Source organism: Rhodococcus sp. DT1 (assembly GCF_049844875.1).
Taxonomy (GTDB): domain Bacteria; phylum Actinomycetota; class Actinomycetes; order Mycobacteriales; family Mycobacteriaceae; genus Rhodococcus.
The window spans coordinates 1-461373 of sequence record NZ_JBNCLW010000005.1 but is presented as its reverse complement, the minus strand read 5'-3'; the positions used below and the strand labels follow the sequence as shown (position 1 = coordinate 461373).

Below are 461373 nucleotides of genomic sequence, written 5' to 3'. Positions count from 1 at the left end.
ACCAGGGCGACGTCGTTCCGGTCGCCCAGCGTGCCGTCCGGCTCGACGAGGAACTTGGGAACGATGAACAGCGAGATGCCCTTGACGCCGGCGGGGCCTCCCGGAATCTTGGCGAGCACCAGATGCACGATGTTCTCGGTCAATTCGTGGTCGCCGCCGGAGATCCACATCTTCGTTCCGGTCAGGCGGTAGGTGCCGTCGCCCACTGGCACGGCCTTGGTGGTGATGTCGGCGAGCGACGAGCCTGCCTGCGGCTCGGACAGACACATGGTGCCGAAGAACCGGCCTTCGAGCATATGCGGCACGAAGGTGGCGATCTGCTCGTCGCTGCCGTGCGCGACGAGCAGGCTCGCATTGGCCGCGGTGAGGAACGGGTACGCGGAGGTGCCTGCATTCGCCGCCTGGAACCACGCCATCGACGCGCGCAGAACCGCGATGGGCAACTGCATGCCGCCGTGCGCTTCGTCGAACCCGCCGGCGATCAGCCCCGCCTTGGAGAAGAGGTCGAGCGCGGCCTTGACCTCCGGGATGATCTCGACGCGGCCGTCCTCGTCCATCCGGGGTTCCTGGGCATCGGCCTTCTTGTTGTGCGTCGCGAAATGCTTCGTCGCGATGTCCGCACTCAGGTCCAGCACCGCGTCGAACGTGTCACGGGAATGCTCCGCGAACCGCGAACGGGTGGTCAGGGACTCGATGTCGAGCCAGTCGTACAGCAAGAAGTCCAGGTCGCGGCGGGACAGCACGGGAGCAGGCATGGAGGGGTCCTTTCGGCGGAGTACCGATCGAGCGCGCACCCAGTAGAGCAATCCGGGCGGGCCGGACGACCGGCGGGGTGGCAGCCGTGGGTGCACGGTACCGCGCGATGCTTGGCGCCGACGCCACGAATACGGGAATACTGCCCTTCATGAGCGGATCCCCTTCTGTGCTGGTCGTCGACGACGACGCGGACGTCCTCGCCTCCCTGCACCGCGGGCTCCGCCTCTCCGGATTCTCGGTGTTGACCGCCGCCGGGGGTGCCGAAGCCCTCGAAGTCGTAGAAGCCGAGCGGCCCGACGTGATGGTGCTCGACATGAACATGCCCGGTCTCGACGGGACAGCCGTCATCACTACCCTGCGCGGTGCGGGGGACGACATCCCGATCTGCGTGCTCAGTGCCCGCGACACCGTCGACGACCGCATCGCCGGGCTCGAATCCGGCGCCGACGACTACCTGACCAAACCGTTCGTCCTCGCCGAACTCGTCGCGCGTATCAAAGCAATGCTGCGCCGCCGCGCACCGGCCGACGATCAGGCGGTGCGGGTCGGCGCCCTGCGCATAGAACCGGCGGGCCGGCGGGTGTTCGTCGACGGCGATCCCGTGGACATGACCAAACGCGAATTCGAGCTGCTCGAGGCCCTGGCCCGCAATGCGGGCATCGTGCTCTCCCGCGAGCGCCTGTTGTCGCTCGTGTGGGGCTACGACTTCACCTCCGACACCAACGTCGTGGACGTGTTCGTCGGCTATCTCCGCCGCAAGCTCGAATCAGGTGGCCGCGCCCGGCTCGTCCACACCGTGCGCGGCGTCGGCTTCGTTCTCCGGGAGCCCTGAGGTGCCCCGCTCGTTCTCGTTGCGCGCCCGAGTGGCCACCGCGACCGCGCTGGGCACGACCATCGTCGTGGGGATTCTGGGTGTCATTGTGGCGCTAGCGATTTCACGCAACAATCTGGCACAACTCGACCGGCGCCTCGACCTCGCCGCCGATGTGCTGGCAGCCAACGCCGCGGCCGCCGAATTGTTCCTGCCGGTATTCGGCGACGGCGGTGCGTTCGCCATGACGATCCGCGCGGAACCCGACGGCGCACTGCGGGCGAGCACGCCCACGGAACTGCCCGTCCTCGAACCCGGCGCGCAGACCGTCACCCTCGACGGGATCGACTACCGCGCGTACACCACCCCCATCGAATCGAATCGCGGTCTGATGTCGGTGGCCGTCCTGCTGGCCGAGGCGCAGGATGTGACCACGGATCAGCACCGGCAGGTATTGATCGCCGGCGCCGTCGCAGTGGCCGCCGCGACCGGTCTCGGCTGGCTGCTCGGCGGTGGCGCGGTGCGTCCGCTCGTCGACCTGACCCGCCGGATCGTCGCCCGCGACCGGGATCTCTCGCCACGCCCCTCCGGAGTCACGGAAGCCGACGAACTCGCGTCGGCGGTGGGCGCGATGCTCGACGACGTGGCACGCGCGCGTGCCGCCACCGACGCCGCGCTGGCCACGGCGCGTGACTTCGCGGCGGCAGCGGCACACGAGATGCGGACGCCCCTCACGGCGATGCGGACGGACATCGAAGTACTCACGACCCTCGACCTCGAGGCGGACGACCGGTCCGAGATACTCACCGACCTCGCGCGCACTCAGGCACGGCTGGAAGCGACCCTCAACGACCTCGAACGCCTCGCCAGAGGCGACCTGTCCACCGACCGCGATTTCGTCGACGTCGATCCCGTCGAGATCTGCGACACCGCTGCCGCGGACGCGATGCGCCGATATCCGGGCCTGACCGTGGACGTCCGCGGGGATGCCGGCCGGACGCTGCGCGGCCTGCCCGCAGGCCTGCGACTCGTGGTGGACAACGCGATCACCAATGCCGTCCGGCACGGCGGCGCATCGCTCGTTCGGATCACCGTCTCGAGGGACGATGCCGCCACCAGCCTGATCGTCGACGACGACGGAGTGGGTGTCCCCGCCGACGAACGCTCGGCAGTGTTCGAACGGTTCCGGCGCGGATCGAATTCCCGCCGGACCGGGTCCGGGCTCGGACTGGCACTGGTCGCGCAGCAGGCAACCCTGCACGGCGGCGACGCACACCTGGACGAGAGTCCGCTCGGGGGAGCACGCCTCGTCGTCCGGTTGCCCCGCACGCGCCCCCGCGATCGATGATCGGTACCGGCGACGTTCCCGGCACCGACTCGATCGCGAGGGTGCATTGTGTTCGAATTACTCAGTGCGGGAGAGACTCTCCGGTGAACTCTCGCGCCTCCACGAGCACCAGCCAATTGCCGGAGTTGTCCCGCATCACGGCTTCGATGCCGTACGGCCGTTCGGCCGGTTGCTGAACGAACTCCACCCCCTTGGCAGCGAGCTCGCGATACGTCGCGTGACAGTCGTCGGTGGCGAGACCGAATCCGCCCATGGTTCCGGCGTCCAGTGCCCGCCGGATCGCTTCTGCTGTGTCGTCGGAGAGGGGCGGGCCGGGCTTGGCGAGCGTGACCTGCAGTTCGGGATGGTCGGGGTGCAGGATCGATACCCAGCGGAACCCGTCGCCCAGCGTGACGTCGGTGCCTTCGACGAATCCCATCGTGTCGGTGTAGAACTTCTTGGCTGCGTCCTGGTCGGTGACCCAGAGGGTGACCAGAGAAATGTTGGTAATCATGTATTCCAACCTAGGGTCGGCGCCGGTCCCTGCGCTTCTCCGAAATTGCGGCGTTCAGGACCGGTCGCTCAGGCCGTGCATGAAGACGTAGCAACCGGGGATTCGCGGCGCACCGGACTCGGCGAACTTCGCCTGATACACCGACGGTGACGTACCGACCAGTTGCCGGAACTTGGCGCTGAACGAGCCGAGGCTGGTGTACCCGACGACGTGGCATATCTCGGTGACCGTCAGGTTGGTCGCCCGCAGCAGGTCCTGGGCTCGTTCGATGCGCCGCTCGGCGAGGTAGGCCCCCGGAGTCCTGCCGTACACCGCGGCGAAACACCGGAGGAAGTGAAACTTGGATACGCCGGCGTTGGCGGCGAGTTCGACGAGGTCGAGCGGCTCCGCATAGTCGCGGTCGGCGACGTCGCGGGCGCGGCGCAGGTGCGGAAGGAGTTCCGCCGGCACCTGCACTCGTACTGCCATTACCCCAGTCTGGCAGCGAGAACCTGCACGTGCTCGTGAATGCGCCCGGATACACGAGGGCCCGAGTCCGGCATACGCCGGACTCGGGCCCTCATGAACGGATTACTACGGCAGGTCGACCAGGTCGATCACGAACACCAGCGTCTTGCCGCCGAGGGGGTGACCGGAACCGGCCGGACCGTATGCGAGTTCCGGCGGCACGGTCAGCTTGCGGCGACCACCGACCCGCATACCCGGGATGCCCTGCTGCCAGCCCGGGATCAGCCGACCGAGCGGGAATGCGACGGACTGACCGCGGCTCCACGACGAGTCGAACTCGTCGTTGGTCTCGTACTCGACGCCCTTGTAGTGCACGTCGACGGTCGCGTCGGGCTGCGCCTCGGGACCGTCACCGATGGTGATGTCCTCGACCACGAGTTCGGTGGGCGCGGGGCCTTCCGACTTCTCGATGACCGGCGGTTCGGGCTGGACCTGCACGTCGAGCAGATCGATCACGAACACGAGAGTCTTGCCCGACAACTGGTGGCCCGATCCGGCGGGACCGTAGGCGAGTTCCGGCGGGATCGTCAGCTGACGACGCCCACCGACACGCATACCGGGGATGCCCTCCTGCCAGCCGGCGATGAGACCGGCGAGCGGGAAGCGGATGGACTCGCCACGGCTCCACGACGAGTCGAACTCCTCGCCCGTGTCGAACTCGACACCGACGTAGTGCACGTCGACGACCGCACCCGGCGTGGCTTCGGGACCGTCACCGATCGTGATGTCCTTGATGACCAGTTCGGTGGGCGCGGGGCCCTCCTGGAACTCGATCTCCGGTTTACTCACAGGTCCTTCTCCCTTGTCGAGTGGCAGTCGTCGCACACGCTCGGACAGATCGGTCAGCGAAGATCGATCCCCTTGTAGTCACGCTCGGTGTGGCCGACGTAGATCTGGCGCGGGCGCCCGATCTTGAGGGTCGGGTCGGAGTGCATCTCGCGCCAGTGCGCGATCCAGCCCGGCAGGCGGCCCAACGCGAACAGCACGGTGAACATGCGGTCCGGGAAGCCCATGGCGCGGTAGATCAAACCGGTGTAGAAGTCGACGTTCGGGTACAGCTTGCGCTCGATGAAGTAGTCATCGGTGAGCGCGGCCTCTTCGAGCTTCATGGCGATCTCGAGCAGTTCGTCGCCCGCACCGAGCTTCTTGAGGATCGAGTCGGCGGTCTTCTTGACGATCGCGGCGCGCGGGTCGTAGTTGCGATAGACGCGGTGCCCGAAGCCCATGAGCTTCACGCCGTCTTCCTTGTTCTTGACCTTGCGCACGAACTCGTTGACGTCGCCGCCCGAGTTCTTGATCTGCTCGAGCATCTCCAGCACAGCCTGGTTCGCACCGCCGTGCAGCGGGCCCCACAGCGCGTTGATGCCGCCCGAGATGGACGTGAACAGGTTGGCGTCCGACGAGCCGACCAGACGCACCGTCGACGTCGAGCAGTTCTGCTCGTGGTCGGCGTGCAGGATCAGCAGCATGTCGAGAGCCTGCGCGATCTCGGGGTCGATCTCGTACGGCTCGGCCGGGAAACCGAACGTCATCCGCAGGAAGTTCTCGACCAGCGACAGCGAGTTGTCGGGGTAGAGGAACGGCTGGCCCACGGACTTCTTGTAGGCGTACGCGGCGATCGTCGGGAGCTTGGCGAGCAAGCGGATCGTCGACAGCTCGACCTGCTCCGAGTCGTCCGGGTCGAGCGAGTCCGGGTAGTACGCCGAGAGCGCATTGACGGCGCTCGACACGACGGGCATGGGATGCGCGTTACGCGGGAAGCCGTCGAAGAAGCGCTTGAGGTCCTCGTGCAGCAGCGTGTGTCGGCGGATCTTGTCGGTGAACGTCTCGAGCTGGTCCGACGTGGGCAGCTCGCCGTAGATCAGCAGGTAGCTGACCTCGATGAAGCTGGCCTTCTCGGCAAGCTGCTCGATCGGGTACCCGCGGTAACGCAGGATGCCCTTCTCACCGTCGATGTACGTGATCGCCGACTTGGTGGAGGCAGTGTTGACGAAACCGGGGTCGAGGGTGGTGTACCCGGTCTCCGCAAGGAGCTTGCCCAGCTCGATACCGTCATTGCCTTCCGTTGCTTTGGCGATCGACATCGCGTGCTCGCCACCGGGGTAGCTGAGGGCGGTTGTGGGTTCATTCTCAGCGGGCACGAAGGATCCCTCTCAAGCTCAGACCTACGAGAAACTTCCGAACATTCAGGTAGAACCTAGCCGTAGCGCAGCGCGTGCGCCCAGCCAGGGTCGGTCGAAAGTCCCCGCACAGTGTTTCGTTGATATCGACGTCGGACGTCGGCCCGCACCCTCGGAAACTCCGCCGCAAGGTCGGCGCACGCCGCTTACCTGGGGTAATCGTACGCGATCCGTGTGGTAGCGCCATTGCCACCCCGCCTCCTGCCGTTCGCGGCGCCCGTGCGTCACCCGGAGAAACCCACCGCACCCAGGCCCCAGCTGGCGTCCCAGCCCTGCCCCGGCTGGAGGACCACTTCGTCGATACCCAGATTGAACGCATCAGGAGGGCACGTCGCGGGAATCAGAGCGAGCGAACGCTCCGCAGCACCCCCGGACCCGGCCGTCTCGGTGGTCGCATACAGCCACCCGAACTCCGGCACCGTTCGCAATTCCACACCGCGCCCGTCTGGACCGCAGAGACGATGACGCACCACACCGTCGGCGTCCTCGTCGAGGGCACTGAACGGTGTCGCGAGCCGTACACCGGCGAGGGAGCGCGGTGCGGTGAAGTCGTACTCGGTACCGGTGACGGGTTGTGAGTACGCGGTGGGAAGACCACGTTCGCGGTCGATCGGAACGCGGGTACCCGCCGCCAGGTGCAGGCTGCACTCGTCGAGGGGGGTCTCACCGGCCCGCAGATACGGGTGCACGCCGAGACCGAACGGTGCGTGGAAATCGCCGATGTTGGTCGCGGTGTGGGTGACGACGAGCCCGTACTCACCGAGTTCGTGGATCGCGGTGAGCAGCAGCCGGTAGGGCCATCCCTTCTGCAATCCGACCTCGAGCACCTGCTCGACACGGGTAGCCGTGTGCGACACGAGGTCCCACTTCTTGTTCCAGGCGAAGCCGTGCACGGCGGTCTTCCGGCGCGGGTCGGTGACCGCCAGTTGGTGTTCGATTCCGTCGAAGAAGAAGTGGCCGTCGCGCACCCCACCCGGCCACGGCGCCAGCACGGCGCCCGCGTACAGCCACGGTTCCTCGGCCGGCCCGCTCTCGACGAGCCGGTAGGGGCCGGACGGATCGTCGTACACCAGTTCACGCACCGCCGCGCCCACCTCGGACACCTCGGCCCGGTAGCCGCCGCCGCGGATCACGTAATGCGCGGGACCGTCTCCCGGCCGGGAATCGGTCGGGTGATCGCGTTGCGAGTGGTGGATCGAGTCGGACATGTACCCAGTCTTGCGGGCGGCGGGCGATCGCACTACCCATTCGGGCGGCTGACCTGTCCGTACCGCCAACCTGCCCCGCAGTCCCGGATCACATACCGGTCGTCATGGCCTCGATCACGGCCGCGGTGGCGGCCACCGTCGGGACGTCGTCGATCGGCACGTCGGGGTCACCGGTGGTGGAATCCGAGAGCACCACCAGCACGAGCGGATCCCCCTGAGGCGACCACACGACCCCGGCGTCGTTGACCGTCCCGTGGTCGCCTCCTCCCGTCTTGTCGGCCGCGGTCCAGCCCGGCGGCAGTGCCGCACGGATGCGCTTGTCGGACGTGAGGCTCCCCCGCATCCACCCCGCGAGGGTGCGTTGTTGCTGCGGCGGCAGCCCCGCACCGAGAAGCAGTTCGTGGCACCCCGCTCCGAGCCCGGCGGCGGTCGTGGTGTCGCGCTCGTCGCCGCGCCCCGCTTCGTTCAGTTCGGGTTCCCACCGGTCGAGGCGAGTCGCCTTGTCGTTGACAGCCCGCGCGAGGGCTGTCACCGTGTCCGGTCCGCCGAGGCGTCGCAACAGGAGGTTCGCGGCGGTGTTGTCGCTTCGGGTCAGCGCGGCCTCGCACAGGTGACCCACGGTCATGACGCGGCCCTGATGTTCGGTCGTCACAGGCGAGTTGACGACGATGTCGGCGGGCTCGACCGCAATGGTCTCGTCGAGGGTCAGCCGGCCGAGGGATTCGAGACGCAGAATTCCGGCCGCTGCGTAGATCTTGAAGGTCGAGCACATCGCGAATCGCTCGTCGCCGCGGTATGAACAGCTCCGACCGTCGATCGGCGAGTGCGCGAACACCCCGAGCCGGACCTTGTGGTCGTTCTCGATCCGGGCGAGACGTGCGTCGAGCGCGGGCAGTTGCAACCGTGTCTCCGGTACGCCCCTCGCGGCCGGGGTCGCATCCGGTGGCATCGTGCTGCCCGATGCGCCGCATGCGGCCAGGATCGGAGCGGCCGACAGGACGACGGCACCGGAGAGAAAGCCTCTGCGGGACAGTGCTGTTCGGTCGACTGCGGGTGGTGTTGCCATGCAGCTACAACAGCATCCGGCCTCTCGCCGATGCCAATACTTTACGGAGGCGGGGGCAAGTCGGAAAAAGTATCACCGCTGGTGACAGCCCTGTACGAGGCCGACACTGGCCGCACTTCCGGTAAAAGCGGGGACGGCGTCGAGGACGCTGGTTGAATGTCGGCCATGGATCTGATCCGTCATCTCCGGTTCTTCGTCGCGGTCGCCGACACAGGACACTTCGGGCGCGCCGCAGCCGAACTGGAGATGACGCAACCTCCACTGTCCCAAGGACTTCGGCGCCTCGAGGAGTACATCGGGACCCCGCTCGTCCACCGCACGCAGCAGGGTGCCGTTCTCACTTCCGCCGGTGCGCACCTGCTTCCCCACGCCCGCTCGCTCCTCGACGACTCCGACCGTTTTCTCACGGAAGCGGTCCGCGTAGCCGGCGCCCGCGCAGTGGTCCGCTGGGGCGCCTGCGTCGCGCTCCCGGACCGGTTGCTCACCGCGTGCGTCGCGGCCTTGTGCGCCGAGACCGATGCGGCGGTGACGACCGAATCGGGGACCACCGTCGACCTGATCGAGGCGGTGCGGTCGGGCAGATGCCATTTCGCCGTCGTCGAACTTCCCACGCTCGTGGACGGCGTGGAGGCCGGGCCCGTCACCAAGATTCCGCGGTGGGTCGTCGTGCCGAAGGACCATCGCAGCGCCCACGCCGAACGGCCTCGGTTCCCGATGCTCTCCGATCTGGCGTTCGCAGCCCCTGCACGAACAGGAAACCCCGGGGCCTTCGACGCCGTGCGTGATCTACTGCGCGAACGCGGTCTCGAGGTCGAGACGACGACTGCGCCGGACGACCGCGCCGTCCTCGCCGCAGTGGCTGCGGGCACCCATTTCGGGATGTCGACCACGAGGCCCGGTTCGGCGCCGGGGGTCGCGTGGCTGCAGTTGGCTCCCGCCGCGACCGCGCTGCAGGTGCGTCTCGTGTGGCGAACCGGCGCCGACATCGACCGGTATGTCGCGGCGCTCGATCGGGTGGTCTTCAGGGAACGGGTGCGCTGAGCCGTACATCCCGGCGGCTCGGACAGCGGTCACCGCGCTTCGGTGGCCGCTGCCTCCCCCCGCGCTGGGCCGCTGTCGTCCTTCATTCGCACCGCGATCGCGAAAATGAGCACACCTGCCGCCGCGAGGATCACTCCGGCAGCGGCCGGTGCGGTGTACCCGAATCCGGCGGCGATCACCGCACCGCCGATCGCGGCGCCGATCGCGTTGGCGAGGTTGAACGCGGCGTGGTGGAGCGACGCGGCGAGAGTCTGGGCATCGTCCGCGACGTCCATCAGCCGAACCTGTAGTCCCGGACCGACCGCCGCGCACCCGGCGCCGAGCAGGAACACCATCACCAGAGCCGTGTACGGGTTGTGCACCGCGACGACGAACACGGCGAGCAGCACGCCGAGCGCACCCACGGTGATGAAGATGCCCGGCACCAGAGCGCGGTCGGCGAGGCGACCCCCCACCGCGTTGCCCACGACCATGCCGAGCCCGAACAGCATCAGGGCGACCGGGACCACCGATTTCGGTACGCCCGCGACGTCGGTCAGGGTGGTGCTGATGTAGGTGTAGACCGCGAACACACCACCGAAGCCGATCGTCGCGACGCCCAACGTCATCCACACCTGCTTGCGGCGCAGAGCACCCAGCTCGGTCCGCACGCTCGTCGTACGGATGGACAGGTCCGGCACCCACGCGACGACCGCGGCGACGGTGGCCACCCCGATCACCGCGACCAGGCCGAACGCGATGCGCCAGCCCAGTGCCATACCCAGCCACGACGCCGCGGGCACCCCGATCACGTTCGCGACCGACAGTCCCATCATCACGAGTGCGACGGCCCGCGCCCGCTGTCCCCGACCGGCGAGATGCGCCGCGACGATTGCGGCGACGCCGAAGTACGCGCCGTGCGGCAAGCCGGCAACGAACCGGGAGGCCACGAGCGCGCCGTAGCCCGGTGCCAGCACCGTCGCCGCGTTACCGATCGTGAACGCGACCATCAAGGCGATCAGCAGCGTCTTGCGCGGTACCCGGGCGGTCAGGGTCGCGATGAGCGGTGCACCGACCACGACGCCGGCGGCATATGCGGACACGACGTGCCCGGCGGTCGGCTCGGAGACACCGAGCCCGGCCGCGATGTCGGGAAGCAGGCCCATCGCCATGAATTCGGTGGTGCCGATTCCGAACCCGCCGAGCGCGAGTGCCCACATGGCGCGGGTGCGCCCTGCCCGCGGACCGTCGTCGATCCGGACGTCGTCGGGTGGGCAGGCGGGAGCCGTGGTCATGAGAGAGCCTTCGGAGAGTGCACGAGGTACGCGAAAGAGAAGTCCGGACGGCTGTGTCCGGCCCGTTCCATCTTCCGCTTCGGACCCGCCCACCTCGAATTCGTCAGGGGTGAGTTCCGCCACCGCCGCGTGGAGCGCGCGCTACGACAGGGTTCTCTCGACGCGGTACCGGACGAAGGCGGGGAACGCGAAGACACACACCGCGACGCCGACGATCACCAGGACACCGCCACCCGCTGCCGCAACCGCGGTCCCGGCTGCGGCGGCCGCGGCACCGTGCAGCACGTCGCCGATCCGGGGACCGCCGGCGACGACGACGATGAAGACTCCTTGCAACCGGCCACGCATCTCGTCGGTCGCGACGGTCTGCAGCATCGTCGACCGGAACGCCGCCGACACCATGTCCACCGCCCCGCCGAACGCGAGGAACGCCACCGCGAGCCACACCAGCAGCGCGCTCCCGCCCGAATCGGCGAACCACACCACGATCCCGAATCCGGCCATCGCGACGCCCCACAGCGCGATACACACGATCACCGCGAGACCCTGGCGCCGCACTCTCGGCAGCCACCCCGAGAACACGCCTCCGACAACGGCTCCCACCGACATCGCCGCGAACAGCACGCCGAGGACGAATCCGCCCTGCACCGGATCCCCGAAGGTTTCGTGAGCGATCTGAGGAAACAATGCGCGCGGCATTCCGAAAACCATCGCGACGATATCGACGACGAAGGAGGCCAACAGGATCTTCTGCCCGGACAGGTAACGGAATCCGTCGAGCACCGCGCACAGTCCCGCCCGCGTCACCTCTCCCAGCGGCGGGATCGGGGGCAGCCGGACGACGGCCCAGAGCGTCGCGAGCAGGAAGACCGCGTCGAGCAGGTACAGCGTCGACAACCCCACCATCGGGATGAGCACCCCGGCAAGCAGCGGACCGGCGATCGCACCGAACTGCACGACGGTCATGTTGAGCGAGGTCGCCGCAGCGATCTGGCCCGTGGGAAGCACGCGCGGGATCACGGCCGCGCGGGTGGGCTGATTCACCGCGAAGAACGCCTGCTGCACCGAGAACACGCCGAGCAGCACCCACACGTTGCCCGAACCCGCTGCGGCCTGAGCCCACAGGAGCAGCGAGGTGACGCAGAGGCCGACCGAGGTGATGGTCAGCAAGGTGCGCCGGTCCATGGCGTCCGCGAGCGCGCCACCCCAGAGCCCGAACACGACGAGCGGCACGAGACCGAACACACCGGTGAGCCCGACATAGGCCGAGTTCCGGGTGATCTCGTAGATCTGCTGCGGTACCGCGACGATCGCCATCTGGGCGCCGATCACGGTCACGACACCGGCCCACCACAGCCGCGCGAAGTCCTTGTTCTGCAGCGGTGTGGTGTCGGCGAGGATGCGTCTCACGGCTGGAGACGCCGGACGGACCACGCTCCGTCCACGAGCCGCATACGAATCCGGTCGTGCAGACGGTCGGGTCTCCCCTGCCAGAATTCGACGGTGTCCGGACTGATCCGGAATCCGCCCCAGAACGGCGGAACGGGAATGTCCTCGTCGGATCCGAGACCGTACTCTCTGCCCGCCTCGACGAGTGCGTGTTCGAGGTCTGTGCGGGACGCGACCGGCCGCGACTGCTGCGACGCCCACGCACCGAGCCGCGACCCGCGCGGCCGGGTCCGCCAGTACGCCGCGGTCTCCTCGGGCGCGACGCGATCCACCCTGCCGCGCACCGTGACCTGGCGGTGCAGCGGCAACCACAGAAAGGTCACGGACGCGTACGGGTGCGCGGCCAGGTGGCGTCCCTTGTCGGATTCGTAGTTCGTGAAAAAGGTGATGCCCTCGGGTCCGACGGCCTTGCACAGCACCGTCCGGGTCGCGGGATCGCCGTTCTCGTCGACGGTCGCGAGCACCATCGCGTTGGGCTCGGGCACGGCGGCCTCGACGGCCGTGGCCAGCCATTGCCGGAACAACGGCAGCCAGCCGTCGGAGGCGAGCGCGGGTCCGAGATCGGCGGACAGCGTTTCGGCCGGGTCCGACGGGTTGTAGTCGGCACGCATCGACGCGAGATCGTCTGCCGGCACGTGTCGGCGCGGCGGTTCGGGCTGCACGGACGAAGACGGTACTCCGGGACGGCCGACGCCCGAAGACACGCGGTCGAGGACTAGAGTTCACCTGACGACTCGAGTGGGGTGCCGATCACAGTCACCGGTGTCCTCATTCCACCGGCAGTGCGGCTCGGATCGGGCGGCACACGAAAGAGGAGAGCCCATTCGCATGGCACCGCGCGCGTCTGTACCCGAGGATTTCGTCGCAGGTCTCGAAGGCGTCGTCGCCTTCACCAGTGATATCGCCGAGCCCGACAAGGACGGTGGCGCACTGCGTTACCGCGGTGTCGACATCGAAGAACTCGTCGCTCGGGGCGTGACCTTCGGTGACGTGTGGGCACTTCTCGTCGACGGCGAGTTCGGCCGGGGTCTGCATCCCGCCGAGCCTTTCCCGCTCCCGATCCACACCGGCAACGTGCGCGTCGATGTGCAGGCGGGCCTCGCGATGCTCGCGCCCATCTGGGGCTTCCAGCCGTTGCTCGACATCGACGACGCGACCGCCCGCGACAACCTCGCGCGCTCCGCGGTGATGGCACTGTCGTACGTCGCTCAGTCGGCGCGCGGCATCTACCAGCCGGCGGTACCCCAGGAGCAGGTCGACCAGGCGAAGACCGTGACCGAACGGTTCATGGTGCGCTGGAAGGGCGAGCCCGACCCGAAGCACGTCGAGGCCATCGACGCCTACTGGGTGTCGGCTGCCGAGCACGGTATGAACGCCTCCACTTTCACCGCCCGGGTGATCGCGTCCACCGGTGCCGATGCGCCTGCCGCACTGTCCGGCGCCGTGGGTGCGATGTCGGGTCCGTTGCACGGCGGTGCCCCGGCGCGCGTGCTGCCGATGATCGAGGAGACCGAGCGCAGCGGCGATCCGCGCGCCGTGGTCCAGGGCATCCTGGACCGCAAAGAGAAGCTCATGGGCTTCGGGCACCGTGTGTATCGCGCCGAAGATCCCCGTGCCCGCGTGCTGCGCGACACCGCCGAGCGACTCGGCGCTCCGCGCTTCGAGGCCGCTGCGGCACTCGAGCAGGCAGCGCTGACCGAACTGCGGGAACGCCGTCCCGACCGCGCCATCGAGACCAACGTCGAGTTCTGGGCCGCCGTGATCCTCGATTTCGCCGAGGTTCCGGCCGCGATGATGCCGGCGATGTTCACGTGCGGGCGGACCGCGGGCTGGTGTGCGCACATCCTCGAGCAGAAGCGTCTCGGCAGGCTGGTGCGTCCCGCCGCGATCTACACCGGGCCGGATCCTCGGTCCGTCGAGGCCGTCACCGGCTGGGAGTCGATCTCCCACCGCTGACGCACCCGGTCGGACGCTCACGCAAGCGGTCTAGACTACATCTGCACCATGTCACTCGACGCTTAGGACACGCATTCCGATGGCAGACGCTTCACCGATCATTCCCGCCGACCTCAAGCCCGCAGACGGCCGTTTCGGCTGTGGCCCGTCGAAGGTTCGCCCCGAGCAGCTCCAGTCGCTCGTCGACGTCGGCGCTTCGGTATTCGGCACCAGCCACCGGCAGAAGCCGGTCAAGGACGTCGTGGCCCGGGTGCGCTCCGGCCTGCGCGAGCTGTTCGCCCTGCCCGACGGCTACGAGGTCGTCCTCGGCAACGGCGGCACCACGGCATTCTGGGATGCAGCCGCGTTCGGCCTGATCCGCGAACGGTCGCAGCACTTCACCTACGGCGAGTTCTCGTCGAAGTTCGCCTCCGTCGCCAAGAAGAATCCGTTCATCGGCGATCCGATCGTGATGGGCTCCGAGCCCGGATCGGCTCCCGAGATCGTGGCCGACGCGTCCGCCGACCTGATCGGCTGGGCGCACAACGAGACGTCGACGGGTGTGGCTGTGCCCGTGCAGCGTCCGGCCGGGTCGTCGAACGCGCTCATCGCGATCGACGCCACCTCAGGTGCCGGCGGGTTGCCGGTCAACATCGCCGACAGCGACGTGTACTACTTCGCTCCGCAGAAGTGCTTCGCGGCGGACGGCGGGTTGTGGATCGCGCTGATGAGCCCGGCCGCGCTCGAGCGCGTTGCCGAGATCAAGGCGTCCGGCCGGTACACCCCGGACTTCCTGTCGCTGCCGATCGCGGTGGAGAACAGCAGCAAGGACCAGACGTACAACACCCCGGCGCTCGCCACCCTGCTGCTTTTCGCGAACCAGATCGAGTGGCTCAACGCCAACGGTGGCCTCGACTGGGCCGTGAGCCGCACCAAGGATTCGTCGTCGCGCCTGTACGAGTGGGCCGAGGCTTCCGAGTTCGCGACGCCGTTCGTCACCGATCCGGCGCTGCGCTCGCAGGTGGTCGGAACGATCGACTTCGCCGACTCGGTCGATGCGGCGAAGGTCGCAAAGATCCTGCGCGCCAACGGCATCGTCGACACCGAGCCGTACCGGAAGCTGGGGCGCAACCAGTTGCGCGTCGGTATGTTCCCGGCGATCGATCCCGAGGACGTCACGCAGTTGACGAAATGCGTGGATTGGGTGGTTTCGCAGCTCTGAGCAACGGGTAGTCAGCGACGGTCGCGAGGGGCCGGGTCCTCAGCGGGGCTCGGCCCCTCTCCCGTACCCAACCCTCAACCTAAGATCGAGACATTTCGGTGAACCTAGGACCATAACGCGTCCTGGGGGAAATCGTGTGACGCCGCCCGGCGTGGCGCGGCGTGTCCGCGCCACGAAATGTGACGACTCGATTACAGTCGGGCGGGTCAATCGCGATCGGCGCGCGAGGAGGTCAAAGGTGCGAGAGCTTCGAGTGGTCGGTCTCGAGCCCGATGCAAAATATGTCGTGCTCGCCGATCCCAACACGGGTGACAAGTTCCGTATTCCGGTGGACGACACCCTGCGTGCGGCATCACGCGGCGATCTCGCCCGCCTGGGCCAGATCCAGATCGAAACCACGAGCCAGCTCCGTCCCCGCGAGATCCAGGCGCGGATCCGTGGCGGCGCGTCGGTCGAACAGGTCTCCCAGGAGGCCGGCATCCCGATCGCCAAGGTCGAGCGTTTCGCCTACCCGGTGCTGCTCGAACGGTCCCGGGCGGCCGACATGGCGAAGAAGGGTCACCCCGTCCGGCCCGACGGACCCACGGTCGAAACCCTCCTCGAGATCGTGACGCAGGCGTTCCGCGCCCGCGGCCACAACCTCGACGAGGCCACGTGGGATGCCTGGCGCGACGACGACGGGCACTGGGTCGCAGAACTGCAGTGGCAGGCGGGCCGGTCCACCAACACCGCGCACTGGCGCTACCAGCCGGATGCGCACGGCGGCACCATCACCGCGCTCGACGACATCGCGGCAGACCTCGTGGACCCGGATTGCGGCCGTCCGCTGCGATACCTGACCCCGGTCTACTCCGCACGCGACGTCGACGACTCGACCGAAGCGGAGATCGCCGAGCGCCGGGCAGCCGTGGCGAGCCCGATTCCGCTCGACCAGCCCGCGGTCGCCGAGCCCAGTGCGGAACCCGCCATTCTCGAAGCCCCCGGAACCGAGACGGTCGCGGTGACCGCATCCGACGAGCACGAGGATCCCGCCGCGGCGCACACCCCGCACTCGCCGAACAGGGACAAGCGCGGTAAGCCCGCACTCCCGTCCTGGGACGACGTGCTGCTCGGCGTGCGCAGCAACGGACGCATCTGAGGGATCACCGATGGCGTCGATCGTCTCGGCGCTGTGGCACGTCGACGCTCCCGATCCGGCCGCGGTCCTTCGGGACTCCCGGCCGGATCCCGAGGCGGCCCGCGCGCTGCTCGGGCGCCTCTTTCCGGACCGGCATCCCGCTGCGATCGGCCGGGTTCCGCTCTCACTCGCGGTGCACGGCGGCGATCCCGGGGGCAAGCAGGTCTTCGTCGGCAGCTACCCCGGCGTCACCGTCGTCTGCAGTAGCGAACTGTCGCTCCGCACCCCCTCGCAACTGCCGTTGCGGTGGCGGCAGACCCTCGCGGCCGAACACACGTTTCTCACCGTGTCCGACGCACCCGGGGCATGGGGCGCCTTTGCCGCATGGGAGCGCGGCACGCTCCGACGGGCATTCGGGGCGAGCACCGTGGAGTTCTTCGAGGACGAGGGCGTCCCGTTCGCGTGGGAACGTCCGTTCTGGGCCGGCGAGCATCCGATCCGCTGGCCGGCCGAGGTCGCTCCCCCGCCGCACTCGCTCCCTTTCCACCCTCGCCGACTCGTCGAGCACGCCAACGCCGCGTGGCTCGGCTTCCGGTATGTGGGGCGGCTCGCCGCCGAACCCGATCCCGCCGACATCGAGGTGTGCGGGTTCGAATTGCGGGACCGGGAAGAAACCGCACCGGCGCCCCGGCGTCGCCGTCCCTCGTGGTGGCGGCGCACTGCCCGCCTGTAGCCACAGGTCAGCCTGTAGCCACCGGTCAGCCTGTAGCCCGGTCAGCGCGGAATCCGGACCCGTTCGTAGAACGCCATCGCGGCGGCCGTGGCGACATTGAGCGAGTCGGTGCCCGGGGCCATCGGGATCCGCGCGCGCACGTCGGTTGCACGCATCGCGTGTTCGGTCAGTCCGGGGCCCTCGGCGCCGAGGAGCAACGCGACTTTCTCGCCGGTCATCGCTGCGGAAAGGGGGACGGCGTGCGGATCGGGAGTGAGCGAGATCAGCTGGAAACCCTTGTTCCGCAAGATATCCAGATCGTGCGGCCACCGGTCCACAGAGGCGAACGGCACCCGCAGGACGTGCCCCATCGACACCCGCACCGCCCGCCGGTACAGCGGGTCGGCGCAGCCTTTCGCGAACAGCACCCCGTCGACTCCGAGCCCGGCCGCATTGCGGAACATCGAACCGATGTTCTCGTGATCGTTGACGCCTTCGAGCACCGCGACGGTCGTGGCCTTCTCGAGCACGTCGCCGAGTTCGAGCGGCTCGGGACGGTTCGCAACCGCGAGGACACCGCGATTGAGATGGAACCCCACCACCTCGGCCATGACGTCGGCGTCGGCCCGGAAGAACGGGACGTCGACGTCGCGCAGGTCGTCGGCAAGTTCCCCGAGGCGCCGGTCGACGCCGAGCAGGCTTGTCGGCGCGAACCGCGAATCGAGCATCCGCTGCACCACCAGAACGCCCTCGGCGATCACGAGTCCTTTGCCGCCGGGAAGGTCGGGCCGGCGATCCGAAGAGTTGAGATCGCGGAAGTCGTCCAGCCTCGGGTCGGCCGGGTCGTCGATGTCGATAACGTGAACCACATGCTCATTGTCCCAGCAGACCGGAGCACGAACCCGCCGGGTCCGGACCGGTCGCGCAGGCGCGGGGCGGCGGTACCTCGGCCCGTCCGGGACCACCAGCGAGCCCGATCACCCTTCCGGGTGCGGGCCTGAACGGCGCGTGGCGTCAGCGGTGGTCGGAGGAACCGTCGGTAACGAGGCGGTACAGCACGTAGATCGAGAACCAGACGATCGCCACGGACGCCAGCACGAGCAAGATCTCGTAGAAGAGAACCACACCCCGATGCTACGGCCGGGCCGGGGCACCCGACCGGCCATCGGTGAATTCTGCGCGGTCACCGCGTGCGACGGCGGTTCGAGCTCAGCTGCCGGCGAGCCGTTCCCAGTGCTCTGCGACGCGCTGGAGCGTCCTGATGAACTGCACCTGTTCGTCCTCCGGCAGGGGCGACAGCAACGGCCCCTTCAGTGCGGTCACCCGCGCCGTCACCTTGTCGAGCACCGTCTCACCCTCCGGCGAGAGGTACAGCAACTTTCTCCGGCCGTCGGAGGTGTCCGGGATCCGGGCGAGCAGGCCGCGCACTTCGAGGCGGCGCGAGAGGTCGGCCATCGTGGAGTTGTCGAGGGCGACCGCGACGGCCATGCTTCCCTGATCGGAGCCCGGGAACAGGCGCACCGCGGTCATCACGGAGAACTGCGGTCCGGTCAGAACAGGATCGACGTACTTGCCCCAGTACGCCGTGTACGCCTGGTAGAGCCGGCGCGCGAGGTATCCCGGCATGCCGAGCAGGTCGGGTGGAGTCGGTAAGACCTCGTCGCTCTCGCGTGTCACCTGTTCAGCCCCCCGTCGCGGATCAGTTCTCGTCGTTCACCAGTGCCGAGAGGATATCTATGGCGCTGCGGAGCGTCGTAAGGCTGGCCGGATCGAGCTTCTCGAGACGCTCCGTCAGCCATGCTTCACGGGCCTGCGCCTCGTCGGCGAGCATCTCTTTCCCGGAATCGGACAGCGTCACGATGATCTGGCGGCCGTCGGTCGGGTGCGGCGTGCGCCCGACGAAGCCCAGGTCGTGCAGTGACGCGATGACCCGTGTCATCGACGGCGGCTGAACGCGCTCACGGGCTGCCAGCGCCCCCGGTGTCATTGCCCCCTCCGAACCCAGCGTCGCCAGAGCCGACAGCTGAGTCAAGGTGACCCGGGAATCTGTGCGTCTCCCCCGTAAATGACGCGTCAGACGCACAACGGCGATCGCGAGGTCGCCTGCTAGTGCGCGTGTATCCGAGATCATGGCGAGCACAATACGTCACCTGGGCCCGGACGCGGCCCGACGCGACTAGGTGAGAATTTCGGTGAGCGGATCGATCGCGAAATACACCGCGAAGAGCGCCGCGACGATCCAGAGAATCGGGTGGATCGTGCGGATCCGCCCTCCGGCCGCATGCAGGACCACCCAGGTGATGAATCCGACGCCGATGCCGTTGGCGATCGAGTAGGTGAACGGCATCACCATGATCGTCAGGAAGGCGGGCAGCGCCACGGCGAAATCGGAGAAGTCGATGTCGCGGACCTGACCGATCATGAGCGCACCCACGACGACCAGTGCGGGCGCGGCCGCCTCGATCGGAACCACTTCGTAGAGCGGGGTGAGGAACATGGCCAGCAGGAACAGCACGCCGGTCACGACGTTCGCCAGACCGGTGCGCGCACCCTCGGCGATACCCGAGGCCGACTCGACGAACACCGTGTTCGACGACGCCGACGCGCCACCACCGACGATCGCGCCGGCACCCTCGACGACCAGGGCCTTCCCGACGTTGGGCAGGTTGCCGTCCTTGTCGGTGAGTCCGGCTTCCTTGCCGAGACCGGTCATGGTGCCCATGGCATCGAAGAAGTTCGCGAGGACCAGGGTGAACACCAGCAGCGTCGCGGCGATCACGCCGATGCGGGTGAACGCTCCGAGCAGGTCGAACTGGCCGACCAGGCTCAGATCCGGAATGCCCAGGAACGACCCGGGAGCCTCCGGCGTGCTCAGGTTCCAGCCCTTGGGGTTCGTTCCGAGCGACGGGCCGACGTCGGCAACCGCTTCGACGATCATCGCGATGATCGTGGTGACGACGATGCCGATCAGCAGACCGCCGCGGACCTTCCTCGCCACCAGCACGCCCATGATCAGCACGCCCATGACGAACACGAAGGTGGGCCACGAGGCAATGGACCCGTCGATGCCCAGTCCGACCGGCACAGTCGTCCCGGCGGCATCGGGGATGCGGCGGACGAAACCTGCGTCTACCAGGCCGATCATCGCGATGAACGCGCCGATACCGGCGGCGATCGCAGCCTTGAGAGCCGGCGGGATCGCGTTGAACACGGCGGTACGGAAGCCGGTGAGGGCCAGCACCACGATGATGATGCCGTCGATGACGACCAGGCCCATCGCTTCGGGCCACGTCACCTGCGGCGCGATGCTCACGGCGAGCAGGCTGTTGATGCCCAGTCCGGCTGCGATCGCGAACGGATAGTTCGCGACGACACCGAAGACGATGCTCATCAGACCCGCGACCAGTGCGGTGACCGCCGCGACCTGATTGATCGGGAGGATGTTGCCGAGAACGTCGATCTTGGCGGTCGCGTCGTCGGCGGAGAAACTGCCGAGAATCAGCGGGTTGAGGACAACGATGTAGGACATCGCGAAGAAGGTGACGATGCCGCCACGCACCTCGCGGGACAGCGTCGAGCCGCGTTCGGAGATCTTGAAATACGTATCCAGAAAGGATGATCGCTTGGGTTCGGTGCCCACTGCCATGTCCATGAATTCCGCTCGTCGAGTACGGTGCGTCGCAACGGGAGAAGATTATTGCAGCCGAAACGAACTAATCTGCAAATCGTGAATCCAGCCCACACCGCCGCAGCGCGGACCCGGCGTCTCGCCGATCCGCGCCCCGCCCTCGCAATCGGAACCGCATTGTGGGTGGTCGCGACCGTCGTCGTCCTGCTCGGCGGGGACCGCTGGAGCGACATCCTGCCGGTCTGTATCGCGGGAATTCTGGTGGGGCTGTTGGGTTCTGCTCTGTTTCTCGCTCAGCGGCGCGCGGCACGACGGGGGCATCGGGGCGCGCAGGTCGGCTTGGACTGAGCCTCGTCGCGAGCCGCCGGTACGCCGGAACGGACCCGGCGGCGCTCATCGGGCCGGGCGCACCCGAGTGAGAAACCACACCCAGAGCAATGCCCACGCGACCCCGCAGATCCAGCCCGCGACCACGTCGGTCGTCCAGTGCGCGGCGAGGTAGATCCGGGACAACCCCACGACCAGGGAGTAGGTGGCCAGGACGGTGAACGCGGCGATCCGCCGCCGGTCCCCGCGCGGCCAGGTCCGCACCACGACGACGGCGAGCACCGTCGCGAGGATGGCGGTCATCATCGCGTGACCCGACGGGAACGATTCGGTCTGGATCACGATCAACCGCTCCGGTTCGGGTGGGCGGGTCCGCCCGAACAGGTTTTTCAGCAGGGACATCACCGGCCACCCGGTCAGCACGGCTCCGCCGACCAGAGTTGCGTCGCCCGTCCTGCCGGCCCGCATGAGCAGCACCGCAGCGATCAAGGCGAGCACGATGGTGGCGCCGACACCGCCGGTGTGCGTGATGCCGGTCATCAGCGACGTCAGCCACGGCTCGCGGACGGCGACCGCCCACTCGAGCACATCGGCGTCGGGGCTCACGATCCTGTGCCGTCCGGTCCCGCGACAGCGTGCGCGTTGCTTACCGCCGCGACAGCGGGCACCAACCCCTCGACGGTGCTGTGGGTCGTTCCCGAGGCGTCGACCCACCACGACACGTCGTGGTCGCCGGTCAAGGCACCGGAGCAGCGAACGGTGAGCCGGTCGTGCAGGACGAGCCGGCCCTTCGGGAGGGGTGCGCCCGTCATCACCGTGGCGGCGACCGCAGCGGGTTCGCGGTCCCACGTCGTGGTTCGGCCCTGCCGGGTGGGCTCGGCCGTGACCACAGCCGAGGCGACCGGCAGGTCGAGAAGATCGGCGAGTGCCGACGCGGTTCCCGCCGCACCCGTGACGAGCCGATCGGGCGGAATCACCCCGGCCCACCACGGCCGGTCCGGGATCAGCGCGTCGGCGGCGTCGACCACCGCCCCGGATACGGCCCGAACACCGTCGGGCAGTGTCACGGCGTCGGCCTCGACGGTGCCGGACGCGAACGCGCGGGCGAGAGTCGTGTGGGCGGCGACGATCACCGCAGGTGTGGGGTGACGTGCCGCGTCGGCCAGCCGGTCGAGGAGAGTCTGAGCGAGATCGAGGTCGTCGAGTCCGTCACCGGCGAGACAGCTGCGGAACGCGTCCGCATCGGGATGTGTGCACGGGTCGAGCAGGCCTTCGAAGGTGGTGTCGTCGGCCCATCGGTACCGGCCCAGCCGTTGCCCGTCGAGGATCGCTTCGTTGCGCAGCCACCACGCCGTGTACCCGGTGCGGTCGGCGAGTGCCGCGGCGGTCGCCGGGTCGGACGCCAGCAGGGCGAGTGCCTGCGCCCAGCGGTCCTCGTCGACCAGGTCGAGGTCACGCACCGCCACAAGCGTGTCCGGATCGGTGTCGACCGTCTCCCACCACAGGTCCTCGTCGGGCAGGTTGTGGTCCGGTCCGGTGGGCAACTCGGCTCGCAGGACGGTGAATCCCCACCCGACCCCGACTGCGCGGAGTGCATCGGCACCGTACTTCTCGACGACGTCCGACGCGACGGTGCCGAACGGGGCGTCGTCGACGAGGACCTCCGCGAGCGGTGCGCCGGGCAGGAGCAACTCGTCCGCCGGCGTGAGCTCGCCGTGCGCGTCGGGCAGCGGCAAGGCGCCCAGTTCTCGGGGAACGGCACTCGCAGGCACATGCGTGACCAGTCGCAGGACGACATCGGCGAGCGTCGCGGGAGTGTCGTCCGTGGGGTCGTCGAGGTCGGCGTCCTCGACCGCCGCGACGAGCGCCGGATCGGACAGGAGATCGGCGGCGCTCACGGTGCCCGCGCCCAACCGCACGAGCAGCGGATGGGCCGCGTCGGGATGCACGAGCCGTACCCACGGCAACGCCAGGTCCCGGACCTCGGGCAAGTCGGAGGCCAGCACCGTGGTGCGGGGACCGGTCACCGTGCGCCCGTCCGACAACGGGACCGGCAGGGAGGCGAGTTCCTCCGCGACCACCCCGTCGACGACGAGCGGCATCAGCGCCTCGTACAGCGAGTTCCACCAGTGCGGTTCTCGGTGGTGGCCGGAGAGCAGTTCGGCGAGTCGCGCGGGGCCGATGAGCTGGACGTCCACCGCGGCAAGGGCCGGAGCGCAGCGCGGCGTACACAGCGCGGGCGAGATCAGCCCGGGAACGATGTCGGCGAGCACCTCTGCCAGCTCGTCGGTGAGACCCGGAAATGCGACCGCGCGCGACGGCAACAGGTCTGCACTGCCGTCGGCGGCGGGCAACCACGGCCGGCTTCGAAGATCGTCGAGCACCGCTTCACGCAGTCGGTGGTCGGCGTCGCTGCGCGCGAAGCCCGGCGTGGGCACGAGGTCGAGTCGCTGGTCGGCCGGCAGTGCCGCGACGAAGGACGCATAACCCTCGCCCGCCGTCTCGAGGTGTCCGCCCGGCAGCATCCGGCGACGGTCCGGCTGCATCGCCACATCGGCGACGACCAGCGCCGGCAGGGACAGTTCCTCGTCGGAACGGGTGGGTGCTCGAAGCACGTCGGCGGTGACGGGCCGCACCCGGTCGCGCACGACCGGCACGAGCCACCGCGCAGACGAGCCGCGGTACTCCCACCAGCGGAGTTCCCCGATCCGCACGTCGTGCAGCCCGGACGGGAGCAGTGCCTCCGTGCGTGTCAGTTCGTGCCCGTCGACGACCACGGTGCGTAGGGCCGGCAGTTCGAGCAGTACGTCGGCCGCCTCGTCGCGGAAGCGGTCGAGCAGCACTTGCGCGTCGATGCCCGGCCTGAGGTGCAGCACGACCTCCGTGTCGGTGCCGTCGGAGGGTGCGGTGTCGGTGGGCCACGCCAGTCGCAGGGCCGGGATCCCCGATGTGGGCACCGGAAGATCGTGTTCGGCGAGGACGTCGCGTGTGCGGGATTCCGAGAAGCGAACGGACCCGGTGCGGGAGCGCACCTCGATCTCGCCGGCGACCGAGAGGACGGCTGTGAAACCCACGCCGAACTGCCCGACGCCCTGCTTCTTGCTGGACGCGCGCAGCGCCGTCAGTGCCTGCAATCCGGCTTCGTCGAGAGGTTCTCCGACGTTCGCGACGTGGAGCGCGTCGCCGTCGCACCAGACCCGCATCTCACCGGCGATGCCGGCGCGAGTGGCGGCGTCGGCAGCGTTCTGGGCGAGTTCGGTGAGAACCCGGTCGCGGTAACCCGCGCGAACATAGTCGGCTTCGGTGGCGGCGTCCTCACGCAACCGAGTGGGCGACGACCGCCACGCCGCGACGATGCCGTCCCGGAGCGCCGCGGTACCGAACGGATCCGCGGAGTCGGGGGCCGGCACGTCAGTCGGTCTGCCCGGTCGCGTCGTTCTTCTCGGTCGCGTCGTTCACCTCGGTGGAGACGTCTTTCCCGTCCGAGGCGTCTTCCTCATCCGAGGTGGCCTTCTCGGCCGGGTCGCTCGTCTCGGTCGAGTCGCTCTCGGTGCGGGCGCGCGGAATCTCGACGATCTCCACGGCTGCATCGTCGTACGCGGAGTACTGCGGCGAGCCTGCGCCCGTGGGAAGGGTCGTGTCCGAGTGCGCACCACATCCGTACTCGGCGTGCACGACGTGCCCGTCGGCAGCGAACTCGTTTCCGCACACGCCGAACGCGGCGCGCAGCGATCCGGCGAGCGGGAGGTAGAAGCCGCACAGCCCGCACGTGGAAGGGGCCGCCTTGGCCATTTCCGAGTTCGGGCCGTAGTCGCCCTCGTACCAGCGCTGAGCATCCTCGAGACGTCCTTCGAGGCTCATCACCTGCTTGCGGCCCAGCCCGATCTCGAGGGCGGTCTCGTCGACCTCCGGATCGCCGGACTGCACATAGCCGGGCACGAGACGGGGATCATCGGGAACCGGCGCGAGCAGATCACCCGGTCCGAGGTCACCGGGCCGGATCCGCTCGTTCCACGGAACCCATGCGGGGGCGATCAGCGAATCAGGCCCGGGCAGCAACGCGAGTTCGCTCAGCGTCACATGGTCCGAACCCGGAACCGCCGCGACCACGACGGCCCATTGCCACCCGCGGTACCCGGGAAGTTCCGCCGCGAAGCGGTGCGTGGCCGCGTACTCGTTCTCGAAGGTCACGCCCAGATATGCACCGATTCCGCCCTCTCCGAGTTCGACGAGCGCGGTTCGGGCGACGTCGACGGCCCCGGCGAGCAGAGATCGCACCGCGGGGTCGACCGCAGGATCCGTACCGGGGGCAGTGGCAGAAGGCACAACACTCACGAAGCCCATTCTGCCGCACCACCCCGGCGGCGCGCCCCCGGGTAGCGGGAACCTGATGCCATGATGAGCGCGTGCGCCGCCTTTTCCTCTCCGCCACGCTCGTCCTGACGGCATGGGCGGCCGTCGCGGGATGTGCGGACAGACAGGTCGCGGAGCCGGGTGAACCGCCCGAGCAACTCCGGGTGGAAGTCCTCGCGACCCATCCGCACGACCCGGGCGCGTTCACCCAGGGACTCGAGGTGGACGGCGGCGAACTCCTGGAGGGAACCGGACTCGAGGGGCGGTCGTGGCTCTCGGCGCGTCCGCTCGACACCTCGACGGTGCCCGCCGTGATCGCACCGGACGACCGGACCCGCGTAGAGCTCGACGACGACCTCTTCGGCGAGGGCATCACGGTGGCGGGCGACACGGTCTGGCAGCTGACATGGAAGGACGGCGTGGCACTGGCCCGCGACCGGGACACCCTCGGCGAGCGTCGCCGTGTCGACATCGACGGAGAGGGCTGGGGGCTGTGCGCCCGATCCGACGACGTGGTCATGAGCGACGGATCGTCGGAACTGACCTTCCGCGATCCGGTCACCTTCGCCGAACGAGGGCAGGTCACCGTGCACCGTGACGGTCGCGCGGTCTCGCAACTGAACGAACTCGAGTGCGCCGAGGACGGCACGGTCTACGCGAACGTGTGGAAGACCGACGAGATCCTGCGCATCGACCCGGCCACCGGGCGGGTGGAGGCACAGATCGACGCTTCTGCACTGCGCGACGAGTTGCCTGCCGAGGACGCGGGTGCTGTCGACGTACTGAACGGAATCGCGCAGATACCCGGCACGGATCGCTTTCTGGTGACCGGCAAGTACTGGCCCGCCCTGTTCGAAGTGCGTTTCGTGCCGTGATCGCCTTCGCAGCGCGCGGGCGGTGCTCGCCCGTGGTGGCGACTCCACGGCATGCCCGCCTGCACGCAGGGCGCGTCGTGGGGAAGAATCGATCACGTGACCGAGCCGCACGAGCAAGCTAGCCCCGACAGGGCGGACGGCCGTGCCCCGGGCTCGCGGCATCCGGGCTACAGCAACTACCCGCCGCCTCGACGCGTGTCGGGACGCCGCACGCCCCTGCCTCCGCTCCATCCCCTCGACGAGACCGCGCGACCGCCAGGAACGAAAGCCGCGGGCGGCCGCGACGGCGATCGCTCGTCGTCCGAGGCGCCGCCGCGGGCTCCACGGATACCTCGCAAGCTGACGGTGACCCGGGTTGCCGCGCTGCGCAGCCGCGAACTCACCCACAAAGGCATCGCGACCTTCCGGAGAGCAGCGACGGCGGACGGCGCCGACAAGTCGGGACTCACAGCGCTGACCTACGCGACGATGGCGAATTTCGCCTCCGACGCGGCCATCGCGGTGGCACTGGCGAACACCCTGTTCTTCTCCGCCGCGACCGGGGAGGACAAGACCAAGGTCGCGCTGTATCTCCTCATCACCATCGCGCCGTTCGCGGTCATCGCTCCCCTGATCGGGCCTCTGCTCGACCGCCTCCAGCACGGGCGGCGTCTGGCGCTCGCGACGTCGTTCGCACTGCGGACGGTGCTGGCGGTGGTCCTGGTGTTCAACTTCGACAGTTGGGCGCTGTATCCCGCGGCGCTGGCGATGATGGTGCTCAGCAAATCGTTCGCCGTGCTCAAATCCGCGGTGACGCCCCGAGTGCTGCCACCCGAGATAGACCTGGTGCGCGTCAACTCGCGACTGACCGTGTTCGGTCTGGTCGGCGGCACGATCGGCGCCGGTGCCGTCGCCGCGGCCGCCGCCTGGGCGTTCGGCTCGTCGGGTGCGCTGTGGCTGTGCGCCGCCATCGCGGCGTTCGGCGCCTACCTCAGCATGCGGATCCCCGCGTGGGTGGAGGTCACCGAAGGTGAAGTTCCCGCGACGCTGTCGTACCGCGGGTCCGAGGCACCGACCGAAGTGCTCGACACGAAAACCGAAGTCATCCACACGGGCAACGGCAAACGGAAACAACCTCTCGGCAGGACGGTTGTCACCGGTCTCTGGGGCAACGGCACGATCCGCGTTCTCACCGGGTTTCTGACGTTGTTCATCGCGTTCGTCGCGAAGGCCACGACGGACCACGATCCGATCATGCAGGCCGCGACCCTCGGCCTGGTCGGCGCCGCTGCCGCGATCGGCAACTTCGCCGGCAACGCGACGGGTGCGCGGCTGACGCTGGGACGCCCCGCGGTGATCGTGGTGCGGTGCGCCGCCGCGGTGGTGATCGTCGCCGCGATCGTCGCCGCGACCGATCATGTGCTCGCCGCCGCGCTCGCCGCGCTCGTCGCCGCATGCGCGAGCGCGCTGGCGAAGGTGTCTCTCGACGCGTCGCTCCAGCAGGACCTTCCCGAAGAGTCGATCGCGTCCGGTTTCGGCCGGTCCGAGACCGTACTTCAGCTGAGCTGGGTCTTCGGCGGCGCGATGGGCGTACTGCTCCCCACCGAGTTGTGGCTCGGCTTTTCCGTGGTGACGGTCATCCTGATCCTCGGTTTCGCACAGACTCTGCTCACCTACCGTGGGAGCACACTCCTGCCGGGACTCGGCGGGCGCAGGCCAGAACACGTCTCCACAGAGACAGGCACCGGGCGGACCGTTCGCCCCGGTGGACACGCAACCGGAAATGGGAATCGATGAACCTGCAAGCTCGGACGAAGAAGACGATCGGAGTGATCGTGGTGGCCCTCGTGGTCGTCGCGGCGGCTTTCACCGTGGTGGTGTGGAAGCTCGTCGACTCCGCCGAGCCCACGCCGCCCCAGATCACCGCCTACGCCGCCGGTACCGCGGTGACCGCGGACCCCACCCAGTACTGCAACCTCTATCTGGAGGACTGCACCGAGAACGCGATCACGACGCTGTCCGTGCCGGCGGGCTACCCGCTCCAGCTGTCGCTTCCCGCGGAGATCTCCGACGCTCCGTGGCGCCTCATCGCGGTGTACGGCGACGTCGAGACCGGCGAGACGTTCCTGGACGGCGTCATGTTCGAGTCCGGCGCGCAGCGGGCCGTGACCGTGCCCAGCGACCCGTCGATGCAGTTGCTGGGCGTGGAAGTCCAGCTCCCGTCGGCCGTCGTCGACGAGGCGGGCGAACCGATCGCGCACGCTGTCTGGGCTATTCAGACGTTCTGACCCCAGACCGTCGGATCGGCGCCGGCGCGCAGTAGTCCGAAAAAGCGAATGGCGCATCGGGTCCGTTTCCGGATCCGATGCGCCACAGGCGTAAGGCCGACGAACAGCCGCGTCGGAAATCAGTGATCGAGTTCCCGGGCAATCGCGCGCATGACCTCGGAGATCGTCTGCCCCGCCTTGCGGTCCGGGTAGCGTCCCCGCTGCAGGTTGGGTTGAACCGTCGCCTCGAGCAGCTTGATCATGTCCTCGACCATGCCGTGCAATTCGTCGGGCGAACGCCGCTTCTGCTGGGGTGCTGCCTCGCGCCGGCCGGCGGTCTGGCGGAGCGTCGGCTGCTCGAGCAACTCGACCTTGAGCGCCTGCGGACCCCGTCGGCCCACTGCCATGCCGAACTCGACACGCTGCCCGGGCTTGAGGGCCTCGACGCCGTCCGGCAGCGCGGAGGCGCGGACGTAGACGTCCTCACCGTCGTCCTGGGACAGGAACCCGAATCCCTTTTCGACGTCGTACCACTTCACCTTGCCGGTTGGCACCGCGCTCACCCGCTCCTCGACAGCCGCGCCCCGTGGGCACGCGTGGATTGCACAACAACTGGACATGCACAACGCGCCCCGACTCGGTTGGAGCGGGACGCGTAGACGATTCCCAGTGTACCCCGAGCCATTTGCCCGGTTCCGTCCGCAGAGGACTACCGTGGACGCGTGGGCACTTCTTCCTCCGCTTCCCCCAAACCTCCCCGCAACGGCCTCCTGAAGGCCGCGGTGGCGTGCTTCGCCGTCGGCATCGTCGCGGTCGTCGCCATCTTCTTGATCCCCGCGCTCACCGACGGGACACCGGGTCTGGTGCTCTATCTCCTCACCCTGGCGTGGCCGCTCGGTTTCGCTCTCGCTATCGGGTTCGCCCTGCAGTCGGGCCGTCGCGCCCGGAACGGACGGAATACATGAGGGTCCTGCTGAACATCATCTGGTTGATCTTCGGCGGCCTGTGGCTCGCCCTCGGCTATTTCCTCGCCGGTGTGATCTGCTGCATCCTCATCATCACGATCCCGTTCGGCATCGCGTCGTTCCGGATCGGCGTCTACGCGCTGTGGCCGTTCGGCAAGACGACCGTGGACAGACCGGGCGCGGGCGCGGCGTCGCTCATCGGAAATGTCATCTGGATCCTGGTCGCGGGCATCTGGCTGGCCCTCGCCCACATCACCACCGCGATCGCCATGGCGATCACGATCATCGGCATCCCCCTGGCCATCGCCAATCTCAAGATGGTCCCGATCTCTCTGATGCCGCTCGGCAAGGAAATCGTTTCGGTGGATTCACGCCCGCAATACCTGTGACCTTAGTCACATCACGGTGCAGTAACAAACGAGACTCGAAACAGGTTTGAGTCGCAACGCCCGCGGCTACCTGCGCCTTCTCCGACGCGTGCGCCCATCTACCCCAGGCCCGGCCGGACTAGTCGTGCGTTATCAAATGGTGACACTCCCCCGCCCAACCGTTACGGTCATGACCGGTCGAACCGCCTGGCTCGGCCGGTCCGAATCCGCCGCGCCAAATTCCTGTCCCGCGGACTCGGAGGTCCCGACGAAAGATCCACGGGGACAGGAAACGGGGGACCCAACCGGTCTCCCAGGAAATCGCCCGGTTCGCCGGACAGTTTCCAGGAGGCCCGGGCCGATGCGCGAGCAACGACCCTAGGGGTGAAGCCGTACCGCTCCACGGAGCGTGCGAACCGTCACAGACGGGACGCGACGGCCGGGCTACCTCTTCAGCCCGAACCCGACAGCTGACCTCGTAGGTGCGTACGGAGAGGAAATTCGGAACATGAGCGGACGCCATCGCAAGCCCTCCAACACCGGTCGTACCGTCGCGAAGTTCGCGCTGACCGGCGCCGTTCTCGGCGTCACCGGCGTCGCCTTCGGCGGCACGGCTGCGGCAGCCCCCGACTCCGACTGGGATCGCCTCGCACAGTGCGAGTCCGGCGGCAACTGGGCCATCAACACCGGCAACGGCTACCACGGTGGCCTGCAGTTCTCCCCCAGCACCTGGAACGCCTACGGCGGTGGCGACTACGCCCCGACCGCAGCAGAGGCCAGCCGCGAGCAGCAGATCGCTGTCGCCGAGCGCGTGCTCGCCGGCCAGGGATGGGGCGCATGGCCGTCGTGCTCCTCGAGCCTGGGCCTGTCCAGCGCTCCGACGGAACGCGCCGTCGACGCCACTCCGAGCGCACCGTCGGCACCGAGTGTCAGCAACCCCGTGCCGCAGCTGCCCGAGGCTCCCGCACTGCCGCCCGAGGCTCAGAACATCATCGCCGGCTTCGAGCAGGGCGTCGAGGCTCTCCAGGACGCCGGCATCCAGCTCGATCCGAGCGTCCTCGACGCCGTTCGCGCCGTTCTCCCCCAGTAAGTCCCCACAGACACGAAAGAGCCCCGCACCGATCCGGTGCGGGGCTCTTTCACGTGCCGTGCAGGGTGAGCCATGCGGCACACCCTCGCTACGCCCGGCCTCTCGCGAGGCCGGGCCGGACGAAGAATCAGCGGTTGATGACCGTGCGGGGATGCGTGTAGGGCAGGTCCTCGACCGGCAGCGGAAAGACCATGTCCTCGCCGTACGGCGAAAGCGGGCCGGAACGCGTGGAGGACAACTCGGTGACCGCATGGTCTCCGTCGGCCAGCTCCGGCCATCCGTGGTCGACATACTGTTTCTTCGAAGAGGTAGCCATGCCGCTCATTTTGGCAGGTGAGTTCGTGGTGGGCCACCTCAGGTCTCTAATCTGAAACGGATGACCTCGACCACGCCTGCGCCCGACACCGCACCGGACTCCCTCGCCCGGTGGCTGTCCGGTCGGCGCGACACCGAACTGGCTGCTGCACTGCACGCGCGGCCCGACTTGGTCGTGCCCCCACCTGCGACGATGACTGTTCTGGCGAGTCGCGCGCAGCAGCGGGCTTCGGTCTTTCGCGCCGCCGACGAACTGACCACCGCCGACTTCGGGATCATTGCCACTCTGGCGGGCCTCGGTGCCGTGGACGCCGCCGTGCCCCGAAGCACGCTCCTCGACGCGCTCGGCGGTCGTCTCGGCGCCAAGGCGACCGACCGCATACTCGACAAGCTCCGAGGGTTGCTGCTCGTGTGGGGTCCCGCCGACGCGCTGCGGCTCGTCGCCGCATCTGTGGACGCCGTTCCGTGGCGGATCGGCCGGGCCGGTGACGCCGACCTGCCGTCCCGGGAGGAACTCGAGGAGATGCTCGCCGAGCTCGAACCCGCGCAGCGCAGCATTCTCGACACCCTCGCCCGGACCTCGCCGGTGGGACGCACCCGCGACGCCGCACCGGGCACTCCCGAGGACCGGCCCGTCCAGAGACTTCTCGCCGCCGGATTGCTCGTCCGAATCGACGACGAGACCGTGGAACTGCCGCATCGGGTGGGCCAGGCGATCCGCGGCGATGCGCCGTTCGATCCCGGCTCGCTGACCGCACCCCGCGCCTCCAAAGCCGTCCGCACACTCGCCGATGTCAATGCGACCGCTGCCGGCGCCGCGCTCGAACTCCTCCGGCACTGCGAGAATCTTCTGTCGACGCTCGGCGAGCAACCCGCCCCCGTTCTGAAGGCCGGAGGGCTGGGAGTACGCGAACTCCACCGTCTTGCGAAGGCCGTGGGTATCGAGGACCAGCACGCGGCGCTGCTCGTCGAGGTGCTCGCTGCTGCCGGTCTCCTCGCCCGCGGTATTCCCGACCCTCCTCCGCCGGGAGATATCGACGACTACTGGGCCCCCACCACGTCGGCCGACGGCTGGCTCGCGGCTCCCCCGGCTCACCGCTGGGCCGTTCTGGCGGGCGCGTGGCTGGACATGTCCCGCCGTCCGTGGCTGGCGGGCCGACGCGACCAGAACGACAAGCCGATCGCGGCGCTGTCCGACGAAGTGAAATCCACGACCGCCGTCCGCGACAGGCGGCTACTGCTGGAAGTTCTCGCCGACGTCCCCGGCTCCGCGCCCACCGTCGCAGAGATCCGCGCCGTCGCGGCGTGGCGCAGGCCGCGCTGGGCGGGCCGATTCGACCTCGACACCGTCACCGAAACCATCCGGGAAGCCACCGCACTCGCCCTCGTCGCACACGACAGCCTCTCCTCCGCCGGGAAGGCCCTCTTGCACGGCGGAGACGCCGAGTCGGAGATCGCCGCGGCCTTGCCGGAGGCTGTCGACTACGTACTCGTCCAGGCCGACCTGACGATCGTTGCTCCCGGTCGTCTCGTGCCCGAACTCGCCGACCGGATCGCGCTGGTCGCCGATATCGAGTCGGCGGGTGCCGCGACCGTGTACCGGATCAGCGATGCCAGTGTGCGGCGGGCGCTCGACGCCGGGGTGGGCGCGGGTGACCTGCACGCACTGTTCGCCGCCCACTCCCGCACCCCGGTGCCGCAGGCGCTCACCTACCTGATCGACGACGTCGCCCGACGGCACGGACGGTTGCGCGCGGGAGTGGCGAGTTCGTTCGTCCGCGCCGACGATCCCGCCCTGCTGGCGGAGGTGCTCTCCGCGCCCGTTGCGGCCACCCTCGCCCTGCGCGCCGTCGCTCCGACCGTGGCGATCTCGCAGGCGCCGCTCGCCGAGGTACTCGCCGAGTTGCGTGCCGCGGGTTTCTCACCCGCGGGCGAGGACTCGTCGGGCACGGTCGTCGATCTGCGTCCGCGCGGAACGCGGGTCACGGTGCCCCGGACCCGCGCGCGCTACGCGGGGCCCATGCCTCCGAACGAGGAACAACTCGCGACCCTCGTCCGTACCCTGCGTGCCGGAGACCGTACGGAGTCGGCGTCGTCGGGTGCCTCCGCTCGCGGGGACGGCAGCCGAACGGGAGGCGCAGCGACCCTCGCGCTGCTGCAACTCGCGTTGCACGCACACCGCAGCATCACACTCGGCTACGTCGACGCGCAGGGCGTGGCGACCCGCCGCATCGTCGATCCCGTTGCTGTCGGTGGCGGGCAACTCGAGGCCTTCGATCCCGCCTCGGGGACCGTCCGCAGTTTCGTGCTGCACCGCGTGACATCGGTTGCGCTCGTCGACTGACGACCGCCGCTTCCCCGCGGGCACATTGATCCCTTCGACCGGCTAACCGTCCACCGGCGCGACCCGGATCAGGTTTCCGTCCGGGTCCGCGATCACGAAGGTGCGGCCGAAGACGTCGTCGTGAGGTTTCTCGACGACCTCGGCGCCGGTGGCACTCCACCGCGAGAAGATCTCGTCCACCTCGGAGGCGGGTCCCGGAACGGTGAGGCCTATCTCGGAGGTGCGGGGCGTGCCCGGGGTCGCGTGGTCGCTCCGGCCGGACCACAGTGCGAACTCCACCCCCGGAGCCACCCCGAACGCGACGTAGCGGGGACTGACGAACACCGGTTCGATGTCGAACAGGTTGCGGTAGAACGCCGTCGCCGCGGCCGCGTCGCGGACGTAGACGAGAAACAGGTTGGGTGCGGGCATCGGTCCTCCTCGATACTTCGTTGCTCGGACGGAACCGACTCAACCGCGCAATCGCGTCAGAACCTGTCATGTTTTCCGTGAGAATCGGGATTCGTGAAGGCCACTCGACTGCTCGCACTGCTCTTGCTCCTGCAAACGCATCAGCGCGTGTCTACGACTGAGCTGGCCGAACGGCTCGAGGTATCCCGTCGTACGGTCCTGCGGGACGTCGAAGCGCTTTCGGCTGCCGGCGTGCCCGTCTACGCCGAACGTGGCCGGCACGGGGGCATCGTCCTGCTCCCCGGGGCGCGCCTGAACGCCTCCCATCTCGAGCCCCCGGAGATGGAGGCGTTGTCGATAGCGGGCCTCGATCGGGCGCAACTCGCACAGCTGGGCCTGGACGGATCCCGCGACATGGCCGACCGCAAGATCGCGGCGCGCAGGGCCGCGAGGGGGACCGGACCGACCCTGGCCGATCTCGTCGTCGTCGACAATGCCGGCTGGCTCGCTCCGCAGCGGGATACGGCGAGCGTGGCCGACCTGGCGCTCGATCTCCTGAATCGGCCCCGCCTGCGGGTGCGCTATCGGAGCAGCGGCGACGACCGCGCCTCGTCCCTCGTCGTCGATCCGTACGGCCTGGCGGCGAAGTCGGGCAGGTGGTACCTCGTCGCCGACGACGAGCAACGACCACGACTGTTCAGTCTGGAGCGGCTCGACAGCTACGAGACCCTTTCCGAACCGGCGAGACTCCGCTCGGGCCACGACCTCCGCTCGGTGTGGGCCGGGCTGGTGCGGCGCACCGAGACACCGGGCCGGGTCGCCGTGCGGGCGCGGCTACGGGAAGATCGGCTCGACCTCGCCGGACGCATTCTGGGTGCGCGGCTCGAAGACGTCGAACCCCCCGAGGACGGATGGTGTGCCGTGAGGATCGTCTACCCGGACATCGAGTCGGTGCGACAGCTTCTGCAGTTCGGAGATCACATCGAGGTTCTCGCGCCTGCGGACGCGCGGCGGCGGATAGCCGAGCTCGCATCGGATCTCGTGCGGCGGCACACGCCCACGACGTGACCCCCGGCAGGCTCGGACCGGCGCCTGGTCACCGCTCGCGGACGAGCGCGAACGGCGACGCCGCGAGGCGGGACCACGGTCCGCCCACGAAGGTCAGTCCGAGCAGCGTGCCGTCGTCGAGGGAGCGGAACTCGTCGCGCACCCAGCGCCAGGGCACCGGCGCGGACCCCTGGGGTCCGGTTCCGTAGGAGACGACCAAGGCTTCGCTGCCGTCGAGCCACGACGCGTCGGTCGAGATCGTGGCGGGCAGGCTGTCGCGCAGGGCGCCGTCGCCGTCGCGAAGCACATTGACGGCGCCGCCCGCACCGTCGAAACGCTTACCGTGCCAGCCGCGCATGCCCCCGAGGGCGATGGCGCGCGGCGCGACCGCGCGGAGGAGTGCCGGACCCACGAAGACGGCGCGGTATGTCCCCTGCACATCTGCCGGGGCGGGAGCCCGCAACTCGGAGAACCGCGTCCGCAGCCGCCCCAGGGACTGCGGCAGCGCGTCGATCGCATGTGCCTGTTCACCGTGCACGACATCCTCCTTCGCCCGGCCGCGCGGGTGCGGCACGGTGTTCGCCGTCACAACCTACCGCCGTCACCTTTTCGTGCGGTATCGCGGTGCGGACCGACCCTTTCCTGCGCGACTGGCTTTTTTCTGTAAATGGGTTATGGTCTGGACTTGTCGAGTGTTCGACCATTCCCGAAAGGAACGACAATGGCCGACAAGGGCAAAACTCTCAAGAAACCGTCGCAGTCCCTCAAGGAACGGCGCGCGGAAAAGCGCCAGAAACAGACCGACGACACCGAATTCATCAAGAAGCGCAAGCGGCACTGACGGCTTTCCGGCGCACGACGACCTCGGGACACAGAGTGACCACATCCTCAGCCACCCTGCTGGACGACCTGTACGAGCAGTTCACAGACATTTCGGAGCGCGCGGGGGACGACGGTTCGCCGTCGCCCTTCGCGCACGGCTTCCGGTCCGCACTCGCGCGGGCACGCCTTTTCGTGCTCGACGCGCAGGCCGGTGAATTCTCCCGGATGGTGTGACCCTCGGGTTTTTTCAGCAATTCGGCAACAAAGAATCAGAAGACAGGATTTCACAAGTGAAAAGGACGATGTCGGCCCTGGATAGAATTCAGGAACGCCTCGAGCACGAATTGGATTCTTCACCGGCACTGTCGGAAAAGGACGCGGGCTATCGCTCCGGAATTTCCGAGGCGCTGGTGTGCTTGATGGAGGTACGTCGCTCTCTCACGGGGTGACGTCGGCGGCACACGCGGCCCGTGGGTGGCGGATCGCGTCTCCAGTCAGGAGAATAGGAGAGTTCTACTCTCTATCCCAGGAGGCATTCGTGGCCGACGGACCCTTGATCGTCCAGTCCGACAAGACCGTGCTGCTCGAGGTCGACCACCCACGTGCCGCCGAAGCCCGACAAGCCATCGCGCCGTTCGCCGAACTCGAGCGCGCCCCGGAGCACATCCACACCTATCGGGTCACACCGCTCGCCCTGTGGAATGCGCGGGCCGCGGGCCACGACGCAGAGCAGGTCGTCGATGCGCTGGTCAGTCACTCGCGTTTCGCGGTCCCCCAACCTTTGCTCGTCGACATCGTCGACACCATGGGCCGCTACGGGCGACTGCAACTGGTGAAGAGCCCCGTCCACGGCCTCACCCTGGTGAGCCTGGACCGTGCGGTTCTCGAAGAGGTGCTCCGAAACAAGAAGATCGCCCCCATGCTCGGCGCCCGCATCGACGACGACACCGTCGTGGTGCACCCCAGCGAGCGTGGCCGCGTCAAGCAGATGCTGCTCAAGATCGGCTGGCCCGCCGAGGATCTTGCCGGTTACGTCGACGGTGAGGCGCACCCGATCACCCTCGACATGGAATCGAACCCCTGGCATCTGCGTGACTACCAGGAGATGGCGGCGGATGCGTTCTGGGCCGGCGGATCCGGGGTCGTGGTGTTGCCGTGTGGGGCCGGGAAAACAATGGTCGGCGCTGCGGCCATGGCGAAAGCCGGTGCCACGACCCTGATCCTGGTGACCAACACCGTCGCGGGGCGGCAGTGGAAACGCGAACTGATCGCGCGCACTTCCCTCACCGAAGAGGAGATCGGCGAGTACTCCGGGGAAAGGAAAGAGATCCGGCCCGTCACGATCGCCACGTATCAGGTGATCACCCGCAAGACGAAGGGCGAGTACCGCAATCTCGAGCTGTTCGACTCCAGGGACTGGGGCCTGATGATCTACGACGAGGTGCATCTGCTTCCCGCACCGGTGTTCCGGATGACAGCCGACCTCCAGTCGCGTCGCCGGCTGGGCCTGACCGCGACCCTCGTGCGCGAGGACGGTCGTGAAGGCGATGTGTTCTCCCTGATCGGCCCGAAGCGTTACGACGCGCCGTGGAAAGACATCGAGGCCCAGGGGTGGATCGCCCCGGCGGACTGCGTCGAGGTGCGGGTCACGCTCACCGACGCGGAGCGGATGGCCTACGCGGTCGCCGAGCCGGAGGAGCGGTACAAGCTGTGCTCGACCGCCCGGACCAAGATCCCGGTGGTGGAGTCGATTCTCGCGAAACACGCCGGTGCTCCCACGCTCGTCATCGGCGCCTATATCGACCAGCTCGACGAGCTGGGTGCCGCTCTCGACGCCCCGGTGATCAAGGGGTCGACACGGAACAAGGAACGCGAAGCGCTGTTCGACCGGTTCCGGGCGGGCGAGTTGGGCGTGCTCGTGGTCTCGAAAGTCGCGAACTTCTCGATCGACCTGCCCGAGGCGTCGGTCGCGGTGCAGGTGTCCGGAACGTTCGGGTCCCGGCAGGAAGAAGCCCAGCGTCTGGGCCGGCTGTTGCGACCCAAGCACGACGGCGGGCAGGCTCACTTCTACTCCGTGGTCGCCCGCGACACCCTCGACGCCGAGTACGCCGCCCACCGGCAGCGGTTCCTCGCGGAACAGGGGTACGCGTACCGGATCACCGACGCCGACGATCTTCTCGGACCGCAGATCGGCTGAGACCCGTCGGCCGCCGAGCGGGCGCGCCCGCCAGCCGGATGCTTCCGGTGAACGTGGCCGCGCGCGTGGCCGATATGCTGGATCACGTGCGCCGATTCGAGTTTCCCGTCGACCTGCCCCACGCGAAAGCCGTGAACCAGACGCTCGCGGAGGTGCGCAGTCTGCGACGATCCGCGGTGATCGTCGCGTTGTTGTGCGCCGCGGGTGCGGTGTGGCTCTTCGTCCTCGGCCACGCCTGGTCGTACATCGTCGGATCGGTGCTCGTCGTGGCCGCGGTGACGTCGGTGTGGGTCGCGTTGTGGGCTCCCCGCAAAGTCGGCACGATCGAGGACCTCTACCGCGACAGCCCACTGGTTCCGGCGCTGGTCGCGACCACCCGGGCCCGTGGTCTGACCCTGCTCGCCCTGATCGATATCGCCAAGCCCGCCGACGGCGCGGCGGAAGGCACCGGACGCCATCATTACGCCCTTGTCACCCGGGACGTCCAGGCCATCCCTGGGCACCGCGCGAAGGTGGGCGAACGGGTTCCCTGTGTCGCCGTGCTCTCCGACCGGACCACACGCAACAAGTCCGGGGTGTGGCAGATGGTCAGCCCGATGCCTCTTGCGTGGGCCACTCGTGATGCTGCGGTCCTGGCGAAGGCCGCGGCGGCGATCGACGAATCCGAATGGAAACTGCTGAAGTCCAAGCTGTCTTCCGCGGACGAGATCAACGCCAGCGACGAGCGACGAGTCGAACTGGACCTGAGGGAACTTCCACCGGAACTGCGCTGACATGCGGCCCTCGATCCTCACCGACGGCACCGTCGTCCTGTCCGTCCCCGGAAGCGGGGACATCGACGCGATCACCGACGGCTGTAGTGATCCCGCGGTCGCAAAATGGACCACAGTCCCCCACCCGTACACCCGTGCCGACGCCGTCAGGTTCGTGGAGGATATCGTTCCGCACAAGTGGGCCAACGGTTTTCCCGACTGGGGAATCCGCACGAGTCGTGACGGCCCGCTGCTCGGAATGATCGGTTTCGTGCAGCACGGCAGCGCAGCGCCCGAGATCGGTTTCTGGCTGGCTCCCGAGGCCCGCGGCCGCGGACTCGCCACCGCCGCCGCACGTCTGGTGTGCGACTTCGCTTTCGGCCGGCACGGGTTGCAGGCATGGCGTGTGGAGTGGCGAGCGCTGGTCGGCAACGTGCCGTCCGCGGCCGTCGCACGCCGCCTCGGTTTCCGGTTCGAGGGGGTCGCCCGACACGGCCTCCTGCAGCGGGGAGTCCCGCGCGACGTGTGGGTGGCGGCCCTGTTGCCCGGCGACCCCCGCGAACCGGCGCACGGCTGGCCGGTCTGACGTCCCCTACGCGAGGTGCGGAAGCACCTCCTGCTCGAACAATTCGAGTCCCGTCGTGTCATAGGCCGCTTCGGGGAAGTAGAAGATCGCGTACTCGAGTCCCTGCTTCTTCAGCGCCGTGAGGTTCTCGACGATCTGCTCGGGCGTTCCCACCGCGGGCATACCCCGGAATGCGTCCAGCGCCCCGTCCGCCTTCTCGGCACCGACGATCGGTTCGAGTCGTGCACGCAGCGCCTCGAGCCTGTCCTGCACCTCCGCTTCCGTCCGTCCGATCGCGACGTTGTAGTTGGCGGACCGCACGATGGCATCGAAATCCGTGCCGACCTCGGCGCAGTGCTCTCGCAGGACCTGCGACTTGTGCGCGAATCCCCCGGGGGTTCCGTCGAAGTTGGTGTACTGCGCGTACTTCGCCGCGATCTTCAACGTCACCTTTTCCCCGCCGCCGGCGATCCAGAGCGGGATCCCACCTTCCTGGAGGGGCAGCGGACGCACAATCGCTCCGTCGACTTGGTAGTGCTTGCCGTCGAGCGTTGCCGTGCCCGTGGTCCAGGCCTGCCTGAAGATCTGGACGCCTTCGTCGAGGCGGCGCAAACGTTCTCCGGCGGACGGGAAGCCGTAGCCGTAGGCACGCCATTCCTGCTCGTACCACCCGCCCCCGATACCCATTTCCACGCGGCCGCCCGAGATGATGTCGGCGGTCGCAGCCACCTTCGCGAGATACGCAGGGTTGCGGTAGCTCATGGCCGTACACATCTGACCGAGCCGCACCCGGCTGGTCACGGCGCCGAATGCGGACACCAGAGTCCACGCCTCGTGGGTGGCCTCGTCGGTGGGTTCGGGGACGGTGTGGAAATGGTCGTACACCCAGATCGATTCCCACGGGCCCTTGTCGGCGCGTAACGCGAGATCGCGCATGACGGGCCACTGATCGGCGGGATCGATACCGACCAGGTCCAGTCTCCAACCTTGAGGGATGAAAAGTCCGAAACGCATGTGGGTCCTCACTCGAGTCGACGATCTTGTTGCCTGGGCAAGTATCCCCCGATTCGGTACGGACGATGCCGTGTGCTCCGCCGATGGGAGCGCACGCACGCGTCAGAATCAGCGAAAACCTCGACAGGCCAGCCCTATTCGGTGCGGTACCGGCGGCCCACGTCGTCGAGCCGTGCTCGCAGCGCCACCAGAATCGGGCGCTGGCCCTTCACCAGCTTGGTTTCCGCGTCGGAGAACGTGATCCAGCGGGCATCGTCGACTTCGGGAATCGTCAGCCGCTTCCCCGACCGGGGCGGCCATTCGATCTCGCACGTGTTGCTCGAGACGAACCGGAGGTCGGCGTCGGTTTCGCCGGCGTAGACACTCACGATCTTGCCCGACGCCTGCCGATAACGGCCGAGCAGCGACAACGGCACGTCCGGCGCGGGAAAGCCGCATTCCTCCTCGAACTCACGGGTCGCGACTTCGCGGGGCTCCTCCTCGGGTCCGTACTCTCCCTTCGGCACCGACCAGGCGGCAGTGTCCTTTCCAGTCCAGTACGGGCCGCCGGGATGCACGAGCCACAGCTCGAGCAGCCCGGTGTCGTCGACGCGGTAGAGCAGCAGACCTGCGCTCGTCACCGGCATCGCTCACCTCCGTGCACCGTGTCGGATGCACCCGGAGTCCTGCCCGCGACGGTGATCCTGCTCGTAGCATCGAGAATATGCGCGCGTCCGGGCTTGCGGAATCATTCGAGGAACACCGCGCCCACCTGTTGACGGTCGCGTACCGGCTCACGGGCAGTGTCGCCGACGCCGAGGACGCGGTGCAGGACTCCTGGCTCCGGCTCGCGACCGTCGATGCCGGCGAGATCGGCAATCTGCGTGCGTGGCTGACCACTGTCGTGGGCCGGCTGTGCCTCGACAAGCTCCGGTCCGCCGCGGTACGGCGCGAGAAATATGTGGGACAGTGGCTGCCGGAACCGATTGTCACGCCACTCGGCGGCACCAGCCCGCCGGACCCGCTCGAACAGGTGGTGCAGCACGAGGACAGCCGGCTCGCCGCGCTGATCGTCCTCGATGTGCTGCCGCCGCCGCAGCGCATCGCGTTCGTGCTCCACGACGGGTTCGGTGTGCCGTTCGACGAAGTGGCGACCGTTCTCGGCATCGGATCGGCAGCGGCTCGGCAACTCGCCTCCCGCGCTCGCCGTGCCGTGGCCGACACACCGCCCCCGACCCCCACCGCCGAACACGAGAACGCCGTCGCCGTGCTGGTGGCGGCGTTCGCCGCGGGAGACATCGACGGCGTGATCGCGGCGCTGCACCCCGATGCGCGGCTGATCGGAGACGCCGGTGGCACCACCTCGACCGCACTCAACGTGGTGTTCGGTGCGGAGAAGTTCGCCCGGTTCTTCGCAGGGCTGATACGCCGGTACGGCCCGGAGTCGTTCGCGGCGTTCGAACCGGTCCGCGTCAACGGCGAACTCGGCCTGCTCAACCACGGGCTCGGCGGCGACGGTCGGCGCGGATACCCGCCCCGCGTGACGGGATGCACGGTTCGCGACGGCCGGGTCTGGGCCGCCTACGACCTGGCCAACCCGGAGAAATTGCGGCGCGGCGTTCTCGTACCCCTGGGCCGGCGCTGATCCGTCGCCCGGACCCCGGCGCCACCGCTAGGGTCGGGCCCATGGACCAGCGTCTCAGTCTCGTGACCCTCGCCGTCGAGGACGTCGACCGCGCCCGGGAGTTCTACGTGGACGGACTGGGCTGGTCCGCAGTGGTCGAAGAACCCGGCGAAGTGGTGATGATCCGTGTCGGCGCCCACGTGATCCTGTCGTTGTGGGCCCGCACAGAATTCGAGGCGGAGGTCGGCCCGACATCGTGGAGTGGGGTTCCACCCGTCACCCTCGCCCACAACGTCGCGACCCGCGACGAAGTGGACGTCGTGCTCGAGACCGCCCGCCGAGCAGGCGCCGATCCGGTGTCGGGCGGCACCGACCGCCTGTGGGGCGGTTACACCGGTTATTTCGCCGACCCCGACGGTTTTCGCTGGGAGGTCGCCTGGAATCCGGGCTCGATCGCCGAGATCGTGATACCCGAGTAACTCACTTCCCCGTCGCCGCAGCGTCGTCCGCCCACGGCACACGACACGCATCGGTGCTGAAGCCCTGCTCCTGGATGCCCAGTGCCGAGTTCATCCGGCCCCGCATGTTCTCGAGAGCGATCTGATAGGTCAGTTCCACCACCCCGGCCCGCCCGAATCTCCGTTCGAGATCCGCGACCTGCTCGTCTGTCACGGCGGTGGCAACATCCCCGGTGACCGCGTCCGCGTATGCGATCGCAGCCTTCTCGTCGTCGCTGTACAGGTCCGACGTCGCATAGTCGGCGATCTGGGCGAGGCGCTCGGTGTCGAGTCCGTCGAGGCGCTGCAGCATTGTGCCGAAGTCGACGCACCACGAACATCCCAGAGTCCACGCTGCGCGGTACACCGCGAGTTCACGCACGTTGGCCGGAAGCACCTTCGAGGCTCGCTCGACCAGCATCTCGTGTACTCCGGTCGCGCGCATCAACGCCGGGTGGTGCGCGAGCACCGCGAACGGCTCGGGAACCACCCCGTAGCGGCGCGCAGCAAAGGCATAGGTCGCGCGGGTGGCCAGGCCGGCCCGTTCGGGGGTGACCGGTTCGATTCGCGGCATGACGTCCTCCGGTTTTCTCGCGGCCCCGGGACTCCTCGCCGGTCCCGGCCGAGCCGTTCGTACTGTTGACGAGGCAGCCGTCCCGGATGTGACAGGGCGGACGATAGGCTTCACGAGTGGCTGATTCGAGGAGACCGGCAGCGGCAGTGCGCACCGTCGCCCGGCTACGACCGTTCGCCTCGACGATCTTCGCCGAGATGACCGACCTGGCGATCCGGCACGACGCGATCAACCTGGGCCAGGGTTTCCCCGATGTCGACGGTCCACCGCAGATGCTCGAGATCGCGCGACAGGCCATCGCCGACGGGATCAACCAGTACCCGCCCGGGTCGGGTATTCCCGCGCTCCGGCAGGCCGTCGCCGCGGACCGCGCCGACCGCTACGGCATCGAACACGATCCCGACTGCGAGGTACTCGTCACCGTCGGAGCCACCGAAGCGATCAGCGCGGCTGTCCTCGGGCTCGTCGAGCCGGGCGAGGAAGTGCTGCTCACCGAGCCGTACTACGACTCGTACGCCGCCGCGGTCGCGCTTGCCGGCGCGACTCGCCGCACCGTCCCGCTCGCCCGGGCGGGAGCCGGCTTCGTGCTGGACGTGGACGCCCTGCGCGCCGCGATCACCGACCGCACGCGCATGCTCATCGTCAACACCCCGCACAACCCCACCGGCACCGTGTACGACGAGACGGCCCTGACGGCCCTGGCCGAGTTGGCGTGCGAACACGACCTTCTGGTGCTGTCGGACGAGGTGTACGAACACCTGGTGTTCGACGGCCGCCGGCATATCCCGCTCGCGTCGCTGCCGGGAATGGCGGAGCGCACGGTCACCGTGTCGAGTGCCGCGAAAACGTTCAACGTCACGGGATGGAAGATCGGCTGGGCGCTCGGGCCCCGCGAGCTGATCGACGCCGTGCGCGCCGCGAAGCAATTCCTGACCTTCGTGGGCGGCGCACCCTTCCAGCCCGCAGTCGCCCACGCCCTGACCCACGAGCAAGACTGGATCAGGTCGATGCGCGACGACCTGCAACGCAAACGCACTCTGCTGTCCGATGCATTGAAGGGCGCCGGGTTCGGCGTACTCGACTCGGCCGGAACATATTTCGTGTGCGCCGATCTCACGCCGCTCGGTTACCGCGACGGTGTCGCATTCTGCCGTGAACTGCCGGAACGGATCGGGGTGGCCGCGGTCCCCGTGAGCGTGTTCGTCGACGACACGCAGGCCTGGAACCATCTGGTGAGATTCGCGTTCTGCAAGCGGGACGACGTGCTCGCGGACGCGGTCGATCGGTTGCGCACGCTGCAGGAGGCCCTCTAGATCATGTCGCGGCCCACCATTCCGTCCGACTTCGTATCCCGGGCGGTACGCACCGGCGCGGACGCCGGAGTCGATCTCCAACCGGCGCTGGACGCGGCCAGAATCAGTCGCGCGGTCCTCGCGCACCCTCACGCGCGCCTGACGCCGGCACAGGTGAGCCGGTTCACCCAGATGGCGTGGCAGATCACGGACGACGAACTGTTCGGGTTGGCGCCCGGTCCGGTCCCCCGTGGAATGTTCCGGGTGATGTGCCTGACGCTGATCCACTGCCCCGATCTCGCGCGCGCGCTCAGCCGCATGGTCGAGGTCAACCGGGTGGTCCGGTCGCTCCCCCAGTTGTCGCTGACCCCGGGTGACACCACCACGTACCTCGATGTCGCGCTGCCGGAGGTGGTCGACGAGAAGACACGCGTCACCGTCGACTTTCTCCTCATGCTGCTGCACCGCTTCGCGGCCTGGCTGGTCGGCGGCAGAGTCCGGCTGGAATCGGTGATGTTGCCGTACGCCGAACCGGATCCGGTTCTTGCTCGTAGTTACGATTCGATGTTCGGTGTCCCCGTGACCTTCGGAGCGGGCCGCGCAGCGCTCGAAATCCACAATTCCGCACTGACGTCGCCGCTCGTGCAGTCGGAGGAGTCGCTCGACGAGTATCTCCGCGACTCCCCGAATCTCATTCTGTCGGAACGGGATTACGAGTCGACCGTGTCGTCGCAGGTGCGCCGCATCTTCGAGTCGGGAATCAACGGACGCACTGCCACCGCCGAGGACATTGCGGGAATGCTCACCGTGAGCACCCCTCACCTCCGCCGGCTGCTGCGCCAGGAGGGCACGTCACTCGGCCAATTGCGCGAGGAAGTACTCCGCGATCTCGCCATCGCCGGGCTGCGGCGCGGCGAGTCGGTCGACGACCTCTCGGCCCGACTCGGGTTCTCCGAGCCGAGTGCCTTCAGGCGCGCGTTCAAGCGGTGGACGGGCAACACCCCGAGCAGTTACCGCTCACCGCGGTAACCGGGGTTCGCAATCCCGCTCCTACCGGGACACGACGACGCACCCGGGAACCCGGTGCCCGGAACCGGCACGGAATCCACCCGGGTTGCATAACGTGGCGGTGAGTGGGTAAGTCTGGGAGGCGAAGCTCTGTCGACCTGGGAGAGGGTGAAACACCGTTATGCGCGCTGCGGTACAGGATGAGTATCCGACCCGGAGCCGAGCGAAGTGCGAATCGTTCGCGAGGCCGGATCCGGTCGTGTGGGGAAGTGCGGCCGAGGGGCCGTTGCCCGCCGAGGCGGTCACCGAATACGACCGCCGAGGATTCCATACTGCAGAAGCGCTTCTTCCCGCGAACGACGTGGGAAACCTCCTGGAAGAAACATCACGGCTCGGCGGTGAACTGGGTGACGACGCGCGTGTGATCCGCGAGCAGGGTAGCGGCGACGTCCGTTCCATCTTCGACGTCCATCTGCTCAGCGATCTCGTGGCCTCTATTGTCCGCCGTCCCGAAATAGCCGGGATTGCACGGCAATTGCTCGGCTCCGACGTGTACATCCACCAATCGCGACTCAACGTCAAACCAGGCTTCCGCGGCGGGCCGTTCTACTGGCACTCGGATTTCGAGACCTGGCACGCCGAGGACGGAATGCCCAAGCCACGGGCGCTCAGCATCTCGCTCGCCTTGACCGAGAACTACGGCTACAACGGCGGTTTGATGATCATGCCGGGTTCGCACCGCACCTACGTCTCGTGTGCGGGAGAGACTCCGGAGGACTACTACCGCGAGTCGCTCGTCACCCACGCGCCGCAGACCGGGTCTCCCGACGAAGACAGCCTCACCCGGATGGCCGCCGAGTACGGCATCGCCACCTTCACGGGATCCGCAGGTTCCGCAACGGTATTCGATTCCAACTGCATGCACGGCTCCAACGGGAACATCACCCCGTTTCCGCGCTCGAATCTCTTCGTGGTGTTCAACAGCGTGGAGAACACCCTGGTAGAGCCGTTCGCAGCGAAGAACCCGCGCCCGCCCTATCTGGGGAGTCGGGACTTCACACCGCTCGTCTGATCCGAGACGGGCATCGCACGTTCGACACCACCCGAGAAGGCCCGCGAGAGTGCGAATCGGCCTCGGTCCGGGTCGTAGAGCCGATATGCGGCATAGACGCCGAGGTGACCCAGCCACTGCAGGCGCACGACGCGTGCGACCTCCGGGGTCAGCAGGCCGTGCACATCGTAGGTTCGGACCATGGAACGGGTGTACTCGATGTACTCCAGGGGTGGGGTCAGCGCCCGGCGGGGAGAGATGTCGACGAACAGATCCGTCAATTGGGCGATCTCGATGTCGTGCTCGCGCAGACAGAGGGCGAGGTCCACGTCCTCGTGGATGCCGGGGTCGGTACTGATCGCCTCCCGCACCTGATCCCATGCGGAGCGCCTGATCACCATGTTGGCGCCGTGGATGTTGTTGACCCGGCGTTCGCCGCCGAACAGACCTTTCGCGACTTGCTTTTCGTAGTACCGCTTCTTCAGCCCGCGGTAGGGCGAGTCGTACGAGTTGTTGAGACCGCTGACCGCGCCGACCGCTGCCACGTCGTCTCTGGCGAAGAACTCCCGTGCGGTACGCGCCCACCCCGGGCGCACACGCGTGTCCGCGTCTATCCGCCCGAAGATCGAACCCTCGGCGGCATCGAATCCCGCGTTGCGGGCGAACGCGACACCGGGGCGCTTCTCCGTCACGAGCCGGACGATCGGATTACCGGCCGCGACAGCTTCGACGATCTGCACCGTGTTGTCGGTGGAATTATTGTCCACCACAATGATTTCGAGGATGTCCTCTTGCTGCTGGAGAAGCGCCGACAAGCATGGCCCGATGTACCGCTCCTCGTTGCGAGCCGGTACGACGATCGACAGTGCCTCCCCATCCATGTGATGGCACGCTACCGCAAGTGGGGCCGGCTCTCTTTGCGTACCACCCAGATTACCGTTTGATCCCTATTGTCTGTATACGGGTTTCGGGCGGGATCGCCGGCGGTGACCCGGCTACGTGCGTCTGCACGCCGGACAGACCGAAAGGTGCTCGTACACAAATCATTTGCCATGTGCGGCATCTGCAGAGCGCTTCGGTGCGTCCTGCATTCGCTCCGACGTGGATGTCGGAGCGAATGCAGAAACCGAGTGGGTCAGGCGCGACGGGCACGCACCGCGTCGGCGAGCCGGTCGAGTTGGACTGCAGTGGTTGCCCAGTCGAGGCACGCGTCGGTGATGGACTTACCGTACTCGAGCTCGTCGGACGAGCCGAGCGTCAAGTCCTGCCGGCCGGCTTCGATGAAGCTCTCCAGCATCACACCGACAATGCCTTGTTCTCCGGCTTCGAGACGCTCGGCGATGTCGGTCACGACGTCGACCTGCTTCTCGTGGTTCTTGCTGCTGTTGCCGTGGCTCGCGTCGATGACCACCCGTTCCGGCAACCCACCCTTGCGCAGGCGCGCCATCGTGTCGGCGACGGTCTCGGCATCGTAGTTCGGGCCGGCGCTGCCGCCGCGGAGGATGACGTGGCAGTCCGGGTTGCCGACGGTCTGGATGAGCGCGGCCTGGCCGTCGAGGTCGGTGCCGGGGAACACGTGGCTCGCACCTGCGGCGCGGGTTCCGTCGACCGCGACCTGCACGTCGCCTTCGGTGGAGTTCTTGATCCCGACCGGCATCGACAGGGCGCTGCACAGCTGACGATGCACCTGGCTGGCGGCAGTGCGTGCACCGATCGCGCCGTAGGTGACCAGGTCGGCGTAGTACTGCGGGAGGATCGGATCGAGGAACTCGCAGCCGACGGGCAGGCCCAGGCTCGACACATCGAGCAGCAACTTCCGGCCGATTCGCAGGCCGGTGTTGATGTCGTAGCTGCCGTCGAGGTGCGGGTCGTTGAGCAGACCCTTCCAGCCGAGCGTGGTGCGCGGCTTCTCGAAGTACACACGCATCACGATGTGCAGGTCGTCGCGCAATTCGTCAGCCTTCGCGGCGAGCCGGCGAGCGTAATCCATGGCTGCGGCGGGGTCGTGGACCGAGCACGGGCCGACGACCACGACGAGGCGGTCGTCGGTGCCGTTCAGGATATTGACGGTGTCGGCGCGGCCGGATCGCACGGTCGCCGCCACGACGGCGTCAGGGGCGTATTCGGCGCGGATCTCCGACGGCGCGGCGAGCGGACTCACCCGCACGGTGCGCTGCTCGTCGAGATTGGTGGTGGAGATTCCAGTGGTGGAGCTCATCGGGTTGCGTTCCTGTTCTCGGTGAAGGAAGCCGACCCGGAAGAACCCTGAGATCCCGTCGAGCCGGTCTGTATCCGGCTCGTGGGTGAGGAAGTCAGCGCGCGGTCACGCCGACCGACCCACCCAGGGCCGGCCCGCTAAACCAAAAATAGGTGCGCTGCATAGCGACGGACTCTACCAGAACTCGCCGAACCGGTTCTGTGACGCGGCACACCGACTCGCCCCGACGCTCCCCGGCAGGAACTTCGGGTCCGGGTGCATCTTCGCCGAACCTGTTCCCGGGCAAGCAGACACCTCCGCGAGGCGGCCGTATGCGACGCCGTTCCGCTCCCCGGTGCCGAGCAACGGATCGTCATTCGGCGGCGCGAACGAGACGGTCCCTACCGCCACGGCACTCGCTCCGGGTCGCGCAGCATCCGGCGGGCGGTCGACATGCGATGCACCTCGTCGGGGCCGTCGTAGATGCGCGCATACCGTGCCCGCCGGTACATGGCCTCGAGGGGCGTATCCGCGGTCAGGCCCAGCGCCCCGTGTACCTGGATCGCCCGGTCGACGACGTCGTGCAGCATCCGCGCACCCCAGAACTTGATGAGACCGATCTGTACCCGGGCGTCCTCACCGGCGTCCATGACCCGGGCCGCGTCGAGCGTCATGAGGCGCGCCGCCTGAATCTGTGCGGCCGATTCGGCGACGTACCGCTGGATCTCGCCCTTGTCGGCGAGGAGCGACCCGTGCGCGAACCGGGCGTTGGCGCGCGCACACATCAGTTCGAATGCCCGTTGCGCCTGCCCGAGCCAGCGCATGCAGTGGAAGATCCGGCCGGGTCCGAGGCGGTCCTGGGCGACCAGGAAACCGTTGCCGCGTCCCCCGAGCACGTTGTCGGCAGGAACCCTGACGTCGGTGTAGCGCACCTCGTAGTGGTCGCTCGGGTCGTACCCCATCGTGGGGATCGACCGGACGATCTCGAAGCCCGGCGTATCCGTCGGAACGATGACAGCGCTGATACTGCGGTGAAGCGGCGTCGAGTCGGGTTCGGTGCGCGCGAACACCGTGCAGTAGCCGGCCTGCCGGGCGCCGGTGGTGAACCACTTACGGCCGTTGACGACCCACTCCGCTCCGTCCAGACGGGCGGTCGTCTGCACGAGCACCGGGTCGGAGCCGGCCACGTCGGGCTCTGTCATGCCGACCGACGGCAGGATCTCGCCGGAGACGAGACCGGGAACCCAGCGACGACGCTGCTCCTCGGTGCCGTGCCGATGCAGCATCAGCGCGTCCTGCATCGACACCGACCCCACCGCGAGCTGACCGAACTCCGACCGGCCGATGATCTCGTTGAGATAGACGAAGTCCAGGAACGGAACTCCCCCGCCGCCGATCTCCTCCGGGTGCCCGAGCGCCCACAATCCGAGGTCCTTCGCGCGGCTCTTCAGCCCGTCCAGCGCCGCGGCGCCGTCGTCGTCCTGCCGCGACAATGTCGGCTCGAGCGGGATAACCTCCTCGTCGATGAAGGAACGCATCCGGGTGCACAGTTCGGCCACCCGGCCCTCCGGCCGATTCGCAGTCATGGGCGTCAATGTATCCGCGCACGCATGCCCTCACCTCGCTTTCAGCCGGGCCGGGTGTGGACCGGCCGACGCCGGGGAACCCTGAGGTTCCGCCCTGCACGATGACGAGCCCGGAGGTTTCATGCCAGCAGAAAGCCCAGCCGATCCGACCGCCCGAGCTGTGGAACCCGAGCACACCCCCGACGGGCACATCGTCGAGACACGGTCCGAGGATTTCGCGCATGCACGCAACCTTCCGATCGATCCCGACTGGTTCAAGACCGCGGTGTTCTACGAGGTTCTCGTGCGCGCGTTCAACGACTCGAACCACGACGGGACCGGTGACCTGCGGGGGCTGACCGAAAAACTCGACTACATCGCGTGGCTCGGGGCCGATTGCATCTGGCTGCCCCCGTTCTACGATTCCCCGCTGCGGGACGGCGGCTACGACATCCGCGATTTCCGCGCGGTGTTACCGGAATTCGGGACGGTCGACGACTTCGTGACGTTCCTCGACGAAGCGCACAAGCGCGGTATCCGCGTGGTGACGGACCTGGTCATGAACCACACCTCCGATACCCACGCGTGGTTCCAGGAGTCGCGTGCCGAACCCGACGGTCCCTACGGGGATTTCTACGTGTGGTCCGACAGCGACGAGGCCTACAAGGATGCCCGCATCATCTTTGTGGACACGGAGACCTCGAACTGGACGTGGGATCCGGTGCGCAAGCAGTACTACTGGCACCGGTTCTTCTCGCATCAGCCCGATCTGAACTACGACAACCCCGAGGTCCAGGACGCCATGCTCGACGTCCTCCGCTTCTGGCTGGACCTGGGCATCGACGGATTCCGGCTCGACGCGGTGCCCTACCTGTTCGAGCGCGAGGGCACCAGTTGCGAAAACCTGCCCGAGACCCACGCGTTCCTCAAGAAGTGCCGGGCGGTGATGGACGCCGAATACCCGGGCCGGGTCATGCTCGCGGAAGCGAACCAGTGGCCGTCGGACGTGGTCGAGTACTTCGGTGAGCCGGAGATCGGCGACGAGTGCCACATGGCGTTCCACTTCCCGCTCATGCCCCGGATCTTCATGGCGGTTCGCCGCCAGAACCGATTCCCGATCTCGGAGATCCTCGCGCAGACCCCGTCGATTCCCCGCACCGCGCAGTGGGGCATCTTCCTGCGCAACCACGACGAACTCACGCTCGAGATGGTGACGGACGAAGAGCGTGACTACATGTACTCCGAGTACGTCACCGACCCGCGGATGCGGGCGAACATCGGGATCCGCAGGCGCCTGGCCCCTCTGCTCGAGAACGACCGCAACCAGTTGGAGTTGTTCACGGCGTTGCTGCTGAGCCTGCCCGGGTCCCCGGTGCTGTACTACGGCGACGAGATCGGCATGGGCGACAACATCTGGCTCGGTGACCGCGACGCGGTGCGTACCCCGATGCAGTGGACTCCCGACCGCAATGCCGGTTTCTCCCGCGCCGATCCGGCGCGGCTGTATCTTCCGACCATCATGGATCCCACGTACGGGTACAACGCGGTCAATGTCGAGTCCCAGCTGAACTCGACGAACTCGCTGTTGCACTGGACTCGCAGGATGATTCAGGTCCGCAAGCAGCACCCCGCGTTCGGCAAGGCGGCGTTCACCGAACTCGGCAGCGCCAACCCCGCGGTCCTGTCGTATCTCCGGGAGATGGAAACGACCCCGGATCGCAACTACAGCGACGTCATCCTGTGCGTGAACAACCTTTCCCGCTATCCGCAGGCCGTGGTGCTGGATCTGTCGAGGTTCGTCGGGTGGATCCCGGTGGAGCTCACCGGGTCGGTGCCGTTCCCATCGATCACCGAGGAGGGCTACATGCTCACGCTCCCCGGTCACGGGTTCTTCTGGTTCGCTCTGCAACCGGATCCCACGACAGAAGGCGCAGGATCACATCCCGTCAGCAGCGAAGCGGAAGCGGCGGTGCAGCCATGACCGAACAGAACGACAGCCGCTATCCGGACGCCGACCTCGAAGCGGGGCTGGCACACTGGCTCCCACGCCAGCGCTGGTTCGCCGCGAAGGGCCACACCATCACCGGCGTGCGGATCGTGTTGCGGCAGACGCTCGCCGACGAACCCGGGTTCGGCGCCGACCACGTCCTGGTGGCCGTCGACTTCGAGGACACTGCCGAGCAGATCTACCAGGTGCCGTTGGGGTACCGATCGCACCTGCCGGACGATCTGGCTCCGTGGACGTTGGCGACACCGGACGATGCGGGGCACAGCGTGTTCGTCTACGACGGTCTGCACGACCAGGACATCATCGGCCTGTACGCGCAGAGCCTGAGCAGTGGCCGCCCGAAGGGGCCCGTCGATCTCCACACCCTCCCGGGCGCGGAGTTCGAGGCGGGCATGCGCGGGCGCCCGCTCGGCGCGGAGCAGTCGAACACGTCCGTCGTACTCGGCGAACGCCTCCTGCTCAAGATGTTCCGTCGTCTCACGTTGGGCATCAACCCCGACGTGGAGTTGCACCTCGCGTTGACCGAAGTGGGCTGCCGCTCCGTGGCACCGATCCGTGCGTGGATCGACGCCGATGTCGAAGGTGTCCGCACGACGCTCGCGATGGCCCAGGATTTCGCCGCCAATTCCGCGGACGGGTGGGCGATGGCGCTCGGAAGTATCCGCGATCTCCTCATCGAAGGGGATCTCCGGGCCGACGAGGTCGGTACGGATTTCGCCGGTGAGTCCTACCGGATGGGGACGGCGGTCGCCGAGGTCCATTCGGATCTCGCCGCCGCGCTCGGGGAATCCCAGCGTCCCGCGTCGGGACTTGCGGCCGCGATGAACCGCAGGCTCGAGGCCGCAGCCGCGGAGGTCGAGGAACTGGTGGAGTTCGTGCCCGCGATACAGGCGAGGTTCGACGAAGCGGCCGCGCTCGGTCCCGTCACGGTGCAGCGCATCCACGGCGACCTCCATCTCGGGCAGGTGCTGCGCACACCGGAACGGTGGCTGCTCATCGACTTCGAGGGTGAACCCGCCAAGTCCCTTGTCGAACGCCGGCATCCCGACACCCCGCTCCGCGACGTCGCGGGGATGTTGCGTTCCTTCGATTACGCCGCCCACCATTCGGTGCGAGAGCGGGATCCCGACGGCGCCACGGCGCAGCGTGAGTTCCGGGCGCGGGAATGGGCAGAACGCAACTCCGCCGCGTTCTGCGACGGGTACGCCGCAGCATCCGGATCCGATCCGCGCGACATCGGGCCGTTGCTCCGTGCGTACGAAATCGACAAGGCCGTCTACGAAGTGGTGTACGAAGCGCGGCACCGCCCGTCGTGGCTCCGTCTGCCCCTCAATGCGATCCGGAGGTTGTGCAAAGCCTGACGACCGACGTACGAAAGGGCGGGTGTGTGCAGTGCACACACCCGCCCTTTTTCGGAATCTCAGACCACCTGCAACTCCAGTTCGTCGCCGGCGACGTCGACTTCGACGCGTCCGCCCTCGACCAGCGTGTCGTCGAGCAGCAGATCCGCGATGCGGTCGTCGACAACCCGTGCGATGGACCTCCGCAACGGGCGGGCACCGAACTCGGGCTGGTGCCCGTGACGGGCGATCCACTCCACGGCCTCGGGGCTGAAGTCGATCTCGATGCCCTTGGCCTGGAGCCGCTTCCGGCTCTCGTCGAGCAGGAGATCGGCGATCCGGTGCAACTGTGCGTCGTCGAGCCTGCGGAACACGACGATCTCGTCGATGCGGTTGAGGAACTCCGGCCGCATCGATTCGCGCAGCCGTCCCATCACCCGGTCGCGCAGCGGCTTCTCTTCCGCCTCCGCGTCGCCGGTGGTGAACCCGATGGCCCCACCACGGCTGGAGATGATGTCCGATCCCAGGTTGCTGGTCATGATGACGACGGTGTTCGTGAAGTCCACCGTGCGGCCTTCACCGTCGGTGAGACGGCCGTCGTCGAGCACCTGCAACAGGGTGTTGAACACATCCGGGTGCGCCTTCTCGATCTCGTCGAGCAGCACGACCGAGTACGGGTTGCGACGGACCTGCTCGGTCAGCTGACCGGCCTCGCCGTAGCCGACGTACCCGGGCGGGGCGCCCACGAGACGGCTCACGGTGTGTCGTTCGCCGAACTCGCTCATGTCGACACGCAGCATCTTGCGCTCGTCGCCGAACAGGACCTCGGCCAGCGCCTTCGCCAGCTCGGTCTTGCCCACGCCGGTCGGGCCGAGGAACAGGAAGCTGCCCACCGGGCGATGCGGATCGCTCATGCCCGAGCGGCTCCGGCGGACGGAACGTGCCACCGCGCGCACCGCCTCGTCCTGGCCGATGACGCGCTTGTGCAGCTCGTCCTCCAGTGTGCGGAGACGGTCCTTCTCCACCTTGGTCATCTGCGTGACGGGGATTCCCGTCGCGCGCGAGACGACCTCGGCGATCAGTTCGGTGCCGACCACCGGGACGTCCGCATCAGCCGGCGCACCGGAGTCGATGCGCTGCTGGATCCGGACGATCTCGTCGCGGACGCGCGAGGCTTCCTCGTAGTCCTCGGCCTGCACCGCGCGGTCCTTCTCGGCTTCGAGTTCGACGAGCCGGTCCCGCAGCTGTGCACCGTCGACGCGCGGGGTGTGCAGCCGCAACCGCGCACCGGCCTGGTCGACGAGGTCGATCGCCTTGTCCGGCAGGTGCCGGTCGGGCAGGTATCGCACCGACAGGTCGACGGCGGCGTCGAGGGCCTCGTCCGTGTAGCGGACACCGTGGAATTCGGCGTACCGGTCACGCAGTCCGTGGAGGATGGCGACCGTGTCCTCACGGCTCGGCTCACCGACCATCACCGGACCGAAGCGCCGTTCGAGCGCCGGGTCCTTCTCGATGTGCTTGCGGTATTCGTCGAGTGTCGTGGCACCGACGATGTGCAGTTCGCCGCGGGCGAGCTTGGGCTTGAGGATGTTCCCCGCGTCCATCGCCCCGTCGTTGCCGCCACCGGCGCCGACGACGGTGTGGAGTTCGTCGATGAAGACGATCAGTGCGCCCGACTGTGCGGTGATCTCGTCGAGCACCTTGGTGAGGCGTTCCTCGAAGTCGCCGCGGTAGCGGGTGCCCGCCACCATGCCGGTCAGGTCGAGTTGGACGATTCGCTTGTCGCGCAGGTTTTCCGGCACCTCGCCGTCCACGATGCGCTGGGCGAGCCCTTCGACGATCGCGGTCTTGCCGACACCTGCCTCGCCCAGGAGAACCGGGTTGTTCTTGGTGCGGCGGGACAGGATCTCGAGCGTCTGCTCGATCTCGTCGGCGCGGCCGACGACGGGGTCGATGCCACCGCTCCGAGCGCGCTCGGTGAGGTCGACACCGAATTGGTCGAGCGTCGGGGTCGCGGAGTCGCCACCCGCTTCGGCCGGCGGCACCGGCTGGAGCGCCGTCTGCAGAGACTGCGGGGTGACACCGAGGGAGGCGAGCAACCGTCCCGGGGCGCGGGTCTGGTCCGCGGCGAGCGCGAAGAACACGTGCTCGGGGTCGATGTAGGTCGAGCCGAGCGCGCGCGAGAGCTGATGTGCCTCCAGCAACGCGGTCTTGACCGCCCCACTGAGTGCGGGAGCCGACACGCCGGAGTCCGGGTTGCTCTGCGGCAACCGCTGGTCGACAGCCGCGACGACCGCGGCCGGATCGGCTCCGGAGCGGGCCATGACGGTGCGGGCCGGATCGGTTTCCGCCATGGCGCGGAGGAGGTGCAGCGCATCGAGGTCGGCGTCGCCGCGTTCTGCGGCGAAGCGAGCCGCGACCGCCATCAGTTCCTGCGTACCGCGGCTCATGAAGCGGGAGAGGTCGATTCGGCCGGGTCCGCCAGGCCCGAAGAATGCCGTCATTCCGAAGCCTTTCTCTTGACTTGAGCCTTACTCACTCAACTAACGTGCCGAACACTTCATCAATTCCGAAGCCCCAGGGCAAATGAAGGTGAGCTACGTCACGGCGAACGAGGAGACTTTGTATTGTGCACAACACAACGGTGCGCTACTTTATTTCACGTGTCGGATCCTTTCGCTCTCGATCAGCAGGTGTGCTTCGCGCTCTACCGCGCGTCGCGCGCCACCACCGCGGTCTACCGGCCGCTCCTGGACCGACTCGGCGTCACCTACCCGCAGTACCTGGTACTGCTCGCACTGTGGGAACGCGACGCGCGCGGAGTGCAGGACCTGTGCGACGCCCTCGACCTCGACACCGGCACACTGTCGCCTCTTCTGAAGCGACTCGAGTCGGCCGGGCTCGTCGAACGGACACGGCAACGCGACGACGAGCGACGTGTCGTCGTACGCCTCACCGACGCCGGCAACGCGCTACGGAAAGAAGCCGCGGACATCCCCGGTTGCGTGGCCCGCGCAGGCCGTCTGGAACTCGACGAACTCGCCGAACTCCGCGACACGCTCCACCGCCTGACCGCCGCGCTGCAGCACGCAGCCGGCGACACCCCCGAGGAAAGGTAGGACCGCCATGAAGATCCTCTACACCGCAGAAGCCCTCGCCACCGGAGCCGGACGCAACGGGCACGCTCGCACCAGCGACGGTAAGCTCGACGTCGACCTCGCCATGCCCACCGAGATGGGCGGCGACGGCGAAGGCACCAACCCCGAACAGCTGTTCGCCGCGGGCTATGCGGCGTGCTTCCACTCGGCACTGCAGATGATCGCCCGTCAGGAGAAGGCCGACATCAGTGACTCCGCCGTGGGCGCCCGCGTCGGCATCGGCCCGACCGACGGCGGCGGGTTCGGCCTCGCCGTCACCCTCGAGGTCACCTTGCCGAAGCTGTCCGCCGAACAGGCCCGCGAGCTCACCGAGAAGGCTCATCAGGTGTGCCCGTACTCCAACGCGACCCGCGGCAACATCGAGGTCACCCTCGAGATCTCCGAAGACTGACCGATTACCCGGGCCACCCGGCCTCACCACGTGTCCATGCCGCGTCCGCGTAGCGTGGACACGTGGGTATGCAGGACGGGTCGCGGCTCGCGAAGTTCGCGGCCGAGGTGGGATTCACGCTCGACGACTTCCAGATCGACGCCTGCCGTGCGCTGGAAGAGAACCGAGACGTGCTGGTCTGCGCCCCGACCGGAGCCGGGAAGACGGTGGTCGGTGAGTTCGCGGCCTACCTCGCGCTCGAGTCTCGTCAGAGCTCACCCACGTTCCGGCACTCGACTCCTCGCGGCACCTGCTTCTACACCACGCCCATCAAGGCGCTGAGCAACCAGAAGTACAACGACCTCGTCGAGCGATTCGGTGAGGGCGAGGTGGGCCTGCTCACCGGGGACATCACCCTTCACCCGCACGCCCCCGTCGTCGTCATGACGACGGAAGTCCTGCGCAGCATGCTGCATTCCCGCTCCCCCCTCCTCGACGGCCTCACCCACGTCGTGATGGACGAGGTGCATTATCTGGCCGACCGGGAACGAGGCGCGGTCTGGGAAGAGACGATCCTCTACCTTCCCCGCTCGGTGCGGCTGGCCAGCCTGTCGGCCACGGTGAGCAACGCCGAAGAATTCGGGGCATGGATCCGGCGGGTGCGCGGCGAGACCACCGTGATCGTCGACGAGGTCCGCCCGGTCCCGCTCACCCAGCACATGCTCGCCGGGGGGCGGTTGTTCGCCCTCTTCTCCCCCGGCACCGGGACCATCGACGACACCCTCGACCGTTACATCGCACATCGGCAACTCGCCGACGCCGCTCCATCCCCCGGAGCGAGGAAACGCCGTAAGCGCCGGACCTCGGCACCCCTTCCCGCGGGCGGTGATCGCCCGGAGATCGTGGCGCGGCTCGAGGCCGAACAACTCCTGCCCGCCATCTGGTTCCGCTTCAGCCGGTCGGGATGCGACGCCGCCGTCACCGAATGCCTCGACTCTTCCCTGCGTCTCACCGAGGCGGCGGAGGTCCCGCAGATCCGCGCGATAGCCGACCGGCACACGGCTTCTCTGCCCCCGGCCGACCTCGACGCGGTCGGCTACTCCGACTGGATCGAGGGGCTCGAGCGTGGATTCGCCGCACACCACGCCGGCCTCGTTCCGGCATTCCGGCACGCGGTCGAGGACCTGTTCACGCGCGGGCTCGTCCGCGTGGTGTTCGCGACCGAAACCCTCGCGGTGGGGGTCAACATGCCGGCCCGCACCGTCGTACTCGAACGTCTCGTCAAACCGACGGCAGCCGGACCTGTGCGCCTGACGCCCGGGGAATACACCCAGCTCACGGGCCGCGCCGGTCGGCGCGGGATCGACGAGGAGGGGCACGCCGTGGTGCTCTGGCAGCCCGACACCCTCCCCGCCACCGTTGCCGGACTCGCCTCGACGCGCGCCTATCCCCTGCACAGCTCGCTGCGCGTGGGCTACAACACCTGCGTCAATCTGATCGACCGCGTCGGCCTCGACGGCGCACGCACACTTCTGGACCGTTCGTTCGCCCAATTCCAGGCGGAGCGATCGGTGCGCGCGCTGTCCGACGCGGTACGGACGAATACCGCGCTGATCGCCGACCTCGAAGCCGAACTCGCCGATGCCGCAGGTTTCACGGAATACCGGAGCCTTTACGAGCGTCTCGCGTTCGCGCGCACCACGGCATCCGCGGACACCGTCACCGCGCTCGCCCGCGCGGTGCGTTCACACCCGGGCCACCGGCGGCCCGACCGGGCGCACCTCCTGGCCGTCGCGGGCCGGCTCGGCACCCTGGTCACCGACACGGAACGAATGCGCGTGCGGATCGAGGGCGTCACCGGACGTCTGCGCACCACGTTCGATCGCACCCTCGCCGTGCTCGAGGAACGCGGCTACGTGATCCTCGACCCGGCCGGTGAGTCGGCGTACGTCACCGACGACGGACGACGGCTCGGCCGGATCTATTGCACGAGCGACCTTCTGGTGGCCGAATGCGTGCGGACCGGAGCATGGGACGGGCTCGAACCCTGCGAGCTCGCGGCAGTGGTCTCGACCGTGCTCGGCGAGACGCGGCACCGCACCGCCGCGGCGTCCGGACGGACCACCCCGGCGGTGGACGAGGCCCTGCGCGTCACCACGCGCCTCTGGGGCGAACTGGCGGCAGCGGAACAGCGCCACGGTTTGACGGTGAGCCCCGACCCGGACCCGGTGGCCGTCGGGGCCGTCCACAGCTGGGCCCGCGGCGACGGCCTTGCCGCAGCGCTGCGCGTCGCGTCGGAATCGGGGCTCTCCGCGGGTGATCTCGTACGTCGCTACCTGCGCACCCTGGACCTCGTCGACCAGACCGGTCTGTGCCGCCGCGACGCCCTGCCTCCCGTGTCGTTCACGTTGACGTGAGCGGTGACCGCACGTCGCACAACTGCTCGGACAGCGACCACAGGCTCGCGGCGACGCCCCGGTCGTGCGACCGCGCGTTGGACTGCACCTTCCCGGGGTGTCCTCGCATCTCGAACAGGCCGCCGGGCCCGTAGAAACCGCCGGGTTCCGCATCCGCGGCGGTCGCGGCGTAGAGGGACGGGAGTGCTCCCATCGCGGCCGACTGACCGATGACCGGAGTCACCCACTCGACGAGCTTCCCGTACCGCGACTCGCTCCGGTACTGCAGGTTCGTCGACGAGTAACCCGGGTGTACCGCAAAGGATTTCACCGGTGATCCGTGCGCGGTGAGCCGTCGCTGCAACTCGTAGGCGAACAGGAGATTCGCCAGCTTCGACTGGCCGTACGCGGGCCACCGCTCGTAGCGGCGCCGCTCCCAGTTCAGATCGTCCAGATCGATCTTGCCGATCCGGTGCATGGTGCTGCTCACGGTGACGACGCGATCGGTGATGCGCCCGAGAAGGAGCATGGTGAGCGCGAAGTGGCCGAGGTGGTTGGTGCCGATCTGCATCTCGAAGCCGTCGGCGGTCCGCCGCAGCGGCACCGCCATGACGCCCGCATTGTTGACCAGCACATCGATGGTCGGGTGGGTCGCGGCGAGGTCCGCGGCGAACGCACGCACCGACGACAGGTCGGCGAGGTCCACTTTGCGCACCTGCGCGTTCGGACCGATGTCCGCGGCCACCTCCTCTCCCTTCGCGACGTCGCGGCACGCCAGCACCACCTGGGCGCCGGCACGCGCGAGCGCCCGCGCCGTCTCGGCGCCGAGGCCGCTGTTCGCACCGGTCACCACGACCGTGCGGTTGCTCTGATCGGGAATGTCGTTCGCTGTCCATGCCGCCATACCCCGCACACTACGTACGCATCCGAACCGGCAACAGGGCTCGCCGGACTCTCGCCGGACCGAGGCATTCCCTGTCTGCCCCGCGCCTCGTAGAGTGCACCCGGGCGCGAGTCCCGCAGGGGCACACGGGGGCGCGGACGAAGGGGAGGGGTTGCATCGATGGCGTACCGGAACGGGTCTGCCGACCGCGAGGTCGGCGAGGCACTGCGGCAGGGAGATCCCGCGGCGACAGCACGGCTGTACGACTTGTACGCGCCCGGATTGTTCGCGTACGCCTGCGGGTTCGTCGACGCATCGACTGCCTCCGATGTCGTGCACGACTCGATCTGGATCGCGGTGCGCCGAATCGACGCTCTCCGCGACACCGGCTTGTTGCGGGCGTGGCTCTACGCGATCGTCCGCTCCGAGTGTGCGCAGCCCGGGCGTGCTGCCGGCACGGTCGGCTTCGTTCCCGCCACCGATCCCGCGGCGCCACCGCTCCGTCCCCAGTTGTACGCGGTCCGCGACGCGGTGGGCAGCCTCGCCGCGATCGAACGCGAGGTCCTCGAACTGGCGGTGCGCCATCATTTCACCAACCAGGAGATCGACGCGATCCTCGGATCCGCCGCCGGAGACGGCCGCCCGTTCGCTCGCGCTCAGCAAGCGGTCGACCTGGCGGTACCGGCCGTTCCGAATGCGACCGGATTGTTCGCGGCCGTGCCGCCCGTCCCGCTCCCCCGCCGCCTGCGCGACCGTGTGCTCACGGCAACGCCCCTCGACACGGAACTCGCCGACATGGGACGCCGTATCGAACCGTTGAACCGGAACGGATTCCCCGTCGCCCGCCGTGGGCGCCGGAAAACGGCAGCGATCGCCGCGGTGGCAGCGGTGCTGGTCCTCGCCGTAGTCGCCGTGGTCGTCCTGCCAGGTTCGGAACCCGAGGAATTGTCGGCACCACCCTCTCCGACGTCCCGTTCGGTGGATCTTCCCCCGTCCCAGACACCCGTCGTCACGGCCTCTCCCGTAAGCAGATCCGAGACGCCGACGACGGAACCCCCGATCTCTAGCACCACAGCCGAACCCATCGTCGAGACCACCGTCTACCCCGGTGCCGACGCCGGCGCCGGCACGGTGATTCCGGTCGAGGAAAACGTGGTCACCACCTCTGCCCGCACCTCTCCACCCACCTCTCAGCAGGTGTCGGTCACGTCCACAACCCGCGACATCACTCGGTACCCGCGGCGGACGAAGCCCCAGGACGACAGTCGCTCGGAGGACAAGGAGCGGGACGAGCGCCCCGCGACCACGCCCCAGCCCACGACGCGCGCCACGCTCCCGACGACCACGCGGGCAGCGGCCCCCTAGCGCACCCGCCGATGCCGGTTGGTGTTCTCGGCGTCGACCGAGGGCCCGGCGACTCGTCGCTGTCACACGAGCGAGACGCAGCGGACACATCAGGGGCTTACCGTCGCGTCGTCGTCGCCCGTGTTCGCCGGACAGGAAGGAGCCACCGCCGTGGCGCCACGTCGCAGATCGGTGCTTGTCGACCGGCTCCGAGTGGACGTACCCGGACGGCCCCAGGACGCGATCCTCGAGGAGTTGCGGCGCGTGTTTCTCTCGGGCGCAGCACCACCGGGCACACCTATACCGGTGGGTGAGGTCGCGGAGATGTTCGGAGTCAGCCGCATCCCCGTCCGCGAGGCACTCAAGACCCTCATCGGTGAAGGACTCGTCACCCATCGCCAGAATCACGGGTACACCGTCGCCCAGTTGACGGCCGAGGAACTGCGCGAGTTGTATCTCGTCCGGGAAACACTCGAATCGGCCTCGCTCGCGGCGGCTGTGCACAACGCCACCCCGGAGGACTACCGGCTCGCCGAGCAATCACACAAAATACTCGAACGCGCAGTGCACGAGCACGACTCGCACACCTATCACCGCGAGAGCCGCGTGTTCCACATGACGCTCGCTCGCCCGTCCCGGATGCACCGGCTTCTGCACATGCTCGAATATGCCTGGAACATCACCGAACCGGTCCAGCCGATGGTGCACGTGAGCGACGCGGAACGTGCCGACCTGCACCACGAACACCAGGCCATGCTCGACGCGTTCCTCGCGCGTGACACCGAGCAACTGCTCGCGGCCTACGAGCATCACAACCGGCGCCTCGACGCAGCCATCGCGACGCTTGCGGCAGGTGCCGGGCTGCTGCCCGCGGAAGATATACAGTTCGGGTAATCCTGCGGCAACCTCGCGCAATTAGCGTTCGGCGCATCGAGTTTCCCCACCGCCCAGGAGCACCCATGACCGAAGTGCTGATACCACGCGACGACGCCCCCGTTCCGGGTCCGTCCGCCGCCGATTACGATCCGCGGCTCACCAACGACGACCTGGCACCGCTGAAGAACCAGCGCTGGGGCTCGTACAACATCTTCGCGTTCTGGATGTCCGACGTACACAGCGTCGGCGGCTACGTCACGGCCGGGAGCTTGTTCGCATTGGGCCTGGCGAGCTGGCAGGTCCTCGTCGCCCTCCTGGCGGGCATCACCATCGTCTACTTCTTCTGCAACCTCGTGGCCAAACCGAGCCAGGCCACCGGTGTTCCCTATCCGGTGATCTGCCGCAGTGTCTTCGGCGTGCTGGGTGCGAACATCCCCGCCATCATCCGCGGACTGATCGCGGTGGCGTGGTACGGGATTCAGACTTTTCTCGCCTCGGCCGCACTCGACGTGGTGCTCATCAAGCTGTTTCCCTCGCTCGCCCCGTACGCCGTGGTCGCCGACTACGGGTTCGCCGGGCTGTCCGCTCTCGGCTGGGTCAGCTTCCTCACCCTGTGGGTGCTGCAGGCATGCGTGTTCTGGCGCGGCATGGAGTCCATCCGGCGCTTCATCGACTTCTGTGGGCCCGCCGTGTACGTCGTGATGTTCCTGCTGTGCGGATACCTGATCTCGAAGGCCGGCTGGAGTGCGATCGACCTGACGCTGGGCGATGTCACGCACACCGGCTGGTCGTCGGTGCCGGTCATGCTCGGCGCAATCGCCCTGGTGGTCTCGTACTTCTCCGGCCCCATGCTGAACTTCGGAGACTTCTCCCGGTACGGCAAGTCGTTCGGCGCCGTCAAGAAGGGCAACTTCCTCGGTCTCCCGCTCAACTTCCTGGTCTTCTCGCTGCTCGTGGTGATCACCGCGTCGCTGACGCTCCCGGTCTACGGCGAACTGATCACCGACCCGGTCGAAACCGTCGCCCGTATCGACTCCACCTTCGCCATCGTCCTCGGAGCACTCACCTTCGCGATCGCCACGATCGGCATCAACATCGTCGCGAACTTCATCTCGCCGGCGTTCGACTTCTCGAATGTCAGCCCGCAGAAGATCAGCTGGCGGGCGGGCGGCATGATCGCCGCGGTCGGTTCGATCCTCATCACCCCGTGGAATCTGTACAACAACCCGGAGGTCATCCACTACACCCTGGAAACCCTCGGTGCCTTCATCGGCCCGTTGTTCGGCATTCTCATCGCCGACTACTACCTGGTCCGCAAGCAGAAGGTGATCGTCGACGATCTGTTCACGATGTCCGAGAAGGGCGCCTACTGGTACAGCAAGGGCTACAACCCCGCTGCGGTCGTCGCCACCGTCGTCGGTGCGGCCGTCGCGATGACCCCGGTGCTGTTCAACAGCGCCCCCGGCATGAGCACCGCTGCGCAATACAGCTGGTTCATCGGGTGCGGGCTCGGCTTCGTCGTCTACCACCTGCTCGCGACCCGCACCCGGTGGGCAGTCCGCATCCCCGAGACCGCCCCCGCGCAGGAAGCCGTCTGATCGCATGTTCCTCAAGGTCGTCAACCCGAACACCACGTGGGCGATGACCGCCAAGATCGAGGCGTGTGCCCGGGCCGTCGCAGGCCCGGGCACACGCCTCGAGGCGGTCAGCCCGGAGATGGGACCGCCGTCCATCGAAAGCCACTACGACGAAGCACTTGCCGTCCCCGGTCTGCTGGCGGAGATCGAGAAGGGAGAGCGCGACGGTGTCGACGGTTACGTGATCGCCTGCTTCGGCGACCCGGGTCTCGATGCGGCGCGGGAGATCGCGACCGGACCGGTCGTGGGAATCGCCGAGGCCGCCATGCACACCGCGACCCTTCTGGGCCGGAGTTTCTCGGTCGTCACGACACTGGGCCGCACGACCGGGCGGGCCCGGGACCTTGCCGGCCGGTACGGCATGCGCGACTCGTGCCGGGGTGTGCACGCGTGCGAAGTCCCCGTGCTGGCGCTCGACACCGATCCGGACGCTCGCAAGATCGTCACGGAAGCCTGTCTCGACGCGTTGTGCGCAGACGGATCCGACGTCGTGGTGCTCGGCTGCGCCGGGATGGCAGACCTGTGCGCCCGGATCTCGGCCGACCTCGGCGTCCCCGTCGTCGACGGTGTCACCGCGGCAACGCTGACGGTGCAGTCGCTGGTCACGATGGGACTCGTCACCGGAGGAAAGCGCGGTGAGTTCGCGCCTCCGCCTCCGAAACGTTATTCCGGAATGATGCAGAGCTTCACAACAATCCGGTGAGGCGCCGCGAGCCGTCGTGAAGGAATGTCAGCTGGTCGTACTCCGCCGGGGACACGCGTAGCGGCGACCCCTGCAAGCAGAGCCCCCCGACCACCTCGGCATCGTGGTTGCGGATCGGCACGGCCAGCGCCGATCGTCCCACGCGGCATTCCTGATTCTCGAACGCGTGACCGACGAGCCGGGTCCTGGACAGCTCCGATTCGAGAACATCCGGGTCGCAGACGGTGTACTCGGTCAGTTTGCGGAGTTCGAGACCCACGCTCATCCCGGGATTGTGGGCGAGCATCACCTTTCCGAGCGCGTTCGAGTGAAGGTTCTTGGCCAGCAGCGCGATACCGACGATCTCGTGGTCGGGGTCCTGATCGACGAACCGCAGCCTGCCACCGGCGAACGAGGCCACGTGCAACCCGAAACGGGTGTGCGAGCGCAACTCCTCGACCGTCTCGTGCAGTGTGGGTGAGGTGTCCGTCTCCACCGCGGCACGGGACAGTTCGGCGGTGCGCCGCCCGAGAGCGAAGCCCGACAGGTCGGGTACGCGCACCAGGAAACCTTCGGCAACAAGCAGATTGAGCATCCGGTAGGCGGTCGTGGGGGCAACATCGGCAAAGTGGGCGATTTCCTTCGCTGTGGCACCCGGTCCGAGATGCGCCACGGCCTCGAGCATTCCCAGTGCTTTCTGTACAGCCTTGGGCTGCTGCCCACCGAACCCCACTGCGGCGTCGGACTGGGTGGTCATCGCCGGTCTCCCGGCAGCGAATGAGCCGAAACGAGTTGCGGTCGTCCGTCGTCGTCGAGTACCAATTCGCCTGCGCCGGGCAGCAGGTCGGTGGTTTCCGGGCTGTCGAAGGCGCCCATCGTCGCCAGCGACTCCGGCCGGAGCCGCTTCAGCACGGCCGCCCACACCACGCCGGCCAGTCCGACGACGAGCACGGCGGTCGGTATCCCCCACTGCCCGTCGCTGATCCCGGAGAGCGTGAGATATCCGAGCAGTCCGGCGCCCACGCAGGCGATACCCACTGCGACCACGGTGGTCGTGCGGGCATCCTCGCCGATACGTCGCAGGAACCTCAGACACGAGACGGCGAGCAACGTGTAGGCACCGACCACGGCGACCTCGACGAAACCGTCGAACACGATCGAGTCGCCGAGGAAGATCACCAGGTACATCCACGCGCCGATCACCACCGCGGCGGTGAACACGATCACTGCGACATACGGTGTGCGGAACCGTCGATGGACACGGGACAGGCGTCGTGGAACGGTGCCCTCGATGCCCATCGCCAGCAACAGCCGCGAACCCGCCTGCGCACATCCCAGGGCGGATGCGAACCAGGAGAAAGTCACTCCGACCTTGACCGCCACCACCATCGCAGTGCTCGCTCCCGAGGCAGTGCCCTCGAAATACGCGGCCACGACCACGTCCGCGTGCCCGGTCAGTGCGGCCCATCCGGCGAAGACGAAAACTGTTCCGCACAGGATCGGGGTGACCAGCACTGCCCGGGTCACTGTGATCAGGGGTCGCCTGGCCTCGGCCCCGAAGAACGCCGCGCTCTCGAATCCCGCCATCCCGAACACCACCATCAGCGCCAGGAACGGCAACGTTGCGGCGGTGCCGGGTGCGACCGAGGAGGTCGGAGTCCCGGAGTCGGTGACCATCAGTGCGCAGATGACCACCAGTGAACACAGTTCCACGACGAGGATCGCCCGCGTCGCGAGACGGACACCGCGCACCGCAATGGTCGCGACGACACCTGCGACGAGCCCCGCGCACACCAGCAGCGGTACAGTCCCGGACACGGCACTACCGAGAGCGGTGGCGATTCCCAGCAGGCTCACCGCGGAGTTGGCCAGAACCGAAATCGCGATGCCGAGATAACCGAGCAGCAGGGCCGCGCCCATGGTGAGGGTGGCACGCCGGGGAAGTCCCTGGAACGCAAAGCTGTACAACGACCCCGCGGCAGCGAGCCGGCGGGTGAACTGGGAGATGCAGAACGCGACCGCGACGACCACCGCGGTGGTGCCGAGGATCGCCGCCAGCCCTGCGACTCCAGGATCGGCGGAAATGATCCACGAGGCGATGAAGATCATTCCCGTCGCGGGGGCCACCGTCGACAGGGACTGACCGATCAGGTCGATCTGCGAGAGTTGACGTCGGTTCAGCGCCCGCAGGGGAGAAAACACCGGTGTGACGGCCGGTGCCGTATTCCGGGATCGCGCGATCGCCGCTCCCAGCGCACCACCGATCCGTGACCCACCACCGCCACGCCTGCCGCTCGCCACGGGCACTCCGATCGTCCGTCGGCCCGTCTTCGGACCCGGGCCACCAGCGGAAACAGTAGAACTCCCGTGTTTCCACTTGGTTTCTTCGCCTCATTTGTCTCATTCGTTTCAGAAGTGTGGCGCACGTGACGGTCGTGTGAATCCAAGTGGAAATCGGGGAAGCCCCCGCCACCTGCCACAACGCCGCCTTCCTGCCCTCCGCCGCGATCCGCGTCACACCCCGCCCCGGGTGACCAGCACAAACAGGTCCGGAACGTTGCAGGACACTTTTCCACTCGGCGACCGCACAGTGTTTTCCTGCGCGACGCAAAAGTGCCGCATCTGCTCATCAGGATTGGCCCGACGACAGAGAGGGCGTGATCCATGTTGTGGGCGATGGTCGCATCGATACTCGGGGGGACGCTCCTGCTCGCGGGCATTCCGAAGCTCCGCGACCGGGACGGGCTTCTGACCGTGGTGAAGGGGTACCGGCTGCTGCCGCACCGAATGGAACGTGTGGTGGCGGGTTCGCTGCCGCTCGTCGAGGTTCTGGTGGGAACCGCATTGATCCTCGGGATCGCCGGTGTGTGGGCGGCGTCGGGCGCCGCACTGCTGTTCGCCGCCTTCGCGTTCGGGCTGACAGCGAACCTGGCGCGGGGGCGGCGTGATCTCGACTGCGGTTGCTTCGCGTTCTCTGCCCACGAAGTGCCGAGGATCGGGTGGTTCCACGCGGTCCGCGCGGCATCGTTCGCCGTCGCCGCACTCGTCCTCGCGGCGACCGGTTCCGCGGAGATCGCTCCGCTCGAGCGACTCATCGGAGCGGCGAGCGGCCTGCTGGTCGTACTGGCTGTGGTCGCGGTCGTGCAGATCAAAGCCGTCGTGCACGTCGGCCGGCGTCCGGTCGACGACTACCTGACCTCCGCGTCGATCAAACTCCGCGCTGTGAGCGCCGAGTCGCGGTACGGCTCCTAACCCTCTCTTCAGCCCCACCTTGCACAGATAGGACTACTTCGATGACAACATTTCTGCTGGTGGCCGTCGTGGTGCTGACCGTCGCGGTCGCACTGCTGTTCCTCATGACCCTCGCGCTCGCACGGGAGATCGGCCGCGTCCAGGTCCGGCTCGGTCCCCTCGGAGCGCGGATGATGGATACCGGCCCGAAGGTCGAGCAGGCCGGCCCGTCGTTCGCCGGGCTCGTCGATCACGTCGGCCGCTCCGTGCGGGTGGGCGGGCACCGCGACAAGGCGCAGTTGCTGATGTTCACCGCGCCGAGTTGCAGCACCTGCAAGAGTCTGCTGCCCGGCCTGCGTGCGATGGCCCGCGCCGAAACCGATCTCGACGTCGTCATCGTCTCGGACGGCACGCCCGAGGAACACCGGGAGTTCTTGGCCGGCAGCAATATCGGCGACGAACTGAGCTACATCGACGCCCGCGACGTGGGCATCGCCTACCAGGTGGGCACCACACCGTACGGGGTGATCCTCGACGAGCACGGCAAGATCCGCGGTAAAGGCCTGTGCAACCACATGGCCCAGGTCGAGAGTCTGCTCAACGCTCTCGAGTCCGGCACTCCGTCCCTCCAGCACCTGCATGCGCAGGCGAAGTCTGCCTGACCCGTCCCGAGAGAGAAGGAGCCTATGCCATGGAAGAACACAACATGACCGAGAACCGATATCCGGTCGATGAGGACACCGTCCGCGAACAAGCGGACTGGATGGCGGGCAAAGGTGGATCCTTCGTCAGCCGCACAGGACGCAAGCTGTCCGAAAGCACCTCGCGCCGTTCGATGCTCAGCAAGATCGGCCGCTGGACAATGGGTGTCTCGGGTGTCGCGCTGATCAGCTCGCTGCCGGTCACCCGTAGCGCGATGGCACAGGAACTGCCGCCGGAGCCCGCGCCCCCCGAGGTCCCGGATCCGCAGTTCATCACGTTCGACGGCAAAGATCCGGCGGAGTGCGAGTACTGGCGCTGGTGCAACATGGACGGCACCTCGTGCGCGGCGTGCAACGGCGGCGGTGTGACCACCTGCGCTCCCGGCAGCCGCCCGGGCGCAGAGTTCTGGGTCGGCTGCTGTACCAACCCGGATACCGGAAAGACCTATCTGATCGCCTATTACGACTGCTGCGGCGCACCGTCGTGCTCCAACGCTTTCTGCGGCGAACCCGACATGCAGGCCATCATGTACAACCCCGTCTCCGGCAGCTACGACCAGGAGATCATCTGGTGCGTCTCGGACGAGTCCCAGGCGTACACCTGCACGATGGCGCCCATCATCGGCGAGGACTGCCAGACCCGCCCCGCAGCTCGTCCGAAGGTCGGTGCCGGAGCATGACATCTCGATCCAGCAAGCGCATTCCCCGTACCGCCGCGATCGCCGTTCCGCTCGCCGCCGCGATCGTTCTCACCGGATGCAGTTCGGGCGACGACGAAAGTCCCGCCGCCGGCGAGGTCACCTATCCGACCGTGCCTTTCACGACACCCGGTGAGGGCATCGGTCTCGGTAGCGAGGACCAGGAGATCGGCTCCACCTTCCCCGAACCGGTGCACGTTTCCGAGATCGAGCCGATCAAGTCGACCGACCTGCTCGCCGTCGGTGACGGTTACGGTCTCGAGATCGGACTCAATGCGCTCGATCCCGTAACCGGGGTCGCGGCAACCCGTTTCGTCGTGGGCCCAGGCATCTGGGATCCGGTGATTCACGGTTTCGTCGGCGAGACACCCGCCGATCCCGCTGTCATCGCGGCCGAGGTGTGGCGTCCGCGCGGTTCCCGCGGTGCCGCCGACTTCACCGTCAGCACCTATTCGGGCAACCTGCTCGAGCCGTCGGAAGCCCTCCTCCCCGACTACGCGCGCGTCCACTCGCGGCCGGGCTCGAATGCGGTGACCTCCGACGGAAAGTACTTCGTGACCTGGGACGACGGCTTGTACGGCGTGCGGGTCGTCGACCTCGAGGCGAAGAAGGAGAGCGGGGCACTCCAGATCATCGGCTGCGGCCCGTTCACCTGGATGGTCGGGCACGAGCTCTACAGCGTCTGCGAAGACACGCGCGAGCTGATCCAGATCTCGATCGACGACGCGGGTGTTCCCACCGAGACCGCGCGGGCCAAGGTCCTGCCCGACGATTTCGTCAGCAACCGCACGGTCACCTGGGCCGACGACGCCGACTCGGCACTGCTGGTGGGGGCGAACGGCGACGTGTTCGTCCTCGATTTCTCGAACGGTCTCCCGTCGGACCCCGTAACGCCGATCGGCAACGCGGGGCAGGACTCCGGGCGGTTCGCGGGCAATGCCATCAACAACACCGGAACCCGGATCGCAATCGAATACACCGACTCGGTGGTCCACCCCCACTCCGCTCGCGGCGGTGACGTCGTGAAGATCGACCTCTACGACGCAGCCACGTTCGCGCCCGTGAAGACCCTCGATCTGGCGACGCTCGGGCTCACCAGCATCGCCAGCATGGCTTTCTCGGTCGACGGTGAGACGCTGTACGTGGTGGGCGACGGACCCGAGGTGGAGGGCGAATCGGCACAGACGATCGTCGGAGTCTCCGCCGAGACCGGCGACAAGGTCAGTTCGGCCGAAGTGACCGGCACCGTCGACGACGTCAGCACCCTCCTGACCCCACAGGTGCTGGAATGACTCGTTCGGGCCCTACCCTCGATCGCCGCGGTTTCCTCCGCGTCGGCTCCCTCGGAGCCGGCGCGGTGGGACTCGGAGTTCTGGGTCTCGGTGCGGCGTCCTGCGGTTCGGGCCCGGCGGCGGATCCCGCCACCCCGCTTGATTACATCACCGCCACCGATCCCGAGATTGCGGCTGCGGAGCAGGCGCGCGGGTGGAACGGGCGTGAAGTGGCTGCCTCACTGACGGCAGCGGTGGCGACCGTCGACCTCGGCGGACGTCTCGTCGAGACGTGGTCGTACGGCGGTCGCGCGGTGGCACCCGAACTGCGGGCGAGCGTGCGCGACAAGATGCTCGTGTCGGTGCGCAACGACCTCCCTGCGGATACGACGGTTCATTGGCACGGCATCCGGATCCGCAACGACATGGACGGTGCTGCACCGGCCACCCAGGATCCGATCGGTCAGGGCGGCGACTTCCTCTACGACTTCGTCGTTCCCGACCCGGGCACGCACTGGTACCACTCGCACAGTGGGCTACAGGCCGACCGCGGCCTTTTCGGGGCACTGGTGGTGGAGGACCCCGACGACACGTCGGGCGCCGACGTCGACTTCACCCTGGTCCTCGACGACTGGGTCGACGGACTCGGGACGACCCCCGATGCGGTACTGGCCGCTCTCAATCCCGCGATGACGGGTGGGCACGGCGGTCACGGCGGCCACGGCGGGGGCGCGCCGGCGGAACCCTCTCCGGAGGAATCGTCGGTGGCGCACACACTGGTGAACGGGGGGCACGGTTCGTCCGTGCCTCTCGGGGGCATGACCCAGCACATCGGATACCCGCTGCACCTGATCAACGGACGGCCGCCGAACGACCCCGAGGTCGTCACGGCTGCACCCGGCAGCCGCGTGCGGTTGCGGATCGTCAATGCCGCCGCCGAGACGCCGTACCGGTTCGCGGTGGCGGGCCACGAACTGACCGTGATCGCCGCCGACGGCTTCGACGTCACTCCCACCACCACCGACACCCTCATCATCGGGATGGCGCAGCGGTACGACGTGCTCGTCACGCTGAAGTCCGGTGCGTGGCCGATCGTCGCGAAAGTCGAGGGCCGGGACGGGTATGCGTCGTCGGTACTGCGCTCGAACGACGCCGCGCCGCTGCCGAACCCCGACGTCGGGGGTTCGATCGCAGAACTCGGCGGACGTCTGCTTCCCGAGAGCGCACTGCGGCCGGCCGATTCGGTCCGCCTGGAATCTCGTTCGCCCGACAGGGATTACCGGGTGGAGCTGATCCAGGCCGGGGACCGCTACGTATGGGGTATGGCCGGGCCGGACGCCGGAAAACTGGTGATGCGCGAAGGCGAACGGATCCGCATCACGATGGCGAACAACAGCACGATGTGGCACCCGATGCACACGCACGGACACACCTTCGCGGTGCCGGAGTACGGAGGACTCCGGCGCGACACCGTCAACGTGCTCCCCGGCACCGAACTCGCCATCGAGTTCGATGCCGACAATCCTGGCGAGTGGATGTTCCACTGCCACAATGCCTATCACTTCGAGGCAGGGATGACCGCGAACCTGCGGTACATCCGATGAGAGGACAGCTGTGAAGAAACTGACAACCCTTGCCGTGGCACTGGTCGCCTCCGCCGCGCTGACCGCGTGCGGTTCGTCCGACACTTCGGACGAACCTGCCGTGGTCATCGATGTGGCGAACATGGCCTATTCGCCCGCCTCGGTCACGATCGAGGCCGGGCAGACCGTGCAGTGGCGCTTCGACGACAACGGCCTGCCCCACGACGTCGCGGGTGACGGTCCGCTCGAAGGCATTCTGCAGAGCGAACTGCTCACCGAGGGCACGTACGAGTACACCTTCGACGATCCGGGCACCTACACGTACCACTGCACGCCGCACAAGTCGATGGTCGGCACCGTCATCGTCCAGTAGTGCGGCAGCCGGTAATGCTGCACCACAACCGAATCGGACGCTGGGCGATCACCGCCGGGATCGCCGCAGTGCCCCTGACGGGATGCGCCGTCGCAGACACTCCCGACGCGGTGATCGAGATCAGCAATGTGCAGTTCAGTCCGATGGACGCCACGGTCGGAGTCGGCGACACCGTCGAATGGCGGTTCGACGACGGCGGCCTCCTCCACCACGTGGAGTCGCCCGGCGAGTTCGACAGCGGGATCACCGGCGACGGCACCTATTCGTACACGTTCGACCGTCCCGGCACCTACACCTATACCTGCTCGATCCACCCGTACATGACCGGAACGGTCACCGTCCGCTGAGAAACGAGCGGAATTTTCGTACACAGCAACGACTCTGGAGGTTTCCGATGACCACCGTCCTCACCCACGAACCGATCTCCACCGATCTCCCCGACATCCGCCCGACGCTCGCGGGTGCCGTATCCACCACTGCGCGGCTCGGCCTGGCCGTCGGTGCCGCAGTGGCCGGCGCCGGTGCCGCGACGCTCGCGGCACCGACGGCAGCGACGGCTCTGACCGCCGCAGTCGTCGGCGCCGGGCTCGTCACGTCACTCGCGGCGAACTGGTCCACCTGCGGAATGTCCGTGGCCGGTGTCGTCGCGGCTCCGAAGCAACCCGGACGCAAGGGTGCGTCCACACCTGTCCGCCGCTTGGGCTGGCACGCGCTCGGGTCGGTGACCACCGGTGCCGTCACCGGTGCTGCCCTCGGCGCCCTCGGTTCGGTCACGGCGGCAAACCTGTCTCCGTTGTGGTTGCTGTTCGGATGGGCCGTGTTCGCGCTGGCCTACGGCTTGCACGAGATCGGCGTCGTGTCGATGCCTGCTCCGATGCGACGGCAGCAGTTGCCCCGGCACCTGCGCCGGACCATGTCTCCGTGGAAGGTGTCGCTGCTGTTCGGCGCGATCATCGGCCCCGGATTCCTGATCTTCATCCGGTCCAGCGCGTACTACCTGCTCGTGCTCGGTGTGCTCGCCGTCGGGTCGCCCGCCCTCGGCGCCGCGATGTTCACCGTCGTGTCCCTCGGCCGGTGCATGCCGAGTGTCGCAGCGATCGCGCACACCCGTCGCGGTGGCTCGATGCCGGGCTTCCTGTCGGTGATGTGTGTCGTCGACCGCCGCGTGCAGGCCGTGACGGGTGCCGCCCTGGTGGGCCTCGCCGCGTTCGCCGCGATCTCGCTGATCTGACGCGGGCATACCGACGCAGGTGCCCCGGATCTTCACGGATCCGGGGCACCTGCGTCGAACCTGTTCTCAGAGACCGAACTGCACACCCGTGACGCGCTCGGACAGCTCCCACAGCCGGCGTGCCGCCTCGGGATCGCGAGCCCGCGCGGAGCAGCCCGCGGTGTGCGGCGACCCGTAGAGTTCGAGAAAACCGTCGGGACCGATGTAGCCGCCTCGCAGTCCCGGCTCGGTGGCGGCGTAGAGCACGGATTCGGCGCCCTGCTCCGGGGTCCGCTGCAGAATCTTCTTGCCGAACCCGAAGAGCCGGTCGAACCAGGTGCCGGTGTGGCTTCCGACCTCGGTGGCCGCATATCCCGGATGTGCGGCGAGCGACCTGACCGTTGATCCGCTCGCGTCGAGTCGCCGAGCCAGTTCGAAACTGAACATCAGGTTTGCGAGCTTCGACTGGGCGTACGCGGCAGCGCGGTGGTACCGCCGCTGCTCCCAGTTCGGATCGTCCAGATCGACGCGCCCGAGGCGATGCGCGGCGCTGGAGACGGTCACCACCCGATCCGTGACCATGTCCAGCAACAGTCCCGTCAACGCGAAGTGCCCGAAGTAGTTGGTGCCCATCTGCATCTCGAATCCGTCGGCGGTCCGCTGCAGCGGTACGGCCATCACACCGGCGTTGTTGATGAGCACGTCGATCGTCTCGTGGGTGTCCCGCAAGCCGCACGCGAACTTGCGCACCGAGGCCAGTTCGGACAGGTCCAATCGGTGCACCGACGCCCTCGGGCCTATCGTCTCGGCGACGCGCGCACCTTTGTCCACGTTGCGGCACGCCAGGACGACGTTGGCGCCGGCAGCACCGAGCGCTATGGCCGTCGCCTCCCCCACGCCGCCGGTCGGACCGGTCACCACGAAGGTCCGGCCCACCTGCGACGTGGACGCGTCAGGCGCCAATCGAGTTCTTCATCATCGGAAGCATCGCCCACAGTTCGTCCTGCCAGTAGCCCCACGAGTGGGTGCCGGCGATCGGGAACGAGAAGTGGGCGGTGTCGATTCCGAGCGTGGCGAGCCGTATCTGGAATGCGCGGTTCTGGACACGGGCAATGGACTCGAGACCCATCGCATTCGCCGTGTTGAACACACCGATCGCCGAGTCGGGGCGGTCGTGCTGTCCGGGAAGACCGGTCGACGCGGAGATCCACATCGGCAGTCCCCGCAGCATGGGAGCGGCGACGAAGGGATCGTGCCGGAGCCACGCCGGATCCCACGGCGGGCCCCACATCGCGTCGGAGTTGTAGCCGCCGGCGTCGAGCATCGCCAACCGGATGGCTTCCCGCATGCCGGGTGCCGACAGGTTGAGGTATCCGGACATCGACCCGGCGAACGTGAACTGGTCGCGGTGATGAGCCGCGAGGATCAGTGCCGCGTTGCCGCCCATCGACAACCCGACCACGGCGTTGCTGCCGCGACTGATCCCGTAGACGGCGGCGAGATGGTCGGGAAGATTCCGGGTCAGGAACGATTCCCACTTGTACGTGTAGGGCTGCGCGTTGAAGTTGCTCGGGGCGTACCAGTCCGCGTAGAAACTCGACTGACCACCGACCGGCATGATCACGTTGACGCCGTGGTCCGAGAGCCACGCGGCGTTGGTCTCGTGCTCCCACCCGCTGACGTTGTCGGTCGCACGCAACCCGTCGAGTAGGTAGACCGCCTTGTTGCTGCCGTTGTTCGCGCGCCAGATGCGAACCTTGATCTGGCCGACGCCACCGGGCGCTGCGACCCAGTCCTCGTGGAATCGCGAATACGGGTCGGCGGATGCGGTGCCCGCACTCACCCCCGTGAACACGAGCGTCAGCGGAAGAACCACGGCCACGAGCAGGCGGACGAGAGCGCGCCGACTCGGTCGCCGACTCATAGTTCCGGACGAGTTCTTCACACCAAGATCCCCCTTGCACATGTGTAACATTCGTCACTTCCGACCCAGGCTATGTGGGTGCGGATACCCGTTGAAGGCTTACACACAATCGTTATCCTGCAAAGCCCAACCGTTATCCCGCGGAGCCCCAGAAGGCCCGGAAACACGCCCCGCTACCGTGGGAGTCGTGCCCGACGCTCCGCTCCCCATCCGCGACGGTCTGAACCCGTCACGACTCCGTCTACCGGAAAACAGCAGGTGGGACACGGTAGCCGAGTATCTCGTCGAGCGGTTCCCGGATGACGCCCGTCGAATCCGGGAGAAAATCCGAGACGGCGAAGTCGTCGGTGGAGACGGAACCGTGATTACCTTCGGTACGCCCTACCGCGAGCGTTCGTTCGTGTATCTCTACCGTGATCCTCCGGTGGAATCACGCGTGCCCTTCGACATCGACATCCTGTATCGCGACGACACTCTCCTCGTCGTCGACAAACCCCACTTCCTGGCGACGACACCCCGCGGATCCTGGGTGGCCGAAACCGCTCTGGTGCGACTGCGCCGGGAACTCGATCTGCCGGAACTCTCGCCGGTCCACCGGCTCGACCGGCTGACCGCCGGTGTCCTCGTCTTCACCGTCCGTCGCGAGGCTCGTCGCGCCTACCAGATGATGTTCGAACAACGCCTCGTCGAGAAGGAATACGAGGCGATCGCACCCCGCGCCGACGACCTCGTCTTTCCCCGCGAGGTGAGCAGCCGCATCGTCAAGGAGAGGGGCTCGCTGCAGGCACGGGAGGTGCCGGGGCCGGTCAACGCGGTGACGCGGATCGACCTTCTCGACACGGACGGTGACATCGCCCGGTACCGCCTGCGTCCCCGGACCGGAAAGACGCATCAGCTTCGGGTCCACATGAGTTCGTCGGGCATCCCGATTCTCGGCGACAATCTGTATCCGGATGTGTACGACGTTGCCCCCCGGGACTATTCGAACCCCCTGCAGTTGCTCGCCGCTGCCGTCGAGTTCGACGACCCCGTGACGGGTCGCCGGACCCGCTTCGCAAGCCGCAGAAACCTGTCAGCATGGAGGCACCACACACCAGGACCCCGTTGACGGCACGGGTTCACGTCTTGGAGGTTCTCATGGAGATCGGCTCCGTTTCGCGTACCTACGACGGCCGCGTCGCCCTGCGTTTCCAACGGGCCTTCCCCTATTCGCCGGATCGGGTGTGGAGGGTGCTCACCGACCCCGAATGCCTTCGGTGCTGGTTTCCCGCGGCCGTCGAATTCGAACTCGCGCCCGGCATACCCGTCGAGTTCCACCGCGCCGACGAGCGCGCCGGTGGTTCGGGACCGCTTTCGGGGCACACCAGCGACGGCAGCATCCTGGTGGTGCGGCCGGGCCACGTCCTCGAGTACCTCTGGGATTCGGACGTGGTGCATTGGGAGATCGCCCCGGACGGCTCCGGCGGGTGCTGGCTCACCCTCACCCACACAGCCGAGGACGAGGACGACGCGCTCGCGCACGGCGCGGGCTGGCATGCCGGGTTCGAGGTGATAGAAGCTCAGCTCGAGGGCCGGCCCATCGACTGGTCACCCCGGGAACGGGCGGCCGAGCTGGCCGAGCACTACCGCCGGCCGTCGGCCTGACCCGCCGTGACGATGTGGTTCTCCTCCGGCGCGTCGCGTTCCGACACCCTGTCGACAATTTCCGTGGCCCACGATCCGATCGCGTCCCAGTCGCGGAAGTCACCGGCCTTGACGCCCCACATCCGCGCAATCGCACGCTCGCCCGCACCGAGAGTCGACGGGTCGAGCTTGCCCGTCAGCATCCGGTGCCCGCGCGCACCCGTCCGATTCTCGACGGACGACACCCCGTACGAGCTGTTCGCAGCGCGAAGGCCCTTGGTCACGGGAACGGATGAGAAGAGGAAGACGTCTCGATGACGCAACGCGTCCTCGTGCGCACGCACGAACGCCCGAGCCGCCCGGAGCCATCGGAACCGGTACACCGGGCTTCCGAGCACGACGGCGTTGTACCCGTCGAGGCTGCCGACCTGCTCGGGGGGCACCACGTCGACCTGCGCACCGCGGTGCCGCATCGCCGCGGCCAGCGCCGTGGCGATCTCCGCCGTGGAGCCGTGCTTGCTCGCCGCCGCCACCAAAATCCTCATGCCCATCCTCCGCTACTCGCGAGTACGCACCATGATCACGTGCCACATTCCGTTCGGCCAGGGTCGAAGGACCCTTCGCCCGCCCGTTTCGCGTCACACACGCCGACGATTCGGGACATTCCGGACACGGGATGGCAGTGTGGGATTCGGGTACCCACCACAGACCCGAACAGGAGTTCATAGATGCCTCAGCGCCCCACCGTGTCGTCGGCCACCGAAACGGAACGGAAATACACGGCCGGAGGCTCGGCGTCACTGCCCGACCTGACCGGACTTCCGCGCGTGTCCGTCGTCGAGGTGGATACGGTGGAGTTGTCCGCGCAGTATTACGACACCGCCGACCTACGGCTCCTGCAGTCGGCAATCACCCTGCGACGACGTGAGGGCGGAGACGACGCCGGCTGGCACGTCAAGCTCCCCAACGGGGCGGACACCCGGACCGAACTTCACTTTCCCCTGGCCGACGCGGACGGGAAGTCCGCGGACGAGCCCCCTGCCGAATTGATGAATCTTCTCGTCGGAGTGCGGCGCGGACTGCCGGTCTCCCTCGCGGCACTTCTCACGACGACCCGGCATCGCCACCGGATTCGCGGGAAGGACGAGACGCTGCTCGCAGAAGTCGTCGAGGACGATGTCGTAGCGGTGCGCGGCGGCGACGACGAAGAAATGCACTGGCAGGAGATCGAGGTCGAAGCGGGCTCTTCGCTGGGCCGCGGCGACCGGTCCACACTGCTCGACGCCATCGAGGAACGTCTCACCGCCGCCGGGATCGTCCGCTCGCCCAGCCCGTCCAAGGTGCACCGCGTTCTGGGCGACCTCCTCCCTGCGGCACCCGAACTCGGCGAGGCCGCCCGCTTCCTGCGCGACTATCTCGCGCGCGAACTCCACGCGCTGGAACTGTCCGACATCGCGGTACGCCGCAACGAGCCCGACGCGATCCACAGCATGCGCAAGGCCTCTCGTCGTATCCGGAGCGCCCTGCACACCTACGCCGACGATTTCGCTCTCGGCGACGCCCTCGTCGACGAACTCCGGTGGTTCGGCCGCCGGCTCAGCCCGTCGCGCGATCTGGAAGTGCAGTGGAAACGCCTGGCAGGCCAGGTCGACGAGATTCCGGGCGACCGCCACCGCGAAGCAACGAAATCACGTATCGACGAGTACTTTTCGGCCAAGACGGGCGCGGCGCGCACCGCTGCACTCGCGACCCTCGATTCGGAGCGGTATCTCGTGATGCTGCGTTCCCTCGACGACCTCGTCGGCGGGTTGGGGAGCACCCCTCCGGCGCGATCCCGTAAGTCCGCGCTGGACCCGGAGAAACTGACGCGCAGCGTCGCTACGGTGGCGAAGAAGGTCGACAAACGTGTTGCCCGCGTTCGGAAAGCACACGATCCGCACGAACGTGACGAACTGATGCACCGGGCACGCAAGGGCGCCAAGCGGATGCGCTACGCGATCGAGGTGATCGCTCCTCTGCATCCGAAGCGCACCGCCCGGATCCTCGACCGATTCGACGAATTCCAGGACATGCTCGGAGAGTTCCAGGACTCCGTCGTTTCCCGAGAACACCTGTTGGACATCGTCTCCGATCAAGGTCACACCGCCGAGTCCAGCTTCGGCCTGGGAATCCTGTATCGGCTCGAGACCGAGGTGGGCCGGCGCCAGGCAGCCCAACTGGAACCCGCGTGGAAAAGTGCCCTCGGATCGGCCGGGAAGCTCTGGGAATGAGCAGGTCCTCCGACTCTGGCACGGTGCTCGCCGAACCGACATGATGGAGAACAGGCGACTGAGGAGGTAGCCACATGGGCGTCCCCGACACGATGCGGGCATGGCGCGTCGAGTCCCCGGCTCCGATCGAGGCCCGTCCCCTGAAGTCCGTGCGCGTTCCGGTCCCCAGGCCGGGACCCGACGAATTGCTCGTACGTGTCCTCTCGTGCGGGGTGTGCCGAACCGACCTGCACGTCGCGGAAGGAGACCTCCCGGTCCACCGCCCGGGCGTCGTGCCGGGCCACGAGATCGTCGGGGAGATCGTCGGCGGCGACCTGGGAGCCCATCGCCTCGGTGACCGGGTGGGGATTCCGTGGTTGCGGAGCACGTGCGGACGGTGCCGGTATTGCCGCCGCGGAGACGAGAACCTCTGCCCTCGTTCCACATACACCGGATGGGATGCAGACGGTGGTTACGCCGAATACGCCACGGTTCCGCGCGACTACGCTCTCGCACTGCCCGGGGGATACACCGACGCAGAACTCGCGCCGCTGCTGTGCGCGGGGATCATCGGGTACCGGGCCCTGCTGCGTGCGTCCCTTCCGGAAGGCGGTGTGCTCGGTGTCTACGGCTTCGGCGGCAGCGCCCATCTCGCCTCCCAGGTCGCGATCGCACGCGGTGCGCGAGTACACGTGATGACACGTGGCGCAGATGCCGCATCGCTGGCGCTCGAACTCGGCGCGTCCTCCGCGCAGGGCGCCTACGACCCTCCACCCGAGCCCCTGGATTCGGCGATCCTGTTCGCCCCGGTGGGAGATCTGGTACCGCTTGCCCTGTCCGCGTTGGATTCCGGCGGAACACTCGCTATCGCAGGGATCCACCTGAGCGATATCCCGACGCTGAACTATCAGCGACATCTGTTCAGGGAGAGGCAGATTCGAAGTGTCACCGCCAACACCAGATCGGACGCGCAGGCTTTTCTCGAGTTCGCGGGCGAGCACAGAATGCACGTGACCACGACGCCTTACCCGCTCGAGCACGCCGACCGCGCCTTGGCCGATCTCGCGGCCGGCCGATTCGCCGGAGCTGCGGTCATCGTGGCGTAGCGTAATCCCCGTAGTCGATCACGGCGTGCGGCCGGACACGGCAGCGCCGATCGTCACACAATGAAAACGAACAAGGAGACATCGATGAGCACACCGAGCAACCGAAACGCTGTCGTCGCAGGCGTCGACGGTTCCGATACCGCGGCAGCGGCCGCCCGGTGGGCCGGCGCTCTTGCCGCACGTCTCGAGGCACCGCTGCACCTGGTGCACTCGCTGCCCAGCGAGGGCATCTTCTACAGCGAAGCTGCCGTCCTGATCCAGTCACAGATGGTCGAACAGCTCAAGGCGGACGGTGAGGCGCTCCTCCGGGACATCACCGCGAAGGTTCACGCCGACCAGCCGGATCTCGAGATCAAGAGCTTCATCGGCCCCGGACCCGCCGCCACGTCGCTGCTCGAAGCCGCCGACGACGCACGGATCGTGGTGCTCGGCGCCACCGGCGCCGGTGCCGTCGAGAACTTCCTGCTCGGCTCGACCGTGCTGCGCGTCGCGAACAACGCACCGTGCCCGGTCGTGGTGTGGCGTGGCGACACCGCCAACCCGCTGCCCGATGCCCGACCCATCGTGGTCGGAGTCGACGGAAGCGAACTGTCGGCTGCCGCAGTCCGTTACGCGTTCCAGGTTGCTTCCTTCCTCGGCGCACCGCTCACGGCCGTGCACTCCTGGATCGGAGACTCCGCCCTCGGGGTGGGCGCCACCGCCGCGCTCGTCGACTGGGATGCTGTCGCCGAATCCGAATCGGCCGTGCTCGCCGAGGCACTGGCAGGCTTGCAGGAGGAGTACCCCGACGTCGAGGTCCAGCGCGTCCTCGACCGCGGCCCCGCGGCACGAGTGCTGCTGCGGCACCTGGGCGACGCCCAGCTCGCCGTCGTCGGCAGCCACGGCCGCGGTCAGTTCCGTGCCGCACTGCTCGGCTCCACCAGCCAGAATCTGCTGCACAAGGCACCGTGCCCCGTGCTCGTCGCACGCAAGATCTGATCCGCTCAGCGACTGATCCGCTCAGCGACGCGGAGCCGGTTCCCGTTCACGGGCGGCTCCGCGTCGCGCCGGCAGGGCGCTCCCGGTCGAGCTCTCACCAGGGAGCGAGTCCGAGTTCCCTCTCGAGCCATGCCTTGTCGACCGCGCTGCTGTCGGTCGTGTCCACCACGAGCGCGGCGGGCCACTCGTCCCGGCGTCGCAGTTGCACGGCAAGCACTGCTGGTGTGGCGTCGGACGGATCGTCGTTCCGTTCCGCGCGGGCACGGATGCGTTGCTCCAGTACCGCCGGGTCGGCACGGCATTCGATCTCCACGACATCGGCGGACGCCGCCGCTGCAACCTCGCGGGCGCGGACCCGCTGCGGCTCCGACAGCCACGTCGCATCCAGGACCGCCGACCGTCCGTGAGCAAGTTCGGACGCGGCCCTCGCCAGCATTTCCTCGTACGTCGCGCGCGTATGCCCGGACGAGTAGAGCCCACTGTCGACGCCGTCGCCGGTGCGGTCCGTCGGGTCGATCCCGGCGAGTTCTTTGCGGATGACATCGCTGCGCAACACGGATGCGTCCAGATACTCACCGATCGTCCGGGAGAGTGTGGACTTCCCCGTGCCCGTCACACCGCCGACCAGCACGAGCCTCACACGCGCGCGCTCGAGGTTGCGTTCGACCTGCTCGACGAAGTTCAGCGCGACCGCGCCGGACGCCTCGTCGCCCTGTTCGTGCCGAAGTGCGGTCACCTTGGCGCGCACCAGCGCGCGATAGGCGACGTAATGGTGCACCAGCGAGCGCGACGGTGCGTCGCCGGAGGCCGCCGCGTAACAGCGGAGCAGGTTCCGAGCGGAGTCGACGGCACCGGATCTCTCGAGATCCATTGCAAGAAAGGCGATGTCGAGAAGACCGTCACCGTAGCGCAGTTCGTCGTCGAATTCGAGGCAGTCGATGATCCGCGGTCCGTCGTCGAGACAGAAGATGTCGTCCGCCAAAAGATCACCGTGACCGTCGACCGCACGCCCCGAGGCGATCCGCTCGGTGAACAGCGGCGCCCTGCCGTCGAGGTAACGGGTCGCGGCGGACCGGATGCGCGCGACCGTCGCCGCGGCCGTACCGCCCACCTTCAACCGTTCGAGATGGTCCAGGCTCAGCGTCCAGAGTTCGCGAAGGAACTCGACCGACGCGCACCGGTCGATTGCCGGGTCCCGGGGCGACGCGGCATGCAGGTCCGCCACCTGCCGCGCGACCGACTCGATGACCTGCTCGACGTCCTCACCGCGCCGGACCAGCATGGCCAACCGCCGGTCGTCGGGCAACCGGACCATCTCGACGAGGTGTTCGCACACCTGCCCGTCGGGTCCGTGGACATCGGCAACACCCAGATAGACGTCCGGTGCCATCCGCCGGTTGAGATCGACCTCGCGGTGGCAGGCACGCTCGCGCGCTGCCCGGGTCCGGTTGTCGAGAAAGCCCAGATCCAGTGGCTTCTTCATCTTGTGCACACGATCACCGACGAGGAAGAGCACCGACGTGTGCGTCTCCCGCATCGCCGCATATCCGGCACCGCCTGTTTCGGTGAATCCTGCCAAAGCCGATCTCCCGTCCATGGGTACCGCGCCCTGCGCGCCCTCCACATTCTCGTCCCGACCGCCGAACCGTACACCGGTTCGTACCGGCTTTTCTCACGCAGATGCGCCGAGTGAACCCGCCTCGTCGGGGTAGTTTTCACATCGGGGAATCGAACGAACGGGGCGACATGAGGGACGACGAGCAGCGTGGCTCGCACACACCGACACGTCCGACCGTGGTGGTTGCGGCTGCGACCACCCCGATCGAACGAAGGCTCATCACGGAGTGGCTCCACTCCGATCGAGTGCCTGCCGAACACCGCACGGCAGCACGCCCCGAGGCGCTCGACCTCGATTCCCAGATCTTCACGACCGAACTGCTCAGCCGCACCGACGATCCACTCGTGCTGCCGGTGCGGGTGGTCTGGCTTCCCGCCGAGCGCGACGGCGCACGCCGGGCGCGGTTCTCCGATGTCCTCGCACTCACCAACCCCCGCAACCCGAACCGGCTGATCCAGAAATGGCTCGTGGGGAAGGGAGCCGACCGCTACCGGATCGTGGTGGCACAACCGGCGCCCCTGAGCGAACTCCGCGGCGACTTTGCGGCCGAGTACGGCTCCGACGCGGTCGAAGCAGGCAATCTCGCCCGGTACATCATGCGCCGGGCGGTGGTGGCCCTCGAACGAGCCGAGCGCGCCGTGATCGGTGACCGGTACAAGGTGCCGCGACTCGTCGCCGAACAGATCATGGATTCGTCGGCGTTCCGGCAGCGGCTCGACGCCCTCGCGGCCGAGTTGCGCGTGTCTCGCAGCGATGTGGACGCGCGGGCACGCAGTGCTCTCCGTGAACTCGTGGCCGTGCAGTCACGCCTCGTCACCGACCTGTTCACCCAGGCGATGCGGCCGCTGCACACGTCGGCATGGACGGTGCACGCGGACGAATCCGGTTTGCGCTCGCTTCGCGGACTCAACCGGACGCGCCCACTGGTGTTCCTGCCGTCGCACCGGTCGTATGCGGACGCATTAGTGCTCGGCGACATCCTGGCCGCGAACGAGTTCCCCCGCAACCACCTGATGGGTGGCGCGAATCTGACGTTCTGGCCCATCGGCCCGATGGCGCGCCGGACGGGAACTGTATTCATCCGGCGCAGTTTCGGTGACGACGCGGTCTACAAAGCGGCGCTCGAAGAGTACTTCGCGTTCTTGCTCGCCAAACGATTCAACCTCGAGTGGTACTTCGAAGGCGGGCGCACGCGTACCGGCAAGCTTCGGCCACCTCGGTACGGACTGCTCAACTATGTAGCCAACGCGGTGCGCGCGGACCGGGTCGACGACGCGATGCTGGTACCGGTCTCCATCACCTACGAAGCGCTGGCGGAGGTCGCGGGGGTCGCGGCGGAGCAGACCGGAAGCGCGAAGAAGCCCGAGGGGCTGACGTGGCTGTTCCGGTACATGCGCAGCCAGCAGCGCAGCGCCGGCCATGTCTATGTGCGATTCGGCGAGCCGATCTCGATGCGGTCGCGTCTCGCCGCCGGCGGTGACCCCGACGTGGCCGGTGACCTCCCCGCCGACGAGACCGAACGCTCGGACCGCCGCCGGAGGGCGCTGCAGAAAGTGGCGTTCGAGGTAGCGGTCGGGATCAACTGCACCACCCCGGTGACCGTGAACTCGCTCGTGACGCTCGCCCTGCTCGGCGTGCGCGATCGATCGCTCACCCTCGACGAGGTACGCGCGGTGATCGCGCCCGTGCGGGACTACCTCGACCGCCGACGCATCCCTCACGGTGAACTCCGGATGCTCGACATGGAGGGAGGACTCGCCACGGTGCTCGCGGCGTTGACCGACGGCGGTGTGGTGACCACCTACGCCGGCGGTGACGAACCCGTGTATTCGATCCACCGCGACCAGCACCTCGTCGCGGCGTTCTATCGCAACAGCGGCGTGCACTGGTTCGTCAACCGGTCGATCCTGGAACTCGCCGTTCTCTACGCGCACGACAGTCCCGGTGAAGGTGATCCCGTACGCGTCGCGTGGGAGGAAGCCAAGCGTCTCCGCGATCTTCTGAAATTCGAATTCTTCTTTCCCGACCGGGACACCTTCGAAGCGCAGATGCGCGAGGAACTCGAGCTTCTCGTACCGGAATGGGGAGACGCCCTGCCCACCAAGGAAAAGGCGCTCACCGGACTCGTCGAAACCGGGTTCTTCATGTCCCATCGCACGTTGCGCTCGTTCTTCGACGCCCAACTCGTCGTCGCCGAGCGACTCGCGAAACGAGATCCGTCCGTGGACATCGTGCAGGAGTCGTTCCTCGACGAGTGCGCGGCGGTAGGACGGCAGATGCTGTTGCAGGGCCGCTTGCACGGTTCCGAATCGGTCTCGTCGGAGTTGTTCGCCACGGCACTGGACCTGGCCCGCAATCGAGGGCTGCTCGAGCGGGACGACTCCGTGGCAGAGAAAAGGCGCACATTCGCGGCCCAGCTGCTCGCGGTGGGTGAACGAATCGCGCTCGCCGAGTCACTCGACGTGTCGAACAGGAAGGCGAACCGGTGAACATCGAGACGGCGCTCGAACGGGTGCGTACCGGACCTCGGGGCCCGGAAACTGCGGCGTTCTTCGACTTCGACGGCACCATCGTGCACGGGTTCTCCGGTCTCCACTTCTTCCGGGATCGTCTGCTGTCCGGCAACGTCGGCGCGACCGAACTCGCCGCGACCATGCTCAACGGCCTGCGCGGAACGGAAACCGAAGACGATTTCGAGCGGTTCGCCGGAACCGTCTTCAAGGCCTGGCGCGGCCACACCGAGGACGAGCTGTACGACCTCGGGCAGCGTCTGTTCATGTCCACCATCGCCGGGCACCTCTACCAGGAGGCGTGGCAGCTTGTCGGAGCGCATCAGAACGCCGGCCACACCGTCGTGATCGCGTCCTCCGCGTCCCGCTACCAGATCCAGGCATGCAGCGACGCGCTCGGAATCGAGCACGTCCTGTACACCCCGCTCGAGGTTCGGGACGGCGTTCTCACCGGCCGCGTCGACGGCAGGTCGCTGTGGCGCAGCGGGAAGGCCCAGGCAGCGCGCGCCTTCATGGACGCCCACGGTATCGACAGCGAGACGAGCTACTCCTACTCCAACGGAGGTGAAGACGCGGATTTCCTTGCTGCGACAGCACATCCCACCGCGACGAACCCCGACCGCACACTACATCGCATCGCGCTCGAACGTGGCTGGCCGGTGTTGCGTTTCCGCCCGCGAGGCACTCCGGGGGCGAAGGAATTCGTACGAACCGCCGCGGCGTACGGAGGATTGTTCGGTTCGGTCTGGGCCGGGCTCGGCCTCGGGCTGCTCAACGGAAGCAGGAAGATCGCACTCGACTCCATCCTCAACCTCGGCTCGGAGGTGTCGCTGGCACTCGCCGGTATCGATGTCCGCGTCGTCGGGCAGGCCAACGCGTGGTCCGCACGGCCGGCGGTGTTCCTCTTCAATCACCAGAGTCAGCTCGACCCGCTGGTGCTCGCGAAAGTGCTGCGCCACGACTTCACCGGAGTCGCGAAACAGGAAATGGCGCGCGACCCGCTCTTCGGGCCGCTGCTGCGATTCGGCGGCGTCACGTTCGTCGACCGAAACAACACGGAGCGAGCCCTCGCCGCGCTCGGCCCGGTGGTGGAGACTCTCCGCAACGGAACGTCGTTGGTCATCGCGCCCGAGGGCACCCGCTCGTTGACGCCGGCGATCGGCACGTTCAAAAAGGGTGCCTTCCGCATCGCGATGGCGGCGGGCGTTCCGGTGGTTCCGATCGTGATCCGCAACTCGGGAGAGATGCTGTGGAAGCACTCGACGCTGCTGAGGTCGGGCACCGTCGACGTCGCGGTGCTCGACCCGATCGACGTCGGCGACTGGTCCCCGGACGAACTGGGTGACCGCATCGCAGAGGTCGAAGATCTCTACCGGAACACCCTCGGCCGCTGGCCGGTCGCCCGATGACGGACGACGAGAACCGCGAGGACCACTCCCCCGACGAGTCGGGGAACGGGGACGAGGCAGGGAACGAGAAGGCGGAGAACGAGAACGACGAGGCCGGTGCCGGCCATACCGGGGCACTGACCCCGAACCGCCGCAAGAAGCTCAAGTGGATCGTCGGCGGACTCCTGGTCGTGGTTCTCACCGTCGAGGTGATCTTGATCTGGCCGGAGTTGTCGAGCAGCGTCCGGGATCTGGGTGATCTGAAATGGCTGTGGGTCGCGGCCGCTGTCGTCGCGTCCATGGCCGAGATGTCGAGTTTCGCGCGGGTGCAACGGGCGCTGTTGTCCGCTGCCGGGGTGAAGGTGACGCAGCGGCAATCGTTGTCGGTGGCTCTCGCGGCGAACTCGATGAGCGTGACGCTCCCCGGCGGGCCGGTACTCGGGACCACGTTCACCTACCGCCGGATGCGCGCGTGGGGAGCCCAGCCTGTCGTCGCGACGTGGCAGCTCGTCATGGCCGGGGTATTGCAGGCAACGGGTCTCGGGCTGCTGGGACTTGTCGGAGCCCTGCTGGTCGGGGCGACCAGCAACCCGTTCTCCCTGATCTTCTCCACCGGCGCGCTTCTCCTGATGGTCGTGCTGATCCAGTACGCGGCCAGCAACCCCGGCTCGCTCGAATCCATCGGCCTGATCGCGCTACGGGGAATCAACCGGATACGCAAGAAGCCGGAGCAGTCCGGGACCCGCGCGTGGGGGAAGATCGTCGACCAGATCGGTGCCGTACAACTCGATCGGCCCCACGCCGCGCGGGCCTTCGGATGGTCGCTGTTCAACTGGGTGTGCGACGGCGCGTGCCTGATGTTCGCCGCATACGCGGTCGGAGGACACCCCAGCATCGCCGGAATTGCGGTGGCGTACGCGGCGGGCACCGCTGCGAGTCGTGCGATTCCGCTGTTGCCCGCCGGACTGGGCGTGATGGACGCGGTGCTCGTTCCTGCCCTGACCGCCAGCGGGATGAGTGGTGCCGAGGCGCTCTCCGCAGTGGTTGTCTACCGATTGATCAGCTTCGTGCTCGTCGCAGCGGTGGGATGGATCGTGTTCGCGCTCCGCTATCGCGGCACACCGGAAGACGACGCCGAACCACCACCCGACCTGCAACTCTGGCGCGACGACTGACGACGGCGCACTGCGGTCCCCGCGCGCTTTCGGCACGGCCGGGGTGACGGTTACGCGAAACACACAGCACCCGGGGAAGTACGCTGCTCCCGGGCCACGCACCAGTGTGACCCCATTCCGTCGAGTGGAGGGACGTCGTTCGTGGCACAGCAACAGGTCGCCAAGAAACGGGAGGTCTGGTCCGGGCGCTCAGTGTTCATCATGGCCGCGATCGGTTCCGCCGTCGGTCTGGGCAACATCTGGCGTTTCCCGTACATCGCGTACGAGAACGGTGGCGGCGCGTTCCTGATCCCGTATCTGGTCGCTCTCCTCACCGCGGGCCTTCCGCTCCTGTTCGTCGACTACGCGATCGGGCACAAGTTCCGAGGATCGCCGCCGCTGGCCTTCCGCAGGCTCAGCCGCGGCGCCGAGTTCCTCGGCTGGTGGCAGGTGCTGGTGTGCTTCGTGATCGGTGTGTACTACGCCGTCATCATCGCCTGGGCGGCGCGTTACACGTTCTTCTCGCTCAGCGAAGCGTGGGGCGACGACGCGGAAGGGTTCTTCCTCGAAACGTTCCTGCAGGTCGACGGTGATTCCTCGTTCGGGATGAGCTTCGTCCCGGGTGTCGCGTGGCCTCTGCTGGCCGTCTGGATCCTCACGCTCGGTGTTCTCGCGCTCGGCGTGCAGCGCGGTATCGGCAACGCCAACCGGTTCTTCGTCCCGTTGCTGGTGCTCCTGTTCGGTGCGCTCGTCGTGCGGTCGCTCACCCTCGAGGGCGCCACCATCGGGCTCGACGCCTTCTTCACGCCGAACTGGTCCGCGCTGACCGATACGAGCGTCTGGATCGCGGCGTACGCGCAGATCTTCTTCTCGCTCTCCGTCGCGTTCGGCATCATGATCACCTACTCGTCGTACCTGAAGCGCAAGACCAACCTGACCGGTTCGGGCCTGGTCGTCGGCTTCTCGAACTCGAGTTTCGAGGTCCTGGCCGGTATCGGCGTGTTCTCCGCGCTGGGCTTCATGGCCCAGGCACAGGGGGTGGGAGTCGACGAGGTCGTCGCCGGAGGTATCGGACTGGCGTTCATCGCGTTCCCGACCATCGTCTCCGAGATGCCGGGCGGCCCGATCTTCGGCGTTCTCTTCTTCGGATCCCTCGTGTTCGCCGGTTTCACCTCCCTGATCAGCATCATCCAGGTCGCCGTCTCGGCGTTCGAGGACAAGACCGGCCTCGGACGCGTTCCCGCCGTCCTCACGATCGGTGGCGTGTCGGCAATCGTCTCGCTGCTGCTGTTCCCGACCACCACGGGACTCAACACGCTCGACGTCGTCGACCGCTTCGCCAACCAGTTCGGCATCGTGGGTGTCGCCTTCGTGGCGCTCATCGTGATCGCGTGGATTCTGCGGCGCCTGCCCGACCTGCGAGACCATCTCAATTCGGTGTCGTCGTTCAAGGTCGGCCGGGGCTGGCTGGTGTTCACCGGCGGCGTCACACCCGTAGTGCTGGGATACATGCTGTTCAGCGAGATCCGTGATCGGCTGAGCGAGGGCTACGGCGGACTGCCCGACGACCTCGTCCTGGTGTTCGGGTGGGGCGTCCAGGCAGTGGTGATCGTGGCCGCCGTCGCACTCTCGTTCGTCCCGTGGCGCAAGAGCATCGACCTCGGATACGACGCCGGTGGCGAGATTCCCACCTCCGACGTGACCGTCTCGGCCGGCACCACGGATCCCGACAGCACCACCACCGGAGGTACGAAGTGAGCACATCCGCCATCGCCCTCATGATCTTCGCCCTGGTCACGCTCTGGGGCGGCCTCATCCTCAGCATCGTGCACCTGCACAACCATCCGGACGAACCGGAGTGATTCCCGGCAGATAAAGGGACACAGTCGGCCGGCAGCGGGGGGGGGGGGGGGGGGGGGGGGCGCCCCCCCCCCCCCCCCCCCCCCCCCGCTGCGTACCCATGAGGTCATGAGCGCCGGCTCGTCCGCGGCGGAGCGCGCGTCGCGCCGTCCGGCAGGTCAGCCGGCGTGCTGCAACCGCTCGAGCCGGTCGAACACCAATGTCACCGCGGTATCGGTGTGCGCGAGCACCTCGCGCGTGCTCTGCCGCCCGGCAGCCCAGCTCACGAGGGTGGACATCCACACGTCGGCGATGATGTGCACCGCGTTGAGAACCTCTTCGGTAACGGCGTCGATTCCGGCAGCGCGGGCGAACAGATCGGTGAGGACATATCCGAGGTGGTCGAGTTCGGGGGCCGACGACGCATCGGCGAACATGGTGGCTCGCACCAGAGCGTCGTACAGGCGCGGATTCTCCTCGAGCTGCGCGACCGATGCCCGGAACACCACCATGATCCGGTCGTGCGGAGTGTCGCCGGGAAGCTCCGCCTCGGCAAAGCGCCGGGCAGCCCCTTCGAACTCGAGCACCAGCGCAACCACCAGCAGATGGTTCTTCGACGGGAAGTAGCGGTACACCGTGCCGAGAGCCACGCCGGAGCGGTCGGCTACCGAACGCATCTGCACGGCCTCGTACCCGCCCTCGGACGCAAGCTCCTTCGCCGACCCGATGATGCGCATGTAGCGGGCTCGCTGAGCGGGCCTCAGATCTGCGCCCGGTGTCGAAAAAGCCCGCTGTCTCGTGTGCGCAACCTCCGTAGTCGGGTCGTCCGCCATCACGTCACCTTCCGTTCATCCCTGTTCGAGGATAGTTCAGGCACCGATGCGGCCTTCACGACCAGCCTTCCGGCGACTCATCTAGACAGGTGTCCGGAAACCCCTTCCCTCCAGAGGTAGAACGCGTTACATTTTCTTCGTCATCCGACGAGAGGGGCCGCAGTGCGCCACGGAATCACCCTGTTCACCAGCGACCGGGGAATCCGACCCGATGTCGCCGCGACAGCCGCGGAGAGTCGCGGGTTCGACAGCTTCTACGTTCCCGAACACACCCACATCCCGGTGCGGCGCGAATCCGCGCACCCGGGGACCGGCGACGAGACGCTGCCCGACGACCGGTACATGCGGACCCTCGATCCGTGGGTCTCGCTCGGTCTCGCAGCCGCCGTGACCTCCACGATCAGCTTGGGTACGTCCGTCGCCTTACCGCTCGAACACGACCCGATCACCCTGGCGAAGACGATCGCCACGCTCGATCACCTCTCCGGCGGGAGAGTGATCCTGGGGGCCGGCTTCGGCTGGAACGCCGAAGAACTCGCAGACCACGGGGTTCCCCCCGGTAAGCGTCGCACCGCCCTGCGGGAGTACCTCGAGGCGATGCAGGCACTGTGGACCCAGGAGGAAGCGTCCTACGACGGCAGCTTCGTCTCCTTCGGCCCGAGCTGGGCGTGGCCCAAGCCGGTACAGCAGCCCCGGCCCCCCGTGCTCATCGGCGCGGGCGCGACCGAGCGGAACTTCGCATGGATCGTGCGCTCGGCCGACGGCTGGATCACCACCCCCACCGAGCGAGACACCGTGGACAACGTGCACCGGCTCCACAAGATGTGGGCCGACGCCGGTCGCACCGGGACTCCGACGGTCGTCGCGCTCGCGGGACGCCCCGATACCGAGCAACTGAGCCGGTGGAGCGACGCGGGCGTGAACGAGGTCATCTTCGGACTCCCCGATCGCACGGAGGACGAAGTCGTCGCCTACATCGACCGGCTCGCCGGCAAACTCGACCACTGATCCACCGCACCAGAACGGGACCCACATTGAGCACCGACTTGCATCCCCTCCACGCCGACCGGATCACCACCTGGCACCACGAGGCCGACGTGGTGATCGCCGGATACGGCATCGCCGGAGTGTCCGCGGCCGTCGAGGCCGCGCGCACCGGCGCCGAGGTACTGGTTCTCGAACGCACCGGCGGCTGGGGCGGGGCCGCATCGTTGTCCGGGGGCATCATCTACCTGGGCGGTGGGACGGGTCTCCAGAAAGCGCTCGGGTTCGAGGACACCCCCGAGAACATGAAGACCTTCATGCTCGCAGCGCTCGGACCTGGAGCAGACGAAGCGAAGATCTCCGAATACTGCGAGGGCAGCGTCGAGCACTACGACTGGCTCGTCGACAACGGCGTGGTGTTCAAAGAGAGCTTCTGGGGTGAGCCCGGCTGGGAGATCCCGGGCGACGACGGCCTGATGTACTCCGGCGGCGAGAACGCCGCGCCCTTCAACGACATCGCGACTCCCGCTCCCCGCGGCCACGTCCCCCAGATGGCGGACAAGCGCACCGGCGAGAAGGGCGGCGGATTCATGCTCATGCAACCGCTGTCGCAGGTCGCCGAGAGCCTCGGGGTCCGAGCCGAATACGACGTCCGGGTGCAGCGTCTGATCGTCGACGAGGACGGCCGGGTCGTCGGCATCGCCGCCAAGCAGTACGGCAACGAGGTCTATGTCCGGGCACGTCGCGGCGTCGTCCTCGCAACCGGGAGTTTCGCCTACAACAAAGAGATGATCTCGGCATATGCGCCCCAACTGGAGGGGCGTCCGGGTGCGGCGATCGAGGAACACGACGGTCGTGCGATCCGGATGGCCCAGGCGCTCGGTGCCGACCTCGCCCACATGGATGCCACCGAGGTCGCATTCTTCGGGGATCCCCAGTTGATGGCGCGCGGCATTCTCGTCAACGGCCGCGGGAACCGGTACGTGCCCGAGGACACCTACCCCGGCCGCATCGGACAGTTGACCCTGCTCAAGAACGACAATCAGGCGTTCCTCGTCATCGACGAGGCTGCATACGAAGAGGGATGTGCCGCAACCAGTTCCACGCCCTTCTTCCGTTTCCGGCCGAAATGGGTCGCCGAGACGGTCGAAGAACTCGAATCCGATATGGGATTGCCGGCGGGAACACTGCAGGCAACCGTCGAGGTCTACAACCGGCACGCGGAGACCGGGACCGATCCCGTCCTCGGCAAGAAGAGCGAATGGTGTGTTCCGATCGGTTCGCCGATCGCCGCGATCGACCTGCGCAACTGCACCGCCGGATTCACTCTGGGTGGCCTGCGCACGACCGTCGACTCCGAGGTTCTCCACGTCTCCGGCGAACCGATCCCCGGCCTGTTCGCGGCGGGCCGTTGCACATCCGGGGTCTGCGCCTGGGGATATGCGAGCGGAACGTCGCTCGGCGACGGCAGTTTCTTCGGTCGACGGGCGGGCATCTCCGCGGCCAAGGGCTGAACCGGATCCCGGCCGGTCCCGGGCTCAGAACACCACACCGGCATCGCGGCGGACGATCTCGTCCGCACCGTACTCCGCGAGCGCGGCGATCGTCATGGACGGATTGCACGCACCGGTCGAGCCCGGGATCTTCGCACCGTCCACCACATACAACCCGCGCTGCCAGAGCACGCGTCCCGCCTCGTCGCACACCGGACCCATCGGCGCTCCCCCGAGCGGATGGAACGTGTTGACGTCCACCGCATTGATGTCGACCACGAGTGCGGCAGGACCGGCGATACGCCGGATACGCGTTTCGATGGCCCGGGTCAGCTCACGGTCGAATTTCTGATCCCAGTGCAGCACAGCGTCGTCGGTGGCGGCGTCGTACTGCCATCGCCCGAGCCCGCGCACGACCCCCAGCCCGATCACCGATGTGGTGCCGATGTCGGCCGGCCACGGCACCGGTCCGGTCACGATCATCAGCGCGCCGGCGGGATCGGAATAGTCCTTCATCCCGACGCATGCCGGGCCACCCTGGAACTCCCCCGGACTCGACAGCGGCGTGGTCACCGAGAACACGCGGTCGCCGTTGTTGCCCCAGCCCGTTCCCACCCCGTCCGGCAGATCCGGCACGAGGCTCTTCGCGTGGGCTTTCATCAGCAACCGGGTCGTGCCGGCCGATCCCGCACCGAGGAATACCGCGTCCGAGAAAAGCCTCTTACGTTCGAGAACCGTTCCGTCGGTGTGGATCCGGTCGACATGCGTGATCCACGTTCCGTTCGGCGCCCGCTCGATGTCGGTGACGCGATGCAGCGGCGCGACCGACACGTTGCCGGTGTTCTCGGCCGCGGCCAGATAGGTCACGTCCACCGAGAACTTCCCACCGTTGTTCACGCCGTAGATGACGTCGCCGGTCGTGTAGGACGGTTTCAGTTCGCCCGTGAGTTCGCGACGCGCGAAATCCCAGTCGATGGACATCGGCACCCGGAACGTGTCGAATCCCTCGCGCCCGGCCCGGTCGAGGAATTCCCGCGACGACCGGTAGCGAGGGTGTGCGAGCAGGTCGTCGGGGATCTCCGCGACCCGCAGCATCCGCGCGACCCGCGGGTAGTACTCCCGGTCGAGGAGGTCGTAGTCGAGGCTCGGCGACACGGACGCCGCGAACCGTGCACCGTCCGGTTGCAGCGTCATCCCGTGGTAGGCGAGCGAACTGCCGCCGACGCCCGCGCCGCACAGGATATCGATTCCGTTGCCGCGCACCCGTTCCATCAGGCCGGTGTACGGCTCCGACGGAATCGGGGGCGCACCGGTCATCACCGGCATCGGTGACAGCCAGGACGCACGCCGGTCGGGCGCGAACATGCGCGGGAACGTTTCCGCATTCGGGCCTGTGGGCCAACGGATCCCACGCTCGAGCACAACCGTCTCCACCCCCGCACGCCCGAGGTGCATCGCGGTGATCGCGCCGCCGAAACCGCTTCCGATCACCACCGCGCGATGGCGTTCCTCGGTGACCTCCGCCCGGGCGCGGGGAACCGCCACCACCGTCAAGGCCACTGCCGCGGCAGCAGCGGTCCCCAGAAAAGTACGACGCGACAGAGCGGTGTCCACATGATCTCCTGAACGAAAGGGGTTCGATCGTGAAGAGCGGAAAGCCTGGCAGAGCCGGAACGTCAGAGAACGGTGAGCGGTAGCGGAATCCCGCGGTCGGCGAACACGAAATCGGTGCCGGAACTGAAGCGCGTGATCGCCACCTCGCCGCATTCCTTCGCGGGCGTGTCCTCACGCACGACACCGACGACGAGGGAGTCCTCGGTTTCCGACTCCACCCGGACGGAAAAGTGTGCGTCCACTCCCCGCACGAGCGCATCGAGAGCACCCAGGTGATCGGAGTCGACCAGTGTCGGCCACGCCCCGTCCACGTGCGCCCCACCCCGCCGGTGGATGTGCAAGGTCAGACCGTGCGAGTCGTGCTCGACGGTGCGTTCGACATAGTGGTGGGGCGAGAACACGGGATGAACGTCGAGGACGGCCGCGAGTCCCGCGAAGGACTGCGGCGTTCCCAGTGCCCGGTGGATCCGCTCCGATGCGATGCCCGCAATCCCGGTGAGCTGTTTGCGGGCAAGATCGAGCGCGGACGCCTCGTCGGTGCGCTTGCGCACGCCCATGAGAAATCCCAGCGTGAGCATGTGCTGTTGCAGGCATACCTCTTCGGCGATGCGCACCAGCGCGGATTTGGAGAAGTCCGCGAACCGCAGGTCCGACAGGAGCGGACCCGAATAGTCGTGGTTTCCTTCGCCGGCGCCGTCGATCGGACTCAGCTCGGTGGCCACGGCCGCGGTGCGCCCGAGTGCTTCGGTGTGCGGTTCCATCTTCGGCGGCACGTGCGACGGATCGATCGTGACCGTCCACGCGCAGTGCGGGTGCCGGTCCTCGGGGACCCGCGGCGGCCGGTGGATGGGCCGCACCTGCGCGTACGGATTGGTGGCGAGCGCGGTCGCGTCGAACGTCGGGTCCTCGATGTCGTGGCACATGGCCGTGACGTACGCGTCGCCGAGCGGTTCGACGTCCATGAGTGCCCCACAGTGATCGAGCTGGAACTCGCCGTGGTTGCGGTCGTCGACGCGGTACCGGAAGTCCATGAACTGCGGCGGTGCACCGATGTCGAGTTGCAGACCCTTGAAGATGGTGACGACGTCGTCACCCTCGTAGTTCAGGGCGCGCTGCATCCGCCGGGTGTACCAGGGCGACGCCGCCTGCCATTCCTCGATCGCGACTTCCGCCATTCCCTCACGCCCGAAGGCCGAGATGAGGTGCGCCATGCCCGAGCGGTCGATGAGTTGTCCGCACAGCAGCAGTTCGGGCACCAGCACGGCCAGGTCGGCGCGCGAGAGCGCCGCAAACGATCCCCCCGTGCGCGCCGGGCTCACCACAGCGGAACCGGAGACTGTCCGACGCGGTACCAGCCGGGCAGCGGAGTCTTCGAGGTGGACCGTTCGATCCGCTTGCTCATCCCGTCCGACAGTTTGTTGTCGGTGATCATCTCGAGGAACAGATGGGAGACGTTGCCGAAGTCGAAGAAGTCGCGCTGCCAGGACCATTGGAAGTTTCCGCCGTAACGGAACCAGCTGCCCCCGATGCCCTGCACCGTGTAGGGCTCACCGTTGTCGCGGGTCTCGTCCGCGGTCTGCTTCCAGAAACCGATGACGTCCCCGGACCGCTCGTCGACGACGAACTGCTGATAGGGGTACTGCCACCCTTCGAGTCCCTCCATCTCCTGTCCGAGCGCGATGTCGCGGATCTCGTCGCGGCCGACCGCCATGAACTCCTGCTTCGGTCCGTAATTCCAGCCGTAGGTCGCGTCCTCGGTATACATGTCCGCCAACGGCTTCCAGTCGCCCTCGGCCTCGGCGCGCTTGTTGGCGTCGGTCCAGCGGGCGATCATCTCGTCGAGCTCGGCACGATCGAACGTAGCCATGGGTCGGTCTCCTGGGTCTCAGTCTTCGACGATGCGAAGTGCTTGGGTCGGGCAGTACTTCACGGCGGCCTCGGTGTCGCTGCGCAACTCCTCGGGCACAGGGTTTCGGAGTATCTCCACCTCGCCGTGTTTTGCGACGGCGAACACGTCGGGCGCCTCCATCGCGCACATGGCATGTCCCTGGCAGAGATCGAGATCTGCTTCGACTCTCACGGCGGACACCTCAGTCCCGGTCACGGCGGCGGTACCGGACCGCGCACGGTTGCGCGAGCTGCACCACCATCTTGGAGTGGTCGTTGCGGTAGGTGTCGGACGGCTGGGCGAGCTCGAATTCGAAGTCGCGCAGCAGAACCGAGAAGATCGCTTTGAGCTGCATGAGCGCGAAAGCCGCGCCGACGCAACGGTGCCGGCCGGCACCGAACGGAATCCATGTCCACCTGTTGACGATGTCTTCCTGGTTGGGATCGATGTACCGGCCGGGATCGAACGCATCCGGATCGGGAAAGTCCTCGGCGATGCGGTTGGACACCGCGGGCGTCGCACCCACGAGATCGCCCTCCCGGATCTTGTATCCGGCCACTTCGAAGTCGTCGCATGCCACGCGGAGCAGCAGAATCAGGGGCGGATGCAACCGCAGGGTCTCCTTGAGGACCGCTTCGAGCACCGGGATCTGGCGGAGCGCGTGGAAACTCACGTCGGCACCGTCGGCGTAGAGCGTGTCCAGTTCGTCGGTCACCTGCTCGAGGTACTCGGGATGCCGTAGCAGTTCGATCAACGCCCACGCGGCCGTGCCCGACGTGGTGTGGTGTCCGGCGAACATCATCGAGATGAAGATGCCGGTGATCTCGTCGGCGCTGAACCGCTCGTGCCCTTCGTCGTCCTTGATCGAGACGAGGACATCGAGCATGTCGCGATCCTCTTTCCCCTTCGGCGGGTTCGCGATACGGCCGGTCATGATGTCCTGCACGAGGGCGACGAGGCCACGTCGTGCTTCGTCACGCCGCCGGAAACTCTCGATGGGTGCATAGGGATCGACGAAAGCGAGAGCGTCGGTTCCCTTTTCGAGGTCGTGATAGAGGTGGGCGAAGCGGTCGTCGAGCTGGTCGCGGAACTTCTTGCCGATCAGGCACGCGGACGAGGTGTAGATCGTCAGCTCGGCGAAGAACTCGAGCAGGTCGATCTCGCCTTCGTCGCCCCAGCCGGCGATCATGTCCTGTACTTCTCGGTCGATGGTCGCCGCGTGGCCCTTCATCTGTTCACCGCGCAGCGCCGAGTTGTGCAGCATCTCCTTGCGCCGCTCGGGGCTGGCATCGAACACGACGCCCTCACCGAAGACCGGCTTCATGAACGGATAGGCGGCCTGCTGGTCGAGTTCCTCGTCCGCGGCACGGAAGAAGAACTCGTTCGCTTCGGCTCCGGAGAGCAGCACGACTTTCTTGTCGGCGAGCTGGAAGACGCCCACGTTTCCGCACTCGTCACGAACGCGCCGCATGAGGGCGATCGGGTCGGTCCGCAATTCTTCGAGGTGGCCGTGCTCGTGCTCGCCACCGGACACCCGTGTGGGTTCGACGATCGTGGTCATCAGGAATCCTTCTTCAGTGGGGCCTCGGGCTGAACTTCGATGAGCACGATGTGGGCGCCACGCGGTGCCGAGACGACCGCCACGGCCGCGTCCGCGATGTCCGACGCCCGGAGGAAGTACGGGTGCCGGGCGAGCCCCCATTTGGTCCAGTCGTTCAGCAGCGGTTCGAGGATTTCCGCGGGTGCCGTCATTCCGGCCGCGGTCTGCGTGGGTCCGGGACGCACCACCGACGCGCGCACTCCGGTGCCCTCGAGTTCCATGCGCATCTCCCGCGCGAGCGCTTCGAGACCGGTCTTGGCCGCGACGTAGGCGCCCATCCACGGACGTGCCACGTCGGCGCAGTCGGACCCGATCACGACGAAATCACCGCGCCGGCGTTCGATCATGCCGGGTATCACCCGGTGGGCGAGCCGCTGAGTGCCCATGAGGTGCACGCTGACCTGGAAGGCGAATCGGTCGGGGTCCATCTCGTGGGCAAGCGAGAAATCCATGTCGCCGGCACCGGACACGACGATCTCGGTGGGGCCGAGTGCGTTCTCGGCCGCGGCGACGAACTCGTCCACCGACTCGGTCGAGGACACGTCGAGCCGATGGGCGAAGGCTTCGCCTCCTTCGCCGCGGATCTTCTCCGCGACGGCCTCGCACTCGTCGACGCGGCGAGCACCGAGAGCGACAGGATGCCCGAGTTCGGCGAGGGCGTACGCGGTGGCGGTGCCGATACCGGAGGACGCTCCGGTGACGATCGCCGGGCGACGAGAGGGGTGGGGTTCGAATCTAGGCATGTCGATCGGTGACCTTCATGGGCAGGGCGGCGAAGCCTCGGACGTTGGTGGAGTGCACACGCTCGCATCTGTCGAAGTCGACCTCGTAGTCGGCGACCCGGCGTGCGAACTGCCCGAGCGCGATGTTCGCCTCCAGTCGGGCGAGGTGCGCGCCGAGGCAGAAGTGCACGCCCCCTCCGAAACTCGCGATCTTCTGGGAACTGCTCCGGCCGATCCGGAACGTGTCGGCATCGTCGAACACCTCCGAGTCGCGATTGGCGGACCCGATGAGCAGGAGCACCTTGTCACCGGCGCCGATGGTGGAGCCGTGCAGGTCGATGTCCTCTGCGGCGGTGCGCGCGACGAGTTGGCTCGACGTGTCGTACCGCAAAGTCTCCTCGACCCATTCCGGCGCCCGGTCGGGTTCGGACAACACCCGTCGCACTTCCGTCTTGTTGTGCGCGCCCCAGAACATGGCGTTGCCGAGCAATTTCGTGGTGGTCTCGTTGCCCGCGACCACCATCAGGAACATGAATCCGATGATCTCGTCGTCCGACAGCCGGTCGCCGTCGATCTCCGCACCGAGCAGAGCCGAGGTCAGATCGGAGGTTTCCTTCGCGCGGCGCTCGGTGATCATCTGTGCGTAGTAGCCGACGAGATTCAAGGACGCGTCCATGGCGGCGACGGGGACGTCGAGAACGCCCTCCTCGCGGTGCACGACGAGGTCGGCGAGCCTGCGGATCTCGGCGCGATCGGACTTGGGAACGCCCATGAGTTCGGAGATCACGTCCATCGGCAGCTTGCCGGCGACCTCGGAGATCCAGTCGAACTCCCCTGCCCCCAAAGCGGGTTCGAGATATTCGAGGGTGAGTTCGAGTATCCGGCCTTCGAGATCCGCCACACGGCGCGGCGTGAAGCCCTTCGAGACCAACTGGCGCATCCGCATGTGCCGCGGGTCGTCCATCGCGAGGAAGGACATCACCTTGTGGGCGTTGGGCCCGTACGCCGACGGATCCAGCGAGACGCCGTTGGCACTCGAGAGCCGGGTGCCGTCACGGAACGCCGCAACCACGTCGGCGTGGCGAGACAACGCCCAAAATTCCAGGTCGGGGTTGTAGTACAGCGGCGCTTCCTCGCGCAGCCGGCGGTAGGTGGGGTACGGGTCCTCGTGGAACGAGTAGTCGTACGGGTTGAAGGTCGGCGGGTCGAGCGATGAGGACTCCAGGGAGGCCTGAATCATGGATCACTCCAGTAAAAGTCGGGCTGAGACTTCCAACCTGTCGGCGAGCTTTTCGTACGTGCCGTAACCCATACCGGCGCGCACGAGGGCACCGGCGTAGAGCAGTTCGAGTGCTTCGAGTTCGTCGGGGTCGGCGCCGGGTCCGAGCGCGGCGGAGAGCCGCTCCCGGATCTCGAGACCGATTCGTGCCCGCAGATGCTCGACGTCCGGATCCTGGCCGAGCAGCGCGCTGGTCACCGCGGCCGCCAGTTCCGGTTCGCCGGCCATCAGCAGCGCGATCCCCCGGAGCACTGCCGACACCCGGTCGGCTCGGTTCCCGTCGGCCTGCCCCGGTGCCGGCTCGACGGCCGCCTCCGTGGCGAGCCGCCGCCAGAACACCTCGGCGACGAGATGCTCTTTCGACGAGAAGTACGTGTAGGCGGTCGCCGGTGCGACACCCGCACGGGAGGCAACCATCCGGACTGTCAATCCTGCGAATCCCTCTTCGCGCAACACCTCGACCGCGGCCTGCGTGAGGCGCTGCACGGTATCGGCCTGCCTCTCGGTCAGACGGCGGCGAGTCGATTCGAGATTCACATTTCTGGACACGTGTCTGGACATTACTACGGCAGGTCGGGTCCGGCAATGCCGATACTGGGCGGTACGCACCGAATTCGTCACCCGCGCGGGTGGATCCGCACGGGCATGGCCTTGACCCCGTTGATGAAGTTGGACCTCAGCCGTCGCACCGGCCCTGCGGATTCGACACGGTCGAGGCGCGTCGCGAGCGTCTCGAACATCACCCGCAGTTCCAGACGGGCGAGATGCGCTCCGACACAGAAATGGACCCCGCTGCCACCGAAGGCGACGTGCGGGTTGTGTTCCCGGCCGATATCGAAGACCTGCGCGTTCTCGAACACGTCCTCGTCGCGGTTCGCACTGGGGTAGTACACGACCACCTTGTCGCCGCGCTCCACCGCCTGGCCACCGATCGACGCCGGACAGGTGGGGGTGCGACGGAACGCCACTACGGGAGTCACCCAGCGCAGGATCTCCTCCACCGCGCTGTCGATCAACTCGGGCCGGTCCTGGAGTCTGCGCCATTGCTCGGGATGGTCGATGAAGGCCTGCATACCGCCGGTGATCGCGTTGCGGGTGGTCTCGTTGCCCGCGATCACGAGGAGCACGAAGAACATGTCGAACTCCACCTCGGACAGCGTGTCGCCGTTCTCGTCGGGACGAACGAGCGCGGAGACGATGTCGTCGCGTGGCTCCGCTCGCCGTCGGGCGGCAATCTCGTTGGCGTACAGGAAGACCTCTGCTGCGGCGAGCTCACCGTCCTCCTGCGTGCTCCCGTATTCGGGGTCGTCCCAGCCGATCATCCGGTTCGACCACTCGTAGAGTTTGCCGACATCCTCGGTGGGTGCCCCGAGCAACTCGGCGATCACCTCGAGCGGCAGCGGCGCCGCCACCGTCGGCACGAAGTCGACGACGGCACCGTCCCGTCCGGCTTCGACGACCTCGTCGACGATCCGGTCGCACACCTCTCGGATGTGCGCCTCGAGCGTCTTGACCATCCGCGGCGTGAAGCCACGACTGACCAGTTGCCGCAGGCGGGTGTGGTCCGGGGGATCGAGATTGAGGAGCATCGCGGCCTGCTTGAGGCGCGTTTCCTCGTCGAAGTCGTCGACCTGGGTGGTTCCCAGTGCCGACGAGAACGTGCTGCTGTCGCGGGAGACAGCGACGACGTCGGCGTGCCGGGTGACGGCCCAGAAACCGGCACCCCCCTCTTCCGGCTGCCGCGGCACCGGGCAGACGCGGCGGAGTTCGGAGAAGTACGCGTGGGGAATCCCCTCGAGGTAGAGATCGGGGTTCTTGAGATCGATGCGGGAGGTGGTCATGCCCTTACCCTCGTCCGGATATACGAATGTGTGTCGCACTTAAACTACAGATCTTCGTTTGATGCGGAAGACCCTTAGACTAAGTTCATGGCACGCGACAATTCCCGGCCCGTCCGGCGGCGCACCCTCACGCGCGAGAAAGTTGTCGCCACAGCGCTCGACATCGTCGAGGAACTGGGCTGGGAGCAACTCACGATGAGCACCCTGTCGGCTCGCCTGGGCATCGTCGCGGCCTCGCTGTACAACCACGTGCGCAATCTCGACGACGTGCGGTCCGCCGTCCAGGTCCGCGCCATGACCGATCTGGGCCTCCACCTGCGTGAGGTGGCGATGGGCCGGAGCGGACTCGCCGGCCTGCGTGCCCTGATCGATGCCCACCGGGCATGGGCCGTCGAGCATGCCCGACTGTACGGCGCCCTGACCGCCGCACCGGTCGACCGCGACGCGCTCGTCGGCGCCGCACTCGACGCGAATGTCGCGCTGCGGACCATGCTGTCCTCGTGCGGAGTCCCGGCCACCGAATCGCTCGAGGTCGCCATCAGCATGTTCGCAGCGCTGCACGGCTTCGCCACGCTCGAGGGGAGCGGATTCCTCGGTGACGAACTGGACCTCGACCAGATCTACGACACCGTGGTGCGGGGCGTTCTGGCAGGAGTTCCCGCCACGGGCACGCACACGGGCTGAGCGAACCGTAGGCTGAATACGGCCGTTGTCGGAGGGAGGGTCCCATGGCAACCATCCGCTCCCTCGGAGATCTGGTGTCACCGCTCGGCGGCACGATCAACGTGGCGAACGTGATCATGCAGTTGGCTCTGCCGGGGGTTGGTCAGGGTGTCGTCGACAGCGCGGTGGACTCCGGTCGAGCCGACCTGCATCCGGTGAAACGCGCCCGGACCACCGGCGCATATCTGGCGGTCGCGGTCTTCGGCAACGACGACGATCGTGCGTATGTCCGGGAAGCCGTGCGCCGCATCCACTCCCAGGTCACGTCCGCTCCGGGAGCCCCCGTTGCGTACAGCGCCAACTCTCCCGTGCTGCAGTTGTGGGTCGCGGTGTGCCTGCTCACGTACTTCGTGGACCAATACGAATTGCTGCACGGGCCGCTGAGCGAGGACGAATTCCGGCGCGTACTGCGCGACGGCGCGAGTCTCGGCACCACCCTCAACGTTCGCCCGGAGTCCTGGCCCACCACGCGGGAGGAGTACGACGAACTCTGGCGCGCAGGCGTGGACAGCATCTCGATGAACGACGACGTCCGCACCTATCTCACCCACCTGGCGGAACTCAGTTTCCTCGAAGTACGGCTGGGACGCCTCGGCCGGGTCATCCACCGCGTGTTCGGTCGTTCCTTCGAGTTCGTCACCCGTGGAGCACTCCCACCGGAGTTCCGGGACGTCATGCACTACGAGTGGACCCTTGCGGACCAGCGCAGATTCGATCGCTATCTGGCGAACCTCCGCACGATGCATCGGTGGACACCGTGGGTGTGGCGACTGCCGTGGCAGGCCTACCTGCTCGACATGCGACTGCGGCGCCGCCTCGGCCTGCCCGTGTTCTGATCCGCGCGCCGCGGCGCCGGCAGTACGGACGAACCCCGGATCAGACGAACCCGGCGATCTCCTCCGGCGTCCACGGCGGAGACGTCTCGTGGTCGCGCCAGGCGAGCAGGTCCGGCGCCTGCTTGCCGAACCGCCCGACGAAACACCCCGAGCCGGCGAAGATCCCGCCCGTCGACGAGGACAGCGCACTCGCGAGAAACACGTAGAGAGGTGCCACGTACTCGGGCGGAGCCGGATTGCGGGACGCCTCGTACGCCACGTCGTCGAGCAGACCCCGCTCGTGCAGCCGCGTGAGGTGTCGCGCGTAGTCGTCTCCCGTGGACAGCCGTGTGCGTGCTCCCGGGCACACGACGTTGGCGCGCACGTCGTGCTCGCGCAGTTCGGCCGCGATCGCCAGGGTCAAGCTGTTCACCGCGCCTTTTCCCGCGGGGTATCCCGTTCCGCCGTAGTCGCCCAGAAATGCGAACGAACCCGTGTTGACGATCGCACCGCCGCCTTGTTCGACGAAGTACGGAGCGAGGACCCGGCACGTCCGGAAGGTGCCCGTGAGATGTGCGTCGATCAAGTCGTGCCACTGACGGTCGTCGATGTCGAGGATGGACGAGCCGGCCGGTTCCGCGGTACCGGCGCAGTTGACGAGCGCGGCCACCGACCCGAATGCGGCCAGTGCGGTGTCGAGCAGTCGTTCCGCGACCCCCGGTTCGGCGGCAGATCCCGCCACGCCGACCGCCCGCGCCCCGGCTGCCACCATCTCGTCCACGGTCGTCTCCACCGCACCGGGGTCCCGGCCGTTGACCACGACCCCGGCCCCTTCCGTCGCGAACCGCTGGGCGACGGCACGGCCGATCCCCCGGCTCGACCCGGTCACGATCACAGCCTTGCCGGCCAGGCCGGTCGAATTCGGCTCTCCCATAAGTTCTCCCGTTTCGGCCATTGCGTCGTACAACTGCCCGAACTATAGTCCAGACACCTGTCCAGAACCGAGGGAACGTCTGATGACACTTCGCCCCACCGACAGCTCCACACTCCTGATCGACGGAAAGCTCGTACCCGGAAGCGGCGGCACCTTCGAGGTGTTCGACCCGAGCACCGAAGAACTGCTCGGAAAGGCCGCCGACGCCACCTCCGCCGACATGGACGCCGCGATCGAGGCCGCACGACGCGCGTTCGACGACACCGACTGGTCGCGCGACCACGCGTTCCGTGCCCGGTGCCTGCGGCAGTTGCGCGACGCACTGCGCGGACACATCGAGGAACTGCGCGAGATCACCATCGCCGAGGTCGGGGCTCCCCGCTTCCTCACCTCGGCCGCCCATCTCGAAGGTCCCGTCGACGACCTGCTCTTTTTCGCGGATCTCGCCGAGAACTATTCCTGGAAACAGGATCTCGGCAACGCCGCGCCCATGGGCATCCCCACGCATCGCTACCTGCTCAAAGAAGCCACCGGCGTGGTCGGTGCGATCACACCGTGGAACTTCCCGCACCAGATCAACTTCGCCAAGATCGGGCCCGCGCTCGCCGCGGGAAACACCGTCGTTCTCAAACCCGCCCCCGACACGCCGTGGTGCGCAGCCCTGGTCGGAAAGATCCTCGCCGAGGAAACCGATTTTCCGCCCGGGACGCTCAACATCGTGACCTCGAGCGATCATCTCCTGGGCGCACAACTGACCGAGGACCCGCGCGTCGACCTGATCTCGTTCACAGGTTCCACCGCGACCGGCCGATCCGTGATGCGGTCCGCCGCCGACACCCTCAAAAAGGTGTTCCTCGAACTCGGCGGCAAATCGGCGTTCCTCGTGCTCGACGACGCAGACCTGCGCAGCGCCTGCTCGATGGCCGCATTCACCGTGTCCACGCACGCGGGTCAGGGGTGCGCCATCACCACCCGGCTCGTCGTCCCCCGCGACAAGTACGACGAGGCCGTGGCCGCCACGGCGAAAACGATGCGTACCCTGCGTCCGGGCGACCCTCGCGACCCCGGCACCGTCTGCGGACCGTTGATCTCCGAGCGCCAGCGTGCCCGCGTCGAAAGCTACCTGCGGCTCGCTGTCGAAGAAGGCGGCACGATCGTGGTCGGAGGCGGCCGGCCGGCCGAACACGCACGCGGGTTCTTCGTCGAACCCACTCTGATCTCCGGTCTCGACAACCGATCCCGGACGGCGCAGGAAGAGATCTTCGGTCCCGTGCTCGTCGTGATTCCCCACGACGGGGACGACGACGCGGTGCGCATCGCCAACGACTCCCCCTACGGCCTGTCGGGCGCGGTATACGGCACGGATCCCGCGCGCATCGCCCGTGTCGTCGCCGGGGTGCGCACCGGAACCCTCGGCGTCAACGGCGGCATCTGGTACGCGGCCGATGCCCCGTTCGGCGGCTACAAACAGTCCGGAATCGGCCGGGAGATGGGCGTCGCCGGCTTCGAGGAATACCTGGAAACCAAGCTGGTCGCGGAGCCCGCGAGCTGATCGCCGCACCCTCACAGAATCGAAAGGACCGACAGCATGGGCAGATTCACGGACCGCACGGCGATCGTCACCGGTGCAGCACAGGGCATCGGCGAGGCATACGCCCGCGCGCTCGCGGCCGAAGGCGCGAACGTCGTGGTTGCCGATCTCGAAGCCGAACTCGGTGAGCAAGTCGCCAAACAGATCATCACCGACGGCGGCAACGCGACGTTCGTGCCGGTCGACGTATCCGACCCGGTATCCACCGAGGCACTCGCGGCCTCGACCGTCGAGAAGTACGGCCGCATCGACCATGTGGTCAACAACGCCGCCATCTACGGCGGCATGAAACTCGACCTACTGCTCACCGTGCCCTGGGACTACTACAAGAAGTTCATGAGCGTGAACCTCGACGGTGCCCTCAACGTCACCCGCGCTGTATGGCCGCACATGTCGGCCCACGGCGGGTCGATCGTCAACCAATCGTCCACCGCCGCATGGTTGTACTCCGGCTTCTACGGACTCGCCAAAGTCGGAATCAACGGACTGACCCAGCAACTCGCGGTGGAACTGGGCGGGTCGAACATCCGTATCAACGCGATCGCACCGGGCCCCATCGACACCGAGGCGACCCGCAGCACCACACCCGCGAAGATGGTCGCGGACATGATCAAGCATCTGCCGCTCAAGCGAATGGGCACCCCCGACGACCTCGTCGGCATGTGCCTGTTCCTGCTCTCCGACGAGGCGAGCTGGGTGACCGGCCAGATCTTCAACGTGGACGGCGGACAGGTGATCCGCTCGTGAACACTTCCGAGAACATCAGGATCGGGTACGTCGGCCTCGGCAACATGGGCGCACCGATGGCCCAGCGTCTCCTCGGCCGTCCCGGCGGGCTCACCGTCCTCGACACCCGTGCCGAGGCCGTCGCACCGTTCGTCGACGCGGGGGCCACCGCCGCGGCGGACCCGGCAGAACTCGGTGCGTCGTGTGATCTGATCTCGGTGACCGTGCTCGACGACGCGCAGGTACGCGAGGTCGTCGCGGGCGGGAACGGGCTCTTGTCCACCGCGCGACCGGGAACCGTGATCGCGGTGCACTCGACGATCTCCGATACCACCGCCACCGAACTCGCCGCCGAGTGCGCCGAGCGCGGGGTGGATCTCGTCGACGCGCCGGTCAGCGGTGGTGCACCCGGGGCCCGCAACGGCACGCTCGCCGTGATGGTCGGCGCGACGGACGAGGCGTTCGCCAAGGTTGCCGAACCGTTCGGGCACTTCGCCGAGGTCGTGATCCACGCCGGTCCGGTGGGAGCGGGCACCCGCATGAAACTGGCGCGCAATCTTCTGCACTTCATCTCCTTCACCGCCGCGACCGAGGCTGCGCGGCTCGCGGAGGCAGCCGGGATCGATATCGCGGAGCTCGGCAAGGTCGTCCGCCACACCGATGCCATCACCGGCGGCGCCGGAGCCATCATGTGGCGCGACAGCACCTCCCAGCTCGACACGGGTGATTCGTGGTACCCGATCTTCTCGCACGTCCGCGACCTCGGCGAAAAAGACCTGTCGCTCGCGCTCGAACTCGGCGAGCGCCTCGGGGTCGAATTGCCACTCGCCACAAGAGCATTGACCGGGCTCGGGTCCGGACTCGGTGTCGGTACCGGCAGCGCCGCCCATTCCTACGCCAGCGAGGAGCACGCATGACCGACGACACCCGCCGCCGCGGACTCGAGATGATGACCAAGGTCTACGGCTGGGAGATGCAGGACGGTCCGGGAGACCACTTCGCGGTGACAGCAGACCACCTCTTCGCCGACATCTGGTCCCGGCCCGGACTGAGCATCCGGGATCGCAGACTGCTGCTCCTGGGCGCCCTCACCGCGCAAGGACTCACCGATGTCGCCGAGATCCAGATCGGTGCGGCTCTGCACAACGAAGAACTGGACGAGGAGCAACTCAAGGAAATCGCGCTGTTCCTCTGCCATTACGTGGGGTGGCCGCTGGGCACCAAACTGGATTCGACGATCGGGAGCGTGCTGCACAAGCGGCGCGCATCGAACCGGTCGTGAGCGCCACCGGCCGGGCCGCTGCGACCCCCGAGTTCCCGGAGCTCGGGTTCTACGGCCTCGCCGGGCACTCCCCCGAACCTCGCGACCTGCTCGACGAGGTTCGTCACGGTGAACAACTCGGCCTCGGGTCGGTGTTCCTGTCCGAGCGATTCGACACCAAGGACGCCGCGGCGCTCGCCGGTGCGGCCGCGGCGGTGAGCGAGACGATCGGAATCGGCACCGCCGCAACGAATCCTCACACCCGGCATCCCCTCGTCACGGCGACGATGGCGACGACCCTGCACCGATTGAGCGGGGGTCGGTACGCCTTCGGCCTGGGACGCGGATTCGATGCACTCTTCGACCTCATGGGCCTGCCGCGCGTCACGTCCGCCGGGCTGGAAGATGCAACCGAAATCCTGCGCGCGCTCTGGAACGGCGAGGCGGTCGCGGGGCACGACGGACCCGCCGGAGCGTTTCCGTATCTACGCCGGATCTCCGAAGGGTCCGACCGTATTCCGATCCTCATGGTCGCGCTCGGCGACAGGACCCTCGACCTCGCCGGACGAATCGCCGACGGCGTCGTCCTGCACACCTTCTTCACCGACGCCGCCGTCGCCCGTGCCGTGAAGATCATCCGCGACGCGGCTGCGGCGGCCGGGCGAGACCCCGCCGCAGTGCGGGTCTGGTCGGTTCTCGCAACGGTCGAGGACTCGATCTCCGGAGACCGGCAACAGCGGATGCTGGTCGGCCGTCTCGCCACCTACCTGCAGGGATACGGCGACGTCCTGGTGCGAGCCAACGGATGGGATCCCGGCGTGCTCCGGCGGTTCCGCGACGATCCCGTCGTGCGCGATCACCGTGGACCGTTCGATGCGGCCGGCAGCCCCGCGGTTCTGCGGCACGTCCGCGCCCTCCTGCCGGAGGAGTGGATCGCTGCCTCCGCCACCGGAACCGCCGGACACTGCGCCGCGCGCATCGCGGACCAGTTCGATGCGGGCGCCGACAGCGTGATCCTGCACGGCGCAACCCCGGCGGAACTCGCACCCGTGGTGGCAGCATGGAGCACAGTACGCACGCCGGAGAACCACTCGCGGCTGCCCGCCAATCCCGGATGGAACGCCCGATGATCTCGCCTCCGCCCGACCCGGCCCTGATGCTCGACGTCGACGAGCTGACCCCGGAGCGATTGGGGGCTGCCCTCGGAAGCGCGGTGCACTCGGTACGGTCCGAGCCGATCGGTACCGGCCAGATCGGCCGGTGCCTGCGGCTCACGCTCACCGGCGACGAGATACCGGCCTCGATCGTGGCAAAACTTCCCGCGGCCGATCCGGGAACACGAGCGATGCTGGCCGGCGCCTACCGTGGCGAAGTCCGGTTCTACACCGACATCGCAGACTCGGTGTCGGTCTGCGTGCCGGTCTGCTATTACGCAGCACTCGGCGACGGCGGCGATTTCACGCTGCTACTCGAAGATCTCGCGCCCGCACAGCAGGGCGACCAGGTCGCCGGCTGCACCCCGGCGCAGGCGCACGACGCGGTGCGAAACCTCGCAGGTCTGCACGGGCCCCGCTGGTGCGACCCGACCCTCCTGGAACTGTCGTGGGTCGGGCGGACCGGCCAGGACGAAGCGCAGGTGCTCGCCGAACTCTACGGCCCGGCGCTGGAGACGTTCGCGCACGATCTGGGTGAACACGTCTCGAGTCGAGATCGCGCCACACTACGCGATTGCGTCGAGGTCACGGAGCGGTGGATCTGCGCACGACCGGAACGGTTCGCACTGGTGCACGGCGATTACAGGCTCGACAACCTCCTGTTCCCCCCGGTCCCGGACACGGGCGTGATCGCAGTGGATTGGCAGACACTCACAATCGGGCTTCCCGCCCGCGACCTCGCCTATTTCGTGAGCACCTCACTGACCCCCGAGTTGCGACGGGAGCACGAGTGCGACCTCGTGGCGACCTACCACCGGGCACTGCTCGGTCACGGAGTCGAGAAATACAGCCTGACGGACTGCTGGGACGACTACCGTTTCGCGATGCTCCAAGGCCCTCTGGTTACTGTCTTCGGCTGCGCGTACGGCACTCGCACCGACCGTGGTGATCGGATGTTCGCAACGATGGTCGCCCGGGCGTGCACCGCGATCCGCGACCTCGACAGTCTCACCCTGGCGGCCCACACCTCCGGCTGAGGCAGCATCTCGGTAAGGTTGCGCACCGGACACCGCAGTTCGCGAACGGACGGAGACCCCGATGACCCGCACCAGCTTGCCCCGTGAGGTAGTCGAACTTGCCGAAGCCACTCCGGGTTTCATGCCGGAGGACGAAGGAACTGCGCTGCACGACGTGGCTCTGCGTTACCTCGGCGACGGGGTCGGCGTCGAGATCGGCACCTATTGTGGCCGGTCGACGGTCTACCTCGGCGCGGCGGCGCGATCGACCGGGGGCACGATCGTCACGATCGATCACCATCGTGGTTCCGAGGAACACCAGCCCGGATGGGAGTACCACGATCCCGCGCTGGTCGACGACCATACCGGCCGCATCGATACCGCCGGACGATTGCGGCACACACTCGCCGACGCGGACCTCGAATCACACGTCGTGGCCGTGATCGGCACTTCGCCTCGGGTGGCGGCATTCTGGCGCACGCCCGCACGCTTCGTCTTCATCGACGGTGGACACAGCAGCGCCGCCGCCCAGGCCGACTACGAGGGATGGTCACCGTGGGTGGAGGTCGGCGGCGCATTGATCATCCACGACGTCTTCCCCGACCCGAAGGACGGCGGCCGGCCGCCGTACGAAATCTACTGTCGCGCAGTGGAGAGCGGGGAATTCACCGAGATGCCCGCGACGGGAACGCTGCGCGTGCTCGAACGCACCGGAGGGACCGTCGGAGTCCTGCCCGGTCGCTAGAGCAGCGGGACGGCCGTCAGACCAGGACCGGGCAGTTCTCCGTGCAGCGGTCGGCACCCGCGACGTGCGTGGGTGCCGCCGCGTCCCGGAAGACCCCGTTTCCCCGTGTCGTCCGCGACAGTGCGTCGGCAGCCAGGATCACCGCCGCACTGGTCCACGAACTGACCTCGACCGGCCAGCGTTTACCGTCGCTGTAGACGAGGCCGGTCCAATACGAGCCGTCGGGATCACGGAGATGCTGCATGGCAGCGAACAATTCGTGCGCACGCGCGCTGTCGCCCAGGCAGTCCAGCGCGAGGACCAGTTCGCAGGTCTCGGCGCCTGTCACCCACGGACGGTGGTCGACGCAGCGAATTCCCAGGCCGTCGACGACGAAGTCCGACCAGCGTTCCCGGATCCGTTCGTGTGCGTCGGGTCCGCGGACGGCACCGCCGAGGATCGGGTAGTACCAATCCATCGAGAACTCCGGCTTGGGAGTGAACACCTCGGGATGCCGTCGTACGGTGTGTCCCAGCCGGAACGACGCCACTTCCCATTCCGGCTGCGGGTCGCCGACGAACTCGGCGAGACGCATTCCGCACTGCAAGCTCTGGTGGATACTCGAACACCCGGTCAGCAATGCTTCGTCGAACATGCCCCCCGGACCGCGGGCCCACGAGATCGAACCGTCCGGACGTTGCATGTCGACGACGAGATCGAGTGCTCGCCGGACGGTCGGCCACATGTGTTCGACGAAGTTGCGGTCGCCGGTGACCAGATGGTGGTGCCACACTCCCACGGCGATGTAGGCGGTGAAGTTGCTGTCGACGTCCTCGCCGTCGGCCACTCCCCGATCGAACCGGACCGGCAACGACCCGTCGGGCCGCTGCGTGTCCCGGAGCCAGTGGAAAGCGGCATCCGCTTCGTCGCGCAAGCCCGTCACGGTCAGCGCCATCGCCGACTCGACGTGATCCCACGGATCGGTGTGGCCGCCCGGAAACCACGGAATCGCGCCGGAAGACTCCTGCATCCGGGCGATGGCCCGCCCGGTCGCGAGGCACTGTTCCTGGGACAGCACCCCCGGCACGGAGGGAATCATCGGCAGGCGGGTATCACTGGGCGGCACCGGAAGCACCCGGTTTGCGGAGGTAGAACACCACGCTCTTGCCGATGACCGGGTCGAGCAACTTCTCGGCGGTCCTCGTGATCCACGGACCTTTCATCAGGTCCCACACCAGCATCCGGTGGTACGCCTTCGTCAGCGGGTTGTCGTTGTTGTCGACGCCCACAGCGCATTTGAGCCACCAGTACGGAGCGTGCAGGGCATGAGCGTGCCCGGTTCCCGACACCTTCAGACCGGCGGCAGTGAGCTTCGCCGCGAGTTCGTCTGCCTTGTAGATGCGCACGTGTCCGCCCTCGACTTCGTGGTACGCGTCGGACAGCGCCCAGCACACCTTCTCGGGGAACCAGCGCGGCACCGTCACCGCGGCGACGCCGCCCGGCTTGAGCACCCGCACGAGCTCGGCGATGGCGCGTTCGTCCTCGGGCACGTGCTCGAGGACCTCCGAGATCAGAACGATGTCGAACGACGCGTCCTCGTACGGCAGTGCGAGCGCGTCACCGACCTCGGCGCGGGCGAGAGTTCCCTCGGGGACCTGGCCCTCGAGTTCCATGGCAACGAACATGTCGGCAACCGCCTTCATGTCGTCGGCACTGCGATCGAACGCCACCACATCCACGCCGCGTCGATACAACTCGAAGGAGTGCCGGCCGGCGCCTGCTCCGATATCGATGGCGCGTTGCCCGGGCTCGATCCCCAGCCGGTCGAAGTCGACGGTCAACATCAGTTGGTCCTTCCTTCACGTGCGGCGATCGCCTGCTCGTACACGCTCGCGGTCTGTGCAGCCACCGCGGCCCAGCTGTACCGGTCGAGCACTCTCGCGCGGGCCTTCGCTCCGAGCTGCTCCCGTGCGCCGGGATCGTCGAACAGTCCGGCCAGCGCTCCCGCCAGTTGTGCTGCGTCTCCGGGCTCCACGAGGACGCCCGCGTCACCCACCACCTCGGGGATCGCTCCGGCGCGACTCGCCACCAGCGGTGTGCCACACGACATCGCTTCCACTGCCGGCAGCGAAAAGCCCTCGTAGAGCGAGGGAACCGCCGCGACTTCCGCAGATGCCAGCAGTGCCGCCAGCTCGGCGTCCTCGATTCCCGAGACCGTGCGCACCACGTCACCGATGGCAAGGGCGTCGATGAGCCGCTCGGTGGCCCCTCCCGGGGCCAGTTTCGAGACGAGGACGAGTTCGACCTCGCGCTCGGTTCGCAGTTTCGCGACGGCCTCGAGCAGCGTCGGCACTCCCTTGAGCGGAGCGTCGGCGCTCGCGACACACACGATCCTGCCCGCGACCCGGGGCGTCGACGGCGGTGCGAACAGTTCCGTGTTCACGCCGAGCGGGATCGTGTGGATCCGATCCGCCTCGATCCCGAACGCCGCACGGATGTCGTCGGCCGAGTTCGCCGACACCGTCAGCAGGGAGCCGATCTTCCGGGCCACCCGCTCCTGCATGCGGAGAAAGCCGTACCAGCGGCGCAAGGTGAGCTTCCGGCGCCAACTGCTCGCCGACGCAAGATCGAGTTCGCGATCGCGGGTGATCGGATGGTGGATCGTCGCGACGAGCGGGAACTGCTCGGCGATCTTCAACAGCCCCGATCCGAGCGACTGGTTGTCGTGTACGACGTCGAAGTCGCCGAGCCGGGTGCGCAGAAGCCGGGCAGCACGCAGGCCGAACGTCCGGGGTTCCGGGAAGCCCGCCGTCCACATCGTCGCGACCTCGAGGACATCGATGAGATCGCGGTACTCACCGGGACGGGGCGTACGGAACGGATCGTCGTCGCGATAGAGGTCGAGACTGGGGACCTTGGTGAGAGTCACCCCCGGATCGAGTTCCGGATAGGGCTGACCGGAAAACACCTCCACCGTGTGACCCTGCGCGACGAGTTCGCGGCTGAGATGCCGCACGTAGACCCCTTGGCCCCCACAGTGCGGCTTGCTCCGGTACGACAACAGAGCTATGCGCACATTCCACCTCGGGTTGGTTCGAACGGACGTGGACCGGACGGACACCTGGCCGTCGGGCCGCGTAGAGCACCCTAGAACAAGTTCCGTCGTGTCACGATAGCGGCACGAACCGGATCGGACCGTCCGGCGGTATGCGAGTGGGACGGACGACGACAAGGCGAAGGCCCGGTATCCGTAGATACCGGGCCTTCGCCTGATGCGACCCTGACGGGACTCGAACCCGCGACCTCCGCCGTGACAGGGCGGCGCGCTAACCAACTGCGCTACAGGGCCATGAAAGAACCCCAACGGGGTTCCCATAGCAGGACCCACCGCACGCGGTGGGTCCTCGATATGTAATTGAGCGGTTGTTTGCCGGACAACCTCTGTGGCCAGGGCCGGGATCGAACCGGCGACCTTCCGCTTTTCAGGCGGACGCTCGTACCAACTGAGCTACCTGGCCGGACGGCACCCGAACCGAATGCCAATCGCTTGCGTTGAGCGACCCTGACGGGACTCGAACCCGCGACCTCCGCCGTGACAGGGCGGCGCGCTAACCAACTGCGCCACAGGGCCATACATATTCAGTTCTTTCACCAAAGTACTGCACACTTCGACAGAATCGAAGCGTACCCCCTACGGGATTCGAACCCGCGCTACCGCCTTGAAAGGGCGGCGTCCTAGGCCGCTAGACGAAGGGGGCCCGATCGGATCTCTCCGAACCGCACCCTCAACGGGTTTTGCGTTTCCGTTGGGAGCTTGGACAGCTTATGCCACGGCATTCGAGAATCACAAATCGCCAGGTCACGCCACTATTCGGTGTTCGGACGGGCACTCGGCCAGCCACGCTCGCGCCACCGCGCGAGCCAGTCCTCGGACGCTGTCGCTTCCAGGGGAATCTCGAGGCAGCTCTCGAACCGTGAGCGCACATCCACACCCGGCGCGGTGAGGTCGGCGAGATAGCGCTGGCCGGCGAGCGACGAACCGACGGCGCCGACGAACCGCCGCAGATCCACGCCGGGCCGGAACAGCCCGAGGTCCTCGGCCTCCTCCGCCAGCCGGTAGCCGGCATGCCCCCACACGGAGGTTCCGCGCAACTGCGCCTCGTCGACGAACTCCGGGTCGATGACGAGACGGAACTCGGCCGCGATGATGACATCGTTGTGGAGCGCCTCTCCCAAATCGCAGATCATCCCGTGGAGCCGCTCGAAGGGATCGAGCTCGGAAAAGCCGACCCACCTGTCGACGATGGCGCGGTAATGGTCGAGCCCCTCCTCGAGTACCGCGCGCGCAAGGTCTTCCTTCGACTTGAAGTGGAAGTACATCGCGCCCTTGGTGGCGCCCGAGTGCTCGAGGATCAGATTGATCGACGCCGCGGCAAATCCCCTCTTGGCGAATTCGGCGGCCGCCGATTCGACGATCGCGGCCCGAGTACGCCGGGCACGCTCCTGCTGAAGTGGCATGGGGAATACAGCCTTCCGAGTACCGGTCAATTCCCCCCTTCACCCAACTTTAGACTGCTCCGGCACGTCAGGGGGCAGGTAGCCGGAGCGGGAGCACCCGTTCTCGCGGGACGGCCCGGGACGGCTTTCCGGCACTGCGCCCGAGAACACACCGGGTGGTATTCTTTTTCCGGCTCGGGTGCGAAGCAGGGGGTGAGCACCCGAGCCGTTCTGCTCTCACCGGGTCCCGCGCACCACGGGAGGGTGTCGAAACCGGAGCCGAGCGTCCGATACCATCGAGACGCTCGATGTGGTTACATTGTGCGCCCACGCCCCTATAGCTCAGTTGGTAGAGCTACGGACTTTTAATCCGCAGGTCGTAGGTTCGAGCCCTACTGGGGGCACCACGCGCGACCCGGCGTTCGTTTCCGAACGCCGGGTCGTTTCGTTTTTCGTGGCGCCCGGAGCCGGAACAGCGTGCCCGTAACAAAAATCACGACGAAACGGATCAACGAGACATGAGACTTCGCGCTCTCGCGCTCGCACCTGCTCTGGTACTCCTTGCCGCATGCGGAGGAGGGGGCAACACAGCAGAGTCCGGGTCCCCCGCCGGTGCCGGGTCCGAGGTCGACTGGAACTACATCCGCGCACAGCACAGCGACACGCTGGCGAACATCTCGTGCCTCAGCGATGCGACGTCGTCCGCTGTGGACTGCAACCGGGAGCGCTCCGAAAGCCTCGCCTCGCTACGCGCGGACGTCGAACGACTCCCCGACGGTGCGTCGAAGAGCGACATGCTCCGCAGCATCGGCCACTGGGACGAGAAATACGCCGAGTACACCGCGAAGGAATGCGTCGGCACCGTCGACACGACCCGGCTCCCGTGTGCGCTCGACGAGAGCCTTCTCAACGTGAACATGCTGAGCATCGCGTCCGCCGCGAAGAACTCGGCAGGCTGATCGGATACGGGGCGATCAACTCCCGGATCGGTGAGCGCCCGGGGGTACGTCGTCCGGGCCGGTCCCCAGTTCCTGGGCAGCCCGGCGCCGCTCTTCTTCACGCTTTTCCTCGAGCCGCTGCCGCTCGAGATTCTCGCGCACGCGGTTGAGGTCGCGCCCCCGCTTGCGGTAGCGGTTGACGGCGACGAAAAAGATCACGCACGCCAGGGCCCCGACGATCGCGCCCACCAGTGACGCGCCCCGGAACCCCGGCGCATCGACATCGAGGATCCGCTCACCGGCGTGTGCGGCGTTGCTGCCACCGAGCACGATGCTCAGGGTCATGAGGTTGGGGAGCGCGATGACCAGCGCCGCCACGGCGAGCAGGATCTGTAGGACCCGGTGGTGCTTCCATCGTCGGACCTGCCAGATGCAGGCGAACAGGATGAGCGGGATCGCGGTACAGAGAAGACCGAAAGACAGCCCCCACAGAATGCCGCGGGCGAATCCACCCTCCGCGAGGCCGGCGATCCGTTGCGCCCACCATCTCGGGACGAATGCGGCGAGCACGAAATACGCAATGACGAGCACGGCCAGCGTGACGACGACGACGAGCGTCTTCTTCGCCCACGGAGGCAAACCCTGCCGTGTCTCCTCCGACCGAATACTTGCGTCCGACATCGTGCGGCCCTCCCTGGGTCCTCGGTAGACGCGCCTCAGCCTACGGACCGGTCCGAGTCGTCGAACGTGAATCGGTCCGCCTGCGTTTCTATCCGGTGACCGAACGCTTCTTTGGATACGGTGAGTCCGCAAAACGAATTGTCTCGGTTCGTTTTCGTTTCAGGGGGGAACATGCGCAGTTTCGTGGACCTGGGCCTGTTTCTGGCCGCAGTCGCACTGGGTATCGGGGCGGTGCTGCCCGTCGTCGGAGGTGTACGCCCCACCCAGATCCCGTTGTCGGGATTGCGTGACGGGTTCGCGAGCGCGGATCTCGCCGGCATCGCTTCGCCCGGCTTGCCCCTCCACGAATCTCTCGCGGTGCCACTGGCTGTCGCGGCCGTCCTGCTCCTCCTCGCGGCCTTGTTCGACTCCGTGATCACCGGATGGGTCGGAACGCTTCTGGGGATCGTCACGGCAGTCGCGTTCTGGGCGCAGATCTTCTCCGCGCACGGTGACTACGTGCAGGAGAACCGCCGGACCGCGCTCACCAACCAGAACGGCACGGTGTTGTTGCTGAGCGGCATCCTCGTGGCGTTGCTGTGCTGCCTGGTCGCGCTTCGTCGACCCCCCGGTGGCGCCGACTCGTTCGATTGACAGGTTGCCTGCCGGATCGGCACCACCCGGCGGCCGGGCTCTCCCTGCGGTGCGGTTCGTAACGGCGGCAGTCGCTAATCTCGGCCGCACGGGCGGCCGCGACGGGACGCCCATGACCAGGCAGGTGCTCATGGCAAGTCTCGACGAACTCCTCTCCCAGATCCCCCTCGACCGTGTGGCCGAGCGCCTCGGCGTCGACCGGCAGACCGCGGAGACCGCGGTGCGGGCGGCGCTGCCCACCCTCGTCGGTGGACTCGGTGCCAATGCACGCGATCCGGAGGGAGCGGCCTCGCTGATGTCGGCACTCGACGAACACTCCGGTTCGGGTGTTCTCGACGGCGGGGTGAACGTGGACGAGGTCGACGCCGCAGACGGCAGCAAGATCGTCTCCAACGTGTTCGGGGAGAAGAAGGAACAGGTGATCAGCACCCTGGGTGCGGTCAACGGATCCGGCGGGAACGACCTGATTGCCAAGCTTCTCCCGATCCTCGCGCCCATCGTGCTCTCCTACCTCGCAAAGCAGATCACCGGCAACGGCGCCACCACGGCCGGCGACGCTCGGCCGAGCGGTGGGATCGGCGACATCCTCGGAGGTCTGCTCGAAGGCGCGGCCGGTCGTTCCGGTGCGGGTGGCGGCGGCATCGGGGACGTTCTCGGCAGCGTGCTCGGGGGCAACTCCGGCGGCGGTCTCGGCGGGATTCTCGGTGGTCTTCTCGGCGGCGGCAAGCGCTGAGCCGGGACACCGACGACGACGCCGGCGCCCTGTCGGCGTCGTCGCCCGTTTCGACCGCTGCCCCGCCGTGTCGGGGGCGGCCTCCGGCCGTAGACCGGATCCGGCCTGTACGGTGACCGGCGAACGATTGTGATCGGGGACACGGATAAGACCTGATCACGGCAGCATGTTGTACCGCGTGACAGCGCAGTACGACATTTACCTACGGTTCCGTAGGCTGACAGAGTTCATGCGACACCACACGGAGGGTACGAAGGTATGACGCGAGTCCTGACACAGTTGGAGTTGCTACGCGAGCTGGAGCCCGTTGCCGAAGCGAACGTCGACCGTCACCTGTCGATGGCGAAGGACTGGCATCCTCACGACTACGTCCCGTGGGACGAAGGACGCAACTTCGCTGCGATGGGCGGAGTCGACTGGGAGCCCGAGCAGTCACAGCTCGGCGAGGTCGCCAAGGCGGCGATGATCACCAATCTCCTCACCGAGGACAACCTGCCCTCGTACCACCGCGAGATCGCGGAGGCGTTCTCCCGGGACGGCGCGTGGGGTACCTGGGTGGGCCGCTGGACCGCCGAGGAGAACCGCCACGGCATCGTGATGCGCGACTACCTCGTCGTCACCCGCGGTGTCGACCCGGTGGCACTCGAGAATGCGCGCATGGAGCACATGACCAACGGCTTCGGTTCCCCGAACGAGACGGGAATGCTCCATTCGGTCGCGTACGTGACGTTCCAGGAACTCGCGACGCGCGTGTCGCACCGCAACACAGGTCTGGCCTGCAACGACTCCGTGGCCGACAAGATGCTGCAGCGGATCGCCGCCGACGAGAACCTGCACATGATCTTCTACCGCAACATCTGCGACGCCGCGCTCGACGTCGCGCCCGTGCAGGCACTGGAGGCGATCGTTCACGTTCTCCGCACCTTCGAGATGCCCGGAGCGGGGATGCCCAATTTCCGCCGCAACGGAGTGCTCATGGCGAAGCACGGCATCTACGACCTGCGTCAGCACCTCGACGACGTGGTGATGCCGGTGCTGCGCAAGTGGCGGATCTTCGAACGCGATTTCGGAGCCGGTGGCGCCCAGCTCATCGACGAACTGGGGACCTACCTCGAAGAACTCGAGCGCCAGGCCGTGAAGTTCGAGGACATGCGCGACCGGTCGCTCGCACGCGAAGCAGCCAAACTGGAACGCGCGGGCGCCCTGTCCTGACCCCGGACCGAGGTTCGTCCCGGCAGATTCGGGGCCTACGTCGGTAAACGGTTATCCTGTGCCCGGTACCGCTCTCGGTACCGGGCACAGTCGTCTCCCCGGCGAGGTACCGCGGGAGTTCGCAGTCTTGTTGAAACACAACGCTTTCAGAGGTTCTTTATGTCACCCCTTCGCATCGGCTCGCTCGAACTGAACAGCCCGGTCGTGCTGGCGCCGATGGCGGGAGTGACGAACGTCGCATTTCGCACTCTGTGCCGCGAACTCGAACTCGAACGAGCCGGAAGCACCTCCGGGCTCTACGTGTGCGAGATGGTCACCGCCCGCGCTCTGGTCGAGCGACATCCCGTCACCATGCACATGACGACGTTCGGCCCCACCGAAACCCCGCGTTCACTCCAGCTGTACACCGTCGATCCCGACACCACGTACGCGGCGGCGAAGATGATCGTCGACGAGAACATGGCCGATCACATCGACATGAACTTCGGCTGCCCGGTGCCCAAGGTCACCCGGAAGGGCGGCGGGTCTGCCCTTCCGTACAAGCGCCGACTGTTCGGGCAGATCGTGGCCGCTGCGGTGCGGGCCACCGAGGGCACCGATATCCCGGTGACGGTGAAGTTCCGGGTCGGCATCGACGACGAGCACCACACCCACCTCGACGCCGGGCGCATCGCCGCCGACGAGGGCGCGGCCGCTGTGGCACTTCACGCCCGGACCGCCGCGCAGCGGTACTCGGGCGCTGCGGACTGGAACGAGATCGCCCGGCTCAAAGAGCACGTCACCACCGTCCCGGTTCTCGGCAACGGCGACATCTTCGACGCGGGGGATGCGGAGAAGATGATGACCCAGACCGGGTGCGACGGCGTGGTCGTCGGTCGCGGCTGCCTGGGCCGCCCGTGGCTCTTCGCAGAACTCAGCGCCGCGCTCAACGGCCAGGAGATCCCCACTCCGCCGTCCCTGGGAGAAGTGACGCAGATCATGCGGCGCCACGCCGAGCTGCTCGCCGACCATCACGGCGAAGACCGCGGCACTCGCGAACTCCGCAAGCACATCGCGTGGTACCTGCGCGGCTTCCCCGCCGGGTCCGAAGTCCGCAGCGGTCTCGCGCGGGTGTCTTCGCTCGCCGAACTCGATGATCTGCTCGGAAAACTCGACGCCGACGTGCCGTTTCCCGCGGATGCGGAGGGCCCCCGTGGGCGTCAGGGTTCACCGAGCAGCGTCGCACTGCCCGAGGGCTGGCTCGACGATCCTGAGGACACCTGCGTCCCGGTAGGTGCCGACATCATGCACTCGGGCGGGTAGGAGTCCTTACCCTTCCCGTCGTGTGCGCGTCCACATGAGGGGTCCGTCACCGGCCGCGTGTACCGCTTCGGTAACAGACGGTCAGTATCATGGCGGGATCATTGCGCACCGCCCCCTGTCGGGCGGTGCGCGCGAATGCGGTCGACCCGCGGAGAGGCAAGGCACCGGTGGACGAAGGGCACGACTCGGGCCTGCCCGACAATCGCGCTCCTTGGGAACGTCCGATAGCCGACCCCACCTTCCGTGAGGCTCCGTCCGGGCATCGCCGCCGCAGTCGTGCCCGCCGCGCCGACATCCCGGCCGACGGTGCGCGTGCCGGTGGCGCTCATTCGGAGGATGCCCGTTCCAGAGGTGCGCATTCCGCGGAGGCGCACTCCGAGGGTGACCACGCGGCAAGCCGCCGTGATTCCGGCCGGAACCGCCGCGCCGCGGACGCCGGCGACCCGGAGCGGCTCACCGTCGCGGACCTCGTCGACAAGGTGTCGCGCCGAGACGGGTCACCTCCCCCAACGCCGACGCCCACGCCCCCGGTCACGCCCCCGGTCACGGCGTCGTCCTCACTGCCTCCCGCACATCCGCGCAACGGTCTTCCCGCGAGTCCGCCCGGCCGGCCGGTTCCTCCGCCGCCCGCGGGCCGGCCCCTTCCCGCATCGCCTCCCCCCGTACCACCCACCGCAGCACCCCCTGCCGCACCACCGCCTCCACCGGTGCGAACACCGCAGCCCGGCCCCCCGCGGCCACCTGTCGCCTCGCCACCGCCCGTCGCCCCGCCACCGCCTGTCGCCCCACCGCGGCCGCCCGTGGTACCGCCACCCCGTGCGGCCGTTCCCCCGCCCGGCCCCCCTCCGCCCCGGCGCGCACCCCGGCCTCCCGTCGGGGACAGTCCGACCGAGTTGATCGCGCCGGTCGACGACGACTTCGAGGCCGAGCCCCCTGTCGACGACGACCTGCACGACGAGCCTGTCCACACCCGGACGGTCCGGGCGCACGCGGCACCGAAAGAGGTCGGAACAGACGGACTGACCCGCCTCGAGTCGAGCAAGCGACGGAAGGATCGCAGGCTGCGCGTCGCGGCCCGGTCCGCGGTCGCGTTCTTCTCGGTCCTCGCACTCCTCGGCACCGGATCGGTGTGGACATACGTGAAGTCGACGGAAGCGGGTTTCTCGCAGATCGCGGCGCTCGACACGGAGTCCGCCGACATCGTCGACGCGGCCGGGCAGACCGGCGACGAGACCTATCTCATCGTCGGCACCGACACCCGTGCCGGAGCCAGCGGCGCGGTCGGAGCCGGCACCACCGAGGACGCGGAGGGAGCCCGCGCCGACACCGTGATCCTCGTCAACATCCCGGCGGACCGCAGCCGTGTCGTCGCGGTGTCGTTCCCCCGCGATCTCGATGTGGAACGCCCGGTGTGCCGGGGCTGGGACAGCTCGACCGGCGACTACAGCTCGGATACCTTCCCCGCGGCGGACGGCGACAAGCTCAACGCCACGTATGCCCTCGGTGGGCCGAAATGCCTGGTCAAGGTCATCCAGAAGATGTCCGGGTTGAAGATCGGCCACTTCGTCGGCATCGACTTCGCCGGGTTCGAAGCCATGGTCGACAAGGTCGGCGGGGTAGAGGTATGTACCACCACGCCACTCGAGGACGGGGAACTCGGCACCATTCTGGACTCGCCCGGCACGCACACCCTGAGCGGCCACAAGGCACTCGATTATGTCCGGGCGCGCTACGTCTTCACCGAAGGCAACGGCGACTACGGCCGGATCACCCGGCAGCAGAAATTCCTGTCGTCGCTGCTGCGCTCGGCCCTGTCGAACAAGGTCCTCCTCGATCCGGGCAAACTCAACGGGTTCATCAGCGCGTTCACCAGCGCGACGTTCGTCGAGAACGTCAACACCGAATCGTTGGTCAAGCTGGGCCGCTCACTGCAGAACGTCGACGCCGGAGCCGTCACCTTCCTGACCGTGCCCACCGCGGGAACGAACGACTGGGGGAACGAAATCCCCCGGCTCGACGACATCGAGTCGATCTTCACCGCGATCATCGACGATCTCCCCCTCCCCGGTGAACGGCGCGAGGAACCTCAGGACGACGCCGGTGCCCCACCACCGGAGCCGGCTCCGACTGCTCCCGCTCAGATCGCGGTCGACCCGGGCGCGGTGAGCGTGCAGGTCTCCAACGCGTCCGGTGAGTCCGGCCTGGCAGCCCGGATCGCCGAAACCGTCGGGGCGTACGGCTTCCCCGTCTACGAGGTCGGCAACTACTCGGGCACGAGCGCCAAGACGGTGATCCGCTTCGCGGCGGGCCAGGAGGCCGAGGCGATGACCGTCGCCACGGCGTTCCCGGGCGCTGTGCTGCAGGAGGCACCCGCATCCGCCCAGCTCGGTTCGATCGTCGAGATCGTGCTCGGCACCGGGTTCGACGGCACGGTCGTCGCCCCCACTCCTGCGGGAAGCCGGCTCGAGCCGGTGAAGATCGAAGCGCCCTCCAGCAAGGATTCGATCGAACTCCCGCCCGATCTGTCGATCACCAACGCAGGGGACGATCTCTGCGGGTGACGCCGCTCCTGCCCACTCGTTCACCCGGGGTTCACCCGATGCTCGTGACCTGTACTTTTCCGCACCGTAGGGTGTGCCATTATGCGCGTCGTCTACAACGTACAAATGAGCGAACTCGGTGACCTCCTCGGAGAGATGGCCGGACTCGCCGGACTTGCAATGGAGCGGTCCACCGAAGCCCTACTCACCGCCGATCTCGGCCTCGCCGAGCAGGTGATCGAGGAGCACGACAAGATCACCGACCTCGCCGTGGTGTGTGAGGAGAAGGCGTTCCAGCTCCTCGCCCTCCAGGGGCCGGTCGCGGGCGATCTCCGAGCGGTGGTCAGCGGTATCCAGATCGTCGCCGACATCGATCGCATGGGCGCACTCGCCCTGCACATCGCGAAGGCGACCCGCCGGCGTCATCCGAACCACGTGCTTCCCGACGAGGTCAAGGGATACTTCGCCGAGATGGGCCGCATCGCGGTAGCCCTCGGCGGGGCCACCCGCGAAATCCTCGAAACCCGCGACCCGGAGCGCGCGTTGCGTCTCCATCACGAAGACGAAGCGATGGACGATCTGCACCGCCATCTCTTCAAGGTCCTCATGGACCCGGAGTGGAAGCACGGCGTCGCCGCGGCCGTCGACGTCACCCTGCTCGGTCGCTTCTACGAGCGCTTCGCGGACCACGCGGTGGAGGTCGGCCGGCGCGTGATCTTCCTGGTCACCGGCAAGCTCCCCACGGAAGAAGACATCCGCGAACTGGGCAACAAAGTCGACAAACTGACGGTGTACCCCACCGAATCCTGATTCGTCCGAGACACGTGAAGGCCCCGGCGGGATGTTCCCGCCGGGGCCTTCGCGTGTGACACACCAGGTGCCGGGTCAGCCGAAACGACCCGAGATGTAGTCCTCGGTGGCCTTCTGGGTCGGGTTGGAGAAGATCTTCTCGGTGTCGTCGATCTCGACGAGCCGACCCGGACGACCGGTCGCCTCCAGGTTGAAGAAGGCGGTCTGATCGCTCACGCGCGCAGCCTGCTGCATGTTGTGGGTGACGATGACGATCGTGAAGTCCTGCTTGAGTTCGGCGATCAGATCCTCGATGGCGAGGGTCGAGATCGGGTCGAGCGCGGAGCAGGGCTCGTCCATGAGCAGCACGTCGGGCTGAACCGCGATCGCACGCGCGATGCACAGTCGCTGCTGCTGGCCACCGGAGAGACCGCCGCCGGGCTTGTCGAGGCGGTCCTTGACCTCGTTCCACAGGTTCGCGCCGCGCAGCGACTTCTCGGCAACCTCGTCGAGCGTCTTCTTGTCGCGTGCGCCCTGCAACTTCAGGCCGGCGACCACGTTGTCCCGGATGGACATGGTGGGAAACGGGTTCGGGCGCTGGAACACCATGCCGATGGTCTTACGCACGCCCACCGGATCTACGTCGGCGCCGTAGATGTCTTCACCGTCGAGCAGCACGGATCCCTCGACGCGGGCGCCGGGAGTGACCTCGTGCATCCGGTTGAGCGAGCGCAGAACGGTGGACTTGCCACAGCCCGACGGCCCGATGAACGCGGTGACGCTCCGCGGCGGCACGGAAAGGGTCACGTCGGCAACGGCGTGGAACTTTCCGTAGAAGATGTTGACGTCCTTGAGATCCAGACGCTTGGCCATTACAGGCTCCCTACTGGTGTATCGATGTCGTGAGAGAAGGTCATGCGGCGGCTACTTCCTCGAGCCGACCTGCGAGTAATGGCTGATCACCTTGGCCGCGACGTTCAGCACCGCGATCACAAGAATCAGTGTGAGGGCGGCGCCCCAGATGCGCTGCGAACCGGCGGCAGTCGGGTTGTTCATTTCGGCGACCATGACGCCGGGGAGCGAACCCTGCTCACCGCCGAACAGGTCGAAATTGATGAACGGCGCGTACCCGACGAGGATCAGCAGCGGCGCGGTTTCGCCCATGACCCGGGCGAGAGCGAGCATGATGCCCGTGATGATTCCGGCCATCGACGTGGGAAGGACGATCCTGACGATGGTCTTCCACTTGGGCACACCCAGCGCGTAGGAGGCTTCGCGGAGGTCCTGCGGCACGATCCGCAGCATCTCCTCGGTGCTGCGCACCACCACCGGCACCATCAGCAGCACGAGCGCGAGGGATACCGCGAAGCCCGACTTGGGCATTCCGAACGTGGACACCCACAGGGCGTAGATGAACAGCGCCGCGACGATCGACGGCACACCGCTGAGGATGTCGACCATGAAGGTCGTGATCTTCCCGAGCTTGGACCGGCCTGCGTACTCCACGAGGTAGATCGCGACGAACACGCCGAGCGGTATCGAGATGATCGCGCAGACGAGTCCCTGCAGCAGGGTGCCCACCAGCGCGTGATAGATGCCGCCGCCTGTCGAAGAGGCGGTCAGGCCGCTCAACGAGTGGGTGAACCACGTGGCCGACATCAGGGCCGGAAGGCCCTTGGCGACGACCGTGGCCAGCACCCAGACGAGCGGCACCAGCGCGACGAGTACCGACAGGGTCACCAGCACGGTGGCGCCGACGTCGGTGATGCGCCGGCGGGTGCTCACCTTCTGGAAGGTGGGTGCCTTGACGGGCGAGTCGAGGGTTGTCGTCGACATCGGTCAGTCCCTCTTTCCTGCGACCACCATGCGGGCCGCGGCGTTGACCAGGAAGGTCAGCACGAAGAGCACCAGGCCGGCAGCGATGTAGGCACCTGCCTGGATATCGTTGTTGAACTCGGCGTAGCCGAGAGCGATCTTCGACGCGATCGTGGCGCCGCCATCGAACAGGGACCACGAGAACCCGGCGGACGTCGTGCGCAGGATCAGGTAGAGCGCCATCGTCTCACCGAGTGCGCGGCCGAGACCGAGCATCGATCCGCTGACGTAGCCGGACTTGCCGAACGGGATGATGGTCGTCCGGACGACCTCCCAGCGGGTGGCTCCGAGCGCGAGCGCGGCCTCGATGTGCGCGACCGGCGTCTGGACGAACACCTCGCGGCTCACCGCCGCGATCGTCGGCAGGATCATCACTGCCAGGACGATCCCCGCGGTGAAGATCGTGCCACCGCCCGCGATCGAACCGCTGCCCGTGGCGAACAACGGGAACCAGCCGAACGTGGTGTTGAGCCACGAGGCGATCGGGCGCAGGAAGGGCGCGAGCACGAGCACCCCCCACAAGCCGTAGACGATCGACGGGACCGCGGCGAGAAGATCGATCACGTAGGCGAGCGGCTTCTTGAGGCGGCCCGGGCAGTAGGTGGTCAGGAAGATCGCGATACCGAGCGCGACAGGCATCGCGAGGGCGAGCGCGAAGAGCGAGACCAGCACCGTGACCTGGAACAGGTCGAGGACGCCGAAGGCCATGTCCTCGATGTCCTGCGTGATCCACTGGTCGCTCGTGAGGAAGTTGACGGTGTTGCGCTGCAGAGCGGGCACGGCACGCCACACCAGGAACACCGCGATCGCGCCGATGATCACCGAGATCAGGATCGCGGAGCCGGTGGCCAGCGAGCCGAAGATGCGGTCGCCCGGTCGCACGACAGTCTTGTGCGTGCGCTCCGAGGGTGGTGTGGTGCTGATCGTTGCCTCCGTAGTACCAGGGTGACCGCCCGTTCCTGACCGGGCCGGGTCGTCCGACTCCGTACGAGCCGTTTTCGTGGGCGCGTCAGTCATGTGCGCTCATATTCTCTCTGGGCGTGTTCGTCAGGAACGGGCGGTCCACCGATCTATTCGGACGCGATGGCGTCGATCGACTGGGTCAGACGCTCCTGGAAGGAGCTCGGCAGCGGCACGTAACCCTGTTCCCCGAGGCCGTCCTGACCCTCGTTGGCCGCCGAGAGAAGGAACGACTTCACAGCGGAAGCGGTGTCGGCGTCGTATCCGGCGGAGCAGACGATCTCGTACGTGGCGAGAACGAGCGGGTAGGTGCCCGGCTCGGTGCTCCCGAAGATCGAGGACAGGTCCAGCGTGAGATCACCTTCGACCGCGGGCGCGAACTCGGCGCCCTCGATTGCCTTGGCGGCGGACTCCTCGGTGAGTTCGACCGGGCCCGAGCCGTTGTCGATCCGCGCCATGCTCAGCCCGTTCTGATCCGCGAACGACTTCTCCACGTAGGTGATCGAGCCGGGGGAGCCGCTCACTGCCTGCGCGACGCCCGCTGAGCCCTTCGCGCCTTCACCGGTGCCACCGGTGAAGTCGGATCCCGCGCCGGTGGTCCATGCACCGTCGGACGCGACCTCGAGGTACTGCTGGAAGTTGTCCGTGGTGCCCGACGAGTCGGAGCGCACGATCGGCGTGATCGCGCTGTCGGGCAGGTCCACACCCTCGTTGAGTGCGGCGATGGCCGGATCGTTCCACGTGGTGATCGAGCCGTTGAAGATCTTGGCGGTGGTCGCGGCGTCGAGCACGAGGCCGTCGACTCCGTCGAGGTTGTATGCCAGCGCGACCGGGCCGAACACCAGCGGAAGGTTCCAGGCGGGGTTGCCGGCGCAGCGCTCGAGAGCCTGCTCGGCCTGCTCACCCTTGATCGCGGAATCGGACCCGGCGAAGTCGATCTGCCTGGCGGTGAACTGTGTGCGACCGTCACCCGAGCCCGTCGGGTTGTATGCGACGTTGACCGTTGTGCCCTTCTGCGAGCACACGGCGATGTAGGTGGCCACGAACTGGTCCATCGCATTCTTCTGTGCGGATGAGCCGGCAGCGGACAGGTTGGGTTTTCCCTCACAGGTGGCACTGGACGCGGACGCATCCACATCTATCGAACCCGAGTTGTCGTCGGTACCGCACGCGGTGAGCGTGAGAGCACCGACCGCCAATGCGCCCAGCAGGGCACCATTGCGCTTGAGGTTCACCTGTACTCCTCCGGAGTTCACGACCGCTGACCGAAGGCAGCGGAATCGAGGCGCGGGTGATCCCTGCGCCGGGCCGCCACAACGGACCCGTATGAAAAAACTAGGTGCTCACGGTTGACTGACGGACGACCCCGGGTGAACGGGGGATGAACAGACCGGATACACCTGGCAGCACTGTTGCCGCGGTCACGATCGGGCGTAGGCGACGTCCACGTGGAAACGCTCGAATCCCAGCTTGCCGTAGGTGTTGAGCGCCGCGGTGTTGTCACCTTCGACGTAGAGCAACACGGTGTGGAGCCCACGGTCGCGGAGGTGATGCAACCCCGCGAGTGTGAGCAGCCGTCCCAGGCCGCGACCCTGCGCGGACGGGTCGATGCCGACGACGTACACCTCTCCGAGGGCTTCCTCCCCGTCCGTGGCCGGATGCACCTTCGTCCAATGGAACCCCAGCAGGACATCGGGATCGGCGGCGTCGAACGCGAGGAACAACCCTTCGGGGTCGAACCACGACTCCGCGCGGCGCTCCGCGACGTCGACGTCCGTCCAGCGTCCTTGCTCGGGATGCCACTCGAAAGCCGCCGCGTTGACCCGGAGCAGTTCGGAGTCGTCGTTCGGCCCCTGGTAGGTGCGCAGCACGATCGAGTCCGGTACCGCGACGGCGGGTAGTTCGGGGACGTCGAGGGGGCGGCGGAGCTGGAGCAGTTCACGAACGCCGGTCAATCCCAGCCGGTGTGCCACAGCGCGCGCTGCCGGAAGGTCACCGTGTGCCCAGACCCGGGCGCCGTCGCCGCCGGCCGTCAGCGCGGCGTCGACCAGTTCACCGCCGAGTCCCTGCCCCCGATGGGCGGGGTCGACGACCACTTCGGCCATGGCGGGATGGTCCTCGTGCGCGGGTACGAGGTTCGCGTAGCCGACGACGGTGTCGTCGACCGTCCTGATCAGGTGTCTGGCGTCGCTGTCGCGGGTGAGGGAGTGGATCACCTGCTCCGAGACCGGCGCGGTGCCGTCGGCAGCGCCCGCTCGGGCGATGACGTCGCGCACCCCCTGCGCCTGTTCGGACGACGGAAGACCGGTGAACTCGGACGCAATGCTCATTCGGCGAATTCTGCCTCGGACTCCTCGAGTTCCGGGGCGATACCCCCTGCTTTGTTCCGGGAGGACGGCCGGACAGCCTTGTAGCCGACGTTGCGGACGGTCCCGATCAGGGATTCGTATTCGGGGCCGAGCTTCGCTCGCAGGCGCCGGACGTGCACGTCGACAGTGCGGGTGCCACCGAAGAAGTCGTAACCCCACACCTCCTGCAGAAGCTGTGCACGGGTGAACACCCGGCCGGCGTGCTGGGCGAGGTACTTGAGGAGTTCGAACTCCTTGTACGTCAGGTCGAGGGGACGACCACGCAACCGGGCGGTGTAGGTGCCTTCGTCGATCGACAGTTCACCGAGGGTGATCTTGCCCGAACTCTCCGCGCTGACGAGGCCGCCTGCACGTCCGACGAGAAGGCGCAACCGCGCATCCAGTTCGGCCGGGCCGGTGGTCGTGAGCAGGATGTCGTCGAGGCCCCACTCGGGATTCACGGCAACCAGGCCGCCTTCGGTGAGCACCGCGATAACCGGGATAGCCGACCCTGTACTGCCGAGCAGACGACACAGTCCTCGTGCTGCCGCGAGATCGCTGCGCGCATCGACGATCGCTATGTCGGCAGAACTGGCCTCGAGCAGCGACGATACTTCCGTCGGAGCCGGTCGGACCGAGTGCGCCAGCAGCGCCAGCGACGGCAGGACCGCGTCCGGGTTCGGGTCGGAGGTCAGAAGGAGAAGCTCCACTGGGCCTCCAGTTCCTCGCGCTACCAGCGCGGATCGGGTGCGTAAACGACGTGCTACAGATTAGCGCTCTGTTTGTTACCGGCATGTAAGCACGACGTCGCAGAAGATCGATTCCCACATTTCGGACACGCTGCTCGCATCCGCGGCACGGTGCCCGCGGCCGCGTCGGCCACAATGGGAGGCGTGCGCAAACTGATCTTCGGTCTCGTGGTCCTGCTCGGAGTCGCCGTTCTCACCGACTTCGGCGCGGCGGCGTGGTCCGAGTACCGCGTGTCTCGTGCACTGCGCGAGGGTGGCGTACTCCAGGCCGATCCCGCCGTCACCATTCACGGCTTCCCGTTCCTTCTCCAGGCCCGCAACGGGCATTACGAGAACGTGGAAATCGTGGCCGACGGAGTGCACACCGAGATGCTCGGGGACATCACCGTCGAAGCGAACCTCATCGGCGCCCATGCCGCCGCGGGCGAACTGCTCGACGGGTCGATCCGTACCGTGCCGGTGGACCTCCTGTTCGGCCGCGTCATGATCGACGCCACCGAACTCGGGCAGCTCTACAACATCCCTGACCTGCAGATTTCCGCCCCTCCGGAGAGCAAGTCCGACGGGACCGGCGGGTCGGGAGGATCCGGTCCGACCACTGCCGGCGGCGTCGTGCTCACCGGTACCGTGCCGGTCGGGCCGGAGCCCGCGACGGTGAGCGTGCAGGCCGACCTCGTGCTCGACGGGGACCGCGTGCACATCGTGGCGTCCGACCTGTACTTCGGCCGGGAGGGGCGCGCGGACTTCGCGGTGCCCGACGCGCTGAAGCCGGTCGTGCTCGGGTTGTTCACCACGACGATCGAGCCTCAGGATCTGCCCTTCGGCGTGAAGCCGACGTTCGTGGAGGCACGAGGATCGCGCATCGTCATCGAGGGCGAGGCGCACAACACCACGATCGATCTCACCGAGGTGCAGGCAGCCCCGTGATCGCACTCGTTGGCCTCGCGATCGTGATCGTCGCCACGCTCGGCGTCGGAGTGATGTTGCGCACACGCGAAGGCAAGATCCGCGCGAGCAGCCCGGAAGGCGCCGGATCTGACTACGTCGACCCTGCGCTCGCGGCGGTGGGGGTGGGCGGCGGCGTGCCCGTGATCCTGCACTTCTCCGCGCCGTGGTGCGGACCGTGCGCATCCGTCCGGCGCGTGATCGCCCGTGTCCTCGGCGACACGTCCGGAGAAGCACTCGACGTGGAACTCGACCTCGACGAAAACCCGCTTCCCGCCAGGCAGCTCGGGGTGATGTCGCTACCGACGACCTTCGTGTTCGACGCCGCCGGACGCGAGCGCTACCGGGTGTCCGGTGTACCGGAGGCCGCCGACCTCCGCGCGGCCCTCGCATCTCTGTAATACGCAGTGGTCCTATTTCCCCCGATCTTCGGTTAAACTCCTCGCGTGCACACACGCCAGGAGCTGATGCTCACCCGACGCCGCGCAGTCGACCTGTGCCGCCTCGGCGCGTGTTGTTGTACCTGCTCCTGACGCACGGCTGCTGAGTAGTCACCGCGGGCTCCTGTCCCCGCTCCGCAGTTGCTGACGTCTCCCCCGATGCGTTTCCCCGCGGTCGGTCGCCGTTCGGCGACCGAATCCCGCTCAGCTATCCCGGATCCCAGCAGGAGCACTCTCATGTCCGTTCCCGGTCCCACCCGTACCGGTTCGCAGGTCGACGTCCGCGGACCGCGTTTCGCAGCGTGGATCACCACCGCCGTCTTGGTCGTCGTACTGCTCGTCTCGACGGTCTCGAACACCGTTGCGGGCGTTGTGCTCGGGGTGCAGGCCCTCGTCTTCGCGATCGGCGCAGCGTTCGGTCCGCGGCGCAGCCCGTACGGCGCGCTGTTCGCAGGCCTGGTCGCACCACGATTGGGCGCACCTTCCGAGACCGAACCTGTTGCGCCACTGCGCTTTGCACAGTTCGTCGGCTTCGCATTCGCGGCTGTCGGCACCGTCGCGTTCGCGCTCGGCGCCGGAACCGTCGGAATCGTGGCCACCGGCTTCGCGCTGTTCGCCGCTCTCCTGAATGCCGCCTTCGGCTTCTGCCTCGGCTGCCAGATCTACCCACTGATCGCTCGGTTGCGTTCCGTCGCGGCCTAATCACCACCCGGCTTCAACAACCACACGCACCATCACCGAAAGGAATATCCATGGCTCGCTCCGACGTCCTGGTCTCCGCCGATTGGGCAGAGCAGAATCTCGATGCACCCAAGACCGTGTTCATCGAGGTCGACGAGGACACCAGCGCCTACGACGGCGGCCATATCGAAGGCGCCATCCGGCTGGACTGGCGCAAGGACCTGCAGGACGGCGTCCGCCGCGACTTCCTGAATCAGGAACAGTTCTCGGCGTTGCTGTCCGCCAAGGGCGTCGCCAACGACGACACCGTCGTGCTGTACGGCGGCAACAACAACTGGTTCGCCGCGTATGCCTACTGGTACTTCAAGCTGTACGGCCACCAGGACATCAAGCTCATCGACGGCGGTCGCAAGAAGTGGGAACTCGACGGCCGCCCGCTGTCGAAGGACGAAGTCACCCGGCCCGCAACCGAATACAAGGCACAGGCACCGGACACGTCGATCCGTGCCTTCCGCGACGAGGTGATCGACGCGATCGGTTCCAAGAATCTCGTCGACGTGCGTTCCCCCGACGAGTTCGCCGGCAAGATCCTCGCCCCGGCCCACCTGCCGCAGGAACAGGCACAGCAGCGTGGCCACGTCCCCGGCGCCGTCAACATCCCCTGGAGCACCACCGCCAACGAGGACGGCACCTTCAAGTCCGACGACGAACTCACCGCGCTGTACGCGGCGAAGGGCTTCGACGACAGCAAGGAAACCATCGCCTACTGCCGTATCGGCGAGCGCTCGAGCCACACCTGGTTCGTGTTGCAGGAGATCCTCGGCAAGAAGAACGTCAAGAACTACGACGGCAGCTGGGTCGAGTACGGCTCGCTCGTCGGCGCACCGATCGAGTTGGGAGCATAAATATGTGCGGAGCACCTGTTCAGAGCCAGAACCTGCCCGCGGGCGTGGACGTCGAGAAGGAAACGGTCATCACCGGCCGCGTCCTCAACGCCTCCGGTGAACCGGTCGGTGGCGCATTCGTGCGTCTGCTCGACGGCACCGGCGAGTTCACCGCCGAGGTCGTCGCCTCCGCCACCGGCGACTTCCGGTTCTTCGCCGCGCCCGGCGAGTGGACGGTGCGCGCACTGTCGAGTGCCGGAAACGGCACCTCGACGGTGAGCCCCAGCGCTCCGGGCGTCCACAACGTCGACGTCACGGTCGCGAAGTAGCACGCGGCAAAGACTGGAGCCACGGCTCCGGAACACAGGGCCTCGCCCCCGATCACCGGGAGCGAGGCCCTTTGTCGTGAAGCGAAGCCGGTGCAGTCTAGAATGACCCCGTGGTCATCTTCTTCGAACTCTTGCTGGTCCTTGCAGCGGTGCTCATCACCTGGTTCGCGCTGTACACCATCTACCGTCTGGTCTCCGACGGGTCATGACGGACCAGTCGGACGGCGGTACTCGGCGTAGCGGCGACGAGGCCATAGCGCAGGCCGCAGAGCGTGCGCGGGTCACCGCCGAGCTGAATATCCCCGTCCTGTCCGGTCTGCCCGGCGTCGACGACACCGCAAACCTGCGGCGCGGCGCCGATCTGAACCCTGCCCTGCTCGCGCTCCTTCCACTGGTGGGCGTGTGGCGCGGCGAGGGTGAGGCACACGACCCCGAAACCGCCACCGACTACCCGTTCGGTCAGCAGATCGTCGTCGCGCACAACGGCGGCGACTATCTCGTATGGGAAGCCCGCTCGTGGCGTCTCGACGAGAACGGCGACTACGTCGCCGAGGACCGTCGCGAAAGCGGATTCTGGCGCGTCGCCGGTACAGGCGGCCCCGACAGCGACGACCCCGAAACCCTCGAACTGCTGCTCACCCACAGTTCCGGTGTCGTCGAGTTGTACTACGGCACCGCCCTGACCCAGTCGTCGTGGGAACTCGCCACCGACGTGGTGATCCGGACCCGGTCCGGCGAAGTCGTGGGCGGCGCCAAGCGCCTGTACGGCATCGTCGAGGGCGGCGACCTCGCCTACGTCGAGGAACGCGTCACCCCCGACGGCGACATGCGGCCGCGCATGTCTGCGCGGCTCGCACGCCACGTCGGCTAACGAGCGTCCGACGACGAGTCGTCCCCCATGGCCGCTCGTACGGAGCCTGAACCGTTCGTCTCCCCCGGTGCCGGCCGGTGTACTACCGTGCCGTGTTCCGCTGCGTCGCTTCCTGCCTCGCCACGATCGTCACCGTCGTCCGGAATCGCCCTGGTCACGACCACGACCTCCGGCGCCGGACGGCTTGCCGCAGCCTCGAGGTCCTCGGCGGTCTTGACTTCGGTCCACTGCCGGGTGACGGGTTCGGGGAGTTCACCGAGATCCTCGCGGATACCGCGTACCAGGCTGTACATCATGACGAAGCCCATCACGAAGAAGGGCAGACCGACCACGGTGATCACCTGCTGTAGCGCGTCCAGTCCGTCCTTACCAGTCGCGACGAGCATGGTGGCAGCGACGAGGCCCATGATCACGGCCCAGAACAGCCGCTGATGCATGGGTGCCTTCCCTTCGGTGCCGCCGGACATCATGTCCAGGACCATGGCAGTCGAGTCCACCGAAGTGACGAAGAAGATCACCACCAGCAGGATCGCAATGCCCGACACCAGCCCTGTAAGCGGGAAGTTGCCGAGGAATTCGAACAGCGCACCGGGGATGTCGCCTGCGTCGACGACACGTTCGACAAGACCCCCGTCACCCTCGAGCTCGATGTGGAAGGAACCCATCCCGAAGATGCTGAACCAGATGACGGAGAAGAGCACCGGCAGAGCCAGCACCCCGGCGACGAATTCGCGGATTGTCCGGCCGCGCGAAATGCGCGCGATGAAGATGCCGACGAACGGCGACCAGGTGATGGTCCAGGCCCAGTAGAACACCGTCCAGGTGTTCTGCCAGCCGGAGTCGGCGAACGTGTCGTTCCAGAACGCGAGGTTCGGCAGGGTGTCGGCGTAGATGCCGACCGACTCGATCATCCCCTTGAGCAGGAACAGGCTGGGGCCGGTGACCAGGACGAAGATCAGAAGCATCACCGCGAGGCCGATGTTGAAGTTCGACAACCGCTTGATGCCCTTGTCGAGACCGAGAGCCACCGAGATGCCCGCCATGACAGTGACGAGGGCGATGAGCGCAATCTGGATGATGCCGGACTCCTCGAGTCCGAAGAGCTGGGCGAGGCCGGCGTTGATCTGGAGCGTACCGAGGCCGACGGACGTCGCGACGCCGAAGATCGTGCCGATGATCGCAACCACGTCGATCGTCTTGCCGATCGGACCATAGATCCGCCCGCCGAGCAGGGGCGCGAAGATCGAGCTGACACGGGGCGGGAGCTTGCGCTTGTAGATGAAGTAACCGAAGCACAGACCCGGCAGTGCGAAGATCGCCCACGTGTGGAATCCGAAGTGGTAGAGCGTGAAGCCCATTGCTTCACGCGCGGCCGCCTCGGATTCCGGCGCCACGTCCTGCTGTGGAGGATTCGCGAAATGGGAGATCGGTTCCGCAACGCTCCAGAACATCAGGATCGTGCCGATTCCCGCCGCGAAGAGCATCGAGAACCACGCGAGGGTGGAGTGCTCGGGACGCTCGTCGTCGCCGCCGAGCCGGACGCGTCCGTAGTGCGTCAGCGCAATGATCACCAGGAAGATCAGGAACGTCGTGACGCCCAGGATGTAGAACCATCCGAGGTTGGTCATGATCCAGCCCGACGCCGTGCTGAACACGTTGTCGACCGTGGTCGTGAAGGCAACCGTGAGGACGACGAACACCAGCGATATCAGCGCGGAGGTGAAGAAGACGCCTGGTGACGTGCGTAAACGGAGGGCGTCGTGGGCTTTTGTCAGGATCGGCACGTCACGGTCTACCCCGTTCGTAGCTCTCACTACACATGGGTCTCGTCACATACGGGATCTCGTTACCCGCGGGGTCGTGTCCACGGGGATCTCGTGCCTTCCCACCCAGCGGCCCCGAGACACGAACGACCCCCGAGTCGTCTCGGCGAGCCGGAGGAGATCCGGGACTCGACGAGCCCGGTGGGACGATCCGGGGACTCGGGGGTCGGGTGACTACCTGGTATTCGCCGGCCGCTCGCGGTCGGAGAACGCTGTCGTCGACGAGCGGCTAGCGGGCAGCCACCTCACATGTCCGAAGAAAACTCACTTTCAGACCACCTCCTTCCTCGTGTACCAGCGAAGGTACGCCCGGCTCACGCAGTCGGCAACGTATTTTTCTCGACGTGCATCACGACGTCGGCGGCGGTATCGGACGGCAGCTGGTGCGTCACCACCACCACGGTGCGTTCGGGGTCGACGAGACCCGCGTCCCGGTCGAGCAGGCGGCGTTGCAGACGGGCCGCGTCGTCGGCGTCGAGGTGCTCCCCCGGTTCGTCGAGCAGCAGGATCCGCGCGGGCGACAGCAGTGCCCTGGCCAGCAGCAGTCGCCTTCGCTGGCCGCCGGAGAGCGCCCTCGCGCCGGCTTCGAGCACGGTGTGCAGGCCCTCCGGTAGCCCTGCCACCCACGGTCCGAGCCCCACCGCCTCGAGCACGGAGTACGCCTCGCTCTCGTCGACGTCACCGCGCGCGACGCGCAGATTTTCGAGGACCGACGTGCCGAAGACGTGCGCGTCCTCGGCGAAGAATCCGACACGGTGGCGCAGCGCCGCGGGCTCGAGTTCTTCCAGGGGCACACCGTCGAGCGTCACGCTGCCCGAGACCGGGCTCAGCAACCCGGCCAGGGTCATCAACGTCGTGGTCTTGCCGCTGCCGCTCGTTCCCACCAGCGCGACGCGGGCACCGGGAGCCAGGTCGAGGGTCACAGGGTTCGTCGCGGAACCGCCGGGCCACCCGCTCCGCAGGTTGTCGGCGCGAAGCCGTCCCGGTCCGTCGACAGGGCGGTCGCCGTGCGGGACCGACCGGTCGGCGCGATCGAGCAGGTCGTTGATCCGCCGGGACGCGATCCGCGCCCGGACGAGGGTCTGCGCCGCCGCGGGCAGCACCGAGGTCGATTCGAACGCGGCGAGGGGCAGCAGGACGAGGACGCCCAGCGTCGTGGGGCTCATCGCGGCGGGACCGGACCCGAACACCGTGATACCGATCAGCAAGGCTCCGAGGACGCTCGCTCCGACCGCGAGGGGTGCGGCCGCGTCGGCGAACGCGGACGGGACGGCGGACCTGTCGGTGGCACGCACGGCCTCGACGCCCGACGCCCGAGCGCGCCGGGACGCGCGGTCGAGCTGGCCCGAGACCCGCAGTTCCGCCGCGTGATCGAGCACGGTCACGGCGTCGTGGGCGAACCGGTTACGAGCGTCGTCGCCGTCGGTCTCCGCTTGCGTTGCGGCCCGTGCCGACAGCCACGGCGCCAGCACGCCCGCGACGAGCAGCGCGACGGCGAGCACGGCTCCGGCGGCCGGAGAGATCACCGCGAGAACGATGACGGCGGCGGACGAGAGCACGGCGGAGACGGCGATGGGGACGAGTGCCCGGACGACGACGTCTCCCAGTGCATCGACATCGGCGCCGGTGCGTGCGAGGAGATCACCGCGCCGCAGGCCCGCCGACGCCGCGGGGTCACCGTCGGCGAGCCGCTGATAGAGACGGGACCGGGCCGACGTCATGCCGCGCAACGCGGTCTCGTGCGTGGCGAGTCGTTCGAGATAGCGGAACAGACCGCGCGCGACGCCCAGTGCGCGCACCGCGACGACGGCGACCGTGAGGTCCAGTACGGGCGGCATCTCCCAGGCTCTGATGATCAGCCAGGCCGACAGCCCCGACAACATGAGCGCACTACCCAGGGTCGCCACGCCCGCAAGAATCGCGAGCGCGACCCGCCGTGGTTCGAGTTCGAGCAGCGCCATCGCACGGCGCAGATCCGACGATGCGGTCATGATGCACCTCCCGGGCGGACCTCGACGATGCGGTCGGCGATGGCCAGCAGACTCGGGCGGTGCGCCACGATCACGACGGTGCGGCCGTCGCGGGCGAGTGCGGTCAGGGCGTCGAGCACGGTTGTCTCGGTGTCGGGGTCGAGGTGCGCGGTGGGTTCGTCGAGCAACAACACGGGCCGCGACGACGCGAGCGTGCGCGTGAGAGCGAGCCGCTGGCGCTGTCCCAGGGACAGTCCGCTGCCTCCGGACCCGACGACCGTCTCCCATCCCTGGGGAAGCTCCGCGAGTACCGAGTCGAAACCTGTTGTCGCGCAGACTGTACCGAGGTTCGGATCGGCAGGGTCGACGCCGGTGAGCCGGAGGTTGTCGGCGAGCGTTCCGGGCAGCAGCACGGGGTGCTGCGGGAGCCATGCCACCTCGTTCCACCATGCCTCGTCGCCGGCTACGGGCCGCCCGTCGACGGTGATGTCTCCCTCCGCCACCTCGGTGAGTCCGAGGAGGGCGAGCAGCGCGGTCGACTTCCCGGAGCCGTTCTCTCCGGTCAGTACGGTGACCTCACCGGGCCGGCACTCCGCATCGAGCCGGTAGGGAGCGAACCCGTCCCGGCCCGCAACGCTGACGTTCCGGAAGACGATCTCGCGCCCAGCGGCGGAGACAGGTTCACCCGCCACCGTGGCGCGGTGCTCCGTGCCCGCCGGCGCCGGTTCGTGCGCGGTGTGTTCGGGGGCGGTCCGTTCGGGAGCGACAGCCAGAATCGCAAATGCTCGATCCGCCGCGGCCGTGCCGTTCTCCGCGGCGTGGAACTTCGCTCCGACGGTGCGGAGCGGGAAGTACGCCTCCGGCGCGAGGATCAACGCGATGATGCCGGCTTCGAGCGGCATCCCGCCGTAGACCAATCTCATGCCGATGGTCACGGCGACGAGCGCCACCGAGAGTGTGGCGAGGAATTCCAGAACGGTGCCGGACAGGAACGCCACGCGCAGCGCCGACATCGTGGTGCGCCGGTGGTCCTCGCCGAGTTCGCGCACCCGCGCGGCAGGGCCCTGCTCGCGGCCGAGCGCGCGGAGGGTGGGCAGACCTGCGAGCAAGTCGAGCAACTGGGACGAGAGGGTGGTCATCGCGTCGAGCGTGCGGTCCGCTTTGCCCTTGGTGAGCAGTCCGATGAGGATCATGAAGATCGGGATCAGCGGCAGCGTGACGATGATGATGATCGCCGACGTGAGGTCGTGCAGGGCGATGACGACGATCGTGACAGGCGTCAGCGTGACCGCCAGGATCAGAGCCGGCAGGTAGCCGGTGAGGTAGTCGCGCAGGCCGTCGAGCCCTCGGGTCAGCACGGTGGCGATCTCGTCGCGACGCGGATCCAGTTCTCGGGGCGGCAGGGTCGCGGCCGCGTCGAGGACCTCGCTCTCGAGTTCGGCGATGACGCGGCTCGCCGAACGATGCGCGTACCGGGAGTGCAGCCAGGTGGCGACCACACGCACGGCGACTGCCCCCGCGAGGACGAGCAATTCGGTGCGCCAGTCACCGAGGGTGCGGGCATCGGTGGTGATGACCCCCGCCAGCACCGTGCCGATCATCAGGGCGCTCACCACCACCATCACGACATCGACCAGCGACGTCAGAACGGTGAGGGCGAGGTACCCCCGTGCCGATGCCGAGTATCGCCACAGCCGTGGGTCGATCGGTCCCCGCCGGCGCTTCTCGGCGCCGGCGGGAACGGTGGCAGCGGCAACCGTCATTTGGTGCCGATCTTCAGACCGATGGACGGCGGGATGTGCGAGGTCGAGATCCGCTGGCGGAACACCCAGTAGGTCCACCCCTGGTAGAGCAGGACCACGGGCGTGACGGCGACGGCGGCCCACGTCATGATCTTCAGTGTGTAGGCGCTCGACGACGCGTTCTCGATGGTCAGCGACCACGCCGGATCGAGGGTGGACGGCATGACGTTCGGGAACAGTGCCGCGAACAGCAGCACGATCGTCGCCGCGATGGCCACGGTGGTGAACACGAAAGCCCAGCCCTCGCGTTCGGCGGCGACCAGCGCGACAACGGCGAGCAGTGCGGCAGCAGCGACGGCGACGAGGATCAGCGTCCAGGTCTTGCCGTAGGCGAGCTGGGTCCACACCACGAACGCCCCCGCGACCAGAACGGTCGGGACGGACAGCCGGCGCGACAGCTTCACCGCGTCGGTGCGGATGTCACCGGAGGTCTTCAGCGCGATGAACACCGCGCCGTGCAACGCGAACACCAGAGCTGTGGTGACGCCACCCAGCAGTGCGTACGGGTTGAGCAGGGCGAAGAATCCACCCACGTACTGCTTGTCGGCGTCGATCGCCACGCCGCGCACGATGTTCGCGAACGCGACGCCCCACAGCACGGCCGGAACCCAGGAGCCGAAGATGATGCCCCAGTCGCAGCGTCGCCGCCACACCGGATCGTCGATCTTGCCGCGCCACTCGATCGCGCACACCCGGACGATCAGGGCCAGGAGGATCAGCAGCAACGGAAGGTAGAACCCGGAGAACAGGGTTGCGTACCACTCCGGGAACGCGGCGAACAATGCGCCGCCGGCGGTGATCAGCCACACTTCGTTGCCGTCCCACACCGGGCCGATGGTGTTGAGCAGAACCCGGCGACGGGTGTCGGCACTCTCGGTCTTACCGCGGCCGAGCACGGGGAAATGCATACCGACACCGAAGTCGAAGCCTTCGAGGATGAAGTATCCCGTGAACAGAACCGCGATCAGGATGAACCAGACTTCTTGGAGTCCCATCAGAGATCTCTCCTAGTACGCGAAGGACAACTGCTTCGGCTTTGTGTCGTCGTCGGTGTCGTCGTCGGTGCCGGGTGGCTGCGCGTCGTGCGGCTGCGGGCCTTGCTTCGCGTACTTACGGATCAGCCAGAACCAGACCACACCCAGGGCCGCGTAGACGACGGTGAACGCGATCAGCGACGTCAGGACGGTCGCGGAGGGGTGATCGGAGACGCCCTGCTCGACGGTCAGCCGGATCATGTCCACTCCCGTGGGGTTCGGGTGCACGACCCACGGCTGACGCCCCATCTCGGTGAAGATCCATCCGGCACTGTTGGCCAGGAACGGTGTGGGAATCGCGATGAGCGAGAGTTTCGCGAACCACTTCTGGTCGGGTACGCGTCCACGCCGCGTGACCCACAAGCCCGCGAGCGCGAGTGCGGCGGAGCCGGCGGCGAGGCCGATCATCGCGCGGAAGGACCAGTAGGTGACGAACAGGTTGGGGGTGTAGTTGCCCGGGCCGAACTGCTCCTCGTACTGCGCCTGGAGGTCTTCGACACCCTGCAGCGTCACGCCCGAGAATTCGCCCTGGGCGAGGTACGGCAGCACGTAGGGCATCTCGAGCACGTGGACGACGCCGTCACAGTTGTTGTGGGTGCCGAGCGTCAGAATCGAGAAGTTCGGGTCCGTTTCGGTGTTGCACAACGACTCTGCCGAGGCCATCTTCATCGGCTGCTGCTCGAACATCAGCTTCGCCTGGACGTCGCCGGTGACGAACAGGGCGACACCCGCGATGAGCATCACCACCAGGCCGAGACGCGTCACCGGGCGGAACAGTCCCCGGGCGTCGTTCTCGAGCTGCTGGGCTTCCTCCGGCTCGGACGCACGGATCTCCTTGGCACGTCGCATGTTCCGTACCATCCACCAACCGCCGATGCCGGCGATGAACGTGGCGGCAGTGAGGAACCCACCGGCCACGGCGTGCGGATATGCCGCCAGCGCGGTGTTGTTGGTGAGCAGTTCCCAGATACTCGTCAGTTCGGCGCGACCGGTCTCGGGGTTGTAGGTGGCACCGACCGGGTGCTGCATGAACGAGTTGGCCACGATGATGAAGTACGCGGACGCGTTGACGCCGATGGCGACGAGCCAGATGGTCGCCAGGTGGACGAGTTTGGGCAGGCGCGACCAGCCGAAGATCCACAATCCGAGGAAGGTGGATTCGAGGAAGAAGGCGACCAGCCCTTCGAGGGCGAGTGGCGCTCCGAAGACGTCACCGACGAAGCGGGAGTATTCGCTCCAGTTCATGCCGAACTGGAACTCCTGCACGATGCCGGTGGCGACGCCGAGCGCGAAGTTGATCAGGAACATCTTCCCGAAGAACTTCGTCAGCCGATACCAGTGATCCTTCTTGGTGACCACCCACATCGTCTGCATGATCGCGACCAGCGGCGCGAGACCGATGGTGAGCGGGACGAGGATGAAGTGATACACCGTCGTGATCCCGAACTGCCACCGGGACAGATCCAAGACGTCCATTGCCACTCCGAGGTGAGACCCGAATACGAGGAAGCCCGAATCCAGGGCGCGGGCCGACGCTCCGATTTCGGACACTTGGCCGCGCGAAAGCACGATTCGGCCTTGTTACTACAAAATGTAGTAGAAGTTTCGGGCCCTCGGTACCAGCCGTGTCGTTGACCACACGGGATACACCTCACACCTCGCGCAGAAGGTGGTTTTCTCCACCGAAAACCCGCACAAATGGGTCTTTCGTCGCTGGTGGAAGGGCCTTTCGGCCCTCACTCAGGATGCGGCGTCCACGGCCTTGTCGACCAGTTCCTCGACCGTGCCGGCGAGTGACCTCACCGACAGCGGGTGCCCGTCGAGCGTGTGCACCCGGGCGGCGCGCGACACACTCGACACAAGCCACACTCCGTCCGCCACGATCAGGTCGGCGGGACGCAACGGCTCGTAGCGCACGGCGAAGTCGTGGTCTCCCGCAACGTCGAACAGCGCCTGCTGCGTGGTGCCCGGCAGGACGCCCATCTCGGCGGGCGGCGTGAGAAGGGTGCGCCCCCGTGCGATCACGACCGTCGACCGGGGACCTTCGAGCACGTACCCCTCGCTGCTCGTGTAGATCACGTCGTCGACGCCCAGCGCCTCCGCGTGACGCAAAGCCGCCATGTTCGTCGCATAGGACAAGGTCTTGGCCCCGATGAGCTGCCACGGAGCGGTCCGCGCGACGTCGACGGAGTACCCGCGCTCGAGAGTCACCACCGACACACCCTCGCGCCGCGTCCGCAGCACCCGTTCCGGAACGGGAGTCAGCAGCAGGAAAGCAGTCGGAGAGCCGGCATCTTCGCGACCGCGGGTGTAGACGAGCCGGAGGACCCCCTCCCGGTCCCCGCCCCACTTCTCCACCGCGAGGTCCACGGCTGCACGCCACTCGGCCCGATCGGGTTCGGGGAGAGCGAGTGCCTCCGCGGACGACGCGAGCCGGGCAAGGTGCAGTTCCATCGCGCAGGCCCGCCCACCACGGACGAGCAGCGTCTCGAACACCCCGTCGCCGCGCAGCACTCCGATGTCATCGGCGTGCACCAGAGGAGCGTCGAGGTCCCGCACCTCGCCGTCCAGCGTCATCAGCACCCGATCAGCCATGCTTCCAGCCTAGCGAGTGGCGAACACGCGGCCACTTCCCCATAGACTGTTGTCGTGACCGAGATTCCGATCGTGTCCGAGAGCCGTCTCCTCACCGTTCCCGACGCAGTCGCGTCACCCCCTGGCACCCCCGACGAGGGCTCGGCCTGGCATTACGGTGACCCCCTCGGCGAACAACGCGCCGCGACCACCGGCGCGGCGATCGTCGACCGCTCCACGCGGTACGTCATCGCCATCTCCGGCGACGAACGCCTGTCGTGGTTGCACACCATCACGAGCCAGCACGTCGCCGCGCTGCCCCCGGGTACGTCCGCCGAGAACCTCAGCCTCGACGTGAACGGCCGGGTCGAACACCACTTCGTGCAGACCGACCTCGACGGTGTCACGTGGATCGACACCGAACCGAGCCGCGGACCGGACCTTCTCGGATTCCTGACCAAGATGGTGTTCTGGTCGAAGGCCGAACCGCGGGACGGCAACGACATGGCCGTCCTGTCCCTCCTGGGGCCCGAGGCGGGCAGCCCGGGCATCCTCGGCGTCCTCGGTCTCGAGGCCCTGCCGGCGGAGCCCTACGCGGCAGTCGCACTCCCGGGCGGCGGGTTCGTCAGACGGATGCCCTGGCCCACCGACGATTCCTACGACCTGTTGATTCCCCGTGACCGGCTCGTCGAGACGTTCACCGCCCTCGTGTCCGCCGGCGCACGCCCGGCAGGTACGTGGGCTTACGACGCGCTGCGGGTGGTCGCCCTGCGGCCCCGCATCGGCATCGACACCGACGACCGCACCATCCCGCACGAGGTGCGGTGGATCGGTGGGCCCGGGGAGCACGGAGCCGTGCACCTCGACAAGGGTTGTTATCGGGGTCAAGAGACCGTGGCGCGGGTCCACAACCTCGGCAAGCCGCCACGGCACCTGGTCCTCCTGCACCTCGACGGCTCGGCGGACGGACGGCCCGAGACCGGCGACGCCGTCACGGCCGGCGGCAGGACGGTCGGGCGGATCGGCACCATCGTGGACCATTTCGAACTCGGTCCCGTCGCGCTGGCGCTCGTCAAACGCACCATCACCCCGGACACGCCGCTCGTCGCCGGTCCGTGTGCCGCGTCGATCGATCCGGACTCGATACCGCAGGACGACACCGTGCAGGCCGGAAGGCAGGCCGTCGAGCGGTTGCGCGGCCGGTGACCGCCGGCCGGGTCGAGGCGGTGTGCGTCGTGCACGCGCTCCGCGACACCGGACTGCGGCGCGTCCCGGTGACCGCCATCGACAAACGACCCGTCGACGGTGAGGTCCACGTCGGCGAGTCCGGTCTCGCCGGCGATCGCCAGTGCGACACCGCCAACCACGGCGGCCGCTACAAAGCGGTCTACGCGTACGGGGACGACGAGGCTCGCCGCTGGGCGGCCGAACTCGGCCGCGACCTTCCCGTCGGATGGTTCGGCGAAAACCTCCGGGTGAGCGGCATGTCGCCGACCGACGCCGTCATCGGGGAACGCTGGCGGGTCGGAGACGGCGGCCTGCTGCTCGAGATCACCGGACCGCGCACGCCGTGCCGCACGTTCGGGAACTGGTCGGAGGAACCGCGCTGGGGCGCGCGCTTCACCGCGCGTGCGGACACCGGTGCGTACCTGAAGGTGATCACCGAAGGATCCGTCCGGGCGGGCGACACGATCACCGTCGAGGACGTCCCCGGTCACGGCGTCACCGTGCGGGACCTGTTCACCGGCCGTGACCCGGAACGGCTCACCGTGATGCTCGACCAGCAAGACGATCTCGCGCCGACAGTGGCGGAGAAGGCACGCCGGCGGATCGCCGGCCGGAAGGCGGAACAGCAGTGAGCGTCGAACTGGTCGAGGTGGTGCGGTCGGGCTTCCGCGAGTGCGTCCACCGCGGATCGCTGATCGTGCTCGACCCGCAGGGTGAGGTGGTGGTCTCCCTCGGCGAGGTGCACACCCCGATCTATCCCCGCTCGTCGAACAAGCCTCTCCAGGCCGTCGCGATGCTGCGGTCGGGTTTCGTGCCGCGCAGTTCTGCCGAACTCGCCATCGCCACAGCGTCACACGAGGGCGAAACCGAGCATGTCGAGCTGGTCGAGAAGCTTCTCACCGCCCACGGCTTCGGCGAGCAGGATCTGCAGTGCCCGGAGGATCTGCCGGGCAACGAACTGGCCCGGGCCGAGGTGCTCGCGGCGGGTCGGGCACCCCGCGCCGCGTACATGAACTGCTCCGGCAAGCACGCCGCGATGCTGGCCGTGTGCGCTGCCCGAGGCTGGGACACCGGTACCTATCTCGACCCGCACCACCCGCTGCAGGAGAGCGTCGTCGCGACCATCGCGGATCTCACCGGAGACATCGAGGACGCGGATCTCGGCATCGACGGTTGCGGCCTGCCGATCGTGCCGGTACCGCTGATCAATCTGGCGCGTGCGTACGCGCGTCTTGCCACTGCCGAGTCCGGCACACCCGAACGCGCGGTGGCCGACGCGATCCGGGAACACCCCTTCCTCATCTCGGGCACCGGCAAGGACGATCTGAGTCTGATGCGTGCCGTCCCGGGTCTGCTGTGCAAAGCCGGCGCGGACGGGGTCCACGCCGGGGCGCTCCCGGACGGAACCTCCTTCGCCTTCAAGATCGACGATGGCCACGAACGCGCCCGGCTACCGCTTTCCTCGGCCCTGCTCCACCGGCTCGGTGTCGGTGACGCGGAGGTCCTCGCGACGCTCGCCTCCCAGCCGGTTTCGGGCGGCGGGGTACGCGTCGGCACCGTTCGGGCCGTCCCGGGGGTGTTCTGAAGGGCACATTCCACGACGCGAGATCTTCATTGCCGCTGGTCGGGTCCGTTTGAGACGTAAAGGACACCGGCCCGGACAGGTGCGTGGGAGCGGAACCGACTTTTCCACGCTAAAGTGGGCCACAGGAAAATACTCAACTCACCGGGGCCGCCAAATTTCCCCAGGCCGCCCCGTCAAAGCGCGAGGGGGTTAGTCATGGGCCGCGGCCGGGCTAAGGCAAAGCAGACCAAGGTTGCACGGCAACTCAAGTACAGCTCGCCGTCCACCGACTTCGAGAACCTCCAACGAGAGTTGTCTGGCGGTGTAACCAACTCGCAGCGTGACGAGGTCTTCGCAGACCAGCGTTCCGGTTGGGACGACGATTACGACGACGATTTTCGTCGTTGACTCACCTTTCTCTCTGACGGAGGGGGCAGCCGAGAATTCGGCACCCCCTCCGTCAGTGGTGTAGTCGGCTTTTTACCGAGTGGGCCCAGCGGTGGTAACGCCGCGACGGTCCACCTTTCGGCGTAGCTACCCCTCCTGCACCGCTCTTCGTTCGGCAGGCGGGAAAACACAGTCGGCCACAAGCTTTCACACGACACAGGTCCGGTCCCCCACCCATCGGGTGAGGGACCGGACCTGTGTGGTGAAGGCTCAGAAGCGCGGGTGGTCGCCCGCCAGGATCGCCCGATCGTCGGAGCCGTCCTGCGCCCGGCGGACCGTACCGAGGGTCCAGCAATCGATGTGGCGGGCGGTGAGCACCGCGAGGGCGCGATCGACGTCCTCCGGAGCCACGATCGCCACCATGCCGACGCCCATGTTGAACGTCTTCTCCATCTCGGCGCGCTCGACACGGCCGCGCTGGGCGATGAGACCGAACACCGGCGCCGGGCTCCACGTGGTGCGATCGAGTTCTGCGACAAGACCCTTCGGCATCACGCGCGCGAGGTTCGCGGCGAGACCGCCACCGGTGACGTGGCAGAAGGTACGCACCTCGGTCTCGGCAGCGAGCGCGAGGCAGTCCTTGGCGTAGATGCGGGTCGGCTCGAGCAGTTCCTCACCGAGGGTGCGGCCGAACTCGTCGACGTGCGCGGTCAGGCTCATCTTGCCGATCTCGAGCAGCACCTTGCGAGCGAGCGAGTATCCGTTCGAGTGCAGGCCCGACGCGCCCATGGCGATCACGACGTCGCCGGGACGGACCCGCTCGGGGCCGAGCAGTTTGTCGGCCTCCACGACGCCCACGCCGGTCGCGGAGATGTCGTAGTCGCCGTCGGCCATCACGCCGGGGTGTTCCGCCGTCTCGCCACCGAGCAGTGCGCAACCCGCCTGGACGCAACCCTCGGCGATGCCGGCGACGATCTCGGCGACCCGCTCGGGAACGACGCGGCCCACGGCGATGTAGTCCTGCAGGAACAACGGTTCGGCGCCGCACACCACGAGGTCGTCTACGACCATCGCGACGAGGTCGAGGCCGACGGTGTCGTGCTTGTCCATCGCCTGCGCGACCGCGAGCTTGGTCCCCACGCCGTCGGTGGACGCCGCGAGCAGCGGTTCCTTGTAGTCGCGCTTGAGCGCGAAGAGGCCCGCGAACCCACCCAGACCGCCGAGCACCTCCGGGCGGGTGGCCTTCTTCGCGTGCGGCGCGAACAGTTCGATGGCACGGTCACCGGCCTCGATGTCCACGCCCGCTGCGGCGTAGGAAGCTCCGGGGGTTGTCTCCTCGGTCATGAGTTGTCGGCTCCAGCCTCGAGTTGTGTTCGATCTACTGATAAAGGGTGGCCGGTATCCGTCACGGGGCATGCAGAACGCACGCCGAACAGTGCCGACCGCGGGACTTACGGTACCCGACCAGGTTCTACGGCCGACTCAGAACGTCTGCGTTGGCGTTCTCGAGGACCGTCGGGGTCGGGGAATCCGTGTCGACGACGCCGTCGAGCGAGTCCTTGACGACCGCATGCCCGTTGGGAAGCGGGATGGGGTAATGGCCGTCGAAACACGCAGCGCACAACCGGGTTGCGGGCTGCTCGGTAGCGCCGATCATTCCGTCGATCGAGATGTAGCCGAGCGAGTCGGCTCCGATCGAGCGTCGCACCATCTCGACCATCAGGTCGTAATCGTGCTCGTCGTCGTTGTCGCGATCGCGGGTACCGGCACCGTTCGCGATGAGTTCGGCCGGCGACGCGAAGTCGATCCCGTAGAAGCACGGCCACTTCACCGGCGGCGACGCGATCCGGACGTGAATCTCGAGGGCTCCCGCCTCGCGAAGCATGCGGATGAGGGCGCGCTGGGTGTTGCCCCGCACGATCGAATCGTCGACGACGACGAGCCGCTTGCCACGGATGACCTCACGCAGCGGGTTGAGCTTGAGCCGGATCCCGAGCTGGCGGATCGTCTGGCTCGGCTGGATGAAGGTGCGGCCCACGTAGGCGTTCTTCATCAGGCCCTGGCCGTACGGCAGGCCCGATCCCTGCGCGTACCCGACTGCGGCGGGCGTACCCGACTCGGGAACCGGGATGACGAGGTCACCGTCGACCGGGTGCTCCTTGGCCAGCCGGCGACCGATCTCGACGCGCGTCGCGTGGACGGACCGGCCGGCGATGGTGGAGTCCGGGCGGGCGAGATACACGTATTCGAACACGCAGCCCTTGGGCTCGGGAGCGGCGAACCGCGACGAGCGCACGCCGTTCGCATCGATCGCGAGAAGCTCACCGGGCTCGATGTCGCGGACGAACGATGCGCCCACGATGTCGAGGGCCGCTGTCTCGCTCGCGACCACCCAGCCACGATCGAGGCGACCCAGGCACAGCGGCCGGATGCCCCACGGATCGCGCGCCGCGTAAAGGGTGTGTTCATCCATGAAGGTCAGGCAGAAGGCGCCCTGGAGGGTCGGCAGCAGCTGCATGGCCGCTTCTTCGATGGTGCTGTCCCGTGCACCGTGCGCCAGCAGTGCCCCGACGGTGTCGGAGTCCGAGTTCGCTGCGCCGGGACGCTTCGGGTCGAGCACGCCGAGCCGGCGGCCGCGTTCGGCCAGAGCCGCGGTGTTCACGAGGTTGCCGTTGTGACCCAGGGCGACCCCGGAACCGGACGCGGTGGTCCGGAAAATGGGCTGCGCGTTCTCCCACGTCGTCGAACCCGTGGTCGAGTAGCGGCAGTGGCCGATCGCGATGTGGCCGGGCATCGCGGCGAGCGTCTGCTCGTCGAAGACCTGGCTGACAAGACCGAGGTCCTTGAACACGAGGACCTGCGAGCCGTCGGCGACGGCGATGCCCGCTGCCTCCTGGCCACGGTGTTGTAGAGCATAGAGGCCGTAATAAGTGAGCTTGGCCACGTCTTCGCCAGGAGCCCACACTCCGAAGACGCCGCACTCCTCGCGCGGTTCGTTCTCGGGTTCGTCGGAGGCGAGAAGATTACGTGTGTGAACCGACAGATCGGCACTGGTCACGGAGGTGCTCCCTGAGGCTGGACAAGGGCGGGGCGGTTTCATTCTACGGGCCATGGGCCGGGACTCCGACCGTCGTCCCCGCTTGGGCGGTGCGGACCGCGCAATTCGGGCATCACAAGCGGAGCAGCGGAAGCCAGTGCGCGATCTCGCCGGCCCGGCTTCCCGAGGCGTCGATCGACCCTACGGCGACCGCCTCGTCGAACGTGAGCCGGCCCACCGCCAGACGTAACCAGGTGAGTGCGTCGGTCTCGACGACGTTGGGAGGCGTCCCTCGCGTGTGCCGGGGGCCTTCGACGCATTGCACCGCGACGAACGGCGGCACCCGCACCTCGACGCTGGAGCCGGGTGCGATCTGTTCGAGGGTTCGTGCGCTGAGCCGCACCGCGGCCGCCAGATCGGCGCGGGCCGGCCTGTCGTCGCTGCGTCCCGAGACCCACGGCTCGACGCGGTCGAGTGCGGCTCTCAGCTCGGCGGGATCGACAGTTCTACGTGGTGCCATGTTCCCGAAGCCTAATCCCGGCGCACGTGTGTGCCTTTCGCTGCCCGGACTGTAGCGATCCGGACTGCGACAGCCCCGCCCACATTGACGGCCAGATGCGCGAGCGCAGGAGCCAGGATGCTGCCGCTGCGTACACGCAACCACGCGAACACCAGACCCGACAGCGCGGTGACGAGCACCGTGCCGGCAACGCTGTCGCCTTCGATCCTGGCCGGGCGGATGTGCCAGAGGCCGAAGACGAGGGCCTGTGGGACAGGACCGACCAGGGCCGTCAAGGCGCTGCGGAACAGCAACTCCTCCGCGACCACCGTGCCGACCGGTATGTGCAGCCCGATCCACTCGTAGAAGTCCGGACGGTATGCGCGACCCTCGTCGACGAAGTGCGCGCGCAGTCCGGGCACCGTCACCGCGACTACGTACCCCGCCGCGACCGCCGTCGCCGCGCCACCACCCCACCGCACACCGTCCCGGGTGCGGGCGGGATCGAATCCGAGCGCGGATACAGACACTCCGGACGCACGAGTCGCCAGGACCGCGCTCACTCCCGCCGCGGCGGCGAGCAACCCTCGACCCCGAGGGCCCGACCGGACTGCGGGCAGGGCCGCACCGAGCGCGAGCGTCGCGGCGGACGCGACCACCCCTCGCCATGACCCCGGCGTCATTTCTCCGGCCCCTGCACGCCCCGCAACTGCTCGAGTGCGGTGCGGGCTCGTTCGGTGTCGTCGGCGGTCCATCCGTCGGGTCGCGCAATCGCCAGCCAGCCGTCGAGCACCGCAGTGCCGTAGTTGTGGCCGTGCCCGTCCGGCACCCCGGCCGCGTTCGTCAGGTCGGCGGACACCTGCCAGAACGTCACGAACGGGAACCACCGCATCTGCGGCAGCCGGTCGTGTCCCGGTGGTTCCGCGAGCCAGTCGGGTCGGCTGAATATCAGGTCGGGAGACCACCACACCACCGGATCGGAGGTGTGCTGGATGTAGAGCACGCGCGGCGCCAGCCACGCCGCGTCGGGTTCGGGAACGGATTCGCTTCCGCCGGCGAATCGCACGACGAGTCCGTCCGCGTATACCGGCAACACCTCGGGTGTGCCGGGATCTCGCCGCTCGACGATCTGCCGCCACAATCGGTTCGAGTTCGGCGGACCGACCCACAGGACCCCGTCGACACTCGAGCGGATCTCGCCGATGCTGTCGAACGCTCCCTCCCCGGACTGGGTGCCGAGGCTCTCGCCGTAGATGTACAGCTTCGGGCGGGTGTCCTCCGGCAACTGCGTCCAGCGCTCTCGTACTCGGTCGATGAGCATCTCCCCTGCCGCGGCGGCCTTCTCGCGGTCGGCGAGGAACGAGATCCAGCTCGGCAGGTACGAGTACTGCCACGCCACCATCGCGAGGTCGCCGTTGTGGACGAGTTCCATCGCCTGCGCAGCTGTCGGATTGACCCACCCGGTGCCGGTGGTCGGGATCAACGCGAGCACCGACCGGTCGAACGCGCCGGTGCGTTCGAGTTCGGCGACAACGAGATCCGCACGCTCTTCGGGGGTGTCGGCGGAGTCGAGCCCGACGTACACCCGGATCGGGTCCTGCGCGGGGACGCCGTTGATGGCGCTCAGCTCGCCGGCGTCGAGGCCGCGCGAGACGAAATCTCTGCCCTGGAACCCGAGCGATTCCCAGGGTGCATGCGAATCGGGGCTGCCCGACTTCGTGGGCTCGGCCGGCTGGAGAGTTCCCTCACGGGTCGTGTCGTCGTGCAGACTGAACGCTTGATTGGTGAAAAAGTATGCGCCGCGCAGCAATACTCCGTCGATGAGCATGAACGTGGCGAGCACGACGACGAGCACACCGAGCGTCCGGGCCAGCCCGAGCGGCACGCGGGCACGGCGGATCAGTTGCCCGGCTACCCAGCGGCCGATGTCGTGCAGGGCGCGCCAGAGTCCGATCAGACCGGCGGAGACTCCGAGGCTGAGCAGGATGGTGCGCAGATATCCGCTGGTGGTGGTCCGTTCCGACCCCATGAGCGCGGCGAGCTGACGCTGGTCGTCGGCGGCGAGAACGAGTGCGACGAGAGCCGCGACGACTCCCGCGACCGGTATCGCGACCTTGAACGCCCGGACGACGGGCAGCGGCGGCGGCCACCACCGCCTGCCGGACAGCAGGAAGCGGTGGACGGCCCACCCGACCGCGCACCCGACGCCGTAGCCGATGGCGGCGTTGATGCCGCCGACGATGCCCTGGAACAACCAGTCCCGGGGCAGCAGCGACGGCGTCAACGACCAGCAGAAGAACAGTGAAGCGAAGGCGATGCCGGTGAAGTCCAGGCTCAACCGTCCCCACACCCGCGCGGGCAGAGGATAGCGGTCACCGAAGTCGCTGACCGCCGCGACGATTCGGCCCCGTCGGGCCGCGATCGCCGCCAGGCGATCGACCTGGCTCGCCGGCACGGCTACCCGAACAGAGCCGGGAGGGTGCCTTCCCACACCTCTCGAAGTTCGTCCATCGGAATCGAGAACTGATCTTGGACCTCGATGGAGTCGGAGCCCTCGTCGACGACACCGATACGCACCCACGGCATGTTGCGTGCGGTGCACATCCCGGTGAACCGGGATTCCTCCGTGCGAGGCACTGCGACGAGCACCCGTCCGGCGGATTCGGAGAACAGCGTGACGAACGGGTCTGCGCCCTCGGGCAGCAGGATCCGGCAACCGGTCTCGCCTGCGAGCGCCGCCTCGACGACGGCCTGCGCGAGACCGCCCTCGGACAGGTCGTGGGCAGCCGAGATCAGTCCGTCACGCGAACCGGCGAGCAGGATCTCCGACAGCAACCGCTCCCGTTCGAGATCGACCTTCGGGGGCACGCCGCCGAGATGGTCGTGCTCGACCTGCGCCCAGATGGACCCGTCGAACTCGTCGCGGGTCTCCCCCAGCAGGATCAGCGTCTCCCCGGGTTCGAGACCGAGCCCGGTGGGAATGCGGCGATGCACGTCGTCGATCACGCCGAGCACAGCCACGACCGGCGTCGGCAGGATGGGCGTCGAGCCCGTCTGGTTGTAGAAGCTGACGTTGCCGCCGGTGACGGGGATTCCGAGTTGCGCGCAGCCGTCGGCGAGACCGCGCACGGCCTGCTGGAACTGCCACATCACGGCCGGGTCCTCCGGCGAACCGAAGTTGAGGCAGTTCGACACGGCCTTCGGGGTCGCACCGGTGGTGGCGACGTTGCGGTAGGCCTCGGCGAGTGCGAGTTGCGCGCCCGTGTACGGATCGAGCTGGGTGTAGCGGCCCGACGCGTCGGTGGCCAGCGCGATGCCGCGGCCGGTCTCCTCGTCGATCCGGATGACACCGGCGTCGGCGTTCTCGGCGAGCACGGTGTTGCCACGCACGTAGCGGTCGTACTGCTCGGTGATCCACTTGCGGCTGCACAGCGCGGGTGATGCGAGCATCTTGCGCAGCGTGGCCTCGAGTTCGGCGGCCGTCTCCGGACGCTTCAGCCCGGCGGTGGTGTTCGCCACCAGCGCGTCCTGGCCTTCGGGGCGCTGCACGCGACGCTCGTAGACCGGGCCCTCGTGGGCGACGGTGCGCGGGGGCACGTCGACCACGGTTTCACCGTGCCAGTCGATGACGAGGCGATCTCCGTCCGTGACCTCGCCGATCACGGTTGCGAGCACGTCCCACTTCTTGCAGACCGCCATGAAGGCGTCGACGTTCTCGGGAGCGACCACCGCGCACATGCGTTCCTGCGACTCGGACGAGAGCACCTCGGCCGGGGTCATGCCGGTCGCGCGCATCGGGACGCGCTCGAGGGAGATGTGCATTCCCCCGTCACCGGCCGCGGCGAGTTCGGATGTCGCGCAGGACAGTCCGGCACCGCCGAGATCCTGGATGCCGACGACGAGCTTCTCCCGGTACAGGTCGAGGCAGCACTCGATGAGCACCTTCTCGGTGAACGGGTCGCCGACCTGCACGCTCGGCAGCTTCTTGGGCCGGCCGCCCGCGCTGTCGTCGAAGGTCTCGGACGCGAGAACGGAGACGCCGCCGATGCCGTCGAGGCCGGTGCGGGCTCCGAACAGAATGATCTTGTTGCCGGTTCCGGACGCGAACGCCAGGTGGAGGTCTTCGACGCGCATCGCGCCCGCGCAGAGCGCGTTGACGAGCGGGTTGCCCTGGTACGAGGCGTCGAACACGGTCTCGCCGCCGACATTGGGCAGACCCAGCGAATTGCCGTATCCGCCGACACCGCGCACGACACCGTCGACGACGCGCCGCGTGTCGGGGTGGCTCGGGTCGCCGAAGCGGAGCTGGTCCATGACCGCGATCGGCCGGGCTCCCATCGCCATGATGTCGCGGACGATGCCGCCGACACCGGTCGCGGCGCCCTGATAGGGCTCGACGTACGACGGGTGGTTGTGGGATTCGACCTTGAAGGTGACGGCCCAGCCGTCGCCGATGTCGACGACGCCGGCGTTCTCGCCGATGCCCGCGAGCATCGAGGCACGCATCTCGTCGGTGGTGGTCTCGCCGAAGTACTTCAGGTGCACCTTGGACGATTTGTACGAGCAGTGCTCGGACCACATGATCGAGTACATGGCGAGTTCGGCGTCCGTGGGGCGGCGCCCCAGGATTTCCTTGATGCGCGCGTACTCGTCGTCCTTGAGTCCCAGCTCCCGGAAGGGCTGAGCGACATCAGGAGATTCGGCGGCGTGGGTGACGGTATCCACGTGCGGTGACACTGGGCGTCGGGTCCCTTCACTCTGGGATCGAAAACAGCAGGCCGGGCGGGCACTGCCGGGAGCCAGTCTATCGGGGCGAGGGCTCGGCAGGCGTCACCGGTGCGGGGGCAAGGCCGGGAAGCTCGAGGGTGACGTCATGACCCACCGCTTTCAGGACGGTCGTGCCGGTGTGCTCGCCGTCGTAGCGGTACCAGCCGTCCTCGAGGGTGAACACCGCGACCACCGGCGGTCCGTCGAGATCGATGATCCAGTACTGCGGCACGCCTGCCTCGGCGTATTCGGAGAACTTGGTGACCCGGTCGGTGCGGGCGGTGCCCGGCACGGTGATCTCCGCCACGAGCCGCACCTCGGTGATCGGAGCGCGATCGGGGTCGGCGTCGACGAGCGTCCGGTCCACGACGATCACATCGGGCACCCGCACCGTCAGCGGGTTCTCCGACACCAGCACCTCGACGCCGCCGAGCACGCACAGGTCGTCGGGCAACTGGCGGTCCAGTTGCATCGCAAGGACCATCTCGGCGTGATCGTGTGCGGCGCCCGGTGCCGGTGCGACGACGAGAACGCCCTCGCACACCTCGACGTGATGGTTCTCGTGGTCCGGGAGCGCAACCCACTCGTCGAGGGTCAGCAGGTGATCGGGATAGGACGGGCTGCTCACGCCAACACTCCCGTTCATTGCGGGCCGGACAGGACCACCTCAGTCTGTCACCGGAGTGCGCAGCGGTCTCGGGAACCGCCGGTCTCGGAGATCCGGCTCAGATCGCGGGCGTCAGGAACGCAGCGAGAGCATCGGCGTAGCTCGCGACGTCGGCGGCTCCCATGAGTTCGCGGGCCGAGTGCATCGCGAGCTGGGGCGCCCCCACATCGACGGTGGTCAATCCCGTGCGCGATGCCGTGATCGGACCGATCGTCGAGCCACACGGCAGATCGGCCCGGTGCACGTACCGCTGCAACGGCACGCCGGCCTGCTCACAGGCGAGCGCGAACGCCGCCGCCCCTGCGGCGTCGGTGGCGTAGCGGAGGTTCTGGTTGACCTTGAGCACCGGGCCGCCGCCGACCAGGATCCGGTGGGCCGGTTCATGACGATCCGCATAGTTGGGATGGGTGGCGTGGGCCATGTCCCCCGACGCGACGACCGACCCCGCCAGCGCCCGGAGGTAATCCTCACGGCCGCCGCCGCGCACCAGCGCGATGCGTTCGAGGACCGTGGTGAGCAGGTCGGAGAACGCACCCCGGTCGGACATACTGCCGACCTCTTCATGGTCGAACAGGGCGAGCAGCGGCACCGGGCCGGCGTGAGTCGCCACGTGATCGGCGGCGTGCAGCATCGCCTGCAGCCCGGTGTAGCAGGTGACCTGGTTGTCCAGGCGCGGTGCGCTGACCAGTTCACCGTCGGCGCCGACCAGGGAACTCGGCGCCAGATCGTGTGTCATCAGTTCCCATCCGAGCACGTCCCGGGCGTCCACCCCGGCCTGCCCGGCGACATACGCCAGGAACGAGCGGGGTTCGCTGCCGATGCCCCACACGCCGTTGAGATGCCGCTGCGGGTCCAGTTGCACGCCTTTGCGGTCTTCGGACAGGTGGATCGCCAGCTGCGGAACACGCAGTACGGGAAGGTCGACGCGCACGAGCACGTCGGTGGAACCGGATCCCGAGCGCACCGTCAGCCGCCCGGACACACCGAGGTCGCGGTCGAGCCAGGAATTGAGCCAGGCTCCGCCGTACGGTTCGAGTCCGACGAGCCGCCATCCGGCGGACGCGAGGTCGGGATGCTGTTTCACCCGCAGGTTGGGGCTGTCGGTATGTCCACCGACGATGCGGAAGGGCCGCGCCGGATCGGTGTCGTCGCCTTCGGTGCTCCACGCGACGAGCGATCCGCCGCGGACCAGGAAGTACCGTCCCGGCTCACTCGGCCAGCGCTGCGACTCGTCGAGTTCGGTGAAGCCCGCGTCGTTCAGCGCGGCCGCGACGGTCGCGCACACGTGGAACGGCGACGGCGACATGTCGACGAAGTTGCACAGTCCCGGGGCATCCGCTTGCGTCATCGAAGGCATGTCTGCATCCTCGCACTTCCGGATCCTCCGACCGGATACCCCTGACGCGAGAGACCCCGCCGGGAGTTCGGATGACGGCGTCGAAGCCGCTTTGGGGACAAATCGGCGACGAGTTGTCAGGACAAACCGGGGCCAGCCGGGCACACTGGTGGTCGGTGCCTCCATCGAACGAAACGGGGGCGCCGGCCCGGGACCCGATCGGGGGGTTGAGCTCCGGGTTTCACGGACGAGGGATCTCGCAGCCGATCGGGACGGCGCGCGAGATCCCTCGTTCCGTATGTCGTCAGCCTGTGCGGTGCAGGCAGAACAACCACTGCTCCGCGAGCACGGAGACAAGCCGTTCGAAATTCTCGTCGTGCCCCTGCACCAGCGCGAAGTGGAAGTTGCGGTCGGTCGACATCAGCATGGACGTCACGTGGAGGCGTGCCCGCAACCGGGCGTCGTCGTCCGACTGCCGCCCCAGCAGGTTGTCCATACCCGACGCGACACGGCGCAACATGGCGAACCACTCGTCGGACACGAGAGGCTCGTGCGAGAGCGCCTGCTCCATGCTCGCGAACTCGGCCCGGTGCGCCCGCCAGAACAGCGCGTGCTCGTTCAGCCAGTCCGTGACGTCGCCGAGCGACGGGTCCTCGAACGCGTCGAGGCGCCGGTAGTCGTCCCGGATCGGCTGTTCGAGCGCCGACATGTGCCACTGCACGATCTCCGCCTTGGACCGGAAGTGCAGGTAGAACGTCGCGCGGGACACCCCCGCGGCCTTGGCGATCGCCTCGGCCGTGGTGGAGGTGTATCCCGATTCGACGAACAGTGCCCGCGCCGATTCGATGAGTGCTTCACGCGTCGCGCGTTTCTGCTCGACCCGCGTCATCTTCGGCACGACCGCCGTTCTCGGTGCCACTCGCCCTCCCGCCTCTCGTCGCACGAAACCCTACCGGTCCCGCCGCCGGAATCCGATCGAGTTTTCGCACGGTCAGGCGTCGAGCACCAGCCTCGAGCACCCCTTCTCCGCGCGCGAGACACACATCATCATCGTCTCGTTCCGCTCCTGCTCACCGGGGGTGAGGATCGAATCCCGATGGTCGGCGCGTCCCGCGAGAATCCGGACCTCGCAGGTGCCACACGTCCCTTCCTTGCACGACGACAACGCCTCGATACCGTTCTCCTCCGCCACGTCCAGCACCGTTTTCCCGGCGGGCACCGTGGCGGTGATCCCGGATCGGGCGAAGTCGACGTCGAACGCCACGTCCGGTTCGGTGCGCACGATCTTCTTCGCGGCGAAGCGTTCCGTCACCAGCGACCCGACCGGCCAGTGCGCGCTCGCGGCTTCGATCGCCTGCAGGAGCGGTTCGGGACCGCAGCAGTAGATCAGCGTGTCCTCGGTGGGCTCGGCGAGCAACGTACGCAGATCCAGCAGACCGGTCTCGTCCTGCGGGCACACGGTGATCTTGTCGCCGAACCGCTCGAGTTCGGAGAGGAAGGCCATCGACGCGCGAGTGCGGCCGCCGTAGAGCAGTTCCCAGCGGGCACCGTCGGCCTCGGCCTGCGCGATCATCGGCAGGATCGGGGTGATGCCGATCCCCCCGGCCACGAAGACGTACCGCGCAGCCGGGCGGAGACGGAAGTTGTTGCGGGGGAAGCCGACCGTGACGGTCGCGCCGTCCCGCAACCGGTCGTGTACGTACTGCGATCCACCGCGCGAATCCGGTTCGCGGAGCACACCGATCCGCCAGCGTGTGCTGTCCTGCGGAGACGACGACAGCGAATACTGCCGCAGCAGGGCGTCGTCGCCGTCGCCGAGCCGAACTTCGATGTGCGCGCCCGGCTTCCACGTGGGCAGCGCGCCGCCGTCGGGGTGGCCGAGGGTCAGCGACACCACCCCGTCGGATTCGTCGCGGCGCTCGAGCACCGTGAGTTCCATGTGCCGGGCGGTCTTGGTTTTCGCTCGCTCGATGTCGGCGACATCCCAGGTCACCGGCAGGGTCCGGCGCACCGGAAGCAGCGCGATCGGCAGGAAGTCGAGGGGAACCTCCGCCGCGGGACGCAACGACGGGAGCCGTTCGAAGAGCACCTGCAGTGCCGTCGCGCCCTGAACCCGGGCGAGTGCCTGGCCGAGGCAGGTGTGCCGGCCCTGGGTGAACGCGAGGTGGTTCTCGGGTTCGGGGCGGTGGATGTCGAACTCGAACGGGTGCGGGCACCGCGCCGGGTCGGTGTTGGCGCTGGCCAGCGCCAGCCACACCATGTCGCCCTTCCGGATGTGCGCGCCGCCCAGTTCGATGTCCTGCTGCGCCTGGCGCGCAGCGAACGGTGACGACGGCCTGCGTCGCACGGTCTCCTCGAACACTCGCTGCCAGAGTGCGGGATCCTCGATCGCCTCGGCGAGGGTTTCCGGGTTCCGCGCGAGGAACAGCACCGCGTTCGAGACCGCCTGGGTGGTCGAATCGACGCCGGCCATCGCGAATTCGGTGAGATGCACAGCGATCTGGGCCGCCGACAGCATCCGGTTGCCGTCTTTGTCGTTCACGATCGCCATATCGGAGATCAGATCGGTGCCGGGGTTCTCACGACGCTCGTCGATGATGCGGCGCAGCACGAGGGTGGCATCGATGTAGCGCTGCCACACCTGCGTCCGCATCGGCTCGGCCATCGGTTCGGCAGCCGACGCGAGGATCATCGCGAAGTCGTCCCGAAGCTGGCGCATCATCGCGTCGTGCTCGTACCCGAGACCCATGTGCGCCATGATCGTCTGCGTGGTGAGTTCGAGCGCGTAGTCCGTCACGAGGTTGCCGGAGCCGCGTGCCTCGAAGCCGTCGACGACGCGGTGCGCGCGTGCCTCGATCTCGGGCTGCAGCGCCTCCATGCGTTCTTTGGTGAACCCGCGCTGCGCGACGAACCGGTGGTCGGTGTGGCTCGGCGGATCGGAGCCCACCAGCATCTGTGTGATGAGGTCCGGCGGCACGATCGCCCGGAACTGTTCGGGGACGTCGATGGTGCCGCTGTTGCCGCCGGAGGTGAACCGCTGCCAGTCGGCGAGCACGGTCTCGACGTCTTCGCGGCGGTTGACGATCCACGCGTTGAGGTACGGATAGAAGAACACGGGCGTCTCGTCCCGGAACTTCGCGAAATGTGCTGCGGGGTCGGTGAAGTAGTCGTCGCTCAGTGCGTCGAAACCGTGCGCGACAGGGCACCGGGAAGCGGAGGGAGCTTCAGGCGTGAGGGTCATGTCAGGTCTTCCCGGAGGAGTCAGCGGGCGGCCGCGGCGGCCATGGTGGAGAGCTTCTGGAATCGGGCGACGTTGTCGCCTTCGTCCATGCAGCCGGCCGACAGGAATACGAACGTCATGTCGAGTTCGGGGTCGACCCAGAACAGGGACGACCCGGCACCGTAGTTGCCGAAGGTGCGGGGGGAGGTGAAGGGTCCGAAGAACGATGCGTGGGGTCCCGTGCCGGACAAGGAGAATCCGAGCCCGAAGTTGCCGGGCGGGGTTTCCCATCCGCGACTCGCGGCGATGCCCGCATACAGGTCGTTGGGCATGTCGCCGGTCTGCAGGGTCGTGGCCTGGTCGACGACCACGGGAGCGACGAGGTGCTGTCCGTTCACTTCGCCCTTGCGGCGGAACATCTCGGCGAAGGCGAAGATGTCCTCCGCGGTACTGACGGCACCGACCCACGGGATCTCCGCGGCCTCGGTGATGGTGTCGTTGAGGTTTTCGATGTCGGCCGGCGACAGCCAGCCGTTGTCGGGTACGTATGCCTTGAGCGGCACCGCGTCCGCGCGCCAGGCTGCGGGCATGCCGAACGCCGTCCGCGTCATCCCGAGCGGCTCGAAGACGAGATCGCGCGCGAGGTCCCGGAAGTGGTCGTAACCGTATGCGCGACGGACCATTTCACCCATGAGGGCGTGGTTGATCGACGGCGCGTAGTTGAGGGTGGTCCCGGGTTCGTTGACGACGTCCACGGAGCACAGCGCGTCGATCACGTCGGCGAGTACCCCGAAGCGGTCCGGTCCGAGGCCGGGGTTCGGGGTGGCGGGCATTCCCGAGCGGTGTGTGAGGAGGTGGTGGAGGTTGATGCGGTCCTTGCGCACCGAGCGGAAGACGTCGGTGCCGAAGAACTCGGGGATGATGTCGACGACGCGCGTCGACAGCGCGAGCTTGCCTTCGCCGAGTGCGCGGTACGCGAGCGTGTTGGTGAACGCCTTCGACATCGACAGGATGCGGAAGACGTTGTCCGGCCGCAGCGCGGTCTCGGTGGCGCGTTCGGCGTAGCCGAGGGTTTCGTTCAGGGCGATGTCGCCGTGACGCGCGACGATGATGTTGACGCCGTCGTAGTCGCCGTGGTCGATGTCACGGCGGATCTCGTCGGTGAGCCGGGTGAGTGCGGTGGGGTCCAGAGCGGGCATGGTGTCGGTCCTGTTTCTCTCGGTGCGGCGGGGATCAGCGGTGGGTTACATGACCAATCCGCCGGACGGCGAGAACGTCTGCCCGGTGTAGTAGGAGCCCTCGGCACCCGCCAGGAACAGCACGGTCTTGGCGATCTCCTCGGGGGTGGCGGGCCGCTTGATGGGCTGCATCGAGATGAGGAAGTCGGAGAACTCCTCGTCGCTCTGGCGGAACAGCGGCGTGTCGACGGCCCCGGGCGCAAGGGAGTTGACGCGGATGTTGAAGGGAGCCAGTTCGGTGGCAGCCTCCCGGGTCAGGCCGAGCACACCGGCTTTGGACGCCGGGTAGTACGCGGGCATCGCCACCGACATCAGCGCGGCGGCCGAGGAGAAGTTGATGATCGCGCCGCCGCCTGCCTTCTTGAGCAGCGGCACAGCGGAACGCATCGTGTAGAAGGGGCCGTACAGGTTGATCTTCAGGACGCGGTCGAAGTCCTCGTCGGTGATGGTTTCGTAGAACTCCGGGTTGTGCTGCCGGCCTTCCTTCATCGCCTCGAAGCCCTTGTAGTTCTCGGCGTTGAGGGCGTCGAGCGCAGCCTTGTTGGGCGCGTTGACGCCAGCCGCGTTGACGAGCACGTCGAGTCGGCCGTGCTCACGCTCGACGGTGGCGAAGGCTTCGCGCACGGCGGCACTGTCGGCGATGTCGAGGGGAACGGCGTGGGCTCCCGGGAGCGCCGCGAAGTCGCGAGCGAGGTTGTCGGCGGAGATGTCCGCGCCGTAGACGACGGCGCCCTGGTCGGCGAATGCCTGCGCGGTGGCAAGACCCATGCCTGACGCCGCACCGGTGATGAAAACGACCTTGTCCTGGAACTGCATACGAATCTCCTCGGGAATGTGCGGTAGCTGGCTCACTCGGCCTCCGCCACCGGTGATGCAGAGCATGACATTTTGGGTAGACGTATGTCTAGTGAAACTTTTCCACCGCAGGTGAGGATGGGTATTTCGGCGTTAAAACGACCGCAAAGAATGGACGGACCAACGAAAAACCCCCGCCGTCCATCGGACGGCGGGGGTTTCGGTGCGTCAGGAGATCAGGCGTTGACCACCGCGTCGAGCGCGCTGTAGAAGATGCCGAGCCCGTCGTCGCTGGGGCCGGTGAGCGCCTCGGTGGCGTGCTCGGGGTGCGGCATCAGGCCGACGATCCGGCCGTTCGCCGACGCGATGCCCGCGATGCCACGCTGGGATCCGTTCGGGTTCTCGCCCACGTAGCGGAACACGACACGGCCTTCGCCCTCGAGTTCGTCGAGCACTTCCTGCGAGGCCTGGTAACGGCCCTCGCCGGACTTGAGCGGTACCAGGATCTCGGCACCCTGCTCGTAGCGCGACGTCCACGCGGTTGAGTTCGATTCGACCTTCAGCCACTGGTCGCGGCACACGAAGTGCAGACCTGCGTTGCGGGTCAGCGCGCCGGGCAGCAAGCCCGCTTCCGCGAGCACCTGAAAGCCGTTGCAGATGCCGAGCACCGGCATTCCGCCGCGCGCCGCCTCGACGACCTTGGTCATCACCGGAGCGAACCGCGCAATGGCGCCGCACCGCAGGTAGTCGCCGTACGAGAACCCACCGGGCACGACGACCGCGTCGACACCCTTGAGGTCGGCGTCACCGTGCCACAGGCTCACGGCCTCGCCGCCGGCAAGCTTCACCGCCCGGGCTGCATCGATATCGTCGAGCGTGCCGGGGAACGTGATGACCCCGATGCGTGCGCTCATGCGTCACCGTCGATCCGGCGAACCGCCCAGTCCTCGATCACGGTGTTGGCGAGGAGCGCTTCGGCGATCTTCTCCACCTGGGCGTCGTCGACGCTGCCGTCGACCTCGAGTTCGAATCGCTTTCCCTGGCGGACGTCGGTCACGCCCGCGAAGCCCAGCCGCGACAACGCCCCGGCAATGGCCTGACCCTGAGGGTCGAGAATCTCGGCCTTGGGCATGACTTCGACGACGACACGCGCCACGTGCTGCTCCTCGGTAGTAGTGCTGGCGCCCGGGAACGGACACCGGACCCATCGAAGTTTACCGGCTCAGGCCGCTCGAGCCGGAACCGGCCGCTGCCCCGCCGGCCACCGCCCCCAGGGAGTAGCGGACACATACCCCCTAGGGGTATAAAGGAGGAACGACATCGAAGGAGTATCCACATGACGACCGCCGACACGACGCGTGACGTCGAACTCACCATCGGTGGGATGACCTGCGCCTCCTGCGCCGCGCGCGTCGAGAAGAAGCTCAACCGGATGGACGGCGTCACCGCGTCGGTCAACTATGCGACCGAAAAGGCGAAGGTCAGCTACAGCGGCGACATCACGCCCGAAGACCTCGTCGCGACCGTCGAAGCCACCGGTTACACCGCAGCACTGCCCGCACCCCCGCAGACGCAGCACGCTGCCGGCGAGGACAGCGGACCCGACGAAGCCGCGCCATGGAAACAGCGCCTGACGGTGTCGGCCCTGCTCACCGTCCCCGTGGTCGCGCTGTCGATGATCCCGGCCCTGCAGTTCGACAACTGGCAGTGGCTGTGCCTGACCCTCGCGTCACCGGTCGTCGTGTGGGGCGCCCTGCCCTTCCACCGCGCGGCCTGGACCAACCTGCGGCACGGTGCCGCGACGATGGACACCCTCATCTCCGTCGGTGTCACCGCTGCATACCTGTGGTCGCTGTGGGCGCTGTTCTTCACCCACGCCGGTATGCCCGGCATGAAGATGACCTTCGAGTTGTTCGCCTCGGGCGGCGGCGAGGAGCACATCTACCTGGAGGTCGCCGCGGCCGTCACCACCTTCATCACCGCGGGTCGCTGGTTCGAGGCCCGGGCGAAGCGCCGCTCCGGCGCCGCCCTGCGGGCGCTGCTCGACATGGGAGCCAAAGACGTCGCGGTGCTGCGTGGCGGCACCGAAACCCGCATCCCGGTCGACCAGCTCGCCGTCGGTGACGTGTTCGTGGTGCGTCCCGGCGAGAAGATCGCGACGGACGGCGTCGTCGAATCGGGTTCGTCGGCCGTCGACGAGTCGATGCTGACCGGTGAGTCGATGCCCGTGGAGGTCGCGCCCGGCGACGCCGTGGTCGGTGCGACCGTCAACGCCGGCGGTCGCCTCACCGTCCGGGCGACCCGCATCGGCTCCGACACCCAACTCGCCCAGATGGCGCGCCTCGTCGAGGACGCACAGAACGGGAAGGCCGAGGTCCAGCGCCTCGCCGACCGGATTTCCGCGGTGTTCGTCCCGATCGTGATCGGGCTGTCGCTGCTCACCCTCGCCGCGTGGCTGCTGTTCACCGACGATCCCGTCTCGGCTGCCTTCACGTCGGCGGTCGCGGTGCTGATCATCGCGTGCCCGTGCGCGCTGGGTCTCGCGACTCCCACAGCGCTGCTCGTCGGCACAGGCCGCGGAGCGCAACTCGGCATCCTCATCAAGGGCCCGCAGATCCTCGAATCCACGCGCCGCGTCGACACCGTCGTACTCGACAAGACCGGAACCGTCACCACGGGCGAGATGACCGTCGCCTCCGTTCATGTGGCGCCGGACGAATCCGCCGACGAAGTACTGCATCTCGCGGGGTCGCTCGAACACGCATCCGAGCATCCGATCGCCCGGGCGATCGCCGACCACGCCGCACAGACGCGTCCGCTGTCCGGTGTGGAGAGTTTCGAAAACCACGGCGGGCGCGGGGTTTCCGGTGTGGTCGACGGACGTGCCGTGCTCGCCGGGCGGCTGTCCTGGCTGCGCGACGAATGGTCGCTCGCACCGGCACCCGACCTCCGACGAGAAGCCGAGGCGGCCGAATCCGAAGGCCGGACGCCGATCTGGGTGGCCTGGGACGGTGCGGTCCGTGCGGTCGTCGTGGTGTCCGACACGGTCAAGGACGGTTCCCGTGCCGCCGTGTCCGAACTCCGCGACCTGGGTCTTCGTCCCGTGCTGCTCACGGGTGACAACCGCGGCGCGGCCGAGGCGGTCGCGAAGCAGGTCGGCATCGACGAGGTCATCGCGGAAGTGATGCCCGCCGACAAGGTTCAGGTGATCGAGCGTCTCCAGTCCGAGGGCAGGGTCGTCGCAATGGTCGGCGACGGCGTCAACGACGCGGCAGCGCTGGCCCAGGCCGACCTCGGGCTGGCGATGGGCACGGGAACGGACGTCGCCATCGAGGCGTCGGATCTGACCCTGGTCCGAGGCGATCTACGGGCCGCCCCCGACGCCATCCGCCTCGCGCGGGCAACGCTGCGCACCATCAAGGGCAATTTGTTCTGGGCGTTCGCCTACAACGTCGCGGCGCTGCCGCTCGCCGCGCTGGGGCTGCTCAACCCGCTGATCGCGGGCGCGGCAATGGCATTCAGCTCGGTGTTCGTGGTCAGCAACAGTCTGCGCCTGCGCAGGTTCGCGCCCCGCTGACCCCGGGCGACGGTGGTGGTGTGCGAGATCTTCCGATCTCGCACACCATCGCTATCGCGATATCGCCGACTCCCATTCGCCGCGTTCGGCAGCAACGAGTTCGCGCACCCGCGGCGCGACCTCGGCTGCGAAGCGTTCGAGGTCCGTCGAGGCGTCGCTCGCGAGAACGAACGTGCTCGTGCCGTGCTGCAGAGTCAGCTCGGCGAGCTGCTCGGCCCACACCTCCGCCGGACCGTGCAGAAACGAACCGTCGGCAACATCGGCGAAGGTGCCGGTGACGTTGTACAGGCGGCGGATCTGCGCGGGTTCGCGCCCGGCCTCCCGAGCGGCGTCGTCGACCCGCGCGCTCATCTCTCCCAGGACGTCGGGCCCGGCGGCGAACGAACTCGGCAGCCAGCCGTCGGCGAGCCGTCCGGTCAGTCCGAGCATGCGGGTGCCGTAGGCGCCGACCCAGATTCCGAGATCGTGTGCGGGAGCGGGGCCGCGTTTCGCACCGGACAGCGAGTAATACTCGCCGTCGACCTTCGCCCCGCCCTTCTCGTCGGACCACAGCGCCCGGATCACCGCGATCGCATCGGCCAACGCCGTCACCGCTTGCCCGGCGCTTCGGCGCGGACCTCCGTTGGCCGCCACCGCATCCCAGAACGCACCCGAGCCGAGTCCGAGTTCGACGCGGCCGCCGCTGAGCCGGTCCAGTGACGCGGCGCTGCGTGCGAGGATCACCGGTCCGCGCAGGGGAAGGTTCGCCACGTTCGGCGCGACCGTGACGGTCGTCGTCCGGGCCGCGATCCAGCTGAGCAAGGTCCAGGTATCGAGAAAACGCGACTGGTAGGGGTGATCCTGGATCGTCACCAGATCGAGCCCGGCGCGTTCGGACACGAGAGCGAGATCCACCACCCAGGCCGGGTCACCGGCGGACGGTGTGAGGAAGCTGCCGAATTCGAGGGATTGCCGGTAGTCGGGCACGTGTCACGATCCTTCCGACTCGGAGCGCGGGGCGTGGCGGCTGACGATCGAGATGCGGTTGAACGCGTTCATGGTGATGGCCACCCATGCGACGGCTGAGAGCTGGTCGTCGGTGAGGTGCGCTCGGGCCTCCGCGTAGTCGCGGTCCTGCTCGTAGCTCGAGGGCAGCACTGTCACCGATTCGGCGAGGGTGAGCGCCGCCCGCTCGACATCGGTGAACAGCTCGGTGTCCCGCCACACCGACAACACCGCGAGCTGCGTCGTCGACACGCCTGCCTTCAGCGCCTCGCGGACGTGAATGTCGAGACAGTAGGCGCAACCGTTGATCTGCGAGACCCGGATGTTGACGAGTTCGACGAGGGACCGCTCGAGCCCCGCCTCCGCGACGGCCTCGCGCACCGCGCCGGCGACGGCGACCTGTGCCCGGTAGACAGGCCGGGTCTGTTTGTCGATCAGAACGCGGGGCTCTCGGGTTTCGGTCATGTCCGCTCCTCGGGCCGGTCGGCGATCCGTCGTGCATGTGCACCGATTAGTTGACTACGCAACGTACCATCGGGCTCGCGCACGCACCGGAGATCCGGCTCGCGCACGCACCGGAGATCCGGCTCGCGACCGATACTGCGAACGGCATACTCGGAGGCATGCGACTGACCCACTTCGGCCACTCCTGCATCCTCGTGGAACACCTCGGGCAGAAGATCCTCTTCGACCCGGGCAATTTCTCGCACGGATTCGAGGGGATCACCGGCCTCGACGCGATTCTGGTCACCCATCAGCACCCGGACCACGCCGACCCCGCCCGCCTCCCGGCGCTTCTCGACGCCAACCCCGGCGCTGCCCTGTTCTCGGATCCGCAGTCCGCGGAACTTCTCGAGGGCGACTGGTCGGCGGTGCGGCCCGGCGACCGGTTCACGGTCGGCGACGTGACGATCCGGGGCACCGGCGGCCGCCACGCGGTGATCCACCCCGACCTTGCGGTTATCGACAACACCGCGTTCCTCGTCGGAGACGCGGAGAACCCGGCACGCCTGATGCACCCGGGAGACTCGCTGTACATCCCGTCCGAGAAGGTGGACGTACTCGCACTCCCGGCAGCGGCGCCGTGGCTCAAGATCTGGGAAGCCGTGGACTACCTGCGTGCCGTGAATCCCCGGGTGGCGGTGCCGATCCACCAGGGCATCATCACCGATCAGGCGAACGGCATCTTCTACGGCCGGTACTCCGACATGGCCCCCGACGGCACCGAGTTCCGGGTACTGCCGTACGAGGACGACGTCGAAGTCTGATCCGCACCCGGCGCCGCCGAGGGGGGTTTACCGCGCCGCCGCCCGCCCGGCGGCGCGGCCGGAGAAGATGCATCCGCCGAGGAACGTGCCTTCCAGCGAGCGGTAGCCGTGTACGCCACCGCCTCCGAAGCCCGCGACCTCGCCTGCCGCGTACAGCCCGTCGAACACCGAGCCGTCCGCACGCAACACCCTCGACGACAGGTCGGTTTCGAGGCCTCCCAGCGTCTTACGGGTGAGGAGATGCAGTTTGACCGCGACCAGGGGGCCGGCCTTCGGGTCGAGGATCCGGTGCGGCGACGCAATGCGGGCGATGCGATCCGGCTTGTAGGTGCGGGCCGCACGCATCGCGACGACCTGCAGGTCCTTCGTGAACTTGTTCGTCATCTCCCGGTCCCGCGACTCGACGACCGAACGCACCCGCTCGTAGTCGAGCGGCGTATCAGGCGTCAGCTCGTTCATTCCGGCGACGAGGTCGGCGAGGTTGTCGCGGACGACGAAGTCGACGCCACGCCGCATGAACGCATCCACCGGTCCGGGCGCACCCGACCGGATGCGCTGCAGGAGCAAGCGGACATCCCGGCCGGTGAGGTCGGGATTCTGCTCCGATCCGGAGAGACTGAACTCCTTCTCGATGATCTTCTGGTCCAGGAGGAACCAGGTGTGGTCGTGCCCGGTGCGCGCGATGTGCTCGAGAGTGCCGAGGGTGTCGAAACCGGGGAACAGCGGAACCGGCAGGCGAGTTCCGGTGGCGTCGAGCCAGAGCGACGACGGTCCGGGCAGAATCCGGATGCCGTGGTTCGGCCACACGGGGTCGAAGTTCGTGATGCCCTCGGTGTAGTGCCACATCCGGTCGCGGTTGACGACGTTGCCACCGGCGTTCTCGGTGATCTCGAGCATCCGCCCGTCGACGTGCGCGGGAACACCGGTGAGCATCCGCTTCGGCGGCTCGCCCAGACGCTGGGGCCAGTTCTTCTTCACGAGTTCGAAGTTGCCGCCGATACCGCCGGAAGTGACGATCACGGCTCCGGCAGCGAACTCGAATTCACCGACTCCCACCCGCGACGAAGCGACACCGCGAGCGGCGTCGGTCGGCTCGAGCACGGTGCCTCGCACCCCTGTCACCGCTCCGTCGGTGATCACCAGGTCGTCGACCTGGTGCCGGTGCTTCAGCGTGACCAGTCCCCGGTCGACGCCCTCCCGGACCTTACGAGCGAAGATCTCGACGAGAGCCGGTCCCGTGCCCCACGTGATGTGGAAACGGGGAACCGAATTGCCATGTCCCGCAGCGTCGTAACCGCCACGTTCGGCCCAGTTGACCATCGGGAAGATCTTCAGCCCGCGCTGCTTGAGCCACGCGTGCTTCTCCCCCGTCGCGAATTCGACGTACGCCTGCGCCCACCGGCGTGGCCACCGGTCGTCGACCTCGCGGTCGAAGCCCGCCGTGCCCATCCAGTCCTGGAGGGCCAGTTCGTACGAGTCCTCGATACCGAGACGCCGTTGCTCGGGACTGTCGACGAAGAACAGTCCGCCGAACGACCAGAATGCCTGTCCCCCGAGGTTGTTCGCATTCTCCTGGTCCACCAGGATCACCTTCCGGCCTGCGTCGACGAGTTCTCCCGTCGCCACGAGTCCCGCAAGGCCCGCCCCCACCACGATCACATCTGCGTCCATGCCGCAAACAGTACCGAGCGAACGCACGGCTCGGGACAAACAGTCGCCCACGCAACTCCTCAGACGGTGACGCGCCCCGTCGAGGACGCCGGCCGGCGATAGACCGACGCGAATCGTCGCTCGAACGACGACTGCGGAGTGATCACACGTCGGCGTCGCGACGTTCCGGCAGTCTCGCGCCGTTCAGTCCCTCGTCGTGCTTCCCCCAGGATTCGAAGTGCACGGCATCACCGAGGGGGCGGCCCTGTCTCCAGCCGAACCGCTCGAGGTCCGGAACCTCCTGCAGGCGTGTCACGGGACCGAGGCACAGCCAGGCGATCGGTCGGACGGGGTCCTCGACTCCGACGAAGTCGCGGAGGAATTCTTCTTCGTAGAACGACACCCACCCGACGCCCAGCCCCTCCGCCGTAGCCGCGAGCCAGAGGTTCTGGATGGCGAGAACCGCTGAGAACAAGCCGGATTCGTCGACGGTATGCCGCCCGAGGATGTGCTTCCCGCCGCGCGACGGGTCGTAGGTGACGACGATGCCGGTACGCGATTCGGCGATGCCCTCGACCTTGATGGGGTCGAAGGTCCGCCGCTTGTCCTCGGGCAGTGAATCCGCGAACGCCTTCCGGCATCCGGCGACGTGCTCGGCGAAAGCGTCAAGGCGCTCCGGATCACGGACCACCACGAAATCCCACGGCTGCGTATTACCCACGCTCGGTGCGTGGTGGGCAGCGGCGAGAACCCGGTGCAGCGCGTCCTCGCGAATCGCCTCCCCGCTGAACTCGGCGCGGACGTCGCGGCGCATGCGGATGATGTCGTACAGCGCCTCGCGCGCTCGAGCGGTGAACATGATCGTCAGGCCGGCACGACTGCTTCGATGGCCTCGATGACCTCGGGGGCGTCGGGTTCGGTGCGGGGACGGAAACGATCGACGACGGTACCGTCCGGGGCGATCAGGAACTTCTCGAAGTTCCACTGGATGTCACCGGCTTCACCGGACGCATCGGCGTGCTTGGTGAGTTCGGCATACAGCGGATGGCGGCTGTCGCCGTTGACCTCGATCTTCTCCAGCAGCGGGAAGGTCACACCGTAGGTGGCCGAGCAGAATTCCTGAATCTCCTCGGCCGTTCCCGGTTCCTGTCCCATGAACTGGTTGCACGGCACGCCGATCACGATGAGGCCGCGGTCGGCGTAGTCGTTCGCGAGCTGCTCGAGTGCGCCGTACTGCGGGGTCAGTCCGCACTTGGACGCGACGTTGACGACGAGCAGCGCGTGCCCCTCGAACGCCGCGAGGCTGGTGGGCTCACCCGAGAGGGTGTTGATCGAGATGTTCTGGAGGTCGGTGGTCATGCTTACAAGCTAGCGTGCCCGCACCGGACCGTTCGGGACGGCGGCCCCGCCCGGGACGGCAGCGTCGTCGATGCACTCAGGCGAGAGCGAGAAACAGCTTCTCGAGTTGCGCCTCGGTCATCGGCTCCTTGTTTCCGTCACCCGAATCGGTCATGCACTCCCGCAGGCCGCTGGCGACAATCTTGAAGCCGGCACGGTCGAGTGCTTTGGAGACCGCGGCGAGCTGCGTGACGACGTCCTTGCAGTCACGGCCCTGCTCGATCATCGCGATCACTCCGGCGAGCTGCCCCTGAGCACGGCGCAACCGATTGAGGACCTGGGTGATGCTTTCGTCGTCGCCGACCATGTCGATTCCTTTCGCGAATGTCTTGTCATCGTACCCCCTGGGGTATCGCCCCCGTCGTCTCACAGCTCGACGGCCCGATCGGGACCGCCGGGTGATGCGGAGGCGCATCCTCTCGCGTCACCCGGCGGCGACGGAAAGCTGACGCCATCGCCGCAGCGGACAGCGGGAGGTGCGTGTGCACGCATAGGCGGTGCCGGCGGCAACCAGCGTGAGGACCGCGACCGCGCCTCCCACAGCGGGATGCAGTTCCTGCGCAATGATGACGGAGGACATCAGCAGAACGAACCACCCGAAGCCCTTACGCAGCGTATCCGGATCGACCTTCGAGGTGAGCCGGCCACCGATCAGGCTGCCGACCACCGCGGCGCCGGTCACCATCGCCGCCAGGCGCCAGTCGATCTGCACGGACGAGAGGTAGCCACCGAGCCCCGCGAAGGATTTCATGGCGATCACGATGAGTGAGGTACCCACGGCGATGGGCATGGGCAGTCCGCCGAGCAGCGCGAGCGCGGGCACGACGAGGAAACCACCACCGGCACCGACCAGACCGGTGACCAGCCCGACGACCACGCCGTCGAGCAGAATCTTCCCGACCGGCATAGCGGGAACAGCACTTCCGGTTGCTGCCTTGTTCTTGCGGCCGCGCAGCATCGCGACCGCGGTGGCGATCATCATGGCCGCGAACGCGAGCAGCAGGATGCCGCCGGGAATGAAGCGCGAGAACAGGCCACCGGCGTAGGCACCGACCATGCCCGCCGCACCGAACAGGATGCCGGTGCGCCACTGCACGCGGCCCGCCCGCGCGTGGGAGATCGCGCCGACCGCGCTCGTGACACCGACTACGAGCAGGGAGGTGGCGATCGCTTCCTTGGCGTCCATGCCCGCGACGTAGGCGAGCAGAGGGACGGTCAGGATGGATCCTCCGCCGCCGAGCAACCCGAGGGTGACGCCGACAAGGACCGCCAGTGACACGGTCAGCGCGATCACGATCAGTTCCCTTCGGCTGCAGTGCCGCTGGAAGCGGTCAACTGTGCCACGATCGTCTGCGGATCACAGGTGGCGCCGCGGTTGTAGGGCAGCTTCGACAGCATCATGCCCATCGCGCACGTATTCGACAGTGCCGCAAAGCTCAGACCGCCACCGATGCCGGCGGCGAGCCACTTGAGCTTGGGCACGGCGACACTGCCCAGGACCGAGCCCAGCACCAGCGAGCCCGCGAGCAGACGAACCTGGCGTTCGAGTTCCCAGCGTGCGGCACCGCGAACGACCGGCAGACCCTGTCCTTCCCAACTCGTCATCCCGCCCTCGAGGATGTGCACGTTGAGCAGCCCCGCCTCGCGCAGGGTCTCCTCGGCGTGCGTCGCACGCTGCCCGGACCGGCACACCAGGACGATGCTCTCGTCGAGGTGGGCGAGGAACTCGTCGCGGTGCTCGCGCAGCAGGTCGAGGGGCACGTTGTAGGCGCCCGCGATGTGCAGGGACTCGAATTCGCCGGGGGTGCGGACGTCGACGACGCGCACGTTCGCATCGGCGCCGATCAGTTCGTGGAGCGCGCTCGGGTCGAGGGTGGCGGGACCGGACGTGGTCATAAGGAGGGCCTTTCGATTCTGGGTTGTGTGCGCACTAGGCGACGTAATTACCCCATGGGGTATTCTGGGAACTCATCGTACACATACCCCTAGGGGTATCTAAAACCATGATCTGCTGCGGGAGCTTCCCCGGCACTCCGCGGTTCCCCATGCGGAGCCGGAGACGAAACTCTGTGCAGCACGATACCCCGGGGGGTACTTGACATACCCTAGGGGGTATATGCCACGCTGTCCACAGACCCGGAATCAGCAACGGAGGAACCCATGATTCTCGAGCAGTACTACATCGAGTGCCTGTCCCACGCGTCGTACCTGATCGGCGACGAGAGCACCGGCCGGGCGATCGTGGTCGATCCGCGCCGCGATATCGGCGACTATCTCGACGACGCCGCGAAGCACAACCTCACCATCGAAGGCGTCATCAACACCCACTTCCACGCGGACTTCGTCTCCGGACACCTCGAACTGGTGGACGCGACCGGCGCATGGATCGGTTTCGGCGAAGCGGCCGAGACCGACTACCCCATTCGCCGCCTACGGGACGGGGAGCAACTTTCCCTCGGCGAAGTCCACCTGGAGATCCTCTCCACCCCGGGGCACACCTGGGAATCGATCTCGGTGGTCGTACGTGAGCGTCCCGACGCCGCACCGTCCGCAGTACTCACCGGCGACTCGCTCTTCATCGGCGACGTCGGCCGGCCGGACCTGGTCAACCTCGGCGACGGGTCCACGAGCGACCTGGCCCGGGCGATGTTCCGTACCGTGCACGAGAAACTGCTGACACTGCCCGACGAGGTTACGGTCATGCCCGCCCACGGTGCCGGTTCGTCCTGTGGAAAAAATCTCTCCACCGAGCTGACCTCCACGATCGGCGAGCAGCGAGTGAGCAACCCCTCGGTGCAGCCGATGAGCGAAGACGACTTCGTCGCGCTGATCACCGAGGGCCAGCCGGCCGCACCGTCGTACTTCTCGGCCGATGCCGCCATGAACAAGCGGATCCACCCGCTGCTCGCCCAGGACCACACCATCCCGATGCTGACTCCGGCTCAGGTCCGGACCGAGCTCACCGCGGGCACCCGTGTTCTCGACGCACGCAGCGTCGACGATTTCGCCGCCGGGCACCTGCGCGGATCGGTCAACGTCGGTTTCGACGGACGCTTCGCCGAGACCGGTGGCATGGTCGCCGAGGTCGGCGAGAGGATCGTGCTCATCACCTACCCCGGCGAGGAACAGGAGGCGGCGGTACGCCTCGCCCGGATCGGATCGGACAACGCGATCGGCTATCTCGCCGTCGCCGACGGCATGTTCCCGGCCGAGCTGACCGAACTGGTTCGGACCGCACCCCGAACCTCCGTCGAGGAACTCGACACCCTGCTCGCAGCCGGCACCGTCACCCTCGTCGACATCCGCAACCCCGGTGAGCGCGAACTCGGCACGATCCCCGGTGCGGTGCCGATCCCGTTGGCACAGTTGCGCACTCGGCTCGGGCAGGTACCGACGGGTAAGCCCATCGTGGTGCACTGCGCCGGTGGATGGCGCTCGAGCGTGGCGGCGTCGTTGCTCCGCGCCCACGGCTTCGACAACGTCTCGGATCTCACCGGCGGCTACAACGCGTGGGCCGAGAGCCACGTCGCGGCCTGATCGGTCCGGCCGGAGCCGGACCGACAACAACGAAAGAGGAGAACCCCATGTGTTACCCCGTCACCTGCCCGAACTGCCGGAAGACCGGATGGGGCGGCTGCGGACAGCATGTCGACGCCGTCATGCGATCCGTACCCGCCGGCGACCGCTGCACCTGCGGTCAGGACACCGCTCCGGCGCCGAGCCCGGCTCGGACGCTGCGGTCCCTGTTCCGCCGCTGACCGGGCAGCAGTCGCACGAACCCGCCGGTTACGACCCGGCGGGTCGCGGCGCGGTCTCCGCGCGGTAGGCACCCGACGTCTCGAGCACCCACGCGAACTCGAAAGCCACCTCGCGCCACTTCTCGTAGCGACCGGAGACACCACCGTGCCCCGCGCTCATTTCGGTTTTGAGCAGCAACTGCGAGTCGCCGGTCTTGGTGGCTCGCAACTTCGCGACCCACTTGGCGGGTTCGACGTACAGCACGCGGGTGTCGTTGATGCTGGTGATCGCGAGGATCGCCGGATAGTCGTGGGCTCCGACGTTCTCGTACGGGCTGTAGGAGCGCATGTACTCGTACACCTCGGGATCGTCGAGCGGGTTGCCCCACTCGTCCCACTCGATCACCGTCAACGGCAGCGACGGATCGAGGATGGAGGTCAGCGGGTCGACGAACGGCACGTTCGCGAGGATGCCCGCGAACAGTTCGGGAGCGATGTTGGCGACCGCACCCATCAACAGGCCACCCGCACTGCCGCCGTCCGCCACGAGCCGGTCCGGGCCGGTCACACCTTCGTCGACGAGATGCCGCGCGCACGCGACGAAGTCGGTGAAGGTGTTCTTCTTCGTCAGGGTCTTGCCGTTTTCGTACCAGTGCCGGCCCATCTCGCCGCCGCCGCGCACGTGCGCGACCACGAACACCATGCCGCGGTCGAGCAACGACAGTCGGGCGACCGAGAATCCCGGATCGATACTGGCTTCGTAGGATCCGTAGCCGTACAGCAAGGTCGGAGCCGGCCCGTCCGCCAGGTCTTTGCGCTGCACGATCGACAGCGGAATCCTGGTGCCGTCCTCGGCGGTGGCCCATTCGCGGCGCTGTTCGTAGCGTGCCGGATCGAAATCGCCGAGCACCGGCTGCGATTTGCGCAGCAGCAGTTCGCCGGTGGCCACGACGTACTCGTAGACGCGGGTCGGGGTGATGAACGAGGTGAAGCCGAGGCGCAGGACGGGCTGCTTCCACTCGGGATTGCCACCCGGACCGACTGCGAACAGTTCCTCGTCGAACTCGAGTTCGGTGAGTTCGCCGTATCCGTCGTCGGTGAGGGGCCACACCGCGATCCGGGTGAGCGCCTCGCGCCGGTAGCCGAGCACCAGGTGACCCTCGAACGCCTCGACGTCTTCGAGGCGCACGTCGTGGCGGTGCCCGATGAGGGTGCGCAGCGACGACGGGTCGTCGACCGGCGCTTCGGCGAGGACGAAGTTCTCGGCCTTCTCCCCCGTCTCCGGGTCGACATCGTTGTGCATGATCAGCAGCCGGTCCCGGCCGCCGATCACCGCATGCTCGGCGCCGTACTCGACACCCTCACGACGCGGGAGGAGAACTCTGAATTCACCTGTGGGATCATCGGATTCGAGAATCCACCCCTCGGTGGTGATCTTGGACCCGACCCAGATCATGAGATACTTCTCGCTGCGGGTCGAGCCGATCGACACCCAGTACCGCTCGTCGGGCTCGTGGAAGACCTTCACGTCCTCGTCGCGCGGGGTCCCGAGTTTGTGCCGCCACACGGTGTCGGGGCGCCACGACTCGTCCACCGTCTGATAGAAGACGTGGCTGTGATCGAGGGCCCAGGTGGCTCCCGGTGCGGTGCCGGTGATTTCGTCGGGGAGCAGTTCACCGGTCTCGAGATTCTTGAAGCGCAGCGTGTACCGCTCGTCACCGACGACATCGGTCGAGTACGCCAGCAGCGTGCCGTCCTGGCTGATCGAGAACGCCCCGATGGAGAAGAACTCGTGCCCTTCGGCTTCCACGTTTCCGTCGAGCAGCACCTGCTCGCCCGGCAGGTCGACGCCGGGAGTGACCTCGGGCGGCGTCCAGTCGTCCGCGTCCGTGATCGGGGCCCGGCACTGGATGCCGTACTGCTTGCCCTCGACGGTCCGTGCGTAGTACCACCAGTTGCCCATACGAGCGGGAACCGACATGTCGGTTTCCTGGGTACGGGACTTGATCTCCTCGAAGATCGACTCACGCAACGGCGCCAGGTGTGCGGTCTGCGCGTCGGTCCACGCGTTCTCGGCCTCGAGGTACGCGACGACCTCGGGTGATTCCTTGTCGCGCAACCATTCGTAGTCGTCGACGAACGTGTGGCCGTGATGGACACGCTCGTGCGGAACCTTCTGGGCGACCGGCGGGGTCGAATTCGAGGAGGTCATCTGCGTTCAGCCGATCCAATCGTCGAAGGAGAGCCCGGAAATACGCTCGTAGGCTTCGATATACCGCGCACGCGTCTTGTCGACGATGTACTGCGGGAGCGCGGGCGGCGGAGTGTCGGACGCGCGGTCCCAGCCGGATTCCTCGCTGGTGAGCCAGTTACGGACGATCTGCTTGTCGAAGCTCGGCTGCACCTTGCCCTCCTCGTACTCGGCGGCATCCCAGTACCGCGACGAGTCGGGAGTGAGCACCTCGTCGGCAAGGACGAGATTGCCGGCCTTGTCCAGACCGAACTCGAGCTTCGTGTCGGCGAGCAGGATGCCGCGCTCGGAGGTGTACATCGCGGCGCGGCCGTAGATATCGAGGGTGTCCTGACGCAATTTCATTGCAAGATTCACGCCGAGTTTCTCGACCACCTGGTCGAAGGTGATGTTCTCGTCGTGATCACCGAGCGCGGCCTTCGTGGCCGGAGTGAAGATCGGTTCGGGCAGGATGCTCGCCTCCACGAGACCCTCGGGAAGCGCGACGCCGCACACCGCGCCGGTGGCGCGGTAGTCGAGCAGGCCGGACCCGGTGAGGAAACCGCGCGCGACGCACTCGACGGGCACCATCTCGAGCCGCTTCACCACGAGCGCGCGGCCGAGCACCTCTTCGGGGATGCGCTCGTCGTCGGGTTCGCCGGCGAGGTGGTTGTTCGCATCGAGCAGATCGAAGAAGAACACGCTCATCGCGGTGAGGACCCGGCCCTTGTCGGGGATGGGCGTGTCGAGCACGTGGTCGTAGGCCGAGATCCGGTCGCTGGCGACGAGAAGCAGGTGCTCGTCGTCGACGACATGCAGATCACGGACCTTGCCGCCGGCGAGGTGGGGATAGGACTCGAGTGAAGGACGCACGCTGACACCCTAGTGCGCGATGCGGACGGGGACCGAACGCCGTGGCGGATATCCCATCGACGACAATGGTCCGGAACCGGTGTTCGAGCCAGGACAGGGGCGTCATGACTGCATCGTCACGGGTGGATGTCGGATTCCGCTCCGAGCGCGGGCCGATCCTCATCGCCTTGATGCTCGCGACCTCCCTGGTTGCGCTCGAGAGCACGATCCTCGCGACGGCGGTGCCCACGATCGTCGCCGACCTCGGCGGATTCACCCAGTTCCCCTGGCTGTTCTCCAGCTACCTGCTCACGCAGGCGGTGTTGGTCCCGGTGTACGGCAAGTTGTCGGACACCTTCGGCCGCACGCCGGTGCTGCTGTTCGGCATCGCGGTCTTCGCGCTGGGATCGGTGTTGTGCGCGCTGGCGTGGAGCATGCCCGCCCTCATCGCGTTCCGCGCCGTCCAGGGCCTCGGTGCAGGTGCCGTGCTGCCCATGGCGCAGACCGTCGCCGGTGACATCTACACCGTGGCCGAGCGCGCGAAAGCACAGGGATATCTCGCCAGTGTGTGGGGGATGTCCGCGGTCGTGGGTCCGGCCCTGGGCGGGGTCTTCGCCGACTTCTGGTCGTGGCGGTGGATCTTCTGGATCAACGTGCCGCTGTGCGCGATCGCTGCATGGGTGATCGTCCGCAACTTCCACGAGGACCGTCCGTCCGGCAGCGCGCGACGCGTGGACTGGGCGGGCGCAGTGACACTCGCCGCGGGCGCCGCGCTCGTGATCCTCGGCCTGCTCGAGGGTGGCCAGTCGTGGGCGTGGTCCTCGGGCATGAGCATCGGCATCTTCGCCGGTGGGATCGCCCTGCTGGTGGTCTTCGGATGGATCGAGTCCCGCGCGGCCGAACCGATCCTGCCGATGTGGGTGCTCACCCGCCGGGTCCTGATCACCACGAGCGCCGTCTCGGCCCTCGTCGGCGCGGTCGTACTCGGGTTGACGTCGTACATCCCGTCGTTCGTGCAAGGTGCTCTCGGTACGTCCGCGCTGGTCGCCGGATTCGCCCTCGCCACGATGACCATCGGCTGGCCCATAGCGGCGTCGCAGTCCGGCCGGTTGTATCTGCGGATCGGGTTCCGGCTGACCGGCCTGGTCGGTGCGGTGCCGCTGCTGGCCGGGGCGGTCCTGCTCACCCGGCTCGGAATCGGATCCTCGCCGTGGCACGTCGCAGGCTGTTGCGTGCTCATCGGTCTCGGAATGGGCCTGATCGCGAGCCCCGCACTCATCGCCGCACAATCGAGTGTCGAGTGGGCCGAGCGGGGTGTGGTCACCGGTGCCAATGCCTTCGCCCGCGCACTGGGAAGCGCCGTGGGTGTCGCCGTGTTCGGTGCGCTCGCGAACACCGCGCTGTCCCGTTCCGATGCGCCCACCGGCCGATCCGTCCCGGACGCCGCGGAGCTTGCGGCGTCCGTCGCACCCGTCTTCACCGCGGTGCTCGTCTGCGCGGTCGTCCTCACCTTCTGTGTCGCACTCATTCCGAACCGCCGGCAATCGGAATCCGACTCTGCCTGAATGTGGTCAGGGTGCCCTAAGGTGTCCGCTATGACCAACGAATACGGGATGCTCCCCGTCCTCATCGAAGTGGCGAGGGTCGAGGACATCACGCCTCACATGCGCCGGATCACGTTCGCCGGCCCCGGCGTCGCCGAATATGCCTCCGTCCCGGGCCGGGTGCCGAACATCAAGTTGGTGTTTCCCCGCGCGAACGGTCGACTCGAGGTGCCGGCCCGTAACGGATGGGGGCGGCTCGCATGGCCCGATCCGACCGTGAAACAGCAGGTTCGCACATACACGGTCCGCCGCCTCGACCCCGAGACCGCCGAGATGGACATCGATTTCGTCAAGCACGGCGACGAGGGCCTCGCGAGCGGCTGGGCCGAACATGCCCGCCCGGGGGACGTGATCGCTGCCGCGGGCGCGGGCGGAGTGACCGCCGGTGAGGCCGACTGGTATCTGATCGTCGGTGACGAGACGGCCCTGCCCGCCATCGGGCGGATGCTCGAGCACATGCGCGAAGACGCCACCGGTGTCGCCCTGATCGAGGTGGCCGACGAACACGAGCAGCAGGACCTGCGCCATCCCGACGGCGTGGAGATCCGCTGGATCCACCGCCACGGCGCACCCGCGGGCACCACCGATCAACTGTTCGACGCCGCGACCGCGATCGAGATCCCCGGGGGTGACGTCACGAAGTTCGCGTGGGTGTCGGCGGAGTCGAAGACCGTGCTGGCGATGCGCAAGTGGCTGCGGAACGAGGCAGGATTCGATCGTAAGGCCACGCTCGTCATCGGCTACTGGCGACGCGGGATGACGGAGACCGGCTACGGCAAGACCGCCGACCACGACCGGGTCGAGGACGAACACGACGAGGTCCTCCCCCACGATCACGACCACGATCACCAGCACGCTCACTGAGGACCCACCCCGGTCGCGCGGATCGTTACAGACCGGATGTTTCGTTCTGCCGCGCGATCGGGCACCATCTCTGCGGTGAGGACCAGACGTGCAGGCAACGAGACCGTCGACGACATGACATACGTCCCGCTGGGATCGTCCGAGCATGCGGCGAACCAGCTCCGGAATGCCAGGGCGATGCAGGACACGACCGACTATCAGTCACTGCGTTCAGCGATGGACGCCGAGTACTACTGGCGGGGCGTGACCGAGACGTTCCGGATCGCGGACGAGTCGTTCACCGCGGTCTCCGGCGCGACGCGCGACGTCACGGACATCTCGGCGCACGTCATGGCGCGTGCGGCCGACTGGGTGGGCACCATCGAATTGGCCGCGGAAGGCAGCCGCCTCTACGGTGCACTGGTGGCGTACACGCAAGGAGTCGGCGACGGCTACGCGGCGATCGAATTGTGGGCGCACGGCGTCCGGAACGCACACTTCTGACGAGCCCGCCCCCGGCGGTGGGCAGCGCCGACTGGCCGGCTTCCGAGCCGTCCGCTAGGTCGAACGCTCGAGGTGCGCGCGATCCCAGTTCCCGAGATCCGCTGCGGCGTCGTAGGTGCTGCGGAGGAAACCCAGCACTTCCGCGTCGGGGTCGGCTGCCGTGCGCACCGCCTCGTAGGGCAACACGAACTCGCCGAGTTCGGACGAGTAGTACGCGGCATCCGGGCGCACGGGACGGTCCGCGTAGCCGTCCGGAGCGGGGTAGGCATACGAGTAGAAGGCGCCCTCGTCTCCACCGCCGGGCCAGAATCCACAGCTGCTCAGCTCGTGCGAGTAGGCCTCGGTCATCACCTCGTCGGGGCAGTGCGGAATTCCGCCGGGATGTGGCGGTGCGGTGCGGCCCGAGAATCGGGTGCAGGCCAGATCCATTGCTCCCCAGAAGAAGTGAACCGGGCTGACCTTGCCCAGGTACTCGCCCCGGAACTGCTGCAGGACACGGTCGGCTCGGAGCAGTTGCCGCCAGAACAGGTGTGCCGCGTCGGGGTCGTACGTGCTGTGCTGGTGGTCCTGCGCGAAGGGGATCGCCGGGTCGACCTCGTTGGGCGCACCATGGATCCGGGTCTCGATGCCCAGTTCGTCCAAGGCGCCGAAGGTGCGCGAGTAGAACTCCGACACGGGCTGCGCCGTGAGCGGGACGGCGCTACGGCCTCCGTCGCTCGAACGGATCCCGAGGTTGTGCTCGCAGAAATCGAATTCGAGATCGAACACACCGCCGCGGTAGGGAATCGACGAGGTACCCAAGCCGCGTGGCGTGACGTACAACGTCGTGTGCCACCAATGGTTGACCGGCGGCGAGTGGACCAACCGGATCTTGCCCACGATCTGCAGCCACATGTGCAGGGTGTCGCGGGTGGCGGCCCAGTCGGCGACACGCAGACTCGGCCACTCGTCGTCCGGACGCTCGACGGATCGGTTCACGGCACCTCCCACGGTCGGAGTTCGATTACCGCATTCTTACCGACTTTTGCGCGCGCCGGGCGAGACTCGGCTGGACGGGAGGAAATCACGCCGGGTGCTTGCTCGAAATCGACAGTCTTCACGAACGGGAGGGTCGCCCCCGCGGCGTGCCGTCCACCGGCGACCGCGGGGGGCCGGGGGCACGCATCAACAGCGAAGCAACGAGGAAACACACCGCGCCGATCAGCGTGCCGAGATTCGCGGCCGTCGCGCTTTCGAGCCGTTGCGTGGCCGGGACGACGAGCGATCCGACCGCGGAGACACCGAACGCGATCGAACCGACCGCATTCAGCCACGTGCTGGCCCAGTTGCGGGCGTGCGGATCCCACAGGCCGTCGACATCGGTCGTCGCGACGACGGCCAGTCCACTCGAGACGAGGAAACACAGCGACCCGAACATATCCGGTTGCCAGACGAACTCGTCTCGTTCGGGTGCCGACAGACTGCGGATCACGGCGGCACCTGTACTGAGGTTGAACAGCACGGTGCCGACGAACTGGGTCAGGGCGGACCACCAGTCGTACCGGTTGACACGGGACGTCGACGGTCCGGGAGTAACCCGCCCGGTGAACCGGAACTCGGCGAACGCGGCCGCGGTGAAGAACAGCGAACCGGCGAAGTAGGTGAGGTTGCCGATATGGGCACCGACCGTCGTCGCGTAGCCGGGGGCCGCCCCGATCGCGAACAACAGTGAACCCAGCGCAAACCCCAACGACGGACCCCGGAAACCCGAATTCTGGCGGTGCCACCCCATGCGGTCACGATAAGCGGCGTTTCTGCACACCGGACGTGGACGGTTCGATCGAACGGCCGGGTCTGCGGCTACACCGGACGCCGACCGTGGTCAGGAGACAGGTTCGAGCCGATCGTCGTCCACGAACCGCCGCAACGTCGGGAACGACGCCCACATCACGACGACGAGCACGATACCGGCGACTCCGTACACCGTCAGTGCCACCGACATCGGCACCACCGACGCGATCACACCGGCGGCGATCGCACCGAGCGACGTACCCGCAGTCACCTGAGCAGACCACACCGCGGCGATACGCCCGCGGTACTCGTCGGCCGTGTTGCGCTGCACCGTCGCATACCGCATCACATCGGCGAGCGAGTCGCCGAATCCGTACGCTGCCAGGCCCAGCAGCACCACCGCGGTCACGCCGGTCGCGCCCGCTCCGGCGAGCCCTGCGGCCGAGACGGCCATGAGGACGAAGACGACCAGGCCCGACCGACGGACGGAACCCGTCCAGCCGCTCGTGAGCGAACCGAGGACGGCACCGACAGCCGGCGCGGCATAGAGCAACCCGACCACCGACGGCCCCGCGCCGAGCACGCGGTCGGCGAACGCCGGGAGCAGCACGGCCCAGCCGGTGAGCAGCATCGCGGCAAAACCTACGACGAGCACCTGGCCGATCACCCGGTTGCGGAACGCGTACGTGAAGCCCGCGGCGATCGATCTCAGCGGTGATTCGACGGACACCGTCGCCGGCGGCAGCGGTGGCAGCCGGGTGATGCAGAAGGTGGTGATCACGGTGGTGAACGCGGCGAGCGCATAGGCCAGGCCCACGCCACCGGCGGCGATCACGACACCACCCAGTGCCGGGCCGACCATCGAGCCGAGATCTGCGGTGAGCGCCATGAGGGCTCCGGCCGCCGCGAGCTTGTCGCGCGGAACCAGGCTGGGGGTGACGGCCATCAGGGCGGTCGCCGAGATACCGCCCGCCGCCCCGTCGACAACGGAGATGAGGTAGATCGCCCACATCTGTGGCTCGGGCAGGTAGGCGTTGACGGCAAGCAGCGCGAAAGCCACCGCCGCGGTCCCCCGCGCAATGGCGATCACGTTGCGACGGTCGAACCGGTCCGCGAGGACACCGCCGACGAAAGTCGCGGCGAACGTGGTGATTCCGAGGACCGCGGTCACTGCCGCGACCTGGGCGGTGGATCCGGTGAGCTGGTAGACCTGCACCGGGACCGCGACGATGAGGAACCCGAGCCCCAGCAGCGACACCACCCGCGCGGTGAACAGGTACCGGAATTCGCGACTGGTCCGGATCGGATCGAGGTCGATGGTCAGTTTCTCGAGGAAGGCCACGGCGATCCGCTCACTGTCCGGCGAGCAGGGCGCACCACTGCTCGAGGTCGGGTTCGGATGCCAGCGACACGAAATCGATGTCTGCGCCCGCGCCACGCCACTGTTCGATCAGCGCCATCAGGCGCACCGAATCGAGGCCCTGGTCCACCAGATTCACGGCCGGGTCGAGCTCGTCCGGCTCCACCTCCAGGATGCGGGCGGTATCGGCGAAGATGGTCGCGCGGTCCAACATGTTCTGTCTCCTTCTGCTGACGGTTCGAAAGTCGTTCAGGCGACCGGGGATCGGCGACCGGTGAGGGCGGTCAGTGCCTGCACCCAGCGCTGTGACAGCAACTCGAGGGTGCCGGCGCCGACAACTCCGGTGGCCGCGGCGAATTCGCAGTCCAGGACGGGACCGTCCTCGGTGTCCTCGGTGATCGCGTCGACGTGCAGGACGTGATCGAGCGGTGTCGATGGATCCACCGACCCGCCGAGTGCCGGCGCCTCGGGGGCACCCGACCACGGGGCGCCGGTCTCTTCGCCGAGCGTCATCCGGCCGAGGTAGTTGAACACCACCTCGGGTCGGCGGTACCCGGCGAACCGGTCCGCGAACTCCGGATTGAAGCGGTGCAGCACACCGAAACCGACCCCGTTGTCCGGCAGAGCGCGCAACGACCGGGTGGCGCGGGCGAGTGCGTCACCTGCGGCCGGTCCGCCCTCGAGCGCGTCGCCGATGTCGATTCCGGTGAGGTCGAGGGCAACCGGGAACATAGAGGTGAACCATCCGACCGTGCGGGAGATGTCGGCGCCCGGCACCACATCCTCCTCGCGGCCGTGTCCCTCGAGTTCGACACGCACGGTGTCCCCGCCACGCACCGACGCCACTGCCAGAGCGAGCGCGGTGAGCAGCGCCTCGTTGATCGACTCGCCGGCGAGCACCCGTTCGGTCACCGGGACCGGGACACGCACGCGGACCGAGCGGAGCGCGGACACGGTGTCGACGGAAGGATCGAGGCCACGCTCTCCCAGGGACGGCTCGGATGTCGACAGGGCGGGTTCCCAGGCCGGCCAGGACTCGACGACCCGCTCCGATCGTGCCGCCTCCACGAGTCCGGTGGCCCAGGCGCGGAACGGGGTACCGGAGGCGGCGAGCCGAATGGTTCCGCCACCGGCGGCCTGCTCGACCGCGTCCGCCAGGTCCGGGACCAGGATCCGCCACGACACCCCGTCCACGACCAGGTGGTGAACGGCGACGAGGACACGACCCGCGGTCCGGGGCCCGAAATCGAACCACACCACCTGGAGCATCACGCCCGCGTCCGGGTCGAGCGAGGAATAGGCCCGTTCCCGTTCGGCAGCGAACAGGTCCTGCCACCGCGGGTCGTCGACGCCGGCCTCACCGAGATGCGTCGCGTCGACGCGCCGGACCAGTGCATCGATGGCGGGGACCTCCGGCGCGCGCTCCGCCGGGACCGTCCACGTCGGACGAGCACCCCCGGCGCGGAACCGAGATCGCAGCATCGGATGCACATCCAGCAGCGCCGTGACGGCCGTCTGCAACGTGGGCACAGTCAGCCCGGACGGAGCGACGAGCAACCGGGCCTGGGAGAAGCGGCCGAGGTCGCTTCCCCAACCGAGTGCCTCCCACACGATCGGCACGAGCGGGACGTCACCGATCGCTTCGCCGGTGCCGTAGACCCGCTCGTGCACCGGACCGGCCGTGTCGGCCGCCGCGGCCAGATCCGCGACGGTGCGCAGTTCGAAGACCTGACGGGTCGTGATCCGCACACCGGCAGCACGTGCCTTCGAGACGAGCTGCATCGAGACGATGGAATCTCCTCCGAGGGAGAAGAAGTCGTCGTCGGCACCGACGCGGTCCAGACCGAGGACGTCTGCGACGACGGCGGCGAGCGCAGCCTCTGCGGGAGTGCTCGGTTCCCGCGACCCGACGAGCGCCGCGAAATCCGGTTCCGGCAGTGCCTTCCGGTCGACCTTGCCGTTGACGGTCGCGGGGAATCGGTCGAGCACCGTGACGACGGCGGGGACCATGTAGTCGGGCAATGTCACCGCGGTCGCAGCCCGAACGGCGGCCGAGTCGACGTCCCCGTCCGGTGTCACGTAGCCGACGAGTCGAACCACGCCGCGGTTGTCGGTGTGCGCGACCACGACCGCGTCGCGTACGCCGCGTACGGCCGTGAGGGCCGCTTCGACCTCGCCGAGTTCGACGCGGAAACCCCGGATCTTGACCTGGTCGTCGCCGCGACCGAGGAACTCGAGCACGGTGTGACCGTCCGCCCCGGCCACCCGCTTGACGACATCGCCGGTGCGGTACAACCGGGATCCACTGCTGCCGAACGGGTTCGGGACGAACCGGGTGCAGGTGAGGTCGGGACGGCCGAGATAGCCGCGTGCGACACCGTCTCCGGAGATGTAGAGCTCGCCCGCCACGCCCGTCGGAACGGGCCTGAGCATCGCGTCGAGGACGTGCGCGCCGCCGCCGTGCACCGCTCTGCCCAGACACGGTGTATCGGCGTCGGTGACCTTGCCGACGAGGGAGTCGACGGTGCATTCGGTCGGTCCGTACAGGTTGAATGCGCGCCCGTCGGTGAGTTCCCGGAGGCGGCGCCACGACGCGGGGTTGACGGCTTCACCGCCGAATCCCACCGTGGCGGGACGGTGCGGATGGTCGTAGAGCCCTGCGGCGAGCATCCGGTCGAGGAAGGACGGGGTGACCTCGAGGAAATCGAGACGGTGCTCGATCGTGTAGGCGACCATCCGTTCCGGATCGCGCATCGTGTCCTCGTCGAAGACGTGCACGGTGTGGCCGTCGAACATCCAGAGCGTCGGCTGCCACGACGCGTCGAAGCCGAACGACCACGCGTGGCCCACGCCGACGACCTCGCGCTGCGACGCGGCGACCGTGGGCACGTAGAGGTCGGCGCGGTGGCTGTCGAACAGGTTGAGCAAATTCGCGTGGGTGACGGCGACGCCCTTCGGCACGCCGGTCGATCCCGATGTGTAGATCACGTACACGCCGTTGTCCGGGTGCAACACCGCGCGACGGTCCGCGTCGGTCACGGGGGTCGCGGGCAGCGACGCGAGGGCTTTCCGGGTCGCGGGGTCGTCGAGCACGACCACGGGGGTCTCCCCCGCGACGGCGTCGATCCGGCCGGCGACGTCTGCGGTGGTCACGATGACGCACGGTCCGGAGTCCGCAATCATGTGTGCCAGGCGGTCGGCGGGATAGGACGGATCCATGGGCACGTACACGCCGCCCGACCGGATCGCGGCGGCGATGGCCACGATCATGTGCTCGGACCGGGGCAGGGCCAATCCCACGACCGTCTCGGGGCCGACACCGGCACCGATCAGCAGACGTGCCAGACGGGCCGACCGATCCCCGAGTTCTGCGAACGACAATGTCACCGCACCGGACACGACCGCCGGAACGTCCGGGGTGCGGGCGATCTGCGCGTCGAGCAGGTCGGCAACCGTGGCCGCTCCCGACGCGGGCGCGTGCGGGGTGTCCGACCGGCCGAGCACGTTCCGGTGTTCCGCGTCGGTCAGCACGTCGAGGTGCGCGACGGGCACCGGCCGGTCTGCGACGAGTTGCTCGAGGATCCGGACGAGCCGCTGTCCTACCGCTGCGGCGTCGTGCTCACCGAAGACCGCCGGCTGGTATTCGAGCACCAGGCGCAGCGTGTCCTGCAACCCCGCGACGAGGACGAGGGGGAAGTTGGTGGCGTCCGTGCCGTTCATCGCCGACACCCGGACTCCGCTGTCGTGCTGGGCGCGATCGAGGGCGTCGCGGTCCACCGGATAGTTCTCGAACACCAGCAGGGTGTCGAACAGTTCGCCCACTCCTACGGCGCGCTGCACGTCCGCGAGACCGACGTACTGGTGATCCATCACCCGGTTCTGCTCGGACTGCATGCGCGAGAGCAACTCTGCGACCGACTCCTCGGCGGAAGTGCGGACCCGCACGGGGACGGTGTTGATGAACAGTCCGATCACCGACTCCACACCGGGGACGTCCGGCACGCGCCCCGAGACGATCGCACCGAACACCACGTCCGGCCGTCCGGTGAGCGCGGCGAGCAGCAGTCCCCACGCCGTCTGCACCACGGTGTTCACCGTGACACCGCGGGAGCGGCTCACGGACAGAAGCCGCTCCGACAACGCGTCCGGAACCTCGATCGAGAGTTCGCCGGGCAGTTCGGCCTGCATCGACGACCCGGCTGGTGCGACGAGTGTCGGTTCCTCGACACCCGACAACGCCTCGCGCCACACCTCGAGTCCGGCGGCACCGTCCTGGCGGTCGAGCCAGGCGAGGTAGTCGGTGAACGGCACCGCCCGGGCCAGACCCGATGTGTCACCACCGGCCGCGTAGATCTGGAACAGTTCCTGCACCAGCAGCGGCGTGGACCACCCGTCCAGGACGAGATGGTGTGCGGTGAACACCAGGCGCGACCGGTCGTCGGACAACTGCAGCAGGCGGAAGCGGACGAGCGGTGCGGTGTCGGCAGCGAACCGGTCCACACGGTCGGACTCCGCGAATGCGTCGGCGCGTCCGGCAGGGTCGGCGTCCGCGGACAGGTCGATCACCTCGAACGGCGTCTCGACCGCGGTTGCGACGGCCCCGATCGGGACACCCGAAGCGGAGATCCGGAAGCCGGTGCGCAGCACGGCATGCCGTTCGATCAGACGAGAGATGCTGCGGCGCAGCAACACCGTGTCGATCACACCGTCGAGATCGAGAACCGACTGCATCGTGTAGACGTCGACGCCGTCCTCGTCGAGACCCGACAGGAAGTACATGCCGCGCTGCAGCGGGGTCAGCGGTACGACGTCCTCGAGCCCGCCGGTGACCGCGCGGCCGAGTTCCGCCGTCTCCTCGACCGTCAGCCCGGTCGCCGTCAGATCGGACGGGGTGAGGGAAACTGCGGCGGGTTCGTCTGCGACACGGGACAGGGTGGCGAGCGCCTCGCCCCAGGCGCGGGCGATCCGCTCTGCCGTCACGGCGTCCAGTAGGCCGGTGGCATAGGTGAATTCGGCGGACAGCACCGGACCGTCCGGGCCGTCGTCGGTGATCGCGTTGACATCGAGCACATGATCGAGCGGCGTGGCCGGGTCGACGGATCCGCCGAGCGCGGCAGCCTCGGGAGCCGCCGACCACGGAGCCGACGCGGTCTCCCCGAGCGTCATGCGTCCGAGATAGTTGAAGACGATCTCGGGAGCGCGGTAGCCGGTGAACAGGTCGTCGTCCCCGCCGGACAGGCGCCGCAGGATCCCGAATCCGATTCCGTTGTCCGGTACCGCGCGCAGCGACTCCTTGACGTGGGCGAGGCAGAGGGCAGGGTTGTCGGGAGATGCGCCGAGGTCGAGGACGACGGGATACATCGAGGTGAACCAGCCGACCGTGCGGGACAGGTCGGCGCCGGGCACGATGTGCTCCTCGCGGCCGTGTCCTTCCAGGTGCACCCGGACCGCCGATCCGCCGCGGACCGACGTCACCGCCATCGCAAGGGCTGCGAGCAGGACATCGGCGACGCCGGTGCGGAAGGCGGCGGGTACAGAGGTGAGGATGCGTGCGGTGATGTCGCCGGGAACCTGTACCTCGACCGACGCCGATGTCGACACCGTGTCGCGGGCGGGGTCCAGCGCGCGGGAACCGAGCGCGGCCTGCTCGCTCGTGCCGCCCGCGGTGTCGGTGCAGGATCGCGACCACACCAGGCGCGACTGTGTCACCCGATCCGACTGTGCTGCCTCCGCGAGTCCGGTCGCCCAGTCCCGGAACGACGTTCGCGGTTCCTCGAGCGCACCGGCGGCACCACGGCGGGCACCGTCCACCGCACTCGCGAGGTCCGGGACGAGGATGCGCCAGGACACCCCGTCGACGACGAGGTGGTGCACCGTCACCAGCACGCGGCCGGGCACCTCGGGTCCGGCGTCGAAGAAGACGAGCTGCACCATCACGCCGGCAGCGGGATCGATCGCGGCTCGGGCGGCGTCCTGGGCGGCGGTGAACTCCGCCTGCCACCGGTCGGAGTCGAGTCCACGCACGTCCACGTGCCGGACCAGCCCCTCGGCATCGGGTACCTCCTCGGGCACGGTCCAGGAGGCAGGCGCGTTCCCGTCGGCCTCGACGGTGAAGCGCGACCGGAGCATGTGGTGGGTTGTCAGCAGAGCACGCACACCGGCGACGAGGTCGCCGGTGGAGAGACCCGCGGGTGTCACCAGCAGGCGGGACTGGGTGAATGTCCGCAGCGTGTGGGCAGACATGTGCGTGAGGGTGTCGTAGACGATCGGGGTGAGCGGAACCGGTCCGACGGCCGGGGTCGTCTCGCGTCCCGCCTCCGCTGCGGGCGCGGTGTCGTGCGCCGCCGCGATCGCGGCCGCGGTGCGCAGTTCGAACACCTGACGCGCGGTGACCTGGATGTCGGCGGCCCGGAGTCGCGCCACCAGCTGAATCGAGACGATGGAGTCCCCGCCGAGGGTGAAAAAGTCGTCGTCGACACCTACGCGTTCGAGACCGAGTACGTCGGCGAACGCGCTGCACAACGTCGTCTCGAGTTCCGTAGTCGCCTCGCCGGAACCTGTCAGAGCCGCGAAATCCGGTTCGGGAAGGGCCTTCTTGTCGATTTTTCCGTTCGCCGTCACCGGAAGAGCCGGCAGCACGACCACGGTGGCCGGAACCATGTACTCGGGCAGGCGCGTTGCGAGGGCGGTACGCAGATCCGCGGGCTCGAGAGCGTCGTCGGCCACCACGTAGGCGACCAGTCTGGCCACGCCCCTCCCGTCCGTGTGCGGAACGACCACGGACGCCCGCACGCCCGGATACGCGTCGGCCGCGGCCTCGACCTCGGCGGGTTCGATGCGGTAGCCGCGGATCTTGACCTGGTCGTCGTCTCGGCCCACGTATTCCAGAACGCCTGCGCGGGTCCAGCGCACCACGTCTCCGGTGCGGTACATGCGCTCACCGGACCCGGCACAGGGGTCGGCCACGAAGCGGTCGGCGCTCAGGCCCGGCCGTCCGAGATACCCTCGCGCGACACCGTTTCCGGCGATGTACAACTCTCCTGCCACGCCGGGCGCGACGGGCCGCAACCAGTGGTCGAGCACGTACAGCCGGGTGCCCGGCGTCGGCCCGCCGATCGTGACCGGCCCGTCGGAGATGCGCGCATACGAGGCATCCACGGTGCACTCGGTGGGGCCGTAGCAGTTGAAGGCTTCGACACCGGATCCGGCGAGCGTGCGCCACAGGTCGCCGCTCACGGCCTCACCGCCGACGGTCACCTTGGCCGGCCGGTGGTGTGCGGGATCGAGGAGGCCGCCCTCGAGCAAGCGGGTCATGAGTACGGGCACCGTGTCGACGTAGTCGATGCGATGGGCGCGGACGTACTCGACGAGGTAGTCCACGTCGGTCCGGCGGTCGTCGTCCGGGAGGTGCAGGGTGTGCCCGTCGAACAGCCACGTGAGCGCGGCGACGGCGGAGTCGAATGCGAACGGATACGTCAGCAGCACACGCCACTGACCCCCGCGCGGCTCCCGTATCCCGGGCAACATCAACGTGTTTCTCTGGGCCGCGTGAAGATCTGCGAGATTGCCGTGGGAGACGACGACCCCCTTCGGAGTCCCCGTCGAGCCGGACGTATAGATCACGTAGGCGGCGTGTCCCGCTCGCAGCGGTGCGCGGCGGTCACCGTCCGTGACCGGGTGCGCCGGGAACTCTGCACGGGTCCGTTCCACAGCGGGATCGTCGAGCAGCAGCACGTCGGCTCCGGCGAGCACGTCACCGAGTTCTCCGGCGACTGCGGACGTACTGATCACGACGACCGGCGCAGCGTCGGTCACCATATGCTTCAGCCGGTCGGCCGGGTACGACGGGTCGAGAGGCAGGTACGCCCCGCCTGCGGCGAGCACCGCCACGATCGCCTCGACCATCACGGCAGTGCGCGGCAGTGCGAGTCCGACACGGTCGTCGGGACCCACACCTCGTGCGATGAGTAGCCGTGCGAGACGGGCGGACTCGGTGCCCAGGTCGTCGAACGTGAGCCGCTGGTCGCCACTCACCACCGCGAGATCGCCGGAACGCTTCCGGAACTGCCGGGTGAGCGCATCCACGACGGTCCCCGTGGCAGGGTCCGCAGCCGCAGAAGACCCGGCTCCCGAAGACCCGGCTCCCGAAGACCATGCTCCGAGAACCTGCTCGCGCTCCGCCCCGGGCAACACGTCGAGTGCCGCGACGGGTGCCTCCGCATCGGACGCCAGGGCCTCGAGGATCGCGACGAGCCGGGACCCGAGGGCCGCCGCATCGTCACGGGTGAACAGCGCCGGACGGTAGTCGAGCTTCACGACGAGGTCGTCGGCGAGTCCTGCGGTGAGGACGAGCGGATAGTTGGTGGCGTCGTGTGCCTCCACACCGGCGATGGTGACGCCGCCGGACTGTTGCGCGCGCTCGAGCGCCTCGCGGTCCACCGGGTAGCTCTCGAAGATGGTGAGAGTGTCGAACAACTCGCCGATCCCGGCGTCGCGCTGGATGTCCGCGAGCCCGAGATACTGGTGGTCCACCGTGCGCGACTGATCGAGCTGGACCCGCCGCAGCGTCTCGGTGACGGTGCCGCGTGGGTCGAGCCGGACACGGACGGGGACGGTGTTGATGAACAAGCCGACCATGGATTCGACGCCGGCGAGTTCGGGTGGGCGGCCCGACACGGTCGCGCCGAACACGATGTCGTCGCGCCCGAGCAGACCGGACAGGAGCATCGCCCAGGCGGTCTGCAGCACGGTGTTGAACGTGACGCCTGCCGTGCGGGTCAGCGTGCCGAGACGCTCGGCGAGGCCGGGGGGCACGGTGACGGCCAGCTCGGCGCACGGCTCGGTGGCGCGGGTGGATCCGGGCGGGGCGACCAGGCTGGGCTCGGTGAATTCGGCGAGGGTCTCGCGCCACAGCTGCCGCGCGGTGCCGTGGTCCTGCCGTTCCAGCCATGCCAGGTAGTCGCGATAGGGCCGCACCGGGCCGAGCACCGTACCGGCGCGCGCGGCGGGTTCGCCCGCCGCATACAGCTCGAGAAGCTCCCGCACCATGATCGGCGTGGACCATCCGTCGACGACGATGTGATGCGTGGTGAGGAGCAGCCGCACGTCGTCGGCACCGAACCTGACGAAGTGCCATCGCACGAGCGGGGGCTGGGTGAGGTCGAACCAGTGGCGGAGGTCGGCGTCGATCAGGTCCTGCATGCGCCGTTCCGCTTCCGGGCCCGGTGTTCCCGTCAGATCCACGCTGCGCCAGGGCGCTTCGACACCGCGTACGACGAGTCCTGCGGTGCGCCCGTCCTTGCGGGGCCGGAAACACGTCCGCAGCGACGCATGCCGGTCGAGCAGCGCCTGCGCTGCCGTGCACATGCGATCCTCGTCCACCGTTCCCGACAGACGCAGCACCGACTGCACGGTGTACGCGTCGGGCTCGGCGCTGCCGTCGTTGCCGGCCGGCTCGGCGGGAGCGGCGATCGTGCTCAGGTAGAGCAGACCCTGCTGCAGCGGCGAGAGCGGAACGATGTCTTCGAGCGCAGTGGAGCGAGTCATGGCAGCTTTCCGGGGCGGAGACGGGCGTGTCGGGCACGACGAACACGGCCCCCGAGTCGGGGACATCGGGGGCCGTTCGGTCGATGGCAGCCGCGGTGGTCGACCGCGACAGTGTTACTGCTTCTGGTTCGCGGGCAACTTGTCGAGCGCGGCGTCGATGGAGTCGAGTGCGAGCAGCGCGGTTTCGTACGTGGCGGCGTTGGCGTGCTGGACGCCGACGAGGTTGCCGGCCTTGACGGCGGGCAGGTTCTGCCACAGCGGCGAGTCGAAGACTTCCTGGAGTTCGGCGGAGACCGAGCCGTCCGCTTCGAGGCCGTAGACGATCACGTCGGCGTCCGCGAGGTTCTGCGGCAGCTGCTCGAGCGAGACGTATTCGCCGTGGACGTCTGCGGGATCGACGGGCTCGCCGGGGAACGTGAAGCCGAGGTCGTCGAACAGGTTGGTGGTGTAGGACGACTTGTACTCGCGGAAGAACTCACCCGGCTCGGTGCCGCAGGTGCTGCACAGGCCGGCGAAGTTCAGGCTGCCGAGGGTATCCGCGTACTTGTCCGCGATCTCGGTGGCACGCGCTTCGTACTCCGACTTGAACTCCCCGTAGGCGTCACCGACGTTGGCGGCGTCGGCGTACTGCTCGCCGAGCGAGCGCCAGTCGCCGGGGTTGGTGGGGCCGAGGAACACGACCGGCGCAAGGGCCTCGAGCTTGGCCATGTCGACCTGGGACTGCACGCGGGCCGGAACGCCCATGATGATCAGGTCGGGCTCGGCAGCCGTGATGGCCTCGTAGTTCAGCTCACTCGCAGCTCCGTCGGGTGCCACCTTCGGCAGTTCCTCGTACGCGGCGAGGGTCTCCTCGTCCATGCTCCCGATCTCGCGGGTCCATTCGCACACCGCGGCGAGGTTCGCCCCGGCCTGGATGAGCGGGAACGCGGCGTAGCCACAGGCGACGATGCGCTGCGGATCGGACGGGATCTCGATCGAGCCGTTCTGCGCCTCGAACGTCCGGGTAGCAGCCGCCTCCGTGCTGTCCGAGGCATCGCCGCTGTCGCTCGAGCAGCCCACCAGGCCGGCCGTGAGCAGCGCAGCCGCACCGAGAACCGCGACGCTACGCGCCCGGCTACGTTCAAGAACCCGCATGACGTTTCTCCCAGATGTGTTCTCGCCGGGATGTACCCCCGGTCACGATTGGTTAGGCTAACCGAAACAATTGGCCACGCCAAGCGTCACGATCATCCGAATTCCAAGGCGAACTCGTCGATCTCCGACTGATCGAGGCCACCGAGAGTCAGATCCGACGGAGTGAATCCACCGGCATCCCCCGACGCCGCGTGTCCGGCCAGCGCCTCCAGTGCCGCAACCCAGCACTCCACGAGGTCTGCGACCACGTGCTCGGGCACCAGTGCCGGGCTGTAGCCGAACGTGCCCCGGAGCACCGGCCCCTCCCCCGTTTCCTCGGTGAAGACGCCGATTTCGAGCGCGTGGTTCACCGGCATGTCGGCCTCGGTGGCGCCGCCGAGACCGGCCGATTCCGGCGCACTCGACCACGGCTGCCCTTCCGCCTCACCCAGCGTCAGTCTGCCCAGGTAGTTGAACCCGATCTCGGGAGCAGCCGCCGACGCGAGAACCTGCCGTCCCTGTTCGTCGAGATGCCGAAGAATCCCGAATCCGATACCGCTGTCGGGGATCTCGCGAAGTTGCTCCTTGACCTTCTTGAGTGCCTCACCGGCATTCCGGCCACCTGCGAAGGCGTCGTCGAGGTCTGCCCCCGACACGTCGAGCCTGGCCGGGTACAGGCTCGTGAACCATCCGACGGTGCGCGACAGATCGGCGCCGGCCACCACCTGCTCTTCTCGTCCGTGCCCTTCGAGATCCACCACCACCGCACCCGCGCCACACACCCGGGCTGTGGCCAGTGCCAGCGCGGTGAGCAGAACGTCGTCGACACCCGCGTGGAATTGCTCGGGCACCGTCGTGAGCAGAGCCTCCGTCACTGCGACCGGCACGTCGACATGCGCCTGCGCCGTCGCGGACATCGTGTCCCGCGTGGGATCGACAGGGCGGGAAGCGAAGGCGGCACGGCCGCCGGGCGCCGTGATACGACGCCACAACGGCAGTTCGGTTCGTCGCGCCGGCGCGGCCTCGAGCAAGCCGCGAGCCCAGACACGCAGCGGGGTACCGGACCGGAGCGGCGCGGTACCCGCGACGGCCTCGGCGAGGTCCGGGACCAGAATCCGCCACGACACCCCGTCCACCACCAGGTGGTGCACCGCGAACAGCACCCGGCCCTGCACGCCGGGGCCCGGATCGAAGAACACGACGCGCACGAGTTCCCCGGACCCGGGGTCCAGCGCCGCGTACGCCTCCTCGGTCGCCGCGACCATCACCGCGGACGGGTCGTCCAGGCCGGAGATGTCGACCCGGGTGACCACGTGCGCAGCCGACACCGCACCCACCGGCAGGACCTCGAGAACGCGTGCAGCCGAGTCGAACACCGAACGCAGCGCGTCGTGGACGTCGAGCAGGGATTGCACGGCGCCGGTCAGTTCGCCGAGCGTGAGGCCTTCCGGGGTACGCAGCAGCCTGGACTGCGCGTACCTGGCGTACGGTCCCCCTCGGTCCAGCAGGTCGTGAACGATGGGCGTCGCCGGAATGCTGCCGAGCGCCGCCGCGACATCCGTTTCCTGCCGGCCTGTATCCACCTCGGCGACGCGGGCCAGACCGGCGACGGTCCGGTGCTCGAAAACGTGCCGCGCGGTGAACCGCAGACCCGCCGCGCGGGCCTTGGCCACGAGCTGGATCGACACGATGGAATCACCACCGAGAGAGAAGAAGTCGTCGTCGAGGCCGACCGCGTCGAGTCCGAGCACGTCGGCCACCACGGCGCAGAGCCGCCGCTCCATGTCGTTGCCCGCCACCCGGCCGGCCGTCGCGGGTGCGAACACCGGGACGGGGAGCGCGGCCCGGTCCACCTTGCCGTTCGCGGTCAGCGGGAACTCCTCGAGCACCACCACCGCAGCGGGCACCATGTGGTCGGGCAGCCGTTCGGCCGTGTATGCCCGGACCGCGTCACCGTCCACCTGCGCAGTCCCCGGCACGACGTAGCCGACGAGACGTCTGCGTCCGGGTTCGTCCTCGCGGGCGAGCACAGCGGCAGCTGTCACGTCCGGATGTCCGGCGAGTACCGCCTCGACCTCACCGAGTTCGATACGGAACCCGCGAATCTTGACCTGATCGTCGGCGCGGCCGAGATATTCGAGGCGATGGGGCACCGGGGATGTCCACCGCACCATGTCGCCGGTGCGGTACAAGCGGGCACCCGGTGTGCCGAACGGGTCGGCCACGAACCTTCCGGCCGTGAGGCCGTGCCGGCCGAGGTATCCCCGGGCCACGTGCGGACCGCCGACGTACAGCTCACCCGGCACACCCGGCGCCACGGGGCGCAGGTAGCGGTCGAGGACGAGCGCACGACCCCCGGCGATGGGCTCGCCGATATGCGGCGCCACGTCCGCCGTCATGACTGCGGCAGTCGCGTCCACCGTGCACTCGGTGGGTCCGTAGATGTTCAGTGCGCGCAGCCCCGGAGTGGCGGCGAGCCGGGCCCACAGCTCGGCGGGCACGGCCTCGCCGCCGACGGCGACCACCGACGGGCGGTGATCCGCGGCGGGGTCGAGAAGCCCTTCTGCGACGAGTTGCGTCATCAGCACCGGCGCGCAGTCCAGGGCGTCGATCCGATGGCCGCGGACATAGCCGACGATGCCGTCTGCGTCGGCGGTCAACTCTTCGGGGAGCACGTGCACGGTGTGGCCGCCGAGCATCGCGAGCAACTGGTCGACCGAGGAATCGAACGCGAAGGTGTAACTGAGCAGCACCCGCAGCCGCTGTTCTGCCGGGTCACCGTAGGTGCCGGAACGCACCGTCTCCCAGAGATTCACCACACCGCGGTGCGGCACGACGACGCCCTTCGGCAGACCGGTGGAACCGGAGGTGTAGACCACGTAGGCGGCGTTGTCCGCACCGGCGCGACCGCGCAGCTCCGTGGGCCGCGACGGCATGCTCGCGTCGCCGCACTCCGCGACCGCACTCTCGTCGAGCACGACGGTCACCCCTGCATCGCGCATCATGTAGTCGATGCGCTCGAGCGGGTAGTTCGGGTCGATCGCCAGGTACGCCGCACCCGCCTTCCAGACACCGAGAATCGCGGCGACCACGGCGCTTCCCCGCGGTAGCCGCAGCGCGACGACCGTTTCTGCCCGGACACCGCGATCCACGAGATGACACGCGATCCGGTCGGACCACGCGTCGAGTTCCCCGAACGTCAGGGTTTCCTCCGCGGAGACGACGGCGGGGAGGTGCGGCGCCGCGGCAACCGTGCGGTCGAACAGGTCGACCAGCGTCTCCGGAACGGGTTCCGGGCGTGCGGGTTCCGGTGCCGGCCGGCCGGCGCGAAGCCAGTCGCGTTCGGCGCCGGAGAGCAGGTCGACACGGGACAGGGGACGGTCGGGGTCTCCGGCCAGAGCGGCGAACCCACGCACCACGCGCGCGGCGAAAGACTCGGCGGTGTCGTGGTCGAACAGATCACGGGCGTATTCGACGCGTACCCGCATGGACCCGTCCGGCGTGTCCACGACGTCGAATGTCAGATCGAATATCGCGGCATCGTTGGGGACGAGGGACACCTCGGGCGCCAGGTGCTCGAACGCACGCAGGGCAGGTGGGTTCCGGTACTGCACCATCACCTGGAACAGGGGGTGGCGGGCGGCACTTCGCTCGGGGTCGAGGGCCTCGACGACCCGGTCGAACGACACGTCCTGGTGGGCGTACGCGGCGATGTCGGCGTTCTTGATGCGGGCCAGCAGTTCCCGCACGGTCGGGTCACCGGACAGGTCGGTGCGCAGGACCACCATGTTGACGAAGAACCCCACGAGATCGTCGAGTTCGGAGGCGGGCCGGCCCGCGGTGGGTGAGCCGATCGGGATGTCCTCCCCCGCCCCGCTGTGGGAGAGCGCGAGCGCCACGGCGGCGTGCACCATCATGAACATCGTCGTGCCGGTGTCGCGGCCGGCGGCGCGGACCGCGTCGGCGAGTCCGGCCGGGACCGCGAGTTCGACGCCGCCACCGGCGAACGATGCCACGGCCGGGCGGGGCCGGTCGGTTGCCAGCTCGAGTTCCGCGGGTAGACCCGCGAGCTCGGTGCGCCAGAAGTCGAGTTGCCGTCCGGCGAGCCCGGTCTGGTCCTTCGGGTCGCCGAGCAGTTCACGCTGCCACACCGCGTAGTCCGTGTACTGGACGGGCAGTGGAGCCGGCTCGGTGACGGCGGCACCTGTGTGCGCGGAGTAGAAGGTTCCGAGGTCCCGCAGCAGAATCGGCGTGGACAGTTCGTCGCTCGCGATGTGGTGCACGAGCAGCAACAGGATGCTCTCGCCGGGCGCGACGGTGAACAGCCGCACCCGGACGGGGGTTTCGCGCTCGAGGTCGAATGCGTAGCGCGCCGCCGACCTCACGTCCGCCTCCACCGTGTCCGGGCCGGTCTCCACGACGGCGAACGGCGTCTCGACGTGCTCGAGTACCCGCTGCATCCCGGTTCCGTCCCGTTCGGTCAGCACCGTGCGCAGGCTGTCGTGGCGGGCGACGACGTCGGCGACGGCACGGCGCATCGCGTCGGCGTCGACGTCGCCGTGCAACCGCACGGTCAGAGGAACGTTGTACGTGGGGCTGGGCCCCTCCATCCGGAACAGGAACCACAACCGTTGCTGCGCAAACGACAGCGGGACGAGGTCCCCGTGCTTCCTCGCGACCAGCGGTGGTCGTGCGGGCCCGGCGTCCAGACCCGCGCTCTCGCAGCGCACAGCCAGTCCGGCCACCGTCGGATGGTCGAATACTTCCCGGATCGCCAGTTCGACACCGAGAGTGTCCCGCACCCGGGCGAGAAGCTTCGCTGCCGAGAGCGAGTGTCCACCGAGTGCGAAGAAGTCGTCGTCGGCGCCGACGCTGTCGAGGCCCAGAATCTCTGCGAACAGCTCACACAGGCGGCGTTCGAGTTCGGTGGCCGGAGGTCGCGAGGAGACGAGCGTGGCGAAATCCGGTGCGGGAAGCCCCTTCCGGTCCAGCTTTCCGTTCGAGGTCAGCGGTAGCTCACCCAGCACGACGAGTGCAGCAGGCACCATCGGTGCCGGGAGCCACTCGGTCAGTTGCGCCCGGGCGACCGCCGGATCGAGTGCATCGCCGACGAGGTAGCCCACGAGTTGTGTAGTACCGGCAGCGTCCGTGTGAATCGCCGACACGGCGTGCACCACACCGGCAAGCCGCAGCAACGCCGCGTCCACCTCCCCGAGTTCGATGCGGAACCCGCGCACCTTCACCTGGTTGTCGACGCGGCCGCGGTAGACGATGTTCCCGTCCTCCGTCCACATCGCGCGGTCGCCCGTGCGGTAGAGGCGCGCGTGGACGGGATCGGCCGAGCCCGTCCCGAACGGGTTCGCGACGAACCGGGTCGCGGTGAGGGAGGGCGCGTCGAGATAACCGCGGACGACACCCGGACCGGACAGGTACAGCTCCCCCTCCGTTCCCGGCGGCACCGGGGCGAGACCGCTGTCGAGGAGGTAGGCGCGCAAGTTCGCGACCGGCCGCCCCACCACGGGAGTCTCGCTGTCGTGCACCTCGGCCACGAGGGCGTCGACACTGCACTCGGTGGGGCCGTAGAAGTTGAACGCGGCGCCGCGGCGCGCGCGCAGGTTCTCCCACAGCCGGCCGGTGGCCGCGTCACCGCCGAAGCCGAGGGTGGAGACGGTGTTCTCGGGAAGCATCCCGTCCTCGACGACGTGGTCGAGTTGCGCCGGCGACAGTTCGACGAAGTCCCAGTCCTCGCGCAACGCCTGTTCGGTCAGTCGTGCGGGGTCGCGCTGGGCGGATTCGTCGACGATGTGGAGGGTGTGCCCGGCGAGCATCCACAGCAGGGGTTGCACGGAGGCGTCGAACGCGAGCGACCACGCGAGTCCGAGGTGCAGGTGGTCGTGCCCGGCTTCGCGTGCGGCGCGGGTGAACACCTGCTCGCGGTGGCTGTGCAGGAGATTGACCAGGCCGCGGTGTGGGGCGACCACGCCCTTGGGCCGTCCTGTGGATCCGGAGGTGTAGATGACGTACGCGACCGAGTCGGGCGTGGGCCCCGACCGTCCGACGGGTGGCAGATCTGTCTCCACACGGCCGCCGATGTCGGTGTCGGTGTCGGTGTCGGTGTCGGTGTCGTCGAGGAGAATCCGGCGGGTGGCACCGTCGGCGTCCGCAACCCGTCCGTCCGTGGTGCGGTCGGTGAGCACGTACACGGGCGATGCGTCGGCCAGCACGTACGCGAGGCGCTCGAGTGGCTGGTCGATGTCGAGCGGCACATACGCCGCGCCGGTTTCGAGCACTGCGAAAATCGCGACGACGGCGTCGACCGTACGCGGCAGTGCGATCGCGATCCGCGGTTCGGCAGCGTCGCCGAGTCCCTCGGACGCGAGATATCGCGCGAGCCGGTCGACCCGCGTGCGCAACTCCGCGTAGGTCAGCGTGGTTGTGGCGTCCGCGAGCGCCGGCACGTCGGGTGTCGCGGCGGCCTGCCGGTGCAGCAGATCGACGAGAGTCAGGTCCGATTCGACCGGTATGTCCGGAGATGCGCTCCAGCACTCCAGGATTCGTGTCCGCTCGGCGGGAACGAGGATCGGCAGTTGCGCGAGCGATGTCGCCGGATCGAGGGTGGTCACGGAATCGAACAACTGCTCGAGACGTGCGGCGTGAAGCCGCAGGTCGTCCTCGTCGTAGAGGTCGGCGTCGGCGTCGACGAAGACTTCCAGGCCGGCGCTCTCGTCCAGGGGCCGCACCGTGATCATGAAATCCTGGAGTGGTCCGCGGGCGATCGAGTGCACGGCGGCGGTGATGTCGGCGAAGCGGAACCGGTCGCCGAACGGTTTGACGTTGACGGACGGGCCGATGACGCCGCGCGACCCGGCGGGCAGGCGCAGGTCGCGTTGGATGTCCTCACCGCGGTAGCGGTAGTGCTTGCGGCACCGGGCAACCGAATCGCGGACCTGCCCGACGAGGCCGGACAGACTGTCGCGTGCGGCGGGGCGCAGCCGCAACGGCACGACGTTGACCGCCGTCATCGGCACATTCAGTGCGGCGGAACCGAGCCTGTTCATCACCGGGAATCCGATGGTGATGTCGTCCCGTCCGGTCGCACCGCGCAGGTACGCGGCGACCAGGGCGGTCACCGCGTCGCCCCAGCTTCCGCGAGCGGATTTGCCGAGTGCGGCGAGCGCGTTCTGCTGCTGTGCGTCGAGGGTGAACCGGACCGCCCGGGAACGACGCGCGATTCCGCTCGCTCCGGGGCTCAGCGCCACCGCTTCCTCGACGTCCGCGAGGTAGTCGGCCCAGAACGCCCGGTCGGCGGCGAAGTCGTCCGACTCGCGGTAGCTCTCCTCTTCCCGCACGACCGGTTCGACGGGGGCGAAGCGGTGCGCGGCCGGTTCGGTGCCCGCGACGAGGGCTGTGTAGTGCTCGCCGATGCGGCGGTTGAACAGGGAGAACCCGAACGCGTCGAACACGAGGTGATGCCCGCACACGTACAGCACGACACGGTCGTCCGCGAGGCGCAGTACGGCGGCGCGGACGCACACGTCGACGGCCGGATCGACGGCGCGTGCCAGGTCGTTCGTCATCCACTCGTGGGCCGCGGCCCACGGGTCCGGCGCGCCGCGCACGTCCACGACGGGCGGGTCGGCGAGTTGTCTGCGTCCGGGAAACTGGACGACCGTACCGTCGGGCTGGGTTTCGAAGGCCGCGACCAGGGCCTCACAGTCGTCGGCGGCGCGGCGCACCGCCGCCACCAGGGCGTCCGTATCGACCGATCCGCGCAGTTCGAGGCATTCCGAGGTGTTGAAAATCGGGTTGTCGGGGGTCAATTGCTGAGCGAACCATACGCCCGTCTGGGCGCGCGTAAGCGCGAGTCCCGAAGTCGACGGCCTGGACGTGGGCACTGTCATCCCCTTTTCTGCGTTCGAAAACTCTTGGGCCCGAGCAGAACACCCGTGTTGCGCAACTCTCGGCAATGCGGAACAGTACCAAAGGTAAGGCTAACCGTATATGTTGCTGAAGCGATCTTGTGCACCTTGCGCTCGATCCGCCTTCTCACTCCGCTATCGAGAGGTTCGAGCATGCAAACATCGGTTGTCGACGCACCGACACCCGACTGTGCCGAGCGGACCGTGCCGCGCCCGTTCGTGTTGTCCCGCCCGCACGGCACCGTGATCGCCGAAGGACTCGACGACCGGTTCGACCGCGCCGATGCCGCGGCCGAGGCTCTGCGAACCGGGCGCGTGCGCGCTCTCGCCGGTGCGCTTCCCTTCGACCCCGCGCACCCCGCCGCCCTCACAGCGCCGCGTTCGCTGCGGCACACCTCCACGCCGCTCGGCGTCTCGAGGCCCGATCTCCCCACCATCCGTATCGCCCACGCGATTCCTGCCGAGCAGGCACACGTCGACCGTGTGGCCGCCGCACTCACCTTGCTGCGTTCCCCCGACGACGACCTCGTCAAGGTCGTCCTCGCACGCGCACTCCGACTGCGCTCCGAACGGCCGGTCCCGACCGCCGACCTCCTCGCACGACTCGCCGGGAACGACCCCGCCGGCAACGGATTCGCGGTCGACCTCACCCCGGCGGGAGGCTCCTGGCGAGGACGGCACCTGATCGGCTCGAGTCCGGAGGTGCTCATCCGGCGACGTGGCGATCTCGTCACGGCACATCCGCTCGCCGGATCGGCACCTCGTCACGCCGACCCCGACTCGGATCGCGCGACCGCCGAGCGTCTCGCGGAGTCCGCCAAGAATCTCGCCGAACACGCGCACGTCGTCCGTGCGCTGCGCGCCGTACTCGAACCGTTGTGCACCGACCTCGACATCCCGGACCAGCCGTCGCTGACGAGCACCAAGCAGTTGTGGCATCTCGGCACACCGGTCTCGGGCCGCCTGCGCGACCGCTCCACCACAGCGCTCGACCTCGCCCTCGCGGCGCATCCGACTCCCGCGATCTGCGGCACGCCCACCGAGGCGGCGCGCGAGTTCATCCGCGATGTCGAAGGCGACCGCGGGTTCTACGCCGGGGCCGTCGGGTGGTGTGACGCCGACGGTGACGGCGAGTGGATGGTGACGATCCGGTGCGCCGTGCTCGACGCGGACGGTCTCACCCTCACCGCCTATGCCGGTGGCGGCATCGTCGCCGACTCCGATCCCGCAGACGAACTCGCCGAGACCACCGTCAAATTCGGCACCGTACTCGATGCGCTCGGGGTGCGGCGATGAGCGCCCCCGTCACCCTCGTCGTCGGCGCCGCACAGGGCATCGGACGTGCCACAGCGGTCACCCTGGCCCGCGCCGGACACCGACTCGCCCTCATGGACCGCGACCCCGTCGGACTCCACAAGACCGCGGCACTGATCGGTGAGGGAACCCCTGTGTACCCCGTCGATATCCGCGACCACGACGCGGTCGAGTTCGCCGTCGGCAACATCGAAACCGACCACGGTCCCCTCGAGCGACTCGCCCACGTCGCGGGAGTGTTCAGCACCGGATCCGTACTCGACTCCGATCCGGACGACTGGCAGCGGATGTTCGACGTCAATGTGACCGGACTGGTCGCCGTCCTCCGCTCCGTGGGACGTGTGATGCGGGAGCGCCGTTCCGGCTCGATCGTCGTGGTCGGCTCGAATTCCGCAGGTGTGCCCCGGATGGGCATGGGTGCCTACGGATCCTCGAAAGCGGCCGCGGCGATGATCGTGCGGGTCGCCGGACTGGAACTGGCGCCCTACGGAATCCGCGCCAATATCGTCGCCCCCGGCTCCACCGACACCGCGATGCAACGGTCGCTGTGGGAGGACCCCGACGACGACAACGGTGCGCGCAGCGCCATCGAGGGCGACCCCGCACAGTTCAAGGTCGGAATCCCGCTCGGGCGCATCGCAGAACCGTCCGACATCGCGGACGCCATCGAGTTCCTTCTCTCCGACCGCGCCCGGCACATCACCATGCAAGCCTTGTATGTCGACGGTGGCGCGACCCTTCGTGCCTGAGACCCCTTCCGTTCCCGAAAGGAATCATTCGTGACCTCCGGCCTCCGGCGCAGCGCGCTTGCCGACATCGCCCGTTTCCCCGAGGATTTCAGTGAGCTGTACCGCGGCGCCGGTTACTGGACCGGCGAGACGTTCGCGGAGTTCATGCCCACCCGCGCAGCGCACTTCGGCGACCGGGTCGCGGTCGTGGGACCGGACGCCACCGGGGCGCGGCGGCACCTCACCTACCGTGACCTCGACGAGTCCGCCGCACGTATCGCCACCGGGCTCCTGAATGCCGGTGTTCGTGCCGGCGACCGGGTCGTGCTCCAGTTACCGAACATCGTCGAATACACCGAAGTCCTCTTCGCGGTCTTCCGCATCGGGGCGTTGCCCGTGTTCGCTCTGCCGGCGCACCGCGCCTCCGAGGTCGGCTACTTCTGCCGTTTCTCGGACGCCGCCGCCTACATCGTCGCCGCCGAGCACGGTGGTTTCGATTACCGCACGCTCGCCCGTGAGGTGACCGGCGCGCTGGAGAACCCGCCCGCAGTGATCGTCGCCGGAGACTGCGCCGAGTTCACCTCCCTGGCATCGCTGCGCACGCACGAGCCTGCACCGATCGCCGACGTCGATGCCGAGTCCGTCGCCTTTCTCCAACTGTCCGGTGGTACCACCGGAACCCCGAAGCTCATCCCCCGCACCCACGCCGACTACCTCTACTCTGTGCGCGACTCCGCCCGCATCTGCGGAGTGGACGAGCGCACTCGCATGCTGGTCGTGCTTCCTGCGGCACACAACTTCCCGATGAGCTCGCCCGGGATTCTCGGTGTCCTCCACTCAGGCGGCACGGTCGTGCTCGCGCCGGATCCGAGTCCGGACACCGCCTTCGCACTCATCGAGAGCGAACGGGTGACGATGGCCTCGCTGGTCCCGCCGCTCGCACTGGCATGGCTGTCCGCACGAGCCCGTACCGAACACGACCTGTCGTCGCTCGAGGTACTGCAGGTCGGTGGCGCGAAGTTCCCGGCGGAGGCTGCCAAGCGGGTGCGCCCGGAACTCGGCTGCACGCTGCAGCAGGTCTTCGGCATGGCAGAGGGCCTCGTCAACTACACCCGCCTCGACGACGACGACGAGACGATCATCCGGACCCAGGGACGTCCGATCAGCCCGCACGACGAGATCCGTGTCGTCGACGACGCCGACGAGCCCGTCCCGTTCGGTGCCCCCGGCCATCTCCTCACCCGGGGCCCGTACACGATCCGCGGTTACTACAATGCGCCCGAACACAATTCGACGGCATTCACTCCCGACGGGTTCTATCGCACGGGCGACATCGTGCGGATCACCGAGCACGGTTACATCGTGGTCGAAGGCCGCGCCAAGGACCAGATCAACCGGGGCGGCGAGAAGATCGCCGCGGAGGAGGTCGAAAACCATCTCGTCGCGCACCCCGCGGTGCTCGATGCCGCCGTGGTCGCCATGCCCGACCAGTACCTCGGCGAACGCACGTGTGCCTTCGTCGTCACCGAGGGTGAGGCGCCGAAAGCTCTCGCGCTCAAAGCTTTCCTGCGGGAGCGTGGACTCGCGGCGTACAAGATCCCGGACAAGGTGCGCTTCGTCGACGCGTTTCCGGTGACCGGTGTCGGCAAGATCAGCCGCAACGAACTGCGTCGCGCGCTGGCCGCCACCCTCCAGAACTGACCGACCACACCGCAGAAAGCGAAGATCCGATGGCTCTGCCGAAGTCCGTGTCCTATTCCCTTCCCCACGAGCAGCCCACGAACGTGGTGTCGTGGTCGATCGATCCGAACCGCGCCGTCGTGCTGGTGCACGACATGCAGGAATACTTCGTGCGCTCGTTCGACCGGGCGGCCGATCCGCTGGCCACGGTGGTTCCCCATATCGACCTGCTGCGCAACACCGCTCACGATGTCGGCGCTCCGGTTGTGTACACCGCGCAACCGGGAGACCAGGACCCGGCCGACCGTGCGCTGTTGTCCGACTTCTGGGGCCCCGGATTGTCCGAGGACCCCGCCGAGACGTCGATCATCGCGGAGTTGGCACCGCACGCCGGCGACACCATGCTCACCAAATGGCGGTACAGCGCCTTCATCCGCACCGATCTGCTCGAACGGATGCGCGCGTGGGGCCGCGACCAGCTGATCGTCACCGGCGTGTACGCGCACATCGGGTGCCTGACGACGGCCCTGGACGGGTTCATGAACGACATCCAGGTCTTCTTCGTCTCGGACGCCACGGCCGACTTCTCCCAACGCGAGCACGCCGACGCACTGAGCTACGTCGCCTCGCGGTGCGCGGTCGTGCTTCCGACGCACGAGGTGGTGGGCGCCCTCTCGTCGGTGCGCGCCTGAGTCACACGCCCACGGACCGGTCGGTGTGCTCGGCGAGCGTACGGCCGTCGCGTCGCGCGAGTGCCGCGTACTTGCCGCCGCGCGCGACGAGCGCGTCGTGGGTGCCCCGCTCGATGATCCGTCCGTGGTCGAGGACGACGATCTCGTCGGCGTCGCGCACCGTGGAGAGGCGGTGTGCGATGGTGATGGTCGTGCGCCCGGCCCGGGCGTTGTCGAGCGCCTGCTGCACGGCGCGTTCGGTGTCGTTGTCGAGGGCACTGGTCGCTTCGTCGAGCACCAGGATCCGCGGGTCCCGCAGCAGCGTGCGGGCAATCGCCATTCGTTGCTTCTCGCCACCGGAGAACCGGTGTCCGCGTGCGCCGACCACGGTGTCGTAGCCGTCGGGCAGCGAGGTGATCAGGTCGTGGATGTGCGCTGCCCGCGCGGCGTCCTCGATCTCCGCGTCGGTGGCGTCCGGCCTCGCGTAGCGCAGATTCTCCCGGACGGTGGCGTGCAGCAGATAGGTCTCCTGCGACACGACACCGACAAGAGCCGCTACATCGGCGAGCCGCATGTCGCGCAGGTCGATTCCGTCGATCGTCACCCGGCCGGAAGTGGGGTCGTACAACCGTGCCATCAGTGACCCGAGGGTGGTTTTGCCCGAACCGGTCTCGCCAACGAGCGCGACCTGCGCACCGGCCGGTATGTCGAGGTCGATCCCCTCGAGCGCGAGGCGATGTGCCCCTTCGTACCGGAAGCCGAGATTCTCGAATCGGACCCTGCCGGAGATCTTCTCGGGGTCGACCGGGACCGGGTGGGCGGGTTCTTCGATGTCGACTGCCAGATCGAGATACTCGAAGATGCGGCTGAACAGTGCAAGCGAACTGGTGACGGACACGCCGACGTCGAGCAGGCTCATGAGGGGACGGAACAGCGCCCCCTGCAGTCCCGTGAATGCGACGAGCGTGCCGATGGTCATGCCGCCCGAGGTCGCGGGCAGACCTGCGACGAGATAGAGCACCGCCGGAATCGCCGCGAAGACGATGTTCATGGTGGCCATGCGCCACCGCCCCGACAGTTGCGCCTGCACCTCGAGGTCGGCGAGATCGGCGGAGGTCTTCGCGAATTTGTCCGCCAGCGCGGGACCGGTGCCGAGAGTCTTGCCGAGCAGTACGCCGCTGACGGACAGGCCTTCGTCGATCTGGGTCTGGATGTCGGCGAGCCGGCGTTGCTGGCGCGTCGTGATCGCCCGTCGCATCTGGGCGACGCGGCGGGTGAGCCAGATGGCCGGCGGAAGCACGATCAGCGACAGCAATGACAACCGCCAGCTCAGCACAGCCATGGCGATCGCGGTGCCGACCACGGTCGTGATGTTGGCGGCGAGCGAGGTGGCCGTCGTCGTGACGACGGACTGCATGCCGCCGATGTCGTTGGTCAGTCTCGACTGGATTTCACCGCCACGGGTTCGGGTGAAGAAGCTCAGGGACTGCCGTTGCAGGTGGCTGAACACCCGGGTTCGCAGGCCGTGCATGATTCGCTGGCCGACCGTGGTGGAGATCCAGGTCTGCACCACTCCGAACAGTGAACTGATCACGGTGACCGCGAGCATGCCGCCCACGGCCCACAGCAACAGGCTCACGTTCTGGTGCGGAATCGCGTCGTCGATGACGGCGCGCACGAGGAACGGCGTCGCGAGCGACACAGCGGACGACGCCACGATCAGCACCACGACAAGGGCGATCTGACGACGATAAGGGGCGAAGAGCGCGCCGATCCGGCGCAGGCTGACGGGAGATTCGCGCAGTTGCTCGACGTCTTTGGGATCGATTTTTCCGCGGCCACCGGGGTGACCGCCTCGACCTGGTGGGGGATGCATCATGCACACCACCTCGATTCATGATTCGTACGTAATTACTGAGGTTGCCTCATTAAGAGGTAACTGTCAAGTGAGGTATAGTCCGGTCATGTCCGATTCTCCCGTTGTGCTGCGCGACCTTCTGATGGGCGCCACCCGCACCCTGCGGCGACGTTGGCACGACTTGCTGAACCCGTGGGAGCTGTCCCCACACGAACACCGCGCACTCCGGGTCATCGGCGACACCGACACCCCGATCCGCCTCGGCGTGGTCGCAAAGGCACTGCGTATCGCGCCGCGGTCGGCGACCGAGGTCGTCGACCGCCTCGAATCCCGTGGACTGACCGAGCGCCTTCCCGATCCCGCCGATCGCCGCGCGGTATGTGTGCAGCTCACCGATAACGGTCGCACAGTTCTGGACGAACTCGACGCGGCACGCGACACCGACGCCGCGGAGGTGTTCGCCCGGCTCGACCCCTCCGAACGCGCCGACCTCGCCCGGCTGCTTCGCAAGCTCGTCGACGACGCTCCTCGCTGAGATCTCACGTTCTCGCGCTCCGGTGCGTTTACGGTACGAGAGCGAAGGAGCAAGCATGACGCAGCACACCTCGACCTTGCCCGCCCGCATCGATGATCTCCCTTGGCCGCAGCTCGTCGACGACCTCGACAACTACGGTTGCGCCGCCACCGGCCCGCTCCTCGGGAACGCCGAGCGTGCCGAGATCTCGTCGCTGTGGGACGAGGACACCCGATTCCGCACGACCGTCGACATGGCCCGCCACCGCTACGGCCACGGAACCTACAAGTACTTCGGCACGCCCGTCCCCGGCCCGGTCGCACAACTCCGCGCCGCCTTCTACCACCACCTGCTCGCCCCCGCGCGCGAGTGGGCCGAGCGATTGGGCGACCCCGCACCCTGGCCCGACGACTTCGACGAGTGGCTGGAAATGTGTCACGCTGCCGGCCAGAGCAAGCCGGCGCCGCTGATGCTGCGCTACACGGGCGGCGACTGGAACGCGCTGCACCGCGACCTCTACGGCGATCTCGCGTTCCCGCTGCAGGTGGTGATCGGGCTCGACCGTCCCGGTGTCGACTACACCGGCGGCGAGTTCCTGCTCCTCGAGCAACGTCCCCGAGCCCAGTCCCGCGGTACTGCCACCGTGATCGAGCAAGGGCACGCCTTGATCTTCACCACGCGCGACCGCCCGACACGCGGTGCCCGCGGATGGACACGGTCGCCGGTGCGGCACGGTGTGAGCACCGTCCGGTCCGGACTGCGGCGCACGCTCGGGCTGGTGCTGCACGACGCCGCGTGAACGCGCGGGCGAGAATCCGCGGCCGACGATGCCCGGTCCCGCAAGGTAGGCCGGGTCTGTCAGATCACCGTTTCGGACCGGCGTTCGAGCAGGACGGTGTCGTGCCAGACGCCGGCGAGCTTGCCGATTCGTTCGCGGATACCCACGGTGCGGAATCCCGCCGCGTGGTGCAGAGCGAGACTGGTGCGGTTCTCCGGGAAGATCGAGGTCTGCAACGTCCACAAACCCGCCTCGTCGGCGGCGTCGACCTGGGTGCGTAGCAGCACTCTGCCGACCCCGCGCCCACGCATCCCGTCGGCGACGTAGATCGAGTTCTCCGCCACCCCGGCATAGCATTCGCGGCTCGATACCGGGCTCAACGCCGCCCAGCCGACGACAGACCCGTCGATCTCGGCGACCCACCGGTGGCCGGGCAGCCACAGCTCGCCGAGTACCTCACGGGCGGGAACCTCGGTGGTGAAGGTCGCGGTGCCGGTCGCGATCCCCTCACCGTAGATCCGCCGCACTGCATCCCAGTCTCGATCCTCGAGCGGGCGCACCGTCACGTCGGCAGGGCAGTCCTCGGGGCGGGGGCGACCGGTGAGGGCTCCCCTCACTGCGTTGCCGGTGTCCACCCCGACGCCGCGAGCAACCGTGACCGGCAAACCGTGCGATGTCATGACTCCACTGTATTGATCGATCTGTCCGGCACGGCGTCAGCACCGTCCGGTCCGGAAGCGCACGCTCGGGTTGGTCTCCACAACGCTGTGCAAGCAGTGCATCGAGAGCAGGTGCCGCGGGCGTCCAGATTCCCGGTCGACCTCGCCGACTCAGTAACCAGCCTGAGTGCATGTTTCGGGGTCGATCCATCCTTCTTCGCATCCGTACTGCATCTGGATCTCGCCGCTGGTCGGCGCTTCCCCACACGCAGTGCCACACCGCTCATAACCGCTGATGACGCCGTCACCATTGCGATCCTGGCTGGGGTCATAGGGGTAACCCGACTCGTCGGCCGATGGCGGCGGTGGCAGCGCACACGCTGGATCGGTTGTGGAATAGGAGCCGTCGCTGTACACGGCCACGCCGCCGACGTCGCAGTACTGCAATGTGCGCTCGGAGGGCGCGACGTCGCAGCTCGGTTCGTACCCGGTGGTGCCATCCGAGTAGAGGGCAGTGCCACTCTGGTAGAGCGTCGGGTCACCGCACTCGAACGTCACCTGTGCGGGGGGAACCACGGGCTCGGGTACACCCGATTGTTCCGCAGCGGACGTTGAGGACTCCCCCGCCGCCGTGGATGCTGTCGCTGACGCAGAAGTCTCGGTGGAGGAAGACGCAGGAGCATTCGAGCCGCCGCCGTCGCCGTCGCCGTCTGAGCAGCCGCTTACAGCGACAGCACACATGAATAAGGCCATGAGAACGATACGGGCGACCGACATGGGTATCTCCGATCGAAATCCGGCGCCGATCTGCCCGAGAGCGTCGATCCACTGCCGTACCTGTCATTGCACGAACACCGGTCGTGGACGTGAACCATGACTATCCGGCCGATGCCATCCACGAATCAGCCTGGTCTCGTTTCGAGGTGGACGCAAGGGATACGGCACATTCTGTCCCGTTCGGCGCGCAGCGCTCAGGATTCGAAGAACCGCCGAGGATTGTCGACGAGCATCGTGGTGATCTGTTCGTCGGTGACACCGCGCTCGCGCAGCACCGGCAGCACATCGTCACTGATGTGGTTGTAGTTCCAGTTCGGTACCGCAAGTTCCTTGACCTCGTGCGGGAACCAGTCGATGAAGCACGACGCATCGTGCGCGAGCACCATGCGGTCCGCGTATCCGCTCTCCGCCAGTGCGACAACGGTATCGACGCGTTGCTCGAAGGGCAGCAGCAGATCGAGACCGAACCGGTCCATTCCGAGGAGCGACCCGGCGTCGGCGATCTTGCGGAGGTACTCGAGGTCGGTGGAGTCTCCGCTGTGCCCGATCACGACCTTCGTCAGATCGACACCTTCTTCGGCCAGCACCTGTTGCGCCACGAGGCCGGATCCGGTGTGCGGATTGGTGTGGACGGTGATGGGGGCTCCCGTTTCGACGTGGGCCCGGCCCACCGCGCGCATCACCCGCTCGACCCCCGGCGTGAGACCTTGCGCCTCGATCGCGCACTTGAGCATCGCCGCCTTCACACCGGTGTCGGCGATGCCCTCACGAATGTCGTGGACGAACAGTTCGGTGAGAGGTTCGGGGGCGTCGAACAGCAATCCCGGTCCGACATAGTGGAATTGGAACGGCAGTTCGTTGTACGTGTACAGCCCCGTCGCCACCAGTATGTTGATGTCGGTGTGTTCGGCGATGCGCTGAATCCGCGGTATGTACCGGCCGAGTCCGATCACGGTGGGATCGACGATCGTGTCGATCCCACGGTCGGACAATGCACGCAGTTTCGAGATCGCGTCGTCGACGCGCAGTTCCTCGTCCCACCTCGTCGGGTAGCCGGGGTAGTTCTCGCGCAGTTCCTCCCCGAGCACGAAGACGTGTTCGTGCATGAGGACACGACCGAGATCACCGGTGTCGGCGGGGCCGCGGACGGTGTCGACAGAAGCCATGGCGCAGACGCTATGTCACCACGAGCGGATACGGATCGGGTTTCGGCGGGACCGCGCTCCTACTGTTGCGCCGACTGCCCACGAAGGATGTTCTGGTACCGGCGCATACCGCTCAGCCATCGGTCGTAGTCGGCACCCTTGTGCCGGTACATCTCGAGGACTTCCGGATGCGGAAGAATGAGGAAGTGCTCGTCTTCGAGTGCCCGGAGCACTACCTCCGCGACGTCGTCCGGTTCCAGAACCGCACCGGCACCGGTCACCGCACGGGTGGCCAGCGCGCCGAGTTCGGTATCGGAGTTCTTTCCGGCATACAACAGTGGCGTGTTGACACCCATCGGGCACAGGCACGAGACCCGGACCCCCTGGTCGCCGTAGGTGACCGACAACCACTCGGCGAACCCGACCGCGGCGTGCTTGGTCACCGAATACGCCGCCGACCCGATTTGGGTGAGAAGACCGGCAGCCGATGCGGTGCTCACGAAATACCCTTCGCCCCGCTCCACCCATCCGGGCACGAGAATGTTCGCAGCACGGATGTGGGCGCGCAGATTGACGTCGAGGACCTGATCCCAGGCGGATTCGCCGATATCGAGTCCGGGCGGGCCGGTGATGCCGGCGTTCGCGAAATACAGGTCGACCGGCCCGAACTCCGCTTCGGCACGCTCCACGAGACCACGGATCGCGTCGGTGTCGGAGACGTCGCCTCCCACCGCGATCGCCGACGTGCCGCCGAGAGCGTCCACGACACGCTGAGCGGCGTCCTCGTCGAGGTCGGCCACGACCACACGGGCGCCTTCTGCCACGAGCCTGGCCGCGAGAGCGCCACCGATTCCACCGCCGCCACCCGTCACGATGGCTACCTTGCCGTCAACCTTCACCGGACCCCTCTCGGTCGTGATGCTCGCTGCCCGCACTGTCGCACGCTGCACCGGACTATAGGGCGAACACCGGACGACGCGGGGGCAAGTCGTCGTCCGTGCCGGGACTTGGCATCCTGGAGACGGACGCATTGCCACGATCCGCCGAGAGTGACCCTGACCGTGAACGAACTGTTCTCCATCCCCCGTCCGCGCCGCGAGATCGCGCCCGGTGCGGTGCACGTGCCCGACTGGCTGAATGTCGACCAGCAGCGAGAACTGGTGGAACTTTGCCGCGAGTGGGCACGGGGCCCGGCGCCGATGCGGCACACCGTGTTACCGGGCGGCGGGCAGATGTCGGTGCGTACGGTGTGCCTCGGCTGGCACTGGTCCCCCTACCGGTACAGCCGCACAGCGGTGGACGTCGACGATGCGCCCGTCGCGCCCCTCCCCGACCTGCTCGTCGATCTCGGGCGGCGCGCGGTCGGCGATGCGTATCAGGACGCGGCCGCGGGAGCGGACTACACGCCGGACGCCGCATTGATCAACTTCTACGATCACGACGCGCGCATGGGCATGCACCAGGACAAGGACGAACGGGTCGCGGCCCCGATCGTGTCGCTGAGCATCGGCGACGCCTGCACGTTCCGCTTCGGCAACAGCGAGTCGCGGGGCCGCCCGTACACCGATGTTCGTCTCGAATCCGGCGACCTGTTCGTGTTCGGCGGGCCGTCGCGTTTCGCTTTCCACGGCGTGCCCGCCGTCTTCCCCGACACCGGTAGCGCACAGGTGGGACTGCCCGGCGGCCGGCTGAACATCACGTTGCGTTCGACGGGACTGGCCTGACCGGATGTGAACTCGCAGCATCCTCGAGGTTTCGGACATCGGTTTCGGTGAGTTCGACCCGGGCTGCCGCGAGGTTGGCGTGAAGATGCGTGATGCTCGTGGTTCCAGGTAAGGGAACGACCGCGCATCCAGCCCGGCGGCCCCGATGATGAACCCACGCGAGAGCGATCTGGCCACGGGTCGCCCCTACCCGCGCGGCGATGTCCGCAAGGACGTGCGCGAGAGGGTTGCCGGTGGAGTGAGTAAGGCTGCCGTGACCGAGTGGCGAATACGCGACCAGCGCGATCCCCAGGTCGGCAAGAGTCGGAACGAGAGTCTCCACGCTGCGCTGCGACAGGGACCACTCCAACTGCACGGCGGCAATCGGATGTACAGCGTGAGCGCGCCGGATGTCGTCGAGCGTGACATTGGACAACCCGAGCGCACCGATCTTCCCGGCTCGGTGCAGTTCGGCCATCGCGGCGACGGTCTCCTCGATGGGTGTCTCATCGCTGCGGTGATGCAGGTAGTAGAGGTCCAGATGGTCGACGCCGAGACGCAGTAACGAACCGTCGATGGCCGAACGCACTGTCGCAGGATCCGCGCGGACGCTCCAATCGTCCATCCGGCCCGATGGCCCCCAATAGACGCCGAACTTGCTGCACAACGTGACGTCCTGGCGACAGCCGCGGAGTGCACGGCCGACCACTTCCTCGTTTCCGTACATTTCGGCGGTGTCCAGCACGGACACGCCGGCATCGACGGCGGCCCGGACCAGGCGGGCGGGGTCACGGTCGTCGTCGCCCCACCCGTCGTCGGACAGTCGCATCAGGCCCAGGCCCTGAAGAGGCGCAGTGTCGGGAGTCCACGTCGCAACCGTCATGAACGATCACGCTACGACCTCGACTGCACTCGAGGTCAAGAGCGACCGGAGACCGGCCGGCATCGCGGTCGTTGGGGGAACCCGGCGACCCCGATCACCCGGATACGGCCGTCGCCGTGTTCGGTATTGTCGGGCCATGAGCGTCGATACCCCGGCAGCGCAGTTCTCCTCCTCCGGCGACGATCCTCTGGCACTCGACCGGCAGGTGTGCTTCGCGCTCGCCGTCGCGAACCGCGCTGTTCTCGCCGTCTACCGGCCGATCCTGGACCGGCTCGGCCTCACCCACCCGCAGTACCTGGTGATGCTGGCCCTCTGGGAGCACGCCCCGATGACGGTGAAGGACATCGGGCGGGTGCTGCAACTCGACTCCCCGACGCTGTCCCCGCTGCTCAAGCGGCTCGAAGCGCTCGGACTGCTCACGCGCGAACGCAGCACGATCGACGAACGGCAGTTGGTCGTCGACCTCACCGACGAAGGCCGTGCCCTGCGCCGCGACGCGGAGTCCGTGCCCGGCCAGGTGTTCGATTCCCTGGGCGTCGACGTCGCCGAACTCGAGGCGCTGCACACCGCTCTCGTCCGGGTCAACGCCGCAGCTCTGAAGGCCGGGGACCCGCCCCGCTGAATGCAGGCCCCCGGGCTTCGGCGAGGGAGACTCAGCCCTGCGAGATCAGCGGCACCGACGCTTCGCTCGTGTACACGAGGAACGTGAACGACTCCTGGAAGTACAGCTGGACGTTCTCGCTGTCGTGCGAGAGGTAACCGATCGACAGGTCCTGCCCGACCTGCAGGTCGTAGTCACCGCCACGGGTGGTGAGAACGAACGCTCCATCGATCGCGGGAGCCCAGATAATGTCCCCGTCGATGAGGCGCCTGATCTGCTCCCGGATCGGATAGCCGTGGTCGGACGTTTCGCTGACCTTCGTGAATTCGTCGGCGCTGAGCAGCACGTGGTACGGCCCGCCGACACCTGCGAGTCGCAGCTCGGACAGCGCCTGGCTGATGGTCTCGGGGATGTCGCGCGGATCGTCGGGCAGTTGCAACGCGGTGTTGGACGACGACGCGCGGATGCCTTCGATACCGGCGGCGGCGTAACCCTCGAAGATCGCCCGGTCTTCGGCGAACGCGATCTGGCGCGCAGCTTCCTTGACGGCATCGAGATCGACGTCCTTGGCGCCTCGCTCGACGTTGTCCAGTTCTTCGCGCGAAAGAGTGAACGGCACCCGCAGTTCGACCAGCGGCGCCACCCGATGCTGACGCGCGCGAACACCCGCCGCGGGTGACTCGACCTCGCCCAGCCGGCCGAGGCCGACCGCGGCGAAATCTGTCCCGTGCGGGCCCGAGAAATCGACCACGAGGCGGCCCGCGACATGCCGCTTGAACGTGCGGGTCGCCTCCTCCTCGATCTCGGCCCACGCCGCGTCGGTGATCGGAGCAAGGTCACGATAGAGATTGTTCACAGCGTTGAACTCCTTCTGAGAGCACCGATTCCGAGTGACCCGTCCGCATCCGACGGCGTCGATGCACTCGTGTCGGCAGTTCCGGGTGCGTCCGCCGGTGCGGGCGGAAGATCTTCGAGCATTTCCGACGAGGGACAGAAGAAGAGCGAACCCGTGACGGCCGTGGAGAAGTCGAGGATGCGGTCGTAGTTGCCGGGCGGATTGCCCAGAAACATGTTGCGCAGCATCTCTTCGGTCACATCCGGCGTCGCGGCGTATCCGATGAAGTACGTACCGAACTCGTCGGCACCGAAGCTGCCGAACGGCATATTCGCCCGCAGGATCTGGCGTTCCTCACCGTCGTCGTCCTCGATGGTGGTGAGGGCGACGTGTGAGTTCGCGGGCTTGGTGGCGTCGTCGAGTTCGATGTCGTCCAGTTTGGTCCGGCCGATCACGCGCTCCTGCTCTTCGACGCTGATGGCGTTCCAGGTCGAGAGATCGTGCAGGTACTTCTGCACGATCACGTAACTGCCGCCGGTGAACTCGGGGTCCTCGTCGCCGACGAGCGCGGCAGCCACCGCCTCCTCGTCTTCCGGGTTCTCGGTGCCGTCCACGAATCCGAGAAGGTCGCGACGCTCGAAGTAGCGGAAACCGTGCGTTTCGTCGACGACCGTCGCTGCGCCCCGCAACCGGTCGTTGATCTTCGCCGCGAGTTCGAAACACAGATCCGTCGACGACGCGCGGAGGTGGAACAACAGGTCGCCCGGGGTGGACGGCGCGCGGTGCCGGCCGCCGTCGAGCGGAACGAAGGGATGCAGTTCTGCGGGACGCGGCCCGTCGAACAGCCGGTCCCACATCTCCGACCCGATGCCCGTCACCACCGACAGCCCACCGTCCGGAATCCGGAAACCGACGGACCGTCGCAGACCGGACAGATCTTCGAGGAGACTGCGCACTTCGTCCTCTCGACCTTCGTCGATCGTGAGGACGAGAAAGATCGCCGCTTCGGTGAGCGGAGTCAAGATCGGTTGGGAACGCGCCACGGTCTCACCGTAGTTCACGCGAGCGGCCCCAGTGCCACTACGTCCCCGAACGTACTACGGCACCATCCAGGACAAGACTGCTGTGGTCTGCAACCAGACGAGCACAGCCAGCACGACGACCATGGCCACGCTGATCGGCCAGAGGCGCCGCATCAGCAACCCGTCTCGTCCGGACAGCCCCTGCACCGAGGACACCAGCGCCAGGTTCTGCAGCGCGATGGGGGTACCGGCAGTCCCGCCGGCCATGTTGCCCGCCACCAGCACGGTCGGGTCGAGCCCCGCCTGCTGTGCGGCGGAGACCTGGAGACTGCCGAACATCGCGTTGGACGCGGTGTTGGATCCGGTGACCAGCACACCGAGCCAGCCGAGCAGCGGTGACAGCAGCGCGAATGCGGCGCCGGCTCCCGCGAGGAACTGGCCGATGGTGGTGGTCTGGCCCGACAGGTTCATCACGTAGGCGAGGGCCAGCACAGCGGTCACCGTCGCGAACGACCAGCGCAACTGCACGACCGCAGCGACGAGGCACCGCAGCGCATCTCCTGCTGCCACTCCGAGCACGACCGTCGAGAGCAGCGCCGCGACGAACACGAGCGAACCCGGAGCCGTGAGCAGGTTGAGCGTGAACGTCTCCGCCGTCGGAACCCTGCCGTCCGCGCCCGTCACGTCGAGACCCGGCCAGGTGAACGAGAAGGTGGCGTTGGACAGGAACGACTCCACCGGGCCGAGACGGCTGACGAGGAACACGACCACGATCAGCGCGTACGGCGCGAACGCCTCGATCATCCGCCGCCGAGTGTCCTGGATCCCGTCGTTCCCACCGGTACGTACCGCATCCGGGCGCGGTGTCCGCACCTTCAGCACGATCAGGAGTGCAACCAGACCGGCCGCCGCTCCCGCGATGTTGCTCAATCCCACGGTCAGGTAGCTCGCGCACAGGAACTGCGCGGCACCGAACGCGGCACCGACCACGAGCGCGACGGGCCACGTCTCGCGCACACCGCGGCGCCCGCCCACCACCGCGACGAGCACCAGCGGCACGAACACCGCGAGCAGGCACACCTGGCGGGCCACCACCGGGCCGATCTCGTCGACCGGAATCTCCGACACCCGCGACATCGTCAGGATCGGCGTACCCATCACTCCGAGCGGCGTCACCACCGAGTTCGCGAGAAGCGACGCCGCTGCCGCGCGGACCGGCGGCAATCCGGCCCCGATGAGCACCACCGTCGCGACGACGATGGGTGTACCGAACCCGGCGACCGCCTCGAGCAGCGCACCGAACAGGAATGCGATGACGATGGTCAGGATGCGATGGTCCGGGGAAATCCGCGCGAACGCGCGGGTGAGCACGTCGAAATGACCGGACTCGACGGTCAGCCGATACACCCACACGGCGTTGAGGACGGTCCACATGATCGGGAACAGACCGAAGACCGCACCCTCGAGCCCTGCACTGAGCGCCGACACGACGGGCATGCCGTACCCGGCGACGGCGACGACGAGTGCGACCAGCACGGCCACTGCCGCCGCCGCGTGCGACTTGAAACGGAACACCGCGAGGAGCACCAGCATCGTCAAGAGCGGAAGGGCCGCGACGAGTGCCGACCACGCGAGCGAGCCGCCGATCGGTGAGATCGGCTGGATATACGAACCTGTCACTGCATCATGCCCCGAACGACTCCACGGCGGCCCGAAGTGCGTCTGCGGTGCCGTCGAGCACCGTACGGTTCGGCGTCTGCGCACGCGCACGGATACCGAATCCGTCGCCGCTTGTGCGCGGTACCAGGTGCAGGTGGACGTGAAACACTTCCTGGCCGGCGGCGACACCGTCGGCCAGGAAGAGGTTCACGCCGTCGATCGGCAGGTCGCTCGACCGCATCGCGGTGGCGATGCGCTGACCGGCGGCGAACACCTTCGCGCCGTCGGCCGGGTCGAGCTGCGCAAGACCCGACGCGTGCCGCTTCGGCACCACGAGCAGGTGCCCCGGTGTGAACGGCCGGATGTCCATGAAGGCGAGGACGTCCGGTTCGTCGAGCACGACGCTCGCCGGGGCGTCGCCGGCCACGATGGCGCAGAAGATGCACTCGCTCACCGGCCCGGCGCCTCCGCGGCAACCGGCTCGCGTGCGGTGCCGAGCAGGCGGAGCAGTTCCGCCTGCACCGCGGGACGATCCCCGACCGGATCGTCGCTGTGCGCGAGGTAGAGCATGGCTTCCTCGACGGCGGCGACGAGCAGATGGGCGAGCACCGAGGTGCGCGTGGACGACGACCGATGCGTATCGGGAGCGAGCGTTGCGAGCATCTCCTCGACGACGCGCAGGGTGGAATGCCGATGTGCCTCCCGCACTTCGGTCCACCCCAGCACTGCGGGCGCCTCGATGAGCAACAGTCGGCGAGTGGGCTGGTCGTTGACCACGTCGAGGGACGCCAGCACCGCCGTGGTGAAACCGTCCCACGGATCGTCGACCTCGCCGGGATGCAGCGTCTGCTCCGCCTCCCTCTGCACCCGCTCGACGACACCCCGGAACAGGTCCCGCTTGTTCGCGAAGTGGTGATAGAGCGCGCCGCGCGTCACCCCCGCGACGGCCACGATGTCCTCCGTCGCCGCTGCGGAATACCCGTCGCGCAAGAACACTTCGAGCGCTGCGTCCAGCAACGCTGTGCGCGTGCGCGTCGCGTTTCTCACCCTTCCCGGGCTCATTTTCTCGAGCACTGCTTCCTCCCCTGTGTGTGCAGCTATCCCCTCGGGACTCCCCCGTAGCCGCCCCCTACTTACTACAAAATGGGCGCCGGCGAGTAACGCGCTGCGTCCGGGTAACGGTCCACCAGCTCCTGCACGGACGCGATGACCGCGCTCACCTGCGCGTCGGCAGCGCCGACGAACGCCGACCGGTCGGCGAGCGCCTCGTCGAGCGCGGCACGGTCGAGCGGAAGCCGGTCGTCCGCGGCGAGCCGGTCGAGCAGGTCCGGTTCGCGACCCTGCTCACGCATCGCGAGTGCCACCGACACCGCGTGTTCCTTGATCGCCTCGTGCGCGGTCTCCCGTCCGACACCGGCGCGCACCGCGGCCATGAGCACCTTGGTGGTCGCGAGGAACGGCAGATAGCGGACGAGTTCCTTGTCGATCACGGCGGGATAGGCGCCGAATTCGGAGAGCACGGTCAGGAAGGTCTCGACCTGGCCGTCGATCGCGAAGAACGCGTCGGGCAGCGCGACGCGCCGCACCACGGAGCAGAACACGTCGCCTTCGTTCCACTGCGCACCGGCGAGTTCGGCGGCCATCGACGCGTACCCGCGCAGCACGACCTGCAGCCCGTTGACCCGCTCGCACGACCGGGTGTTCATCTTGTGGGGCATCGCGGACGACCCGACCTGGCCGGGCTGGAAACCTTCGGTCACCAGTTCGTGCCCGGCCATCAGCCGGATGGTGTGCGCGAGAGACGACGGCGCGGCACCGACCTGCACGAGGGCCGAGAGGACGTCGTGGTCGAGCGAGCGCGGGTAGACCTGCCCGACGCTGGTGAACACGTGGGAGAACCCGAGGTGCTGCGCGATCTTCTCCTCGAGCTGCGCGAGCTTCGCGGCATCCCCACCGAGCAGGTCCAGCATGTCCTGCGCGGTGCCCATCGGTCCCTTGATACCGCGGAGCGGGTACCGCTCGATCAACTCGCGGACCCGCTGCAGCGCGAGCAGCAGTTCGTCGGCCGCCGAAGCGAAGCGCTTACCGAGCGTCGTGGCCTGCGCGGCCACGTTGTGCGACCGGCCCGCCATCACGTACGACGAGTACTCCGCGGCCCGTTCGGCGAGTCGCGCGGCCACCGCGACACCGTGCGCATGGACGTGCTCCAGTGACCGCAGGATCTGCAGCTGCTCGACGTTCTCGGTGAGGTCGCGGCTCGTCATGCCCTTGTGGACATGCTCGTGGCCGGCGAGGGCGTTGAACTCCTCGATACGGGCCTTCACGTCGTGGCGCGTGACGCGCTCGCGGTCGGCGATGGACGCGAGGTCGACCTGGTCGACGACCCGTTCGTAATCGGCGATCGCCTCGGCCGGCACATCGATCCCGAGTTCCGCCTGCGCACGCAGCACTGCGATCCACAGCTGCCGTTCGAGCACGATCTTGTGCTCCGGTGACCACAACTCCCGCAGTTCGGGGCTGGCGTAGCGAGTGGCAAGGACGTTCGGGATGTGGCTCACGAGTGGCCAGTTTACGTTCCGTGCCCGGACTCATGGTTCGGCAGGCGGCGCGACCGTGTGCATGACATCGAGGAGAATCGTCCTCGCCAGGGCGCGCGGGTCGGGATCGAGGTCGCCGAGCCCGCACAACACCGCCCCGTCGACCACCACCACGAGGGTGTGCAACTGCGGTACCCGGACCGCGCGACCGCACCGTTCGAGCAGGTCGGTCAGCACCTCGTCGACCTGCTCCCGGATGCCCACCTGCGCTTCACGCAGTTCCGGATGGCGCACCGTGGCCACGCAGCCTTCGACGCGGGCGACGAGCCGGTCGCGGTCGTCGTCGGACACCGCTTTCCCGACGAGCAGGTCGAGAACGAGGTCGGCGGTTTTCTCGAGGCTGCGGGGGCACGCCGGAACGTCGCGGACACGCGCGCGCATCATTTCGACGTCCCGCGCGCCGTTGTGCTGCATGGCGCACAGGACGAGGTGTTCGAGGGAGTCGAAGTAGTACGTGGTCGAAGCGAGTGGCAAGCCCGCCCGCGTAGCGACGGCGCGGTGGCGTACCGCGCCGATTCCCTCCTCGAGAATCAGATCGGCAGCAGCCTCGACCAGCGCCTGACGGCGCCGTTCCCCTTTCGGTGTGGCTGCGATAGTCACAGTCACATCGTGACAGCCTGCCGCGCTCACCAGGGGAAAACGCCAGTTGATACCACCCGGTACGATTGCGCCGCAGTCGTCAGATGGGGGCCCGGACTGCGCGGCCCGCTTCGCCTTTTTCACGAACGATCGGAGCCGTACCGGGATGAGACGTCGCCGCTTGCTTCAGGCCTCCGCACTGGGTGCCGCCGTTGCCGCCCTCGGAGTGCCGGGCGGCCCGGTCCGGGTCGCGTCGGCGTTGCCCGTCGGGCTCGACACCTATCGGAACACCCTTCCCGAACTGTTCGCGCCGTCGCCGGTGCCTCCGCAGCATTCCGAGGTGATCGTCGTCGGTTCGGGGTTCGGTGCGAGTGTCGCCGCGCTCAGGCTCGCGGAAGCCGGCAGCCGCGTCACCGTCCTCGAGCGCGGGATGCGCTGGCCGCGCGATCCGTGGCGCGAGGTGTTCACGTCCGATCTGCTCGCCGACGGTCGCGGTTACTACCACCGCACACATTTCACCGGCCCGACCGGAATCCCGGTGCACTGCGACGATTTCGCCGGAGTCCTCGATGTCGTCGACTATCCGCACATGTCGGTGTGGCGTGGCGCTGCCGTCGGCGGCGGGTCGATCGTGTTCTCCGGCGTGATGATCGCACCCGAACAGCGCTTCTTCGAGCACGTCTTCGGCAACTCACTGAGCTACGACGACATGGCCAAGACCTGGTATCCCAAGGTCCGGTCGATGCTGCGCCTCGACGCCATGCCCGACGACATCTATCACGCTCCGGAGTTCACGCACTCCCGCCGCTGGGACGACGACGCGCGGGCCGCGGGATACTCGCCGCACCGGATCGACGGAATCTGGGACTGGGACGTGATCCGCGCCGAATTGGCCGGCTCGGTACGCCGCTCGGCCGTCGCCGGCGAGAGCAACCTCGGCAACTCCAACGGGGCCAAGTTCGACCTGACACAGAACTACATTCCGGCAGCGGAGGCGACGGGACGCGCCCTCGTGTGTCACGGACACCGGGTGCTCGCGGTCGGCCAGGAGCCCGACGGCCGGTACCGGGTCGAGGTGCAGGCCGTCGACCCGACCGGCGCGGTCCTGAACACCACGACCCTCACGTGCGACCGCCTGGTGCTCGGCGCCGGGTCGATCGGCACGACCGAGTTGCTGGTCGAGGCACGCCACACCGGGTCGCTGCCGCGCCTGAACGAGCACGTCGGCCGGGGCTGGGGCACCAACGGGGACGCGGTGCTGGTGCGTTCCCTGGCCCTGACGGACGGGTTCGGTGGTGACCAGGGCGCACCGTCCGCATCGCGGATCGTCGACGAGTCGGGTCTGCCGCTGAGCCTCGAGAACTGGTTCGTCGCGGGCACCGCCAAGGACGTGGGGATGCTGGCCTCGCTCGGGATGACGCTCGACCCCACTCGCGCGGAGATGGTCTACGACGCCGCCACCGGCCGCACGATCGTCGATTGGCCTGCCGGCGGTGAACTCGCGAGTGTCGACGCGCTGCGCACGGTGCACAACGCGATGGCCGCGGCCGGTGGCACCGTCCCGGGCGCCCCGCCGATGGCGGAGGACGTCAACGCGTCGTTCACGGCTCATCCGCTCGGCGGGGCGGTCCTGGGCGACGCCACCGACGGTTACGGGCGCGTGCACGGTCATCCCGGCCTGTACGTCGTGGACGGTGCCCTGATACCCGGTAGCACGGGCACGGTGAACCCGTCGTTGACGATCGCTGCCCTCGCCGAACGCAACCTGGCCCGCATCGTCGCGGACGGCGGCTAGGACCCGGCCGGACCGCAGGTCACGGCAGCGGAAGCCATCCCGCGAGCCGGTCGAGTGCGGCGGTGACATCCGCGGTGGCACCCGCGAAGGACAACCGCACGGTGCCGTCGCCGCGCACGGTGTCGAAATCGACGCCGGGTGCGAGCGCGAGACCGGTGTCGTGCAGCAGGCGCGCGCACCAGGCCGTGGACGTCTCCCCGGAGAGCAGCAGGTGCCGGATGTCGGCGTAGACGTAGAACGCACCGTCCGCAGGGGCGAGTTCGGTGATACCGAGATCGGGCAGTCCGTCGAGCAGCAACTCGCGGTTCACGGCGTAGCGCTCCACATGGCCGTCGAGTTCGCTCCGTGCCTCGGTACCGAACGCCTCGATCGCGGCGAACTGCGCAATAGACGGAGGGCACACGGTCATGTTCGATCCGAGCCGTTGCAGCGCGGGACGCAGCGATTCGGGTGCCAGCATCCAGCCGAGGCGCCATCCCGTCATCGAGAAGTATTTCGACACCGAACCGACCACCACGGAGTCCCGGGAGGTCGCCCAGGCCGTCGATGTCGCGGGCGAGCCGTGCGTCCCGAATTCGATGCCGTGATAGATCTCGTCGGAGACGAGCAGCGCGTCGTGCTCGTCGCACCAGCGGGCGAGCGCTGCGAGTTCGGCGGGTTCGATCATCGTGCCCGTCGGGTTGGCGGGACTCGCGACGATCAGCCCGGCCGGCGGAGAGTCGAGTGCCTCGAGCATCGCCACCGTCGGCTGGTACCGCGTCTCCGGGCCACAGTCGAGTTCGACGACAGTGCATCCGAGCGCTGCGAGAGTGTTGCGGTAGGCGGGATATCCGGGTCGTGCGACCACCACGGTGTCGCCCGGGTCGAAAGCAGCGAGAAACAGCAGTGTGAACGCGCCCGACGATCCCGTGGTGACGACCACGTCGTCCGCGTCGACATCGATTCCGTAGCGGTCGTGGTGGTACGCGGCGATTGCTTCGCGGAGCGGAAGAATCCCGAAGGTTTCGGTGTAACCGAGCAGTTCCGCATCGATGGCCAGTCCGGCCGCGCGGAGCACGGGCGCGGGCGCGGGAGTCGAGGGCTGGCCCGCCGCCAGGCTCAGGACGTCGCCGTGGGAGCGCTGCCGTTCGGCTGCCGCCTTCCACACGTCCATGACGTGGAAGGTCTCGATACCGGAGCGTTGCGATTCGGTGCGCACATCCTCGACGTTAGTACGCCCGACCAGCCCCCTAGAGGCCGACCCGTTGCCGCCCGAGGGCCGACCACGCGATCGGCATTTCATCCGGGGCGACGAACCGCGCGGCCCGGTTCGGGAGCCCCGGTGTCTCGCCGCACTGCTCTGCGTCCCCTTCGTTCCCGCCACCGGCGGCGCCCTCGAGCGCGGCGGGCGGGCGAGCCGGAACCACGGGAAGAAGCAGATGCGAATCGAAGTCGCCACCGGCGTGGACGATGTGGAAACCCTTGTTGACGGTGCGGTCGTGCCCGACCGCGGGATTGTCGTCGAGGTCGTGGCCGGTGACGACGAGCACGAGCGTCGAACCCGCCTCGAAGAAGGTGCTGTGCGGCATGATCTCGATGTCGACGGGCACGAGTTGGCCGGGCAGCAGCGGCCAGTACTTGGTGTAATCCAGGACCGGCCGGTACGCGGTCGACGCCTCGGGATCGAGCGCGCGATGCGATACACGGATCCAGCCGTGCGCGACGAAGCCTTTCTCGTAGCCGCCGTGCCCTTCGAACCACACGTCCTCTCCGGACGAGTCGAGTTTCTTCAGGCCGACGAACAGATCCATGTCGTTGGCGTCCTTCGCCTGGACCCACAACCGCAGGGCGGTGTGCCCGGTGATCTCGGTGTCTTCGGTGAAGGTGGTGGTGAAGGTGAGTTCGTCACCCGCGACGGGGAAGGTGCGCCGGGACTGCGGTTCGTCGGGCACCGTGGGCTCGAGCGAACTCGTGCCGTGGTCGAGATACAGCGGCACGTATCGCGTGTCGGGGATGGGCCAGTCCTGCTCGAATCTCTCCGAGTAGGTGCGCAGGTCGTGCCTGGTTTCGAGACGCACGCGCGGCACTGTGTCGAACCCGTTGTGCTCCTCTTTGAGGAAGCGGTCGAAGAACCGGCGCTGAACGTCGAGCGCCTCGGGGCTGTAGTAGGTCTGCCACATCTTGCGTCCGTGGGTGTAGAGCCACTTGTCGGCCGATCCGATACGGGTGTATCCCTCGACCGACCCGCGATTGCGGGGACCCTGATCGGACCACGACGCCCCCACGAGCGCGGGCACGGTGACGTCTTCGAGTTTGGGCGGTGCGGCGACGTGCCGGAACCTGTCGGGAAACCGCCGCAGAAGCCACGGGGTGAGGCGGCGCAAGGACGCCGACGCCGGTTTGGATCCGGTATGCATCGCGCGGTACCAGAACTCGCTGTAGCGGGTCTCGGGGATTCCGCCATGGGTGAGCGTGTCGCGGCAGGGATCGGTGATGCCCTCCCACGGTGCGATCGCCGCGAGGTGCGGCGGCGCGAGTGCAGCGGTGTACCACTGCAGCGTGGCGAGGTACGACGCGCCGGCGAGACCCACTTTGCCGGTACACCAGGACTGTTCCGCAGTCCACTCGATCACGGCCGCGGCGTCTGCGGCGGCACGGCCGAGCAGCAATCTGGGACGACCGTCGCTGGCGAAACAGCCGCGCATGTCCGCGACCACGACGGTGTATCCGCGCGGCACCCAATACGCGGGGTCGGGGGCTTCGAACGACGTCGCCTCACTCAGTTCGAGGTCGCCGACGAATGTGCCGGATGCCGCGAGCGCTGCGAAATCGATCGGGTAGTCGTCGACGCCGGCGTTCTTGCCGTACGGGGTGACGGCGACGAGCGCGGGCCACTGCTCGTCGGCCGCATCTCGCGGCCGGTATACGTCGGCGCGGAGGAGTGTGCCGTCGGCTGTCGAGATCGGAAGATCACGCTCGACGACGATGTCGTCGGGAAGCGGGTACCTCACGACATTGTGGTGCCCCAACGGTGTCGGATCCTGCGTGAGTGTTCGTTTCCACGAAACCATGCTTTCACCCCTGGCACGTCAGAAGATGCACAGAGTGTGCAACATGCACCTGGCAGGCGCAAGATTTACCCGGCCGGCCCGTCGGTTACAGCGCGATGCGGCCCTCCACCGCGGCGAGACCGATGTCGCGGCGGAAATGCCCGCCCGGGAGCTTGATTCCGTCGAGCGTCGCGTAGGCGTCGGCACGGGCGGCAGCCAGGTCGTCGCCCACACCGACCACGCTGAGCACGCGGCCACCGGACGAGAGCAACTCGCCGTGCGGCCCGCGCTTCGTTCCGGCGTGGAGCACGTTGGGGCCTTCCGCACCGGTGATCACGTCGCCCGTACGCGGGGTCGACGGGTAGTACTCGGCCGCGAGCACGACCGTCACCGCGGCTCCGTCGCGCCACTGCAACGGAGGCAGACTCTCCAGCGTGCCGGTCGCGACCGCGTGCAGCACACCGCCGAGCGGCGACTCGAGCAGCGCGAGCACGGCCTGTGTCTCGGGGTCTCCGAACCGGCAGTTGAATTCGACGACGGCCGGCCCGTCCGCACCCATTGCCAGACCCGCATACAGCAGCCCGGAGAACCCGCAGCCCCGTCGGACCATTTCGGCCGCAACGGGTTTCACGACCTCGTCGACGATGCGCTCGACGCTGCCTTCCGGCAGCCACGGAAGCGGGGTGTAGGCACCCATCCCGCCGGTGTTGGGGCCGGTGTCGCCGTCGCCCACCCGCTTGTGGTCCTGTGCGGGGAGCAGCGGTACGACGGTCTCGCCGTCCACCAGGCAGAAGAGCGAGACCTCGGGGCCGTCGAGGAACGACTCGAGCAGGACCGGATGGCCGTTCTCGATGATCTCCGCGGCGTGGTCGCGGGCAGCGTCGCGGTCGGCGGTCACCACGACCCCCTTGCCGGCCGCGAGACCGTCGTCCTTGACGACCCAGGTGGGCCCGAACCGGTCGAGGGCCTCGTCGATCTGTGCCGGTGTGTCGACGACCTCGCTGCGGGCGGTGCGCACTCCGGCAGCGGCCATCACATCCTTGGCGAACGCCTTGGACCCTTCGATGCGCGCGGCGTCGGCGGACGGACCGAAGCAGGGAATGCCCGCCGCGCGGACGGCGTCGGCAACACCGAGCACGAGCGGGACCTCGGGGCCGATGACGACGAGATCGGCCTTCTGCGCGGTTGCCAGTGCCACCACCTCGTCGGCGGAGGCCGCGTCCACCGGGAACTGCTCGGCGATCGTGGCGATCCCGGCGTTGCCGGGGGCGACCATCACCGCGGTCACCGCGGGGTCACGGCTCAGGGCCAGGACGAGAGCATGTTCACGGGCACCGGAGCCGATAACGAGTACGCGCACGCACGACAGACTACGGGACCGGTTTCCACACCAGATCGGCGCGGCAGCGGGTCCGGGCGACGGCCGCAGCGTTGGGAAGGTCGACGGTGTGCACCCAATCGCGGGCTTGGTCGTCGGCCCGGCCGTGGGTGCGGTGCCGGTGCACGAGACGGCGGGTGAGCGTGCGATCGGGGACGTCGAGGTAGATCACGAGGTCGAGCAGCGGCCGGATCTCGGCCCAGCCGTCCTCCTCGAACAGCAGGTAGTTCCCCTCCGTGATCACCACACGGGCGTCCGGGGCCACGGCATGAACCGCGGCGATCGGCTCGTCGAGCGGCCGGGAGAAATCCGGTGCGTAGATCGTGTCGTCGCCCCGGGCTCTGATCCGCTCGAGGATGTTCCGGAAGCCCGCGACGTCGAAGGTGTCGGGTGCTCCTTTTCTCGAGCGTGCGCCCCGGGCTTCGAGTTGCCGGTTCGACAGGTGGAATCCGTCCATCGGTACCTGCCCGGCGGCGATCCCCGCACGTCGCAGGGCCTTCATGAGCAACCAGGCCGCGCGACTCTTTCCCGCGCCCGGGGGGCCGCACAGGCCCACCACGGTGCGCCGGTCCGCCGGTAGTCCCGCGAGCACATAGGTGACGAGTTCGTCCACGAGCTCCCGCAGCGGTGCCGAGCGCACGGATTCGGGGGCCTCCATGGTGCTGACGATACGACGGTCGCGGCATCGGGCCGGTTCGTGGTCGCTCGATCCAAATATTCGGACTTCCGGAATTCCGGAATCTTGTAGTAGCGTCCACTCACCGAGTAGCGACAGGACAAAGAGGAGTTCCCATGGCGAGTAGGTCGATCCCGTGCGTTGCCATAGCCGTGGCACTGACCCTGACCGGCTGTGCCGGTGCTGCCGCGGAGCCCGATTCCGCGGGCGCAGCCCCTGTCCCCCGCGCCGCCGACTGCGAGGCCGTGCCCGAGGCCGACGTCACAACGGCGGAAGGATGGATCGGCTACGTCGCCGAAAACACCGACACGGTTGCGATCGCACTGGACGACGGCAAGGGCACCGTCCTCGACCACCGCAGCGACGAACCGCACCCACTCGCCTCCGCGGTCAAGGTGGTGCATCTGGCTGCGTACGCGCAGGCCGTCGCCGAAGGCCGGCTCGACCCCCTCGAGCGGGTTCCGGTCACCGAGTGGGAGCGCTGGTACCTACCGAATACCGACGGCAACGCACACCCCGCTGCTCTGGAACGGCTCGACGCCACCGGTCCGGCTGCGGTGGTCACGCTGGACGAGATGGTCACAGCCATGGTTCGCGAAAGCGACAACGCGGTGCCCGACTACCTCCGCGACAGGCTGGGCGACGACGCCCTCACCGCAGCAGCAGCGCGAGGTGGCTGGTCGGACTTCCGGCCACCGACGATGCTCGGCACCACATTGGCACTCTTCGATTCCTCGCTGGACGAAGCCGCGGTGTGGCCTGCCGCCCGCCGTTACGCCGACGATCCTCGCTTTCGAGACGAGATCATGAGCGCCGCACAACTGGGCGACGACGTGTTCGCCGACGTCGACCGCATCCAGCGTTTCGGGAATGCCGGGTCGGCTGCGGACCTCGCCCGACTTCACCGAGCCATCGCCGACGGATCGTTCGGACCGGGCGCCGACATCGCTCGCGAGCACCTCGAATGGCAGCCCGCACCCGAGGGATTCGCAGGCGTGGGATTCAAGGGCGGGAGCTTACCGGGCGTGCTCACCGAAGCCATGACCTTCCGCCGGGAGGACGGGAGTATCGCGACGGCAGTGCTCCTGAGCGCGGGGATGTCGGAGAGCGAGTACACGAGCGCCCTCGAGTCGCTACCCCACCAGCAACTCTTGGCTGCCGCAGCGAACGACCCCGCAACCGCGGAGCGGATACGCTGCGCGATGTGAACGACGCATACGAGGCCCGGCTCACCGACCTCGAACGGCGGGTGCACGACCTGGAGGCCGGAGCGACCCCGGCCGGTACCCGAACAGCGAGCGACACGCCCGCACCGGACGCCTCCGGCCGGGTCGCATACAGCGGCACAGTCGCGCTGAACGGGAACATCCAGTGGTCCATCGAATACGACGCCGGTGCGGTTCTGTCGCTGGATCCGGCGACAGTGGCAACAGTCCTCGACGCACTCGGCAGTTCTGCACGCCTCGCCATCGTCCGGACCTTGCTCCGGGGTCCCGCCACCGCCGCCGAACTCCAGGACGCGACCGAGTTGTCCTCCGCGGGGCGGCTCTACCATCACCTGCGGGCCTTGTCGGCGGCGCGGATCGTCGAACAGGAAACACGCAGCCGCTATCGCATCGCACCGGAAAAAGTGGTGCCGCTGCTGGTGCTCGCCCTGGCCGCCGCAGATGTCGCCGAGCGTCTCTGATCCGCCTATCCTCGCCCTATGGCTTCCGTGTTCAGCATGATCATCTCCGGGGAACTTCCGGGCAGGTTCGTCTGGCAGGACGACGACGTCGTGTCCTTCCTGACCATCAACCCGCTCACCGAAGGGCATGTGCTCGTCGTGCCCCGGCAGGAAGTCGACCATTGGCAGAGTGTCGACGATGAGCTGTGGGCGAAGATCAACGGTGTCGCACGGATCGTCGGCCGGGCGGTGTCCGCCGCGTACGACACGCCGCGAACCGGTCTGGTGATCGCGGGCCTCGAGGTGCCGCACCTGCACCTTCACGTGTTCCCCGCCCACTCGCTCGACGACTTCGACTTCGCGAAGGCTGAGAAGGATCCTTCCGCGGAGTCCCTCGATCGGGCACAGGAGAAGATCCGTGCGGCGCTCCGGGAGATGGGCCACGGCGACAACGTTCCCGCCTGACGGGACGCCCGGAACAAGTTTCCCCTCCCGTGGGTTGAGACTCACATGTCTTCACACCCGCCACACTCTCCAGAACGTCCGGCCGGCTCCCTTCCCCCGGGAGCCGGCCGTCTGATCGCCGTACTCGTCGGCGCGGCCTTCGTGGTCATCCTGAACGAGACGATCATGAGCGTCGCTCTTCCCAAGCTCATGATCGAGTTCGACGTGGGAGCGGCAACCGCGCAGTGGCTCACCACCGCGTTCATGCTCACGATGGCGGTGGTCATCCCGGTCTCCGGATACCTCATGACGCGCCTGGCTCTGCGGACCGTGTACGCCGTGGCGATGTCCAGCTTCCTGCTCGGCACCTTCATCGCGTCCGTGGCGCCGGTGTTCTGGATTCTGGTTCTGGGCCGCGTGGTTCAGGCCGTGGGTACGGCCCTGATGTTGCCGCTGTTGTTCACGACGGTGCTCAACGTGGTGCCCGCCGAGCGGCGTGGCCGCATGATGGGCGTCATTTCGATCGTGATCGCCGTCGCCCCCGCGACGGGCCCGACGATCGGCGGTGTCGTACTCGACCAGTTGACGTGGCGCTGGATGTTCTGGCTGGTCCTTCCCATCGCGGCGATTGCCACGGCACTCGGCGTCAAGTGGATCCGGAACGTGACCGAGCCGCGCGCGATCCCGCTCGACGCGTTTTCGGTGGCGCTGTCGGCATTCGCGTTCAGCGGTCTCGTTTTCGGCCTGAGCAGCATCGGTGAAGCCGCCGAAGGCGACCCCCTCCTTCCTCCGTGGCTTCCGTTGGCGGTCGGCATCACGGCGCTGGTGATCTTCGTGGTCCGCCAGATCAGGCTCGGGGACAACGCGCTGCTGGACCTGCGCGCCTTCCGTACGCCGTCGTTCTCCCTCGCGGTCGTGCTCGTGTCGATCAGCATGATGTCGCTCTTCGGAACCCTGATCCTGCTGCCCATCTACCTGCAGAACGTTCTCGGGCAGTCCACCCTGGCGACCGGCCTGATGTTGCTGCCCGGCGGTCTGGCCATGGGCGTGCTCGGTTACGTGGTCGGGCGCCTGTTCGACCGCTTCGGGCCGCGTCCGCTCGTCGCGCCCGGCGCCGTCGTCGCGAGCATCGCACTGTGGGGAATGACGTCGTTCGGCACCGAGACGACGGTCGGCACCGTCATCGCCTGGCACGTCGTGCTCAACATCGGGCTCGCGATGATGTTCTCGCCGCTCCTGACCTCCGCGCTGGGTGCGCTCCCCCAACGGATGTACTCGCACGGCAGCGCCATTGTGAGCACCATGCAGCAGGTCGCCGGCGCTGCCGGGACCGCACTGTTCATCACCGTGATGACGCGCACGACGGTCGCGGGTGCCGAGAGCGGCGCCGATCCCGTGGCCGCACTGGGCGACGGTGTCCACGGCGCACTCGTCTGGGGTGCGGCGATCTCACTGATCGCAGTGGTGGGGGCGTTCTTCGTCCGACGGCCCGCCACGACGGTCGAACCCGTGCCCGAGCAGCCGCAGTCCGCGGACCTCGCGCGGCGGGAGCCTGAGACCGAACCGGTGGGCTGATACCGGCTATGCGTCGGCCGGTGCTGCGTCCGCCGCATCGGCCGGCGCGGTGTCGCCGGGTGACGGAACGTCGCCGTGCGGGTTCTCGAGGAACGCGGCGAGTTCTGCCCACGACGTGGTGCGCGCACGGGCACCGGTGAGCATCCCGAGGTGTGTGCCCGGTACCCGGACGAACCGCACCCGTGCGTTCGGCAGCAACCGGGTAACCGGTTCGACGGCCGCGATCGGCGCGAGGATGTCCTCTGTCCCGGCGAAGGCGAGCACCGGAACCGTGACGTCGGCCAGGTCGACGATCCGCTCGCCGAGGTGGAGCGCCCCGGACGACAGGTCGTTGGCGACCGTGATCCGGGCGAGCTGACGGAACGCGCGGCCCGCATAGCCGTAGATCTGCTCCTGGAACCGATCCACGAATTCCATTCGCCCCAGCTTGTCCGCATCGGTGATGTTGGAGGCGATGAACCACGGCCGCGTCAGTTCCCGGTCGAGCGCGGTGATGCGGTACGCGGCCTGGACCAGCGGAGCCGGAACGCCGCCGAACACCGTGTCGAGAACATCGATCGCGGGCTCCGCGCAGATCTTCCCGGCCAGCCGCAGCGGCGCCATCACGGGAATCTTCGAGAAGTCGAGCGGACTTCCGAAGGCGGCGATGGACCGCACCGGCAGATCGGGATGCGCGGCGGAGGTGAGCAGTGCCATGGCTCCGGCGATACTCCAGGCGACGACGTCCACGTCGCGGCCGCCGCACTGTTCGGATACCCGGTGGATCGCGTCGGGCACGATGTCGTCGATCCAGTAGTCGAGTCCCAGGTCGCGGTCCTCGGCACTCATCTCGCCGTATTCCACGACGAAGACGCTGCGGCCGAGGCCGGCGAGATACTGCACCAGGCTCTGGTCCGGCATCAGGTCGAAGCACGCGGGCGACGCGGCGAGCGGCGTCACCAGAAGAACCGGATCACCGCCGTCGTCCTCGGCGCCGAACCGGCGCAACGTCCGGTGGGGTCCCTGCCCGACGACAACCGAGGGCGTCCGGTGAGGTGCCGCGACTCCGTCTGCGACGAACAACGACCACGCGTTGTGGACCGCGCGCGTCACCGAGTCCGTGATTCCCATGAGATGCCTCCGCTGCTTGCTGAACGGTCCGGGTTCCAAGATCGTATGGGCACTCGGCCCGGTCACAGCGCCCGGCCGGGCGGCGCTTGCTGGGAAGTTGCCGGCTGCGACGCGCAACACGCCAGGGGACCCGCCTCGAACGACCTGTCCGTGGCGAGTGCTATCAAAGGACTATGACGTGTAGGGAGTGCGACAGCCGAATCGACCATTGCCACGGGTCGTTGATCCTGCACTCGGCGGTGGAAGTCGAGTGCACCGACGACACCTGCGTGGACCTCTCGATCGTCCGGCATGCGCTGGTCGCCGAATGCACCGACCTCGTCGGCGGATGCGCATGCACCGCGGTGGTCGAGGAGTCGGAGATGCTCGTCGCGTCCTGACGCCGTTCGTGGTCCGACGCGTCACATCCGGCGGTGACGGCTTGCCTCCCGCCTCGAGTCTTCATAACCTGCCGGTAGGGGCTGTCATCGGTTTCCCCCGGACGAGCGCACCGTACCCGGCGAGCGACAAGACGGTGTAGGAGCGTTGCGTCATGGCCTGGATCGTTCTCGTCCTCTCCGGTGTTCTCGAAGCGGTCTGGGCGACCGCTCTCGGGAAATCCGACGGCTTCACCAAGCTCTGGCCGACGGTGATCTTCGGCGTCACGGTGGTCGCGAGCATGGCGGGCCTCGCTTACGCGATGCGCACGCTGCCCGTGGGCACCTCCTATGCGGTGTGGGTAGGTATCGGCGCCGCTCTGACCGTCGGCTACGCGATGGTGACCGGCACCGAGTCCGCAACGCTCGTCAAGCTGCTGTTGATCGGCGGGATCGTGGCCTGTGTCGTGGGGTTGAAACTCGTGCATTGACCGCTGCGCGAGGTCCCTGGTGCAAGACGGCCGTGCGGTTACAGTGACCCCATGAGCCTCGGTTCCGCTTTGGCACTCCCGCTCCGGGTCGGTATGTCCGTGGCCGATACGGCGCTCGGAATCACCGAAGTTGTCGTCGGTACGGTCCGTATCGCGGTGTCGCCGCAGACATATTCGGCACTCGGCGCCGTCGGTCTGCCCGCGGCCCGGAGTTCGCGCGGATTGTTACAGCAGATTTCGACGCTGACCTCGGAAGATCGCGCACTCGGCCAGGCGCTGCGTCCCGGCGGACCGCTCGATCGTCTGCTGGAACCGGGCGGGCCCGTCGACCGCCTGACCGCTCCGGGCGGACTACTCGACCGGTTGCTGGTGCCAGGCGGAGCGCTCGATCGCCTGACCGCTCCCGGCGGGCCGCTGGACCGGGTCCTCGCCGACGACGGCGCTCTCGACCGTTTGCTCTCGGACGGCGGGTTGCTCGATCGGCTGACGGCGTCCGACGGGCCTCTCGAACGACTGCTGGCGCAGGACGGAGCCGTGGAGCGGCTGACGTCGCCGGGCGGGATCGTCGACGTCGCGACCCGGCCGGGCGGTGTCGTCGAGCGGGCGTTGGCGGAGGGCGGCGCACTCGAGGTGTTGCTGGCCGAGCAGGGTGCCCTCGACCGGCTGCTCGCCCGGGGTGGCCCCCTCGATCAGATCGTCTCGCTCTCCGCCACCCTCGCGGAGTTGACGCCGGGAATCATCAAGATGAACGCGAGCGTCGACATGCTTCAGGAAACCGTCGAGTTGCTGCGCGGCGCGGTCGGTCCGCTCGGCGACCTCGCGGGCAGGCTGCCCGGACGATGGCTACGCGGCAGCAAGGGCGAATTGATGCCGCCCACGTGACACGCTCCGGCGTGTCGGCCGGTCAGCGCTGGGCACGGTGCGACGCGACGAGGATCGCCGCGGCCCTCGCGGCCTCGTGTGCTGCGGCGAAAAGGTCGTGGCCCGTACCGAGCAGCGCGGCCAGGGTTCCCGCGAAGTGGTCGCCCGCACCGGTCGTGTCCACCGCACGCACCCTCGGAACCGCGATGCGTTCGACGTAGTCCTCGGTGGCGACCACCACGTCGTCCGCACCCCGGGTGATCACCACGGTCCGGACGCGTTCGAGGAGCCTGGCGACGATCTCGTCCGGGTCGTCGCCCGCGGAGGCATCCGCGTAGTAGAGCGCTTCGCTCTCGTTCACGACGAGCGGATCGGCGTCGGCGAGGACGTCCTCGCCGAGCGGGGCAACCGGGCTGGGGTTGAGAACGAACCGCCGGTGATGGGCACGCGCCCACTCGGCGGCGGCCGCCGTCGCGGCGGGCAGCAGTTCGAGTTGGGTGAGTACGACCGCAGGGTCCAGCGTGTCGAGCGCCGCGGTGACGTCGGTGGCCGACACCTTCGAGTTCGCTCCGGGTATCACGATGATCCGGTTCCGGCCGTCGTCGGTCACGACGACGATCGCACGTCCGGTGGGCACCTGGACGCTGAGCAGGTGGTCGGTGTTCACGCCCGCGGCCGTCTGCGCGGAACGCAGCGCAGTGGCGGCACTGTCGGATCCCACGGCGCCGACGACGGCGGTAGGAGCGATCCGTGCGGCGCCGATGGCCTGGTTCGCGCCCTTGCCGCCCGGATAGGTGTCGAGGCGTCGGCCGAGTACGGTTTCGCCTTCGTCGGGCGCCCGCGCAACCGTGGCGGTCAGATCCAGATTCAAGGATCCGACGACGGCAACCACACAGCCCTGAACGTCTGTCACCCTCTCGACCCTACGGACGGCGTGTCCGCCGAGCGACTCAGTGCTCGTGCGCGTCCGGTTCGAGTTCCGGGCACATGGCGTGGACGACACCGTCGGCCCACGACTCGCTCACCTCGCCGTGACGGAGGTACGCACCGAGATACGAACCGACGAGCATGGACACCGCCGTGTCGATGTCGAGGTCGGCGCGGACCGCACCGGCGTCGACAGCGGCGCGAAGCACACCGGCCACCACGTCGCTGCGGGCATTGATGATCTCCCGGAACGATTCTGTGAAATCCGGATCCTCGTCGATGAGTACCGCACCCACGCTGCCCATGCCCATATCACTCGCCAACGCGCGCCGGACCTGTTCCAGCGTCCACTTCATCCGGTCGTAGACACACAGACCGTCCGGCACACACGGCGTGATCGCCTGCGAGTCCAACGCTGCGTCGAGGATCTCCTCGCGGTTGGCGTAGCGCCGGTAGATCGTCGTCTTCGCTACACCGGACAGGGCGGCGACCGCCTCCACGGTGACGCGGTGGGGGCCGTGCACACGCAGGATCTCCAGCGCCGCCCGCATGATCCGCGCATCCGTTCCCGCGCGTGCCTTGCCGGGGCGTCGCGGCGATTCGGACACCGGATCTGCGTCGGTATCGACCACCATGTCACTCCTTTTCAGGCGAGTATGCCCCGCATGATCCTGAGTGTCTCCGAAAAGAAGACCCGAATCAAACGCTACGAAACGCTACGCTACGCTATACGTATCGTTACATTCACATCGAGGAGGAACGTATGACTGAGATCTACGCACCGACGACGGGCTATGCCACCGATTCGGAGACCCTTCTCGAGAGCTATCGCACATACGAAGCAGTCGAGCGGGCCATCGACCACCTCTCCGACGAGGGCTTTCCGGTCGAATACCTGCGCGTCGTGGGTCAGGGAGTGACGACCGTCGAGAGCATCGAAGGCCGGATGACCAACGGCAAAGCGGCACTCAACGGCGCGGCCGCCGGCGTGTGGACGGGCCTGCTGTTCGGTTTCCTGCTCGCCCTGTTCCTCCCGGCCACCAGCATGGCGGCCATCCTCCTCGCCGGCGCCGCCTTCGGCGCGGTGTGGGGCGGAACCCTGGGATTCGCGGCGCACTGGAGCACCGGCGGCCGCCGCGACTTCGTCTCCCGCAAGAGCATCGAGGCCGCCCGCTACGACCTGATGGTCGACAGCGACTTCGAAGACCAGGCACGCCGGAAGCTCGCTCTCCGCTGACCCGCCCCTCATCCACCGTGCTCCGCCCCCGCCCCTGTGGCGGGGGCGGAGTCGTCTTGCAGCACCGACAGGGCTGTGAGATCCCACACCGCGCGTGGTCGAAGCGGGGTGCGGATCCAAGGGCCGCTTCCGCCGGGCGCAGGCACTCGCAGCCCCGGCGACCTCGAGGCCGGCCCTGCCGCGACCGCCGGGCGTCATGTCGAAAAAAATAGGCCGACCTGCAGTTATCTGCAGATCGACCTACTCTCGAGCCCCCTAACGGGATTGAACCGTTGACCGCTCGCTTACAAGGCGAGTGCTCTACCGCTGAGCTAAGGAGGCAGCGAACGCCGCCCATCATATAGGTCGTCCCGCCTCCGGCGCACACCGCCCGTTTCGTTACGGTGGAACGCATGCGTACCGCCCCACCTGTCTCCGCCCGTACCGGAGGTGGCGGTCAGTGAGCCTGCTGGGCGATGTCCTGGACCGGACCCTGGGTACGCGCCGCGCGACCATCGACGCGGTCACCGCAGCACCCACGCCGCTGCAGCCGATCGACCTGACCGACGACGCGGTGGTGGCCGAGGCGCTCGATGTCGCGGTCCGCGTCGGCGAAGTCCTGCTCGCGTCCGGCACGGGCGCGATCGACACCGCGGAGCAGGTCCGGTTCGTCGCCGCGACCTACGGCCTCGCGCAGTGCGACGTCGATGTCACCTACAACTCGATCGTGCTGTCCGCTTATCGCGGGCAGACGATGCCGCCCGCGAGCACGATGCGCGTCGTGCACTACCGCTCGATGGACTTCACGCGGCTGGCCGCGGTCGACCGGTTGACGCGCCGAATCCGCCGCGACGCGATCTCCCCGGCGCAAGCACACGAGGAACTGCTCGCGATCACGTCGGCGGCCCACCCGTACAACCGCTGGGTCGCGACGATCGCGTGGTCGGGGATGGCCGCGGCGATCTCGGTACTGCTCGGGGGCGACGCCCTGGTGGCTCTCGTCGCCTTCGGATCGACGTTCGTGATCGACCGAGTCAATCGCGCCCTCAACCACGCCGGTCTGCCGTTCTTCTTCCAGCACCTCGTAGGCGGCATCATCGCAACCGCCCCGGCGATCACGTTGTACGGGCTACGGGAAACACTCGGCTTCGAAGTGTCCCCAGGGTTGATCATCGCCGCCGGCGTCACCGTGCTGTTGTCCGGTCTGTCGCTGGTGGGTTCCGTGCAGGATGCGATCACCGGAGCCCCGATCACGGCGTCGGCCAGATTCTTCGAAGTACTCATGATGACGGGCGGCATCATCGCCGGCGTCGCGACCACCCTGCGCGTCGCGGAGGTGTTCGGCGCCGAACTGCCGTTGATCAGTTACGGGGCACTGCCGGACCTCACCCAGCTGCCGACGAAGATCCTGGCCGGCGCCGCCGCCGCCGCGTTCTACGCACTCGCGTGTTACGCGGAGCGCCGCGCGCTCACCGTCGCGGCCCTGGCCGGAGCTGCCGGCAGCCTGGGCTATCAGCTGGCGCTCGGGCTCTCGCTCGGTCCCATCATTTCCTCGGCGGTGGCGGCCACCGTCATCGGCTTCGCGGGTGGCCTGATGGCCCGCCGCGCCCTCACCCCGCCGCTGGTCGTCGCGGTCGCGGGTATCACTCCGCTGCTTCCCGGTCTCGCCCTGTACCGCGGTCTGTACGCGATGCTGCGCAACGAGATGAGCATCGGCATGACCGCGCTGTTCGCGGCATTCGGTATCGGCTGCGCACTCGCGGCCGGAGTCACCCTCGGCGAGTGGCTCGCGCGTCGCACCCGCAACCCGCGAAGTATCCTCAAGGTCGGGTCGCTGCGCCGCCCGCAGTTGCGCCGGATCCCCCGGATCAGGCTGGAGAAGAAGCGTGCGATCCGGCCGGCCCCGACACCGGTGACCGGCCCGATCCCCATCACGGACACGATCCCGATTGTCGACGCCGCGGCAACCGAAACAACGAGAGCCACGCTGCGCCTCGGTTGGCGCGGGCGTGACTCTCGCAGAATGTAGAAGTATTCGGTGTATCAGCCGTGACGAAGGGTCAGCCCTGACGAGCCTTTTCGTCGGCTTCCATCGCATCGCGAAGGCTCTTCGGACGCATATCGGTCCAGTTCTGCTCGACGTATTCGACGCACGCGGCACGCGACTCTTCGCCGAATACCACCCGCCACCCCTGCGGAACCTCGGAGAAGGTCGGCCACAGCGAGTACTGCTCCTCGTCGTTCACGAGGACGTAGAACCGGCCGTCCTCGTCGTCAAATGGGTTCGTGCTCATCTCGCCTCACTTGTTGCGTAGGTGTGATGGTCCGGAATCCTATCAAGTTCACCGACAACACCCAGGGCTCCGGACATCTTCAGTTCCCGGCGACCGAGGACGGAAGCCAGGATTTCTCCTGCTCGTACCGCCGCGTTCGACAACAGCGACGAGGTCAGGCCGTGTGTCTTCTCGGTGCCGCCCTGCAGGTAGATGTCGGCATCGATGTCCTCCGGCGTCGGCAGCCGGTAGTCACGGTCGACCACCAATACCGGCCCGTCCGGCGCGAGGTCGCCGAGGAGCGGAGTGAGCGGCGCGGGCTCGAAACCGGTCGCCAGGACCACCGCATCGCACATCAATGTCTCGACGGCGCCGTCCAGGTTGTTCCGGACGTCGATCTCGATGCCCGCGGCGCTTTCCGTGGTGGAGACGATTTCGGAGGCGCGGCGCATGAACAGCCGGCGACGCCCACTGACCCTTTCCCGGTACTCGGTGGCGTAGAGCGCCTCGATGAGTTCCGGGGCCACGACGGAGTAGTTGGTGCCGCGATGAAGAGTGAGCACCCGCTCCCGCTCCGCGGGCGACGCTCCGTGGAGTTCGTCGACTGCCGAAGGATCGAAGATCCGGTTCGCGTACGGGCTGTCGTCGGCCGGGCTGTAGCCGAACCGGTTGAAGATGCTGTGGACTTCGGCCTGCGGGTAGTGGGCGTGCAGGTATTGCACCACCTCCGCGGCGCTCTGTCCCGCCCCGACCACGGCGAATCGCTGATGCGCCGGCTCGGGCATCGCGTCCAGGTGGAACAGGAACTGGTGGTTGTGAAAGCACCGCACCGATTCGGTGGCCCAGCGCGGGATCTGCGCCCGGAGCCCGACACCGACCACGACGCTGCGCGCATGGACCACGCTGCCGTCGGCTGCGTGGATCGCGAACAGATCGGCTGCGCCGTTGTGGTGACGGACCGCTTCGACGGCAGTGATCTCGGTTCCGTACCGGACATCCGCGGTGACACGGTCGGCGGCCCACCGCAGGTAATCCTGGAATTCGTGCCGGGTCGGAAAGAACGTCTGGTGGTTGACGAAGTCCGCGAGCCGCCCGCGCTCGTGCAGGTACGCGAAGAAGCTGTAACTGCTGGTGGGGTTCCGGAAGGTGACGAGATCCTTGGGAAAGGCGATCTGCATGGTCGCGCCCTCGAGGATCATCCCCGGGTGCCACGCGAAGTCTGGTCTCCGCTCGAAGAACGTGGCTCGTAGCGGCGAGTCCGGATCGGTCGCGTTGTGTTCCTCGATGGCGATGGCCAGAGCGAGGTTGGCGGGGCCGAAGCCGATTCCGACGAGGTCGAACACGTCCCCTCGAGGTTCGTCCGGATTCTCCGAATCACCTGCGGTAGCGCTGGATCGGTCGGTCATCACTCAACTTCCGTACTCGGGGGCGCGAGCCCAGGTCCGTCGACCAAAGCTCTGAGAATGTAGCTCAGGCTAACCTTGGTTGAGCGAGCCTACCAAGGGTCGACCGTCCATGGGGGACTCCGAACCGCCGGACTCCCACCATCTTCCGGACACGGCTGCCGCCCTTCCCCGGACGGACGCGAGCGCGGTGGGATCGAAGTCGATCCCACCGCGCTCGCCGAACACGTGCTCTGGCCGCTACGCCGCCAAGAAGTCCAGTAACACCTTGTTGACCACCTCGGGACGCTCCAGGTACCCGTAGTGACCCGCGTCCGGAATCTCCTCGTACCGTGCGCCAGGAATCGCTTCCGCCACTTCCCGCGACAGATACGCCGGAATCATGCGGTCGTCGGCGAATCCCACCGCGAGGCACTGCTTCGTGATCGCCCGGTAGGCGGCACGGCGATCGAACTCGCGGTCCATGCCCAACTGGGCCCGCACGCCGGGCGACATCTTCCCGCCACTGAACTCGAACACGTCGAGCCAGTCGCGTGCGGTGTTCTCGTCGGCGAGCGAGGCGGGCGACAGGTTCATCACCGCGGTCACCGCGGCCTGATACTTGGGCGGCAACTCCACACCGCTGTCGTACAACTGCCGCTCCCCCTCGGTGAGCGTCATCTGGAACCGGTCCATCCGTGCATGGCCGGCGAGGAACACCGCTTTGCGGACGAGGTCCGGACGCGCCAAGGTCAGTTCCTGCGCGACGCGCGCACCCATCGACGTGCCGACGACATGCGCCGGGCCACCGAGCAACTCGATCAGGCCCGCGGTGTCGGCAACGAGATCGTCGAGCGTCATCCCACTCAGGCTCTCCCCCGACGGCGCAATGCCACGGTTGTCGAACGTGGCCACGCGGTAGCCGGCCTTCACGAGCGCGGGCACCTGATGCAGGTCCCACACCCGGCCGGGGCTGCCGGTTCCCATGACGAGAACTACGAGGTCGCCGGATCCCTTGACCTGGTAGTTCAGCGGGATTCCGTTGATCGTCGCAATGGGCATGGAGACCTTCCTCGAAGACTGCGGGGGGCGAACGCGCACAGATCGACGAGCGCGGCGTTACGGGCCCTACGGTACCGCGAGGGCCCCGGCCACGATCGATCCAGCACCCGGCGGGTGGCGCCCCGGTGTCCCACTCTCCTAGAGTCGAGGCAGATGCATGCTCGCGCCGAGCAGCTACCCGGGAGGAACACATGACCGCGGACCCCACCACGCCCGACGTTCTGGCAGACGACGATCTCGAACCTGTCGCCGACGAGACCGCCCGACAGGCACAGCGCGTCGTCGCCGCCTACGCCGAGACTGCGGACGAGTGCCGCATGCTGCTGTCGATGCTGGGCATCGGCCCGGCCGAAAAGTACTGACGAGATCCATCGGACCGGCACCTCGAGAGGACACGACGTGACAGCAGGCGGCGCGGATGCGACCGAAGAATCCGAGTCGATCACCCCGTCCGATTTCGTCGTCGTCGCGAATCGCCTGCCGGTGGATCTCGAACGCCTGCCGGACGGCACGACCCGATGGAAGCGCAGCCCCGGCGGTCTCGTCACCGCCCTCGAGCCGATCCTGCGTTCCAACCACGGAGCGTGGGTCGGCTGGGCCGGGGTGGCCGACGCCGACGCCGGCGTCATCGTCGAGGACGACCTCACGCTGTACTCGGTTCCCCTGAGCACTCAGGAGATCGCCGACTACTACGAGGGGTTCTCCAACGCGACGCTGTGGCCGCTCTACCACGACGTCATCGTCCGCCCGGAATACCGGCGCGAATGGTGGAACGTCTACGTCGAGGTCAACCGGCGCTTCGCGGAAGAAGCGGCCAAGGCCGCAGCACCGAACGCCACCGTCTGGATCCAGGACTACCAACTCCAGTTGGTGCCGAAGATGCTGCGGATGCTGCGGCCCGACCTCACGATCGGGTTCTTCCTGCACATTCCGTTCCCGCCGGTCGAGTTGTTCATGCAGATGCCCTGGCGCACCGAGATCGTCGAAGGGCTCCTCGGTGCCGACCTCATCGGCTTCCATCTCCCCGGCGGCGCCCAGAACTTCCTCTACCTGGCGGGCAGGCTCGCCGGCCACCAGACCTCGCGCGGCAACATCGGTGTCCGCTCGAAGCTCGGTGTGGTCCAGGTCGGATTCCGCTCGGTGCGCGTCGGTGCCTTCCCCATCTCCATCGCGTCGGGCGAACTCGACGAACAGTCGCGTAGCAAGAAGATTCGCGACCGGGCCAAAGCGATCCGCAAGGAACTGGGCAACCCGGACCACATCCTGCTCGGGGTCGACCGGCTGGACTACACCAAGGGCATCGACGTCCGGCTCGACGCCCTCAACGAACTCCTCGACGAGGGACGGGTCGATCCGGCCCGCACCGTCATGGTGCAGCTCGCGACTCCCAGCCGCGAACGCGTCGAGTCGTATGTGCAGATGCGCGGTGAGATCGAGCGCATGGTCAGTCGCATCAACGGTGAGTACGCCGAGGTCGGCCGCCCGGTGGTCCACTACATCCACCGCCCGGTGCCCCGCGAGGAACTCATCGCCTTCTTCGTCGCCGCCGACGTAATGCTGGTGACGCCGTTGCGCGACGGGATGAACCTCGTCGCCAAGGAATACATCGCGTGCCGCAGCGATCTCGGTGGTTCGCTGGTGCTCAGCGAATTCACCGGCGCAGCAGCCGAACTGCGTCAGTCCTTCCTGTGCAATCCGCACGACCTGGAGGACGTCAAGGACAAGATGCAGGCAGCGATCGAGCAACCCCGCGACGTCGGACGCAAGACGATGCGTGCCCTCCGCCGTCAGGTCCTCACGCACGATGTCGACCGGTGGGCACGCTCGTTCCTCGAAGCGCTGTCGCACACCGGCGCTGCGGGACCCGCACTGATCACACCGGGTGAAGGCCGCAACGGGAACGGCGGGTAGCGGGTCGGTCCCACTGAGTGGAACTATGCCGCGGGACACAACCCGCGGGCATAACGTCTTGGTGTGACGACCGGAACCTTCCCCCATCTCCTTTCCCCCGGCACCATCGGGCCCGTGACGCTGCGGAATCGGGTCGTCCTGCCCGCCATGGACATGAATCTGTGTGACGACGGCGAGATCGAGCAGGGCGACATCGACCATTTCGTCGCCCGCGCCGAGGGCGGCACCGGGCTGATCATCACCGGATGCTGCGCTGTCGCCTATCCGCTCGGCTGCGCCAGCACCAAGGAACCCGGACTGTCGGAGGACAGGTTCATCCCCGGTCTCACCGCACTCGCCGACGCTGTCCACGAGGCCGGTAGTGCTCTGTGCGTGCAGATGACGCACCACGGCAAGGTCGCACGGATCGACACCGTCAACGATCGGCCGCTGCTCGTCCCCTCGACCCCGAACTCGAGCCCCGACCTGAGCGCGCTCGCCGACAACACCGGTGAAGAACTCCAGAAGATGGCTGCGGTCACCCACGGCAAGCAGGCCGAATACCACGAAGCCACACAGGAAGACCTGGCATGGCTCGTGCGCTGCTTCGCGGACGCCGCGGGCCGGGTGAAAGCGGCAGGCGCGGACGCGGTCGAAATCCATTGTGCGCACGGCTATGTGCTCGGCGCCTTCCTCAGCCGCGCCGACAATCGGCGCACCGACGAATACGGTGGTTCGTTCGAGAACCGTGCGCGACTGGCGTGCGAGGTCATCCGCGCGGTGAAGGCCGAAGTCGGCGACTCCCTGGCGATTCTGGTGCGCGTCGCCGGACGCGAATTCGGCGAAGCCGACGGCCTGAGCACAGACGAGGCAGTGCGCGCTTCACAGTTGTTCGAAGCCGCGGGAGCCGACGCGATCCACGTGACCGGCTGGGGCCGAAACCCGTTCTCCAACTTCACCGACGGGCCGCTCCCGAACACTGTCGGCGCCTACACGGGTCTGGCAGCCTCGGTGAAGAAGGCCGTCGGCATCCCGGTGATCGCAGTCGGTCGCGTACTGCCCGAGGTGGGCGAGAAGACCATCGCCGACGGCGACGCCGATTTCGTCGCGATGGGCCGCCAGTTGCTCGCGGATCCCTCCTTGGTCGGCAAGCTCGCCGCGGGCACACCGGAGCAGGTGCGGCCGTGCATCAACTGCTATGTCTGTGTTCAGGAGAATTTCTGGGACGACACCCCGATCTGCGCGGTGAATCCGGCGCTGGGCAACGAGACCCTGGTGCCGTTCACCCCCACGTCCGCGTCGAAGCACGTCGTCGTGGTCGGTGCCGGGCCGGGCGGGCTCGAAGTCGCGCGCGTCGCCTCCGAGCGAGGACACCGGGTGACGGTGCTCGACAAGTCGGATCGGCTCGGCGGCACACTCTGGTTCTCGACCCTCACCACCCCGGACAACGAGCAGTTGCTGAGGTGGCTCCGCTCCGAGATCGAACGCCTCGGCGTCGATGTCCGCCTGAACACCGAGGCCACCGCCCACTCCGTCGCCGCACTCGCACCCGATGCCGTCGTGATCGCCACCGGCGCGGTGCGCGGCCGGCCCGATGTTCCCGGTGGCGATCTGCCACACGTGCACACCGGCGATACGCTGCGAGCCCTGATGACCGGGGCCGGCGACACGTCGGAACAACCGCTGTTCCTCCGCACCATGGGGCGCCTCGGCAAGCTGTCGGGAATCACCAAGAGCCCACAGGCGATTCGCGCCGTCACCCGCAAGTTCCTGCCCATGGGCAAAGACGTGGTCGTGGTCGGGGGCTCGCTCGTCGGTCTCGAACTGGCGGAGTTCCTCGCAGAACGTGGGCGCCGGGTGACCCTGCTCGAAGAGGGCGGACAACTGGGCGTGCCGATGGCCATGCCACGACGCTGGACGGCAGTTCGGCACGCCGGCGAAGTCGGCGTAACCATTCACCGGCGAGCACAGGTGCAGCGCATCACCGCCGACACCGTCGAATTCCGCGTCGGTGACGAAACCCTCACCGCCCCGGCCGATATGGTCGTCGTGGCGTCCGGAGTCTCGGCCGCGGCGCCGCTCGCCGACGAGCTCGAGGGCAGGGTACCGGAGATCCACGTGGTCGGTGACGCCGCGGACGTCGGCTACATCGAAGGAGCGATCCACTCCGCGTGGAACGTCGCCACGGTGCTCTGACAGAAACACGGTGCTCTGACAGAAACACCGTGCTGACGGGAACACGGTGCTGTTGAGGGAGCGACCCCCCGGAGCCTAGATCGGTGTCAGCCGGCTGACGAGCCAGCGGTCGTCGTGTTTTTCGAGTTCGACTCGCACACGACTGCCGCTGCTCACAGCTTCCGGATTCTCGGAACTCGTGGTGATCTGGTTGAGGAACAGCAGGGTCACGGCGCTGTCGGCATCGGCGGATACCACCGACGATCCCTGCACGCTCACCTGCACGCTGATGGCCTTCTCCTTGGCCCCCGGCGCGATGACGTTCTTCATCAGATTCGTGTACTCGTCACGGAAGTCCCCGGTGAGGCCCTCGCCCGCCACGGCGATCTGATCGTCCACCTCGCCGTGGGTGTAGGCGAGCATCGCGACGGCCTGCTCCTCTGCTGCCACACGGGCTTCGGTACGGGCAGCCTCGGCAGCCGAGTCGGCCCGCGCTCCGTACGCGAGCCAGCCCACGACGACCGCGAACACGAGTACGAGCACCGACAGCCCGATCGCGACGTGCCGCAGGTACGACTGCGAGGACGGTGCTGTGTCCACGGGCGCGGGTGCGGTGTCCGCGGGTGCCGGAGCGGTGTCTGCGGAATTCACGACCGTGTCCGTGGAAGCCGGAGCGGTGTCTGCGGCTGCGGTATCCCCGGGTGAGGAAGCCGTCGCGGCCGCGGTCTCACCGGATGTGGTGTCGCCGGTCGTGTTCGTCTCGCCGGTCGTGTTCGTCTCGCCGGCCGTATCCGTCCGGCTGTTCGTGTCCGCCTGGCTGTCCGTGTTCACTGACGTCACCTGCTTGTCTTTCCGGTCTTCACTCACGGCACGAACTCCACCTTCGACGCCAGCAGTCTGCCGTTCTCGTCACAGATCGTCACGCGCAGACGGAAATCGCGTGGTTCCGGCTCGGTCTGGTCGGCATTGCTCACCATCGCACGCGACGCGACGAGCGACGACGCGCACGTACCGTCCTCGTTCTGGATTCCGGCCTCGAGCACCTCCCCCATCGTCGTGACGCCGGCTTGCTGCACGACCTCGACGAACGGGCCTTCGCGCCCTTCGAATTCGGCCTTGAAGTCGCCGGTGGCCCCGTCGATCAGCCGCTGCACGTCGGCGTCTGCGGAGTCGGCGCGGATCGTCGTCAGGTTCAGCACGGTCTGACGCGCAGCCTGGACGAACGCCGCTCGTCGCTCGTCACGCTCGTCGGCCGACCGCTGGTCGATGATCAGCCAGACACCGGCGGCCACAACGGCGATCAGCAGAATCGATGCGACCACGACCACCCGTTTGGGCCATGTCGGCGCCGCCGGTGCCGCGGAGGCAGCCGGTGCCGTGTCGCTGCCCCCGGTATCGGTCGCACTCGTCGGCGTGGTGCTCTCGTCGGGAACCGTATCGGGCTCGACGGTGGGACCGTCTTTGTCGTGTTCGTTCGCCATCAGCCCTGCTGTGCCTTCATGAAAGTCTCCAAACTCCGGTCGTCTCCCAGTTGGGCGTGGGTATACACGGTGCCGTCGGGACCGATATACGTCCCCGTCTGCGGATCGATCCGGCGCGCGGTGACGCCGGCCGGTGCCGCAGCACCGCTGCCTTCGGTGTATGACGCAGGCGTCGGCACGACATTGTCGGACCCTACCGGCGTAGGTGGACCCTGCCACGGATTGTCGGAGTATTTCGGTGTGTAGCCGGTACGGCACTGATCGGGCGTCGGTGCACGGCGCCCCGGATACTCCATGCACGGCAGGTTCCGGGCACCGCGCTGGGCGTTCGGATAGTCCTGCGGCAACTGGCAGAACACATCCCCCGGCGTGTCGACCATCGTGGTGTCGGCGGGGCTGCGCCACTGATCCGGCGGGACGAATCCGGAAAGACAGGGCGGCGGGTCGTGAAGCTGGAGATGGAAGTCGACGACTGCACCGTCCTCCGGCGGTCCGGACCCGGCCGCCGTGATCAGCGCGGTCGTCATCGGCGGATACAGCACGAGGACCTGCTCGATCCCGGAGTTGTAGATGACACCGACTTCACCGACGCTCACCAGGTTCGCGAGCAGGAGCGGAAGTGTCGGGCGGAGATCCTGCAGCAGCACTTCGGCTTCGGCCGCGGCCGACGGACCGGTCTCGAGCAGTGTCCGCAGATCGGGGTCGCTCTCGCGCAAGCGGTCGGTGAAGGTCACCATGTCCCGCGTCCACGACCGGATGGCGTCGCTGGTGACCGTCTGAGTGTCGAGCAGCGGCCCCACCTCGTCGATGAGCCGACGGGTTTCGGCGCTGTTCCCCGATGCCTCCTGCACGAACAGGCGGGTCGAGTCGATCAGGTCCTGCAATTCGGGACCGGATCCGTTGAACGCCTCGAAGGCTTCGTCCACGAGTGCCTGCAGTCGCGTGTCGCCGATGCTGGCGAGCAACACGTCCGCCTGGTCCAGCAGGGCACCGACCTCTTGCGGGACGGTAGCGCGCTCCACCGGCACCACGTCGCCGTCCGCGAGATACCCACCACTCGAACCCCCTTCGCGGGGAACGAGATCGACATACTGCTCACCTATGGCGGACACGCTCCGAACGGCCGCGTCCACATCGGCAGGAATCTTGTAGTCGCTGCCGATCGACAGCGTCGCGTCGACGCCTGCGGGCGAGAGCGCGACCGACTGGACCGTTCCGACGTTGATACCCCGGTAGGTCACGTTCGAGTGCGGATACAGGCCGCCGGTGGACGGAAGTTCCACGGTGAGCGTGTACCGGCCGACCCCCAGCAGCGCCGGCAGACGCACGTACTGCAGCGTCATCACGACGAGACCGATCACGGTGAGCACAGCGAAGATCGAGAGCTGGATACGAACGAATCGTGAAAGCATCATGGTCCGAACACCCCCTCGGGAAGTCCGGGAATCGTGATCTCGCCGATTCCGGGGATCGAGAGTGTGCCGGCAGGTCCCGGGGCGGGTTGTGCGGGCGGCGGCGCGAGCGGCGCCTGGAACGGATCGACGGCCTGGGCGGCGAGTCCGGCGTCCCTGCCGAGAATTCCCTCCGGTCCGGCCAATCGGCCCGCCAGTGGGGTTCCGGTCAGGAAATTCAGGTCGAGCCGATCGAGGGTGAGGTCGATCGTCATGGCGAGGTTCGCGTAATCACCCCGGATGACGTTGTTGATCCCGTTCTGAGGGAAGGGGTACGTCAGGAGTACGCCGAGGACTTCGGTGAGCGCGCTGCCCGAGTCGGCCAGCGCCCGCAACGTCGGTGCCAGCCCCTGCAGGTTCGCTTTGAGATCGTCGTTGGAGCTTTCGACGACACGACTCGCCACCGTGCTCAGCTCACCGAGCGAGGACATCGCGGACGTGAGGTTCTGCCGCTGGTCCACGAGGACTTCGAGCGCGGGCGGTAGTTCCTCCAGTGCCCGCACGAGGGTTTCGTTCTGGTTGTTCACCGTGACCGCGAGCCGGTCCATCCCTTCGAGCGCGGACACGATATCGCCGCGCTGGGTGTCGAGCGCGGACACGAGTTCGTCGAGACGCGGGAGCAGGTTGCGGACGGAATCCTCCCGCCCGACCAGTGCGGCGTTGAGTTCGGTGGTGATGTCGTTGATCTGCGCCAGACCGCCGCCGTTGAGTACCAGCGACAACGACGAGAGCGTCTGCTCCGTCGTCGGATAGACACCCGCACGCTCGAGGGGAATCCGATCGCCGTCCGCGAGCCGTCCACGCGCGGGTTCGTCGACGGGGGCGAGCAACTCGAGGTGCTGCGAACCGAGCAGGCTCGTCTGGCCGATCTTGGCCGTCGCGTTGGCGGGCACCACGGTGTCCTTGTCGAGCGCCACCGTGACGAGCGCGTGCCATCCGTCCACCTCGATCGCGGCAATCGACCCGACGGTGACATCGTCGACGCGGACCGGTGAGTTCTGGGTCAGCGTCGTGACATTGGGCATCTCGATCTCGACGCGGTAGGCGCCTTCACCGCGTCCGGCGGTGCCCGGCATGGGAACAGAGTTGAGCCCATCCCATTCACAGCCCGTCAGCGCCAGCGTCGCCGCCAGCACGACCGCGGCCGCGGTGATGCGCCGTCCATTCGACAGGATCATCGTCCCCCTCCCGGCTGCAGCAGTGTTCCCAGGTCCTGCGGGACCGCGACGTTCGGTAATCCGCCCAGCAGTCCGTCGAGCGGCGTGGGTGCGGGCGCCGCCTGCGGCGGTGCGGTCCCTCGTCCCGCGGACGCACCTTCGAGCCATGGTTCGCTGTAGACGATGTCCCCGGGGAACGCCTGCACACTGGCGAGCGGGTTGGCCAGTGCCGGCAGGTAGTTGGCGCTCATCGAGGCCAGGACCGGACCGAGTTGCTGACGGCACAACTCTTCGCTTCGTTCGGATGTCGCGTTCGCGGCGGCAGCGACCGACCCACACATCCACTCCACAGGGTTGGCGAGGTTGTTGATGGCGAGGGCGCCGGTCAGCGACCCCTGTGCCGGCTTGTAGATGTTGTAGAAGTTGGCCAGCGACGTCGGGCCCGAGTGCAGAATCCGCTCGATCTCCGGTCGCTTGCGCGCGAGCACTTCGGTGGCGTCGGCGAGGCGCTCGACCGACTCGGTCAGTCCGGCACGGTTGTCCTGGACGAAACGTTGCACGTCGCCGACCGCGATGCCGAGATCGGTGAGCGAGACCCCGAGTTGGTCGGAACTCTGTGCGAGCACATTCGAGACGGAGGCCAGCCGTCCGCCGAACTGCACGATCTGCTCGTTGCTCGACGACAGCACCGAGACGAAGGTCTGGAGGTTCCGGATCGTCGAGAACAGATCGGTGCGTCCCTCCGACAGCGTATGCATGGTCGCGGACAGCTCTCGCAGTGTGGAGCGGATGGTCTGCCCGTTTCCGTCGAGGTTCTCCGCGGCGGTGTCGATGAACCGGCCGAGCGAGCCCTGTGGATCGAGTTCTTCCGGCCCGAGCGCCTCGGACAGACGCATGAGTTCGGTCTTGATCTGATCCCATTCGACGGGCGACGCGGTGCGCTGCGGAGGAATCGTCGCGCCGTCCTCGAGGGCGGCGCCGCCGGAGTAGACGGGGGTGAGCTGGACGAAGCGGGCAGAGACGAGGCTCTGCGCGATAACGACGGCAGCGGCGTCGGCCGGCACGTCGACCGCGTCGTCGATCGACATGGTCACCCGAACCAGGTCGTCGCCGGGCTCGATATCGGTGATGCGCCCGACCGACACACCCAGCACGCGTACGTCGTCACCTTCGTACAACCCGCTGGTCGAGACGAATTCGGCATAGACCGTCCGCTTGCCGAGGCCGGGCAGCACGAACCACACGAAGCCCGCGACCAGCGCAAGGACGACGGCGGCCGCGATACCGATCAGCAACCGGCGCGGAAGTCGGGAGTTCTTCGGAGGCGCCGGTTCGTGGTTGTCCACCGGCATGGTGTCGGTACTCATTCGCCATCCCTCGTGATCGACGGCGGCTCTTTGGGAATCACGTTCTGGAGATCCTCGGGGAGAAGGTCGGGGGCAACCTGGCTGTCCACGATGGCTTTCCACCACGGCGCCGGCAGGATATTCGACACGTAGGCGTTGAAGAACGGCCCGCTGGCCACAGACTCACCGAGAGCGCTGATGTACGGTCCGAGACCGTCGAGCGCCCCAGCGATGTTGTCCTTGTTCGCCTGCAGGTTCGCGGTGACCGCGTTGAGCTTCTCGAGCGTCGGCCCCATCTGGCTCTGGTTGTCCTGGACGAGGCCGGTGAGCTGGCGCGAGACCGCGGAAATGTTCGCGATGAGTTCGGTGATGGCGTCTCGGCGAAGGTTCAGCTCGCCGAACAAGGCGTTGGCGTCGACGATCAGCGCGTTGACCTGATCGCTGCGCTCGGAGAGGATCGCGGTCACGTCCTCGGCCCGGTCGAGCAACTGCAGCAGGGACTCGTCCCGCGAGTTGATCGACTGGGACAACCGGGTCATGCCCTCGAGGGCACCGCGTATCTCCGGCGGAGTGTCCTGCAGCGAATCCGACAGGGCATCGAGCGACTCGTTGATCTGTCCGGTATCGAGTTCGGACACGGTGGTCGTGAGGTCGCCGAGCGCGTCGGTCAGCGAGTACGGCGAGTTGGTTCGGTCGATCTCGATGATCGTGCCCGGACGCATCACGCCGGAGCCTCCCGGACGCACTGCGAGCGACTTGCGGCCCAGGACGGTGTTGGTCTTGATGTCGGCGCCGGTGCCGTCGCCGAGGCCGATGCCGTCCTGGATCGTGAAGTTCACGAGTACGGTCTGGCCGTCGAGCTTCACGTCGGTCACGTCGCCGACCGTGACACCGGAGAGCATCACCTCGTCTCCGGCGACGAGTCCACCCGCGTCCTCGAATCGAGCCGAATAGCTCAGCCCGCCCGAGAGGAACTGGAGCTGGTCGTACTGCAACCCGGCGAGGACGATGGCGGCGGACACACCCAAACCGACGATGCCGATCTGGAGATGACTGCGTTCGCGCGGTGCACTCATTCGACCTTCGCACACCTTCCCGTGTCGTGGTTCGCCGTCGTGTACCTGACGGTGGTGCCGTCGGGTCCGGAGAACTTGAAGGTGTTGGCGCAGAGGAAGAACTGGAAGAAGTTGCCGTAGGCGCCCACCCGGATGAGTTTCTTGTAATCCGACGGGAGACGTTCGAGTGTGCGGTTGATGTCGTCCTCACCCAGATCGAGTTGTGTCATGGACCGATTGGTTTCGGCGATCACGGACTGCAGGTCGGGTCGGTTGTTCTGCAGCAGCGCTGCCAGATCCGCAGTGCCCCCGGCGATCTCCGGGATCGCGGCGCCGATCGGGTCGCGGTCTGCGGCCAGCCCACCGGCGAGGGCACTCAATTGGTCGATGGTCTCGGCGAACTCGCGATCGTGGTCGTCGATGGTGCCGAGAACACCGTTCAGATTGTCGATCACGTCGCCGATCAACCGGTCGCGATCCGCGAGTGAATTGGTGAACGAATTCGTGTTGCCCAGCAAGGAGACCAGCGTCTGGCCCTGCCCCTGGAACACTTGCAGCAACGCGCCGGACAGGTCGTTGACCTGCTGGGAATCGAGCCCTTGCAGCAGTGGCTTGAACCCTCCCAGCAGCAGGTCGAGGTCGAGAGCAGGTTCGGTCTGCTCGATCGGGATGCTTCCGCCCGGCTGGAGAACGTCGACGCTGCCGGCTCCCTCGAGCAGTTCCAGATACCGGTCTCCCACCAGGTTCTCGTAGCGGACGGTCGCGCGAGTGCCGGTGAAGAGCGTGTACTTGGAATCGACGCCGAATTCGATTTCCGCGTGGTTGCCGTCCCCGATGTCGACCCCGTCGACCGACCCCACCTGGACACCGGCGATACGCACCTTGTCGCCGGATTTCAGTCCGGAGACGTCGGTGAAGGCCGCGTGGTAGGTCTCTTTTCCGGTGAACCGGGCCTGGCTGAACACCACTGCGAGGCCGGCGAACACGAGCACCATCGTGAGCGTGAAGATCAGGAACTTGATCGTGGTGGGCCGCATCGTCACTGCCCTGCCGCGAGTTGGTCACCGAACAGGTACTGGAAGATCGTCGGGTAACGCACCCATGCCTCCGTGGCCGGTTTGTACGGCGTGGTCCCGGTATCGGTCACCACGAACTTCGCGTTCCCGTCGCGTCGCGGATCGTAGTCCGGCATGCCCCAGCAGTTCGGGCCGCCGGAGGCCCCGACGACGGGCAGGTCCTGGGCCGCGTTGTACGGCGTGGCACCACCCATGAAGCTCGTGCTCAGCGTGAGCGCGGCATATTCACCCGTTCCGGCCATCGGTTCGAAGGCGATGCGAGCATCGTTGAGACCGATGATGAAGCACGTGAGTTCGGGCGAGTACTCGCCGAGGAGCCCGGTGGTGTACGACAAGCTGTCGAGTGCGGTGACCACTTGGTTCTCGTTCTCCCCCAGAACGTTACGACCGGTATCGGCCAGACCGGTGAGATTCATGAGCAACAGGTCGAGTTGCGACTGTTCGTCGACGATCGTGTTACCGACCTCGGTGGCGTTGCCGATCGTGGTCATCAGATCCGGCACGGTGTCCGCATAGAGATTGGCGACGTCGGCAGCAGCTCCCAGGTCGTATTGCAACTGCGGGAGCGAGGGGTTCATCTCGGCCAGGTAGGCGTCCGCGTCCGCGAGGGTGGCCCCGAGCGCATCGCCGCGACCGTTGAGCGCCTCCGAGAGCGCACCGAGCGTGGCGTTGAGCTTCTCAGGCTGCACCTGCGTCAGCACCTCGGACAGATGCTCGAAGACCGTATTGAACTCGACCGTCACACTGTCGGCCGCAATCACCGCGCCCTCTTGCAGCGGTACCCGTGACGGATCCTCCGGGACCACGAGGTTGACGAACTTGGCACCGAACACGGTGGTCGACTCGATCGACACGCGCGTGTCGGACGGAATGAGGTGCATCTGTCCGGGCTGCATCGCGAGCCGCAGCACGGCACCGTCCGGGGTGTGCTCGATGGACGAGACCCTGCCGACCTCGACGCCGCGCAGTTTGACCTTCGCGTCGGGTTCCATCACCAGGCCCGATCGCTGCGCGGTGACGGTGACGGGCGTGGTGGAGGTGAATCCGGCGGCAAACATCGTCAGTGCCACGAAGACGATCACGGCGAGCCCACCCACCAGCACGAACGCCGCGAGCTTTTTCTTCCACGAGGGAGTGTCCATGTGCCGCGCCCTATCCCGACAAGTTGAAGTTGCCGGTCGCGCCGTACACGGCGAGAGAGATGAGGAGGGTGACGGTGACGACTGCGACGAGCGACGCGCGCACCGCGTTGCCGACGGCCACGCCGACACCGACGGGTCCGCCGCCGGCGGTGAACCCGTAGTAGGTGTGGATGAGCATGACGGCGATCGCCATCACGATCGCTTGGACGAACGACCAGAGTATGTCGGTGGGTATGAGAAACGTCGTGAAGTAGTGGTCGTAGACGCCGGCCGACTGGCCGTAGATGACGACGGTCGCGAATCGGCTGGCGACGAACGACGCGATCACCGCGAGCGAGTACAGCGGGATGATGGCGATCATTCCCGCCAGGACCCGGGTGGAGACGAGGTACGGGATCGACGGGATGGCCATGGTCTCGAGTGCGTCGATCTCCTCGGAGACGCGCATCGCACCGAGTTGCGCCGTGGAGCCCGCGCCGATGGTGGCGGCCAGGCCGATCCCGGCGATGGTGGGTGCCGCGATGCGGACGTTGATGAACGCCGCGAAGAACCCTGTGAGTGCTTCGACGCCGATGTTGCCGAGGGAACTGAACCCCTGCACCGCGATGATGCCGCCGGTGAACAGGGTGAGGAATCCGACGATGACGACGGTGCCGCCGATCACGGCCAGGGCACCTGTCCCCATGCTGATTTCGGCGACGAGCCGGAGGGTTTCCTTCGGGTACTGCCGGAGCGCGCGAGGGATCGTCGCGAGCGCCTTGCCGTAGAACAGGGCCTGCTCGCCCAGACGGTCGATCGACGTCGAGGCGCGGGAGAACCGTCGCACGGCCCTCGGGAATCGCCCGGAGATCACTGCCATGGTGTGTCCTCCGCGTTTCTCATCCGGCCGTCAGCTTGATGCCGACGGCGGTGACGAGGAGGTTGACGACGAACAGGGCCATGAACGCGAAGACGACCGTCTGATTGACGGCGTCCCCGACGCTCTTGGGGCCACCTTTGACGTTGAGTCCGAGGTAGGAGGCGACGAGGCCTGCGATCATGCCGAACAATCCTGCCTTGACCTGGGAGATCATGAGTTCACCGAAGCCGGTGAGAAGCGTGATGCCGTTGATGAAGGCTCCGGGGTTCACGTCCTGGAGGAAGACGGAGAACACGAAGCCACCGAGGATGCCGATCGTGCAGACGAGCCCGTTGAGCAGCAGCGCGACGACGGTGGACGCGAGTACGCGCGGGACCACGAGCCGATGGATCGGGTTGATGCCGAGCACCCGCATCGCATCGATCTCCTCGCGGATGGTGCGGGCTGCGAGATCCGCACAGATCGCGGTGGCTCCGGCACCGGCCACGATCAGCACCGTGACCATCGGCCCGACCTGCGTGACGGCTCCGAGCGCGGCCCCGGCACCGCTGAGGTCCGCCGCACCGATCTCGCGGAGCAGGATGTTCAGGGTGAAGCTCACCAGGACGGTGAAGGGAATGGCCACGAGAACGGTCGGCACGAGAGACACCCGCGCGACGAACCACGCCTGGTCGACGAATTCACGTCTCTGGAAGGGCCTGGTGAACACCGCCCTCGCGGTGTCGCCGGTCATTGCGAAGAGGCCGCCGACGGCGCGCAGTGGAACCTCGAGGAGATCTACCACCGTCTCCCCTTTCGTTCGCCGGCCCGACCGAAATCCGACCGTGCGCAGAAATCTGCTGTGACCCGCGTCATAGTAACTAGAACGTGTTCACGTGTCAAAGAAACATCCTGTAGACAATTCATCCGTTTTTTCCGCGGCCGCACTCTCCGCGTCCCCACTCTCGCTAATACGGACATAAGGCGCATTGATCAGCCATTTTTCCGTGGATTCGGCACTACTCTCCCGCTCGCCCCAACCCCGGAAGACGATTCAACACAGTTGAATATTGAAATTGAACGGAGATAAAACTAGAACAGGTGTCCCTTGCCGCCGACGCGCGGCGCACTGCCGACTCGGAACCGGCCGGTCGGCGTGATACGTACCCTTCGCCCAGGATACGTGTCACGCAGGGTTGCAGAGAGTTCCGGCTCGGGCGAGTCGGAAGCGTTCACAGCTTCAGTGCATCGGAGGCGGAGAACGTCGCAGCCGGATCACGGTCCGCGAAGTAACCCCCCAGTTCGGCCGCGAGGGCTTCCGGTGTCCACTGCACGTCCGCGTCGAACCGTTGCTCCACGACCGGCGCGGCCATGAGCGCGACCATCGGCCCGTACACGATGAAGACCTGTCCGCTGATGTGGTCTGCGGCGGGCGAGGCCAGGTAGGCAACCAGATTCGCCACATGGTCGGGCGAGAGTGGATCGACCTCGCCGTCCGGCGGGGCGCCGAAGACCGATTCGGTCATCGCCGTGCGGGCACGGGGGCAGATCGCGTTTGCTCGCACGCCGTAGCGCGCCAGCCCCCGCGCGGCCGACACCGTCAAGGCCGTGATGCCGGCTTTCGCGGCACCGTAGTTCGCCTGCCCCTCCGGTCCGAGCAGCCCCGCCTCCGACGACGTGTTCACGATGCGCCCGTAGACGGGCCCGCCGACCTCCTTGGACTTGCCCCGCCAGAACGCGGCGGCGTTGCGGCACAACAGGAAGTGGCCGCGCAGGTGAACCGCGACGACCGAGTCCCACTCGTCGTCGGACATGTTCGGCAGCATCCGGTCACGCGTGATGCCCGCATTGTTGACCACAATGTCCATTCCACCGAACTCCTTCTCGGCGGCGTGAACCATCGCATCGGCGGTCGCGCGCTCGGCGACGCTTCCCGGCACGAATGCCGCACCGGGTCCGATGGCGCGGATCTGCGCGAGAGTGTCCTCCACGGAGTCGTTGGCGACGAGATCGTTGACAACCACCGACGCGCCGGCGCGAGCCAACGCGATCGCTTCGGCCCGCCCGAGGCCCGCACCCGCGCCGGTGACCACGGCGACCTTGCCTTCGAGGGACACACCGCTGCCGACAGAACTCATCCACGCACTCCTTGCGATTCGGGCCGGCCGGACGGCCACACCCCGGTGGACGTCCCCGGCACCACATCGGGACAGTCCAGAGAATGTAGAACGTGTTCCTGTTTATGACAAGACGCGACGGGGTCCCAGCTCACCCTTCGGACAGGGCTGCCCTGGGGCACTGCGCAATTGCCTCACGAACGTTCGCCTCACTACCCTCGGGAACCGGGTGCTTCACGAGCAACTCGTCGTCGTCGTTGAGATCGAACACCTCGGGCGCCACCCCGACACACACGCCGTTCGCCTCGCAGCGGTCGAAGTCGACCTTGACATCCATGACCCGAACCCCGTTTCACTTTCGTACCGACCCGACCGCCTCAGGCTAGAACGCGTTCCATTTCTGTGCAATGATTCGCGCTAATCCCGCAGCGGCGAAGTGGAGCGTTCGTGGACATCAGCTATACCTCCGAGCAACAAGCGCTACGTGAGGAATTGCGACACTATTTCACCCATCTCATGACTCCGGAACGGCGTGAGGCCCTCGCCGCGACGACCGGCGAGTACGGGGCCGGCAACGTCTACCGCGAGATCGTGCAGCAGATGGGCAAGGACGGCTGGCTCACGCTGGGCTGGCCCGAGGAGTACGGCGGCCAGAACCGCTCCGCGATGGACCAGCTGATCTTCACCGACGAAGCCGCGATCGCAGGCGCACCGGTCCCGTTCCTCACCATCGATTCGGTGGCGCCGACGATCATGCATTACGGCACCGCGGAGCAGAAGGAGTATTTCCTCCCGCGCATCTCCGCGGGCGAACTGCACTTCTCCATCGGTTACTCCGAGCCCGAAGCCGGAACGGATCTCGCGTCGTTGCGCACCACGGCCGTGCGCGACGGCGACGAGTGGGTGATCAACGGCCAGAAGATGTGGACGAGCCTGATCGCGTACGCCGACTACGTGTGGCTTGCGGTGCGAACCGACCCGGATGCGAAGAAACACAAGGGCATCAGCGTTCTCATCGTGCCCACCGACGCGGAGGGGTTCTCGTATACCCCGGTCCACACCATGGCCGGTCCGGACACGAGCGCCACCTATTTCGAGAACGTCCGTGTCCCTGCGTCCGCTCTGGTGGGCGAGGAGAACGCCGGATGGTCCCTGATCACCAATCAGCTCAACCACGAGCGTGTCGCGCTCACGTCCGCCGGACCGGTGCTCACCGCGCTCGGCGAGGTGCGCCGCTGGGCGCAGCAGACGAGGCTGCCCGACGGACGCCGCGTCGTGGACCAGGAATGGGTGCAGGTCGGTCTGGCGCGGGTGCACGCCCGTGCGGAATACCTCCAGTTGATGAACTGGGATATCGCGTCGAGTTCCGGCAAGACGCCGCTCGGGCCCGGGCCGGCGTCGGCGAACAAGGTGTTCGGTACCGAATTCGCCACCGAGGCCTACCGTGTGCTCATGGAGATCCTGGGACCCGCGTCGACGATCCGTCAGAACTCTCCGGGCGCGCTGCTGCGCGGACGGATCGAACGTATGCACCGCAGTTCCCTCATTCTCACCTTCGGCGGAGGCACCAACGAGGTCCAGCGCGACATCATCGCGATGGCCGCCCTCGGCCAGCCTCCCGCCAAGCGCTAACGAAGGATCCTCCACCGTGGACTTCACCCTCACCGAGGCTCAACAGGACCTGTCGAGCCTGACCCGCAGCATCGTCACCGACATCGTCACCAACGACCATCTGCGCGTGCTCGACTCGCTCGACGACCGGATCGACCGGACCTTGTGGGACCTCCTCGCCTCGTCCGGAATCCTCGGCGCGGCATTGCCCGAGTCGGTGGGCGGTGACGGGTACGGGCCGCTCGAGCAGGCAAGCATCCTGCTCGAACTCGGCCGCGGGGTTGCCGCCGTCCCGTATCTGACGTCGATCGCGGTGTGTGCCTCCGTCATCGGTGAATTCGGTACGCCGCAGCAGGTGTCGGAGTGGGGCAGGCCGGCTGCCGCCGGTGGGACGATCCTCACCGCCGCACTGTCCGAAGAACTCGACGACGATCCGGTGGTCCCCACCACCCGAGCACACGCCGCGGACGACGGGTACGTGCTCGACGGCACCAAGACGGTCGTCGACGCCGCGCCGGTCGCCGACGGATTCCTGGTCCCGGCGTCGCTGGAGGACTCCGTCGCGGTCTTCCTCGTGCGGTCCGACGACCCGGGTGCCGGGGTCACCCGCCAGGCAACGACCGACCGCGGCAGCAGAGGCATCCTCACGCTGGACGGGGTCGAGCTCGACGCCGGCCGGGTGCTCGGCACGGACGGCGCAGCCGTGGCCGCCCGGCTGCGGGATCGGACCCTGCTCGGGTCGGCCGCCTACCAGTGCGGAGTGCTCGACCGCGCACTCGAGCTCACCGCGCAGTACGCCCGCGAACGCATCCAGTTCGACAGGCCGATCGGCAGTTTCCAGGCTGTCGCGCAGCGACTCGCGGACGCCTACATCGACACCAAGGCGGTACGCCTGACCTTGTGGCAGGCCGCCCACCGGATGGCCTCCGGCGAACCGCACGCCGAGGAACTCCGCAGTGCCGCATTCTGGGCGGCCGATGCGGGACACCGCGTGGCACATACCGCGATCCACGTGCACGGCGGCGTCGGCCTCGACGAGGACCATCCCGTCCACCGATACTTCCTCGCTGCCAAACAGCACGAGTTCCTCCTCGGTTCGGCCACCGCGCAACTTCGTGCGCTCGGCCGGGTACTCGCCGACACCCCCGCCTGACCGGACGACGAGGACTGCCATGACCGCCGATCCCACTGTGACCTCGCTGCTCACACGCCTGTCCGACATCGACGACCGTGGCATGGCCTTCGAGGACACCCGCATCTCGTGGCGGGAACACGTCCGCGCCTCGCACGACCGCGCGGCGTTGCTGCGCGACCTGCTCGACGAGAACGCTCCCCCGCACATCGGGGTGCTGATGGACAATGTGCCCGAGTTCTCCCTGCTGCTCGGTGCCGCCGCGCTGTCCGGATCGGTGGTCGCGGGCCTGAACACCACCCGCCGAGGCGAGGCGCTCGCCCGCGACATCGCGCTCACCGACTGCCGGGTGGTCTTCACCGAATCCGCTCACCTGCCACTGCTCGACGGTCTCGACCTTCCCGGCGTGCGCGTGATCGACGTCGACTCCGCCGAGTGGCCGGAGATGCTCGCTCCGTTCGCAGGCTCGGCCCCGGTGGTCGCGCAGACGAAGCCCGACGACTTGTTCATGCTCATCTTCACTTCGGGGACGAGCGGAGATCCGAAAGCGGTGCGCTGCACCCACGGGAAGGTGACCGGCCCGGGGCTCATGCTCGCGGAGCGGTTCGGCCTCGGGCCGGATGACGTGGTCTACCTGTCGATGCCGATGTTCCACTCCAACGCGATCATGGCCGGCTGGGGCGTGGCGCTGGCAGCCGAGAGCGGTGTGGCACTGCGGCGCCGGTTCTCGGCATCCGGGTTCGTCACCGATCTCCGGAAGTTCGGTGTCACCTACGCGAACTACGTCGGCAAACCCTTGTCGTACATCGTCGCGACACCGCAGCGCGCGGACGACGCCGACAATCGTCTGCGCATCATGTACGGCAACGAAGGCACGGCGCCTGCGGTCGCGGAGTTCACCCGGCGATTCGGCGCCCGGGTCGTGGACGGCTTCGGGTCCACCGAGGGCGGCGTCTCCATCGCCGCCACCCCCGGTGCGCCGCCCGGGGCGCTCGGAACGCTCCCCGACGGCATCGACATCCTCCATCCGGAAACCGGGAAGCCGTGTCCTCCCGCCGAATTCGACAGCGACGGCCGGATCGTCAACGCCGACGACGCCACCGGCGAGTTGGTCAACACTCGTGGAGCCGGAATGTTCAGCGGCTACTACAACAATCCCGAAGCCGACGCCGAACGTCTCCGCGACGGGAAGTACCACAGCGGAGACCTCGGTTACCGGGACGCGGATGGGTTCGTCTATTTCGCCGGCCGCAGTTCCGGTTGGCTCCGTGTCGACGGCGAGAACCTCGGGTCCGCGCCCATCGAGCGAGTCTTGATGCGATACCCGGGTTTCGCCCAGGTGTCCGTGTACGGGGTCCCCGACCGGCACGTGGGTGATCGCGTGATGGCGGCCGTCATACCCACTGTCGCCGAGGAATTCGACGCGAAGAGATTCGCCCTTTTTCTCGCCGAGCAGACCGATCTCGGCCCCAAGCAGGTGCCTACACTCGTGCGCGTCTGCCGCGAGTTCCCCCGGACCGCGACGTTCAAAATCCTCACCCGATCGCTCGCCGCGGAACGATGGCACTGCGCCGATCCGGTCTGGGTCCGTGAGCGCGGCGATGCCGAATTCGTGCCGTTGTCGCCGGACACGACACACCTCCTCGAACCTCTCACAACGACATCGGGACACCGATAACGTCTAGCCGAACGCCAGGAAGACCCCGTGGGAGAAGCGAGGATCGATGGGATCGGTGCCCGGTACCGCAGCGCGCGCCCTCGGGAGTTTCTACGCGTTGTCGCTCGACGCATTCGTGAGTGCGTTCCGGGGCCCGTTCCAGTGGCGTGAATTCCTCTCGCAGTTCTGGTTCATCGCGCGCGTGTCCCTCGTCCCGACGGTCCTCATGTCCATCCCGTTCACCGTCCTGGTGGTCTTCACCCTCAATTCGCTGCTGCTGGAGATCGGCGCGGGTGATCTCAGCGGTGCGGGCGCCGGCCTCGGCGCGATCACACAAATCGGTCCCCTGGTGACGGTTCTCGTCGTGGCCGGAGCAGGCGCCACAGCCATCGCAGCGGATCTCGGATCGCGCACCATCCGTGAGGAGATCGCTGCCCTCGAAGTCCTCGGTATCGATCCCGCGGCGCGCCTGGTGCTGCCGCGCGCGCTCGCGTCGACGGCCGTCGCCGTGACGCTCAACGGGGCGGTGTGCGCGATCGGGCTCACCGGCGGATTCTTGTTCTCGGTGACCTTCCAGAACATCGACCCGGGGACCTACGCCGCGGGCGTCACCTTGCTCGTGGGGCCGGGAGAACTCCTGCTGTCGGAACTCAAGGCGGCCGTCTTCGGGCTGCTCGCAGGTCTCATCGCATGTCACCGCGGCCTGTCCGTCACCGGCGGACCGAAGAGTGTCGGCGAAGCGGTCAACGAGACCGTGGTGTTCGCGTTCGTCGCCCTGTTCCTCGCGAACATGCTGCTCACCTCGATCGGGATCGCGGTGATGGGTCGGTGAGCGTGCCACCGCCCACCGGCGGGCGGGTCGCGCACGCTGCGCGCCGGGCCGGTCACGGTCTCGACCGCGCGGTCGACACCGTCGGCCGTCAGGTGGTCTTCTCGATCGGTGCACTCGCCTCGACCGGACGGGCCGCCCGCCACTATCCACGCGAAACACTGCGCGTGGTCTCCGAGATCGGGCTCGGGACCGGCATTCTCGCGATGATCGGTGGGAGCGTCGCGATCATGGGGTTCCTCACCCTGTTCGCCGGTGCGACGGTCGCGGTGCAGGGGTTCACGTCTCTGGGCAATATCGGGGTCGAAGCGCTCACCGGGTTCCTGTCCGCCTACGTCAACGTGCGGGTCGTCGCGCCCGTGACCGCCGGAGTGGGCCTGGCCGCGACCATCGGCGCGGGCACCACCGCACAACTCGGCGCGATGCGCATCAGTGAAGAGATCGACGCCCTCGAAGTCATGGCCATCCGCTCGGTGCCGTACCTGGTGGGTACCCGCATCCTGGCCGGCCTGATCGCGGTGATTCCGCTCTACGCGCTGTCCGTGCTCGCCGCTTTTCTGTCGAGCCGTATCGCCACCGTGGTCGTTCTCGGTCAGTCCCCGGGGGTGTACGACCACTATTTCTCCACGTTCCTGCGCCCGGCCGACGTGGCGTGGTCGTTCTTCCAGGCGGTCGCGATGGCACTCGTCGTCATGACCGTGCACAGCTACTACGGATTCACCGCGAGCGGTGGTCCTTCCGGTGTGGGTGTCGCAACGGGCCGCGCGGTGCGCATGTCCCTCATCGCCGTCGTGACGATCACCCTGCTCATTTCGCTGGTCCTCTACGGCAGCGCCCGCCAGCTGCATCTGGCCGGGTGAGAGCGGTGCGGGCAGGACGGATGCGGAGCACCGGGTTGCACAGACTGGCCACAGCGGGCTTCGTCGTCGTCGCCGCGGTAGTGCTGGTCGTCGTCGGACTCGCCTTCCGGGGAGCGTTCGCTTCGGGGGTGACCGTCACGGTGGATACCGGCCGGGCGGGGCTGATGCTCGAGCGCGGCGCGATGGTCAAGGCGCACGGTGTGCAGGTCGGCACCGTGACCGAAGTCCGGCACACTCCTGCCGGGGCCGAGGTCGTCGTTCTCCTCGACCCCGCCGACGCGGCGCGCATCCCGTCCACCGCGGAGGCCGAGATCCTGGCGACGACAGTGTTCGGCGCCAAGTACGTCTCCCTCACCGGCACCGGATCGACCGGCACTCCCGGGTTGTCCGACGGCGCGGTGTTGCAGGCTTCGAGCGTGACGGTGGAGACGCAGACCGTGTTCGAGTCGCTGTCCGGGGTGCTGCAGGCCGTCGACCCCGCGAAGCTCAACCGGACCCTCGGCGCGTTGGCGTCCGCCCTGCGCGGCCGGGGCGACACACTCGGCGCGGCTGTGTCGGACACCGATGCCGTGCTCGCACGACTCGAGCCGCGCATCGAGGTGATTCGACGCGACCTCACCGCTGCCGAAGCCACCGCGGACATCTACTCGCCGGTCACCGACGAGGTGACGGAGTCGCTCGGCAACCTGACGGTGACCGGAGCAACGATCGTCGAGCGCGTCGACGATCTCGACCGGTTGCTGCTCGCCACCATCGGGATGGGCGACGCCGGGCGGCGCGTCGTGGAACCGAACACCGAGCAGATCATCGACGTGCTCGATCTCCTGCGCCCCACCGCGTCGCTGCTCGAGGAGTACTCCCCTGTTCTGCCGTGCTTCTTCCAGGGTGCCGACCGTGCCCGGCAACTCGCCGAACCGGCGTCCGGAGGCAACGGATCGTCGATGATGCTCAATTCGACGCTGCTGCTCGGTGTCGATCCGTACGAGTATCCGCGCAACCTTCCGGTGGTCGCCGCGACGGGCGGTCCGCGGTGCGGCGCACTGCCGATCGTCACCCTCGACGAAACACCTGCGCCTTACGTGGTCGCTCGCACCGGGGCCGATCCGTTCGAGAGACGGAACACCGCACCGGTATTCGTACCGGAATCCCTGTTCGAACTGCTGGGCGGAGGAGTCGGATGACGCGTACCGCGATCGCGGCCGGCATCTACGCCCTCGTCATGACGCTGATCCTCGGCGGGTTGTTCGTCGTCTTCGGTCAGGTGCGCTTCGGCGACTACACCCGGTATCACGCTGTGTTCGAGGACGTGTCCGGACTCGAGCCGGGTCAGTTCGTCCGGGTGTCCGGCGTGGAAGTGGGGCAGGTGGAGAAGGTCGAGTTCGCCGACGGAAACCGCATCGACGTCGTCTTCGAGGTCGACTCCGTCTACACGCCGACCCGGGCGACCGTCGCGACGGTCCGTTACCTCAACCTCGTCGGCGACCGTTATCTCGAATTGTCCGATGGTCCGGGAGAACTCGTCCCGATGAGTGCCGGCGAGACGATCGGTCCCGAACGGACCCGCCCGGCACTGGATCTGGACGTGCTCGTCGGCAGTTTCACACCGCTGTTCCGCGCGCTCGACCCGGACCAGGTCAACCGGCTGTCCGCAGATCTCATCTCCGTACTGCAGGGCCAGGGCGGAACGGTGGAGTCGGTGCTTGCCCATGCCGCGTCCCTGACGTCGGCCATCGCCGACCGGGATCTCCTGGTCGGGCAGGTGATCACGAACCTGAACGCGGTGCTGGCCACTCTCGCTGCGCACCGCGACACGGTCGACGCCGCACTCGTGCGCGCGCAGGAACTGCTGTCGGGACTTGCGCAGGATTCGGTGATGCTGGGCGAATCGGTCACCCGTCTCGATGCGGCGAGCGGATCCGTCGCGGACCTGCTCAGCCGGACGCGCTCCCCGCTTGCCGGTACGCTCCGCGAAACCGAACTCGTGGCGGCACAACTGGAGTCCCGCAGCGACACCATCGACAGCCTGGCGACACGGCTGCCCGATGCGTACGCCGCACTCACCAGACTCGGCGCCTACGGCGGGTTCTTCAACTACTACCTGTGCGGAATGCTCATCAAGGTCAGCGACCCCTCCGGCAACACCGTCACCTCGCCCCTGTTCGGTCAAACGACGGGCAGGTGCGCCCCGGCATGACACAGTTCCGCGACATGAATCCCACCCGCGTGGGTGTGATCGGCACGGTCGTGCTGATCGTTCTCGTGCTGTGCGCCCTGAACATCCGGTCACTGCCGCTGTTCGACTCCGGGTCCACCTATCGCGCGCGTTTCGTCGACGCCGGCGGTCTGAACCCCGGCGACGCCGTGCAGGTGTCGGGCAAGGATGCCGGCCGTGTGCTCGACATCGTCATCGACCACGACGCCGTCGCCGTCACATTCACCGTCGACCGGCGGGTCACGCTCGGCACCGACACGACCGTCGACATCGCGACCGCCACCGCACTGGGTGCACGGCACCTGCGCGTACGTCCGGCAGGTCCGGGGAGACTCGAACCGGGCAGCACGATGGACCTCGACCGGACCACCGCCCCGTACCAGCTGACGGACGCCCTCGGTGATCTCGCCGATACCGCAGCCGAACTCGACGCCGAACAGCTCCGTACCTCGATGCGCGTGCTGTCCGACACCCTGCGCGAGACACCCGACGACGTCGGTGCCGCCGTGGACGGGGTGATGCGCCTGTCCGAGACGGTGGCGAGCCGCGACGCCTCGTTGCGCGAACTGCTCACGCATGCGGAGCAGGTCACCGCGGTGCTCGCCGAGCGCAGCGACGCTATCGACTCGCTCATCGTCGACGCCGACCTCGTGCTCGGCGAACTCGACCGCCGTCGCGCAGCACTCGACACGTTGTTCGCCAACGTCGACGCGTTGTCCGTGGAGATCTCGAACCTGGTCGCAGACAACGAGGCCCAGCTGACGCCCACGCTGACCAGGGTCAACGCGGTTCTTGCCGTCCTCGAACGCAACCGCGACAACATCGCGCTCGCCATCGACAGGCTCGGTCCGTACGCGACCGAACTCGGCGAGGCGGTCGCGTCGGGCCCGTTCTTCAACTCCTACATCCAGAATCTGCTGCCGATGCAGATCATCGAACCGGCCCTCACGCGGGCGCTCGACGATGCCGGTATCACCGTTCCGGGAGGTACTCCGTGAAGCGGAGCACAGGGTTCCTGACGTGGGTGGTGCCGCTGCTCGTCCTGGCGGTGATCGCCGTCGTGTCGTTCACCGTCGTGCCGTGGCGTGCGACCGACGAGTATTCGGCGGAGTTCACGACTGCACGTGGCCTGTACGTCGGCGACGATGTGCGCATCATGGGGGTCGAGGTCGGACGGATCACCGGCATCGAACCGCGCGGCGACCGGGTGCTGGTGACATTCACCGTCGACGCAGCCCATCGCATCCCGGCCGCCGCAGAGGCCGCGCTCATGGCGCCGACACTGGTCTCGGCCCGCTTCCTCCAGATCACTCCGCCCTACACCGGCGGACCCGAACTCGCTCCGGGCGCGAGCATCACGCTCGACCGCACAGCGGTACCGGTCGAATGGGACGAGATCACCGCGCAACTGGCTCGCCTGACCACCGAACTCGGTCCGACCGACGACGATGCGCGGGGGCCGCTCGGTGAGGTGCTCGACGTCGCTGCCGACAATGCCGAGGGGCACGGCCCCGCGATCCGCGAATCTCTGCGGGAACTGTCGGCAGCGATGCGCACCGTCTCGGACGGCCGTAGCGACCTCTTCGGCACGCTGGGCAACCTGCAGGTATTCGTCGACGCGCTGTCGGCGAGCGGCGACCAGATCGTGTCCTTCCACGACCGGCTTGCCGCGGTGACGGATGTCCTGGACGCGAACCGCGACGAGATGGGCGCTGCGCTGGCCGGACTCGACACCGTGCTCGTCGATGTCGAACGGTTCGTCCGCACCAATCGCGAGGAGATCGACACGACCGTGGATCGCACCGCTGTGCTCGCCGAGACGCTCGCGGCACAGCGTGACGGCATCGCCCAGGTGCTCCATGTCGCGCCGACCGCATTGTCGAACCTGCAGAACATCTACCAGCCGGCCCACAACACCGTCGTGTCGGCGCTCGCGCTGACCAACTTTGCGAACCCGGCCCAGTTCATCTGCTCGGCACTGGCCGCTGCGGAACAGGTGGACGCCCACACCGGTTCCGAACTGTGCGTGCAATACCTGGGCCCGATCCTTCCGCTGCTCGCGACGGAGTATCCGCCGGCGCGCATCAATCCCACCCGGGGTGTGGGCGCGCTGCCCGACCAACTCGTCTACACCGAGCCGGATCTCGCACCGGGCGCCCCGGCACCCACCGACCTGACCGAACTCCTCTCGCCGGGGTCGCCGTGAGTACGCGCCCGGCGGTAGCGGCAGGCATGCTCGCGTGTGTTCTCGTGGTGACCGGATGCGACTGGCAAGGACTCAACTCGCTCGACCTGCCCGGCACGCGCGGGCACGGGGCCGACGCCTTCGAAGTCACCCTCGAGATGCCGGATGTGACGACACTGGAACGTAATTCGCGCGTACGGGTGGGTGATGTGACGGTCGGCCGCGTGTCGGGGCTTCGGTTGAGCAACGGGCACGCCGAGGTGACGGTGATGCTGGACGGCTCCACCGTGCTGCCCGCCAACGCGAACGCCGCAATCGGTCAGACGAGCCTGCTCGGCTCCGCACACGTCGAACTGTCACCGCCGGTAGGCGAACCCGCACGCGGCCGTCTCGCGGACGGCGACGTCATCCCCCTGGAACGGTCGGGTGCTTTTCCCACCACCGAACAGACGCTCTCGTCGCTCTCCCTGGTCCTCAGCGGCGGCGGGCTCGCGCAGGCTCAGGAGATCTCCCTCGAGCTCAACCGCGCGCTGGACGGACGACAGGAATCGACGCGTGCGGTGCTCGTCCGGCTCGACGCCGTACTGAGTGGACTCGATGCCCAGCGGAACGGGATCGTGAGCGCGATGGAGTCCATCGACGCACTTGCCGCGGAGGTTGCCGTGCACAACGACCGGATCGCCGCGGCCGCGGATCAACTCGCGCCTGCGCTCGAGGTGCTGGCGGCTCAGCGCGCGGAACTGACCCGTGCCGCCGATTCCCTCGGGCAGTTCGGGCGGGTCGCCACCGAGGTCGTCGAGGCGAGCGGCGACGACGTGGTTGCGAATCTGCGAGATCTCGAGCCGATCCTGTCGTCACTGGCAGCCTCCGGCGACTCGCTGACCGAATCGCTGCGGTACCTGCTGACCTTCCCGTTCCCGATCGACACGTACCGCAACGCGGTTCGGGGCGACTATGCGAACGGCACCGTCATTCTCGATCTGACCCTGCCGACGCTCGAGAACGCGTTGCTGCTCGGCACTCCGTTCGAGGGTGCGCTCACCGGCGGTGCCGCTCCCCTCCCCGACCTGGTGTCGTTGCTCGTTCCCCCGTCAGGGGAGGCCCCGCGATGAGTCCTACCGCGGCGTTGCGAACCCGCCTGCTCGCGTTCTTCGCGATCGGACTCGCTGCCGTCCTCGTCGTCGCGCTGTGGGTCGTGGAGGTGCCTCGCCTGGTCGGCATCGGCCGCTACGACGTCCGGCTGGAACTCACCGACGGAGCCGGTCTGTACCCGTCGGCCAACGTGACCTACCGCGGAGTCGAGATCGGGCGCGTGACCGCTGTGACGATGACGATCGGCGGTGCGGAAGCCGTGCTGTCCCTCGATTCGGGCGTACCCGTCCCCGCGGACGCCGCGGTTCAGGTCCGGAGCATGTCGGCCATCGGCGAGCAGTACGTCGAGTTCCTGCCTGCCGGCGCCGACGCGCCGTACCTGGGCGACGGTGACGTCGTCGGGTCCGACCGTGTGTCGGTGCCCGAGCCCATCGGACGGGCACTCGATCAACTCGACAGCACCTTGCAGTCGGTCGGGACCGACCGTCTGTCCGTGCTGCTCGACGAAACCCACTCCGCTGTCGCCGATTCGGACGACGCGTTGCGGACGCTCATCGAGTCTGCGGCGGCAGTGAGCGGTGAGGCAGCCGCGAGCATCGACAGCACGGCGACCCTGCTGGATCAGGTCGGGCCGCTGCTCGAGACACAGGTGGCATCCTCGGACGCCATCACCCGATGGGCATCGTCACTCGCCGGCACGACCGGGCAACTCCGTGACTCCGACACCGATATCCGCACCCTGCTCGGGGTCGGCGCGCCTGCCGCCGCGCAGGTGCAGGCATTGTTCGAGGACGCCGAACCCACCCTGCCCCTGCTCCTGGCGAACCTCATCACGGTCGAGCAGGTCGCGGCGGTGTATCAACCGTCGCTCGAGCAGATACTCGTGCTCTTCCCCTCGATCATGGCGTCGACACAGTCCGCCGGCCTGCCCAACGTCGACAACCCGGCGCAGAACACGTATTTCGTCAATTCGTACAACGATCCGCCGCCGTGTATCAGCGGGTTCCTGCCACCGGAGCAACGCCGGTCGCCCACCGAACTCGACGTTCCGGAAACCCCGCCGGATCTGTACTGCACGTTGCCGGCCGATTCGCCGGTCGCGGTGCGCGGGGCACGGAACATGCCGTGCATCGAGTACCCGGGACGACGGGCACCGACCGTGCAATTGTGTCGCGACGGTGGATACCCGGCCACCGGGCTGGAAGATCTGCTGACGCCGACGGGCTGAGCAGGAGCCGGGAGCGGCACTGCGCAAGAGCGCGGGCAGAACACGACCGCGCGCAGCCGGCGAACGAACGGTGGCCGCCGCGCCGGAGCGCAGCGGCCACGTGATCGTCCCGGTCAGGCGCTCGCGGCCTCGTTCAGCCGCTCGAGCGTGCCGGTCGCGTCGAGGTACTCCTGCACCCACCGCTCGATGACCGCGGAGGTCTTCTCGACCTTCGAGAACTGGCCGACGACCTGCCCGACGGGGTTGAACGCGACGTCGACGGAATCGTCCGGGTACTTGTGCGTCGCAGCGACGGCCATGCCCGAGACCATGTACTGCAGAGGCATTCCCAAAGGCTCCGGGGTGTCGTCCTGCTCCCACGCCTCGGTCCAGTCGTTGCGGAGCATCCGGCAGGGCTTGCCCGTGAACGAGCGGCTGCGCACGGTGTCGCGACTGGTGGCGTTGACGTAGGCCGCCTGCTGCACGGCGGTGTTCTCGGCCTCTTCGACCATCAGCCACTGGGAACCGGACCAGGTGCCCTGCGTGCCCAGCGCCAGGGCGGCCGCGATCTGCTGGCCGCTGCCGATACCGCCCGCTGCCAGGACAGGCACCGGCGCAACCTCTTTGACCACCTGTGGCCACAACACGATCGAGCCGACTTCGCCGCAGTGTCCGCCACCTTCTCCGCCCTGGGCGATGATGATGTCGACTCCGGCGTCGGCGTGCTTGCGCGCCTGATAGGGGGATCCGCACAGGGCCGCAACCTTGCGCCCGGATTCGTGGATGTGCGCGATCATGTCCGCCGGAGGCGTCCCGAGTGCGTTGGCGATGAGCGTGACCTTCGGATGCTGGAGGGCAACGTCGACCTGCGGGGTGGCCGTTGCCTCCGTCCAGCCGAGAAGCTGCAACGCGTTATCGTCTCCTTCGGGCAGCGGCACACCGTGGTCGGTGAGAATCTTGCGCCCGAAATCGAGGGTTTCCTGCGGCACCATCGACTGCAGCATCTTGGTGAGTTCTTCGGCCGAGAGGTCGGTGTCCATACCCTCGTACTTGTTCGGAATCACGATGTCCACGCCGTACGGACGGTCGCCGATGTGCTCATCGATCCAGTTCAGCTCCACTTCGAGCTGCTCGGGGGTGAACCCGACGGCGCCGAGGACACCGAACCCGCCCGCCTTCGACACGGCGACGACAACGTCACGGCAGTGGGTGAAGGCGAAGATGGGGAACTCGATGCCGAGTTCGTCGCAAAGGGGCGTGTGCATTCGGCACTCCTCGGGAGACAGTGGAAGACTGGAACAGGTTCCACTTTAGAGTGCGCGCGGCGGATTGAACATGCCCAGCGGCGTCTCGCCCGAACTCAGATGATCCCGCGCTCGCGGAGCGCGTCCTGCTCGGCCTCGGCGAGTCCGAGGATGTCGCCGTAGACGGCGGCATTGTCGTAACCGGCGATCGGTGCGCCCGCCATGCGAACCGATCCGGGTGTGCCGGCGAGGACCGGCACGACACCAGGCCCGAGCACGTCGCGGCCCGTGCGCTCGTCGTGGTGCGGCACAAGCATTCCGCGGGCCTGGAACTGCGGATCGCGCACCACTTCCGCGACCGTGTTGACCGGACCGGCGACGACGCCCGCCGCAGACAGGTGTGCGAGCAGGTCGTCGAGCGTCCAGGTCGCCGCCCATCGCCCGATCAGTGCGTCGAGTTCGTCCTGGTTGGTGCCGCGGGAAAGGTGGTCGGCGAAACGCGGGTCGTCTGCGAGTTCCGGGGAGTCCATCGCAGCGCACAGCCTCCGGAAGACGGTGTCCTGGTTGGCGGCGATGACGATCCACATGTCGTCGGCTGTCCGGTAGAGATTCGACGGGGCGATCCCCTCGAGGCGGGTGCCGGACGGGCCCCGTACCACGCCGGCGGCGTCGTAGTCGGGCACCACGGATTCCTGGACCGCGAAGCACGCTTCCGTCAATGCGACGTCCACGATCTGTCCACGTCCCGTGCGTTCACGGCTGAGCAGCGCGGCGAGCACCCCCTGGACGGCGAACATGCCACCGAGGGTGTCGCCGAGGGACAGCGCGAGTCGCGGCGGGGCCTGCCCGGGATAGCCGTTGAGGTGCCGCAGACCGCTCTCGGCCTCGGCGACCGACGCGTAACCCGCGTGCCCGGCCTTGGGACCGGTCTGCCCGTACCCGGACACGCGGGCCAGGACGAGGCCCGGATTGATCTCGGACAGCACGTCGTACCCGAGTCCCCACTTCTCGAGGGTGCCCGGCCGGAAGTTCTCGACGATGACGTCCGATTCGGCGACCAGGCGCCGGAACAGTTCCTGACCGTCTGGAGCGCGCAGATCGAGAGTGATGCAGCGCTTGTTGCGGGCGTGCACCGTCCAGAAGAATCGGTGCCCGTCCCGCTCGCCCTGTCCCCATGTACGCAGCGGGTCGGGACGAGCGGGATCCTCGATCTTGATGACGTCTGCGCCCATGTCGCCGAGCAGGCGTCCGGCGAACGGACCCGCGATCAGGGTGCCCAGTTCGAGCACCCTGATGTCCGCGAGCGCACCGGTGCCTGCCGTCGTCTGCGCCGAATCACCCTGCGTACCTGCGTTACCGGATTGCACTGTGTTGCCTGTTCCTTCGGTCAGTAACCGAGGTGAACCGTCTTCTCCTCGGTGAACGCTTCGAGGCCGCTGCGGCCCAGTTCGCGGCCGATACCGCTGGCGTCGCGCCCGCCCCAGGGTAGCGCCGGGTCGGGCACTCCCCAGCCGTTGACCCACACCGTTCCGACCCGCAACTGCGGGATGACGCTGTGCACCGTGGAGAGGTTCTGGCTGAAGATGAAGGCGTTGAGGCCGTACTTGGTGGTGTTCGCGAGCCGGACCGCCTCGTCGGTGGTCTTGAACGTGATGACCGTGGCAACCGGGCCGAAGATCTCGTCCTGCGCGATGGTGAGGTCGTTCGTGCCGCGGAACACGGTGGGTTCGACGAAGAAACCGCGGTCGCCGATGCGGGATCCTCCGGTGACGAGCTGGGCGCCCTCACTGCGCCCCTTCTCGATGTAGCCGAGGATGCGATCGAGTTGCTTGCGATTGACGATCGTGCCCTGGGTGCTGGCCGGGTCGAAGGGGTCGCCGACGACCGCGTTGCGGGCGAACTCGACGAGCCCTTCCACCACCTGGTCGGCCATCGACTCGTGCACGATCACCCTCGTACCCGCCGCGCACACCTGGCCCTGGTGGTAGAAGTTGCCCATCGCGATCCACGGCAGCGACGCGTCGAGATCGGCGTCCGGGAAGATCAACTGCGGGGCCTTACCACCCAGCTCGAGGGTGACCTTCCGGAACTTCTCGCCCGCAAGCGAGGTGATGGTCTTTCCGACCGCGGGGCTCCCCGTGAAGGTGATCTTGTCGATGCCGGTGTGCGCGGCGAGCGCAGCACCGGCCTCGGGACCGAGCCCGGGAACGACGTTGAACGCACCGTCGGGCACACCGGCTTCGGCGAGCAGGTCGGCCAGCCTGAGCGTCGCCAGCGATGCGTCCTCCGCGGGTTTGACCACCACCGAGCATCCGGCTGCGAGCGCGGGTGCGATCTTCCACGCCGCAACCACGGTCGGGTTGTTCCACGGTGTGATCGCACCGACCACGCCGAGAGGCTGCCGCAGCGTGAATCCGAATCGGTGCTGGGGGCCGACATCCGGAAGGATCATCGCCTCGCCGGCAATCTTGTCGGCCCAGCCGGCGTAATGACGGAACGACGCGGCGGCAGCGGGAATGTCACCGGCCACGGTGTCGGCGTAGAGCTTTCCCATCTCCGCTGTCTCGAGCGCGGACAACTCGGGCGCGTGCTGTTCGAGGAGATCCGCCACGTGCGTGAGGATTCGCCCACGCTCGGCGCCGGGCATGCGCGACCACACTCCGGACTCGAAGGTGTCGCGGGCCGCGTCGACGGCGGCGTCGATGTCTGCGGCGCCGCCCGCTGCCACTTCGGCGACGACTTCTTCGGTCGCCGGATTGATCGACGAGAAGTGTGCACCGGACTGCGCCGGGACGGTCCGCCCTCCGATACGCAGGCCGGAGTCGGGAATTGTGACGGGGGCGGGGACGGGGGTGGAGAGGTCGGTCATCGGGACTCCTCAGGAAGAAGGCGGGGTGAAGCGACGGATGAGCCCGGACCACGACGCGTCGTAGTCCGTCTGACGGTGCGCACAGCGGTAGGCGGCGTCGGTCACGGTGAGCGCCGATCGCGTCTCGAACATGAACGAGAGGGTGTTCTCGAGCTTGACCGGTACCAGGTCGGCCGCGGTGGCAAGGTCGAACGTCTCCGCATCGGGACCGTGCGCGCCCCACTGGTTGTGGAGGGACGCACCGCCGGGTACGAACCCCTCGGCCTTCGAATCGTGGCGCCCGCGTACGAGTCCCATGAACTCGGTCATGACGTTGCGGTGGAAATGCGGTGGCCGGAAGGTGCGCTCGGCAACCACCCACCGGTCGGGGAAGACACAGAAATCGACGTTCGCCTGGCCCGGTATCGGCGTCGGGGAGGTGAGCACGGTGAAGATCGACGGGTCGGGATGGTCCCACCCCGCGGTGGTCATCGCGTTGAACCTGCCGAGGTCGTACTTGTAGGCACCGTGCGTGCCGTGCCAGGCGACCACGTCGAGTGGGGAATGATCCAGCTCGGTCGCCCAGAGCTGTCCACCGAACTTGTTCACCAGTTCGACAGGTCCGTTCCGGTCCTCGTACCAGGCGGTGGGATAGAGGAAGTCGCGTGCGTGTGCGAGACCGTTCGCCCCGATGGGGCCGAGTTCGGGCAGCGCATAGGCAGACCCGTAATTCTCACAGACGTAGCCCGACGCCCGTTCCCCCAGCAGCTCGACGCGGAAGCGCACGCCACGGCCGATCACCGCGATCTCGCCCGGACCGACCGCGAGGCGCCCGAACTCGGTGCAGAGCAGCAGTTCCCCGTCCTGGGGGACGAACAGCAGTTCCCCGTCGGAGTCGACGAAGTACCGGTCGGTCATCGACGACGACATGGAATAGAGGTGTACGGCTATGCCGGTGCGGGCGTGGACGTCGCCGTTGACGGCGTAGGTGATGATCCCGTCCACGAAATCCGTCCCGGGTGCCGGTGGAGGCAGCGGATCCCACCGAATCCGGTTGGGGGTGAGCACGCCTCCGGACACCGGCGCCGACACCCAGCCACGGCTGTCCACGCGCTCGAACGGCCCGTGCGCGGCAGACGGCATGATCCGGTAGGTCCATGTTCTGCGGTTGTGTTCGCGTGGTTCGGTGAACGCGGTCGCCGAGTGCTGCTCCGCGTACAAACCGTACGGCGCACGCTGGGGGGAATTCTGCCCCCACGGCAGCGCACCCTCGACGGCCTCGCTGTGATGCTCGTTGCCGAATCCCCGCAGATAGGAAAGACCCGGCGGATCGTCGACCTCCACGCGACCGTCGCTGCCTCCGCTCACGTGAGCGCGACCATCTCGTGCAGTGTGGTCCCCGTACGGACGTACTCCTCGCCATCGACCGTGACCGTCATCGTGAAATCCGACCGGAATCGGAAGTACCCCGGGCGGCCGATGAGTCGATTGACGATCGGCTTCACCAGCGCGCTCGAGGCGAGCGGTACGTCTTCGAGAAGATTGTGGGCGTGCACGATGTCGCGGACGGTGAGCGTCAGATCGAGCGAGCCCGGAACACGGATCCGCAGCCACGACGGATAGGTGCGGTCGGCGACCGGGTCGAAGACCGCGGGGCCCTCGGTCATCTCGACCTCGCCGTTGCTGAGCACGATCCGGTCGTCCCGGGCGATCATCACCGGCTGCGACCAGTGGGCACCGTATTTCTTCTGGGTGTGCACCATCGCGTACACGAGGGAGAAGTCGTCGGTGTACAGCCGGCCCCAGTACCACTTGTCGATGACACGCTTCATGTCACCGACACCCCAGTTGTGGTCGTGGTAGCCGCGACCGGTGACCTCGGTGGTGACGCCGTCGACCGTCACGGTGCCGACGACAGAGGCCCGAGGCGCGCCCACGACCCAGGCGAAGAACTCGCGGTCGTTGTAACTCGTCCGGCCCCTGCCCGGCATCCACGGCGGAATCAGGGCGGTGAACGTCAGATCGAATCCGAGGCCGCCCTCGGAGACGGCGACACGGTAGATCGGCTTGCCCTCGTCCTCTCCGACGAGACGTGCCGTGTTGTGCGCGACCCGCACGTCGCAGCGTTCCTCCGACACCGTGAGGTCCGAGTCACGGTACTGCCGGATCTCCTCCCTGCGCTGCCCGTCGGGCGAGTAGATGTGGATCTCCACTCCGGGTCTGCGGTGCACCAGTTCCCGCGTCTGCACCATCGCGACGACGATCCGGCCGTCGTCGAGATGCGCGTCGAAATACCAGTGTTCGAAGGCGTGTTTCTCGCTGGAAGGATGAGCGGCATTGTCTTTCGGTCCGACGACGGTGATCTCGCCGTCACGGCGTCCCGGTCCGTTCCAGGCTTCGACGATCTGTAGAGCGGGCATGGGTTGTCTCCAAGAGTTCGGGTGTCGGCGGGGTAGTTGTCACACTGTGCGGTCGAGCCGCCCGCTCGATCGCATGTCCGATCAACGACGCAGCGCACCGCTGGCGTCGAATTGTGCTTCGCGGCCGTCCATTTGGGCTCGGTACCAGTTCTCCCGGTGGACGACCATGATCTTCTCGTGCAGCGTGCCCACGCCCGGCACGAATCGCCGGGCGAGTTCCATGAGCGTGATCAGCGGGAACCGCACAACCGGGATGAGGATCCACGGCAGCACCTTCGGCATCGAGTATTTCCGCCGGGTGCCGGGCGACATGAACATCGCCGAGTACACCGAGTTGATGCGGAAATTGTATTTCGCACGGAGCAGGGCGAGACCACGTTGCCCTTCTCGCGGAGCGAACGCCTGTGGATACGACTCGATGAGTTCCTTGCCGTACTCCCCCGAGTCGTACGACCGCGACACGACGGTGGTGAGCAACGTCCGCACGCTGTCGCCGATCGTCTCGGGGTACCAGGTCGTCCGCACACCGAGGAGGTAGCCCATGTACTTCTGGAAGTGGATGAGCGCCCGTATTTCTCGCGGTGTGGTGTGGTAGCCGAGAGTCCACAGTGCCAGCCCCGGAGTCACGCTGCCCGCGATGAGCGTGAGCAGCATGTAGGTCTGGCTGATGGGAAGTCCCCATTTGGCGGCGTCCCATTCGGGGTGCCCGGCCACGCGGGCACGTACGGAGACATGCATGATCCGCACCTTCAGCGCCGTGGCCCGGCCGCGCGATCCGGCGGCGAGAAGCGCGCCGGGCTCGGACACGTCGATCCAGAACCGCGAGGTTTCGAGGAATCGGCGCAGAGCGTTGTCGCCCGCGTAACCGCCGGCGAGCGAGAGCGGTGTCGCGACAGCGGATTCCGTATAGATTTCGAGAGTTTCCGCACCTGCGAAGCTGAACAGCATCGTGCCCCAGCGCCGCCAGATCTCGGCGCCCTGTTCCACGAGTTCCGGCTGCACCCATTCGGGGACGGTCTCGAACTCGTCGAACAGCGCCTTCATCGCGTCGGGTGCCTCGGGAACGGAGTCGATGCCCTCCGTCAGGGCCCGCTCGAGCAGTGCGCGGGCCGCCTGGGGGCCGAGGTCACCGTGGTAGACCTCGTCCACGAAGCGCTCCGCGGTGGGGTCGCCACTGTAGAGGTCGTTGCACAGTGCGCGAGCCTGCTCGTCGGTGGGAAGGATGTCGAAGCCCGTCACGGCGCGAATCAGTCCCCGTACCCGCCGGACACCGGGCCGGGCCTTCGCCTGCCAGTAGGGGAACGCGCTCGGGCAGCGGTCCGGGGTATCCGATTCCCCGGATGCGCGTGTTTCCAGTGTTCCGGTCATGCCGACGCCTCCTCGGCTCGGTCGTCTGTCACCGTGCGGCGGATCCATCCGGTCAGGCGGCTCACGACGTCATCGAGGCCACCCGGTTGGTCCACCAGGTAATGGTTGAGGTTGCGCATCTCGATCAGTTCCGCCTCTCCCGGCAGGGCATCACGCATGAGACGCGAATCCTCGGCGAAAGCGGCCTGGTCGCCGAGCAGGCTCATCACGAGCGCCGGCGCAGTGACGTTGCTCAGATCGGTCAGTGCGTCGGCGTGCGTGTGGTCGACGCTCCAGGTGCTGAGCCAACTGCGCACCGTCACGAATCGGGCGAGTCCTCCGGCGGCGGTGTTCGCGGCGGCCGGATCGCCGTACATGCTGCCGGCCTCCCGGTCCGACGGGTCGAGGGTGGTATCCACGAACCGCGGGTCTCCGACGGTGCGATGCACCACGAACCCACGGTCGGACGCGCCCATCCGGTTCAGTTCGTCGAGTTGCCCGAGAGCCCACGCGTCGATGCGGCGCATCCGGGCGAGTTGCGCGTCGCGGTAGCGGGCGACCCACTCGCGGTCGAGCGGTACCGTCCGGCCCGGCGCGTACAGGTCGAGGTCGGGATCGGTCGCATACGGGTCGGCCTCGTCGACGACGGCGCCGTCGATCCAGTGCCGCAGCACCCGCGCCCGTCCGGGGTGCGCTCCGACGAGCAGCAGTGCGTCGGCGGGGCGTAGTTTCGCGTCGGCGAACCGGGCGGGATCGCCGGCGGGGGTCTGCGTGACCGTGGGGTTCTCCGCCTGCGACTGGTAGAACGAGGCCAGCGAGCCCCCGCCGCTGAACCCGAGCAGCACCACCTTCTCGAAACCGAGTTCGTCCGTCATCCATCGCACGCCGGTACCGAGGTCGAACGCGGCGCGCTCCATGATGAGAGCGGGTTCGTTGGATGCGTACCGGGTGTTGAGGCCCATCGCCGGGATGCCGGCGCCGGCGAACGCGCGAAGCAGGAAGTGACTGAGGAAGTTCGACGCCGGATGGCACATGATCACGCCGACCTCGCGTGAGTATCCGGGTGCCGCTACGAGGTTGCCGTGGAGCGTCGGATAGTGGCGGCTCAGACCGGAGTGCATCTCGACGCGGCCGTCCGTCGCCGGTTCGTAGGGAATGCGCTGGAAGTGGTCGCGGGGTTCGGGGCCTGTCGTGGGGTTCATCGCACCGTCCGATACTCGAGCATCATGTCGTGGTCTTCGTGGTCGAGGACGTGGCAGTGCCACACGTAGCCCTGCAACCGGTGGTCGTCCCGGTGTTCCGTGTGTTCGTGGTGCCCGGCACTCTCGGTCGTTGCGGTGCCGACCGCAGCCGGGAACGTCGCGTCGGGATCGAAGCGCAGTTCGTCGGCGGTCGGGAAGTAGGCGACGATGCGGGTCACCGAATTCGGATCACAGATCACGGTGTCCTTGTATCCGGTCTCCCACGGCTCGGGGCCACGCAGTGGTTCCACGACGAACGGATCGGCGTCGGGGGTCCACTTGGTGCCGATCGGCGGCTGCGGTTGCCGCGCGCACATCGCGAGGGTGTCGATCGCCTGGCGTCCCACGACGCGAAAGTGCACGAGGTGCAGGTGGATCGGGTGCGGGTCGGGTGTCGCGTTGACGATGTTCCACTGCTCGACGGTGCCCTGCCGGGGCATCTCGATATCGTCGCTGTGGAATCTGAGATTGTTGAGCGACATGATCGACGGGGGCAGCCGTACGTCCGACGGCTGACTCAGCGACACGTTGCGAATGTGCGCGGGTTCCGGCGTGGCTCCCACGATCGGCGGTTGCCCGGTGCCGCCGCGCAGTCGGTCCGGTACCGGTCCGGTGAAGCCGCGCGCGGCCTCGGCCCGGAAACGCAGAAACATCGGCATGTGGACGGCACCGATCTGGGCGGCTTGGGGTGCGGCCGATTCGGTGTTGCGGAGTTCGACGGTGGCACCGGGATCGAGCATGCCGAAATCCACCAGCAGGTCTACGCGTTCGCCCGGTGCCAGCCGTACGTGGGTGGTCGGTGCGGGAGCGTCGAGCAGTCCGCCTTCCATCCCGATGACCCAGAACGGCATGCCGTTGGAAAAACGCAGATCCCACACACTGAAGGACGCGGCATTGACCAACCGCAGTCGGTAGAGGCCCCGTGCCACCCGCGCCTCGGGCCAGATCTTGCCGTTGACGACGCCGACGTCGCCGACCGCGCCGCCTTCCCACCTACCCTGCGGAACGATCGGGGTGGAGCGGATGCTCTGGCGTCCGTCGCCGTGGACGATCTTCTCCTGCAGTACCAGTTCGAGTTCGAACTCACCGGCCGGCAGTCCGAGCGGGTTGCCGCGTTCTCCGGTGTCGTAGTCGTCGCGGAGCAGGTACACACCCGCCAGCCCGGCATAGACGTTCAGGCGCGTAACAGCCATGGCGTGGTCGTGGTACCAGAGCCCGGCCGCATCCTGCCTGTTCGGGAAGCGGTACGTCGATCCCTCTCCCGGTCGCGCGATCTTCTGAGGGTGACCGTCGAATTCGGGAGGCGTCACGCCGCCGTGCAGGTGCATCGATGTGGGCACCTCGGTGCGGTCCCGCTCGCTCAGCCCGTGCAGGGTGGTGTCGACGTCGGCAGCAAACGGATGCACAGTGATCCGGTTCCGGTATTCGATCGCCGTTTCCTGTCCGCGGTGCGCGGTGATCACCGGACCGAGATACGTGCTGTCTCCGTAGGCCAGGGTCGGACCAGGCGCGAGGTCGCGGTGGAAGCTGTGTGTCGCGCTCACCGCGTCGATCGTCAGCGACGAGCCCTCGAGCCTCGGGAGGATGGGAAGGTCGTCGACGAACGGCGTCAGCCGGGGCGACGGGAAAAGCATAGGACGGGGCAGGTCGGGGCTGTCGGCGACCGCACGACCGCCGACCAGCGCGCTTGCGCCGGCGCCGGCTGCGATTCCGGCGAGAAGAGTTCTGCGACTGATATTCCGCATGGACCAGGCTTCCGTTTTCACGCGACCGCAGCCGAGAAGGGAGCACATTTCGTGACTGCCGTCACAATACCATACGGTATGGTGTGGTCGACGTTCCGTCCTGGCCGCGATCGCTGTAGTCGACATGATGATCTGTATTGCAGTGTGCCGGAAGGCCGTTCGATACCCTCTCGGGGTGCGCGGTATCGCTCGCCCACGTTCTCTTTTCCCGCGACATGTACGCTCGACGCGTACAGCGAGAGACAAGAGGTGACGACCCCGTGGCGCAGCAACCGACGAAGGACGGCTCGCGGTCCGGGCGGCGCCCCCGGCTTTCCCTCGACGACTGGACCGCGGCCGGGTTGCAGTTGCTCGTCACCGAAGGCCGCACTGCCGTGAAGATCTCCAGATTGTGCGACGAACTCGGCGTCACCAAGGGCAGTTTCTATTGGCACTTCACCGACATCGACGACCTGATGAAGGCCATCGCCACCCGGTACACCTCACAAGACAACGACGCTGCCCGCGGCCTGACGAGCGTCGAAGAACTGCCCGTCCGGGAACGGCTGACGCGCATGGGCACGATGCTCGTCGACGACCGCGCCTGGGAGGCCGAGGTGGCGGTGCGCGAGTGGGCGCGGAGCGACCCGCAGGTCGCCGAATCCGTGCGCGCCCTCGATCAGAGAATCATGACGGTGGTCGAGAACGCGTTCCTCGAACTCGGTTTCGACAAGGACGAGGCACGGGTCCGCGCCGGGACACTGGTGTACGCGGGGATCGGATTCGTGTACGGCCGCGACGGATTGCCCTCCCCCACGGTCGAGCAGATTCAGGCGCTGCTCACGATTCTGGTCCGCAAGTAGAAGACTGTGCCCGGGAGGATTCACCTCCCGGGCACAGTTCCATCCCCCCGGACTATCGGGCTTCGTTCAGACGATCGACCGCCTGGTCGTAGCCGGTGACAAGTTCGTTCATGATGTCGGCGACGGGACGGATGTCGTTCATTCGGCCCACCACCTGGCCCACCGGCATTGCGACGACCTCGGGGTCGTTCGCGGCCGAAATGCGCTGGTGCGCCTCGCTGACGAGGATGTTCTGGAGCGGCATAGGCAGCGGCGACGGTGCGTCCGGCCGCGACCACGCCTCGGTCCACTTGGTCTTGAGCAGTCGCGCCGGCTTGCCCGAATAGATGCGCGACCGCACCGTGTCGGACGACGTCGCACCGAGCAGCGCCCGCTGGATCGACGACGGGCCGTCGGCCGCGGAGCCGAGTTTGTATTCCGCGGCGGTGAGCCAGTACGAACCCATCCAGACCCCGTCGGCCCCCAGCGCCAATGCGGCCGCAACCTGCCTGCCGGACCCGACGCCGCCCGCGGCAAGTACCGACGCGGAATCGCCGACGGCATCGACGATCTCGGGCCAGAGCACCATCGACGCCACCTCACCGGTGTGCCCCCCGGCCTCGTATCCCTGGGCGATCACGATGTCGACACCGTTCTCGACGTGCCGGCGCGCGTGCTCCACCGCCCCCGCCAATGCCGCTACCGGCACCCCCTTCTCGTGAGCGAGGTCGATGACATCCTTCGGGGGCGAACCCAGAGCATTCGCGATCAGCGAAATCCTGTGCCCCAGAGCGATGTCGACGTGGGAGCGCGCCACCGAATGCAGCCAGCCGAGTACACCGCTCGCCTGCTCGACGTCATCGGACAGTGGAGGAACACCGAGTTCGGCGAGGGTCCGGTCGACGAACGCGCGGTGTTCCGCCGGGATCAGTTTGTCGAGATCGACCGCGGTGCCCTCGGTGGGCACCTTGGCCGGCATCACGATGTCCACGCCGTACGGCTTGCCGTCGGTGTTCTCGTCCATCCAGGTCAGGACGGCGTCGAGTTCCTCCGCGTCGTTGAAGCGCACGCATCCGAGGACACCGAGTCCGCCGGCGCGACTGATGGCCGCGGCGACGTGTTCGGAGGGAGTGAACCCGAAGATCGGATAGTCGATTCCGAACTTCCGGCCGAGGCTGGTCTGCATCTCCCTGCCTCTCAGCCCACCGCGCCGGAAGCGCTCGGGGTGCAGTGCTCGTCGGCGGGGCGCCCTTCGGTCTGCTCGTGGGCCCACCGGTAGTCGGGCTTGCCCGCCGGCGAGCGCTTGATCTCGTCGACGAACCATGCGCTGCGCGGCACCTTGTAGCCCGCGATCTTGGTGCGGGCGCTCGCGACCAGTTCGTCGAGAGTCGCGGTGTGGCCCTGCCGAAGCGCGATCACCGCGGCGACCCGTTCGCCGAACCGATCGTCGGGCACGCCGACCACGAGCACGTCGAAGACAGCCGGGTGCTGCTTGAGCGCGCCCTCGACCTCTTCGGGGTAGATCTTCTCGCCGCCGCTGTTGATCGAGACCGAACCGCGCCCGAGCATCGTGACGGTGCCGTCCTCCTCGACCCGGGCGTAGTCGCCGGGGATCGAGTAACGGACGCCGTTGTACTCGCGGAACGTCGCCTTCGTCTTCTCTTCGTCCTTGTAGTAGCCCAGGGGGATGTTTCCCTTGCGCGCGATCAGGCCGACCTGCCCCGAGCCGGGAGCGATGGGGTTGCCGTCTTCGTCGAGCACCGTGGTCGACTCGTCGATCTTCACCGTGGGGCCGCCGCCGCGGGTCTTGCCCTTCTCCACGATTCCGAGACCGCCGAACCCGCTCTCGGACGAGCCGATCGAGTCGGTGAGCACCTTGCCGGGAAGCAGCTCCAGGAAGCGGTCCTTGAGGGAAGGAGAGAACAGCGCGGCACTCGACGCCATCGCGAAGAGAGTCGAAAGGTCGTACGGCTGACCGGTCTTCGGGTTGCCCTCTTCGAGTGCGTCCAGCATGGGGCGACCCATTGCGTCACCGGTGATGAAGATGACGTTGACCTTGTGTTCGTCGATGATCCGCCATACTTCGTGGCCCGAGAACTCGGGGTGCATGACGACCTTGCCGCCGCTGAACAGCGACTGGAACAGCGCCCACTGCGCGCCGCCGTGGATCATGGGGGGAATCGGGTACCGCACGAGCCCGGGGTTCTCGGCGCCCTGCTTGGCGAGTTCCCACTCGTCTTTCACCCACTCGCCCGTCATGAAATTGATGCCGCCACCGAGCACGCGCCAGACATCCTCGTGACGCCACATGACGCCCTTGGGATGGCCGGTGGTGCCGCCGGTGTAGAGCATGTACAGGTCGTCGGGGCTGCGCTCACCGAAGTTGCGCTCGGCCGAACTCCCGGCAAGCGCGGTCTCGTACTCGACCCCTCCGTACGACGAGAAGTCGCCGTCGGTGCCGTCCTCGATCACCACGACGGTCTGGACCAGCGGCGTGGACGGCAGAACGTTGGCGACCTTGTCCGAGTACCGGCGCTCGTGAATGAGCGCGACCGTATCGGAATTGTCGAACAAGTACTGCAACTCGTTCTCGACATACCGGTAATTGATGTTGACCATGACGGCCCGGATCTTGAACACCGCGACCATTGCCTCGACGGCCTCGATGGTGTTGCGGGAGTAGATCCCGACTTTGTCACCGGGCTGGACACCCTGTTCGGCCAGGTAGTTGGCGAGTCGGTTGGCTCGTTCCTCCAATTGTCCGTAGGTGACCTCTCTGCCGTCCGAGGCCAGTGCGACACGGTCGGGAACGAGGTCGATTGCGTGCTCGACGAGGTCTGCGATGTTAAGGGGCACGCCACAAAAGTAGAACGTGTTACCGTTATTGACAAGACTTTACTGAGACCTATTTCACAACACCCGCCAGGAGTCCCCCAGTGTCCTCTCCCGCAGCCCCCGGCGCAGCCGATTCGGACATTTCGTCCCGCGCTCCCCACTGCCTCGTGGAGCAACGCGGTCACGTTCTCATCGTGACGCTCAACCGGCCGGAGGCACGCAACGCGCTGTCGGGCGAAATGATGGCGATCATGTCCGACGCCTGGGATCGAGTCGACAGCGATCCCGAGATCCGCGTCGCGATCCTCACCGGTGCCGGCGGCGCTTTCTGCGCAGGCGCCGACCTCAAGGCGATGAACCAGTCGGCACCGGGTGACAAGTTCGAGGGCGGTGGCTGGGACCTGTCCCGCTTACCCGCCCTCCTCAAAGGCCGCCGGCTGACCAAGCCCCTCATTGCCGCAGTCGAAGGCGCGGCCATCGCGGGTGGCACCGAAATCCTGCAGGGCACCGACATCCGGGTCGCCGGCGAAAGCGCCAAATTCGGCGTCTCCGAAGCGAAGTGGGGACTGTTCCCCCTCGGCGGTTCCGCCGTGCGCCTCGTCCGCCAGATTCCGTACACGATCGCAGCGGACATCCTGCTCACCGGCCGGCACATCAAGGCGCCCGAAGCCAAGGAGATCGGGCTCATCGGTTACGTGGTCCCCGACGGCACCGCACTCGACAAGGCACTCGAGATCGCGGAGACCATCGCGAACAACGGTCCGGTCGCCGTCCAGGCCATCCTGCGCACGATTCGCGATTCCGAGGGCCTCCACGAGGAAGAGGCGTTCCGGATCGACGCCGAACTCGGTGCCGCGGTCTTCAAGAGTGCCGACGCAAAAGAAGGTCCCCGTGCCTTCGCCGAGAAACGGCCCCCGAAGTTCACCGGAGCCTGATTCCCCATCGAACCGGCGACGCGCCCCGCGCACAACTTCGTGCGCGGGCGCGCTCGTCTGCGCGGCCTTACGAGCCTGTGAGACCTGGACCACACCGACATCCCGGCCTCTGCTACGTTCCGTTGTGATCCAGGACACAGGCCTGCACTGTTCGTGCAGGCGGTAAGGAGCCCCATGTACCCCGGCGTCCACGCGCGCAACACACCCGACAAAATCGCTGTCGTTCTCGCCGACAGCGACCGCAGCCTGACCTATCGCGAATTGGACGACCGTTCGGCGGCATTGGCACGGGTACTGCACGACGCGGGACTCCGGCCGGGCGACGTCGTCGCATTGCTCACGGACAACCGGGTCGAAGCCTTCGAGGTCTTCTGGGCAGCACTGCGCTCGGGCCTCTACATCACGGCGGTCAACAGCCATCTCACTGCCGGTGAAGTCGCCTACATCGTCGAGGACAGCGGCGCGAAGGCGCTCGTCGTCTCGGCGACTCTCGGCGACCTGGCCGAACACGTCGGAGACACGGTTGCCGCCCGGTCGGCCCGGCTCGCCTTCGGCGGCGCGGTTCGCGGCTTCGAGTCGTACGAGGATGCGATCGCGAGCGCCGGACCACGACTCGACGAGGAACCGTCCGGCGCGATCATGCTCTACTCGTCGGGCACCACCGGATTTCCCAAGGGGATCCAGCCGCCGTTGCCCGACCGCCGCGTGGACGAACCGGGTGAATCGCTGGTGATGGTGGCGCAGTACATGTTCGGCATCAGCGACGCCGACGTCTATTACTCCCCCGCACCGATCTACCATGCCGCGCCCCTGCGCTGGGGTGCGGCGGTCCACGCGCTCGGCGGCACGGTGGTGCTCGCGTCGAAGTTCGACCCCGAGACCGCGCTGCGCCACATCGAGGAGTACTCCGTGACCGCGGGGCAGATGGTCCCGACGATGTTCGTGCGCATGCTCAAACTCGACCCGCAGATCCGGGCCCGCCACGACCTCTCGAGCCTGCGGGTACTCATCCATGCCGCAGCGCCGTGCCCACCCGACGTCAAGCGCGCCATGATCGACTGGCTCGGCCCCGTGATCTACGAGTACTACAGCTCGACCGAAGCGAACGGCATCACGTTCATCAACAGCCAGGAATGGCTCGACCATCCCGGCTCGGTGGGCAAGAGCGTCATCGGCCCTGCCCACATCTGCGACGACGCCGGCACGGTGCTGTCGGCCGGCGACATCGGAACGATCTACTTCGAAGCCGATCACGTGCCCTTCACCTACCACAACGATCCCGAGAAGACCTCGACCGCACAGCATCCCGAGCATCCGACGTGGACGACGGTGGGGGATCTCGGGTACCTCGACGAGGACGGGTTCCTGTACCTGACCGACCGCAAGTCCTTCACCATCATCTCGGGCGGCGTGAACATCTATCCGCAGGAGATCGAGAACGTCCTCGCGCTTCACCCCGCCATCGACGACGTCGCCGTCATCGGCGTCCCCCACCCGGAGATGGGTGAGGAGGTCAAGGCGGTGGTGGAACTGTCCCCGGATGCCACCGAATCCCCGGAGCTCGCCGAGGAACTGCTCTCGTATGTTCGAGAGCGGGTCGCGCACTTCAAGGTGCCGAGGTCGGTGGACTTCGTCGACCGGCTTCCCCGCACTCCCACGGGCAAGCTCGTGAAGGGGAAGCTGAAGGCGGCCTACTCGTCCTGAGGTGCGTGCGCGACAGCCGCCCCGGTCACTGCAGCACGGCCGAGGCCAGCTCCTTGATCTGGGCGGCGTCGCGGCACGAGACGAGCAACATGGTGACGCCGGCGTCCTCCCACCTGCGCACCCCCTCGCGCACCTCTGCCAGGTCACCGACGATCATCGTCTCGGTCACCATCTCGTCCGGAATCGCCGCGGCTGCTTCGTCTTTGCGGCCGGCGCGGAAAAGTTCGGTGACCTCGTCGACGACGTCGCCGTACCCCATGCGCCGGTACACCTGCGCGTGAAAGTTCAGCTCGGGCGCTCCCATCCCTCCGACATACAACGCCGTCACCGGTTTCATCGCGGCGACGGTGCCCTCACGGTCGTCGGTCACCACCACCTGGCACGTCGCGGCGATCTCGAAGTCCTCGCGCGTGCGACGTGCGCCGGCACGGGCGAACCCTTCGTCGAGCCATTCGTTGTACATCGGTGCGAGCCGCGGCGTGTAGTAGATGGCGAGCCACCCGTCGGCGATCTCCGCGGTGAGTGCGACATTCTTGGGACCCTCGGCGCCCAGCCAGATGGGTATGTCCGAACGCAACGGGTGGGTGATGGGCTTGAGCGGTTTCCCGAGTCCGGTGGCTCCGGCTCCGGTGTACGGGAGCGGGTAGTGCGGCCCCGGACTCGTGACCGGCGCTTCACGGGCCAGCACCTGACGGATGATCGAGACGTACTCCCTGGTTCGCGCGAGCGGCTTCTCGAACGGCGCGCCGTACCAGCCCTCGACCACCTGTGGACCGGATACACCGAGACCGAGGATGTGCCGGCCGCCCGAGAGGTGATCGAGTGTCAGCGCGTGCATCGCGCAACTGGTCGGCGTACGCGCCGAGATCTGGACGACGGAGGTACCCAGCCGCACCCGGTCGGTCGCCGACCCCCACCATGCGAGCGGGGTGAACGCATCCGAGCCCCACGACTCGGCTGCGAACACCGCATCGAACCCCTCGGCTTCGGCTGCTGCAACGAGTTCCGGTCCGTTGCCCGGTGGTTGCGCACCCCAGTATCCCAGTTGCAGTCCCAGTTTCATTGCACGCCTTTCGGGTCGGACCAAGCGCGGCAAGGTGCAGATCACACGGTACCCTTGCCAGCAACACTAGAACCTGTTCTACTCGAACTTGTGAGCCTGGGAAAGAGTGCGGTCGCCGAGCCACCGCTGAGTGCACCGCTGAATCTGAAGTTCGACTACACACGATCCACCGGGCCGACCGTGGGCGCGTTCGTCACCGGACTGCGCGACGGTCGCATCGTCGGTGCGCGCGGATCCGACGGCAGGATCTTCGTCCCGCCCCCGGAATACGACCCCGTCACCCATGAACCGCTCACCGATTTCGTCGAGGTGGGCCTGACGGGAACCGTCGTCAGCTGGACGTGGAATGCGGACCCGTTGCCGGGCCAGCCCTTCGACCGGCCTTTCGCATGGGCTCTCGTCCGCCTCGACGGTGCCGACACCTCGATGCTCCACGCAGTGGACGTCGCCTCCCCCGACGACATCGACACCGGCATGCGCGTCCGGGTCCGCTGGGCCTCCGAACGCACCGGCGGAATCCACGACATCGCGGCCTTCGAGCCCGGTGAAGCGACCGCGGACACACCGTCCGAGCCCGGCGAGCCCGTCTCGATGATCACCACTCCCGTCGACCTGGACTACCGGCACAGCGCGTCACCCGAAGAATCCTGGTATCTCCGGGGATTGAAGGAAGGCAAGATCATCGGCGGCCGCACGGGTCCCGGTGAGAAGGTGTACGTGCCGCCGCGCGGGGCGAGCCCCACCGACGGCGTCCCCACCAAGGAACCGGTCGAGTTGCCCGACAAGGGCACCGTCACGACGTTCTGCATCGTCAACGTGCCGTTCATGGGCCAGCAGATCAAGCCTCCCTACGTCGCCGCATATGTGCTGCTCGACGGTGCCGACATCCCGTTCCTCCACCTCATCCTCGAGTGCGAGGCCACCGACGTGCGCATGGGAATGCGTGTCGAGGCCAAGTGGCGACCGCGGGAAGAGTGGGACCACACGCTGCGCAACATCGAATACTTCCGCCCGACCGGCGAGCCCGACGCCGAGTTCGACACCTTCAAACACCACCTCTAGGAGCGTCGAGCACCATGACAGACATTGCAGTCGTCGGCTTCGCGCACGCCCCCCACGTGCGCGAGACATTCGGCACCACCAACGGTGTCGAGATGCTCGTCCCCTGTTTCCAGGAGCTCTACGACAAGCTCGGCATCACGAAGTCCGATATCGGCTTCTGGTGCTCCGGGTCTTCGGATTACCTGGCCGGGCGCGCCTTCTCGTTCATCTCGGCCATCGACGCCATCGGCGCCGTCCCGCCCATCAACGAGTCACACGTCGAGATGGACGCCGCATGGGCGCTCTACGAGGCGTGGGTCAAACTCATCACCGGCGAAGTGGACACCGCACTGGTCTACGGCTTCGGCAAGTCGTCGGCCGGCACCCTGCGGCGGACACTGTCGCTGCAACTCGATCCGTATCTCGTCGCACCGCTCGGCGTCGACTCCGTCTCCCTTGCCGGACTGCAGGCCCGGATGGGTCTCGAATCCGGGAAGTGGACGGATCGCGAGATGGCCGAAGTAGCCGTGCGCTCTCTCGCCGCAGCGAAGAACAACCCGAAGGCCCAGCTCTCCGGCGACCTCGACATCGACGAACTCCTGTCCCGCCCGTACATCGCCGACCCGCTCCGGAAGCACGACTGCGCTCCCGTCACCGACGGCGCCGCCGCAATCGTTCTGGCCACAGGAGACCGCGCACGCGAACTGTGCGAGAACCCCGCCTGGATCACCGGAATCGAGCATCGGATCGACTCGCCGAACTTCGGCGCCGCCGACCTCACCACCGCGCCGTCCGCGCGTGCCGCGGCACGCGCCGTGACGGGCGGCGACACCGCGTTCGACGTCGCCGAACTGCACGCCCCGTTCACCCATCAGGAACTCATCCTGCGCGAGGAGATCGGACTCGGCGACGACACCGCCGTCAATCCGTCGGGCGGTCCGCTCAGCGGCAACGCGATGTTCTCCGGCGGCCTCGAGCGAATCGGTTACGCCGCACAAGCGATCATGAACGGGACAGCGGGTCGCGCGCTGGCCCACGCGACGAGTGGCGCACTGCTGCAACAGAATCTGGTAGCTGTCCTGGAGGGACGTAACTGATGGCCAAGCAACCCGCAGCTGTCCTGGGCACCGGGCAGACCCATTACGTCGCCAAGCGTCACGACGTATCGATGTCCGGCCTGGTGCGCGAGGCGATCGACCGCGCCATGCTCGACGCCCAGGTGGGCTGGGACGACATCGACGCCGTCATCATCGGCAAGGCACCCGACCTGTTCGAGGGCGTCATGATGCCCGAGTTGTCGATGGTCGATGCGATCGGCGCCACCGGCAAACCGATGCTGCGCGTACACACGGCGGGGTCGGTGGGAGGATCCACCGCCAACGTCGCGGCGAGCATGGTGCAGTCCGGCGTCCACCGCCGAGTCCTCGCCGTGGCGTGGGAGAAGCAGTCCGAATCCAACGCGATGTGGGCGCTGTCGACACCGGTGCCGTTCACGATGCCGGTCGGTGCGGGCGCGGGCGGCTACTTCGCCCCGCACGTCCGCTCCTACATCCGCAGGTCCGGCGCCCCGGAGCACGTGGGCGCGATGGTGGCGGTCAAAGACCGGCTCAACGGTGCGAAGAACCCGTACGCACACCTCAGGCAGCCGGACATCACCCTGGAGAAGGTTCAGGCATCGCAGATGCTGTGGGACCCCATCCGCTACGACGAAACCTGCCCGTCGTCGGACGGCGCGTGTGCCGTGGTGATCGGTGATGCCGACAGCGCCGCCGCGGCAGAGGCCGCCGGGCGCCCGGTGGCGTGGATCCACGCCACCGCGATGCGGACCGAACCCACGACGTACGCGGGCCGCGACCAGGTCGACCCCCAGGCCGGCCGGGACGCGGCAGCGGCATTGTGGAAGCAGGCGGGCATCACCGATCCGCTCACCGAAATCGACTGCGCCGAAATCTACGTCCCCTTTTCCTGGTTCGAGCCGATGTGGCTCGAGAACCTCGGATTCACTCCGCAGGGATCGGGCTGGAAGCTGACCGAGTCCGGTGAAACCGCGATCGGGGGACAACTGCCGATCAACATGTCCGGCGGGGTCCTGTGCTCCAATCCCATCGGCGCGTCCGGCATGATCCGCTTCGCCGAGGCCGCGATCCAGGTCATGGGCAAGGCCGGCGACCACCAGGTCGACGGTGCCCGCAAAGCACTCGGTCACGCCTACGGCGGTGGTTCGCAGTACTTCTCGATGTGGGTGGTTTCTTCCGATCGACCGACGAACTAGGAGCGTCACATGGTGGATTTCACCGTCGGGGTCGCGATGACGCCGCTCGATCAGTTGAGCGGTATCGCGCGCACCGCCGAGGAGTGCGGGTTCTCGTCGATCGCCCTTCCCGACTCACTGTTCTTCATGGAGAAGCAGACCGTCGACTATCCGTACACCCCGGACGGGTCCCGGATGTGGACGGCAGACACACCGTGGGTGGATCCGCTGATCGCCGCCGCCGCGATGGGCGCGGCGACCTCGACCATCCGGTTCTATACCCAGGTGTTGAAGTTGGGGTCGCGCAACCCTGTTCTGCTGGCTCGCCAAGTCGGCTCCGTCGCGAATCTGACGGGAGACCGGTTCGGTCTCGGAGTCGGCATCGGCTGGGCACCGGAAGAATTCGAGTGGTGCGGCGTCCCATATGCCCGGCGCGGCAAGCGCGTCGACGAAATGATCGATGTGCTCAAGCTGATTCTCGGTGGCGGCATGGTCGAGCATCACGGCGAGTTCTTCGAATTCGACCGGCTTCAGATGAGTCCGGCTCCCAGTACCCCGGTGCCGCTCTACGTGGGTGGGCACACCGATATCGCGCTGCGTCGTGCCGCACGGGTCGGTGACGGCTGGACGTCGGCCATGATCGGGTTCGACGACCTGGTGGCGGTCATCGACCGGCTGCGGGTCCTGCGCGACGAATACGGGCGGTCCGACGTGCCGTTCGAGATCCAGGCTGTGTGTGTCGATCGGTTCGGTTCGTCCGGTTACGCCGAGCTGGCCGATGCGGGCGTCACCGACATCATCGTGGTGCCGTGGATCTTCGACGGCCACGGGTTCGACTCCCCCCTCGAGGCGAAACAGGAATCGCTGCGGAAGTTCGCAGACAAGTACATCCACGGAAAGGATGCGGCATGAGCGAGGAACACCCCGCACGGGTGGCGGCGCGCGCGTCGCAAACGGCAGCCAGCGGCAAACGCAAGGACGAGTGGCTCGCGGTCTTCGCAGACGACGCGTGCGTCGAAGACCCGGTGGGGCCGTCGGGATTCGACCCGGAAGGCAAGGGGCACACGGGCCGCGATGCCATCGCCGCGTTCTACGACATGACGATCGCCAACACCGACAAGCTCGAGTTCCTCATCGACGACGTGCTGGTGTGCGGTGACGAGTGCGTCAATATCGGCACCATTCGCACCACGATGGCCGGGAACATCGTCGATGCCGAGGGGGCCTTCGTCTACCGGGTGAACGGCGACGGCAAGATCGTGTCGCTGCGGGCGTTCTGGGAGATGGACCGAGCCATGAAGACGGTACGTCCGGCCCCGTAGGGCCGGTCCCTCGTAGAGTCGGGGGATGAGCACCGCCGGAATCGTTCTCGCAGCAGGGGACGGCTCGCGATTGGGTGGGCGCGCGAAAGCGCTCCTGCCCCACCGCGGCCGTCCCCTGCTGCATACCGTGACCACCGCGCTCGCCGACGGCGGGTGCGACGAGGTGATCGTGGTGCTCGGTGCGTACGCCGACGAGGTCGCCGCGGCGTGTCCGCCGGATAGCACCGTGGTGGTCAATCCGGAGTGGAGCACCGGGATGTCGACGTCGCTGCGCCGCGGCGTCGACGCTGCTGGCGGTCACGCCACGGTGGCGCTCACCGTCGTGGACTTCCCCGGCATCACCGCCGAACTGGTCCGGCACGTACTGGGCGAACACCACGGCGGAACGGTGACGCTGCCGGTGTTCGACGACCGGCCCGGTCATCCGGTCGTGTTCGACCGTGCCGACGCGGTCGCAGCGGCCCGGCAGGCCACCGCGGACGAGGGCGCCCGCAGTTACCTTGCGCACCACCGCGACCGGGTACGGCGTCTGGACTGCACCACCCTTGCGGATGCCGGAGATGTCGACACGGTGGACGATCTGCGCCGGCTCGAGCCCTGAACACGCGACGGCCGCCGGACATTCCCGTCTCCGACCGCCGCGCCCTGACCATCCCGCAGGTGTCGCGAACGACGCGGTCCCCCGCACCCGAAGGTGCGGGGGACCGCGGTACTGCCGTGTGTCAGTGCTTCACCGGGCATCCACCCGACGTCTTGTAGTCCACCTCGAAGTCCTTGATTCCGTTGAGCCACCCGGACCGCAGGCGACGCGGATCACCGATCTTCGTGATGTCGGGAATGTGGTCGGCGATCGCTCCGAAGATCAGATCGACCTCCATGCGCGCGAGGTTCGCGCCGAGGCAGTAGTGCGCACCTGTGCCGCCGAACGCCAGATGCGGATTCGGGTCGCGCAGAATGTCGAACTCACGCGGCTTCTCGAAGACTTCTTCGTCGTTGTTCGCCGACGCGTACAGCATCACGACGCGGTCGCCCTTGCGGATCGCCTGCCCGCCGAGTTCGGTGTCCTCGAGTGCGGTGCGCTGGAAGGACGTAACCGGCGTGGCCCAGCGGATGATCTCGTCGGCAGCGGTCTTCGGGCGGTCGCGCTTGAAGATCTCCCACTGCTCGGGATTGTCGAGGAACGCCGCCATGCCGTGCGTGATCGCGTTGCGGGTGGTCTCGTTGCCGGCAACAGCGAGCACGATGAAGAAGAAGCCGAACTCCTCGGGAGCGAGTTCGTCGCCGTCGATGTCGGCCTCGATCAAGGCGGTGACGATGTCGTCCGCCGGGTTCGCCTTGCGGTCGGCCGCCATCTGGTAGGCGTAGCCGAGCACCTCCATCGACGCCGCCGCCGGGTCGGCGGTGTTGTCGGGATCGTCGTAGCCCGTCATCTGGTTGGACCATTCGAAGATCTTCGAGCGGTCTTCCTGCGGGACACCGATGAGGTCCGCGATGGCCTGCAGGGGCAGTTCCGCGGCGATCTGGGTGACGAAGTCGCCCTGACCGGCGGTGCACGCATCCTGGACGATGGACTTCGCGCGGCGGTCGAGTTCGTCGCGCAGACCGTTGATGGCGCGCGGGGTGAAACCACGGGCAACGAGCTTGCGGAGCTTGGTGTGCTCGGGTGCGTCCTTGTTCAGCAGGACGTGGCGCTGCAGTTCGATAGCCTCTCGGGGCATGTCGTCGTTGAACCGCGGGATCGCGGTGTTCTCCCAGTTGGAGAACACGTCGCTCCGGCGGGAGACCTCACGGACCTCCTCGTGGCGGGACACCACCCAGAACCCGTCGTCGTGGAATCCCCCCTTGTCGGGCGACTTCTTGTTCCACCACACCGGTGCCGTCTTCCGGAGTTCGGCGAACTCTTCGAAGGGCATGCGGTCTGCATACAAGTCGGGATCGGTGAAGTCGATTCCCTCGGGGATGTTCGGCTGCGCCACTTATCTCTCCTGCCTGGCGAGTACCGCTCGCGTGATGTGTAACACGTTCTAAAACCATTCAAACACAGGCGCGGCTCGTGACCAAGAGATCAGCACGTCCCGACCGATTCACACGCTTGCCGCCGCCGACGGCAACCTGTTCTACTTTGCAGAGAGCATTTAGAGTGCAGAGAACTGCAGAGAAAGGAGCCCGCCGTGGGCACCCCAGTCATCGTCGAGGCCGTCCGCACCCCGATCGGCAAGCGGGGTGGATGGCTCGCGGGCCTGCACGCTGCGGAAATCCTCGGCGCCGCCCAGAGCGGAGTCGTCGAGCGCGCCGGGATCGATCCGGCCCTCGTCGAACAGGTCATCGGCGGCTGCGTCACCCAGGCCGGCGCGCAGTCGAACAACATCACGCGCACCGCGTGGCTGAACGCCGGCCTCCCCTGGCAGGTGGGCGCCACGACCATCGACTGCCAGTGCGGCTCGGCTCAGCAGGCCAACCACCTCATCGCCGGTCTCATCGCCACCGGCGCCATCGATGCCGGGATCGCGTGCGGCATCGAGGCCATGAGCCAGGTTCCCCTCGGCGCCAATGTGGGCGACCAGGCCGGCCCGCGACGGCCCGAATCGTGGAACATCGACATGCCCAACCAGTTCGAGGCCGCGGAGCGTATCGCCCGCCGGCGCGGCATCACCCGCGAGGACATCGACGCGCTCGGCGTCCGGTCGCAGATGCTCGCCAAGCAGGCATGGGACGAGGGCCGCTTCGACCGCGAGGTGCTGCACGTCGTCGCACCGGTCGTCGACAAGCAGGGCAACCTCACCGGCGAGAAGCAGACCGTCACCCGGGACCAGGGCCTTCGCGACACGACGTCCGAGTCGCTGGCGAAGCTGAAGCCGGTGCTCGACGGCGGAATCCACACCGCGGGCACGTCGTCGCAGATCTCCGACGGCGCAGCCGCCGTCCTACTGATGGACGAGGACCGCGCCAAGGCCCTCGGTCTGAAGCCCCGTGCCCGCATCGTCGCGCAGGCGCTGGTCGGTGCAGAGCCCGAGTTCCACCTCGACGGCCCCGTCCAGGCCACCGCGAAGGTGCTCGAGAAGTCGGGCATGAGCATCGGCGATCTCGACCTGTTCGAGGTCAACGAGGCATTCGCGTCGGTCCTGCTCTCGTGGGCGAACGTGCACGGCCCCGATATGGACAAGGTCAACGTGAACGGTGGAGCCATCGCGCTCGGACACCCCGTCGGATCCACGGGTTCGCGTCTGCTGACCACCGCGCTGCACGAACTGGAACGGCGTGACGGCTCGACCGCGTTGATCACCATGTGTGCGGGTGGCGCGCTCGCCACCGGAACCGTCATCGAGCGGATCTGACGTGGGAACGGACACCGCTCCCAAAGGACTGAACTCGAAGGCGACCATCCCGATCATGAAGTGGATGTCGCGCGTCAACGTCGCCGCCTACCGGGCCACCGGCGGCCGGGTCGGTGGCAAGTGGCGCGTCGGCAGTGCCTTTCCCTGGGGAATCCCGGTCTGCCTGGTCACCACGACCGGACGCAAGACAGGACAGCCCCGCACCGCTCCCCTGCTGTTCCTCGAGGACGGCGACAAGGTGGTCCTGGTCGCCTCGCAGGGCGGAATGGCCAAACACCCGTTGTGGTTCCGCAATATCCAGGCGAATCCGGAGGTCACCGTCCAGATCAAGTCGCGGGTGCGGAAGATGCACGCGCGGGTCGCGACGGACACCGAGCGCGCGGCGTACTGGCCCCGGCTGGTCGAGATGTACCCGGATTTCGACAATTACCAGTCGTGGACCGACCGCGTCATCCCCGTGGTGGTCTGTGAGTAGGACGGCGACCCGCGGCAATACCGGAATGCGGGAATACTGGCACCGGTAGTTACACGCTTTCGAGAAGGGATGTCGCGATGGCAACCACGAACCACGACCAGGTCCTCGACCGACGGGAGATCGCAGCGGCGCTGCTGCGTGCTCTGGAACAACGTCACGAGGTACTCGATGCCATCGTCGAGAGCGCCGACCGAGCGGAGGCGGTGACCGCAATCGCCGCGCTGCTCGAGACGAGTGAGTTCTGCGCGGAGGCAGTGCTCAACCTCCCGTTCCGCCGCTTGACCAAGGCCGAGCGCAAGAAGATCCGGGAAGAACTCGAAGATCTCGACGCCGTAGTCCACTGGACGACGGCGGCACGGCCCTACGCGACGGGCGCGCATTTCCGTGTGCGTCCGATCTCGGACACGGCGACCGACCTGGAGTTGCTCGAGGCCAGGTGCGCCGACCAGCTGGGCGATGCCAGCGCCGAAAGCGTCGCCGCCGAGCAGGCGCGCGGAAACGCGTTGATGAAGGACGAATCCGGGATGTGGCTCGTCGCCGAAGATCTTTCCGGCGACGAGCCCACCGCGGTCGGATTCGCGTTCGGTGAGCTCGTCGGCAACGAGGTGGAAGTGCGCATCTGGGTTCGCCCCGAACTGCGCAAGCAGGGTTACGGCACAGCCGTTCTCAAGCAGGCACGCACCGAATTGGCGGCCTACTTCCCCGGTTCGACCCTGATCGTGCGCACACCCGCCTGATCTGCGCCGCACAAGGATGCGCGCTTCCGATAGCTCTCGCTACCGGAAGCGCGCATCTTTTCTGTCAGGCTCCGTACACCGGCGTCGGTGCCTCGGTGGACGCGAGGAGCTTGTCCACGACCGGTCCGAGTTCCTTGGGATCCCAGCGGTCACCCTTGTCGACGACCTCGCCGTGACGCCAGCCGTCCGCGATGGACACCTTTCCGCCCTCGACCTCGAACACGCGGCCTGTGACGTCCTTCGATTCGGTGCTGCCGAGCCACACGACGATCGGCGAGATGTTCTCCGCCGCCATCGCATCGAATCCTTCTTCCGGCGCGGCCATCATCTCGGCCATCGCGCCGCCGGCCCCGACCGTCATGCGGGTGCGTGCGGACGGGGCGATGGCGTTGACGGTGACCCCGTAACGACCGAACTCCGCCGCGGCCTGGATCGTGAGTGCGGCGATACCCGCCTTGGCAGCGGCGTAGTTGCCCTGGCCGATGCTGCCCATCAGGCCCGCGCCCGAACTCGTGTTGATGATGCGCGCGTCGACCGGGTTGCCGGCCTTGGACTCGGCACGCCAGTACGACATGGCGTGGCGCATGGGCGCGAAATGCCCCTTGAGATGTACGCGAATCACCGCGTCCCACTCTTCTTCGCTCATGTTCGCGAGCATGCGGTCGCGCAGGAAGCCTGCGTTGTTGACCAGTACGTCGAGCCGCCCGAAGTTGTCGAGCGCCGTCTTGACGAGATTCTCCGCGCCGGCCCAGTCGGCCACGTCGTCGCCGTTGACGACGGCCTCGCCACCGAGAGAACGGATTTCCTCGACGACCTGCTCCGCGGGTGATTCTCCGGTCGCGGCGCCGTCGATGCCGGCACCGATGTCGTTGACGACGACCTTCGCGCCTTCCGCGGCGAGGGCCAGCGCGTGGGCGCGGCCGATTCCCCGGCCTGCGCCCGTCACGATCGCGACGCGTCCGTCCAGCAGTCCACTCACTTTGTCTCCTTCGTTCGGGCCGCTGCCATGTAGGCAGGGCGTTCGCCGCCGCCGTGGACGGTCAGTGTCGATCCGCTGACGTATGCCGCCAGCGGGGATGCCAGAAATGCTGCGCAGTGACCGATGTCGTCGGGAGTGGAGAGGCGACCGAGCGGCACCGTGGCGCCGACGGCGGCAACACCCTCGTCGTCACCGTAGAACAGGTGCGACTGCTCCGTGTCGACCATCCCGACCACCACCGAATTCACGCGCACCTTCGGTGCCCATTCCACCGCGAGGGACTGGCCGAGACTGTCGATTCCGGCCTTCGCGGCACCGTAGGCCGCGGTACCCGGTGACGGCCTGGAACCGCTCACGCTGGAGATGTTGACGATGGATCCACCCGCGTCCTGGGTCTGCATCACCGCGTTCGCGGCCTGCGCGACGAGCAACGGCGCAAGCAGGTTGAGCTCGACGATCTTGGCGTGGAACTTCGGGCTGGCGTCTGCAGCGAGCGCATAAGGCGAACCGCCGGCGTTGTTGACGAGGGTGTCGAGCCTGCCGTGCCTTGCGACGATCTCGTCCATCAACCGGCCCACCCGATCCGGGTCGCGCACGTCGCAGGCGAGAAACTCCGCCGTCCGGCCGTCCGCCTCCACGGGATGCTCGCCCTCGTTGCGCGCGCACGTCACCACGGTCGCTCCGGCGCGGAGAAACGTTCGGGTGATCCCCGCACCGACGCCGCGGACGCCTCCGGTCACCAGCACGACCGTGCCGTCCAGTCCCAGATCCATTCACTGCCTCCGCGTCCGTGTGGTCGCCCGCGGCGACCGAGGTCGATTCGTCCGGCCCACCGGCGGGCCGCCCGCCCAACTTACCAAGCAATCGCTTGGTTTGGTATCCGTCGCCGGGCTCGACCACGCCCGGCTCCTGCTCAGTGGGAATCGGGCGATACCGGCTCGGGACCGCACTTAGCGTGGCGTCCGAGTGGGGTGTGCCGAAGAGAAGGTGATTGGGGCCATGCAGACGGTCGAGCATGATTACGAGAAGTACGTCGGCCAGGTGGCCGAGCCGCCCCGGGTCGCCCGGTACGCGGTCGACGAGGCGATGATCCGCAACTGGGTCGAAGCCCACGACGACTTCAATCCGATCTATGTCGACGCCGACGCGGCCCGCGCCACAGGTCGCGACTCCGTGGTGTGCCCACCCGCGATGATCTCCACCTGGGTGATGGCGGGGTACCGCCGGTGGCGTGAGGTGCACCGCAAGCGCGCCGCAGGAATCGTGGAGGACTTCGCGTACTCGAGGATGCTTGCCGAACTCGACAGCGAAGGCCTCACGTCCGTCGTGGCCACGAACGTCGAACAGGAATACCACCGCGAACTCGTTCCCGGGGACCACATCACCGCCCACCTGACGATCGAATCCGTATCTCCCGTCAAACGAACGGGTCTCGGCGTCGGTCGCTTCTTCACGTTGTACAAGCGCTACGAGGACCAGCACGGCGAACTCGTCGCCGAGGAGCGTTTCCGGATGCTCCGGTTCAATCCGAACACCCCCAAGGAGGCGTGATGACCACCGTCCCCAGACTCACCATCACTCAGGACAACGAGTTCTGGTTCAACGCGGTCCGCGAAGGCAGGCTCGAGATCCAGCGGTGCAGCGACTGCCACACCCTCCGGCATCCGCCCGGCCCGGCATGCCCCGTGTGCCGGTCGTTCGAGTGGGACTCCGTCGAATCATCGCGCCGCGGAACCCTGCACAGCTGGACCATCATTCATCACCCGCAGGACCCGGCGTTCGAATACCCCCTTGCCGTCGGACTGATCGACCTCGACGAAGGCATCCGCATCGTGGCCGACATCGCGGGCGTGGACCACGACAGCCTCGAACTCGGTATGGAACTCGAGGTGGGTTTCGCCGAACACGCTCACGGTGAGATCCTCCCGCAGCTGCGCAAAGTCGGAGGAACGTCGTGAATCTCTCCGAATGCGCTGTCGGGCAGTCCCTTCCCGGGCTCGAACTGCCCCTCGACCGCTCCACCATCGCCGCGACCGCGATCGCATCGCAGGACTTCGAGGACGTACACCACGATGCCGGGGCCGCACAACGGCGCGGAACACCCGATGTCTTCATGAGCATCAATGCGACGAACGGTTTCGTCGACCGCTACATCACCGATTGGACCGGGCCGGGGGCACGCATACGCCGTGCCTCGCTGCGCCTGGGCGTCCCCGCCTTCCCGGGCGACCCGCTGCAGATGAGCGGCGAGGTGGTCGCGGTCGAGGACCGCACCGTCACCGTGAAAGTGCAGGGCCGCAACAGTAAGGGCGTCCACGTCACCGCGGAGGTCGTCGTGGAGCCGTACGAGAGGAAGACTCCATGACCGTGCAGGGCTTTTCCGGAGCTGCCGCGATCGCCGGCATCGGAGCCACCGAATTCTCGAAGAACTCCGGTCGCAGCGAGTGGCAACTCGCGTGCGAGGCCGTGGTGGCCGCGCTCGCAGATGCGCAGATCGGCGTCGAAGAAGTCGACGGCTTCGCACTCTTCACCATGGAGACGAACCCCGAGATCGCCGTGGCCCGCGCGCTCGGCATCCCGGAACTGAAGTTCTTCAGCCGCATCCCCCACGGTGGCGGCGGTGCCTGCGCACCCGTCCAGCAGGCCGCGATGGCCGTCGCGACCGGCGTCGCCGAGGTCGTCGTGGTCTACCGCGCGTTCAACGAGCGCTCGGGCCACCGATTCGGCTCCGGCCCACCGCCGTTCGCCTACAACTCCAGCACCGATCAGGAATACCGCAACTGGATCAATCCGTACGGTCTGCTCACCCCTGCCCAGCAGGAAGCATTCCTGGCGCGCCGGTACATGCAGCGCTACGGCGCGACGAGCGCCGACTTCGGTCGCGTCTCGGTACTGTCGCGCAAGCACGCCGCCACCAACCCGAAGGCGTGGTTCTACGAGCGGCCCATCACCCTCGACGACCACCAGAACTCGAGGATGCTCGCCGACCCGCTGCGACTGCTGGATTGCTGTCAGGAGAGCGACGGAGGCCAGGCACTGGTCATCGTGAGCGCCGAACGCGCACGCTCACTGCCGCATCCTCCGGCCGTCATCACCGGTGCCGCGCAAGGTGTCGGCCCGCAGCAGATCTCGATGAGCAGTTACTACCGTGACGACATCGACGTGATGCCCGAGGTCGAACTGGTCGCCAAGCAGATGTGGGCACAGGCCGGTATCGGCCCGGACGACATCGACGCCGCGATCCTGTACGACGCGTTCACTCCCATGGTGCTGCTGCAACTCGAGGAGTACGGCTTCTGCGGTCGCGGCGAGGCCAAGGACTTCGTCGCCGAGGGCAACCTCGAGGTGGACGGCCGCCTCCCGGTCAACACCCACGGAGGGCAGCTCGGCGAAGGCTACATCCACGGCGTCAACGGAATCGCCGAAGGCGTGCGGCTCATCCGCGGCACCTCGGTCAACCAGCCCACCAAGGTGCTGAACAACGTCCTCGTCACGGGTGGCTCGCCGGTTCCGCACAGCGCGATCGTGCTGTCGACGGATCGCTGAACCGCGCCGCTCCCACGCCATCCGACCACCTCTCAGGAGACCACATGCATCCCGAGCTGTCCGACAAGTCACGGCGGCTACGCACCGAACTGCGGGAGTACTTCGCCCGCATCATCAACGACGAGGATCGCAGGGCCCTGGTCGACCAGACCGAGGGCGGCCCGGTCTTCGACCGGATCTACCGGCAGATGGGCAGCGACGGCTGGCTCGGACTCGGCTGGCCCGAGGAGTACGGCGGACGCGGTGAGGACCCCGAGGCTCTCTACGTCTTCTACGACGAGACGATCCGCGCGGGCGCCCCGGTCTCGCTGGTCACGCTCAACACGGTGGCACCGGCTCTGATGAAGTACGGGAGCCAGGAACACAAGGACTACTTCCTTCCCAAGATCCTCACCGGCGAGCTGAAATTCGCCATCGGGTACACCGAACCCGGTGCCGGAACCGACCTCGCGGCGCTGCAGACACGTGCGCGCATCGACGGCGACGAACTCGTGATCAACGGCACCAAGCTCTTCACCAGCTCCGCGATCTTCGCGGACTGGATCTGGCTCGCCGTGCGTACCGATCCCGACGCGCCCCGCCACAAGGGCATCTCGGTCGTGCTGGTGCCCACCTCGTCCCCGGGGTTCTCGGCTACCGAGATCAAGACCGTCGGCGGCATCAGCACCGCGGTCACCTACTACGAGGACATCCGGGTGCCGCTGAGCAACGTGGTCGGCGGAGTGAACCAGGGATGGACACTGATCACCAGCCAGCTCAACCACGAGCGGGTCGCCCTGGCCGCGCGCGGCGGTATCGCCAACGAGATGTACGACGAAGTACTCGCGTGGGCCAAGCAGGAGCCCGTCGGACCAGGTGTGCTGTTCGACGTCCCGTGGGTCCGCAAGACGCTGGCGGAGGTCTACGCACTGCTGTCGGCAGCGGATCTCGTGAACCTTCGCTTGGTGTCGGATATCGCTGCCAACACCCTCGGCGGCGGTGACTCCGCGGCAGCGAAGATCTTCGGCACCGAAGGCGTCGTCACCGCGTACGGCATGTTGCAGGAAGTGCTCGGTGCCCGCGGTCTGCTGCGTCCGGGCAGCCACGGTGCCGTGGTCGAGGGCCGTGTCGAGTCGCTCGCTCGTCGTGCGCAGAACAACACCTTCGGTGGCGGCACCAACGAGGTCCTGCGCGAGATCGTGGCAGCCAAGACACTCGGTATGACCCTGGGCGCCCGTCGGCGCCCCGAAGCCAAAGCGCCGGAGCCGGCAGCGACAACGGCCGTGACGCCGTCAGAGACGAGGAGCTGACATGGAATTCGAGCTCGATGACGACCTGATCGCCGTCGAGGACCTTGCCTCGCAGGTCTTCGGTGCGCTGGCAACGGTCGAACGGGTAGTCGAGGTGGAACGGACCGAGGGTGGCTTCGACGCCACACTGTGGAAGGCACTCGCCGACTCCGGACTGCTGGGCCTCGCCCTGCCCGAATCCGCCGGAGGCGCGGACATGGGCATGCTCGGCTTGACGACGATCCTGCAGCAGCAGGGCCGTCGCGTCGCACCGGTGCCGGTCTGGTCCGTCGTCGCAGGCGCTGCTCTCCCCCTCGCTCGGTTCGGCACACCCGAACAGATCGAGCGTTACGTCCCCGGGATCGTCGACGGGTCGATCGTCCTCACCGGCGCATTCGACGGCAACCCCGGTGAGAGCGCGGCGCTGACCGCGATCCGCAAGGGCGACGACCTGGTGATCAGCGGCGAGATTCCGTCCGTCCCCTGGGCGCCCGGCGCAGCCGGAGTGGTGGTTCCCGTCCTGTGCGACGAGTCCGTCGCCGTCGTCGTGGCATCCGCCGACGCGCCGGGCCTCACGGTCACGCCCGTGTCCGTGACCGGACAAACCGCCGACGCGGCCCTTCGCTTCGACGATGTCGTCGTCGCGGCCGCAGACGTTCTACCCGGTGACGGCACGCAGATCGCCGAGTGGACACGTCGACGGATCCGTCTCGCCATCGCAGCGCTCCAGCTCGGCGTGTGTGAGGAATCGCTGCGCATGACCGCGGCGTACACCTCCGAGCGCATGCAGTTCGGGCGGCCGTTGTCGACGAACCAGGCCGTTGCGGTGCGCGCGGCGGACGCCTACATCGACACCGAGGCCATTCGCCTGACGATGCGCCGCGCGGCGTGGCTCATCGACACCGGGCGCGAAGACGAGGCGGACGCCGCAGTGCTCGTCGCGAAGTGGTGGGCGGCGCGCGGCGGCATTCGTGTCGGCCTGACGGCTCAGCATCTGCACGGCGGGATCGGTGCCGACATCGACTACCCCATCCACCGCTACTTCCTGTGGGGGCGCCAGTTGGCCTTCACGCTCGGTGGCGCGGACGCCAGCGCCGCCGCACTCGGCGACATCCTCGACCGCGCGCCGTCGATCGGCGCCGCCGGGTAGACCTGCCCGGCCACGTCGCCGCTCGACGCGCCGAAGCCCCGCCCACCGCATCCGCGGCCGGCGGGGCTTCGGCGTTGTCACACCGGTCCGGGTGCCGTATCCGCCATGTGGACGAGAAGCAGATCGCAGGCGCGCCGGATGTCGGTCTCGGTCTCCTCGATCGACACTCTGCCGTTCAAGAGCACCAGGATCAGGCCGAACCACACCATCGACAGCAGGCGCACCGCGTCGCGATCTGTGTCCGTGGGCTGTTCGATGCCGCCCTGCGCGAGCACGATGCCCTGGAAGACACGCTCCACCTCGACCGAATCCGGCACCACCGATGCGGAGGCGGTGCTGTTGGACACGAGCATGGCGGACGCGAGGCGGGGCCGCGCGACGATCGCGCGCGTCATGACGACAAGCGCGTCGCAGATCGCCTGCGGCGGGGCCAAGCCCCGCGGTGGATCGGGCAGTCGTTGCTTCGCGCGTTCGAGTTGGCTCAGGAGCAACGCCACGAAGAGATGCGTCTTCGACGGGAAATATCGGTACAGCGTGCCGATCGCGACACCCGCGTCCTTCGCGACCTCCGCCATCTGCACCCGGGTGAGTTCGTGTTCGGAACCGAGACGGGCGGCAGCGGTCAGGATCCGCACCTGCCGTTCGCGTTGCACGTCCGATGTCGGTTCGGCGCCCTCCCGCGCCTTGGCAATCCTCGGCATCGCCGGCCCCCTTCCTGCAATTGGACGTGCAGATTGTCCCATCGTGCCCGCATCCACCCGGGCGAGGGAGCCGGGTCGCCGGAATCACCGTTGGTCTCGCTCAGTGGGACCGCGCCGGCGGGCAGACATCGGGCGCAGGGATCGGCGCCGCGATTTCGCGTGAACGTCCGCTGAGCGAGAACCGGTTCAGGCGTGGCGCAGGTCACCCATACTCTCGGATTCGTGGACGTCGCCGAACCCAGGCGGCCCGGGATCGAATCGGAGTGAGGCACATGCAGATTCAGTCGCTGACCCAGGAACGTGCGTTCGACGGTGACGTACCCACTCCCGACGAGATGCGCAGGGCGATGGGACGTTTCGCCTCGGGTGTCACCGTGGTGACCGGGCTCGACGACGACGGTCCCGTCGGCTTCGCCTGCCAGTCGTTCGCATCCGTCTCGCTCGAACCGCCGCTGGTCCTGTTCTGCGCGGATCACCGGGGCCGGGCCTGGCCACGCATCCGGCGCGCCGGCCGGTTCACCGTCAACGTGCTCGGCGCCGAACAGACGGACCTGTGCGGGCGGTTCGGTTCGAGCCGGGGGCACAAGTTCGACGGTCTCGACTGGGAACTGTCCCGATGGGGCACGCCCACCTTGCCGGGCGTGCTCATGCGGGTCCACGCCGAGGTCCACGACGTACACGTCGCCGGGGATCACGACATCGTCGTCGGCCGCGTGACCGAACTCGAATGCCCGGCAGAAGACCGTCCGATGGTCTTCTACCGGGGCGCGTTCGGCCTCGACGGCTGACCGACCGGGGTTACCCGGTGGCGGCGGCGCTGATCCCGGCCCGCCGCCCGAAGAAGCTCCCGTCACCGAGCGAGATCCCGCTGCAATATCCTCCGGCAGACAATCCGGAGGTGCAGCGGCCCGCCGCGTACAGGCCCGGTATCGGATCGCCGTCGACGTGCAGGACCTCCGAGTCCACCGATGTCCGGAGACCGCCCAGCGTGAAACCACCGGTCATGCCGCGCAGGTCGATCGCAGCGATCGGCGACCCGATCGGCTTGACCCATTCGGGCTTCTTCCCGAACACAGGATCGGTGCCTGCGGCGGCGTGCCGGTTGTACAACTCCACGGTGGCGGTCAGGGTGCCCTCGGGCAGACCCATCTCCGATTCGAGTTCGGCGACGCTCTCGCACACCCAGGTCGGCTGCCTGCGAAGCTGCGGGCTCGAACTCGGCGCTGCCATCCCTTCTTCGTACGCCGCCTCGTCGAGGACGAGAAACGCCTGGTTGTCGTTCTGGTACATGGTGAGCTGACCGATGCGGCCCGGATAGGTGTCCTCGGGGACGTACCGCTGTCCTCGTCCGTTGACGAGGATGCCGCGGGCCATCAGCTGGGGGTCGCAGAAGAAGGCGACCTCGCACGCGTCCATGTGCGCCAGTCCCGCACCGAGCGCCTGCGCCATGAGGATGGCGCGACCGTCGTGCTCCTCGACCGTCGCGGCGGGCCGCTTGTAGAGACGCGGCGCGTAGGCCTGCATCATCTCGTCGTTGTACGCGAACGAGCCGGTCGCGAGCACCACACCGCCGTGCGCGCGGACGGTGATCTCCTGTCCGAATCGGGTCGCGGTCACACCGACGACACGGCCGGTGCCGTCGACGACCAGGCGCTGCACCCGGATGTCGGATTCCACGCGGACACCGAGGTCGGTCGCCTTTCCGATCAGCGTGGTCATCAGAACGTGCCCGGCTCCCTGCTCGCCGTTGCGCGGCATCGGGACCTGCGCGAGGTGTCCGCGGGGCGCCGGCGGCACGAGTGTGTCGAACGGTGCCGCGTTCTCTCCCCCGCTGTACATCAGGGAGTCGTCGACGGGGCATTCCCAGCCGGGCTGGGACCAGAAACTTTCCTTGTACCGGACCCCGCACGCTTCGAGCCACTCGAAATGCTGCACGCTGCCGTCGCAGTAGACATCGAGTTTGTCCTGGTCGACTCCCGGCCCCAGCGCCTCGGCGAGAAAGGTCTTCATGTTCTCGGGGGTGTCGTCGAATCCGCACGCCTTCTGCACCCGGGTGCCGCCGCCGAGGTACACGATGCCCCCGGACAACGCGGCCGCTCCACCGCCGCCGCCGGTGCGCTCGAGTACCAGCACACCGGCGCCGTTCTCCGCAGCACCGATCGCCGCGGACACCCCCGCTATGCCGTATCCGGCGATCACGACGTCGGCCTCGAAATCCCAGGTTCCGACGGTCTCGGAGGAAATCGGACGAATCGGTGAACTACTCATGGGCACAGCCCCTTCCGCATTACAGCCCAGTGGTCTCCTGCGGACCGTAAGCGGACCCGGACCGGTTGGCCGGGAGTATCCCGCTGGTCGGGAGCATGCCCACGCGCAGCGCCGCACATGCGCTTGCGTAGGTGCGACACCCACCACAACCGAGAGGACAACTCCCGTGCAGGACAACACCAGTGAATTCGACGTCATCGTCGTCGGATCGGGCGGCGGGGCGCTGGCAGGCGCATACTCCGCCGCTGCGGCCGGTCTGCGCACCGTCGTTCTGGAGAAGACCGGACTGTTCGGCGGCACCTCGTCGTACTCCGGCGGGGCGATGTGGCTGCCCGGCACCACGGTCCAGGAACGCGCGGGCCTCGGCGACTCGACCGACGCGGCACGCACCTATCTCGCGGCCGTACTGGGCGACGCGGAGAAGGATCGTCAGGAAGCGTTCCTGACCACGGCCCCGGTGCTCGTCGACTTCCTCGAGCGCGACCCGCACCTCGAATTCGAGTGGCGCCCCTTCCCCGACTACTACCCCGCACCGGGGCGTGTGGACGTGGGACGCGCGATCAATGCCCTGGACCTGCCGAGCGAACAGATCGGTGCTCTCCGTGAGCGAATTCGCCCCGAACCGGGACTCGATCGCAACGGTGAACCGCACCCCGACGAAACCCTCATCGCGGGACGCGCCCTGATCGGACGGCTGCTCCTTGCCCTGCAGGGCACCGGCAACGCGGACCTGCGTACCGGCACCGCCGTGCGGTCGCTGATCGTCGAGAACGACCGGGTCGTGGGCGTGGAAGCGCTCACCGAGTCCGGGGAAACCGTCCGGATCCGCGCGACCCGCGGCGTGCTGCTCGCCGCCGGCGGCATCGAAGGCAACCAGGACATGCGCAGCGAGCACGGCACTCCCGGTGCCGCGGCGTGGAGCATGGGCCCGCGCGGTGCCAACACCGGCGATCTGCACGTCGCGGCCGCCGACGCAGGTGCCGCGATCGCGTTGACGGACGAGGCGTGGTGGTGCCCCGGCGTCGAGATGCCGGACGGATCGGGCGCATTCATGGTGTGCGTGCGCGGCGGCGTCCTCGTCGACGCGGACGGCCGGCGCTACCTCAACGAGATGCAGCCGTACGACCGGTTCGGGCGGGAGATGCTGGCACACGGCGTGTCGCGGTCGGTGCCGTCGTACCTGATCTTCGACTCGCGTGAAGGTGGGCCGGTACTGCCGGCCATGTCGATTCCCGAGGCGAGCGCGGACGATCATCTCGCCGCCGGAACGTGGGTGCGCGCCGACAGCATCGAAGAACTCGCCGCACAACTCGGCATGGACGCGGACGCCCTGCGATCGACCGTCGAGCGCTTCAACGACTCGGCGGCCACCGGAGTCGACGAGGACTTCGCGCGTGGCGAGGACCCGTACGACGTGTTCTTCTGCCCGCCGAGCGAGAACCCCAACCGCGCCCTCACCGCCCTGACCGAAGCACCGTTCTACGCGGCCCGGATCGTTCTCAGCGATCTCGGGACGAAGGGCGGGGTGCGCACCGATACCGATGCGCGGGTGCTCCGTGAGGACGGTTCGGCGATCGCCGGGTTGTATGCGGCAGGCAACACCGCTGCATCACTCAGCGGCCGGTTCTATCCCGCGCCCGGAACTCCGCTGGGAACGGCGATGGTGTTTGCCTACCGCGCGGCCCAGCACATGGCGCAGGCGGACTCGGTACTCCCCGGCGCTGCCGTGACCGAGAGCTAGACGAGGTTGTCTTCGACGGGCAGCCCGAAGGCGTCCTTCCCGTAGAGGGCGAAGGCGCGTTCGGGCTCGTTCGCGACGTGCATGCTCCCGGCATGCGCGTCGCGCCACGCCCGTTCGATGACGTTGCCGAGAAACAAGGACGTTCCACCGGCTGTCTTGAACAGCAGATCGATTGCTTCGACGGCCCGTTCGGTGGCTCGTACCTGATCGCGCCTGGTTCGTAGCCGCAGGGAGAAGGGGATGTCGTCTCCGGCCTCTGCGAGTCGCCAGAGTTCCCGGATGTTCCGTTCGAGTTGCAGTACCGCGGCATCGATTTCCGAGGACGCGCGCCCCACCGCGACCTGCGCGAACGGGTCGTCGGCGAACCGTCCGCCACCGAGGCTCAGCCGCACCCGTTCCCGCATCGCCGCGAGGTACTCGTCGTAGCAACCCTCGACCACGCCGACGATCGGCACGGCGACGGTGGTCGCGAAGAGCGACGCGAACGGAAGCCGGTACAGGGGGCCGGCATTGACTTTCTGACCGGGACCGCGAAGGTTCGCGGTGTCGAAGTTGCGCACGACCCGGTACGAAGGAACGAACACGTCGTCGACGGTGATCTCGTTACTGCTCGTTCCCCGCATGCCGACGACGTTCCACACGTCGCGAATCGAGTAGTCGTCACGTGGAACGAGTGCGGTGACGAAATCCAGCGGTCTGCCGTCCGCGCCGACGACCATCCCGCCCAACAGTGCCCACGACGCGTACTCGCATCCGGACGAGAACATCCACGTCCCCGAAAATCGGTAACCGTCGCCGACCTGACGGAGCCTGCCGACCGGCGCGTACGCGGACGACACGAGCGTCGACTCGTCGCGGCCCCAGACGTCGTGCTGTGCGCGGTCGGGGAACAGCGCGAGATGCCAGGGATGCACACCGACGACCGATGCGATCCATCCCGTCGACCCACATGCCGCCGACAGCGCCCGCACAACCTCGTAGAACCGCATGGGGTCGGTTTCGATCCCGCCGTAGCGTCGCGGTTGCAGCATCCGGAAGACGCCGGCGGCAACCAGTTCCGCGATCGTCTCGTCGGGAATCCTGCGCGACTCGTCGATGTGCGCGGCCCGGGCCGCCAATCCGGGTGCGAGTTCCCGTACCGCGTCGAGCACATGGCAAGGCGTCATGGAGTGCGCTCCCGTCCTGCTACCCCGTCAGTGCGACGGCGGAGTGAATGCCGCCAGGGGTTCGGACGCCGACCAGTCGTGTCCCCAATAGCTGTCTGCGGTGATTTCCTCTGCCGTGTAGAAGGTCTCGTCCACGAGCATTCCTTCGGTACCGAATTCGATGTCCCAGCCGCCCGGTGCCCGGACATAGAACGAGACCATCTTGTCGTTGGTGTGCCGGCCGAGCGTCGACGAAATCGAGAAACCCAGCTTGCCGATCCGGTCGAGTGCCTGACCCACCGCGTCGAGGGTGTCCACCTCGAGCATGAGATGGACCAGACCCGGTGCGCCGAGCGGCGGCGCGGGGCACAACGCCAGGCTGTGGTGGCGGCGGTTGACGCCGAGGAAACGCACGCGTCGGACGGGAGGCGGCGCGGACAGACCACCGAGGCGGGTCGCACCCCGGGGAAGGAAACCCAGTACCTCGGTATAGAACTCGTACGATTCGGCGAACATCGCGGAGGGGAGCACCACGTGCCCGAGGCCCTCCGGCCCGGTGTGGAACGTGCCGCCGAACGGAGTCACGAGCGGGCTGTGGTCGAGCACGGGACCGAAGAACACCTCGGTACGGGTGCCGCCCGGATCGTCGAACGCGATGACCTGTTCGGCGTCGCGGTACGTGGACTCCTCCTCGCTCAGCACCTCGACCGAGATGCCGGCCTTCTCGACCGCTTCCCGGACACGCCGGAGCGCGAATTCGTCGCGCACCTCCCAGCCCACCGCCAGGGCACGGTCGGTGTCGCCCGGAAGGACGATCAGGCGTGAGCGCCGCTCGTCGATCCGCAGGTAGAGCCCGTCGCTCTCCGGTCCGGTGCCGACGGCCATCCCCAGCCCGTCGACGACGAGTTCACGCCAGCGAGCCACGTCGCGGGTCTGAATCCTGACATAGCCGAGTCCACGGATATCCGTCATGTCCGTCCTTTCCTGCCTGGGGGGTGGAACTAGATCATCGAGCGCATCATGCCCTGCGGTTCCTCACCGAGCTGGGTGAGCGTCGCCGCATGGAAGATCGATCCGGGCACGTGGATGGCGTGGCTCAGACCGGCGTGGGCATCGCGCCAGAAACGCTGGAGCGGGTTGCTCAACTGCAGGGCACCGCCGCCCGCGCGGCCGAAGATCTCGTCGACCGCGGCCACCGCACGCCACGCGGCAGCGGTCTGCGTCCGCCTGCCGACGGCACGCATCTCGAAGGTGACCTCCTTGCCGCGCTCGGTGAGATCCCAGAACCGGTCGACGGTCTCGAGGACGGCGGCACGCGAGGCGGCGATCTCCGCGGCCGCGTTGCCGAGCGCGGACAGCACGTACGGATCCTGCTTGATCGCGGTTCCGGAGACGGTGACCCGTTCACGCTGCGTCTCGATGTAGCAGTTGAGGGCGCCCTCGGCGATACCGATGAGCGACGAGGTGATGCCCAGCGGGAAGATGCACGAGAAGGGGAACTTGTAGAGCGTCTCCTCGCGTCCGGCGTCCTGCCACGCCACGCCGCCCATCACGCGTTCCGCCGCCAGTGTGCGGTACGCCGGGAGAAAGGCGTTCTCGACGATGAGGTCCTTGGAACCGGTGCCACGCAGGCCGACGACGTTCCAGCTCTCGTGGTCGATGCGGTAGTCGGATCTCGGCACCAGCACGTGCAGGCTCTTCGGCGGAGACACCCGCTTGCCGTCCTTGTCGCCGACTGCCGCACCGATCATCACCCAGTCGCAGTGATCGGTGCCCGACGAGAACGACCAGCGGCCGTTGAGGATGTATCCGCCGTCGACGGGAGTCGCCACGCCCATCGGCGCGTAGGGCGAGGCGATCCAGGTGTCGGGGTTCTCGCCCCACACTTCCTGCTGCGCCTTCGGGTCGAAGAACGCCATCTCCCAGGGGTGTACACCCACGATGCCGCTGACCCAGCCCGTCGCGCCGTCCATCGCGCCGATGGCCATCGCCGTCTCCGCGAACTCTCGCGGGTGAGCCTCCAGGCCGCCGAATTCCTTGGGCTGCAACATCCGGATGACGCCTGCGTCGCGGAGCCGTCCGGCACTGCGGTCGGTCAGACGCATGAGCGTGTCACCCTCGGCGCCGTCCGCCCGGATTTCGTCTGCAAACTCTGCGAGGGAGTCGAGGACCTGTCCCATGATGTCTCCAGCTTTCTGATGGCGACGCCCGGTCACCGTGCGAATGTGCTGCCGGCGGCGTCGGAGTTCCGGTGGTGGCTACGGTCTCAAGAGATCGCAGCCGTGCTCCGGAAATGTTCCACTGAGCGGGATCGACCGGGGCCGAGGGTGTTCAGACCGTCAGGACGCCGTGGCGTCGTCCCGCTTCAGGAACGCCAGGACCGTCGCGAGCCACGCGTCGCGGGCCTCGATCATGGTCCAGTGCCCGCAGTTGGGGAACACGTGCAGTTCTCCGCGGCGCAGGTCCCGCATCGGGAGCATCGCCATGTCGACCGGGCTGACCCGGTCGTCACGGCCCCAGGTGAGCAGGGTCGGTGCGGTGATCCGGCCGAGTTGCGCCCAGTAGGGGGTGGCGTCGGAGGCGAGGGCTGCCCGCCCGGCCGCGGCGAATGCCGCGGTGCTGTACATGCGACGCGCGATTTCCAGGGTCTTGGGCTCGGTGGCCAGTGCCCACCGCTCCTCGATGAGCTCTTCGGTGATGATCGCCGGGTCGTACACCATGGAATGCAGCCAGCGGACGAGCTTTTCGCGTGTCGGATCGTCCGTGAACTCCATCAGAAGCTTGATGCCCTCGCCCGGTGCCGGCGCGAAGACCGAACGTCCTGCGCCGCCGATGGTGACAAGCTTGCTCACCCGGTCGGGCTGTGCGATCGCGAACTGGGTACCGACGATGCCGCCCATCGAGTTGCCGATGATCGCTGTCCGGTCGAGGCCCAGTCCGTCGAGGAAGTCGGCGACCGCTACCGACGCCATCGCCATCGGGTGACCCTCGCAGGGGTCACTGACCCCGAATCCGGGAAACTCCAGGACGAGGCACCGAAAGTGCTCGGAAAGGTCGGCGAGCACGCCGCGATAGTTGCGCCATCCGGTGACTCCGGGGCCGGACCCGTGCAGAAGGACGAGCGGTTCTCCGGCACCTGCCTCGTGGTAGCGGAGGGTGCCCCGGTCGGTCTCGAGCGTCCTGGCAGTCTCGTCGTAACTCAATTCGGTCGTCATATCCGAGACGTTCCCAGTGACGGCCCTCACGCGGCGCGCGACCTCCCGGTCACCGGGACGTGCCGGGCGGTCGTCGGTCGTGGCGGGTTATATCCACTCCCCCGATTGGGTGGCGAGCAGCCGCTCCATGGCGTGCGAGGACCACGACTCTGCGGGGACCCGCGCCGTGCGGGTGCCCCGCCGGGGAACGCTCAGTTCGGGATACAGCGCGCGCGAAACGTCGCGGGCCGCCGCCGCGACGAGCGGCGCGGTCCGTTCGAGAAGACCCGCGCGGGTGGGACCGCACAGGGAGATCGAGGCGATGGGCCCCTCGGGTCCCCGAATGGCGGCACCGACACATGCCATCCCGACCGCGGACTCACCGGTTTCGAATGCCAGACCGCGCCGGCTACGGATGCGGTTGAGTTCGAGATGCAGAGTCGACAGATCGTGGATGGTGCGGTCGGTACGGCGGGCGAGCCGCTCGTCGTAGAGGTCGTCGACCTGCTCGGGCTCGAGGCCTGCGAGCAAGGCTTTTCCGCACGCGCTGGCGTAGGCGGGAACCCGGCCGCCGACACGGGACGGCAGTGCCGCGGCGAGCTGGCCGCCGATCTTGTCGAGATAGACGCAGTCACCGCCGTCGAGCACCGCGAGGTGCGCGACCATGCCCGTGGTCATGTGGAGTTCGTAGAGCAGCGGAGCGGCGGCTTCCCGGATCCGGATGTGGCCGTTGTCGCCTTCGGTCATGGCCTTCGCCCGCCGGCCCAGGCAGTAACCGAACGACGCGTGGTCGATCCAGTCGAGCCGAACCATCTGGTCGAGGATGCGATGAACGGTCGAGCGCGGCAGTCGCGTGCGGCACGCGACCTCTTCGAGAGTGAGACGAGACGAGCGATCGTCGAAGGCATCGAGGATCAGGGTCATGCGTTCCACCATCGACGCGGGAAGCTCGCGCTTCGCGGACTCGGCCGGTTTCGCGTAGTCGGACTCTGACATCGGCACCCTTTCGTTCACCTGCACAGAACCCACAGAACGACAAACTGAAATTCATTCTTGTGGTCTGCACCAAAGGGTACTACGGAAGGTGACGAAGTACACACACCGCCCGCACATCCCACTGACCAGGAAGAACCTGTCCACCGATCTGCGGCGCCGGTACAACCGGAGAGCAAGGTGCCCGATCGACCTGCAGTCGTCACGGCAATCGCGTGACCACCGACGAAAGTGCCGAAACAGCCATGACCGAAGTCCCCTCCGCTCTCTTCCGCCCGCTCGCCGTCCGCTCCCTTCGGCTGCGCAACCGCATCGTAATGTCGCCGATGACGCGGTCGCACTCGCCGGGTGGAGTACCGGGACCGGACGTGGCCGAGTACTACCGGCGCCGTGCCGCCGGGGGCACGGCACTCATCGTCACCGAGGGAGTGGCGATCGACCACCCCACCGCCGTCGACAACCCCCGCGTGCCTCACATGTACGGCGAGGCCGCACTCGACGGGTGGCGCCGCGTCGTCGACGCGGTCCACGCCGAAGGCGGCCGGATCATTCCGCAGCTCTGGCACGTCGGGCCGCTGTGGGGAGCCATGACGGCAGATGTCGATCCCGCCCTGACCCCGATGCGGCCGTCGGGAGTGTGGGGAGAACCCGGCGTCACCTCGTACGGAGCCGACTATGTCGCCCGCGCGTCGAAGCCCACGCGCGCCATGACCGACGAGGACATCACGCAGGTCGTCGACGCATACTCCCGTGCCGCAGCGGCTGCGAAGGAAGTCGGATTCGACGGCGTCGCGCTGCACGGCGGTCACGGTTACCTGCTCGACTCGTTCCTCTGGGAAGGAACCAACCTGCGCGAGGACCGCTGGGGCGGTGACCTCCGAGACCGGACCCGATTCCCCGCGGCAGTCGTTGCAGCCATTCGCGCGACCATCGGTGAGGACCTGCCGATCTTCTATCGATTCTCGCAGCACAAGCAACAGGACTACGAAGCCAAGATCGCGCACACGCCGGACGAGCTGAAGGCCGTCCTCTCGCCGCTGGCCGACGCCGGCGTGGACGTGTTCGACGCAAGCATCCGCCGCTTCGATCTGCCCGCGTTCGAGGGCAGCGACCTCACCCTCGCCGGATGGGCCAAGAAGGTCACGGGCGCCGTGTCCATGGCGGTCGGAAGCGTCGGCATCGGCGCAACCCTGCGCGAGAGCCGCACCCAGGGCAGCGCTCCCGTCCGAGACAACCTTCCGGAACTCGAAAGCCGGATGGGCAGGGACGAATTCGATCTGATCGCCATCGGGCGACTTCATCTCGCCGATCCCACGCTCGCGACGACGTTGCGCAACGGCGCAGCGCTGCCGGAATTCGACCGCACCGTCCACGAGGCGGCACTGCTCTGATCTCGGTGCACCGGAGACGTCGGCAGTCTCGATGAGCGGGAACACAACTCGGAGAGTTTGTTACCTCATCTAGAAAGTGATGCGCACCACTCCCGACTGGAGTGAGGAAACCCCGCGGGCCACGACGGGCCGCCGAGAGTCTGGATGCGCAGTGACGTCATACGCTAACGAGCTATCCCACCGGGAGCCCGAACATACTTCCGGCCGAGGACGATTCGACCGCAGGCAACCCGTCTGGGTAATCGTGGCGGTATTGATCGCCGTCGAGATCATCAGCGCTTTCGAAACTTCCATGATGTTCGCAGCGATCCCCACGCTCATCACGGATTTCGACAGCGACGCCTCGACGGTCGGCTGGGCCGTCACCTCGTTCCTCCTCGTCGCGGCCGCATCTGCCGCGGTCTGTGGCCGCCTCGGCGACATGTACGGACGCGAACGGGTATTGATCGTTCTTCTCGTGGTCGCAGCGGTGGGTTCCATCATCAGCGCCGCGGGCGACAGTCTCACCAGCATCATCGTCGGCCGCACCATCCAGGGTGTTGCCGGCGCGATCCTTCCGTTGTGCATCGGCCTCGCACGTGAGCACCTTCCGTCGGGCAAGGTTCCCGTCGCCGTCGCGCTGATCTCGGGATCCGCCGTTGCGGCGGGTTCGGCGTCACTGCTGGTCGCGGGGCTGCTCATCGACTACGCCAGCTGGCACATGATCTTCGTCGTCGCTGCCGCGTACTCGGTGTTCGCGATTCTGCTCGTGTGGTTCGTCCTGCCGTGGCGGCCGCCGACCGGCACGAAGGAGAAAATCGACTACGTCGGAGCGGTGACATTCGCGGCATCCGTCGCTGCGATCCTCCTCGGCGTCAACAAGTCGCAGGCCTGGGGCTGGGCCGACGGCCGGACCCTCGGCCTGATCGTCGGTGGCGCCGTCGTACTCGTTCTGCTCGTGCGGTGGGAGTTGCGCGTGCCGTCACCGATCATCAATGTGCGCCTCTTCGCCGGACGCAAGTTCTCGCTGACGATGCTCGCGACGGTCGCGATCGCCGCAGGACCGATGGGCGTCGCCACCATGATCATCCCGATCATCATGCAGACACCCACGTCGGACGGCTTCGGCCTGGGCCTGAGCGCAACGCACGCGGGCTGGTTGTCCTTCATCGGGTCGATGTTCGGTTTCGCGTGCACACCCCTCAGCGGCCGTATCTCGGCGGCCGTCGGGTCCCGCGTATCGATGTTGATCGGCAGCATTCTCTTCGTCGCCAGCACCGTGACCATGATGACCGCTCACAATTCGGTCGTGGCGATGACCGCGATGGTCGTGGTGGTGTCGGTCGCCACCGCATTCGCCTACACCGCCCTGCCGAACCTCATCGTCGAGGCCGTGCCCGAACGCAACACGAGCGAGGCGACCGGCACGAATGCGGTGCTGCGTACCGCAGGGCAGGGTGTCGGCACGTCCGTCGCCACCATGTTGCTCGCGTTCGCGGCCACTCCGATCGGTGGCCTGAACATGATCGGCGTCATGTTCCTGGTACTGGCGTTCATCGCGATCGCGCTCACCGTGATGATTCCCCGTGGCGTCCCGGACGCAGTCGCCTCCTGACCCATCCGACGTCTTCTCGTTTCCTCCCGGCATGAGGAGGCACCCTGCGCGCCCGGTTCCGCCCGGGCGCGCAGTGCGTTCATCCAGAGGCCGGCCGACTGTGTCTACTCGGGCGTTCCATGTATGTCGGGCCGTAGGCAACAAATCCGAACCAGGAGTAGAGCGGCTGCGCATCCGCCGTATGCAGCATCCACCGGAAGTCTGCTGCGTCGATATCCGACAGCAGGCACTCGAGCACGGCGCTCCCGACGCCGTCGCCCCGATGCTCCGGGAAGACGAATCCGTCTGCGATGTACCCGTAGGCGACACCGTCGGACGACACCCGGACCGCGCCGAGCAGTTGCCCGGAGTCCGGCTCCCTCGCGGCGTAGATCTTCCAGGCGCTACACAGAAAGCCCCGTCCAGCCCTGCGATCAGGGCGGGACGGGGCAGTCATCCCTGGTGAGGGAGTCGACAGTTCTGTCAGCGGTTCATCAGGGCACGCATCGCTTTCGCTGCTCCTTCGACCAGCTCGCGACGAGGGAATCCGCTGCGCTTCACCGCTGCGTCGTAGTTTCCGCCCGCGATCCACACCGGACCGTCCTCGAGATGTTCGAGGCCTTCGCGTGCAACATCTTCCGACTCCGAGACACGCATGCCGGGGACATCGAAGTTCAGTCCGGCGCGCACCATCGCGGGGGTGCGCGTGACACCGAGGACGAGTTCGACGACGTGGACACCGTGGGGTGCGAGTTCGAGCCACAGGCTCTCCGCGAACACCCGGCTGAACGCCTTCGACGCCGAGTAGATGCTCTGGTGTTCCGAGCCCATGTATCCCGCGAGGGAGCCGAGCAGCATGATGCCGCCGCGGCCCCGCTCCTTCATCGGCGCACCGAACAGTTGCGCGAGTTCGACCTGACGGTGCACGTTGAGGTCGATCACGCCGCGGAATCCCTCGAGGTCGCCGGTGACGAACTCGTGTCCGTAGCTGTTGGCACCCGCATTGAAGATGAACAACCCCACCTCGAGATCCGCTGTCGCGGCGCGGATCTCGTCGACTGCGTCGGCGGCGAGCAGATCGAGCGCGAGAGTGCGTACCTGTACGCCGTTCTCGCGGGCGCGGTCCGCGGTCTCCTCGAGCGGTCCGGGCTTCCGTGCGATGAGCACGAGATCGAATCCGGCACGGCTCAATTCGTCAGCGAAGGCGGCGCCGACACCCTCCGATCCTCCGGCGATCACGGCCCACGGGCCGTACTGTGCACGATCGAGGTTGAGGGGTTCGGTCATCGCGGATCCTCCGGAGTGGTCGGGTCGAAGCTTCATTGGACAACAGGTGCTGGCACGGGCGCGTCGTCGTAGACGTCGAGGACGCCCGACGCCGCCGCGCGTGTGATGGTTTCCGCGAGCCGGGTGCACGCCATGCGCGGGGCACCCGGGCGGCCGTCGCGGCCGGCGTCGTCCTGCACCTGAGGACAGCGCCGGCGCGCGTCGGCGTTCCACTGGATGGAGGTGTGCTCCCAGCTGTTCTTCTGAACCAGCACTTGCGCCGAGCACTCGGCACACCGCAGCGGTTCCATCCGGTTCTCCATCGTTACTACTCCTACCCCGCGCTGGTGGGTTGTTCCTCGAGTGCCTTGCGGGCGATGTTGGCTTCGACTTCCTTCATCCACGCAGCAACCGGGCGCGTCGTGTCCATCTCGAACTCGAAGCGGTCGGTCATCTCCGGCTTCACCTCGTCCACGTCGACGTAGAACTGCTCGTACCAGCGGCGAAGCTGGTACACCGGGCCGTCCTCTTCGCACAGCAGCGGGTTGTCGATGCGGGTCTTGTTGCGCCAGATCTCGATGTCCTGCTCGAAGCCCTTGGCGATGAAGTTGCCGAACTGCTGCGCGACCTTCAGTGCCTCGTCGCCTTCGAAGCGATCGGACTTCTTGACGATCATTCCGTACATCAGCACGAACTTGTTCTCGGAGACCGGGTAGTGGCAGTTGATGAGGGTCGACTCGATGTCGTAGCCCTCGTACTCGTAGACCAGGTCGTCGATCATGAACGACGGCCCGAAGTAGCTCGCGTCCGAGCGACTGCCGAGCATCCGCGGCTGGCCCGCGGCGTGCGGACGGGCGTCCTCGCGCGCCTTGCCGCGCATGAACTGGCTGGCCACGTGACCTTCGAAGACGTTCTTGAAGTACGTCGGGAAGGAGTAGTGCACGTAGAAGAAGTGCGCCATGTCGACGATGTTGTCGATGAGTTCGCGGCAGTTGGTGTCGACCTCGGTCCGGTACCAGACCCAGTCGGTCCACTCGTCGCTCAGCGCGCCCTCGATCCGGGGGATCGTGACGTCCGCCGGCGGCGGGTTGCCCTGCGGGTCGTTCCACACGAACAGCAGACCGTCCTGCTGGAGCGTGTGCCACGCGCGCGTCTTCGCGATGGGCGGAACCCGGCGGGCGTACGGAATGTTGGTGCAGCGGCCGTTGCCGCCCCAGCGCCAGTCGTGGAACGGACACGCAACCTGGTCACCCTTGACGGTGCCCTGGCTCAGATCGCCACCCATGTGACGGCAGTAGCCGTCGAGGATCTTGAGCTCGCCTGCGGTGTCCGCCCAGACGACGAGCTTGGTGCCGAAAGCCTCCACGGAATGCGGCTTGCCGTCCTTGAAGGACTCGGCGAGGCCGAGGCAGTGCCAGCCGCGCGCGAAACGGGTAGGAGCAGAGCCCGCGACGATCTCGCGGACCTCGGTGGTGTCGGAAGTGCCCAGGCTCACGGTCGTCCGTCCTTTCGGGGGATTGGGAAGTACGGGGTACACCGGCGGAAATCGGCACGTGTTGTGCCGGTCGGGGTCTCGCCGCTTCGATGATCCTGACGCTAGGTGATCACCGTCACGCCCAATCCCGGCGTCTCACTGGGCGGGACTCACGAACTCCGGGTGTCGGACGCCGACCAGAACGCGCGCATCGACGCGATCCGGCCGTCGTCGGCGAAGGTCATGACATCGATCGGTTCGAAGACGTACTCGGTCCCGTCCACCTCCGAGGTCACCCGGAAGTGGAAGGCCGCTTCGTTGCCTGCGATCCGCAGGGTGAGCAGTTCCGTCGAGTTGCGCGAGTGCTCGAGTCCCGCATACAGCGGGAGGATCGCGTCGCGTCCCGTGCGCACGTCGCTGCCGACGGGGTCCTCGACGGTCGCAGTGTCGGTGTAGAGGTCGGCTATGCCGGCTGCGGACGACGCCTCGATCCGCCGCAGGTACTCGCGACGGTGGCGCGAATGCGGTCGGGGCCCGGGATTTCGTTGTTCACGGCGGCCTCAGACGCTCTGCGCGGGCGCCGGCACGGGGAGCAGCGCAGCCCTGCCGTTCGCGGCGAATTCGGCCTCGAGACGCGCGCGTGCGTCGTCGTCGAAGGGCACGTACTCCGCCGTACGCGCGACACGTACGTACACCGTGTCGTCGGTGTTCCAGGCGGCCGCACGCAAAGGCGCCTTGTCCACCTTGTTGCTGCCGGTCAGCGGGATGTGGTCGGTCACCCGGACGAAGCGTGGCCACCACTTGTCACCCATATCCGGCTGCTCGGCGAGGAACGCGCCGAATGCTGCCGGGTCGAACACCGATCCGGGGTCCAGTTCGACAGCGCACATCACCTGGTCCCCGGTGGCGGGGTCCGGAACAGCGAAGACGGGCGCGGAGAGGATTCCGGGGCACCGATGCAGAACCCGCTCGACCGGAGCGGCCGAGAAGTTCTCGCTGTCGACCCGCAGCCAGTCCGACGACCGGCCCGCGAAGTAGAAGAACCCGTCGGCGTCGCGATAACCGAGGTCACCGGACCAGAAATCGTTCCCCTTGATCCGGTCCGCCATCGCGCCGGGATTCTTGTAGTAACCCTCGAAGGTGTGGGCTGTGTTGCGGGCGACGATCTCCCCGACCGCTTCACCGTTGATCAGGCGGCCGGTGTCGTCGAACTCGGCCGGCGGGCATTCCTCGCCGGTGACCTCGTCGAGGATCCGCACGTCGACGCCGCCCACCGCGACTCCGAGCGAACCGGTCGGGGTATCGGGAGTGCGGTTGATGCGGAAGACCCCTTCACTCGAGCCGTACCCCTCGATGACGGTGCAGCCGAAGCGCTCCGAGAACCGGGCGACGTCCACTTCGGAGGCTTCGGTCCCGAATGCCACTTCGAGTGTTCCGTCCCGGTCGCGCGGATCTTCGGGACGGCTGAGGACATAGGCGAGCGCGCGCCCGACGTAGTTCACGAAGGTCGCACCGTAGCGATGGATGTCGTCGGCGAAGCGGCTCGCGGAGAACTTCCGGATCATGCTCACGGTCGCACCCACGCTCATCGCGGTACCGAGGTTGAGCATCAGGGCGTTGCCGTGGAACAGGGGCATGCACAGGTACGTGACCGAGTCGCGGCGCATGTGCGTGCGTTCCGAGAGCGGCCCGAACAGCCGGGCGAGCCGGCCCTGGCTGACGACGACCGCCTTGGGAGCGCCGGTCGAACCCGAACTGAACAACAGCAGCGCGATGTCGTCCGGCGACGGCCGGGTCTCGGGAAGCTGGGCACCACGGAACGGTTCGAGGAACGCGCGGTATCGCGGGCTGTCGACGTCGAGGATCTTCTCGGCGGGCAGGCCGTGGTCGGTGCCGGCGACGAGATGCGCCAGGCGCGACTCGGTGATGATCAGGTCGACGTCGGCGTGCCGGACGTCCCGGGCGATTTCCGGGCCGCTTCGGCTGGCGTTGATCCCCACCACCACGGCACCGGCGAGTGCTCCCGCGCCGATCCAGAACACGAAGTCCGGAACGTTCTCGAGAAGCACTCCGATGTGGCGTTGCCGTCCCTCGGGCAGTGGCACGGTCGACACGAGCGCCGAGGCACGATCGGCGCTTTCCTGGACAACTTCGTCCCAGGTCCAGCGCTGGTCCTCGAAGCGCAGTCCCACCTTGGCGTCGCCGCGGCGAGCTCGCACTACTTCGGCGAACGTGTCCAACTCATACCTCCAGATAGTCACGAGCGATGGGGCCATCACGGGCAGTCCGATCACAACAGACGCTCACGCGGCGCCGCGCCGGATTCCCGGCCAGCGGGAGCGCACGCGAGGGCTTCTAGCTCTGGGCGAAGACCGCGCGGCCTCCCGACAGCACTGCTCCTGCCTCGGTGGTGACGTCGAACCGCACCTCGGACGACGCGCCCCAGGCGCGGATCTCGGCGGTGTCGCCGGGGAAGACCGGGGCCGCGAACCGACCGGACAACGCGACGAGATCTGCGGGGTGTGCTCCGAGCTCTTGCGCGAGCGGCAGAGTCGTCGCGGCCAGCGTGCACAGTCCGTGGAGAATCGGCCGCGGCTGTCCGATCCCGGCTGCGGCGTCCGGATCTATGTGGATGTGGTGACGATCGCCGGTGAGCCGGTACAGCGCGGCCTGTTCCGCGTGGGTGGTGAGGAGTGCGGTCGAGTCGGGTTCGCCCTCCGGTTGCCCGGGCGCGGACGGACCGCGGTCCCCTCCGAATCCGCCCGCTCCCGGCGCGAACAGTGACCATGTGGCGACGAAGTGCTCGCTCTCCACCACCACCTCGAAGACTGCGGCGCGGCCTTTGTCCCACACTTCCCCGACCCGCGCCGTCATCGTGATGCTGCCGGATCTCGGGAGCGGGCCGAGAACGTCCAGCTGCTGGGAGCCGTGGAGTGCGGTCTTCGTATCGAATGCACCGAGCGATCCCAGCGCATCCGGCGCCCACTGCGCCAAGGTCAGAGCGAAGGTCGGCAGCACCCGGAGACGGTCCTCGAACACGAGGTCGAGATCTGTGGCGCGAGCCCCCACCGCGAGCGCATACAGAATCGCGTCGCGCTCGTCATAGGTGACCGTCCGGGTGCCGAGTTCGGCACCGCGCCAGGTTGCCGGGGTCGGCGTGTCGGTCGTGGTTGCATCGTGTGCGGGCATCGTTTCGTGTCCTTTCCGAGCGTGCTGATCGCACGCTAGGCACCCCGTGTAGCGGGGGTCACCGAGCATCCCACTGACCGGTACATTCGAACAGGGCGTACATCGGCGTGAGAGATTCTTGCGATCCGATCCACGAGGAGGGGCATTCGTGCAGCGTGCAGGATCACCGGCGACTCACCGGTCGTCGGCGACAACCGGTCCGAGCCGGGCCGCCACGCGATCCGGACTCGGCGGTGCACGATGAGCATTCCGTCGGATCCCTTCCCCTTCCTGGATCAACTCATCTCCCGGCTCACCGGGCCGGGCGGCGAGTTCGAGATCGTGATGGACGAGGTCCTCGGTACCTCGATGCCGGTCATGCGTAAACGGAACCGCGCGGTGGCGGATCTGCTGTCGCAGTCGCTCGTCTGGGGTGATCGCGAGTATCTCGTCACGGCCGACCGCCGCATCACCTTCGACGAGAACGCGAGGGAGTCCTATGCCCTCGCCGCCGCGCTGCGCGAGCGGTACGGCGTGCGTGCGGGCGACCGGGTAGCCATCCTGTCGGCCAACAGACCCGAGTGGGTCACCGTGTTCTGGGCGACCCAGGCTCTCGGCGCCATCACGGTCGGGCTCAACGCATGGTGGGTGCAACCGGAACTGGAGTTCGGTATCCGCCATTCCCGCCCACGCATCGTCTTCGTCGATGCTCCGCGTGTCGAGGCGGTCACGAAGATCGCCCCGAGCGACACGGTGGTGCTGTCGGTCGAGACGGATCTGCCCGCACTGATCGCCGAGTTCGACGGCCGGCAGCCTCCGCCCCCGCGAATCGACGAGGACGACCCGGCCGTCCTGCTGTACACCTCCGGTACGAGCGGGGACCCCAAGGGGGCGTTGCACTCTCAGCGCAACCTCTTGGCCGTCGTCGATTATCAGCGCTACACCGAAGCGATCCACACGATCTGGACAGGCGAAACGTACGACCGCTCGGCCCCGTCCGACGCCCGCTACCTGCTCACGTCGTCGATGTTCCACATCACGAGCCTGCACAACACGATCGTGCCGCGGCTGGCGATGGGAAGCACCGTGATCATGAACCAGGGATGGTTCGACGTCCACCGTGTCCTGGAATTCATCGAACGCGAACAGGTGACGCACTGGCTGGCCGTGCCGTCGATGGCGGCACGCATGCTCGAAGACGAGGACCTCGACCGGTACGACCTGACGTCGCTGACACGGTTCACCCTGTCCTCGGAACCGTCCACACCGGAGTTCAAACAACGCCTGCGCGAGCAACTCCCGTTCGGACGGCACGCGATGGTCGACAGCTACTCCATCACCGAATGCAGCACATCGATCGCGGTGGCCAGCGCACAGGAACTCGAGAAGCATCCGGGTACCGTCGGCGTCCCGATCATCACCGTCAGCCTCGAGATCCGCGATCAATACGGCGAATGGCTGCCCGACGGCCACGTCGGCGAGGTGTGCGTCCGCAGTCCTTTCGTCATGATCGGGTACTGGGACGACGAGAAGGCCACCGCCGAGGCGATCACGCCGGACCGCTGGCTTCGGACCGGCGATTTCGGGGTCGTCGAGAAGGGCCGGCTCCGGCTGGTCGGCCGGCGTGCGGATCTGATCCATCAGAACGGCGAGAACATCTATCCCTCCGAGGTCGAACGAGTGCTTGCCCAGCATCCTGCCGTGCGCGAGTGCGTGGTGACGGGAGCACCGCACGCCGACTGGGGGCAGGAAGTCGTCGCGGTGGTCGTGCTCGTCGCGGGAACGACGGTGACCGAGGAGGATCTGACCAAGTTCGCCGCCGAGCACCTCGCCTATTTCAAGGTACCCACGCGGTGGCGCCTGACCCATGATCTGTTGCCCCGCAACTCCACCGGAAAGATCGTCCGTAAGGGCTGGCGCGGTACGCACGGTCCGGAGATGTGAACGTCCGGGCGGCTCCTGCTGCGGCGTGCGCAGTAGGAGCCACCCGGACGTCGGCGTCAGGGGATCAGCTCAGGCGTTCGAGCACCATCGCCATACCCTGACCACCACCGACACACATCGTCTCCACACCGAACTGCTTGTCCTGCTCACGCAGATTGTTCAGCAGCGTGTTCGTGATCCGCGCACCCGTCATACCGAACGGATGCCCCAGCGCGATCGCACCACCGGAGATATTGAGCTTGTCCTCGTCGATCCCGAGTTCACGAGCCGACCCGAGCACCTGCACCGCGAACGCCTCGTTGATCTCGAACAGATCGATATCCGAGATTCCCATCCCCGCATTGGCCAGCGCCCGGCGAGTCGCATCGATCGGGCCCAGACCCATGATCTCCGGCGACAAGCCCGACACCCCGGTCGAGACGATCCGCGCCAGCGGCGTCAACCCGAGAGCCTTCGCCTTCGTGTCGGACATGATCACCAGCGCCGCAGCACCGTCGTTCAGCGGGCACGCATTGCCCGCGGTGACCGTGCCGTCCGGACGGAACACCGGCTTGAGCTGGCTGACCTTCTCGTACGTGGTGCCGGCGCGCGGGCCGTCGTCGGTGGAGACGACGGTGCCGTCGGCCAGCGTGACGGGCGTGATCTCCTTTGCGAAGAACCCCGACTTGATGGCTTCCTCGGCCCGGTTGTGTGAGCGGACGCCCCACCGGTCCTGGTCTTCGCGGGAGATGCCCGTGTAGGACGCGACGTTCTCGGCGGTCTGGCCCATCCCCAGGTACACGTCCGGGAGCAGACCGTCCTTGCGCGGGTCCGTCCAGGCGACGCCACCCTCGGCCAGCGTGGCACTGCGCGCCTGCGCGTCGTCGAACAGCGGGTTCTTGGTGTCGGGCAGGCCGTCGGCATTGCCGGTTACGAAGCTCGACACCGACTCGACACCGGCGGAGATGAACACGTCGCCCTCGCCGGCCTTGATCGCGTGAAGCGCCATGCGGGTGGTCTGCAGCGACGACGAGCAGTACCGGTTGACGGTCACGCCGGGAAGGAAGTCGTAGCCGAGCTGCACGGCGACCACGCGGGCGATGTTGAAGCCGGACTGGCCGGCGGGCTGTCCGCAGCCGACCATCAGGTCGTCGATCTCCGCCGGATCCAGGTCCGGAATCTTCGCGAGTGCCGCGGCGACCATCTGTGTCGCCAGATCGTCGGGGCGGATCGACGCGAGCGCACCCTTGCGCGCGCGCCCGATGGGCGATCTCACGGCCGACACGATTACTGCTTCGGTCATCTTCTCTCCTCGTATTCGTTATGTAACAGGTTGGGGCCGAACGCAGTACGCCCTCAGATTTCGAGGAAATCGCGTTTCGGCGAGGGAGCTGTGGCGCGGGCGAGCATTCCGGGCTCCTGTGCCCCACAGGGTTCGTGTGCTAACTTACCAAGCAATCGCTTGGTTTGGTACAGACGTTAGGAACATGCCATGGGCATCACCTCGACCTCCGACAGCGCCGGTATCACCACGGTCACCGTCGACTTCCCCCCTGTGAACGCCCTCCCCTCGCAGGCGTGGTTCGACCTGGCCGACGCGGTCCTCACCGCCGGTAAGGACCCGAAGACGCACGTCGTGATCCTCCGAGCCGAGGGCCGAGGCTTCAACGCGGGCGTCGACATCAAGGAAATGCAGGCCACCGAGGGTTACGAGGCCCTCATCGCCGCCAACCACGGTTGTGCCGCGGCCTTCGCAGCGGTCTACGACTGCGAGGTTCCCGTGATCGTCGCCGTGAACGGCTTCTGCGTCGGCGGCGGCGTCGGCCTCGTCGGAAACGCCGATGTCATCCTCGCGTCCGACGACGCGGTCTTCGGCCTCCCCGAGGTGGACCGGGGTGCACTCGGAGCGGCAACGCACCTCGCGCGTCTCGTGCCGCAGCACCTCATGCGCACGCTCTACTACACGGCACAGAACGTGACTGCCCAGCAACTCGAGCACTTCGGTTCCGTCTACAAGGTCGTCCCGCGTGACGAACTGGACGGGGCCGCACGCGAGGTCGCCGAGATGATCGCGGCCAAGGACACCCGCGTCATCCGCCGGGCGAAGGAAGCGATCAACCGCATCGACCCCGTCGATGTCAAGACCAGCTACCGCATCGAGCAGGGCTTCACGTTCGAGCTCAACCTCGCCGGGGTCGCCGACGAGCATCGCGACGAATTCGTCGCCACCGGAAAAGCCCGGACCAACAGCTGAAGTCCCCTCTCTCACAGGAGTTCGAAACCCATGCGTGACAAGAGAATGTCGCTCGACGATGTGGTCGGCGAGCTGCGCAGCGGAATGACCATCGGCATCGGTGGCTGGGGTTCGCGCCGCAAGCCGATGGCACTGGTCCGCGCGATCCTGCGATCGGACATCACCGACCTGACGGTCGTGACCTACGGCGGCCCGGACCTCGGCCTGCTGTGCTCGGCCGGGAAGGTCAAGAAGGCGTACTACGGTTTCGTCTCCCTCGACTCGGCACCGTTCTACGACCCGTGGTTCGCCAAGGCCCGCACAGGCGGCGAGATCATCGCGCGCGAAATGGACGAGGGAATGGTCAAATGCGGCCTCGAGGCCGCCGCCGCGCGCCTTCCCTTCCTTCCGATCCGCGCCGGACTCGGTTCGGACGTCGTCGAATTCTGGGAAGGCGAACTGAAGACCGTCACCTCCCCCTACCCGGGGCCGGACGGCACCGAGACCTTGATCGCAATGCCCGCACTGAACCTCGATGCGTCGCTGGTGCACCTCAATATCGGTGATGCACACGGCAACGCCGCGTACACGGGTGTCGATCCCTACTTCGACGACCTCTACTGCATGGCCGCCGAGAAGCGCTACGTCTCGGTCGAGCGGATCGTCGACACCGAAGAACTCGTCAAATCCGTTCCGCTGCAGTCCATCGTTCTCAACCGGATGATGGTCGACGGTGTTGTCGAAGCACCCGGCGGTGCGCACTTCACCCTCGCGGGTGACAGTTACGGGCGCGACGAGAAGTTCCAGCGTCATTACGCCGAGTCGGCCAAGGACCCCGAGTCCTGGCAGAAGTTCGTCGATCGCTTCCTGTCGGGCAGCGAAGACGACTACCAGGCCGCCGTCCAGAAGTTCGCAGCCGAATCCAAGAGTGGGGAGCAGGCATGACCACCACCGAGACCGTCACGCGCGCCGAGTACTGCGCGGTCGCGTGCGCCGAGATCTTCTCCGGCGCAGGCGAAATCATGGCCAGCCCGATGGCCACTCTCCCCCAGATCGGCGCCCGGCTCGCCAAGCTCACCACCGAGCCCGACCTGCTGATCACCGACGGGGAAGCACTCATCCTCGCCGAGGTTCCGCCGCTCGGCGCCAAGGCCCCGATCGAGGGATGGATGCCGTTCCGCAAGGTGTTCGACGTGGTCGCGTCCGGTCGGCGCCACGTGGTCATGGGTGCCAACCAGATCGATCGCCACGGTAACCAGAACCTCTCGGCCTTCGGTCCGCTCCAGCACCCCACCCGCCAGATGTTCGGCGTGCGCGGCGCCCCGGGCAACACCATCAACCACGCCACGAGTTACTGGGTCGGCCGGCACACCGCTCGGGTGTTCACCGACAAGGTCGACATCGTCTCGGGCGTCGGATACGACAAGATCGATCCCGAGAATCCGGCGTACCGGTTCCTGAGCATCCCCCGCGTCGTCACCAATCTCGGTGTCTTCGACTTCGGCGGCCCGGGCCACACGTTCCGGGCACTGTCGCTGCACCCCGGTGTCGAGGCCGCAACTGTCGCCGAGAACACCTCCTTCGAGGTTGCCGGGCTGAACGAGGCCGGCGTGACCCGCGAACCGACCGCCGAGGAACTGCGGCTCATCCGCGAGGTCCTCGACCCGAAGAGTCTGCGCGACCGCGAGGTCTCCCTGTGACAACCCTGCGCACGCCCCTCACGGAACTGGTGGGCATCGAACATCCCATCGTCCAGACGGGCATGGGATGGGTGTCCGGTCCCCGCTTGACCGCGGCAACGTCGAACGCGGGCGGCCTCGGCATCCTCGCCTCGGCAACGATGACGTACGCCGAACTCGAGGCCGCGGTTGCGAAAACCAAGTCCCTCACCGAGAAGCCGTTCGGCGTCAACATGCGCGCCGACGCCTCGGATGCGGCAGAGCGCATCGATCTGCTGATCCGGGAGAACGTCAAGGTCGCGTCGTTCGCGCTGGCCCCCAAGAAGGAACTGATCGCCAAGCTCAAGGACCACGGCATCGTCGTGATCCCGTCGATCGGCGCCGCCAAGCACGCGGTGAAGGTCGCGTCGTGGGGTGCGGACGCCGTGATCGTGCAGGGCGGTGAGGGCGGTGGGCACACCGGCCCGGTCGCCACGACACTGTTGCTGCCGAGCGTGCTCGACGCGGTCGACATCCCGGTGATCGCCGCGGGTGGTTTCTTCGACGGGCGCGGGCTCGCCGCTGCCCTCTCGTACGGCGCCGCCGGCGTCGCGATGGGCACCCGGTTCCTCCTCACGAGCGACAGCGCGGTACCGGACTCCGTCAAGCAGCAGTATCTTGCGCGGGGCCTCCAGGACACGACCGTCTCACTCAAGGTGGACGGCATGCCGCATCGCGTGCTCAACACCGATCTCGTGGACAGCCTCGAACGGTCCAGTTACGCGAAGGGTTTGGTCGCGGCGGCACGCAATGCGACCAAGTTCAAGTCCATGACCGGGATGAAATGGTCCACTCTCGTCCGGGACGGTCTCGCGATGAAGAAGGCGAGCGATCGCACCTGGCAGCAGATCATCATGGCCGCCAACACTCCGATGCTTCTGAAAGCCGGTCTGGTCGACGGTAATACGGAAGCCGGTGTCCTCGCCTCCGGCCAGGTCGTCGGCATGGTCGACGACCTGCCGAGTTGCCAGGAACTCATCGATCGGATCGTCGCCGAGGCGGTCGAGCGAATCGACGCTCTCGGCGCCCTGCGCGAGTCGGGACGACCCGCAGCCTGATCACGCCCTCGTAGCACAGCAGCACCCGGCCACCACGTGGCCGGGTGCTGCGGCGTTTCCCGGCAAGGGGGAGCGCCGGCACGGTACCGTGCCCCGAAAAGCTGTCACGGCAGGTCGGGGGTCCCGCGTGCGAAAAGCAATGTCCCGGGTGTCGGTCGCGGTGGCGATCACGACGATCGCGCTGGCCTCGGCCGTTCCGGCAGTGGCCAACCCGTCCGGTGGTTCCGATGCGGTGGCGTGGCAAGCAAGCGTGGACGTTCCCGACGCCTATCCCGGGACCGCAGTCGATTGGGACGTCCCCATCACGCTCAGCGACGGTACTGTGCTGCGGGCGAATGTGTTCCGGCCGGCGAATGCCGACGGCTCGCCCATTGCCGAGCCGACGCCGGTGGTACTCAACCTCACGCCCTACACAAAATTGCTGTCCACGCTCGCCTCAGTGGCCATGGAGGATCCGTCCGTCGGACCGGTCGTCGAGGATCTCGGCACCACCTTGAATCTGGGTGCCCCGCTCGACGGGATCACCGAACTCGCGGCCCCCGCATCGCAACTCGGTAAGGCGTTCGGACTCAACCGCGACCTGGTGCAGAACGGGTACACCCAGGTCGTCGTCGACGTTCGCGGCACCGGATTCTCCCACGGTCAGTGGCAGATCCTGGGTCCTCGCGAACAACAGGACACCGTCGAGGTGATCGACTGGGCGGCTTCGCAACCGTGGTCCAACGGCCGCGTGGGGACGACGGGCGTGTCGTACTCGGCGATCAATCAAATCCAGGCTGCGGGGCTTCGGCCCCGTGCTCTCGACGCCGTGTTCGCGGTCGAACCCGGCAACGATCTTCTCCGCGACATCGTCGGAACGGGTGGCGCACTGGGCATCGGTTTCATGCCCGCCTGGCTCGGCCTCGTCAACGGGCTCAAGTGGTTGCCCGATGTGCAAGCGCTGATCGAGGGCCGGTTCGACGCGCAGTGGTTACGAGATCGGCTCGCCGATCCCGCCACGAAGATCCCGGAACTGCTGGAAGTCATCACAGCTCCGACTGTCGACGACGTGTCTCCCGGCGCTCTGGAGGTCGCACAGGACGGACCCTTCTACCAGGATCGGCAGGCGGACCTCGAGTCGATCACGGTGCCTACTTTCGTATTCGGGAACTGGCACGACATCTTCGCGAACAGCGAACCCGACATCTACAACCGGATTCCCGTCGAACCCGGCCGTAAGCAACTCGTCATGGGCGACGGGTACCACGCCGTGACGGGTACGAGTTTCGGCACGCCGGGGCATCCGCCGAACATCGCTGCACTGCAGCGCGCGTGGTTCGACCGGTGGCTCCGGGATATGGACAACGGAATCGAAGAGTACGGGCCCGTGACACTGTTGCAGCAGGGCGGCGGCTGGACCACCACCGAACGCTTTCCCCGCGCCGGAGTCCGCCACCAGAAGCTGTTCCTGGCGGCCGCGCCGAGCGGGAGTGCGGGGCATGCGGCGCACGACGGGAGACTCGTGTCCACGCCCCCGGTCGACGCGCGGCGCCTCACCGTGACGCCGGGATTGCGCGGGTTCTGTTCGCGGGAAGGTGCGCAGGGCACGGCCGGCATCACGGTGTTGCTCGGCTCGGTATGCAGCAAGGACTCCCGGTTCCACGAGGCCGAGGCGCTGACGTTCACCACCGATGTGCTCACCGAGCCGATCGTGCTGTCGGGACCGATCAACGTGCACCTCAACACCGCCCTCGACGCCACGGACGGATTCTGGTCGGTGTCGGTCAACGACGTTGCCCCGGACGGGCGCTCCACGGTCCTTTCCAGTGGGTCGCTGGTCGCCTCCCTGCGCGCGATCGACGATTCCCTGAGTGAGTTCACGGCCGACGGCGACTACGCCGAGGCACACCCGAGCCTCACTCTGGCGACGAGACAGCCCGTCGTTCCGGGCGAGCCGACATCGCTCGACATCACCACCATCCCCACGGATGCGGTGCTCGCACCGGGGCACCGACTGCGCATCGATGTGTATGCCGCGAACGTTCCGCGGTCCCTTCCACTGGGACCGATGACAAGGGAGAGCGGACTGCGGCCGCAGCACCTCGAGCTCGACCCGACCGCACCGAGTTTCGTTACTCTGCCGACAGTGGGCTGACGCAACTGGGAGAATGAGTCGTCAGCACCGCCCGGGTGGTCGCGCAACCACGACGCGGTGTGAAGTGTGCAGCCACCACCGTGAAGGGTGCCTCGATGCCGAAACTGACGCCGTTCTATGAGAACGTCCAATCCCATTACGACCTGTCCGACGACTTCTTCGACCTGTTCCTGGACCCGACGCGCACCTACAGTTGTGCGTTCTTCGAGACCGACGACATGTCGCTCGAGGATGCCCAGAAGGCGAAGATCGACCTCTCCCTCGGTAAGTGCGACCTCCGGCCGGGCATGACGCTGCTCGACATCGGGTGCGGATGGGGGTCGACGATGCGGCGGGCGATCGAGCGGTACGACGTCAATGTCATCGGCCTGACCCTGAGCCGCAACCAGTACGAGCACGTCTCCGAGATGATTTCCGGGCTCGCGCTGGGGCGCCGCTCCGCGGAAGTCCGATTACAGGGCTGGGAGGATTTCGACGAGCCGGTGGACCGCATCGTGAGCATCGGTGCTTTCGAGCATTTCCGCCGGCGGCGCTACGACGCGTTCTTCGAGCGCACCTCGCGCATGCTGCCCCCGGACGGCCGGATGATGCTGCACACCATCGTCGGCCACTCGCGGCAGTTGCTCGAGGACATGGATGTGGAGGTGAACCGGGACGACGCGCTGTTCCTGCGGTTCATCCTCAGAGAGATTTTTCCCGGTGGGCAGCTTCCGGAACGGGACATGATCATCACCGGCGCCCAGCGCCACGGCTACTGGGTGCAGAACATCGAATCGCTGCAACCGCACTATGCGCACACACTGGATCTGTGGGCGCGCGCACTGGAAGCGCGCCATGACGAGGCAGTCGAACTGGCCTCCGAAGAGGTCTATCAGCGGTACATGCGATACCTCACCGGCTGCGCGGAGAATTTCCGGCGGGGCCTGATCGATCTCCAACAGTTCACCCTCGTCAAGCACAACCGGAGCCGAGCGGGCAGCCACCGTTCAGGATGACGACGATCACAGAAATCTGCATTGGTCGCTGTAGACATTCCGGTTTGTCGGTTGTAGATTATGTGTTGTAAGTGAGAGCGAGTCCGAAAGAGGGCGAGAACGAACTGCCCGCTCAGGAGTCGAAAAGGCTTGGAGTAGGGCGCGTCGAGGCAGTGAGTTGAGTAGGTAAACCTCGAAGCGTCCGACTCCATCGGGGCCGGAGTTGGTGCGGCCCCAGGACATAAGGAATTACCCGGCTTGGAGGTGGTGCGCGGTCAGTTATCGAGATCAGGTTCCGTCCACCGAGGCGGGACACAGGTAGAAAGGCCGACCGACCAGTTGGCCCGTGCAAGTAGATATCTACGAACGTAAACCCCTGGACCCCGGCGCCGTAGGCGCCGGGGTCCCCGTCCATGTATACGAAGGGCGACACGCACACCTCGTGAAACAGAACAACGACGCCGAAGACATGTTCGACGACGAGAACTTCCCTGCGTACAGCATGGGACGCGCCGCCGAGCTGCTCGGCGTCACCCAAGCCTTCCTCCGGAGTCTCGACACCGCGAACCTGGTCAATCCGATGCGGTCGGAAGGCGGGCACCGGCGGTATTCGCGATATCAGCTTCGCATCGCCGCCCGCGCGAGGGAACTCGTCGACCAGGGCACCGCACTCGATGCGGCGTGCCGGATCATCATCCTGGAGGATCAGCTCACCGAAGCCCTCCGCATCAACGACGAACTGCGCCGCAGCAAACACGACGAGTAACCGGCAACGCGGTCAGCAGCACCTCGCGCCGGGGTTCGCGTCCGCGTCCGCGTGACGCTCCCGCCAGTACTGACGCTCGCTCGGGACAGGACATCCCGGGTGAAGCCTGCGGTGCAGTTCCACATAGCGCGCGTAGTCGTGGTCACCCATCAACGCTCCGACCCACCACCACACTCGGCGCAGTACCGAGGTCATGAGGTGCCCGTCTTCTCGTGAGCGTGCCGGCGCAACGGGCCGTCCCGCGTCACCGCCGCACCGGGAGGCCGGACCTTGCCCGACGCGATCAGTTCGTCCCACTGCTTCTGCAACTCCCGCTCGGCGGGGGTCGGAACGAACCCAGCGGGAGCGAAGATCTTGGACGGTACGTCCGGCGACTCCGTCGTCGGAAGCCCACCCGCACGTACGGCCTTGACGCACACGACGAGACCCGCCGCTACCACGACGAGCACGAGTCCCGCGAACACGATCGACAACGTGCCCTGGATGAACGTGTTCCGGATGACCGCGTCGATCTCGTCGAGGCTGTCCGCCGACCCGAACGCGGTCGCGCCCGAGTTCTTTGCGTCGACGAAGGCGCGGTGCTGTGCCCAGTACCCCACCGCACGGTCCGAGGAGAAGATCTTCTGCCAGGACGCGGTCATCGTCACGATCAGGTCCCACACCAGCGGAACACCGGGAATCCACGCCCACTTCGTCATTCCCTTCTTCACCACGATCGTGAGAACGACGGTCAGCGCGATCGCCGCGAGCAACTGGTTGGCGATGCCGAACAGCGGGAAGAGGGTGTTGATGCCGCCGAGCGGATCGGTCACGCCCATCAGCAGGATCGCGCCCCACGCGGCGACGACGACCAGCGAGCAGAACCATGCGCCGGGCCGCCAGGACGGATCCTTGAAGCGGCGGGCCGGACCACCGAAGTTGCCGAGCGAGTCCGAGAGCATGAAGCGGGCGACGCGGGTTCCCGCATCCACGGTGGTGAGAATGAACAGCGCTTCGAACATGATCGCGAAGTGGTACCAGAACGACTTGAGAGCGTCGCCACCGAACAGGTCGCTGAGCACCTGGGACATACCGAACGCGAGCGTCGGCGCACCACCTGTGCGGGAGATGATCGATTCCTCCCCGACCGCTGCCGCGGCCCCGGCGATCTGCTCGGGAGTGATATCCGGCGACGACAGGCCGAGTCCGTTGACGTAGGCCGCCGCGGTCTCCGGGGTGCCTCCGGTGAGCACTGCGGGGGCATTGAGCGCGAAGTACAGGTGCTGATCGATGATGCAGGCCGTGACCAGCGCCATGATCGCGACGAACGACTCGGTGAGCATTCCGCCGTATCCGATCAGCCGGATCTGCTTCTCTTTCTCGAGCATCTTCGGGGTGGTGCCCGACGAGATCAGGGCGTGGAAACCGGACAGTGCGCCGCACGCGATGGTGATGAACAAGAACGGGAACAGCGAACCTGCGAACGCGGGTCCGTTCCCGGCGACCGCGAACGACGAGACGGCCGGCATCTCGATCACGGGACGGGCGACGAGGATGCCCACGGCGAGCAGGATAATCGTGCCGACCTTCATGAACGTCGAAAGGTAATCGCGCGGCGCGAGCAGCAGCCAGACCGGTAGTACCGACGCCGCGAACCCGTAGGCGATCATCAGCCATGCGATGGTGACCGGAGAAAGGGTGAACCATTCCGTTCCCCAGTTCGTTTCGGCGACCCACCCACCGGAGATGATCGCCAGCAGCAACAGGGCCACTCCGATGAGCGAGACCTCCGCGACTTTGCCGGGTCGCAGGAACCGCAGGTACACGCCCATGAACAGGGCGATCGGGATGGTCATCGCGATGGAGAACAGCCCCCACGGGCTCTCGGCCAGGGCATTGACCACGACGAGTGCGAGTACCGCGATGAGAATGACCATGATGACGAAAACCGCGATCAGGGCGGCGGTTCCGCCGACAACGCCGAGTTCTTCGCGCGCCATCTGTCCCAGGCTGCGCCCACGGCGCCGCGTCGAGATCCACAACACGAGGAAGTCCTGGACCGCTCCGGCGAAGACCACTCCGACGACGATCCAGATCGTGCCGGGCAGATAACCCATCTGCGCGGCGAGAACCGGACCGACGAGCGGTCCCGCGCCTGCGATCGCGGCGAAATGATGACCGAACAACACCCGCCGGTCGGTCGGCATGTAGTCCTTGCCGTTCTCGAGCACCTCGGCAGGAGTGGCACGATCGTCGCGCGGTTGCACGATCTTTCGCTCGATGAACTTGGCATAGAACCTGTACGCGATCAGATAGGTACAGACCGCCGCGATGACGAACCACACGGCGTTGACGTCCTCGCCGCGCACCAGCGCGATCACGGCCCAGGCGACGGCACCGGCGACCGCCAAGAGGACGAACACGATGCGCGCGGTCAGCGACATCGGAGTTCGATCGACGACGCCGACCGGCGGCAGATCCGGGTCCGTACGGAGATATTCGACGTACTCGTGGCTGTGCGGCGACTGCTCGACGGCCATTTCGGCTCCTCACCGGGTCGGCGCGGGACCGTGCGCGACGCCACGGTGGTCCGCGTCGTCGCGCACGATGCTGGCCTGCGTCACGCTACTCGCGCAAAGCCGGTGAGAACCGGGAAAATGGTCCGAATGCAGAGGTTCGGGTGCGTACTGCTGCGGGGCTCTACGGCGTCAGCCGCGCGCCGCCATCCGCGCCCGGACCTCCGGACGCCGCAACGGCGGAACGGTGCGGGGAGGCTGTCTCCGTTCGGGCAGCGACGCCAGCAGCCTGGTGGTCGTCGCGGCAACCTCGGCGACAGCCCGGTCGAACGGCTCCCGGGTCGCGTCGGACAAGGACTGGATTCCGGTGACTTTACGGACGTACTGCCGGGCGGCCGCCTCGATCTCCTCGGCGGTCGCTGCCGGTTCGAGTCCGCGCAGCTCTGTGATGTTCCGGCACATATTCCGAAGGGTAGTCCCGAACCACCGTTCCGACAGCGCCTAGCACGTTACGGACGTGTACCGGCAGCGCATCCCCGAACCGTCGCGTCGGTAACACGCGCGCGGTGTCCGCCCCGGCCGGCAACCGGGGCGGACACCGAGGACGTCAGGAGTCGAGACGCTCGATGATCGTCACGTTGGCGGTGCCGCCGCCTTCACAGATCGTGAGCAGTCCGTAACGACCACCGGTGCGCTCGAGTTCGTTCAGGAGCGTCGACATCAACTTGGTGCCGGTCGCGCCGAGGGGATGACCGAGCGCGATCGCGCCGCCGTTGACGTTGACCTTCGCCGGATCGGCGCCGATCTCCTTGATCCAGGCCAGCACCACCGGTGCGAACGCCTCGTTGATCTCGATCAGGTCGATGTCGTCGATCGTCAGGCCGGTCTTCTCGAGGGCGTACTGCGTCGCCGGAATCGGCGCGGTCAGCATGAAGATCGGGTCGTCACCGCGTGCGCTGAGGTGGTGGATCCGCGCGCGGGGCTTCAGGTTGTACTTCTTCACGGCCTCGTCCGACGCGAGCAACACCGCGGAGGCACCGTCGGAGATCTGGCTCGCGACGGCTGCGGTGAGGCGGCCGCCTTCCACGAGCGGCTGCAGCGACGCCATCTTCTCGAGGCTGGTCTCACGCGGCCCCTCGTCGACGGTCGCGTCACCGAGCGGCACGGTCTCGTTGTCGAAGCGGCCCGCCGCGATGGCGGCCTTGGCACGCTCGTGACTCTGCAGAGCCCACTGCTCGAGTTCTTCGCGGCTGATGTCCCACTTGTCGGCGATCATCTCGGCGCCCTTGAACTGCGACACCTCGTCACTGCCGTAGCGCTCGGTCCAGCCCGTGGACCCGCCGAAGGGCGTGTCGAAGCCGTACTGCTGCCCGGCCGTCATCGCCGACGAGATCGGGATCTGCGACATGTTCTGCACGCCGCCCGCAATGATGAGGTCGGCGGTATTGCTCATGATCGCCTGAGCGCCGAAGTGCAGCGCCTGCTGGCTCGACCCGCACTGGCGGTCGACGGTCACCCCGGGCACGTGCTGCGGGTACCCGGCAGCGAGCCAGGCGGTACGGGCGATGTTGCCGGCCTGACCGCCGATGGCGTCGACGCAGCCGAACACCACGTCGTCCACGTCGCCCGGATCGATTCCGGTGCGCTCGACGACGGCCTTGATGACGTGCGCGCCGAGATCGGCCGGGTGCACGCCGGACAGTCCGCCCTTCTTCTTGCCGATCGGTGTGCGCACCGCGTCGACGATGTAGGCCTCGGTCATGATTGCTCCTTATGCAGATCCGGGTTCGACAGTCCGTCGAGAACGATGGAAAGGTACTGCTGCGCAACTTGTTCTACGGTGAGGGCGCCGCCGGGGCGATACCAGCGCACCGCGACCCACACGGTGTCGCGGACGAACCGGAAGACGAGTTCGACATCGAGATGCGGCCGGAACGTACCGTCGGCCACGCCACGCTCGAGGACACCGATCCACAACTCCCGGAATTCGGTGTTCCGTTCGGCGATGTACGCGAAGCGTTCGCCCTCGAGGTGCTTGGCCTCGTCCTGGTAGATCGCCACCGCCGAATGCGACCTGTCGATCGACTCGTACGACGTGGTCACCAGAGCCTCGAGCGTCGCACGGGAGTCGAGCCCCGACGCGACGATCTTGTGATACCGGTCGAACAGGTCGTCGAGGAATCCGCGCAGGATCTCGTCGACCATCGATTCCTTCGAATCGAAATGGTGGTAGAGGCTCCCCGAGAGAATCCCGGCCGCGTCGGCGATGTCGCGCACGGTGGTCGCGCGGACGCCCCGCGAAGCGAAGAGATCGGCAGCAATGGCGAGCAGTTCGGCGCGGCGTCCCGACTTACCGTTGCTGTCGTCGCGAGATGGAGTCATGGAGACATCCTTTCAAGCTGCCGCGCGCGGTCCCGGTTGCGGGGAGCCGCGCACGGGCGCATCAGGCGCGCTGCGAGGAGACGGAGACGACCTCGCCGGTCAGGTATGTGGTGTAGTCGCTCGCGAGCATCGCGATGGTGGCTGCGACTTCCCACACCTCCGCGGCCCGGCCGAAGGCTTCACCCGCGGCAAGCCGGTCGAGCAGTTCCTCGCTGGTGACCTTCGCGAGGAAGGCGTGCCGGGCGATGGACGGGGCGACCGCGTTGATCCGCACTCCGTACTCCGCGGCCTCGATCGCCGAGCATCGGGTGAGCGCCATGACGCCGGCCTTCGCCGCGGCGTAATGCGCCTGCGAGTGCTGGGCACGCCAGCCGAGCACCGACGCGTTGTTGACGAGCACGCCGCCGTGATCGACCGAGCGGAAGTAGCGCAGCGCCGCGCGGGTCGCGCGGAAGGTGCTGGTGAGGGTGATGTCGAGGACGCGGTCCCACTGGTCGTCGGTCATGTCCACGATCGGGGTTTCCCCGCCGAGACCCGCGTTGTTGATGAGCACGTCGATGCGGCCGAGTTGTTCGGCGGCACCGGAGATCAGGGCATCGACCTGTTCGGTGGACGAGACGTCGCACACGATCGACGCGACCTGCTGCTCGGGAAACTCCGCCGCGAGCTTGTCGGCGGCTTCACCGAGACGGCGCTCGTGGAAGTCGGAGACCAGCACGTCGGCGCCCTCGAGCAGAGCGCGCCGCGCCGAGGAGAATCCGATCCCGGTTCCCGCGGCGGCGGTGACGACGACCTTCTTCCCCGTCAGCAGACCGTGGCCCGGTGTTTCGACGGGCGCGGTGGCCAGGGGTGAAATGGCGCTGGGCGAAGTGGTCACGGACGTGCCTCCCGGGGAAGGCCGAGCACGCGCTCGGCGATGATGTTGCGCTGGATCTCGTTGGATCCGCCGTAGATGGTGTCGGCGCGGGTGAACAGGAACAGTCGCTGCCACTCCGCGAGTTCGAGGTGTTCGGGGTCCGTGAGGACGGACGGCGTGCCGGCGTGGTCGTGGTCGGGACCCACCAGCGAGGCCGCGCCCTCCACATCCATCGCCAGTGCGCCCAGGTCGCGGTGCCAGTTGGCCCAGAACAGCTTCGCGACGGATGCCTGTCCCGGATCTGCGTCGTCCAGGGTACGCACCGCGTGCGCCCGCATCACCCGCAGTCCGATGCGGGCACGGGCGATCTTCTCGCGGACGGCAGGATCGTCGAGCGCGCCGTTCGCCGCGGCGACATCGGTGATGGTCCGGAGTTCGCGCGCGAACCCGATCTGCTGGCCGAGGGTCGAGACACCACGCTCGAAGGTCAGCAGGCCCATGGCGACCTTCCAGCCGTCTCCGGGCGTGCCCACCACGAGGTCTGCGTCGGTCACGGCGTCGTCGAAGAACACTTCGTTGAATTCGGACGTGCCGGTGAGTTGCTGAATGGGACGCACCGTCACGCCGGGCTGGTCGAGCGGTACGAGCAGGAAGCTCAGGCCGTGGTGCCGGGACGATCCCGGTTCGGTGCGGGCGACGACGAAAGCCCACTGCGCGACGTGCGCGAGGGAAGTCCATACCTTCTGGCCGTTGATGACCCACTTGTCGCCGTCGAGACGGGCGGTGGTGGAGACGTTCGCCAGATCGGAGCCGGCGCCGGGTTCGGAATAACCCTGCGCCCACAACTCGGTGACGTTGCGGATTCCGGGAAGGAAGCGCTGCTTCTGTTCCTCGGTTCCGAATGCGATGAGGGTGGGACCGAGCAGTTCCTCGCCGAGGTGGTTGACGCGGGCGGGGGCGTCGGCTTTCGCGTATTCCTCGTGGAAGATGACGCGCTGTTCCATCGTCGCGCCCCGCCCGCCGTATTCGGTGGGCCAGCCGATGCAGGTCCAGCCCGACGCCGCGAGGTGGCGATCCCACGCGAGTCGTTGTTCGAAGAATTCGTGTTCGCTACCGGGTCCGCCTTTGCCTCTGAGCCCGGCGAACTCGCCGGTCAGATTCTCTTCGAGCCACTGTCGTACGGTGGCCGCGAACTCCGCATTGTCCAGGCTCTCGCTCTCGTGCACGTCTGTACGATAACCTACCAAGCAATTGCTAGGTAGGGAGCTACGTGAACACAACACCCGGAACCACGCCGGCCGCCCTCATCCGTGCCGTCGGCGACCACGCGAACGGACTCGCCGTCGTCGACGGCGATACCCGTCTGACCTTCTCTGAATTGCACGACCGTGTACGGGACTTCGCTGCCGCACTCGTGGCCCGCGGATTCCGGCCCGGTGACCGCGCCGCTATCTGGTCCCCCAACACTTTCCACTGGGAGATCGCCGCTTTGGGCGTGCACTGGGCGGGCGGAGTCGTCGTCCCCGTCAACACCCGCTACACAGGCAGCGAAGCCGCCGACATCGTCGAGCGAGTGCACGCCGCAGCCCTCGTCGTGGCCGGGGAATTCCTCGGCAGCGACCGTTTCACCCAGTTGCGCAACGCTGCACCCGAACTCGTCCTTCCGACCGTCGTGCGGGTCCCGCTGGGCGGGAACGACGCTCCCCGCGACGACGTATTCGAGTGGGACGACTTCCTGGCAACCGCGACCGAGGATCTGCGCACCGAGGCCGACGCTCGCGCGAACGCCGTGCAACCCGACGATGTGGCCGACATCCTTTTCACTTCCGGCACCACCGGCCGCAGCAAAGGCGTACTGAGCGCGCATCGCCAGACCATCGGTGTCGCCGACGCCTGGGGTGACTGCGCCGAACTGTCTCCCGACGACAACTATCTGATCATCAACCCGTTCTTCCACAGCTTCGGCTACAAGGCCGGCTTCATGGCGGCACTGCTCGAGGGTGCGACGGTGATCCCCATGGCGGTGTTCGACACCGAGAAGGTCATGGAGATCGTGTCACGGGAGAACATCAGCGTGCTTCCCGGAGCACCCACGATCTACCAGTCGATTCTCGATCACCCCCGGCGCGACGAGTACGACATGTCGACGCTCCGCATCGCCATCACGGGAGCCGCGCCGGTGCCCGTCTCCCTGGTCGAGCGGATGCAGCGGGAACTGAGCTTCGACGCGGTACTCACCGCGTACGGGCAGACCGAAGCCGTGGTCGCCACGATGTGCCGGGTCGACGACGATCCGGTGACCGTGTCCACCTCCTCGGGCCGCGCCACCGCCGGCTTCGAGGTACGCATCGGCGAGAAGGACGAGATCCTGCTCCGCGGACCCAACGTGATGCTCGGATACCTCGACGATCCCGAGGCGACCGCCGCCACCATCGACCCGGACGGCTGGCTGCACACGGGCGATGTCGGCGTGCTCGACGAGCGCGGTTACCTCGACATCACCGACCGGCTCAAGGACATGTACATCAGCGGCGGGTTCAACGTGTACCCGGCCGAAGTCGAAGCCGCGTTGCTCCGTGTTCCCGGGGTACACGAGGTGGCGGTCATCGGGGTGCCCGACCCGCGCATGGGCGAGGTCGGGCGGGCGTTCGTCGTCCCACTGGACGGGCAGCAGCCCACAGAGGACGACATCATCGCGTATGCCAAAGAGAAACTCGCCAACTTCAAGGTTCCGCGGTCGGTCCGGTTCGTGGACGCACTGCCCCGAAACCCGTCCGGCAAGGTACTGAAAAACGTTCTGCGTGAGGAGAAGTCATGACCGTCCCGTTCGAACCCGACGTCGTCACCTACGAGGTGCGCGACGGCGTCGCGATCGTCACTCTCAACCGTCCCGACTACCGCAACGCGCAGAACTCGGTCATGACCTACGCCTTGGACGCCGCATTCGAGCGGGCTGTCGAAGACGACGAGGTGAAGGTGATCGTGCTGGCCGGCAACGGTAAGCACTTCTCCGCCGGCCACGATCTCGGCACCCCGGGCCGCGACCACCACGTGCACTACGACAACAAGGCCGTCATGTGGTGGGACCACGTGGACAAGGCCGGCGGCGACCAGCGTTACGCCCGCGAGATGGAGGTGTATCTCGGGATGTGCCGCCGTTGGCGTGAGATCCCGAAGCCGACCATCGCGTCGGTGCAGGGAGCGTGCATCGCCGGCGGCCTCATGCTCGCGTGGGTGTGCGATCTGATCGTTGCCTCGGAGGACGCGTTCTTCTCCGATCCCGTGGTGCGCATGGGTATCCCGGGCGTCGAGTACTTCGCGCATCCGTGGATTCTGGGAACGCGGTTCGCGAAGGAGATCCTCTACACCGGTGATCGCTTCAGCGCGCAGCGCGCCTACGAGGTGGGCATGGTCAGCCGGGTCGTTCCGCGTGAAGAACTCGAATCCGAAACCCTCTCTCTCGCCTCGCGTATCGCCGAGATGCCGCGCTTCGGCCTGGCGCTGACCAAGCGTGCCGTGAACCAGTGCGAAGACCAGATGGGGATGCGCAACGGCATGGATTCCGTCTTCGGCCTGCACCACTTCGCGCACGCGCACAACGCCGAAGTGGGCGCCGACTCGCTCGGTGGCATGAACGCCAAGTCGATGGCCGCGAGCGCGCGGCCCACCCAGGAAGGGAAGTAGTGGACCTCGAACTCGACGACGACACCCTCGCGTTCCGCGACGAGGTGCGCGCGTTCCTGAAAGAGAACGTGCCGCAGACTCCGCTGAAGTCCATGGACACCGCGGAAGGTTTCGAAGAACACCGCCGGTGGGAGCAGCAACTCGCCGATGCGCGGATGTCGGTGGTGTCCTGGCCGGCCGAACTCGGTGGCCGCGATGCGAATTTGCAGCAGTGGGTCGTGTTCGAAGAGGAGTACTACCGCGCGGGTGCGCCCGGGCGCGTGAGCCAGAACGGCATCTTCCTGCTCGCCCCCACGCTCTTCGAACACGCGCACCCCGACCAGCTCGCACGGATCATGCCGCGCATGGCACGCGCCGACGACATCTGGGCCCAGGCCTGGTCCGAACCCGAGTCGGGCAGCGACCTCGCGTCGTTGCGCTCCACCGCGACCCGGGTCGACGGCGGCTGGCTGCTCAACGGCCAGAAGACCTGGAGCTCGCGTGCCTCGTACGCGGACATGGGTTTCGGTCTCTTCCGGTCCGACCCGGATGCGCAGCGACACAGGGGCATCACGTACTACATGTTCGATCTGCGGGCCGAGGGCGTCACCGTCAGGCCCATTCCCCAGCTCGACGGTGAGCCGGGGTTCGCGGAGATCTTCCTCGAGAACGTCTTCGTGCCCGACGATCCGGCGAACCCCGGCGAGTCCGGAGTGATCGGCGCGGTCAACGAGGGCTGGCGGGTTGCGATGAGCACCGCGTCCAACGAGCGCGGGCTGTCGCTGCGCTCCCCCGGCCGGTTCCTCGCGGCCACCGACCGCCTGCTGCGCAGCTACCGCGACTCCGACCTGCACGGCGATACGGCGACACGCAACCGCGTGGCCGACGCGTGGATCGGCGCACGTGCCTACGAGCTGTCCACGTGGGCAACGGTCACCCGTCTGCAGAGTGGTGGCCAGCTGGGCGCGGAATCGTCGATCAACAAGGTGTTCTGGTCCGAGTGGGACATCGCGACCCACGAGACCGCTCTCGGCCTGCAGGGACCGGACGCCGAACTCGTCGACGGCTGGACCGACGGTTACCTGTTCTCGCTGTCGGGCCCGATCTACGCCGGCACCAACGAAATCCAGAAGAACGTCATCGCCGAGCGGCTGCTCGGCCTTCCGAGGGGTGACCGATGAGATTCGCACTCGACGAGTCGCACGAAGACTTCGCGTCCAGCATCGACGCCCTGCTCACCAAGTCGGATATGCCCGCGGTGATCCGGGCCTGGAACACCGGCGACACCACCGCCGGTCTCGCAGTGTGGCAGCGGCTCGCCGACACCGGCGTCAACGGGTTGCTCGTCCCCGAGGAGCACGACGGTCTCGGCGCCGACGCGGTCGACCTCGTCGTTGCCCTCGAGCAACTGGGCCGCCACGCCGTTCCCGGACCGGTCGTCGAGACCGTCGCGGTGGCGCCGGCGTTGCTCTCCGCCGTGGCACCCGAGAAACTCGCCGCGCTCGCCGGCGGGTCGCTCGCCACCGTCGCTTTCGCACCGCATGTCCCCTATGCGGTGGACACCGACGTCGCGGCCCTGGTGCTGCACGTCGCCGACGGAACCGTGTCGGTGGGCACTGCCGGACCTGCGCGCGAGTCGGTCGATCGGTCACGCCGCCTGTCCGAAGTCTCGCCGTCCGAGACGCTCGGCACGACCGATACGGCCGCGGCGTTCGACATCGGCGTACTCGCGTCGGCCGCTCAGTTGCAGGGTCTCGGCCGGACGTTGCTCGAGACGACCGTCGAATACGCGCAGCAGCGCAAGCAGTTCGGACGGGCGATCGGCTCCTTCCAGGCGATCAAGCACCACCTCGCCGAGGTGGCCGTGGGTCTGGAGATGGCCCGGCCTCTCCTGCACGGCGCCGCACTCGCGATGCGCGACGGGCTTCCGACCGCGTCGCGCGACGTCTCGGCCGCCAAGGTGGCCTGCGGGGACGCCGCGTACCGGGCCGCTCGCACCGCACTGCAAGTGCACGGCGCGATCGGCTACACCCAGGAATACGACCTGTCGTTGTGGATCACCAAGGTCCGTGCCCTCGTCACCGCCTGGGGCACGCCGGACGCACACCGGGCGCGGATCGTCGACGCGCTGGAGAAGGCCGAGGTGGCGTCGTGACGTTCGAATCCGAAGACCGCGCTGCACTGCGCGAGTCGGTGCGGATGCTGCTCGCCAAGCACTCCGACTCCGCCGCGGTGCGCAAAGCGATCGCCTCGCCCGACGGGTACGACGCCGACCTGTGGACACGGCTCGTCGAGCAGGTGGGCGTGGCCGCGCTTGCGATCCCGGAAGAATACGACGGTGTCGGCGCGTCTCTCGCCGAAACCCACGTGGTCCTCGAAGAACTCGGCCGCACGCTCGCACCCACGCCGTTCCTCGGCTCCGCGGTTCTCGCCGCGCAGGCGCTGCTGCTGTCCGGTGACGCCGACGCCGCAGGGCGGCTGTTGCCCGGAATCGCCGCCGGCGAGATCGTGGCCGTGTGCTGGGCGTCGAAGTCCGGCTGGGACACCCCCGGTGTCGTCGCCGACGGCGACGTCCTGACCGGCACCGCTCACTACGTGCTCGGCGGAGACGTCGCATCGGCACTGCTCGTGCTGGCCACCGACGGCGACACGACCGCGTTGTTCGAGGTGGACCCCGCCGCGGAGGGGGTCAAGCGCCGCCGGGTACCCACGATGGATCCCACCCGCACTCTGGCAGAGGTCTCGTTCTCCGGGGTCACAGGCACCCGTGTGCCGTGTCCTTCCGACCTCGTCGAGCGATTGCGGTCGGTCGCGGTGATCGCGGTGTCGGCCGAGCAGGTCGGGGCGGCGCAGGCAGCGCTCGATCTCACCGTCGAGTACACCAAGAACCGCAAGCAGTTCGGCCGGGTGATCGGGTCGTTCCAGGCACTCAAGCACCGCATGGCCGACATGTACGCGCTGGTCGAGACCGCGCGGTCGATGTCGTACGCCGCTGCACTGTCGCAGGATCCGCAGGACGCGTACGCCGCCAAGGTCTACTGTTCGGAGGCTTTCGAGCAGGTGGCGTCGGAAACGATCCAGTTGCACGGCGGTATCGCCATCACGTGGGAGCACGACGCGCAGTTGTACTTCAAGCGTGCCCACGGCACCGCCCAGTTGTTCGGCCCGCCGCGCGCGTATCTGCAGGCGATCGCGGGCTGACCGGGAATTCGTCTTTCGTCCGTGCCGATTCCCCGTGCCGGGACCGCGCCACCTCGTAGCCCTGCACCAGGGCTCGGGGTGGCGCACCCGGCATGCACGGATGATTGAGCCGGAGCCGCAGTGGTTAGCCTTGAGGGATGACGACTCCCGACATCACGCTGAATTCCGGAACCACGATCCCGCAGCTCGGCCTGGGAGTGTGGCAGGCCGACAACGAGGAAACCGAGAGCGCAGTCCGATTCGCGCTCGACGAGGCCGGATACCGGCACATCGACACGGCAGCCGCGTACGGCAACGAAGAAGGCGTCGGTCGGGGTCTCGCCTCGTCGTCCGTCCCGCGTGAGGACATCTTCCTCACGACGAAGCTCTGGAATTCCGACCAAGGCTACGACCGGGCGCTGGCAGCGTTCGACGAGAGCCTCACCCGTCTGGGCACCGACTACGTGGATCTGTACCTCATCCACTGGCCCCTGCAGGACAACGACCGGCTGCTGCGCACCTGGGAGGCGCTCGAGAAGATCGCCGAATCCGGTAAGGCGAAAGCAATCGGTGTGTGCAACTTCGAGCCGCATCATCTCCAGTTGCTCGTCGACCGCGGCGGCATGCTTCCCGCGGTCGATCAGGTGGAACTCCACCCGCATCTCCCCCAGCACGAAATCCGCACCTTCGCATCCGAGCACGACATCGCCGTCGAATCGTGGAGCCCTCTCGGCGGCACCAGCAACGCCGGCTGGGGCCCGCTCTCGAAGCCGAACACCCTTCTCACCGACCCGATCATCACGCGGATCGCGGACCGGCACAGCGTGTCGCCGGCACAGGTGCTCATCCGCTGGCACCTGCAGAACGGACTCATCGTCATCCCGAAGTCGGTCCACAACGATCGCATCGCCCAGAACATCGACGTGTTCGATTTCGAACTCGACGACCTCGATCTGAGCGAGATCGCGACGCTCGACGACGGTGTCCGGGTCGGGATGCATCCGGACGAGATGAACATGGGTGCCCCTGCCTGATCCCTTCCCTTCCGGGAGTAGAACGTGTTCTCATTGCTGCACGCGTTCCACGTCGGAGAGGCAGCGATGAGCGACACGACCACCCATTCGATCCTGGGAACTCCGGTCGAGATGCCGGTACAGGTCCGGACCGCGACCGCATTCATGGGCGTGTTCTCGGTTCCTGCGGCACGTGCGCAAGCCCTGATCGCCCCCACGGGCCTCGATATCCTCCGGTACCGGCCGGGTCGAGGACTGTGCACGCTGGTGTTCGTCGACTACGTCGACGGTGATCTCGGGCCGTACAACGAGTTCGGAGTCTGCTTTCTCGTCCGCGATCACGAGCGAGCCGGTGGGGGCGTGGTGCAGGACGTACGGCAGTTGGTGACCGGCGGTGCCGGCGCGCTGATCCATCGTCTGCCCGTGGACGGAGAGTTCACGCTCGCGGCCGGTCGCGGCATATGGGGTTTCCCGAAGACCTTGGCCGACTTCGACGCCGATCACCGGGGCAACATCAAGCGAGGTTCGGTGAGCGCCGACGGAGCGCTCATCGCGAAGCTGACCGTCGCGCCCGGGATCGGGCTTCCCGGCAAGGGGATCGCCGCCTCTCTCGCCGCCTACTCCCACCTCGACGGGACGACGCGACGCACCACCTGGTCGATGAATCCCAGTGGGGTGCGCACCCGGCCGGGAGGGGCCACACTCGAACTCGGATCGCATCCCATCGCGGACGAACTGCGGTCGCTCGGCCTGCCTCGTCGCGCGCTCGTCACCTCGTCCATTCCGGATCTGAAGATGACGTTCGGGGACGCCACCCGGGTGACTTCGTAGACCCCCGCCCTTCCGGGACCCCGCCCTTCCGGGACCCCGCCCTTCCGGGACCCCCGCCTTTCTGGAACCGCTGCCTTCCTAGAGCACGACTCCGTCCCCGGCGCCCTGGAGTCCGCGGAGACGGCGCACGGCGTCGTCGAGGTGCTCGTCGAGCATGCGGTGCACATGGTCGGCCGGCGCGGACCGGATAGCGGTGCGCAACACGACGTGCTCGTCGACCTGCTCGCCGAGCACGGGATACGTGGTCTGCAGCGCACCCAGGCACATGCGGGTCTCGACCAGAAGGGTGCGCGCCGCCCGGATGAGCCGCGGGCTCGAAGAACTCGCCACCAGAATTTCGTGGAAGCGCTGATCGCCGTCGGACACACCGGCCGGGTCGTCGCGCTCGGCGGCAGCGCGCATCGCGTCGACCGCGGGGCCGAGATCGTGCCACGCCTGCTCCCGGCGGCCCTCGAGGATCAGGTCGAGGGCACCACCCTCGATGACCCGGCGGCTACGGTAGATGTCGACGACGTCGTCGAAAGTCAGTTCCGTGACGAAGATTCCGCGATTCCGGATGCTGTAGAGCAGCCCCTCCGAGAGCAAACGCTGCATGGCCTCGCGAAGCGGTCCACGCGACACTGCGAAATGCGTCGCGAGTTCGGCTTCCCCCAATTGGGTGCCCGGTGCAAGTGCGCCCTTGACGATGGCGGACCGAAGCTGTTCCGCGATAAGTTCCGCTGTCGACGGCCGCGCGACAGGCCGGAGATCGTCGAGATCACCGAGCGCCATGATCGATACCTTCCTCGAACAAAGTGCCCAGTTCCGGGCGTATCACTGTACATCCGGCCAGTCGCAAGCCCTGCCACAGCGTGACCTGATTTGCGGTGAGAACCGGTTTCCCGACGTGCTTTTCGAGTTCTCGGAGAATGCGCAGGGTGTGCATCGCGGTATCGGGGACGAGGATCGCGTCGGCATCCGGATGGTCACCGGCCGCAGCGAGGTCCAGCACGTCGTCCGCGGAGAGCGTGCCCACCTCGGCGGCCGTGTCGATCCCCGCGACACCGAACGACACCACGTCACTCCCTGTCGCGGTGAGAAACTCGACGAACAGCGCGCCGACGTCGCGGGGGTAGCTCGCGGCCACCGCGACGCGCGTCGAACCCAGAGCCGTCAATGCCTCGACGAACGCGAAGCTCGTACTCGATGCGGGCACGCCCCCGGCCGCGACAGACAGGTCGTCGACTTGCGTGCGCGCACCCTCCAGCCCGTAGACGAAACTGCCCGATGTGCACGCCCACATCACCGAATCCGGGTTTTCCGGTGCCAAGAGGGCTGCACCGGCCGCGAGTTTCCGCGGACCGCCCAGGTCGAGCAGCTCGGGTACCGCGTGCAGATCGGTGCCGTAGATATGCGCGACGGGCAAAGCGGCGCCTACGAGTTCCGCGGCGAACACGAAGTCGTCTTCTGCGGCATGGCCGGGATAGATGATCCCCACCTTCGCGGAACGGTCCTGCTGCATCAGAAAACTCCTCTCAGCCATTTCCCCGGTCCGGTCATCGGTAATCTCATCCGACCGAGACATGCCCAGATGGTGAGCTGGTTCGCTGTGAGCACGGGCTTGCCGAGTTCTTGCTCGAGCGGGGCGATGAGGTCATAGGTGGGCAGATTGGTGCAGCTGACGAAGATCGCTTCGGAATCGGGACTGTCCGCGGCGATGATTCGCTCGGCGATGGTGCGGTAGTTGACTTTCCAGATGCCGCCGCCGAGTCCCAGGTGGGTCGACCGGACCACCTCGGTCCCGGCTTCGGCGAGAAAGCTGTGCAGGAGTTTGGTCAGCTGCTCGTCGTACGGGGTGATCACCGAGATCCGCGTGAGCTCGAGGTCGTGCAGTGCTTCGAGTAGCGCCCCGGACGTGGTGACCGCGCAGGCGGCGCCGGCTTCGCAGATGGCGTCACACAAGGTCTTCTCGTAGCCGATACCTTTGATGAAGCTGCCGGAGGTGCACAGATAGGCGACCACTTCCGGTTCCACGTGCAGCACGTCGCGGGTAGCGGTGACGAGGTGTCTTCGCTCCGAAACCAATTCGGCCATCTCCAGACTGACCGGGACCGGTTCGTAGGGTGTCCGCGCCAGATGCAGACTCACCTCGAGCGGTGCCCAGCGCCATAGTTCGCGCTCGAGAGCGAGATCGAAAGGCGCGATGATGCCCACTCCGCGCTGTGCCAGAGGCCCCTCGAATTCGGGGATGTCCAGTTCCATGCAGTCCCCCGAACGACGTCCATTCCGGCAATCCCCCGGCAGGTAAGATTGTTGACAATCATACGATGCGCTCATACGGTGTCAACGTGAACGCGAACCCGGTCGTGGCAGTGCTTCATGCCGAAGCCCTGCCCTCCGCGGTGCGGATGGCTCCGGTCGCCGAGCATGCGACCCTTCGCTACACGAAGCGCGAAGGACTGGCAGGCGCTCTCGACGGCGCCGATGTCCTGTTCGTCTACGATTTCCAGTCCGACGCGCTCCCTGACGCGTGGTACGCGGCGAACGCACTCTCCTGGGTTCACGCGGCCTCGGCCGGTGTCGATCCGCTGATGTTTCCCGAGTTGGTCGACAGCGATGTCACGGTCACCAACTCACGCGGAATCTTCGACGTTCCGATCGCGGAATACGTTCTGGCTCAAATACTGTCGTTCACCAAAGACATCCCGGAATCCCTGCGCCTGCAACGAGACCACACCTGGAGACACCGCGACTCCGAGCGCATCGTCGGCCGCAGCGTCCTGGTTGTGGGCACCGGGCCGATCGGGCGGGCCATCGCGCGACTCCTCACCGCCGTGGGAATGAACGTCAGCGGGTCGGGCCGCCGCAGCAGGACCGGCGACCCGGACTTCGGCACCGTCACCGCAACCGAGGATCTTCCGTCGGCGCTGGCCGCAGCCGACTTCGTCGTACTCGCAGCCCCTCTCACCGACAGCACCCACGGACTGTTCGATGCCGAATTGTTCGGGCACGTGAAGCGCGGTGCACGGTTGATCAACGTCGGTCGCGGTGAACTCGTGCGCACCGACGACCTCGTCGACGCACTCCGCTCGGGCGTGCTCGCGGGCGCCGCGCTCGATGTCGTCGATCCCGAACCGCTACCGCGCGACCACCCCCTGTGGGATCTTCCCCGTGTAGTCGTCACCCCGCACAACGCGGGTGACTTCGTCGGGTGGCAGGACACGCTCGTCGACGCATTCGCCGACAATTTCCGCCGCTGGAGAGCAGGATTGCCACTCGAGAATGTCGTGGACAAGCGACTCGGTTACGTGCCGAGTTCGTGAGGGCCGGTGTGCCCGGGCAGAACCCGGCACACCACCCGGACAAGGAGAACACGATGAACCCGACCGACATGACCGCCGTCGAACTCGTCACCTCGTTCTCCTCCGGTGAGCTGTCGCCGGTCGAAGCCGCGCGGGCGGTGTTCGACGAGATCGCCGCACGCGACGGTGAGATCAACGCCTATTGCCTCGTCGACGAAGAGAAGGCCCTCGCTCAGGCGCGGCGTTCCGAGGAGCGCTGGCGCACCGGATATTCCAAGGGTCTCCTGGACGGTGTGCCGATCTCGATCAAAGATGTGTTCCTCACCGCGGGATGGCCGACGTTGCGGGGTTCCCAAGCCGTCGACGAACATCAGCCGTGGCACGTGGACAGCCCGGTGACCGCGAGGCTGCGTGAGGACGGCATGGTATTCGTCGGCAAGACCACGACGCCCGAAATTGCCTGGAAGGCCGTCACCGATTCCGCGTTGTACGGGATCACCCGCAATCCGGCAGATACGACGAAGACCGCGGGTGGATCGTCGGGCGGGAGCGCCGCGGCGGTCGCAGCCGGATTCGGCCCGTGCTCCGTCGGCACCGACGGCGGCGGGAGCATTCGGATTCCCGCCGCGTTCTGCGGAGTCGTGGGATTCAAACCCACCCACGGACGGATCCCGCTGTTTCCGGCGAGCCCGTTCGGCCCACTCGCCCACGCCGGACCGATCACCCGGACGGTCGAGGACGCGGCGCTGCTCACCGACATCCTGTCGCTTCCCGATCACCGCGATCCCACGGCGCTCGCGCCCCCGATCATGACCTTCAGGGGTGCGCTCCAGCGGGAGGTACTGGGCATGGGCGTCGCGTATTCGAAGACCCTCGGATACGTGACGGTCGATCCGGAAGTCGGTGAGATCGTCGACGCGGCGGTGCGAACACTCGACGAGGCCGGACTCCCGGTGACCGAGGCCGATCCCGGTTTCGGCGACCCCCTCGAGGCCTTCGAGATCATGTGGGCCGCGGGCGCGGCCGCAATGCTGGCGTCCTTCCCCGAAGGCACCCGGAACAAGGTCGACCCGGGCCTGGGCGCCGTCTGGGAGCGCGGCGAGCACCTGCGCGCCGTGGACTATCTCGATGCGCGGGCGGTCGCAGCGAGCCTCGGAATCGCGATGGGCCACTTCCACCAGACGCACAACATGCTCCTCACCCCCACGGTGCCGATCACCGCGTTCGACGCGGGTCACGACGTTCCGCCGGGATCCTCGGCAAGCAGTTGGCCGCAATGGACGCCGTTCAGCTACCCCTTCAACCTCACCCAGCAACCGGCGATCAGCATTCCGGTCGGCACGACGGCCGCCGGCCTGCCGGTGGGCCTGCAGATCGTCGGACCGCGCCACTCCGACGACCTGCTGCTGGCGGTCGCCCGATTCGCCGAATACGCGCTGAGCTAGTGCGACGTCACGGCGCGAGCACGTAACGGCCGCGCACCCCGCCCGCAGCGACCGCGCGGTGGGCATCGGAGGCCGAATCGAGCGGTACGACGGAATGCACCCGCGCCGGCAGCCCACCCGACGCGGCGCGCACGAGCAGATCACTCAGCCTGACACCGTCGGGGCGCGTTTCCACGGCTGATACCGAGATTCCGCGCTCGGTGGCCGGAACCGCGTTCGGCTTGACGCCGACGAATCTCCCCCCGTCACGGACCACCTCGAGCGCCCGTTCCTGCAGTGACGCAGCGTCGGCGACCGCGTCCCAGCCCGGCTCTGCGTGCGAAGCGAACCGGACACCCAGACTCCGCACGAATTCCTCGTCCTCGAGCCGAGCAAGACCTGTTACCTCCCATCCCCGTTCGGGCGCGAGTGCGAGAAGATAGCCGCCCACCGCGCCCGCTGCCCCGGTCACGAGGAGTCGGTGCCCGTCCGCGGGTGCGTCACCGAGCAGGTCGAGCATCTGCACGGCCGCCAACCCGTTGACCGGCAATGTCGATGCCGTGATCAGATCCAGTCCGTCCGGGACGACGGCCAGACCCGCGACCGGTACGACGACTTGTTCGGCATACGTGCCGTAGTCGCGATCGAAGCCGCCCACCATGCCGGCGACACGGGTGCCGATCTCCAGGTCCACACCGGGGCCGGCATCGAGCACCGTGCCGGCGAACTCCCATCCCAGCCCTGTGTATTCGGGCTGGTCGATCAGGCCGATCGTGTGGAAGAACCCGTCCGCGACCCCGAGATCGACCGGATTGACGGGCGCGCCGGCGATCCCGACGCGAACCTGCCCGGGTCCCGGTCGCACGACGGGAACGCTGATGATCTCGATCGAGCCGGGCCCGTTCGGAGTGTGCACCACGGCGGTGCGGAAAGTCGATGTGTTCATCGGTTGCTCCTCGGCACTTGTATCGAATGACCCTCCGCTTCATCATGGGTAGGTAGCTCTCCAAAGGGAAGTACGCACTTCGAAGTGCGTAAGGCACCCGCCGGTAGGAAGGAGCACTCATGCCGACCATGACTGCGGCCCAGAAGCGAGCGCAAGTACAGGCGGAGTACGACGCATTCCTGGCGGAGTGCCCCAGCCGTCAGCTGCTCGCGCGTATCTCGGACAAGTGGGTGGCGTTGATTCTCGCCGCGCTCGGGAGTGACGGGCCCTCCCGCCCCGGCAACGATTGCAGCGGTGAACCACGAGCGATGCGCTACTCGGAACTGTCCCGCAGGCTCGCGGGGGTCAGTCAGAAGATGCTCACGCAGACACTGCGGTCGCTCGAGCGCGACGGCCTGGTGACGCGCACCGTCACCCCGACCGTGCCGGTCACGGTCACATACGAACTCACCGAACTCGGGCTGTCGCTCCACCAGGTGATACGCGGGATCAAGGCGTGGGCCGAGGCACACATGGACGAGGTGCTCGCGCACCGCGCACGGTACGACGCGGAGTGACGAGTGACGGGGACCGATCAGTCGCGGGCGAACGTCAGCGTCTCCCCCGCTGCGCCCTCCATCCACAGGTCGTTGCACGCCACCGCGAGGTCGGTCAGGCCCTCCTCGATGGTCGCGAACACGTTGCCCGGCACCCACCCCACATCGCCGTTGAGGAGCAGGTTGTTCCGCCCGTAGAAGAGCGCCAGATCGGTAGCCCCCTGCGCCGCATGCGCTTCCGATCCCGGCTCGTATCCGTATGCGGAGTTCCCGATCTCCCACGGTTCGAAATCGAACAGGCACACGTCTCCGGGGATCGGGGTCACCGTCGGGTTCTCCCGATGCGGAGCACCCGTGATGCGGGGAACGAGGGTGTACACCTCGTTGCGCGCGTACTTGGCATGGAATGCGGATCCGTTCTGCGGCAAAGCGTTCCATACCGCTTCGCAGGTCAGCGGTGCCTCTGTGTCCAGCAGCCGTGCGCGACAGGAGACGCCGCGCTTGTCGAGGGAAATGGTGATGAACCGGGCCACAGGATCTCCTTCGTACGCGGGACAGTTCAGATCTCGGCGAGAACCTCCGACCAGATATCGAGTGCCTCCTCGACCTGTTCTCCGGTCACGACCAGCGGAGGGATCATGCGTACCACGTTCATATAGGCGCCGCAGGTCAACAGCAACAACCCTTTTCGTGCTGCTGCGCGCTGTGCTGCTGTGGCGCCGTCGCGGTCGGGCGCACCGTCGGCATCGGTGAATTCGGATCCCACCATGAGCCCGAGCCCACGAACGTCACCGACGGCGGGTGTCGCCCGCGACTGCGCACCCGCCAGCAACTCGTCTCCACGCAGCGCCGCGTTCGTCACGAGTCCTTCCTTCCGGATCACCTCGAGTGTGGCTACCGCCGCCGCACACGACACCGCGTTGGCACCGTAGGTTCCACCCTGCGATCCCGGCCGGGCACGAGACATGAGTTCCTCGGAGGCCGCGATACCGGACAACGGAAATCCGCTCGCGAGCCCCTTTGCCATCGTGATCACATCCGGGCGCACGTCGAAGTGCTGGTGCCCGAAGAACTTTCCGGTTCGCCCGAATCCCGTCTGGATCTCGTCGAACACGAGGAGGATGCCGTACCTGTCGGCACGCTCCCGCAGGCCCTGGAAGAAGCGAACGTTGCCCGGGACATAGCCGCCCTCGCCGAGCACGGGTTCGACGAAGAATGCCGCCGTTTCGTCGGGTGCGGTGACGGTGGCGAAGAGGTAATCCAATTCTCGGAGCGCGAAATCCGTTGCCTCGTCTTCGCTCCACCCGTACCGGTAGGCGGTGGGGAACGGCGCGACATGCACGCCTCCCATCAACGGGGAGAAGCCTGCGGAGAAGCGGGTGCCCGACGTCGTCATCGACGCGGCGGCGACCGTCCGGCCGTGGAATCCGCCGTGGAAGACGACCACGTTGGGACGGCCTGTCGCCTGCCGTACGAGACGCAGCGCTGCTTCGACAGCCTCGCTGCCGGAGTTCGCAAAGAACAGTGAATCGAGACCTTCGGGTAATACCGGACCCAGTGCCTCGACCAGTTCCAGGAGCGGTCGGTGCATCACGGTCGTGTACTGGCCGTGGATCAGGGTGGCGACCTGCCGCTGCGCCGCCTCGACCACATGCGGATGACAGTGCCCGGTGCCGGTGACACCGATACCGGCGGTGAAGTCGAGGTAGCGACGCCCGTCGCTGCCGTACAGATAGCAACCCGACGCGTGGTCCACGGTGACCGGGGTGGCTTGCAGGAGAAGTGGTGACAGTCGTGCCATGAGGGCCCTCCCGGGATGCACCTACCGAATTCGGGCACTTGCTCTTGTCGGATTGTTGACAATATGCATAACATGGGCCCACGCCGAAGGCAACGGCACGCGGGGAGAACCGCACCCGAAGCGAGCCGGCCAACTCGACCGGGATCGGGTCAGGCCGACCGTCCCGTCCGCGGCAGTCGGCTTCGCCGCGCCCAGGGAGTTTCATCGGTCCGCGAGCAGGGAATGCCCTCAGCGACAACAGCGCCGACCGATGAGGCAATGATGATTACGAACAACGAACTCGATACCCTCGCTCGTGCCACCGCGTACGGTCCGGACGGCACCAAATTAGGAAAAGTAGGCGAGGTATATCTCGACAACAGAACCGGGGAGCCGGGCTGGATCACGGTGGTGACCGGACTGTTCGGTACCCGCCGTCACTTCGTCCCCGTCGACGACGCCACCCTCGACGACTCGGGTGTGCATGTGCCGTTCGGCAAGGACACGGTGACAGGCGCGCCGAACGTCGAGGAGAACGGCGAACTCACGCCCCTCGAAGAAGACGAACTGTACCGCTACTACAGCCGCGCTCACGAGGGCGATTCCGCGTCCACCGACGCACATCGGAACCCGGACGCCGGGCGATCCGGTGATACGGACCGAATCGGTGGCACGGACCGGATCGGTCATTCCGATCGACCGGGTGACACCGGCGGGACGGGCACGCTGCCCCCCGACGCGGCACGCGAAGGCATTGCTGGGAACTACCGCCCGTCGCACGACACCCAGCGCGACGATCCGCTGCAGCACTCGGTCCCCGGTGACACCGCCTCCACCCCGTCGTCCCCCTCGGGCACGGCACGTGGGGTCTCCGAGTCCGGAGACCGGACCACCGGGTCGCCGTCGCAGGGCTTCGGCGATCCGGGATCGTCCGGGCACTCCCACAACCCGACTCCGGGCACCCTGTCCACCCCGACCCCCGGCACGCATTCCATCCCGTCCACGGCGAACACGCACACGGGGTCGGATACGCACACGGGGTCGGATACGCACACAAGTCACCGCGCCCCCGGCAATCTCCCGGGTAACGCGACCCCGGATGCCCGTATCGGCGAGAGTTCCGACACTCACCGTACCGGCACTCCGGACGTCCGCACCGGCGGTGACCGCGACCGGAACAAGGAAGACAAGGGTCACGGCGACGAGCCGCGCAAGCCGCGCCTGGTGAAGCGCGTGGTGACCACGGAGTACTACGAAGAGGATCCGGACGGCTCCACGCAGTCCTGATACCCGCCTGACCGTCGAAACTCCAGACGAAAAAGGGCGCCGGCTCCGGGGTTCGTCCCCGGGTCCGGCGCCCTCTTCTGTGCCCTACAGCCAGGTGTCTTCCGACGCGGTGGTGAGAAACGCTTCGAGATCATCACGCCACGGGGCGGGCACCGTCTTGTCGGGTTCGATGCCGGTGTACTGACCGCGGTAGAAGAGCAACGGACGCTCGGCCTCGTCGCGTACCTCGCTGAGCGACGCGACCCGGCCGAACACCACCCAGTGGTCACCGCCGTCGTGAACGGTCTCGACGGTGCAGTCGATATGAGCGAGTGAACCGGTCAGGATCGGCGAACCCAGATCCGAAGGGCTCCAGTCGATTCCAGCGAACTTGTCGGGTTCGCGAGAGCCGAAGCGCGCACACGTCTCCTGCTGTTCCTCGGCGAGCACATTGACACAGAAGCGGCCCGACCGCTCGATCGCTCCCCACGAGCGGGATTGCTTGGTGGGACAGAACAACACGAGCGGCGGGTCGAGAGACAACGCCGCGAACGACTGGCACGCGAAGCCGACGGGCTCATCGCCGTCCATGGTGGTGATGATCGTGACTCCGGTGCAGAACTGACCTAGAACGGTACGGAACGACTTGGGATCGATCGCACCGCCGGTATCACCGACCGGCACGGTCACGGCTGCATCCCCACCGAGAAATCGTGACCCCAGAGGCTCACCGCGGTGGATTCACGAGCGATCCAGCCCTCGTCCTCCACCTGCAGTCCCTCACAACCGAATTCGACGTCGAAACCGCCCGGCGTCTTCATGTAGAACGACAACATCTTGTCGTTGACATGCCGGCCGAGTGTCGCCGACATCTTGACGTTCTTGCGCAGTGCGCGATCGAGTGCGAGTCCGACGTCGTCGGAGTTCTCCACCTCGAGCATGAGGTGGACGATGCCGCTCGGGGTCGGCATCGGCATGAAGGCGAGGCTGTGGTGGCGCGGGTTGCACCCGAAGAACCGGAGCCACGCCGGATCGCCGTCCGCGGGCCGACCCACGATCTGCGGGGGCAGGCGCATGGAGTCGCGGAGACGGAATCCGAGCACATCGCGGTAGAAGCGCAGCGATTCCTCGTCGTCGCGGGTGGAGAGCACCACGTGACCGAGGCCCTGTTCTCCGGTGACGAACCGGTGACCGTACGGGCTGACGATTCGGCGGTGTTCGAGCGCCGCACCGTGGAACACCTCGAGGGTGTTGTCCGACGGATCCTGGAAGGTGATCAGTTCGACCACACGGCGATCCGCGAGTTGTTCGGCGGTACCTTCCTTGAACGGAACGCCCGCAGCCGAGAGGTTGTCGCGAACCTCCTGGAGTTCGGCAGCATTCGCGGTCTCCCAGCCGGATACGAGGAGTTGATCGGACTCGTGGGGCTCGATGACCAGACGCGCGGGGAAATCGTCCATCCTCAGATACAGCGCGTCGGAGACCGAACCCTTGCCCTCGACCATGCCGAGGACCTTGAGTCCGTACTCGCGCCACGCGCCCATATCGGTCGCACCGATGCGAAGGTATGCCAGGGATCGGATACTCATGAATTGTCTCCGTCCGTCAGAAAGTCCACGGTCAGCTTGTTGAATTCGTCGAACTTCTCGAGTTGCGCCCAGTGGCCGCAGCCGCCGAACACGTGCAGTTGCGCGCGGGGAATCATCTTCAGTGCGACCAGCGCGCCGTCGAGCGGGTTGACCCGGTCTTCCCGGCCCCAGATGAGAAGGACGCGCTGGCGCAGCCTGTAGGCGTCGCGCCACAGCATGCCCTTCTCGAACTCTCCGCTGGAGAAGGACTTGCCCATGGCTTTCGCAGCGGCCAGCGATTCCGGTGTGCTCGCGGCAGCGAATCGCTCCTCGACGAGTTCGGGTGTGATCAACGACTGGTCGAACACCATGATCCGCAGGAAGGCTTCGAGGTTCTCGCGGGTGGGCTGGTAGCCGAACTTGCCGAGGTTCTTCACGCCCTCGGTGGGATCGGGCGCGAACAGGTTGACGCTCAGGCCCCCGGGGCCCATCAGCACGAGCCTCCCGGCGCGATCGGGATAGTCGAGTGCGAACCGCACCGCCGCGCCGCCGCCGAGCGAATTGCCCAGCAGGTGCACTCGATCGGTGATGCCGAGGGTGTCGAGCAGATCGGCCAGCGCCGACGCGCTGTGCACGAAGTACTGCGGATGCTCGGTGGGCTTGTCCGAACGTCCGTAACCCGGCTGGTCGACGGCGATTACGTGAAATCGCCGCGCGAGTACCGGAATGTTCTTGGCGAAGTTCGACCACGAGGACGCGCCCGGGCCGCCACCGTGCAGCAACACGATCGTGGTGTCGTGACCGACGCCCGCCTCGTGATAGTGCAGGCGCAGATCGTCGCGCACCTGCGCGAAACGGGAGGTGGACTCGTAGGTGAGCTCTTCTGTTGCAGTCACAGGCGTTCCTAGACCATCGTGTCGGTGAGCGGGAGACCGAACTCGGCGGCGCCGAACATCACGTACGCGCGCTCGGCGTCGTTGGCGGCATGCACCCGGCCGGCGTGGGCGTCGCGCCAGAAACGCTGAATCGGCGTCCCGTTGGCGAGCGCGGTGGCGCCGGAGTTCTCGAAGAGCCGGTCGATCGAGGCGATGGCCCGGCCGGTCGCGCGGACCTGGTCGCGGCGTGCCCGCAGGCGGATCTCCATCGGAACGTCTTCGCCGCGCAGGAGGCACGCGTATTCGTCCGCGACGTTGCCCGAGAGCTGACGCCACGCCGCATCGATGTCGCTCGACGCCTCGGCGATACGGATCTTCGCGAACGGATCGTCCTTCGCCTTTTCACCCGCGTAGGCGGCGCGGACACGCTTGCCCTGGTGCTCGACGTGCGCGTCGTACGCTCCGTACGCCATGCCGACGATCGGCGCCGAAATGGTTGTGGGATGAATTGTGCCCCACGGCATCTTGTAGACGGGAGCAGTATTCTGCTCGAGACCGGGTGAGGCGAGTTCGTTCATCGCCCTGAAGCTCAGGAATCGATGGCGGGGCACCACGACGTCCTTGACGACGATGGTGTTCGAACCCGTGCCACGCAGGCCCACCACGTTCCACACGTCGTCGATCTCGTACTCGGATCGCGGGATCAGGAAGCTGCCGAAGTCGACGGGACGCCCGTCCTTGATCACGGGACCGCCGACGACCACCCAGCTCGCGTGGTCGCAGCCGGACGACCACGCCCACGCACCGTTGACCTTGTAACCACCGTCGACCACTTCACCCGCGCCCATCGGGGCGTAGGACGAGGAGATCCGGACGTCGGGATCGTCGCCCCACACCTCTTCCTGCGCCTCCTGGCCGAACAACGCCAGGTGCCAGTTGTGCACGCCGATGATGCCGGAAACCCACCCGGTGGAACCGCACGCACTCGCGATGTTGCGTACCGCGGTGTAGAAGGTCACCGGGTCCGCTTCGTACCCGCCCCACTGCGCCGGTTGCAGCAACCGGAAGAAGCCGGCTTCCTGAAGTGCCTTGACCGAATCATCCGGGACGCGGCGCAGATCCTCGGCCTCCTGCGCGCGTTCGCGCAGGGTGGGCAGCAGTGCGTCGATCCGCTGCAGTACCTCATGACTGTCGTGGTCACCCACTGGACGCTCCCGTCTGTTCAGGAATTGATCGCTTGTACCGAGACTAGAACATGTTCCTATTCGTGTCGAGGATCGGGAGATCAGCGCATACACCCCTAAACGCTCAGGACCAAAGTCCCGGTTCGCTTCCCCTCGAGACCAGAATTCTATAACGTGTTCTAACAGGAGATTGCGGAAGGAAGTGAGCTGACATGGCGCAGATTCGCGAGATCGACATCGGAGAAGCCCGGACACGGTTCGCCCGGGGCTGGCATTGCCTCGGGCTCAGCAGGACGTTCGCCGACGGGCGTCCCCATGCCGTCGAAGCCTTCGGCACCAAACTGGTGGTCTGGGCCGACAGCAAGGGCGAACTGAACGTGCTCGACGGCTACTGCCGCCACATGGGCGGCGACCTCACCCAGGGCGAGATCAAGGGCGACTCGGTGGCGTGCCCGTTCCACGACTGGCGCTGGGGTGGCAACGGCAAGTGCACCGAGATCCCGTATTCGCGCCGAGTTCCCCCGCTGGCACGCACCCGCGCCTGGACCACGATGGTCAAGCACGGCCAGTTGTTCGTATGGAACGACCCCGAGGGCAATCCACCGCCGGCCGAGGTCACGATTCCCGACATCGAGCACCACGGCACGGGCGAGTGGACGGACTGGACCTGGAACCAGATCCTCATCGAGGGCGCCAATTGCCGGGAGATCATCGACAACGTCGTGGATATGGCGCACTTCTACTACATCCACTTCGCGTTCCCGACCTTCTTCAAGAACGTGTTCGAAGGCCACATCGCGGAGCAGTACCTCAACACGCGCGGCCGGCCCGACAAGGGGATGTCGACGCAGTACGGGCTCGAATCGACCCTCGAGTCGTACGCCGCGTACTACGGGCCGTCCTACATGATCAATCCGATGACCAACAGCTACGGCGGATACAACGTCGAGTCGGTATTGATCAACTGCCACTACCCCGTGACGCACGACTCGTTCATGCTGCAGTACGGCATCATCGTGAAGAAGCCGACCGGGATGTCCGACGAGCAGTCGGACAAACTGGCGGCGAAGTTCACCGAGGGAATCGGTGAAGGTTTCCTCCAGGACGTGGAGATCTGGAAGAACAAGACCAAGATCGAGAACCCCTTGCTGTGCGACGAGGACGGCCCGGTCTACCAGCTCCGTCGTTGGTACGAGCAGTTCTATGTCGACATCGCCGATGTCACCGAGAAGATGACGGGCCGTTTCGAATTCGAGGTCGACACCGCCAAGGCCAACGAGTCCTGGGAAAAAGAGGTCGCCGAGAATCTGGCGCGCAAGGCGGCAGAAGAGAAGTCCGGCAAGCAGGAAGCCGAGGTCTGACGATGAGTTCCTCGACCCGGCAGAGAAGATGGGCGAAGTCACCGGATTTCGCCGATCGGCCCGATCGGGTCGAGGCCATCGCCACACAGACCGCAATCGACAAGATCAACTATCTCGACTCCGGTCAGCACGAGGTGAGATGTCGCCGGTGCGGCACGTGTGTGCTGGTGCGTAAGAACAGCTACAAACACACCAGCGTGCAGTGGCAGGAGAATCCCGACGCGGTGTGCCCCACCTTCCGCGACTCCGGAGTGGTCCCCGGCGCGTCGATCAGCCCCCGCGAAGGGTGCCCGCAGTTGCAGGCTTCCATCGATCAGGCCGTGCTCGACGGAACGATCGCCGTTCCCGACGCGTCGTAGAAGGGCGTCACTCTCGCGCGACGGGCATGCACTTGCCGAGCAAGGCTACGAAGTCGCGTCAGGCCCGGTCCGCGTGGCGCGCGTGGTAACCGACGCCGGGAAGTACGACCTGCCCGTCCGTGGGTTGGTGGAAGGCATGCAACGCGCCGCCCCCTCGCCGTCGCCTGCCCGCATCTTGTCCTGGGGCACAACCGAACGCACACATCCCCGGCGAAAGAGTTCGCCGGGGATGTGTCGGGATATCACTCCACACTGGCCGTTCGGAACAGTGGACGGGGCAGAACATGTCGTTCGGTCGCCGTCCCCCGCCGGCCTACTGGCTGGGCTCGGGCAGTCCTTCGCACTGGACCTGCGGGTTCACACCCGCATAGTTGAGCGGGCCTGCTACGACGGTGGTTGCCACCGTTGCCAGGCTGCTGCAGTTCTGCGGGGAATCCTCGAAGTAGCCTCGCTGCCACCCAGCGACGGCCCCGATCACCAGCCAGACCAGCACCAAGAGAGTCAACAAACGCACGGCTCCACCTCGCAGTCGATGATGTGTCCGAAGGGTTCGGACGGCTGCGGATACCCACCTCGGAAACGAACAAACCCACCTATATCCACCAAGCGGTCAATCCGGTCATACGGCGCCATTCGCCGACGCCCCGTTTCCACCGGCCGAGGCGGTTCGCTGCACCCGGCGTCCGATGTCGATACTGGAACGCGTTCCGGTCGCCGCTCTCTGTACCGACAGTGGGTTGTACAGAAAAGATGGACTCCACACCCCCTCGTTCTATAACGTGTTCTACATGAGCAATCAGGAGTACGACATTGTCGTCGTCGGCAGTGGCGCCGGCGGAATGACCGCCGCAATCACCGCTGCCCGCAAGGGGTCGAGTGTCGTCCTGATCGAGAAGGCATCCCGGTACGGCGGATCGAGCGCCCGCTCCGGCGGCGGCGTGTGGATTCCCAACAACGACGCCCTCGCGGCAGCTGGGGTGCAGGACACTCCCGAGGCCGCACGCACGTACCTCCACAGCATCATCGGCGATGTCGTACCCGCCGAGAAGATCGATACCTACATCGATCGCGGGCCCGAGATGCTGTCTTTCGTGCAGAAGCACAGCGCGCTCGAATTACAGTGGGTACCAGGGTATTCCGATTACTACCCGGAGGCACCCGGCGGCCGAGCAGGGGGGCGCTCGGTGGAACCGACGCCGTTCGACGGCCGCCGCCTCGGCGACGATCTTGCTTTGCTCGAGCCCGATTACGCGCGCGCCCCGAAGAACTTCGTCATCACCCAGGCCGATTACAAATGGCTGAACCTGCTGGTGCGCAACCCCCGCGGGCCCCTCCGTGCCGTTCGGGTCGGAGCGCGATTCGTGTGGGCCAACATCACCAAGAAGCACCTTCTGGTACGCGGCCAGGCGCTGATGGCCGGCCTGCGCATCGGTCTGCGGGACGCCGGCGTGCCGTTGCTCCTCGATACCGCGCTGACCGATCTGCTCGTCGAGGACGGTGTGGTGCGCGGCGTGACCGTCGACGCGCAGGGCGAGCAGCAGATCATCCGTGCCCGCAAGGGCGTGATCCTTGCCAGCGGCGGGTTCGAGCACAACGAGGAGATGCGCAAGAAGTACCAGCGCGCGCCGATCGGCACCGAATGGACGGTGGGAGCAAAGGCCAACACCGGCGACGGAATCCTGGCGGGCCAAAAACTCGGGGCTGCAGTGGACTTCATGGACGACGCGTGGTGGGGTCCGTCCTTCCCGCTCACCGGCGGTCCGTGGTTTGCGCTGTCGGAACGAAGCCTGCCCGGCTGCATGATGGTCAACAGTGCCGGAAAACGATTCGTGAACGAGTCCGCGCCCTACGTCGAGGCGACACACGCGATGTACGGCGGGAAGTACGGGCGTGGCGACGGGCCCGGGGAGAACATTCCGAGTTGGCTCATCCTCGATCAGCGCTACCGCGATCGGTACACCTTCGCCGGTATCACCCCGCGAACGCCCTTTCCCGGCCGTTGGGAGAAGGCAGGTGTGCTCGTCAAGGCCGGCTCGATCAGCGAACTCGCCGAGAAGATCGGGGTTCCTGCCGCAGCGCTCACCGACACCGTCGAACGGTTCAACGGTTTCGCGCGTGCCGGCAAAGACGAGGACTTCGGCCGCGGCGAGTCGGAATACGACCACTACTACGGCGATCCCCGTAACAAGCCCAACCCGAGCCTCGGCGTCGTCGACAAGGCGCCGTTCTACGCGTTCAAGGTCGTGCCCGGCGATCTCGGCACCAAGGGCGGCCTCGTCACCGACGTCCACGCACGGGTGCTGCGCGAGGACGGCACCGTGATCGCAGGGCTCTACGCGACGGGCAACGTCGGTTCACCCGTCATGGGACACACGTACGCCGGTCCGGGCGCGACGATCGGCCCCGCGATGACCTTCGGATATCTGGCAGTCCTCGACATCCTCGACGCCGGTCACGGTGACCCCGCCGACGACGAACTGACCGAACCCGCCGAAAGCCGCTGACCGATACCCGGCCACCGCGCCGCCGTTTCCGCGAAAGGACAACATCGCGTGCCCATCGACCCCGCCGTCGCTCTCGGCGCCGAGTTGCCCGCCCAGGAATTCTCCTGGTCGAGCAGCGACATCCAGCTCTACAACCTCGGTCTCGGTGCCGGATCCCGGCCCACCGACGCCGGCGAACTGCGATATCTCCGCGACCACGCACCGCAGGCGCTGCCCACCTTCGCGACGGTCGCGGCCACGTTCCACCAGATCGAACCGCCGAAGGTGTCCTTTCCCGGAATCGAGATCGATCTCGCCAAGGTCGTGCACGGTAGTCAGGAAGTTGTCGTGCACGCGCCCATCCCGCCGTCGGGCAAAGGCCGCACAGTCACCCGCATCTCCGAGGTGTGGGACAAGGGCAAGGCCGCCGTGATCGTGCAGGAATCCACCACCGAAGACCTCGACGGCACTCCTCTGTGGAGGGCCCGGTCGTCGATCTTTGCGCGGGGTGAAGGTGGATTCGGCGGAGAACGTGGACCTTCCGAGTCGGTGGAGCTTCCAGACCGGGAACCGGATGCCGAAATAGATGTCCCGACTCTTCCGCAGCAGGCGCTGCTCTACCGGTTGTGCGGGGACCGCAATCCCCTGCATTCCGATCCCGAGTTCGCGACGGCCGCCGGATTCCCCGCCCCGATCCTGCACGGGCTCTGCACCTACGGAATCGTGTGCAAAGCCGTCACCGACCGGTTCCTCGATGCGGACACCGCCCGAGTCGCCGGTTTCCGGGCACGGTTCGCCGGTGTGGTGTTCCCCGGGGAGACCCTCCGTATACGGGTCTGGGACGAAGGTTCCCGCAAGCTTGCCACCGCCTCGGTGGTCGAACGTGACCTCGCGCCGGCACTGGCCGATGTCGTCCTGACCGTGTCGTGACAACACAACCCTGGGGAAAGTAAACACACACATGGCAATTCGAGATGCGTCGCCGTTCCTGTCCCGGCGTGGCTTCCTTGCTGTGGGCGCCGGGGCCCTCGCGGCCACCGCACTGGGCGGCTGGACGCCCGCCCACGCGGTCCCTTCGGGTTCGGCAGCGAGCACCCTTCCGACACCACCTGCCTTTCCCGAGGGCATCGCCCTGTACCAGCAGGCGTACCAGAACTGGTCCAAGGAGATCATGCTGGACGCGATCTGGACCTGCGCGCCGCGTACGCCGGATGATGTTGTACAGCTGACCAATTGGGGCCACCAGCACGGATACACGATCCGGCCGCGGGGCGCGATGCACGGCTGGACGCCGCTGACGGTCGTCAACGGCGCACCTATCGATCGGGTGATCCTCGCCGACACCATCGCCCACCTCGACTGGGTGGACGTCGATCCCGGAGGTTCTCCCCCCACGGTGACGGCGGGTCCCGGCGCCACACTCGACGCCATCACGACGGCACTTCAACAACACGGCCTCGGCTGGGCAAACCTCCCCGCACCCGGAGTGCTCACGATTGCCGGTTCGCTCGCCGTCAACGCACACGGAGCTGCGCTGCCCGCCGATGGTGAATCCACCGAGCCCGGACACACCTTCGGATCGTTGAGTAATCTCATCACTGAGCTCACTGCCGTCGTATGGGACGGAAGCGCGTATTCGTTGCGCACGTTCACCCGCGCCGATCCTGATATCTCGCCGTTGCTGTGCCATCTGGGCCGCACGTTCGTCACCTCCGTGACCCTGCAGGCGGGACCGAACTACCGCATGCGCTGTCAGAGCTTCACCGACATCCCGTGGGACGAGTTGTTCTCTCTCCCCGGCGCTCAGGGCCGCACCTTCGAGTCGTTCGTGCGCAGTACCGGGCGCGCCGAGGCGATCTGGTATCCCTTCACCGACAAGCCGTGGCTGAAAGTCTGGTCTCTCGCACCCGAGAAGCCGGCCTCGTCCCGAGAAGTGCACGGACCGTACAACTATCCGTTCTCCGACAACGTTTCGGAGCCGATCACCGATCTTCTGGGCCAGTTGACGGCCGGCAATACCGCGATCGCCCCGGCGTTCGGGCAGACCTATTACGGTGTGACGGTCGCGGGATTGGCGGCGACGGCGTCGTCCGATATCTGGGGATGGTCGAAGGACCTGCAGTTCTACATCAAAGCTACGACACTGCGTCTCACCGAGGGGGGCGGCGCCGTACTCACCGATCGCGCCAATATCGCAACCGTGATTCACGACTTCACGCACTGGTTCCAGGAGCGGATCGAGCACTACCGCGCGCTCGGGCAGTACCCGCTCAACGGACCGGTCGAGATCCGCTGTTGTGGTCTGGACCGGCCGGAAGATGTTCTCGTACCCTCCGCCGGGTCGCCGACGCTCGCGTCGACGCGTCCTCGCCCCGACCACCCGGAGTGGGACACGGCCATCTGGCTCAATGTGCTGGGTGTGCCCGGAACACCCGGCATGTTCGCGTTCTACCGCGAAATGGAGCAGTGGATGAGGCAGCGGTACAACGGCGAAGATTCGACTTTCCGGCCGGAATGGTCGAAAGGGTGGGCATTCGGCCCGGACCTGCCGTACACCGACGCGACCATCGTCTCTCAGAGCCTGCCCGACACCTATCGTGAAGGCGTTCCGTCCGAGGATAATTGGGATTCGGCGCGGGCAGTGTTCAACCGGTTGGATCCTCACCGCGTCTTCAGCAACAGCTTCATCGACACGTTGCTCCCCTGACCGGTCTCGTCAGCTTTGCTAATGTTCTGCCCCATGCGGAATCTGCGACGGTGGGCTGGTGCGGTAGCGGTACCGATCTTGGTGCTGGGAGGCGGGGCGACGCTCACCGGAACGGCGTCGGCGCTGCCCGACACCGGTTCGGTCATCCTGCCGTCGGGGGACGACACGGCAGTAACCTTCGACGCCGACGGCAGCACGTTCCACGGCAGTCTCCGACTCCCCAACGGCGCCACCACCGGTGCTGCGTTGTTGCTGCCCGGTAGCGGCCCGAGCGATCGCAACGGCAATCAGCCGGGGGTCGCGTCCTCCGATGTGCTGCTGCGGGTGGCCGATTCGCTTGCAGCCCAAGGCATTGCCAGCCTTCGCTTCGACAAGATCGGGGCAGGCGACACAGGACTCGGAAAGTTCACGGCGGATACCATCGGCGAGTACGGCTTCGTCGACCAGGTCGATCACGCCGCGGCCGCAGCCGACCTGCTCGCCACGCGGACCGGAATCGCCACGTCGGACATCCTCGTCCTCGGGCACAGCGAAGGCGGCCTGACCGCACTCGCTCTCGGTGACAGGGGAATCGGTGGTGGGTTCGGGCTTCTCCAGCCCCTCTCGATGCGCTACCTCGACCTGCTGTCGGCACAGCTCACGGCCGTGGCAGAGTCCGGGCAGCTGAGCCCGGACCAGGCCGAAGCGGTGCGTGCCGACGTGCCGCGGACCGTGGAATCGCTGCGCGCCACGGGTACCGTCCCTGCGGACCAGCATCCTCTGGTCGCGCAACTCGGGTTGAACGAGGCCAACGCCAAGTTCCTCGCCGAGGCGGACCGGCTCGATCCAGCCGCGCTGGCCGCGGGACTGGCGGCGGATACACCGGTGCTGCTCACCTGCTCGGACAAAGACCTCAACATCAGCTGCGCACAGGTGGATCCGCTGCGACGGGCTCTCGAGCACACCGACTTGCAGTTCGAGCACTTCGCCACCGCGAACCACAGCCTCGAAGAACTCGGCCCGCTGCCTGCGAGCCCCGCCGACGTGGTGGCATTGCTCCCCGTCTCGGCGGAGTTCGCGGTGGCGATCAACGACTGGGCAACTCGGCAAGCACGCTGATTCCACCACCGCGAGCGTCCAGCGGGAGACGCGGCGCACCGGTGCACCGGAAAACTCAGTGCACCGGGAAACTCAGCGGCTGACCGCTTTCTGATACCGGTAGATCGCCAACGGTACGAACACGATCAGTATCAGCGCGGTCCACAGGAGCGACGCGAGGATCGGATTCTGCAGCGGCCAGACGTCCGGCGGCGGAACCATCGGGTTGGTGTTCCCGAACAGGTTTCGCACAGCCTGCGTGAGTGCCGACAGCGGATTCCATTCGGCGATCGTGCGGAGTACCGGCGGCATGGATGACGGATCGACGAAGGTGTTCGCGACGAACGACAGCGGGAAGATCACCATGAAGCTCGCGTTGTTGAACACCTCGGGCGTCCGGACCCACATTCCGACCACGGCCATCACCCACGACAACGCGTAGGCGAACAACAGCAGCAGCAGGTAACCCGCTACGGCCTCCCCGAACGACGAGTGGATCCTCCACCCCACCACCAGACCGGTCAGCGACATCACCACGAGGCTGACCACGTTGATGAGCACGTCCGTGGTCGTCCGTCCGATCAAGACGGCCGAGGGTGCCATGGGCAGCGACCGGAACCGATCGATGATGCCCTTCTGCAGGTCTTCGACCATTCCCAAGCCGGTCCACGTGGACCCGAAGATCACCGTCTGAGTGAAGATGCCGGCGATGAGGAATTCGCGATACGACATTCCGGGAATGTCGATCGCGCTACCGAACACGTAGGCGAACAACAGCACGAACATGATCGGCGAGAGCATCGTGAACACGATGAGATCGGGCACACGCTTGATCTTGATCATGTTGCGCTTGGCTATGGTGAGGCCGTCCGATGTGACCAGCTGTACCGAATTCACTGCGCGGCCTCCTCTGTCTTCTCTGCCTCGTGGCCCGTCAGGGTGAGGAACACGTCGTCGAGTGTCGGCTTTCGCAGTGCCACATCCGTCACGCGAACGCCCGCCACCGCGAGCTTCCCCAGCGCCGCGACGAGGGCTTCGGCGCCCGCCCCGCCCCCCGCGCCACTCAGGGGGACGGTGAGCGTTCCGGTTCCCGAATCGAGCTGGATCTCGCCCGACGCGACCGAGGCGAGTTCGCGGCATGCGACTTGCTGGTCTCGGGCATCGGGCACACCGATTTCGATGCGTTCGCCGCCCACCTGGCTCTTGAGTTCGTCCGCATCGCCGCGCGCGATGACCTTGCCGCGGTCGATCACCGCGATGTCGTCGGCGAGGCGCTCGGCTTCGTCCATGTACTGGGTGGTGAGCAGGAGCGTGGTGCCACGCGCCACCAGCGTGTCGATGACCTCCCACAACCCGAGCCGCGCCCGCGGGTCCAGGCCGGTGGTGGGCTCGTCGAGGAAGAGCACCGGCGGTTCGGCGACCAGCGCGCCGGCGAGGTCGAGACGTCGGCGCATACCTCCCGAATAACCCTTGACCGGGCGATCTCCTGCCTCTTCGAGGTCGAACTGCGCGAGCAGTTCGCGCGCTCTCTCCCTGCTGCGTTTGACGCCCAGGTGGTAGAGCCTGCCGACCATCTCGAGGTTCTCGAAACCGGTGAGGTATTCGTCGACCGCCGCATACTGCCCCGACGCTCCGATGTGGGAGCGGAGCGCGCGGGCGTCGTTCACGACGTCGAAGCCCGCTACCCGCGCGCTACCGGCATCGGGCACGATCAAAGTGGTCAGTACCCGGACCGTCGTCGTCTTGCCTGCCCCGTTGGGGCCGAGCAGCGCCGTGACCGTCCCTTCGGGCACCCGGAGGTCGATGCCGTCGAGGGCTTTGACATCTCCGTAAGTCTTGATCAGTCCTTCTGCGACTATGGCGTCGGCCATGAGTCCTCCCTGACTGGTGGTTGCGTCGTCAGTCTGCACTACAGGACCGACACGTTTCGACCGGTTTTCTCATCGCAGAAATCGCGCACGTTCGGAATCGGCTGCTCCGGCGGTACCCGCTACACCGACCGCCCGAGGTGCGAACCCGGGCTGTTCGGGGTGGGGTACGCGTGAATTCGAAGGTCGGGGCAAGGCGTCCAGCACAAGCGGGCGAGCACCGTCCTGCCGCACGACGGAGACCGCCGTCAGCCCCACCCCAGCCCGAAATCGTTGGCGCGGAATCACATCGCGTGCTCTACTGAACGCTCATTCCAGGAGAAGGGGACCTGTATGACCGTACGATTCCTCCGACGCACCGCCGCTTCCGCTCTCGTTGCCGCGGGTATGTTCACCGGACTCGGCGTGGGCACCGGGACAGCTGCTGCAGAAACTCCGATTCCGATGAACCGCTGCTGGGGCGTCAGCCCTTACATCGTGGACCAGCCGTATGCGCCGGCACGGCTGTTCGGATGGCAGACCGAACCGGGAAGGATCGAGCTGTCCCTACCCGACGTATCCAGCCTGTGGTTCTTCGCCGGTGGATATCGGTCCGATGTGCGCCTCGACTGGCACAACCGCAACACGGGTGCACGCGGAACCGTCACCGACTCCGTCACCGTCGCCTACCCGGGCAGCGGGGTGGCGCGTTTCGATGTGCGTTCGGGACCCGGCGACGTCGAATTCACCGTCAGCGCGGTGAACAGCATTCCTTTGTGGGCCATCCCGACCACGTCGTGCGGTGGCGTCGTCACCGTCTGGTAGTCGAACGCGCCAACCGGGACAGCTGTACCCAATCCAGAACCGGCCGGGGAATCCGCATCCCCGGCCGGTCGCGCGGCACGAGGACGCGTAACGCACCCGGGGCGACGGTGCAGCGCACCGGCGACGGCATCCGCACCGACTCCCCGTCCACGCCGACCGCGATGTCGTGTTCATCCGAGAACACCACGACTTCCGTGGCCGTGCGCTGGACGAGACCCTTGCTCCGCGCGCGGCGAAGAACTCCGACGATCTGGCCGGCTCCATGCACCGACAGAGCGATCACGCCGAGCCTGCCTCGATCGAGCCGAAGACGCCGGCCCATCCCCACCAGGTCGTCCGTGGTGTACGGATTGTTGCTCACGAGCAGTGCGCGCGGACCGTCGAGAACCGTGCCGTCGATCCGTGCGCGCAATCCCGCGTGTGCGCTGGTGTCCAGCAGATCCGGCAACAGGTCGAGAACGGTCTTCGCCTTGCCGTCGCGGTAGTGCGGGCTTTCCACGATCTCGGCGTAGACCCCGAAGGACGCGTTGTTGACGAAGGGCCGACCGTCGATGTCTCCGAGGTCGACGTGCAGTTCGACACCGTCGCGCAGCGCCTCGAGACCCGCCACGGGGTCTTCCCTGTCCAGTCCGAGGTCGAGCGCGAAGTGGTTGCGTGTGCCGGCACTGATCACCAAGAACGGAATACTTTGCTCTGCAGCAACTCCCGCGACGAGTGCCTGAGTGCCGTCGCCGCCGGCGACACCGAGCAGATCAGCTCCCCGCGCCACCGCCCGGCGCGCGAGCGCCTGGACATCGACGAATTCGGGCCTGTCGAGCACTACGACCTCGGCACCGAGTTCCTCGGCTCGTCGCCGCAGGTCGAAACGGACGACCTTGCCACCGCCGGAGTACGGGTTCATCACGATGAACGGCCGGTGCACAGTCTCCGCGGGGTATTCGGGCATCGTGGATTCGGACGAACGGATCCTCAGTGCGGCGCGCGCAGATCCGAATGCCGCGAGCACGAGAGCCACCTCGAGCGGGATCACCCACAACTCGCGTTCTCGCACGATCACGACCAGCACGACGATCGGAGCGCACAGCGCCGACACCAGCGCCGCCAGTCGGAGAAGACCACGCCACGTGAGAAACCCGTACACCGCGGCGACGGCCACCACCACGGCCGCGATGCTCGTCACCGTGAACAACACGGCGCCGCGAAGGCCTGCAACCACGATCGGTACGACCAAGGCCGCCGCGAGCAGAATCCAGGCGAGGCGTGCCCACCATAGAGCGAAACCGTTGTGGGAGTCGTACGCAGGTGCGGTCATCGTCGAGTTCCGGACGCGCGGGCACGGTCACCGTGACCGTGCGGCTAGACCGCCCGAACGCCCCTACACATACGTACGCGGGTTCCAGGTGGAGACGGCCCAGATGACCACGACGTCGAGCGCGATGATGAGAACGGACCACCACGGGTAGTACGGCAGCCACAGGAAATTGACGATGATGGAAATCGCCGCGATCACGATGGCTGTCACGCGTGCCCAGGTGGCGCCGGTGAAGAGCGCCGCACCGATGAGGATCATCAGCGCGCCGACCACGATGTGGATCCAGCCCCACGTCGTGACGTCGAATTCGTAGGTGTATGCCACACCGACGACGAATATCTCGTCCTCTGCCACCGCTGCGATGCCCTGCAACAGGGATACGACGCCGAGGGTCGCGAGAATGATTGCGGCACCTACCGATGTGCCCGCCGCGATGCCTTGTTTCACACTGGGCTCGCGCCGGGTCGCACGCACTTCTTCGGACATGGTCGTCCCTTTCGCAGGCGAATGATAGTCGTAGTATGCGCGCGGTCACCGTGTCCGTCCGGAAGATCGAGTTTTCTCTCCGGCAGCCACATCCGAGTCGTAACATCGCTCCTCGTCCAGCACTCGACCGTCCTCGTCTCTGCAGGCCGACGTCGGAGACGTGTGGAAGCATGGCTACCGGGACCGGTTTTGGGTCCGCACGCTGCATCCACCGGACACGTGTCGAAGGGACGCAGGATGTCCAGCTCCCAATCGGCCGGCGGACCGGACGAAAACGCCGGTGCGAATGCACAGACCGACAAGACGACCCGCTCGTCGTGGATCCGGCTGAGTGCGCTCGTCGCCGGACTCACCGCGGTCGTCGGCGTGATGCTCCTCGCCTTCGCGCTGCCTGCCGTCCATGGCGGACCCCACGACATGAGACTCGGCTTTGGCCGGGCCTTCGCCCGCGGTCGACGCCGTCGCAGGAAACCTCACCCCCGATGAATGGGACGTTGTCCGCTTCGACACTCCCGAAGACCTCATCGCCGGCATCGAGAATCGCGAAGCTGCAGGCGGACTCGTTTTCGCGGCCGACGGCGTGGATATCTACACGGCCACCGCGGGTGGCGCGCCCGGCGCCGCGGCCGTCAACTGGCTTCCCGACGGATGGTCCACTTTCGGGCAGCTTCTGCCCCCTGGGGCGACCGGTTCACTCCTGCGCGCGAACGCGTTCTTCGGCGGCATCGGCAGCGGGTTCCCGAGCGTAGTGCTCGCCTGCTGGGTCGCGTTGGGCATCGTCCTCGCGCTGATCGCCGCACGCCGCGAACCGGGGGGCGCGACCACAGCGGTCGACCCCGAATGAACGGCGCCCGGGATCCGTCCGTGCCCGACCGCAGTCAGCGGGTGAGGACGAGACCGGACGTCGGCACGCCCGTGCCCGCTGTGACGAGCACATTCTCGACGTCGTCGACCTGGTTGCACGACGTCCCGCGGATCTGGCGGACCGCTTCTGCGATTCCGTTCATGCCGTGGATGTACGCCTCGCCGAGTTGCCCACCGTGGGTGTTGATGGGCAGCCTGCCACCGAGTTCTATCCCGTCGGCCACGAAGTTCTTCGCATCGCCCCGGTCACAGAATCCCAGTTCCTCGAGTTGCATGAGCACGTACGGCGTGAAGTGGTCGTACAGGATCGCAGTCTGAATGTCCTTCGGGGCGAGGCCCGATTGTTCCCACAGTTGATTCCCGACGATGCCCATCTCCGGGAGACCTGTGAGTCCGTCGCGGTAATAGCTCGTCATGATGTACTGGTCCGGTCCGCTGCCTTGCGCCGCCGCCGCGATCACCGCGGGCACCTGCTTCAGGTCCTTCGCACGCTCCGGTGTGGTGACCACCAGCGCGACACCCCCGTCCGATTCCTGACAGCAATCGAGCAGCCGCAACGGTTCTGCGATCCAGCGGGAATTCTGGTGGTCGTCCAAGGTGATGGGTTTTCCGTAAAAGAACGCCTTCGGGTTGTTCGCCGCGTGGGCCCGGTCCGCGACAGCCACCGCTCCGAAGTCCGCACCGGTGGCACCCGAGACGTGCATGTACCGCTGCGCCACCATCGCGACGAACGATGCGGGTGTGCTCAACCCGTGTGGGTAGGAGAACGCGTTGTCGGTACCGGAGGCGTTGACCTGGGCGGCGAGAGTGCTGTTCACCTGCCCGTATCTCGCGCCGGAACGTTCGTTGAACGCGCGGTACGCGACCACGACGTCGGCCACGCCGGTCGCGACAGCCATCGCCGCCTGCTGCACGGTGGCGCAGGCCGCACCCCCGCCGTAATGGATGCGCGAGAAGAACTTCAGGTTCGGTATCCCCACCGCACGCGCAACCGCGACTTCGGTATTGGTGTCCATCGTGAACGAGACCAGGCCGTCCACGTCGGAGGGGGCGAGTCCGGCGTCGTCGAGCGCGTCCCGCACGGCTTCCGCCGCGAGTCGCAGTTCGCTCCGGCCGGAATCCTTCGAGAAGTCGGTGGCACCGATGCCTGCCACGACCGCCCTGCCCGACAGGCCGCTCATTCGGCATCTCCGATCACGAGGGTCGCCTTCGCGGTGATGTGGTCGCCCAGCGCATTACGCCCGACGACGTCGACGGTGACCAGACCGTCGTCGACGGCCGCCACCGTGCCGGCGAGAGTGAGGGTGTCGTACGCGTACCAGGGCACGCCGAGGCGTAACGAAATGGACCGCACGACTGCGCGAGGACCTGCCCAGTCCGTGACGTACCGCTGGACGAGGCCGGTGTCGGTGAGGATGTTGACGAAAATGTCCTTGGACCCGCGCTGCCGCGCCTTGTCGCGATCGTGGTGCACGTCCTGGAAGTCGCGGGTGGCCAACGCCGTCGAGACGACGAACGTCGGGTCTGCGTGGATCGACAAGGGTGGGAGCGCCTGTCCTGCCGTCACCGCATCGATGCTCACGAATCCTCCTCGAGGGACTTCCAGGCGTACAGCGTCCACGGGGTTCCTCCGGTGTCGTCGTCGCCGGGGAAGTCGAGATAGGTTGCCTCGACAGCCATTCCGATTCGCACGTCCGACGGGTCGATTCCCCGGAGTTCTCCGAGCATGCGCACGCCCTCGTCGAGTTCCACGAGCGCGACGACGAACGGAACCTGCCGGCCCGGAACTCTCGGGGCATGGTGCACGACGAAACTGAACACCCTCCCCCGGCCCGACGACACCACGTAGTCGGTCGTTTCGTCCTTGTCGAGCCACAGCGCCGGTACCGGCGGGTGCTGCAACGTGCCGTCGGGGCGGCGCTGGATGCGCAACTCGTGGCCGGCGACGCCGTCCCAGAAGAACTGCGTGTCACGCGACGCGGACGGGCGCATCATCCGTGACGGGTCCAGATCCTCGGGCACCGTGACCCGCGGGGCGGACTCGGCGGCCTCGCCCGGCGGAGCGAATTTGAGGATGCGGAACAACATTTCGGCGACGACCTCGTCACCGACCTTCCACACGTTGCGGGTGGTGAAGAACCACCCTTCTCCGAGGCCGGTTTTCTTCGGACCCACCACATCCTCGAGAGTGGACTCGATGGTCACGTGCTCACCGTGGCGAAGGTAGCGGTGGTAGATCTGGTCGCAGTTGGTCGCGACCACCGAGGTGTACCCCGCGTCGTCGAGGATCTGCGTCATCCGGCCGAGTGGATCGTCCTTCTCCCGCTCGGCACCGAGACCCCGCATCGTCCAGACCTGAGCCATCGCGGGCGGTGCGACCGGGCCGTCGTGCCCGGCTGCCACCGCAGCGGACTCGTCGGTGTAGATCGGGTTGTCGTCACCGATCGCTTCGAGCCAGTTCCGGATCATCGGGAGATTGACGGGATCGCGCCCGAACCGGGGTGCGGACGGTCCGTCGTTGCGCACGCGTTCGGCGGCCGCAAGGATCTCGTCGGCCGTGCTGTCCGCGCCGGCCGTCTGTGCGCCTGTCACCTCGGTACCCGGGGCATACCCAGACCGGCGGTGGCGATGAGTTCTCGCATCACTTCGTTGACCCCGCCCCCGAACGTGATCACTACGTTCCGCTTGGCCATCATGTCGAGCCAGCGCAGCAGATCGGCCGTGTCGGTGTCGGCCGGGTCGCCGTGGCGTCCGACGATCTCCTCGGCGAGCCGGCAGACCCGCTGGATCCGTTCCGTGGCGAACACCTTGGTGGCCGACGCGTCGGCGATGTCGACGGCGTCGTTCTCGCTCGCCGCGACCTGCCAGTTGAGAAGCTCGTTGAGCCGATGTGTCGCGTGGATCTCGCCGAGTGCGCGGCGCACGTCGGGTTCGTCCAGGAGGTTGTGCCGTCGCACCCAGTCCTGCAGATGTTCGTAGATGCCCGCGACCCGGCCCGCTGGTCCGAGCATCACGCGCTCGTGGTTGAGCTGCGTGGTGATCAGCCGCCAGCCCTTGTTCTCCTCACCGACGAGCATGTTCGCCGGCACCCGCACATCGTTGTAGTACGTGGCGTTGACGTGGTGCGCGCCGTCGCACGTGATGATGGGCGTCCAGCTGAATCCCGGGTCGGTCGTGTCGACGATGAGAATGGAGATGCCCCGGTGCCTCGAGTCGGCCGAGCCGGTGCGGACAGCGAGCCAGATGTAGTCGGCGTCGTGACCCCCGGTGGTGAAGATCTTCTGCCCGTTGACCACGTACTCGTCGCCGTCACGTACAGCGGTGGTGCGCAGCGCCGCGAGGTCCGTCCCGGCTTCGGGCTCGGAGTAGCCGATGGCGAAATGGACCTCACCGGCGAGGATTGCGGGGAGGAACTTCCGCTTCTGCTCGTCGGTTCCGTAGACCTGCAAGGTGGGACCGACGGTCTGCAACGTGACACCGGGCAGCGGCACGTCGGCACGCATGGCTTCGTTGGCGAAGATCTGCTGCTCGACGTCGCCGAAGCCGTGGCCGCCGAACTCGACGGGCCATCCCACTCCCAGCCATCCGTCCTTGCCCATTCGGCGGACCACCTCACGGTAGGTGGAGCCGTGCCGCTCGGTGCGCATGATCGCGGCTTCGTCGGCGGAGACGAGATTCGAGAAGTAGCTGCGCAACTCGGCTTGCAGCGCACGCTGGTCGTCGGTCAGATCGATGAACACCGGGCCCCCACGAGGTCGAGTCGGTACGAAGCGCCGCCGAGCCACCGTGCAAGATCCTTGGCGGTCGACGAGTATCTGTGCAGCGGATAGGTCGCGTCCACTCCGATGCCGCCGTGCAGGTGGTGCAGCACCCTCATGGCGGGAGGAAGTTCCGCAGCGATCCAGTACGCGGTGACGTCGAGATCGTCGTCGGCGTCGAGACCTCGGGAGACACGCCAGACCGAAGACAATGCGGCGACGTGCAGGGTCCGGGCGGTGACGTAGACATCCGCGATCTGCTGGGCCACTGCCTGGAAGGTGGCGAGCGGCTTACCGAACTGGTGCCGCTCACTGACGTGGCGGGCAGTGAGATCGGTTGCTCCCGAGAGCAATCCGTCCGAGTAGGCGGCTGTCGCGGCGATTGCCAGACGGTAGAGCGTCGCCACGGACTCCGCACCGTCGAGGCCGTCGCCGAGCAGGGTTCCCACCGCTCCGTCGAGCCGCATCGAGAACTCGGGGTCGCCGACCGCGGACGGACTCTCCCTCAGCGTGACGCCCTCGGCGTTCGGGTCGACCGCGACGACCCCGGAGTCGGTCGGTACCAGGACGAACCGCGCGCGATCGGCGTAGGGCACGGCCACGAACGATCCGGTGACGGCGTGCCCGCCGTCGGTGGCGGTGACGGTGGCCCCGGGCCGGCCGGGGAACGGCCGGCCCGGTTCGGCGAGCGCGGCGGAGAGGACCGCGCCGCCGGGGACACCGTCGAGCAGGACGTCCTGCTGTGCCTCGGTGGCGAGGGCGAGAACGGGAAGTACCCCGAACCCGATGGTCGGCAGCGCGGGGATCCGTGCCGCCGAACGTCCGACCTCGGTGAGCACGGTGGCAGCCTCGGCGACGCCGAGTGCCGAACCTCCGAGTCGCTCGGGCAGGGCCAGCGACAGCAGGTCGGCCTCTGCCATGGCTCTCCACAGGTCGTCGGCGCCCAGGTCGCGGGCGAGCAGGTCGGCCGCGACGCCGGCAACGTCCTCCTGCGTCTCGTCACGTGCGAAGTCCACCGTTACCACCTTCGTGCTAGAACGTGTTCCAGTTGTAGCACTTGGTGGTGTCCCGCGGGAAGGACCCCCTACTCCCGCGGAAGTCCGAGCAGCCGCTCCGCTGCGACCGTGAGCAGAATCTGCTCGGTACCACCGGCGATCGTCAGGCACCGGGTGTTGAGGAATTCGCGGGTGAGCGGACCTTCCACCCAGCCCGCCTCGCCCGCGAGGTCCATGGCGAGTTCGGCGGTGTCCTGTCGCTGACGCACGCCGACGAGTTTGCGCACGCTCGAGGCAGCACCGGGATCTTGCCCACCCAGCTGGGCGAGCGTGGTGCGCAGATCGAGCAGCGACCCGGCGGTCGCCTCCCCGATCTGTACGGCGATCCGGTCGTCGGCGACGGCGTCACCCGGTGTGGACAGTTCCAGGAGTTCCTCGATCGCCGCACCGAACGACGATTTGCCCCCCATCGCCACGCGTTCGTTCGCGAGCGTGGTGCGGGCGAGTTTCCACCCGCCACCGAGCGGACCGACGACGCAGTCGTCCGGAACGAACACCGAATCGAGGAACACCTCGTTGAACAGCGCGTCGCCGGTGATCTCCCGCAGCGGCGATACCGCGATGCCCTCCGATTTCATGTCGACGAGGAAATAGGTGATGCCCTTGTGCTTGGGTGCCTCGCGGTCGGTTCGCGCCAGGCAGATCGCCCAATCCGCTTCGTGCGCGAGCGATGTCCACACCTTCTGCCCACGCAGGATCCACCCTCCGTCCACCTTCTCCGCAGTGGTCCGGAGTGCGGCGAGATCGGAACCGGCGCCGGGCTCGGAGAACAACTGGCACCACACGATGTCGCCACGCAGCGTCGGCATCGCGAATCGTTCTCGCTGTGCCGGAGTTCCGTGCTCCAGGATCGTCGGCACAGCCCACGATCCGATCACCAGGTCGGGCCTGTCGACTCCGGCCTCGGCAAGTTCCTGCTGGATGAGGACCTGCTCGGCCGGGCCCGCCCCGCGCCCGTACGGGGGTGGCCAGTGCGGCGCGAGATACCCGGATTCGGCCAGCGCGGTGCGGCGCTGCCCTTCGGGTTGCGCTGCGATGGAAGCGATGTCGTCCCGGATACGCCCACGATCGTTCTCGTGCCCGGACAGATCGATACCGAGGTGCCGGCGAGCGCCGCCGCGCGCGAGTTCGGTGACGCGGGCGCGCCACGCCGTGGAACCGCCCAGCAACTGGCGGGTGGCGACGGCGCGGCGCAGGTAGTAATGGGCGTCGTGCTCCCACGTGAAGCCGATGCCGCCGAGCACCTGGATCGCGTCCTTCGCGGTCTGCACGGCAGCGTCGAGTGCCACGGCAGCCGCAACGGCCACCGACACGGGAAGCTCGTCGGGATCGGTATCGATCGCGCGTGCCGCATCCCACGCCACGGCCCGAATCTTCTCGGTGCGGCACAGCATTTCGGCGCACAGATGTTTGACGGCCTGGAACGCGCCGATGGGTTTGCCGAACTGTTCGCGGATCTTCGCGTACTCGACCGCGGTCGTCAGTGCCCACCCGGCGATGCCGGCAAGTTCGGCCGCTGCCAGCCCCGCGGTGAGGTCCCGCACGAATCCGCTGGGGACCTCGACGACACGGTCCGCCGTCACGGCGACACCGTCCACACGCACCCGGGCAAGAGCCCGCGACTTGTCGAGCGTGTCGAGCGGCTCGAGACGCACACCGGCAGCGTCGGCGTCGACGAGTGCCCAGCGTTCGGGATCCCCGGCCAGTCGCACGAGCACCGCGACGCCCGGCTCGGCCGCGATGGCGGGGCCCGCGTCACCGGTGAGGACGAACCCGTCGGTCGCCGGTTCCGCTCGCACCTCGGAGTCGAGTGCGAGGGCGGCCGGAAGAGCGCCCTCGACGAGTTGCGCGGTGGTCTTGGCCGTCGCGTCGCCGCCGCGGCCGAACACGAGCGCCACCGCAGCCGTGGTCAGCACCGGGCCCGCGGCCAGTTCGTGTGCGGCCTGCTCGAGCATGACCGCGAGATCGACGGTGGTCGCCCCGAACCCTCCGGATGCCTCCGGAACGGCAACACCGAACAGTCCCAGTTCCGCGAGAGACGACCACCCGTCACGCCACGCCCCGTCGGTCTCCCGACGTATGGTTGCCAGTGGAGCCGTGGCTCGTGACCAGGCATGTACGGACGCCTGAACGGCCCGCTGTTCCTCGGTGGTGGCGATACTCACAGCGGGTCTCCGCCTTTCGGAATGACATGGTTACCTAGAACGTGTTCTAATATGACACCGGTTCAGAGTCAAGGCGTGAGGAAACGAAGTTATGGCCACCCCGTCCCGCTCACGTTCCAACGGCACCGGAACGTTGACCGCCCTCACCGAGGACGATCTCAGTTCCAATGCCCAGAAGGAACGTCGCAAGCGGATACTCGACGCCACCCTCGCGTTGGCGTCGAAGGGCGGATACGAAGCCGTCCAGATGCGCGCCGTCGCCGAGCGGGCCGACGTCGCCGTGGGCACGCTCTACCGGTACTTCCCGTCCAAGGTCCACCTGCTGGTCTCGGCCCTCGGGCGTGAATTCGCCCGGATCGAGAGCAAGGGAAAGATCCCGCCGGGGCACAGCCCGCTGGAACGGATGCACCTCATCCTCAGTCTCATCACCAAGGCGATGCAGCGCGATCCACTTCTCACCGAGGCCATGACGCGCGCCTTCATGTTCGCCGACGCATCCGCCGCCGCCGAGGTCGACCAGGTCGGCAAGCTCATGGACCGGTTGTTCGCCAAGGCCATGAACGACGGCGAGCCCGACGAAGAGGAACTCGCGATCGCCCGCGTCATCAGCGACGTGTGGCTGTCCAACCTGGTCGCCTGGCTGACCCGCCGGTCGTCCGCGACGGATGTCGCGCGACGCCTGGAACTGACGGTCGATCTGCTGCTCGGAGAGGGTGCACGTCCGTCGTCCGCCACTGCCGGCGCCTGATGTAACGGGAAACACCACCCCAGAGGCCGCTCCGGCGGCACTCTGCCGCTTTTCTTCGCTTACCTTGGTTCGCGTGAGTGCCCACGACCTTCCGATCGATCTCCGACGCGCCCTCGTCGCCGCAGCGCGTACTCCGCGGCTGCTGGTGGCAACCGACTACGACGGCACCCTCGCGCCGATCGTCGCCGACCCGGGGCAGGCGTATCCCCGGGCCGACGCCGTCCGCGCCCTGCGTGGACTCGCCGCTCTCCCTTCGACGTCCGCCGCGGTGATCTCCGGCCGATCGTTGAAGGATCTCGCCGCGCTGTCGCGTCTCCCCATCGAGGTGAAGCTGGTCGGCAGCCACGGTTCCGAGTTCGACATCGGTTTCATCAACGAGATCGATCCCGAAGCCAAGCAACTCCTCACCGTGCTCGTCGACGGACTCGCGTCGGTCGCCGACAAGTTCGAGGGCGTACACATCGAGACCAAGCCCGCGAGCGTCGCCCTGCATGTGCGCAACGCGTCCGCGGAGGATGCCGAGCGCGCACTCGAGATCGTGCGCGGGGACCTCGCGTTGCGTCCGGGTGTGCAGGTCACCGAAGGCAAGTCGGTGATCGAGTTGTCCGTCGTGGCCACCGACAAGGGCGCGGCCCTCGACCTGATCAGGCACCAGGACGCCGCCACCGCGGCGGTCTTCTTCGGCGACGACGTCACCGACGAGAAAGCATTCGCGTCACTGCACGGTCCCGACGTGGGTGTGAAGGTCGGCGACGGCGACACCGCCGCGGAGTACCGGGTCGGCACCACCGAGGACGTCAACTCGGCGCTCGCGCTTCTCCTCGAGGAGCGCCGCACGTGGTTGTCCGGTGCCAATGCCGCACCGATCGAGCGATTGACGATGCTCGCGAGCCCCCGCTCCAAGGCGCTCGTCACCCCCGACGGCACCATCACCTGGATGTGCCACCCGGAGCCGGACTCCGCCGCACTGTTCGCCCACCTGCTCGGCGGAGAACCCGCCGGCCACTTCACGATCGGCCCCACCCGCGAGTCGCTGCCGCTGAGCCAGCGCTACGTGGACTCCACGATGACTGTCGTCACCCGCTGGGCTGCCCTCGCCGTCATCGATTACCTGCCGCACGACGTCGAGCCGGGCCGAACCGACCTCACCCGCGTGATCACCGGCCGCGCGACCGCACTGGTGACCTTCGCGCCGCGTCCCGAGTTCGGACAGGGACAGGTGACCTTGGAAGTCACGGACGACGGAATCCGGGTGATGGGTTTCAACGAGCCCTACGTTCTCCGGTCCCCCGGCGTGCGCTGGGACATCAGCACCGACGGCGCACACCAGTCGGCGCACGCCGTCGTGGATCCCTCCCAGGGGGACGTCGTGCTCGAACTTCGATGCGGTACAGACGATCTGAGCGAGCATCCGGTGCCCCACGAGGAGCGCCGCGCCCAGGCCGAAGCGTATTGGAGCACGTGGGCGAACAACCTGGAACTGCCGCCCCTCAAGCCCGATCTCATGAAGCGCTCGGCTCTGACCCTGCGCGGCCTCGTCCACGCGCCGACCGGGTCGATCCTCGCAGCGGCCACCACGTCGCTTCCCGAGGAGATCGGTGGGGTCCGCAACTGGGACTACCGCTACTGCTGGCTGCGGGATGCGGCGCTGACCGCACAGGCACTGGTGAGAGTCGGATCGCTCGAAGAAGCCGAGAACTACCTCGACTGGGTGCACGGGGTGCTCGAGACCCTGCCCGGACCGGAGCGACTGCATCCGCTGTACACGCTGGCAGGTGGCGCACTGCCTCCGGAAGCTGTCCTCGACAGCTTGCCGGGGTACGCCGGTTCGCGCCCCGTTCGCGTCGGCAACGCGGCGAACCAGCAGGTTCAGCTCGACGTGTTCGGTCCGATCGTCGACCTGATCTCCGAACTCGCGCATCGGCGCGAGGAGCGGGGCGTGGCCCACGCGCAGGCACTCACCGACCGCGATTGGGAACTGGTCTGCGCCATGGTGCTCGCGGTCGAGCGCCGCTGGTTCGAACCGGACCACGGCATCTGGGAGATCCGCGACAACCCGCGGCACCACGTGTATTCGAAGGTCATGGGCTGGCTCACCGTCGACCGCGCACTCACTCTCGCGGAGAAGTTCGGCCGTCCCGCCGGTGAAGGCTGGGCCGAGCTTCGTCGCGAGATCGCCGAGGAGGTCAAGGAGAAGGGCTGGAACGAAGACGTCCAGTCGTACACCGCGGCGTACGACGGCACCGATCTCGACGCGGCGACGTTGTTCATCGGCCTGACCGGGCTGGTGGACCCGGACGACAAGCGATTCCACGCAACCGTGCAGGCAACCGAAGCGGAACTACGCAGCGGGTCGACGGTGTACCGGTACCGGCACGACGACGGGCTTCCCGGCACCGAAGGCGGTTTCCACCTCTGTGCGGCGTGGCTGGTCGGGGCGTATCTCCTGATCGGGCAGCGGAACGACGCCGAGGCGCTGTTCACGCAACTCGTCGCCGCTGCGGGCCCGACCGGCCTGCTCAGCGAGGAATACGATCCCGTGGCGGAACGCTCGCTCGGCAATCATCCGCAGGCCTACAGCCACATCGGGCTGTTGCGGTGCGCCCAGTTGCTGTCCGGTCCGCCGCGCTGAGAGACGGTTATTCGGCGTACCACTCGCGCTCGACGGCGCCGGAGGTCTTGCCGAACCAGAGCTGGGTATCGAGCGTCTCCAGCACCGGAACGCCGGAATGCGCCGGGGCGGCGAGCAGTAGCTCGCCGGCCCGGCGCCCCTTGTCCTTCTGGGGCTGACGCACCGTGGTGAGTCCTTCGCGCAGCGCTTCGTCGATTCCGTCGAAGCCGGTGATCGACAGATGGCCCGGCACATCGAGTCCCGTCTGGTCGGCCCACGCCAGGGCGCCGAGCGCGAGAACGTCGGTCGTGCACATCAGTGCGGTGATCCGGGGATTGACGCTCATGATCTGCGCCGCACCCGACAACCCGTTTTCCGAGGTGTGTGTGTAGCGCTCGACGACAGTGAGCGAGGCCGGGTCCAGCCCGCCCGCCCGCATCGCGTCCTGCACTCCGAGGATGCGCTCGCGCTGCACGTGGAATCCGCTGCTGTCGAGGGTCGACAGATCGACGACACCGTCGTGGCGCTCGCGCCCGAGTCGCATGGACACGATGCCGATGTGCCGGTGGCCGAGTCCGATGAGATGTGCGGCGAGATCCCGCATCGCGCCCCGGTCGTCGATGCCCACGACAGGGGTGTGCTCGAAACCGCGCGGCTGGTCACAGGCGACGATCGGCAGATTCCGTTCGAGCACCGCAGCCAGGTACGGATCTTCGGGCGGTACGGAGTAGACGACGAACCCGTCCACCGACGACCGGTGCACGACCTGCGCGGCTTCGGTGTCGGCGCGTCCGGGACCGGCGGGGATGAGCAGCAGACCTTGTCCGGCTGCCTCGCAGGCCTCCGACAGCCCGGACAGAAATCGCATGGCGGCGGGGTCCCGGAACGAGTAGCTCAGCGCCTCGGTGAGAAGGACGCCCACAGCACCGGCCTTGCGGGTGCGCAGGGACCGCGCCATCGGATCCGGGCCGGCGTACCCACGGCGCTTGGCCACATCGAGCACACGCTGGCGTAGCTCCGCGGACAGCTGATCGGGCCGGTTGTACGCGTTCGACACCGTGGTGCGGGAGATCTTCAGTTCGGCAGCGATCGAGGCCAGCGTCGCCTGTCGGCGGGGCTGACGGGACCTGGGCATGAGGGGACCGTAGTCCTGTGGGTCTCGTCACGGCGACGCGGGGACGGCGTAATTCGCCTTCCCGACCCGCTAAAGTGGAACGGTAACGATTACCAATAACGATTGGGCGTGCCTCCGGGGCCGTTCGTCGACTCTCGATTCAGGAGAAGACCACAGTGCGTTTGTCCTCCCGTACCGCGCTCGCGGCCGCCGCCGTGGCTTGCGTGACCACCTTGGCCGCGTGCGGGTCCGCCACCACCGGATCCGATGACGAGGACACCCTGCGCGTAGTCGCCTCCACCAACGTGTGGGGCTCCGTCGCCCAGGCCGTGGCCGGCGACCGTATCGAGGTCGAGTCCCTCATCACCGAACCGTCGGCCGACCCGCATTCCTACGAGGCGAGCCCGCTCGACGCCGCGGCGATCAGCGACGCGTCGCTCGTCGTCTACAACGGTGGTGGATACGACCGGTTCGTCGAGGACATCCTCGAGTCCGGTAGCGGCGACCCCGCGACCGTCGAGGCGTTCGCGCTCTTCGAATCCGGCGAAGGATCCGATCTGCACGCCGGCCACGACCACGAGGACACCCACGACACCCACGACACCCACGACGCCGGTACCGACGACACAGCGGGCAGCACGGGTCACTCGCACGACGGGCACGACCACAGCGGCGTCAACGAGCACGTCTGGTACGACCTCGCGACCGCCGATGCGGTCGCGCACGCCGTCGCCGATCGCCTTGCGGAACTCGATCCGGAGGGTGCCGCCACTTACGAAGCCAATGCCGCGGCGTTCCACGACAATCTGCACGCCGTCGCCGATCGCGTGGCCTCGATCGCCGAAGCGCATCCCGACGCACCGATCGCGCAGACCGAATCCATCGCGACCTATCTGGTGACCGCGGCCGGACTCCGCGACGAGGTACCCGCAGACTTCGCGAATGCGATCGAGAACGGCACCGACCCGTCGCCCGCCGCCATCGCGGCCACCCGGCAATTGCTCCTCGACAAGCAGGTCCGCGCACTGCTGTACAACCCGCAGACCGAGGACAAGGTGAGCCGTGAGATGCGCGCGGCAGCAGAGGCGTCGGGTATTCCTGTCGTCGAAGTTTCCGAAACCCTGCCCGACGGTGTCGACTACATTCAGTGGCAGACCAGGACAGCCGAGGCGCTCGCTTCCGCACTCGACACCGAATCCTGACCACCCGCTCGAGAACACGGACTCCGGTGAATTCTTCGACACCCGACCGCGCCCACGCGGTCGAACTCCGCGGCGCGCGGCTGGCATTCGGCGATCGTGTGCTCTGGGACGATCTCGATCTCACCATCGAACCGGGTGAGTTCGTGGCCGTCCTCGGACCGAACGGGGCGGGCAAGACCTCCCTGCTGAAAGTCCTCCTCGGCCAGTTGCCGCTCAGCGGCGGAACCGCGACCATCGCGGGATCACCGGTGCGTGCCGGTAATTCGCATCTGGGCTACGTGCCGCAGCAGAAGACCCTCGACGAGGGTGTCCCCCTGCGCGGGCGCGACCTGGTGGGTCTCGGCGTAGACGGTCACCGCTGGGGCACCGGGATCCGTTTCTGGAAGCAGCGGAAAGTCGCGGTGGACGCGGCACTCGCCCAGGTAGGAGCCGAGGCATACGCCGGGGCTCCCATCGGCGCCCTGTCGGGAGGCGAGCAACAACGTCTGCGTATCGCGCAGGCGCTGGTCGGCGATCCCCACGTCCTGCTGTGCGACGAGCCGTTGCTCAGCCTCGACCTCGCCAACCAGCACCTCGTCTCGTCGCTCATCGACCGGCGCCGTCGCGATCACAACACTGCCGTCCTGTTCGTCACGCACGAAATCAATCCGATCCTCCCTCTCGTCGATCGCGTGCTCTATCTCGTGGACGGTCAGTTCCGCATCGGGACGCCCTCCGAAGTCATGACCTCGGAGGTTCTTTCGGAGCTCTACCGCACCGACGTGGAGGTCCTCGAGGTGCGTGGGCGCCTCGTCGTCATCGGTACCGGGGACGCCATCGACGCGCTCGGCAGCGCCGGCGGTCTGCGTCCCGGCGAGGGCGTTCACCATCACGAACACGAGGACGACGCATGAGCAGCAAGTTCACCGACGCCATGGGACGGTTGTTCGACTTCGACACCACCGCCGACCTCCTGCAGTACGACTTCGTCCAGCAGGCCCTCGTCGCCGGTGCCATCCTCGGTCTCCTCGCCGGGATCATCGGCCCGTTGATCATCAGCCGGCAGATGGCGTTCTCGGTCCACGGCACCTCCGAGTTGTCCCTGACCGGTGCGGCCGCCGCACTGCTCCTCGGCGTCTCCGTCGGGCTCGGTGCCGTGGTGGGCGCGGTGATCGCCGCGATCCTGTTCGGCATCCTGGGAACCCGCGCGCGCGAACGAGACTCCGTGATCGGTGTGGTCATGGCGTTCGGCCTCGGACTGGCCGTGCTGTTGCTCTGGGCGTACGACGGCCGCACCGGCGCGGCGTTCTCACTGCTGACCGGTCAGATCGTGGCGCCGGGAGGAACGGGCATCACTCTGCTCGCGACGTGCGCGGTCGTAGTCATCGGCACCCTGATCTTCATCTACCGTCCGCTGCTGTTCGCGAGCACCGACCCCGAAGTCGCCGCCGCGCGAGGCGTGCCGGTCCGGGCGCTGTCGATCGTCTTCGCCGTGCTCGTCGGAGTCACCGCGGCCCTCGGCGTGCAGATCGTCGGCGCCCTGCTCGTGATGGCGCTGCTCATCACACCGGCCGCTGCCGCCTCCCGAGTCGTGAGCGGACCACTCGCCGCAACCGTGCTGTCGGTGATCTTCGCGGAGATCGCCGCGGTGGGAGGAATCCTCCTCGCGCTCGCGCCCGGAGTCCCCGTGTCCAGCTTCATCACGACCATCGCGTTCGTCATCTACCTGGTGTGCCGGATTGTCGGGTCCTCGCGCAGGCGGCGGGGCGTCGGCCGCACTCCGTCCGCGAGCACCGTCCGGCACTGACGAACCGGTAGCGGACAATCGTCCGATGCGGTCCCGTAACAAGATTCTGCACGCCACCGTCGAACTGATCGGGGAGGTCGGCTTCGAAGGCGTGACCATCGCCGGCGCGGCACACGCTGCCGGGGTGTCCCGGCAGACCGTGTACTCGATCTTCGGGTCCCGGGAAGAACTTGTGTCCCAGGCCGTCGCGGGAGTGGCGGTGGAGGCACTCGCGGGGATCCACACGCGTCTCCGACATATCGCAACCCCCGCCGACTACGTCGTCGAACTCATCGTCGCGAGCCGGACCGTCGTGCGCGACAACGCCATCCTGGCCGCGTTGCTGCGCTCCGAACGAGAGAACCCGGTGTTCGACAACGGCATGGTCGCGCGGGCAAAGCCGGTCGCGCGCACCCTGTTCGCGCCGCTCGTTACCCGGCACCCCGAGGTGGAATCACAACTCGAGGACATCATCGAGATCTCGCTCTTTCTGGGGTTGTCCGTAGTGCTGTTCGACGACGAGGCGGTGCACTCCGACGACGAACTCAGACGCTTCCTGACCCGGTGGCTCGGGCCGGCGCTGTCACATACCCGGCCCGAAGCAGGACCGGGATCTTGACACTATGGCCCCAGAGTGTCTAGTTTTGCGACGCCTCCGGGGCCGGCTGTCCGAAGACCCCCGAGGCCGACGCAACCATCCGGGGGGATCACTTGCCGCACGTCACACGCCGGGCTTTTTTCGCCGGAGCCGCAGTCGCCGGATTGTCGCTCGCAGGCGCTGGGGTCGCCCCGGCCGCACCGGGCATCGCAGCGCGCGTGAACAGGGTCCCTCTCACGCGGGAAGAACACCGCGTCGTCGTCGTCGGATCCGGGTTCGGAGGTGGCGTGACGGCGCTACGGCTCGCACAGGCCGGCGTGCGCGTCACAGTCCTCGAACGCGGAATACGGTGGCCCACCGGACCGAATTCGACGACCTTTCCGCGAATCGACGCACCCGACAAGCGGATTCTGTGGCACCGGTCGAATCCCGAACTGTTCGGCCGCACGCATGTGTTCGAGCCGTACACCGGTCTCGTCGAGGCGGTCGCCGGTGAGAACATGACTGCCCTGTGCGCAGCCGGCGTCGGGGGCGGGTCGCTCCTGTATCAGGGGATGTCGTTGCAGCCCAGCGAGTCCGTGTTCGAAGCGAACCTCCCGAACGAACTCGACTGGGCCACCCTGGACCGCGTGCACTATCCGCGAGTCGCGCGCATGCTGAAGCTTGCCGTCGCACCCGACGAACTGGTGGCGAGCCCTCACTACAAGACCTCCCGGATCTTCGCCGAGCGCGTCACACGAGCGGGCCTACCGCTCGACAAGATCCCGATGCCGATCGACTGGGACTACGCACTGGCCGAACTTCGCGGCGAGATGCGGCCGTCGTATACCGACGGGTCCGGCGCACTGGGTGTCAACAACGGTGGCAAGCATTCGGTCGATGTCACCTACATCGCCGCAGCAGAGCAGACCGGCCTGGTGACGGTGGAGACGCTCCACGAGGTAACCGACGTCGCGCGCGCCGCCGACGGGCGATGGACCGTGCACGTCGACCGGATCGACACCACCGGCGCGGTGGTCGAGAACAAGATCCTCACCACCGACGCCCTCGTACTGTCCGCGGGCAGTCTCAACACGACCCGCCTTCTCGTGCGCGCATCGGCGCACGGCCGGATCACCGACATGCCCGACGAACTCGGCGGCGGGTGGGGGTCGAACGCGGACCGCATCTACCTCTGGACCAGTCTGGAAGACAGCTTCGGCGCAGTGCAGGGCGGCCCGGTCGTGTACGGCAGCAAGAACTGGGACGACCCGAACAACGCGTTCACCGTCATCCAGGCGTCCATCCCCTCCGCGTACGGACTCGACACCCGCAGCACGGTCATGGTCGGTTTCGGCGTCAGCGCGGGCCGAGGACATTTCGTCTACGACTCCGGCCGCGACGATGCGATTCTGCGGTGGCCCACAGACGGCGACGCAGCCATCCAGAACGATCACATCGATCCTGCCGCCCGCAAGATCGCCGGGCCGAACGACATCCTGACGGACACGAACACCGTTGTCCCGTCCACCTGGCACCCCCTCGGCGGAGCGAGTATGGGAACCGTCTGCGATCTCGACGGGCGGGTGCTCGGGCAGCGCGGCCTGTATGTACTCGACGGGGCACTCATGCCCGGCAACACGGCGGCCTGCAACCCGTCGATGACGATCGCCGCAGTTGTCGAGCGAGCCCTCGACGACATCGTCGCGCGCGACGTGGGCGTCGTCTTCTGACAGCACTTCCGCTCGAAAGAGCATCGCGGGAGAGCGCGGGCCGGTTGCGGCCCCACCGGCCCTAGACTTGTCTCGTGCCTCGCATCGACCTCAACAGCGACCTCGGTGAAAGCTACGGCCAGTGGCGGCTCGGCGACGACGAGACGATGCTCGGACTCGTCTCGAGCGCGAACATCGCCTGCGGGTTCCATGCGGGCGACCCCTCGACGTTGCTCGACACCTGCCGGGCCGCCGCAGAACGCGACGTGCGGATCGGCGCGCAGGTGGGATATCAGGATCTCGCCGGCTTCGGCCGGAGGTTCATCGATGTGACGCCGGCCGAACTCACCGCCGAAGTGATCTACCAGATCGGCGCTCTGGAGGGACTCGCGCGGGTTGCGGGTTCGTCCGTCAGTTACGTCAAACCGCACGGCGCGCTGTACAACGCGGTGGTGCACCATCGCGAGCAGGCTCGTGCGGTGGTCGCTGCGGTGTGCGCGTACGACGACTCGCTGCCGGTTCTCGGCCTGCCGGGGTCGGTGCTTCTCGACGAGGCCGAACGCGCGGGACTGCCGGTGGTCAGCGAGGCGTTCGCCGATCGCGCGTACACACCCGAGGGCACACTCGTCTCCCGGCACGAACCCGATGCGATCCTCCACGACCCGGACACGGTGGCGCGACGCGTGCTGCGCATGGTGACGGAAGGTGTGGTGACGGCACTCGACGGCAGTGACGTGCCCGTCACCGCTCGGTCGGTGTGCATTCACGGCGACTCCCCCGGCGCCACCGCGATGGCAATTGCCGTACGTGCTCTGCTCGACGCCGAGAGCATCGGTATCGAAGCATTCGTGTGAGGGACGATCGATGAGGATCCTGCCGAACGGAGACGCCGCGCTGCTCGCCGAGTTCGCATCGCTCGACGACGTGCTCGCGCACTACCGGGCGCTCGACGCGGACCGGCCGCACGGCGTCGTCGACCTCGTTCCCGCCGCCCGTACGGTGCTGGTTCGCTTCGAACCCCGGGAGATTCGCGGTGACACCGTGCGCCGATGGATCGCCGAGACCCCACCTGTAGATGCGGACACCCTCGTCGCCGACGAGATCGTGATCGATGTCCGGTACGACGGCCCCGATCTCACGGAGGTCGGAGAGAGGACCGGACTGGGTGCGGACGGCGTGATCTCGGCACACACGGACCGGGCCTGGACCGTCGCCTTCGGCGGGTTCGCTCCCGGATTCGCGTACCTCACCGGAGGTGACGATCGTCTGCAGGTTCCCCGGCGCGAGTCGCCGCGTGTCGCGGTTCCGGCCGGAGCCGTGGGGCTGGCCGGCGAGTTCTCCGGGATCTACCCCCGGCAGTCACCGGGAGGATGGCAGCTGATCGGGACGACCGATGCCGAACTGTGGCAACCGGATCGGATCCCTGCTGCGTTGCTCCGGCCCGGTGTCCGCGTCCGGTTCCGGCCGGTGCGGCGTCCGCTGGTGACAGAGTCGTCGGCGCCCGACATCCGACGCACGGATGGGTGACGGCGCCGTGCGCGAGACTGGGGCGGTGGCGTGGTTCGAGGTTGTCTCCCCCGGCGTTCTCACGACAGTCCAGGATCGCGGTCGCCCCGGCCACGGCGGAACCGGACTGACCACGTCCGGCGCTGCCGACCGGACGGCGCACGATGCGGCGAACCGGTTGGTGGGCAACCACCCCGGCGCCGCCACCCTCGAGGTCACGGCCGGCGGGCTCGTCGTGCGGAGCGTCGGCGCGATGATCGTGGCGGTGACCGGGGCGCGTGCCGAGGTCACCGTGAACGAGCGGCCACGGGGTGACTGGTCGCGGATTCACCTGAGCAACGACGATGTGCTGGCGATCCGGCCACCGTCGATCGGACTGCGGTCCTACCTGGCTGTCCGCGGAGGCATCGATGTTCCCGAGGTGCTCGGGAGCCGGGCCACCGACACGCTGTCGAACACCGGTCCCGCGCCCGTTCGGGCAGGTGATCGTCTACCGGTGGGCGCACTCGCCGACGCCCTGCCTGTCGAAGAACAGTTCCCCCCGCCCGCCGACCTGGGCGATCCGGTGGAACTGGGGGTGCGCCTCGGCCCGCGCGACGACTGGTTCACGCCGGCCTCCGTGCGCGCCCTGCTGCGGGAACGCTGGACGGTGACGCCCCGGCTCGACCGGATCGGCATCAGGCTGCGGGGCACCGGACCGCTCCACCGGTCGCGGCGAGCCGAACTTCCGAGCGAGGGAATGGTTCCCGGAGCACTACAGGTACCCCCCGAGGGGCATCCGGTGCTGTTCCTCGCCGACCATCCCGTCACGGGTGGATACCCGGTGATCGCAGTGGTGGCACGCGCCGATCTTCCCCTCGCAGCACAGTTGCGGCCGGGCCACCGGGTGCGGTTCTCCGTCACCCGGTAGCCCGGCCGCATGCTGTGTCGTCTGCGACGTCACTCGGAGAGAGGCGACAGCCTGCCGTCGATCATTTCCAGTACGCGATCGCAGTGCACGAGCACGTCGTGGTCGTGCGTGACCATGATCGTGGCGACCCCGGCACTATGGGTCTCGTCCGCCAGAAGCTGCACGACGTCGTGGCTCCGAGCACGGTCCAGCGCCGCGGTGGGCTCGTCGACGAGCAACACGGCGGGTTCGGTGACCAGGGCGCGAGCGATACCCACGCGCTGACGTTCGCCACCGGACAGCTGGCCCGGACGCTTGTTCGCGCGGTGGGTCATGCCGACGGATTCGAGGAGCTCGTGGGGGTCACGCCCGGGCCGTCCCGTGATCGTCGACATCAATCGCAGCTGGTCGAGCGCGGTCAGTGCCGGCAGCAGATTCGAGGACTGGAACACGAACCCGATTTGATTGCGGCGGATTTCGGCGAGCTGACGACGCGGTGTGGCGGTCAGGTCTACGTCCCGCAGCACAACCGTGCCGGTGGTGGGATGAATCAGTCCTCCGGCCACGGCCAGGAGACTGGATTTGCCCGCGCCGGACGGACCGACGATCGCGACCAGTTCGCCGGGGGCAACTTCGAGGCTCACGTCGTCGAGTGCGGTGACGGTGCTGTCGCCGTCGCCGAACTGCAGGCCGACATTCCGCAGGCTCAGGCCCGTGGTGGTGGTGAGGGCGCTCATCGATTCTCTCCCAGTGCCGTCAGGGGGTTGATACGGGTGATTCGCACGATCGCGAGTCCGGCCCCGATGAGGCCGAGCACGATCAGCAACAGTGCGCCTTGCAGAATCGGGCCCGTTTGGAGCGAGAACGGCATGCCCGTTCCTTCGAGTCCGGAGCCGAGGCCGAGGCCGACGAGGACACCGAAGGCGACGGACACGACGAGAATCAGGGCTGCCTGGATGATGCTGTCGCGCATCAGATATCCGGTGGACGCACCCATCGCGCGGAGGACCGCGAGTTCACGCAGCCGCTGGACGGTCCAGATGCTGAAGAACGCACCGACGACCAGTGCCGAAATCGCGTAGAGGAACGCGATGATCATGGACATCGTCATCGTCTCCGCGGAGTAACCCGGGGAGGAGTCGAACGACTCCTCGACGGTCTTGCTCGCAGTGCCTGCTGCGGCGTCACCGGCGGCCAGGTCGGGAAGGGAGCCGTCCGTTCCCTGGATCGCGACGACACTCGCCTCCGTGTACGCCCGCGGTTCGGTGGCGGCGCCTTCGAGCGTGCCCGCGTTGATTTCCTGCCAGGTTGCCAGCGGCACGTACGCGATGTCGACGTGGCCGAAGGTGCGCTTGTCCTCCGTGAACCCGACGACGGTCATTTCCGTCCCGAGCCGGTCGACCGTCACGGTGTCGCCGACAGCGACACCTTCGTCACGAGCGGTCTCGCTGAGGATGATGTCTCTCGGCCCGCTCAGCTGTGTGCCTTCGCCTGCGGTGGGCTCGAGGAAGGAGCCCGGCACAATGCCGAAGAGTGTCAGGTCGATCGCCATGCCGCCGCCGGTGTGCGCGTTGACGATGGCGTTGCCCATCAGCTCGGCGTGCTCGACGCCGGGCTGGGCAGCCCATGCCGCCGCCTGCTCTTCGGTGACGACGGACCGCGAGAATGCGGAGTCCGTCTTCGTGCCCTCCTGGAAGGCGAACGCCTGGGCGGGCGTCCGCTGAAGGCCCGAGACTCCGTCGTCGACGAGTCCGGAGGACAGGCCCGAGAGGATGACCATCAGAACCGAGATCAGGGCGATGACGGATGCCATCAGCAGAACACGTGTACGCGCGAACACCAGTTCACGCACTGCAAGAAACATAGGGGCTCCTGGAAAGGATCGCTCAGGCGAAGGCACCTGGGATGAGGTAGGCGGGCACGGGACTCACTTCTCCGATTTCAACAGAGGATGAGTTGCATTACCACTAAGGTTTACCTACGACAATGGGTAGTTTCCCGACCTCGAAACGCGCCAGAAACCGCCCTCTACCTGCGCTTATCACTGATCTTGCCGGCGGCCGGCCAGGCCTGAAATTTGATGACGACATGTCGTCAACATCATGGTTCGAGACGCGCTCGGGCCCCCCGAAGGCATCCGAGCCGACGCACTTTCGGCGCGCTCGATCCGCCGGGGTGTACCCTTCGATCGGTCACAAGTCCCCGATCCGATCCCGGAGCAATACGTGCCTATCCTGAACGCCGGGCACACCGTGGCCGAGCACAAATCCGCCACTCGCACTCGCATCCTCAGCGCTTTCGCCGAGGTGCTGGCCCGCGAGGGATGGGACGGCGCATCGGTCAAAGCCGTCGCCGCGCAAGCCGGCCTGACCCGCACGGTGATCTACAACTACTACGCCGACAAATCCGAGATGCTCCTCGCGTGGTCCGCCCATGAAATCGAGCGGTTTCTCGATCTGCTCACGCGCAAGCTCGCCGGGATGGACGATCCCCGCGACATGCTCGAGACCGTCGTCGAGCTGGTTCTCCTCGAATTCGCCGGGCCCCACCCCGTGACACCGCCCGTGATGAGCCTGATCCCGAATGCGACCAAGCTGGAGTTCACCTCGCAACTCAACGAACTCGAGGACGTGGTCTACCGGATCCTCGTCGAGGGCGAGAAGTCGGGAGTGTTCCGGCTGATCGACGCACGGTCCGCGAGCCGGTGCATCCTGGGCTGCCTGGACCCCCACCGCCAGGTGCTGGCCGACGGCGGGCCGGTCGACGAGGTGATCTCGATGGTGGTTCCGTTCGTGATGGGGGCCGTGGGCGCCCTCGACCGTGACCCGCACGCCGAACCCGGCTGTGCGGCGATCTGCGACGCGGGCGAGGAGAACCTGTCGTCCGAGTCCTGATCGGAGACGGCTCTCAGGCGTCCGATCGAGCCTGGGAACCGGGTTCCCCCGAGATCTCCGGATTCGTGACACGCCGTACGAACTCGATCGTCTGAGCGAGGGCGCGGCGTGCGGGAGGCGAGACGCCGGGCAGGCTGAGGTACCCGTGGACCGCGTTCTCGTACTCCGTCAGGGTCACGTCGCCGCCCTTCTCGCGCAGCGCATCCGCATAGAACACGCCGTTGTCGCGCAGCGGATCGTGCCCGGCGACCTGGATGAGCGCAGGAATCGTGGCGCCGGCGAGACTGCCGCGCAACGGTGCCGCCGTGGGCGCGTACGGATCTGCGCCGTCGAGGTACAAGCGGACGAACGCGCGCATACCGCGGGAGGTCAGGACGGGCGCATCGGCGTGCTCGCGCTCGGAGGGAAATACCTCTTCCATCTCGGTGCCCGGATAGACGAGCACCTGTCCGACCAGTGCGGAGAGGCCGGACTGCGCGGCGAGATCCGCGACGACCGCGGCGAGATTGCCGCCGGCACTGTCCCCGGCCACCACCACCCTCGTCCCGTCCACGCCGAGTTCGGCAGCATGCTCGACCACCCACAGCAGAGACGACCAGCAGTCGAATACCGCCGCAGGGTACGGGTTTTCGGGCGCAAGCCGGTAATCGACAGACACGACGACGCACGGAGACTCCGCAGCCATGTGGCTCGCCCACCACTCGTCCTGCTCGGGCTCACCGAGCACCCAGCCTCCGCCGTGGAAGAGCACTACGGCAGGGAGAGGACCGGGCGCCGAACCCGACGGCCGGTAGATGCGCAGGCGCAACGTAACAGACTCGGTGGCGGATTCGAGTCCGGCGATCTCGGCGGGCTGCAACTCGACCGTGCGGTCGACGATGTGCGCGGCGCGGTGTGGCCGGCCGGCGACCCATCGCCCGACGCGCGAGGACAACAGCTTCGTCCGGCGTGCGCGTCGCGCGGGGACCGCCTCGGGCGGTTCGTCCGCGATGGACGCGCCGGTGAGGCCCTCCACGAGGGCGAACAGCTTGGTACGGAACGGGAGCGGAGCGGCCACGGCCGCAACACTAGAGGACCGCGGTCGCTTCCGGAACGGTGGCGCGCTCCGAGCGGTGGAGCGCACTGAGGCACAGACCTTGCACGGGACGGGTGGCCTCGGACCGGAAACGGCCGCCTACCTGCGCGACACTCTGGACGACGTTGTCACGCACCGTGATCCATTCCTCTTCTCCCGAACTCGACTGAACCGAGACGACGCCGTCGACGACATGGTCGAACGTGAAGTGCGACAACACCTCCGGGAACCGGTCGCGGCGTCCCCTCAGCACCCGCCGCATACGGGCACGCGGCGACAGGAACGAATCGATCAGATAGGCGAGCCATTCGGCGTGCCGGAAGAAGTGCTCGTCGCCGTCCCACACCAGAGCCGATCCGTCGTCCGTGGGAGTCCACTGGCACCACGACATCGGACGACCCCGCGTCGGCAGACCGTCCCGTCCCGCATTGTGCGGCCCGCTCGCGGGACCGGCGAAGGCGCGAAGGAACTCGATCTCACCGGCGTTCAGAGGCGGTGAAACCTCGAACCGACCGTCGAATCGAGCGCTGTACATACGGTGCCTCCCCACGTCGACTGTTGTGCTTCTTTACCCCGTCCGGCGGGCTTCCACACCGATCCGAGGCAGACAATCCGGCCAATCGAGACATCACCCTCGTCACAAATGTGAATCTCTGTTAACTTTCTCGCGACATCGGTGGCGGAGACAGAGGTGGCGACGTGTTGCGTCGGATAACGGCAGCAGTCATGGGTACAGCGATCGTGGCAGCGGGCACGATCATGGGAAGCGGCGTCGCATCCGCCGAAGACACTGGGGCTCAGCAGTACCCGCTCGCGCCGACATTTCTCGACGGCATCGGAATGGAACTCGCGAACCCGGGAGGGTCGGCGCCCGGCTCCAACGACTGGTCGTGTGAGCCCTCCGACGAGCACCCCGACCCGGTGATCCTCGTACACGGAACAGCCGCTAATCGACAGGACAACTGGGCCTACCTGTCACCACTGCTTGCAAACGAGGGCTACTGCGTCTTCGCGCTCACATACGGCAACTATCCCGACCTGCCGTGGCCGCTGAACGCATTCGGCGGCCTGAAACCCATGGAACAGAGCGCCGCCGAGTTGTCGGTGTTCGTCGACGAGGTGCTGGAGGCGACCGGGGCCGAGAAAGTCGCCCTCGTCGGCCATTCGCAAGGCACCCTCATGCCCACGTACTACCTCAACCGTCTCGGCGGCAACACCAAGGTCCGGGACCACATCTCCCTCGCGCCGCTGTGGGACGGCAGCCACGCGTTCCTGCTCGAAGCCACCTTCTCGTTGTTCGGCCAGGCCGGTCTGCGTGACGAACTCGAACAACTCGTCGCGACCGTGGGCTGCGGGGCATGCCCGCAGGTGCTCGCCGGCTCCCAGTGGTTCCGGGATCTGCACGCCGACGGCGTCTACGCGCCCGAGGTCCGGTACACCAACATCATCACGCGATACGACGAACTGGTGCTTCCGCACACCAGCGGCTACCGGGAAGCCGGCAACGCCACGAACTTCGTGCTGCAGGACCACTGCGAGGCGGACTGGGCCGAACACGTCGCCATCGTCAACGACCCCGTGGCGGCAGCGGTCGTCCTCAACGCCCTCGACCCGGACAACCCGCGCCCGGTGCCGTGCGTATCGGTGCCGCCGTTCACGGGATGGTCACCCACCGCACCCTCGCCGTAGAAACGACCGCGACCGCCGTGGTAGCGGCGGTCGCGGTGTCGAAGCCGGGTGACGCTACGCGCGGCGCTGCCGGGCGATGTCGGCGAGCACGACGCCCGCAGCCACCGACGCGTTGAGCGATTCCACATCGCCTGCCATCGGGATCGACAACACGGCGTCACAGGTTTCGCGGACCAGACGCGACAAGCCCTTACCCTCGGAGCCGACCACCACGACCACCGGATCGGTGCCGTCGAACTCGTCGAGCGTGGTGTCTCCGCCGGCGTCGAGACCGACGACACGCACACCCTGCGCCTGCCAGTCCTTGAGCGTGCGGGTCAGGTTGGTGGCGCGCGCGACGGGCAGTCGTGCTGCCGCGCCCGCACTGGTCCGCCATGCCACGGCGGTCACCGACGCCGAACGCCGCTGCGGGATGACCACGCCGTGTCCGCCGAACGCCGCGACCGAGCGGATGACGGCACCGAGGTTGCGCGGATCCGAGATGTTGTCGAGCGCGACCAGCAGCGGCCGCTCATGGAGTTCTTTCGCGCGGGTGATCAGGTCGTCGGGATGCACGTACCGATACGGCGGCACCTGGAGACCCACGCCCTGGTGCATTCCGTTGGTGGACAGCCGGTCGAGTTCCGCGCGCGACACCTCGAGGATCGAGATGCCCATGTCGGCGGCCCGCTGCACGGCTTCCTTGAGTCGCTCGTCCGCTTCGGCTCCGACCGCGACGTACAGAGCGGTCGCGGGAACCTCGGCACGCAGGCATTCGACGACGGGGTTGCGGCCCAGCACCATCTCCGGCCCGTCCTCGGGCTTGCGGCCCGCCGGACGCCGACCGCCACCACGGGAGGTATCGGTCGCCTTCGCGGCAGCACGGGATCGCCGTGCGGCGGCGTGGTACGGACGATCCTCGGCCTTGGGTGTCGCACCGCGCGGTTCCAGACCACGACGGCGCTGACCGCCGGAGCCGACGACCTGCCCCTTCTTGGTTCCGCCCTTACGAATTGCGCCGCGGCGCTGGGAATTGCCTGCCATCACTGTCCTGCTTTCAGAGACCACTCGGGTCCGTTCGGCGTATCGGTCACTTCGATACCTGCCGCTGTCAACCGGTCGCGCACCTCGTCGGCGATCGCCCAGTTCTTGTCTGCTCGCGCATTCTGCCTGCGGACGAGATCCGCGGAGACGAGCACGTCGAGCGCTTCCAGAGCCGCCGATCGGTCGGCGGTGGAGTCACTCCAGTGTGCATCGAGTGGGTCCACTCCGAGAATTCCGAGCATCGCGCGCACCTGCGACGCGATCCGGACGGCCTCATCGAGATCACCGTTGTCGAGTGCCTTGTTGCCCTCGCTGCGCCGGCCGTGGATCTCGGCGAGCGCCTTGGGCACACCGAGATCGTCGTCGAGTGCCTGCGCGAATTCGTCCGTCCACGTACCGACCGGAACCTCGCCCGCACGATCGCGGGTCTTGAGCACGAACGATTCGAGACCCCGGTAGGCGGCGGCCGCTTCCTGGAGCGCTGCCTCGGAGTACTCGAGCATCGAACGGTAGTGCGCACTGCCGAGGTAGTACCGCAATTCCTGGGGCCGGACCTTGGTGAGCACGTTCGGGACCGAGAGCACGTTGCCGAGCGACTTGGACATCTTCTCGCCGCCCATGGTCACCCAGCCGTTGTGCAGCCAGTACCGGGCGAAGCCGTCGCCTGCCGCCCGAGCCTGAGCGATTTCGTTCTCGTGGTGGGGAAAGACAAGATCCATTCCGCCGCAATGAATGTCGAAGGTGCCACCGAGATAGAACGTAGCCATCGCAGAGCATTCGAGGTGCCATCCGGGACGGCCGCGCCCCCACGGAGTGGGCCACGAGGGCTCACCCGGCTTCGCCGCCTTCCACAGAGTGAAGTCGCGAGGGTCGCGCTTGCCGAGCCCGGCGCTCTCACCCTGGTGCACGTCGTCGAGCTTGTGCCCGGACAGCGACCCGTACTCGGGATAGCTCTTCACGTCGAAGTAGACGTTGCCGTCGGAGGGGTACGCATGGCCCGCCGCGATGAGTCGTTCCATGAGGTCGACCATCTGCGTGACGTGCCCGGTGGCGCGTGGCTCGATAGACGGCGGAAGGACACCGAGCGCGTCGTAGGCCCGGTTGAACGCGCGCTCGAAGGTCGCCGCCCATTCCCACCACGGACGGCCGGCTTCCGCGGCCTTGCGGAGGATCTTGTCCTCGATGTCTGTGACGTTTCTCACAAACGCGACGTCGAGGCCCTGGGCTGTCAGCCACCTGCGGAGAACATCGAAGGCGACACCACTGCGCACATGGCCGATGTGGGGTTCGCCTTGAACGGTGGCACCACACAGGTACACCGAGGCATGGCCGGGGACGAGCGGCACGAATTCCCGCACATCCCGCGTTTCGGTGTCGTAAAGGCGCAAGGTCACGACCGTCGATCCTACCGGTCGTCGCTCTGCTGCAGGACGAGCGCGGTGGCGATCGCCGCCACACCCTCGCCTCGTCCGGTCAATCCCAGACCGTCCGTGGTCGTCGCAGACACCGACACGGGAGCGCCCAGGACGTCGGACAGCACGCGCTGCGCCTCGTCGCGTCGCGGCCCGATCTTCGGACGGTTACCCACCACCTGGACCGCCGCGTTGCCGATCGTCCATCCCGCCTCCGTCAGGAGCCTGCGCACCTCGGCGAGCATGGCCGCGCCCGATGCGCCCGCCATCTCCGGACGGTCGGTACCGAAGACTGTTCCCAGGTCGCCGAGACCGGCCGCGGACAGCAGCGCGTCGCACAGGGCGTGCGCGGCGACGTCACCGTCCGAGTGGCCCGAGCATCCGTCGGCGTCCTCGAACAGCAGTCCGGCCATCCAGCACGGCCGACCCGCCTCGACGGGATGCACGTCCGTTCCGATTCCGACACGCACGACGGTTCAGCGCTCCTCTGCGGTTCGAACCCCGGCCGTGAGCAGTGCTCGCGCAAGGACCAGGTCCAAGGGGGTAGTGATCTTGAAGGCGAGTGGATCGCCCGCGACGGTGTCGACTCGTTCCCCGAGCCGCTCGACGAGTCCGGCGTCGTCGGTGGCATCACCGACGTCGGTGTTCGCGCGGGCAAGGAGTGCGACGTCGAAACCCTGCGGTGTCTGTACCGCGCGCAGGGTCGCGCGGTCGGGTGTTCCGGTGACAGCGCCTTCGGCATCGACGCTCTTGATGGTGTCCGTAACGGGGAGCACCGGTATCACCGCGTCGCTTCCGCGTCGCAGTTCCGCGACCACCCGCGTGAACATCTCGGGCGGGGTGAGTACCCGGGCCGCATCGTGCACGAGCACGAATCGCGCGTCGCCCGCGCAGGCGAGCCCGGCACGCACCGAATCGGCGCGTTCGGCACCTCCTGCGACGACGAGCACCCGTTTCGAAAACGGGGGCCGTACCAGTTCGGCCGGCGGGGTCGCGGCAAGTTCCGGCGGCACGACGACAACCACGCGGTCGACCTCGCCGGAGTCGAGCATGGCTTCGACCGCTCGATCGAGCATGGTCCGGCCATCCAGTTCGACGAACGCCTTGGGCAGTTCTTCGCCCAGACGAACGCCGCGGCCGGCCGCCGGAATGATTCCGACGACCGGCCCGTTGCGATCGTTCACTTGCTGTGTTCGGGGTTCTTCACGCGGCTCGCCACTCAGGACGCGGCTGCGAGAACCTCGTCGAGCATGCTCGCGGCGCGGACGTCGTCCGTGCCCTCCGCGAGAGCGAGCTCGCCCACCAGGATCTGACGAGCCTTGGCAAGCATTCGCTTCTCACCTGCGGAAAGGCCGCGGTCCTGCTCCCGGCGCCACAGGTCGCGGACAACTTCCGCGACCTTGTTGACGTCGCCGGAGGCCAACTTCTCGAGGTTGGCCTTGTACCGCCGCGACCAGTTGGTCGGCTCTTCGGTGTGCGGCGCGCGCAACACCTGAAAAACCTTGTCGAGGCCCTCTTGTCCAACAACGTCGCGAACTCCGACGTACTCTGCGTTATCTGCAGGAACTCGCACTGTGAGGTCGCCCTGCGCGACTTTCAGAACCAGGTATTCCTTCTGCTCACCCTTGATGGTGCGCGTTTCGATAGCTTCGATCAGCGCCGCACCGTGGTGGGGGTATACGACGGTGTCTCCGACCTTGAAAATCATGTGTCCCGTGCCCCTTTCGATTCACCGAGTTTAACACGTGACTACCCCGTCCTCCCATCAACGGTGCAGGTCAGGGGCATCGATACGTGAGCGCAGGGGTTGACAGGCAGTCGGTTCCGTGCTTTATGTGACGTGTGTCACCCTTAGGGAGTGGGCATGTCCGGGCTTTCGGGGGCGACACCAAAAGTTACGAGTTCCGGCCCCGCCGTACACAGGTCGCTCGCTGACTACTACTCTGCCTAGTGGATTGCGAGCCTTACTCGATGGAGGAACCCGTGACTGCTCTCAAAGCGCCGACTCGGCGAGTCGTGACCGCCCTCGCCCTGGCGGCCGGAGCGACGCTCACGCTGTCGGCGTGCGGTGCCGGCCAGATCAGCCAGACCGCCATTCAGGTCGCGGCGATCAACGGCAACAACGCCGAGGTCGGATCGATCGCGCTGCGCAACGTGCACGTGATCTACCCGAACTCCGAGGAGTACAGCATCGAACCGGGTGGCACCGCACTGCTCGGTTTCACGGTCGTGAACCTCGATACCTACACCCCGGACGTCCTCACCGACATCTCCACCGAGTTCGCGTCGTCCGTGAATGCGGAAGAGATCGAGATCGCGCCCCAGTCGTCGGTGATCGCCGGTGAGTCCACCGAGACCGCCCGCCTCGACGAGTCGCCGCAGCCGGCGCAGACGCAGGAGACCCCGCCCGACGCGCCGAGCATCGCGACCGTCGAACTGGTCGGCCTGAACGAACTCGTCCGTCCGGGACTGACGGTTCCGGTGACCTTCTCCTTCGCCGAGGCCGGTGACATCACCGTCTCCGTGCCGATCGACGCGGGACCGATTACCCCGCGCGACGAGTCCGACATGTCGCCGATTGTCGGCGAGGCACACTAGCCGCACCCAGACTCCGAAAAGACCCCGGTCGAGCACTGCCGACCGGGGTCTTTTCTGTCGGGGCGGGCCACTATCCTCCGGCAGTGGTCAAAACCAAGTCGCTCTACCGCTGTTCCGACTGCGCGCACACCGTCGGGAAATGGGTCGGCCGATGCCCGGAATGCGGAACATGGGGGTCGATGGACGAGGCCCTTCCGCAACCCACGGCCGTCGCTGCGCGTGCCGGGACCACCCTCGCCCGCGCCGGCGCTGCCGCGGTGCTGCCGTCCACCCCGGCCACCCCGCTGTCCCGGATCGACGGAAAAGCCACCTACGCGAAGTCCACGGGTGTCGACGAACTCGACCGCGTCCTCGGCGGCGGAATAGTTCCCGGTTCGGTCGTGCTGCTCGCGGGAGAACCCGGCGTCGGCAAGTCGACGCTGCTCCTGGAAGTGGTCCATCGGTGGGCCCAGCGCGGCAGCGACGAGCGCGCGCTCTACGTCACCGGCGAGGAATCGGCGGGGCAGGTACGGCTGCGCGCCGACCGGACCGGGGCGGTGCACGACCGCGTGTACCTCGCGGCCGAGTCCGACCTCGCCACGATCTTCGGGCACGTCGAGCAGGTACGCCCCACGCTGCTGGTCGTCGACTCGGTACAGACGATGCTCGCCGCCGACGTCGACGGCGTCACCGGCGGCGTCACGCAGGTGCGCGCGGTGACGAGTGCCCTCACCACACTCGCCAAGTCCAGCGGTGTGCCCGTGCTCCTGATCGGCCACGTCACGAAGGACGGCGCCGTCGCCGGTCCCAGGTCCCTCGAGCACCTCGTCGACGTGGTGCTGCACTTCGAAGGCGACAAGCACTCGACGCTCCGAATGGTGCGCGGAGTGAAGAACCGATTCGGCGCCGCCGACGAAGTGGGCTGTTTCGAACTCACCGAGAGCGGCATCGTCGGCGTCAGCGATCCGTCCGGCCTGTTCCTCCAGCACCGCGACGAAGCGGTACCGGGCACGGCGGTCACCGTCACCATGGACGGGAAGCGGCCGCTGCTCGGCGAGGTGCAGGCGCTCGTGGTGCCCACCCACAACCCGTCGCCACGCCGCGCCGTGAGCGGACTCGACTCGGCCCGGGTGGCGATGGTGCTTGCCGTGCTGGAGCGTCGCTGCGGACTGGGCAAGCTCGGCAACTGCGACGTCTATGCCTCGACGGTGGGCGGCATGCGGATCACCGATCCGTCCGCCGACCTCGCGTTGGCTCTCGCGGTCGCGTCGGCCGTCCGGGATCAACCGGTGCCTGCCGGCACGGTGCTGCTCGGAGAAGTCGGCCTGGCAGGTGAAGTGCGCCGCGTCGCCGGTGCGGGTCGCCGGCTCGCCGAGGCGAACCGGCTGGGATTCACCCGCGGAGTGGTCCCGCGCGGCGTCGAAGGTGTCCCGAAGGGGATGAAAGCCACCGAGGTGACGAACGTCGGACAGGCATTGTCGACGCTGTCGCGCTGAGAACGGCAATCCTGTCGGGCGTCCGTGCGAACATATGTTCGTGTCCGGTGAAGCCACGATCATGCATGCCGATCTCGACGCGTTCTACGCGTCGGTCGAGCAGCGCGACGATCCGTGGCTGAGGGGGAAACCGATCGTCGTCGGTGGCGGCGTGGTGCTGGCCGCCAGTTACGAGGCGAAGGCCTACGGCATCAAGACCGCGATGTCGGGGCGCGCCGCGCGAGCGCTGTGTCCCGGGATGATCTCCGTTCCGCCCCGCATGGAGGCGTACGCCCGGGCGTCGCGCGATGTGTTCGCGGTGTTCGACGACACGACCCCGATCGTCGAGGGCATCTCGATCGACGAGGCGTTCCTCGACGTGTCGGGAGTACGCCGCATCTCGGGTGAGCCCCTCGAGATCGCGGCGCGGTTGCGGCGCAGAGTGGCCGACGAGGTGGGGCTGCCCATCACCGTGGGCATCGCTCGGACGAAGTTTCTCGCCAAGGTTGCCAGCGGAGTCGCGAAACCCGACGGGCTGTTGCGTGTCCCGCCGGAGGCCGAACTCGATTTCCTCCACCCGCTGCCGGTCGAACGACTCTGGGGCGTCGGGAAGGTCACCGCCGCGAAACTGCACGCCCACGGGCTGCGCAAGGTCGGCGACATCGCGCAGCACTCCGAATCCGACCTGGTGGCGCTCCTCGGCGCCGCAGCCGGGCGCCATCTGCACGCACTCGCCGTCGGTCACGATCCACGCCCTGTCCGGCATCGCGGACGCAGTTCGATGGGCGCGCAGCATGCCCTGGGCCGCGGGCCGCACAGCGACGAGTCCGTGGAGGCGACGCTGCAACTACTCGTCGACCGGGTGTGCCGCCGTATGAGGCGGGCACACCGTCTCGGCCGCACCGTGGTGTTGCGACTGCGGTTCGCCGACTACGCGCGGGCCACACGGTCGTACACGCTCGGCAGCCCGACCGCCCGCACGGACCTGATCGGCGACACCGCCCGTGCATTGCTCTCGGCGGCCCGCCCGCTGATCGCCGAGCGAGGAGTAACCCTGGTGGGCATCGCGGTCACCAACCTCGACGGGGAAGGCACCGAGCAGCTCGAGTTGCCGTTCGATCAGGACGTACCGGCCGGCCCCCGACGCGAATGCCCGGTCTCCGGAGAGGAGCCGGGTCGCGTCACGCACTCGCCGATCGACCGGCACGCGCTCGACTCGGTGCTCGACGACCTTCACGGAAGATTCGGCGCGGGTTCGGTCACGTCGGCGACACTGCTCGGCCGCGACCATCGCCCGGGCGTGCCGCTGCTACCCGATACGCAGTGACCGAGCACCGCGCCCGGCACGCATCAGACCGCGGAGATGTCCTGGTCGCTGCCGGGCAGTCCGTCGGCGAAATTCTTCCCCTTGGCGAAATGCTCGTGGCCCACGACGATGAACAACCCGTAGGACGACCCCACGATCACGTCGGGATCTGCCAGCGGCCCCTCGACGATCCGGGCCTCCGAGCGCGTGTAGACCTTGCGGCGGACCGTGCCCTCCACCCGGGCCCGCAACTCGAGTACCGCACCGAGCGGGATGGGACGCGCGAAGTCGATGCCCAGATGGGCTGTGACCACAGCCGAGCGCAGTGCGGCGTTGCAGGCCATGCCCTGCGCCTCGTCGAACGCGGTCATCAGGATGCCGCCGTGGATGAAGCCCGGACCGCCCTGGTAGCGCTTGGCGACCTCGAACCGTCCGATCACCTCGAGTCCCTCCCCGGTGGTGAACTCCATTCCGAGGCCGGTGGGCTGATCATCTCCGCATCCGAAGCACTTGGACCAGTGCTGGGGCACAGGAGCCCCCGGGCCGGGGTGGTCGGCCGGAGGCTCGGGAAGAACGACGTCGTCGGGCAAGGTCCAGGTACTGCTCATGAACAAGTAATGTAGTTGCGCGGTCACGGGAGCCTTTTTCTTCCCTCCCTGGAATGTGACCACGACCGCAGGATCCGGACACGGAAGGAATCTGCCACATGACCGAGTCGGCGCGGTCCGCGACGCTCAGCGACACCATCGCCCGACTCGCCCCCGGCACCGCCCTGCGCGACGGGCTCGAACGCATTCTGCGCGGCCGCACGGGCGGACTGATCGTTCTCGGTTTCGACGAGAAGGTCGCGGCGCTGTGCGACGGCGGCTTCGAACTGGACGTGGAATTCGCACCGACCCGGATGCGCGAGCTGTCGAAGATGGACGGCGCCGTCGTGGTCTCGACCGACGGCACCCGGATCGTCCGCGCCAACGTCCAGCTCGTTCCCGATCCGAGCATCCCCACCGTGGAGTCCGGTACCCGCCACCGGGCCGCGGAGCGCACGGCCATCGAAACCGGTTATCCCGTCGTGTCGGTGAGCCAGTCGATGAGCATCGTGAGTGTGTACGTCGCGGGACGCCGGCACGTGATCAACGACTCGGCGACGATACTTTCGCGCGCCAACCAGGCCGTGTCCACGCTCGAGCGCTACAAGGCGCGGCTCGACGACGTCACCCGGCAGCTGTCGGTGGTGGAGATCGAGGACATCGTCACGCTGCGCGACGCGCTCACGGTGGCGCAGCGGCTCGAGATGATGCATCGGCTGTCGGTGGAGATCGAACAGGACGTGCTCGAACTCGGTACCGACGGCCGCCAATTGGCACTCCAGCTCGAAGAACTGGTCGGCGACAATCAATTGGCCCGGCAGCTCATCGTCCGCGACTATCTGTCGGGTGACGAGCCACCGTCGACGCGGGGTGTGGAGCAGGCACTCGATCGCCTCGCCGGCCTCAGCGACACGGACCTGCTGGACCTGACCACGCTCTCGAGAGCGTTCGGCTATCCCGACACCATCGAAGCGCTCGATGCGCCGATGAGTCCCCGCGGATACCGGGTGCTGCACCGCGTGCCGCGCCTGCAATCCCAGCAGATTCATCGGCTTGTCGCCGCATTCGGCACGTTGCAGGGTCTGCTCGCGGCCACCGCGGCGGATCTGCAGGCCGTCGACGGCATCGGCGCGCTCTGGGCGCGCTACATCCGGGAGGGACTGTCACGGCTGGCCGAATCGGCCATCAACCATTACGACTGACGCTGCGATTCAGGGCGTGATGTTGAACGGCTCCGGCGTACTGCGGAGCCCGCCGAGTTGACCGACCACCGTGTACGCACCCGGACCGACGGGCTCGCGCGGCGACGCGCACCCCGGCTCGGACGTCGACGCGGACCACTTGACGGAGTAGGCCGCCTGATCTCCCGGTTGCAGAGTCCGCATGTCGGATGTGGGCTCGGGGAAGCAGTCGGTGTTGGACCACAGTCGCTCGTTGCCGTCGAGCGTGTACACGAGAACCTGCTGCAGTCCGGCCCCGAGGTCACGGTCGCATTGTGCGGTGCCGATGTTGGTGATGACGATCGTGAAACCGGGCTCGGTACCCGTCTGGTAGTTGGGCTCGTCGGCGGTGACACGCACCGCGAGCGACTGGTCGGGGCACTGGCCCGGCGGGACCGCCGCGGCGGTCGTCTCGGCTCCTGACTCCTCCGGCGAATCCGCCGTCGTCGTGCCGGACGTCGATCCGCCCGAGCCCGACGAGGTATCTCCTTCGCCGTCGGAACCGTCGCTCTGCGTGCTCGTCGTCTCTGCGGCACTCGACGAAGGCTCGGTGCTGGAGGTCAATGTGGACTGAGCTGCCGCGGGTTCCGGTTCGGTGTCGCCGCCGCCGGTCAGGGCGACGACGAGCCACACGACCAACGCCAGCACGACCACAGCGACGACGATCGCGAGCATGCGTCGTCGCCGATAGATCTCGGGGGGCAATGGGCCGGTGGGTTCAAGCACGCCTCACACGGTAAGTGCCAGCCCGGATGCGCTGCGGCATAGCGCTCGGCGTGTCGCTCAGTCGGCGGTCACACCGATGTCGCCGATGTGCCCCTGCAACTGGACGTGACCGTCGTCGAGCCGGTAGGTGACGCCGGCGATCGCGCATCGTCCGTCGGCAACCCGCTCGGCGATGATCCGCGACCGGTCGGTGAGAAGACGCCCGGTTTCGACGACGTGCCGCACCTCGAGTTCGTCGACGGTGGACAATCCGTCCGCCCGGCCCATCAGGATCGACGGCGCGACCCGCTCGATGATGCTCCGAATGTGACCGCGGGGAACCTCACCCGTGTCGAGTGCTGTCAGCGTCGCGCCGACGGCACCGCAGCTGTCGTGCCCGAGCACGACGATGAGCGGCACCCCCAGGACCTCGACCGCGTACTCGATCGAGCCCAGCACGGAGCTGTCGATGACATGTCCGGCCGTCCGGACCACGAACATATCGCCGAGACCCTGGTCGAAGATGATCTCTGCGGCGACTCGGGAGTCGCCGCAACCGAACAACACCGCGGTGGGATGCTGACCGTTGACCAGTTCGGCCCGGCGATCGATCCCCTGGCTCGGATGCTGCGGAGTACCGGCGACGAATCGCTGATTACCCTCGGTCAGAGCTTTCCAGGCGGAGATCGGGTTTGAATTGGGCATAAGGGCATTATTCACCCGGGACCTTCGCGACCCTCACGCAGTGGTCCCACTGCGGTGCACAACGGTCCCGCATCCGGGACAGGAGGAGAAGAAATGCCTGTTGACGCCACTTCGCTGGCGCGTTGGTACGCCGCGGAAGCACGCGACCTGCCGTGGCGCCGCGACGGTGTGACGGGCTGGCAGATCCTCATGTCGGAGGTGATGCTGCAGCAGACCCCGGTCGTGCGCGTCGTGCCGATCTGGGAGGAGTGGGTACGGCGCTGGCCAGTGCCGTCGGCGATGGCCGCGTCGAGTCAGGCCGACGTACTGCGTGCCTGGGGGAAACTCGGCTACCCCCGGCGCGCGTTGCGCCTGCACGAATGCGCGGGGGTGCTCGCCGCGCAGCACGGCGACCGCGTCCCCGAGGACGTCGACGTGCTCCTGACACTGCCCGGCGTCGGTGCCTACACGGCGCGTGCGGTCGCCTGCTTCGCCTACGGGCGGCGGGTGCCGGTGGTGGACACGAATGTTCGCCGCGTCGTCGCTCGCGCCGTGCACGGTCGCGCAGAGCCGGGAAACCCTTCCACCACGAGAGATCTCGCAGACGTCGAGGCTATGCTTCCGCGCACCCGTGCGAGGGCGGCGACGTTCTCCGCCGCCCTGATGGAACTCGGCGCGACCATCTGCACCGCCCGGACACCGGACTGCGGACGGTGTCCCTTACCGGAATGCGCATGGGTGCAGGCCGGTCGGCCGGCCCACGACGGTCCCGCGAAACGCGTGCAGAAGTTCGCCGGGACCGACCGTCAGGTCCGGGGGCGTCTGATGGCCGTCCTCCGGGAGAGCACGGGACCTGTGGAACGGCCCGCGCTCGACAGTGTGTGGCTCGACGATCCCGGGCAGCGCGACCGGGCGCTGCACTCGCTCCTCGTCGACGGACTGGTCGAGCAGACCGACGACGGCCTGTTCGCCCTTGCCGGCGAAGCGGGTCGCTGATCTCGTCCTGCTGTAGTCCGGTCCGCGGCTTTCAGGGCAGGCCGGTCAGGAATTCTTCGACGGCCGCGCGATACTCGCCCGGCCGATCGTCGTGCACGAGATGCCCGGCACCCTCGATGCGGACGTAGCCGGTCCCCGGGCGGCGCTTCGCCATTTCCCGCATCTGCCCCGGCGGAGTGATCGTGAACTCGCCCTCGATCAGCAGAGCGGGGACGGTCGAGGCCGTCCACTCGTCCCAGAAGTGCCTCCGGCCCCACTCTTCGGAGATGTCACGGAATGTCGAGACGTCGCCGTGCAGGTACCAGCCGTCCGCGCGACGGCTGAACGAGTCGAGGAAATAGCGTCCGGCGACCGGACCGAAGAAGTCGAGCACCGCGTCGTCGGTGGGGAAAGGCTGTGGCCACTGCCCCACCATCGCCGCCCAGTTCTCGGCGGTCCGGCCACGGAAATCGGGTGCCATGTCTTCGAGGACGAGCGCGGCGACCAGGCCCGGGTGCGCCGCTGCGAGGCACCACGCGTGCAGCGCACCCATCGAATGCCCGATCACGACGAACGGTTCGGTGTTCTCGTCGAAGTGGGCAGCCAGGTCGGCAACGAACGCGTCGGTGCCGAGGTTCGCGGGCGCCGCGCGGCCGTGACCCGCCGCGTCGAACGAATACACGTGGCCGTGCTCCCGGAGCCACGGCACCTGGCGACGCCACGTACGCGCGCTTCCCATGAGACCGTGCAACAACAGGATCGGCCGTCCGCTACCACCTTCGTCATGCAACACAGTGGCCCAAGGTAGCGGAGTAATGTCGCGACCATGGCAGTCGTGAAGATCAACGCAATCGAAATCCCCGAAGGTGCCGGATCCGAACTGGAGAAGCGGTTCGCCAATCGCGCGCACACCGTCGAGAATTCGCCCGGGTTCCTGGGCTTCCAGTTGCTGCGCCCCACCGCGGGTGAAAACAGGTACTTCGTGGTCACCCAATGGGAAACCGAAGAGGACTTCGCCGCATGGCGGGACGGCGGCGCGCGGGCCGCTCACGCCGGTGAGGCGAAGAACCCGGTCGCGTCCGGCGCGTCGCTCCTGGAATTCGAAGTCGTCCTCGACGTCAAGAAGTCCTGATGACCGCGCCCGGGAATTCCGGGCGCGAGTTGACGTATCGGGAGGTGGGCGCGTCGCACGGCGCGCTCCCCGCCGGATACCGCCACGCGGCCGTGGAGCGTGAACTGGGCAACGGCGCCGCCACATTCGACGTCGCCGTTGCCCGTCTGTTCGCGTGGGACATGCACCGCGCCGCCGGAATCCGTGTCGCCCCCAGCACCCCTGCGCCGGCGGTCGGCGTCGACGTGCAACTGCTGTTCGGCATCGGGCCGGTGCGGTTTCCCGCGTGGTGCCGCGTGATCGACGTCGTCGATACGCCGCGGCGACGGGGATTCACCTACGGCACTCTGACCGGTCACCCCGTGAGCGGGGAAGAGAGCTTCCTCGTCGAACACACCACCGACGGCCGGGTCGTGGGCCGGGTGGTGGCATTCTCACGCCCCGGGCGCTGGTACACGCGGCTCGCCGGTCCGGCAGTCCCGCTTCTGCAGACGCTGGGTGTTCGCCGCTACCTGGCGTCCCTCACAGACTGATCTTCCTCGCTGTCGACGTCCTCGATCGCACGCTGCAGCAAGGCGAGAAACACGTCCTCGGGCTGTGCACCCGAGACCGCGACAGCGCGGTTGGCGACGAAGAACGGAACACCTGTGACGCCGAGCTGACGCGCCGCGAGCAGATCCGCACGTACCGCGTCCGCTGCGGCGTCGGATTCGAGTGCGGCGCGAACGAGATCCGCGTCCAGTCCGGCCGACGCGGCGATGCGCACCAATGTCTCGCGATCGTCCACGACGTCGCCCTCGACGAAATGCGCGTGGAACAACGCCTCGACAAGGTCTTCACCGCGTGCGCCGGCGAGGTGCACGAGACGGTGCGCGTCGAACGTATTGGCCGCGATCACCGTGTCGAAGTCGATCTCGACACCGACTTCGGCTGCGGCGCCCGAGACTTGCGAGAACATCTGCCGAACCTGCTCGAGCGGCATGCCCTTCGTCTCCGCGAGGGCTTCGGCTTCGGGCTTGCGCCTCCCCACCGGAGTCTCCGGTGCGAGCTGGTAGGAACGCCACGTGACCTCGACACGGTCGCGGTGCTCGAATTCGTCGAGTGCCGCCGCGAACCGGCGATTGCCGATGTAGCACCAGGGACACGCAATATCCGACCAGACTTCGATATGGGCGGTGGGGAGGGCAATCCGGGGAGTCGTCACGACTCGTCCAACACGCGCGCCCGGAGCGCTGTTCCCTCAGGACTCGAGGGCAGCGTCCAGGGAGATTTCCACGCCCGTCAGCGCCTTGCTCACCGGGCAACTCGCCTTGGCGTCCTGCGCTGCCTTCATGAAGCCGTCGGCGTCCAGTCCGTCGACTTCACCGCGCACCTTCAGCGTGATGCCCGTGAGCCGGAACCCACCGGCCGGATCCGGCCCGAGCGATACGTCGGCGCCGACGTCGAGACTTTGCGGGGTTCCTCCCGCTTCCGCGATCAACGCGGAGAGTTGCATCGCGTAGCAGGCGGAGTGCGCCGCGGCGATCAGTTCCTCGGGGCTGGTGGTGCCGTCGGCGTTCTCCGCCGATCGCTTCGGGAACGAGACATCGAACGTGCCGCGGCCCGAACTCGTGAGTTCGACCTGCCCGGCTCCGTTCTGCAGGTCGCCGTTCCAAGCAGTTCGCGCGGTCCGTGTGGGCATCCTGAATCCTTCCTGTGGGGTATGGGGGTTTCGGGATGCGTACCCGAGCCCGTCCGAAACCACACTCGCAGTCTTTCCCGCGCCCCGGGCGGAACGAGGTCTCGATACCGCATCGCTCGCCCGATTCGGGACCGGGTCCGGCGCCGTGACGACGGATCCTGTGTGCATGACCACTGCCCAGCATGATCCTCGTCCACTGTTTCGCAGCGCTCTGGGGTGGGCGGGTGACTTGTTCGCGGGTGTCCGCCCGGAACAGATGACCGACCCCACGCCCTGCCCCGAATTCGATGTCCGGACACTCCTCGGGCATCTCGCCTCGACTGTCGATCGTGGCCGAGTCATCGGCATGGGTGGCGACGTCCACTCGGTCCCCGAGGTCCTCTCGTCACCAGACGACGCATGGCCCGGCACGCTGGATGCCGTCACCACGCGGTACTGGGAGGTGTGGGACGACGACACCCTCCTCTACAGGCCCGTCACCGCCCCGTGGGGCACCTTTCCCGGGCGGGCCGCCGTGCTGGTCTCCCTCAACGAGGTACTCGTGCACGGCTGGGATCTGGCCGTGTCCACGGGCCAGAATCCGGAGGCGGACCCGGCACTGGCCCGCGCTGCTCACGAGATCATGGAGCGTGCCCTGCCTGCCTCTCCCCGCGGTGGGGAGGTGCCGTTCGGTCCCGTCGTCGACTCGACTCCGGATGCCGGCCCGACCGAGCGACTCGCCAACTGGTGCGGCCGCGTGACCGCCCCGTGGATGCGACCGGGCGACGCCTGACGGCCGCTACCCCGTCGACGCCGAGGGGCGGTACCCGTACGGGTACCGCCCCTCGGCGTGTCTATCGGAACCGCGATGTCAGGCTTCCGGCTCCCCTTCGGGGGTCTTCGCCATGACGACCGCCGGGGTGTCGGGCACCTCGGCCGGCTTCTCGCTCGGCGTGAACGTGAACTTCGCGTTCTCGCCGGCGCCTTCGCCGTCCCAGTTCTCGACGTCGACGAGGACGATATGGCCGGAGCCGATCTCGCCGAACAGGATCTTCTCGGAGAGCTGATCCTCGATCTCGCGCTGGATGGTGCGGCGGAGCGGACGGGCGCCCAGGACCGGGTCGAATCCGCGCTTCGCGAGCAGCGACTTCGCCTTCTCGGTGAGCTCGATGCCCATGTCCTTGTTCTTCAGCTGCTTCTCCACGCGTCCGATCATCAGATCGACCATCTGGATGATCTGATCCTTCGTCAGCTGGTGGAAGACGATGATGTCGTCGATACGGTTGAGGAATTCGGGCCGGAAGTGCTTCTTGAGCTCGTCGTTGACCTTGTTCTTCATCCGCTCGTAGTTGGACCCGCTGTCGCTGCCGTGGGTGAAGCCCAGGCCGACAGCCTTCGAGATGTCCGACGTACCGAGGTTCGACGTGAAGATCAGCACCGTGTTCTTGAAGTCCACCGTGCGTCCCTGACCGTCGGTGAGACGACCGTCTTCGAGGACCTGCAGGAGCGTGTTGTAGATCTCCTGGTGGGCCTTCTCGATCTCGTCGAAGAGCACCACCGAGAACGGCTTGCGGCGCACCTTCTCGGTGAGCTGGCCGCCCTCTTCGTATCCGACGTAGCCGGGGGGCGCACCGAACAGACGCGACGCGGTGAACCGGTCGTGGAACTCACCCATGTCGATCTGGATGAGCGCGTCGTCCTCACCGAAGAGGAAGTTCGCCAGCGCCTTGGAGAGCTCGGTCTTACCGACACCGGACGGACCGGCGAAGATGAACGAACCGGACGGACGCTTCGGGTCCTTGAGCCCGGCACGCGTACGCCGGATCGCCTTCGCGACAGCCTTGACCGCGTCCTCCTGGCCGATGATCCGCTTGTGCAGCTCGTCTTCCATGCGGAGCAGACGGGTGGTCTCCTCCTCGGTGAGCTTGAACACGGGGATACCGGTCCAGTTCGCGAGAACCTCTGCGATCTGCTCCTCGTCGACCTCTGCGATCACGTCGAGGTCGCCCGCACGCCACTGCTTCTCACGCTCTGCACGCTGCGCGACGAGCTGCTTCTCCTTGTCGCGCAGGCTTGCAGCCTTTTCGAAGTCCTGCGCGTCGATCGCCGATTCCTTCTCGCGACGGGCGTCGGCGATCCGGTCGTCGAACTCGCGCAGGTCCGGCGGTGCGGTCATCCGGCGGATGCGCATACGCGCGCCCGCCTCGTCGATGAGGTCGATCGCCTTGTCCGGCAGGAAGCGGTCGTTGATGTACCGGTCGGCGAGCGTCGCGGATGCGACGAGCGCCTTGTCGGTGATCGAGACGCGGTGGTGCGCCTCGTACCGGTCCCGGAGTCCCTTGAGGATCTCGATGGTGTGCTCGACCGTCGGCTCGCCGACCTGGACCGGCTGGAAGCGACGCTCGAGGGCGGCATCCTTCTCGATGTACTTGCGGTACTCGTCGAGGGTGGTCGCACCGATGGTCTGCAGCTCACCACGGGCGAGCTTCGGCTTCAGGATCGACGCGGCGTCGATCGCGCCTTCGGCGGCACCTGCGCCGACGAGCGTGTGCAGCTCGTCGATGAACAGGATGATGTCGCCGCGGCTGTTGATCTCCTTGAGCACCTTCTTGAGGCGTTCCTCGAAGTCACCGCGGTAACGGCTGCCGGCGACGAGCGAGCCCAGGTCGAGCGTGTAGAGCTGCTTGTCCTTGAGGGTCTCGGGGACCTCACCGTTCACGATGGCCTGCGCGAGGCCTTCGACGACGGCGGTCTTACCGACACCGGGCTCACCGATCAGCACCGGGTTGTTCTTGGTGCGGCGCGAGAGCACCTGCATGACCCGCTCGATTTCCTTGGCCCGGCCGATGACCGGATCGAGCTTGCCTTCGAGCGCGGCCTGCGTGAGGTTGCGGCCGAACTGATCGAGGACGAGGGATGTCGACGGGGTGCCGGACTCGCCGCGGCTCGTGCCGGATTCCGCGGGTTCCTTGCCCTGGTAACCGGAGAGCAGCTGGATGACCTGCTGCCGGACCCGGTTGAGGTCGGCGCCGAGCTTGACGAGGACCTGAGCGGCCACGCCTTCACCCTCGCGGATCAGCCCGAGCAGGATGTGCTCGGTACCGATGTAGTTGTGGCCGAGCTGCAGCGCTTCGCGCAGGCTCAGCTCGAGGACCTTCTTGGCACGCGGAGTGAAAGGAATATGCCCGGACGGTGCCTGCTGACCCTGGCCGATGATCTCTTCGACCTGGCTCCGGACACCTTCGAGGGAGATCCCCAACGACTCGAGAGACTTCGCCGCCACACCCTCACCCTCGTGGATGAGGCCGAGGAGGATGTGCTCCGTGCCGATGTAGTTGTGGTTGAGCATCCTGGCCTCTTCTTGAGCCAGGACAACGACGCGCCGCGCGCGATCGGTGAACCTTTCGAACATCGCACTCCCTCACACTCTCCGGCCGCAGAATCCGATACGCGATCGTCCCGGATCTCTGCTGCCGCTCTTAGCTCCGGCACTCGAGTCGTTCATCGGAACCGGTGAAGGTTCCACGTTCCCACTGCACACTCTAGTTGGCGTGGTATCGACCCGCTCTCCCTCTACCCTTCGGAGGTTGGGGAAAAACCCGGCTATAGGTTGTAACGCTGCACGTGGCAGATACGTTTCCGCAAGCTGTACGCCAGAAGCGAACAGGCCGTCAGCCTGCGAGGACGCGCTGTAGACGCCTTCCGAGGCTGCGCGGGGCACGCTCCGGGTCCGCGAGGCTGCTCTCGGCGAGCACGCTGTCCTCCCCATCCACGGTAGCGGGTTCGAAGGGACGCAGCGAACGGCCCGGCCCGCGGAAGCGCTCGACCGCCGCGAGCAGCGAGCCCCCGTCCGCCGTGGCTTCCTCGATTTTTCCGACGTCCACGCCGAGGTGCTCGGCGAGCAGCGTGTTGCGCAGGTCGACCGCGGCCCTGCCCACCCGGTCCCCGGGTTCTGCCGCTTCGATCGCGAGATCACACTCGGTGTCGAATCCCATGGAACGGTTGTTGAGGTTCGACGAACCGATTCGCAAGACGCTCTCGTCCATCACGACGACCTTCGCATGGACGTAGATCGGGTTGCCGCCCTCGGTCACCGGGTAGTACGCGCCGAAGCGGCCGTGCACGTCGGCGTCCCACAGCAGGTGGAGAAGAGCACGCCGGGCGCCGTCCATCGCCTTCTGTTCGAGCCAGCCGTCGGCGTTGCGCGGAAGTACGAGCACGATTTCGGGGCCGTCCGGTTCCTGCAGTCGCGCCGCGAGCGCCTCCGCGAGGGTGCGCGATGCCAGGTACTGGCTCTCCAGATACAGGGTGCTGCGTGTGTTCTCGATGATGGCGAGGTACAGCGCTTCGATCTCGTGGACGCCCTCCTGATCGCCGTACGTCGGCAACGTACGCGCGATCGAGACGTCGACGTCGCGCACGGTCGGCTCGAGTCCCTCGGGCCAGATCGGTTCGGTTCCTTCGACGGGTCCGAGTTCTTCGCCGGTAGCGGCCTTCCAGCGCGCTCGGGCCAGTTCGCCCAGCGCTCGCGCGGCCTCGCCGTCCACCGCAGTGGTGACGTCGTGCCACGGGCCGTAGCGCTTGCCGGTCGGTTCCCGGCGGTATCGGCTCCGGTCCGCGTGGTCGGAGGTGTCCCACCGATCGACGGTCATGTCGATTCCACCGCAGAACGCGATTTCGTCGTCGACGACGATGATCTTCTGGTGGTGTGCGGCACCCACCGGGTGCGCACCGTCGATCTCGAGGTGTAGCCGTGAGTCGGTGAACCAGTCGAGTACGAACACAGGCGTCATCCCACGGCCGAGGGCACTGAAGGCCCCGATATTCCACTTCAGCAGATAGACCTCGAGGTCGGGACGGTGGCGCGGCAGCCACTTCAGAAAAGCGCCGAGCCTGTTCGGGCCCTCGAGGGTCTTGCCGTCCGGTTCGAATTGGATCCGGGTGTCGAAATCCCAGCCGATGAGTATGATCCGTTTTTTCGCGCTGAGCATCGCGGATTTCACGTGATGGAAATAGGTGGCGGCGTCGACGATCGAAGTAAGATTGGCCGCACGTGCGGTGCGCCAACACGTTTTTCCCGGCTCGAGCACTCTGTCAACCATCCTGCGAATCCTACTCCGGCACGGTTAGGTCCCCCAGAAATGTGTTGTGCAAAACAGAGGACCCCACACCGCCGGGTCCGAGCCCTGACGTGCACAGAGGCGCCGCCACCAGGTGACGACGCCCCCGCGGGATCACTCCTGCGTCGGAATTCCTAGTGGGCCTGGTTGTAAGCTTCCACGATTTCGGCGGAGATGCGGCCGCGCGCGGAGACCGGCCAATCGTTGTTCCGCGCCCATTCACGAATTGCGGCAGTCTGTTCACGATCCGAGCCGGCCCGTGCGGGCTTGCGCGTGGTGGGAGTGGTCGACGGACCGACCTTGCCGCGCTTGCGGCCCCCCACCTTTCGTGCGTGCTCGATCCAGAATTCCAACTGGTCGCGCAACTTGGCAGCATTCTCTTCGGACAGGTCGATCTCGTAGGTAACTCCATCGAGTCCGAACTCCACCGATTCATCTGCGGCCGTTTCCTGGTCCACATCGTCGATCAGAGTGACGGTGACCTTCTTTGCCATGTGTTGAGAATCCTCTCGAATGAAGAAAGCGGTCCCCCCCGGGACAGGACCACGATACCCCGGAATTAACCCATGGCAATACGAAACTCGGTGGGTGGAATTAACGCGTGGTCGGACGAACAATCGGAAACAGGATTGTTTCCCGGATTCCCAGGCCGGTCAGCGCCATCAGCAGACGGTCGATTCCCATTCCCGTCCCCGTCGTCGGCGGCATTCCCTGTTCCATGGCCGAGAGGAAATCTTCGTCGAGAACCATCGCCTCGTCGTCGCCGGCCGACGCGAGCCGCGCCTGATCGACGAAACGCTCACGCTGGATCACCGGATCCACGAGTTCCGAGTAACCCGTGGCGAGTTCGAAACCGCGAACGTAGAGATCCCATTTCTCGGTGACGCCCTTCACCGAGCGGTGATCGCGCGTGAGAGGCGATGTCTCCACCGGGAAATCACGCACGAAAGTCGGCGTGTACAACTGGTCGCCGCACATGTGCTCCCAGAGTTCCTCGACGAGCTTGCCGTGGCCCCAGCCCTTGCCCTCCGGAACCTCGAGACCGACACGTCCCGCGAGGGCCTTCAATTCGTCGACCGTGGTTTCCGGAGTCACCTCGGAGCCGATCGCCTGCGACAGAGACGGGTACATTTCGAGGGTCTTCCATTCACCGCCGAAGTCGTATTCGGTGCCGTCGGCCAGAGTGACCACATGGCTGCCGAACGCCGCCATCGCGACTTCCTGGATGACCTCGCGGATCATCTTCGCCGAATCGTCGTAGGTGCCGTACGCCTCGTAGGTTTCCAGCATCGAGAATTCGGGTGAGTGGGTGGAGTCCGCACCCTCGTTGCGGAAATTCCGGTTTATCTCGAAGACCTTCTCGATCCCACCGACGACGCAGCGCTTGAGGAACAACTCGGGAGCGATGCGCAGGAACAAGTCCATGTCGAGTGCGTTCGAATGGGTGACGAACGGCCGCGCGGCGGCACCACCGTGCAACGTCTGGAGCATCGGCGTCTCGACCTCGAGGAAATCGCGGCGCTCGAGAGCATTGCGCAGTTCGCGCACCACCGCGACCCGCATCCGCGCGTTCCGGCGGGCGTCGGGGCGGACGATGAGGTCGACGTAACGCTGACGAACGCGTGTCTCCTCGTTCATCTCCTTGTGCGCGACCGGCAGCGGGCGCAGCGCCTTCGACGCCATGCTCCAGGAGTCGGCCATGACGCTGAGTTCGCCGCGGCGCGAGCTGATGACCTCACCGTGGACGAACACGAAGTCGCCGAGGTCGGTCTCTGCCTTCCATGCCGCGAGAGCGTCTTCTCCCACACCGGCGAGACTGATCATGACCTGAAGCTGAGTGCCGTCGCCCTCCTGCAAGGTGGCGAAGCAGAGCTTGCCGGTGTTGCGGAGGAAGATGATGCGTCCGACCACGCCCACCTGTTCGCCGGTTGTGGCGTCGGGTTCGAGGTCGGGATACGCGGCGCGGATCTGCGCCAGGGTGTGTGTCCGGGGCACGACGACCGGATAGGCGTCCTTACCCTCCGCCAAGAGTCGTTCGCGCTTGTCGCGGCGGACCCGGATCTGCTCGGGGGTATCGTCGGGCTGCTGAACACTGGCATCACTCACGGGTAACCAGACTATCCGAAAGCCCTGGGCTTTTATCCCGCAGCTACCGCACCGCGTGCGGCAGAGTCAGTGTGCGGTGACGCGCGCCACGTCTTCGGCGACATGCCGGGCCACGGTGACCGCGTCGACGAGATTCGCCGATTTGACGGCGGCGTAACCGCCCACGAGCGCGGTTGCACCCCGCAGCCCGCGTCGGCGCAGGTCGAGCACGACACGGTCGGTGTCGGCACCGTATGCGGAGACAAGGATCCACTCCTTGTCGTAGCCGGTGGCCATTGCGAGGTGATTCGGGTGGGCGGGGTCGAGCCGCTCCGGCACGAGTGCCGCGTCGATCGCCAGCGCACCGGGCAATGTGCCCTGGGCGGCCCGTTCGGAATGCCGGCGGATGTCCACGACGACAGCGCCGCGCGCAACGGCCGCGGCGAGTTCGGTCGGATAGGTGCGTTCGACCGCCAGCGGAAACAGAGCGATGGGGGCAGAAGAAAGAGAAGCAGAATCGAGCAGCGCAGCGCGCATGAGAAATCTCCCAGGATGTGTCGACAGTCGAGGCAGGCGTCAGCCTCGACAACACTCCTGGGCGCTCATGCAACGGATCACGGAAGCATCTTTACACAGAACCGCGTCCGGTGGAACCCGTGGCACGTGTAGCGCGTCTCACCTGATTACGTTCGAAGACCAGGCGCAGCCCTTCGAGGGTGAGATCGGGCTCGTGGTGCTCGAGCGTCCGCGATTCGGGCATGATCAACGGCGCGCTGTCTCCTGTCCCGATCACCGCGACGTCGTCGGCCCCGAATCCGGGCACCTCCGCGCACACCCGACGCACGAGACCGTCGACCATGCCGGCGAAACCGAAGACCGCGCCGGACTGCATGCACTCGACGGTGTTCTTCCCGAGAACGCCGCGGGGCCGGACCAACTCGACCTTCCGGAGCGCCGCGGACTGAGATGCGAGGGCGTCCATCGCGATCTCCACGCCGGGCGCGATGGCGCCACCGAGGAACTCGCCCTTGGCGGACACGACGTCGACACACGTGGATGTACCGAAGTCCACGATGACACACGGAGAGCCGTAGAAGTGATGGGCCGCAAGGCTGTTGACGATGCGATCGGCGCCGACCTCTTTGGGGTTGTCGACGAGCAACGGCACTCCGGTCCGGACGCCCGGCTCGACGACCACATGCGGCACCTGCGACCAGTAGCGCCCCAGCATGATCCGCAACTCGCGCAGCACCGACGGCACGGTGGACAACGCGGCGACGCCGGTGATCCGGTCGACGTCGTCACCGAGCAGTCCCCGGAAGAGCAGAGCCAGTTCGTCGGCTGTCATCTTCGGGTCCGTGCGCACGCGCCGGTCGCACAGCAGTTTCGAATGCGTCCCGCTGCCCGTGAAGACGCCCAGAACGATGTTGGTGTTCCGGACGTCGACGGCGAGGAGCATGTCTACACCAGGGACGGTGCGTCGAGTGTGGACAGCATCCGGGGGGTGATGAGACCGGATCCCTCGGGTGCGTGCGCCGGATCGTTGCCGAGTTCCACCGGACGATTGTCGGCATCGACGAACACGACGCTCGGGTTGTAGTCCTTGCATTCCTGCTCGTTCATCACGCCGTAGGCGATGAGAATGACCAGATCACCGGGACTGACCAGACGCGCCGCGGCACCGTTGATTCCGATGACGCCCGACCCGCGCTCCCCCGCGATCACGTACGTCTCGAGACGGTTGCCGTTGTCGATGTCGACGATGCACACCTGCTCTCCCTCCAGCAGGTCCGCCGCGTCCATCAGGTCCTGATCGACGGTCACCGAACCGACGTAATGCAGGTCCGCATGGGTCACCGTGGCGCGGTGGATCTTCGACTTCATCATGGTGCGGAACATGTTCGTCCTCGGCTTCCTTCTGGTTTCGCGAACTCGGTCAGCGGGTCAACAGGTCGTCGGCGACGGTGGGATCTACCTGCCCGACCGCGCGTTCGAGAAACCCGGTACCGACAGCGACACCGACGTTGTCGATCAGCCGGGTGGTACCGAGTCGTGCGGCGACGAGCAACCGGCCGTCGCCTCGTTCGGGGGCGGGTCCGAGATCGGCGCCACGCACCTCGAGGTAGTCCACCTCGATCTCAGGAGCGGACGCGAGTACGTCTCGCGCTGCCGCCAGGATGGCGTCCGGTCCACCGGCAGCCGCGTGTGCGCCGGCGACGAGCGCAGCCGACAGCGTGGTTGCGATCTCGCGCTCCTGCTCGGAGAGGTAGCGGTTGCGCGAGGACAGGGCGAGCCCGTCGGCCTCACGGACGGTGGGCACACCCACGATCCGAACGTCGAAGTTCAGGTCTGTCACCATCTGCCGGATCAACGCCAGTTGCTGGTAGTCCTTCTCCCCGAAGTACGCGGAGTTGGGCGCGACGATCTGCAGCAGTTTGGCGACAACGGTGAGCATGCCGGCGAAATGGCCGGGCCGCGAAGCACCTTCGAGTTCCGAACCGAGCGGGCCCGGGTGGATCGTGGTGCGCGGTCCGTTCGGGTACATCGCCGTAGCCGTGGGAGCGAACACGAGTTCCACGCCGGCATCCCGGAGCAGTTCGAGGTCTGCGTCGAGCGTGCGGGGGTAGGCGTCGAGATCCTCGCCGGGACCGAACTGGAGGGGGTTGACGAAGATCGACACGACGACCACCGCGCCCGTGAGCTTCGCCTGCTTCACCAGTTCCAGGTGCCCGGAGTGCAGCGCGCCCATCGTGGGTACGAGTGCGACCGTGCGGCCCACACTGCGCAACGCCTTGGTGACCTTTCTCAGGTCCTCGGGATTGTGGTGCACGGTGGTTTCTCCACGCACGTAACCGCCCTGTCGCGCTTCATTCACCGTGATCAGCCCTTTCGAGAATTTCCATCAGTTCCGGCTTCGAGCCGGTGCGCTGCGCCGACCGCAGCGACATAGCGCGGTAGCCCGCCGCGATCTGCGGGTCGGCATCGTCGAGTACCTGCAGGTGTGTAGCGACCGTGTCCGCGTCGCCGCGGGCCACCGGACCCGTGAGCGCGGACGGTCCTCGCCGCAGCACGTTGTCCAACGCGGCGGTGAGCAGAGGTTGAAGGACTCGTTCGGCGACTCCGCCCGGTGCACCGTCCACGATCTGCTGACCGAGCAACTCGTCACCGGCGAGCGCGACTCGCAGCGCTTCGACTGCGTCGGCGACAAGCGTGACCAAGTGGTTGCTGCCGTGGGCAAGCGCTGCGTGATAGAGCGGCCGCATCTGCTCGGAGACCCGGACCGGTTCGCCACCGATCTCGAGGACGAGTGCCTGCGCGATCGCGTAGCCGATCTCGTCGGCTGCGGTGATGCCGAAACAGGTGGACGCGAGGCGGGCGGTGTCTTCGTCGTGCCCGGTGAACGTCATCGCGGGGTGAACCGCGAGCGGCACTGCGCCCTGCTCCGCGAGCGGCGCGAGAATACCGATGCCGTGAGCACCGGATACGTGCAGGACGATCGTGCCCGGCTTGACGACGGAGGTGGCGGCCAGTCCGGCCACCAGCGATTCGAGTTCGGTGTCCGGAACGGCGAGGAGAAGCAGATTGCAGCGGCCGGCGACCTCGTCGACCGGCAGTATCTCGGAGTCTGGAAGGCGAACACTTGCGCGATGCTTCGAGACCTCGGACACCGCCGAACAGGCCACGACCACGTGGCCGACGCGCTCGAGCGCCGCGCCCAGTGCGGCGCCCACGCGACCTGCGGAAACGACACCGACCGATAGGCGGGCAGGCGCAGGCGCGTTGGTGATCCCGAAGGAATTCACGGGAGTCCTCTCATTCGTTCCAGTCCCGCTCAGCGGGTACCGGACGTTCGCCCGACAATAGCGCGCTGCGCTCGGCGCCCGCCACGACGGAAAGGAGTGATCTGCGCCTCACCCGGCTGTGACCAGCCGGTACCGTCCCGCGACGTGGCGCGCGGATCAGCGTTCGGACGAGAGTGCGGCGAGAATTTCCGCGACGCTCCGGCCCTCGGAATGGGCACCCTCCGCGCGGCGGCGGCCGCGTCGGCCGGTCGGGGGCTCGGCCGCTGCGGTGTGCACATCGGCAGGCTGCGGGCGCACCCCGGTGGGCGGTGCCTGGGTGGGCGGTGTCTCGGCGGGCGGTGCCTGGGTGGGCAGTGTCTCGGCAGGCAGTGTCTCGGCAGGCGGTGTCCCGGCAGGCGGTGTCTCGGCGCGCTCCTCCTGCGAGCCCACCGTGATCGTCTCCGCTGTGAGCGGCTCGTCGTCGGGCGACGCAAACGCCGGTCCGGACGGTCGCGGCGCCGTGACACGTGTCGTGGCGTCGAGTTCGCGCCGACGATCCGCCTGCCCTCCGAGTGCCACGTTCTCGTCGGGAAGCCGACCGTCGAACAGCACTTCGAGATTGCGGCGAAGTGTCGCGAGCTCATGACGCAGCGCTGCCATTTCTTCGGCGTCGATGCGCAGGTCCGACCGAACCTTTTCCTCGACCGTCAGTTCGTACTCGCGGCGCGCGGAGATCTCGCGTTCGAGCTGAAGGTCGTACACCGTCTTGAGGTCGTCGACCTTGGCCTTTTCCAGCGCCGACTCGCGGCGGTACTTGGTCATCGCAATCGCGCCGACGGTGGCCGCCCACAGTGCCACGACCACCGCGATACGCAGAACCTGCACGCTGTCGCTGACAACCAACAGCAGGGACGCGATCATGGCCAAGGCAAGCAAACCGGCGACGATCATGGATCCGGTACTGCGCCACGGACGACGATTTCTGTTCTCTCGTCCCGGGGAAACCATACTTACCAGACTACGTGTCTTCCCAGGTCGAACCAGCGATGCCCGCCCGTCTCAGCGAAATCCGTTCGGCGGCACGGATCGTCCCGCCACAGCGGCCGTCAGGTCGCGGGCTCGTTCGGCTCGTCGGGGTCCTCCGGTGCCTTGCAACAGTATTCGAGCCACAGCGCAGCAGCCACAAGAGCCACACCGGCAACTGCCCCGACGACTGCGCCGGACGTGTCTTCCATGGCGGCGCGGACTTCGGCGCGCTCCGGCAGAAGGAAGAGCAGGAATCCGGCCCATACGCCCGTACTGGCCGCTCCGACGAGCGCGGACGCCTTCGCCAGGGCGACGGAACGCGCAACCGTGATCGGGTGGATGCGGCCGGGGCCTTCCCCGATCTCGTGCTTACCGACCCGCGAGCGGATGACGAACGCGAGGACCACCTCGATCACCGCTGCCACGTACAGCGACGCTCCGGCATATACCGGGATGGCCGGCAGAGAGCCGTACAGCGTGCGCACGAGCAACCAGGTGATGACCGCCGCCAGCACGGCCAGCGCGAGCAGATCGCGAACCCGGGTCGGTTTCATCGTGCCTGTTCCCCCACGCCGGTGCCGGTCAAGTTCAGATCGGTGCGGTGCACGCCGTCACGCTCCGCCGCCTCGAGTCCGTCGAGCCAGTCGTCGACACGGCGGGTCTCCCCTTCCACGGTGAGCACCGCGTCGGGTTCCACGTCGAGCCACGGCACGAGCACGAAGGCCCTCTGGTGTGCCCGCGGGTGTGGGAGCGTCAACTCGGGATCGTCGCTGAGCACCTCTCCGTCGCCCGCGTCGCACGACACGACGTCGACGTCGAGGCTGCGCGGACCCCACCGCTCGACGCGTACCCGCTCGGCCGCCGCTTCGCATTCGCGGCCGAACCGCAACCAGTCGTCCGGTGCGAAAGCGGCGTCCTCCGCGACGATCACCGCGTTGAGAAAGTCCTGTTGCTCGACGCCGCCCCAGGGCGCCGTCGAATACACCGCGGAGACGGCCACCGCACGCCGTCCCAGCGCCTCGACCACCGAGCGCAGATGCGCCTCGCGGTCGCCGATGTTGGACCCGATCGACAGCACGGCCCGGCTCACGACACGCTCCGGGTCCGATCGACCACCACGGCGACGTCCGAGAACGTCAGCGGTATCGGCGCCGACGGCTTGTGGAGCGTGACTTCTACGCGCGACACCCGTGGGTCGGCGAGCACGCCGTCGGCGATTTCCCCGGCCACTGTCTCGATGAGGTCGCGCCCCGGGCCGGCGATGACGGCGGCGGCGGCTTCGGCGAGTTCGCCGTAGTGCAGCGTGTCGGCGAGATCGTCGCTCGCCGCAGCCGGAGCGAGGTCGAGCCACGCCACGATGTCGACGAGAAAATCCTGTCCGTCACGCTTCTCGTGGTCGAACACTCCGTGGGTGCCGCGGACCCGTAGTCCCCGCAGTTCGATCCGGTCGCTCATACGTGCATCCTCTCCGCACCGCCGTGCTGCCATGCCCGAACCACCGCGAGCGCGTCACGCGAAGCCTGCACGTCGTGCACGCGCACTCCCCACGCGCCGTGGGTCGCGGCGAGCGCCGACACCACGGCCGTCGCGACTTCACGACCCGCGGGCGGACGCACTGCGCCGTCGGGTGACGCGAGCAAGGATCCGAGGAAGCGCTTGCGGGAGGCACCGATCAGCACGGGAAAACCGAGCGCGTTCAGCTCCGGAAGGCCGTGGAGGAGTTGCCAGTTGTGGTCCGGTTGCTTCACGAATCCGAGTCCGGGGTCGAGAACGATCTTCGACGGGTCGACGCCCGCGGCGACGGCGACGTCGACCTGGGTGAGCAGCTCGTCGCGCACCTCGGTCACCACGTCGTCGTAATGCGCGGACCCACCCGCGTGGACGAACCCACCGGTGGGACGCCAGTGCATGAGGATCCACGGCACGCCCGCGGACGCCACCACCGACGCCATGTCGCTGTCGGCGCGCCCGCCGGACACATCGTTGACGATCGTCACACCCGCGGTGATCGCGGCCTCGGCGACCGACGCGCGCATCGTGTCGACACTCGTACGGATGCCTTCCGCCGTGAGAGCTTCGATGACCGGCGTGACTCGATCCGCCTCGACCTGGGGATCGATGCGCATCGCGCCGGGACGTGTCGATTCGCCTCCGACGTCGACGATGTCGACGCCGAGGTCACGGAGTTCGAGTCCGCGTGCGATGGCCGACTCGCGGTCGAGATAGCGCCCGCCGTCCGAAAACGAATCGCTGGTCACGTTGAGTACGCCCATCACGATCGGCCGCTGCTCGGCCTCGAACACGCTCACCGGCGCAGGATGAGGTCCAGGGCCTCGGCGCGCGACGCCGAACTCGTCTGGAGCAATCCACGTACAGCCGACGTGGTCGTGCTCGCCCCGGGCTTCCGGATGCCGCGCATCGCCATGCAGAGATGTTCGGCCTCCACGACGACGATCACTCCGCGCGGCTCGAGCTTGCGCACCAGTGCGTCGGCGATCTGACTGGTGAGGCGCTCCTGCACCTGCGGGCGCTTCGCGTAGAGGTCGACCACGCGTGCGAGCTTCGACAGACCCGTGACGCGACCGGTCGGGCCGGGAATGTAGCCGACGTGCGCGACGCCGTGGAAGGACACCAGGTGGTGTTCACACGTCGAGTACATCGGGATGTCGCGCACCAGCACGAGTTCCCGGTGTCCCTCGTCGAAAGTGGTGTTGAGAACCTCGTCGGGGTTGGTGAACAGGCCCGCGAACACCTCGCGATATGCCCGTGCAACGCGCGCCGGGGTGTCGCGCAGACCTTCCCGTTCAGGATCCTCGCCCACGGCGATGAGCAGTTCCCGCACGGCCGCCTCGGCGCGTGGCTGGTCGAAAACTCGCCCCGCCTCCACACTCAGCGTCTGCGACACCACGTCATCGTCGTCCATACCGGAACCCGCTGCGGTACCCACGTGATCAACCGACACCCGCCAGTCCTCCACTCTTGAAGTTGCTCGTCGTCTCAACGCTGGCCGGACGGCCCTTCCCACGGCTGCGTGGGTGGCGGTTCGGGGGTCGGATGTCCCTCGTCCCGTTGTTCATCGGAGTTGTCGGATCCCGTGCGGGTCCAATCGGGGTAACCGCCCCGGAAGGTTCCGCGCTCGTCCTGCTGTTCCTCCGGCGGCCAGCCCGGTGCCGACCAGCCGGCGGGGGCGCCGTAATCGGGTCGGGTCGCGTGCCGGGGTCCACCCGGGTACGGCGCCGGCGGGAATCCGGGCAGCGGCTCGGACGCCGGGATCGGCTGAGGCTGAGGCCGGCCGTACCCGTTTCCGGGAGCCGACGGCTGGTACTGCGGCTCCGCGGGCGCGGCGCCGGGGTACTGCGGCTGGGCACCCGGGTACTGGGGCTGCGCCGACTGCGGCTGCGCCGGCTGGGGCGCACCCGGGTACTGCGGCTGCCGGTCGTCGCCGTGCTGCGGCCGACCGTTGGAGCCGTGCGGGTCCGGCTGGTGCTGCGGCTGCTGGTGCTGCGGCTGCGGCTGCGGCGGCTTCGTCAGGCTCGGCGGCTCCGCCGGCCACGGCTCGCCACGCTCTTCTGCGAGTTCGCGCGGCGTCTTGATCGGCGGCTTGTCGGACGGGATACGGTCACCGAAATCGTTGAACGCGGTGATGCGCGGGCGCTTGTGGACATCGGCGAGAATCCGCTCGAGGTCCTTGCGGGTGAGCGTCTCGTGCTCGAGCAACTCGCCCGCGAGCACGTCGAGGACGTCGCGGTACTCGTTGAGAATCGACCATGCCTCGGTGTGCGCAGCCTCGATGAGGTTGCGGACCTCTTCGTCGATCTCGCGGGCCACCTCGTGCGAGTAGTCGGTCTGGTTCCCCATCGACCGTCCGAGGAACGGGTCGCCCTGCTCCTGGCCGTAATGGACGGCGCCGAGCTTCGCGCTCATGCCGTACTCGGTGACCATCGCGCGGGCGATCTTCGTCGCCTGATCGATGTCCGACGAAGCACCGGTGGTGGGCTCGCGGAAGATCAGCTCTTCGGCGGCGCGGCCACCCATCGCCATGACCAGGCGCGCGATCATCTCGGACCGGGTCATCAGGCCCTTGTCGTCCTCGGGCACCGTCATGGCGTGCCCGCCCGTGCGCCCACGGGCCAGAATCGTGACCTTGTACACCGGCTCGATGTCGGGCATCGCCCACGCGGCGAGCGTGTGACCGCCCTCGTGGTACGCGGTGATCTTCTTCTCGTATTCGCTGATGATGCGGCTCTTGCGGCGCGGCCCGCCGATCACGCGGTCCACGGCCTCTTCGAGCGTCGCCTCGGTGATGACCGTGCCGTTCTCGCGGGCGGTGAGCAGGGCTGCTTCGTTCACGACGTTCGCCAGGTCGGCACCGGACATGCCCACGGTGCGCTTGGCGAGACCGCCGAGGTCGGCGTTCGGGTCGATCGGCTTGCCCTTGGAATGCACCGCGAGGATCGCGCGGCGACCGGCGAGATCCGGATTGCTCACCGGGATCTGACGGTCGAAACGACCTGGGCGCAGCAACGCGGGGTCGAGGATGTCGGGCCGGTTGGTGGCGGCCATGACGATGATGCCGGAGCGGTCACCGAAGCCGTCCATCTCGACGAGCAGCTGGTTGAGAGTCTGTTCGCGCTCGTCGTGGCCACCGCCGAGGCCCGCACCACGCTGACGGCCGACGGCGTCGATCTCGTCGACGAAGATAATGCAGGGCGCGTTCTGCTTGGCCTGCTCGAACAGGTCGCGCACGCGGGAGGCACCGACGCCGACGAACATCTCGACGAAGTCCGAACCGGAGATCGTGAAGAACGGCACGCCGGCCTCGCCTGCGACAGCGCGCGCGAGCAGCGTCTTACCCGTGCCGGGAGGGCCGTACAGCAGCACGCCCTTCGGAATCTTGGCGCCGAGCGCCTGGTACCGGCTCGGGTTCTGCAGGAAGTCCTTGATCTCGTACAGCTCTTCGACGGCCTCGTTCGCACCCGCGACGTCGTTGAACGTCGTCTTGGGCATGTCCTTGGTCAGCTGCTTGGCACGAGACTTGCCGAAGCCCATCATCCCGCCGCGGCCACCGCCCTGCATACGGCTCATGACGAGGAAGAACACCACCAGCAGGATGGCCATCGGCACCACGAACAGCAGGATCGACGTCAGCCAGCTCTCCTGGGTGACCTGCGTGTTGTACTTCGGCACGCCGGAATCACCGACCAGATCGAAGATCTGCTCCGATGCCGACGCGGGGTACTTCGCGATGATCTCGGTACTGCCCTCGGTCGCATCGTCGCCGTTGTTCAGCCACAACCGGAGCTGCTGCTCACGGTCGTCGATGCGCGCCTCGCTGACGTTTTTCGCCTCGAGCTGGGAGATCGCGACAGACGTGTCCACCTTCGTGAAGCCGCGCGTGTCGTCGCCGAAGTAGCTGAAGGCGTAGATGACCAACAGGATGCCGGCGACAATCGCCAGATTACGGAACACTGTCTTGCGGTTCATACAGGTTCGGCCCGGCCGGCCGGTCCTTTCGATAGTGACGTCATCGGTGTCGTGTCGAGGGCGCTACACCCGGTGCGGTCGCGGTTTCGCGAGCAGTGACCAACCAGGCACCGCAAGGTTACCGCGTGACGACGAACCGCCGCGGAGTCGCAGCAGGTCGTTCGAACAGACAACGAACCGGCGGTGTCCCTTGTTCCCACCCACAGCGAGGCTGCGGACGGTTCATCTGCGGCGTCTGCACTCCCACCGCGCAGGTGTCAGCTGCTGTAGACCTTCGGGTGGAGAGTGCCGATGTAGGGCAGGTCCCGGTACCGCTCGTCGTAGTCGAGTCCGTACCCGACGACGAACTCGTTGGGGATGTCGAAGCCGACGTCCTTGACCTCGACGTCGATCTTCTGGGCGTCGGGCTTGCGCAGCAGGGTGACGACCTCGAGCGACGCCGGGTTGCGCGTCGACAGGTTGCGGATCAGCCAGGACAGCGTCAGACCCGAGTCGATGATGTCCTCGACGATCAGGACGTTGCGGCCGGCGATGTCCTTGTCGAGGTCCTTGAGAATCCGGACCACACCGGAGGACGAGGTCGAGGAACCGTACGAGCTCACCGCCATGAATTCCATCTGGGCCGGGATCGGCAGGGCTCGGGCGAAGTCGGTCATGAAGAAGATCGCGCCTTTGAGCACACCGATGAGCAGGAGATCACCCTCCGGGGCGCCCTCGGGGTATCGCTCCGCAATCGAGGCTGCCAGTTCGGCCGTCCGCTCTGCGATCTGCTCCTCGGAGATCAGCACCGAGGCAATGTCACCTTCGTACACCGGGTTCTACCCACCTTCCGTCAGTCGTCCGCGCACCGCTGCTGGTCGACGAACTCCATACTCAGCCTGCCACGCCGACGCAGCACCACCAACCTGGTCCCCGCTCCCGGACCCCGGCCCACCGCGACGGGCCCCTGCCCGTGCCAGAGCACCACCAGATCGTCGATTGCGCGCAGCGACTTGTCGTTCGGCGCGGGTGCACCGCGTCCGAGCAGCCACAAGCGAACCGCCCGGCGGCGGACCGCGGCGGGTGCATCGGTGAGCACCGTCACATCGAGTGAGCAGTCGGCCGCGGGCTCGCGCGGGGTCGCGGCACGGGCCAGCAGGCCGGCAGCCGCTTCGTCGAGCGCCTCCCCGTCGTCCCGAAGTTGCGCGGCGGTGCGAGCGAGCGCCGCGGCGACTCCGCCACCGAGGATCTCCTCGAGCATCGGGAGGGCCTCGGTCCGCAATCGGACGCGAGTGAATCGCGGGTCCGCGTTGTGGGGATCCTCGTACGGGAGGTAACCGAGTTCGCCGCATGCGCGCCGGGTGACGCTTCTCCGTACGCCGAGCAGGGGTCTCCCCCACGGGGCGTCGAACGGCGCCATTCCGCAGATCGAGCGAAGCCCCGAACCGCGGCCGAGACCGAGGAGGACCGTCTCGGCTTGGTCGTCGAGAGTGTGGCCGAGCAGGACCGGCATTCCGCCGCGCGCCTCGTCGAGGGCCCTGTACCGGGCGGTACGAGCAGCCGCCTCCAGCCCTCCGGGGCCGGTAACGTCCACGGCCACCACCCGGACGGAGGCGCACCCACGCGCACGCGCGAAATCGGCGGCGCGCGCGGCGACGTCCGACGAGCCCTCCTGCAGACGATGGTCGACGACGACGGCGTGCACCTCGTCGGCCTCGGCCACGGCCGCCGCTATCAGCGCTGCGGAGTCGGCGCCACCGGACAGCGCGACGGCCACCGCGCGCACGTCGTGCGTGGACAGCCAGGCGCGCACCGCCAGCCGGACCTCGTGGATTGCGGGCAGTTCGGGCAGTCGCGGAGCGGGCGGCACGGTCAGCCCAGCACCCGTGCGATCCAGGCGTCCGGGTGATCGATCTCCGTGAGGGTCGGGAGCGCGTCGGGGCCGGACCACACCGCGTTGAACTGCGCCATGCCGGCCTTCGCGACGACGGCGTCGACGAACCTCTTGCCGTGCACGTACTGCGCCATCTTCGCGTCCACGCCGAGAACGACGCGGATCACGCGGTGGATCGGGTTTCCGTTGCGGCGACGCCGGCTGTCGAACGCACGGCGGATCCGTGCCACCGACGGAACGACGGACGGCCCCACCCCGTCCATGACGTGATCGGCGTGGCCTTCGAGCAGCGTTCCGAGCGCCAGCATCCGGTCGAGCGATTCGCGTTGCGGTTCCGCCTGCGTGGCACGCAGCAGTCCGACCATGCCGCGTTGCGACATCGGCTTCTCGCCCGGAGTGCGCAGATCGCGGGCGGCGGCCACGAACCTGCTCACGACCTCACCGATCGGCTCGTCGACCGCTGCCGTGAGTTCGGCGGTGGACTCGCGCATGATGTCCGCCATCCAGGGAGCCTGCTCGAACTGCACGCGGTGGGTGACCTCGTGCAGACACACCCACAGGCGGAAGTCCGAGGTCGGCACCTTCAGTGCGCGCTCGACGGCGACGACGTTGGGTGCGACGAGCAGCAGCGTGCGCGAGAACGGGTCGTACTGACCGAGGACGGCCGACGCGAGGTACGCGAGCATCGCGCCTGCCTGCGCGCCCGCGGGCTTACCGAGCCAGCTCCCGCTCCGGTCGGACCCGGTGAGGTCCGCCATCGACTCCGCCGCGGCCCGCACCCAGTCGGGGCGATCCACGACGCGCGCGGGCGGCGGCACCGTCCCGTCGCCCATCCCGGTCTGCTCACGCACCGGGCCTTCGGCGCGCTCCGCCGCCGCGTACAGCTCCTCGATGGCGGCGTCACGGGTATACCCCGACATCGCGGGGCCGGAGCGCGTGAGCCGGGCACCGACACCCGCCGCGAACTCCCAGTCGATCGCGTCGCCGATGCCCCGCTCCTGTTCGCTCATCGGCAGCCGCATCCCCGGAGTACGGCCGCGACGTCGTCCAGCGCGGGTCGTGCTTCGTTGGGGAACCGATCGTTCGACATGAGTGCGAACGTCAGTACCCGGCCATCGACGTCCACGACGTATCCCGTAAGCCCGCTCACAAGACTCAGTGTGCCTGTTTTCGCGCGGACCCACCCGGCTCCGGCACGGGCAGTGGTGCCGTAGCGGTCGCTGAGCGTGCCGGTGGCACCCGCGACCGGCAGGTAATCGAGCATCGGACGCAGGGCCGGAGCGTCCGGGCCGGCGGCGCGCGCGACGATCGAGTCGAGGACCCGCGCCGGGATGCGGTTGTCGAGGGACAGGCCGCTGAGGTCCTGAAGCGTGACTCCGGAGGTGTCGATCCCGGCGCCCTGAAGAGTGCGGGTCACAGCTTCGACGGCACCGGTGAACGTGGGCGCGCTACCCGACGAGATCGCGATTTCCCGTCCGATGGTTTCGGCGAGCACGTTGTCGGAATGCTGCACCATTTGTTCCAGTCGTGTCCGCAGCGGTGCGGACTGAACCGATGCCATGGGCGCTGTACCCGGTGAGGCCGTCCCGATCGTGACCTTCTCGGGATCGGCGCCGAGTGCGGCGGCGAGCGCTCGCCCGGCGTCGAGCGCAGGAGTAGCCGAACGCGGCGACTCGTCTTCGAGCGGCCGCAGGCGTCCCCCGTCGAGCATCACCGGTTCGATGGGTGCGACGAACCCGTCCCCGACATCGGTGGCGTCCCATCCGACCGCGAGCGGGTCTCCGCTGAAGATCCCGACATCGACGACCACGGTGTCGACGACGGCTCCGCTGCGCTGGATTTGCTGCGCGAGATCGGCGATGCGGGGACCACCGGGGTAGAAACCGTCTTCGCCGACGGGCTGAGCGGTGAGGGTGGGGTCGCCACCCGCGACGAGGACGATCTCGCCGGGACGGGAGCCCTCGACCACCCGCGTCGTGATGCGGTGATCGCTGGGCAGGCCGAGCAACGCGGCCGCGGTGGTGAGGATCTTCGTCGTGGATGCGGGTGTCATCGGCCGGTCCGGGTCCTGGGACCACAGGACGGTCCCGGTGGCCGCATCGGTGACCGATCCGGTGAACGATCCGAGCGCCGGGTTCTTCACGGCTGCGTCGAGCGCGGCGGCCAGGGCCGCGGGGACCGGAGCCGGGGCATCGTCCGCCACCGGCGCGACCGCGGGGTCCGCGACGACCGGTGCGGGAGCGGGCGCGATCGTCGCGCTGGCAGTGGTGCGCACGTCGTAGACGGCAAATGCGCCGCCCACGACGAGTGCGAGAAAACCGGCGGCCCAGATACCGAACAGGATCCGGATGTTCCGGCGCCGACGTGTGACCAACGAACCCTGCTTCTTGATCTTTTCCTGCCCCGCCAACACGCCTCCGCTGTGTCCTGCACACTCGCGCCCTGGTGGCCGCCTTCGTGGTCCGGTACCTGCGTCGTCCAGACTAGCGCCGCGCCCGTTATCCTTTCTCCGGACCATCACCGCAGATACGGATGTCGTATCGGCGAGCGAAAACACCGACGAAGTGAGGCAAGCGCGTGGAGTTCGAGGTCACCATCGAGATCCCCAAGGGGCAGCGGAACAAGTACGAGGTCGATCACGAGACCGGCCGCGTCAAGCTCGACCGCTACCTCTACACCGCGTTCGGGTACCCCGCCGACTACGGGTACATCGAGAACACTCTCGGTGAAGACGGCGATCCGCTCGACTGCCTCGTACTGCTCCCCGAGTCGGTGTACCCCGGCGTCATCGTCGATGCCCGTCCGGTCGGCATGTTCAAGATGGTCGACGAGGCCGGTGGCGACGACAAGGTTCTCGCGGTCCCCGCAGGTGACCCGCGGTGGGATCACATCCAGGACATCGGCGACGTGCCGCAGTTCGAACTCGACGCGATCAAGCACTTCTTCGTGCACTACAAGGATCTCGAGCCGGGCAAGCACGTCGAAGCCGCGGACTGGACGGGCCGCGCCGACGCAGAGGCCGAGGTCACTGCCTCCATCGCGCGCTTGAAGGACAACGGCGGCCACTGAGCCTGCCGCAGAACACCTGAGTGTCCTGCAACGACGAATCTCCCGGATGATCCACGGATCGGCCGGGAGATTCGTCGTGTCGGGGGTGTGCCGGGGTACCGGCCGTCGTCACTGTCCCTTGAACTCGGGCGGGCGCTTCTCGAAGATCGCCTTGATCGCCTCGCCGAGATCCTCCGAGGGCAGGAACGCCGCATTCCATGCCGCGACGTAGCGAAGGCTGTCGTCGACCTGCGCCGAGCGGCTGTGGTCGAGGACGTCCTTGATCCCGTGCACGACCAGCGGCGGGTTCGCCGCGATTTCCGCAGCGGTCCGGTGGGCCGCGGCGAGGACGTCGTCGGCGTCGGCGAAGACGTCGTTGACGAGACCGATCTTCTCGGCGCGCGCAGCGTCGATGTCCTTGCCGGTGAGGGCGAGTTCCCGGACGTGCCCGTCACCGATGATGTACGGCAGGCGCGCGAGGGTGCCGACATCCGCGACCATGCCCACCTTCACTTCGCGGACGCTGAACTTGGCGTCGGCGCTCGCGTAGCGGATGTCGGCCGCGGTGATGAGGTCGACACCGCCGCCGATGCACCAGCCCTGGATCGCCGCGACGACCGGCTTGCGGCAGTCGGCGACGGCCGTGATGGCTGCCTGCATACGCTTGACCATCCCGTGGAACTCGGTGCGCGCCTTCGCGCGGGCACCGTCTGCGAGGACCGCCGCGAGGTCACCACCCATCGCGACGAGGTCGAGGCCGAACGTGAAGTGTTTGCCGGCGCCGGCCAGCACGACGGCACGCACGTCCGGATCTGCGTCGAGTTGGGCGAACAGGACGGGCAGCTCGGACCACAGGTCCGGGCCCATCGCGTTGCCTTTGCCGGGACCGATGAGCGTCACCTGGGCGACGTGGTCCTTGTGCTCGACGGTGAACGCTTTCCAACTGGTGTGATCGGTCATTACTCGAGAGTAATGTCCCTCGTCGGCGAGCACTGCCACCGCCCCGAAACTCCTCGGGCGTTTCGCGTATTCGTCCCCGATGAGCAGGTCCTACTCTTGACTCATGAGCAGGTTCTGGCACCCGAACGTGGCCCGTGTCGCCGACACGCTCATCGCTCGTGGACACCACGGGCTCATCACCAGGCAACCCGACTCCGTGACCACCGCGGAACAGGCCGCGGCGGCGGTGGGAGCCGACGTGGGCTCCATCGTGAAGTCCCTGGTGTTCCTTCTCGACGACGAACCGATCCTGCTCCTGGTGTCGGGCGCACACCGGGTCGCACTCGACCGCACCGGCGAGCGCCTCGGCGGCACCCTGGCGCCGGCACCCCGCTCGGTGGTCGTCGAGGTCACCGGCCAGCCTGTCGGTGGTGTCGCCCCGCTCGGACACCCCACCAACCTCCCGACCTACATCGATCGGTCACTGAAGGACCACGCGGAACTGTGGGCGGCGGGTGGATGCGCCAACACGCTGTTTCGAACCACGTACCGCGAACTGATGCGCGTCACGGCGGGAATCGACGTGGACGTGGATTGAAGGGGTACCGCTCGGCTACCACCCGAAGTGCCACGCGCGGTACACTTCGACTCATGACCGACCGAGCGTGGAGCCGCAGGCACGTCGACCTGTGCCGCACCCGCTCGAGCCTGTGTGCGCGCTGAGATACGCACCAGCCCTTCTCCTTTCCCGGCAACCGCGATAGTCACCCGCGGCATATGCGTCATGCGGCGCGCCGATGTCCATTCTCCGAGCGGAGTCTTCGAATGACCACCGACCACCTCGAACGCGCAACCGGCACCTCCTCAGTCGATGAGCCGGAACTCGTTCTCATCGTCCAAGTTTCGGACACGGGCGCTGTCCACCCCGGCGACCTCGCGGCACTCGCCGACGCGCTCCGCGAAACAGCGACCGGCCTTCTTCCCGGCGCACGCACCCACACGCTCCTCAGCCCGGGGCCCGCACCGCTCGTGGTGGACCTGCCCGCTCGCGGCCTGGTGCTCGACGGCAGCCGAGTAGAGCTGAGCCACACCGAATTCGAGATTTTTTCGTATCTCGTCGATCGCCCTCACACAGCGGTTCCCCGATCGACTCTGCGTACCCTCGGTGCCGGCTACATCGATCCCGAACGCGGCAACCGGGGCGTCGATGTACACGTCTCCCGTATCCGGTCGAAACTCGGCAGGTTCGGCGACATCGTCACCACTGTCCGAGGCGCCGGCTACCGCTTCGACCCCGACGCGCGCGTCCACGTCGTCACCCCTCTCCACCGACGAAGCGCCTAGAGCACAAGCGAAGGGGCAGGAGAAATCTCCTGCCCCTTCGCTCGTCCCAGTTCGGCCTACGACGCGCGTGCCGCGGGACCTGCCCCTTCACCGAACCGTCGCAGAACCTCCACAACAGTCGGTGACACCGTCAGCAGTCCGCGGGCCTCGAGCCACGGGAGGGTGCCGTCGACGAGATGTTCCACCGTGAACGGCGCCGTCGACGGAATCAGCGTGACGCCGTCTGCCACCCCGACGGAATGGATGTCGGCGATCAGGCTCGCGAGCCCGTGCGGCGTTCCCACATAGGACAACGTGCTCGGACCCCGACGGGCAATCCCGTCGGTCCGAGCGTGGCGGATCCGCGCGGCACGTGCATCGGGATCGACGACCACCTCGAGGTCGACGAGCACCGTCACCGCATCGGGGTCGCGGCCCTCCGCGACGGCCTCGGTACGGATCCGGTCGCGAATCTTCGCTGTTTCCCGCAGGTCGGCGGCGCGAACCCGGATTACGTTGCCGGACGGCGCGGCAGGGTCGAGCGGAGGATCGGCGGGACGGCCGACGGTGAGATCAGCCCAGTAGTCGGGTCCGGATTGCCCGGAGAGTTCGACCGCGACGCGCAGCAACCGCCGCGTCCGGTCCCGGTACGTGGAATCGGTATCGGACATGAGTAACCTCTCGAATGAGCCGCGATGCGGCAGCAGCTGAAAAGCGTGCGGAGAGAACTCAGTCCGGACAGGTACCGGAGGCGGTGCGGCACAGATCGACATGCCGGCGGCACCAGTGCGCCGTTGCAGTCGCCTCCGAGGTCATGACGAGAACCCTACCTACCCCATGGGGAATTGTCGACCACAACACTCACGCTCAGATGCATTGCGACGCACCCTCTCCCGACTGCGCGAGTCCGGGCCGGGTTTCCGGTGCCGGGCTCCACACGCCGCCGGTCTTCGCGTGCGTCCACGCAGGTCCTTGCGCGACCAGAGTGCGCAGCGCGGCGAGCAACCGGTCCACGTCTGCCGACGAGCTGCCCAGCCCCAGCGACGCGCGCACCGCCCCACCCGGGCGTCCCACGCGTGCGAGCAGCGGGTGCGCGCAGAAACGCCCGTCGCGCACTCCGATTCCGTGCTCGGCCGAAAGGTACGACGCCACCTCACCCGGTTCGTATCCATCCACGGTGAAGGTCACGATGCCGACGCAGTCTTCCGAGTCGTCCCACAACTTCAGGATCTCGACGCCCTCGATGCCGCTCAATCCGTCGACGAGCAGGCGGCACAGTTCTTCCTCGTGCCGCGCCGCGGCCTCGGTGTCGAAACCGCCGAGGGTGTCGCATGCCGCGGCCAGGGCGGCAACCCCGAGTACGTTCGGTGTTCCGGCCTCGTGTCGCGCAGGGGCACAAGCCCATTCGGCACCGTCGAGAGTCACCTCGCGCACCGCGCCGCCACCGGCGAGGTACGGCTCGGCGGTGTCGAGCCAGTCGCGGCGTCCCACGAGCACTCCGGCGCCGAACGGGGCGTAGAGCTTGTGACCGGAGAAGGCGAGGTAATCGATTCCGTCGGCGGTGAGATCCACGCTGCGGTGGGGCACCAACTGCGCACCGTCGACGAGAATCCGCGCACCGCACGAATGAGCGAGGGCGGCGAGCTCGGAGATCGGCAGCACTTCACCGGTCACGTTGGAGGCACCCGTGACGGCGAGCAGCGCGGCCGGCGCCCGGTTCAGCTCCTCGGCGATACGCTGCACGGTCTCCGCGATCGAGTCGGCCGCCACGACAACCCGGGAGTTCTTCCACGGGAGGAGATTCGCGTGATGCTCGATATCGAGCACCACGACGTCACCGGGCACCGCACCCGCCAGCAGGTTCAGCGAATCGGTCGTGTTGCGGGTGAAAACGACGACCTGATCGGTGTCGGCACCGACGAAGCGCGCCACCGACTCTCGCGAATCCTCGTAACTCGCGGTGCTCACCCGCGAGGCGTATCCGGCGCCGCGATGGACGCTCGCGTAGTACGGCAGCAACTCGGCGATGCGTTCGGTGACTGTGGCGAGAGCGGGTGCACTCGCCGCGTAATCGAAGTTGACGTAGGTGCAGGTGCCGCCCTGCACGAGCGGCACCTGCACATCACATCCGGAGACGTGTGCGAACGGCGCGATGCAGGCGGTGGCAGATGCAGCAGTCATGACAAAATCCCTCGTCGATCCAGGGACCCGTCGGTAATCGCCACGACGAAGGGAAACGATCGCCGGCGGAGTCCGCGCTTGCCGTGTCCGGTATTGGAATCACAGCCAGGTCGTCACCCGGAGCACCCCACCGCGGAGGAGGGTTGCCGACCAGCAAGCCGGGGCTCGATGCTGGTACTCATGACCTGCCGAAGAGGATTGCAGTCGGGCGGTCCCGTGTCAAACCGGATGTGGTGCGCCGACCGCGACAGTGCGGACGAACGCCGCGGACCTGCCGAAATACCGCCTCCGAGTCGGCCGGGGCGCGACACACCCGGGCCCTGCGATGTGCCCCGACGTTCACCTCGTGTCCACTTGAACGTGAGATAACCGGAGCACCATCGAGTAGAAGGACGCCGCGGACTTGCCTGCCCCACTCCCCGCTGAACCCCGCAGCTCTGTGATCCCCGCAGAGTTTCTTCGCGCGTCACACGCACCGCCGGCCCGCACCCTCGTCGACATCCTGCGCGCGACCGCCGAGGCGCATCCCGACGCACCGGCGATCGACGACGGCACCGGCGTCATCGGCTACGCGGAACTGCTCGAGAAAGTCCGGGTAGGCGCGTACGCCCTCCTCGACGCCGGGGTCGGTGCGGGCGATCGGGTCGGGGTTCGGATGACCTCGGGCAGAGCCGAACTGTATGTGACCATCCTGGCGATCCTGGCCGCGGGCGCGGCCTACGTTCCCGTGGACGCCGACGACCCGGACGAACGCGCCGACCTGGTGTTCTCCGAGGCCCGGGTGACCGCCGTCGTCACCGACGACGGCATCGGTCCCGGTACCGCTCCCGTACGGGCCGACCCGCCGCTGCGCGGTCCACGGCTCGAGGACGATGCGTGGATCATCTTCACGTCGGGGTCGACCGGCACTCCGAAGGGTGTGGCGGTGACCCACCTCAACGCCGCCGCGTTCGCCGACGCCGAAGCGCGATTGTTCTGCCGAGACGCTCCGATCGGGCCGGGAGACCGGGTACTGGCCGGCTTGTCGGTCGCATTCGACGCCTCGTGTGAGGAGATGTGGCTCGCGTGGCGCCACGGCGCGTGCCTGGTGCCCGCTCCGCGCTCATTGGTCCGGTCCGGCATGGACCTCGGCCCGTGGCTGATCTCGCGTGACATCAGTGTCGTCTCCACCGTGCCGACCCTCGCCGCGATGTGGCCGGCCGAATCTCTCGAAGCGGTGCGGCTGCTCATTTTCGGCGGCGAGTCCTGCCCGCCGGACCTCGTCGAACGGCTTGCCGTTCCGGGACGAGAGTTGTGGAACACCTACGGTCCGACGGAAGCCACCGTCGTCGCGTGCGCCTCACTCATGGACGGCTCCGGGCCGGTCCGCATCGGGCTGCCCCTCGACGGCTGGGATCTCGCTGTCGTCGACGCCGAGGGCAACCCCGTCGCCGAGGGAGAAGCCGGTGAACTCGTCATCGGCGGCGTGGGACTGGCGCGATACCTCGACCCGGCGAAGGACGCCGAAAAGTACGCGCCCATGCCGAGTCTCGGATGGTCGCGCGCCTACCGCAGCGGTGACCTCGTCGTGCTCGACCGGCAAGGACTGCTGTTCCAGGGGCGTGCCGACGATCAGGTGAAGATCGGCGGACGCCGCATCGAACTCGGTGAGGTCGACAATGCCTTGCAGAACCTGCCGGGCGTCGCCGGCGCCGCCTGCGCCGTCCGTACGACGGCGACGGGACACTCGGTTCTCGTCGGCTACCTCGCCTCGACGGACCCCGACTTCGATCTCGCGGCCGCGCACGACCTCCTGTCCGAGCAGCTTCCTGCCGCCCTCGTGCCCCGGCTCGCCCGGGTCGACGAACTCCCCACCCGAACCTCGGGGAAAGTGGACCGCAACGCCTTGCCGTGGCCGCTCCCCGGCGCAGACGCCGACTCGATCGACGCCCTCGGTCTCGACCCCACCGCCGCGTGGCTGGCGGGGTTGTGGACGGACATCCTCGGCGCTCCCATCGACGGCCTGGACGACGATTTCTTCGAACTCGGCGGGGGTTCGCTCGCAGCCGCCCAGCTCGTCACCGCCATTCGTGCCCGCTACCCGGAAATGACCGTCGCACAGCTGTACGACCGGCCACGCCTCGGGTCCCTCGCCGTCTACCTGGACGAACTGGCTCCGACGACCGCTGCCACGCACCGCGTGGTCGCTCCGGTGTCCCGTCGCGCACAGTTCGCGCAGATCGTCGCGACCGTGCCGCTCATGACGCTCACCGGACTGCAGTGGGTCGTCTGGCTCGCGATCCTCAACAACGTCGTCAGCCTGGTCGTCGACGTGCCGTGGACGGTCACCCTGTCGTGGTGGTGGACCGCGTTCGGTGCCGCCCTGTTCCTTACCCCTCCCGGGCGCATGGCGCTTGCCGTCGTGGGAGCGCGGCTGCTGCTCCGCGATGTGGTTCCCGGAAGTTACCCGCGGGGCGGCTCGGTGCACCTGCGACTGTGGACGGCGCTACGCCTGTCCGACGCCGTCGGAGCAACCAACATTTCGGGCGCCCCGTGGATGCGGAACTACGCTCGTGCCCTGGGAGCGAAGGTGGGACGAGATGTCGACCTCCACAGCCTTCCCCCGATCACCGGGCTCCTCGAACTCGGCGACGGCTGCTCGATCGAACCCGAGGTCGATCTGTCGGGTCACTGGGTCGACGGCGACCTCGTCCACATCGGCACCATCCGGGTGGGTGCCGGCGCGGCCGTCGGTGCCCGCTCGTTCCTCGCCCCCGGTGCGCGCATCGGCAAGAATGCCGAAGTCGAGGCCGGCTCCGCGGTGTTCGGGCGCGTGAAGTCCGGGCAGCACTGGGCTGGGTCGCCGGCCAAGAAGATCGGCAAGGCCGACCGTCCCTGGCCCTCGGAGGCACCACCCCGCGGAGCCCGCTGGATTCCCGTCTACGCCTTGACCTCCGTCCTCCTCGGCGGCCTGCCGATCGCGTCGATCGCGGCAGGTGTCGCGTTACTCGTGTGGTGGGTGCGCGACACCGCGACCGTCGCAGACGCCGTTCCCCGGTCCCTGGCGATGCTTCCGGTCGCGGCGTTGCTGACCATGTTCGTCTTCGCACTCACCACGCTGATCGCCGTGCGACTGTTGTCGATTCGTATGACGGAGGGCTGGCATCCGGTCCGGAGCCGCATCGGCTGGCAGGTGTGGGCCACCGAGCGTCTGATGGATTCGTCGCGCACCTTCCTCTTCCCGCTGTACGCGTCGATGCTCACGCCGGGCTGGCTCCGGCTCCTCGGCGCCGACATCGGCAAGGACGTCGAGGCGTCGACGGTGCTCATGGTGCCCAAGTTCACGAAGGTCGCCGACGGAGCCTTCCTGGCCGACGACACGATGGTCGCGTCGTACGAACTCGGGGGCGGCTGGCTCTACATCTCGCACGCGAAGGTCGGGAAGCGGGCGTTCCTCGGTAATTCCGGTATGGCGGCGCCCGGCCGCCGTGTCCCGAAGCACGGTCTCGTCGCGGTCCTCTCGGCCGCACCCCAGAAAGCGAAATCGGGGTCGTCCTGGCTCGGCAGTCCCCCGGTGCGACTGCGCCGCGCTGCGGGTGAGGGCGATGCGAGCCGCACGTTCGCACCGTCGCCGAAGCTGCGGATCGCCCGCGGTCTCGTCGAGACCTGCCGGCTCGTCCCGATGATCGTCACGTTCGGGATCGGGCTGGGAGTTCTCTTCACACTCAACACGCTCGCGTCGCACTTCGGCTACCGGATCGCCGTCCTGCTCGGCGGTGTGGTGCTGATGGCCGCCGGCGCGGTCGCGTGCCTCGTGACGATCGCGGCGAAATGGCTGATCGTGGGGCGCATCGGCCGAGAAGAACATCCGCTGTGGAGTTCGTTCGTGTGGCGCAACGAAGTATCGGACACCTTCGTCGAGACCGTCGCCGCGCCGTGGTTCGCCCGCGCGGCGACGGGCACCGCGGCCACGAACCTGTGGCTGCGCGCACTCGGTTCCACGATCGGACGCGGAGTGTGGTGCGAAAGCTACTGGCTGCCCGAAGCGGACCTCGTGACGCTGGGCGACGGCGCGACAGTGGAACGCGGGTGCGTTGTACAGACACACTTGTTCCATGATCGGATCATGGCCATGGACACCGTGACTCTCGGCGCCGGCGCGACCCTCGGCCCCCAGTGCGTTGCGCTACCCGCATCGGGGATCGGTGACGGCGCCACTGTCGGACCCGCATCTCTGGTGATGCGCGGCGACGTCGTGCCACCGTCGACCCGCTGGCAGGGCAACCCGATCTCGGCCTGGACGTCCCCGGGCGACTGGTCACCGCGGTGAAACCGATCAAGGCCGCGAAGCCGGTGCCGCCCGTGACCGCCGACCGTCCCCTCGACCCGTACCTTCCGACCAGCGGCAACCGCGGTTACCGCGTGTCGCGGTACGAACTCGATCTCGCCTACAAGATCATGGCGAACCGGTTGGAGGGCCGGGCCGTCATCGTCGCGACGACCACCGATGTGCGGGGAAAGTTCGCACTCGACCTCGCACCGTCGATGCGCGTGTCCAAGGTGACGGTCAACGGGCGACGACCCGCCAAGTTCGTGCACCGCGGCGGCAAGCTCACCGTCACCCCCGCAGACGCCATCCCCGCGGGCGCGGTGCTGACCATCTCCGTCCAGTACGCCGGCACCCCCACACCGCTCCACACCATGTGGGGTGATGTCGGGTGGGAGGAACTCGAGGAGGGCTCGCTCGTCGCGAGCCAGCCCAACGGCGCTCCGTCGTGGTTTCCGTGCGACGACCATCCCGGATCGAAAGCGACCTACCGCATCTCGATCACCACGGACGCGCCGTTCCAGGCGATCGCGAACGGAACGCTCGTCCACAAGACGACCAAATCCAGCCGGACCACGTGGGTCTACGAGCAACCCGAGCCGATGGCGACGTACCTGGCGACCGTGCAGATCGGGCACTACGAGATGCGCGCGATCGCGTCGTCGCCGGTGCCGCAGTACGCGGTGCACCCGTCACGCCTGCGCGACGCGTTCGACAAGGACTTCGGGCGGCAACAGGAGATGCTCGAGTTGTTCACGCGCCTGTTCGGCCCGTACCCCTTCGCGCACTACACGGCCCTGGTGACCGACGACGACCTCGAGATCCCCATCGAGGCGCAGGGTCTGTCCACGTTCGGGGCCAATTTCTGCGACGGGCACAGGACCGAAGAACGGCTCGTGGCACACGAATTGGCTCACCAGTGGTTCGGCAACAGCCTGACTCTGTCTCGCTGGTGCGACATCTGGCTCCACGAAGGTTTCGCGTGTTACGCCGAGTGGCTGTGGTCCGAGAACTCCGGTGGGCCGTCTGCCCAGGCCCTCGCGGCCGACGCGTATCGCGGCCTTTCCCGCAAGCCCCAGGACATCCTCCTCGAGGATCCCGGCGCGAAGGACATGTTCGACGACCGGATCTACAAGCGCGGAGCGCTCACCCTGCATGCGTTGCGCCTGACTCTGGGCGACGACTCGTTTTTCACGCTTCTCCGGACATGGACGTCGGAGCATCGCCATTCCAACGTCACGACGACACAATTCAAAGATCTCGCTGCTCGCTTCTCCGACACCTCGCTGCGCCCCCTCTGGGATGCGTGGCTGGGCCAGAAGGAACTTCCGGCACCCCCGAGAATCTGATCGGCGGAGAATCTGATCGGCGGAGACTGGACGGTTCAGGGCAGATCGACCTGCGACGCGAGCCAGCGACCGTCGACCAGTTCCATGGTCATCACGACGCGGCTGCGGTCGAGCCGCGGCTCGGGAACGAGTGCATTGGTCACGGACTGGTCGATGAACAACAGCACCTCGACCTTCGTCGGTGTCGCGGACTTGATACCCGACTCCACGACGACACCCTCGGCCTGCGCCTGATTGTCGATCAGCAACTGCCGGAGTTGCTCACTCGACTCCGCGTACATCTTCTCGAACTCGCCGGTTGCCCCGTCGAGGACTGCGGCGAAATCACTCTCGAGGTCGGCACCGACCGAGGTGAGGGTGACGGCGTACTGCCGTGCGACGTCGGAGGCCTCACGGGCTGCGCTCTCGACGGCCTTCGCGTCGCGCAGTTGCAGACCGAACACCGCGGCTGTCGCAGTTGCTCCGAGTGCCAGAACCACAAGCACCGCAAACCCGGCCCGGCGGAACGTCCGGGATACCGACGGCCGTCCTCCCCCAGCGGGGTTCGCCGGTGTCGTGCCGTCCGCCTGCGTATCCGGTGATTCGGTGGCGGTGGCATTTTCGGTGACGGTGGCCCTTTCGGTGCCGACCACGTCTTCTCCGACTGTCGCGCTCTCGGTACTCATGTGCGTTCTCCATTCGGACTTTCGGTAACCGGCTCAGTTGACGCTTTCCCAGGGCATGGTCGGACCGCCGTATTCGAGCGGAACCGTCCCGGGCCCGATGGGAGTCGGATCTGCGCGGCGAAGCGGATCTGCACCGGGCGGTAATCCGGCCGCACCTTCCTCTCCCACGGGGCGCGGCGCATTGCGCGCTCCCCGAACGAGAGTCGACGGATCAGGGTTGTTGCAGTACGTGTACAGAAAAGGCTCGGGGAAACTCGGAATCGTCGGCGACTCCCGCGGCAGGTCGTAGTCGCACGAATACCGAGGGTAGATGTTGACGAGAGCCCAGACACCGTCGTCACGGAACGCCGTCATGAGCGCCTCCAACGTGGACCCCTCCCGCTCGCTCGGGAAGAAGAACTCCTCGAGCGCGGGCACCCTCACGTACGCCATCTGCGCGACGGTGGTGAGATTGCCCAGCAGCTGCACCATCGTGGGCGAATTCTCGGCGATGATCGCGTCGGCCGCCGCCATCGTGTCAGGAGCCGTCTGCAGGAACGACCGGAATCCCTCATCCATCGATTCGATTCCACCGAGCGTGTGCGACATTTCGGCCGACACGGCCTGCAGGCCGGGCGCGGCGTCGGCCAGCGTCCCGAGCACGACCTTCCCGGTGCGCAGGAGCGTGCCCGTCTGCGGCAGCACTCCGTCGAGTGCCGAAATGAGGAAGGTGCCGCCGTCGACGATGTCCGACAGTTTCCGGGGTCCCTCCGGTCCGACACCGAGTTCGTCCACGATGGTCTGCAACGACGCCGGATCGATTTGCGCGAGCATGCCGTCCATGTCGTGCATGAGCGCCGACAACGGGACCGGCGTGGTGGTGTCGTCCGACGAGATGTCCGCTCCGTCTTCGAGATACGGACCCTCGTCGGTAGCGGGCCGGAAGTCGAGATACTGTTCGCCCGCGAGCGACAGTCCCGCCACCCGCACCTCACCACCGATCGGAATCCGGGTCCGGGAATCGATTTCCGCCAGCACGACAACGCCGTCGTCGGTCAGGTCCACGGAGGTCACACGTCCGACGGGTACACCACGGAGGGCCACGTCGCGCCCCGGAAGGATGCCGCCGGAATCGTCGAAATGGACTCGTACGCGGATCGTCCCGCCCGACAGCCCCAGATCGAAGACACCGAACACCAGATAGCCGACACCCAGGATTCCGGTCATCACGAGTGCCGCGAGCGACAACCCCAACCGATGGGCGTTTCCGATGCGGACCCCGGACACCACCCCGCCCGCAACCACGTCCGGTACTCGCCGCACTCCTGGCCGGTGGGTCATCCTCCCGCCTCCAGCCGGCCCTGCAGACGTGTCAGCGTGTACGTCAGCGTTCCCACGAAGGCTTGCCAATCCGTGTCGTCGGGCAACCGGCTTCCCGGATCGCCCGGGTGCCCCGGAATCGGCTCGGATCCGATCACCAACTGCTCGAGGTCCGCGTCGGTGTTCGCCGCCGTGCTGCTCGTGACTTTCATGATCGGTGCCAGCAATCTGTTGACGGCGGAGAGCTCGGCCTCCGGATCGGTCGCCGCCGCATTCAGCTCTGCCGCAATGCGGTTGATGTCTGCGATCATGCTGCGGGTATCGGTGTCCTGCACCGCCGGAAATCGCTGGATCTGCCGGCTGATGCGGTCGACTTGCGAGACCAGATCGAGCACCTGCGACGTCTCGGCGGCCACCACGTCCAGTGCGGGCCGCGCCGCGAGTACGACGTCGTCGATCGTCGACCGGCGCTCCGAGATCGTCGTGATCAGTTGATCCGTACGGACGAGCGTCTCCTCGATCTCGTCGGTACGTCGTGCGATCAGCCCGAGCAGTCGCGTCGATTCGTTCACGAGATTCGCGAGGTTGTCGCCACGTCCCCCGACCGCCTCCCCCAGACCGTTGACGATCTTCGTGAAATTGCGGAGGGCACCGCCGTTGACGAGAACCGATGCAGTGGAGAGCAATTCCTCGATGGTCGCTGCCGCCGAGGTCGAAGACAGCGGAATGGTGTCGCCTTCCCGGAGTGGCGTGGCGCCGGTGGCCTCGGGCGGCGGCTGCAAGGCCACGAACACATCGCCGAGGGGGGTGGCCGAACGAAGTTCGGCGGTCGTACCTGCCTCGACGGTCACGCCGCTCGCGATGCGCATCGTGACCACCGCTGTGTAATCCTGCACCACCATCGACGCGACTTCACCGATGTCGGCTCCCGACAACTTCACCTTTGCCTTCGTCGGCAGGTTCAACGCGTTCTCGAAAGTCGCGTACAGTGAATACGACTCGCCGCCCACTCCTGGTTCGGGCAGTGGAAGATCTTCCAATCCGACGGAGCATGCCGTCGTGACGAGCACCGCCGCTCCCGTACCCACGACCGCCACCCGGCGCCACCACGAGCACATCATCTCGGAAGCCCCGCGATTCCCTCGAGCATCGAGGCGATCCCGAATCCCGGACCGAAGTCCTTCAGGGTGCCCGTGCTGCACCCGAGGTCGCGCATCTCGAGAAGAGTGCATACCTGGGACACGAGTTCTCCGTCGAAAAAGACCTTCTCGAGTTGCGCGTGTACCCGGGCGGCCCCGGTCTCCTGATCGATAGCGTTGTACGCGTTGTCCATCAGCAGCGGCGCAAGATCGAGAAACTCGCCGACCTCGTTGCGGTACTCGGCGAGCGCACGGGTGACCGCCTCCGCATTCGTCATCGTGGAGCGAATCGGTTCACGGTTGTCCTGCAGCAGAGAGGTCGCCTGTGCGAGAACCTCTTTGATGTGCGTGCCGGTATCCCCCCACCCGAGATTCGACTCGGCAAGCACCTCGCTCAGCCTTCGGGTCGCCTCTCCGAACTCTCGGATATCCGCGTCGTTCGCGGCGGCGGTGCTGCTCAGGACGGAGAGGTTGTCGACGATCGCGGTCAGTTGGTTTCCGGTTGCGGCACCCTGGTCCGAACTCAGCTTCATCGCTTCGGACAGCCTCCCGAGTGCACTTCTGATCCCGACTCCGTTCCCCGCGGTCATGCCGACGCCGAGGTCGAGCAAACTCGATACCGGACCGTTGCCCTCACCGTCACCCTCGAGTTCCAACGCCATCGTGTCGGCCATCGCCAGCAGTCTGTCGAACTCGATGGGAGTCCGGGTGCGGTCGAGTTCGATGGTGTCGTTGTCCTGCAGCACTTCCCCGCCCGCGTAGACGGGAGTGAGTTCGACATGCCGGTCTGTCAGCACCGAGGTGGACACGGCGACCGCCTGGACGTCCGCCGGGATGTCGGTACCGCCGTCGATCTCCATCGTGACGGCCACGTGAGTACCCCGGGCCTCGATGGTGGTGACCCGGCCGACCGCAATGCCGAGTACCGCGACCTCATTTCCCTCGTAGAGTCCTGCTGCACTGTCGAAGCGCGCGGTGACGGTGATCGAGTCCGGTTCGGCCGATACGCGGCCGGCAACGACAGCAGCCACGGCGACGACCATCGCGGCGATCACCACTGTGACCAGAACGGTCCTCGATCTCATTCGCACTCCCCGAGGTAAGCGGTCAGGCTGGGGTCGCCGGTGTGACCGACCAGAGCGCACAGCCACGAATCGATCATCGGCCCTGCCGGTGCGGTGAAATCGACCTCGTTGGCCGTCCCCGACGCGTTCGCGAAGTTCCTGATCGGTACCGGAAGGATCTGAAGGATGTTGCGGAACAATGCGTCGTTGTTGCTCAACGTGTGCAGCAGCCCGCTGAGGCTCGCTATGAGCGAGTCGATCTCCGTACGGTCGTCGACGACGACCGAGTGAAGGACCTCGACCAGTTCCGCCGTCGAGGTCAGCAACCGCTGGATCAGGTTCTGCCGGGACTCGAGTTCGTGCATCAGATCACGACCGTCCCGCACCAGGGAACCCAGACTGTGTTGCTGCGCGCGCACGATGCTTGTCATCGAGGCGGTGGCTTCCAGAATCGACCCGATCTGATCGCGTCGATCGGCGACGGTGCCCGACAGGCTCTCGATATTCGCCATCACCTGAGGCAACAGCGCGGGGACCCCGTCGAGTTCGGCGGAGAGCGTCTCGAGTGTCGTGCCCAGCCGTTCCGCGTCCACCTGCTCGAACGTCGTGGTTGCGTCGGCCAGGACGGCCTGCAGGTCGTAGGGGACCACGGTGTTCGAGAGCGGAATCCGGTTGTCCGGTAGGGGTGCCGCACCGGCCGGACGAAGTTCCACGTAACGGGATCCGAGCAGTGTGGTGAGCTTGATCGAGGCGATCGTGTCGACGCCCAGATGCACACCTCGATCGATGTCCATCTCGACGAGCACGTGTTGTCCGTCGAGCCGGGTGGCTTCGACCGTCCCGACCTGGATACCTGCGATCGTCACACCGTCACCGGGTGTGATCCGGGCAGCCTGCGCGAACTCGGCTTCGTACCGCACCGAGCCGAACCCTGCACCGGAGACGACCACGGTGGCTGCCAGTGCCACGATGACGGCGAGGACGGTCAGGGTGCCCAGCAGGAGCGGACTTCGGTCCTCGAGCGTGGGTTTCCGCGCTCGCGTGGTTGCCGTCTTCTTCGGCATCATGCGCATCACCCGCACACCGGGGAGTACGTGGCACGGCCCTCGGGCGTGGCCTGCGCGACGAGCGTCGGAATGACGTTGCTCAGAGCGGGTATCAGCGTGACGTTGAAGTTGCACAGGTACGTGCTGAGATAGCTGCCGTCCTGGCTCACCCGGGCGAGGCCCTTGAGCAGCCCCGGCAGGTTCCTCCCGAAATACTCGAACTCCTCCAGGTTGTCCATGTAGTGCCCTGTGAATCCAGGCTCCCTGGCGAGCATGTCGTGCAGATCGGGTTGTATCTCCGCACTCAGCGTGGCAAGGCGGTCGACGGTCGTGGCGATCGAGTCCATCGACTCGATCGTCTCGGTGCGCTGCGCCGACAGTTCCGCCAAGATCGCTCGAGCGCTGCCGATGACGGAGTCGACGTCCCCGCTCTGCGTCGCCAGATCGTTGATCACTCCGTCGAGATCGACAATGATGTCCCCGAGAATCCTGTCGGGCTCGGCCAGGGACTCTGCGAGACGCGATGTTTCGGCCACGAGCGTGGTCACGGACCCGGCGTCGCCCTGCAGCGCAGCGATGATCGCTCCGGTGATCTCGTCCACCTGCTCCGGATCGAGCACGCTGAAGAGAGGTTCGAAACCGTTGAGCAGCACAGAAATATCGAAGGACGGCTCGGTTCGCTCGAGCGGTATCTCGGCGTGTGCGGGAAGCGGGGTCACGGACCCGCCGTCACCGAGCGACAAACCGAGATACCGCTGGCCGATGATGTTCTGATAGGTGATCGCGGCTTCGGTGTTGTCGTACACGACCTGATCCGATTCGATGCGGAAGGCCACGCGCGCAACAGTGTCGTCGAGTTCGATCGAATCGATGCGTCCCACCCGGACACCGGCCATCCGCACGTCGTCTCCCACCCTGAGCCCGGACACGTCGCTGAAGACCGCGCTGTACGGTGTCGTCGAACCGTTCACGCCGCGCTGGAGGGTAACGAGCACGGGCCAGGTCAGCGCGATGGACACGATCAGGAACAGGCTCAGGCCTATCAGCGGTGTGCGGTAGCTCATCTCGGCGCTCCGTCCCCGTCGGGGATGATGCTCACGAGGGCTCCACGCGCCACAGGACCGAGAAGCAACTCGGCCGCGGCCGACGCATCGCCTCCGAGAATCTTGCCGAGGAGCTCCTTTTCCTGCTCGCCGCCGACCGGACCGACGTTGCCGCCGACCGGCACGGTGCTGACGATCGGCGGCTCCCTGTCCAGGGACGAGATCGGCGGCGCGCCCGTGTCCGGTGCGGTGGCGCAGCTCGCGCCCGCGAGGTCACCGTAGCGAGGGCAGTCGGCTCGTGTGTACATGCGGTGCGGTGTGAACTGGAAGATGAACTTGCCCATCCCCCGCTCGTCGCCTTCCGGCCAGAAACTCTCGAACCATTTGTCGGAGATACGGCGCATCCTCACAGTGATCGGCGTGAACGCGGACGACCCGTCCGCCACTACGCCCAGTACAGGCGTCAACGCCGCCGTAACCCCCATCACCGTGTCCGCGTGTTTCTCCATGCCCGTCGCCAGCGACGACAGGGTGCTGGCGCCGGCAGCGAGGAAAGTGTCCAGTTCGGCCTGCTGCTCCGTGATCGTGCGCATCGGAACGACAGCGTGATGGACGGCGTCGAGTAGTTCCGGCGCCGACTCGCTGAGCCCCCGCACCGCGTCCGACAGGGCAACCAGTGTCGACGGTCCTCCGTCGGGCGCGAGGACGGCTCCGACCTCTCGCACAATTCGGTCGAGTTGCGCCCCGGCGGTGACGATGTCGTCTCCACGCCGGTCGGTGGCCTCGGCCACGGCGGCGAGAACACCGAGAGTGTGCTGCATTTCGGCTCTCGCTGTCGCGGCTGTGATCTCGCGAAGCTTCGTCAGTGCGGTCTGCAACTGCACGGTCGACAAGCTGGTGTCCTGGAGGATCGTCGACCCGTCGTGCAGCGGTGGCGCCGCACCGTTGTCGACAAGTTGGACCGACGACACCGCGAAGACATTGCTCGGCACGACGCGGGCCGTCACACTGCCCGGAATACTCTGTGCGTACTCGGGTTTCAACGACATCAGTACGACCCCGGCACGCTCTCCCTCGGGCCGGCGAACGTCGCTGACCTCCCCCACGAGGACCCCGCGGAACTTCACGTCCGAACGGGCAGGCAGACCGTCCCCGATGTCGGACAATGCCGCCTCGACGTCGACCGTCTCCGTGAATCTGCCGTCGACCTTCACGACCACGAGGACCACCAGCGTCACAGCGACGAGCAACGCGACGGCGCCGGCAGTGAACAGCCTGGTGGGGGTCATCTGCCCGGTATCGCTTTCCAGAATGATCGCCATCTGCTATCCCCCGAGCCTCGCACCCGACCCGATGCCCCACAGCGCGACCGTCATGAGGAGATTGACCACGATCATCGCGGAGATACTGGCGCGCATCGCGCGACCGGCCGCGGTGCCTACGCCCTGCGGCCCCCCGGAGGCATAGAACCCGTAGTAGCACTGGATCGTCGTCGTGATGATGACGAAGACAATCGTTTTGAGCAGCGAATAGAAGATGTCCGTGCCGCTGAGCACCAAGGCGAAATAATGCGCGTACGTGCCCGACGAGACACCTCCGGTGAAACCGATGACGGCTTGCACCGCAACGTAGTTCACCGTGAGACACACGAGGTACAACGGAACGACAGCCACGACCGATGCGAGTAGCCGAGTGGTGACCAGGTACGGGATCGAGCGGATCGCCAGTGATTCCATCGCGTCGATCTCCTCGGAGATCCGCATCGCACCCAACTGCGCGGTGAACCGGCAACCAGCCTGCGCCGCAAACGCGAGCGACGCCATGATCGGTGCGAGTTCCCGGGTGGTCGCCGTCGACGCCACCATTCCGGTCGCAGGCTCGAGGCCCAGCAGATGCAGTGCGTTGTAGCCTTCGATCGCCACGATCGCTCCGGCGGACGCTCCCAGGACGATGATCACGCCCGCGGTGCCGCCGCCGACAACGAGCGATCCATTTCCCCACGTGACATCGGACAGGATGCGCAAGAACTCTTTTCTGTAGTGACGCAGCGTCGTGGGGACGGCCGCAATCGCGCGCAGCAGAAACACGACCATGTGCCCGAGTCGCTGGATCGATCTTGCCTGCGCTCTGCCCGCGACGACGAACGGGCGCGTGCCGCGAGGCACGTACCGGGAGGCCACTCAGAACCCCGTCCGCGGGAACAGCAGCACATACACCTGCGTGAAGACGACGTTCACGATCATGAGCAGAAGGATCGAGGCAACGACGGTCGCGTTGACAGAGTTGGCCACTCCCGCGGGCCCGCCCCGGGTCGACAGACCCTTCTGACACGCGACGATGGCGACGATGGCGCCGAACACCGTCGCTTTGATCATCGTCAGCACGAAGTCGCCGATGGTCGCGAACGAGGCGAAAGTCGACACGAAACTACCGGGTGTGCCGTTCATGACGAACGTGTTGAAGAGATAGCCCGAGAGAAATCCTACGAAGCACACCAGCCCGGTCAGGGCGAGCCCGACCACGACGGCGGCGACGAGGCGTGGAACGACGAGCCGGCGGATCACCGACAAGCCCATGACTTCCATTGCGTCGATCTCGTCTCGGATCTTTCGGGACCCGAGGTCCGCGCACACCGCCGAACCGGCCGCGGACGCCATGAGCAGGGCCGCGACCATGGGTGCTCCCTGCTTGATGACTGCCAGGCCGCTCGCCGCACCGGCAAGAGAGGTCGCGCCGACCTGGCCGGCCAGCAAACCGAACTGGATCGACAGGGTCACGCCGATCGGCACTGCGACGAACATCGTCGGCAACGCCGAGGCCGAAGCCATGAACGCGGCCTGCCGAACGAACTCCACGAACGGAAACCGCAGAGTGAAGACATCGATGAACAGATACTGGACAGCGCGGAAACCCAGGACGAATTGACCGCCCACGGTCTCGAGTGCGGCAATGGGGTGACGACGAAGGTATCCCCGTGCCCAACCACCGATCTCGTTGACCGCAGGCGTCGCCATCACCGCTCACCTTGCGTTCCGGCGCCGACCGGACCGGAGCTCAGCGGGAACCGGCAGCGCGACGCCGATCTCGAAATGGTCTGTGCCACGGCCGTTCCCCCTCGACAGTGAGAAAGCGCGTGCGCGGCATTCGCCGGCACACCGAAAGCATCATCGAAAAGTGCTGCACGCGTAGGCATATCGGAGAAACTCGCAAACCGAAGCGATTCTCGGGCATATCGATTCGGGCGACGACCGTCGGGTCACCGACACGACGGCGCGCATCCAGGGGCAGGCTCGACGACCCGCGGGCGACCGGACGTCGAGACGAGATCTTCCCGCTCATAAAGGTAGAAGACAATTCTCATTCGTGCAATGGATGTTTTCGGATTACTTGTCGGCGAGGCCACCACCGTGGCAGTTAGTGCAGGTCGGAGGGACCGCGGACGTTGTCGATCGACCGGTCGGCGGCCTCGTTCTCGAGGACCCCCAGGCACCAGTCGATGAGCTCGATGGTTTCGGCATGCCCCGCGGTGACGCCCAACGCCTCCTCCATGACGACGACGCGGGAAATGCTCGTCATCAGCACCGACACCACGACAGCCGGAATCCTGGACACGTCGTACTCGGTGCGTGCGAGAACCTGCTCGGCCGCGGCGAGCTGACCCACACGGAACAGTTCCGAGTAACGCGCGATTTCCGCGCGCAAGGCGGGACGATGGCGGGCCAGCGCGATGAACTCCATGGTGACCGCAACGCCGGTCGAGTCGGTACTGAAGTTCCACAGCGCCCGCAGAGGGTGGGGCGCGTCCAGGATCGCCGCCTGGATCTGCAGGCCCTCTTCCGCACGACGCCGAAAGACCTCCATGAAGAGGTCGTCCATGGTGCGGAAGTAATAGTGGACCAACTGCGGTTTGAGGGCGGCCTTCTCTGCAACCCGGCGCGAAGTAACTGCGGCGTAACCGCTTTCCACCATCAACTGCTCCGCTGCATCGAGTAGCACCGAGCGATTCTTCGCGTCCGGTGCGCCTATCCGCCTGGACGACGCCATGCCCACCTCCGTTTCGCTGCGGCGGGTCGCCGGTTCGGGCCATGGTAGCCGCGCAAGGAATGTGTCCTTGACCACATTTACGCTTCCATGCTATCCATGTATCCAGCACTGCTAGGCAGGCGCTCAGCATCGGGCGAGGCTGACGTTGATCGGTACTACCGCAGTTGTGCACGTTCCCGTGCGCACGACGTCAGGAGACCCGATTGAACGACTTCGACTCGAAGGACTTCTTCACCGACCCGTCCTTCATTCCCGATCCACACCCCTACTTCGACCATCTCCGGTCCAGGTGCCCCGTGCAGTTCATCGAACCGCGCGGCGTTGTGGCGGTCACCGGCTTCGACGAATGTCTTGCGGTTCTGCGCGATACGTCGACGTACTCGAACATCAACGCCGCGACCGGCCCTTTTCCCGGTATGCCGTTCGAAGCAGACGGTGATGACATCACCGATCAGATCGAGCAGCACCGGCCCGAGATTCCGCTCAACGAGCACCTCGTCACGATGGACCCGCCCAAGCACACCCGGATCCGCAGGTTGCTCGGCGGTCTGTTCAGCCCGAGGCGACTCGAGGAGAACGAAGAGTTCATGTGGCGGCTCGCCGACCGCCTGATCGACACGTTCCACGCCGCCGGCAAGGTCGAACTGCTCAACGAATACGCGCAGCCCTTCGCGCTGTTGACCATCGCAGACCTGCTCGGTGTGCCCGAAGCCGATCACGCCGCTTTCGTCGCGCACCTGTCCACCCAAACTCCGGGCGCGATGGCCGAAGACGGCGCACTCGGCGCCAATCCTCTGGAATTTCTCGATTCCAAGTTCTCCCGCTACATCGAGTCCCGACGAGAGGAACCAGTCGGCGACGTCCTGTCGATACTCGCCGAGTCGACGTACTCCGACGGCGAGACCCCCGACGTGGTCGAACTCGTACGCCTCGCCACGTTCCTGTTCGGTGCGGGGCAGGACACCACCGCCCGACTGATCACCGCATCGTTCAGGCTGATCGCCGAGAATCCCGATCTCCAGAAGCAACTTCGCGAAGACCGCGGTCTCATCCCGCAGTTCGTGGAGGAAGCCCTACGCCTCGAAGGCCCGGTCAAGAGCGACTTCCGGCTCGCGAAGAAGACGACCACGCTCGGCGGCGTCGACATTCCCGCGGGCACTCCGGTCATGGTGTCGCTGCCCGCCGGCAACCGCGACCCCCGGCGATTCCCCGAACCTCACGAGCTCCAGCTCGACCGCGCAAACGCCCGCGAACACATCGCTTTCGGACGAGGAGTGCATTCCTGTCCCGGTGGTCCTCTCGCCAGGGTCGAGGCTCGCGTCACCGTCGAACGCCTCCTCGACCGCATGGCGGACATCAAGATCTCCGAGGAGAAGCACGGGCCGGCCGACGATCGTCACTTCACCTATGAGCCGACGTATATCCTCCGCGGGCTGGCTTCGATCCATCTCGAATTCACACCCGTCTAGTTCGGCACCGGGAGGCCGACTCATACGAGCACCGCTGTCACGTAGTCGCCGGGCAGGGAACCGGCCGCTGCCAGCATCCGCTGACCAGGCGAGACAATCGCGGAACGTCCTGCCGTGGCCCGAAAACCTTCCCCGGTCGCACCGGCGAAGCTCGCCATCGCTACATACGCCCCGCATGCCGCACTGATATGGGCGGCGCGCCGTTGCTGTTCCGCCAACTCCCATCGGTGATGCACCACCCCGCACGCGTACACATCGATATCGAGAGCTGCGGTCGCGTGGACGTGTTCTGCTGTGCCGGTGTCCTTGCAGATACCCAGACCGATACGCCACCCGAGGACCTCGATCGCGGACGCGCCGGGCCCCGGTACGAACCACTTGTTCTCGTCACCGTGCAGATGCGTTTTCCGGTAGGCGATCTCGACACCATTACCGTCGATACGCAGGATTGCGATGAAACGCGCACCATTTTCCGTCACCGGTGCACCGACCAGCGCGCAACCATCCGCCGATCGGCAGGCATCGACAAGCAACGCCACGGCGTCCCCATCCACCTCGACGTCCGCAGCGTCCAGGTGATACCCGGTCAAGGACATCTCTGGAAACACCATGAGGTCGGCACGAGCCGACCGGATCAGATCCGCATGTGCCAGTGCCGACGAAACGTGGTCACCGTCGATCACCGCCGGCTGCCCGACAGCCACACGCAGCAACTCGGCCTTCGTCGTCACAACGTGCATCCTGCCCAATGGCCGGACAATGATCAATAAATGCGAAAAAGGGACCCACTTGTGGGTCCCTTCGTTAAAAACAATTCGAGAAACACTTGTCACCAGAAAACACTGGAGGCCCCCAACACAGTTGGGGGCCTCCAGCAAACGGGTGTTCGGCGGTGTCCTACTCTCCCACACCCTGTCGAGTGCAGTACCATCGGCGCAATGGGGCTTAGCTTCC

The 461373-nt window shown here is 67.3% G+C and carries 429 protein-coding genes, 6 tRNA genes, 2 pseudogenes and 3 riboswitches (1 of these 440 only partly in view); of the genes and pseudogenes, 195 read left to right on the top strand and 242 right to left on the bottom strand.

Annotated features, from left to right (window positions below; all coding sequences use genetic code 11):
• A protein-coding gene (locus ACLQ3J_RS15530; protein WP_296551078.1) for an acyl-CoA dehydrogenase crosses the window boundary here: on the bottom strand, positions 1-755 show its 5' portion. 1045 nt of this gene lie to the left of the window's left edge; the window shows 755 of its 1800 coding nt (coding positions 1-755); it begins with the start codon at positions 753-755; its stop codon lies off the left edge, out of view.
• Positions 756-904: 149 nt separating this feature from the next.
• Here ACLQ3J_RS15530 and ACLQ3J_RS15525 point away from each other — a divergent pair, with 149 nt between their 5' ends.
• Both ACLQ3J_RS15525 and ACLQ3J_RS15520 read left to right on the top strand, forming a co-directional pair.
• On the top strand, positions 905-1588 hold the full coding sequence (locus ACLQ3J_RS15525; RefSeq protein ID WP_425903788.1) for a response regulator transcription factor: 684 nt from the start codon (positions 905-907) through the stop codon (positions 1586-1588).
• A 1-nt stretch (position 1589) separates the two neighbouring features.
• Complete coding sequence (locus ACLQ3J_RS15520) at positions 1590-2915, top strand: sensor histidine kinase (protein ID WP_169621169.1); 1326 nt, start codon at positions 1590-1592, stop codon at positions 2913-2915.
• A 61-nt stretch (positions 2916-2976) separates the two neighbouring features.
• Here the strand turns inward: ACLQ3J_RS15520 and ACLQ3J_RS15515 are convergent, their stop codons facing one another.
• The 7 genes and pseudogenes from ACLQ3J_RS15515 to bla all read right to left on the bottom strand — a co-directional run bounded on the left by ACLQ3J_RS15515 (position 2977) and on the right by bla (position 8369).
• The gene (locus ACLQ3J_RS15515) at positions 2977-3408 is read right to left on the bottom strand and encodes a VOC family protein (RefSeq protein WP_296551077.1); all 432 of its coding nucleotides are present in this window, start codon (positions 3406-3408) and stop codon (positions 2977-2979) included.
• A gap of 54 nt (positions 3409-3462) precedes the next feature.
• Entirely contained in the window at positions 3463-3876 is a 414-nt protein-coding gene (locus ACLQ3J_RS15510; protein ID WP_296551076.1) for a helix-turn-helix transcriptional regulator, read from the bottom strand.
• A gap of 105 nt (positions 3877-3981) precedes the next feature.
• Positions 3982-4353, bottom strand: a complete 372-nt coding sequence (locus ACLQ3J_RS15505; RefSeq protein WP_296551090.1) for an FKBP-type peptidyl-prolyl cis-trans isomerase — start codon at positions 4351-4353, stop codon at positions 3982-3984.
• A 3-nt stretch (positions 4354-4356) separates the two neighbouring features.
• Positions 4357-4704: pseudogene (locus ACLQ3J_RS15500) on the bottom strand (FKBP-type peptidyl-prolyl cis-trans isomerase); the annotation flags it as partial.
• 53 nt (positions 4705-4757) lie between these two features.
• Entirely contained in the window at positions 4758-6056 is a 1299-nt protein-coding gene (locus ACLQ3J_RS15495) for a citrate synthase (RefSeq protein WP_169621173.1), read from the bottom strand.
• A 263-nt stretch (positions 6057-6319) separates the two neighbouring features.
• Complete coding sequence (locus ACLQ3J_RS15490; RefSeq protein WP_169621174.1) at positions 6320-7303, bottom strand: aldose 1-epimerase family protein; 984 nt, start codon at positions 7301-7303, stop codon at positions 6320-6322.
• A gap of 88 nt (positions 7304-7391) precedes the next feature.
• Positions 7392-8369 carry a class A beta-lactamase gene (gene bla, locus ACLQ3J_RS15485; protein ID WP_240954920.1) on the bottom strand — a complete coding sequence of 326 codons (978 nt, stop codon included), beginning with the start codon at positions 8367-8369 and terminating at the stop codon, positions 7392-7394.
• 165 nt (positions 8370-8534) lie between these two features.
• Here bla and ACLQ3J_RS15480 point away from each other — a divergent pair, with 165 nt between their 5' ends.
• Entirely contained in the window at positions 8535-9410 is an 876-nt protein-coding gene (locus ACLQ3J_RS15480; protein WP_169621400.1) for a LysR family transcriptional regulator, read from the top strand.
• A 29-nt stretch (positions 9411-9439) separates the two neighbouring features.
• Here ACLQ3J_RS15480 and ACLQ3J_RS15475 read toward each other — a convergent pair whose 3' ends face one another.
• The 3 genes from ACLQ3J_RS15475 to pdxH form a co-directional block, all read right to left on the bottom strand.
• Positions 9440-10684 carry an MFS transporter gene (locus ACLQ3J_RS15475; RefSeq protein WP_425903785.1) on the bottom strand — a complete coding sequence of 415 codons (1245 nt, stop codon included), beginning with the start codon at positions 10682-10684 and terminating at the stop codon, positions 9440-9442.
• A 141-nt stretch (positions 10685-10825) separates the two neighbouring features.
• A complete protein-coding gene (locus ACLQ3J_RS15470) occupies positions 10826-12094 on the bottom strand; it encodes an MFS transporter (protein ID WP_425903784.1) in 1269 nt (422 codons plus the stop codon).
• Positions 12091-12744: a pyridoxamine 5'-phosphate oxidase gene (gene pdxH, locus ACLQ3J_RS15465; protein WP_169621402.1), complete on the bottom strand. Its 654-nt coding sequence runs from the start codon at positions 12742-12744 to the stop codon at positions 12091-12093. Before pdxH ends, ACLQ3J_RS15470 begins: the two co-directional genes overlap by 4 nt.
• Positions 12745-12961: 217 nt before the next feature.
• On the opposite strand from pdxH, the gene ACLQ3J_RS15460 reads away from it, so the two are divergent.
• The 4 genes from ACLQ3J_RS15460 to ACLQ3J_RS15445 all read left to right on the top strand — a co-directional run bounded on the left by ACLQ3J_RS15460 (position 12962) and on the right by ACLQ3J_RS15445 (position 17140).
• The gene (locus ACLQ3J_RS15460; protein WP_169621176.1) at positions 12962-14089 is read left to right on the top strand and encodes a citrate synthase 2; all 1128 of its coding nucleotides are present in this window, start codon (positions 12962-12964) and stop codon (positions 14087-14089) included.
• Positions 14090-14168: 79 nt separating this feature from the next.
• Positions 14169-15290: a phosphoserine transaminase gene (gene serC / locus ACLQ3J_RS15455; RefSeq protein WP_169621177.1), complete on the top strand. Its 1122-nt coding sequence runs from the start codon at positions 14169-14171 to the stop codon at positions 15288-15290.
• 238 nt (positions 15291-15528) lie between these two features.
• Positions 15529-16428, top strand: a complete 900-nt coding sequence (gene sepH / locus ACLQ3J_RS15450; protein WP_425903783.1) for a septation protein SepH — start codon at positions 15529-15531, stop codon at positions 16426-16428.
• A 10-nt stretch (positions 16429-16438) separates the two neighbouring features.
• Positions 16439-17140, top strand: coding sequence for a DUF6928 family protein (locus ACLQ3J_RS15445; RefSeq protein ID WP_169621178.1), 702 nt, complete (start codon positions 16439-16441; stop codon positions 17138-17140).
• Between the two features lie 41 nt (positions 17141-17181).
• On the opposite strand, the gene ACLQ3J_RS15440 is transcribed toward ACLQ3J_RS15445, so the two are convergent.
• The 4 genes from ACLQ3J_RS15440 to ACLQ3J_RS15425 all read right to left on the bottom strand — a co-directional run bounded on the left by ACLQ3J_RS15440 (position 17182) and on the right by ACLQ3J_RS15425 (position 20765).
• Positions 17182-17988: a TrmH family RNA methyltransferase gene (locus ACLQ3J_RS15440; RefSeq protein WP_169621179.1), complete on the bottom strand. Its 807-nt coding sequence runs from the start codon at positions 17986-17988 to the stop codon at positions 17182-17184.
• 340 nt (positions 17989-18328) lie between these two features.
• Positions 18329-18796: a MarR family winged helix-turn-helix transcriptional regulator gene (locus ACLQ3J_RS15435; RefSeq protein WP_206036957.1), complete on the bottom strand. Its 468-nt coding sequence runs from the start codon at positions 18794-18796 to the stop codon at positions 18329-18331.
• Positions 18797-18818: 22 nt separating this feature from the next.
• Positions 18819-19250: a MarR family winged helix-turn-helix transcriptional regulator gene (locus ACLQ3J_RS15430; RefSeq protein WP_169621180.1), complete on the bottom strand. Its 432-nt coding sequence runs from the start codon at positions 19248-19250 to the stop codon at positions 18819-18821.
• Between the two features lie 45 nt (positions 19251-19295).
• Positions 19296-20765, bottom strand: a complete 1470-nt coding sequence (locus tag ACLQ3J_RS15425; protein WP_169621405.1) for an NCS2 family permease — start codon at positions 20763-20765, stop codon at positions 19296-19298.
• Positions 20766-20846: 81 nt separating this feature from the next.
• Here ACLQ3J_RS15425 and ACLQ3J_RS15420 point away from each other — a divergent pair, with 81 nt between their 5' ends.
• On the top strand, positions 20847-21095 hold the full coding sequence (locus tag ACLQ3J_RS15420; RefSeq protein WP_425903780.1) for a DUF2530 domain-containing protein: 249 nt from the start codon (positions 20847-20849) through the stop codon (positions 21093-21095).
• A 45-nt stretch (positions 21096-21140) separates the two neighbouring features.
• Here ACLQ3J_RS15420 and ACLQ3J_RS15415 read toward each other — a convergent pair whose 3' ends face one another.
• From ACLQ3J_RS15415 to ACLQ3J_RS15405, 3 genes are read right to left on the bottom strand one after another with little or no spacing between them, the layout of a single operon-like run.
• On the bottom strand, positions 21141-21680 hold the full coding sequence (locus ACLQ3J_RS15415; RefSeq protein ID WP_169621182.1) for a phosphatase PAP2 family protein: 540 nt from the start codon (positions 21678-21680) through the stop codon (positions 21141-21143).
• The gene (locus ACLQ3J_RS15410; RefSeq protein WP_425903778.1) at positions 21677-24484 is read right to left on the bottom strand and encodes a sacsin N-terminal ATP-binding-like domain-containing protein; all 2808 of its coding nucleotides are present in this window, start codon (positions 24482-24484) and stop codon (positions 21677-21679) included. Before ACLQ3J_RS15410 ends, ACLQ3J_RS15415 begins: the two co-directional genes overlap by 4 nt.
• 1 nt (position 24485) lies before the next feature.
• Positions 24486-25418, bottom strand: coding sequence for a DUF3027 domain-containing protein (locus tag ACLQ3J_RS15405; RefSeq protein ID WP_169651902.1), 933 nt, complete (start codon positions 25416-25418; stop codon positions 24486-24488).
• A 62-nt stretch (positions 25419-25480) separates the two neighbouring features.
• On the opposite strand from ACLQ3J_RS15405, the gene ACLQ3J_RS15400 reads away from it, so the two are divergent.
• The 3 genes from ACLQ3J_RS15400 to ACLQ3J_RS15390 all read left to right on the top strand — a co-directional run bounded on the left by ACLQ3J_RS15400 (position 25481) and on the right by ACLQ3J_RS15390 (position 28569).
• Entirely contained in the window at positions 25481-26302 is an 822-nt protein-coding gene (locus tag ACLQ3J_RS15400; protein WP_296551073.1) for a glutaminyl-peptide cyclotransferase, read from the top strand.
• A 96-nt stretch (positions 26303-26398) separates the two neighbouring features.
• A complete protein-coding gene (locus ACLQ3J_RS15395) occupies positions 26399-28078 on the top strand; it encodes an MFS transporter (RefSeq protein WP_296551072.1) in 1680 nt (559 codons plus the stop codon).
• Positions 28075-28569 (top strand): DUF2771 domain-containing protein, encoded by a 495-nt coding sequence (locus tag ACLQ3J_RS15390; RefSeq protein ID WP_240952269.1) that lies wholly within the window; start codon positions 28075-28077, stop codon positions 28567-28569. The genes ACLQ3J_RS15395 and ACLQ3J_RS15390 overlap by 4 nt, the downstream gene beginning before the upstream one ends.
• Before the next feature lie 119 nt (positions 28570-28688).
• On the opposite strand, the gene ACLQ3J_RS15385 is transcribed toward ACLQ3J_RS15390, so the two are convergent.
• Positions 28689-29102: a cold-shock protein gene (locus tag ACLQ3J_RS15385; protein ID WP_296551088.1), complete on the bottom strand. Its 414-nt coding sequence runs from the start codon at positions 29100-29102 to the stop codon at positions 28689-28691.
• A gap of 168 nt (positions 29103-29270) precedes the next feature.
• Between ACLQ3J_RS15385 and ACLQ3J_RS15380 the strand changes: the two genes are divergently transcribed.
• The 3 genes from ACLQ3J_RS15380 (at position 29271) to ACLQ3J_RS15370 (ending at position 30971) form a co-directional block, all read left to right on the top strand.
• Positions 29271-29513: a hypothetical protein gene (locus tag ACLQ3J_RS15380; protein WP_169621188.1), complete on the top strand. Its 243-nt coding sequence runs from the start codon at positions 29271-29273 to the stop codon at positions 29511-29513.
• On the top strand, positions 29510-29902 hold the full coding sequence (locus ACLQ3J_RS15375; protein WP_169621189.1) for a YccF domain-containing protein: 393 nt from the start codon (positions 29510-29512) through the stop codon (positions 29900-29902). Before ACLQ3J_RS15380 ends, ACLQ3J_RS15375 begins: the two co-directional genes overlap by 4 nt.
• Before the next feature lie 247 nt (positions 29903-30149).
• A riboswitch (cyclic di-AMP (ydaO/yuaA leader) is annotated at positions 30150-30382 on the top strand.
• Positions 30383-30389: 7 nt separating this feature from the next.
• Complete coding sequence (locus ACLQ3J_RS15370) at positions 30390-30971, top strand: transglycosylase family protein (protein WP_169621190.1); 582 nt, start codon at positions 30390-30392, stop codon at positions 30969-30971.
• Positions 30972-31098: 127 nt separating this feature from the next.
• On the opposite strand, the gene ACLQ3J_RS15365 is transcribed toward ACLQ3J_RS15370, so the two are convergent.
• The gene (locus tag ACLQ3J_RS15365) at positions 31099-31287 is read right to left on the bottom strand and encodes a hypothetical protein (protein ID WP_169621191.1); all 189 of its coding nucleotides are present in this window, start codon (positions 31285-31287) and stop codon (positions 31099-31101) included.
• Between the two features lie 60 nt (positions 31288-31347).
• On the opposite strand from ACLQ3J_RS15365, the gene ACLQ3J_RS15360 reads away from it, so the two are divergent.
• Positions 31348-33630, top strand: a complete 2283-nt coding sequence (locus tag ACLQ3J_RS15360; protein ID WP_425903777.1) for a helicase-associated domain-containing protein — start codon at positions 31348-31350, stop codon at positions 33628-33630.
• Between the two features lie 42 nt (positions 33631-33672).
• Here ACLQ3J_RS15360 and ACLQ3J_RS15355 read toward each other — a convergent pair whose 3' ends face one another.
• A complete protein-coding gene (locus tag ACLQ3J_RS15355; protein ID WP_425903776.1) occupies positions 33673-34041 on the bottom strand; it encodes a VOC family protein in 369 nt (122 codons plus the stop codon).
• Positions 34042-34134: 93 nt separating this feature from the next.
• Between ACLQ3J_RS15355 and ACLQ3J_RS15350 the strand changes: the two genes are divergently transcribed.
• Complete coding sequence (locus ACLQ3J_RS15350) at positions 34135-35088, top strand: helix-turn-helix transcriptional regulator (protein WP_425903774.1); 954 nt, start codon at positions 34135-34137, stop codon at positions 35086-35088.
• A gap of 28 nt (positions 35089-35116) precedes the next feature.
• On the opposite strand, the gene ACLQ3J_RS15345 is transcribed toward ACLQ3J_RS15350, so the two are convergent.
• Complete coding sequence (locus tag ACLQ3J_RS15345; RefSeq protein WP_296551068.1) at positions 35117-35656, bottom strand: hypothetical protein; 540 nt, start codon at positions 35654-35656, stop codon at positions 35117-35119.
• A gap of 287 nt (positions 35657-35943) precedes the next feature.
• On the opposite strand from ACLQ3J_RS15345, the gene ACLQ3J_RS15340 reads away from it, so the two are divergent.
• The 4 genes from ACLQ3J_RS15340 (at position 35944) to ACLQ3J_RS15325 (ending at position 39424) form a co-directional block, all read left to right on the top strand.
• Entirely contained in the window at positions 35944-36123 is a 180-nt protein-coding gene (locus ACLQ3J_RS15340) for a hypothetical protein (protein WP_169621090.1), read from the top strand.
• 304 nt (positions 36124-36427) lie between these two features.
• Positions 36428-38086: a DNA repair helicase XPB gene (locus ACLQ3J_RS15335; protein WP_169621194.1), complete on the top strand. Its 1659-nt coding sequence runs from the start codon at positions 36428-36430 to the stop codon at positions 38084-38086.
• An 86-nt stretch (positions 38087-38172) separates the two neighbouring features.
• Entirely contained in the window at positions 38173-38859 is a 687-nt protein-coding gene (locus ACLQ3J_RS15330; protein WP_378528123.1) for a DUF3239 domain-containing protein, read from the top strand.
• 1 nt (position 38860) lies between these two features.
• Positions 38861-39424: a GNAT family N-acetyltransferase gene (locus tag ACLQ3J_RS15325; RefSeq protein ID WP_425903773.1), complete on the top strand. Its 564-nt coding sequence runs from the start codon at positions 38861-38863 to the stop codon at positions 39422-39424.
• 6 nt (positions 39425-39430) lie between these two features.
• On the opposite strand, the gene ACLQ3J_RS15320 is transcribed toward ACLQ3J_RS15325, so the two are convergent.
• Positions 39431-40417, bottom strand: coding sequence for an LLM class F420-dependent oxidoreductase (locus ACLQ3J_RS15320; protein ID WP_425903772.1), 987 nt, complete (start codon positions 40415-40417; stop codon positions 39431-39433).
• A 134-nt stretch (positions 40418-40551) separates the two neighbouring features.
• A complete protein-coding gene (locus ACLQ3J_RS15315) occupies positions 40552-41043 on the bottom strand; it encodes an NUDIX domain-containing protein (protein ID WP_169621198.1) in 492 nt (163 codons plus the stop codon).
• Between the two features lie 77 nt (positions 41044-41120).
• On the opposite strand from ACLQ3J_RS15315, the gene sigJ reads away from it, so the two are divergent.
• Positions 41121-42041: an RNA polymerase sigma factor SigJ gene (gene sigJ, locus ACLQ3J_RS15310; protein WP_296551065.1), complete on the top strand. Its 921-nt coding sequence runs from the start codon at positions 41121-41123 to the stop codon at positions 42039-42041.
• Between the two features lie 41 nt (positions 42042-42082).
• On the top strand, positions 42083-42499 hold the full coding sequence (locus tag ACLQ3J_RS15305; protein WP_296551064.1) for a VOC family protein: 417 nt from the start codon (positions 42083-42085) through the stop codon (positions 42497-42499).
• Position 42500: 1 nt separating this feature from the next.
• Here ACLQ3J_RS15305 and ACLQ3J_RS15300 read toward each other — a convergent pair whose 3' ends face one another.
• A complete protein-coding gene (locus ACLQ3J_RS15300; protein ID WP_425903770.1) occupies positions 42501-43091 on the bottom strand; it encodes a carboxymuconolactone decarboxylase family protein in 591 nt (196 codons plus the stop codon).
• A 116-nt stretch (positions 43092-43207) separates the two neighbouring features.
• On the opposite strand from ACLQ3J_RS15300, the gene ACLQ3J_RS15295 reads away from it, so the two are divergent.
• The 3 genes from ACLQ3J_RS15295 to thpD all read left to right on the top strand — a co-directional run bounded on the left by ACLQ3J_RS15295 (position 43208) and on the right by thpD (position 46463).
• Complete coding sequence (locus ACLQ3J_RS15295) at positions 43208-44404, top strand: pyridoxal phosphate-dependent aminotransferase (RefSeq protein ID WP_425903768.1); 1197 nt, start codon at positions 43208-43210, stop codon at positions 44402-44404.
• A gap of 3 nt (positions 44405-44407) precedes the next feature.
• The gene (locus tag ACLQ3J_RS15290; protein WP_169621203.1) at positions 44408-45412 is read left to right on the top strand and encodes an AraC family transcriptional regulator; all 1005 of its coding nucleotides are present in this window, start codon (positions 44408-44410) and stop codon (positions 45410-45412) included.
• A gap of 160 nt (positions 45413-45572) precedes the next feature.
• Positions 45573-46463, top strand: a complete 891-nt coding sequence (gene thpD / locus ACLQ3J_RS15285) for an ectoine hydroxylase (RefSeq protein ID WP_296551061.1) — start codon at positions 45573-45575, stop codon at positions 46461-46463.
• Here thpD and ACLQ3J_RS15280 read toward each other — a convergent pair.
• The 3 genes from ACLQ3J_RS15280 to ACLQ3J_RS15270 all read right to left on the bottom strand — a co-directional run bounded on the left by ACLQ3J_RS15280 (position 46427) and on the right by ACLQ3J_RS15270 (position 50225).
• Positions 46427-47323 (bottom strand): glycosyltransferase, encoded by an 897-nt coding sequence (locus ACLQ3J_RS15280; protein ID WP_296551060.1) that lies wholly within the window; start codon positions 47321-47323, stop codon positions 46427-46429. The genes thpD and ACLQ3J_RS15280 overlap by 37 nt on opposite strands.
• 254 nt (positions 47324-47577) lie before the next feature.
• Entirely contained in the window at positions 47578-48660 is a 1083-nt protein-coding gene (locus tag ACLQ3J_RS15275) for a 3-deoxy-7-phosphoheptulonate synthase (RefSeq protein ID WP_378528115.1), read from the bottom strand.
• A 380-nt stretch (positions 48661-49040) separates the two neighbouring features.
• A complete protein-coding gene (locus tag ACLQ3J_RS15270; RefSeq protein WP_206036959.1) occupies positions 49041-50225 on the bottom strand; it encodes an acyl-CoA dehydrogenase family protein in 1185 nt (394 codons plus the stop codon).
• Between the two features lie 121 nt (positions 50226-50346).
• On the opposite strand from ACLQ3J_RS15270, the gene treS reads away from it, so the two are divergent.
• Positions 50347-52185, top strand: a complete 1839-nt coding sequence (gene treS, locus ACLQ3J_RS15265) for a maltose alpha-D-glucosyltransferase (RefSeq protein ID WP_296551058.1) — start codon at positions 50347-50349, stop codon at positions 52183-52185.
• On the top strand, positions 52182-53573 hold the full coding sequence (locus ACLQ3J_RS15260) for a maltokinase N-terminal cap-like domain-containing protein (protein ID WP_296551057.1): 1392 nt from the start codon (positions 52182-52184) through the stop codon (positions 53571-53573). Before treS ends, ACLQ3J_RS15260 begins: the two co-directional genes overlap by 4 nt.
• A 59-nt stretch (positions 53574-53632) precedes the next feature.
• Here ACLQ3J_RS15260 and ACLQ3J_RS15255 read toward each other — a convergent pair whose 3' ends face one another.
• On the bottom strand, positions 53633-56056 hold the full coding sequence (locus ACLQ3J_RS15255; protein WP_169621209.1) for an ATP-dependent Clp protease ATP-binding subunit: 2424 nt from the start codon (positions 56054-56056) through the stop codon (positions 53633-53635).
• A gap of 159 nt (positions 56057-56215) precedes the next feature.
• Between ACLQ3J_RS15255 and ACLQ3J_RS15250 the strand changes: the two genes are divergently transcribed.
• The 3 genes from ACLQ3J_RS15250 to ACLQ3J_RS15240 all read left to right on the top strand — a co-directional run bounded on the left by ACLQ3J_RS15250 (position 56216) and on the right by ACLQ3J_RS15240 (position 59497).
• Entirely contained in the window at positions 56216-56671 is a 456-nt protein-coding gene (locus tag ACLQ3J_RS15250) for a transcriptional regulator, SarA/Rot family (protein WP_169621210.1), read from the top strand.
• Positions 56672-56678: 7 nt separating this feature from the next.
• A complete protein-coding gene (locus tag ACLQ3J_RS15245) occupies positions 56679-57101 on the top strand; it encodes an organic hydroperoxide resistance protein (protein WP_425903766.1) in 423 nt (140 codons plus the stop codon).
• Positions 57102-57169: 68 nt separating this feature from the next.
• Positions 57170-59497 (top strand): DEAD/DEAH box helicase, encoded by a 2328-nt coding sequence (locus ACLQ3J_RS15240; RefSeq protein ID WP_425903867.1) that lies wholly within the window; start codon positions 57170-57172, stop codon positions 59495-59497.
• Here the strand turns inward: ACLQ3J_RS15240 and ACLQ3J_RS15235 are convergent.
• Positions 59484-60380, bottom strand: coding sequence for an oxidoreductase (locus ACLQ3J_RS15235; RefSeq protein ID WP_422423231.1), 897 nt, complete (start codon positions 60378-60380; stop codon positions 59484-59486). The two genes, ACLQ3J_RS15240 and ACLQ3J_RS15235, sit on opposite strands and share 14 nt — an antisense overlap.
• A 159-nt stretch (positions 60381-60539) precedes the next feature.
• On the opposite strand from ACLQ3J_RS15235, the gene ACLQ3J_RS15230 reads away from it, so the two are divergent.
• From ACLQ3J_RS15230 to ACLQ3J_RS15215, 4 genes are all read left to right on the top strand, one after another.
• Entirely contained in the window at positions 60540-61724 is a 1185-nt protein-coding gene (locus tag ACLQ3J_RS15230) for a sigma-70 family RNA polymerase sigma factor (protein ID WP_422423230.1), read from the top strand.
• A 150-nt stretch (positions 61725-61874) separates the two neighbouring features.
• Complete coding sequence (locus ACLQ3J_RS15225; protein ID WP_169651914.1) at positions 61875-62597, top strand: GntR family transcriptional regulator; 723 nt, start codon at positions 61875-61877, stop codon at positions 62595-62597.
• A gap of 65 nt (positions 62598-62662) precedes the next feature.
• Complete coding sequence (locus ACLQ3J_RS15220) at positions 62663-64177, top strand: NCS1 family nucleobase:cation symporter-1 (protein ID WP_422423229.1); 1515 nt, start codon at positions 62663-62665, stop codon at positions 64175-64177.
• 4 nt (positions 64178-64181) lie between these two features.
• Positions 64182-64919 carry an aspartate/glutamate racemase family protein gene (locus ACLQ3J_RS15215; RefSeq protein WP_296551054.1) on the top strand — a complete coding sequence of 246 codons (738 nt, stop codon included), beginning with the start codon at positions 64182-64184 and terminating at the stop codon, positions 64917-64919.
• Here ACLQ3J_RS15215 and ACLQ3J_RS15210 read toward each other — a convergent pair.
• Together ACLQ3J_RS15210 and ACLQ3J_RS15205 are read right to left on the bottom strand one after the other, a co-directional pair.
• Positions 64903-65655, bottom strand: a complete 753-nt coding sequence (locus ACLQ3J_RS15210) for an IclR family transcriptional regulator (RefSeq protein ID WP_422423227.1) — start codon at positions 65653-65655, stop codon at positions 64903-64905. The two genes, ACLQ3J_RS15215 and ACLQ3J_RS15210, sit on opposite strands and share 17 nt — an antisense overlap.
• Complete coding sequence (locus tag ACLQ3J_RS15205; RefSeq protein ID WP_296551052.1) at positions 65652-67199, bottom strand: APC family permease; 1548 nt, start codon at positions 67197-67199, stop codon at positions 65652-65654. Before ACLQ3J_RS15205 ends, ACLQ3J_RS15210 begins: the two co-directional genes overlap by 4 nt.
• Before the next feature lie 375 nt (positions 67200-67574).
• Here ACLQ3J_RS15205 and ACLQ3J_RS15200 point away from each other — a divergent pair, with 375 nt between their 5' ends.
• Genes ACLQ3J_RS15200 through ACLQ3J_RS15165 form a run of 8 tightly spaced genes read left to right on the top strand, consistent with a single transcriptional unit; the run spans position 67575 to position 73986 of the window.
• Entirely contained in the window at positions 67575-68150 is a 576-nt protein-coding gene (locus ACLQ3J_RS15200; protein WP_296551051.1) for a MauE/DoxX family redox-associated membrane protein, read from the top strand.
• 41 nt (positions 68151-68191) lie between these two features.
• On the top strand, positions 68192-68791 hold the full coding sequence (locus tag ACLQ3J_RS15195) for a redoxin domain-containing protein (RefSeq protein WP_169621220.1): 600 nt from the start codon (positions 68192-68194) through the stop codon (positions 68789-68791).
• A gap of 29 nt (positions 68792-68820) precedes the next feature.
• Positions 68821-69510 carry a methylamine dehydrogenase light chain gene (locus ACLQ3J_RS15190; protein ID WP_206036962.1) on the top strand — a complete coding sequence of 230 codons (690 nt, stop codon included), beginning with the start codon at positions 68821-68823 and terminating at the stop codon, positions 69508-69510.
• Positions 69507-70820: a hypothetical protein gene (locus tag ACLQ3J_RS15185; RefSeq protein WP_425903763.1), complete on the top strand. Its 1314-nt coding sequence runs from the start codon at positions 69507-69509 to the stop codon at positions 70818-70820. Before ACLQ3J_RS15190 ends, ACLQ3J_RS15185 begins: the two co-directional genes overlap by 4 nt.
• A complete protein-coding gene (locus ACLQ3J_RS15180) occupies positions 70817-72403 on the top strand; it encodes a multicopper oxidase family protein (protein ID WP_296551049.1) in 1587 nt (528 codons plus the stop codon). Before ACLQ3J_RS15185 ends, ACLQ3J_RS15180 begins: the two co-directional genes overlap by 4 nt.
• 10 nt (positions 72404-72413) lie before the next feature.
• Entirely contained in the window at positions 72414-72755 is a 342-nt protein-coding gene (locus tag ACLQ3J_RS15175) for a cupredoxin domain-containing protein (protein ID WP_296551048.1), read from the top strand.
• 14 nt (positions 72756-72769) lie between these two features.
• Positions 72770-73102 (top strand): plastocyanin/azurin family copper-binding protein, encoded by a 333-nt coding sequence (locus tag ACLQ3J_RS15170; protein ID WP_422423258.1) that lies wholly within the window; start codon positions 72770-72772, stop codon positions 73100-73102.
• A 47-nt stretch (positions 73103-73149) separates the two neighbouring features.
• Entirely contained in the window at positions 73150-73986 is an 837-nt protein-coding gene (locus ACLQ3J_RS15165; protein WP_425903761.1) for a methylamine utilization protein, read from the top strand.
• 66 nt (positions 73987-74052) lie between these two features.
• On the opposite strand, the gene ACLQ3J_RS15160 is transcribed toward ACLQ3J_RS15165, so the two are convergent.
• A complete protein-coding gene (locus ACLQ3J_RS15160) occupies positions 74053-74928 on the bottom strand; it encodes an oxidoreductase (RefSeq protein ID WP_378528104.1) in 876 nt (291 codons plus the stop codon).
• Positions 74918-75889, bottom strand: a complete 972-nt coding sequence (locus tag ACLQ3J_RS15155; protein WP_169651921.1) for an alpha/beta hydrolase — start codon at positions 75887-75889, stop codon at positions 74918-74920. The genes ACLQ3J_RS15160 and ACLQ3J_RS15155 overlap by 11 nt, the downstream gene beginning before the upstream one ends.
• 187 nt (positions 75890-76076) lie before the next feature.
• On the opposite strand from ACLQ3J_RS15155, the gene ACLQ3J_RS15150 reads away from it, so the two are divergent.
• Together ACLQ3J_RS15150 and ACLQ3J_RS15145 are read left to right on the top strand one after the other, a co-directional pair.
• Positions 76077-76997, top strand: a complete 921-nt coding sequence (locus tag ACLQ3J_RS15150; RefSeq protein ID WP_296551044.1) for a pseudouridine synthase — start codon at positions 76077-76079, stop codon at positions 76995-76997.
• Positions 76998-77026: 29 nt separating this feature from the next.
• Entirely contained in the window at positions 77027-77533 is a 507-nt protein-coding gene (locus ACLQ3J_RS15145; RefSeq protein ID WP_169621228.1) for an SRPBCC family protein, read from the top strand.
• On the opposite strand, the gene ACLQ3J_RS15140 is transcribed toward ACLQ3J_RS15145, so the two are convergent.
• Entirely contained in the window at positions 77512-78057 is a 546-nt protein-coding gene (locus tag ACLQ3J_RS15140) for a flavodoxin domain-containing protein (RefSeq protein ID WP_169621229.1), read from the bottom strand. The two genes, ACLQ3J_RS15145 and ACLQ3J_RS15140, sit on opposite strands and share 22 nt — an antisense overlap.
• Before the next feature lie 183 nt (positions 78058-78240).
• On the opposite strand from ACLQ3J_RS15140, the gene ACLQ3J_RS15135 reads away from it, so the two are divergent.
• From ACLQ3J_RS15135 to ACLQ3J_RS15125, 3 genes are all read left to right on the top strand, one after another.
• Positions 78241-79782: a CHAD domain-containing protein gene (locus tag ACLQ3J_RS15135; protein ID WP_425903758.1), complete on the top strand. Its 1542-nt coding sequence runs from the start codon at positions 78241-78243 to the stop codon at positions 79780-79782.
• 92 nt (positions 79783-79874) lie between these two features.
• Positions 79875-80867: a zinc-binding alcohol dehydrogenase family protein gene (locus ACLQ3J_RS15130; RefSeq protein WP_425903865.1), complete on the top strand. Its 993-nt coding sequence runs from the start codon at positions 79875-79877 to the stop codon at positions 80865-80867.
• A gap of 84 nt (positions 80868-80951) precedes the next feature.
• The gene (locus ACLQ3J_RS15125) at positions 80952-81845 is read left to right on the top strand and encodes a universal stress protein (protein WP_169621231.1); all 894 of its coding nucleotides are present in this window, start codon (positions 80952-80954) and stop codon (positions 81843-81845) included.
• A 94-nt stretch (positions 81846-81939) separates the two neighbouring features.
• On the opposite strand, the gene ACLQ3J_RS15120 is transcribed toward ACLQ3J_RS15125, so the two are convergent.
• Positions 81940-83442 carry an AAA family ATPase gene (locus ACLQ3J_RS15120; RefSeq protein WP_378528101.1) on the bottom strand — a complete coding sequence of 501 codons (1503 nt, stop codon included), beginning with the start codon at positions 83440-83442 and terminating at the stop codon, positions 81940-81942.
• A gap of 149 nt (positions 83443-83591) precedes the next feature.
• On the opposite strand from ACLQ3J_RS15120, the gene ACLQ3J_RS15115 reads away from it, so the two are divergent.
• The 5 genes from ACLQ3J_RS15115 to ACLQ3J_RS15095 all read left to right on the top strand — a co-directional run bounded on the left by ACLQ3J_RS15115 (position 83592) and on the right by ACLQ3J_RS15095 (position 90377).
• Positions 83592-85952, top strand: coding sequence for a glycerol-3-phosphate 1-O-acyltransferase (locus ACLQ3J_RS15115; RefSeq protein WP_169621233.1), 2361 nt, complete (start codon positions 83592-83594; stop codon positions 85950-85952).
• Positions 85949-87382: an HAD-IB family hydrolase gene (locus ACLQ3J_RS15110; RefSeq protein WP_425903755.1), complete on the top strand. Its 1434-nt coding sequence runs from the start codon at positions 85949-85951 to the stop codon at positions 87380-87382. The genes ACLQ3J_RS15115 and ACLQ3J_RS15110 overlap by 4 nt, the downstream gene beginning before the upstream one ends.
• Positions 87379-88536 (top strand): lysylphosphatidylglycerol synthase transmembrane domain-containing protein, encoded by a 1158-nt coding sequence (locus ACLQ3J_RS15105; protein WP_296551040.1) that lies wholly within the window; start codon positions 87379-87381, stop codon positions 88534-88536. The genes ACLQ3J_RS15110 and ACLQ3J_RS15105 overlap by 4 nt, the downstream gene beginning before the upstream one ends.
• A gap of 141 nt (positions 88537-88677) precedes the next feature.
• Positions 88678-90273, top strand: coding sequence for a sodium-dependent transporter (locus ACLQ3J_RS15100; protein ID WP_296551039.1), 1596 nt, complete (start codon positions 88678-88680; stop codon positions 90271-90273).
• Positions 90270-90377, top strand: coding sequence for a methionine/alanine import family NSS transporter small subunit (locus ACLQ3J_RS15095; RefSeq protein WP_169621237.1), 108 nt, complete (start codon positions 90270-90272; stop codon positions 90375-90377). Before ACLQ3J_RS15100 ends, ACLQ3J_RS15095 begins: the two co-directional genes overlap by 4 nt.
• A gap of 156 nt (positions 90378-90533) precedes the next feature.
• Here the strand turns inward: ACLQ3J_RS15095 and ACLQ3J_RS15090 are convergent, their stop codons facing one another.
• On the bottom strand, positions 90534-91187 hold the full coding sequence (locus ACLQ3J_RS15090; protein WP_425903753.1) for a TetR family transcriptional regulator: 654 nt from the start codon (positions 91185-91187) through the stop codon (positions 90534-90536).
• A 162-nt stretch (positions 91188-91349) separates the two neighbouring features.
• On the opposite strand from ACLQ3J_RS15090, the gene ACLQ3J_RS15085 reads away from it, so the two are divergent.
• Positions 91350-92195 (top strand): LLM class F420-dependent oxidoreductase, encoded by an 846-nt coding sequence (locus ACLQ3J_RS15085; protein WP_425903751.1) that lies wholly within the window; start codon positions 91350-91352, stop codon positions 92193-92195.
• A gap of 26 nt (positions 92196-92221) precedes the next feature.
• Positions 92222-93685, top strand: coding sequence for an FAD-dependent oxidoreductase (locus ACLQ3J_RS15080; protein WP_169621240.1), 1464 nt, complete (start codon positions 92222-92224; stop codon positions 93683-93685).
• Between the two features lie 24 nt (positions 93686-93709).
• Here ACLQ3J_RS15080 and ACLQ3J_RS15075 read toward each other — a convergent pair whose 3' ends face one another.
• The 9 genes from ACLQ3J_RS15075 to ACLQ3J_RS15035 form a co-directional block, all read right to left on the bottom strand.
• Entirely contained in the window at positions 93710-95278 is a 1569-nt protein-coding gene (locus ACLQ3J_RS15075) for a GMC oxidoreductase (protein WP_425903749.1), read from the bottom strand.
• 62 nt (positions 95279-95340) lie between these two features.
• Positions 95341-96600, bottom strand: a complete 1260-nt coding sequence (locus ACLQ3J_RS15070; RefSeq protein WP_425903747.1) for a hypothetical protein — start codon at positions 96598-96600, stop codon at positions 95341-95343.
• Positions 96594-97145 (bottom strand): nuclear transport factor 2 family protein, encoded by a 552-nt coding sequence (locus tag ACLQ3J_RS15065; RefSeq protein ID WP_169621243.1) that lies wholly within the window; start codon positions 97143-97145, stop codon positions 96594-96596. The genes ACLQ3J_RS15070 and ACLQ3J_RS15065 overlap by 7 nt, the downstream gene beginning before the upstream one ends.
• A gap of 18 nt (positions 97146-97163) precedes the next feature.
• Positions 97164-97358 carry a ferredoxin gene (locus tag ACLQ3J_RS15060; protein ID WP_169621244.1) on the bottom strand — a complete coding sequence of 65 codons (195 nt, stop codon included), beginning with the start codon at positions 97356-97358 and terminating at the stop codon, positions 97164-97166.
• A 10-nt stretch (positions 97359-97368) separates the two neighbouring features.
• Positions 97369-98727, bottom strand: coding sequence for a cytochrome P450 (locus tag ACLQ3J_RS15055; RefSeq protein ID WP_169621245.1), 1359 nt, complete (start codon positions 98725-98727; stop codon positions 97369-97371).
• Complete coding sequence (locus ACLQ3J_RS15050; RefSeq protein WP_169651931.1) at positions 98727-99509, bottom strand: SDR family oxidoreductase; 783 nt, start codon at positions 99507-99509, stop codon at positions 98727-98729. Before ACLQ3J_RS15050 ends, ACLQ3J_RS15055 begins: the two co-directional genes overlap by 1 nt.
• The gene (locus ACLQ3J_RS15045) at positions 99502-100728 is read right to left on the bottom strand and encodes a cytochrome P450 (protein ID WP_206036964.1); all 1227 of its coding nucleotides are present in this window, start codon (positions 100726-100728) and stop codon (positions 99502-99504) included. The genes ACLQ3J_RS15050 and ACLQ3J_RS15045 overlap by 8 nt, the downstream gene beginning before the upstream one ends.
• Positions 100729-100731: 3 nt before the next feature.
• On the bottom strand, positions 100732-101304 hold the full coding sequence (locus tag ACLQ3J_RS15040) for a TetR/AcrR family transcriptional regulator (protein WP_169621414.1): 573 nt from the start codon (positions 101302-101304) through the stop codon (positions 100732-100734).
• An 80-nt stretch (positions 101305-101384) separates the two neighbouring features.
• On the bottom strand, positions 101385-102608 hold the full coding sequence (locus ACLQ3J_RS15035) for a cytochrome P450 (RefSeq protein WP_169651932.1): 1224 nt from the start codon (positions 102606-102608) through the stop codon (positions 101385-101387).
• Positions 102609-102695: 87 nt separating this feature from the next.
• Between ACLQ3J_RS15035 and ACLQ3J_RS15030 the strand changes: the two genes are divergently transcribed.
• Together ACLQ3J_RS15030 and ACLQ3J_RS15025 are read left to right on the top strand one after the other, a co-directional pair.
• Positions 102696-103292, top strand: coding sequence for a TetR/AcrR family transcriptional regulator (locus ACLQ3J_RS15030; protein WP_169651933.1), 597 nt, complete (start codon positions 102696-102698; stop codon positions 103290-103292).
• Positions 103293-103336: 44 nt separating this feature from the next.
• On the top strand, positions 103337-104167 hold the full coding sequence (locus tag ACLQ3J_RS15025) for an oxygenase MpaB family protein (protein ID WP_169651934.1): 831 nt from the start codon (positions 103337-103339) through the stop codon (positions 104165-104167).
• A 40-nt stretch (positions 104168-104207) separates the two neighbouring features.
• On the opposite strand, the gene ACLQ3J_RS15020 is transcribed toward ACLQ3J_RS15025, so the two are convergent.
• Positions 104208-105080, bottom strand: coding sequence for an SDR family NAD(P)-dependent oxidoreductase (locus ACLQ3J_RS15020; RefSeq protein WP_425903744.1), 873 nt, complete (start codon positions 105078-105080; stop codon positions 104208-104210).
• Positions 105081-105162: 82 nt separating this feature from the next.
• Here ACLQ3J_RS15020 and ACLQ3J_RS15015 point away from each other — a divergent pair, with 82 nt between their 5' ends.
• From ACLQ3J_RS15015 to ACLQ3J_RS14985, 7 genes are all read left to right on the top strand, one after another.
• Positions 105163-106632 carry an aldehyde dehydrogenase gene (locus tag ACLQ3J_RS15015; protein ID WP_296551374.1) on the top strand — a complete coding sequence of 490 codons (1470 nt, stop codon included), beginning with the start codon at positions 105163-105165 and terminating at the stop codon, positions 106630-106632.
• Positions 106633-106668: 36 nt separating this feature from the next.
• On the top strand, positions 106669-107418 hold the full coding sequence (locus ACLQ3J_RS15010) for an SDR family oxidoreductase (RefSeq protein ID WP_169651937.1): 750 nt from the start codon (positions 106669-106671) through the stop codon (positions 107416-107418).
• Positions 107415-108314, top strand: coding sequence for an NAD(P)-dependent oxidoreductase (locus ACLQ3J_RS15005; protein WP_296551372.1), 900 nt, complete (start codon positions 107415-107417; stop codon positions 108312-108314). Before ACLQ3J_RS15010 ends, ACLQ3J_RS15005 begins: the two co-directional genes overlap by 4 nt.
• Positions 108311-108679: a carboxymuconolactone decarboxylase family protein gene (locus ACLQ3J_RS15000; RefSeq protein ID WP_169621254.1), complete on the top strand. Its 369-nt coding sequence runs from the start codon at positions 108311-108313 to the stop codon at positions 108677-108679. Before ACLQ3J_RS15005 ends, ACLQ3J_RS15000 begins: the two co-directional genes overlap by 4 nt.
• Positions 108676-109788: a TIGR03857 family LLM class F420-dependent oxidoreductase gene (locus ACLQ3J_RS14995; RefSeq protein ID WP_169621255.1), complete on the top strand. Its 1113-nt coding sequence runs from the start codon at positions 108676-108678 to the stop codon at positions 109786-109788. Before ACLQ3J_RS15000 ends, ACLQ3J_RS14995 begins: the two co-directional genes overlap by 4 nt.
• The gene (locus tag ACLQ3J_RS14990; protein WP_425903742.1) at positions 109785-110849 is read left to right on the top strand and encodes a phosphotransferase; all 1065 of its coding nucleotides are present in this window, start codon (positions 109785-109787) and stop codon (positions 110847-110849) included. The genes ACLQ3J_RS14995 and ACLQ3J_RS14990 overlap by 4 nt, the downstream gene beginning before the upstream one ends.
• Before the next feature lie 61 nt (positions 110850-110910).
• Entirely contained in the window at positions 110911-111573 is a 663-nt protein-coding gene (locus tag ACLQ3J_RS14985) for a class I SAM-dependent methyltransferase (RefSeq protein ID WP_425903741.1), read from the top strand.
• Positions 111574-111589: 16 nt separating this feature from the next.
• Here the strand turns inward: ACLQ3J_RS14985 and ACLQ3J_RS14980 are convergent, their stop codons facing one another.
• The 8 genes from ACLQ3J_RS14980 to ACLQ3J_RS14945 form a co-directional block, all read right to left on the bottom strand.
• The gene (locus ACLQ3J_RS14980; protein WP_425903740.1) at positions 111590-112651 is read right to left on the bottom strand and encodes a prenyltransferase; all 1062 of its coding nucleotides are present in this window, start codon (positions 112649-112651) and stop codon (positions 111590-111592) included.
• Between the two features lie 13 nt (positions 112652-112664).
• Positions 112665-113396, bottom strand: a complete 732-nt coding sequence (locus ACLQ3J_RS14975) for a class I SAM-dependent methyltransferase (RefSeq protein ID WP_169621259.1) — start codon at positions 113394-113396, stop codon at positions 112665-112667.
• Positions 113396-114628 (bottom strand): glycosyltransferase family 4 protein, encoded by a 1233-nt coding sequence (locus ACLQ3J_RS14970; protein ID WP_425903738.1) that lies wholly within the window; start codon positions 114626-114628, stop codon positions 113396-113398. Before ACLQ3J_RS14970 ends, ACLQ3J_RS14975 begins: the two co-directional genes overlap by 1 nt.
• A 199-nt stretch (positions 114629-114827) precedes the next feature.
• Positions 114828-114901 (bottom strand) — tRNA-Asp (locus ACLQ3J_RS14965).
• A gap of 95 nt (positions 114902-114996) precedes the next feature.
• Positions 114997-115070: transfer RNA gene (locus tag ACLQ3J_RS14960), tRNA-Phe, on the bottom strand.
• A 39-nt stretch (positions 115071-115109) separates the two neighbouring features.
• Positions 115110-115183, bottom strand: a tRNA-Asp gene (locus ACLQ3J_RS14955).
• Positions 115184-115237: 54 nt separating this feature from the next.
• Positions 115238-115310: transfer RNA gene (locus tag ACLQ3J_RS14950), tRNA-Glu, on the bottom strand.
• A 109-nt stretch (positions 115311-115419) separates the two neighbouring features.
• Positions 115420-116070 carry a TetR family transcriptional regulator gene (locus tag ACLQ3J_RS14945; RefSeq protein ID WP_425903737.1) on the bottom strand — a complete coding sequence of 217 codons (651 nt, stop codon included), beginning with the start codon at positions 116068-116070 and terminating at the stop codon, positions 115420-115422.
• Between the two features lie 310 nt (positions 116071-116380).
• Here ACLQ3J_RS14945 and ACLQ3J_RS14940 point away from each other — a divergent pair.
• Both ACLQ3J_RS14940 and ACLQ3J_RS14935 read left to right on the top strand, forming a co-directional pair.
• A tRNA-Lys gene (locus ACLQ3J_RS14940) sits at positions 116381-116456 on the top strand.
• 111 nt (positions 116457-116567) lie between these two features.
• Positions 116568-117008 carry a hypothetical protein gene (locus ACLQ3J_RS14935; protein ID WP_425903736.1) on the top strand — a complete coding sequence of 147 codons (441 nt, stop codon included), beginning with the start codon at positions 116568-116570 and terminating at the stop codon, positions 117006-117008.
• A 15-nt stretch (positions 117009-117023) separates the two neighbouring features.
• Here ACLQ3J_RS14935 and ACLQ3J_RS14930 read toward each other — a convergent pair whose 3' ends face one another.
• Entirely contained in the window at positions 117024-117668 is a 645-nt protein-coding gene (locus tag ACLQ3J_RS14930; protein ID WP_169621262.1) for a hypothetical protein, read from the bottom strand.
• Between the two features lie 171 nt (positions 117669-117839).
• Between ACLQ3J_RS14930 and ACLQ3J_RS14925 the strand changes: the two genes are divergently transcribed.
• The 6 genes from ACLQ3J_RS14925 (at position 117840) to phoU (ending at position 124898) form a co-directional block, all read left to right on the top strand.
• Positions 117840-118301 (top strand): hypothetical protein, encoded by a 462-nt coding sequence (locus ACLQ3J_RS14925; protein WP_169621263.1) that lies wholly within the window; start codon positions 117840-117842, stop codon positions 118299-118301.
• 130 nt (positions 118302-118431) lie between these two features.
• On the top strand, positions 118432-119034 hold the full coding sequence (locus ACLQ3J_RS14920; RefSeq protein ID WP_169621415.1) for a DUF937 domain-containing protein: 603 nt from the start codon (positions 118432-118434) through the stop codon (positions 119032-119034).
• A gap of 258 nt (positions 119035-119292) precedes the next feature.
• Positions 119293-120246, top strand: coding sequence for an acyl-ACP desaturase (locus tag ACLQ3J_RS14915; protein ID WP_169621264.1), 954 nt, complete (start codon positions 119293-119295; stop codon positions 120244-120246).
• Positions 120247-120405: 159 nt separating this feature from the next.
• Positions 120406-121548: a tRNA dihydrouridine synthase DusB gene (gene dusB, locus ACLQ3J_RS14910; RefSeq protein ID WP_169621265.1), complete on the top strand. Its 1143-nt coding sequence runs from the start codon at positions 120406-120408 to the stop codon at positions 121546-121548.
• A gap of 707 nt (positions 121549-122255) precedes the next feature.
• Positions 122256-124109, top strand: a complete 1854-nt coding sequence (locus tag ACLQ3J_RS14905; protein WP_425903734.1) for an LCP family protein — start codon at positions 122256-122258, stop codon at positions 124107-124109.
• Positions 124110-124190: 81 nt separating this feature from the next.
• A complete protein-coding gene (gene phoU, locus ACLQ3J_RS14900; RefSeq protein WP_169621267.1) occupies positions 124191-124898 on the top strand; it encodes a phosphate signaling complex protein PhoU in 708 nt (235 codons plus the stop codon).
• A 75-nt stretch (positions 124899-124973) separates the two neighbouring features.
• Here the strand turns inward: phoU and pstB are convergent, their stop codons facing one another.
• The 6 genes from pstB to ACLQ3J_RS14870 all read right to left on the bottom strand — a co-directional run bounded on the left by pstB (position 124974) and on the right by ACLQ3J_RS14870 (position 130770).
• Positions 124974-125750 (bottom strand): phosphate ABC transporter ATP-binding protein PstB, encoded by a 777-nt coding sequence (gene pstB, locus ACLQ3J_RS14895; RefSeq protein WP_169621268.1) that lies wholly within the window; start codon positions 125748-125750, stop codon positions 124974-124976.
• 51 nt (positions 125751-125801) lie between these two features.
• Complete coding sequence (pstA, locus tag ACLQ3J_RS14890) at positions 125802-126713, bottom strand: phosphate ABC transporter permease PstA (RefSeq protein WP_169621269.1); 912 nt, start codon at positions 126711-126713, stop codon at positions 125802-125804.
• 3 nt (positions 126714-126716) lie between these two features.
• Positions 126717-127769, bottom strand: a complete 1053-nt coding sequence (gene pstC / locus ACLQ3J_RS14885) for a phosphate ABC transporter permease subunit PstC (RefSeq protein ID WP_169651946.1) — start codon at positions 127767-127769, stop codon at positions 126717-126719.
• A gap of 53 nt (positions 127770-127822) precedes the next feature.
• Positions 127823-128947 carry a phosphate ABC transporter substrate-binding protein PstS gene (pstS, locus tag ACLQ3J_RS14880; RefSeq protein WP_169621271.1) on the bottom strand — a complete coding sequence of 375 codons (1125 nt, stop codon included), beginning with the start codon at positions 128945-128947 and terminating at the stop codon, positions 127823-127825.
• A 186-nt stretch (positions 128948-129133) separates the two neighbouring features.
• A complete protein-coding gene (mshD, locus tag ACLQ3J_RS14875; protein ID WP_378527943.1) occupies positions 129134-130042 on the bottom strand; it encodes a mycothiol synthase in 909 nt (302 codons plus the stop codon).
• The gene (locus ACLQ3J_RS14870; protein WP_169621273.1) at positions 130039-130770 is read right to left on the bottom strand and encodes a winged helix-turn-helix transcriptional regulator; all 732 of its coding nucleotides are present in this window, start codon (positions 130768-130770) and stop codon (positions 130039-130041) included. The genes mshD and ACLQ3J_RS14870 overlap by 4 nt, the downstream gene beginning before the upstream one ends.
• A 183-nt stretch (positions 130771-130953) precedes the next feature.
• On the opposite strand from ACLQ3J_RS14870, the gene ACLQ3J_RS14865 reads away from it, so the two are divergent.
• The 7 genes from ACLQ3J_RS14865 (at position 130954) to ACLQ3J_RS14835 (ending at position 134959) form a co-directional block, all read left to right on the top strand.
• Positions 130954-131736: an LmeA family phospholipid-binding protein gene (locus ACLQ3J_RS14865; protein WP_169621274.1), complete on the top strand. Its 783-nt coding sequence runs from the start codon at positions 130954-130956 to the stop codon at positions 131734-131736.
• Positions 131733-132155, top strand: a complete 423-nt coding sequence (locus ACLQ3J_RS14860) for a thioredoxin family protein (RefSeq protein WP_425903732.1) — start codon at positions 131733-131735, stop codon at positions 132153-132155. Before ACLQ3J_RS14865 ends, ACLQ3J_RS14860 begins: the two co-directional genes overlap by 4 nt.
• Positions 132156-132200: 45 nt before the next feature.
• Positions 132201-132287, top strand: a complete 87-nt coding sequence (locus ACLQ3J_RS14855) for a putative leader peptide (protein ID WP_367113044.1) — start codon at positions 132201-132203, stop codon at positions 132285-132287.
• 144 nt (positions 132288-132431) lie between these two features.
• Positions 132432-132896: a DUF4395 domain-containing protein gene (locus ACLQ3J_RS14850; RefSeq protein ID WP_169621276.1), complete on the top strand. Its 465-nt coding sequence runs from the start codon at positions 132432-132434 to the stop codon at positions 132894-132896.
• Positions 132897-132946: 50 nt separating this feature from the next.
• Positions 132947-133780, top strand: a complete 834-nt coding sequence (locus tag ACLQ3J_RS14845) for a sulfurtransferase (protein WP_169621277.1) — start codon at positions 132947-132949, stop codon at positions 133778-133780.
• A 2-nt stretch (positions 133781-133782) separates the two neighbouring features.
• Positions 133783-134088, top strand: a complete 306-nt coding sequence (locus tag ACLQ3J_RS14840; RefSeq protein ID WP_169651947.1) for a DUF1416 domain-containing protein — start codon at positions 133783-133785, stop codon at positions 134086-134088.
• A 205-nt stretch (positions 134089-134293) separates the two neighbouring features.
• Complete coding sequence (locus ACLQ3J_RS14835; protein ID WP_169621279.1) at positions 134294-134959, top strand: FABP family protein; 666 nt, start codon at positions 134294-134296, stop codon at positions 134957-134959.
• Here the strand turns inward: ACLQ3J_RS14835 and ACLQ3J_RS14830 are convergent.
• The 6 genes from ACLQ3J_RS14830 to ACLQ3J_RS14805 form a co-directional block, all read right to left on the bottom strand.
• Positions 134956-136737 carry a BCCT family transporter gene (locus ACLQ3J_RS14830; RefSeq protein ID WP_425903863.1) on the bottom strand — a complete coding sequence of 594 codons (1782 nt, stop codon included), beginning with the start codon at positions 136735-136737 and terminating at the stop codon, positions 134956-134958. The genes ACLQ3J_RS14835 and ACLQ3J_RS14830 overlap by 4 nt on opposite strands.
• Positions 136738-137096: 359 nt before the next feature.
• The gene (cydC, locus tag ACLQ3J_RS14825; protein ID WP_425903731.1) at positions 137097-138773 is read right to left on the bottom strand and encodes a thiol reductant ABC exporter subunit CydC; all 1677 of its coding nucleotides are present in this window, start codon (positions 138771-138773) and stop codon (positions 137097-137099) included.
• Positions 138770-140515: a thiol reductant ABC exporter subunit CydD gene (cydD, locus tag ACLQ3J_RS14820; RefSeq protein ID WP_169621280.1), complete on the bottom strand. Its 1746-nt coding sequence runs from the start codon at positions 140513-140515 to the stop codon at positions 138770-138772. The genes cydC and cydD overlap by 4 nt, the downstream gene beginning before the upstream one ends.
• Complete coding sequence (gene cydB, locus ACLQ3J_RS14815; protein ID WP_169621281.1) at positions 140512-141549, bottom strand: cytochrome d ubiquinol oxidase subunit II; 1038 nt, start codon at positions 141547-141549, stop codon at positions 140512-140514. The genes cydD and cydB overlap by 4 nt, the downstream gene beginning before the upstream one ends.
• Positions 141550-141561: 12 nt before the next feature.
• Positions 141562-143064: a cytochrome ubiquinol oxidase subunit I gene (locus ACLQ3J_RS14810; protein WP_378527950.1), complete on the bottom strand. Its 1503-nt coding sequence runs from the start codon at positions 143062-143064 to the stop codon at positions 141562-141564.
• Positions 143065-143328: 264 nt separating this feature from the next.
• On the bottom strand, positions 143329-144183 hold the full coding sequence (locus tag ACLQ3J_RS14805) for an aminodeoxychorismate lyase (RefSeq protein ID WP_425903729.1): 855 nt from the start codon (positions 144181-144183) through the stop codon (positions 143329-143331).
• Positions 144184-144237: 54 nt separating this feature from the next.
• Between ACLQ3J_RS14805 and ACLQ3J_RS14800 the strand changes: the two genes are divergently transcribed.
• The 4 genes from ACLQ3J_RS14800 (at position 144238) to ACLQ3J_RS14785 (ending at position 147361) form a co-directional block, all read left to right on the top strand.
• Positions 144238-145368: a YgfZ/GcvT domain-containing protein gene (locus tag ACLQ3J_RS14800; RefSeq protein WP_425903727.1), complete on the top strand. Its 1131-nt coding sequence runs from the start codon at positions 144238-144240 to the stop codon at positions 145366-145368.
• On the top strand, positions 145365-146021 hold the full coding sequence (locus ACLQ3J_RS14795) for an MOSC domain-containing protein (protein WP_425903726.1): 657 nt from the start codon (positions 145365-145367) through the stop codon (positions 146019-146021). Before ACLQ3J_RS14800 ends, ACLQ3J_RS14795 begins: the two co-directional genes overlap by 4 nt.
• Positions 146018-146974 carry an asparaginase gene (locus ACLQ3J_RS14790; RefSeq protein WP_425903725.1) on the top strand — a complete coding sequence of 319 codons (957 nt, stop codon included), beginning with the start codon at positions 146018-146020 and terminating at the stop codon, positions 146972-146974. Before ACLQ3J_RS14795 ends, ACLQ3J_RS14790 begins: the two co-directional genes overlap by 4 nt.
• 195 nt (positions 146975-147169) lie before the next feature.
• Positions 147170-147361: a DUF3073 domain-containing protein gene (locus tag ACLQ3J_RS14785; protein WP_072701946.1), complete on the top strand. Its 192-nt coding sequence runs from the start codon at positions 147170-147172 to the stop codon at positions 147359-147361.
• Between the two features lie 249 nt (positions 147362-147610).
• Here ACLQ3J_RS14785 and purM read toward each other — a convergent pair whose 3' ends face one another.
• The 14 genes from purM to purS all read right to left on the bottom strand — a co-directional run bounded on the left by purM (position 147611) and on the right by purS (position 164055).
• On the bottom strand, positions 147611-148684 hold the full coding sequence (gene purM, locus ACLQ3J_RS14780; protein WP_296551457.1) for a phosphoribosylformylglycinamidine cyclo-ligase: 1074 nt from the start codon (positions 148682-148684) through the stop codon (positions 147611-147613).
• Between the two features lie 127 nt (positions 148685-148811).
• The gene (purF, locus tag ACLQ3J_RS14775; protein ID WP_169621288.1) at positions 148812-150398 is read right to left on the bottom strand and encodes an amidophosphoribosyltransferase; all 1587 of its coding nucleotides are present in this window, start codon (positions 150396-150398) and stop codon (positions 148812-148814) included.
• Positions 150399-150510: 112 nt separating this feature from the next.
• Entirely contained in the window at positions 150511-150897 is a 387-nt protein-coding gene (locus ACLQ3J_RS14770; protein WP_169621289.1) for a sterol carrier family protein, read from the bottom strand.
• Positions 150898-150908: 11 nt separating this feature from the next.
• Positions 150909-151559 carry a CPBP family intramembrane glutamic endopeptidase gene (locus ACLQ3J_RS14765; protein WP_378527956.1) on the bottom strand — a complete coding sequence of 217 codons (651 nt, stop codon included), beginning with the start codon at positions 151557-151559 and terminating at the stop codon, positions 150909-150911.
• Complete coding sequence (locus ACLQ3J_RS14760; RefSeq protein WP_425903861.1) at positions 151556-153277, bottom strand: alpha/beta hydrolase; 1722 nt, start codon at positions 153275-153277, stop codon at positions 151556-151558. The genes ACLQ3J_RS14765 and ACLQ3J_RS14760 overlap by 4 nt, the downstream gene beginning before the upstream one ends.
• A gap of 56 nt (positions 153278-153333) precedes the next feature.
• Positions 153334-155613 (bottom strand): phosphoribosylformylglycinamidine synthase subunit PurL, encoded by a 2280-nt coding sequence (gene purL, locus ACLQ3J_RS14755; protein WP_425903722.1) that lies wholly within the window; start codon positions 155611-155613, stop codon positions 153334-153336.
• A gap of 67 nt (positions 155614-155680) precedes the next feature.
• Positions 155681-156271 (bottom strand): Uma2 family endonuclease, encoded by a 591-nt coding sequence (locus tag ACLQ3J_RS14750; RefSeq protein WP_169621293.1) that lies wholly within the window; start codon positions 156269-156271, stop codon positions 155681-155683.
• A gap of 97 nt (positions 156272-156368) precedes the next feature.
• A complete protein-coding gene (locus ACLQ3J_RS14745) occupies positions 156369-157667 on the bottom strand; it encodes a M18 family aminopeptidase (RefSeq protein ID WP_425903721.1) in 1299 nt (432 codons plus the stop codon).
• Positions 157668-157950: 283 nt separating this feature from the next.
• Positions 157951-158565, bottom strand: coding sequence for a TetR/AcrR family transcriptional regulator (locus ACLQ3J_RS14740; protein ID WP_206036968.1), 615 nt, complete (start codon positions 158563-158565; stop codon positions 157951-157953).
• 72 nt (positions 158566-158637) lie between these two features.
• A complete protein-coding gene (locus ACLQ3J_RS14735) occupies positions 158638-160887 on the bottom strand; it encodes a cytochrome P450 (protein WP_169651960.1) in 2250 nt (749 codons plus the stop codon).
• A 20-nt stretch (positions 160888-160907) separates the two neighbouring features.
• Positions 160908-162065 (bottom strand): serine hydrolase domain-containing protein, encoded by a 1158-nt coding sequence (locus ACLQ3J_RS14730; protein ID WP_422424512.1) that lies wholly within the window; start codon positions 162063-162065, stop codon positions 160908-160910.
• Positions 162066-162110: 45 nt separating this feature from the next.
• Entirely contained in the window at positions 162111-162956 is an 846-nt protein-coding gene (locus tag ACLQ3J_RS14725) for an SDR family NAD(P)-dependent oxidoreductase (protein WP_296551446.1), read from the bottom strand.
• A 179-nt stretch (positions 162957-163135) separates the two neighbouring features.
• A complete protein-coding gene (purQ, locus tag ACLQ3J_RS14720) occupies positions 163136-163813 on the bottom strand; it encodes a phosphoribosylformylglycinamidine synthase subunit PurQ (RefSeq protein ID WP_169621297.1) in 678 nt (225 codons plus the stop codon).
• The gene (gene purS / locus ACLQ3J_RS14715; protein WP_072701971.1) at positions 163810-164055 is read right to left on the bottom strand and encodes a phosphoribosylformylglycinamidine synthase subunit PurS; all 246 of its coding nucleotides are present in this window, start codon (positions 164053-164055) and stop codon (positions 163810-163812) included. Before purS ends, purQ begins: the two co-directional genes overlap by 4 nt.
• Positions 164056-164235: 180 nt before the next feature.
• Here purS and ACLQ3J_RS14710 point away from each other — a divergent pair, with 180 nt between their 5' ends.
• Complete coding sequence (locus ACLQ3J_RS14710; protein ID WP_425903718.1) at positions 164236-166476, top strand: heavy metal translocating P-type ATPase; 2241 nt, start codon at positions 164236-164238, stop codon at positions 166474-166476.
• Positions 166477-166527: 51 nt separating this feature from the next.
• Here the strand turns inward: ACLQ3J_RS14710 and ACLQ3J_RS14705 are convergent, their stop codons facing one another.
• Together ACLQ3J_RS14705 and ACLQ3J_RS14700 are read right to left on the bottom strand one after the other, a co-directional pair.
• Positions 166528-167442, bottom strand: a complete 915-nt coding sequence (locus tag ACLQ3J_RS14705) for an LLM class flavin-dependent oxidoreductase (protein WP_425903716.1) — start codon at positions 167440-167442, stop codon at positions 166528-166530.
• A 3-nt stretch (positions 167443-167445) separates the two neighbouring features.
• Positions 167446-167925 (bottom strand): carboxymuconolactone decarboxylase family protein, encoded by a 480-nt coding sequence (locus tag ACLQ3J_RS14700; RefSeq protein WP_296551440.1) that lies wholly within the window; start codon positions 167923-167925, stop codon positions 167446-167448.
• A gap of 158 nt (positions 167926-168083) precedes the next feature.
• Between ACLQ3J_RS14700 and ACLQ3J_RS14695 the strand changes: the two genes are divergently transcribed.
• Positions 168084-168728, top strand: coding sequence for an MBL fold metallo-hydrolase (locus tag ACLQ3J_RS14695; RefSeq protein ID WP_169652045.1), 645 nt, complete (start codon positions 168084-168086; stop codon positions 168726-168728).
• Positions 168729-168755: 27 nt separating this feature from the next.
• Here the strand turns inward: ACLQ3J_RS14695 and ACLQ3J_RS14690 are convergent, their stop codons facing one another.
• From ACLQ3J_RS14690 to ACLQ3J_RS14665, 6 genes are all read right to left on the bottom strand, one after another.
• The gene (locus tag ACLQ3J_RS14690; RefSeq protein WP_425903713.1) at positions 168756-170399 is read right to left on the bottom strand and encodes an FAD-binding dehydrogenase; all 1644 of its coding nucleotides are present in this window, start codon (positions 170397-170399) and stop codon (positions 168756-168758) included.
• Between the two features lie 142 nt (positions 170400-170541).
• Positions 170542-171237, bottom strand: a complete 696-nt coding sequence (gene bluB / locus ACLQ3J_RS14685; RefSeq protein WP_378527962.1) for a 5,6-dimethylbenzimidazole synthase — start codon at positions 171235-171237, stop codon at positions 170542-170544.
• A gap of 5 nt (positions 171238-171242) precedes the next feature.
• Positions 171243-171737, bottom strand: coding sequence for a glutathione peroxidase (locus ACLQ3J_RS14680; protein ID WP_169621304.1), 495 nt, complete (start codon positions 171735-171737; stop codon positions 171243-171245).
• A 76-nt stretch (positions 171738-171813) separates the two neighbouring features.
• Positions 171814-172083, bottom strand: a complete 270-nt coding sequence (locus tag ACLQ3J_RS14675; RefSeq protein WP_169621305.1) for a metal-sensitive transcriptional regulator — start codon at positions 172081-172083, stop codon at positions 171814-171816.
• A gap of 117 nt (positions 172084-172200) precedes the next feature.
• Positions 172201-173070, bottom strand: a complete 870-nt coding sequence (locus tag ACLQ3J_RS14670; RefSeq protein WP_425903711.1) for a sulfite exporter TauE/SafE family protein — start codon at positions 173068-173070, stop codon at positions 172201-172203.
• A gap of 2 nt (positions 173071-173072) precedes the next feature.
• Positions 173073-173672 (bottom strand): rhodanese-like domain-containing protein, encoded by a 600-nt coding sequence (locus tag ACLQ3J_RS14665; RefSeq protein ID WP_169621307.1) that lies wholly within the window; start codon positions 173670-173672, stop codon positions 173073-173075.
• Positions 173673-173936: 264 nt separating this feature from the next.
• Between ACLQ3J_RS14665 and ACLQ3J_RS14660 the strand changes: the two genes are divergently transcribed.
• Positions 173937-175313: an MBL fold metallo-hydrolase gene (locus ACLQ3J_RS14660; RefSeq protein ID WP_169651968.1), complete on the top strand. Its 1377-nt coding sequence runs from the start codon at positions 173937-173939 to the stop codon at positions 175311-175313.
• A 249-nt stretch (positions 175314-175562) separates the two neighbouring features.
• Here the strand turns inward: ACLQ3J_RS14660 and ACLQ3J_RS14655 are convergent, their stop codons facing one another.
• Together ACLQ3J_RS14655 and ACLQ3J_RS14650 are read right to left on the bottom strand one after the other, a co-directional pair.
• Complete coding sequence (locus ACLQ3J_RS14655) at positions 175563-177725, bottom strand: S9 family peptidase (RefSeq protein ID WP_169621309.1); 2163 nt, start codon at positions 177723-177725, stop codon at positions 175563-175565.
• Between the two features lie 6 nt (positions 177726-177731).
• Complete coding sequence (locus ACLQ3J_RS14650) at positions 177732-178616, bottom strand: phosphoribosylaminoimidazolesuccinocarboxamide synthase (RefSeq protein WP_169651970.1); 885 nt, start codon at positions 178614-178616, stop codon at positions 177732-177734.
• A 104-nt stretch (positions 178617-178720) separates the two neighbouring features.
• Here ACLQ3J_RS14650 and ACLQ3J_RS14645 point away from each other — a divergent pair, with 104 nt between their 5' ends.
• From ACLQ3J_RS14645 to ACLQ3J_RS14635, 3 genes are all read left to right on the top strand, one after another.
• Entirely contained in the window at positions 178721-180160 is a 1440-nt protein-coding gene (locus ACLQ3J_RS14645) for an MDR family MFS transporter (RefSeq protein WP_425903708.1), read from the top strand.
• 30 nt (positions 180161-180190) lie between these two features.
• Entirely contained in the window at positions 180191-181063 is an 873-nt protein-coding gene (locus tag ACLQ3J_RS14640; RefSeq protein WP_296551432.1) for a siderophore-interacting protein, read from the top strand.
• A gap of 75 nt (positions 181064-181138) precedes the next feature.
• Positions 181139-181546, top strand: coding sequence for a hypothetical protein (locus ACLQ3J_RS14635; protein WP_296551430.1), 408 nt, complete (start codon positions 181139-181141; stop codon positions 181544-181546).
• Positions 181547-181600: 54 nt separating this feature from the next.
• Here ACLQ3J_RS14635 and ACLQ3J_RS14630 read toward each other — a convergent pair whose 3' ends face one another.
• The 7 genes from ACLQ3J_RS14630 to ACLQ3J_RS14600 all read right to left on the bottom strand — a co-directional run bounded on the left by ACLQ3J_RS14630 (position 181601) and on the right by ACLQ3J_RS14600 (position 203230).
• Entirely contained in the window at positions 181601-182524 is a 924-nt protein-coding gene (locus ACLQ3J_RS14630; RefSeq protein WP_169621313.1) for a DUF5996 family protein, read from the bottom strand.
• 118 nt (positions 182525-182642) lie between these two features.
• Positions 182643-183317, bottom strand: coding sequence for a hypothetical protein (locus tag ACLQ3J_RS14625; RefSeq protein WP_425903706.1), 675 nt, complete (start codon positions 183315-183317; stop codon positions 182643-182645).
• A 90-nt stretch (positions 183318-183407) separates the two neighbouring features.
• Positions 183408-184658 (bottom strand): enterobactin transporter EntS, encoded by a 1251-nt coding sequence (entS, locus tag ACLQ3J_RS14620; protein WP_169651974.1) that lies wholly within the window; start codon positions 184656-184658, stop codon positions 183408-183410.
• A gap of 10 nt (positions 184659-184668) precedes the next feature.
• Positions 184669-184890, bottom strand: coding sequence for a phosphopantetheine-binding protein (locus tag ACLQ3J_RS14615; protein ID WP_169621316.1), 222 nt, complete (start codon positions 184888-184890; stop codon positions 184669-184671).
• A gap of 35 nt (positions 184891-184925) precedes the next feature.
• A complete protein-coding gene (locus ACLQ3J_RS14610) occupies positions 184926-194222 on the bottom strand; it encodes an amino acid adenylation domain-containing protein (RefSeq protein ID WP_425903705.1) in 9297 nt (3098 codons plus the stop codon).
• Between the two features lie 114 nt (positions 194223-194336).
• Positions 194337-195356: an ABC transporter substrate-binding protein gene (locus ACLQ3J_RS14605; RefSeq protein WP_169621318.1), complete on the bottom strand. Its 1020-nt coding sequence runs from the start codon at positions 195354-195356 to the stop codon at positions 194337-194339.
• Positions 195357-195448: 92 nt separating this feature from the next.
• The gene (locus ACLQ3J_RS14600) at positions 195449-203230 is read right to left on the bottom strand and encodes an amino acid adenylation domain-containing protein (RefSeq protein WP_425903859.1); all 7782 of its coding nucleotides are present in this window, start codon (positions 203228-203230) and stop codon (positions 195449-195451) included.
• Positions 203231-203407: 177 nt separating this feature from the next.
• On the opposite strand from ACLQ3J_RS14600, the gene ACLQ3J_RS14595 reads away from it, so the two are divergent.
• Genes ACLQ3J_RS14595 through ACLQ3J_RS14580 form a run of 4 tightly spaced genes read left to right on the top strand, consistent with a single transcriptional unit; the run spans position 203408 to position 207668 of the window.
• On the top strand, positions 203408-204550 hold the full coding sequence (locus tag ACLQ3J_RS14595) for an isochorismate synthase (RefSeq protein ID WP_378527966.1): 1143 nt from the start codon (positions 203408-203410) through the stop codon (positions 204548-204550).
• Entirely contained in the window at positions 204547-205317 is a 771-nt protein-coding gene (locus ACLQ3J_RS14590) for a 2,3-dihydro-2,3-dihydroxybenzoate dehydrogenase (protein WP_425903703.1), read from the top strand. The genes ACLQ3J_RS14595 and ACLQ3J_RS14590 overlap by 4 nt, the downstream gene beginning before the upstream one ends.
• 30 nt (positions 205318-205347) lie before the next feature.
• Entirely contained in the window at positions 205348-206997 is a 1650-nt protein-coding gene (locus ACLQ3J_RS14585) for a (2,3-dihydroxybenzoyl)adenylate synthase (protein ID WP_425903702.1), read from the top strand.
• 29 nt (positions 206998-207026) lie between these two features.
• On the top strand, positions 207027-207668 hold the full coding sequence (locus ACLQ3J_RS14580; protein WP_169651980.1) for an isochorismatase family protein: 642 nt from the start codon (positions 207027-207029) through the stop codon (positions 207666-207668).
• Position 207669: 1 nt separating this feature from the next.
• Here the strand turns inward: ACLQ3J_RS14580 and ACLQ3J_RS14575 are convergent, their stop codons facing one another.
• On the bottom strand, positions 207670-209526 hold the full coding sequence (locus ACLQ3J_RS14575; RefSeq protein WP_169621324.1) for an ABC transporter ATP-binding protein: 1857 nt from the start codon (positions 209524-209526) through the stop codon (positions 207670-207672).
• 85 nt (positions 209527-209611) lie between these two features.
• On the opposite strand from ACLQ3J_RS14575, the gene ACLQ3J_RS14570 reads away from it, so the two are divergent.
• Positions 209612-210040, top strand: coding sequence for a MarR family winged helix-turn-helix transcriptional regulator (locus ACLQ3J_RS14570; protein ID WP_169621325.1), 429 nt, complete (start codon positions 209612-209614; stop codon positions 210038-210040).
• Between the two features lie 55 nt (positions 210041-210095).
• Positions 210096-210818 carry a 2OG-Fe(II) oxygenase gene (locus ACLQ3J_RS14565; RefSeq protein ID WP_425903701.1) on the top strand — a complete coding sequence of 241 codons (723 nt, stop codon included), beginning with the start codon at positions 210096-210098 and terminating at the stop codon, positions 210816-210818.
• Positions 210819-210877: 59 nt separating this feature from the next.
• Here the strand turns inward: ACLQ3J_RS14565 and ACLQ3J_RS14560 are convergent.
• The 4 genes and pseudogenes from ACLQ3J_RS14560 to ACLQ3J_RS14545 form a co-directional block, all read right to left on the bottom strand.
• A pseudogene (locus tag ACLQ3J_RS14560) lies at positions 210878-211420 on the bottom strand (GNAT family N-acetyltransferase); the annotation flags it as partial.
• Between the two features lie 207 nt (positions 211421-211627).
• Positions 211628-212032, bottom strand: a complete 405-nt coding sequence (locus tag ACLQ3J_RS14555) for a hypothetical protein (RefSeq protein ID WP_422423859.1) — start codon at positions 212030-212032, stop codon at positions 211628-211630.
• Between the two features lie 395 nt (positions 212033-212427).
• Positions 212428-213399, bottom strand: coding sequence for a phosphotriesterase family protein (locus tag ACLQ3J_RS14550; protein ID WP_378527970.1), 972 nt, complete (start codon positions 213397-213399; stop codon positions 212428-212430).
• A 59-nt stretch (positions 213400-213458) separates the two neighbouring features.
• A complete protein-coding gene (locus ACLQ3J_RS14545) occupies positions 213459-214277 on the bottom strand; it encodes an SDR family oxidoreductase (protein WP_425903858.1) in 819 nt (272 codons plus the stop codon).
• Between the two features lie 162 nt (positions 214278-214439).
• On the opposite strand from ACLQ3J_RS14545, the gene ACLQ3J_RS14540 reads away from it, so the two are divergent.
• On the top strand, positions 214440-215102 hold the full coding sequence (locus ACLQ3J_RS14540) for an alpha-ketoglutarate-dependent dioxygenase AlkB family protein (protein ID WP_425903857.1): 663 nt from the start codon (positions 214440-214442) through the stop codon (positions 215100-215102).
• Here the strand turns inward: ACLQ3J_RS14540 and ACLQ3J_RS14535 are convergent.
• Positions 215074-215964, bottom strand: coding sequence for an aldo/keto reductase (locus ACLQ3J_RS14535; RefSeq protein WP_206038604.1), 891 nt, complete (start codon positions 215962-215964; stop codon positions 215074-215076). The two genes, ACLQ3J_RS14540 and ACLQ3J_RS14535, sit on opposite strands and share 29 nt — an antisense overlap.
• Before the next feature lie 136 nt (positions 215965-216100).
• Here ACLQ3J_RS14535 and ACLQ3J_RS14530 point away from each other — a divergent pair, with 136 nt between their 5' ends.
• Entirely contained in the window at positions 216101-216586 is a 486-nt protein-coding gene (locus tag ACLQ3J_RS14530) for a MarR family winged helix-turn-helix transcriptional regulator (RefSeq protein WP_296551414.1), read from the top strand.
• A 31-nt stretch (positions 216587-216617) separates the two neighbouring features.
• On the opposite strand, the gene ACLQ3J_RS14525 is transcribed toward ACLQ3J_RS14530, so the two are convergent.
• From ACLQ3J_RS14525 to ACLQ3J_RS14495, 7 genes are all read right to left on the bottom strand, one after another.
• The gene (locus tag ACLQ3J_RS14525) at positions 216618-217421 is read right to left on the bottom strand and encodes a family 1 encapsulin nanocompartment shell protein (protein WP_169621331.1); all 804 of its coding nucleotides are present in this window, start codon (positions 217419-217421) and stop codon (positions 216618-216620) included.
• Complete coding sequence (locus tag ACLQ3J_RS14520; RefSeq protein ID WP_296551412.1) at positions 217418-218443, bottom strand: Dyp-type peroxidase; 1026 nt, start codon at positions 218441-218443, stop codon at positions 217418-217420. The genes ACLQ3J_RS14525 and ACLQ3J_RS14520 overlap by 4 nt, the downstream gene beginning before the upstream one ends.
• Positions 218444-218497: 54 nt before the next feature.
• A complete protein-coding gene (locus ACLQ3J_RS14515) occupies positions 218498-220102 on the bottom strand; it encodes an L-lactate permease (protein WP_296551410.1) in 1605 nt (534 codons plus the stop codon).
• Positions 220103-220106: 4 nt separating this feature from the next.
• Positions 220107-220535 carry an HIT family protein gene (locus ACLQ3J_RS14510; RefSeq protein ID WP_425903699.1) on the bottom strand — a complete coding sequence of 143 codons (429 nt, stop codon included), beginning with the start codon at positions 220533-220535 and terminating at the stop codon, positions 220107-220109.
• Entirely contained in the window at positions 220532-221143 is a 612-nt protein-coding gene (locus ACLQ3J_RS14505; RefSeq protein ID WP_425903856.1) for a TetR/AcrR family transcriptional regulator, read from the bottom strand. Before ACLQ3J_RS14505 ends, ACLQ3J_RS14510 begins: the two co-directional genes overlap by 4 nt.
• 74 nt (positions 221144-221217) lie before the next feature.
• Positions 221218-222639: an adenylosuccinate lyase gene (gene purB, locus ACLQ3J_RS14500; protein ID WP_425903698.1), complete on the bottom strand. Its 1422-nt coding sequence runs from the start codon at positions 222637-222639 to the stop codon at positions 221218-221220.
• 30 nt (positions 222640-222669) lie between these two features.
• Entirely contained in the window at positions 222670-223278 is a 609-nt protein-coding gene (locus tag ACLQ3J_RS14495; protein ID WP_169621337.1) for a TetR family transcriptional regulator, read from the bottom strand.
• A gap of 145 nt (positions 223279-223423) precedes the next feature.
• Here ACLQ3J_RS14495 and ACLQ3J_RS14490 point away from each other — a divergent pair, with 145 nt between their 5' ends.
• Positions 223424-225052: a GMC oxidoreductase gene (locus ACLQ3J_RS14490; RefSeq protein WP_169651987.1), complete on the top strand. Its 1629-nt coding sequence runs from the start codon at positions 223424-223426 to the stop codon at positions 225050-225052.
• A 19-nt stretch (positions 225053-225071) separates the two neighbouring features.
• On the opposite strand, the gene ACLQ3J_RS14485 is transcribed toward ACLQ3J_RS14490, so the two are convergent.
• The 4 genes from ACLQ3J_RS14485 to ACLQ3J_RS14470 form a co-directional block, all read right to left on the bottom strand.
• Positions 225072-226250, bottom strand: coding sequence for a pyridoxal phosphate-dependent aminotransferase (locus tag ACLQ3J_RS14485; protein ID WP_422424942.1), 1179 nt, complete (start codon positions 226248-226250; stop codon positions 225072-225074).
• A 31-nt stretch (positions 226251-226281) separates the two neighbouring features.
• Entirely contained in the window at positions 226282-228042 is a 1761-nt protein-coding gene (locus tag ACLQ3J_RS14480; protein WP_425903696.1) for a CocE/NonD family hydrolase, read from the bottom strand.
• 145 nt (positions 228043-228187) lie between these two features.
• A complete protein-coding gene (gene purD / locus ACLQ3J_RS14475) occupies positions 228188-229441 on the bottom strand; it encodes a phosphoribosylamine--glycine ligase (protein ID WP_169621341.1) in 1254 nt (417 codons plus the stop codon).
• 10 nt (positions 229442-229451) lie between these two features.
• A complete protein-coding gene (locus ACLQ3J_RS14470; RefSeq protein ID WP_169621342.1) occupies positions 229452-230117 on the bottom strand; it encodes a nucleoside/nucleotide kinase family protein in 666 nt (221 codons plus the stop codon).
• A gap of 134 nt (positions 230118-230251) precedes the next feature.
• Between ACLQ3J_RS14470 and ACLQ3J_RS14465 the strand changes: the two genes are divergently transcribed.
• The 4 genes from ACLQ3J_RS14465 to ACLQ3J_RS14450 are packed head-to-tail and all read left to right on the top strand — an operon-like array spanning position 230252 to position 233820.
• Positions 230252-231343 carry a serine hydrolase gene (locus ACLQ3J_RS14465; protein ID WP_169621343.1) on the top strand — a complete coding sequence of 364 codons (1092 nt, stop codon included), beginning with the start codon at positions 230252-230254 and terminating at the stop codon, positions 231341-231343.
• Positions 231340-231822: an ArsR/SmtB family transcription factor gene (locus ACLQ3J_RS14460; protein WP_169621344.1), complete on the top strand. Its 483-nt coding sequence runs from the start codon at positions 231340-231342 to the stop codon at positions 231820-231822. Before ACLQ3J_RS14465 ends, ACLQ3J_RS14460 begins: the two co-directional genes overlap by 4 nt.
• Positions 231823-231840: 18 nt before the next feature.
• On the top strand, positions 231841-232266 hold the full coding sequence (locus ACLQ3J_RS14455; protein WP_169621345.1) for an HIT family protein: 426 nt from the start codon (positions 231841-231843) through the stop codon (positions 232264-232266).
• A 45-nt stretch (positions 232267-232311) separates the two neighbouring features.
• Complete coding sequence (locus ACLQ3J_RS14450; protein ID WP_425903694.1) at positions 232312-233820, top strand: MDR family MFS transporter; 1509 nt, start codon at positions 232312-232314, stop codon at positions 233818-233820.
• Between the two features lie 6 nt (positions 233821-233826).
• Here ACLQ3J_RS14450 and ACLQ3J_RS14445 read toward each other — a convergent pair whose 3' ends face one another.
• Complete coding sequence (locus tag ACLQ3J_RS14445) at positions 233827-234930, bottom strand: alpha/beta hydrolase (protein WP_425903692.1); 1104 nt, start codon at positions 234928-234930, stop codon at positions 233827-233829.
• Between the two features lie 173 nt (positions 234931-235103).
• On the opposite strand from ACLQ3J_RS14445, the gene ACLQ3J_RS14440 reads away from it, so the two are divergent.
• The 3 genes from ACLQ3J_RS14440 (at position 235104) to ACLQ3J_RS14430 (ending at position 236659) form a co-directional block, all read left to right on the top strand.
• Entirely contained in the window at positions 235104-235310 is a 207-nt protein-coding gene (locus ACLQ3J_RS14440) for a hypothetical protein (protein ID WP_169621348.1), read from the top strand.
• 74 nt (positions 235311-235384) lie between these two features.
• Positions 235385-235451, top strand: a riboswitch (guanidine-III (ykkC-III) riboswitch).
• A gap of 11 nt (positions 235452-235462) precedes the next feature.
• Positions 235463-235777, top strand: coding sequence for a DMT family transporter (locus tag ACLQ3J_RS14435; RefSeq protein ID WP_169621349.1), 315 nt, complete (start codon positions 235463-235465; stop codon positions 235775-235777).
• Positions 235778-235828: 51 nt separating this feature from the next.
• Entirely contained in the window at positions 235829-236659 is an 831-nt protein-coding gene (locus ACLQ3J_RS14430) for an ABC transporter (protein WP_169621350.1), read from the top strand.
• 22 nt (positions 236660-236681) lie between these two features.
• On the opposite strand, the gene ACLQ3J_RS14425 is transcribed toward ACLQ3J_RS14430, so the two are convergent.
• Positions 236682-237551 (bottom strand): ribokinase, encoded by an 870-nt coding sequence (locus ACLQ3J_RS14425; protein WP_296549158.1) that lies wholly within the window; start codon positions 237549-237551, stop codon positions 236682-236684.
• A gap of 37 nt (positions 237552-237588) precedes the next feature.
• The gene (locus ACLQ3J_RS14420; RefSeq protein WP_169621352.1) at positions 237589-238200 is read right to left on the bottom strand and encodes a TetR/AcrR family transcriptional regulator; all 612 of its coding nucleotides are present in this window, start codon (positions 238198-238200) and stop codon (positions 237589-237591) included.
• Between the two features lie 128 nt (positions 238201-238328).
• On the opposite strand from ACLQ3J_RS14420, the gene ACLQ3J_RS14415 reads away from it, so the two are divergent.
• Positions 238329-238802 carry a general stress protein gene (locus ACLQ3J_RS14415; RefSeq protein ID WP_169621353.1) on the top strand — a complete coding sequence of 158 codons (474 nt, stop codon included), beginning with the start codon at positions 238329-238331 and terminating at the stop codon, positions 238800-238802.
• A gap of 249 nt (positions 238803-239051) precedes the next feature.
• Here ACLQ3J_RS14415 and ACLQ3J_RS14410 read toward each other — a convergent pair.
• Positions 239052-239123 (bottom strand) — tRNA-Thr (locus tag ACLQ3J_RS14410).
• A 118-nt stretch (positions 239124-239241) separates the two neighbouring features.
• On the opposite strand from ACLQ3J_RS14410, the gene ACLQ3J_RS14405 reads away from it, so the two are divergent.
• Positions 239242-240810 (top strand): threonine/serine ThrE exporter family protein, encoded by a 1569-nt coding sequence (locus ACLQ3J_RS14405; protein WP_422425382.1) that lies wholly within the window; start codon positions 239242-239244, stop codon positions 240808-240810.
• A 31-nt stretch (positions 240811-240841) separates the two neighbouring features.
• Here ACLQ3J_RS14405 and ACLQ3J_RS14400 read toward each other — a convergent pair whose 3' ends face one another.
• The 3 genes from ACLQ3J_RS14400 to ACLQ3J_RS14390 all read right to left on the bottom strand — a co-directional run bounded on the left by ACLQ3J_RS14400 (position 240842) and on the right by ACLQ3J_RS14390 (position 243498).
• Positions 240842-241075, bottom strand: a complete 234-nt coding sequence (locus ACLQ3J_RS14400; protein WP_072702139.1) for an MbtH family protein — start codon at positions 241073-241075, stop codon at positions 240842-240844.
• Positions 241072-242460 (bottom strand): lysine N(6)-hydroxylase/L-ornithine N(5)-oxygenase family protein, encoded by a 1389-nt coding sequence (locus tag ACLQ3J_RS14395; protein ID WP_425903689.1) that lies wholly within the window; start codon positions 242458-242460, stop codon positions 241072-241074. Before ACLQ3J_RS14395 ends, ACLQ3J_RS14400 begins: the two co-directional genes overlap by 4 nt.
• Positions 242461-242697: 237 nt before the next feature.
• A complete protein-coding gene (locus tag ACLQ3J_RS14390) occupies positions 242698-243498 on the bottom strand; it encodes an alpha/beta fold hydrolase (protein ID WP_169621355.1) in 801 nt (266 codons plus the stop codon).
• A 191-nt stretch (positions 243499-243689) separates the two neighbouring features.
• Here ACLQ3J_RS14390 and ACLQ3J_RS14385 point away from each other — a divergent pair, with 191 nt between their 5' ends.
• From ACLQ3J_RS14385 to ACLQ3J_RS14375, 3 genes are all read left to right on the top strand, one after another.
• The gene (locus ACLQ3J_RS14385; RefSeq protein WP_169621356.1) at positions 243690-243860 is read left to right on the top strand and encodes a hypothetical protein; all 171 of its coding nucleotides are present in this window, start codon (positions 243690-243692) and stop codon (positions 243858-243860) included.
• Positions 243861-243897: 37 nt separating this feature from the next.
• A complete protein-coding gene (locus tag ACLQ3J_RS14380; protein ID WP_169651992.1) occupies positions 243898-245409 on the top strand; it encodes a trehalose-6-phosphate synthase in 1512 nt (503 codons plus the stop codon).
• Positions 245410-245472: 63 nt separating this feature from the next.
• Positions 245473-247584, top strand: coding sequence for an FAD-dependent oxidoreductase (locus tag ACLQ3J_RS14375; RefSeq protein WP_425903688.1), 2112 nt, complete (start codon positions 245473-245475; stop codon positions 247582-247584).
• A gap of 75 nt (positions 247585-247659) precedes the next feature.
• Here ACLQ3J_RS14375 and ACLQ3J_RS14370 read toward each other — a convergent pair whose 3' ends face one another.
• From ACLQ3J_RS14370 to ACLQ3J_RS14315, 12 genes are all read right to left on the bottom strand, one after another.
• Positions 247660-248163, bottom strand: a complete 504-nt coding sequence (locus tag ACLQ3J_RS14370) for a twin-arginine translocation pathway signal (protein ID WP_422423386.1) — start codon at positions 248161-248163, stop codon at positions 247660-247662.
• A gap of 263 nt (positions 248164-248426) precedes the next feature.
• Complete coding sequence (locus tag ACLQ3J_RS14365; protein ID WP_206036971.1) at positions 248427-249044, bottom strand: hypothetical protein; 618 nt, start codon at positions 249042-249044, stop codon at positions 248427-248429.
• Entirely contained in the window at positions 249044-250459 is a 1416-nt protein-coding gene (locus tag ACLQ3J_RS14360; protein WP_169621358.1) for an MCE family protein, read from the bottom strand. The genes ACLQ3J_RS14365 and ACLQ3J_RS14360 overlap by 1 nt, the downstream gene beginning before the upstream one ends.
• Positions 250456-251673, bottom strand: coding sequence for an MCE family protein (locus ACLQ3J_RS14355; RefSeq protein WP_169621359.1), 1218 nt, complete (start codon positions 251671-251673; stop codon positions 250456-250458). The genes ACLQ3J_RS14360 and ACLQ3J_RS14355 overlap by 4 nt, the downstream gene beginning before the upstream one ends.
• A complete protein-coding gene (locus ACLQ3J_RS14350; RefSeq protein ID WP_425903687.1) occupies positions 251670-253019 on the bottom strand; it encodes an MCE family protein in 1350 nt (449 codons plus the stop codon). Before ACLQ3J_RS14350 ends, ACLQ3J_RS14355 begins: the two co-directional genes overlap by 4 nt.
• Positions 253016-254074, bottom strand: a complete 1059-nt coding sequence (locus ACLQ3J_RS14345) for an MCE family protein (protein ID WP_169651995.1) — start codon at positions 254072-254074, stop codon at positions 253016-253018. Before ACLQ3J_RS14345 ends, ACLQ3J_RS14350 begins: the two co-directional genes overlap by 4 nt.
• Positions 254071-255090 carry an MCE family protein gene (locus tag ACLQ3J_RS14340; protein ID WP_169621362.1) on the bottom strand — a complete coding sequence of 340 codons (1020 nt, stop codon included), beginning with the start codon at positions 255088-255090 and terminating at the stop codon, positions 254071-254073. Before ACLQ3J_RS14340 ends, ACLQ3J_RS14345 begins: the two co-directional genes overlap by 4 nt.
• Positions 255091-255092: 2 nt before the next feature.
• On the bottom strand, positions 255093-256271 hold the full coding sequence (locus tag ACLQ3J_RS14335; protein WP_169651996.1) for an MCE family protein: 1179 nt from the start codon (positions 256269-256271) through the stop codon (positions 255093-255095).
• A gap of 10 nt (positions 256272-256281) precedes the next feature.
• A complete protein-coding gene (locus tag ACLQ3J_RS14330; RefSeq protein ID WP_169621364.1) occupies positions 256282-257130 on the bottom strand; it encodes an MlaE family ABC transporter permease in 849 nt (282 codons plus the stop codon).
• Between the two features lie 19 nt (positions 257131-257149).
• The gene (locus ACLQ3J_RS14325) at positions 257150-257914 is read right to left on the bottom strand and encodes an MlaE family ABC transporter permease (protein WP_169621365.1); all 765 of its coding nucleotides are present in this window, start codon (positions 257912-257914) and stop codon (positions 257150-257152) included.
• Positions 257915-258341: 427 nt separating this feature from the next.
• Positions 258342-259247 carry a 3-oxoacyl-ACP reductase gene (locus ACLQ3J_RS14320; protein WP_425903685.1) on the bottom strand — a complete coding sequence of 302 codons (906 nt, stop codon included), beginning with the start codon at positions 259245-259247 and terminating at the stop codon, positions 258342-258344.
• Positions 259248-259377: 130 nt separating this feature from the next.
• Positions 259378-259563, bottom strand: coding sequence for a ferredoxin (locus ACLQ3J_RS14315; RefSeq protein WP_169621367.1), 186 nt, complete (start codon positions 259561-259563; stop codon positions 259378-259380).
• Between the two features lie 110 nt (positions 259564-259673).
• Here ACLQ3J_RS14315 and ACLQ3J_RS14310 point away from each other — a divergent pair, with 110 nt between their 5' ends.
• Genes ACLQ3J_RS14310 through ACLQ3J_RS14260 form a run of 11 tightly spaced genes read left to right on the top strand, consistent with a single transcriptional unit; the run spans position 259674 to position 272032 of the window.
• Entirely contained in the window at positions 259674-260858 is a 1185-nt protein-coding gene (locus tag ACLQ3J_RS14310; protein WP_169621368.1) for an acyl-CoA dehydrogenase family protein, read from the top strand.
• Between the two features lie 16 nt (positions 260859-260874).
• Positions 260875-261990, top strand: a complete 1116-nt coding sequence (locus ACLQ3J_RS14305) for an acyl-CoA dehydrogenase family protein (protein ID WP_378528456.1) — start codon at positions 260875-260877, stop codon at positions 261988-261990.
• A 19-nt stretch (positions 261991-262009) separates the two neighbouring features.
• Complete coding sequence (locus tag ACLQ3J_RS14300; protein ID WP_425903683.1) at positions 262010-263647, top strand: long-chain-fatty-acid--CoA ligase; 1638 nt, start codon at positions 262010-262012, stop codon at positions 263645-263647.
• A 46-nt stretch (positions 263648-263693) separates the two neighbouring features.
• A complete protein-coding gene (locus ACLQ3J_RS14295; protein ID WP_425903682.1) occupies positions 263694-264458 on the top strand; it encodes an MlaE family ABC transporter permease in 765 nt (254 codons plus the stop codon).
• Between the two features lie 2 nt (positions 264459-264460).
• Positions 264461-265315, top strand: a complete 855-nt coding sequence (locus ACLQ3J_RS14290) for an MlaE family ABC transporter permease (protein ID WP_425903855.1) — start codon at positions 264461-264463, stop codon at positions 265313-265315.
• 20 nt (positions 265316-265335) lie between these two features.
• Entirely contained in the window at positions 265336-266496 is a 1161-nt protein-coding gene (locus ACLQ3J_RS14285) for an MCE family protein (protein ID WP_425903681.1), read from the top strand.
• Positions 266493-267509: an MCE family protein gene (locus tag ACLQ3J_RS14280; protein WP_425903680.1), complete on the top strand. Its 1017-nt coding sequence runs from the start codon at positions 266493-266495 to the stop codon at positions 267507-267509. The genes ACLQ3J_RS14285 and ACLQ3J_RS14280 overlap by 4 nt, the downstream gene beginning before the upstream one ends.
• Positions 267506-268525, top strand: a complete 1020-nt coding sequence (locus ACLQ3J_RS14275; protein ID WP_425903679.1) for an MCE family protein — start codon at positions 267506-267508, stop codon at positions 268523-268525. The genes ACLQ3J_RS14280 and ACLQ3J_RS14275 overlap by 4 nt, the downstream gene beginning before the upstream one ends.
• Positions 268522-269733 carry an MCE family protein gene (locus ACLQ3J_RS14270; protein ID WP_425903678.1) on the top strand — a complete coding sequence of 404 codons (1212 nt, stop codon included), beginning with the start codon at positions 268522-268524 and terminating at the stop codon, positions 269731-269733. The genes ACLQ3J_RS14275 and ACLQ3J_RS14270 overlap by 4 nt, the downstream gene beginning before the upstream one ends.
• Positions 269730-270824 (top strand): MCE family protein, encoded by a 1095-nt coding sequence (locus tag ACLQ3J_RS14265; RefSeq protein ID WP_378528461.1) that lies wholly within the window; start codon positions 269730-269732, stop codon positions 270822-270824. The genes ACLQ3J_RS14270 and ACLQ3J_RS14265 overlap by 4 nt, the downstream gene beginning before the upstream one ends.
• Positions 270821-272032, top strand: coding sequence for an MCE family protein (locus tag ACLQ3J_RS14260; RefSeq protein ID WP_169652003.1), 1212 nt, complete (start codon positions 270821-270823; stop codon positions 272030-272032). Before ACLQ3J_RS14265 ends, ACLQ3J_RS14260 begins: the two co-directional genes overlap by 4 nt.
• Before the next feature lie 113 nt (positions 272033-272145).
• On the opposite strand, the gene ACLQ3J_RS14255 is transcribed toward ACLQ3J_RS14260, so the two are convergent.
• The 8 genes from ACLQ3J_RS14255 to ACLQ3J_RS14220 all read right to left on the bottom strand — a co-directional run bounded on the left by ACLQ3J_RS14255 (position 272146) and on the right by ACLQ3J_RS14220 (position 282856).
• Positions 272146-273276 (bottom strand): nitronate monooxygenase, encoded by a 1131-nt coding sequence (locus tag ACLQ3J_RS14255; RefSeq protein ID WP_169652004.1) that lies wholly within the window; start codon positions 273274-273276, stop codon positions 272146-272148.
• Positions 273277-273371: 95 nt separating this feature from the next.
• Entirely contained in the window at positions 273372-274622 is a 1251-nt protein-coding gene (locus ACLQ3J_RS14250) for a CaiB/BaiF CoA transferase family protein (RefSeq protein ID WP_169652005.1), read from the bottom strand.
• Between the two features lie 20 nt (positions 274623-274642).
• Positions 274643-276124: an aldehyde dehydrogenase family protein gene (locus ACLQ3J_RS14245; protein WP_422423370.1), complete on the bottom strand. Its 1482-nt coding sequence runs from the start codon at positions 276122-276124 to the stop codon at positions 274643-274645.
• A 9-nt stretch (positions 276125-276133) separates the two neighbouring features.
• Positions 276134-277471: a homogentisate 1,2-dioxygenase gene (gene hmgA, locus ACLQ3J_RS14240; RefSeq protein WP_367113024.1), complete on the bottom strand. Its 1338-nt coding sequence runs from the start codon at positions 277469-277471 to the stop codon at positions 276134-276136.
• Positions 277468-278523, bottom strand: a complete 1056-nt coding sequence (locus ACLQ3J_RS14235) for a lipocalin-like domain-containing protein (protein WP_422423369.1) — start codon at positions 278521-278523, stop codon at positions 277468-277470. Before ACLQ3J_RS14235 ends, hmgA begins: the two co-directional genes overlap by 4 nt.
• Positions 278524-278604: 81 nt before the next feature.
• Positions 278605-279891, bottom strand: a complete 1287-nt coding sequence (locus tag ACLQ3J_RS14230) for an oxygenase MpaB family protein (protein WP_296549117.1) — start codon at positions 279889-279891, stop codon at positions 278605-278607.
• Complete coding sequence (locus tag ACLQ3J_RS14225; protein WP_169621381.1) at positions 279888-281072, bottom strand: alpha/beta hydrolase; 1185 nt, start codon at positions 281070-281072, stop codon at positions 279888-279890. The genes ACLQ3J_RS14230 and ACLQ3J_RS14225 overlap by 4 nt, the downstream gene beginning before the upstream one ends.
• Positions 281069-282856, bottom strand: a complete 1788-nt coding sequence (locus ACLQ3J_RS14220; protein WP_425903674.1) for a multicopper oxidase family protein — start codon at positions 282854-282856, stop codon at positions 281069-281071. Before ACLQ3J_RS14220 ends, ACLQ3J_RS14225 begins: the two co-directional genes overlap by 4 nt.
• Before the next feature lie 260 nt (positions 282857-283116).
• Between ACLQ3J_RS14220 and ACLQ3J_RS14215 the strand changes: the two genes are divergently transcribed.
• Positions 283117-283698, top strand: coding sequence for a TetR/AcrR family transcriptional regulator (locus ACLQ3J_RS14215; protein ID WP_296549114.1), 582 nt, complete (start codon positions 283117-283119; stop codon positions 283696-283698).
• Between the two features lie 52 nt (positions 283699-283750).
• On the opposite strand, the gene ACLQ3J_RS14210 is transcribed toward ACLQ3J_RS14215, so the two are convergent.
• Positions 283751-284863, bottom strand: a complete 1113-nt coding sequence (locus tag ACLQ3J_RS14210; protein ID WP_169621384.1) for an NAD(P)H-dependent flavin oxidoreductase — start codon at positions 284861-284863, stop codon at positions 283751-283753.
• Positions 284864-284874: 11 nt separating this feature from the next.
• Complete coding sequence (locus ACLQ3J_RS14205) at positions 284875-286533, bottom strand: acyl-CoA synthetase (protein ID WP_169652011.1); 1659 nt, start codon at positions 286531-286533, stop codon at positions 284875-284877.
• Positions 286534-286613: 80 nt separating this feature from the next.
• On the opposite strand from ACLQ3J_RS14205, the gene ACLQ3J_RS14200 reads away from it, so the two are divergent.
• Positions 286614-287447 carry a crotonase/enoyl-CoA hydratase family protein gene (locus tag ACLQ3J_RS14200; RefSeq protein WP_169652012.1) on the top strand — a complete coding sequence of 278 codons (834 nt, stop codon included), beginning with the start codon at positions 286614-286616 and terminating at the stop codon, positions 287445-287447.
• A gap of 174 nt (positions 287448-287621) precedes the next feature.
• The gene (locus ACLQ3J_RS14195) at positions 287622-289151 is read left to right on the top strand and encodes an AMP-binding protein (protein WP_169621387.1); all 1530 of its coding nucleotides are present in this window, start codon (positions 287622-287624) and stop codon (positions 289149-289151) included.
• A gap of 25 nt (positions 289152-289176) precedes the next feature.
• Here the strand turns inward: ACLQ3J_RS14195 and ACLQ3J_RS14190 are convergent, their stop codons facing one another.
• Positions 289177-290214 (bottom strand): LLM class F420-dependent oxidoreductase, encoded by a 1038-nt coding sequence (locus ACLQ3J_RS14190; protein ID WP_169621388.1) that lies wholly within the window; start codon positions 290212-290214, stop codon positions 289177-289179.
• 90 nt (positions 290215-290304) lie between these two features.
• Here ACLQ3J_RS14190 and ACLQ3J_RS14185 point away from each other — a divergent pair, with 90 nt between their 5' ends.
• Genes ACLQ3J_RS14185 through ACLQ3J_RS14160 form a run of 6 tightly spaced genes read left to right on the top strand, consistent with a single transcriptional unit; the run spans position 290305 to position 295429 of the window.
• Positions 290305-291276 carry a Zn-ribbon domain-containing OB-fold protein gene (locus ACLQ3J_RS14185; RefSeq protein WP_425903673.1) on the top strand — a complete coding sequence of 324 codons (972 nt, stop codon included), beginning with the start codon at positions 290305-290307 and terminating at the stop codon, positions 291274-291276.
• A 14-nt stretch (positions 291277-291290) separates the two neighbouring features.
• On the top strand, positions 291291-292352 hold the full coding sequence (locus tag ACLQ3J_RS14180) for a thiolase domain-containing protein (RefSeq protein ID WP_169621390.1): 1062 nt from the start codon (positions 291291-291293) through the stop codon (positions 292350-292352).
• Positions 292352-293527 carry a thiolase domain-containing protein gene (locus ACLQ3J_RS14175; RefSeq protein ID WP_296549109.1) on the top strand — a complete coding sequence of 392 codons (1176 nt, stop codon included), beginning with the start codon at positions 292352-292354 and terminating at the stop codon, positions 293525-293527. The genes ACLQ3J_RS14180 and ACLQ3J_RS14175 overlap by 1 nt, the downstream gene beginning before the upstream one ends.
• 12 nt (positions 293528-293539) lie before the next feature.
• Positions 293540-294418: a TIGR03619 family F420-dependent LLM class oxidoreductase gene (locus ACLQ3J_RS14170; protein ID WP_296549162.1), complete on the top strand. Its 879-nt coding sequence runs from the start codon at positions 293540-293542 to the stop codon at positions 294416-294418.
• Positions 294415-294828 (top strand): nuclear transport factor 2 family protein, encoded by a 414-nt coding sequence (locus ACLQ3J_RS14165; protein ID WP_169652016.1) that lies wholly within the window; start codon positions 294415-294417, stop codon positions 294826-294828. The genes ACLQ3J_RS14170 and ACLQ3J_RS14165 overlap by 4 nt, the downstream gene beginning before the upstream one ends.
• Positions 294829-294853: 25 nt before the next feature.
• Positions 294854-295429 (top strand): nucleotidyltransferase family protein, encoded by a 576-nt coding sequence (locus ACLQ3J_RS14160; protein WP_169621394.1) that lies wholly within the window; start codon positions 294854-294856, stop codon positions 295427-295429.
• A 121-nt stretch (positions 295430-295550) separates the two neighbouring features.
• On the opposite strand, the gene ACLQ3J_RS14155 is transcribed toward ACLQ3J_RS14160, so the two are convergent.
• Positions 295551-296804, bottom strand: coding sequence for a cytochrome P450 (locus tag ACLQ3J_RS14155; protein ID WP_169652018.1), 1254 nt, complete (start codon positions 296802-296804; stop codon positions 295551-295553).
• A gap of 195 nt (positions 296805-296999) precedes the next feature.
• On the opposite strand from ACLQ3J_RS14155, the gene ACLQ3J_RS14150 reads away from it, so the two are divergent.
• The 3 genes from ACLQ3J_RS14150 (at position 297000) to ACLQ3J_RS14140 (ending at position 299375) form a co-directional block, all read left to right on the top strand.
• Complete coding sequence (locus ACLQ3J_RS14150) at positions 297000-298163, top strand: steroid 3-ketoacyl-CoA thiolase (RefSeq protein ID WP_169623126.1); 1164 nt, start codon at positions 297000-297002, stop codon at positions 298161-298163.
• Positions 298164-298218: 55 nt separating this feature from the next.
• Positions 298219-298638 (top strand): nitroreductase family deazaflavin-dependent oxidoreductase, encoded by a 420-nt coding sequence (locus ACLQ3J_RS14145; protein WP_169623131.1) that lies wholly within the window; start codon positions 298219-298221, stop codon positions 298636-298638.
• 77 nt (positions 298639-298715) lie between these two features.
• A complete protein-coding gene (locus ACLQ3J_RS14140; protein WP_425903671.1) occupies positions 298716-299375 on the top strand; it encodes a GNAT family N-acetyltransferase in 660 nt (219 codons plus the stop codon).
• A 64-nt stretch (positions 299376-299439) separates the two neighbouring features.
• Here ACLQ3J_RS14140 and ACLQ3J_RS14135 read toward each other — a convergent pair whose 3' ends face one another.
• Together ACLQ3J_RS14135 and ACLQ3J_RS14130 are read right to left on the bottom strand one after the other, a co-directional pair.
• Complete coding sequence (locus tag ACLQ3J_RS14135; protein ID WP_169623124.1) at positions 299440-300354, bottom strand: SDR family oxidoreductase; 915 nt, start codon at positions 300352-300354, stop codon at positions 299440-299442.
• Positions 300351-301127 carry an SDR family oxidoreductase gene (locus ACLQ3J_RS14130; RefSeq protein ID WP_378528469.1) on the bottom strand — a complete coding sequence of 259 codons (777 nt, stop codon included), beginning with the start codon at positions 301125-301127 and terminating at the stop codon, positions 300351-300353. The genes ACLQ3J_RS14135 and ACLQ3J_RS14130 overlap by 4 nt, the downstream gene beginning before the upstream one ends.
• Before the next feature lie 226 nt (positions 301128-301353).
• Between ACLQ3J_RS14130 and ACLQ3J_RS14125 the strand changes: the two genes are divergently transcribed.
• The 6 genes from ACLQ3J_RS14125 to ACLQ3J_RS14100 are packed head-to-tail and all read left to right on the top strand — an operon-like array spanning position 301354 to position 306318.
• Positions 301354-301905 (top strand): MaoC family dehydratase, encoded by a 552-nt coding sequence (locus ACLQ3J_RS14125; protein WP_169623122.1) that lies wholly within the window; start codon positions 301354-301356, stop codon positions 301903-301905.
• On the top strand, positions 301905-302312 hold the full coding sequence (locus ACLQ3J_RS14120; protein ID WP_169623121.1) for a Zn-ribbon domain-containing OB-fold protein: 408 nt from the start codon (positions 301905-301907) through the stop codon (positions 302310-302312). The genes ACLQ3J_RS14125 and ACLQ3J_RS14120 overlap by 1 nt, the downstream gene beginning before the upstream one ends.
• A complete protein-coding gene (locus tag ACLQ3J_RS14115) occupies positions 302309-302719 on the top strand; it encodes a MaoC/PaaZ C-terminal domain-containing protein (RefSeq protein ID WP_169623120.1) in 411 nt (136 codons plus the stop codon). Before ACLQ3J_RS14120 ends, ACLQ3J_RS14115 begins: the two co-directional genes overlap by 4 nt.
• Positions 302716-303900, top strand: a complete 1185-nt coding sequence (locus ACLQ3J_RS14110) for a lipid-transfer protein (RefSeq protein ID WP_169623119.1) — start codon at positions 302716-302718, stop codon at positions 303898-303900. The genes ACLQ3J_RS14115 and ACLQ3J_RS14110 overlap by 4 nt, the downstream gene beginning before the upstream one ends.
• A 44-nt stretch (positions 303901-303944) precedes the next feature.
• Positions 303945-305189 (top strand): acyl-CoA dehydrogenase family protein, encoded by a 1245-nt coding sequence (locus tag ACLQ3J_RS14105; protein WP_296550248.1) that lies wholly within the window; start codon positions 303945-303947, stop codon positions 305187-305189.
• A gap of 1 nt (position 305190) precedes the next feature.
• On the top strand, positions 305191-306318 hold the full coding sequence (locus ACLQ3J_RS14100; protein ID WP_425903668.1) for an acyl-CoA dehydrogenase family protein: 1128 nt from the start codon (positions 305191-305193) through the stop codon (positions 306316-306318).
• 77 nt (positions 306319-306395) lie between these two features.
• Here ACLQ3J_RS14100 and ACLQ3J_RS14095 read toward each other — a convergent pair whose 3' ends face one another.
• Positions 306396-307019 carry a TetR family transcriptional regulator gene (locus ACLQ3J_RS14095; RefSeq protein ID WP_296550245.1) on the bottom strand — a complete coding sequence of 208 codons (624 nt, stop codon included), beginning with the start codon at positions 307017-307019 and terminating at the stop codon, positions 306396-306398.
• Positions 307020-307291: 272 nt separating this feature from the next.
• On the opposite strand from ACLQ3J_RS14095, the gene ACLQ3J_RS14090 reads away from it, so the two are divergent.
• Positions 307292-307807 carry a flavin reductase family protein gene (locus tag ACLQ3J_RS14090; RefSeq protein WP_422424961.1) on the top strand — a complete coding sequence of 172 codons (516 nt, stop codon included), beginning with the start codon at positions 307292-307294 and terminating at the stop codon, positions 307805-307807.
• A 10-nt stretch (positions 307808-307817) separates the two neighbouring features.
• Here ACLQ3J_RS14090 and ACLQ3J_RS14085 read toward each other — a convergent pair whose 3' ends face one another.
• The gene (locus ACLQ3J_RS14085; protein WP_425903667.1) at positions 307818-309287 is read right to left on the bottom strand and encodes an FAD-dependent oxidoreductase; all 1470 of its coding nucleotides are present in this window, start codon (positions 309285-309287) and stop codon (positions 307818-307820) included.
• Positions 309288-309453: 166 nt separating this feature from the next.
• Between ACLQ3J_RS14085 and ACLQ3J_RS14080 the strand changes: the two genes are divergently transcribed.
• Positions 309454-311028 carry an FAD-dependent oxidoreductase gene (locus ACLQ3J_RS14080; protein ID WP_296550242.1) on the top strand — a complete coding sequence of 525 codons (1575 nt, stop codon included), beginning with the start codon at positions 309454-309456 and terminating at the stop codon, positions 311026-311028.
• Here the strand turns inward: ACLQ3J_RS14080 and hsaA (ACLQ3J_RS14075) are convergent.
• The 5 genes from hsaA (ACLQ3J_RS14075) to ACLQ3J_RS14055 form a co-directional block, all read right to left on the bottom strand.
• A complete protein-coding gene (gene hsaA, locus ACLQ3J_RS14075) occupies positions 311025-312194 on the bottom strand; it encodes a 3-hydroxy-9,10-secoandrosta-1,3,5(10)-triene-9,17-dione monooxygenase oxygenase subunit (protein ID WP_425903665.1) in 1170 nt (389 codons plus the stop codon). The two genes, ACLQ3J_RS14080 and hsaA (ACLQ3J_RS14075), sit on opposite strands and share 4 nt — an antisense overlap.
• Positions 312195-312221: 27 nt before the next feature.
• On the bottom strand, positions 312222-313145 hold the full coding sequence (locus tag ACLQ3J_RS14070; RefSeq protein ID WP_169623111.1) for a VOC family protein: 924 nt from the start codon (positions 313143-313145) through the stop codon (positions 312222-312224).
• Positions 313146-313174: 29 nt separating this feature from the next.
• The gene (locus ACLQ3J_RS14065) at positions 313175-314353 is read right to left on the bottom strand and encodes an acyl-CoA dehydrogenase family protein (RefSeq protein WP_169623110.1); all 1179 of its coding nucleotides are present in this window, start codon (positions 314351-314353) and stop codon (positions 313175-313177) included.
• 159 nt (positions 314354-314512) lie between these two features.
• Complete coding sequence (locus ACLQ3J_RS14060; protein ID WP_169623109.1) at positions 314513-315388, bottom strand: alpha/beta fold hydrolase; 876 nt, start codon at positions 315386-315388, stop codon at positions 314513-314515.
• Between the two features lie 87 nt (positions 315389-315475).
• Positions 315476-316363, bottom strand: a complete 888-nt coding sequence (locus ACLQ3J_RS14055; RefSeq protein ID WP_169623108.1) for an IclR family transcriptional regulator — start codon at positions 316361-316363, stop codon at positions 315476-315478.
• A gap of 242 nt (positions 316364-316605) precedes the next feature.
• Here ACLQ3J_RS14055 and ACLQ3J_RS14050 point away from each other — a divergent pair, with 242 nt between their 5' ends.
• Together ACLQ3J_RS14050 and ACLQ3J_RS14045 are read left to right on the top strand one after the other, a co-directional pair.
• On the top strand, positions 316606-317751 hold the full coding sequence (locus ACLQ3J_RS14050; protein ID WP_169623130.1) for a 12-oxophytodienoate reductase: 1146 nt from the start codon (positions 316606-316608) through the stop codon (positions 317749-317751).
• Between the two features lie 244 nt (positions 317752-317995).
• On the top strand, positions 317996-319345 hold the full coding sequence (locus ACLQ3J_RS14045; RefSeq protein ID WP_296550238.1) for an MFS transporter: 1350 nt from the start codon (positions 317996-317998) through the stop codon (positions 319343-319345).
• A gap of 79 nt (positions 319346-319424) precedes the next feature.
• On the opposite strand, the gene ACLQ3J_RS14040 is transcribed toward ACLQ3J_RS14045, so the two are convergent.
• From ACLQ3J_RS14040 to ACLQ3J_RS14010, 7 genes are all read right to left on the bottom strand, one after another.
• Positions 319425-319781 carry a GNAT family N-acetyltransferase gene (locus ACLQ3J_RS14040; RefSeq protein ID WP_425903663.1) on the bottom strand — a complete coding sequence of 119 codons (357 nt, stop codon included), beginning with the start codon at positions 319779-319781 and terminating at the stop codon, positions 319425-319427.
• A 26-nt stretch (positions 319782-319807) separates the two neighbouring features.
• On the bottom strand, positions 319808-320611 hold the full coding sequence (locus tag ACLQ3J_RS14035; protein ID WP_296550236.1) for an SDR family NAD(P)-dependent oxidoreductase: 804 nt from the start codon (positions 320609-320611) through the stop codon (positions 319808-319810).
• Between the two features lie 32 nt (positions 320612-320643).
• Positions 320644-320901, bottom strand: coding sequence for a hypothetical protein (locus tag ACLQ3J_RS14030; protein ID WP_169623129.1), 258 nt, complete (start codon positions 320899-320901; stop codon positions 320644-320646).
• Between the two features lie 23 nt (positions 320902-320924).
• Positions 320925-322085, bottom strand: a complete 1161-nt coding sequence (locus tag ACLQ3J_RS14025; protein WP_169623104.1) for a Rieske 2Fe-2S domain-containing protein — start codon at positions 322083-322085, stop codon at positions 320925-320927.
• Positions 322086-322234: 149 nt separating this feature from the next.
• Positions 322235-322531: a nuclear transport factor 2 family protein gene (locus ACLQ3J_RS14020; protein WP_425903852.1), complete on the bottom strand. Its 297-nt coding sequence runs from the start codon at positions 322529-322531 to the stop codon at positions 322235-322237.
• Positions 322532-322624: 93 nt separating this feature from the next.
• Positions 322625-324304, bottom strand: a complete 1680-nt coding sequence (locus tag ACLQ3J_RS14015) for an AMP-binding protein (RefSeq protein ID WP_425903660.1) — start codon at positions 324302-324304, stop codon at positions 322625-322627.
• A gap of 115 nt (positions 324305-324419) precedes the next feature.
• Complete coding sequence (locus ACLQ3J_RS14010; RefSeq protein WP_425903659.1) at positions 324420-325253, bottom strand: MaoC/PaaZ C-terminal domain-containing protein; 834 nt, start codon at positions 325251-325253, stop codon at positions 324420-324422.
• A 240-nt stretch (positions 325254-325493) separates the two neighbouring features.
• On the opposite strand from ACLQ3J_RS14010, the gene ACLQ3J_RS14005 reads away from it, so the two are divergent.
• A complete protein-coding gene (locus ACLQ3J_RS14005) occupies positions 325494-327176 on the top strand; it encodes a class I adenylate-forming enzyme family protein (RefSeq protein WP_296550229.1) in 1683 nt (560 codons plus the stop codon).
• A 64-nt stretch (positions 327177-327240) separates the two neighbouring features.
• Here ACLQ3J_RS14005 and ACLQ3J_RS14000 read toward each other — a convergent pair whose 3' ends face one another.
• A complete protein-coding gene (locus ACLQ3J_RS14000; RefSeq protein WP_425903657.1) occupies positions 327241-328458 on the bottom strand; it encodes an acetyl-CoA C-acetyltransferase in 1218 nt (405 codons plus the stop codon).
• A gap of 189 nt (positions 328459-328647) precedes the next feature.
• Between ACLQ3J_RS14000 and echA20 the strand changes: the two genes are divergently transcribed.
• From echA20 to ACLQ3J_RS13965, 7 genes are all read left to right on the top strand, one after another.
• On the top strand, positions 328648-329409 hold the full coding sequence (gene echA20, locus ACLQ3J_RS13995) for a (7aS)-7a-methyl-1,5-dioxo-2,3,5,6,7,7a-hexahydro-1H-indene-carboxyl-CoA hydrolase (RefSeq protein ID WP_169623094.1): 762 nt from the start codon (positions 328648-328650) through the stop codon (positions 329407-329409).
• 30 nt (positions 329410-329439) lie between these two features.
• Positions 329440-330333, top strand: a complete 894-nt coding sequence (ipdA, locus tag ACLQ3J_RS13990) for a cholesterol ring-cleaving hydrolase subunit IpdA (protein WP_206037455.1) — start codon at positions 329440-329442, stop codon at positions 330331-330333.
• Positions 330330-331088, top strand: a complete 759-nt coding sequence (gene ipdB, locus ACLQ3J_RS13985; RefSeq protein WP_169623093.1) for a cholesterol ring-cleaving hydrolase subunit IpdB — start codon at positions 330330-330332, stop codon at positions 331086-331088. Before ipdA ends, ipdB begins: the two co-directional genes overlap by 4 nt.
• Positions 331085-332164: an NAD(P)H-dependent flavin oxidoreductase gene (locus tag ACLQ3J_RS13980; RefSeq protein ID WP_169623092.1), complete on the top strand. Its 1080-nt coding sequence runs from the start codon at positions 331085-331087 to the stop codon at positions 332162-332164. Before ipdB ends, ACLQ3J_RS13980 begins: the two co-directional genes overlap by 4 nt.
• A 139-nt stretch (positions 332165-332303) precedes the next feature.
• Positions 332304-334298, top strand: coding sequence for a CocE/NonD family hydrolase (locus ACLQ3J_RS13975; RefSeq protein WP_425903850.1), 1995 nt, complete (start codon positions 332304-332306; stop codon positions 334296-334298).
• Positions 334299-334393: 95 nt separating this feature from the next.
• Positions 334394-335293 (top strand): cyclopropane mycolic acid synthase family methyltransferase, encoded by a 900-nt coding sequence (locus ACLQ3J_RS13970; RefSeq protein WP_425903655.1) that lies wholly within the window; start codon positions 334394-334396, stop codon positions 335291-335293.
• A gap of 421 nt (positions 335294-335714) precedes the next feature.
• Positions 335715-336038 carry a helix-turn-helix domain-containing protein gene (locus tag ACLQ3J_RS13965; RefSeq protein ID WP_425903654.1) on the top strand — a complete coding sequence of 108 codons (324 nt, stop codon included), beginning with the start codon at positions 335715-335717 and terminating at the stop codon, positions 336036-336038.
• Between the two features lie 12 nt (positions 336039-336050).
• Here ACLQ3J_RS13965 and ACLQ3J_RS13960 read toward each other — a convergent pair whose 3' ends face one another.
• The 7 genes from ACLQ3J_RS13960 to ACLQ3J_RS13930 form a co-directional block, all read right to left on the bottom strand.
• Positions 336051-336233, bottom strand: a complete 183-nt coding sequence (locus ACLQ3J_RS13960) for a YbdD/YjiX family protein (RefSeq protein ID WP_425903653.1) — start codon at positions 336231-336233, stop codon at positions 336051-336053.
• A complete protein-coding gene (locus ACLQ3J_RS13955; protein ID WP_425903651.1) occupies positions 336230-338557 on the bottom strand; it encodes a carbon starvation CstA family protein in 2328 nt (775 codons plus the stop codon). The genes ACLQ3J_RS13960 and ACLQ3J_RS13955 overlap by 4 nt, the downstream gene beginning before the upstream one ends.
• A 168-nt stretch (positions 338558-338725) precedes the next feature.
• Positions 338726-338995 (bottom strand): DUF2277 domain-containing protein, encoded by a 270-nt coding sequence (locus ACLQ3J_RS13950; RefSeq protein ID WP_169623088.1) that lies wholly within the window; start codon positions 338993-338995, stop codon positions 338726-338728.
• 145 nt (positions 338996-339140) lie between these two features.
• Positions 339141-340295 carry an acetyl-CoA C-acetyltransferase gene (locus ACLQ3J_RS13945; RefSeq protein ID WP_425903650.1) on the bottom strand — a complete coding sequence of 385 codons (1155 nt, stop codon included), beginning with the start codon at positions 340293-340295 and terminating at the stop codon, positions 339141-339143.
• On the bottom strand, positions 340292-340915 hold the full coding sequence (locus ACLQ3J_RS13940) for a TetR/AcrR family transcriptional regulator (RefSeq protein ID WP_169623086.1): 624 nt from the start codon (positions 340913-340915) through the stop codon (positions 340292-340294). Before ACLQ3J_RS13940 ends, ACLQ3J_RS13945 begins: the two co-directional genes overlap by 4 nt.
• 61 nt (positions 340916-340976) lie before the next feature.
• Positions 340977-341792 (bottom strand): SDR family oxidoreductase, encoded by an 816-nt coding sequence (locus tag ACLQ3J_RS13935; protein ID WP_169623085.1) that lies wholly within the window; start codon positions 341790-341792, stop codon positions 340977-340979.
• Positions 341789-342997, bottom strand: coding sequence for an acyl-CoA dehydrogenase family protein (locus ACLQ3J_RS13930; RefSeq protein ID WP_169623084.1), 1209 nt, complete (start codon positions 342995-342997; stop codon positions 341789-341791). Before ACLQ3J_RS13930 ends, ACLQ3J_RS13935 begins: the two co-directional genes overlap by 4 nt.
• A 44-nt stretch (positions 342998-343041) precedes the next feature.
• Between ACLQ3J_RS13930 and ACLQ3J_RS13925 the strand changes: the two genes are divergently transcribed.
• The 7 genes from ACLQ3J_RS13925 to ACLQ3J_RS13895 all read left to right on the top strand — a co-directional run bounded on the left by ACLQ3J_RS13925 (position 343042) and on the right by ACLQ3J_RS13895 (position 350458).
• Positions 343042-344589 carry a FadD3 family acyl-CoA ligase gene (locus ACLQ3J_RS13925; protein ID WP_169623083.1) on the top strand — a complete coding sequence of 516 codons (1548 nt, stop codon included), beginning with the start codon at positions 343042-343044 and terminating at the stop codon, positions 344587-344589.
• Positions 344586-345455 carry an enoyl-CoA hydratase gene (locus ACLQ3J_RS13920; RefSeq protein WP_169623082.1) on the top strand — a complete coding sequence of 290 codons (870 nt, stop codon included), beginning with the start codon at positions 344586-344588 and terminating at the stop codon, positions 345453-345455. Before ACLQ3J_RS13925 ends, ACLQ3J_RS13920 begins: the two co-directional genes overlap by 4 nt.
• Positions 345455-346615: an acyl-CoA dehydrogenase family protein gene (locus tag ACLQ3J_RS13915; protein ID WP_425903647.1), complete on the top strand. Its 1161-nt coding sequence runs from the start codon at positions 345455-345457 to the stop codon at positions 346613-346615. The genes ACLQ3J_RS13920 and ACLQ3J_RS13915 overlap by 1 nt, the downstream gene beginning before the upstream one ends.
• A complete protein-coding gene (locus tag ACLQ3J_RS13910; RefSeq protein WP_169623080.1) occupies positions 346612-347589 on the top strand; it encodes an acyl-CoA dehydrogenase family protein in 978 nt (325 codons plus the stop codon). Before ACLQ3J_RS13915 ends, ACLQ3J_RS13910 begins: the two co-directional genes overlap by 4 nt.
• Positions 347586-348635, top strand: a complete 1050-nt coding sequence (locus ACLQ3J_RS13905) for an acyl-CoA dehydrogenase family protein (protein ID WP_378528684.1) — start codon at positions 347586-347588, stop codon at positions 348633-348635. Before ACLQ3J_RS13910 ends, ACLQ3J_RS13905 begins: the two co-directional genes overlap by 4 nt.
• 137 nt (positions 348636-348772) lie before the next feature.
• Positions 348773-349648 carry an aldo/keto reductase gene (locus ACLQ3J_RS13900; RefSeq protein ID WP_169623078.1) on the top strand — a complete coding sequence of 292 codons (876 nt, stop codon included), beginning with the start codon at positions 348773-348775 and terminating at the stop codon, positions 349646-349648.
• Positions 349649-349714: 66 nt separating this feature from the next.
• Entirely contained in the window at positions 349715-350458 is a 744-nt protein-coding gene (locus ACLQ3J_RS13895) for an acetoacetate decarboxylase family protein (protein ID WP_169653340.1), read from the top strand.
• A 78-nt stretch (positions 350459-350536) separates the two neighbouring features.
• Here ACLQ3J_RS13895 and ACLQ3J_RS13890 read toward each other — a convergent pair whose 3' ends face one another.
• Genes ACLQ3J_RS13890 through ACLQ3J_RS13880 form a run of 3 tightly spaced genes read right to left on the bottom strand, consistent with a single transcriptional unit; the run spans position 350537 to position 352699 of the window.
• Positions 350537-351229, bottom strand: coding sequence for a GntR family transcriptional regulator (locus ACLQ3J_RS13890; RefSeq protein WP_169623077.1), 693 nt, complete (start codon positions 351227-351229; stop codon positions 350537-350539).
• Complete coding sequence (locus ACLQ3J_RS13885) at positions 351216-351959, bottom strand: maleate cis-trans isomerase family protein (RefSeq protein ID WP_425903645.1); 744 nt, start codon at positions 351957-351959, stop codon at positions 351216-351218. The genes ACLQ3J_RS13890 and ACLQ3J_RS13885 overlap by 14 nt, the downstream gene beginning before the upstream one ends.
• Positions 351959-352699 carry a maleate cis-trans isomerase family protein gene (locus ACLQ3J_RS13880; RefSeq protein ID WP_169623075.1) on the bottom strand — a complete coding sequence of 247 codons (741 nt, stop codon included), beginning with the start codon at positions 352697-352699 and terminating at the stop codon, positions 351959-351961. The genes ACLQ3J_RS13885 and ACLQ3J_RS13880 overlap by 1 nt, the downstream gene beginning before the upstream one ends.
• Before the next feature lie 86 nt (positions 352700-352785).
• On the opposite strand from ACLQ3J_RS13880, the gene ACLQ3J_RS13875 reads away from it, so the two are divergent.
• Together ACLQ3J_RS13875 and ACLQ3J_RS13870 are read left to right on the top strand one after the other, a co-directional pair.
• On the top strand, positions 352786-353760 hold the full coding sequence (locus ACLQ3J_RS13875; protein ID WP_422425244.1) for a D-2-hydroxyacid dehydrogenase: 975 nt from the start codon (positions 352786-352788) through the stop codon (positions 353758-353760).
• A gap of 53 nt (positions 353761-353813) precedes the next feature.
• Positions 353814-355184: an amidase gene (locus ACLQ3J_RS13870; RefSeq protein WP_169623074.1), complete on the top strand. Its 1371-nt coding sequence runs from the start codon at positions 353814-353816 to the stop codon at positions 355182-355184.
• A 7-nt stretch (positions 355185-355191) separates the two neighbouring features.
• Here ACLQ3J_RS13870 and ACLQ3J_RS13865 read toward each other — a convergent pair whose 3' ends face one another.
• Positions 355192-356109, bottom strand: coding sequence for an NADP-dependent oxidoreductase (locus ACLQ3J_RS13865; RefSeq protein ID WP_425903643.1), 918 nt, complete (start codon positions 356107-356109; stop codon positions 355192-355194).
• Positions 356110-356228: 119 nt separating this feature from the next.
• Here ACLQ3J_RS13865 and ACLQ3J_RS13860 point away from each other — a divergent pair, with 119 nt between their 5' ends.
• Complete coding sequence (locus ACLQ3J_RS13860; protein ID WP_422425241.1) at positions 356229-356666, top strand: winged helix-turn-helix transcriptional regulator; 438 nt, start codon at positions 356229-356231, stop codon at positions 356664-356666.
• Positions 356667-356683: 17 nt separating this feature from the next.
• On the opposite strand, the gene ACLQ3J_RS13855 is transcribed toward ACLQ3J_RS13860, so the two are convergent.
• Together ACLQ3J_RS13855 and ACLQ3J_RS13850 are read right to left on the bottom strand one after the other, a co-directional pair.
• Positions 356684-357178 carry a DUF3830 family protein gene (locus ACLQ3J_RS13855; protein WP_169623071.1) on the bottom strand — a complete coding sequence of 165 codons (495 nt, stop codon included), beginning with the start codon at positions 357176-357178 and terminating at the stop codon, positions 356684-356686.
• 26 nt (positions 357179-357204) lie between these two features.
• A complete protein-coding gene (locus tag ACLQ3J_RS13850) occupies positions 357205-358446 on the bottom strand; it encodes an aspartate aminotransferase family protein (protein WP_169653331.1) in 1242 nt (413 codons plus the stop codon).
• Between the two features lie 258 nt (positions 358447-358704).
• On the opposite strand from ACLQ3J_RS13850, the gene ACLQ3J_RS13845 reads away from it, so the two are divergent.
• The gene (locus ACLQ3J_RS13845; RefSeq protein ID WP_425903640.1) at positions 358705-359712 is read left to right on the top strand and encodes a PRC-barrel domain-containing protein; all 1008 of its coding nucleotides are present in this window, start codon (positions 358705-358707) and stop codon (positions 359710-359712) included.
• Positions 359713-359796: 84 nt separating this feature from the next.
• Here the strand turns inward: ACLQ3J_RS13845 and hsaB are convergent, their stop codons facing one another.
• From hsaB to hsaA (ACLQ3J_RS13825), 4 genes are read right to left on the bottom strand one after another with little or no spacing between them, the layout of a single operon-like run.
• Positions 359797-360381, bottom strand: a complete 585-nt coding sequence (gene hsaB, locus ACLQ3J_RS13840; protein ID WP_169623069.1) for a 3-hydroxy-9,10-secoandrosta-1,3,5(10)-triene-9,17-dione monooxygenase reductase subunit — start codon at positions 360379-360381, stop codon at positions 359797-359799.
• Positions 360378-361280: an iron-dependent extradiol dioxygenase HsaC gene (gene hsaC, locus ACLQ3J_RS13835; protein WP_296549811.1), complete on the bottom strand. Its 903-nt coding sequence runs from the start codon at positions 361278-361280 to the stop codon at positions 360378-360380. Before hsaC ends, hsaB begins: the two co-directional genes overlap by 4 nt.
• Positions 361277-362155: a 4,5:9,10-diseco-3-hydroxy-5,9,17-trioxoandrosta-1(10),2-diene-4-oate hydrolase gene (gene hsaD, locus ACLQ3J_RS13830; protein WP_296549812.1), complete on the bottom strand. Its 879-nt coding sequence runs from the start codon at positions 362153-362155 to the stop codon at positions 361277-361279. The genes hsaC and hsaD overlap by 4 nt, the downstream gene beginning before the upstream one ends.
• 8 nt (positions 362156-362163) lie before the next feature.
• Positions 362164-363339 carry a 3-hydroxy-9,10-secoandrosta-1,3,5(10)-triene-9,17-dione monooxygenase oxygenase subunit gene (gene hsaA, locus ACLQ3J_RS13825; RefSeq protein ID WP_169622736.1) on the bottom strand — a complete coding sequence of 392 codons (1176 nt, stop codon included), beginning with the start codon at positions 363337-363339 and terminating at the stop codon, positions 362164-362166.
• Positions 363340-363530: 191 nt separating this feature from the next.
• On the opposite strand from hsaA (ACLQ3J_RS13825), the gene ACLQ3J_RS13820 reads away from it, so the two are divergent.
• Positions 363531-364679, top strand: a complete 1149-nt coding sequence (locus ACLQ3J_RS13820) for a Rieske 2Fe-2S domain-containing protein (RefSeq protein ID WP_425903639.1) — start codon at positions 363531-363533, stop codon at positions 364677-364679.
• A gap of 2 nt (positions 364680-364681) precedes the next feature.
• Positions 364682-365038: a hypothetical protein gene (locus ACLQ3J_RS13815; RefSeq protein ID WP_422424554.1), complete on the top strand. Its 357-nt coding sequence runs from the start codon at positions 364682-364684 to the stop codon at positions 365036-365038.
• Between the two features lie 313 nt (positions 365039-365351).
• On the opposite strand, the gene ACLQ3J_RS13810 is transcribed toward ACLQ3J_RS13815, so the two are convergent.
• On the bottom strand, positions 365352-365552 hold the full coding sequence (locus ACLQ3J_RS13810; protein WP_425903638.1) for a hypothetical protein: 201 nt from the start codon (positions 365550-365552) through the stop codon (positions 365352-365354).
• Positions 365553-365826: 274 nt separating this feature from the next.
• On the opposite strand from ACLQ3J_RS13810, the gene kstD reads away from it, so the two are divergent.
• The 4 genes from kstD to ACLQ3J_RS13790 are packed head-to-tail and all read left to right on the top strand — an operon-like array spanning position 365827 to position 371326.
• Positions 365827-367542 carry a 3-oxosteroid 1-dehydrogenase gene (gene kstD / locus ACLQ3J_RS13805; protein ID WP_425903636.1) on the top strand — a complete coding sequence of 572 codons (1716 nt, stop codon included), beginning with the start codon at positions 365827-365829 and terminating at the stop codon, positions 367540-367542.
• A 48-nt stretch (positions 367543-367590) separates the two neighbouring features.
• Positions 367591-368451 carry a MaoC/PaaZ C-terminal domain-containing protein gene (locus ACLQ3J_RS13800; protein WP_425903635.1) on the top strand — a complete coding sequence of 287 codons (861 nt, stop codon included), beginning with the start codon at positions 367591-367593 and terminating at the stop codon, positions 368449-368451.
• A gap of 31 nt (positions 368452-368482) precedes the next feature.
• Entirely contained in the window at positions 368483-370228 is a 1746-nt protein-coding gene (locus ACLQ3J_RS13795; RefSeq protein ID WP_425903634.1) for a cholesterol oxidase substrate-binding domain-containing protein, read from the top strand.
• Between the two features lie 33 nt (positions 370229-370261).
• A complete protein-coding gene (locus ACLQ3J_RS13790; protein ID WP_425903632.1) occupies positions 370262-371326 on the top strand; it encodes a serine aminopeptidase domain-containing protein in 1065 nt (354 codons plus the stop codon).
• Between the two features lie 72 nt (positions 371327-371398).
• Here the strand turns inward: ACLQ3J_RS13790 and ACLQ3J_RS13785 are convergent, their stop codons facing one another.
• Both ACLQ3J_RS13785 and ACLQ3J_RS13780 read right to left on the bottom strand, forming a co-directional pair.
• Entirely contained in the window at positions 371399-372202 is an 804-nt protein-coding gene (locus ACLQ3J_RS13785) for an ABC transporter permease (RefSeq protein ID WP_425903630.1), read from the bottom strand.
• On the bottom strand, positions 372199-373176 hold the full coding sequence (locus ACLQ3J_RS13780; RefSeq protein WP_425903628.1) for an ATP-binding cassette domain-containing protein: 978 nt from the start codon (positions 373174-373176) through the stop codon (positions 372199-372201). Before ACLQ3J_RS13780 ends, ACLQ3J_RS13785 begins: the two co-directional genes overlap by 4 nt.
• Positions 373177-373506: 330 nt before the next feature.
• Here ACLQ3J_RS13780 and ACLQ3J_RS13775 point away from each other — a divergent pair, with 330 nt between their 5' ends.
• The gene (locus tag ACLQ3J_RS13775; RefSeq protein WP_425903627.1) at positions 373507-373977 is read left to right on the top strand and encodes a hypothetical protein; all 471 of its coding nucleotides are present in this window, start codon (positions 373507-373509) and stop codon (positions 373975-373977) included.
• Here ACLQ3J_RS13775 and ACLQ3J_RS13770 read toward each other — a convergent pair.
• Together ACLQ3J_RS13770 and ACLQ3J_RS13765 are read right to left on the bottom strand one after the other, a co-directional pair.
• A complete protein-coding gene (locus tag ACLQ3J_RS13770) occupies positions 373964-375289 on the bottom strand; it encodes a diacylglycerol/lipid kinase family protein (protein WP_425903626.1) in 1326 nt (441 codons plus the stop codon). The genes ACLQ3J_RS13775 and ACLQ3J_RS13770 overlap by 14 nt on opposite strands.
• Before the next feature lie 63 nt (positions 375290-375352).
• The gene (locus ACLQ3J_RS13765) at positions 375353-375775 is read right to left on the bottom strand and encodes a DUF7144 family membrane protein (RefSeq protein ID WP_425903624.1); all 423 of its coding nucleotides are present in this window, start codon (positions 375773-375775) and stop codon (positions 375353-375355) included.
• A gap of 430 nt (positions 375776-376205) precedes the next feature.
• On the opposite strand from ACLQ3J_RS13765, the gene ACLQ3J_RS13760 reads away from it, so the two are divergent.
• Entirely contained in the window at positions 376206-376619 is a 414-nt protein-coding gene (locus ACLQ3J_RS13760) for a hypothetical protein (RefSeq protein ID WP_425903622.1), read from the top strand.
• A gap of 34 nt (positions 376620-376653) precedes the next feature.
• Here the strand turns inward: ACLQ3J_RS13760 and ACLQ3J_RS13755 are convergent, their stop codons facing one another.
• The 6 genes from ACLQ3J_RS13755 to ACLQ3J_RS13730 form a co-directional block, all read right to left on the bottom strand.
• A complete protein-coding gene (locus ACLQ3J_RS13755; protein ID WP_425903620.1) occupies positions 376654-377820 on the bottom strand; it encodes a lipid-transfer protein in 1167 nt (388 codons plus the stop codon).
• On the bottom strand, positions 377817-378221 hold the full coding sequence (locus ACLQ3J_RS13750; protein WP_425903618.1) for a MaoC family dehydratase: 405 nt from the start codon (positions 378219-378221) through the stop codon (positions 377817-377819). The genes ACLQ3J_RS13755 and ACLQ3J_RS13750 overlap by 4 nt, the downstream gene beginning before the upstream one ends.
• Complete coding sequence (locus ACLQ3J_RS13745; RefSeq protein ID WP_425903616.1) at positions 378218-379231, bottom strand: bifunctional MaoC family dehydratase N-terminal/OB-fold nucleic acid binding domain-containing protein; 1014 nt, start codon at positions 379229-379231, stop codon at positions 378218-378220. The genes ACLQ3J_RS13750 and ACLQ3J_RS13745 overlap by 4 nt, the downstream gene beginning before the upstream one ends.
• Entirely contained in the window at positions 379228-380379 is a 1152-nt protein-coding gene (locus ACLQ3J_RS13740) for an acyl-CoA dehydrogenase family protein (RefSeq protein ID WP_425903614.1), read from the bottom strand. The genes ACLQ3J_RS13745 and ACLQ3J_RS13740 overlap by 4 nt, the downstream gene beginning before the upstream one ends.
• Positions 380364-381413: an acyl-CoA dehydrogenase family protein gene (locus tag ACLQ3J_RS13735; protein ID WP_425903612.1), complete on the bottom strand. Its 1050-nt coding sequence runs from the start codon at positions 381411-381413 to the stop codon at positions 380364-380366. Before ACLQ3J_RS13735 ends, ACLQ3J_RS13740 begins: the two co-directional genes overlap by 16 nt.
• A gap of 68 nt (positions 381414-381481) precedes the next feature.
• Entirely contained in the window at positions 381482-383617 is a 2136-nt protein-coding gene (locus ACLQ3J_RS13730) for an acyl-CoA dehydrogenase (RefSeq protein WP_425903610.1), read from the bottom strand.
• 91 nt (positions 383618-383708) lie between these two features.
• Here ACLQ3J_RS13730 and kstR point away from each other — a divergent pair, with 91 nt between their 5' ends.
• Together kstR and otsB are read left to right on the top strand one after the other, a co-directional pair.
• Complete coding sequence (kstR, locus tag ACLQ3J_RS13725; RefSeq protein ID WP_169622756.1) at positions 383709-384365, top strand: cholesterol catabolism transcriptional regulator KstR; 657 nt, start codon at positions 383709-383711, stop codon at positions 384363-384365.
• 73 nt (positions 384366-384438) lie between these two features.
• Positions 384439-386997: a trehalose-phosphatase gene (gene otsB / locus ACLQ3J_RS13720; RefSeq protein WP_425903607.1), complete on the top strand. Its 2559-nt coding sequence runs from the start codon at positions 384439-384441 to the stop codon at positions 386995-386997.
• 7 nt (positions 386998-387004) lie between these two features.
• Here the strand turns inward: otsB and ACLQ3J_RS13715 are convergent, their stop codons facing one another.
• On the bottom strand, positions 387005-388111 hold the full coding sequence (locus ACLQ3J_RS13715) for a LacI family DNA-binding transcriptional regulator (RefSeq protein ID WP_169622758.1): 1107 nt from the start codon (positions 388109-388111) through the stop codon (positions 387005-387007).
• Between the two features lie 155 nt (positions 388112-388266).
• Here ACLQ3J_RS13715 and ACLQ3J_RS13710 point away from each other — a divergent pair, with 155 nt between their 5' ends.
• The 8 genes from ACLQ3J_RS13710 to ACLQ3J_RS13675 all read left to right on the top strand — a co-directional run bounded on the left by ACLQ3J_RS13710 (position 388267) and on the right by ACLQ3J_RS13675 (position 395762).
• Entirely contained in the window at positions 388267-389292 is a 1026-nt protein-coding gene (locus ACLQ3J_RS13710; protein WP_425903604.1) for a metal ABC transporter solute-binding protein, Zn/Mn family, read from the top strand.
• Positions 389293-389318: 26 nt separating this feature from the next.
• On the top strand, positions 389319-390185 hold the full coding sequence (locus ACLQ3J_RS13705) for a metal ABC transporter ATP-binding protein (RefSeq protein WP_169622760.1): 867 nt from the start codon (positions 389319-389321) through the stop codon (positions 390183-390185).
• The gene (locus tag ACLQ3J_RS13700) at positions 390182-391078 is read left to right on the top strand and encodes a metal ABC transporter permease (RefSeq protein ID WP_169622761.1); all 897 of its coding nucleotides are present in this window, start codon (positions 390182-390184) and stop codon (positions 391076-391078) included. The genes ACLQ3J_RS13705 and ACLQ3J_RS13700 overlap by 4 nt, the downstream gene beginning before the upstream one ends.
• A gap of 25 nt (positions 391079-391103) precedes the next feature.
• The gene (locus tag ACLQ3J_RS13695) at positions 391104-391676 is read left to right on the top strand and encodes a TetR/AcrR family transcriptional regulator (RefSeq protein WP_296551620.1); all 573 of its coding nucleotides are present in this window, start codon (positions 391104-391106) and stop codon (positions 391674-391676) included.
• 92 nt (positions 391677-391768) lie between these two features.
• Positions 391769-393367 (top strand): GMC oxidoreductase, encoded by a 1599-nt coding sequence (locus ACLQ3J_RS13690; RefSeq protein WP_296551622.1) that lies wholly within the window; start codon positions 391769-391771, stop codon positions 393365-393367.
• Between the two features lie 74 nt (positions 393368-393441).
• Positions 393442-394200: a LamB/YcsF family protein gene (locus ACLQ3J_RS13685; RefSeq protein ID WP_169622764.1), complete on the top strand. Its 759-nt coding sequence runs from the start codon at positions 393442-393444 to the stop codon at positions 394198-394200.
• A gap of 10 nt (positions 394201-394210) precedes the next feature.
• On the top strand, positions 394211-394873 hold the full coding sequence (locus ACLQ3J_RS13680; RefSeq protein WP_378528949.1) for a 5-oxoprolinase subunit B family protein: 663 nt from the start codon (positions 394211-394213) through the stop codon (positions 394871-394873).
• Positions 394866-395762, top strand: coding sequence for a biotin-dependent carboxyltransferase family protein (locus tag ACLQ3J_RS13675; protein WP_169622766.1), 897 nt, complete (start codon positions 394866-394868; stop codon positions 395760-395762). Before ACLQ3J_RS13680 ends, ACLQ3J_RS13675 begins: the two co-directional genes overlap by 8 nt.
• A gap of 29 nt (positions 395763-395791) precedes the next feature.
• Here the strand turns inward: ACLQ3J_RS13675 and ACLQ3J_RS13670 are convergent, their stop codons facing one another.
• The gene (locus ACLQ3J_RS13670) at positions 395792-396478 is read right to left on the bottom strand and encodes an ABC transporter ATP-binding protein (protein ID WP_425903598.1); all 687 of its coding nucleotides are present in this window, start codon (positions 396476-396478) and stop codon (positions 395792-395794) included.
• The gene (locus ACLQ3J_RS13665) at positions 396475-397605 is read right to left on the bottom strand and encodes an ABC transporter permease (protein ID WP_206037361.1); all 1131 of its coding nucleotides are present in this window, start codon (positions 397603-397605) and stop codon (positions 396475-396477) included. The genes ACLQ3J_RS13670 and ACLQ3J_RS13665 overlap by 4 nt, the downstream gene beginning before the upstream one ends.
• A 361-nt stretch (positions 397606-397966) precedes the next feature.
• On the opposite strand from ACLQ3J_RS13665, the gene ACLQ3J_RS13660 reads away from it, so the two are divergent.
• The gene (locus ACLQ3J_RS13660) at positions 397967-398635 is read left to right on the top strand and encodes a TetR/AcrR family transcriptional regulator (RefSeq protein ID WP_169622768.1); all 669 of its coding nucleotides are present in this window, start codon (positions 397967-397969) and stop codon (positions 398633-398635) included.
• A 13-nt stretch (positions 398636-398648) separates the two neighbouring features.
• Here the strand turns inward: ACLQ3J_RS13660 and ACLQ3J_RS13655 are convergent, their stop codons facing one another.
• On the bottom strand, positions 398649-399692 hold the full coding sequence (locus ACLQ3J_RS13655; protein WP_169622769.1) for an alpha/beta hydrolase: 1044 nt from the start codon (positions 399690-399692) through the stop codon (positions 398649-398651).
• 10 nt (positions 399693-399702) lie between these two features.
• Positions 399703-400245, bottom strand: a complete 543-nt coding sequence (locus ACLQ3J_RS13650) for a hypothetical protein (protein ID WP_240952728.1) — start codon at positions 400243-400245, stop codon at positions 399703-399705.
• Positions 400246-400436: 191 nt separating this feature from the next.
• Between ACLQ3J_RS13650 and ACLQ3J_RS13645 the strand changes: the two genes are divergently transcribed.
• Entirely contained in the window at positions 400437-401399 is a 963-nt protein-coding gene (locus tag ACLQ3J_RS13645; protein WP_169622770.1) for a lipase family alpha/beta hydrolase, read from the top strand.
• A gap of 54 nt (positions 401400-401453) precedes the next feature.
• On the opposite strand, the gene rlmB is transcribed toward ACLQ3J_RS13645, so the two are convergent.
• From rlmB to ACLQ3J_RS13620, 5 genes are read right to left on the bottom strand one after another with little or no spacing between them, the layout of a single operon-like run.
• On the bottom strand, positions 401454-402422 hold the full coding sequence (rlmB, locus tag ACLQ3J_RS13640) for a 23S rRNA (guanosine(2251)-2'-O)-methyltransferase RlmB (protein ID WP_169622771.1): 969 nt from the start codon (positions 402420-402422) through the stop codon (positions 401454-401456).
• Positions 402422-403816, bottom strand: a complete 1395-nt coding sequence (gene cysS, locus ACLQ3J_RS13635; RefSeq protein ID WP_169653260.1) for a cysteine--tRNA ligase — start codon at positions 403814-403816, stop codon at positions 402422-402424. Before cysS ends, rlmB begins: the two co-directional genes overlap by 1 nt.
• 11 nt (positions 403817-403827) lie before the next feature.
• A complete protein-coding gene (gene ispF, locus ACLQ3J_RS13630; RefSeq protein ID WP_169622773.1) occupies positions 403828-404304 on the bottom strand; it encodes a 2-C-methyl-D-erythritol 2,4-cyclodiphosphate synthase in 477 nt (158 codons plus the stop codon).
• Between the two features lie 6 nt (positions 404305-404310).
• Positions 404311-405018 carry a 2-C-methyl-D-erythritol 4-phosphate cytidylyltransferase gene (gene ispD, locus ACLQ3J_RS13625; RefSeq protein WP_169622774.1) on the bottom strand — a complete coding sequence of 236 codons (708 nt, stop codon included), beginning with the start codon at positions 405016-405018 and terminating at the stop codon, positions 404311-404313.
• Positions 405019-405053: 35 nt separating this feature from the next.
• Positions 405054-405542 carry a CarD family transcriptional regulator gene (locus ACLQ3J_RS13620; protein ID WP_072702544.1) on the bottom strand — a complete coding sequence of 163 codons (489 nt, stop codon included), beginning with the start codon at positions 405540-405542 and terminating at the stop codon, positions 405054-405056.
• A gap of 275 nt (positions 405543-405817) precedes the next feature.
• On the opposite strand from ACLQ3J_RS13620, the gene ACLQ3J_RS13615 reads away from it, so the two are divergent.
• The 3 genes from ACLQ3J_RS13615 to dinB all read left to right on the top strand — a co-directional run bounded on the left by ACLQ3J_RS13615 (position 405818) and on the right by dinB (position 409213).
• Entirely contained in the window at positions 405818-406432 is a 615-nt protein-coding gene (locus ACLQ3J_RS13615; protein ID WP_169622775.1) for a hypothetical protein, read from the top strand.
• Between the two features lie 83 nt (positions 406433-406515).
• A complete protein-coding gene (radA, locus tag ACLQ3J_RS13610) occupies positions 406516-407907 on the top strand; it encodes a DNA repair protein RadA (RefSeq protein ID WP_169622776.1) in 1392 nt (463 codons plus the stop codon).
• Positions 407908-407941: 34 nt separating this feature from the next.
• A complete protein-coding gene (gene dinB, locus ACLQ3J_RS13605; protein WP_425903591.1) occupies positions 407942-409213 on the top strand; it encodes a DNA polymerase IV in 1272 nt (423 codons plus the stop codon).
• 23 nt (positions 409214-409236) lie between these two features.
• On the opposite strand, the gene ACLQ3J_RS13600 is transcribed toward dinB, so the two are convergent.
• Positions 409237-409800, bottom strand: a complete 564-nt coding sequence (locus ACLQ3J_RS13600; RefSeq protein ID WP_422424199.1) for a PaaI family thioesterase — start codon at positions 409798-409800, stop codon at positions 409237-409239.
• A gap of 98 nt (positions 409801-409898) precedes the next feature.
• Here ACLQ3J_RS13600 and disA point away from each other — a divergent pair, with 98 nt between their 5' ends.
• A complete protein-coding gene (gene disA / locus ACLQ3J_RS13595; RefSeq protein WP_169622779.1) occupies positions 409899-410981 on the top strand; it encodes a DNA integrity scanning diadenylate cyclase DisA in 1083 nt (360 codons plus the stop codon).
• 9 nt (positions 410982-410990) lie between these two features.
• Here disA and ACLQ3J_RS13590 read toward each other — a convergent pair whose 3' ends face one another.
• On the bottom strand, positions 410991-411725 hold the full coding sequence (locus ACLQ3J_RS13590) for a hypothetical protein (RefSeq protein ID WP_169622780.1): 735 nt from the start codon (positions 411723-411725) through the stop codon (positions 410991-410993).
• Positions 411726-411782: 57 nt separating this feature from the next.
• Entirely contained in the window at positions 411783-412409 is a 627-nt protein-coding gene (locus ACLQ3J_RS13585; RefSeq protein ID WP_169622781.1) for a carbonic anhydrase, read from the bottom strand.
• A 93-nt stretch (positions 412410-412502) separates the two neighbouring features.
• On the opposite strand from ACLQ3J_RS13585, the gene ACLQ3J_RS13580 reads away from it, so the two are divergent.
• Complete coding sequence (locus tag ACLQ3J_RS13580) at positions 412503-413384, top strand: A/G-specific adenine glycosylase (protein WP_425903587.1); 882 nt, start codon at positions 412503-412505, stop codon at positions 413382-413384.
• 31 nt (positions 413385-413415) lie between these two features.
• Here ACLQ3J_RS13580 and ACLQ3J_RS13575 read toward each other — a convergent pair whose 3' ends face one another.
• Entirely contained in the window at positions 413416-414156 is a 741-nt protein-coding gene (locus ACLQ3J_RS13575; RefSeq protein ID WP_296551641.1) for an alpha/beta fold hydrolase, read from the bottom strand.
• 33 nt (positions 414157-414189) lie between these two features.
• Here ACLQ3J_RS13575 and ACLQ3J_RS13570 point away from each other — a divergent pair, with 33 nt between their 5' ends.
• Together ACLQ3J_RS13570 and ACLQ3J_RS13565 are read left to right on the top strand one after the other, a co-directional pair.
• Positions 414190-414495, top strand: coding sequence for an antibiotic biosynthesis monooxygenase family protein (locus tag ACLQ3J_RS13570; RefSeq protein ID WP_422424202.1), 306 nt, complete (start codon positions 414190-414192; stop codon positions 414493-414495).
• Positions 414495-415007, top strand: a complete 513-nt coding sequence (locus ACLQ3J_RS13565; RefSeq protein WP_169622784.1) for a DUF1990 family protein — start codon at positions 414495-414497, stop codon at positions 415005-415007. The genes ACLQ3J_RS13570 and ACLQ3J_RS13565 overlap by 1 nt, the downstream gene beginning before the upstream one ends.
• Here ACLQ3J_RS13565 and ACLQ3J_RS13560 read toward each other — a convergent pair.
• Together ACLQ3J_RS13560 and ACLQ3J_RS13555 are read right to left on the bottom strand one after the other, a co-directional pair.
• Entirely contained in the window at positions 414983-415678 is a 696-nt protein-coding gene (locus tag ACLQ3J_RS13560) for a DsbA family oxidoreductase (RefSeq protein ID WP_425903585.1), read from the bottom strand. The two genes, ACLQ3J_RS13565 and ACLQ3J_RS13560, sit on opposite strands and share 25 nt — an antisense overlap.
• A 36-nt stretch (positions 415679-415714) precedes the next feature.
• Positions 415715-416155: an OsmC family peroxiredoxin gene (locus ACLQ3J_RS13555; RefSeq protein ID WP_169622786.1), complete on the bottom strand. Its 441-nt coding sequence runs from the start codon at positions 416153-416155 to the stop codon at positions 415715-415717.
• Between the two features lie 166 nt (positions 416156-416321).
• On the opposite strand from ACLQ3J_RS13555, the gene ACLQ3J_RS13550 reads away from it, so the two are divergent.
• Complete coding sequence (locus ACLQ3J_RS13550) at positions 416322-416927, top strand: TIGR03086 family metal-binding protein (RefSeq protein ID WP_425903583.1); 606 nt, start codon at positions 416322-416324, stop codon at positions 416925-416927.
• Positions 416928-417005: 78 nt separating this feature from the next.
• Here the strand turns inward: ACLQ3J_RS13550 and ACLQ3J_RS13545 are convergent, their stop codons facing one another.
• From ACLQ3J_RS13545 to dacB, 20 genes are all read right to left on the bottom strand, one after another.
• Entirely contained in the window at positions 417006-419546 is a 2541-nt protein-coding gene (locus ACLQ3J_RS13545) for an ATP-dependent Clp protease ATP-binding subunit (protein ID WP_169622788.1), read from the bottom strand.
• A gap of 259 nt (positions 419547-419805) precedes the next feature.
• Entirely contained in the window at positions 419806-421236 is a 1431-nt protein-coding gene (locus ACLQ3J_RS13540; protein ID WP_296551648.1) for a phospholipase D-like domain-containing protein, read from the bottom strand.
• 152 nt (positions 421237-421388) lie between these two features.
• On the bottom strand, positions 421389-421748 hold the full coding sequence (locus tag ACLQ3J_RS13535; RefSeq protein ID WP_169622790.1) for a histone-like nucleoid-structuring protein Lsr2: 360 nt from the start codon (positions 421746-421748) through the stop codon (positions 421389-421391).
• Between the two features lie 100 nt (positions 421749-421848).
• On the bottom strand, positions 421849-423360 hold the full coding sequence (gene lysS / locus ACLQ3J_RS13530) for a lysine--tRNA ligase (RefSeq protein WP_169622791.1): 1512 nt from the start codon (positions 423358-423360) through the stop codon (positions 421849-421851).
• 66 nt (positions 423361-423426) lie between these two features.
• Positions 423427-423876 (bottom strand): rhodanese-like domain-containing protein, encoded by a 450-nt coding sequence (locus tag ACLQ3J_RS13525; RefSeq protein WP_169622792.1) that lies wholly within the window; start codon positions 423874-423876, stop codon positions 423427-423429.
• A gap of 91 nt (positions 423877-423967) precedes the next feature.
• Positions 423968-424798 carry a type III pantothenate kinase gene (locus ACLQ3J_RS13520; RefSeq protein WP_169622793.1) on the bottom strand — a complete coding sequence of 277 codons (831 nt, stop codon included), beginning with the start codon at positions 424796-424798 and terminating at the stop codon, positions 423968-423970.
• Positions 424799-424800: 2 nt separating this feature from the next.
• Positions 424801-425238: an aspartate 1-decarboxylase gene (panD, locus tag ACLQ3J_RS13515; protein ID WP_169622794.1), complete on the bottom strand. Its 438-nt coding sequence runs from the start codon at positions 425236-425238 to the stop codon at positions 424801-424803.
• A 37-nt stretch (positions 425239-425275) separates the two neighbouring features.
• Entirely contained in the window at positions 425276-426214 is a 939-nt protein-coding gene (gene panC, locus ACLQ3J_RS13510; RefSeq protein WP_425903577.1) for a pantoate--beta-alanine ligase, read from the bottom strand.
• Entirely contained in the window at positions 426207-427142 is a 936-nt protein-coding gene (locus tag ACLQ3J_RS13505) for a Rossmann-like and DUF2520 domain-containing protein (protein ID WP_425903575.1), read from the bottom strand. Before ACLQ3J_RS13505 ends, panC begins: the two co-directional genes overlap by 8 nt.
• Positions 427143-427298: 156 nt before the next feature.
• Positions 427299-428129, bottom strand: a complete 831-nt coding sequence (locus ACLQ3J_RS13500; protein ID WP_425903573.1) for a DUF6779 domain-containing protein — start codon at positions 428127-428129, stop codon at positions 427299-427301.
• Between the two features lie 98 nt (positions 428130-428227).
• On the bottom strand, positions 428228-428701 hold the full coding sequence (locus tag ACLQ3J_RS13495; protein ID WP_169653251.1) for a DUF3180 domain-containing protein: 474 nt from the start codon (positions 428699-428701) through the stop codon (positions 428228-428230).
• Positions 428698-429237: a 2-amino-4-hydroxy-6-hydroxymethyldihydropteridine diphosphokinase gene (gene folK, locus ACLQ3J_RS13490; RefSeq protein ID WP_169653250.1), complete on the bottom strand. Its 540-nt coding sequence runs from the start codon at positions 429235-429237 to the stop codon at positions 428698-428700. Before folK ends, ACLQ3J_RS13495 begins: the two co-directional genes overlap by 4 nt.
• Positions 429234-429602 carry a dihydroneopterin aldolase gene (folB, locus tag ACLQ3J_RS13485; RefSeq protein ID WP_169622799.1) on the bottom strand — a complete coding sequence of 123 codons (369 nt, stop codon included), beginning with the start codon at positions 429600-429602 and terminating at the stop codon, positions 429234-429236. Before folB ends, folK begins: the two co-directional genes overlap by 4 nt.
• Positions 429599-430420 (bottom strand): dihydropteroate synthase, encoded by an 822-nt coding sequence (gene folP / locus ACLQ3J_RS13480; RefSeq protein ID WP_378528776.1) that lies wholly within the window; start codon positions 430418-430420, stop codon positions 429599-429601. The genes folB and folP overlap by 4 nt, the downstream gene beginning before the upstream one ends.
• 32 nt (positions 430421-430452) lie before the next feature.
• Positions 430453-431070 carry a GTP cyclohydrolase I FolE gene (gene folE / locus ACLQ3J_RS13475; protein WP_206037364.1) on the bottom strand — a complete coding sequence of 206 codons (618 nt, stop codon included), beginning with the start codon at positions 431068-431070 and terminating at the stop codon, positions 430453-430455.
• Positions 431071-431144: 74 nt separating this feature from the next.
• On the bottom strand, positions 431145-433631 hold the full coding sequence (ftsH, locus tag ACLQ3J_RS13470) for an ATP-dependent zinc metalloprotease FtsH (protein ID WP_169622802.1): 2487 nt from the start codon (positions 433629-433631) through the stop codon (positions 431145-431147).
• Positions 433632-433888: 257 nt separating this feature from the next.
• On the bottom strand, positions 433889-434443 hold the full coding sequence (gene hpt / locus ACLQ3J_RS13465; RefSeq protein WP_169622803.1) for a hypoxanthine phosphoribosyltransferase: 555 nt from the start codon (positions 434441-434443) through the stop codon (positions 433889-433891).
• A 20-nt stretch (positions 434444-434463) separates the two neighbouring features.
• On the bottom strand, positions 434464-435507 hold the full coding sequence (gene tilS, locus ACLQ3J_RS13460; RefSeq protein ID WP_169622825.1) for a tRNA lysidine(34) synthetase TilS: 1044 nt from the start codon (positions 435505-435507) through the stop codon (positions 434464-434466).
• Positions 435483-436514 carry a zinc-dependent metalloprotease gene (locus tag ACLQ3J_RS13455; protein WP_425903566.1) on the bottom strand — a complete coding sequence of 344 codons (1032 nt, stop codon included), beginning with the start codon at positions 436512-436514 and terminating at the stop codon, positions 435483-435485. The genes tilS and ACLQ3J_RS13455 overlap by 25 nt, the downstream gene beginning before the upstream one ends.
• On the bottom strand, positions 436511-437917 hold the full coding sequence (dacB, locus tag ACLQ3J_RS13450) for a D-alanyl-D-alanine carboxypeptidase/D-alanyl-D-alanine endopeptidase (protein WP_378528766.1): 1407 nt from the start codon (positions 437915-437917) through the stop codon (positions 436511-436513). The genes ACLQ3J_RS13455 and dacB overlap by 4 nt, the downstream gene beginning before the upstream one ends.
• Before the next feature lie 164 nt (positions 437918-438081).
• Between dacB and ACLQ3J_RS13445 the strand changes: the two genes are divergently transcribed.
• Positions 438082-438573, top strand: coding sequence for an inorganic diphosphatase (locus ACLQ3J_RS13445; protein ID WP_169622806.1), 492 nt, complete (start codon positions 438082-438084; stop codon positions 438571-438573).
• A 108-nt stretch (positions 438574-438681) separates the two neighbouring features.
• Here ACLQ3J_RS13445 and ACLQ3J_RS13440 read toward each other — a convergent pair whose 3' ends face one another.
• Entirely contained in the window at positions 438682-439512 is an 831-nt protein-coding gene (locus ACLQ3J_RS13440; RefSeq protein WP_169622807.1) for a crotonase/enoyl-CoA hydratase family protein, read from the bottom strand.
• 103 nt (positions 439513-439615) lie between these two features.
• Here ACLQ3J_RS13440 and ACLQ3J_RS13435 point away from each other — a divergent pair, with 103 nt between their 5' ends.
• The gene (locus ACLQ3J_RS13435) at positions 439616-440089 is read left to right on the top strand and encodes a YbaK/EbsC family protein (RefSeq protein ID WP_169622808.1); all 474 of its coding nucleotides are present in this window, start codon (positions 439616-439618) and stop codon (positions 440087-440089) included.
• A 227-nt stretch (positions 440090-440316) separates the two neighbouring features.
• Positions 440317-440835: a winged helix-turn-helix domain-containing protein gene (locus tag ACLQ3J_RS13430; RefSeq protein ID WP_169622809.1), complete on the top strand. Its 519-nt coding sequence runs from the start codon at positions 440317-440319 to the stop codon at positions 440833-440835.
• Between the two features lie 56 nt (positions 440836-440891).
• Here ACLQ3J_RS13430 and ACLQ3J_RS13425 read toward each other — a convergent pair whose 3' ends face one another.
• Positions 440892-441485, bottom strand: a complete 594-nt coding sequence (locus ACLQ3J_RS13425; protein ID WP_169622810.1) for a hypothetical protein — start codon at positions 441483-441485, stop codon at positions 440892-440894.
• Between the two features lie 196 nt (positions 441486-441681).
• On the bottom strand, positions 441682-442995 hold the full coding sequence (locus ACLQ3J_RS13420; protein WP_425903563.1) for an aminotransferase class V-fold PLP-dependent enzyme: 1314 nt from the start codon (positions 442993-442995) through the stop codon (positions 441682-441684).
• A 69-nt stretch (positions 442996-443064) separates the two neighbouring features.
• Positions 443065-443181, bottom strand: a riboswitch (SAM riboswitch).
• A 217-nt stretch (positions 443182-443398) separates the two neighbouring features.
• On the opposite strand from ACLQ3J_RS13420, the gene ACLQ3J_RS13415 reads away from it, so the two are divergent.
• The gene (locus tag ACLQ3J_RS13415) at positions 443399-447304 is read left to right on the top strand and encodes a Pls/PosA family non-ribosomal peptide synthetase (protein ID WP_425903562.1); all 3906 of its coding nucleotides are present in this window, start codon (positions 443399-443401) and stop codon (positions 447302-447304) included.
• Positions 447301-448650 (top strand): M1 family metallopeptidase, encoded by a 1350-nt coding sequence (locus ACLQ3J_RS13410; protein WP_425903560.1) that lies wholly within the window; start codon positions 447301-447303, stop codon positions 448648-448650. The genes ACLQ3J_RS13415 and ACLQ3J_RS13410 overlap by 4 nt, the downstream gene beginning before the upstream one ends.
• 35 nt (positions 448651-448685) lie before the next feature.
• Here the strand turns inward: ACLQ3J_RS13410 and ACLQ3J_RS13405 are convergent, their stop codons facing one another.
• From ACLQ3J_RS13405 to ACLQ3J_RS13360, 10 genes are all read right to left on the bottom strand, one after another.
• Entirely contained in the window at positions 448686-449315 is a 630-nt protein-coding gene (locus ACLQ3J_RS13405; RefSeq protein WP_425903558.1) for a hypothetical protein, read from the bottom strand.
• A gap of 33 nt (positions 449316-449348) precedes the next feature.
• On the bottom strand, positions 449349-450635 hold the full coding sequence (locus tag ACLQ3J_RS13400) for an MlaD family protein (protein ID WP_425903556.1): 1287 nt from the start codon (positions 450633-450635) through the stop codon (positions 449349-449351).
• Positions 450632-451702 (bottom strand): MlaD family protein, encoded by a 1071-nt coding sequence (locus ACLQ3J_RS13395; RefSeq protein ID WP_425903554.1) that lies wholly within the window; start codon positions 451700-451702, stop codon positions 450632-450634. The genes ACLQ3J_RS13400 and ACLQ3J_RS13395 overlap by 4 nt, the downstream gene beginning before the upstream one ends.
• Positions 451703-451731: 29 nt before the next feature.
• Positions 451732-452838, bottom strand: a complete 1107-nt coding sequence (locus tag ACLQ3J_RS13390; protein WP_425903552.1) for an MCE family protein — start codon at positions 452836-452838, stop codon at positions 451732-451734.
• Positions 452835-453884, bottom strand: coding sequence for an MCE family protein (locus ACLQ3J_RS13385; protein ID WP_425903550.1), 1050 nt, complete (start codon positions 453882-453884; stop codon positions 452835-452837). Before ACLQ3J_RS13385 ends, ACLQ3J_RS13390 begins: the two co-directional genes overlap by 4 nt.
• Positions 453885-453889: 5 nt before the next feature.
• The gene (locus tag ACLQ3J_RS13380) at positions 453890-454927 is read right to left on the bottom strand and encodes an MlaD family protein (RefSeq protein ID WP_169653237.1); all 1038 of its coding nucleotides are present in this window, start codon (positions 454925-454927) and stop codon (positions 453890-453892) included.
• Complete coding sequence (locus ACLQ3J_RS13375) at positions 454924-456228, bottom strand: MlaD family protein (RefSeq protein ID WP_425903548.1); 1305 nt, start codon at positions 456226-456228, stop codon at positions 454924-454926. The genes ACLQ3J_RS13380 and ACLQ3J_RS13375 overlap by 4 nt, the downstream gene beginning before the upstream one ends.
• A 3-nt stretch (positions 456229-456231) precedes the next feature.
• The gene (locus ACLQ3J_RS13370) at positions 456232-457086 is read right to left on the bottom strand and encodes an ABC transporter permease (protein ID WP_169653235.1); all 855 of its coding nucleotides are present in this window, start codon (positions 457084-457086) and stop codon (positions 456232-456234) included.
• Entirely contained in the window at positions 457087-457920 is an 834-nt protein-coding gene (locus ACLQ3J_RS13365; protein WP_169622820.1) for an MlaE family ABC transporter permease, read from the bottom strand.
• Positions 457921-458320: 400 nt separating this feature from the next.
• A complete protein-coding gene (locus ACLQ3J_RS13360) occupies positions 458321-458950 on the bottom strand; it encodes a TetR/AcrR family transcriptional regulator (RefSeq protein ID WP_425903547.1) in 630 nt (209 codons plus the stop codon).
• Between the two features lie 203 nt (positions 458951-459153).
• Here ACLQ3J_RS13360 and ACLQ3J_RS13355 point away from each other — a divergent pair, with 203 nt between their 5' ends.
• Positions 459154-460419, top strand: a complete 1266-nt coding sequence (locus ACLQ3J_RS13355) for a cytochrome P450 (protein WP_425903546.1) — start codon at positions 459154-459156, stop codon at positions 460417-460419.
• A gap of 20 nt (positions 460420-460439) precedes the next feature.
• Here the strand turns inward: ACLQ3J_RS13355 and ACLQ3J_RS13350 are convergent.
• A partial coding sequence (locus ACLQ3J_RS13350; RefSeq protein ID WP_425903545.1) for a carbon-nitrogen hydrolase family protein occupies positions 460440-461373 on the bottom strand: 934 nt, incomplete at its 5' end.

Excerpts from the sequence above, each read along its gene's own strand:
- ACLQ3J_RS14920 (WP_169621415.1), top strand. The coding sequence starts at position 118,432 with ATGGCAAGTCTCGACGAACTCCTCTCCCAGATCCCCCTCGACCGTGTG.
- ipdB (WP_169623093.1), top strand. The coding sequence starts at position 330,330 with ATGACCACCACCGAGACCGTCACGCGCGCCGAGTACTGCGCGGTCGCG.
- ACLQ3J_RS14595 (WP_378527966.1), top strand. The coding sequence starts at position 203,408 with ATGCAAACATCGGTTGTCGACGCACCGACACCCGACTGTGCCGAGCGG.
- ACLQ3J_RS14530 (WP_296551414.1), top strand. The coding sequence starts at position 216,101 with ATGAGCGTCGATACCCCGGCAGCGCAGTTCTCCTCCTCCGGCGACGAT.
- ACLQ3J_RS13545 (WP_169622788.1), bottom strand. The coding sequence starts at position 419,546 with ATGTTCGAAAGGTTCACCGATCGCGCGCGGCGCGTCGTTGTCCTGGCT.
- ACLQ3J_RS14455 (WP_169621345.1), top strand. The coding sequence starts at position 231,841 with ATGGCTTCCGTGTTCAGCATGATCATCTCCGGGGAACTTCCGGGCAGG.
- ACLQ3J_RS15015 (WP_296551374.1), top strand. The coding sequence starts at position 105,163 with ATGACACTTCGCCCCACCGACAGCTCCACACTCCTGATCGACGGAAAG.
- kstD (WP_425903636.1), top strand. The coding sequence starts at position 365,827 with ATGAGCAATCAGGAGTACGACATTGTCGTCGTCGGCAGTGGCGCCGGC.
- ACLQ3J_RS14645 (WP_425903708.1), top strand. The coding sequence starts at position 178,721 with ATGACTGCATCGTCACGGGTGGATGTCGGATTCCGCTCCGAGCGCGGG.
- ACLQ3J_RS15370 (WP_169621190.1), top strand. The coding sequence starts at position 30,390 with ATGAGCGGACGCCATCGCAAGCCCTCCAACACCGGTCGTACCGTCGCG.
- thpD (WP_296551061.1), top strand. The coding sequence starts at position 45,573 with ATGCGCGCTGCGGTACAGGATGAGTATCCGACCCGGAGCCGAGCGAAG.
- ACLQ3J_RS14695 (WP_169652045.1), top strand. The coding sequence starts at position 168,084 with ATGCGACTGACCCACTTCGGCCACTCCTGCATCCTCGTGGAACACCTC.
- ACLQ3J_RS14365 (WP_206036971.1), bottom strand. The coding sequence starts at position 249,044 with ATGGCGAACGAACACGACAAAGACGGTCCCACCGTCGAGCCCGATACG.
- ACLQ3J_RS13385 (WP_425903550.1), bottom strand. The coding sequence starts at position 453,884 with ATGATGCCGAAGAAGACGGCAACCACGCGAGCGCGGAAACCCACGCTC.
- ACLQ3J_RS15425 (WP_169621405.1), bottom strand. The coding sequence starts at position 20,765 with ATGGCAGTGGGCACCGAACCCAAGCGATCATCCTTTCTGGATACGTAT.
- ACLQ3J_RS14785 (WP_072701946.1), top strand. The coding sequence starts at position 147,170 with ATGGGCCGCGGCCGGGCTAAGGCAAAGCAGACCAAGGTTGCACGGCAA.
- ACLQ3J_RS15025 (WP_169651934.1), top strand. The coding sequence starts at position 103,337 with ATGGCAACCATCCGCTCCCTCGGAGATCTGGTGTCACCGCTCGGCGGC.
- ACLQ3J_RS15035 (WP_169651932.1), bottom strand. The coding sequence starts at position 102,608 with ATGACCACCTCCCGCATCGATCTCAAGAACCCCGATCTCTACCTCGAG.
- ACLQ3J_RS15460 (WP_169621176.1), top strand. The coding sequence starts at position 12,962 with ATGGCACCGCGCGCGTCTGTACCCGAGGATTTCGTCGCAGGTCTCGAA.
- ACLQ3J_RS14245 (WP_422423370.1), bottom strand. The coding sequence starts at position 276,124 with ATGACCGACCTCTCCACCCCCGTCCCCGCCCCCGTCACAATTCCCGAC.
- ACLQ3J_RS14315 (WP_169621367.1), bottom strand. The coding sequence starts at position 259,563 with ATGGATGTCAAGGTCGACTTCGACCGCTGCGAGGCGAACGGCGTGTGT.
- ACLQ3J_RS14100 (WP_425903668.1), top strand. The coding sequence starts at position 305,191 with ATGGAATTCGAGCTCGATGACGACCTGATCGCCGTCGAGGACCTTGCC.
- ACLQ3J_RS14690 (WP_425903713.1), bottom strand. The coding sequence starts at position 170,399 with ATGGACGCAGATGTGATCGTGGTGGGGGCGGGCCTTGCGGGACTCGTG.
- ACLQ3J_RS13820 (WP_425903639.1), top strand. The coding sequence starts at position 363,531 with ATGGCGCAGATTCGCGAGATCGACATCGGAGAAGCCCGGACACGGTTC.
- ACLQ3J_RS13885 (WP_425903645.1), bottom strand. The coding sequence starts at position 351,959 with ATGCAGCAGGACCGTTCCGCGAAGGTGGGGATCATCTATCCCGGCCAT.
- ACLQ3J_RS15490 (WP_169621174.1), bottom strand. The coding sequence starts at position 7,303 with ATGTCCGACTCGATCCACCACTCGCAACGCGATCACCCGACCGATTCC.
- ACLQ3J_RS14535 (WP_206038604.1), bottom strand. The coding sequence starts at position 215,964 with ATGACGGTTGCGACGTGGACTCCCGACACTGCGCCTCTTCAGGGCCTG.
- ACLQ3J_RS15445 (WP_169621178.1), top strand. The coding sequence starts at position 16,439 with ATGGCGTCGATCGTCTCGGCGCTGTGGCACGTCGACGCTCCCGATCCG.
- ACLQ3J_RS14320 (WP_425903685.1), bottom strand. The coding sequence starts at position 259,247 with ATGAGTTCTGTCGGCAGCGGTGTGTCCCTCGAAGGCAAGGTCGCCGTG.
- ACLQ3J_RS14745 (WP_425903721.1), bottom strand. The coding sequence starts at position 157,667 with ATGCCTTCGATGACGCAAGCGGATGCCCCGGGACTGTGCAACTTCGTC.
- ACLQ3J_RS13960 (WP_425903653.1), bottom strand. The coding sequence starts at position 336,233 with ATGACCTCGGTACTGCGCCGAGTGTGGTGGTGGGTCGGAGCGTTGATG.
- ACLQ3J_RS14050 (WP_169623130.1), top strand. The coding sequence starts at position 316,606 with ATGACCGAAGTCCCCTCCGCTCTCTTCCGCCCGCTCGCCGTCCGCTCC.
- ACLQ3J_RS14385 (WP_169621356.1), top strand. The coding sequence starts at position 243,690 with ATGACCGCGGACCCCACCACGCCCGACGTTCTGGCAGACGACGATCTC.
- ACLQ3J_RS14605 (WP_169621318.1), bottom strand. The coding sequence starts at position 195,356 with ATGCGGGTTCTTGAACGTAGCCGGGCGCGTAGCGTCGCGGTTCTCGGT.
- ACLQ3J_RS14130 (WP_378528469.1), bottom strand. The coding sequence starts at position 301,127 with ATGGATCTGGGACTGGACGGCACGGTCGTGCTGGTGACCGGAGGCGTC.
- ACLQ3J_RS13540 (WP_296551648.1), bottom strand. The coding sequence starts at position 421,236 with ATGGTTGACAGAGTGCTCGAGCCGGGAAAAACGTGTTGGCGCACCGCA.
- ACLQ3J_RS14615 (WP_169621316.1), bottom strand. The coding sequence starts at position 184,890 with ATGTTGGACCGCGCGACCATCTTCGCCGATACCGCCCGCATCCTGGAG.
- ACLQ3J_RS14005 (WP_296550229.1), top strand. The coding sequence starts at position 325,494 with ATGAGCATTCCGTCGGATCCCTTCCCCTTCCTGGATCAACTCATCTCC.
- ACLQ3J_RS14430 (WP_169621350.1), top strand. The coding sequence starts at position 235,829 with ATGAGCCTCGGTTCCGCTTTGGCACTCCCGCTCCGGGTCGGTATGTCC.
- ACLQ3J_RS15115 (WP_169621233.1), top strand. The coding sequence starts at position 83,592 with ATGAGGGACGACGAGCAGCGTGGCTCGCACACACCGACACGTCCGACC.
- ACLQ3J_RS13535 (WP_169622790.1), bottom strand. The coding sequence starts at position 421,748 with ATGGCAAAGAAGGTCACCGTCACTCTGATCGACGATGTGGACCAGGAA.
- ACLQ3J_RS14055 (WP_169623108.1), bottom strand. The coding sequence starts at position 316,363 with ATGTCAGAGTCCGACTACGCGAAACCGGCCGAGTCCGCGAAGCGCGAG.
- ACLQ3J_RS14345 (WP_169651995.1), bottom strand. The coding sequence starts at position 254,074 with ATGAGTGCACCGCGCGAACGCAGTCATCTCCAGATCGGCATCGTCGGT.
- ACLQ3J_RS13950 (WP_169623088.1), bottom strand. The coding sequence starts at position 338,995 with ATGTGCCGGAACATCACAGAGCTGCGCGGACTCGAACCGGCAGCGACC.
- panD (WP_169622794.1), bottom strand. The coding sequence starts at position 425,238 with ATGTTCCGCACCATGATGAAGTCGAAGATCCACCGCGCCACGGTGACC.
- ACLQ3J_RS13650 (WP_240952728.1), bottom strand. The coding sequence starts at position 400,245 with ATGTACAGCGCTCGATTCGACGGTCGGTTCGAGGTTTCACCGCCTCTG.
- ACLQ3J_RS14930 (WP_169621262.1), bottom strand. The coding sequence starts at position 117,668 with ATGTCGGACGCAAGTATTCGGTCGGAGGAGACACGGCAGGGTTTGCCT.
- ACLQ3J_RS15360 (WP_425903777.1), top strand. The coding sequence starts at position 31,348 with ATGACCTCGACCACGCCTGCGCCCGACACCGCACCGGACTCCCTCGCC.
- ACLQ3J_RS14035 (WP_296550236.1), bottom strand. The coding sequence starts at position 320,611 with ATGACCGAACCCCTCAACCTCGATCGTGCACAGTACGGCCCGTGGGCC.
- ACLQ3J_RS14010 (WP_425903659.1), bottom strand. The coding sequence starts at position 325,253 with ATGCCCGCACACGATGCAACCACGACCGACACGCCGACCCCGGCAACC.
- ACLQ3J_RS15020 (WP_425903744.1), bottom strand. The coding sequence starts at position 105,080 with ATGGGAGAGCCGAATTCGACCGGCCTGGCCGGCAAGGCTGTGATCGTG.
- cydB (WP_169621281.1), bottom strand. The coding sequence starts at position 141,549 with ATGGGACTCCAAGAAGTCTGGTTCATCCTGATCGCGGTTCTGTTCACG.
- ACLQ3J_RS14355 (WP_169621359.1), bottom strand. The coding sequence starts at position 251,673 with ATGATCCTGTCGAATGGACGGCGCATCACCGCGGCCGCGGTCGTGCTG.
- ACLQ3J_RS14580 (WP_169651980.1), top strand. The coding sequence starts at position 207,027 with ATGGCTCTGCCGAAGTCCGTGTCCTATTCCCTTCCCCACGAGCAGCCC.
- ACLQ3J_RS13755 (WP_425903620.1), bottom strand. The coding sequence starts at position 377,820 with ATGAGCGGCCTGTCGGGCAGGGCGGTCGTGGCAGGCATCGGTGCCACC.
- ACLQ3J_RS13565 (WP_169622784.1), top strand. The coding sequence starts at position 414,495 with ATGACCGCGCCCGGGAATTCCGGGCGCGAGTTGACGTATCGGGAGGTG.
- pstA (WP_169621269.1), bottom strand. The coding sequence starts at position 126,713 with ATGTCGACGACAACCCTCGACTCGCCCGTCAAGGCACCCACCTTCCAG.
- ACLQ3J_RS14175 (WP_296549109.1), top strand. The coding sequence starts at position 292,352 with ATGGCCAAGCAACCCGCAGCTGTCCTGGGCACCGGGCAGACCCATTAC.
- ACLQ3J_RS15120 (WP_378528101.1), bottom strand. The coding sequence starts at position 83,442 with ATGGACGGGAGATCGGCTTTGGCAGGATTCACCGAAACAGGCGGTGCC.
- ACLQ3J_RS14195 (WP_169621387.1), top strand. The coding sequence starts at position 287,622 with ATGTACCCCGGCGTCCACGCGCGCAACACACCCGACAAAATCGCTGTC.
- ACLQ3J_RS14140 (WP_425903671.1), top strand. The coding sequence starts at position 298,716 with ATGGCAACCACGAACCACGACCAGGTCCTCGACCGACGGGAGATCGCA.
- ACLQ3J_RS13775 (WP_425903627.1), top strand. The coding sequence starts at position 373,507 with ATGACCGTACGATTCCTCCGACGCACCGCCGCTTCCGCTCTCGTTGCC.
- ACLQ3J_RS14280 (WP_425903680.1), top strand. The coding sequence starts at position 266,493 with ATGACGCGTACCGCGATCGCGGCCGGCATCTACGCCCTCGTCATGACG.
- ACLQ3J_RS14550 (WP_378527970.1), bottom strand. The coding sequence starts at position 213,399 with ATGGCTTCTGTCGACACCGTCCGCGGCCCCGCCGACACCGGTGATCTC.
- ACLQ3J_RS14040 (WP_425903663.1), bottom strand. The coding sequence starts at position 319,781 with ATGACTGCCCCGTCCCGCCCTGATCGCAGGGCTGGACGGGGCTTTCTG.
- ACLQ3J_RS14260 (WP_169652003.1), top strand. The coding sequence starts at position 270,821 with ATGAGTCCTACCGCGGCGTTGCGAACCCGCCTGCTCGCGTTCTTCGCG.
- ACLQ3J_RS15525 (WP_425903788.1), top strand. The coding sequence starts at position 905 with ATGAGCGGATCCCCTTCTGTGCTGGTCGTCGACGACGACGCGGACGTC.
- ACLQ3J_RS14125 (WP_169623122.1), top strand. The coding sequence starts at position 301,354 with ATGCAGACGGTCGAGCATGATTACGAGAAGTACGTCGGCCAGGTGGCC.
- ACLQ3J_RS14300 (WP_425903683.1), top strand. The coding sequence starts at position 262,010 with ATGACCGCCGATCCCACTGTGACCTCGCTGCTCACACGCCTGTCCGAC.
- ACLQ3J_RS14565 (WP_425903701.1), top strand. The coding sequence starts at position 210,096 with ATGACGCAGCACACCTCGACCTTGCCCGCCCGCATCGATGATCTCCCT.
- ACLQ3J_RS14765 (WP_378527956.1), bottom strand. The coding sequence starts at position 151,559 with ATGACGCCGGGGTCATGGCGAGGGGTGGTCGCGTCCGCCGCGACGCTC.
- ACLQ3J_RS13665 (WP_206037361.1), bottom strand. The coding sequence starts at position 397,605 with ATGTTTCTTGCAGTGCGTGAACTGGTGTTCGCGCGTACACGTGTTCTG.
- folB (WP_169622799.1), bottom strand. The coding sequence starts at position 429,602 with ATGAGCGACCGGATCGAACTGCGGGGACTACGGGTCCGCGGCACCCAC.
- cydC (WP_425903731.1), bottom strand. The coding sequence starts at position 138,773 with ATGACCGCATCGTCGGATCTGCGCCGTGCGATGGCGCTGCTCGAACTC.
- ACLQ3J_RS13425 (WP_169622810.1), bottom strand. The coding sequence starts at position 441,485 with ATGTCCGATACCGATTCCACGTACCGGGACCGGACGCGGCGGTTGCTG.
- ACLQ3J_RS15480 (WP_169621400.1), top strand. The coding sequence starts at position 8,535 with ATGGATCTGATCCGTCATCTCCGGTTCTTCGTCGCGGTCGCCGACACA.
- ACLQ3J_RS14700 (WP_296551440.1), bottom strand. The coding sequence starts at position 167,925 with ATGACCGAAACCCGAGAGCCCCGCGTTCTGATCGACAAACAGACCCGG.
- ACLQ3J_RS15165 (WP_425903761.1), top strand. The coding sequence starts at position 73,150 with ATGACCACCGTCCTCACCCACGAACCGATCTCCACCGATCTCCCCGAC.
- ACLQ3J_RS15090 (WP_425903753.1), bottom strand. The coding sequence starts at position 91,187 with ATGGCGGACGACCCGACTACGGAGGTTGCGCACACGAGACAGCGGGCT.
- ACLQ3J_RS14505 (WP_425903856.1), bottom strand. The coding sequence starts at position 221,143 with ATGAGCCCGGGAAGGGTGAGAAACGCGACGCGCACGCGCACAGCGTTG.
- ACLQ3J_RS13790 (WP_425903632.1), top strand. The coding sequence starts at position 370,262 with ATGCGGAATCTGCGACGGTGGGCTGGTGCGGTAGCGGTACCGATCTTG.
- ACLQ3J_RS13715 (WP_169622758.1), bottom strand. The coding sequence starts at position 388,111 with ATGCCCAGGTCCCGTCAGCCCCGCCGACAGGCGACGCTGGCCTCGATC.
- ACLQ3J_RS14085 (WP_425903667.1), bottom strand. The coding sequence starts at position 309,287 with ATGAGTAGTTCACCGATTCGTCCGATTTCCTCCGAGACCGTCGGAACC.
- ACLQ3J_RS13620 (WP_072702544.1), bottom strand. The coding sequence starts at position 405,542 with ATGATTTTCAAGGTCGGAGACACCGTCGTATACCCCCACCACGGTGCG.
- ACLQ3J_RS15155 (WP_169651921.1), bottom strand. The coding sequence starts at position 75,889 with ATGAGTCGGCGACCGAGTCGGCGCGCTCTCGTCCGCCTGCTCGTGGCC.
- ACLQ3J_RS13600 (WP_422424199.1), bottom strand. The coding sequence starts at position 409,800 with ATGAGCAGTACCTGGACCTTGCCCGACGACGTCGTTCTTCCCGAGCCT.
- ACLQ3J_RS15325 (WP_425903773.1), top strand. The coding sequence starts at position 38,861 with ATGCGGCCCTCGATCCTCACCGACGGCACCGTCGTCCTGTCCGTCCCC.
- ACLQ3J_RS15290 (WP_169621203.1), top strand. The coding sequence starts at position 44,408 with ATGTCGCGGCCCACCATTCCGTCCGACTTCGTATCCCGGGCGGTACGC.
- ACLQ3J_RS13860 (WP_422425241.1), top strand. The coding sequence starts at position 356,229 with ATGCCGACCATGACTGCGGCCCAGAAGCGAGCGCAAGTACAGGCGGAG.
- kstR (WP_169622756.1), top strand. The coding sequence starts at position 383,709 with ATGGCCACCCCGTCCCGCTCACGTTCCAACGGCACCGGAACGTTGACC.
- dusB (WP_169621265.1), top strand. The coding sequence starts at position 120,406 with ATGTCACCCCTTCGCATCGGCTCGCTCGAACTGAACAGCCCGGTCGTG.
- ACLQ3J_RS15125 (WP_169621231.1), top strand. The coding sequence starts at position 80,952 with ATGAGCACACCGAGCAACCGAAACGCTGTCGTCGCAGGCGTCGACGGT.
- ACLQ3J_RS15195 (WP_169621220.1), top strand. The coding sequence starts at position 68,192 with ATGACAACATTTCTGCTGGTGGCCGTCGTGGTGCTGACCGTCGCGGTC.
- ACLQ3J_RS14415 (WP_169621353.1), top strand. The coding sequence starts at position 238,329 with ATGACTGAGATCTACGCACCGACGACGGGCTATGCCACCGATTCGGAG.
- bluB (WP_378527962.1), bottom strand. The coding sequence starts at position 171,237 with ATGTTCACCGCTCGAGCGCGCGAGGCGCTGTACGACATCATCCGCATG.
- ACLQ3J_RS14275 (WP_425903679.1), top strand. The coding sequence starts at position 267,506 with ATGACACAGTTCCGCGACATGAATCCCACCCGCGTGGGTGTGATCGGC.
- disA (WP_169622779.1), top strand. The coding sequence starts at position 409,899 with ATGACCGAGTCGGCGCGGTCCGCGACGCTCAGCGACACCATCGCCCGA.
- ACLQ3J_RS13580 (WP_425903587.1), top strand. The coding sequence starts at position 412,503 with ATGCCTGTTGACGCCACTTCGCTGGCGCGTTGGTACGCCGCGGAAGCA.
- ACLQ3J_RS15145 (WP_169621228.1), top strand. The coding sequence starts at position 77,027 with ATGGAGATCGGCTCCGTTTCGCGTACCTACGACGGCCGCGTCGCCCTG.
- ACLQ3J_RS14735 (WP_169651960.1), bottom strand. The coding sequence starts at position 160,887 with ATGACCCTCACGCCTGAAGCTCCCTCCGCTTCCCGGTGCCCTGTCGCG.
- ACLQ3J_RS15430 (WP_169621180.1), bottom strand. The coding sequence starts at position 19,250 with ATGATCTCGGATACACGCGCACTAGCAGGCGACCTCGCGATCGCCGTT.
- ACLQ3J_RS13645 (WP_169622770.1), top strand. The coding sequence starts at position 400,437 with ATGGGTACAGCGATCGTGGCAGCGGGCACGATCATGGGAAGCGGCGTC.
- ACLQ3J_RS13380 (WP_169653237.1), bottom strand. The coding sequence starts at position 454,927 with ATGAGCTACCGCACACCGCTGATAGGCCTGAGCCTGTTCCTGATCGTG.
- ACLQ3J_RS15255 (WP_169621209.1), bottom strand. The coding sequence starts at position 56,056 with ATGACGGCATTCTTCGGGCCTGGCGGACCCGGCCGAATCGACCTCTCC.
- ACLQ3J_RS13555 (WP_169622786.1), bottom strand. The coding sequence starts at position 416,155 with ATGCCCACACGGACCGCGCGAACTGCTTGGAACGGCGACCTGCAGAAC.
- ACLQ3J_RS15045 (WP_206036964.1), bottom strand. The coding sequence starts at position 100,728 with ATGATTCAGGCCTCCCTGGAGTCCTCATCGCTCGACCCGCCGACCTTC.
- pstB (WP_169621268.1), bottom strand. The coding sequence starts at position 125,750 with ATGGCCAAGCGTCTGGATCTCAAGGACGTCAACATCTTCTACGGAAAG.
- ACLQ3J_RS14925 (WP_169621263.1), top strand. The coding sequence starts at position 117,840 with ATGCGCAGTTTCGTGGACCTGGGCCTGTTTCTGGCCGCAGTCGCACTG.
- ACLQ3J_RS13570 (WP_422424202.1), top strand. The coding sequence starts at position 414,190 with ATGGCAGTCGTGAAGATCAACGCAATCGAAATCCCCGAAGGTGCCGGA.
- ACLQ3J_RS14835 (WP_169621279.1), top strand. The coding sequence starts at position 134,294 with ATGACGGACCAGTCGGACGGCGGTACTCGGCGTAGCGGCGACGAGGCC.
- ACLQ3J_RS15170 (WP_422423258.1), top strand. The coding sequence starts at position 72,770 with ATGCTGCACCACAACCGAATCGGACGCTGGGCGATCACCGCCGGGATC.
- ACLQ3J_RS14730 (WP_422424512.1), bottom strand. The coding sequence starts at position 162,065 with ATGCCCGCTCTGGACCCCACCGCACTCACCCGGCTCACCGACGAGATC.
- ACLQ3J_RS14110 (WP_169623119.1), top strand. The coding sequence starts at position 302,716 with ATGACCGTGCAGGGCTTTTCCGGAGCTGCCGCGATCGCCGGCATCGGA.
- ACLQ3J_RS14235 (WP_422423369.1), bottom strand. The coding sequence starts at position 278,523 with ATGCCCGCTCTACAGATCGTCGAAGCCTGGAACGGACCGGGACGCCGT.
- ACLQ3J_RS14470 (WP_169621342.1), bottom strand. The coding sequence starts at position 230,117 with ATGGAGGCCCCCGAATCCGTGCGCTCGGCACCGCTGCGGGAGCTCGTG.
- ACLQ3J_RS15180 (WP_296551049.1), top strand. The coding sequence starts at position 70,817 with ATGACTCGTTCGGGCCCTACCCTCGATCGCCGCGGTTTCCTCCGCGTC.
- ACLQ3J_RS15105 (WP_296551040.1), top strand. The coding sequence starts at position 87,379 with ATGACGGACGACGAGAACCGCGAGGACCACTCCCCCGACGAGTCGGGG.
- ACLQ3J_RS14105 (WP_296550248.1), top strand. The coding sequence starts at position 303,945 with ATGCATCCCGAGCTGTCCGACAAGTCACGGCGGCTACGCACCGAACTG.
- ACLQ3J_RS14610 (WP_425903705.1), bottom strand. The coding sequence starts at position 194,222 with ATGACTCGCTCCACTGCGCTCGAAGACATCGTTCCGCTCTCGCCGCTG.
- ACLQ3J_RS14710 (WP_425903718.1), top strand. The coding sequence starts at position 164,236 with ATGACGACCGCCGACACGACGCGTGACGTCGAACTCACCATCGGTGGG.
- ACLQ3J_RS15220 (WP_422423229.1), top strand. The coding sequence starts at position 62,663 with ATGACCGAAGTGCTGATACCACGCGACGACGCCCCCGTTCCGGGTCCG.
- ACLQ3J_RS13585 (WP_169622781.1), bottom strand. The coding sequence starts at position 412,409 with ATGCCCAATTCAAACCCGATCTCCGCCTGGAAAGCTCTGACCGAGGGT.
- echA20 (WP_169623094.1), top strand. The coding sequence starts at position 328,648 with ATGGGCATCACCTCGACCTCCGACAGCGCCGGTATCACCACGGTCACC.
- rlmB (WP_169622771.1), bottom strand. The coding sequence starts at position 402,422 with ATGGCAGGCAATTCCCAGCGCCGCGGCGCAATTCGTAAGGGCGGAACC.
- ACLQ3J_RS13880 (WP_169623075.1), bottom strand. The coding sequence starts at position 352,699 with ATGGAACTGGACATCCCCGAATTCGAGGGGCCTCTGGCACAGCGCGGA.
- ACLQ3J_RS13390 (WP_425903552.1), bottom strand. The coding sequence starts at position 452,838 with ATGAGATCGAGGACCGTTCTGGTCACAGTGGTGATCGCCGCGATGGTC.
- ACLQ3J_RS14850 (WP_169621276.1), top strand. The coding sequence starts at position 132,432 with ATGTCCGTTCCCGGTCCCACCCGTACCGGTTCGCAGGTCGACGTCCGC.
- ACLQ3J_RS15055 (WP_169621245.1), bottom strand. The coding sequence starts at position 98,727 with ATGACCACGATCGTCGAACCCACACGGGTGTCCGGTGGCGAGCACGAG.
- ACLQ3J_RS14980 (WP_425903740.1), bottom strand. The coding sequence starts at position 112,651 with ATGATTCCCTCCGTGCCGGGGGTGCTGTCCCAGGAACAGTGCCTCGCG.
- ACLQ3J_RS13765 (WP_425903624.1), bottom strand. The coding sequence starts at position 375,775 with ATGTCCGAAGAAGTGCGTGCGACCCGGCGCGAGCCCAGTGTGAAACAA.
- ACLQ3J_RS14420 (WP_169621352.1), bottom strand. The coding sequence starts at position 238,200 with ATGGTGGTCGATACCGACGCAGATCCGGTGTCCGAATCGCCGCGACGC.
- dinB (WP_425903591.1), top strand. The coding sequence starts at position 407,942 with ATGTTCGTGTCCGGTGAAGCCACGATCATGCATGCCGATCTCGACGCG.
- ACLQ3J_RS13865 (WP_425903643.1), bottom strand. The coding sequence starts at position 356,109 with ATGAACACATCGACTTTCCGCACCGCCGTGGTGCACACTCCGAACGGG.
- folE (WP_206037364.1), bottom strand. The coding sequence starts at position 431,070 with ATGGACGACGATGACGTGGTGTCGCAGACGCTGAGTGTGGAGGCGGGG.
- ACLQ3J_RS14805 (WP_425903729.1), bottom strand. The coding sequence starts at position 144,183 with ATGGCTGATCGGGTGCTGATGACGCTGGACGGCGAGGTGCGGGACCTC.
- ACLQ3J_RS14145 (WP_169623131.1), top strand. The coding sequence starts at position 298,219 with ATGAAGTGGATGTCGCGCGTCAACGTCGCCGCCTACCGGGCCACCGGC.
- ACLQ3J_RS14840 (WP_169651947.1), top strand. The coding sequence starts at position 133,783 with ATGTGCGGAGCACCTGTTCAGAGCCAGAACCTGCCCGCGGGCGTGGAC.
- ACLQ3J_RS14845 (WP_169621277.1), top strand. The coding sequence starts at position 132,947 with ATGGCTCGCTCCGACGTCCTGGTCTCCGCCGATTGGGCAGAGCAGAAT.
- ACLQ3J_RS14220 (WP_425903674.1), bottom strand. The coding sequence starts at position 282,856 with ATGCGGAATATCAGTCGCAGAACTCTTCTCGCCGGAATCGCAGCCGGC.
- ACLQ3J_RS13955 (WP_425903651.1), bottom strand. The coding sequence starts at position 338,557 with ATGGCCGTCGAGCAGTCGCCGCACAGCCACGAGTACGTCGAATATCTC.
- ACLQ3J_RS14230 (WP_296549117.1), bottom strand. The coding sequence starts at position 279,891 with ATGACCGGAACACTGGAAACACGCGCATCCGGGGAATCGGATACCCCG.
- ACLQ3J_RS14640 (WP_296551432.1), top strand. The coding sequence starts at position 180,191 with ATGACCAACGAATACGGGATGCTCCCCGTCCTCATCGAAGTGGCGAGG.
- ACLQ3J_RS15275 (WP_378528115.1), bottom strand. The coding sequence starts at position 48,660 with ATGAGCTCCACCACTGGAATCTCCACCACCAATCTCGACGAGCAGCGC.
- ftsH (WP_169622802.1), bottom strand. The coding sequence starts at position 433,631 with ATGAACCGCAAGACAGTGTTCCGTAATCTGGCGATTGTCGCCGGCATC.
- ACLQ3J_RS14435 (WP_169621349.1), top strand. The coding sequence starts at position 235,463 with ATGGCCTGGATCGTTCTCGTCCTCTCCGGTGTTCTCGAAGCGGTCTGG.
- ACLQ3J_RS15315 (WP_169621198.1), bottom strand. The coding sequence starts at position 41,043 with ATGCCGGTGACGAGCGCAGGTCTGCTGCTCTACCGCGTCGACGACACC.
- bla (WP_240954920.1), bottom strand. The coding sequence starts at position 8,369 with ATGGCAACACCACCCGCAGTCGACCGAACAGCACTGTCCCGCAGAGGC.
- ACLQ3J_RS15375 (WP_169621189.1), top strand. The coding sequence starts at position 29,510 with ATGAGGGTCCTGCTGAACATCATCTGGTTGATCTTCGGCGGCCTGTGG.
- ACLQ3J_RS15245 (WP_425903766.1), top strand. The coding sequence starts at position 56,679 with ATGAAGATCCTCTACACCGCAGAAGCCCTCGCCACCGGAGCCGGACGC.
- pstC (WP_169651946.1), bottom strand. The coding sequence starts at position 127,769 with ATGACTGACGCGCCCACGAAAACGGCTCGTACGGAGTCGGACGACCCG.
- pdxH (WP_169621402.1), bottom strand. The coding sequence starts at position 12,744 with ATGCGTGCCGACTACAACCCGTCGGACCCGGCCGAAACGCTGTCCGCC.
- ACLQ3J_RS13455 (WP_425903566.1), bottom strand. The coding sequence starts at position 436,514 with ATGAGCGAACAGGAGCGGGGCATCGGCGACGCGATCGACTGGGAGTTC.
- ACLQ3J_RS14335 (WP_169651996.1), bottom strand. The coding sequence starts at position 256,271 with ATGGACACTCCCTCGTGGAAGAAAAAGCTCGCGGCGTTCGTGCTGGTG.
- ACLQ3J_RS15390 (WP_240952269.1), top strand. The coding sequence starts at position 28,075 with ATGAACCTGCAAGCTCGGACGAAGAAGACGATCGGAGTGATCGTGGTG.
- ACLQ3J_RS14000 (WP_425903657.1), bottom strand. The coding sequence starts at position 328,458 with ATGACCGAAGCAGTAATCGTGTCGGCCGTGAGATCGCCCATCGGGCGC.
- ACLQ3J_RS15280 (WP_296551060.1), bottom strand. The coding sequence starts at position 47,323 with ATGGATGGGGAGGCACTGTCGATCGTCGTACCGGCTCGCAACGAGGAG.
- ACLQ3J_RS14400 (WP_072702139.1), bottom strand. The coding sequence starts at position 241,075 with ATGAGCACGAACCCATTTGACGACGAGGACGGCCGGTTCTACGTCCTC.
- hsaA (WP_425903665.1), bottom strand. The coding sequence starts at position 312,194 with ATGACGCCTTGCCATGTGCTCGACGCGGTACGGGAACTCGCACCCGGA.
- ACLQ3J_RS15130 (WP_425903865.1), top strand. The coding sequence starts at position 79,875 with ATGCGGGCATGGCGCGTCGAGTCCCCGGCTCCGATCGAGGCCCGTCCC.
- ACLQ3J_RS13895 (WP_169653340.1), top strand. The coding sequence starts at position 349,715 with ATGAGCGACACGACCACCCATTCGATCCTGGGAACTCCGGTCGAGATG.
- ACLQ3J_RS13365 (WP_169622820.1), bottom strand. The coding sequence starts at position 457,920 with ATGGCGACGCCTGCGGTCAACGAGATCGGTGGTTGGGCACGGGGATAC.
- ACLQ3J_RS14675 (WP_169621305.1), bottom strand. The coding sequence starts at position 172,083 with ATGGTCGGCGACGACGAAAGCATCACCCAGGTCCTCAATCGGTTGCGC.
- ACLQ3J_RS14340 (WP_169621362.1), bottom strand. The coding sequence starts at position 255,090 with ATGCGGCCCACCACGATCAAGTTCCTGATCTTCACGCTCACGATGGTG.
- ACLQ3J_RS14985 (WP_425903741.1), top strand. The coding sequence starts at position 110,911 with ATGACCCGCACCAGCTTGCCCCGTGAGGTAGTCGAACTTGCCGAAGCC.
- ACLQ3J_RS14350 (WP_425903687.1), bottom strand. The coding sequence starts at position 253,019 with ATGAGTACCGACACCATGCCGGTGGACAACCACGAACCGGCGCCTCCG.
- ACLQ3J_RS13945 (WP_425903650.1), bottom strand. The coding sequence starts at position 340,295 with ATGACCGAGGCCTACATCGTCGACGCGGTGCGCACACCGATCGGCAAG.
- ACLQ3J_RS13770 (WP_425903626.1), bottom strand. The coding sequence starts at position 375,289 with ATGACCGCACCTGCGTACGACTCCCACAACGGTTTCGCTCTATGGTGG.
- ACLQ3J_RS15270 (WP_206036959.1), bottom strand. The coding sequence starts at position 50,225 with ATGACTGCGAATCGGCCGGAGGGCCGGGTGGCCGAACTGTGCACCCGG.
- ACLQ3J_RS15515 (WP_296551077.1), bottom strand. The coding sequence starts at position 3,408 with ATGATTACCAACATTTCTCTGGTCACCCTCTGGGTCACCGACCAGGAC.
- hsaC (WP_296549811.1), bottom strand. The coding sequence starts at position 361,280 with ATGAGTATCCGATCCCTGGCATACCTTCGCATCGGTGCGACCGATATG.
- ACLQ3J_RS15050 (WP_169651931.1), bottom strand. The coding sequence starts at position 99,509 with ATGCCTAGATTCGAACCCCACCCCTCTCGTCGCCCGGCGATCGTCACC.
- ACLQ3J_RS15030 (WP_169651933.1), top strand. The coding sequence starts at position 102,696 with ATGGCACGCGACAATTCCCGGCCCGTCCGGCGGCGCACCCTCACGCGC.
- ACLQ3J_RS15510 (WP_296551076.1), bottom strand. The coding sequence starts at position 3,876 with ATGGCAGTACGAGTGCAGGTGCCGGCGGAACTCCTTCCGCACCTGCGC.
- ACLQ3J_RS15190 (WP_206036962.1), top strand. The coding sequence starts at position 68,821 with ATGGAAGAACACAACATGACCGAGAACCGATATCCGGTCGATGAGGAC.
- ACLQ3J_RS14030 (WP_169623129.1), bottom strand. The coding sequence starts at position 320,901 with ATGGAACCGCTGCGGTGTGCCGAGTGCTCGGCGCAAGTGCTGGTTCAG.
- ACLQ3J_RS14225 (WP_169621381.1), bottom strand. The coding sequence starts at position 281,072 with ATGAACCCCACGACAGGCCCCGAACCCCGCGACCACTTCCAGCGCATT.
- ACLQ3J_RS14445 (WP_425903692.1), bottom strand. The coding sequence starts at position 234,930 with ATGGGAATCACGGACTCGGTGACGCGCGCGGTCCACAACGCGTGGTCG.
- phoU (WP_169621267.1), top strand. The coding sequence starts at position 124,191 with ATGCGCGTCGTCTACAACGTACAAATGAGCGAACTCGGTGACCTCCTC.
- ACLQ3J_RS13795 (WP_425903634.1), top strand. The coding sequence starts at position 368,483 with ATGGCAATTCGAGATGCGTCGCCGTTCCTGTCCCGGCGTGGCTTCCTT.
- ACLQ3J_RS15135 (WP_425903758.1), top strand. The coding sequence starts at position 78,241 with ATGCCTCAGCGCCCCACCGTGTCGTCGGCCACCGAAACGGAACGGAAA.
- ACLQ3J_RS14440 (WP_169621348.1), top strand. The coding sequence starts at position 235,104 with ATGACGTGTAGGGAGTGCGACAGCCGAATCGACCATTGCCACGGGTCG.
- mshD (WP_378527943.1), bottom strand. The coding sequence starts at position 130,042 with ATGAGCATTGCGTCCGAGTTCACCGGTCTTCCGTCGTCCGAACAGGCG.
- ACLQ3J_RS15235 (WP_422423231.1), bottom strand. The coding sequence starts at position 60,380 with ATGGCGGCATGGACAGCGAACGACATTCCCGATCAGAGCAACCGCACG.
- ACLQ3J_RS14120 (WP_169623121.1), top strand. The coding sequence starts at position 301,905 with ATGACCACCGTCCCCAGACTCACCATCACTCAGGACAACGAGTTCTGG.
- ACLQ3J_RS13440 (WP_169622807.1), bottom strand. The coding sequence starts at position 439,512 with ATGACCGATCACACCAGTTGGAAAGCGTTCACCGTCGAGCACAAGGAC.
- ACLQ3J_RS14165 (WP_169652016.1), top strand. The coding sequence starts at position 294,415 with ATGAGCGAGGAACACCCCGCACGGGTGGCGGCGCGCGCGTCGCAAACG.
- ACLQ3J_RS14190 (WP_169621388.1), bottom strand. The coding sequence starts at position 290,214 with ATGAAACTGGGACTGCAACTGGGATACTGGGGTGCGCAACCACCGGGC.
- ACLQ3J_RS14360 (WP_169621358.1), bottom strand. The coding sequence starts at position 250,459 with ATGATGCTTTCACGATTCGTTCGTATCCAGCTCTCGATCTTCGCTGTG.
- ACLQ3J_RS14660 (WP_169651968.1), top strand. The coding sequence starts at position 173,937 with ATGATTCTCGAGCAGTACTACATCGAGTGCCTGTCCCACGCGTCGTAC.
- ACLQ3J_RS13900 (WP_169623078.1), top strand. The coding sequence starts at position 348,773 with ATGACGACTCCCGACATCACGCTGAATTCCGGAACCACGATCCCGCAG.
- ACLQ3J_RS15365 (WP_169621191.1), bottom strand. The coding sequence starts at position 31,287 with ATGGCTACCTCTTCGAAGAAACAGTATGTCGACCACGGATGGCCGGAG.
- ACLQ3J_RS15300 (WP_425903770.1), bottom strand. The coding sequence starts at position 43,091 with ATGCCGCGAATCGAACCGGTCACCCCCGAACGGGCCGGCCTGGCCACC.
- ACLQ3J_RS14915 (WP_169621264.1), top strand. The coding sequence starts at position 119,293 with ATGACGCGAGTCCTGACACAGTTGGAGTTGCTACGCGAGCTGGAGCCC.
- ACLQ3J_RS14095 (WP_296550245.1), bottom strand. The coding sequence starts at position 307,019 with ATGCCGAGGATTGCCAAGGCGCGGGAGGGCGCCGAACCGACATCGGAC.
- ACLQ3J_RS14180 (WP_169621390.1), top strand. The coding sequence starts at position 291,291 with ATGACAGACATTGCAGTCGTCGGCTTCGCGCACGCCCCCCACGTGCGC.
- ACLQ3J_RS13695 (WP_296551620.1), top strand. The coding sequence starts at position 391,104 with ATGCGGTCCCGTAACAAGATTCTGCACGCCACCGTCGAACTGATCGGG.
- ACLQ3J_RS13815 (WP_422424554.1), top strand. The coding sequence starts at position 364,682 with ATGAGTTCCTCGACCCGGCAGAGAAGATGGGCGAAGTCACCGGATTTC.
- serC (WP_169621177.1), top strand. The coding sequence starts at position 14,169 with ATGGCAGACGCTTCACCGATCATTCCCGCCGACCTCAAGCCCGCAGAC.
- ACLQ3J_RS15405 (WP_169651902.1), bottom strand. The coding sequence starts at position 25,418 with ATGGGCTTCGTGAGTGTTGTGCCTTCTGCCACTGCCCCCGGTACGGAT.
- ACLQ3J_RS14285 (WP_425903681.1), top strand. The coding sequence starts at position 265,336 with ATGCGGAGCACCGGGTTGCACAGACTGGCCACAGCGGGCTTCGTCGTC.
- ACLQ3J_RS13680 (WP_378528949.1), top strand. The coding sequence starts at position 394,211 with ATGAGGATCCTGCCGAACGGAGACGCCGCGCTGCTCGCCGAGTTCGCA.
- ipdA (WP_206037455.1), top strand. The coding sequence starts at position 329,440 with ATGCGTGACAAGAGAATGTCGCTCGACGATGTGGTCGGCGAGCTGCGC.
- ACLQ3J_RS14990 (WP_425903742.1), top strand. The coding sequence starts at position 109,785 with ATGATCTCGCCTCCGCCCGACCCGGCCCTGATGCTCGACGTCGACGAG.
- ACLQ3J_RS15260 (WP_296551057.1), top strand. The coding sequence starts at position 52,182 with ATGACCGAACAGAACGACAGCCGCTATCCGGACGCCGACCTCGAAGCG.
- ACLQ3J_RS14575 (WP_169621324.1), bottom strand. The coding sequence starts at position 209,526 with ATGATGCATCCCCCACCAGGTCGAGGCGGTCACCCCGGTGGCCGCGGA.
- ACLQ3J_RS14465 (WP_169621343.1), top strand. The coding sequence starts at position 230,252 with ATGGCGAGTAGGTCGATCCCGTGCGTTGCCATAGCCGTGGCACTGACC.
- ACLQ3J_RS13870 (WP_169623074.1), top strand. The coding sequence starts at position 353,814 with ATGAACCCGACCGACATGACCGCCGTCGAACTCGTCACCTCGTTCTCC.
- ACLQ3J_RS14255 (WP_169652004.1), bottom strand. The coding sequence starts at position 273,276 with ATGCACACGCCCCTTTGCGACGAACTCGGCATCGAGTTCCCCATCTTC.
- ACLQ3J_RS13940 (WP_169623086.1), bottom strand. The coding sequence starts at position 340,915 with ATGACTCCATCTCGCGACGACAGCAACGGTAAGTCGGGACGCCGCGCC.
- ACLQ3J_RS13495 (WP_169653251.1), bottom strand. The coding sequence starts at position 428,701 with ATGAAACCGACCCGGGTTCGCGATCTGCTCGCGCTGGCCGTGCTGGCG.
- ACLQ3J_RS13670 (WP_425903598.1), bottom strand. The coding sequence starts at position 396,478 with ATGAGCGCCCTCACCACCACCACGGGCCTGAGCCTGCGGAATGTCGGC.
- ACLQ3J_RS13975 (WP_425903850.1), top strand. The coding sequence starts at position 332,304 with ATGTCCCGGGTGTCGGTCGCGGTGGCGATCACGACGATCGCGCTGGCC.
- ACLQ3J_RS15355 (WP_425903776.1), bottom strand. The coding sequence starts at position 34,041 with ATGCCCGCACCCAACCTGTTTCTCGTCTACGTCCGCGACGCGGCCGCG.
- ACLQ3J_RS13970 (WP_425903655.1), top strand. The coding sequence starts at position 334,394 with ATGCCGAAACTGACGCCGTTCTATGAGAACGTCCAATCCCATTACGAC.
- ACLQ3J_RS14160 (WP_169621394.1), top strand. The coding sequence starts at position 294,854 with ATGAGCACCGCCGGAATCGTTCTCGCAGCAGGGGACGGCTCGCGATTG.
- ACLQ3J_RS13375 (WP_425903548.1), bottom strand. The coding sequence starts at position 456,228 with ATGGCGATCATTCTGGAAAGCGATACCGGGCAGATGACCCCCACCAGG.
- ACLQ3J_RS14570 (WP_169621325.1), top strand. The coding sequence starts at position 209,612 with ATGTCCGATTCTCCCGTTGTGCTGCGCGACCTTCTGATGGGCGCCACC.
- ACLQ3J_RS14390 (WP_169621355.1), bottom strand. The coding sequence starts at position 243,498 with ATGCCCATTGCGACGATCAACGGAATCCCGCTGAACTACCAGGTCAAG.
- ACLQ3J_RS13890 (WP_169623077.1), bottom strand. The coding sequence starts at position 351,229 with ATGGCGCTCGGTGATCTCGACGATCTCCGGCCTGTCGCGCGGCCGTCG.
- ACLQ3J_RS13845 (WP_425903640.1), top strand. The coding sequence starts at position 358,705 with ATGATGATTACGAACAACGAACTCGATACCCTCGCTCGTGCCACCGCG.
- ACLQ3J_RS14590 (WP_425903703.1), top strand. The coding sequence starts at position 204,547 with ATGAGCGCCCCCGTCACCCTCGTCGTCGGCGCCGCACAGGGCATCGGA.
- ACLQ3J_RS13405 (WP_425903558.1), bottom strand. The coding sequence starts at position 449,315 with ATGAGTACCGAGAGCGCGACAGTCGGAGAAGACGTGGTCGGCACCGAA.
- ACLQ3J_RS15010 (WP_169651937.1), top strand. The coding sequence starts at position 106,669 with ATGGGCAGATTCACGGACCGCACGGCGATCGTCACCGGTGCAGCACAG.
- ACLQ3J_RS14975 (WP_169621259.1), bottom strand. The coding sequence starts at position 113,396 with ATGTTGACCGTCGACTTCGACCGGCTGGGGATCGAGCCCGGGCAACGC.
- sigJ (WP_296551065.1), top strand. The coding sequence starts at position 41,121 with ATGCGCGCGTCCGGGCTTGCGGAATCATTCGAGGAACACCGCGCCCAC.
- treS (WP_296551058.1), top strand. The coding sequence starts at position 50,347 with ATGCCAGCAGAAAGCCCAGCCGATCCGACCGCCCGAGCTGTGGAACCC.
- ACLQ3J_RS13675 (WP_169622766.1), top strand. The coding sequence starts at position 394,866 with ATGGGTGACGGCGCCGTGCGCGAGACTGGGGCGGTGGCGTGGTTCGAG.
- ACLQ3J_RS14450 (WP_425903694.1), top strand. The coding sequence starts at position 232,312 with ATGTCTTCACACCCGCCACACTCTCCAGAACGTCCGGCCGGCTCCCTT.
- ACLQ3J_RS15215 (WP_296551054.1), top strand. The coding sequence starts at position 64,182 with ATGTTCCTCAAGGTCGTCAACCCGAACACCACGTGGGCGATGACCGCC.
- ACLQ3J_RS13420 (WP_425903563.1), bottom strand. The coding sequence starts at position 442,995 with ATGACTGCTGCATCTGCCACCGCCTGCATCGCGCCGTTCGCACACGTC.
- ACLQ3J_RS13780 (WP_425903628.1), bottom strand. The coding sequence starts at position 373,176 with ATGGCCGACGCCATAGTCGCAGAAGGACTGATCAAGACTTACGGAGAT.
- ACLQ3J_RS14330 (WP_169621364.1), bottom strand. The coding sequence starts at position 257,130 with ATGGCAGTGATCTCCGGGCGATTCCCGAGGGCCGTGCGACGGTTCTCC.
- ACLQ3J_RS14935 (WP_425903736.1), top strand. The coding sequence starts at position 116,568 with ATGAGACTTCGCGCTCTCGCGCTCGCACCTGCTCTGGTACTCCTTGCC.
- ACLQ3J_RS15320 (WP_425903772.1), bottom strand. The coding sequence starts at position 40,417 with ATGCGTTTCGGACTTTTCATCCCTCAAGGTTGGAGACTGGACCTGGTC.
- ACLQ3J_RS14625 (WP_425903706.1), bottom strand. The coding sequence starts at position 183,317 with ATGGGGTGGCACCGCCAGAATTCGGGTTTCCGGGGTCCGTCGTTGGGG.
- cydD (WP_169621280.1), bottom strand. The coding sequence starts at position 140,515 with ATGACGGTTGCCGCTGCCACCGTTCCCGCCGGCGCCGAGAAGCGCCGG.
- ACLQ3J_RS13430 (WP_169622809.1), top strand. The coding sequence starts at position 440,317 with ATGACCACCGACCACCTCGAACGCGCAACCGGCACCTCCTCAGTCGAT.
- ACLQ3J_RS15000 (WP_169621254.1), top strand. The coding sequence starts at position 108,311 with ATGACCGACGACACCCGCCGCCGCGGACTCGAGATGATGACCAAGGTC.
- ACLQ3J_RS15210 (WP_422423227.1), bottom strand. The coding sequence starts at position 65,655 with ATGACCACCCAGTCCGACGCCGCAGTGGGGTTCGGTGGGCAGCAGCCC.
- ACLQ3J_RS15140 (WP_169621229.1), bottom strand. The coding sequence starts at position 78,057 with ATGAGGATTTTGGTGGCGGCGGCGAGCAAGCACGGCTCCACGGCGGAG.
- ACLQ3J_RS13550 (WP_425903583.1), top strand. The coding sequence starts at position 416,322 with ATGACCACTGCCCAGCATGATCCTCGTCCACTGTTTCGCAGCGCTCTG.
- purQ (WP_169621297.1), bottom strand. The coding sequence starts at position 163,813 with ATGAGCGCACGCATCGGGGTCATCACGTTCCCCGGCACGCTCGACGAT.
- ACLQ3J_RS14395 (WP_425903689.1), bottom strand. The coding sequence starts at position 242,460 with ATGACCGACCGATCCAGCGCTACCGCAGGTGATTCGGAGAATCCGGAC.
- ACLQ3J_RS14210 (WP_169621384.1), bottom strand. The coding sequence starts at position 284,863 with ATGCAGACCAGCCTCGGCCGGAAGTTCGGAATCGACTATCCGATCTTC.
- ACLQ3J_RS14295 (WP_425903682.1), top strand. The coding sequence starts at position 263,694 with ATGGGATCGGTGCCCGGTACCGCAGCGCGCGCCCTCGGGAGTTTCTAC.
- ACLQ3J_RS14810 (WP_378527950.1), bottom strand. The coding sequence starts at position 143,064 with ATGGACGTCTTGGATCTGTCCCGGTGGCAGTTCGGGATCACGACGGTG.
- ACLQ3J_RS13520 (WP_169622793.1), bottom strand. The coding sequence starts at position 424,798 with ATGCTCCTCGCCGTCGACGTCCGGAACACCAACATCGTTCTGGGCGTC.
- ACLQ3J_RS15200 (WP_296551051.1), top strand. The coding sequence starts at position 67,575 with ATGGTCGCATCGATACTCGGGGGGACGCTCCTGCTCGCGGGCATTCCG.
- ACLQ3J_RS14490 (WP_169651987.1), top strand. The coding sequence starts at position 223,424 with ATGAGACGTCGCCGCTTGCTTCAGGCCTCCGCACTGGGTGCCGCCGTT.
- ACLQ3J_RS13920 (WP_169623082.1), top strand. The coding sequence starts at position 344,586 with ATGACCGTCCCGTTCGAACCCGACGTCGTCACCTACGAGGTGCGCGAC.
- ACLQ3J_RS13360 (WP_425903547.1), bottom strand. The coding sequence starts at position 458,950 with ATGGCGTCGTCCAGGCGGATAGGCGCACCGGACGCGAAGAATCGCTCG.
- ACLQ3J_RS14680 (WP_169621304.1), bottom strand. The coding sequence starts at position 171,737 with ATGACCACCGACCTCCAGAACATCTCGATCAACACCCTCTCGGGTGAG.
- ACLQ3J_RS14665 (WP_169621307.1), bottom strand. The coding sequence starts at position 173,672 with ATGACCACGTCCGGTCCCGCCACCCTCGACCCGAGCGCGCTCCACGAA.
- ACLQ3J_RS15185 (WP_425903763.1), top strand. The coding sequence starts at position 69,507 with ATGACATCTCGATCCAGCAAGCGCATTCCCCGTACCGCCGCGATCGCC.
- ACLQ3J_RS14065 (WP_169623110.1), bottom strand. The coding sequence starts at position 314,353 with ATGGGACAGGTCCTCGACTCCCTCGCAGAGTTTGCAGACGAAATCCGG.
- ACLQ3J_RS14060 (WP_169623109.1), bottom strand. The coding sequence starts at position 315,388 with ATGACGACCGAATTGAGTTACGACGAGACTGCCAGGACGCTCGAGACC.
- ACLQ3J_RS15305 (WP_296551064.1), top strand. The coding sequence starts at position 42,083 with ATGGACCAGCGTCTCAGTCTCGTGACCCTCGCCGTCGAGGACGTCGAC.
- ACLQ3J_RS13850 (WP_169653331.1), bottom strand. The coding sequence starts at position 358,446 with ATGGCACGACTGTCACCACTTCTCCTGCAAGCCACCCCGGTCACCGTG.
- ACLQ3J_RS14090 (WP_422424961.1), top strand. The coding sequence starts at position 307,292 with ATGCAGATTCAGTCGCTGACCCAGGAACGTGCGTTCGACGGTGACGTA.
- ACLQ3J_RS14655 (WP_169621309.1), bottom strand. The coding sequence starts at position 177,725 with ATGACCTCCTCGAATTCGACCCCGCCGGTCGCCCAGAAGGTTCCGCAC.
- ACLQ3J_RS13910 (WP_169623080.1), top strand. The coding sequence starts at position 346,612 with ATGAGATTCGCACTCGACGAGTCGCACGAAGACTTCGCGTCCAGCATC.
- ACLQ3J_RS13500 (WP_425903573.1), bottom strand. The coding sequence starts at position 428,129 with ATGGTTTCCCCGGGACGAGAGAACAGAAATCGTCGTCCGTGGCGCAGT.
- folP (WP_378528776.1), bottom strand. The coding sequence starts at position 430,420 with ATGGGCGTACTCAACGTGACCAGCGATTCGTTTTCGGACGGCGGGCGC.
- ACLQ3J_RS15230 (WP_422423230.1), top strand. The coding sequence starts at position 60,540 with ATGGCGTACCGGAACGGGTCTGCCGACCGCGAGGTCGGCGAGGCACTG.
- ACLQ3J_RS13700 (WP_169622761.1), top strand. The coding sequence starts at position 390,182 with ATGAGCAGCAAGTTCACCGACGCCATGGGACGGTTGTTCGACTTCGAC.
- ACLQ3J_RS14070 (WP_169623111.1), bottom strand. The coding sequence starts at position 313,145 with ATGACGGATATCCGTGGACTCGGCTATGTCAGGATTCAGACCCGCGAC.
- ACLQ3J_RS13435 (WP_169622808.1), top strand. The coding sequence starts at position 439,616 with ATGAGCAGGTTCTGGCACCCGAACGTGGCCCGTGTCGCCGACACGCTC.
- purM (WP_296551457.1), bottom strand. The coding sequence starts at position 148,684 with ATGACCGAGGAGACAACCCCCGGAGCTTCCTACGCCGCAGCGGGCGTG.
- ACLQ3J_RS14945 (WP_425903737.1), bottom strand. The coding sequence starts at position 116,070 with ATGCCACTTCAGCAGGAGCGTGCCCGGCGTACTCGGGCCGCGATCGTC.
- ACLQ3J_RS15240 (WP_425903867.1), top strand. The coding sequence starts at position 57,170 with ATGCAGGACGGGTCGCGGCTCGCGAAGTTCGCGGCCGAGGTGGGATTC.
- ACLQ3J_RS13400 (WP_425903556.1), bottom strand. The coding sequence starts at position 450,635 with ATGACCCACCGGCCAGGAGTGCGGCGAGTACCGGACGTGGTTGCGGGC.
- ACLQ3J_RS13525 (WP_169622792.1), bottom strand. The coding sequence starts at position 423,876 with ATGCGCGCTGCGCTGCTCGATTCTGCTTCTCTTTCTTCTGCCCCCATC.
- ACLQ3J_RS15065 (WP_169621243.1), bottom strand. The coding sequence starts at position 97,145 with ATGGCTACGTTCGATCGTGCCGAGCTCGACGAGATGATCGCCCGCTGG.
- ACLQ3J_RS14770 (WP_169621289.1), bottom strand. The coding sequence starts at position 150,897 with ATGGCACCACGTAGAACTGTCGATCCCGCCGAGCTGAGAGCCGCACTC.
- ACLQ3J_RS15475 (WP_425903785.1), bottom strand. The coding sequence starts at position 10,684 with ATGACCACGGCTCCCGCCTGCCCACCCGACGACGTCCGGATCGACGAC.